399 protein-coding genes, 27 tRNA genes, 2 other RNA genes, 5 pseudogenes and 1 riboswitch (2 of these 434 cut by a window edge) are annotated in these 461,373 nt (G+C 45.3%); of the genes and pseudogenes, 180 read left to right on the top strand and 253 right to left on the bottom strand.

Translation table 11 applies throughout. The annotated features are described in order from the left end of the window. Window positions 1-157: the start of a protein-disulfide reductase DsbD domain-containing protein gene (locus tag KHN79_RS05275; protein ID WP_182008148.1), read on the bottom strand. Its footprint begins 1,952 nt before the window's first position; only the first 157 of its 2,109 coding nucleotides appear in the window; its start codon is at window positions 155-157; its stop codon lies off the left edge, out of view. Window positions 158-218: 61 nt separating this feature from the next. After that, the gene (locus KHN79_RS05270) at window positions 219-608 is read right to left on the bottom strand and encodes a hypothetical protein (RefSeq protein ID WP_182008149.1); all 390 of its coding nucleotides are present in this window, start codon (window positions 606-608) and stop codon (window positions 219-221) included. A gap of 224 nt (window positions 609-832) precedes the next feature. Here KHN79_RS05270 and KHN79_RS05265 point away from each other — a divergent pair, with 224 nt between their 5' ends. Both KHN79_RS05265 and KHN79_RS05260 read left to right on the top strand, forming a co-directional pair. Continuing rightward, complete coding sequence (locus tag KHN79_RS05265; protein WP_348542129.1) at window positions 833-1,693, top strand: AraC family transcriptional regulator; 861 nt, start codon at window positions 833-835, stop codon at window positions 1,691-1,693. Between the two features lie 34 nt (window positions 1,694-1,727). Then, window positions 1,728-2,339 (top strand): LysE family transporter, encoded by a 612-nt coding sequence (locus tag KHN79_RS05260; RefSeq protein ID WP_182008151.1) that lies wholly within the window; start codon window positions 1,728-1,730, stop codon window positions 2,337-2,339. A 92-nt stretch (window positions 2,340-2,431) separates the two neighbouring features. On the opposite strand, the gene KHN79_RS05255 is transcribed toward KHN79_RS05260, so the two are convergent. Next, complete coding sequence (locus KHN79_RS05255) at window positions 2,432-3,034, bottom strand: histidine phosphatase family protein (RefSeq protein ID WP_182008152.1); 603 nt, start codon at window positions 3,032-3,034, stop codon at window positions 2,432-2,434. 435 nt (window positions 3,035-3,469) lie between these two features. On the opposite strand from KHN79_RS05255, the gene KHN79_RS05250 reads away from it, so the two are divergent. From KHN79_RS05250 to KHN79_RS05215, 9 genes and pseudogenes are all read left to right on the top strand, one after another. Then, complete coding sequence (locus tag KHN79_RS05250) at window positions 3,470-4,927, top strand: circularly permuted type 2 ATP-grasp protein (RefSeq protein WP_182008153.1); 1,458 nt, start codon at window positions 3,470-3,472, stop codon at window positions 4,925-4,927. Then, window positions 4,927-5,871, top strand: coding sequence for an alpha-E domain-containing protein (locus KHN79_RS05245; RefSeq protein WP_182008154.1), 945 nt, complete (start codon window positions 4,927-4,929; stop codon window positions 5,869-5,871). The genes KHN79_RS05250 and KHN79_RS05245 overlap by 1 nt, the downstream gene beginning before the upstream one ends. Further along, the gene (locus KHN79_RS05240; protein ID WP_182008155.1) at window positions 5,868-9,224 is read left to right on the top strand and encodes a transglutaminase family protein; all 3,357 of its coding nucleotides are present in this window, start codon (window positions 5,868-5,870) and stop codon (window positions 9,222-9,224) included. Before KHN79_RS05245 ends, KHN79_RS05240 begins: the two co-directional genes overlap by 4 nt. A gap of 560 nt (window positions 9,225-9,784) precedes the next feature. Then, entirely contained in the window at window positions 9,785-12,103 is a 2,319-nt protein-coding gene (locus KHN79_RS05235; protein WP_244812603.1) for a circularly permuted type 2 ATP-grasp protein, read from the top strand. After that, window positions 12,085-12,330 (top strand): annotated as a pseudogene (locus KHN79_RS21735) (transglutaminase N-terminal domain-containing protein); the annotation flags it as partial. The gene KHN79_RS05235 and the pseudogene KHN79_RS21735, both read left to right, overlap by 19 nt. Window positions 12,331-12,414: 84 nt before the next feature. Next, complete coding sequence (locus KHN79_RS21565) at window positions 12,415-12,981, top strand: transglutaminase family protein (RefSeq protein ID WP_244812628.1); 567 nt, start codon at window positions 12,415-12,417, stop codon at window positions 12,979-12,981. A 127-nt stretch (window positions 12,982-13,108) separates the two neighbouring features. Next, entirely contained in the window at window positions 13,109-14,431 is a 1,323-nt protein-coding gene (locus KHN79_RS05225) for a paraquat-inducible protein A (RefSeq protein ID WP_182008157.1), read from the top strand. Then, window positions 14,424-16,070 (top strand): intermembrane transport protein PqiB, encoded by a 1,647-nt coding sequence (gene pqiB, locus KHN79_RS05220; protein ID WP_182008158.1) that lies wholly within the window; start codon window positions 14,424-14,426, stop codon window positions 16,068-16,070. Before KHN79_RS05225 ends, pqiB begins: the two co-directional genes overlap by 8 nt. After that, entirely contained in the window at window positions 16,070-16,639 is a 570-nt protein-coding gene (locus KHN79_RS05215) for an ABC-type transport auxiliary lipoprotein family protein (protein ID WP_182008159.1), read from the top strand. The genes pqiB and KHN79_RS05215 overlap by 1 nt, the downstream gene beginning before the upstream one ends. A gap of 79 nt (window positions 16,640-16,718) precedes the next feature. On the opposite strand, the gene KHN79_RS05210 is transcribed toward KHN79_RS05215, so the two are convergent. The 3 genes from KHN79_RS05210 to KHN79_RS05200 are packed head-to-tail and all read right to left on the bottom strand — an operon-like array spanning window position 16,719 to window position 19,848. After that, window positions 16,719-18,443: a glycosyltransferase family 39 protein gene (locus tag KHN79_RS05210; RefSeq protein ID WP_182008160.1), complete on the bottom strand. Its 1,725-nt coding sequence runs from the start codon at window positions 18,441-18,443 to the stop codon at window positions 16,719-16,721. Further along, window positions 18,440-19,108, bottom strand: coding sequence for a VTT domain-containing protein (locus tag KHN79_RS05205; protein ID WP_182008161.1), 669 nt, complete (start codon window positions 19,106-19,108; stop codon window positions 18,440-18,442). Before KHN79_RS05205 ends, KHN79_RS05210 begins: the two co-directional genes overlap by 4 nt. After that, window positions 19,108-19,848, bottom strand: coding sequence for a glycosyltransferase family 2 protein (locus tag KHN79_RS05200; RefSeq protein WP_182008162.1), 741 nt, complete (start codon window positions 19,846-19,848; stop codon window positions 19,108-19,110). Before KHN79_RS05200 ends, KHN79_RS05205 begins: the two co-directional genes overlap by 1 nt. A gap of 734 nt (window positions 19,849-20,582) precedes the next feature. Between KHN79_RS05200 and KHN79_RS05195 the strand changes: the two genes are divergently transcribed. Beyond that, a complete protein-coding gene (locus tag KHN79_RS05195; protein WP_182008163.1) occupies window positions 20,583-20,822 on the top strand; it encodes a hypothetical protein in 240 nt (79 codons plus the stop codon). A gap of 91 nt (window positions 20,823-20,913) precedes the next feature. On the opposite strand, the gene KHN79_RS05190 is transcribed toward KHN79_RS05195, so the two are convergent. The 8 genes from KHN79_RS05190 to sohB form a co-directional block, all read right to left on the bottom strand. Beyond that, complete coding sequence (locus KHN79_RS05190) at window positions 20,914-22,752, bottom strand: extracellular solute-binding protein (protein WP_182008164.1); 1,839 nt, start codon at window positions 22,750-22,752, stop codon at window positions 20,914-20,916. Window positions 22,753-23,357: 605 nt separating this feature from the next. After that, window positions 23,358-24,059 (bottom strand): orotidine-5'-phosphate decarboxylase, encoded by a 702-nt coding sequence (gene pyrF / locus KHN79_RS05185; RefSeq protein WP_182008165.1) that lies wholly within the window; start codon window positions 24,057-24,059, stop codon window positions 23,358-23,360. A gap of 98 nt (window positions 24,060-24,157) precedes the next feature. Next, window positions 24,158-25,333 carry a lipopolysaccharide assembly protein LapB gene (lapB, locus tag KHN79_RS05180; RefSeq protein ID WP_182008166.1) on the bottom strand — a complete coding sequence of 392 codons (1,176 nt, stop codon included), beginning with the start codon at window positions 25,331-25,333 and terminating at the stop codon, window positions 24,158-24,160. A gap of 18 nt (window positions 25,334-25,351) precedes the next feature. After that, window positions 25,352-25,642: a lipopolysaccharide assembly protein LapA domain-containing protein gene (locus KHN79_RS05175; RefSeq protein WP_182008167.1), complete on the bottom strand. Its 291-nt coding sequence runs from the start codon at window positions 25,640-25,642 to the stop codon at window positions 25,352-25,354. Window positions 25,643-25,947: 305 nt separating this feature from the next. Then, the gene (ihfB, locus tag KHN79_RS05170) at window positions 25,948-26,232 is read right to left on the bottom strand and encodes an integration host factor subunit beta (protein ID WP_182008168.1); all 285 of its coding nucleotides are present in this window, start codon (window positions 26,230-26,232) and stop codon (window positions 25,948-25,950) included. A 214-nt stretch (window positions 26,233-26,446) separates the two neighbouring features. Continuing rightward, window positions 26,447-28,117 (bottom strand): 30S ribosomal protein S1, encoded by a 1,671-nt coding sequence (gene rpsA / locus KHN79_RS05165; RefSeq protein WP_182008169.1) that lies wholly within the window; start codon window positions 28,115-28,117, stop codon window positions 26,447-26,449. Between the two features lie 110 nt (window positions 28,118-28,227). After that, window positions 28,228-28,908, bottom strand: coding sequence for a (d)CMP kinase (cmk, locus tag KHN79_RS05160; RefSeq protein WP_182008170.1), 681 nt, complete (start codon window positions 28,906-28,908; stop codon window positions 28,228-28,230). A gap of 232 nt (window positions 28,909-29,140) precedes the next feature. Next, on the bottom strand, window positions 29,141-30,202 hold the full coding sequence (gene sohB, locus KHN79_RS05155; protein WP_182008171.1) for a protease SohB: 1,062 nt from the start codon (window positions 30,200-30,202) through the stop codon (window positions 29,141-29,143). Window positions 30,203-30,455: 253 nt separating this feature from the next. Between sohB and KHN79_RS05150 the strand changes: the two genes are divergently transcribed. The 4 genes from KHN79_RS05150 (at window position 30,456) to KHN79_RS05135 (ending at window position 36,525) form a co-directional block, all read left to right on the top strand. After that, window positions 30,456-31,199, top strand: coding sequence for a YciK family oxidoreductase (locus KHN79_RS05150; RefSeq protein ID WP_182008172.1), 744 nt, complete (start codon window positions 30,456-30,458; stop codon window positions 31,197-31,199). Window positions 31,200-31,344: 145 nt separating this feature from the next. Further along, window positions 31,345-32,037: a translesion DNA synthesis-associated protein ImuA gene (gene imuA, locus KHN79_RS05145; RefSeq protein WP_182008173.1), complete on the top strand. Its 693-nt coding sequence runs from the start codon at window positions 31,345-31,347 to the stop codon at window positions 32,035-32,037. Between the two features lie 3 nt (window positions 32,038-32,040). Next, entirely contained in the window at window positions 32,041-33,444 is a 1,404-nt protein-coding gene (locus KHN79_RS05140; protein WP_182008174.1) for a DNA polymerase Y family protein, read from the top strand. A 6-nt stretch (window positions 33,445-33,450) separates the two neighbouring features. Continuing rightward, entirely contained in the window at window positions 33,451-36,525 is a 3,075-nt protein-coding gene (locus tag KHN79_RS05135; RefSeq protein ID WP_182008175.1) for an error-prone DNA polymerase, read from the top strand. Window positions 36,526-36,595: 70 nt separating this feature from the next. On the opposite strand, the gene KHN79_RS05130 is transcribed toward KHN79_RS05135, so the two are convergent. Next, window positions 36,596-37,549 (bottom strand): chemotaxis protein CheV, encoded by a 954-nt coding sequence (locus KHN79_RS05130; RefSeq protein ID WP_182008176.1) that lies wholly within the window; start codon window positions 37,547-37,549, stop codon window positions 36,596-36,598. A gap of 268 nt (window positions 37,550-37,817) precedes the next feature. Further along, window positions 37,818-39,035 carry an ROK family protein gene (locus tag KHN79_RS05125; protein WP_182008177.1) on the bottom strand — a complete coding sequence of 406 codons (1,218 nt, stop codon included), beginning with the start codon at window positions 39,033-39,035 and terminating at the stop codon, window positions 37,818-37,820. A 364-nt stretch (window positions 39,036-39,399) separates the two neighbouring features. Here KHN79_RS05125 and pyk point away from each other — a divergent pair, with 364 nt between their 5' ends. After that, a complete protein-coding gene (gene pyk / locus KHN79_RS05120) occupies window positions 39,400-40,842 on the top strand; it encodes a pyruvate kinase (RefSeq protein ID WP_182008178.1) in 1,443 nt (480 codons plus the stop codon). Between the two features lie 59 nt (window positions 40,843-40,901). On the opposite strand, the gene KHN79_RS05115 is transcribed toward pyk, so the two are convergent. Then, window positions 40,902-42,059 (bottom strand): patatin-like phospholipase family protein, encoded by a 1,158-nt coding sequence (locus KHN79_RS05115; protein ID WP_182008179.1) that lies wholly within the window; start codon window positions 42,057-42,059, stop codon window positions 40,902-40,904. Between the two features lie 34 nt (window positions 42,060-42,093). Further along, a complete protein-coding gene (locus tag KHN79_RS05110; protein ID WP_182008180.1) occupies window positions 42,094-42,186 on the bottom strand; it encodes a YnhF family membrane protein in 93 nt (30 codons plus the stop codon). A 680-nt stretch (window positions 42,187-42,866) separates the two neighbouring features. Here KHN79_RS05110 and KHN79_RS05105 point away from each other — a divergent pair. Together KHN79_RS05105 and KHN79_RS05100 are read left to right on the top strand one after the other, a co-directional pair. Beyond that, on the top strand, window positions 42,867-44,333 hold the full coding sequence (locus KHN79_RS05105) for a sodium-dependent transporter (protein WP_182008181.1): 1,467 nt from the start codon (window positions 42,867-42,869) through the stop codon (window positions 44,331-44,333). Next, window positions 44,330-44,425 carry a MetS family NSS transporter small subunit gene (locus KHN79_RS05100; protein WP_182008182.1) on the top strand — a complete coding sequence of 32 codons (96 nt, stop codon included), beginning with the start codon at window positions 44,330-44,332 and terminating at the stop codon, window positions 44,423-44,425. The genes KHN79_RS05105 and KHN79_RS05100 overlap by 4 nt, the downstream gene beginning before the upstream one ends. A 71-nt stretch (window positions 44,426-44,496) precedes the next feature. Here KHN79_RS05100 and KHN79_RS05095 read toward each other — a convergent pair whose 3' ends face one another. The 15 genes from KHN79_RS05095 to yceD form a co-directional block, all read right to left on the bottom strand. Continuing rightward, complete coding sequence (locus KHN79_RS05095; protein ID WP_182008298.1) at window positions 44,497-44,898, bottom strand: hypothetical protein; 402 nt, start codon at window positions 44,896-44,898, stop codon at window positions 44,497-44,499. Window positions 44,899-45,468: 570 nt separating this feature from the next. After that, window positions 45,469-46,899: a PTS glucose transporter subunit IIBC gene (ptsG, locus tag KHN79_RS05090; protein WP_182008183.1), complete on the bottom strand. Its 1,431-nt coding sequence runs from the start codon at window positions 46,897-46,899 to the stop codon at window positions 45,469-45,471. A 443-nt stretch (window positions 46,900-47,342) separates the two neighbouring features. Further along, window positions 47,343-48,110: a YchF/TatD family DNA exonuclease gene (locus KHN79_RS05085; protein ID WP_182008184.1), complete on the bottom strand. Its 768-nt coding sequence runs from the start codon at window positions 48,108-48,110 to the stop codon at window positions 47,343-47,345. After that, window positions 48,101-49,063, bottom strand: coding sequence for a DNA polymerase III subunit delta' (locus tag KHN79_RS05080; RefSeq protein ID WP_182008185.1), 963 nt, complete (start codon window positions 49,061-49,063; stop codon window positions 48,101-48,103). The genes KHN79_RS05085 and KHN79_RS05080 overlap by 10 nt, the downstream gene beginning before the upstream one ends. A gap of 21 nt (window positions 49,064-49,084) precedes the next feature. After that, complete coding sequence (gene tmk, locus KHN79_RS05075) at window positions 49,085-49,717, bottom strand: dTMP kinase (protein ID WP_182008186.1); 633 nt, start codon at window positions 49,715-49,717, stop codon at window positions 49,085-49,087. Further along, window positions 49,714-50,730 carry an endolytic transglycosylase MltG gene (mltG, locus tag KHN79_RS05070; protein WP_182008187.1) on the bottom strand — a complete coding sequence of 339 codons (1,017 nt, stop codon included), beginning with the start codon at window positions 50,728-50,730 and terminating at the stop codon, window positions 49,714-49,716. Before mltG ends, tmk begins: the two co-directional genes overlap by 4 nt. Continuing rightward, complete coding sequence (gene pabC / locus KHN79_RS05065; protein WP_182008188.1) at window positions 50,727-51,542, bottom strand: aminodeoxychorismate lyase; 816 nt, start codon at window positions 51,540-51,542, stop codon at window positions 50,727-50,729. The genes mltG and pabC overlap by 4 nt, the downstream gene beginning before the upstream one ends. Window positions 51,543-51,805: 263 nt before the next feature. Next, entirely contained in the window at window positions 51,806-53,056 is a 1,251-nt protein-coding gene (gene fabF, locus KHN79_RS05060; RefSeq protein WP_182008189.1) for a beta-ketoacyl-ACP synthase II, read from the bottom strand. A gap of 93 nt (window positions 53,057-53,149) precedes the next feature. Next, on the bottom strand, window positions 53,150-53,383 hold the full coding sequence (gene acpP, locus KHN79_RS05055; RefSeq protein WP_004406112.1) for an acyl carrier protein: 234 nt from the start codon (window positions 53,381-53,383) through the stop codon (window positions 53,150-53,152). A gap of 247 nt (window positions 53,384-53,630) precedes the next feature. Next, window positions 53,631-54,365, bottom strand: a complete 735-nt coding sequence (gene fabG, locus KHN79_RS05050) for a 3-oxoacyl-ACP reductase FabG (RefSeq protein ID WP_182008299.1) — start codon at window positions 54,363-54,365, stop codon at window positions 53,631-53,633. A 41-nt stretch (window positions 54,366-54,406) separates the two neighbouring features. After that, entirely contained in the window at window positions 54,407-55,330 is a 924-nt protein-coding gene (gene fabD, locus KHN79_RS05045; protein WP_182008190.1) for an ACP S-malonyltransferase, read from the bottom strand. Window positions 55,331-55,405: 75 nt separating this feature from the next. Further along, window positions 55,406-56,386, bottom strand: coding sequence for a beta-ketoacyl-ACP synthase III (locus KHN79_RS05040; RefSeq protein ID WP_182008191.1), 981 nt, complete (start codon window positions 56,384-56,386; stop codon window positions 55,406-55,408). Window positions 56,387-56,391: 5 nt separating this feature from the next. After that, window positions 56,392-57,417 carry a phosphate acyltransferase PlsX gene (gene plsX, locus KHN79_RS05035; protein ID WP_182008300.1) on the bottom strand — a complete coding sequence of 342 codons (1,026 nt, stop codon included), beginning with the start codon at window positions 57,415-57,417 and terminating at the stop codon, window positions 56,392-56,394. A 10-nt stretch (window positions 57,418-57,427) separates the two neighbouring features. Further along, window positions 57,428-57,598, bottom strand: a complete 171-nt coding sequence (rpmF, locus tag KHN79_RS05030; RefSeq protein WP_021707869.1) for a 50S ribosomal protein L32 — start codon at window positions 57,596-57,598, stop codon at window positions 57,428-57,430. Window positions 57,599-57,658: 60 nt separating this feature from the next. Beyond that, window positions 57,659-58,183: a 23S rRNA accumulation protein YceD gene (gene yceD, locus KHN79_RS05025; protein WP_182008192.1), complete on the bottom strand. Its 525-nt coding sequence runs from the start codon at window positions 58,181-58,183 to the stop codon at window positions 57,659-57,661. A 149-nt stretch (window positions 58,184-58,332) separates the two neighbouring features. On the opposite strand from yceD, the gene KHN79_RS05020 reads away from it, so the two are divergent. Beyond that, window positions 58,333-58,914, top strand: coding sequence for a nucleoside triphosphate pyrophosphatase (locus KHN79_RS05020; RefSeq protein ID WP_182008193.1), 582 nt, complete (start codon window positions 58,333-58,335; stop codon window positions 58,912-58,914). Between the two features lie 69 nt (window positions 58,915-58,983). Here the strand turns inward: KHN79_RS05020 and rluC are convergent, their stop codons facing one another. Then, window positions 58,984-59,928 (bottom strand): 23S rRNA pseudouridine(955/2504/2580) synthase RluC, encoded by a 945-nt coding sequence (rluC, locus tag KHN79_RS05015; protein ID WP_182008194.1) that lies wholly within the window; start codon window positions 59,926-59,928, stop codon window positions 58,984-58,986. Between the two features lie 638 nt (window positions 59,929-60,566). Here rluC and rne point away from each other — a divergent pair. Continuing rightward, complete coding sequence (gene rne / locus KHN79_RS05010; RefSeq protein ID WP_182008195.1) at window positions 60,567-63,626, top strand: ribonuclease E; 3,060 nt, start codon at window positions 60,567-60,569, stop codon at window positions 63,624-63,626. Window positions 63,627-63,948: 322 nt separating this feature from the next. Continuing rightward, window positions 63,949-65,508: a SulP family inorganic anion transporter gene (locus KHN79_RS05005; protein ID WP_182008196.1), complete on the top strand. Its 1,560-nt coding sequence runs from the start codon at window positions 63,949-63,951 to the stop codon at window positions 65,506-65,508. Window positions 65,509-65,592: 84 nt separating this feature from the next. Here the strand turns inward: KHN79_RS05005 and KHN79_RS05000 are convergent, their stop codons facing one another. Beyond that, a complete protein-coding gene (locus KHN79_RS05000; RefSeq protein ID WP_182008197.1) occupies window positions 65,593-66,042 on the bottom strand; it encodes a low molecular weight protein-tyrosine-phosphatase in 450 nt (149 codons plus the stop codon). 122 nt (window positions 66,043-66,164) lie between these two features. On the opposite strand from KHN79_RS05000, the gene cobO reads away from it, so the two are divergent. After that, a complete protein-coding gene (gene cobO, locus KHN79_RS04995) occupies window positions 66,165-66,770 on the top strand; it encodes a cob(I)yrinic acid a,c-diamide adenosyltransferase (protein ID WP_182008198.1) in 606 nt (201 codons plus the stop codon). 55 nt (window positions 66,771-66,825) lie between these two features. Here cobO and KHN79_RS04990 read toward each other — a convergent pair whose 3' ends face one another. From KHN79_RS04990 to apbC, 3 genes are all read right to left on the bottom strand, one after another. Beyond that, complete coding sequence (locus KHN79_RS04990; protein WP_182008199.1) at window positions 66,826-68,925, bottom strand: AsmA family protein; 2,100 nt, start codon at window positions 68,923-68,925, stop codon at window positions 66,826-66,828. A 179-nt stretch (window positions 68,926-69,104) separates the two neighbouring features. Continuing rightward, complete coding sequence (gene udk / locus KHN79_RS04985; protein WP_182008200.1) at window positions 69,105-69,746, bottom strand: uridine kinase; 642 nt, start codon at window positions 69,744-69,746, stop codon at window positions 69,105-69,107. Between the two features lie 186 nt (window positions 69,747-69,932). After that, window positions 69,933-71,009 carry an iron-sulfur cluster carrier protein ApbC gene (gene apbC, locus KHN79_RS04980; RefSeq protein WP_182008201.1) on the bottom strand — a complete coding sequence of 359 codons (1,077 nt, stop codon included), beginning with the start codon at window positions 71,007-71,009 and terminating at the stop codon, window positions 69,933-69,935. 161 nt (window positions 71,010-71,170) lie between these two features. On the opposite strand from apbC, the gene metG reads away from it, so the two are divergent. Continuing rightward, window positions 71,171-73,246, top strand: a complete 2,076-nt coding sequence (gene metG / locus KHN79_RS04975) for a methionine--tRNA ligase (RefSeq protein WP_182008202.1) — start codon at window positions 71,171-71,173, stop codon at window positions 73,244-73,246. Between the two features lie 208 nt (window positions 73,247-73,454). Next, window positions 73,455-74,261 carry a hypothetical protein gene (locus KHN79_RS04970; RefSeq protein WP_182008203.1) on the top strand — a complete coding sequence of 269 codons (807 nt, stop codon included), beginning with the start codon at window positions 73,455-73,457 and terminating at the stop codon, window positions 74,259-74,261. A gap of 88 nt (window positions 74,262-74,349) precedes the next feature. On the opposite strand, the gene fadR is transcribed toward KHN79_RS04970, so the two are convergent. Beyond that, window positions 74,350-75,189 (bottom strand): fatty acid metabolism transcriptional regulator FadR, encoded by an 840-nt coding sequence (gene fadR / locus KHN79_RS04965; RefSeq protein WP_182008204.1) that lies wholly within the window; start codon window positions 75,187-75,189, stop codon window positions 74,350-74,352. Window positions 75,190-75,825: 636 nt separating this feature from the next. Between fadR and nhaB the strand changes: the two genes are divergently transcribed. Next, window positions 75,826-77,412 (top strand): Na(+)/H(+) antiporter NhaB, encoded by a 1,587-nt coding sequence (gene nhaB, locus KHN79_RS04960; RefSeq protein ID WP_182008205.1) that lies wholly within the window; start codon window positions 75,826-75,828, stop codon window positions 77,410-77,412. A gap of 85 nt (window positions 77,413-77,497) precedes the next feature. After that, window positions 77,498-78,034 carry a disulfide bond formation protein DsbB gene (gene dsbB / locus KHN79_RS04955; RefSeq protein ID WP_182008206.1) on the top strand — a complete coding sequence of 179 codons (537 nt, stop codon included), beginning with the start codon at window positions 77,498-77,500 and terminating at the stop codon, window positions 78,032-78,034. A gap of 54 nt (window positions 78,035-78,088) precedes the next feature. On the opposite strand, the gene KHN79_RS04950 is transcribed toward dsbB, so the two are convergent. Continuing rightward, window positions 78,089-78,697, bottom strand: coding sequence for an SEC-C metal-binding domain-containing protein (locus tag KHN79_RS04950; RefSeq protein WP_182008301.1), 609 nt, complete (start codon window positions 78,695-78,697; stop codon window positions 78,089-78,091). Between the two features lie 164 nt (window positions 78,698-78,861). Between KHN79_RS04950 and dusC the strand changes: the two genes are divergently transcribed. Further along, entirely contained in the window at window positions 78,862-79,830 is a 969-nt protein-coding gene (gene dusC / locus KHN79_RS04945; protein ID WP_182008207.1) for a tRNA dihydrouridine(16) synthase DusC, read from the top strand. 106 nt (window positions 79,831-79,936) lie between these two features. Here the strand turns inward: dusC and malZ are convergent, their stop codons facing one another. The 5 genes from malZ to yfbV all read right to left on the bottom strand — a co-directional run bounded on the left by malZ (window position 79,937) and on the right by yfbV (window position 85,661). Then, a complete protein-coding gene (gene malZ, locus KHN79_RS04940; RefSeq protein WP_182008208.1) occupies window positions 79,937-81,763 on the bottom strand; it encodes a maltodextrin glucosidase in 1,827 nt (608 codons plus the stop codon). A 146-nt stretch (window positions 81,764-81,909) separates the two neighbouring features. Next, window positions 81,910-82,704, bottom strand: coding sequence for an ABC transporter ATP-binding protein (locus tag KHN79_RS04935; protein WP_182008209.1), 795 nt, complete (start codon window positions 82,702-82,704; stop codon window positions 81,910-81,912). Then, entirely contained in the window at window positions 82,701-83,636 is a 936-nt protein-coding gene (locus KHN79_RS04930) for an ABC transporter permease (protein ID WP_182008210.1), read from the bottom strand. The genes KHN79_RS04935 and KHN79_RS04930 overlap by 4 nt, the downstream gene beginning before the upstream one ends. Window positions 83,637-83,869: 233 nt before the next feature. Next, a complete protein-coding gene (locus tag KHN79_RS04925; protein WP_182008211.1) occupies window positions 83,870-84,835 on the bottom strand; it encodes an ABC transporter substrate-binding protein in 966 nt (321 codons plus the stop codon). A 373-nt stretch (window positions 84,836-85,208) separates the two neighbouring features. Then, entirely contained in the window at window positions 85,209-85,661 is a 453-nt protein-coding gene (gene yfbV / locus KHN79_RS04920; RefSeq protein WP_182008212.1) for a terminus macrodomain insulation protein YfbV, read from the bottom strand. Between the two features lie 347 nt (window positions 85,662-86,008). Here yfbV and KHN79_RS04915 point away from each other — a divergent pair, with 347 nt between their 5' ends. After that, a complete protein-coding gene (locus tag KHN79_RS04915; protein WP_182008213.1) occupies window positions 86,009-87,205 on the top strand; it encodes an acetate kinase in 1,197 nt (398 codons plus the stop codon). Between the two features lie 137 nt (window positions 87,206-87,342). Then, on the top strand, window positions 87,343-89,487 hold the full coding sequence (pta, locus tag KHN79_RS04910) for a phosphate acetyltransferase (RefSeq protein ID WP_182008214.1): 2,145 nt from the start codon (window positions 87,343-87,345) through the stop codon (window positions 89,485-89,487). Window positions 89,488-89,785: 298 nt separating this feature from the next. On the opposite strand, the gene KHN79_RS04905 is transcribed toward pta, so the two are convergent. From KHN79_RS04905 to moaA, 12 genes are all read right to left on the bottom strand, one after another. Continuing rightward, entirely contained in the window at window positions 89,786-91,060 is a 1,275-nt protein-coding gene (locus tag KHN79_RS04905; protein ID WP_182008215.1) for an MgtC/SapB family protein, read from the bottom strand. Between the two features lie 111 nt (window positions 91,061-91,171). After that, a complete protein-coding gene (locus KHN79_RS04900; RefSeq protein ID WP_182008216.1) occupies window positions 91,172-92,122 on the bottom strand; it encodes a glutathione S-transferase family protein in 951 nt (316 codons plus the stop codon). 196 nt (window positions 92,123-92,318) lie between these two features. Beyond that, the gene (gene oppF / locus KHN79_RS04895) at window positions 92,319-93,311 is read right to left on the bottom strand and encodes a murein tripeptide/oligopeptide ABC transporter ATP binding protein OppF (RefSeq protein ID WP_280519658.1); all 993 of its coding nucleotides are present in this window, start codon (window positions 93,309-93,311) and stop codon (window positions 92,319-92,321) included. Continuing rightward, window positions 93,308-94,279 (bottom strand): ABC transporter ATP-binding protein, encoded by a 972-nt coding sequence (locus KHN79_RS04890; protein WP_182008218.1) that lies wholly within the window; start codon window positions 94,277-94,279, stop codon window positions 93,308-93,310. The genes oppF and KHN79_RS04890 overlap by 4 nt, the downstream gene beginning before the upstream one ends. 24 nt (window positions 94,280-94,303) lie before the next feature. Beyond that, window positions 94,304-95,206 (bottom strand): oligopeptide ABC transporter permease OppC, encoded by a 903-nt coding sequence (gene oppC, locus KHN79_RS04885; protein ID WP_140092782.1) that lies wholly within the window; start codon window positions 95,204-95,206, stop codon window positions 94,304-94,306. Between the two features lie 15 nt (window positions 95,207-95,221). Then, entirely contained in the window at window positions 95,222-96,142 is a 921-nt protein-coding gene (gene oppB, locus KHN79_RS04880) for an oligopeptide ABC transporter permease OppB (protein WP_182008219.1), read from the bottom strand. A 127-nt stretch (window positions 96,143-96,269) separates the two neighbouring features. Next, a complete protein-coding gene (locus KHN79_RS04875) occupies window positions 96,270-97,949 on the bottom strand; it encodes an ABC transporter substrate-binding protein (RefSeq protein WP_182008220.1) in 1,680 nt (559 codons plus the stop codon). 561 nt (window positions 97,950-98,510) lie between these two features. After that, window positions 98,511-98,966 carry a molybdopterin synthase catalytic subunit MoaE gene (gene moaE / locus KHN79_RS04870; protein ID WP_182008221.1) on the bottom strand — a complete coding sequence of 152 codons (456 nt, stop codon included), beginning with the start codon at window positions 98,964-98,966 and terminating at the stop codon, window positions 98,511-98,513. Between the two features lies 1 nt (window position 98,967). Further along, entirely contained in the window at window positions 98,968-99,225 is a 258-nt protein-coding gene (gene moaD / locus KHN79_RS04865; RefSeq protein ID WP_182008222.1) for a molybdopterin synthase sulfur carrier subunit, read from the bottom strand. Further along, on the bottom strand, window positions 99,222-99,701 hold the full coding sequence (gene moaC, locus KHN79_RS04860; protein ID WP_182008223.1) for a cyclic pyranopterin monophosphate synthase MoaC: 480 nt from the start codon (window positions 99,699-99,701) through the stop codon (window positions 99,222-99,224). Before moaC ends, moaD begins: the two co-directional genes overlap by 4 nt. A 27-nt stretch (window positions 99,702-99,728) precedes the next feature. Beyond that, window positions 99,729-100,241 (bottom strand): molybdenum cofactor biosynthesis protein B, encoded by a 513-nt coding sequence (gene moaB, locus KHN79_RS04855; protein WP_182008224.1) that lies wholly within the window; start codon window positions 100,239-100,241, stop codon window positions 99,729-99,731. Between the two features lie 89 nt (window positions 100,242-100,330). Then, window positions 100,331-101,320 (bottom strand): GTP 3',8-cyclase MoaA, encoded by a 990-nt coding sequence (moaA, locus tag KHN79_RS04850; protein WP_182008225.1) that lies wholly within the window; start codon window positions 101,318-101,320, stop codon window positions 100,331-100,333. Next, window positions 101,309-101,448: riboswitch (molybdenum cofactor riboswitch) on the bottom strand. (Overlaps the previous gene by 12 nt.) Before the next feature lie 178 nt (window positions 101,449-101,626). On the opposite strand from moaA, the gene KHN79_RS04845 reads away from it, so the two are divergent. Then, the gene (locus tag KHN79_RS04845) at window positions 101,627-102,523 is read left to right on the top strand and encodes a YvcK family protein (protein WP_182008226.1); all 897 of its coding nucleotides are present in this window, start codon (window positions 101,627-101,629) and stop codon (window positions 102,521-102,523) included. 86 nt (window positions 102,524-102,609) lie between these two features. On the opposite strand, the gene luxU is transcribed toward KHN79_RS04845, so the two are convergent. The 3 genes from luxU to uvrB form a co-directional block, all read right to left on the bottom strand. Continuing rightward, window positions 102,610-102,954 carry a quorum-sensing phosphorelay protein LuxU gene (gene luxU / locus KHN79_RS04840; protein ID WP_182008227.1) on the bottom strand — a complete coding sequence of 115 codons (345 nt, stop codon included), beginning with the start codon at window positions 102,952-102,954 and terminating at the stop codon, window positions 102,610-102,612. Further along, complete coding sequence (gene luxO, locus KHN79_RS04835; protein WP_182008228.1) at window positions 102,951-104,354, bottom strand: quorum-sensing sigma-54 dependent transcriptional regulator LuxO; 1,404 nt, start codon at window positions 104,352-104,354, stop codon at window positions 102,951-102,953. The genes luxU and luxO overlap by 4 nt, the downstream gene beginning before the upstream one ends. Before the next feature lie 262 nt (window positions 104,355-104,616). Then, window positions 104,617-106,647, bottom strand: a complete 2,031-nt coding sequence (gene uvrB, locus KHN79_RS04830; protein ID WP_182008229.1) for an excinuclease ABC subunit UvrB — start codon at window positions 106,645-106,647, stop codon at window positions 104,617-104,619. A gap of 583 nt (window positions 106,648-107,230) precedes the next feature. Between uvrB and KHN79_RS04825 the strand changes: the two genes are divergently transcribed. Next, window positions 107,231-107,306 (top strand) — tRNA-Asn (locus KHN79_RS04825). 211 nt (window positions 107,307-107,517) lie between these two features. Here the strand turns inward: KHN79_RS04825 and KHN79_RS21730 are convergent. Continuing rightward, window positions 107,518-108,072, bottom strand: a complete 555-nt coding sequence (locus KHN79_RS21730) for a type II secretion system protein (RefSeq protein ID WP_182008230.1) — start codon at window positions 108,070-108,072, stop codon at window positions 107,518-107,520. 399 nt (window positions 108,073-108,471) lie between these two features. Between KHN79_RS21730 and rsxA the strand changes: the two genes are divergently transcribed. From rsxA to KHN79_RS04775, 9 genes are all read left to right on the top strand, one after another. Beyond that, window positions 108,472-109,050 (top strand): electron transport complex subunit RsxA, encoded by a 579-nt coding sequence (gene rsxA / locus KHN79_RS04815; protein ID WP_182008231.1) that lies wholly within the window; start codon window positions 108,472-108,474, stop codon window positions 109,048-109,050. 3 nt (window positions 109,051-109,053) lie between these two features. Further along, complete coding sequence (gene rsxB / locus KHN79_RS04810; protein ID WP_182008232.1) at window positions 109,054-109,650, top strand: electron transport complex subunit RsxB; 597 nt, start codon at window positions 109,054-109,056, stop codon at window positions 109,648-109,650. A gap of 8 nt (window positions 109,651-109,658) precedes the next feature. Beyond that, window positions 109,659-112,046 (top strand): electron transport complex subunit RsxC, encoded by a 2,388-nt coding sequence (rsxC, locus tag KHN79_RS04805; protein ID WP_182008233.1) that lies wholly within the window; start codon window positions 109,659-109,661, stop codon window positions 112,044-112,046. Further along, complete coding sequence (rsxD, locus tag KHN79_RS04800) at window positions 112,046-113,092, top strand: electron transport complex subunit RsxD (RefSeq protein ID WP_182008234.1); 1,047 nt, start codon at window positions 112,046-112,048, stop codon at window positions 113,090-113,092. The genes rsxC and rsxD overlap by 1 nt, the downstream gene beginning before the upstream one ends. A gap of 7 nt (window positions 113,093-113,099) precedes the next feature. Continuing rightward, window positions 113,100-113,735 carry an electron transport complex subunit RsxG gene (gene rsxG / locus KHN79_RS04795; RefSeq protein WP_182008235.1) on the top strand — a complete coding sequence of 212 codons (636 nt, stop codon included), beginning with the start codon at window positions 113,100-113,102 and terminating at the stop codon, window positions 113,733-113,735. Beyond that, a complete protein-coding gene (locus KHN79_RS04790; protein ID WP_182008236.1) occupies window positions 113,732-114,424 on the top strand; it encodes an electron transport complex subunit E in 693 nt (230 codons plus the stop codon). Before rsxG ends, KHN79_RS04790 begins: the two co-directional genes overlap by 4 nt. Window positions 114,425-114,502: 78 nt before the next feature. Next, on the top strand, window positions 114,503-115,144 hold the full coding sequence (gene nth, locus KHN79_RS04785; RefSeq protein ID WP_182008237.1) for an endonuclease III: 642 nt from the start codon (window positions 114,503-114,505) through the stop codon (window positions 115,142-115,144). Window positions 115,145-115,177: 33 nt separating this feature from the next. Beyond that, on the top strand, window positions 115,178-115,594 hold the full coding sequence (gene gloA / locus KHN79_RS04780; RefSeq protein WP_182008238.1) for a lactoylglutathione lyase: 417 nt from the start codon (window positions 115,178-115,180) through the stop codon (window positions 115,592-115,594). A 123-nt stretch (window positions 115,595-115,717) separates the two neighbouring features. Next, window positions 115,718-116,152, top strand: coding sequence for a DUF2753 domain-containing protein (locus KHN79_RS04775; RefSeq protein WP_182008239.1), 435 nt, complete (start codon window positions 115,718-115,720; stop codon window positions 116,150-116,152). Window positions 116,153-116,223: 71 nt separating this feature from the next. Here KHN79_RS04775 and KHN79_RS04770 read toward each other — a convergent pair whose 3' ends face one another. Further along, the gene (locus tag KHN79_RS04770) at window positions 116,224-117,105 is read right to left on the bottom strand and encodes an OmpA family protein (protein WP_182008240.1); all 882 of its coding nucleotides are present in this window, start codon (window positions 117,103-117,105) and stop codon (window positions 116,224-116,226) included. Window positions 117,106-117,420: 315 nt separating this feature from the next. Here KHN79_RS04770 and rnt point away from each other — a divergent pair, with 315 nt between their 5' ends. Together rnt and KHN79_RS04760 are read left to right on the top strand one after the other, a co-directional pair. After that, complete coding sequence (gene rnt / locus KHN79_RS04765; RefSeq protein WP_182008241.1) at window positions 117,421-118,065, top strand: ribonuclease T; 645 nt, start codon at window positions 117,421-117,423, stop codon at window positions 118,063-118,065. Between the two features lie 24 nt (window positions 118,066-118,089). Continuing rightward, window positions 118,090-119,415, top strand: a complete 1,326-nt coding sequence (locus KHN79_RS04760; protein WP_182008242.1) for a Na+/H+ antiporter family protein — start codon at window positions 118,090-118,092, stop codon at window positions 119,413-119,415. Between the two features lie 82 nt (window positions 119,416-119,497). Here KHN79_RS04760 and KHN79_RS04755 read toward each other — a convergent pair whose 3' ends face one another. The 7 genes from KHN79_RS04755 to hinT all read right to left on the bottom strand — a co-directional run bounded on the left by KHN79_RS04755 (window position 119,498) and on the right by hinT (window position 125,923). Further along, the gene (locus tag KHN79_RS04755; protein ID WP_182008243.1) at window positions 119,498-120,787 is read right to left on the bottom strand and encodes an NAD(P)/FAD-dependent oxidoreductase; all 1,290 of its coding nucleotides are present in this window, start codon (window positions 120,785-120,787) and stop codon (window positions 119,498-119,500) included. A 487-nt stretch (window positions 120,788-121,274) separates the two neighbouring features. Next, on the bottom strand, window positions 121,275-121,814 hold the full coding sequence (ycfP, locus tag KHN79_RS04750; RefSeq protein ID WP_182008244.1) for an alpha/beta hydrolase YcfP: 540 nt from the start codon (window positions 121,812-121,814) through the stop codon (window positions 121,275-121,277). Between the two features lie 75 nt (window positions 121,815-121,889). Beyond that, entirely contained in the window at window positions 121,890-122,765 is an 876-nt protein-coding gene (gene thiK / locus KHN79_RS04745) for a thiamine kinase (RefSeq protein ID WP_182008245.1), read from the bottom strand. Window positions 122,766-122,789: 24 nt separating this feature from the next. Then, on the bottom strand, window positions 122,790-123,380 hold the full coding sequence (gene lpoB / locus KHN79_RS04740) for a penicillin-binding protein activator LpoB (RefSeq protein WP_182008246.1): 591 nt from the start codon (window positions 123,378-123,380) through the stop codon (window positions 122,790-122,792). Window positions 123,381-123,452: 72 nt separating this feature from the next. Further along, window positions 123,453-123,845 carry a YcfL family protein gene (locus KHN79_RS04735; RefSeq protein ID WP_182008247.1) on the bottom strand — a complete coding sequence of 131 codons (393 nt, stop codon included), beginning with the start codon at window positions 123,843-123,845 and terminating at the stop codon, window positions 123,453-123,455. Next, window positions 123,845-125,242 (bottom strand): hypothetical protein, encoded by a 1,398-nt coding sequence (locus tag KHN79_RS04730; RefSeq protein ID WP_182008248.1) that lies wholly within the window; start codon window positions 125,240-125,242, stop codon window positions 123,845-123,847. Before KHN79_RS04730 ends, KHN79_RS04735 begins: the two co-directional genes overlap by 1 nt. Before the next feature lie 330 nt (window positions 125,243-125,572). Beyond that, window positions 125,573-125,923 (bottom strand): purine nucleoside phosphoramidase, encoded by a 351-nt coding sequence (gene hinT, locus KHN79_RS04725; protein WP_182008249.1) that lies wholly within the window; start codon window positions 125,921-125,923, stop codon window positions 125,573-125,575. Window positions 125,924-126,237: 314 nt separating this feature from the next. Between hinT and KHN79_RS04720 the strand changes: the two genes are divergently transcribed. Together KHN79_RS04720 and KHN79_RS04715 are read left to right on the top strand one after the other, a co-directional pair. Beyond that, complete coding sequence (locus tag KHN79_RS04720) at window positions 126,238-128,229, top strand: methyl-accepting chemotaxis protein (RefSeq protein ID WP_182008250.1); 1,992 nt, start codon at window positions 126,238-126,240, stop codon at window positions 128,227-128,229. A gap of 176 nt (window positions 128,230-128,405) precedes the next feature. Then, window positions 128,406-129,566 (top strand): DUF1887 family protein, encoded by a 1,161-nt coding sequence (locus KHN79_RS04715; RefSeq protein ID WP_182008251.1) that lies wholly within the window; start codon window positions 128,406-128,408, stop codon window positions 129,564-129,566. A 128-nt stretch (window positions 129,567-129,694) separates the two neighbouring features. Here the strand turns inward: KHN79_RS04715 and udp are convergent, their stop codons facing one another. From udp to KHN79_RS04695, 4 genes are all read right to left on the bottom strand, one after another. Then, window positions 129,695-130,453, bottom strand: coding sequence for a uridine phosphorylase (gene udp / locus KHN79_RS04710; RefSeq protein ID WP_182008252.1), 759 nt, complete (start codon window positions 130,451-130,453; stop codon window positions 129,695-129,697). A gap of 309 nt (window positions 130,454-130,762) precedes the next feature. After that, entirely contained in the window at window positions 130,763-133,066 is a 2,304-nt protein-coding gene (locus tag KHN79_RS04705; protein ID WP_182008253.1) for a zinc/cadmium/mercury/lead-transporting ATPase, read from the bottom strand. 164 nt (window positions 133,067-133,230) lie between these two features. After that, window positions 133,231-133,650: a CBS domain-containing protein gene (locus KHN79_RS04700; RefSeq protein ID WP_182008254.1), complete on the bottom strand. Its 420-nt coding sequence runs from the start codon at window positions 133,648-133,650 to the stop codon at window positions 133,231-133,233. A 296-nt stretch (window positions 133,651-133,946) separates the two neighbouring features. After that, window positions 133,947-135,566 (bottom strand): NAD(P)/FAD-dependent oxidoreductase, encoded by a 1,620-nt coding sequence (locus tag KHN79_RS04695; protein ID WP_182008255.1) that lies wholly within the window; start codon window positions 135,564-135,566, stop codon window positions 133,947-133,949. A 209-nt stretch (window positions 135,567-135,775) separates the two neighbouring features. On the opposite strand from KHN79_RS04695, the gene fdxA reads away from it, so the two are divergent. Next, window positions 135,776-136,099, top strand: a complete 324-nt coding sequence (gene fdxA, locus KHN79_RS04690) for a ferredoxin FdxA (RefSeq protein ID WP_182008256.1) — start codon at window positions 135,776-135,778, stop codon at window positions 136,097-136,099. Between the two features lie 77 nt (window positions 136,100-136,176). On the opposite strand, the gene KHN79_RS04685 is transcribed toward fdxA, so the two are convergent. The 12 genes from KHN79_RS04685 to KHN79_RS04630 all read right to left on the bottom strand — a co-directional run bounded on the left by KHN79_RS04685 (window position 136,177) and on the right by KHN79_RS04630 (window position 146,816). Continuing rightward, entirely contained in the window at window positions 136,177-136,911 is a 735-nt protein-coding gene (locus KHN79_RS04685; protein ID WP_182008257.1) for an RNA methyltransferase, read from the bottom strand. A 217-nt stretch (window positions 136,912-137,128) separates the two neighbouring features. Beyond that, window positions 137,129-137,371 carry a hypothetical protein gene (locus KHN79_RS04680; RefSeq protein ID WP_182008258.1) on the bottom strand — a complete coding sequence of 81 codons (243 nt, stop codon included), beginning with the start codon at window positions 137,369-137,371 and terminating at the stop codon, window positions 137,129-137,131. A gap of 80 nt (window positions 137,372-137,451) precedes the next feature. Further along, entirely contained in the window at window positions 137,452-137,742 is a 291-nt protein-coding gene (locus KHN79_RS04675) for a hypothetical protein (protein WP_182008259.1), read from the bottom strand. A 145-nt stretch (window positions 137,743-137,887) separates the two neighbouring features. Next, window positions 137,888-138,301, bottom strand: a complete 414-nt coding sequence (locus tag KHN79_RS04670; RefSeq protein WP_182008260.1) for a hypothetical protein — start codon at window positions 138,299-138,301, stop codon at window positions 137,888-137,890. A 264-nt stretch (window positions 138,302-138,565) separates the two neighbouring features. Continuing rightward, window positions 138,566-139,303, bottom strand: a complete 738-nt coding sequence (locus KHN79_RS04665; RefSeq protein WP_211907265.1) for a type 1 glutamine amidotransferase — start codon at window positions 139,301-139,303, stop codon at window positions 138,566-138,568. Between the two features lie 27 nt (window positions 139,304-139,330). Next, on the bottom strand, window positions 139,331-139,873 hold the full coding sequence (locus KHN79_RS04660; RefSeq protein ID WP_182008302.1) for a cupin domain-containing protein: 543 nt from the start codon (window positions 139,871-139,873) through the stop codon (window positions 139,331-139,333). A gap of 42 nt (window positions 139,874-139,915) precedes the next feature. After that, on the bottom strand, window positions 139,916-140,758 hold the full coding sequence (locus KHN79_RS04655) for an ABC transporter permease subunit (RefSeq protein WP_182008303.1): 843 nt from the start codon (window positions 140,756-140,758) through the stop codon (window positions 139,916-139,918). Continuing rightward, window positions 140,758-141,672 (bottom strand): putrescine ABC transporter permease PotH, encoded by a 915-nt coding sequence (potH, locus tag KHN79_RS04650; RefSeq protein WP_182008262.1) that lies wholly within the window; start codon window positions 141,670-141,672, stop codon window positions 140,758-140,760. Before potH ends, KHN79_RS04655 begins: the two co-directional genes overlap by 1 nt. Beyond that, complete coding sequence (gene potG, locus KHN79_RS04645) at window positions 141,669-142,811, bottom strand: putrescine ABC transporter ATP-binding subunit PotG (RefSeq protein ID WP_182008263.1); 1,143 nt, start codon at window positions 142,809-142,811, stop codon at window positions 141,669-141,671. The genes potH and potG overlap by 4 nt, the downstream gene beginning before the upstream one ends. 47 nt (window positions 142,812-142,858) lie before the next feature. Further along, entirely contained in the window at window positions 142,859-143,968 is a 1,110-nt protein-coding gene (locus KHN79_RS04640) for a polyamine ABC transporter substrate-binding protein (RefSeq protein WP_182008264.1), read from the bottom strand. A 44-nt stretch (window positions 143,969-144,012) separates the two neighbouring features. Continuing rightward, window positions 144,013-145,362: an aspartate aminotransferase family protein gene (locus KHN79_RS04635; protein WP_182008265.1), complete on the bottom strand. Its 1,350-nt coding sequence runs from the start codon at window positions 145,360-145,362 to the stop codon at window positions 144,013-144,015. Window positions 145,363-145,484: 122 nt separating this feature from the next. Beyond that, entirely contained in the window at window positions 145,485-146,816 is a 1,332-nt protein-coding gene (locus KHN79_RS04630; protein WP_182008266.1) for a glutamine synthetase family protein, read from the bottom strand. Window positions 146,817-147,138: 322 nt separating this feature from the next. Between KHN79_RS04630 and KHN79_RS04625 the strand changes: the two genes are divergently transcribed. From KHN79_RS04625 to KHN79_RS04620, 3 genes are read left to right on the top strand one after another with little or no spacing between them, the layout of a single operon-like run. Continuing rightward, window positions 147,139-148,527: a glutamine synthetase family protein gene (locus KHN79_RS04625; RefSeq protein WP_182008267.1), complete on the top strand. Its 1,389-nt coding sequence runs from the start codon at window positions 147,139-147,141 to the stop codon at window positions 148,525-148,527. 34 nt (window positions 148,528-148,561) lie between these two features. Next, on the top strand, window positions 148,562-148,915 hold the full coding sequence (locus KHN79_RS21725; protein WP_280519657.1) for an FAD-binding oxidoreductase: 354 nt from the start codon (window positions 148,562-148,564) through the stop codon (window positions 148,913-148,915). Between the two features lie 19 nt (window positions 148,916-148,934). Further along, window positions 148,935-149,840, top strand: coding sequence for an FAD-binding oxidoreductase (locus tag KHN79_RS04620; RefSeq protein ID WP_280519656.1), 906 nt, complete (start codon window positions 148,935-148,937; stop codon window positions 149,838-149,840). Between the two features lie 103 nt (window positions 149,841-149,943). Here KHN79_RS04620 and KHN79_RS04615 read toward each other — a convergent pair whose 3' ends face one another. From KHN79_RS04615 to KHN79_RS04600, 4 genes are all read right to left on the bottom strand, one after another. Next, window positions 149,944-151,098, bottom strand: coding sequence for a right-handed parallel beta-helix repeat-containing protein (locus KHN79_RS04615; RefSeq protein ID WP_182008269.1), 1,155 nt, complete (start codon window positions 151,096-151,098; stop codon window positions 149,944-149,946). Window positions 151,099-151,522: 424 nt separating this feature from the next. Continuing rightward, the gene (locus tag KHN79_RS04610; protein ID WP_182008270.1) at window positions 151,523-152,416 is read right to left on the bottom strand and encodes a HupE/UreJ family protein; all 894 of its coding nucleotides are present in this window, start codon (window positions 152,414-152,416) and stop codon (window positions 151,523-151,525) included. A 95-nt stretch (window positions 152,417-152,511) separates the two neighbouring features. Further along, a complete protein-coding gene (locus KHN79_RS04605) occupies window positions 152,512-153,393 on the bottom strand; it encodes a peptidyl-prolyl cis-trans isomerase (RefSeq protein ID WP_182008271.1) in 882 nt (293 codons plus the stop codon). Next, on the bottom strand, window positions 153,390-155,306 hold the full coding sequence (locus KHN79_RS04600; RefSeq protein WP_182008272.1) for a DUF3604 domain-containing protein: 1,917 nt from the start codon (window positions 155,304-155,306) through the stop codon (window positions 153,390-153,392). Before KHN79_RS04600 ends, KHN79_RS04605 begins: the two co-directional genes overlap by 4 nt. An 874-nt stretch (window positions 155,307-156,180) precedes the next feature. Here KHN79_RS04600 and KHN79_RS04595 point away from each other — a divergent pair. After that, on the top strand, window positions 156,181-156,972 hold the full coding sequence (locus KHN79_RS04595; protein ID WP_182008273.1) for a hypothetical protein: 792 nt from the start codon (window positions 156,181-156,183) through the stop codon (window positions 156,970-156,972). 262 nt (window positions 156,973-157,234) lie between these two features. Here KHN79_RS04595 and KHN79_RS04590 read toward each other — a convergent pair whose 3' ends face one another. From KHN79_RS04590 to KHN79_RS04580, 3 genes are all read right to left on the bottom strand, one after another. Further along, window positions 157,235-158,284 (bottom strand): beta-propeller fold lactonase family protein, encoded by a 1,050-nt coding sequence (locus KHN79_RS04590; protein WP_182008274.1) that lies wholly within the window; start codon window positions 158,282-158,284, stop codon window positions 157,235-157,237. 275 nt (window positions 158,285-158,559) lie between these two features. Continuing rightward, window positions 158,560-158,656, bottom strand: an RNA gene (gene ffs, locus KHN79_RS04585) — signal recognition particle sRNA small type. A gap of 243 nt (window positions 158,657-158,899) precedes the next feature. Then, window positions 158,900-159,643 carry a hypothetical protein gene (locus tag KHN79_RS04580; RefSeq protein WP_182008275.1) on the bottom strand — a complete coding sequence of 248 codons (744 nt, stop codon included), beginning with the start codon at window positions 159,641-159,643 and terminating at the stop codon, window positions 158,900-158,902. A gap of 218 nt (window positions 159,644-159,861) precedes the next feature. On the opposite strand from KHN79_RS04580, the gene KHN79_RS04575 reads away from it, so the two are divergent. After that, window positions 159,862-160,164, top strand: coding sequence for a DNA base-flipping protein (locus KHN79_RS04575; RefSeq protein ID WP_182008276.1), 303 nt, complete (start codon window positions 159,862-159,864; stop codon window positions 160,162-160,164). A gap of 44 nt (window positions 160,165-160,208) precedes the next feature. On the opposite strand, the gene KHN79_RS04570 is transcribed toward KHN79_RS04575, so the two are convergent. Further along, window positions 160,209-160,643: a YbaY family lipoprotein gene (locus KHN79_RS04570; RefSeq protein ID WP_182008277.1), complete on the bottom strand. Its 435-nt coding sequence runs from the start codon at window positions 160,641-160,643 to the stop codon at window positions 160,209-160,211. Between the two features lie 183 nt (window positions 160,644-160,826). On the opposite strand from KHN79_RS04570, the gene tesB reads away from it, so the two are divergent. Then, entirely contained in the window at window positions 160,827-161,687 is an 861-nt protein-coding gene (gene tesB, locus KHN79_RS04565) for an acyl-CoA thioesterase II (RefSeq protein WP_182008278.1), read from the top strand. 80 nt (window positions 161,688-161,767) lie between these two features. Here the strand turns inward: tesB and KHN79_RS04560 are convergent, their stop codons facing one another. After that, the gene (locus KHN79_RS04560) at window positions 161,768-162,241 is read right to left on the bottom strand and encodes an Lrp/AsnC family transcriptional regulator (protein WP_182008279.1); all 474 of its coding nucleotides are present in this window, start codon (window positions 162,239-162,241) and stop codon (window positions 161,768-161,770) included. A gap of 125 nt (window positions 162,242-162,366) precedes the next feature. Between KHN79_RS04560 and KHN79_RS04555 the strand changes: the two genes are divergently transcribed. Continuing rightward, complete coding sequence (locus KHN79_RS04555; protein ID WP_182008280.1) at window positions 162,367-163,461, top strand: PLP-dependent cysteine synthase family protein; 1,095 nt, start codon at window positions 162,367-162,369, stop codon at window positions 163,459-163,461. A gap of 55 nt (window positions 163,462-163,516) precedes the next feature. On the opposite strand, the gene KHN79_RS04550 is transcribed toward KHN79_RS04555, so the two are convergent. The 3 genes from KHN79_RS04550 to KHN79_RS04540 form a co-directional block, all read right to left on the bottom strand. After that, window positions 163,517-163,834 carry a DUF1244 domain-containing protein gene (locus KHN79_RS04550; RefSeq protein ID WP_014231244.1) on the bottom strand — a complete coding sequence of 106 codons (318 nt, stop codon included), beginning with the start codon at window positions 163,832-163,834 and terminating at the stop codon, window positions 163,517-163,519. A 267-nt stretch (window positions 163,835-164,101) separates the two neighbouring features. Continuing rightward, window positions 164,102-167,215, bottom strand: coding sequence for a vibriobactin export RND transporter permease subunit VexH (vexH, locus tag KHN79_RS04545; protein ID WP_182008281.1), 3,114 nt, complete (start codon window positions 167,213-167,215; stop codon window positions 164,102-164,104). Then, the gene (locus KHN79_RS04540) at window positions 167,215-168,273 is read right to left on the bottom strand and encodes an efflux RND transporter periplasmic adaptor subunit (RefSeq protein ID WP_182008282.1); all 1,059 of its coding nucleotides are present in this window, start codon (window positions 168,271-168,273) and stop codon (window positions 167,215-167,217) included. Before KHN79_RS04540 ends, vexH begins: the two co-directional genes overlap by 1 nt. Before the next feature lie 298 nt (window positions 168,274-168,571). Here KHN79_RS04540 and KHN79_RS04535 point away from each other — a divergent pair. Continuing rightward, window positions 168,572-168,656: transfer RNA gene (locus tag KHN79_RS04535), tRNA-Tyr, on the top strand. Between the two features lie 88 nt (window positions 168,657-168,744). After that, a tRNA-Tyr gene (locus KHN79_RS04530) sits at window positions 168,745-168,829 on the top strand. Window positions 168,830-169,213: 384 nt separating this feature from the next. Here KHN79_RS04530 and KHN79_RS04525 read toward each other — a convergent pair. After that, window positions 169,214-170,086, bottom strand: coding sequence for a Tim44 domain-containing protein (locus KHN79_RS04525; RefSeq protein ID WP_182011111.1), 873 nt, complete (start codon window positions 170,084-170,086; stop codon window positions 169,214-169,216). A gap of 255 nt (window positions 170,087-170,341) precedes the next feature. On the opposite strand from KHN79_RS04525, the gene KHN79_RS04520 reads away from it, so the two are divergent. The 3 genes from KHN79_RS04520 (at window position 170,342) to KHN79_RS04510 (ending at window position 173,903) form a co-directional block, all read left to right on the top strand. Then, complete coding sequence (locus tag KHN79_RS04520) at window positions 170,342-170,932, top strand: TetR-like C-terminal domain-containing protein (RefSeq protein ID WP_182011110.1); 591 nt, start codon at window positions 170,342-170,344, stop codon at window positions 170,930-170,932. A gap of 12 nt (window positions 170,933-170,944) precedes the next feature. Beyond that, a complete protein-coding gene (locus tag KHN79_RS04515; protein ID WP_182011109.1) occupies window positions 170,945-172,819 on the top strand; it encodes an MFS transporter in 1,875 nt (624 codons plus the stop codon). Window positions 172,820-172,964: 145 nt separating this feature from the next. Further along, entirely contained in the window at window positions 172,965-173,903 is a 939-nt protein-coding gene (locus tag KHN79_RS04510; protein WP_182011117.1) for a putative sulfate exporter family transporter, read from the top strand. A 293-nt stretch (window positions 173,904-174,196) separates the two neighbouring features. On the opposite strand, the gene KHN79_RS04505 is transcribed toward KHN79_RS04510, so the two are convergent. From KHN79_RS04505 to KHN79_RS04475, 7 genes are all read right to left on the bottom strand, one after another. Continuing rightward, on the bottom strand, window positions 174,197-174,376 hold the full coding sequence (locus KHN79_RS04505) for a hypothetical protein (RefSeq protein WP_182011108.1): 180 nt from the start codon (window positions 174,374-174,376) through the stop codon (window positions 174,197-174,199). Between the two features lie 111 nt (window positions 174,377-174,487). Then, on the bottom strand, window positions 174,488-175,921 hold the full coding sequence (menE, locus tag KHN79_RS04500; RefSeq protein WP_182011107.1) for an o-succinylbenzoate--CoA ligase: 1,434 nt from the start codon (window positions 175,919-175,921) through the stop codon (window positions 174,488-174,490). Next, window positions 175,906-176,895: an o-succinylbenzoate synthase gene (menC, locus tag KHN79_RS04495; RefSeq protein WP_182011106.1), complete on the bottom strand. Its 990-nt coding sequence runs from the start codon at window positions 176,893-176,895 to the stop codon at window positions 175,906-175,908. The genes menE and menC overlap by 16 nt, the downstream gene beginning before the upstream one ends. A gap of 126 nt (window positions 176,896-177,021) precedes the next feature. Then, complete coding sequence (gene menB / locus KHN79_RS04490) at window positions 177,022-177,888, bottom strand: 1,4-dihydroxy-2-naphthoyl-CoA synthase (protein WP_182011105.1); 867 nt, start codon at window positions 177,886-177,888, stop codon at window positions 177,022-177,024. 30 nt (window positions 177,889-177,918) lie between these two features. Then, entirely contained in the window at window positions 177,919-178,710 is a 792-nt protein-coding gene (gene menH / locus KHN79_RS04485) for a 2-succinyl-6-hydroxy-2,4-cyclohexadiene-1-carboxylate synthase (RefSeq protein WP_182011104.1), read from the bottom strand. Next, complete coding sequence (menD, locus tag KHN79_RS04480; protein ID WP_182011103.1) at window positions 178,697-180,415, bottom strand: 2-succinyl-5-enolpyruvyl-6-hydroxy-3-cyclohexene-1-carboxylic-acid synthase; 1,719 nt, start codon at window positions 180,413-180,415, stop codon at window positions 178,697-178,699. The genes menH and menD overlap by 14 nt, the downstream gene beginning before the upstream one ends. Further along, window positions 180,412-181,719: an isochorismate synthase gene (locus KHN79_RS04475; RefSeq protein ID WP_182011102.1), complete on the bottom strand. Its 1,308-nt coding sequence runs from the start codon at window positions 181,717-181,719 to the stop codon at window positions 180,412-180,414. Before KHN79_RS04475 ends, menD begins: the two co-directional genes overlap by 4 nt. Window positions 181,720-181,936: 217 nt before the next feature. Between KHN79_RS04475 and KHN79_RS04470 the strand changes: the two genes are divergently transcribed. The 3 genes from KHN79_RS04470 to KHN79_RS04460 all read left to right on the top strand — a co-directional run bounded on the left by KHN79_RS04470 (window position 181,937) and on the right by KHN79_RS04460 (window position 185,148). Further along, window positions 181,937-183,151 (top strand): pyridoxal phosphate-dependent aminotransferase, encoded by a 1,215-nt coding sequence (locus tag KHN79_RS04470; protein ID WP_182011101.1) that lies wholly within the window; start codon window positions 181,937-181,939, stop codon window positions 183,149-183,151. Between the two features lie 77 nt (window positions 183,152-183,228). Next, complete coding sequence (gene yfbR, locus KHN79_RS04465) at window positions 183,229-183,813, top strand: 5'-deoxynucleotidase (protein WP_182011100.1); 585 nt, start codon at window positions 183,229-183,231, stop codon at window positions 183,811-183,813. Then, complete coding sequence (locus tag KHN79_RS04460; protein WP_182011099.1) at window positions 183,814-185,148, top strand: anti-phage deoxyguanosine triphosphatase; 1,335 nt, start codon at window positions 183,814-183,816, stop codon at window positions 185,146-185,148. It begins immediately after the preceding gene. 17 nt (window positions 185,149-185,165) lie between these two features. On the opposite strand, the gene KHN79_RS04455 is transcribed toward KHN79_RS04460, so the two are convergent. Next, window positions 185,166-185,786 carry a DTW domain-containing protein gene (locus KHN79_RS04455; RefSeq protein ID WP_182011098.1) on the bottom strand — a complete coding sequence of 207 codons (621 nt, stop codon included), beginning with the start codon at window positions 185,784-185,786 and terminating at the stop codon, window positions 185,166-185,168. A 3-nt stretch (window positions 185,787-185,789) separates the two neighbouring features. On the opposite strand from KHN79_RS04455, the gene rrtA reads away from it, so the two are divergent. Next, window positions 185,790-186,341 (top strand): rhombosortase, encoded by a 552-nt coding sequence (rrtA, locus tag KHN79_RS04450; RefSeq protein ID WP_182011097.1) that lies wholly within the window; start codon window positions 185,790-185,792, stop codon window positions 186,339-186,341. A gap of 94 nt (window positions 186,342-186,435) precedes the next feature. Here the strand turns inward: rrtA and KHN79_RS04445 are convergent, their stop codons facing one another. From KHN79_RS04445 to KHN79_RS04410, 8 genes are all read right to left on the bottom strand, one after another. Next, the gene (locus KHN79_RS04445; RefSeq protein WP_182011116.1) at window positions 186,436-186,720 is read right to left on the bottom strand and encodes a helix-hairpin-helix domain-containing protein; all 285 of its coding nucleotides are present in this window, start codon (window positions 186,718-186,720) and stop codon (window positions 186,436-186,438) included. 148 nt (window positions 186,721-186,868) lie between these two features. Then, the gene (gene ppiD, locus KHN79_RS04440; protein WP_182011096.1) at window positions 186,869-188,728 is read right to left on the bottom strand and encodes a peptidylprolyl isomerase; all 1,860 of its coding nucleotides are present in this window, start codon (window positions 188,726-188,728) and stop codon (window positions 186,869-186,871) included. Window positions 188,729-188,930: 202 nt separating this feature from the next. After that, on the bottom strand, window positions 188,931-189,224 hold the full coding sequence (locus tag KHN79_RS04435; RefSeq protein WP_220455398.1) for an HU family DNA-binding protein: 294 nt from the start codon (window positions 189,222-189,224) through the stop codon (window positions 188,931-188,933). Window positions 189,225-189,395: 171 nt separating this feature from the next. After that, on the bottom strand, window positions 189,396-191,747 hold the full coding sequence (gene lon / locus KHN79_RS04430) for an endopeptidase La (protein WP_182011094.1): 2,352 nt from the start codon (window positions 191,745-191,747) through the stop codon (window positions 189,396-189,398). 130 nt (window positions 191,748-191,877) lie between these two features. Further along, a complete protein-coding gene (gene clpX / locus KHN79_RS04425; RefSeq protein WP_182011093.1) occupies window positions 191,878-193,158 on the bottom strand; it encodes an ATP-dependent protease ATP-binding subunit ClpX in 1,281 nt (426 codons plus the stop codon). Window positions 193,159-193,228: 70 nt separating this feature from the next. Beyond that, window positions 193,229-193,855 (bottom strand): ATP-dependent Clp endopeptidase proteolytic subunit ClpP, encoded by a 627-nt coding sequence (gene clpP, locus KHN79_RS04420; RefSeq protein WP_182011092.1) that lies wholly within the window; start codon window positions 193,853-193,855, stop codon window positions 193,229-193,231. A 105-nt stretch (window positions 193,856-193,960) separates the two neighbouring features. Further along, window positions 193,961-195,265 (bottom strand): trigger factor, encoded by a 1,305-nt coding sequence (gene tig / locus KHN79_RS04415; RefSeq protein WP_182011091.1) that lies wholly within the window; start codon window positions 195,263-195,265, stop codon window positions 193,961-193,963. A gap of 291 nt (window positions 195,266-195,556) precedes the next feature. Next, on the bottom strand, window positions 195,557-195,742 hold the full coding sequence (locus KHN79_RS04410; RefSeq protein ID WP_224914416.1) for a hypothetical protein: 186 nt from the start codon (window positions 195,740-195,742) through the stop codon (window positions 195,557-195,559). Window positions 195,743-195,788: 46 nt separating this feature from the next. Here KHN79_RS04410 and KHN79_RS04405 point away from each other — a divergent pair, with 46 nt between their 5' ends. Further along, a complete protein-coding gene (locus KHN79_RS04405; RefSeq protein ID WP_182011090.1) occupies window positions 195,789-197,594 on the top strand; it encodes an ATP-binding protein in 1,806 nt (601 codons plus the stop codon). Window positions 197,595-197,598: 4 nt separating this feature from the next. Next, window positions 197,599-198,939 (top strand): sigma-54 dependent transcriptional regulator, encoded by a 1,341-nt coding sequence (locus KHN79_RS04400; RefSeq protein WP_182011089.1) that lies wholly within the window; start codon window positions 197,599-197,601, stop codon window positions 198,937-198,939. Window positions 198,940-199,267: 328 nt separating this feature from the next. On the opposite strand, the gene KHN79_RS04395 is transcribed toward KHN79_RS04400, so the two are convergent. The 14 genes from KHN79_RS04395 to KHN79_RS04330 form a co-directional block, all read right to left on the bottom strand. After that, entirely contained in the window at window positions 199,268-200,629 is a 1,362-nt protein-coding gene (locus tag KHN79_RS04395; RefSeq protein ID WP_182011088.1) for a TRAP transporter large permease, read from the bottom strand. A 3-nt stretch (window positions 200,630-200,632) separates the two neighbouring features. Next, window positions 200,633-201,319 (bottom strand): TRAP transporter small permease, encoded by a 687-nt coding sequence (locus tag KHN79_RS04390; protein WP_182011087.1) that lies wholly within the window; start codon window positions 201,317-201,319, stop codon window positions 200,633-200,635. A gap of 69 nt (window positions 201,320-201,388) precedes the next feature. Further along, window positions 201,389-202,387: a TRAP transporter substrate-binding protein gene (locus tag KHN79_RS04385; RefSeq protein WP_182011086.1), complete on the bottom strand. Its 999-nt coding sequence runs from the start codon at window positions 202,385-202,387 to the stop codon at window positions 201,389-201,391. Window positions 202,388-202,890: 503 nt separating this feature from the next. Beyond that, window positions 202,891-204,006 carry a sn-glycerol-3-phosphate ABC transporter ATP-binding protein UgpC gene (gene ugpC / locus KHN79_RS04380; protein ID WP_182011085.1) on the bottom strand — a complete coding sequence of 372 codons (1,116 nt, stop codon included), beginning with the start codon at window positions 204,004-204,006 and terminating at the stop codon, window positions 202,891-202,893. Window positions 204,007-204,011: 5 nt separating this feature from the next. Then, window positions 204,012-204,869: a carbohydrate ABC transporter permease gene (locus KHN79_RS04375; RefSeq protein ID WP_182011084.1), complete on the bottom strand. Its 858-nt coding sequence runs from the start codon at window positions 204,867-204,869 to the stop codon at window positions 204,012-204,014. Next, window positions 204,866-205,789 (bottom strand): sugar ABC transporter permease, encoded by a 924-nt coding sequence (locus KHN79_RS04370; protein WP_182011083.1) that lies wholly within the window; start codon window positions 205,787-205,789, stop codon window positions 204,866-204,868. The genes KHN79_RS04375 and KHN79_RS04370 overlap by 4 nt, the downstream gene beginning before the upstream one ends. 66 nt (window positions 205,790-205,855) lie before the next feature. Beyond that, window positions 205,856-207,103 (bottom strand): ABC transporter substrate-binding protein, encoded by a 1,248-nt coding sequence (locus KHN79_RS04365; protein ID WP_182011082.1) that lies wholly within the window; start codon window positions 207,101-207,103, stop codon window positions 205,856-205,858. A 142-nt stretch (window positions 207,104-207,245) separates the two neighbouring features. Next, the gene (locus KHN79_RS04360) at window positions 207,246-208,706 is read right to left on the bottom strand and encodes an ATP-binding protein (protein ID WP_182011081.1); all 1,461 of its coding nucleotides are present in this window, start codon (window positions 208,704-208,706) and stop codon (window positions 207,246-207,248) included. After that, entirely contained in the window at window positions 208,696-209,421 is a 726-nt protein-coding gene (locus KHN79_RS04355) for a response regulator (protein WP_182011080.1), read from the bottom strand. The genes KHN79_RS04360 and KHN79_RS04355 overlap by 11 nt, the downstream gene beginning before the upstream one ends. A 137-nt stretch (window positions 209,422-209,558) precedes the next feature. Beyond that, the gene (locus tag KHN79_RS04350; RefSeq protein WP_182011079.1) at window positions 209,559-211,028 is read right to left on the bottom strand and encodes a protein adenylyltransferase SelO; all 1,470 of its coding nucleotides are present in this window, start codon (window positions 211,026-211,028) and stop codon (window positions 209,559-209,561) included. Between the two features lie 164 nt (window positions 211,029-211,192). Further along, a complete protein-coding gene (locus KHN79_RS04345; RefSeq protein WP_182011078.1) occupies window positions 211,193-214,174 on the bottom strand; it encodes a M6 family metalloprotease domain-containing protein in 2,982 nt (993 codons plus the stop codon). A 270-nt stretch (window positions 214,175-214,444) separates the two neighbouring features. Continuing rightward, window positions 214,445-215,812 (bottom strand): TrkH family potassium uptake protein, encoded by a 1,368-nt coding sequence (locus tag KHN79_RS04340; RefSeq protein WP_182011077.1) that lies wholly within the window; start codon window positions 215,810-215,812, stop codon window positions 214,445-214,447. Further along, window positions 215,809-216,471 carry a TrkA family potassium uptake protein gene (locus tag KHN79_RS04335; RefSeq protein ID WP_182011076.1) on the bottom strand — a complete coding sequence of 221 codons (663 nt, stop codon included), beginning with the start codon at window positions 216,469-216,471 and terminating at the stop codon, window positions 215,809-215,811. The genes KHN79_RS04340 and KHN79_RS04335 overlap by 4 nt, the downstream gene beginning before the upstream one ends. Window positions 216,472-216,704: 233 nt before the next feature. After that, window positions 216,705-217,907, bottom strand: a complete 1,203-nt coding sequence (locus KHN79_RS04330; protein WP_182011075.1) for a DEAD/DEAH box helicase — start codon at window positions 217,905-217,907, stop codon at window positions 216,705-216,707. A gap of 180 nt (window positions 217,908-218,087) precedes the next feature. Here KHN79_RS04330 and KHN79_RS04325 point away from each other — a divergent pair, with 180 nt between their 5' ends. Then, window positions 218,088-219,401 (top strand): hemolysin family protein, encoded by a 1,314-nt coding sequence (locus tag KHN79_RS04325; RefSeq protein WP_182011074.1) that lies wholly within the window; start codon window positions 218,088-218,090, stop codon window positions 219,399-219,401. 80 nt (window positions 219,402-219,481) lie between these two features. Here the strand turns inward: KHN79_RS04325 and KHN79_RS04320 are convergent, their stop codons facing one another. Further along, complete coding sequence (locus tag KHN79_RS04320; protein ID WP_182011073.1) at window positions 219,482-221,446, bottom strand: TonB-dependent receptor; 1,965 nt, start codon at window positions 221,444-221,446, stop codon at window positions 219,482-219,484. 118 nt (window positions 221,447-221,564) lie between these two features. Here KHN79_RS04320 and KHN79_RS04315 point away from each other — a divergent pair, with 118 nt between their 5' ends. Beyond that, on the top strand, window positions 221,565-222,290 hold the full coding sequence (locus KHN79_RS04315) for a 4'-phosphopantetheinyl transferase superfamily protein (protein WP_244812597.1): 726 nt from the start codon (window positions 221,565-221,567) through the stop codon (window positions 222,288-222,290). Between the two features lie 16 nt (window positions 222,291-222,306). On the opposite strand, the gene KHN79_RS04310 is transcribed toward KHN79_RS04315, so the two are convergent. From KHN79_RS04310 to KHN79_RS04285, 6 genes are all read right to left on the bottom strand, one after another. Then, window positions 222,307-223,251: a hypothetical protein gene (locus tag KHN79_RS04310; RefSeq protein ID WP_182011072.1), complete on the bottom strand. Its 945-nt coding sequence runs from the start codon at window positions 223,249-223,251 to the stop codon at window positions 222,307-222,309. Beyond that, the gene (locus tag KHN79_RS04305) at window positions 223,244-227,191 is read right to left on the bottom strand and encodes an enterobactin synthase subunit F (protein ID WP_182011071.1); all 3,948 of its coding nucleotides are present in this window, start codon (window positions 227,189-227,191) and stop codon (window positions 223,244-223,246) included. Before KHN79_RS04305 ends, KHN79_RS04310 begins: the two co-directional genes overlap by 8 nt. A gap of 33 nt (window positions 227,192-227,224) precedes the next feature. After that, window positions 227,225-228,103 (bottom strand): isochorismatase family protein, encoded by an 879-nt coding sequence (locus KHN79_RS04300; RefSeq protein WP_182011070.1) that lies wholly within the window; start codon window positions 228,101-228,103, stop codon window positions 227,225-227,227. 58 nt (window positions 228,104-228,161) lie between these two features. Then, window positions 228,162-229,793 carry a (2,3-dihydroxybenzoyl)adenylate synthase gene (locus KHN79_RS04295; protein WP_280519661.1) on the bottom strand — a complete coding sequence of 544 codons (1,632 nt, stop codon included), beginning with the start codon at window positions 229,791-229,793 and terminating at the stop codon, window positions 228,162-228,164. Further along, on the bottom strand, window positions 229,793-230,977 hold the full coding sequence (locus KHN79_RS04290) for an isochorismate synthase (protein WP_182011069.1): 1,185 nt from the start codon (window positions 230,975-230,977) through the stop codon (window positions 229,793-229,795). Before KHN79_RS04290 ends, KHN79_RS04295 begins: the two co-directional genes overlap by 1 nt. Before the next feature lie 302 nt (window positions 230,978-231,279). After that, window positions 231,280-232,377 carry a hypothetical protein gene (locus KHN79_RS04285; protein WP_182011112.1) on the bottom strand — a complete coding sequence of 366 codons (1,098 nt, stop codon included), beginning with the start codon at window positions 232,375-232,377 and terminating at the stop codon, window positions 231,280-231,282. 101 nt (window positions 232,378-232,478) lie between these two features. Between KHN79_RS04285 and KHN79_RS04280 the strand changes: the two genes are divergently transcribed. From KHN79_RS04280 to KHN79_RS04270, 3 genes are all read left to right on the top strand, one after another. After that, a complete protein-coding gene (locus tag KHN79_RS04280) occupies window positions 232,479-233,270 on the top strand; it encodes a 2,3-dihydro-2,3-dihydroxybenzoate dehydrogenase (RefSeq protein WP_182011068.1) in 792 nt (263 codons plus the stop codon). Between the two features lie 143 nt (window positions 233,271-233,413). Further along, a complete protein-coding gene (locus KHN79_RS04275) occupies window positions 233,414-234,139 on the top strand; it encodes a DUF3581 domain-containing protein (RefSeq protein ID WP_182011067.1) in 726 nt (241 codons plus the stop codon). Between the two features lie 107 nt (window positions 234,140-234,246). Further along, window positions 234,247-234,525, top strand: coding sequence for a helix-turn-helix domain-containing protein (locus KHN79_RS04270; RefSeq protein ID WP_182011066.1), 279 nt, complete (start codon window positions 234,247-234,249; stop codon window positions 234,523-234,525). A gap of 156 nt (window positions 234,526-234,681) precedes the next feature. Here the strand turns inward: KHN79_RS04270 and KHN79_RS04265 are convergent. After that, a tRNA-Arg gene (locus KHN79_RS04265) sits at window positions 234,682-234,758 on the bottom strand. A 206-nt stretch (window positions 234,759-234,964) separates the two neighbouring features. Here KHN79_RS04265 and folD point away from each other — a divergent pair. Then, a complete protein-coding gene (gene folD, locus KHN79_RS04260; RefSeq protein WP_182011065.1) occupies window positions 234,965-235,825 on the top strand; it encodes a bifunctional methylenetetrahydrofolate dehydrogenase/methenyltetrahydrofolate cyclohydrolase FolD in 861 nt (286 codons plus the stop codon). A gap of 159 nt (window positions 235,826-235,984) precedes the next feature. Here folD and KHN79_RS04255 read toward each other — a convergent pair whose 3' ends face one another. After that, a complete protein-coding gene (locus KHN79_RS04255) occupies window positions 235,985-236,956 on the bottom strand; it encodes a lytic murein transglycosylase (RefSeq protein WP_182011064.1) in 972 nt (323 codons plus the stop codon). A 45-nt stretch (window positions 236,957-237,001) separates the two neighbouring features. Further along, a complete protein-coding gene (locus KHN79_RS04250; RefSeq protein ID WP_182011063.1) occupies window positions 237,002-237,283 on the bottom strand; it encodes a YcgL domain-containing protein in 282 nt (93 codons plus the stop codon). A 197-nt stretch (window positions 237,284-237,480) separates the two neighbouring features. Between KHN79_RS04250 and minC the strand changes: the two genes are divergently transcribed. From minC to minE, 3 genes are read left to right on the top strand one after another with little or no spacing between them, the layout of a single operon-like run. Further along, window positions 237,481-238,143, top strand: a complete 663-nt coding sequence (minC, locus tag KHN79_RS04245) for a septum site-determining protein MinC (protein ID WP_182011062.1) — start codon at window positions 237,481-237,483, stop codon at window positions 238,141-238,143. An 18-nt stretch (window positions 238,144-238,161) separates the two neighbouring features. Then, window positions 238,162-238,974 (top strand): septum site-determining protein MinD, encoded by an 813-nt coding sequence (minD, locus tag KHN79_RS04240; RefSeq protein ID WP_182011061.1) that lies wholly within the window; start codon window positions 238,162-238,164, stop codon window positions 238,972-238,974. 2 nt (window positions 238,975-238,976) lie between these two features. After that, window positions 238,977-239,240 carry a cell division topological specificity factor MinE gene (minE, locus tag KHN79_RS04235; RefSeq protein WP_182011060.1) on the top strand — a complete coding sequence of 88 codons (264 nt, stop codon included), beginning with the start codon at window positions 238,977-238,979 and terminating at the stop codon, window positions 239,238-239,240. Window positions 239,241-239,301: 61 nt separating this feature from the next. Here minE and rnd read toward each other — a convergent pair whose 3' ends face one another. From rnd to KHN79_RS04200, 7 genes are all read right to left on the bottom strand, one after another. After that, the gene (gene rnd / locus KHN79_RS04230) at window positions 239,302-240,420 is read right to left on the bottom strand and encodes a ribonuclease D (RefSeq protein ID WP_182011059.1); all 1,119 of its coding nucleotides are present in this window, start codon (window positions 240,418-240,420) and stop codon (window positions 239,302-239,304) included. A 79-nt stretch (window positions 240,421-240,499) separates the two neighbouring features. After that, the gene (gene fadD, locus KHN79_RS04225) at window positions 240,500-242,191 is read right to left on the bottom strand and encodes a long-chain-fatty-acid--CoA ligase FadD (RefSeq protein WP_182011058.1); all 1,692 of its coding nucleotides are present in this window, start codon (window positions 242,189-242,191) and stop codon (window positions 240,500-240,502) included. A gap of 104 nt (window positions 242,192-242,295) precedes the next feature. Further along, on the bottom strand, window positions 242,296-243,150 hold the full coding sequence (locus KHN79_RS04220; protein ID WP_182011057.1) for an alpha/beta hydrolase: 855 nt from the start codon (window positions 243,148-243,150) through the stop codon (window positions 242,296-242,298). A 6-nt stretch (window positions 243,151-243,156) separates the two neighbouring features. Further along, on the bottom strand, window positions 243,157-243,714 hold the full coding sequence (locus KHN79_RS04215) for a Slp family lipoprotein (RefSeq protein ID WP_182011056.1): 558 nt from the start codon (window positions 243,712-243,714) through the stop codon (window positions 243,157-243,159). A 202-nt stretch (window positions 243,715-243,916) separates the two neighbouring features. Beyond that, a complete protein-coding gene (locus KHN79_RS04210; RefSeq protein WP_182011055.1) occupies window positions 243,917-244,222 on the bottom strand; it encodes a chromosome partitioning protein ParA in 306 nt (101 codons plus the stop codon). A 76-nt stretch (window positions 244,223-244,298) separates the two neighbouring features. After that, entirely contained in the window at window positions 244,299-245,000 is a 702-nt protein-coding gene (tsaB, locus tag KHN79_RS04205) for a tRNA (adenosine(37)-N6)-threonylcarbamoyltransferase complex dimerization subunit type 1 TsaB (protein ID WP_182011054.1), read from the bottom strand. 57 nt (window positions 245,001-245,057) lie between these two features. Further along, complete coding sequence (locus tag KHN79_RS04200; protein WP_182011053.1) at window positions 245,058-246,968, bottom strand: ATP-dependent DNA helicase; 1,911 nt, start codon at window positions 246,966-246,968, stop codon at window positions 245,058-245,060. Window positions 246,969-247,186: 218 nt separating this feature from the next. Between KHN79_RS04200 and purU the strand changes: the two genes are divergently transcribed. Further along, window positions 247,187-248,020: a formyltetrahydrofolate deformylase gene (purU, locus tag KHN79_RS04195; protein ID WP_182011052.1), complete on the top strand. Its 834-nt coding sequence runs from the start codon at window positions 247,187-247,189 to the stop codon at window positions 248,018-248,020. A gap of 75 nt (window positions 248,021-248,095) precedes the next feature. Here purU and KHN79_RS04190 read toward each other — a convergent pair whose 3' ends face one another. Next, window positions 248,096-248,692 carry a VOC family protein gene (locus KHN79_RS04190; protein WP_182011051.1) on the bottom strand — a complete coding sequence of 199 codons (597 nt, stop codon included), beginning with the start codon at window positions 248,690-248,692 and terminating at the stop codon, window positions 248,096-248,098. Window positions 248,693-248,911: 219 nt separating this feature from the next. Here KHN79_RS04190 and argS point away from each other — a divergent pair. Continuing rightward, window positions 248,912-250,644: pseudogene (argS, locus tag KHN79_RS04185) on the top strand (arginine--tRNA ligase). Between the two features lie 99 nt (window positions 250,645-250,743). Then, window positions 250,744-251,172: an HIT domain-containing protein gene (locus KHN79_RS04180; protein ID WP_182011050.1), complete on the top strand. Its 429-nt coding sequence runs from the start codon at window positions 250,744-250,746 to the stop codon at window positions 251,170-251,172. 72 nt (window positions 251,173-251,244) lie between these two features. Here the strand turns inward: KHN79_RS04180 and KHN79_RS04175 are convergent, their stop codons facing one another. From KHN79_RS04175 to znuA, 5 genes are all read right to left on the bottom strand, one after another. Continuing rightward, window positions 251,245-251,475 carry a FeoC-like transcriptional regulator gene (locus KHN79_RS04175; protein WP_182011049.1) on the bottom strand — a complete coding sequence of 77 codons (231 nt, stop codon included), beginning with the start codon at window positions 251,473-251,475 and terminating at the stop codon, window positions 251,245-251,247. Then, window positions 251,472-253,754, bottom strand: coding sequence for a Fe(2+) transporter permease subunit FeoB (feoB, locus tag KHN79_RS04170; protein ID WP_182011048.1), 2,283 nt, complete (start codon window positions 253,752-253,754; stop codon window positions 251,472-251,474). The genes KHN79_RS04175 and feoB overlap by 4 nt, the downstream gene beginning before the upstream one ends. Next, the gene (locus KHN79_RS04165; protein ID WP_182011047.1) at window positions 253,754-253,981 is read right to left on the bottom strand and encodes a FeoA family protein; all 228 of its coding nucleotides are present in this window, start codon (window positions 253,979-253,981) and stop codon (window positions 253,754-253,756) included. Before KHN79_RS04165 ends, feoB begins: the two co-directional genes overlap by 1 nt. Window positions 253,982-254,907: 926 nt before the next feature. Further along, on the bottom strand, window positions 254,908-258,285 hold the full coding sequence (locus KHN79_RS04160) for an AraC family transcriptional regulator (RefSeq protein ID WP_182011046.1): 3,378 nt from the start codon (window positions 258,283-258,285) through the stop codon (window positions 254,908-254,910). A 467-nt stretch (window positions 258,286-258,752) separates the two neighbouring features. Then, a complete protein-coding gene (gene znuA, locus KHN79_RS04155) occupies window positions 258,753-259,634 on the bottom strand; it encodes a zinc ABC transporter substrate-binding protein ZnuA (protein WP_182011378.1) in 882 nt (293 codons plus the stop codon). A gap of 78 nt (window positions 259,635-259,712) precedes the next feature. Between znuA and znuC the strand changes: the two genes are divergently transcribed. Next, window positions 259,713-260,501 carry a zinc ABC transporter ATP-binding protein ZnuC gene (gene znuC / locus KHN79_RS04150; RefSeq protein WP_182011379.1) on the top strand — a complete coding sequence of 263 codons (789 nt, stop codon included), beginning with the start codon at window positions 259,713-259,715 and terminating at the stop codon, window positions 260,499-260,501. After that, a complete protein-coding gene (gene znuB / locus KHN79_RS04145; protein ID WP_182011380.1) occupies window positions 260,494-261,279 on the top strand; it encodes a zinc ABC transporter permease subunit ZnuB in 786 nt (261 codons plus the stop codon). Before znuC ends, znuB begins: the two co-directional genes overlap by 8 nt. Window positions 261,280-261,377: 98 nt before the next feature. Here the strand turns inward: znuB and sucD are convergent, their stop codons facing one another. From sucD to sdhC, 8 genes are all read right to left on the bottom strand, one after another. Then, complete coding sequence (gene sucD / locus KHN79_RS04140; protein ID WP_182011381.1) at window positions 261,378-262,250, bottom strand: succinate--CoA ligase subunit alpha; 873 nt, start codon at window positions 262,248-262,250, stop codon at window positions 261,378-261,380. Beyond that, a complete protein-coding gene (gene sucC, locus KHN79_RS04135) occupies window positions 262,250-263,416 on the bottom strand; it encodes an ADP-forming succinate--CoA ligase subunit beta (protein WP_086495315.1) in 1,167 nt (388 codons plus the stop codon). Before sucC ends, sucD begins: the two co-directional genes overlap by 1 nt. A gap of 194 nt (window positions 263,417-263,610) precedes the next feature. After that, window positions 263,611-264,816: a 2-oxoglutarate dehydrogenase complex dihydrolipoyllysine-residue succinyltransferase gene (gene odhB / locus KHN79_RS04130; protein ID WP_182011382.1), complete on the bottom strand. Its 1,206-nt coding sequence runs from the start codon at window positions 264,814-264,816 to the stop codon at window positions 263,611-263,613. 28 nt (window positions 264,817-264,844) lie between these two features. Next, entirely contained in the window at window positions 264,845-267,670 is a 2,826-nt protein-coding gene (sucA, locus tag KHN79_RS04125; RefSeq protein WP_182011383.1) for a 2-oxoglutarate dehydrogenase E1 component, read from the bottom strand. Window positions 267,671-267,838: 168 nt separating this feature from the next. Next, the gene (locus tag KHN79_RS04120; RefSeq protein WP_182011384.1) at window positions 267,839-268,549 is read right to left on the bottom strand and encodes a succinate dehydrogenase iron-sulfur subunit; all 711 of its coding nucleotides are present in this window, start codon (window positions 268,547-268,549) and stop codon (window positions 267,839-267,841) included. Window positions 268,550-268,563: 14 nt separating this feature from the next. After that, window positions 268,564-270,330: a succinate dehydrogenase flavoprotein subunit gene (gene sdhA / locus KHN79_RS04115; RefSeq protein WP_182011385.1), complete on the bottom strand. Its 1,767-nt coding sequence runs from the start codon at window positions 270,328-270,330 to the stop codon at window positions 268,564-268,566. After that, window positions 270,331-270,675, bottom strand: coding sequence for a succinate dehydrogenase, hydrophobic membrane anchor protein (gene sdhD / locus KHN79_RS04110; protein WP_128413576.1), 345 nt, complete (start codon window positions 270,673-270,675; stop codon window positions 270,331-270,333). After that, complete coding sequence (gene sdhC, locus KHN79_RS04105; RefSeq protein WP_182011386.1) at window positions 270,669-271,061, bottom strand: succinate dehydrogenase cytochrome b556 subunit; 393 nt, start codon at window positions 271,059-271,061, stop codon at window positions 270,669-270,671. The genes sdhD and sdhC overlap by 7 nt, the downstream gene beginning before the upstream one ends. Window positions 271,062-271,455: 394 nt before the next feature. Here sdhC and KHN79_RS04100 point away from each other — a divergent pair, with 394 nt between their 5' ends. Further along, a complete protein-coding gene (locus tag KHN79_RS04100) occupies window positions 271,456-272,745 on the top strand; it encodes a citrate synthase (RefSeq protein ID WP_182011387.1) in 1,290 nt (429 codons plus the stop codon). Window positions 272,746-272,830: 85 nt separating this feature from the next. On the opposite strand, the gene KHN79_RS04095 is transcribed toward KHN79_RS04100, so the two are convergent. Beyond that, the gene (locus KHN79_RS04095; protein WP_182011388.1) at window positions 272,831-273,589 is read right to left on the bottom strand and encodes a Nif3-like dinuclear metal center hexameric protein; all 759 of its coding nucleotides are present in this window, start codon (window positions 273,587-273,589) and stop codon (window positions 272,831-272,833) included. A gap of 161 nt (window positions 273,590-273,750) precedes the next feature. Between KHN79_RS04095 and KHN79_RS04090 the strand changes: the two genes are divergently transcribed. After that, window positions 273,751-274,509: a DUF1853 family protein gene (locus tag KHN79_RS04090; RefSeq protein WP_182011389.1), complete on the top strand. Its 759-nt coding sequence runs from the start codon at window positions 273,751-273,753 to the stop codon at window positions 274,507-274,509. 79 nt (window positions 274,510-274,588) lie between these two features. Here the strand turns inward: KHN79_RS04090 and pgm are convergent, their stop codons facing one another. Next, a complete protein-coding gene (gene pgm / locus KHN79_RS04085) occupies window positions 274,589-276,235 on the bottom strand; it encodes a phosphoglucomutase (alpha-D-glucose-1,6-bisphosphate-dependent) (protein WP_182011390.1) in 1,647 nt (548 codons plus the stop codon). A gap of 88 nt (window positions 276,236-276,323) precedes the next feature. After that, window positions 276,324-276,866: a replication initiation negative regulator SeqA gene (gene seqA, locus KHN79_RS04080; protein ID WP_182011391.1), complete on the bottom strand. Its 543-nt coding sequence runs from the start codon at window positions 276,864-276,866 to the stop codon at window positions 276,324-276,326. 192 nt (window positions 276,867-277,058) lie between these two features. Here seqA and KHN79_RS04075 point away from each other — a divergent pair, with 192 nt between their 5' ends. The 3 genes from KHN79_RS04075 to fldA all read left to right on the top strand — a co-directional run bounded on the left by KHN79_RS04075 (window position 277,059) and on the right by fldA (window position 278,741). Beyond that, window positions 277,059-277,826: an alpha/beta fold hydrolase gene (locus tag KHN79_RS04075; RefSeq protein ID WP_182011392.1), complete on the top strand. Its 768-nt coding sequence runs from the start codon at window positions 277,059-277,061 to the stop codon at window positions 277,824-277,826. Window positions 277,827-277,937: 111 nt separating this feature from the next. Then, window positions 277,938-278,159, top strand: coding sequence for a DUF2788 domain-containing protein (locus tag KHN79_RS04070; protein WP_005461613.1), 222 nt, complete (start codon window positions 277,938-277,940; stop codon window positions 278,157-278,159). 48 nt (window positions 278,160-278,207) lie between these two features. Then, entirely contained in the window at window positions 278,208-278,741 is a 534-nt protein-coding gene (gene fldA / locus KHN79_RS04065) for a flavodoxin FldA (protein ID WP_014231139.1), read from the top strand. 218 nt (window positions 278,742-278,959) lie between these two features. Here the strand turns inward: fldA and KHN79_RS04060 are convergent, their stop codons facing one another. After that, window positions 278,960-279,463 carry a DUF4442 domain-containing protein gene (locus KHN79_RS04060; protein ID WP_182011393.1) on the bottom strand — a complete coding sequence of 168 codons (504 nt, stop codon included), beginning with the start codon at window positions 279,461-279,463 and terminating at the stop codon, window positions 278,960-278,962. Window positions 279,464-279,665: 202 nt separating this feature from the next. Between KHN79_RS04060 and fcrX the strand changes: the two genes are divergently transcribed. Further along, window positions 279,666-280,115, top strand: a complete 450-nt coding sequence (fcrX, locus tag KHN79_RS04055) for a ferric iron uptake transcriptional regulator FcrX (RefSeq protein ID WP_182011394.1) — start codon at window positions 279,666-279,668, stop codon at window positions 280,113-280,115. 104 nt (window positions 280,116-280,219) lie between these two features. Here fcrX and glnS read toward each other — a convergent pair whose 3' ends face one another. Continuing rightward, the gene (glnS, locus tag KHN79_RS04050; protein WP_182011395.1) at window positions 280,220-281,890 is read right to left on the bottom strand and encodes a glutamine--tRNA ligase; all 1,671 of its coding nucleotides are present in this window, start codon (window positions 281,888-281,890) and stop codon (window positions 280,220-280,222) included. 269 nt (window positions 281,891-282,159) lie between these two features. Further along, window positions 282,160-283,653, bottom strand: coding sequence for an N-acetylglucosamine-specific PTS transporter subunit IIBC (gene nagE / locus KHN79_RS04045; RefSeq protein WP_182011396.1), 1,494 nt, complete (start codon window positions 283,651-283,653; stop codon window positions 282,160-282,162). 499 nt (window positions 283,654-284,152) lie between these two features. On the opposite strand from nagE, the gene nagA reads away from it, so the two are divergent. From nagA to asnB, 4 genes are all read left to right on the top strand, one after another. Further along, entirely contained in the window at window positions 284,153-285,289 is a 1,137-nt protein-coding gene (nagA, locus tag KHN79_RS04040; RefSeq protein WP_182011397.1) for an N-acetylglucosamine-6-phosphate deacetylase, read from the top strand. A 2-nt stretch (window positions 285,290-285,291) separates the two neighbouring features. Beyond that, window positions 285,292-286,506, top strand: coding sequence for an ROK family protein (locus KHN79_RS04035; protein ID WP_182011398.1), 1,215 nt, complete (start codon window positions 285,292-285,294; stop codon window positions 286,504-286,506). An 82-nt stretch (window positions 286,507-286,588) separates the two neighbouring features. Beyond that, entirely contained in the window at window positions 286,589-288,178 is a 1,590-nt protein-coding gene (locus KHN79_RS04030; RefSeq protein ID WP_182011399.1) for a cation:proton antiporter family protein, read from the top strand. A gap of 229 nt (window positions 288,179-288,407) precedes the next feature. Next, on the top strand, window positions 288,408-290,072 hold the full coding sequence (asnB, locus tag KHN79_RS04025; RefSeq protein ID WP_182011400.1) for an asparagine synthase B: 1,665 nt from the start codon (window positions 288,408-288,410) through the stop codon (window positions 290,070-290,072). A gap of 60 nt (window positions 290,073-290,132) precedes the next feature. On the opposite strand, the gene rfaH is transcribed toward asnB, so the two are convergent. Then, window positions 290,133-290,636, bottom strand: coding sequence for a transcription/translation regulatory transformer protein RfaH (gene rfaH, locus KHN79_RS04020; RefSeq protein WP_182011401.1), 504 nt, complete (start codon window positions 290,634-290,636; stop codon window positions 290,133-290,135). 320 nt (window positions 290,637-290,956) lie between these two features. Between rfaH and KHN79_RS04015 the strand changes: the two genes are divergently transcribed. Further along, window positions 290,957-292,345 carry a peptide MFS transporter gene (locus KHN79_RS04015; protein ID WP_182011402.1) on the top strand — a complete coding sequence of 463 codons (1,389 nt, stop codon included), beginning with the start codon at window positions 290,957-290,959 and terminating at the stop codon, window positions 292,343-292,345. Between the two features lie 67 nt (window positions 292,346-292,412). On the opposite strand, the gene hemH is transcribed toward KHN79_RS04015, so the two are convergent. The 3 genes from hemH to htpG form a co-directional block, all read right to left on the bottom strand. After that, window positions 292,413-293,375 carry a ferrochelatase gene (hemH, locus tag KHN79_RS04010; protein WP_182011403.1) on the bottom strand — a complete coding sequence of 321 codons (963 nt, stop codon included), beginning with the start codon at window positions 293,373-293,375 and terminating at the stop codon, window positions 292,413-292,415. 151 nt (window positions 293,376-293,526) lie between these two features. Further along, complete coding sequence (gene adk / locus KHN79_RS04005) at window positions 293,527-294,171, bottom strand: adenylate kinase (protein WP_182011404.1); 645 nt, start codon at window positions 294,169-294,171, stop codon at window positions 293,527-293,529. Window positions 294,172-294,487: 316 nt separating this feature from the next. Next, complete coding sequence (htpG, locus tag KHN79_RS04000) at window positions 294,488-296,392, bottom strand: molecular chaperone HtpG (RefSeq protein ID WP_182011405.1); 1,905 nt, start codon at window positions 296,390-296,392, stop codon at window positions 294,488-294,490. A 272-nt stretch (window positions 296,393-296,664) separates the two neighbouring features. On the opposite strand from htpG, the gene KHN79_RS03995 reads away from it, so the two are divergent. The 4 genes from KHN79_RS03995 to KHN79_RS03980 are packed head-to-tail and all read left to right on the top strand — an operon-like array spanning window position 296,665 to window position 299,182. After that, complete coding sequence (locus KHN79_RS03995) at window positions 296,665-297,564, top strand: transcriptional regulator (protein ID WP_182011406.1); 900 nt, start codon at window positions 296,665-296,667, stop codon at window positions 297,562-297,564. Window positions 297,565-297,574: 10 nt separating this feature from the next. Continuing rightward, window positions 297,575-298,090, top strand: coding sequence for a regulatory protein ToxS (locus KHN79_RS03990; RefSeq protein ID WP_182011407.1), 516 nt, complete (start codon window positions 297,575-297,577; stop codon window positions 298,088-298,090). Between the two features lie 48 nt (window positions 298,091-298,138). Beyond that, window positions 298,139-298,894: a sulfite exporter TauE/SafE family protein gene (locus KHN79_RS03985; protein ID WP_182011408.1), complete on the top strand. Its 756-nt coding sequence runs from the start codon at window positions 298,139-298,141 to the stop codon at window positions 298,892-298,894. A 9-nt stretch (window positions 298,895-298,903) separates the two neighbouring features. Beyond that, window positions 298,904-299,182, top strand: coding sequence for a SelT/SelW/SelH family protein (locus tag KHN79_RS03980; protein ID WP_182011409.1), 279 nt, complete (start codon window positions 298,904-298,906; stop codon window positions 299,180-299,182). A 107-nt stretch (window positions 299,183-299,289) separates the two neighbouring features. Here the strand turns inward: KHN79_RS03980 and yfcE are convergent, their stop codons facing one another. From yfcE to KHN79_RS03950, 6 genes are all read right to left on the bottom strand, one after another. Then, window positions 299,290-299,835, bottom strand: coding sequence for a phosphodiesterase (gene yfcE / locus KHN79_RS03975; protein ID WP_182011410.1), 546 nt, complete (start codon window positions 299,833-299,835; stop codon window positions 299,290-299,292). Between the two features lie 68 nt (window positions 299,836-299,903). Next, window positions 299,904-300,113, bottom strand: a complete 210-nt coding sequence (locus tag KHN79_RS03970; protein WP_182011411.1) for a hypothetical protein — start codon at window positions 300,111-300,113, stop codon at window positions 299,904-299,906. 119 nt (window positions 300,114-300,232) lie between these two features. Next, window positions 300,233-300,649, bottom strand: coding sequence for a CBS domain-containing protein (locus KHN79_RS03965; protein ID WP_182011412.1), 417 nt, complete (start codon window positions 300,647-300,649; stop codon window positions 300,233-300,235). After that, complete coding sequence (locus KHN79_RS03960) at window positions 300,646-300,996, bottom strand: P-II family nitrogen regulator (RefSeq protein ID WP_182011413.1); 351 nt, start codon at window positions 300,994-300,996, stop codon at window positions 300,646-300,648. The genes KHN79_RS03965 and KHN79_RS03960 overlap by 4 nt, the downstream gene beginning before the upstream one ends. After that, window positions 300,986-301,777: a DUF1538 domain-containing protein gene (locus tag KHN79_RS03955; RefSeq protein WP_182011414.1), complete on the bottom strand. Its 792-nt coding sequence runs from the start codon at window positions 301,775-301,777 to the stop codon at window positions 300,986-300,988. Before KHN79_RS03955 ends, KHN79_RS03960 begins: the two co-directional genes overlap by 11 nt. Next, on the bottom strand, window positions 301,774-302,508 hold the full coding sequence (locus KHN79_RS03950; protein WP_182011415.1) for a DUF1538 domain-containing protein: 735 nt from the start codon (window positions 302,506-302,508) through the stop codon (window positions 301,774-301,776). Before KHN79_RS03950 ends, KHN79_RS03955 begins: the two co-directional genes overlap by 4 nt. Before the next feature lie 275 nt (window positions 302,509-302,783). Here KHN79_RS03950 and KHN79_RS03945 point away from each other — a divergent pair, with 275 nt between their 5' ends. The 6 genes from KHN79_RS03945 (at window position 302,784) to KHN79_RS03920 (ending at window position 308,251) form a co-directional block, all read left to right on the top strand. Further along, the gene (locus KHN79_RS03945; RefSeq protein ID WP_182011416.1) at window positions 302,784-303,701 is read left to right on the top strand and encodes a TIGR01777 family oxidoreductase; all 918 of its coding nucleotides are present in this window, start codon (window positions 302,784-302,786) and stop codon (window positions 303,699-303,701) included. Between the two features lie 39 nt (window positions 303,702-303,740). Beyond that, window positions 303,741-304,568 (top strand): SDR family oxidoreductase, encoded by an 828-nt coding sequence (locus tag KHN79_RS03940; protein ID WP_182011431.1) that lies wholly within the window; start codon window positions 303,741-303,743, stop codon window positions 304,566-304,568. Between the two features lie 532 nt (window positions 304,569-305,100). Next, window positions 305,101-305,955, top strand: coding sequence for a co-chaperone YbbN (locus KHN79_RS03935; protein WP_182011417.1), 855 nt, complete (start codon window positions 305,101-305,103; stop codon window positions 305,953-305,955). A gap of 152 nt (window positions 305,956-306,107) precedes the next feature. After that, a complete protein-coding gene (locus KHN79_RS03930; RefSeq protein WP_182011418.1) occupies window positions 306,108-307,025 on the top strand; it encodes an SPFH domain-containing protein in 918 nt (305 codons plus the stop codon). A gap of 9 nt (window positions 307,026-307,034) precedes the next feature. Beyond that, window positions 307,035-307,496, top strand: coding sequence for an NfeD family protein (locus KHN79_RS03925; protein ID WP_182011419.1), 462 nt, complete (start codon window positions 307,035-307,037; stop codon window positions 307,494-307,496). A gap of 581 nt (window positions 307,497-308,077) precedes the next feature. Further along, a complete protein-coding gene (locus KHN79_RS03920; protein ID WP_182011420.1) occupies window positions 308,078-308,251 on the top strand; it encodes a hypothetical protein in 174 nt (57 codons plus the stop codon). A 93-nt stretch (window positions 308,252-308,344) separates the two neighbouring features. Here the strand turns inward: KHN79_RS03920 and KHN79_RS03915 are convergent, their stop codons facing one another. The 4 genes from KHN79_RS03915 to zipA form a co-directional block, all read right to left on the bottom strand. Next, on the bottom strand, window positions 308,345-308,707 hold the full coding sequence (locus KHN79_RS03915) for a DUF2799 domain-containing protein (protein WP_182011421.1): 363 nt from the start codon (window positions 308,705-308,707) through the stop codon (window positions 308,345-308,347). 92 nt (window positions 308,708-308,799) lie between these two features. Then, entirely contained in the window at window positions 308,800-310,185 is a 1,386-nt protein-coding gene (locus KHN79_RS03910; RefSeq protein WP_182011422.1) for a multidrug transporter, read from the bottom strand. Between the two features lie 497 nt (window positions 310,186-310,682). Further along, the gene (ligA, locus tag KHN79_RS03905) at window positions 310,683-312,695 is read right to left on the bottom strand and encodes an NAD-dependent DNA ligase LigA (protein WP_182011423.1); all 2,013 of its coding nucleotides are present in this window, start codon (window positions 312,693-312,695) and stop codon (window positions 310,683-310,685) included. Window positions 312,696-312,783: 88 nt separating this feature from the next. Further along, complete coding sequence (gene zipA, locus KHN79_RS03900) at window positions 312,784-313,728, bottom strand: cell division protein ZipA (protein ID WP_182011424.1); 945 nt, start codon at window positions 313,726-313,728, stop codon at window positions 312,784-312,786. Window positions 313,729-313,979: 251 nt separating this feature from the next. Between zipA and cysZ the strand changes: the two genes are divergently transcribed. The 5 genes from cysZ to crr all read left to right on the top strand — a co-directional run bounded on the left by cysZ (window position 313,980) and on the right by crr (window position 318,907). Beyond that, on the top strand, window positions 313,980-314,723 hold the full coding sequence (gene cysZ, locus KHN79_RS03895; RefSeq protein WP_182011425.1) for a sulfate transporter CysZ: 744 nt from the start codon (window positions 313,980-313,982) through the stop codon (window positions 314,721-314,723). Between the two features lie 163 nt (window positions 314,724-314,886). Then, the gene (cysK, locus tag KHN79_RS03890; RefSeq protein WP_182011426.1) at window positions 314,887-315,855 is read left to right on the top strand and encodes a cysteine synthase A; all 969 of its coding nucleotides are present in this window, start codon (window positions 314,887-314,889) and stop codon (window positions 315,853-315,855) included. A 297-nt stretch (window positions 315,856-316,152) separates the two neighbouring features. Continuing rightward, window positions 316,153-316,410 carry an HPr family phosphocarrier protein gene (locus KHN79_RS03885; protein WP_005382043.1) on the top strand — a complete coding sequence of 86 codons (258 nt, stop codon included), beginning with the start codon at window positions 316,153-316,155 and terminating at the stop codon, window positions 316,408-316,410. 141 nt (window positions 316,411-316,551) lie between these two features. Then, window positions 316,552-318,276: a phosphoenolpyruvate-protein phosphotransferase PtsI gene (ptsI, locus tag KHN79_RS03880; RefSeq protein WP_182011427.1), complete on the top strand. Its 1,725-nt coding sequence runs from the start codon at window positions 316,552-316,554 to the stop codon at window positions 318,274-318,276. Window positions 318,277-318,397: 121 nt separating this feature from the next. After that, on the top strand, window positions 318,398-318,907 hold the full coding sequence (crr, locus tag KHN79_RS03875; RefSeq protein ID WP_182011428.1) for a PTS glucose transporter subunit IIA: 510 nt from the start codon (window positions 318,398-318,400) through the stop codon (window positions 318,905-318,907). Between the two features lie 77 nt (window positions 318,908-318,984). Here the strand turns inward: crr and KHN79_RS03870 are convergent, their stop codons facing one another. The 17 genes from KHN79_RS03870 to KHN79_RS03790 form a co-directional block, all read right to left on the bottom strand. Beyond that, window positions 318,985-320,109 (bottom strand): flagellin, encoded by a 1,125-nt coding sequence (locus tag KHN79_RS03870; RefSeq protein ID WP_182011429.1) that lies wholly within the window; start codon window positions 320,107-320,109, stop codon window positions 318,985-318,987. 67 nt (window positions 320,110-320,176) lie between these two features. Next, entirely contained in the window at window positions 320,177-321,310 is a 1,134-nt protein-coding gene (locus KHN79_RS03865) for a flagellin (protein ID WP_182011430.1), read from the bottom strand. A 317-nt stretch (window positions 321,311-321,627) separates the two neighbouring features. Further along, window positions 321,628-322,458 carry a family 16 glycosylhydrolase gene (locus KHN79_RS03860; protein ID WP_182011567.1) on the bottom strand — a complete coding sequence of 277 codons (831 nt, stop codon included), beginning with the start codon at window positions 322,456-322,458 and terminating at the stop codon, window positions 321,628-321,630. Between the two features lie 602 nt (window positions 322,459-323,060). Then, window positions 323,061-324,215 carry a flagellin gene (locus tag KHN79_RS03855; protein ID WP_182011566.1) on the bottom strand — a complete coding sequence of 385 codons (1,155 nt, stop codon included), beginning with the start codon at window positions 324,213-324,215 and terminating at the stop codon, window positions 323,061-323,063. A 393-nt stretch (window positions 324,216-324,608) separates the two neighbouring features. Further along, window positions 324,609-325,802, bottom strand: coding sequence for a flagellar hook-associated protein FlgL (gene flgL, locus KHN79_RS03850; protein WP_182011565.1), 1,194 nt, complete (start codon window positions 325,800-325,802; stop codon window positions 324,609-324,611). Between the two features lie 13 nt (window positions 325,803-325,815). Further along, a complete protein-coding gene (gene flgK / locus KHN79_RS03845; RefSeq protein WP_182011564.1) occupies window positions 325,816-327,756 on the bottom strand; it encodes a flagellar hook-associated protein FlgK in 1,941 nt (646 codons plus the stop codon). Between the two features lie 161 nt (window positions 327,757-327,917). Beyond that, window positions 327,918-328,871: a flagellar assembly peptidoglycan hydrolase FlgJ gene (flgJ, locus tag KHN79_RS03840; protein WP_182011563.1), complete on the bottom strand. Its 954-nt coding sequence runs from the start codon at window positions 328,869-328,871 to the stop codon at window positions 327,918-327,920. Between the two features lie 18 nt (window positions 328,872-328,889). Beyond that, window positions 328,890-329,981, bottom strand: a complete 1,092-nt coding sequence (locus KHN79_RS03835; protein WP_182011562.1) for a flagellar basal body P-ring protein FlgI — start codon at window positions 329,979-329,981, stop codon at window positions 328,890-328,892. A gap of 43 nt (window positions 329,982-330,024) precedes the next feature. After that, the gene (flgH, locus tag KHN79_RS03830; protein WP_182011561.1) at window positions 330,025-330,804 is read right to left on the bottom strand and encodes a flagellar basal body L-ring protein FlgH; all 780 of its coding nucleotides are present in this window, start codon (window positions 330,802-330,804) and stop codon (window positions 330,025-330,027) included. Window positions 330,805-330,834: 30 nt separating this feature from the next. After that, window positions 330,835-331,623, bottom strand: coding sequence for a flagellar basal-body rod protein FlgG (gene flgG / locus KHN79_RS03825; RefSeq protein WP_182011560.1), 789 nt, complete (start codon window positions 331,621-331,623; stop codon window positions 330,835-330,837). An 18-nt stretch (window positions 331,624-331,641) separates the two neighbouring features. Next, a complete protein-coding gene (locus KHN79_RS03820) occupies window positions 331,642-332,391 on the bottom strand; it encodes a flagellar basal body rod protein FlgF (protein ID WP_182011559.1) in 750 nt (249 codons plus the stop codon). Window positions 332,392-332,681: 290 nt separating this feature from the next. After that, on the bottom strand, window positions 332,682-333,995 hold the full coding sequence (gene flgE, locus KHN79_RS03815) for a flagellar hook protein FlgE (protein WP_182011558.1): 1,314 nt from the start codon (window positions 333,993-333,995) through the stop codon (window positions 332,682-332,684). A 30-nt stretch (window positions 333,996-334,025) separates the two neighbouring features. Beyond that, on the bottom strand, window positions 334,026-334,733 hold the full coding sequence (flgD, locus tag KHN79_RS03810) for a flagellar hook assembly protein FlgD (protein ID WP_182011557.1): 708 nt from the start codon (window positions 334,731-334,733) through the stop codon (window positions 334,026-334,028). A gap of 17 nt (window positions 334,734-334,750) precedes the next feature. Further along, a complete protein-coding gene (gene flgC, locus KHN79_RS03805; protein WP_182011556.1) occupies window positions 334,751-335,167 on the bottom strand; it encodes a flagellar basal body rod protein FlgC in 417 nt (138 codons plus the stop codon). Window positions 335,168-335,172: 5 nt separating this feature from the next. Continuing rightward, complete coding sequence (flgB, locus tag KHN79_RS03800) at window positions 335,173-335,568, bottom strand: flagellar basal body rod protein FlgB (RefSeq protein WP_182011555.1); 396 nt, start codon at window positions 335,566-335,568, stop codon at window positions 335,173-335,175. Window positions 335,569-335,932: 364 nt separating this feature from the next. Next, on the bottom strand, window positions 335,933-336,760 hold the full coding sequence (locus tag KHN79_RS03795; protein WP_182011554.1) for a protein-glutamate O-methyltransferase: 828 nt from the start codon (window positions 336,758-336,760) through the stop codon (window positions 335,933-335,935). Window positions 336,761-336,772: 12 nt separating this feature from the next. Then, window positions 336,773-337,699, bottom strand: coding sequence for a chemotaxis protein CheV (locus KHN79_RS03790; protein ID WP_182011553.1), 927 nt, complete (start codon window positions 337,697-337,699; stop codon window positions 336,773-336,775). Between the two features lie 76 nt (window positions 337,700-337,775). On the opposite strand from KHN79_RS03790, the gene flgA reads away from it, so the two are divergent. The 3 genes from flgA to flgN all read left to right on the top strand — a co-directional run bounded on the left by flgA (window position 337,776) and on the right by flgN (window position 339,414). Further along, window positions 337,776-338,522, top strand: a complete 747-nt coding sequence (gene flgA / locus KHN79_RS03785) for a flagellar basal body P-ring formation chaperone FlgA (RefSeq protein WP_182011552.1) — start codon at window positions 337,776-337,778, stop codon at window positions 338,520-338,522. 125 nt (window positions 338,523-338,647) lie between these two features. Beyond that, entirely contained in the window at window positions 338,648-338,962 is a 315-nt protein-coding gene (gene flgM, locus KHN79_RS03780; protein ID WP_182011551.1) for a flagellar biosynthesis anti-sigma factor FlgM, read from the top strand. Between the two features lie 26 nt (window positions 338,963-338,988). Continuing rightward, window positions 338,989-339,414 (top strand): flagellar export chaperone FlgN, encoded by a 426-nt coding sequence (gene flgN / locus KHN79_RS03775; protein WP_182011550.1) that lies wholly within the window; start codon window positions 338,989-338,991, stop codon window positions 339,412-339,414. A 270-nt stretch (window positions 339,415-339,684) separates the two neighbouring features. Here the strand turns inward: flgN and flgP are convergent, their stop codons facing one another. Both flgP and KHN79_RS03765 read right to left on the bottom strand, forming a co-directional pair. Further along, entirely contained in the window at window positions 339,685-340,116 is a 432-nt protein-coding gene (gene flgP / locus KHN79_RS03770) for a flagellar assembly lipoprotein FlgP (protein WP_182011549.1), read from the bottom strand. A gap of 9 nt (window positions 340,117-340,125) precedes the next feature. Then, window positions 340,126-340,764, bottom strand: coding sequence for a FlgO family outer membrane protein (locus tag KHN79_RS03765; protein WP_182011548.1), 639 nt, complete (start codon window positions 340,762-340,764; stop codon window positions 340,126-340,128). Between the two features lie 174 nt (window positions 340,765-340,938). On the opposite strand from KHN79_RS03765, the gene KHN79_RS03760 reads away from it, so the two are divergent. From KHN79_RS03760 to KHN79_RS03750, 3 genes are all read left to right on the top strand, one after another. Beyond that, window positions 340,939-342,072: a flagellar assembly protein FlgT gene (locus KHN79_RS03760; RefSeq protein ID WP_182011547.1), complete on the top strand. Its 1,134-nt coding sequence runs from the start codon at window positions 340,939-340,941 to the stop codon at window positions 342,070-342,072. Between the two features lie 68 nt (window positions 342,073-342,140). Beyond that, window positions 342,141-342,217, top strand: a tRNA-Arg gene (locus KHN79_RS03755). Window positions 342,218-342,428: 211 nt separating this feature from the next. Further along, window positions 342,429-342,935 carry a Fe3+-citrate ABC transporter substrate-binding protein gene (locus tag KHN79_RS03750; protein ID WP_182011546.1) on the top strand — a complete coding sequence of 169 codons (507 nt, stop codon included), beginning with the start codon at window positions 342,429-342,431 and terminating at the stop codon, window positions 342,933-342,935. 139 nt (window positions 342,936-343,074) lie between these two features. Here the strand turns inward: KHN79_RS03750 and KHN79_RS03745 are convergent, their stop codons facing one another. Together KHN79_RS03745 and gltX are read right to left on the bottom strand one after the other, a co-directional pair. Continuing rightward, entirely contained in the window at window positions 343,075-344,028 is a 954-nt protein-coding gene (locus tag KHN79_RS03745; protein WP_182011545.1) for an OmpA family protein, read from the bottom strand. Between the two features lie 637 nt (window positions 344,029-344,665). After that, window positions 344,666-346,093, bottom strand: a complete 1,428-nt coding sequence (gene gltX / locus KHN79_RS03740; protein WP_182011544.1) for a glutamate--tRNA ligase — start codon at window positions 346,091-346,093, stop codon at window positions 344,666-344,668. Between the two features lie 232 nt (window positions 346,094-346,325). Here gltX and KHN79_RS03735 point away from each other — a divergent pair, with 232 nt between their 5' ends. Next, a complete protein-coding gene (locus KHN79_RS03735) occupies window positions 346,326-349,049 on the top strand; it encodes a heavy metal translocating P-type ATPase (protein ID WP_182011543.1) in 2,724 nt (907 codons plus the stop codon). A gap of 21 nt (window positions 349,050-349,070) precedes the next feature. Then, window positions 349,071-349,520, top strand: a complete 450-nt coding sequence (locus tag KHN79_RS03730) for a DUF411 domain-containing protein (RefSeq protein WP_182011542.1) — start codon at window positions 349,071-349,073, stop codon at window positions 349,518-349,520. 64 nt (window positions 349,521-349,584) lie between these two features. On the opposite strand, the gene KHN79_RS03725 is transcribed toward KHN79_RS03730, so the two are convergent. Further along, window positions 349,585-352,236, bottom strand: a complete 2,652-nt coding sequence (locus KHN79_RS03725) for a beta-N-acetylhexosaminidase (protein WP_182011541.1) — start codon at window positions 352,234-352,236, stop codon at window positions 349,585-349,587. Window positions 352,237-352,787: 551 nt separating this feature from the next. Between KHN79_RS03725 and KHN79_RS03720 the strand changes: the two genes are divergently transcribed. Next, window positions 352,788-353,663 carry a TraB/GumN family protein gene (locus tag KHN79_RS03720; protein ID WP_182011540.1) on the top strand — a complete coding sequence of 292 codons (876 nt, stop codon included), beginning with the start codon at window positions 352,788-352,790 and terminating at the stop codon, window positions 353,661-353,663. Between the two features lie 407 nt (window positions 353,664-354,070). Here KHN79_RS03720 and KHN79_RS03715 read toward each other — a convergent pair. Then, window positions 354,071-354,147, bottom strand: a tRNA-Pro gene (locus tag KHN79_RS03715). Between the two features lie 259 nt (window positions 354,148-354,406). Here KHN79_RS03715 and KHN79_RS03710 point away from each other — a divergent pair. The 3 genes from KHN79_RS03710 (at window position 354,407) to rluF (ending at window position 356,437) form a co-directional block, all read left to right on the top strand. Continuing rightward, a complete protein-coding gene (locus tag KHN79_RS03710) occupies window positions 354,407-354,547 on the top strand; it encodes a DUF3149 domain-containing protein (RefSeq protein WP_014231074.1) in 141 nt (46 codons plus the stop codon). Between the two features lie 132 nt (window positions 354,548-354,679). After that, a complete protein-coding gene (gene smrA, locus KHN79_RS03705; RefSeq protein WP_182011539.1) occupies window positions 354,680-355,261 on the top strand; it encodes a DNA endonuclease SmrA in 582 nt (193 codons plus the stop codon). 99 nt (window positions 355,262-355,360) lie between these two features. Then, complete coding sequence (rluF, locus tag KHN79_RS03700; RefSeq protein WP_182011538.1) at window positions 355,361-356,437, top strand: 23S rRNA pseudouridine(2604) synthase RluF; 1,077 nt, start codon at window positions 355,361-355,363, stop codon at window positions 356,435-356,437. Between the two features lie 77 nt (window positions 356,438-356,514). Here the strand turns inward: rluF and ybaK are convergent, their stop codons facing one another. The 8 genes from ybaK to hemA form a co-directional block, all read right to left on the bottom strand. Next, a complete protein-coding gene (ybaK, locus tag KHN79_RS03695; protein ID WP_182011537.1) occupies window positions 356,515-356,988 on the bottom strand; it encodes a Cys-tRNA(Pro) deacylase in 474 nt (157 codons plus the stop codon). A gap of 294 nt (window positions 356,989-357,282) precedes the next feature. Then, window positions 357,283-358,944, bottom strand: a complete 1,662-nt coding sequence (gene ushA, locus KHN79_RS03690) for a bifunctional UDP-sugar hydrolase/5'-nucleotidase UshA (protein WP_182011536.1) — start codon at window positions 358,942-358,944, stop codon at window positions 357,283-357,285. A 210-nt stretch (window positions 358,945-359,154) separates the two neighbouring features. Continuing rightward, complete coding sequence (gene kdsA, locus KHN79_RS03685; RefSeq protein ID WP_182011535.1) at window positions 359,155-360,006, bottom strand: 3-deoxy-8-phosphooctulonate synthase; 852 nt, start codon at window positions 360,004-360,006, stop codon at window positions 359,155-359,157. 49 nt (window positions 360,007-360,055) lie between these two features. Then, window positions 360,056-360,865 (bottom strand): SirB1 family protein, encoded by an 810-nt coding sequence (locus KHN79_RS03680; RefSeq protein WP_182011534.1) that lies wholly within the window; start codon window positions 360,863-360,865, stop codon window positions 360,056-360,058. 5 nt (window positions 360,866-360,870) lie between these two features. Continuing rightward, window positions 360,871-361,254, bottom strand: coding sequence for a SirB2 family protein (locus tag KHN79_RS03675; RefSeq protein ID WP_182011533.1), 384 nt, complete (start codon window positions 361,252-361,254; stop codon window positions 360,871-360,873). 34 nt (window positions 361,255-361,288) lie between these two features. Continuing rightward, the gene (gene prmC, locus KHN79_RS03670) at window positions 361,289-362,149 is read right to left on the bottom strand and encodes a peptide chain release factor N(5)-glutamine methyltransferase (protein WP_182011532.1); all 861 of its coding nucleotides are present in this window, start codon (window positions 362,147-362,149) and stop codon (window positions 361,289-361,291) included. Between the two features lie 3 nt (window positions 362,150-362,152). Further along, window positions 362,153-363,241 (bottom strand): peptide chain release factor 1, encoded by a 1,089-nt coding sequence (gene prfA / locus KHN79_RS03665; RefSeq protein ID WP_182011531.1) that lies wholly within the window; start codon window positions 363,239-363,241, stop codon window positions 362,153-362,155. 31 nt (window positions 363,242-363,272) lie between these two features. After that, the gene (gene hemA, locus KHN79_RS03660) at window positions 363,273-364,529 is read right to left on the bottom strand and encodes a glutamyl-tRNA reductase (RefSeq protein ID WP_182011530.1); all 1,257 of its coding nucleotides are present in this window, start codon (window positions 364,527-364,529) and stop codon (window positions 363,273-363,275) included. A gap of 134 nt (window positions 364,530-364,663) precedes the next feature. Between hemA and lolB the strand changes: the two genes are divergently transcribed. The 26 genes from lolB to KHN79_RS03530 all read left to right on the top strand — a co-directional run bounded on the left by lolB (window position 364,664) and on the right by KHN79_RS03530 (window position 371,846). Beyond that, a complete protein-coding gene (gene lolB / locus KHN79_RS03655; RefSeq protein WP_182011529.1) occupies window positions 364,664-365,302 on the top strand; it encodes a lipoprotein insertase outer membrane protein LolB in 639 nt (212 codons plus the stop codon). Then, window positions 365,284-366,171, top strand: coding sequence for a 4-(cytidine 5'-diphospho)-2-C-methyl-D-erythritol kinase (gene ispE, locus KHN79_RS03650; RefSeq protein ID WP_182011528.1), 888 nt, complete (start codon window positions 365,284-365,286; stop codon window positions 366,169-366,171). The genes lolB and ispE overlap by 19 nt, the downstream gene beginning before the upstream one ends. Before the next feature lie 28 nt (window positions 366,172-366,199). Next, the gene (locus KHN79_RS03645) at window positions 366,200-367,144 is read left to right on the top strand and encodes a ribose-phosphate pyrophosphokinase (protein ID WP_182011527.1); all 945 of its coding nucleotides are present in this window, start codon (window positions 366,200-366,202) and stop codon (window positions 367,142-367,144) included. Between the two features lie 193 nt (window positions 367,145-367,337). After that, the gene (pth, locus tag KHN79_RS03640; RefSeq protein ID WP_182011526.1) at window positions 367,338-367,928 is read left to right on the top strand and encodes an aminoacyl-tRNA hydrolase; all 591 of its coding nucleotides are present in this window, start codon (window positions 367,338-367,340) and stop codon (window positions 367,926-367,928) included. A gap of 10 nt (window positions 367,929-367,938) precedes the next feature. Then, entirely contained in the window at window positions 367,939-369,030 is a 1,092-nt protein-coding gene (gene ychF / locus KHN79_RS03635; RefSeq protein ID WP_014231060.1) for a redox-regulated ATPase YchF, read from the top strand. A 284-nt stretch (window positions 369,031-369,314) separates the two neighbouring features. Continuing rightward, window positions 369,315-369,391 (top strand) — tRNA-Met (locus KHN79_RS03630). A gap of 39 nt (window positions 369,392-369,430) precedes the next feature. Then, window positions 369,431-369,515: transfer RNA gene (locus tag KHN79_RS03625), tRNA-Leu, on the top strand. A gap of 48 nt (window positions 369,516-369,563) precedes the next feature. Next, window positions 369,564-369,638: transfer RNA gene (locus tag KHN79_RS03620), tRNA-Gln, on the top strand. A gap of 78 nt (window positions 369,639-369,716) precedes the next feature. Next, window positions 369,717-369,793 (top strand) — tRNA-Met (locus KHN79_RS03615). A gap of 78 nt (window positions 369,794-369,871) precedes the next feature. Continuing rightward, a tRNA-Leu gene (locus KHN79_RS03610) sits at window positions 369,872-369,956 on the top strand. Between the two features lie 29 nt (window positions 369,957-369,985). Beyond that, a tRNA-Leu gene (locus KHN79_RS03605) sits at window positions 369,986-370,070 on the top strand. Window positions 370,071-370,101: 31 nt separating this feature from the next. After that, window positions 370,102-370,176, top strand: a tRNA-Gln gene (locus tag KHN79_RS03600). A gap of 33 nt (window positions 370,177-370,209) precedes the next feature. Then, window positions 370,210-370,294: transfer RNA gene (locus tag KHN79_RS03595), tRNA-Leu, on the top strand. 29 nt (window positions 370,295-370,323) lie between these two features. Beyond that, a tRNA-Gln gene (locus tag KHN79_RS03590) sits at window positions 370,324-370,398 on the top strand. Between the two features lie 52 nt (window positions 370,399-370,450). Further along, window positions 370,451-370,535: transfer RNA gene (locus tag KHN79_RS03585), tRNA-Leu, on the top strand. 30 nt (window positions 370,536-370,565) lie between these two features. After that, window positions 370,566-370,640: transfer RNA gene (locus KHN79_RS03580), tRNA-Gln, on the top strand. A 52-nt stretch (window positions 370,641-370,692) separates the two neighbouring features. Then, window positions 370,693-370,777 (top strand) — tRNA-Leu (locus KHN79_RS03575). 24 nt (window positions 370,778-370,801) lie between these two features. Beyond that, window positions 370,802-370,878, top strand: a tRNA-Met gene (locus tag KHN79_RS03570). Between the two features lie 53 nt (window positions 370,879-370,931). Further along, window positions 370,932-371,016 (top strand) — tRNA-Leu (locus KHN79_RS03565). Between the two features lie 29 nt (window positions 371,017-371,045). Further along, window positions 371,046-371,120, top strand: a tRNA-Gln gene (locus KHN79_RS03560). A 54-nt stretch (window positions 371,121-371,174) separates the two neighbouring features. Continuing rightward, window positions 371,175-371,259, top strand: a tRNA-Leu gene (locus tag KHN79_RS03555). A gap of 24 nt (window positions 371,260-371,283) precedes the next feature. Next, a tRNA-Met gene (locus tag KHN79_RS03550) sits at window positions 371,284-371,360 on the top strand. A 46-nt stretch (window positions 371,361-371,406) separates the two neighbouring features. Next, window positions 371,407-371,491, top strand: a tRNA-Leu gene (locus KHN79_RS03545). Between the two features lie 29 nt (window positions 371,492-371,520). Next, window positions 371,521-371,605 (top strand) — tRNA-Leu (locus tag KHN79_RS03540). 29 nt (window positions 371,606-371,634) lie between these two features. Further along, a tRNA-Gln gene (locus tag KHN79_RS03535) sits at window positions 371,635-371,709 on the top strand. 52 nt (window positions 371,710-371,761) lie between these two features. After that, window positions 371,762-371,846 (top strand) — tRNA-Leu (locus tag KHN79_RS03530). Window positions 371,847-372,125: 279 nt separating this feature from the next. Here KHN79_RS03530 and KHN79_RS03525 read toward each other — a convergent pair. After that, window positions 372,126-373,301, bottom strand: coding sequence for a 2-octaprenyl-3-methyl-6-methoxy-1,4-benzoquinol hydroxylase (locus KHN79_RS03525; protein WP_182010471.1), 1,176 nt, complete (start codon window positions 373,299-373,301; stop codon window positions 372,126-372,128). Window positions 373,302-373,636: 335 nt separating this feature from the next. Between KHN79_RS03525 and miaB the strand changes: the two genes are divergently transcribed. From miaB to lnt, 5 genes are all read left to right on the top strand, one after another. Next, window positions 373,637-375,061 carry a tRNA (N6-isopentenyl adenosine(37)-C2)-methylthiotransferase MiaB gene (gene miaB, locus KHN79_RS03520; RefSeq protein WP_182010470.1) on the top strand — a complete coding sequence of 475 codons (1,425 nt, stop codon included), beginning with the start codon at window positions 373,637-373,639 and terminating at the stop codon, window positions 375,059-375,061. 73 nt (window positions 375,062-375,134) lie between these two features. Then, window positions 375,135-376,232: a PhoH family protein gene (locus KHN79_RS03515; RefSeq protein WP_182010469.1), complete on the top strand. Its 1,098-nt coding sequence runs from the start codon at window positions 375,135-375,137 to the stop codon at window positions 376,230-376,232. Window positions 376,233-376,234: 2 nt separating this feature from the next. After that, window positions 376,235-376,699: an rRNA maturation RNase YbeY gene (gene ybeY / locus KHN79_RS03510; RefSeq protein WP_182010468.1), complete on the top strand. Its 465-nt coding sequence runs from the start codon at window positions 376,235-376,237 to the stop codon at window positions 376,697-376,699. A gap of 104 nt (window positions 376,700-376,803) precedes the next feature. Then, entirely contained in the window at window positions 376,804-377,703 is a 900-nt protein-coding gene (gene corC, locus KHN79_RS03505) for a CNNM family magnesium/cobalt transport protein CorC (protein WP_182010467.1), read from the top strand. A 34-nt stretch (window positions 377,704-377,737) separates the two neighbouring features. After that, on the top strand, window positions 377,738-379,255 hold the full coding sequence (lnt, locus tag KHN79_RS03500; RefSeq protein ID WP_182010466.1) for an apolipoprotein N-acyltransferase: 1,518 nt from the start codon (window positions 377,738-377,740) through the stop codon (window positions 379,253-379,255). Between the two features lie 62 nt (window positions 379,256-379,317). On the opposite strand, the gene KHN79_RS03495 is transcribed toward lnt, so the two are convergent. Next, a complete protein-coding gene (locus KHN79_RS03495; RefSeq protein ID WP_182010465.1) occupies window positions 379,318-379,788 on the bottom strand; it encodes a zinc ribbon-containing protein in 471 nt (156 codons plus the stop codon). Window positions 379,789-379,942: 154 nt separating this feature from the next. Here KHN79_RS03495 and leuS point away from each other — a divergent pair, with 154 nt between their 5' ends. The 12 genes from leuS to lipA all read left to right on the top strand — a co-directional run bounded on the left by leuS (window position 379,943) and on the right by lipA (window position 392,513). After that, window positions 379,943-382,516: a leucine--tRNA ligase gene (gene leuS / locus KHN79_RS03490; protein WP_182010464.1), complete on the top strand. Its 2,574-nt coding sequence runs from the start codon at window positions 379,943-379,945 to the stop codon at window positions 382,514-382,516. Between the two features lie 175 nt (window positions 382,517-382,691). Beyond that, window positions 382,692-383,234: an LPS assembly lipoprotein LptE gene (lptE, locus tag KHN79_RS03485; RefSeq protein ID WP_182010463.1), complete on the top strand. Its 543-nt coding sequence runs from the start codon at window positions 382,692-382,694 to the stop codon at window positions 383,232-383,234. A gap of 5 nt (window positions 383,235-383,239) precedes the next feature. After that, entirely contained in the window at window positions 383,240-384,259 is a 1,020-nt protein-coding gene (gene holA, locus KHN79_RS03480; RefSeq protein WP_182010462.1) for a DNA polymerase III subunit delta, read from the top strand. Window positions 384,260-384,347: 88 nt separating this feature from the next. Next, a complete protein-coding gene (rsfS, locus tag KHN79_RS03475) occupies window positions 384,348-384,665 on the top strand; it encodes a ribosome silencing factor (RefSeq protein ID WP_182010461.1) in 318 nt (105 codons plus the stop codon). Window positions 384,666-384,669: 4 nt separating this feature from the next. Next, window positions 384,670-385,140, top strand: a complete 471-nt coding sequence (gene rlmH, locus KHN79_RS03470; protein ID WP_010446437.1) for a 23S rRNA (pseudouridine(1915)-N(3))-methyltransferase RlmH — start codon at window positions 384,670-384,672, stop codon at window positions 385,138-385,140. 29 nt (window positions 385,141-385,169) lie between these two features. Beyond that, window positions 385,170-387,095, top strand: a complete 1,926-nt coding sequence (mrdA, locus tag KHN79_RS03465; protein ID WP_182010460.1) for a penicillin-binding protein 2 — start codon at window positions 385,170-385,172, stop codon at window positions 387,093-387,095. Then, the gene (gene rodA, locus KHN79_RS03460; RefSeq protein ID WP_182010459.1) at window positions 387,095-388,216 is read left to right on the top strand and encodes a rod shape-determining protein RodA; all 1,122 of its coding nucleotides are present in this window, start codon (window positions 387,095-387,097) and stop codon (window positions 388,214-388,216) included. The genes mrdA and rodA overlap by 1 nt, the downstream gene beginning before the upstream one ends. Before the next feature lie 2 nt (window positions 388,217-388,218). Beyond that, window positions 388,219-389,022 carry a septal ring lytic transglycosylase RlpA family protein gene (locus KHN79_RS03455; RefSeq protein ID WP_182010458.1) on the top strand — a complete coding sequence of 268 codons (804 nt, stop codon included), beginning with the start codon at window positions 388,219-388,221 and terminating at the stop codon, window positions 389,020-389,022. A 93-nt stretch (window positions 389,023-389,115) separates the two neighbouring features. Continuing rightward, entirely contained in the window at window positions 389,116-390,294 is a 1,179-nt protein-coding gene (locus KHN79_RS03450; protein WP_182010457.1) for a serine hydrolase, read from the top strand. A gap of 139 nt (window positions 390,295-390,433) precedes the next feature. Further along, on the top strand, window positions 390,434-390,712 hold the full coding sequence (gene ybeD, locus KHN79_RS03445) for a DUF493 family protein YbeD (RefSeq protein ID WP_182010456.1): 279 nt from the start codon (window positions 390,434-390,436) through the stop codon (window positions 390,710-390,712). A 176-nt stretch (window positions 390,713-390,888) separates the two neighbouring features. Continuing rightward, window positions 390,889-391,551 carry a lipoyl(octanoyl) transferase LipB gene (lipB, locus tag KHN79_RS03440; RefSeq protein ID WP_182010455.1) on the top strand — a complete coding sequence of 221 codons (663 nt, stop codon included), beginning with the start codon at window positions 390,889-390,891 and terminating at the stop codon, window positions 391,549-391,551. Further along, entirely contained in the window at window positions 391,548-392,513 is a 966-nt protein-coding gene (lipA, locus tag KHN79_RS03435; protein ID WP_182010454.1) for a lipoyl synthase, read from the top strand. Before lipB ends, lipA begins: the two co-directional genes overlap by 4 nt. Before the next feature lie 376 nt (window positions 392,514-392,889). Here lipA and glyA read toward each other — a convergent pair whose 3' ends face one another. After that, a complete protein-coding gene (glyA, locus tag KHN79_RS03430; protein WP_182010453.1) occupies window positions 392,890-394,140 on the bottom strand; it encodes a serine hydroxymethyltransferase in 1,251 nt (416 codons plus the stop codon). Window positions 394,141-394,485: 345 nt separating this feature from the next. On the opposite strand from glyA, the gene KHN79_RS03425 reads away from it, so the two are divergent. Further along, entirely contained in the window at window positions 394,486-395,088 is a 603-nt protein-coding gene (locus KHN79_RS03425; RefSeq protein WP_182010452.1) for a YitT family protein, read from the top strand. A 67-nt stretch (window positions 395,089-395,155) separates the two neighbouring features. Here KHN79_RS03425 and gmhB read toward each other — a convergent pair whose 3' ends face one another. Next, on the bottom strand, window positions 395,156-395,713 hold the full coding sequence (gene gmhB, locus KHN79_RS03420) for a D-glycero-beta-D-manno-heptose 1,7-bisphosphate 7-phosphatase (protein ID WP_182010475.1): 558 nt from the start codon (window positions 395,711-395,713) through the stop codon (window positions 395,156-395,158). A 336-nt stretch (window positions 395,714-396,049) separates the two neighbouring features. Between gmhB and metN the strand changes: the two genes are divergently transcribed. From metN to KHN79_RS03405, 3 genes are read left to right on the top strand one after another with little or no spacing between them, the layout of a single operon-like run. Continuing rightward, entirely contained in the window at window positions 396,050-397,084 is a 1,035-nt protein-coding gene (gene metN / locus KHN79_RS03415; RefSeq protein ID WP_182010451.1) for a methionine ABC transporter ATP-binding protein MetN, read from the top strand. Next, window positions 397,074-397,751 (top strand): methionine ABC transporter permease, encoded by a 678-nt coding sequence (locus KHN79_RS03410; RefSeq protein WP_182010450.1) that lies wholly within the window; start codon window positions 397,074-397,076, stop codon window positions 397,749-397,751. The genes metN and KHN79_RS03410 overlap by 11 nt, the downstream gene beginning before the upstream one ends. A 32-nt stretch (window positions 397,752-397,783) precedes the next feature. Continuing rightward, window positions 397,784-398,593 (top strand): MetQ/NlpA family lipoprotein, encoded by an 810-nt coding sequence (locus tag KHN79_RS03405; RefSeq protein WP_182010449.1) that lies wholly within the window; start codon window positions 397,784-397,786, stop codon window positions 398,591-398,593. Window positions 398,594-398,685: 92 nt separating this feature from the next. Here KHN79_RS03405 and KHN79_RS03400 read toward each other — a convergent pair whose 3' ends face one another. Both KHN79_RS03400 and syd read right to left on the bottom strand, forming a co-directional pair. Further along, on the bottom strand, window positions 398,686-399,462 hold the full coding sequence (locus tag KHN79_RS03400; RefSeq protein WP_182010448.1) for a Zn-ribbon-containing protein: 777 nt from the start codon (window positions 399,460-399,462) through the stop codon (window positions 398,686-398,688). Between the two features lie 2 nt (window positions 399,463-399,464). Continuing rightward, window positions 399,465-400,010, bottom strand: a complete 546-nt coding sequence (gene syd / locus KHN79_RS03395; protein WP_182010447.1) for a SecY-interacting protein — start codon at window positions 400,008-400,010, stop codon at window positions 399,465-399,467. A gap of 107 nt (window positions 400,011-400,117) precedes the next feature. Between syd and queF the strand changes: the two genes are divergently transcribed. The 5 genes and pseudogenes from queF (at window position 400,118) to xni (ending at window position 407,468) form a co-directional block, all read left to right on the top strand. Next, on the top strand, window positions 400,118-400,963 hold the full coding sequence (queF, locus tag KHN79_RS03390) for an NADPH-dependent 7-cyano-7-deazaguanine reductase QueF (protein ID WP_182010446.1): 846 nt from the start codon (window positions 400,118-400,120) through the stop codon (window positions 400,961-400,963). A gap of 130 nt (window positions 400,964-401,093) precedes the next feature. After that, window positions 401,094-403,376 carry a tetratricopeptide repeat protein gene (locus KHN79_RS03385; protein WP_182010445.1) on the top strand — a complete coding sequence of 761 codons (2,283 nt, stop codon included), beginning with the start codon at window positions 401,094-401,096 and terminating at the stop codon, window positions 403,374-403,376. 99 nt (window positions 403,377-403,475) lie between these two features. Then, window positions 403,476-405,044, top strand: a complete 1,569-nt coding sequence (locus tag KHN79_RS03380) for a GGDEF domain-containing protein (protein WP_182010444.1) — start codon at window positions 403,476-403,478, stop codon at window positions 405,042-405,044. A 206-nt stretch (window positions 405,045-405,250) separates the two neighbouring features. Next, window positions 405,251-406,610, top strand: a pseudogene (ppnN, locus tag KHN79_RS03375) (nucleotide 5'-monophosphate nucleosidase PpnN). 75 nt (window positions 406,611-406,685) lie between these two features. Continuing rightward, a complete protein-coding gene (xni, locus tag KHN79_RS03370; RefSeq protein ID WP_182010443.1) occupies window positions 406,686-407,468 on the top strand; it encodes a flap endonuclease Xni in 783 nt (260 codons plus the stop codon). A gap of 80 nt (window positions 407,469-407,548) precedes the next feature. On the opposite strand, the gene rlmM is transcribed toward xni, so the two are convergent. The 7 genes and pseudogenes from rlmM to pomA all read right to left on the bottom strand — a co-directional run bounded on the left by rlmM (window position 407,549) and on the right by pomA (window position 414,624). Further along, a complete protein-coding gene (gene rlmM / locus KHN79_RS03365; RefSeq protein WP_182010442.1) occupies window positions 407,549-408,640 on the bottom strand; it encodes a 23S rRNA (cytidine(2498)-2'-O)-methyltransferase RlmM in 1,092 nt (363 codons plus the stop codon). After that, a complete protein-coding gene (locus tag KHN79_RS03360; RefSeq protein ID WP_182010441.1) occupies window positions 408,637-409,035 on the bottom strand; it encodes a DUF423 domain-containing protein in 399 nt (132 codons plus the stop codon). The genes rlmM and KHN79_RS03360 overlap by 4 nt, the downstream gene beginning before the upstream one ends. Then, entirely contained in the window at window positions 409,025-409,648 is a 624-nt protein-coding gene (locus KHN79_RS03355) for an alpha/beta fold hydrolase (protein ID WP_182010440.1), read from the bottom strand. Before KHN79_RS03355 ends, KHN79_RS03360 begins: the two co-directional genes overlap by 11 nt. Continuing rightward, a complete protein-coding gene (locus tag KHN79_RS03350; RefSeq protein WP_182010439.1) occupies window positions 409,629-410,549 on the bottom strand; it encodes a transcriptional regulator GcvA in 921 nt (306 codons plus the stop codon). Before KHN79_RS03350 ends, KHN79_RS03355 begins: the two co-directional genes overlap by 20 nt. Before the next feature lie 704 nt (window positions 410,550-411,253). Next, window positions 411,254-412,701, bottom strand: a pseudogene (thiI, locus tag KHN79_RS03345) (tRNA uracil 4-sulfurtransferase ThiI). Window positions 412,702-412,900: 199 nt separating this feature from the next. Further along, on the bottom strand, window positions 412,901-413,848 hold the full coding sequence (locus KHN79_RS03340) for a flagellar motor protein MotB (RefSeq protein ID WP_182010437.1): 948 nt from the start codon (window positions 413,846-413,848) through the stop codon (window positions 412,901-412,903). A gap of 14 nt (window positions 413,849-413,862) precedes the next feature. Further along, complete coding sequence (pomA, locus tag KHN79_RS03335; RefSeq protein WP_182010436.1) at window positions 413,863-414,624, bottom strand: flagellar motor protein PomA; 762 nt, start codon at window positions 414,622-414,624, stop codon at window positions 413,863-413,865. A 265-nt stretch (window positions 414,625-414,889) separates the two neighbouring features. Between pomA and xseB the strand changes: the two genes are divergently transcribed. The 3 genes from xseB to dxs are packed head-to-tail and all read left to right on the top strand — an operon-like array spanning window position 414,890 to window position 417,924. Next, entirely contained in the window at window positions 414,890-415,132 is a 243-nt protein-coding gene (gene xseB / locus KHN79_RS03330) for an exodeoxyribonuclease VII small subunit (protein WP_182010435.1), read from the top strand. Window positions 415,133-415,153: 21 nt separating this feature from the next. Then, window positions 415,154-416,038, top strand: a complete 885-nt coding sequence (ispA, locus tag KHN79_RS03325) for a (2E,6E)-farnesyl diphosphate synthase (RefSeq protein WP_182010434.1) — start codon at window positions 415,154-415,156, stop codon at window positions 416,036-416,038. 20 nt (window positions 416,039-416,058) lie between these two features. Next, window positions 416,059-417,924: a 1-deoxy-D-xylulose-5-phosphate synthase gene (gene dxs, locus KHN79_RS03320; RefSeq protein WP_182010433.1), complete on the top strand. Its 1,866-nt coding sequence runs from the start codon at window positions 416,059-416,061 to the stop codon at window positions 417,922-417,924. 69 nt (window positions 417,925-417,993) lie between these two features. Here dxs and pgpA read toward each other — a convergent pair whose 3' ends face one another. The 14 genes from pgpA to KHN79_RS03250 form a co-directional block, all read right to left on the bottom strand. Beyond that, window positions 417,994-418,500 (bottom strand): phosphatidylglycerophosphatase A, encoded by a 507-nt coding sequence (gene pgpA / locus KHN79_RS03315; protein WP_182010432.1) that lies wholly within the window; start codon window positions 418,498-418,500, stop codon window positions 417,994-417,996. A gap of 39 nt (window positions 418,501-418,539) precedes the next feature. After that, window positions 418,540-419,505, bottom strand: a complete 966-nt coding sequence (gene thiL, locus KHN79_RS03310) for a thiamine-phosphate kinase (protein WP_182010431.1) — start codon at window positions 419,503-419,505, stop codon at window positions 418,540-418,542. A gap of 87 nt (window positions 419,506-419,592) precedes the next feature. Then, the gene (nusB, locus tag KHN79_RS03305) at window positions 419,593-420,060 is read right to left on the bottom strand and encodes a transcription antitermination factor NusB (protein WP_182010430.1); all 468 of its coding nucleotides are present in this window, start codon (window positions 420,058-420,060) and stop codon (window positions 419,593-419,595) included. Continuing rightward, window positions 420,060-420,530, bottom strand: a complete 471-nt coding sequence (gene ribE / locus KHN79_RS03300) for a 6,7-dimethyl-8-ribityllumazine synthase (RefSeq protein ID WP_014231012.1) — start codon at window positions 420,528-420,530, stop codon at window positions 420,060-420,062. The genes nusB and ribE overlap by 1 nt, the downstream gene beginning before the upstream one ends. Window positions 420,531-420,698: 168 nt before the next feature. Further along, a complete protein-coding gene (gene ribBA, locus KHN79_RS03295; RefSeq protein WP_182010429.1) occupies window positions 420,699-421,808 on the bottom strand; it encodes a bifunctional 3,4-dihydroxy-2-butanone-4-phosphate synthase/GTP cyclohydrolase II in 1,110 nt (369 codons plus the stop codon). 96 nt (window positions 421,809-421,904) lie between these two features. Then, on the bottom strand, window positions 421,905-422,558 hold the full coding sequence (locus tag KHN79_RS03290; RefSeq protein ID WP_182010428.1) for a riboflavin synthase: 654 nt from the start codon (window positions 422,556-422,558) through the stop codon (window positions 421,905-421,907). A gap of 13 nt (window positions 422,559-422,571) precedes the next feature. After that, window positions 422,572-423,696: a bifunctional diaminohydroxyphosphoribosylaminopyrimidine deaminase/5-amino-6-(5-phosphoribosylamino)uracil reductase RibD gene (ribD, locus tag KHN79_RS03285; protein WP_182010427.1), complete on the bottom strand. Its 1,125-nt coding sequence runs from the start codon at window positions 423,694-423,696 to the stop codon at window positions 422,572-422,574. A 7-nt stretch (window positions 423,697-423,703) separates the two neighbouring features. Continuing rightward, window positions 423,704-424,153, bottom strand: coding sequence for a transcriptional regulator NrdR (nrdR, locus tag KHN79_RS03280; RefSeq protein WP_182010426.1), 450 nt, complete (start codon window positions 424,151-424,153; stop codon window positions 423,704-423,706). 115 nt (window positions 424,154-424,268) lie between these two features. Continuing rightward, complete coding sequence (locus KHN79_RS03275; protein WP_182010425.1) at window positions 424,269-425,519, bottom strand: glutamate-5-semialdehyde dehydrogenase; 1,251 nt, start codon at window positions 425,517-425,519, stop codon at window positions 424,269-424,271. A gap of 17 nt (window positions 425,520-425,536) precedes the next feature. Further along, window positions 425,537-426,676 (bottom strand): glutamate 5-kinase, encoded by a 1,140-nt coding sequence (proB, locus tag KHN79_RS03270; protein WP_182010424.1) that lies wholly within the window; start codon window positions 426,674-426,676, stop codon window positions 425,537-425,539. A gap of 119 nt (window positions 426,677-426,795) precedes the next feature. After that, window positions 426,796-427,185, bottom strand: a complete 390-nt coding sequence (gene crl, locus KHN79_RS03265; protein ID WP_182010423.1) for a sigma factor-binding protein Crl — start codon at window positions 427,183-427,185, stop codon at window positions 426,796-426,798. Between the two features lie 121 nt (window positions 427,186-427,306). After that, the gene (gene frsA / locus KHN79_RS03260; RefSeq protein WP_182010422.1) at window positions 427,307-428,554 is read right to left on the bottom strand and encodes an esterase FrsA; all 1,248 of its coding nucleotides are present in this window, start codon (window positions 428,552-428,554) and stop codon (window positions 427,307-427,309) included. Between the two features lie 91 nt (window positions 428,555-428,645). Further along, the gene (tet(34), locus tag KHN79_RS03255) at window positions 428,646-429,110 is read right to left on the bottom strand and encodes an oxytetracycline resistance phosphoribosyltransferase domain-containing protein Tet(34) (protein ID WP_182010421.1); all 465 of its coding nucleotides are present in this window, start codon (window positions 429,108-429,110) and stop codon (window positions 428,646-428,648) included. A gap of 270 nt (window positions 429,111-429,380) precedes the next feature. Continuing rightward, window positions 429,381-430,670: an NCS2 family permease gene (locus KHN79_RS03250; RefSeq protein WP_182010420.1), complete on the bottom strand. Its 1,290-nt coding sequence runs from the start codon at window positions 430,668-430,670 to the stop codon at window positions 429,381-429,383. A gap of 1,017 nt (window positions 430,671-431,687) precedes the next feature. Between KHN79_RS03250 and KHN79_RS03245 the strand changes: the two genes are divergently transcribed. After that, a complete protein-coding gene (locus tag KHN79_RS03245) occupies window positions 431,688-433,160 on the top strand; it encodes an aminoacyl-histidine dipeptidase (protein ID WP_182010419.1) in 1,473 nt (490 codons plus the stop codon). Between the two features lie 343 nt (window positions 433,161-433,503). Further along, window positions 433,504-434,571, top strand: a complete 1,068-nt coding sequence (locus KHN79_RS03240; RefSeq protein ID WP_182010418.1) for a succinylglutamate desuccinylase/aspartoacylase family protein — start codon at window positions 433,504-433,506, stop codon at window positions 434,569-434,571. Window positions 434,572-434,647: 76 nt separating this feature from the next. Here the strand turns inward: KHN79_RS03240 and KHN79_RS03235 are convergent, their stop codons facing one another. Next, complete coding sequence (locus KHN79_RS03235) at window positions 434,648-434,950, bottom strand: DUF3622 domain-containing protein (protein ID WP_182010417.1); 303 nt, start codon at window positions 434,948-434,950, stop codon at window positions 434,648-434,650. 240 nt (window positions 434,951-435,190) lie between these two features. After that, entirely contained in the window at window positions 435,191-439,084 is a 3,894-nt protein-coding gene (purL, locus tag KHN79_RS03230; protein WP_182010416.1) for a phosphoribosylformylglycinamidine synthase, read from the bottom strand. Between the two features lie 298 nt (window positions 439,085-439,382). Here purL and mltF point away from each other — a divergent pair. Next, window positions 439,383-440,998, top strand: a pseudogene (gene mltF, locus KHN79_RS03225) (membrane-bound lytic murein transglycosylase MltF). A 708-nt stretch (window positions 440,999-441,706) separates the two neighbouring features. On the opposite strand, the gene tadA reads toward mltF, so the two are convergent. The 6 genes from tadA to KHN79_RS03195 form a co-directional block, all read right to left on the bottom strand. Further along, window positions 441,707-442,240, bottom strand: coding sequence for a tRNA adenosine(34) deaminase TadA (gene tadA, locus KHN79_RS03220; protein WP_182010414.1), 534 nt, complete (start codon window positions 442,238-442,240; stop codon window positions 441,707-441,709). A gap of 147 nt (window positions 442,241-442,387) precedes the next feature. Then, window positions 442,388-443,947: an AbgT family transporter gene (locus tag KHN79_RS03215; RefSeq protein ID WP_182010413.1), complete on the bottom strand. Its 1,560-nt coding sequence runs from the start codon at window positions 443,945-443,947 to the stop codon at window positions 442,388-442,390. A gap of 296 nt (window positions 443,948-444,243) precedes the next feature. Then, entirely contained in the window at window positions 444,244-444,684 is a 441-nt protein-coding gene (locus KHN79_RS03210) for a prepilin-type N-terminal cleavage/methylation domain-containing protein (RefSeq protein WP_182010412.1), read from the bottom strand. Further along, window positions 444,674-446,032 (bottom strand): hypothetical protein, encoded by a 1,359-nt coding sequence (locus KHN79_RS03205; RefSeq protein ID WP_182010411.1) that lies wholly within the window; start codon window positions 446,030-446,032, stop codon window positions 444,674-444,676. Before KHN79_RS03205 ends, KHN79_RS03210 begins: the two co-directional genes overlap by 11 nt. Beyond that, window positions 446,032-446,670: a pilus assembly protein PilW gene (locus KHN79_RS03200; protein WP_182010410.1), complete on the bottom strand. Its 639-nt coding sequence runs from the start codon at window positions 446,668-446,670 to the stop codon at window positions 446,032-446,034. Before KHN79_RS03200 ends, KHN79_RS03205 begins: the two co-directional genes overlap by 1 nt. After that, window positions 446,651-447,154: a GspH/FimT family pseudopilin gene (locus KHN79_RS03195; RefSeq protein ID WP_182010409.1), complete on the bottom strand. Its 504-nt coding sequence runs from the start codon at window positions 447,152-447,154 to the stop codon at window positions 446,651-446,653. The genes KHN79_RS03200 and KHN79_RS03195 overlap by 20 nt, the downstream gene beginning before the upstream one ends. A 103-nt stretch (window positions 447,155-447,257) precedes the next feature. Here KHN79_RS03195 and KHN79_RS03190 point away from each other — a divergent pair, with 103 nt between their 5' ends. Beyond that, complete coding sequence (locus KHN79_RS03190) at window positions 447,258-447,692, top strand: type IV pilin protein (RefSeq protein ID WP_182010474.1); 435 nt, start codon at window positions 447,258-447,260, stop codon at window positions 447,690-447,692. An 81-nt stretch (window positions 447,693-447,773) separates the two neighbouring features. Here KHN79_RS03190 and dnaJ read toward each other — a convergent pair whose 3' ends face one another. From dnaJ to grpE, 3 genes are all read right to left on the bottom strand, one after another. Further along, entirely contained in the window at window positions 447,774-448,925 is a 1,152-nt protein-coding gene (gene dnaJ / locus KHN79_RS03185; RefSeq protein WP_182010408.1) for a molecular chaperone DnaJ, read from the bottom strand. Window positions 448,926-449,154: 229 nt separating this feature from the next. Beyond that, the gene (dnaK, locus tag KHN79_RS03180) at window positions 449,155-451,068 is read right to left on the bottom strand and encodes a molecular chaperone DnaK (RefSeq protein WP_182010407.1); all 1,914 of its coding nucleotides are present in this window, start codon (window positions 451,066-451,068) and stop codon (window positions 449,155-449,157) included. A 358-nt stretch (window positions 451,069-451,426) separates the two neighbouring features. After that, a complete protein-coding gene (gene grpE / locus KHN79_RS03175; protein ID WP_182010406.1) occupies window positions 451,427-452,023 on the bottom strand; it encodes a nucleotide exchange factor GrpE in 597 nt (198 codons plus the stop codon). Between the two features lie 145 nt (window positions 452,024-452,168). On the opposite strand from grpE, the gene nadK reads away from it, so the two are divergent. From nadK to bamE, 3 genes are all read left to right on the top strand, one after another. Continuing rightward, a complete protein-coding gene (gene nadK / locus KHN79_RS03170; protein WP_182010405.1) occupies window positions 452,169-453,053 on the top strand; it encodes an NAD(+) kinase in 885 nt (294 codons plus the stop codon). A 286-nt stretch (window positions 453,054-453,339) separates the two neighbouring features. After that, window positions 453,340-455,004 (top strand): DNA repair protein RecN, encoded by a 1,665-nt coding sequence (gene recN / locus KHN79_RS03165; RefSeq protein ID WP_182010404.1) that lies wholly within the window; start codon window positions 453,340-453,342, stop codon window positions 455,002-455,004. A gap of 239 nt (window positions 455,005-455,243) precedes the next feature. After that, window positions 455,244-455,603, top strand: a complete 360-nt coding sequence (gene bamE, locus KHN79_RS03160; protein ID WP_182010403.1) for an outer membrane protein assembly factor BamE — start codon at window positions 455,244-455,246, stop codon at window positions 455,601-455,603. A 147-nt stretch (window positions 455,604-455,750) separates the two neighbouring features. Here bamE and KHN79_RS03155 read toward each other — a convergent pair whose 3' ends face one another. After that, the gene (locus KHN79_RS03155; protein ID WP_182010402.1) at window positions 455,751-456,104 is read right to left on the bottom strand and encodes an RnfH family protein; all 354 of its coding nucleotides are present in this window, start codon (window positions 456,102-456,104) and stop codon (window positions 455,751-455,753) included. After that, window positions 456,094-456,537, bottom strand: a complete 444-nt coding sequence (locus KHN79_RS03150) for an SRPBCC family protein (protein ID WP_182010401.1) — start codon at window positions 456,535-456,537, stop codon at window positions 456,094-456,096. The genes KHN79_RS03155 and KHN79_RS03150 overlap by 11 nt, the downstream gene beginning before the upstream one ends. A 118-nt stretch (window positions 456,538-456,655) precedes the next feature. Between KHN79_RS03150 and smpB the strand changes: the two genes are divergently transcribed. Both smpB and ssrA read left to right on the top strand, forming a co-directional pair. Next, entirely contained in the window at window positions 456,656-457,141 is a 486-nt protein-coding gene (gene smpB / locus KHN79_RS03145; RefSeq protein ID WP_182010400.1) for an SsrA-binding protein SmpB, read from the top strand. Between the two features lie 67 nt (window positions 457,142-457,208). After that, window positions 457,209-457,576, top strand: a transfer-messenger RNA (tmRNA) gene (gene ssrA, locus KHN79_RS03140). A gap of 320 nt (window positions 457,577-457,896) precedes the next feature. Here ssrA and KHN79_RS03135 read toward each other — a convergent pair. The 3 genes from KHN79_RS03135 to KHN79_RS03125 all read right to left on the bottom strand — a co-directional run. Next, window positions 457,897-458,976: an ABC transporter ATP-binding protein gene (locus KHN79_RS03135; protein WP_182010399.1), complete on the bottom strand. Its 1,080-nt coding sequence runs from the start codon at window positions 458,974-458,976 to the stop codon at window positions 457,897-457,899. Window positions 458,977-458,992: 16 nt separating this feature from the next. Beyond that, window positions 458,993-460,741, bottom strand: coding sequence for an iron ABC transporter permease (locus KHN79_RS03130; protein ID WP_182010398.1), 1,749 nt, complete (start codon window positions 460,739-460,741; stop codon window positions 458,993-458,995). 87 nt (window positions 460,742-460,828) lie between these two features. Beyond that, window positions 460,829-461,373, bottom strand: partial view of an extracellular solute-binding protein gene (locus KHN79_RS03125; protein WP_182010397.1) — the 3' end only. Its footprint extends 796 nt past the window's final position; the window shows 545 of its 1,341 coding nt (coding positions 797-1,341); its start codon lies off the right edge, out of view; the stop codon is at window positions 460,829-460,831.

Here is a 461,373-nt window from a genome sequence, read left to right as displayed (position 1 = left end):
CAGTAAGTACGAAACGAGTCTGTACTGGCGGATGCTGAGGATTGGTCATCCAGCCCGTATCGGTCGTCTGAGCTGAGAGATTGAAAGAATACAAACTCATTAGCAGCGCTATGATAAACATCGAGGCTGCGTGAGTCATTTTAGTCAAATTGTTCATAGTGATTCCTGATTAAAAACAAGTGTCATCGTTTGCTGACCATAGGATCAGTAGTCACTTATCATTCTCGGAACACACAAAAAGTAAGGTGGACCCGATGTTTGCCTGGGATCGGCTCAGTCCATTGCTTTATCTGAGTGAAAACACCACGTCGGGATATCTTTATGAATGTAATACCGACAAACAAAATGGCAATAAACAGCTCTAGGTGATGCTTAGCAAACTGAATCAGTTTCTCAGACAGCTCGCATTTAGTGATGCGTTTAGCTTTTACATCATTTCCCTTCTCGTCAGCCACTACCGCAAAACCGGCATAGTCACTTTTCATCGGACATGACGATACAATACCCGCATTTTGTATCAGGCACACGGCAAGCACCCAGCCAATCAAAGCCATTAGCCATTTCGCCTGTTTTTGTGACGAGTTATATCGAGATACGAATAAGTTCATAATAAGTAGACTGATACGGAAACCCTCAAAATCATACTCAAGTCGCGGTAAAGCTCAAGCCGAACCCTAGGCACAAAAGTAACCCAATGTAACTTAGGCAAGATCCCGATGTACTTAAAAGTCTGTACACCTACTCCCCTTTAAACTCCCTACTAGCTTGGTATAAATTAAGCAATTTTGTTCAAGTTTTTTATTGATTGCTTGAATATATTGGCGTAGGAATAATGTTAAGGAGATCAGCTTCAAGAGGGCGCAGCGTGGGCACAGAAAATCACTTCAGGTACACAAACAACTCGAAACAAAGCAGCGTGTCGATGCTGAGTGCGACTATGAGTGATTTTACCTATGTGAAGCATGCTCATGAGGAATATTCGATAGGATTAACACTCCAGGGTCGGCAGGACTTCTTTTGCCGGAATGCTTTCTACAAAAGCAAACCGGGAAACGTCATGCTTTTTAACCCTGAAGATATCCACGACGGTCATTCTGGCGTCGAGCAGAACCTTGAATATGTGATGCTTTATATCCATCCCGAGGCTTTGCATCCAATGTTCCAGGCGTTAGGTCACCGTAAGAATACGACTCTCAGGTTAAATAACACCTTGTTTAACGACCCGATGCTTCGTCATCAAGTCTACGGTATCTCTCAGCAACTTATGGAAAACAAGTATTCTAAGATTGAACACGAAGCAGGATTGTTTTTGCTTGCTCAATCCCTGGTAAGATTACATGGCAGTTTGGAGCGGCCAAGCCACCGTTCCCGAGCTGACAGACTGTTGCTGCGCGCAAAAGACTACATTTTGGCAAACCTTGCCGACGATATATCAATTGATGATATTGCAAACGTAGCAAACATGTCTAAATTCCACTTTATCCGCGCCTTTCGAGAGCACTTCTGCATTACTCCGCATCAATATGTTTTGAACTGTCGCATTAACTACGCGCGCCGCGAGCTACTTGCAGGGCGCAATGCTACCAATGCTGCGTTTGCGTCTGGATTCACTGACGCGAGCCACTTAAACCGCAACTTTAAGCGCGTATTTGGCATGACACCAAAACAGTTTCAACTTCAGTGGACTCGATGATGTGACGAGTCGACAGGTAAATTCGGAGTCAGTCATGTTAGAGATTTTCGCTTATGCGATAGGTGTAATGTACACACCCGGCCCTATAAACTTGTTAGGGTTACACAGTGGATTAAACAGAAAAACGCGTTCACACCTTGGATTCTTCATTGGTGTGGCGATGGCCATGTTCATACTGTTTGTATTCTTAGGTTACGTCGGATTACAGGTAATTAATCCTCAAATTTTGCCATTTATAAGTCTGGCGGGATGCCTATACATTTTGTACATCGCGTGGAAAGTTGCCAACGCACACGTGGTTGTGAAGCAAGAAGACACCAGTTCAAAATCACTGCGTTTTCGTGACGGGCTTTTTATGCAGTTACTTAATCCGAAAGCCCTGGTCGCCACTCTGCCGATTTCAACGATTCAGTTTCCAAGCGTTGGTATTACCGGTATTTCGATTTTACTCTGGTCGTCTGTGCTCGCAGTACTCGCCTTTGGAGCCCCTTCAAGCTATTCGTTAGCAGGTTTGGCACTAGGCAAACGCATTTCTAATCCAAGTTACTTTAAGGTATTTAATCTGCTGATGGCTGCGTTACTGGTGTATGTATCAGTGACAATTGGCTACGAGCACGTCATCACACCTTTAATGAAGTATGTATAATTTGATTAGACAGGGCGTTGCACTAATCAGAGATTAAGCTAACGCCCTTCAACTAAACTGGAAAGTAGCTTAATTAAAACCACAGCAGTTTTCTATACCGCTAAACTGCTTTCTGCACAGTTAACCCGCTGTACTTTATTGTTCTCGATGATGAAAAACGCATCCTGTGGTAAGTCCTGCTGCCACACGCCTTCATAATCTAAACCTAGTAAAAGACCTCTTAAAACAACCCCTGTGAGCCCATGGCTGATTACCACGATATCTTTATTCGCAGAAGTATCCACTAGCCAACTCTGTAGGCGTCGTTTTACTGATTCAGAAGTCTCTGAATTCGGCGCTTGCAGATACCAGTCATTTTGTTCGAGTAAATCTGGATACTCTGTTACCAGACTGGGTATCGTTCTTTGTTCCCAATCACCTAAGTTGAATTCTTTCAATCTGTCATCTTCAACGATAAGTTGAGTCGGATACCCCAGTTCCTCACACACTAACCTTGCGGTTTGAACTGCTCTCCCTAGAGAACTCGAATGAACCTCTATATCGCCTACCGACAAATAATCCCGCAGTCCCAGGCCATAGTTTTTAGCTTGCATCACTCCTTTTTCAGTCAGTGGCGAGTTGCAGTGCCCCTGTAACTTACGTTCTGAATTAAATCGTGTTTCACCATGCCTTAGTACAAATATTCTTCTCGCCATAACTAACCCTTAACGCTGATAACGCGAGAACACTAACTCAAAAAACTCATTCACTCAAAATCGACTATTTGGGTCAGTATTGACTCAGTGACGTTGCTTCTTGTTCAAGAAAGAAAGCACAATATCGCGCGCGACATCTCACAAAACACGTAAACAGCCAACAGCAAAAAAACCTGCCTTTTATTACTCAGTTCACCACCAAATTATTAATGTTAGATGACTCTCAAATATCCGGTCTGTTATTTGCTTTATTATTATTGCAATGAACCAGATGCATACTCATAATGATGCATTAGCTATGAAATAAAACTAATCAAAACAGAAACTTCAAGCCCTGCCGGTTATTCTTTTTGAATTTCGGAAATTGCTGCCATGGATAAAAGGTTCAATCCGGCTGGGAAATGTGTTTCAAAAGCTAGAGGATGGATCCCCGCTATGAGCAAATTAACCGAAGGTTATGACTGTGGAGAGTACTTTGACGAGCTGATAGACAGCGAAGGTAAATTCAGAGACTCGTCATGCAGACTGTTAAGCTATATCGACAGTTTGCCCCCTGAAGAGCTTGATAAACGTAAGCTGGCAGCGGAAGCTACCATTCAGGAAATGGGCATCAGCTTTACGGTATATACCGAAGAAGGCAACATCGACCGAGCATGGCCGTTCGACATTATTCCCAGAACAATAGACGCTAAAGACTGGGAAGCTGCTGAAAAAGGATTGAAGCAACGCCTTACCGCACTCAACCGTTTTATCGACGATCTTTATCACGATCAGAACTGCATTAAAGACGGCATTATTCCCGCCCATATCATTAAAGAATCAAAAAATTTCCGTCCCGAATGTGTCGGTGTATCGCCCCCTTTTGGTGTGTGGGCGCATATTTGTGGCACCGATTTGGTGCGAGCTGATGACGGTCAGTTCTATGTCCTAGAAGATAACCTCCGCGTTCCGTCCGGCGTGTCTTACATGCTAGAAAACCGAGCCGTGACCAAAAGGGTACTACCGGAGCTGTTTGAAAACGACAATATCAGAAAAGTAGACTCCTACCCTTCTCAGTTGCTCGATACGCTGCAAGCGCTCTCCCCACGAGACGTTCCACGACCGGAGATCGTTGTTCTCACACCGGGTATCTATAACTCAGCCTATTTTGAGCACGCATTCCTCGCTCAGCAGATGGGGGCTGAGTTAGTCGAAGGCGGTGATCTTTACGTCGGTAAAGATGACTGCGTCTACATGAAAACCATTTACGGTCCGGAAAGAGTCGATGTTATATACCGTCGTATCGACGACATGTTCCTTGACCCCGAAGTATTCTCACCCGACTCCATGCTTGGCGTACCCGGACTGATGCGAGCCTGGAAAAAGGGTAACGTTGCTCTGGCTAATGCGCCGGGAGCTGGTGTCGCAGATGATAAAGTCGTTTATGCCTATGTACCGCAGCTTATTAAATACTATCTCGATGAAGAGCCTATCCTGCCAAATGTAGAAACCTTCCTGTGTGAAGATGAAGACGACCGTGAATACGTGCTGAAAAACTTAGACAAGCTCGTGGTAAAACCGGCTAACGAATCCGGCGGTTACGGCATGTTGGTCGGCCCTCACTCCACCAAGAAAGAGCAGGCAGTTTTCGCCGATCTTATTAAGAAAAATCCTCGCAACTATATCGCCCAGCCAACACTTAAACTCTCTACAGCACCAACACTGATAGAAAAAGGAAAACTGGAGCCAAGACACTTGGATCTGCGACCGTTTATCCTGCAGAGCAAGAAAACTTATGTAACCGCTGGCGGCCTTACCCGAGTTGCAATGAAAAAAGGCTCTCTGGTGGTTAACTCCTCTCAGGGTGGCGGCAGTAAAGATACCTGGATCGTAAAAACAGAAGGAGCTAAGTGATGTTATCAAGAGTTGCTGAACGACTGTTCTGGAGTGCTCGTTACCTGGAACGCGTTGAAAATATCGTCCGTCTGATCAGTGTTTACGATGAGCTGTTGTTTGATTTGCCAAAAGATGTCCGCATCTCGTGGTACAACCTGATAGAGATAAGCGGCAATGTGCCGGAATTTACTAAGAAGTACAAAGAGAAGAACGAAAGAAACGTGGTGCGCTTTCTGCTTGCCAGTGAGGATAATCCAGGCTCGATGTTGTCTTCTCTTAAGATGGTGCGCGAGAACATCCGCACAACCCGAGACGTCGTTCCCGAGGAGATGTGGGAGCTGATTAATGAGCTGGACATCTACGCCCGTAAGAATCTGCAAAAAGGAATCAGCCGCGGTGAACGGTATGACTACCTCAATAACGTACTCGAAGGCTGCCGAAAGATTATCGGACTGCTTAGCAATGCGATGAGCCGAGATGCGGCCTGGAGCTTCATTATTATGGGGCGTTATCTGGAACGTGCGGATATGAATACGCGTATTCTGGACTCAGCCGTTAGCCTAAAGATAAAGGCCCTCCCGGAAGAAGAGGTGTTGCTGGAACAGATAATCTGGCCGAAAGTACTCAAATCACAAAGTGCTTATCAGAACTACCTTCGCACCATGCGCTGTGGTATCGATGGTGTGAATACTACGACCTTCTTGCTCACCGATGAAGATTTCCCTCGTTCACAAGCGTTTTGCCTCAAGCAGATCAAAAGTGCAGCAACGTACCTGCCCCGACACGAAGAAATTATCCTGCATATCGAGCAGTTACTTGCAACCACTTATAACATCGAACAAAACGAGAGTATTTGTCAGGAGTTCAGTGATTACCTGAACGATATACAGCTGGCGTTAATAAGCCTTCAGGCTGAAATTTGTGAAACCTGGTTCAACTTTGACCATGGAGAGGTAGCATGACTATACGTGTAGCTATTCAGCACAAGACCTCGTATAAGTTCGACCGCGACGTAAAGGTATCACCTCACTTACTGAGACTGAGACCAGCCCCTCACTCACGCACCCATATTCATGGTTATTCACTCAAAGTAGAGCCGGAAGAGCACTTTATTAACTGGCAGCAAGACCCGTTTGGTAACTATCAGGCCAGACTGGTATTCCCGGAAAAGATGCGTGAGCTGAAGTTCGAAGTGGAAGTCATCGCGGATATGACGGTGATTAATCCATTCGACTTCTTTATTGAAGAGTACGCTGAGAACTACCCGTTCAAATACTCGAATCTTTTACAGGAAGAACTCGCTCCTTACCTCCCGGTGACCGAAACGAGTAAAGAGTTAGACCAGTGGCTGGCAGATGTCGACAGGAGTGAAAAGCGAATCGTCGATTTTCTGGTGGAACTCAACAGTAAGCTGGCAGGAGAGATAGAATACGGTATTCGTTTGGAACCCGGCGTGCAGACTTGTCAGGAAACGTTAAAACTGAAGAAAGGTTCCTGCCGTGATACCGCCTGGTTATTGATTCAAATTCTGCGCAGCCTTGGGCTGGCAGCACGCTTTGCTTCCGGTTACCTGGTTCAGCTGACCTCTGATATCAAATCTTTAGACGGCCCATCCGGACCGGAAGAAGACTTTACCGACCTACACGCCTGGTGCGAAGTGTATCTGCCCGGAGCTGGCTGGGTCGGTCTTGATCCAACCAGCGGCTTGTTTGCCGGAGAGGGACACATTCCACTAGCCTGCACCGCAGACCCTGTATCTGCCGCGCCGATTACCGGTGCGACCGACGAGTGCGAATGTGAGTTTGAATACAGCAATACGGTGATTCGAATCCATGAAGACCCTCGGGTGACCAAGCCTTACACGGATGACGAGTGGGAAAACATCAAAGCGCTTGGTTATGCTGTGGACGAAAAACTTGATGAGATGGATGTACGCCTTACCATGGGTGGGGAACCGACATTTGTCTCCATTGATGATATGGACTCAGAGCAGTGGAACACCAAAGCGTTAGGCACGGATAAGCTGAAGCTGGCTAAAGATCTGCTCATCCGTCTGAAAGACAAGTTTAACACTCAAGCCCTGCTCCACTACGGTCAGGGTAAGTGGTACCCGGGTGAAGAGTTACCACGTTGGGCGCTTGGCTGTTTCTGGCGCACCGATGGCGAGGCACTGTGGCATGATCCGTCTCTGCTCGCTCGGGTGGACAAAGATTACCAGCATACGATTGAAGATGCTGAGCGTTTCGGCACATTGCTTTGTAAACGGCTGGGGATCCATACACAATATCTTCAGCCAGCCTATGAGGACTCACTTTACTATCTCTGGTTAGAGCGCTCTCTCCCCGAGTCAGCCAACCCGAAAAAGGCTAAACTTAATGATGACTTGGAAAGACGCCGTCTGGCAAAAGTACTTGGACGCGGGCTGGAAAGCATCAGCGGGTATGTGCTTCCGGTTTCCTTTGACGGGCAAGGCTGGCGAAGCTCACTGTGGCCGATGCGAAGTGACGTTATCACACTGATTCCCGGAGACAGTCCGATGGGGTACCGCCTGCCGCTGGATTCTCTTCCTCAGCTCAGTGAAGAAGAGATCCCGCCTGAACGCGATCCGTTTGAATCCAGAGAGGACCTGCCGGTCTACTCATCGGGTGATAGTAAGACCCAACGCCAGCGAGCGGCCAATTTACAGGTAAGGTCACAGGAAAAAGGTGAGCAAAGCAAAAAGACGGTAGAGGTCGTCCGTACCTCAATCTGTGTCGAACCAAGAGACGGTCGACTGCACCTATTTTTGCCGCCAGTTACTCATCTGGAGCACTATGTCGAGCTTATCTACCAAATAGAATCTACAGCCAGTGCGCTTTCTATCCCGATTGTTATTGAAGGTTACGAGCCACCAAAAGACTACCGCTTGCAGAAGTTCCTTATCACCCCGGATCCGGGCGTGATTGAGGTTAATATTCACCCCGCAAAAAACTGGCAGGAGCTGGTGGAGAACACTGAAATTCTCTACGAACAGGCTCATCACTGCCGCTTAGGTACTGAGAAATTTATGCTCGATGGCCGCCACACGGGTACGGGCGGCGGCAACCACATTACTCTCGGCGGCCCGACACCAGAAGACAGCCCTCTATTGAGAAAGCCGGATTTGTTGCGCAGCCTGGTTAACTACTGGCAACACCATCCAGGCCTTTCTTACCTCTTCTCCGGTATGTTTATCGGCCCGACAAGTCAGGCTCCCCGTCCGGATGAAGGCCGTGAAGAAGCGCTTTACGAGATGGAAATCGCCTTCCAGAACTTCCCTGACGGTCTGGTAGATCAGCCGTGGCTGGCAGACCGGCTAATGAGAAACCTGTTGGTGGACGTAACAGGCAACACTCACCGCTCCGAGTTCTGTATCGATAAATTGTATGCGGCAGGTACCAGCAGTGGCAGACAAGGGCTGCTCGAATTCCGTGGTTTTGAGATGCCGCCACACGCCAGAATGGCGCTGGTACAGACGCTTTTGCTTCGTTGTTTGGTCGCACGCTTCTGGAAAGATCCTTACCACAAACCGCTGATACGTTGGGGCACCGCCCTGCATGATAAGTTTATGATGCCTTACCACGTCTGGCAGGATATCAAATACGTCGTAGACGATCTTCAGCGTCACGGCTTCCCGTTTAAGCTGGAGTGGCTAGCACCCTTTGAGGAGTTCCGTTTTCCTCATTACGGTAGGCAGCAGATAGACGACATTGAAATAGAGCTGCGCTGGGCTATCGAGCCATGGCATGTACTTGGCGAGGAAATCACTCAGTCAGGCACCAGCCGCTTTGTTGACTCATCGGTTGAGCGTCTGCAAGTACGCCTGAGCGGGATGACAGACAGCCGCTATGTTCTTACGTGTAATGGTCGCCGTGTACCATTGAAAGCAACAGGCAGGCAGGGAGAATACCTTGCGGCAGTACGTTACAGAGCCTGGGCTCCGCCATCTGCGCTGCACCCTACGTTGGGAATCGATTCACCTTTGGTATTCGATTTGATAGACAGCTGGAACGGCATCTCTATAGGCGGCTGCACTTACCATGTAAGTCACCCCGGAGGCAGAAGCTATGAGACATTACCGGTTAACGGCAACGAGGCCGAGGCTCGAAGGGTAAACCGTTTCTGGGATCACGGCTTTACTCAAGGACCATTTACCCCGCCGCCTGAGTTCAATGCTCTGCGCAGCTTTTACCCGAACAAAACGGCACCGCGCCCGATGGCACCACCAACAGAGGAAGTATGTCACGAGTATCCAAATACACTGGATCTGCGAAAACGCAGTAGCCGGTTTGGCTAAATAACCTCAGATCGGGATAAGAAAGTCTATATAACTCTATCTTTCACATAGTTAGCCGAACTGATAAGTCAGTGCAGCAATTTTAGATGGATAACAAGGCAAAATCACAAGTCAATAACGAGTCTATTGCGGAGATTTTAACGCAGTTAGGTGCTAAAAGAGTGGTGCTGACTGGCTTAGATTATCCCGAGCTGAGGTTAAATACATCGCGCAATTTAGATCATACACTCACCACTGAGATGGTTGTCGTTATACAGTGGTATATACTAGGCAATAACGCATAAGGTAGTGGCCAAAATATACTATGAGTCAATTCGTTTCAGACTTAACCGGGGGGGGCGGAAAATCCGCCCCTGATTGGTCCTGATCAGGCATCCCAAAATGCCTATGATGAGGCGTATGATGACATCCAAAATATCAGACTGCACTGGCAGCCTCTTTTTACTCATTTCGAGAAACTGAAAGACGGAAGTCTGCAGGATTTACAAAGACGTGCCCAGAGAATTCTTAGAGATGACGGTGCGACTTATGATCTGAAAAACGACCCGCTTTCACCAACAGTGTGGTCGCTTGACGTTCTGCCCAATATTATCGACCAAAGCGAATGGGAAGAAACAGAAAAGGGACTGGCACAGCGCTCAGAACTGTTTGACCTGATCCTCAAAGATATTTACGGCGAACAACGACTTATTAAAGACGGCGTAATCCCGGCAGAGATCATTTATGCCCACCCCGGCTTTCTACGTCAGTGCTATGGTATCAATGTACCGGGAATGAAAAATCTCATCTTTCATTCCATCGATCTTGTGCGTGACTCCGACGGCTCCTATGTGGTTATCAGCGACAGAACTCAGGCTCCCTCCGGAGCAGGTTATGCACTGGAAAACCGTACTGTCATATCCAGAGTACTGCCCTCCGTATTCCGCCGCAGCAATGTAAGACGCCTTTCCAGCTTCTTCCAGACCATGAAAAACACGCTCAGCCAGCTTGCGGCGCATAGGACCGATACACCGCGAATCGTTCTTTTAACACCAGGCTCAGGAAGCAGCACTTACTTTGAACACACTTATTTAGCTAATTACTTAGGCTACCCTCTGGTACAGGCCGGAGATTTAACAGTACGAAATGGTAAAGTGTGGCTGAAGTCCCTATCTGGTTTATCTCGGGTTGATGTCATCCTGCGTCGCACTGACGACAACGACTGTGACCAGTCTGAACTGAAACCTGATTCTAGCTTTGGTATCCCCGGACTACTTGAAGCTGCGCGAAGTGGCAATGTGGTAATGGCCAACCCGCTTGGCAGCGCAGTTCTCGAATCTCCGGTTCTGATGGCATTTCTGCCCCAAATATGTGAGTACTTACTTGGCGAACCATTGAAACTGCATAGCGTTGATAGTTACTGGTGTGGTCTTGAAGGCACAACAGAGTTTGTAACACAAAACCTAGAACACCTGATTATCAAGCCTTCTTATCGACAAGCACGCAGCCAGACCATTTACGGTCACTGCTTGTCGGAGGAAGAAAAGATAAAAACACTGGAGATGATCAAGGCTAACCCGAAACATTTTGTTGCCCAGACTTATATTCCTGGCTCCACAGTACCAGTCTGTTCAGGTTCTAAAGTAAAGAGCCGACATAGCTTACTGAAAGCCTTTACTGTCGCTGATGGAAACAGTTACTGCGTAATGCCCGGCGCATTAAGCAGGGTGACACAGACAGACAACGACTACATAGTGACCAGCCTTTCCGGCGCTCGCAGTAAAGATACCTGGATAACCGCTAACGAACCCGACCAGACTCATCAGTCACTGCTTGACGAGTCAGGCTTTAATGTTGCTCAGCACGGTAACGTACCTAGCCGCGTGGTAGAAAATTTCTTCTGGTTCGGGCGGTACGCTGAACGTGCAGAGCTGAGTATTCGCCTCATGCGGGTGTTATTTAAACAGCTGAATGGTATCGAAGAGCTTACACCTCAGGCAAGAAACGTTCTGCTAAAGGCGATCTCTTTACAAACCAACTGCCTGCCCGGATTTGTAGAAGGTAGTCCCGACATGCTGGAAAACCCTGAGACAGAACTGGCGGATCTAGTAGTAAACGGCAATCGGACTGGCAGCATAAAATCCAACCTTTTGGCGATGCTCTCCTGTGCAGACCAAGTGCGGGATCGCCTCTCTGCCGACACACGGATTGTGCTTAATAAGCTGCGTGATCATCTCAATGAGCTGGACAGAGCCTACGTCAACGGTCTGCCTGAGGCTCCGGAAGAGACTCTGGATAACCTGATGACCATGCTGCTGGCATTATCGGGGCTTAGTAATGACAGTATGCTTAGAGGTCAGGACTGGATATTTCAGCAGATTGGCCAGCGTACTGAAAGAGCTATTCAAACAGCAAAAATGTTGCAGTCAACCTTAAGCGACAGACTGGAGAATTTTCCGCAGCAACAAGTGCTGGAATCTGTCCTACTAAGTGTGGAAGCTCTGATTTCGTTCAGAAGGCGCTATCGCACTCGAACCCGAGTGCCGTTTGGCCTGGATCTATTGATGGTCGATCCATCGAATCCACGTTCTCTGGTTTATCAGACAGAAAAGCTGAAAGAGTTTCTCGATATGTTGCCACACAGCAACACCTTTATCCCTGGTGGACTGAGCAACGAGGACAGACTGATCCTGCTGACTCTTAACGATATCCAGCTTACGGACCTGGAACAGTTGTCGAAGGCGAATCCGAAAACTCAGAACAGGGAAGAATTTGCCGCTCTGATGGATAAAATCATCGCCCAACTGGAGCAGTTTACCTCACTTATCAGCGATAAATATTTTGATCACACTGCGGGACCACAGCAGTTGATTAAACCCAAATGGAAATTGGATGTATGAGATACAAAGTCCAGCACAAAACGACCTACTCCTACAGCTCTCCGGTAACCCTGTGTTATAACATGGCGCACCTGTTACCGAGAGATACCTCAAACCAGCGCTGTTTTAACCGGAAGATAAAGGTGACACCAAGGCCGCTGTATCAAAATGAAGGGCAGGATTACTTCGGCAACGAAACCTTTTACTTTTCTATTCAGGAGCCGCATCAGGAACTAACTATAGATGTCACCAGCATCCTTGAGGTGCAGCCGCATAATTGGGCCAATCTTGTCGAGAACCATGCGCTCACCTGTGGCGAGCTCCGAAGCATTATGGCTCAAGCTGAGAGTCCAGAGATCAGGTTAGCGCAGGAATATTGCCTAGACTCACTACAAATCAAGCGATCCGAAAATCTCAGGAAATACGCCCAGGAACTGTTCAGCGACGATCAGCCAGTGCTAAAAGCGGCATCGGCCTTTACTCATAAAATATTTACTGAGTTTACGTTTGATCCGACAGCAACTGACGTGACAACGCCGACGGAACAAGTTCTCAAAGAGAAACGGGGCGTATGTCAGGACTATGCCCAACTGGCAATAGGCTGCCTGCGTTCTGTCGGCCTTGCTGCGCGTTACATGAGTGGATACATCGAAACCCTGCCGCCTCCGGGTCAGGAAAAACTGATAGGTGCCGATGCTTCTCACGCCTGGTTTGCGATTTTTGTGCCTGATTTAGGCTGGGTCGAGTTTGACCCGACTAACGATCTCATCGCTCATGACCAGCATATCGTGACCGGCTGGGGACGCGATTACGCTGACCTTCCCCCACTACAGGGAGTCGTGTTTGATGGCGGCGAAACCCACAGCCTCAATGTTTCCGTGGATGTGGCCAGAGTTTGAGACCGTTAACTCTGTAAAATCCAATCAGAGATTAATTGCCCGAGACAAAACACTAAATACTGTTTCCTATTCAGCAAATCCTGTAAAAACAGAGTATTATTAGGATAAATGATCTAGAATCCTGCCTATGAATACTCAACCAAACTCACAGCAGTTAATCTCATGTGAAGAATGTGGCCTTGTTGTCCGCATTCCTGACATTGAGCAAGGGCAGAAGGCTCAATGTCCGCGCTGCTCTCACTCGCTCACAAGAGTTAACGCCAGGCCTTATCAAAGTGTCATTGCGGTATCTTCCGCATGTTTGATCATGCTGGTGCTAAGTATTTCATTTCCGTTTATGTCATTTAGTGTGCAAGGTTTATCACAAGAAATTACACTTTTACATGCAGCAAAGATGCTGGCGGAATTCAAAAACGTGTTGCTTGGTATCCTGTTGTTGGCAACAGTTATCGCATTGCCTGCAATCTATATCAGCCTGATTCTTTTTCTTCATCTTAAAGCCCTGAAAGTAAGGAACCATCAGGCAACGAGACAACAACAACGCATAGCCAAAGTACTGTGCCGGATATTGTTCCGGATAGAGCCCTGGCTGATGGTCGATGTGTTTCTCATCGGAGTTTTAGTCAGCTTGATTAAAATTGCTTCTCTTGCTGATGTCGGCATGGGGAGTTCATTCTGGGCGTTCTGCATCTACACGGTTTTAGTTGTAAAGTGCGTTTCAATGGTAGACAGAAGTTGGCTGTGGGGGCATTTTATTCCGCCGGTAAAACTCCCGGATATAAATGAAGGCGATACCCATCACGATCACAACCATATCGGCTGTCACACATGTCACCAGATAAACCACATTGACGACAAGCGTTGTGTACGGTGCCAGAGTACTTTGCACAAATTCAACCCTACAGACAATCTGCAAAAAGCCTGGGCGTTGCTGTTCGCCTCAGTGATCTTCTATATCCCGGCCAACCTATATCCAATGATGTATACCGTCAGCCTGGGACACTCAGAAGGTTCAACCATCATGGAAGGGGTGATACTGCTCTGGCAACTAGGCTCCTACCCGATTGCTATGGTGATTTTCTTTGCCAGTGTATTTATACCAATTGCAAAAATGTTTGCTCTTGCCTGGCTGTATTACCAGGCACAAAAAGCACGATACCTTCCACCGGAAGAGAGCATTGCACGTTTAAAGATATATCGTTTGACTGAATTTATAGGCCGTTGGTCAATGATCGATATATTTGTTGTCGCTATTTTGGTTGCGCTGGTTCAACTGCACAATCTTATGGCGATTTATCCGGGCCCTGCTGCACTGTCATTTGCTGCGGTGGTCATTTTCACCATGCTTTCTGCCATGATTTTTGACTCACGTTTGTTGTGGCATTCTCCACAATCCAATATGCAGAAACCGATATCTAACAATTTAGAAGAGAAAGCCAAATATGAGTGATGAGAACAACACAACCGCTCACATCAAACCGCAAAAGCAGATTTCTTCTGTCTGGGTGATTCCCATCCTAGCTCTGGCAATGGGAGCATGGATGCTGTTCCAATACATCAACAGTACTGGTCCGCAGATAACATTACAGCTACCTACCGCAGAAGGAATTGAAGCGGGTAAAACAGAAATACGGGCACTCAACGTAAAAGTCGGCGTTATCACAGAGGTCACGCTCAGCAAAAACTACGACCACATCATCGCCAAAGCGCAGATGAACAAAGATGCAAAGCGCATGTTACGCGACGATACGATGTTCTGGGTCGTCAAGCCACGCATAGGCCGGGACGGTGTATCTGGCTTGGAAACCTTGCTTTCCGGCGCTTATATTCAGCTTCAACCGGGTAAATCAGAACAAGAAAAAGAAGAATTTAAGGTACTTGATGTACCTCCTGTTGCGGCACCTGATGCTGAAGGATTGCGACTGGTTTTAACTCACAGAGAAGCTGGCAAGCTTGGCGTAGGTGACCCGGTTATCTATAAGGGCTTTACTGTAGGTCGAGTAGAGAAGACCAGTTTCGATGTCGAGACCCGTCAGGCTCTTTATCAACTGTTTCTCTTTAAACCATACGATAGCCTGGTCCGTACCGGGACCAAGTTCTGGCTAAATTCCGGCGTAGACCTACAGCTCAATACCGAAGGTTTTGAATTGAAATTTGGATCACTCGAAAGCCTTCTTACAGGCGGTGTCACGTTTGATGCAATCCCCGGCATGGATTCTGGTGAGCCGTTAACAAAAGACATGGAGAGCTTCCGTTTATACGATGATGCTAAGCAGCTTCGCGAAGGCTTGTATGAAGAATATATCGAGTTTGTGATGTTGTTTGACGAATCGGTGCGTGGACTTAAAGCTAAGGCCCCTGTCGAATATCGTGGTCTTCGAATTGGTACGGTTATGAGAGTGCCTTTACGTTTCCCTACACAAGAAGAAAGCTTTTCAGTAAAAAGAATTCCGGTTTTGGTACGTATCGAATTAGGCCGCCTCTATGAACACTTCCACATGGATTCCATGGAGGAACACAGAGACAAGTTAAAACAGCAATTTGCCAAAGGTCTGCGTGCTACGCTCAAAACAGGTAGCCTGATTACCGGAGCCTTGTACATCGATACTGATTTCTATCCAGACGATAAGAAATACGAACCAGACGAATTTCTAGGCTTAGAAGTGTTTCCTACGATGCGTGGCGGATTTGCGCAAGTGCAGAAGCAAATTAATGACTTCCTGGACAAACTCAACAAATTACCGATGGAAGATACGCTTACCTCGTTAAATGAAACGCTGAAAACGTCAGAGCGCACACTCGCTTCAGCGGAACGAGTCGCAAGCAGTATTGATAAGCTGTTGAACCAAAACGATACTCGACAGATTCCGGCGGATATTCGCCAGAGTCTGCAACAGCTGCAAAAAACATTGGATGGTTATGGTCCTAACTCGACCATGTACAACGAGTTAGAATCAACACTCAAAGAGCTTGAAAAAGTGATGACCGAGTTTAAACCTGTACTTAAGCAACTGAACGATAAGCCAAACGCCTTAGTGTTTGGAGAAGATGAAGTCAGCGATCCCGTACCTGTCAGAGGGCAAAAATAATGAAACGTGTATTACTTCTGGCCTCTGCATTATTAGCAGGCTGCAGCAGCTCACCAGAAACGACCAGCTCAATGTACTTGTTACCACAGACAGGCGCTCAGACACTAAGTAGTTCGGCGTCACTAGACCGTCCTCTGTTAGTGGTACGCCCTGTCGAACTGGCGAACTACCTCAATAACAGCGGCATTGTATACCGAACATCAGAATCACAAGTCGTTCAGGCGAAAAATAATCTATGGGCACAAAGCATTTCAGAACAAATTACTCAGCGAGTGATTAATGATTTGCGCCAAAAGCAAAATCACTATTGGCCAGTGAAAGTGCACAACCTCCTCGATCAGAGTGGTGAGCTCAAACTGCAGTTGAATTTAAATAGGTTCAACGGTAATTACCAAGGCAATGCAGAGCTTGAAGGCGAATGGATGCTGATTGACGGAAATGGCAAAGTAAAACGCCGTGCTCAGGTGAAAATCCTGATGCCTTTACAGGACGAAGGCTACGATGCGTTGGTTAATGCACTTTCATCTGGTCTGAATAACCTCACAAATAACATTGCTCAACAACTTTAAAACACTGATTTTTTAGCGCAGATAAACAAGAAGGGGAGCTCAATGCTCCCCTTCTATTTCTATGTATAACTCTTACCTATCATGAGTATGGCTCACTTATATGTAACTCGTACCTTTTAATACTTTCAGGCGGCTGGCAATTGTCCAGAGAGCTCGACTCATCAAGCAGAATCCACTCTCGACGATGCGCCACTCCTAACTTCTTTGCATGGCTGCCATCAAAACATTCCTTCTCTCGCCCACTTTGAGTCAAAATATATCGGTTAGGTTTCTCTTTTATCCACAGCCATGCGTTTCGCTCTTGCTCTAAATGATTCGATAAGTAACTAAAATGAGTCAAAGATACCGGTGAAAACAGCAAGAACTGCTCTTTAAATTGCGTGAGACCTAACTCACCATCTTCACCAATCGCTTTATGAGCTTCAGCCATAATTTCTTTAGCAGGGGTGCGGATAGGATTAATCAGCATGTAACCTGCAAAACTATACCAAACCCAAGTGAGTGACAGAGCAAGCCCATATGCCCCGATAGTCGGTAACGTGCGAGACTTAAAGAATACAATGGTCCATATTATCGCCGCGACTAAAAAGAAAGCTGCGTACGGCAATGCCGATTGGTAATCATCCAAATGTTTAGTTATTGATTTAACCTCAAGCGCAACCAACACCGCAGCAACAAATAGGACGACACTCAAAACCAGCATAAGTGCTTTCAGTAATTTGTTGGTCCACAGAGGCCAGGACTGATGGCTAAAAGCGCAGCCCGCTAAGATCGCCATCATAGGCAGCGCAGGTAAAATATAGACACCTCGCTTGCCCGGGCTAATACTAAAAAAGATCACAACCAGTACAATCCAAGCCAACAAACTGACAAGCACCGGAGACAGACGTAATTGTTTCCAGAAGTTCTTATTGAAGAATACAAAGTAAAGCGGAAACCACATGACCGGGATAACACTAACAATAAAGTAATGCCACGGTTGAATATGTCCCCAAGAGTTGGCGTAACGTTCACCAGTTTGCCTAAATAAAATATTATCTCTATAAGCGACAAAGTCAGGGTTGTGACTTGTCTCAACCAGTGCCATCATCGGCAGTAACCAGCATGCAATCGTAGCTAGCATGAATAAAGGGCCAAGCCATAGCTTCCAAGATACCGACTCGTTAAAACTATAATTACCAGAAAAATGCAGAGCCAAGACAGGCACTAAAAACAAAGCAGGAAGGAAGCCAACCCCTTTGGTGATGATACCTAATCCCATAAAAATCCAGGCAACGCAGTACCAAGTCCAACTGGTTTTAATAAAGAAGTGTCTCAGCATCCCGTACATACCAATAGTAATCCAGGCCGCAACCATAGCGTCAATCTGAGCCGCTTTAGACTGGATAATGAATTGAGGGGCAAGTAATAATAACAAGCCGACATTTCGCGCGGTTTTAACATTCCACAGTTTGGCAGAAATGTCATAACAACAAATTAATGCGACCAGACTAACTATCGCATTCGGCAACATAAAGGTTGCTTTTAAGCTTCCTGTCAGCCAGTAAAATACAGCCATCGACCACATAAATACCGGCGGTTTATCAGGATAAAGTTCGCCACCTCGCATCGGGAAAAACCAGTTCCCTGACTGAACCATTTCGCGTGCGACTTCAACAAAGCGAGGCTCATCAGCAGGCCAGGGGTCACGCAAACCTATACCGGAAAAAATAATGATAATTGCGAGGATTAACAAAAAGCAGAGAGTCTGGTAATAACCTTCGTTTTGCCAAACTTGTCTGGACTTCGCGACAACGGGATTCATAGTTCCTCTTCCATTTTCAATAGTTCAACTCGGCTCTTAATATGATCTCTGTAAAGAAATCCGGTAAGTACAGCGCTGATAACTCCGAAGAAAATACTTAGGTATATCATTGCATTACTTGACGAATGGATGCCAGCCCCCATAAGAGCAAAGATAATAATTTGTGGGAGATAACCAAGTATGCTTGCAGAAATAAATGCAAAAAAAGGCACACGAACACTACCTGATAAAACATTAGTCACAACATTATTTCCAATAGGAAATAACCGTAACAGCAATATTTTATAAAACGGCTTACGACTAGAAAATGAATTAAATTTAACCATTTTCTTTGGAAACCGTCGATATAACCAGTTAGCGAATATGAACCTGGCAGAATAATAATTCAGTGTTGCGGCAATAACACATGCTAATAACGTTAACGTAACGCCCAGGCTGATATTGAATAAATACCCAAATACCAATGCGATAGCTTGCTTTGGCCCGCTAAAAGATAAAAAGACCACACTGAAGAAGAATATTATTATTTCTCCGGTCATACCATTTTGTTGGATGTAACCAACAAGCCAGTTCTTATCTGTTAAATGAACTAGGACGGGATTATCAAGTTGATTTGCAATCAATATCCCAACAGTAATCAGTAAAAAAAGCTTTATCCACTTCATTATTTACTATTCACACAACTCACAGCTTTAACCGTTGGGGTTTTCGTACGTCGTTGCAACCAAATGACTCCTAACAAATCCACGATACCGACCCATGCTCTGTTCCAGGCGTTGTAATTTGATGTTCCGACTTCCCGATCTCTGTGTGCTACCTGATGAACCACAATCTCACCATCAAGTGATTTGATCAGCGCGGGCAGAAAACGGTGCATATGGTCAAAGTATGGTAATCGCAGGTAAGTCGCTTTAGGGATGACTTTTAGACCACAACCGGAGTCTGGTACACCATCTCCTAATAGAGCATGCCGGATTGTATTAGCGACCTTAGATTGGAAACGAACCCAGGTAGTATCCAAACGCTTTGCTCTATAACCTGCGATACAGAAGTGAAGATTTTTAACCTGAGCAGCTAGCTCTAACATCCCCGGCATGTCTGATGGGTCGTTCTGACCATCAGCATCTGATGTGATAATCCACTCACCTTTCGCGTGTTTGACCGCTGTTAAAACTGCGGTGCTTTGTCCGCAACTTTTCTCATGACTGACGACTTGCAAATCACAACCGCACTCCTGTGCGGCATCTAGCGCTTCCTGCACCGTGTTATCGGTGCTGCCATCATCAGTAATCACAATTTCAAATTCAGGGCAAGCCTTCAAGCTGTTATGAATTTCTTTAACTAACTTTCCTATATTTCCTTGTTCATTTTTGGCAGGAATAACGACTGATATACTCGGCAACATGAGCTTTAACCTTGTTTAAACTGCATATAGAGATAAACCCTATAGAAAATCATTTTTTACTTGTTATAAAAATCTCGGTACCGCGAAACAAACTCACCAATACCTTCTTATACGGATACCTGTGGTGCGTATGATACCTTCAACAATGTCGATAATATGTGTAAAGTCGCGCTACATATCTCCGTTATTGTTAATAGCTAATGTTTCCTCTTCAGGTATCGTCGAGACAAAGATAGAGGAAACATGTCAGATCAATCGCAAAATCCATCCTCAAAATTAGTAATATTTTGTTGAATTGTAAAGATTTATTAAGAGATAGCGCTTTATAAGACAAAGTTAAAATCTTAGACCGTGACTTTGCTCTAGGTAATTATGAAAATATGGGAAAAGAATAGTTCGCCGCTACAATACAACGATAAGAAATACTTAAGAAAAATCTTCCATGTTCATATTTATTTAATATGAAGAACTAAGTCTTGGAATATAAATAATATCGCCACATACCAAATACTCACCAATGTTCATATCTATGAACTTATTTAAACACTTCGCCCTACAATAACTATTAAATAAGAGTCAATCTCATTCTCTGCATTTTATTCAACCATAGGAGAATAAGGAAGTCATGTTGATCTCAGTCAGTCTACAGTTCATCCGTTAGTGCTACTCTACACCGAAATAAAAGTCCACCCTCATGCCGCTGTGTTTGGGTAAACATATAATTCAGAGAAGCAATGTCGATTAACATTTCAGATTTAACCAATGCGCTGGGTAAGGTTGAACATATACATAAAGTTAAGCTAGAAGCCGTACACAATTTTTTTAAAGAAAATGAAGCTTTATCGCTTATAACATTTCGCCGAATCATCTCTAACGACTCTATTGATGAACGCTTCAAAGCAATAGATAAAGCATTTTCGTCGCTCGGTGATGTAACAGCCTACCTCTTAGAGGCTTCTTATCTGGTCAGATAGCTAGAGGTTGTTGACCCTAATCACAGAGAAAAATAAAAAGCCCCGTTCGTATTATCGGACGGGGCTTTACTTTTATAGGTTGAGCTTGAAACTATAGTTTGTAACGGTCATCAACAACACTGACTTCAGGGAAAGTGTCGCCGTTCTTCATCGCTTTTTCTGTTTCTTTTTTCACGTCTGAGTCGATCCAGAAGTTACCGACATCCATTGGATGCAGAACCCACTCTGTGGCTTTTGTCATGCCATTTTTCGGGATCTTAACCCAACGCCAGTTAGCTACACGCGAATAAGGCACCATATATCCAGGAATAATAATATTTGCTTCACTTACATAATCTTGAATTTGGTGTGATAGATCGTAGCGTTTCTGCTGATCAAACTCGGAGTCATACGCTTCAATCAGTTTATCCAGTTCAGGGCTGCTGAAGTTAGTGTGCGCGTTAGTCTGAGGTTTATTTGCATTATCTGAATGTAAGTATTCCCAATAAGCCGGAATTTCACCTGAGCCCATGTTCAAGAAAGCCAATTGATGCTTTTTCTCGAGGATGTACTTAAACGCTGACGAGCCATCAACAAGGTTAAGCGTAAACTCAAGACCTGCCAGCTTCGCCTGCTCTTTCAGAAAAGCGATACGCGGCGTATAAGAGTTATATCCGTATGTGATCGCAAAGCTCAGACGCTGGCCTTTGTCGTTCACACGAATACCATCTGCACCAATTTTATCAAAGCCTGCTTGCTCAAAATGCTTAACTGCTGCATTTACGTCAAACTTAGGTGGTGTATTGCTTGGATCATCGTATCCACCATGGCCGAAACCTAAACCATGTGGCTTACGAGAGTAATCGCCACGCATGATATTTTCTATCATGCCGTCGAAATCAGTAGCCACCATAATGCCTTTACGCACTTCAAGGTTATCTAGCAAAGGCATAGCAGTATTCATCCAGATACCGCCAGCACCTTGTGGTGCCTGATTAAAACCCCAGTACTTCTGAATATAGCCGTTCTTATAAACGTCACCATTTGTCTTATCGTGCCAGTAATTCGGTAAGACCATTTCAAAGTAATCCAGGTTACCTTTTTCGAAGTGTTTCATCGCAATGTCAGGATCGCGAATCACGGTAATACGTACTTTGTCTACGTTATAGCGATTCTTATAGTAACGGTTGTTGTAACCCCACCAGTCTTCTCCAACGTGCTTGAACGTTACGCTTTTACCCTTTTTCACATCATCTAAATAGTAAGGCGCAGCTGTAGGCTCTGCTTTGAAGTTAAACTTACGCACGAAGTTATCCGGCATACCATCATTGTTGGCATCTTTTTCACCTTCAAAGAAGTGCTTTGGACGAGGCTGGAAGCCATTACTCGGCATATTGATCATCACCATCAGAGAGTCATGGCTCTGTTCAACGGCTAAGTTAACTCGGATAGTGTAATCGTCAATCTTTTCTACGCTGACAATACTGTTGGTGAAAAAGTCGTTGTACCAAGGATCGATAATGTCTTTCGATGTGTAGTACTTCATCATAAAGACATAGTCATCTGCGGTAATTTTTTCACCATCGGACCATTTTGCGGTTTCATCCAATTTGAAATATACCGTTTTGAAATCATCCCCAAACGCCCATGCCTTAGCCAGTTGAGGAATCCATTTACCCGTGTTGGGATGACGTTGTGCCATTTTGGGCGTGCCATCCATCAGATACTGGCGTAAACCTGAGTTTGCATCTGGGCCTACACTTCGTAGTGTTTGTGGGAAGCTTTGGATATAAGTGCGGTAAGTGCCACCATGAACAGCTTCTTCAGAAGCGAACAGGGGCTCATTATTATTTGAAGTCCATTCAATATCAGCGGGCAATTCAGCCGCATTTAGCTGGAAGCTGGTCGCGGTTAATATCGCAAGTACTGAAAACGGTAGTTTCTTGGTCATTTTTCTTCCTTGTTATGATTTGCGTTCTAAGGCTAGTACAAGGAAAACCGTGAATGAAACTCACAAAACCTGCGCATTACATTGCACACAGATAGGAACGTAAAAGGCGTATGATACGAAGTGACGTCCTGCCAACTTCTATAAATACCAATCTCAGTAAATAAATGATCTGGAATAGCGTAGGAAAAGTGCTTGAGAACAAGGCAAAAATTTTCGATAAGTAGTTATTCTACAATCGACTTGCTTTGAAACGAAAAGCTAACGAATTTATCGAGTACTTTAACAAACTATACGACCAGTCGCTTACTACAATTGGTATTTATTTCAATGAGATTCACCAGGTCATCCTAGACCTTACAACGCAGTAAATGCATCACAGCCATAGTATTCTCAACCTATTTGTAACGCAACCCATCAATAACACACGCTTGCATTTTCTATTTACCATAGCTCTTTATGTTATGAAACTGTGACCTATATAGTGTTATCCCCTAGTCCGATGTCGATGAGCGGTAGAGCATTAAGCCTAAAACTGAACAGCAGTAATAAAAAAGTGAAGTATTGCTACTTCACTTTTTTAGACAATAAAACAGCTAGTTACGCAGTTACATGTTTACTAAGCTATCATTGATTGACTTCAGTACCGATGCCGGGTCAGCAGCCTGAGTGATAGGACGGCCAATAACCAGATAATCAGAACCTGCCTGGATAGCATCAACTGGCGTCATAATACGGCGCTGGTCACCTTGCTCAGATCCCGCAGGGCGAATACCTGGAGTTACCAGCTTAAACTCTTGACCTAACTCACCTTTCAGCAGTGAAGACTCTTGAGCTGAACAAACCACACCGTCAAGACCAGAATTTTTCGTCAATGTTGCCAGACGAATCACTTGCTCTTGAGGGGCGACATTCAAGCCTATCCCTGCCAAATCACTTTGCTCCATACTGGTTAGTACGGTTACACCAATTAACAATGGGCGGTCTTTACCATATGGTTCAAGAATCTCACGTGACGCAGTCATCATGCGCTCACCGCCACTTGCATGAACGTTCACCATCCATACGCCCAGCTCAGCCGCCGCACGTACTGCTTTTGAACAAGTATTTGGAATGTCGTGAAACTTCAAATCCAAGAATACAGAGAAACCACGTTTGTGGAGCTCGCGTACGAAATCCGGACCAAATAGAGTAAACATCTCTTTGCCTACTTTTAAACGGCATGACGCAGGATCAATACGGTCTACAAACGCAAGCGCATCTGCTTGGTTATCATAATCCAGTGCGACAATAACTTTTTGGTCGAACATTTCATCTCCTAATTAATTTTGGTTCTTGTTACTTTCTGCTTATTAAACATAAGGCTAAAAAAATGCAGCGGACAGAAAACCCGCCAGCTGCATTAAAACTACTCACCATCCAATCCACGGATTGGTTTGATCGTCCCCCACCCTTTGCAAGAAGGACAGTGCCAATAAAGGGAGTGGGTTGAAAAACCACACTTTCTGCATCGGTAGTGCGGTTTCACTTTTAACTGTTCACCAACCATAGCTTGAAGGGTCGAAAGACTGTCTTTTGCACGGCCATCTTCAGCCTCTGCAATATGATAATCAATCAAACGATAGAACCCTTTCATGGTTGGGTTTTTCAACAACTGTTTAGTCAGCAGCTCCTGTGCGGCACCTACACTTTCGTGGTGAGCAACCAGCTGCGCCAACATCAGTTCAGCAGATACACCAGCCTTCTTGTCTATACAGGCTCGCAGGAATTCCACCAGCTCGTCTTCTTGCCCCAGATGATGGTAACACTCTGCTATTGTCGGCAATACGTCACTGATAAAGTCTTTGTCTTGATCCAAGATTGAAGTCAAATACTTAATAGTTTGCTTATAATCTTCAGACTCTAAATAAATGCGCCCAAGCGCAATACTTGCGCGAGTACATTTAGGGTCTTCAGAAAGTGCCTTTTTAAAATGCTGAATCGCTTTATTTTTATTGCCATCAGCTTGGTCTAACATGGCAATTTCACACCAGAAGTGTGCGATGTTGGCCCGCATTCGCGAATGCTTATTTCCCACTCTCACCAGCTGGTTAGCGTAGTAAATCGCTTTTTCCCATTCGCGAGTTTGCTGGTAAATGGTCACAAGCTGCTGAAGTGCCGCTTCGCGATGGTCAGGCTCTTCTATTAACTGCTCAAATATCTTCTCCGCACGGTCTAAAAAGCCAGAGACCATGTAGTCTTTAGCGAGCTGCTGCAGAGCGAGTTTTTTTTGGTCAAGAGTCAGACCCGAACGTGAAATAAGATTTTGGTGAATACGTATTGCGCGATCCACTTCACCACGAGAACGGAAAAGGTTACCCAACGCAAGGTGAGTATCTATGGTTTCGTTATCAACCTGGAGCAACTCAATAAAGTGATCAACAGCTTTATCTGATTGATCAGAGAGCAGCAAGTTCAGGCCCGCCATATATTGACGAGAAATTTGATGAGATTGCTTCTGCTTGTCTTGTTGAGCGCTGCGATGCCCCATGTACCAGCCATACGCAGCAGCTATAGGCAATAACAAGAAGAGTAATTCAAGCATTAAAGTGAAGCCTTATCCTTATGCCTTTTTGTCGATAGCAGGCTTAGCAGTTTCTGCTTTAGCTGGCTCGTACTGTTTCAGTTTCTTTTTCAGACGGATAACCTGAAGTTGAGTCTTTAGGTGGATGCTCCCAAAGATAACCCACGCTAAAGCAAAGCCAACGACAAATACCACGCCTAATAGCGTTGATAAATGGAACTCTCCTTTTGCTAAAAGATAATTAAAAGCAACTACCTCTTGATTTTGTGATCCTAAAGCCAAAGCGATTACAAAGAGAGCAAGTACAATAACGATTTTTATAATTTTCATATCACGTCATCCTTAACTGAGTAAGTAGGTCAGATTATGCAGTAAAATGTTGTTTCAGACCATGTATATTATACCCAAATCACTTCAAGATACATGCTCCCGGAGGACGAGTTGGATTGGATCACAGTCATTGTTAGCAATTTTTGATTTAGAACCACTAGATCTTAAAATCGTCGCCGCGCCTGTGAACCAAGTCATTCTCGCTGAACCTTGCGTCCTGAGGTTACCTAGACATACCAATAATCTAATGATAAAAAAGCGGCATACGTAAGAGTATGCCGCTTTTTCAAACTAATAAGAGAGCGTTAACTACCAATATTGACGCGCTCACGAAGTTCTTTGCCAGGTTTAAAATGCGGAACGTACTTACCGTCTAATTCCACTTTGTCACCCGTTTTAGGGTTACGACCTACGCGAGGTTCGCGGTAATGAAGAGAAAAACTACCGAAGCCGCGGATCTCAATACGGTCACCACTCTCCAGTGTAGAGGCCATGTGCTCTAAAATATCTTTTACAGCATCCTCTACCTCTTTTGCTGATAAATGTGTTTGCTCAGCACAGAGTCTTTCAATCAGTTCAGACTTAGTCATAGTTGCCCTCTTTGAGTATTTTTATCACTCATTATAGTAAGTAATACTAATTCCAACAAACACTTGCTAGTAATACTAGCTGATTTTTTACGAAAAATATGCAATCAGGAAATGTCTTTTATTAAGATAGTTTACTGGTATTAGTATTACTACTTTTAATGTAATAAATATAAAAAAGGAGCCTTGCGGCTCCTTTTTTGCTTAAGCGAGTATATTATTCGCCTTTAGCAGCTTTGAAAGCGTCAGCCATTGCATTACCAAAAGCAGCTTCGTCTTGCTTGTTGATAGATGCCATTGCTTCTTGCTCTTCAGCTTCATCTTTAGCTTTGATAGATAGGTTGATAACGCGGTTCTTACGGTCTACACCTGTGAACTTAGCTTCAACAACATCACCAGCGCTTAGGATTAGAGAAGCATCTTCTACGCGGTCGCGAGATACTTCAGAAGCACGGATGTAACCTTCAACGCCTTCTGCGATTTCAACAGTAGCACCTTTAGCGTCAACAGCAGTTACTGTAGCGTTAACTAGAGTACCTTTCTTGTTGTCAGCAACGTAAGCATTGAATGGGTCGTTTTCCATTTGCTTAACGCCTAGAGAGATACGCTCACGCTCAGCATCTACTGCTAGAACAACTGCAGAGATCTCGTCGCCTTTCTTGTACTCACGTACTGCTTCTTCGCCAGCAACATTCCAAGAAATGTCAGATAGGTGAACTAGACCGTCGATGCCGCCTTCTAGACCGATAAAGATACCGAAGTCAGTGATAGACTTGATCTTACCAGTAACTTTGTCGCCTTTAGCTTGTGCTTCAGCGAATGACTGCCATGGGTTAGCTTTACACTGTTTCAGACCTAGAGAGATACGACGACGTTCTTCGTCGATTTCAAGAACCATAACCTCAACTTCGTCGCCAACATTAACAACTTTAGATGGGTGGATGTTCTTGTTAGTCCAATCCATTTCTGAAACGTGAACTAGACCTTCAACGCCTTCTTCGATTTCAACAAAGCAGCCGTAGTCAGTTAGGTTAGTTACGCGACCTGTTAGTTTGTGACCTTCTGGGTAACGCTTAGCGATTGCTACCCATGGATCTTCGCCTAGTTGCTTAAGACCTAGTGATACGCGAGTACGCTCACGGTCGAACTTAAGAACTTTAACTTGGATCTCGTCACCAACGTTAACGATTTCAGATGGGTGCTTAACGCGCTTCCAAGCCATATCTGTGATATGTAGAAGACCGTCAACGCCACCTAGGTCAACGAACGCACCGTAGTCAGTAAGGTTCTTAACGATACCTTTAACTTCAGAACCTTCTTGTAGAGTTTCTAGAAGCTCGTCACGCTCAACGCTGTTCTCAGATTCGATAACAGCACGACGTGAAACAACTACGTTGTTACGTTTTTGGTCAAGTTTGATAACTTTGAACTCTAGCTCTTTGTTTTCTAGGTGAGCAGTGTCACGGATTGGACGTACGTCTACTAGAGAGCCAGGAAGGAAAGCACGGATACCGTTTAGTTCAACAGTGAAACCGCCTTTAACTTTACCGTTGATGATACCAACAACAGTTTCAGCTTCTTCGTAAGCTTTCTCAAGAACGATCCAAGCTTCGTGACGCTTAGCTTTCTCACGAGAAAGTTGAGTTTCACCGAAACCATCTTCAACAGCGTCTAGAGCTACGTCTACTTCAGCGCCAACTTCAACTTCAAGTTCGCCAGCAGCGTTCTTGAACTGTTCAGCAGGGATAGCAGATTCAGACTTAAGACCAGCGTCAACAAGAACGAAACCGTTCTCGATAGCTACTACAGTACCTTTAACGATGCTGCCTTGTTGGAATTCTGTTTCGTTTAGAAACTCTTCAAAGAGTTGAGCAAAAGATTCAGTCATTTATTTAATCTTCAATAAATTAAACGTCCACGGGTATCCTACCGCATGGGGTTATTAAATTCGCCGGTCATCATCCTTGCGACCAACGCTCTTAGCCTGGCTGAGTGTTATTACCCAACCAGCTTCGATTCGATATATTGTAGTGCCTTTTCTACCACTTCGTCGATAGACATCGACGTAGAATCTAGCACAAGCGCATCCTCTGCAGGGCGTAATGGCGCCACTGGGCGGTTACGATCGCGATCGTCACGCTCTTGGATCTCGCTTAAAAGGTCAGCAAATTTAACATCTAACCCTTTATCTTGCAACTGTTTAAGGCGTCTATTTGCACGCTCTTCTGCGCTCGCATCAAGAAAGATTTTTGCTTGTGCATGCGGGAAAACAACGGTCCCCATATCACGACCATCAGCAACCAGACCCGGAGCGGTTTCAAATGCACGCTGACGACGTAATAATGCTTCCCGAACACGTGGTAGCGCTGCGACTTTAGATGCTGCCATGCCGGTTTCTTCTTTACGGAGTTCACCAGATACGTCTTCGCCTTCCAGGATAACCTTAACAAGGTCACCTTCAGCAATAAACTGAACGTCTAGGTGTGTAGCCAGTGGGACAAGCGCATCTTCAGACTCGGTGTCAACACCATGGTGAATCGCAGCAAGTGCAAGTACTCGATAAATTGCGCCAGAATCTAAGAGCTGGAAACCCAGCTTTTCCGCCAGCAACATACACAGAGTGCCTTTACCTGCACCACTAGGTCCATCTACGGTTACAACCGGAGTTTGAGAGGACATGTTCTTCTCCACCTATTATTTCTTTTTAGTAATTTTCTCGATTTTCGAGGCGCATATTATAAGGGAAATCGCCCTCTCGGGCGAGGAAAAATGTCATACGATGCATCAAACCAAAATAGCATCTGGATTCATAATAAAACTTCAAAAGCAAATAAAAATGGCGAGAGCTTTCACCCCCGCCATTTCAAAGTTGAATATCATTAATTACTGTTAGCGATGTCTCGCGATGCGATTACACAATCGGCTTTTGACCACGCTCAGCCAGTTTTAATATCACGCTATCTGCAACTTTACCTGCAACGCCAACCAGCTTATCTGCCAGTTTTTTCTTAGGTACGTAGTGAACAGCCAGTACTGTTTTATCTTTGCATGCAGCAACAACAAGATCATCAGATGTACCGATTTCATCAACCAGACCACGCTCTTTCGCTTGGATACCAAACCAGTGTTCACCCGTTGCTACTTTTTCTAGTTCCAGGCTTGGGCGACGATCACGAATAAAGTCTTTGAACAAACCATGAGTTTCTTCCAGCTCTTGCTTGAACTTATCACGGGCTTTATCGGTGTTTTCACCAAACATAGTAAGCGTTCGCTTATACTCACCCGCCGTCAGTTGCTCGTAATCAATATCGTGTTTTTTCAATAGTTTATTGAAGTTTGGAATTTGTGCAATCACACCAATTGAGCCAACAATAGCAAACGGCGCAGAAACAATTTTGTCTGCGACACACGCCATCATGTATCCGCCACTTGCCGCCACTTTGTCCACAGCAATCGTTAACGGCAAGCCAGCCGCTTTAATGCGATCAAGCTGTGAAGACGCTAACCCGTACCCGTGTACCATGCCACCACCTGACTCAAGACGAAGTAAAACTTCATCCCCTTCACGCGCGACAGCAAGAATGGCGGTAATCTCTTCACGCAATGATTTCACTTCTTTGGCGTCGATGCTGCCATGAAAATCGAGAACGAACAGATGAGGCTCACGCTTAGTATCTAACGCCCCCTCTTTGTTTGCCTGTTTAATCTCTTTCTCTCGGGATTTGTTCTTTTCTTTTTCTTCTTTCTTAACCGCTTTATCACGTGCTTTGATGAAAGCCTCATCATGTAAATGATGCTCTAACTGTTCAACAGACTGTTTATGCTTCTTAGAAAGGTTAGTTATCTCAAGTTCACCTTTCTCTGCGCCTGACTTTCCGCCAGCCGATTTAACAAGAATAATCAGGACAACAATAGCAGCAACGACTGTAACAACCTTGGCCAGAAACAGACCGTAATCTAATATAAATTCCAATGAGAGCTCCTTTAATTCACTCCAGCATGTATGTCGCTATGCTATACCGAAAAATCAAATAGAAGGCAAAGTGGTTTGTAAGCACTTGTTCTGATTGATAGCATACCTAACGAACGTTCTGGAATTGGTATAACACATGAATTGGTGTATTGTAACCGTCTTGTCACGATTACCAAGATTTTCCATTGAGAAAGCGGCGCATTTTAGCGCTAATCATGGATATACCCTCTTACAATAATAAGGATTAAACACCGTGGACTACTCCGTTTCAGCAGATGCCTTAAAAGATAAAGTCATTCTAGTTACCGGCGCAGGTAATGGTATTGGCCGTCAAGCCGCACTTTCATACGCCAAGCACGGTGCAACGGTAATTTTATTGGGCAGAAACGTTCAAAACCTTGAATCCATTTACGATGAAATTGAAGCTGCCGGTTACCCGCAAGCCGCTATTATTCCTCTTGATTTAAAAGGCGCAACAAAGCAGAACTACATTGATATGGCGGAAACCATAGAAGGTCAATTTGGTCGCCTGGATGGCCTGCTGCATAACGCAGGTGTTCTGAGCACACTTTGCCCGTTCGAACAGATCAGTGAAGACGACTTCGACGACATAATGCAGATCAACGTTAAAGCCGAAGTGCTGATGACTCAGGCACTGCTGCCTGCAATGCGTAAATCTGAAGCCGGTCGGATTATCTTCACATCTTCGACTGTTGGTCACTCTGGTCGAGCGTTCTGGGGTCCGTATGCTATCTCTAAATTTGCAGTAGAAGGCATGATGCAAATCTTGGCTGATGAACTAAGTGATACACCAATCCGTGTCAATGCAATCAACCCGGGAGCAACACGTACTCGAATGCGTGAGAAAGCATACCCGGGTGAAGATGCAAACCAGCTAAAAACGCCGCAGGATCTTATGCCGTTGTATCTGCACCTGATGGATCCGGCAGTAACCGATGTGAACGGTCAGTGTATTGACGCACAACCGAAGCGTTAATTCCGTTTCACACTTTCACTTAATCGATTGAAAAGACAGCGAACGCTGTCTTTTTTCATTTTTATCACCACAAAAATCTTGCGACTTTTCCCCATACAAATATACTGTACAAATATACAGTTAATGAAATTCTGTTGTCCTAGTTATGCAAGATATTATTCAGCACTTAAAAAGCCAACACCTTGTTTGGCAAGCAAATTTAACCAAGGCGGACTCACATCAGTTCCTCAACAGCTCTGGCTTTCCTGAGCTGGATACTTTGCTCGGTGGTGGCTTTCCACCTCATGGCGTGGTTGAAATGGAATCTGTCGGCAGCATTGGCGAGTTGCGCCTGTTAGCTCCTTATTTGAAATCCTCTATGACCAAGGGGGTAACCGCGTTTATTCAGCCACCAGCCCTGATGAATTCACTCTTTCTGCACAGTATTGGCTTGGACATCAATCAGGTCTGGATCGTCACTCCAGAGCATCAGCGCGATGCGCTATGGGCTGCGGAGCAATGTCTTAAAAGTGGTGTATGTACCAATGTTTTGTTGTGGCAGGACGAGCTTGAGATCCATCAGGTCAAGCGTCTGCAGGTGGCTAGTGAACAAGGAGCTTGTCCTCTATTTATGCTCAAGCCAAATATGACAAATCGCTTATCTTTACCAGTCTCACTAAGTTTGAAGCTACAAGGCCATGAACAAGGTGTCAGTGTTGAAGTATTAAAGCGTAAAGGTGGTTGGAGCAAAGGCCAGATTGACATTAACTTCCGACATCATTACCCACAATTGGTGGTACCAACTAAGGGGGGCACTCCGTCGACTGTCGTACGCTTCCCTCTAGTCAATCAGGGGTAACACATGTCTTTGTGGATTTATTTACACTTCCCTCGCCTGCAATTGGACACCCTGTTTGGTGATAATCAGGAGCAGCCGGTAGTGATTGTCGAAAGCCAGCGCGGCCGCATCATTCAATACAATGACATTGCAGAGCAGCAAGGTATTAAACCCAATATGGGGCTAGGCAGTGCAGCATCTTTGTGCCGAGGCTTACAAGTGCATCCTTATCATCCGAAAACCGAGCTGAATAAATTGCAGGAGATTGCACAATGGCTGTATCTGATCACATCTGATGTTGTACTGATGCCCAATAAGGGGCTCTTACTACGCGCAACGCCAATGCTCAGTCTCTATGAAGGGTTGCAAAACTACTGGCATAAAGTCACTTCTCACCTAGGCACTTTAAAACTGACGTTTCAGTTTGGTTGTGGGTTTTCGCCATTCGCCGCCAAGCTAATGGCACTGTCCGGAAGTAACCAACTGACTGAGAACAGTGAATTCATCCAGCAATCCCTTAGTCTTGTACCTTTGACACTGACTGATTTATCCACGGTAACAGTTGATAAATTGCAGCGTGTCGGCGTAAGTACATTACAAGATCTACTTGAGTTGCCGCTACAAGACATCGCCCGGCGATTTGATATTGATTTAGTTAACTACGTCGGTCGGCTAACAGGCCAGTTCAGACACCCTGTCGATTTTTATCATCCAACAGAATCATTTCAGGTCTATCTGGAGCTGTTATTTGAACTCGAAAATGTTCAGTGGATCGAAAAGCCGCTAGTGAAGTTACTTCGTCAGCTAGAAACTTTTCTCAAGCTGAGAAATAAAGTCGCCTTTGAGCTGCGTTTAACGCTTCACCAACGAGATAAACAGGAACAGCATCTTCAGCTCACTTCCGCGCAAGGTGACTATTTATCCCAACGCTGGTTGCAACTCGCTAGTTTGAACCTGGGATCTCTGGCGCTCAATGGTCCTGTGATTGGCCTGTCTTTACAAGTGATTCGCCAGGGCGAACCAATCAGCAGTGCTTGCGATCTGTTTGCCGGACAAAAAGGCCAGATGAACAACTTAGAACTGCTCTCGCTACTGCAAGCGAAACTAGGGAAAAGTGCTGTACTCAAGCCGAACATCACTTGCGATCCAAGGCCAGAAAAAGCCTGCCAATATCGTCCTGCCGATGAGCCTGACGTTACCATTTCGGCTATTCCCCATTTATTTCGACCAGCGATGCAATTACCCGCACCGATACCACTTCAGGAGCAAGTTGCTCTGGTACATGGTCCTGAGCGAATTGTTTCAGGTTGGTGGGATGGCGATGAAATCATGCGCGATTACTACATAGCGCATACCAAACAAGGCCGCTGGCTATGGGTGTTTCGCGATCAGCACAAACACTGGTTTCTTCACGGATATTTTTGTTAAACCTTTATGAGCTACGCAGAGCTGTTTTGTCAGTCCAATTTTTCTTTTCTTACCGGAGCTTCTCATGCGGAAGAGCTGGTATTGCAAGCTGCTTTTTATCGCTACCAGGCCATTGCGATCACTGATGAATGTTCCGTCGCTGGCGTGGTCAAAGCGTACACTACGATCAAACAGAATAAACTCGACATCAAACAAATTGTTGGCAGCATGTTTTGGCTCAACGATGAATGCCAGATCGTCTTGCTGTGCCCATGCCGTCAAGCCTACGCAGAGCTGTGTCGTATCATTACTAACGCAAGGCGACGCAGTGAAAAAGGCAGCTATCAACTCTCTGAATGGGATTTAATGTCAATTCGACATTGCCTCGTTCTGTGGCTACCTACTCATCAAAACAGTGACCGCTACTGGGGGCGCTGGTTACAGCAACACCACGCAAACCGCCTATGGGTTGCAATTCAGCGTCATCTCGGTGGCGGTGATGCTGCGTATAGCGAGCATTGTGAAAAGCTCGCTCATGAGTTCCAGTTACCCATCACCGCTTGTGGCGGCGTACTGATGCATTCGGTCGAGCGCTTGCCGTTACAGCACGTGCTAACCGCAGTAAAACACGGCTGTAGCGTAGAGAAACTAGGTTTTGAACGAATCTCCAACGCCGAGCGTGCTTTACGGCCACTGGGCAAACTCTCTCGTGTTTACAAACCGGAATGGATTGCAGAGAGCAAGCACATCGCTGATTTATGTGAATTTAGTCTGGGTGAGCTGAAATACGAATACCCTGCTGAGTTGATCCCTGACGGTTACACACCTGACTCCTACCTCCGCATGTTAGTTGAACGTGGCAAGAAAAGACGATTTCCTGATGGTGTGCCAGAGGATATTCAGCAAACGATTGAGAACGAACTCGCCCTGATAAAGGATCTGGAATACCACTATTACTTCTTAACCATTCACGACATTGTGATGTTCGCGAAAAAGCAAAGCATTCTCTATCAAGGACGAGGCTCGGCGGCCAACTCTGTCGTGTGTTATTGCCTGGAAATCACCTCCGTTGACCCGAGACAAATATCGGTGCTGTTCGAACGCTTCATCAGTAAAGAGCGAGATGAGCCGCCAGATATTGATGTCGACTTTGAGCACGAACGCCGCGAAGAGGTCATTCAGTACATCTACAAAAAATACGGTCGGGAGCGTGCGGCTCTGGCAGCCACGGTGATCAGTTACCGGTTTAAAAGTGCAGTCAGAGAAGTCGGAAAAGCACTCGGGATAGAAGAAACCCAGCTAGATTTTTTCATTAAGAATGTGAATCGCCGCGATCGCAGCCAAGGCTGGCAAGCACAGATTGTCGAGCTCGGATTACACCCTGAATCGCTTAAAGGGCAGCAGTTTATTCAGTTGGTCAACGAGATCATCGGTTTTCCCCGTCACCTCTCTCAACACGTGGGAGGCTTCGTGATCTCGTCTGGTCCGCTGTACGAACTGGTTCCGGTAGAGAATGCTTCCATGCAGGATCGCACTATCATTCAGTGGGACAAAGACGATTTAGAAAGCCTGAAGCTGCTCAAAGTCGATGTGCTCGCATTAGGCATGCTGAATGCGATCAGAAAGTGCTTTCAGCTGGTCGAAAAACACCACCAGCGATCGCTTTCCATTGCCGAGATCACCCGGCTTCAGGATGATCCTGATGTGTATCGTATGATCCAGAAGGCGGACACGGTCGGCGTGTTCCAAATCGAATCCAGAGCACAAATGAGTATGCTTCCCCGCCTTAAGCCTGCTTGTTATTACGACTTAGTGATTCAGATTGCGATTGTGCGTCCGGGGCCGATTCAGGGCGATATGGTTCATCCCTTCCTCAAAAGACGCAATGGCGACGAACCCGTCAGCTACCCGTCAAAAGAAGTGGAAAGTGTATTAGCACGAACCATGGGCGTGCCGATTTTTCAGGAACAGGTGATCAAGCTGGCAATGGTGGCTGCCGGATTCAGTGGTGGTGAGGCAGATCAGCTGCGCCGGGCAATGGCAGCCTGGAAAAAAAATGGTGACCTAGCCAGGTTTAAACCTAAGCTGATCGATGGTATGCGAGAGCGAGGCTACGATTTAGAGTTTGCTGAACGCATCTTCGAGCAAATTTGTGGCTTTGGTGAATACGGTTTCCCAGAAAGTCATTCGGCTTCGTTTGCGGTGCTGGCGTATTGTTCATCCTGGCTGAAATATTACTACCCCGCGGAGTTTTATACGGCTCTGTTGAACAGCCAACCCATGGGCTTTTACAGCCCGTCACAACTGGTGCAAGACGCTCGTCGTCACGGAATTGAGGTTTTACCGGTCTGCGTCAATCATTCACTCTGTCAGCATCATCTGACTAAACGACCAAACGGACGTTTGGGGGTGCAGCTTGGCTTTCGCTTAGTAAAAGGATTCAGTGAGGAGAACGCAATCCGGCTCGTTGAACGACGCCCTGAAAAAGGCTATCGCTCTATTCAGGAAGTAAAACAGATCCTGAGAAGCCGCCGCGATATAGAACTGCTGGCATCCGCAAATGCTTTCCAGATATTATCAGGCAATCGCTACAGTGCCCGCTGGGCTGCCATGGACTCGTTATCGGACTTACCTTTGTTTCATGATATTCAAGAGCCTGCAGACAGCTATCAGACTCAACCTTCTGAGTATGAAAACCTGATTGAAGATTATGCCAGTACAGGGCTTTCTCTCAGCCGGCACCCAATTACTTTACTGGAACAAGCAGGCAAGCTCCCCCGCTTTACCCGTATGAAAGAGTTGGTCAATAAAGAGCATAAATCACTGGTGACTGTTGCAGGGCTGGTCACCGGACGTCAATCTCCTGGTACAGCGGCTGGCGTCACTTTCATTACCCTGGAAGATGACACCGGAAACATTAACGTTGTGGTCTGGGGTGCGACTGCCCGTGCTCAAAAGCAGGCTTATCTCACTTCAAAAGTCATGATGGTAAAGGGAATTTTGGAACGAGAGGGAGACGTTACACATGTGATCGCAGGCAAACTGATTGATTGTACTCATCACCTCTCAGACTTACAGAGCAAGTCACGAGACTTTCACTAAATGGCAGAGAAAACAAAGGGAGGCTTCCCTCCCTTTGTTTTCTCTGCTTTAAAGACTTCGTCGAAAACGATTATGCGTTTGACGTGAGGATCTGACGCAGTCTGTCTTGTGCGACTTCTACCAACAGGTCTGGCTGGAACTTAGAAATCAACCGGTCGCAACCCACTTTCTGCACCATGGCTTCGTTAAAGCTGCCGCTAAGAGAGGTATTTAACGTGATGAATAAATTAGCCATGCGAGGATCATTACGGACTTCGTACGTCAGCTTATAGCCGTCCATCTCTGGCATTTCTGCATCAGTAATCATCATCAGCAGTTCTTTCTCAACATCTTTGCCTTCATCGCACCAACGTTTAAGAACCGTTAACGCCTCTAAACCATCACAGCATTCGATGATATTCACACCCAGCTGAGAAAGCGTATCACGCACCTGGTTACGAGCGGTCGATGAATCATCGACAATCAATACATTGCGTCCAACCATCGCATCGGACAGCTCCTGATCAAGCACATCGGCAGAAATAGTGACATCGTAATGCACAATTTCTGCCAGTACTTTTTCAACATCAATAATTTCAACAATTTGAGAAGCATCACCGTCTTTAATCTGAGTGATAGCCGTCAGGTAGTTCGAACGCCCGGTAGTCGAAGGCGGCGGCTGAATTTCCGTCCATGCAGTATTCACGATGTTTCTGACCGAGCCAACCAAGAAGCCTTGGATCGTGCGGTTATACTCTGTCACGATCAGATTTTCCTCTTCCGCTTCACCACGCAATGGAGGAAAACCAATCGAACTACGCAGGTCAATGACAGGCACCGCCTCTCCTCTCAAAGAAGCCACACCACGGATATTATGATGAGAACCCGGAAGTTTAGTTAATGGTGGAAGCTTTATTACTTCTTTTACTTTGAACACATTAATCGCAAACAATTGACGACTATTCAACGTGAACAGCAAAAGCTCTAGTCGGTTCTCACCAACTAAGTTTGTGCGCTGATCAACTGTATTTAACACACCGGACATACTACTACCTAAATTCTGGACAACGACTTCTCTGTTGCTGAGTGGATGAAGCAGAAACAACAAAGCCTAAAATAACGATACCCACAAATGGGGAACCAGTGATAAAAATCCAATTACAACTTATTGATGTAATGAGGTTATAAGGGAAACTACATCAAAGGTGTTGATAGATCAATCAAGTGATTACATGATTAGCTGGCAAAAACAAAAAAGGGATGAAAATACAAATATCACCCCTTTGATATAATATGAAACCGATAAAAAGAGATTAACCCTCTACCACTTTCATCAGTAATTGCCCATCGTACAAAGCCTGTTTAATCAGCGCAGCTCCTGGCATTGTCGCTTGTTTATAAAAACGTGACTCTACCAACTCCAAATCTTGGTGGTAAACCGGCAGGCTCTGTTCTTCAATACAGCGGCGAATAGCCGGATACAGAACCTCTTTGGCCTGATTAATTACCCCGCCAATCAAAATCTTTTCAGGGTTAAACAAGTTAATCACAATCGCAATTGCACTCCCCAAATAACCACCCAGTTTTTCGATGACATCAACAGCAAGAGGATCGCCATTAGCCGCCGCTTCACAAATGCTTTCGATACTCATCTCTTCTTGCTCAGCAAGACTCGAAGCTTCGCCGTCAGCAATACGTTTAACTACTTCTTCTCGGATAGCCTGAGAGCTAGCCACTGTTTCCAGACAACCGATATTGCCACAATGACAACGTTTGCCATGTGGATCTATCTGTATGTGGCCCAGTTCACCAATGTTACCGTGACGACCAAGTAAAACACGGCCATCCAGAATGATACCGGCACCTAACCCATGGTGAATAGAAATCAGAACTGAGTTTTCGTTCTCTTGAGAATGGCCAAACAACTTTTCAGCTAACGCCCAAGCTCGCGTGTCGTTGGCAATGAATACCGGCAAACCTGTCGCTTTAAATATCTCAGGCCCCAAAGCAAGGTTTTGGACATTGTAGTGAGGCATTTGTAAAACAATGCCTTGTTCGGAGTTTACAAGGCCAGGTAGAGTAATCGCGATACTCGTTACACGATCCAATTGATCGGCGTAGGTTTGAAAGAACTCATCAATTTCATACAGCAAACGTTCAAGTACATCGTCTTGATCGAGCTCATGGATTTCAATTTTAGTGTCGATCAACACATCACCACCAAGCTCATGCAGCGCGATAGTCAGGTAGCCACGCCCCAAACGCATTGAAAGAAACTGCCAACCTTCATTATTGACTTGCAATCCTACCGCTGGGCGGCCACGACTGGTAGCCTCTTGAACTGTGGTTTCATGAATCAAGTGTGCTTCGATTAATTCTCGGGTGATTTTAGTAATACTCGCAGGTGCAAGCTCACTTTGCTTCGACAAATCAATCCGAGAGATAGGACCTTTTAAGTCAATCAGTTTATATACACGACCAGCATTGACCTGTTTGATATGATCAATATGGCCCGGTTGAGCCATGTACATCTTGCACTCCAAAATTCGATAACCCGTCAATTTTTTTACTTTGCGAAGTAATTGTGAAGCGAATTAATAAATCCCCGTGACAAGCATCACGCAGAAACCTGTTTGTTTGTGTATTCAATCAAATAACGAAGAATCCAGACCTGATAAATTGTGTGAAAAATAACTTATTTTATCGACCAAATTAGGAAGACAGCATAGCTGAATAACTTCGCCTCAAAACATCAAGTCATACATGCACTTTAATTAGTATCGAGGTTGTCGAACTTTTTATTCGTGTCCGGCTTAATGCCTAGAATCTGTGCATATACTTACTTACACAGAATTCAAGTTCCCATGTCTAACATCAGTATTCTTCGGAGAATCTATGACTGCCAAACTAAGAAGAACAAAAATCGTCACCACTCTTGGGCCCTCTACAGATAAAGACAATGTCCTTGAGGAGATCATCAAGGCGGGGGCTAATGTGGTACGAATGAACTTTTCACATGGCAACAGTGAAGATCATATTCAACGAGCCAATAAAGTCCGCGCGATCGCTGCTAAATTAGGGCGTCAGGTTGCTATTTTAGGCGACTTACAAGGACCGAAAATCCGAGTTTCCACATTTAAAGATGGAAAAGTTATTCTAAATGTCGGAGACAAGTTCACGCTAGATAGTGATTTGCCTAAAGGTGAAGGTAGTCAAGAGACTGTGGGTCTGGATTATAAGGAACTCCCGCACGATGTTGCTCCAAACGATATCTTATTGCTGGACGACGGCCGGGTTCAGTTACAAGTCACCAGTGTAGAAGGCAATAAAGTTCATACCCGAGTTACAGTTGGTGGTTCACTCTCCAACAACAAAGGCATCAATAAAAAAGGCGGTGGCCTGTCGGCAGACGCTCTGACCGAAAAAGACAAAGCGGATATTCTTACTGCAGCACAAATTAAAGTCGATTACCTAGCGATTTCCTTTCCCCGTAATGGCGAAGATATGCATTACGCCCGACGCTTGGCACGAGACGCGGGGTTAGAAGCCAAATTAGTAGCCAAAGTAGAACGTGCAGAAACTGTCGAAAGTGATGAATCAATTGACGATATCATTCTCGCCTCAGATGTCGTGATGGTAGCACGCGGGGATTTAGGAGTAGAAATTGGTGATCCGGAACTTATCGGTGTCCAGAAGAAGCTCATTCGCCGAGCACGCAGCCTCAATCGAGTTGTAATCACCGCCACTCAAATGATGGAATCCATGATCACCAGCCCGATGCCGACCCGGGCCGAAGTCATGGACGTCGCCAATGCAGTCTTAGATGGTACTGATGCCGTCATGCTATCAGGCGAAACCGCGGCAGGTCAGTACCCGGTAGAAACGGTAAAATCGATGGCAGAGGTTTGCCTTGGCGCTGAAAAAATGTCTGAAGCCAGTCTGTCGACCTATCGTCTTCAGCGCACCTTCGAAACAGCAGAAGAAACCATTGCAATGGCCACCATGTACTCAGCGAACCACATGGATGGCGTTCAAGCGATGATTGCATTAACAGAATCTGGCAGAACGGCATTGATAATGTCACGTCTGAGTTCAGGGTTACCTATCTTTGCGCTATCAAGAAATGAATCGACACTGAACCGGGCTGCTTTGTATCGAGGCGTCACACCTTTTTATTTTGATGCAAAATGCGATGCCGGCTTACCAACAGCTCAAGCAGCGATCGCAAGCCTAAAAGAACAAGGCTACTTACATGAGGGCGACTTGGTCATCATTACACAAGGTGACGTTATGGACGTTGTAGGCTCTACCAACTGCATGCGCATCCTTTCTGCGTAACATTTTAAGCACTAAAAATAAGGGCTCCTACGTGGAGCCCTTTCATATTAATCGTAACGCTATGCGCTTTCCCTTCCATCTATATCGATATCAAGATTAAGTTGATCATAGAGCTGCACGAAATTAAATCCGGCTTGCAAGCCCAGTTGATAATCATGTTCCAGCGCATCAGGCTCACTAAGAAGAGAAGATGAACGAAGCCCTTCTTTAGGTGCGATTTGTAAGATAAAAGTGTCATCCGGAGGCGCTGATAAAAAGGCTTGAGTAAGTTCAAACGTCTGATAATGAATCATCAGCATGTCGGCTAAACCAGAGTCAAAATTTTCACCTAAGAGATGACTTAGACGATAGAGATTATCCGCTCCAAACAGCCACCGTCCTCCGTTTAACAGAACTTGTCCGGCAAGTTTAGATTGGTGTGCAGTATTGATCTTTTGTTGGAAAAATGATGTCCAGTCTGACTTCCACTGACTCACTTTCTGCTGCCAAGACTGCTGAACTGAGTTTATCGACTCGCGATACCATTGAACTGGGCGATCGCCAATTTCACTTTGCACTCTCGCTTGCTTCTCAGAGAAAGGTTCTGTGCGAATAACAATGATATTACGTGCATTCTGTCTCCATGCCTCCTGAACAGGAACAGAAGCAGATACGCCGCCATCGACGAATTTCTGCCCGTTCAGCTCCACAGGGCCAAGGTACAGCTTGGGAATCGCACATGTTGCCAGCATCGTAGTAAACCAAGAGTCGCCAAGCATAGGGAGGTACTGATCGGAAAGCGTCTCAACATTGGTAACGGCTGCGAAAGCATTCCTGCCCCCTAAAGCCTTGCGCCCCAAATCGAGATCGAGCTTATACGGAAAGTCCTGAATTCTTTCTAGCGCCCATTCCAGCCCCATATACTGCTGATTACGGATGTACTGGAAGAGGTTAAAAAATTCGGGAGCAGTGGTAAGTTCGGTGATGAATGCCTTACCCATTCCATGTTGGCGGCATAAGTAAGGGCACAAGTTTAGTGCGCCAGCAGATGTTCCATAAAATTCATCAAAAGGATCGAAATTGGAGAGTAAGAAAGCGTCCAGCACTCCAGCGGTAAAAATCCCTCTCTGCCCTCCTCCTTGTGTGACAAGAGCAGTTTTGCCATGCCTGAAGTGCTCATACACATCGATATCGAGCTCAGTATGACTTTCGGTGACTATACCGCTGTTACGTATCATTGGCTTAAGCCTTTTCTTCGTAGAAGAAGCCTAACTAAGCGGCAGTAATTGCAATAAACCCAAAGGATAAAAGTACTGCAAAAACCACAGCAACGATAACAAGTGCGGATTTGAGATCGTGTTCCATAAAACCTCCTTAATATGTAACAAATTAATAACAGCAGAATGCAACATGATCAAGATTTGCCTCATTTGTTCGCGCCGTTTTGACTAAAACATCACAATTAACCTATACCGAAACAACTTCACGAATCTTGTTCTAGAAGAGGTAATGAATTTAAAGATGCGGCAAGATTCTAGTTATTGAGCGTGAGATTTGATGTTGATCTGTAACTTCCGTCAATCTGACGAATCATCATCCAGATAATTGAACAAAATCTAGACATACGCCCTAAAGAGCAAAAATAGTCCATACGACCAACTTAATCACCATATGGCAGTTTATTATTTCAAAATTACGTACCACAAAGCGGCAATGCACCTAACAAAAATTCATTTAACAATATTAAAACCACACAAACCTCTAACATTAACAATTATGATCTGTTGCGCTCAACATTATTAAAAGTTAGTCTGAATAGCGAAAACAGATAAATATTTCAGATTTATCAAACACACATCAACAATATGAGAGTTAATCTCTACATTCTCTTATGTAGAGCAGCATAAAAATTGGCGAAAAAATAATATATTAGAATTTAGGGAATGAATACTGACGGATAGTAGTTGTCCTTACTTCTAAAAACTCGCCCTGCTGCCTCAATATAAGAGAGCTTCATTCCTTAGGGAGTAGTACAGGAGTCAAATATGAAGCGAGAACAATGGGGATCCCGAGCAGGATTCATCTTAGCAGCAGTAGGTTCAGCCATCGGGTTGGGTAACATTTGGCGTTTCCCATACATGGCTTACGAGAATGGCGGCGGCGCATTTTTTATTCCTTACCTTTTTGCCATGATCACTGCTGGTATTCCATTCATGATCCTAGAGTTCAGTATGGGACAGAAATACCGTGGTTCAGCACCAACAACATTAGCTAAAATTCATTCGAAGTTCGAATGGCTAGGCTGGTTCCAGGTTGGTGTTGCTGCAGTCATTGCCGTTTATTATGTAGCCGTAATTGGGTGGTCTATCTCTTACTTTGGTCTTTCGTTCAACCAAGGCTGGGGGGCAGACACTAACGCATTTTTCTTTAGTGAATACCTACAATTAGGTGATAACTCACCGACTAATCTGGGCAGCATTCAGTGGAAAATCGCATTGGCGATGACCATCGCCTGGGCAATCACCTATGTTGCAATTGCTAGCGGTGTAAAATCAGGTATTGAGCGTGCATCAAAAATCATGATGCCAATCCTATTTATTATGGTGCTTTTCCTGATCGGTCGTATGGTTTTCCTACCGGGCGCGCTAGATGGTGTGAACTACATGTTCGAACCAGATTTCAGCAAAATCTGGGACGTAAAAGTATGGGCTGCGGCTTATGGTCAGATCTTCTTTACCCTAAGTATCGGTTTTGCCATCATGCTGGCTTACTCCAGCTACTTACCGGAGAAGTCAGACATCACAAACAATGCGTTTATGACGGTCTTGATTAACTGTGGTTTCTCTATTCTTGCAGGTATCATGATCTTCTCTGTTCTGGGCTACATGGCTCAGGAGCAAGGTAAACCATTAACGGAAGTTGTTTCGGCAGGTGTAGGTCTGGCGTTTGTTACATTACCAGCGGCAATTAACCTGTTACCAGCGCCTTACATCCTTGGCCCACTGTTCTTCTTTGCTTTGGTAGTTGCGGGTCTAAGCTCCCATATTTCAATCATGGAAGCCGTTACATCTGCGATTATCGACAAACTAAACTGGACTCGTAAGAAAGCTGCTAACGTCGTTATCGGTATTGGTTTTGTTGTATCGATGGCATTCGCAACTAACGGTGGGCTTCTGTTGCTTGACCTAGTTGACCATTTTGCAAACAACGTCGGTATCATGGTTGGTGGCTTAGTAGAAATCATGCTGATGGCATGGCTATTGAACCGCGTTACAGAAGTACGTGGCTATGTAAATGAACGCTCTGATTTCTCAATCGGTCAATGGTTTGAGGTCTGCTTACGCTTCGTAACACCTATTATGCTGGCAGTAATTTTAGCAACCAAACTTTATGCCTTGTTTACCGACGGCTATGGCGGTTACGACTTGACTCTAGGTTGGGCATTGATCGCAGCACTATTTATCTTCGGGCTATTAATTAACGCCGTAAACCGCAAGGAGACAGCAAAATGACAATCAGTGCAATCATCATGATGGTTATTGGTTTAGGAATTACTTGGGGTGGTGCTGCCGTTTGCATCAAACGAGCGATGAATAAACGTTAATATATATTTCTAATAAAAATGCCGGCTCAATCGCCGGCATTTTTTTATTGGCGCTCAGGTAAAGTTAGAGACTAAAAGTTATACTTTACGCCAACTGCAGCACCAAGCTGCAAATCTACACCTTTATACAAGTCAAGCTCTGGATGAAGTTGGCCGTATAAATCCCATCCTTTAGAGATATCCCAATTGACGCCAAGAGGTACACGTAAACCAAATTCATCGTCCCATTCATACCATCCACCTACGCCAATATACCAGGTGACAGGCATATTCTGGTCAAAGGTTCCGCGTTTAGCGATGTAATCAAAAGCCATCCCGTCGTTACCAATAATCCCACGGTAAGTTTTGTCGATTTCTACAACAACGCTCAATTGCTGATCAGCGGCCATACCAACAGCGAAATCCGAAGCGCCATTAGTCGCCATTGCAGCGCTCGACATAAGCCCTGCTGCCAATATAAATATCTTCTTCATACTCATTTATCAATTCTTAAAAAACAACGTGCACAATTCAAACATGTTTTAGTTTGAGTGTGTCAGCGATGGGTAAGAAAGCGGTGTGAAAACAACAAGAAGGGTTAAGGTGCGTTTGAGATCACTCTCTAAGTGGAAATATGTCCTGCACTAAGTTTAATAATGCAGGTTACTAGGGTCTGTTGATCTTTCGAGCTGATTTTTGCAGCAGTTTGTGGATTCTTTATACCAGGCCGAGGCTTTGAAATGTAGTTGCACTGCATGATAAGCCGATAACGCAGTAGAAAGGAGCCACACACAGCCCCCAGGGTTCAAGCTGGGCGGCGCCCCCAGGGTTCAAGCTGGGCGGCGCCCCGCCCCCGCTAAAAGCGTTTTACTCTTTGTTGAGAGGTGTTTTGCTTAGAATGACTAAGCTACAAACGACTAGCCGTCCGCCACTCTCCGCGATTAAAACGCTTTTTACTAGGCGTCCCCATCCGAACAAAATTTAACAGCGAAAGTTCAACAGACCCTAAGCATTAAAAAAGGAGGCCGAAGCCTCCTTTTCAATTATGTAATGAATAACTGTGATTAGCCGTGGTTACGAATCCACTCATCCATTTCAGTTTTCAGGTTGTCAGACTTAGTACCAAAGATAGCCTGAACACCACCTGCTACAACTACAACACCCGCTGCGCCTAGTTGTTTCAGTTTGTCTTGGTCAACAGCTGCAGTATCAGCTACCGCTACACGTAGACGAGTGATACACGCATCAAGACCAGTGATGTTAGCTTTACCACCGAACGCTGCTACTAGTTCACCACCCATATCTGAGCCAGAAGTAGTTGCTACTGCTTCAGTTTCATCTTCGCGACCAGGAGTTTTAAGGTCTAGTGCAGTAATTACCGCGCGGAATACCACGTAGTAGATTGCAGCGTAAATAAGACCAACACCGATCATAAGAATCATCTTCTGAGCGTTGCCAGACAGAACTAGGAAGTCAATCAGGCCATGCGAGAATGAAGTACCGTGTACGAAACCTAGAGTATTAGATACAACGTATGCAGAACCAGCTAGTAGAGCGTGGATACCATATAGTAGTGGAGCAACGAATAGGAATGAGAATTCGATTGGCTCAGTAATACCAGTTAGGAATGAAGTCAGAGCAGCAGACGCCATGATACCCATTACTTTCGCGCGGTTTTCTGGTTTAGCACAGTGAGCAATAGCGATTGCTGCTGCTGGTAGACCAAACATCTTGAACATGTAGCCGCCCGCTAGCTGACCGAAGCCATTACCCGCAGCACGAGATGCTTCATCAGCAACAAGGTAACAAGTAAGAACACCGTTCTGAACTTGACCTGCAGCGTTTACACACTTACCTGCTTCGAAGAAGAAAGGTACGTTCCACACGTGGTGTAGACCGAATGGGATTAGTGAACGCTCAACAATACCGTAGATACCGAATGCTAGCTGTGGGTTTTGCTCTGCAGCCCAATGAGAGAATGCACCGATAGCAGCACCGATTGGTGGCCAGATTACCGAAAGGATAACACCTAGGATGATCGCACCAAAACCAGTGATGATTGGCACAGCACGTTTACCCGCGAAGAAGCCAAGGTACTCTGGAAGCTGAATTTTGAAGAAACGGTTGAATGCCCAAGCAGCAAGACCACCGACAAGAATACCACCTAGTACACCTGTATCGATTTTCTCAACGCCCATAACACCAGCCATAACACCTAGAGTAGCTGTCATGATGCCGTAACCAACAATTGCAGCAAGACCAGCTACACCATCGTTGTTTGTGAAGCCCAGTGCTACACCAACAGCAAATAGAAGTGCCATTTGGCCAAATACTGAACCACCAGCTTGTTCCATTAGGTTCGAAACGATTTCTGGAATGAAGCTTAGGTGGGCTGCACCAACACCTAGTAGGATACCTGCAACTGGTAACACTGATACTGGCAGCATCAGAGATTTACCAACTTTTTGCAGGTTTGCAAAAAGGTTCTTAAACATGTTTATGCTCCTGATAAATTATAAGTATTATTTGGGCACTAACGGCACACCCCCGTAGCCTAAATGTTAGCACCCAATGAAAATGTAACCACACGTTGCATTATATTTTCCGGCTCTAAATATATATTGATGACCCTCAAACTTTCCACATAGTTACGAAATTTAGTTTCAAAACAAGCCGCAGATCACACGAAAAAACGCTGTTCAAATAGCTCAAATTAGTTATAAGCAGTTGTTTTATAACAGAAAAATTATAAACAGAATTAATTTTAAGGCGTAAATAAAATAACTAACAATGTTATTTTTAGTAACAAAATTACATTTGAGGGATTTTAATACAGATGAATCAACACAATTAGTAAACATTAAACCAAATTATTATTTTGGTTTATTTATAAACAAAAAAGGGGCTAATGCCCCTTTTTAATACGCTTAATTGATTATCATCGCAAAAAAAGATTTCTGAAATTATCGGAGGTTTTTTGACCAACTTCTGATAGTGAGCACTGTTTTAGTTGAGCGATGTACGCAGCCACCTCAACAACATACGCTGGCTGATTCTCTTTACCTCTATGTGGAACAGGCGCTAAGTAAGGTGAATCGGTTTCGATTAGCAACTTATCCAGAGGCAGTGTTTTGACCACTTCTTTAAGCTCTGTTGCCTGACGGAAAGTCACAATACCTGAAATAGAGATATAAAAACCTAAATCCAGAGCGGCTTCAGCAAACGCAAGATCTTCTGTAAAGCAATGAATTACACCGCCACACTTATCAGCGCCACCATTACGTAAGATATCGAGGGTATCTGCACGAGCATTCCGCGTATGAATGATCAACGGTTTATTAAGCCCCACCGCTAAGTCAACATGTTGCTCAAATCGCTCTTTCTGCAACGCGGCAGTTTCTGGCTGGTAATGATAATCTAAGCCAGTCTCACCAATAGCAACCACCTTATCATGTGAAGCATATTTACGAAGCTTATCCAGAGAAAAATCACTTTCTACATCCAAGGGATGCACACCACAAGACGCGTACACATTATCGTACGGGGTAATCATTTCCATCATACGAGGGAACGAGTCAAGAGTGACTCCTACGGAAAGTAACTCTGTTACATTAGCCTTTTTGGCTTTGTTAATAACGTCTTCCACATTAATGTGGAGATCGTCGTAATTCAATTTGTCTAAATGACAATGCGAATCTACGAACATAATGCCTCTCGTGATTCAATTAACCAATTCATTGATAATAGCTCCAGGTTTAAGCCGGGAAAGGCTTGTACTTGAGCCTTGAGGTCCACCAACTTTTTCGCTGATGAATACAACCCGTTATAGTTTTGCTGCTGCAGTTTATGGGCTCCCGGTAATATGTCGTCTTCATAAACACCAAACTGAACCTTCTGAGCATCAGTCAGTAGATACCACGCCCAGTTTAACGCTTTGTCTGGATTTTTCGCCATGTAGGAAGCACAGCCAGAAACGTCCGCAACAGACGAAGACAAAACTTCAATCAAGTCATTTTCGAATGCGGAATATTCTTCCAGTTCACCACTATTAACGGCCTCAAGAGTTTTAATAGGAGACCCCATATTCAGCTTTAACGCATAAGGAGGTATCTTTGTTGCCCCTTGAGCGCTTAACCATTGCACCGCCTGCTCTGTCGATGGTGGTGTGACTACCCATTGCTGACATCGGCTACGAATCGTTGGAAGTAAACGCTCCTGATTGTGAGTAACCAGCAAGAAAAGACATTTCTCACCAGGCTCTTCAAGTGTTTTCAACAATGCATTGGAAGCTGATTCATTCATCATATCAGCTGGTTCTATGACAAACACACGGTAACCATTAAGCTGAGACGACTCATGAGCAAGTCGGTTAGATGCACGGATTTGATCAACCGTGATGGACTTACCTTCTTTCTCTGGCTTTATCCAGTGTAAGTCCGGATGGCTTTGTGATTGAACTAATTGGCAGCTGTGGCAAAAACCACAAGCTTCACTGCTGTAGTTCTGACATAGAAGTGCATGACTTAAGCTTTCAACTAGCTGTTCAGCGCCCAAACCCGGTTCACTTTGAAGCAACAAAGCTCCGGGGATACGCTCAGAATCTAAACCCGCTTTCAGATTATCCCAAACCTGCTTTATCCACGGAGAATCATTAAACATGTATAACCTTATCTTTTTCGCTTATTGATGCGACAGCCACTCATTTAGAGCAGCTTGAATATCTTGCGATACTTTTTCAATCGTCTGTTCGGCATTAATTACCACAACTGAAGGATCATTGTTGGCAATCTCCAGATAACGTGCACGGGTACGCTCGAAAAAGCTAATGTCCATCTTTTCGATACGGTCTAACTCACCACGTCCACGGGCACGCTCTAATCCAACTCGAGGGTCGATATCCATATAAATAGTAAACGCTGGTCTGAAATCACCCAGCGTGGTATCTCGCAGGTTTTTCATTAAAGCAGCATCAATCTGACGACCGCCCCCCTGATAAGCCTGAGAAGACATATCATGGCGGTCACCCACAACCCATTGTCCATTGGCTAAAGCAGGTTTGATTACGTTTTCTACCAGCTGAACACGCGCCGCATAAAGAAGAAGCAACTCTGTCATATCCTGAAGGTCTTCGCCTTCCTGCTCTTCTTTTACCAGCGCTCGCATTTTTTCCGCCAGAGGGGTACCTCCGGGCTCACGAGTATTAACTATATCGTGAATACCCGATTTGTTTAGTGTGTCCAACACGGTTTGAATCGCTGTGCTTTTACCCGCGCCTTCAAGGCCCTCTATGACAATAAAGTTTGATTTCATCATTTATTCTTTCTTAGTTCTCTTAAATAGGCTCGTACAGCACGATTGTGTTCAGCAAGGGATTTAGTAAACACATGCCCGCCCTTTCCGCTTGCAACAAAATATAAATAGTTACTCTTTTCTGGATTCAGAGCTGCAACAATTGAAGCTTCACCTGCCATCGCTATTGGTGTTGGTGGTAATCCATTGATGGTGTATGTGTTATACGGCGTCGGTGTACGCAAGTCTTTTTTGCGGATGTTACCATCGTAAGCATCCCCCATTCCGTAGATTACCGTAGGATCTGTTTGTAAACGCATGCGTTTGTTCAAACGGTTAACAAATACCGAAGCAACACGTTCACGTTCAGAATCAATCGCGGTTTCTTTCTCGATGATGGAAGCGAGGATCAAAGCTTCATATTTGTTTTTAAGAGGTAACTTTTCCTGACGAGATTCCCATTTCACATCGAGAATATCATTCAGTTTCTGATGAGCGCGGTTCAACAACTGACTCTCGCTGGCACCTGCAGTGTAGTGGTACGTTTCAGCTAAAAAGAGTCCTTCTAGCTTTTCTCGCTCAATACCCAACTTAACAGCCATCTCATGTTCAGTTAAGCCAGTTAAGTCGTGCTCTATGTAAGGCGCATTTTTTAGTAAGCTGACCCATTCAGAAAAGCGACTTCCTTCCACAAAAGTAATGGCGAACTGGTGCTCTTTTCCGCTATTGAGTTTTTCCAACGCTTGATAAAGCGACATGTCAGGCTCAAGTTGGTATGTTCCGGCTCTTACCTGAAGAAGCTCTGGGTAAAGGCGAGGAATTAGACGTGTATAGTCAGACGCCTCAACCACCTCACTTTTCACCAGAGAACGCATTACCTGGTGAAAGCTTGTGCCACTCTCTACCGTAAATAATTGAGGTTGCTCAAGTAAGATTGGCTTATTCACATATTGTTTCGCCTGTGAAACAACGTAAAAAACACCCGCTGCGCTAATCAAAGCAATTAGCACAACAACAGCCAGTAGTTTTTTAATCACGTACTTAGGTTTCCTTGCAATCGTTTGGTCAGTTTTCCTATCGGAAATTCTATCTGTTGATTTCGAGTTGTAATACTCCTCACCGGAGCAACACCTAGTAATGAGTTACACATCCATACTTCGTCCGCTTCAAGCATCTCAGAAAGAGTAAAATTACCCACTTCTACTCTGATGTCGCTGGCATACAGAAATTCAAGCACTTTACGACGCATCACGCCAGCAACACCGGACAAACTTAAATCTGGCGTATAAACATCATTATCTTTAACCCAAAAAAGGTTGGCCATTGTAGTTTCAATGACATGATTTTGCACATTTAACGTTACTGCATCGGCAAACTCAGTTCCTTCAATCTCAGCTTTGGCAAGAACCTGCTCTAAGCGGTTGTTGTGTTTATGTCCGGCCAGAAGGGGCTGAATACCCAACCGAGTCTCACATACACCAAGGCAGACTCCATTTTTTTGCCACAGGGAGTAATGAGTAGGAAAAGCAAAGTTAGAAATAGTAACCACAGGGCCTTCAACCCCGCTTAGACTATAACCACGTCCGCCATTACCACGACTGAAATGAATTTTGATACCAGCATTTTCATCCTGCAGAGAAGCTAGGTTTGCCCAGTCACGTACCGTTTGCCAGTCAGGTAAAGGGATCTGCAATGTTTTGAGACATGCTTCCATACGTTCAACATGTTCGGGCCAGAACACCAACTCTCCATTTTTTGTCAGAATAGTGGTGAAGCAACCATCGCCATACTGAAAGGAGCGATCGCCAAGCGAAACGTGTGTTTGCGGAATTCCATTTACCCAAAACATTCGATTACCTTAATATTGCTGATACCAATAATTTAATGATCAGAAAATTGTGCAGGAAAAATCGCTTAAATCAAGGCAGAATGTGCAGTCACAAGTCGTTCTAATTGCAAAAATTCTAACGTAGCTATCAGCGATTTTAACCAGCAAAAATGATTAGATGATTACTGGAATTGGTATAATCTCAAATAAAACAAAACGGCTCAATGCTAAGCATCGAGCCGTTAGAATACAAGTTCCACTTACCTAAATAAGGTTAGGTAGTATTACTCTTCAAACTTTTTGAATACCAGAGAACCGTTTGTACCACCGAAGCCAAACGAGTTACAAATTGCGTATTCCATCCCATCAACTTTGCGCGCAGTGTGCGGCACAAGGTCGATATCTAGGCCTTCTTCTGGATCATCCAAATTGATAGTAGGCGGAACAATCTGCTCAACCAAAGACATCACCGTAATGATCGCTTCAACCGAGCCAGCAGCGCCTAAAAGATGACCGGTCATAGACTTAGTAGAAGAGACCAGAACCTGCTTCGAGCCTTCTTCACCAAGAGCGCGTTTCACACCTTTGATTTCAGCCACATCACCAGCAGGAGTCGAAGTACCGTGTGCGTTTACGTAACCCACTTGAGTACCCGTGATCTTAGCATCACGCATCGCCGCTTCCATCGCTAGTGCGCCACCTGAACCATCTTCACTTGGAGAGGTCATGTGGTAAGCGTCGCCAGACATACCAAAACCAACAAGCTCAGCGTATATCTTAGCGCCACGAGCCTTAGCATGTTCGTACTCTTCAAGTACCATCATGCCTGCACCATCGCCAAGAACAAAGCCGTCACGGCCTTTGTCCCATGGACGAGAAGCTTTTTGTGGTTCATCGTTACGGGTAGATAGCGCTTTAGCAGCACCAAAGCCAGCCATACCTAACGGAGTAGACGCTTTTTCTGAACCACCAGCAACCATAGCATCTGCATCACCATACGCGATCATACGGGCCGCATGGCCAATGTTATGCAAACCTGTAGTACATGCTGTCGAAATCGCGATATTAGGACCACGAAGGCCGCGCATGATAGATAAGTTACCTGCAACCATGTTTACGATGGTCGATGGAACGAAAAATGGGCTAACTTTGCGAGGGCCTTTTTCTACTAAAGAGGTGTGACCTGATTCGATCAGTTCTAGACCGCCAATGCCTGAGCCGATTGCAACACCAACTCGAGCCGCGTTTTCTTCGGTAATTTGTAAGCCAGAGTCATCAAGAGCTTGGATACCAGCTGCGACGCCGTATTGGATGAATAGATCCATTTTACGAGCATCTTTCTTAGACATGTACTCTGTGCAATCGAAATCTTTAACAAGACCTGCAAAACGAGTTGAGAAATTCGTAGCATCAAAGTGCTCGATATTCACAATACCACTTTGACCTTCTAACAGGGCTTTCCAAGATGATTCTACTGTGTTGCCTACCGGTGACAACATACCCATGCCAGTGACAACTACACGACGCTTGGACACGATATAATTCTCCGGGAATTGAATGTTTCTATGAGGGATAGAGAAAGTTGGAAAAAACACAGGCGGTCTTAGGAGACCGCCTGGGAGAGATAATTACTGAGCGCTGTTTACGTAGTCGATTGCAGCTTGAACAGTAGTGATCTTCTCAGCTTCTTCATCAGGAATCTCAGTGTCGAATTCCTCTTCTAGAGCCATAACTAGTTCTACAGTGTCTAGAGAATCAGCACCTAAATCGTCAACGAAAGAAGCTTCGTTTTTAACTTCTGCTTCGTCTACACCTAGCTGTTCAACAATGATTTTCTTTACGCGTTCTTCGATGTTGCTCATTTTTTCTTTTCCTTTACAGATTTCGCCTAATGCGATGATTCCGTAGTTTATTCGAACTATTGAAAGTTGCAAGGGGCTCCTTGCTGGTCAAACCACAAAATTAGCGAATTTAACCGAATTTCAATACATTTTTGACTTATATCATGCACAATTCTTGCGCATCGGCATGACAGGTTTATTACAGCTAACTGCAACTATAAGCTATACCACACAATGTAAAATAGCTTATTTTGCGAAAACTGTCGTATTAAACCATGTACATACCGCCATTTACATGCAAAGTTTCACCAGTAATGTACGCCGCTTCTGGAGAAGCAAGGAATGCTACTGCTGATGCAATTTCACGTGGATCGCCCAGACGACCCGCTGGCACGTTCGCTAACGTTACTGCACGTTGCTCTTCATTTAGTGCCTTAGTCATATCGGTTTCGATGAAACCAGGTGCAACGGTATTGACTGTGACACCGCGAGAAGCGACTTCGCGAGCCATGGACTTAGTAAAGCCAATAACACCCGCTTTTGCCGCAGCATAGTTAGTCTGGCCAGCGTTACCCATAGTACCGACTACTGAACCGACGTTGATAATACGGCCTGCACGCTTTTTCATCATGCCGCGCAATACCGCTTTCGACATACGGAAAATTGGTGTCAGGTTCGTATCTATGATGTCATTCCACTCATCATCTTTCATACGCATCAGTAGATTGTCGCGTGTAATACCTGCGTTGTTCACTAGAATATCGATAACGCCAAACTCATCATTGATGGTTTTTAGTGTCGCTTCAATAGACTCAACGTCTGTTACGTTAAGCGCAAGACCTTTACCGTTTTCACCAAGGTATTCGCTGATCGCAGCAGCGCCGCTTTCAGACGTTGCAGTACCAATTACTGTCGCACCACGCTCAACAAGAAGTTCTGCAATCGCACGACCAATGCCACGGCTTGCGCCTGTCACTAGAGCAATCTTACCTTCTAGATTCATCATGTTGTTTTTCCTTTGATTATCGTGATCTTATATCGGAGTTACTTAGCCGCTTCCAACGACGCTACGTCGTTAACAGCTGCTGCACTCAGTGATTTCACGATACGTTTAGTTAGGCCTGTAAGAACTTTGCCAGGGCCAAGCTCTAGAAGCGTTTCTACACCTTGTTCACTCATTAACTGCACGCTCTCTGTCCAACGAACAGGGCTGTGTAGCTGACGAACAAGTGCATCTTTAATTTTTGCCGGATCGGTTTCAGCAATAACATCAACGTTGTTGATTACCGGAACCTGCGGAGAGTTAAACTCGATTGACTCTAGAGCAACAGCAAGCTTTTCTGCAGCCGGCTTCATCAGAGCACAGTGAGAAGGTACAGATACCGGAAGAGGAAGTGCACGTTTAGCACCTGCTTCTTTACACAACGCACCAGCACGCTCTACTGCGTCTTTGCTACCTGCGATAACGACTTGGCCAGGAGAGTTAAAGTTGACTGGAGAAACCACGTCACCCTGCGCTGCCTCTTCGCACGCTTTTGCGATAGATTCGTCATCTAAACCTATGATTGCGTACATTGCACCAGTACCTGCTGGTACTGCTTCTTGCATTAGCTGCCCGCGCAGCTCGACGAGTTTAATTGCTTCTTTAAAGTCAATCACACCTGCACATACTAGTGCTGAATACTCACCCAAGCTGTGACCAGCCAGGTTTGCAGGCTGCTCAAGACCAAGCTCTTGCCATACACGCCAAATAGCCACAGAAGACGCTAACAATGCCGGCTGTGTACGGAAAGTCTGGTTTAAATCTTCAGCAGGGCCATTTTGAACAAGCGCCCATAGATCGTAACCTAGTGCGTCAGATGCTTCTGCAAATGTTTGTTTTACTACGTCATATTGTTCGCCTAGTTCAGCCAGCATACCTACTGCTTGTGAACCTTGGCCTGGAAATACGATAGCAAACTTGCTCATGTTGTTTTCCTTTAAGCAATGTAAAAATAAATAAGATGCGCTTTCGCGCACCTTAAATTTGAGTTCTCTTGAAACTTAGAATTTCACCAGAGCAGAACCCCAGGTGAAACCACCACCAAATGCTTCAAGCAGCAACGTTTGTCCGCGTTTAATACGTCCATCACGTACCGCTTCATCCAGCGCAGTCGGAACTGTTGCTGCTGAGGTATTACCATGACGGTCAAGTGTGACAACTACTTGATCCATTGGCATAGATAACTTTTTAGCTGTAGCGGAGATAATACGTAGATTTGCCTGATGCGGAACTAACCAGTCTAATTCAGACTTATCCATACCATTCTCTTTTAGTGTCTCAGTAACTAAACGAGAAAGCTGGGTAACAGCAACTTTAAATACTTCGTTACCAGCCATATGCAACCAGCTGTTAATATCTTCACTGTGCTCAAATTCACCAGGAAGCTCTTCACGACGATTCGGGAACTTAAGGCTTAATAAGTCACCAAAACGCCCATCAGCGTTGATGGTTGTTGAAAGAATACCAGGTTCTTCGCTAGCACCGACAACGACGGCACCAGCCGCATCACCAAATAAGATGATGGTTGAGCGGTCTTTCGGGTCACAGGTTTTTGACAGCGCATCCGCGCCAATCACCAATATATTTTTGCAATGACCTGTTTTGATATATTGATCGGCAACAGACAGAGCGTAAACAAATCCTGAACAGGCCGCTGCCATATCGAAAGCCGGACAATGTTTAATGCCAAGCAGAGCTTGCACCTGACATGCCGCCGAAGGAAAAGCGTGAGAGCCACTTGTCGTTGCTACGAGAATTAAATCAATATCATTTTTATCGATACCTGCCATGTCAATCGCGTTTTTCGCCGCAATGTAACCCATATCAGCAACGGTTTCATTCTCAGCAGAAATGCGACGCTCTTTAATACCTGTGCGAGCGACAACCCACTCATCACTTGTATCTACCATTTTCTCTAGATCTGCGTTAGTACGCACCTGAGATGGCAAGTAGCTGCCAGTACCTAAAATTTTGCTATACATGAAGACTAATAATGCCTCTCGAGTAAAACCGCTTCCAAACGATCGCTAATACGGCTTGGTACTTGTCGTTTGACTTCGTGTACCGCCTCTCCAAGTGCATTGACAACTGCAGATACATCAGCACTTCCATGGCTCTTAATAACAATGCCACGCAATCCTAGCAAACTTGCGCCGTTATACTGGTCGGGGTTCAGTGTTTTTAGTTCATTAAATAGCCGAGAAAACAACTTTCTAGCAATCCAGCCCTTTATCGTTGATGACATCATGCTGGTTTTTATCTTATCGATAAAAACTTGTGCTGTTCCCTCGCTCGCCTTTAAACAAACATTGCCGACGAATCCATCACAAACGATGACGTCAGCAACATCATGCAATATTTGGTTACCTTCAATATAACCGACAAAATTAATTATGTCGGTTTTAGAAAGCATTTCCGCACAGCGTTTAACCAGGTCATTGCCTTTTATTTCTTCGACACCGATATTGAGAATCGCGACACGAGAGGGACGACCTAAATGTTGCTCGGCTAAAGCGCTGCCCATCACGGCAAATTGAAATAAACTGTCTGCGTCGCATGATACATTCGCACCAAGGTCCAACATCCACGTTCGTTTTCCACTAATGGTAGGTAAAGCGGAAACTAAAGCAGGACGATCAATACCAGGAAGTAACTTAAGAACAAAACGCGAAAGCGCCATCAATGCACCGGTATTACCACCGCTTACACAAGCATCAGCTTTGTGTTCAGAAACGAGATCGATAGCCTTACGCATAGAGCTGTTTTTACTGCTACGTAATGCTAATGAAGGTTTTTCTGAGTTAGAAATGACTTTGTCAGTATGAACAATAGTCAAACGGGAATTGGTAGAAGTACCTAGTTGAGATAACTGAGACGTGATCAAAGATTGATCACCAATAAGAATCACTTTTAGCTCTGGGAAATGAGACAGTGCCTGCACGGCGGCAGGCACTGTTACGCGAGGACCGAAATCCCCGCCCATTGCATCAAGTGCAACGGTAATAGCTTGCAAAGGTTCAACCTTACTTGTTGATAACCTTGTTGCCACGGTAGTAACCTTCAGCAGTTACGTTGTGGCGTAGGTGAGTTTCACCAGAAGTCGCGTCTACAGATAGTGCAGCTGTAGTTAGCGCATCGTGTGAACGACGCATACCGCGCTTAGAACGAGTTTTACGGTTTTTTTGTACGGCCATTGACCCTACTCCTATACTATTGGGTTTAAAAACCTGAAGCAGAATCGGCTACCACACCAATTACTTTTTCAGACTTTTCAAAACGTCGAATGGATTCGGTTTCTCTTCCTCAATTTCTTCAGGAAGCTCACCAAAAACCATGTTATTTGAATCAACGCTACAATCCGCTTCATCATGCATCGCAATCTGAGGTAATGTTAAGATGAACTCATCTTCAACCAGTTGTATAAGGTCTAATTCACCGTACTCATTTAGATCTACCAAATCATAAATTTCTGGTGCTTCCTCTTCCGTCTTCTCACCGTAGTAAGGAGTGTAAAGGAATTCAACTTCACACACATGTGCGAATACCTCATTACAACGCTGACATTCTAGTTCGACTTCGATGTTAGCTTTACCAGAGATAACAACGAGTCGCTGTTCATCTATCTCAAATGACAATGAGACTTCTGCGTCGCGTTTTACGCCTTCAGTTGCTTCCGCTAAGCGCTTGAAAAGACTGGCTTGGATGATGCCATCGTAATCCAATCGTTTCTGTGCCGCCTTCGCCGGATCAACCGTTCGCGGTATTTTTACCTTTTGCATAGGGCGCGAATCTTATCTTCCAAATCAAAATTAGTCAAAGAAAAAGGCAAAAAAGTTGTACTTTTTTGCGCTTATCATAAAGAGCATTAGCCAGAATCATTTTTGATCGATTATCCTATCGGAAATGCTCCTGCAAATTGTAAATCAAAATGAAAAATTACCAACTGGTTTTAGCCTCAACCTCACCTTTTCGTAAGCAACTGCTCGAAAAGCTTTCAGTGCCGTTTGTTTGTTTGTCACCCGATTGCGACGAAACACCACTAGCTGGCGAAGAACCTCTGGATCTCGTGATGCGATTAGCTGCGAGAAAAGCAACATCTTGTACGACGAAAGAAGCGAGTTTAGTGATAGGAAGTGATCAGGTTTGTGTCATTGATAATGAAATTGTTGGCAAGCCGCTGAATCGAGAAAATGCCATCAAACAGTTACTGGCTCAAAGTGGTAAAGTCATTACTTTTTATACCGGTTTAGCTGTTCACAATACCGTGACTAAAAAAACGGAGATCGACTACGATACATTTGAGGTTCACTTCCGGGAACTTACTCATGAACAGATAGAACGCTACGTCGACAGAGAAGAGCCATTCTACTGCGCGGGCAGTTTTAAGAGCGAAGGTATGGGCATCTGTTTGTTCAAACAACTTATCGGTAAAGACCCAAATACACTTGTAGGGCTGCCGTTAATCGATCTGATTGACATGTTGCAGGTTCAGGGACTGGAAGTTCTTTAGGCTTGATAAAAATAAGGGAGCACTTGGCTCCCTATTACATAATCTGCAAAAATATCTCATCTGCTATTATTATGCGTTTCTTAACCCAGCTAACACTTTCTCTAGCTTAGGTTCCATCGCAGCATCGATTTCCATCCAATCGTCATTTGAAGGATGCTGAAACTTAATGTTTGCCGCGTGTAAAAACAGACGGTCAAGACCCATTTGCCCCGTATACGCATCAAAACGGCGATCACCATAACGGTCATCCCAAGCAATTGGATGGCCAGTATACTGCGTATGTACTCGTATTTGGTGAGTACGTCCCGTAATTGGACTAGCCTGAATCAACGTCGCCTGCTCGAACTTTTCCAAGATCTTAAAACGTGTTTCAGACGGCTTGCCATTTGGGTTAACACGAACAATGCTATTCACTTCGTTTTTCAGCAGTGGCGCATTAACCACTTTGCAGCTGCTTTTCCATTGCCCCATCACAAGTGCGAAGTAAAACTTTTTCACTGTTTTTGCTCGGAACTGAGCTTGCAGATGACGCAGAGCAGAACGCTTCTTAGCCACAAGTAAAATGCCAGAGGTATCACGGTCAATACGATGCACGAGCTCTAAGAAGCGAGCTTGTGGTCGTAACGCACGAAGCGCTTCAATCGCCCCGAACTTTAGACCACTACCACCATGAACCGCGGTTCCGGAAGGTTTATTAAGGACGAGGATATGATCATCTTCGAAAATGATCATATCCTCGAGTTCTGCAACTCTGTTCAGTTTGGTACTCGGTGCCACATCGTCTTCTTTCTTCTCCATCGTAACAGGAGGAATACGGACGAGATCACCTGCTTTTAATTTGTACTCTGCTTTAATGCGTTTTTTATTTACACGCACCTCTCCCTTACGCACGATTCTGTAAATCATGCTTTTAGGAATATCTTTTAATTGGTTACGCAAAAAATTATCAATGCGCTGACCCGCCATGTCTTCATCGATGTCGACGAACTGGACTTTAGTTCTTATTTCGTTCATGCGCGCTATTGTAAACGCAATCACACCTGACTTCACATGATTCTTTCAGCAAAAGAAACACTTGGCACCCCCAAATCACTGTAAAACCAGCCAAGTTTTTGTTTAAATTATGAAAACTCCTAACCCTGTTTCCAGTTTGCTTTCTGTCTTGTTCATTTTACCTGTTCCAATTGCTTACGAAACAGCCAGTTATAAATTGCAAAGTTTGAATTTTGTGGCAATTTTTCTATCGTTTGTATCAAAGCAGATTGCTGATAACAGCGTGCGCTGCTATAGTTCACAGCTGCTAAGGAAGGTTTGGTTACTTTTTATTCATTACCATTCATTACTCCCCAAGCAATGCGAGTAGATTGTTGATGATCAGGTGCAGCACTGGCGTAAGACACATTGACTTCAACACACTTGCCACTCTACTCCTCGCATATTCACGTTGAGTACCTACCGCCTAATCAGCGGGTTACAAGTCTATGTTTCCGACAGAAACCTCAAGAGATTTGTGATAACTGAAGTGCCCCAGAGCATCCCCTTCCAGCCGGGAGGCTGCAAAACATAAGTCATGGGATCAGGCACCGTGAAAAAGCGACCAAACAGTGGCAAGTTGACTAGAAAGATAAAAGAAAAGACAACGAGAATTTTCAATGAAAAGAATGTTAATTAACGCAACTCAAAAAGAAGAGTTGCGTGTCGCTCTGGTTGATGGCCAGCGACTTTTCGATCTTGATATCGAGAGTCCGGGACATGAATCTAAAAAAGCAAATATATACAAAGGACGTATCACGCGTATTGAACCAAGCTTAGAAGCCGCATTCGTTGATTACGGTGCTGAGCGTCACGGTTTCCTCCCTCTCAAAGAAATTGCCCGCGAATATTTCCCTGAAGGTTACACTTACCAAGGTCGTCCTAGCATTAAAGAAGTGCTAAATGAAGGCCAAGAAGTCATCGTTCAGGTGGAAAAAGAGGAACGTGGTAGTAAGGGTGCTGCTCTGACTACTTTCATCTCTCTGGCTGGTAGCTACCTTGTTCTTATGCCAAACAACCCACGAGCAGGCGGTATCTCTCGTCGCATCGAAGGGGATGAGCGTACTCAACTGAAAGCGGCCCTTAGCACACTAGAACTGCCACAAGGTATGGGTCTAATTGTGCGAACTGCTGGTGTTGGAAAGAGCGCAGAAGAACTTGAATGGGATCTAAACGTACTTCTTAACCACTGGGGTGCAATAAAAGGCGCAGCAGATTCAAACCCTGCTCCATTCCTTATTCACCAGGAAAGTAACGTTATTGTTCGTGCAATCCGTGACTATTTGCGTCGTGATATTGGTGAAATTCTAATCGACAGCAACACCATTTATGAGCGTGCAAAAGAGCACATTCAATTGGTTCGCCCAGATTTCATTAGCCGTGTTAAGAAATACGACGGTGAAGTACCGTTATTTAGTCACTACCAGATTGAAAGCCAGATCGAATCTGCTTTCCAGCGTGAAGTTCGTCTGCCATCTGGTGGTTCAATCGTTATTGACCCGACTGAAGCGCTTACCTCTATCGACATCAACTCTGCTCGTGCAACAAAGGGCGGTGATATCGAAGAGACAGCACTGAACACTAACCTTGAAGCGGCAGACGAAATTGCTCGTCAGCTACGTCTGCGTGACTTAGGCGGCCTGGTTGTAATCGACTTTATCGATATGACTCCTGTTCGCCACCAGCGTGAAGTAGAAAACCGCCTACGTGAAGCCGTTCGCCTAGATCGTGCGCGCGTTCAAATTGGTCGAATCTCTCGCTTCGGTTTGTTAGAGATGTCTCGTCAACGTTTGAGCCCTTCTCTTGCAGAAGCGAGCCACCACATTTGTCCGCGTTGTACCGGCACTGGTGTTGTACGTGATAACGAATCTCTAGCTCTGTCAGTTCTTCGTCTAATCGAAGAAGAGGCACTTAAAGATAACACTGCACAGGTATTGGCTGTAGTTCCAGTACCAATCGCATCTTACCTTCTTAACGAAAAACGTCGCTCGGTTAACCATATCGAACGTATCCAGGACGTTAAGATCACGGTTGTTCCTAACTCAGATATGGAAACACCACACTTCGAAGTGATTCGCGTCCGTGAAGGTGAAGAGTTTGATCTAATTTCTTACCTGCTTCCTCAGAAACTGGAAGCAATGAAAGAAGCGGAAGGCAAAGAACCAACAGAATCGGACATCAAGCCTAAGCGCATCGAGGAACCGGTACTTAAAGGCTTTGCCGCACCTTCGCAAACTGCCCCAGCACCGGTATCTAAACCAGCACCAGTTGCTAAGAAAGAAACAGTACAGGAAGTATCTACTCCGGGTCTGTTCAGCAAGCTGTTTAAAGCAATTGGTAACTTCCTGTTTGGTGGTTCTGAAGAAGTAAAAGAAGAGCCGAAACAGCAAGAAGAGAGAAAACCAAACCGCGATAACCGCCGCAACAAGCGTGAACGTAACGATCGCCGCCGTAGCAATCAGCGCGACAACCGTGGTGACCGCGACAATCGAGACAACCAGCGCGACAACCGTCGCCGTCGTAAGCCTCGTGATGAGCAGGCTACGGAACAGGGCGAAGTTCAGCAATCAGCGAACAAGCAACAACCGCGTAATCAAAAACGTAAACCGAAAGCTCAACAAGCAGAGAAGGCTCAAGAGCAGAAAGTAAACGCAAAAGTAGCGGAAAAAGGCTTGCAACTCGCAGCTGAAGCTCGAACTGAACCAAAACCAGACGAAAACAAGGCGAAACCAAACGCGAAAGCAGAAAAAGTTAAAGAGCGTCGTCAGCGTCGTAAACTTAACAAATCTGTACGCGTTAAAGATCAACAGGCGGCAGCGCAAGCAGAAGAAGCGCCAGTGAAAGCTCCTGAAGTTGTAGAGTCTCCAGTTACACAACCTCTGGAAGCAGTCGAAGCACAACAAGACAACCAGCAGGGAGAGACTAAGCAACGTCGTAATCGTCGTTCACCACGCCATCTTCGTGCGAGTGGTCAGCGTCGTCGCCGTGGTCGTGACCGTCGCCCTAACCCATTCCGCCTGCGTAAAGGTGGTGTAGCCTCTCCTGAGATGGCGATGGGCAAAGTGATGCCACGTTACATTCCAAAGCCAGCGCCTAAGAAAGAAGAGCGCGTTAAGGAAGAGACTACAGTAACAGCCGTACCAGCAATGCAGGGTGGTTTTGCATGTCCTGAGATGGCAATGGGTAAAGTGATTATCCGTCGTGAACTACCAGTGGTTGCAGAAGCTCCTGTTACAGAGACTAAAGCTCAAGACGTGGTTGAAACGAAAGTTGCTACACCTGTTGTAGAAGAATTGAAAGCTGCACCAGTAGCAGTGGAACAATCACCTATAGAACCGGTTGTAGAAACAGTAGAAACTCCTGTGACTGAAACGCCAGAAGCCGTAGCTGAAGCTGTACCTGCTCAAGAGCAGACAGTGGAGCCTATTGTTGCAACGCCTGAAGTAGCAGAAGTTAAAGCGCCTGTAGAAGTGAAGCAACCGAAAGCTAACGTTATTAAAGTTGTCGCCAAGCCACAAGCAAGTGCACCAATGACAAAAGCACCGGGTCCACAAGAACTTCGTGAAATCGAAGTTACTGCGGCTCCATTCAAAGCTGAACGCTACCAACCTAAAGGTGCAGGTAGCCAAGTAGCAACAAACCGCGCTTCAGCAGCTATGACTAAACCAAACTTTAACTAGTTTGACTTTGAAATAGTTAGCAAACTAAACAGAAAGGCTGCCAAAAGGCAGCCTTTCTATTATCTAAAGCAAACAAAGCGAATTGTTCACATTAATATTAATTTCTGATCACAATTGTGGCTCAATATACGCTTCATTATTGAACTTAGTCACACTTTTCGGTAGCATTCGCCGACTAAAGTTTTCGACACCATTCTGATGCTGCTCTTTTATTACTACGGTTTACACCGACTGATTTGACTCCAAATTCAACTCACGGTGGCTTGTGCAAATACGAATATGTGTCGGGATAAACTCATCTCAACGAGAACTTAAAGCAAACATGTTCGAATTTCCGCAATTTTCTAAGCACTCTGTAAAAAATGATGTGCTCTCAGGCTTAACCGTCGCACTGGCATTAGTACCTGAAGCTGTCGCATTCGCGTTCGTAGCTGGCGTGGATCCAATGGTTGGTCTTTACGCAGCATTTATTGTTGGCCTTATCACCTCTATTTTTGGTGGTCGCCCTGGTATGATTTCTGGTGCAACAGGCGCTATGGCTGTTGTAATGGTATCTCTTGTTGCCAGTCACGGGGTTCAATACCTGTTCGCAGCCATAATGCTCGCAGGTATTCTGCAAGTCGCAGCGGGTCTTTTCAAGCTAGGCAAGTTTATCCGTATCGTTCCACATCCAGTGATGATCGGCTTCGTAAATGGCCTAGCAATTGTTATCTTCCTGGCTCAGCTAGGTCAGTTTAAAGCTCCAGATATCAACGGTATACTTACTTGGTTACCACAAGACCAAATGATACTGATGCTTGGACTGGTTGCACTGACCATGGCAATCATCCATTTCTTACCAAAAATTACGACTGCAGTGCCTTCTTCGCTGGTTGCGATTGTAACGGTTACCGCATTAGTCGTTGGTTTGGATCTCGAAACCCGTACTGTTGTAGACTTCCTGCGCTCTATGTCAGGTGATGAAGCAGCAACATTGGCTGGCTCTCTGCCAACGTTCTCTATTCCAATGGTTCCTTTCACGCTAGAAACGCTGCAAATCATTCTACCTTACGCAGTAATCCTTGCTGCTATCGGTCTGATCGAATCACTACTGACTCTGACAGTTCTCGATGAGATGACTAACACTCGCGGTCAGTCAAACCGTGAATGTATCGGCCAGGGTATGGCAAACATGACGTGTTCTGTGTTCGGTGCAATGGGTGGTTGCGCGATGATTGGTCAGTCAATGATCAACGTAAACTCAGGCGGTCGCGGACGTCTTTCTGGTATCGTTGCAGCCGTGGCGCTTCTGATGTTCATTCTGTTCGCTTCATCACTAATTGAAATGATCCCATTGGCTGCACTAGTGGGTGTTATGTTCATGGTCGTGATCGGCACATTTGAGTGGGCTACATTCAAACTTGCTCGCCGCGTACCAAAACAAGATTTCTTCGTTATAGTTCTTGTAACTGTCGTTACGGTACTTACTGACCTAGCGGTAGCAGTAGCGGTAGGCGTGATTGCTTCTGCACTGATGTTTGCATGGCAACATGCTAAGCACATCTACGCAGATACCTGTCTGAACGAAGAGGGTTCAAAAGAGTACAAAATCCATGGTCCTATTTTCTTTGGTTCTGCCGCGAATTTCCTTGAGCTGTTTAATGCTCAAAATGACCCTAAAGATGTGATTGTCGACTTTGCTGACTCACGTGTTACGGATCACTCTGCAATAGAAGCGATTGAAACACTTGCGGAGCGTTACTCTGCTATTGGTAAAACGCTTCACCTTCGCCACTTAAGTCCGGATTGTCGTAAGCTACTCGACAAAGCAGGCAGCCTGGTCGAAATTAACGTGAAAGAAGATCCAAGCTATAAAGTTGCAACCGACCTTTTAGCCGGTTAATACTATCGCTATAAACAAAAAGGGATGAGCATCGCTCATCCCTTTTCCTATTGTGCGTATATTTAACAACTCATACTAAACGCGTCAAAGCTTCTTCAAAATCGCTTCAGAAGCCTCTTCAATTAAATCCAGCACCAATGTGAAGCCAGCGGCTCCGCCGTAGTAAGGATCGGGAATTTCTTCATAATCTGAATTCGAATGACTGAGAAACAACGATACTTTATCACTGTGTTCAGACGGACAAATATCCAGTAAATCCGCTAAATTCGCTCGATCCGCGGCTAAAACCATATCGAAGTTTTCAAAGTCTTTGCTTTTCACCTTTCGGGCTCTAATACCTTTAAACGAGTAACCCCTTGCTTCTCCCGCCGATTTAGCCCGTGGATCAGGGGTCTTCCCTGAGTGATATCCAATTGTACCGGCAGAATCAATTTTTACTGAGATACCAAGCTCCTTTGCTTTTGCTCTCAAAACCGCTTCTCCTGTGGGTGAGCGACATATATTACCCATACATACAACAAGTATTTTCTTCATTCTAATCCCTGATATTTTCACGGTTTTTCTTCGCAAATACATGCTCTATCATAACGACATCAAATGAGTAACCCAAGCTGTTCTATGTTTAGAACAGGCCATAATGGAATGAAGATACGATTATGTCTCAAGACGCATACAAAGAAGCACGTCATAAAGCTCGGCAGCAAAAAGTCAAACAGCAAGTAGATGCGAAAATTGCAGCAGCTCAAGAGGAAAAAGGCCTGTTACTCATTATCACTGGCAATGGTAAGGGCAAATCAACCTCTGGTTTCGGCACCATTGCTCGCGCTGTAGGACACGGCTTAAATTGCGCAGTCGCTCAATTTATCAAAGGCACGTGGGAAAACGGCGAGCGCAACTTGCTAGAAAAATTAGGCGTAGAATTCCAGGTCATGGCAACTGGTTTTACTTGGGAGACCCAAAACAAAGCCGCAGATACAGAAGCTGCTCAACTTGTCTGGCAAGAGTGCAAACGCATGCTGCAGGATGAATCCCTAGACGTCGTCCTGTTTGACGAGCTTACCTACATGGTGAGTTATGGCTACATCGATTTAGATGAGGTGGTAGACGCGCTGAACAATCGTCCTAAGATGCAGTCCGTCGTCATTACAGGCCGCGCAGCGCATCGTACACTGATTGACATGGCTGATACGGTATCAGAAGTAAAGAACGTCAAACACGCATTTGAGTCAGGTGTGAAAGCGTTAAAAGGCGTGGATTGGTAGAAAGCTATATACTAGGTGAAAGGGCCTAGGATCCTAGGCCCTTTATTTCTTTAAGTTAATTAAAAAGCCCTTTAATTAAACTATCTACTGCTTCTTTCGTTTTCTCGTCTTTGATCTTGTCAGTTAACTTCTCTACGCCACGATCAATCTCTTTCTGTGCTTTCTGTTTGAGGACATCATCGAATACCAATTTGAATTTCGGATCTGCCCACTTGCCAGATACATTGATTGGAATCGTGATGTCCTTCAGCTCGTCGATATCCTTACCGCCCTGTCCTTCCAAGGTACCAACAATGGACGTGCTGATCGTAAAGTCGACAGTCTCGTTGATGTAATTAGCTTTACCGTTACCACGCACACGCAGCAATGGAGACTGTGCCTGCAAGTTGTCAGTCGTCACCAAGCCTTTATTTAACTTCAGGGTTGCTGTCATTGCACTGAAGTCGGTTTTCTTAGCCTCGGTAGTGCTTTCCACCTTTTGCCCTTTGAACTTCGCATAGTTTTCACGAATTAGCTGAGCAACGTTAATCCCGTTAACAGCACCATCAGCAAAATTGATGTCTACCGTTCCCACCAGATTCTTTTTGATTCCGCTAGGAGTCAGGCTGTTACCTTTTACGTTAATGCCGATATTACCTGTTCCTTCGAGCTTATCGTTTTTAGCAACATCTACGAGCAGTGGCTGGACATGAACCCCTTTAATTGTATTTTGCACTGTGTATGTTGCTGGTGACTTAGTCGCATCCAGTTTCGCTTTTGCACTGATCGTACCTTGGTACAATTTCGAATTAAATGCAGTTAAGTCGAAAACCCCGCGATTGATAGTGAAGCTCGCATTCACCGCTTGCATTTTCGCATTCGCTGCTTTGAAACTGTCAATCGTGATATCACCTTTTAAGTCTACTGTATTAAGCGCCGACAAATCAGGTTCTTCTTCCGTAACTGTTGATGAACTATTACTACCTGATCCAGACGTTTTATTACCTGATGCAGATTTTTCGCTATCAGCTTGTTGGTCTAACCCAAGAAATTCATCCAAATCGATGTTAGGACTATGTAATGTAAAACGCACTTTTGGAATATCACCCAAAGTAACATCTGCCTTACCGTCTAGCTCGATTGCGTTTGCCGTTAGCTTATCCAGAACAAAGCTCAAATGGCTTTTGCTCAGGTCAAAAGATAAATCAGAGAGCATATCTATCTTCATTGGAGATTGAGGTAGCGCATCGCCTTCCAATGATGAATTGAAAGACAGGTTGTCCAACTGAACCTTACTGATCGCTTTGTCGACACTCAGTTGACCGCCGCCCTGCATATCCAATTTCATTGCAGAAACGGTGCCTTTCAAGGCGTAGCTTAAATTGTTTACTTTATCGAACTCAAAAGTATCCAAACTGATATTGGCAGATTCTATATTATTGTCAGGAGCAACATAGGTCGCATCAAAGTTGATGTTCTTCAGCGCATAGCTTGCAAGGCCTTTTTCTAGCTTAAAATCCGCTTTACCCTGAGCTGTAAATTTCTGGTCATTTAAGTCTCCCTTCAAACCAAAATCCGCGATTGTCCAATTGTCAAAAGCAAACTCAGAGAGATTTAAAGTAATATCATAAAGCTTGGCATAGCTACCCGCTTGCTTATCCTGGATTTCAAGAGAACCGTTCGATACCGTTACGCCAGCCAGATTAATGCCCCATTCAGAGCCCCCTTCCTGCTTTGAAGCACTTTGTTCCGACTCAACCTCATCGGTTTGCTGAGATTGCTGCGCTTGCGTCAATGCGTCAGTGTTCTTGCTGCCATCTTGCTTGGTTTCCAGATAGAACTGCGCACCATCTAAAGTGACATTACCAATTTCCAACTTCTTACTGAATAGAGGAGTAACGGAGACGTCAACGCTCACGGTATCCACTTTGAACAGATTTGGCTGACTGAAACCTTGAGGATTTCGAAGTTCTGTTCTGCCTAGTTCAAGGCCAATAGATGGGAAAAATTTCCAGCCAAGATCCCCCTCAATAACTAGCTCCAGCCCTGTTTGTTCTTGTACCTTTTCAACAATTAGAGGCTTGAATTGATTAGGGTTAACAAAAATTGTAAGAGCTAAAATAGCTCCAACAACTAACACGATTGGTATCGCAACAATTAAGAGCAGTTTCTTCATTTGTTTTTCCTTGCTCGTGTGTTTTTAAAATTATACTCGTTGATTTATTCTACCGCTGACAGTTCCGTGAAAGCGTGAAAATTATCCATTTTTATATTGCAACTGACTAATTTAAAAACAAAAAAAAGAAGTGACACTTAAAGTGCCACTTCTTTTCACAAAAATAAAGTGATATAGGCTTAAGCTTTCAAAAGTCTTGCAATGTGAGCTTTAAGTACATCAATGGCAATACGGTTTTTACCACCACGTGGAACAATGATGTCCGCATATTGCTTAGAAGGTTCAATAAACTGCATGAACATCGGGCGAACGGTTTTTTGATACTGTTTCAGTACTGAGTCCATCGTGCGGCCACGCTCTTCAACGTCACGCTTAACACGGCGAAGCAAACAGATATCTAATGGTGTATCCATAAATACCGTTGCATGCATCAGGTCTCGTAAACGCGGATCAGTAAGAAGAAGGATACCTTCCAGAATGATTACCTTTTTAGGCGTCATTGTAGACGTATTACTCGTTCTTGTATGGTCCGTGTAGCTGTACTCAGGTACTTCAACTGCTTCGCCACGAACCAACTTCTCAAGGTGCTCACACAACAGATCGTGATCCAGTGCACTCGGGTGATCGTAGTTAGTCTTTACTCGATCTTCCATGCTTAGGTGGCTTTGGTCGTTGTAGTAGCAATCTTCAGTGATAACACCGATTTGGTGATCGCCTACTTTCTCGCGAAGCTCGTTATATATGGTTCTCGCGATAAGACTTTTTCCAGAAGCGGAAGCGCCGGCAATACCTACAATGACGCATTGATTATTATCAGACATTAATTTGCACCCGATGATGATTTCTAGTGACGTAAAAAGATAAACTGCCTGATTATAGGGAGTTCACCTCTTGGTTACTAGCTGGAATTAGAGTTTAGTTGTAAGTTTTTCGTTACCGAAAGGATTAACTTTCAGGCGAACGTTAAAACGCGCAACTTTCAACCATTATTCTTAACAAGTTAAGTATTAATTCACCATTGTAAAATTAATTGCATCTGGCTTAGCTTTGCCTTGCCAAAACATCGTGCTACAAACTTTATCGGCTAGCTGCTTGTAGTAAACAGCATGCTCGCTGTCCGGTCGTCTGGCTACTGTCGGTATTCCTGCATCAATATCCTCACGCATAGAAATATGCAAAGGAATTTGCCCCAACAATGCTAACCCGAATTCTTGGCACATTTTTTCAGCGCCTCCCATGCCGAAGATATGCTCTGTCGCTCCACATTGACTGCAAATGTGATAGCTCATATTTTCGACTACACCTAAGACTGGCACATTAACTTTATTAAACATTGCCGCACCTTTGCGGGCATCTGCCAAGGCTAAGTCCTGAGGTGTCGTCACCAACACCGTTCCGGTAACCGGAATCTGTTGCGACAACGTAAGCTGGATATCGCCTGTACCCGGTGGCATGTCTATAACCAAGTAATCCAGTTCAGGCCAATCCGTTTCGGTTAATAGCTGAGACAAAGCCTTCGAGGCCATAGGCCCACGCCAGATTGCAGCTTCCGACTTATCGACTAAATAACCGATAGAATGAGTATAGATCCCATGTGCAAAAATAGGCTCCATCCATTTTGCATCTCGCACTTCTGGTCTAGCATCTTCTTGCCCAAGCATCATAGGCACCGAAGGGCCGTATATGTCGGCATCGAGCAGCCCCACCTTTGCACCTGAATGAGCAATCGCAAGCGCCAGATTGACTGCTGTGGTTGATTTACCCACCCCGCCTTTTGCCGAACTGACTGCAATAATGTTTTTTACGCCTTTTACAGCGTTAGTAACGTGCGTCTCCAGAGCTTTCACACTCTGTTCAATATTGAACGGAAACTCGGGTACGCTACCTGAAGCTTGTTGCTGTTTTATCCAATCATGTAATGCAACTGGAAGCTCATTGCTTGAAAACGGCAACGTAATATCTACCTCACCCTGAGCAGTGATGCTCAACGCACCGTGAATATCTGCCCAACCCTCCACCAATTGTGGATGCTGGAATTGGTTAAACCAATGACAAAAATCTTGTTTTGAAGTGAACTGATGCATAAGCCCTCCTTTGAAGCACCATGCTACCACTGACCAGTCAGAACCAGAACCCTAAAAAAACTAAGGCATTCCGCACTTTGACACCTTGGAGTTAGGGAGTTCATGGGGTAGTATTATCCATCAAAAATTTTTATACCTATCAAGAAAAGCGAATATTAAGTATGGCAAACGATCCAAGACCTCTTTCTTCAAGAAAAATGCTGGTAACTTGTGCCCTTCCGTACGCTAACGGTTCGATTCACCTTGGTCATATGCTTGAACATATCCAAGCAGATATCTGGGTTCGTTACCAACGCCTACGCGGCAACACTGTAAACTTCATCTGTGCTGACGATGCTCACGGCACGCCAATTATGCTTAAAGCGCAACAGATGGGTATTACTCCTGAAGAAATGATTGCCGCAGTTAGCGAAGAACACCAGAAAGACTTTGCTGGCTTTGATATCAGCTTTGATAACTACCACAGCACGCACTCAGATGAGAACCGCGAGCTGGCTTCGCACATCTACCTTGAACTGAAGAAAAACGGCTTTATCTCCAGCCGTACAATCTCTCAGTTGTTCGACCCAGAGAAAGAAATGTTCCTACCGGACCGTTTCGTAAAAGGTACGTGCCCGAAATGTAAGTCTGAAGACCAATACGGTGACAACTGTGATAACTGCGGTGAGACTTACAGCCCGACTGAACTAATCAACCCTAAATCTGCTGTTTCTGGTGCGACGCCAGTAATGAAAGATTCTGAGCACTTCTTCTTTGACCTGCCTCAGTTTGAAAGCATGCTAAAAGAGTGGACTCGCTCCGGCTCGCTGCAAGCTGAAACTGCAAACAAGATGCAAGAGTGGTTTGAGTCTGGTCTTCAACAGTGGGACATCTCGCGTGATGCGCCATACTTTGGCTTCGAGATCCCGGGCGAGAAAAACAAGTTCTTCTACGTATGGTTAGACGCGCCTATCGGCTACATGGGCTCTTTCAAAAACCTATGTAACAAACGTGACGATCTGGATTTCGACGAGTACTGGAACAAAGACAGCAAAACTGAACTATACCACTTCATCGGTAAAGACATTGTTTACTTCCACAGCCTGTTCTGGCCAGCAATGCTAGAAGGCTCAGGTTTCCGCAAGCCTAACAACGTATTCGTACACGGTTACGTAACGGTGAATGGCGCGAAAATGTCGAAGTCGAAAGGTACGTTTGTGAAAGCAAGCACTTACCTAGAGCACCTGGACCCAGAATGTCTGCGTTACTACTACGCAGCGAAGCTAAACAGCCGCATTGATGACCTGGATCTTAACCTTGAAGACTTCACTCAGCGCGTAAACGCTGACGTTGTTAACAAGATCGTTAACCTTGCATCACGTAACGCTGGTTTCATCGCAAAGCGTTTTGAAGGCAAGTTATCTGACAACTTTGCAGAGGCTGAGCTATACAACGAATTTGTTGCTGCTGCTGACCGTATCGCTGAGCTTTACGAAACGCGTGAATTTGGCCGAGCTATTCGTGAAATCACCGCGCTGGCAGACAAAGCAAACCAATACGTTGACGAGAAAGCACCTTGGGTTGTCGCAAAGGAAGAAGGCAAAGATCAGGAACTACAAGAAATCTGTTCTGTAGGCATCAACCTGTTCCGCGTATTGATGACTTACCTGAAACCAGTAATGCCAGCACTTGCTGCACGCACTGAAGCGTTCCTAAATCAGGAGCTGACTTGGGAAAACATCTCTGCGCCACTAACCGGTCACGAGATCACTAAGTTCAAGGCTCTGTTCAACCGTATTGATCCTAAGAACATCGAAGCGATGATCGAAGCATCAAAAGAAGATGCAGCAGCAGAAATGGCAGCAAAAGAAAAAGCTGAGGCAGAAAAGAATAAAGCTAGCCAAACTGAGCTAGATAAAGATCCAATCGCTGAAGAGATTGAGTTCGATGCTTTCGCCGCAGTTGATATGCGTATCGCTCGCATCATCTCTTGTGAGGAAGTGCCAAAGGCAAACAAACTGCTTAAATTCCAATTGGATATCGGTGGTGAAACTCGCCAGGTGTTCTCAGGTATTAAGTCAGCGTACAAACCTGAAGAGCTAGAAGGCAAGTTGACTGTAATGGTCGCAAACCTAAAACCTCGTAAGATGAAGTTTGGTATGTCTGAAGGTATGATCCTGGCAGCAGGCCCTGGTGGCAGCGATCTTTGGATTCTTGAGCCACATGAAGGTGCTCAGCCTGGTATGCGCGTAATGTAGTCAATTCTTTTAAGACTTACTCGATAAAATCCCCGCCATCAATGCGGGGATTTTTTGATCACTTTCACATTATCGGGCATTTGACGCACCAACAATGTGCAACTCATTCATTATTAACCTATAAAACCTTGTTTATATAGAATTTGAGCCAGGTACAAATTTTGCTTATCTACCTTTGCTAGGGCTAAAAGACTAACAAGGAGTAGTTATGTTTGTTTTGATTTCGACATTTCTGTCTATCGCCATCCTCGCAGGTATCTATCATCTTTCCGCGAAACGCGAGCAGCAGCACGCAAGTAAATATCAGCTTCTCACACTGTTGCGCGAAATCGTACACCTGCTTCGCCGTCACCGTGCCGCAACACACTATTCTCTTCAATTTAAACAGAACAAACAGGCAGAAATAGAAGAACTCAATGAGGTATTAACCCAGAAACTGCATTCTCTGGTGGAATCATCTCGCTTTGAAAACAAGCCTATGTACCGTGTTTTACAAATCAAGATTGAAAAAATGTTAGAGCAGTGGCAGGACGCCAGCGTCGCCCGAAATCAGATGGATCACGGCAAGCTCATTCGCCATTGCTTATTCTTAATGGATGAAGTCACTATTGCCTGGTTAGCAGCAGAACAACGCGATGAACTTCACGATGAGTACCATATGAGCTGGCAAAGCATCATAGATAATTTGGAGACCTTAACTCAATTACGAATCTGCATCAGAGACTTTGATGATCATGCAGAAAATGAACGCTTAAAGAATATCGCCTCTGTTATGTTGCGTAAACTCAATCAGTTGGCGGTGATCGCTCCACTTAGTATCGCATCACCTGTAGCCGTACGTTCTATACAGTCTTTACACGACTACGTTGAAGGAAGAACCACAGGGCTTAATGAAGAGCAGCTTTATAACATTACTTCAGACTTATCTTTAACCATTTTTAATACGTACGACCATGTTCTCTCTACGATTGTCGAAACACTTTACTTACCGTTACCCAGACTCACATTAGCGTAAAGTTTTTAGGATGGTTCATCTGGTAGTAGCAACAAAAAACCGCAGCCTGAAAACTGCGGTTTTTGCTTAAATGAATCAACATCAACTCTTAGCTGTCATCTTCAGTGAAGCTGGTTGGCAGTTCCTTTTTCATCTCGTTCCAGATAAGCGCACTGTCGATACCGTAATGACGAATCACAACTGGGAGCTGTTCACTCTTTGTACCTTCACAAGTATCCAGAAGCTGACGATAGAACTTTAGTGCAAGGTCACGAGAGGCAGGGTTTAAGAAATAGTAACTACCTACACGGTCATACAACTTCTTCAGGCCATTAAAAATAAGACCGTAGATCTGGTTGCCGGAATGAAATGCTAAGCGTTGGAAAAGCATGTAATCGTAAAAGTTGAACGTTTTAGCGATAAGAATCTCTTGGCGCTTCTGTTCATCTTTCTCGTTCTCTTCTTTAACGTTTTGCAGAACTTTATCAGCATACGGTGAAGAAGCGATAAATTCATCCCAAGAGGATGCATTCACAAGCGCTTCACAAGACTCGATAACGTTCTTAATGGTTCGCTCAGAGCTCTCTTTGTTAACTTTAAACGCATAGCGCATAAAAATTGGACTGATATTTGTACGTGCAGCAAGCAAATCTTCTACAATATTCGTTGCATTATCTACATCCAACGTCATCAACGTATCCAAAATATGCAGACCTGATGTCTCCATAAACTGATTCACTTTTGTTGGCTTACCGTGTTGGATTGTCAACCAACCATCTCGAGCCAGTCGCTGCAGCACCTCTCGTAACGTAGTTCGAGTAACACCAATCAGTTCAGACAGCTCACGCTCAGCAGGTAAAATAGAGCCAGGTGGAAAACGGCCGTTCCAAATGCTCTCGATAATATACTTCTCTGCAAATCCAGCAGGGCTTTTCGCCTTTATGACCATTATTTATCCAATATTGATTTCTGAGGGTCGATATTACTCATCATACCACTAGTTCAGGGTTTGAGAAAACTTACGATTGACAATTGAAACATACTTATTATAGAGCATAAACTCTATTAAATGTCTCAAACGTGAACCATTAATGGCTCATTTATAACTATTAAAAGCAATATTTTAATGAAAATATCCTGGACATACCTTGGGTATTAATAACGGAAACTTGATCACATTTTTATATTCAAAATATGAAAAATTACTTTGTATTTTTTCAAAAAAAATTTCAGTTAAAATATCTTTTCCTGTCACTTGTCATCATTTAGGACTCTAAAAGGCGTTTTTTTAAACTTTAGTGATACAATAACGCTCGTCTGATCGCGTTATTGCAATAAAAAGGTTTTTTAGTCCGTAGCAAGAGTCTTTTGTTATTGACTAATAGAAACCTGAGTGTAGAGTTTGCGGTCGAAAGTGAGCGGTGCTTAAGTTCAAAGGAAGTAACTTGGCAATACTACAATAAAGCAAAGGATTGTTGTTTTACTGGGTTACTGTTTTAAAAGGCTAATTAATAAGCCTAACAAACAGATACTTATGCACTATTTTGTAGTGTCCATTCATAAATATATAATAAAGAGATTTACCATGCCGATATCGCTCGGAAACGCTTTTATCAAGAACTTTCTCGGTAAAGCGCCTGACTGGTACAAAGTTGCCATTATAGCCTTCTTAATAATTAACCCTCTTGTATTCTTTTTTATAAGCCCTTTTGTCGCAGGATGGTTGTTGGTTGCTGAATTTATTTTCACACTGGCTATGGCATTAAAGTGTTACCCATTGCAGCCAGGCGGTTTACTTGCTATCGAAGCCATCGCTATTGGCATGACCAGCCCAGCTCAGGTGAAGCATGAATTAGTGGCGAATATCGAAGTATTACTACTTCTAATATTCATGGTTGCAGGCATCTATTTCATGAAACAGCTTCTGCTGTTCATTTTTACCAAAATACTACTCGGCATACGCTCAAAAGTACTCCTATCACTTGCATTCTGTTTTGCCGCAGCATTTCTATCCGCTTTCCTCGATGCATTGACAGTTATCGCCGTAGTTATCAGTGTCGCTGTCGGTTTCTACTCGATTTACCATAAAGTCGCTTCAGGCAGCCCTATCGGCGACCATGACCACACGCAAGATGACACCATCACAGAGTTGACTCGTGATGACTTAGAGCAATACCGCGCATTCTTACGTTCATTGCTTATGCACGCTGGCGTGGGTACCGCACTTGGCGGTGTGACCACAATGGTAGGTGAACCGCAGAACCTTATCATTGCGGATCAGGCAGGCTGGTTCTTTGGCGAGTTCCTGATTCGTATGTCACCAGTTACGATACCAGTACTTTTCTGCGGCCTTATCACTTGTGCGTTAGTAGAGAAACTCAAAGTCTTCGGTTACGGTTCTGAACTGCCAAACAACGTTCGCCAAATTTTGGTGGATTACGACCAAGAAGAGCGTAAGACACGTACCAAGCAAGATGTTGCGAAACTTTGGATTCAGGGTTTTATCGCGGTGTGGCTAATCGTTGCTCTTGCTCTTCACTTAGCCGCTGTGGGTCTGATTGGTCTTTCCGTTATTATACTTGCGACATCTTTCACTGGTGTGATTGACGAACACTCAATGGGCAAAGCGTTTGAAGAAGCACTGCCTTTTACCGCCCTGCTTGCAGTTTTCTTCTCGATTGTTGCCGTGATCATCGATCAAGAGCTATTTAAACCTGTCATCGATGCTGTACTTGCTGTTGAAGATAAGGGCACACAGCTTGCGCTGTTCTATGTCGCAAACGGCTTGTTATCCATGGTTTCAGATAACGTATTCGTCGGTACTGTTTACATCAACGAAGTAAAAACGGCTCTTGTAGAAGGCTTGATCACTCGCGAACAATTCGACTTATTGGCTGTGGCTATCAATACAGGTACAAACTTACCTTCAGTTGCAACGCCAAACGGACAAGCAGCGTTTCTATTCCTGCTTACCTCAGCCATTGCACCGCTAGTTCGCCTTTCTTATGGTCGAATGGTTATCATGGCGCTGCCATATACTATCGTACTCGCATTGGTAGGCCTTATGGGTATTATGTTCTTCCTCGAACCAGCGACGGCTTCTTTCTATGAGGCGGGGTGGATATCGGCGCACAGTGGTGAATTAACCGCTCCAATTTCGAGTGGCCACTAAAAATTTAAGTTGATTAAGAAACTTATAAACGATAAAAAGCTCTGAGTAATCAGAGCTTTTTCTATTTTCAGACAGGATTGAAACCGTGAACATTTTTAGATCACTTAACCAGTTTTCCAAGGGGCGCTTATCTTGGCTGCTTCTCCTATTGTTTGTCATTTTCTTTGAAGCATGTGCCCTCTACTTTCAACATGTCATGATGTTAGCACCATGTGTAATGTGTATTTATGAGCGAGTTGCGATGCTGGGAGTGGGAGTTGCTGCGATAATTGGGTTTATTTCTCCAAGTAACCCACTGTTCCGTTGGTTGGGTCTGATTACATGGGGATTCAGCGCTTTCAAAGGATTACTGCTTGCATCACAGCATGTAGATTACCAGTTCAATCCATCGCCATTCGCAACCTGTGATCTGTTCGTTACCTTCCCAGACTGGGCACCACTGAACCGATGGGCTCCTTGGATGTTTGAAGCTTATGGCGATTGTTCTAAAATCGTATGGCAGTTCTTAACATTATCAATGCCGCAGTGGTTAGTCGTCATTTTCGCTGCGAACTTAGTGTTCTTGGCTTTTGTCGTGATAGCTCAGTTTTTCCCGGCAAAACGCAGCAACCCGATCCGCTAGTTCAGATACAACGAAGCCGACCAAATGGTCGGCTTTTTCTTTTAAACTTGATGATTACTTACCACAGCATTGTTTGAACTTCTTGCCACTTTCACATGGACAAGGATCGTTACGTCCAACGCCTTTAAAAGGGTTCAAACTTTGCGACTTGTTACCGACCATCAGTGCGTCAGCACCCAATGCTACTTCACCGACCATTAAATCTAACTGTTCGATAAGATCGCCCAATGCAGGAGGCGTTTCAATACCCGCATCTCGCATATGCTGCTGAGTAGCCTCTTCATCTATCGCTAGCATCATTGTCGTTAGAAGCGCTTGCAACATACGTTGTAAGCCATCGTTGAGCTCTACATCCTGCCACTGCTCTTCAATCAATGACCAAACGGACATAAAACCTTCAGCGAAATCAGCCAACTGCTCTGGAGCTTTGTCGGTTAGTTCAAGCACCGAGTATTCATTACGTAAAATTCGGTTGTGCTGCTTGTGAATTTGCTCTTCAACAGCAGGTTGAATAGTCTTAAAGTGTTCACCTAAAAGTGGCTCTAACCAAGTTTCCGGAGCTAATGGTTTGGTTGTTAAGTTGGCGGCTAATACCGCGCCTTCAATAAACAGCGAAGATTCATCTAGCTGAACTTCACCTTTTTCAATCAATGTATATTGCATCACATCTGGTTTCCCGTGAATTTGTCTGCATTATACCCCGAAGATTGACCTCAAGTAACCTTGGACTAAGCGGTTGAACGCTCTAACTTACCGAGTCTTTTAATGACAAAGCTCCGTTACATCGCTACAATCGCCCTCCTTTTTAAAACAGTATTAGGCAAGCTATGCGAGTTGTATTAGGCCCAATGGAAGGCGTGCTAGACCATTTGATGCGCCAAATTTTGACCGAAATAAACGACTATGACCTCTGTGTGACTGAATTCGTTCGAGTGATCGATCAGCTACTGCCAGATCACGTCTTCCATCGCTTGTGTCCTGAGCTTCTACAAGGTTCTCAGACTGCATCTGGCGTTCCTGTACATGTGCAGTTATTGGGTCAGGAGCCTAACTGGATGGCAGAGAACGCAATCAAAGCTGCCCAGCTTGGTGCCCACGGTATCGATATCAACTTTGGTTGCCCAGCTAAGATGGTCAACAAAAGCAAAGGTGGCGCTGCGCTATTGCAACACCCAGAACTGATTTACCAAGTAGTAAAAGCTTGTCGCGAAGCCGTACCTGCCGAGATCCCCGTTAGTGCGAAAATCCGTCTTGGCTGGGAAAACCCTGAAGACTGTTTTGAAATTGTGGATGCGATCCAATCCGCCGGTGCAAACGAGCTGACCGTTCATGCCCGAACCAAACAAGGTGGCTATAAAGCATCAGAGATAAAATGGGAATACATCACTAAAATCCGTAAACGATTTAGTATCCCTTTAATCGCTAATGGTGAAATCTGGAACTACGAAGACGGGCAACGCTGTATTGAAACCACGGGGGTTGATTCTCTGATGGTCTGCCGCGGCGCTTTTAATATCCCAAACTTGGGCAATATGGTGAAACACAACCAACAGCCAATGTCCTGGCCAGAAGTGGTAGAACTGCTGATTTACTATTCTAAGTTTGAAATGAAAGGTGATAAAGGGTTGTACTACCCTAACCGGGTTAAACAGTGGTTCGCATACCTTCGTCAGGCTTACCCGGAAGCACAAGAATTGTTCCGCGAAATCCGTACGTTCAATAAAGCGGCACCAATTGTTGAACACATCCAAAGATATCAGGACGCATTGATCGAAGCTAATTCACAAGTCGCTTAATTAAACTAAGTTCGAGTTAATTCCTCCATCAAAAGAGCGAATATACGCTCTTTTGACTGGTTCACTAAATTGCCTCACATTACTCATTTCCAGTCATACAAAGCCGTCATTCTAAAAGCCAGACTTTACTGCTCAGTCCTTCGATATCTACTGAAAGGTTATTCTTATAATTAATAGTTTTGCTTGGCTCTAGTAGATCCGTTAAGTGTTTAACATTCAAACCTAACTGCCAGAGTGGTAAATCAGTTCTAATCGCCTCCCCCTTCATATTTATTACGATTACTACCGCTTCCTTACCAAGTTGTCTTGCATACACTAATGTGCCATCACCACAATCTAACCACTGTAAACTGCCGGACTGCAAACTCGGGAACCGTTTACGGATAGCAATCCAATGTCTGTAACTATCCAGCCAGCACATCTTTTCTTTATTCTGCCAAGGGAAACAACGCCGATTATCCGGGTCAAGGCCACCTTCCAGTCCGACTTCATCGCCGTAATAAATGCAAGGCACTCCCACGTAAGTCATCAGCAAGGTGAGTGCGATATGCATTTTTTTCTCGTCGCTTCCAACCAGCGTAAGGAACCTGGCAGTATCGTGACTATCAAGCTGGTTGAGTTGCGACAACTGATTCGCAAAAGGAATCTTTGCTCTGGCTTCATCCATCCAATGTTTAAACTCTAACGCATCTATTTTGATTGGATCGTACATGATATCTTGATTCGCAATAAAAGCTCTTACCGGGTGAGCAAAGCCGTAATAATTCATCGCCCCGTCTTCTTGTTCACCCTGTAGCCATTGAGTCGCCTCAAAAAAGTGCTCTCCCAGTACATACGCATCGGGGTTTACTGATTTTGTTGCCTGCCGGAAAGCCTCAACATAGTGCGCGTTGTTCTTGGCTCCCTCGCCTTCGCCTAACATATGAATCACGTCAAAGCGCCAGCCATCTACGGAATAAGGTGGCTTCAACCAGTATTTAATCACTGATTCATCCCCCTGATAAATGTAATCACGTATCTTTTCATTGTCGAAGTTCAGCACAGGCAGGCTACTGATCCCCTTCCAGCCAATATAATTGTCACTGTCACCTTCAAAAAAGTAAAAGCTACGATACTTAGATTTCGGATGGCCATAAGCCCCTTCGCCTTCCATTTTCATATCGAACCAAGGGTGATGGACAGAGGTATGATTAAACACTGCATCTAAGACAATTTTCATTTTCTTCGCACGTATCTTTTCACACAGCTGAGCAAATTGTTCATTGCTGCCAAACATAGGGTCTACGGTGAAGTAATCTGTCGTATCGTATTTATGATTACTTGGAGAACAAAAAATCGGATTAAGGTACAAGGCGGTTACACCAAGGTTTTCAAGGTAGTCTAACTTCTGTTCGACCCCTTTTAAGTCACCACCAAAGAACTCCTTACTTCCGGTATTTTGATGACTTCCTACTTCCTCTCCCCACGACTTTACAATCGCTTCAGGATTGTGGGTAGCATAACCCTGACGAATCGCTTGCTCATCTTTACTCGCGGAAAATCGATCAGGAAAAATCTGGTAGAAGACTTGTTGTTGAACCCACTCTGGCGGCTGGTTTTTAACATTCACCTTAAAGTGGAACTCTTTCGGTGGCACGCGCTTTTGTACACCTAGTCCATCCAGCCAGAACTGCTGCTCTTGCCGAACCAATTTAAAGACATAATGAGTCACATCTCTGTCTTTGTTAGGTTTGAATGTCGCTTGCCACAATTTAAGCTCCCCAACCGTACCTACAGGCTGCATCTCCGTCAGAAACTCTTCGTTGTCAGGCTCTGAGCGCACGTAAACCGCATCAAAGATGATATTTTCTGTCTTGAGAAATACCGTGATCTTATCTTGGTCAAATGACAGACCATCAGGTGTCTGGCTATGGAAAATAAAAGGAAGGGCCATGGCAAATACTCCTTAAAGGGCATACGCAATGACATTACTATAGGTTGAAAAAATAAAAATCCTCCTTGAGACGCTGCAGGCCAGCAACAATTCGCAAGGAGGATCACACTTGGTAGGCGTAGTTAGAATCTGTTTATCTTTCTAGATTAGTTTAGTAACAAACTATCGTCAGACAGCTCCTCACCACGTACTTTAGAGAACATTTCGAGCAAGTCAGGAACTTGCATATCCGCTCTTTGCTCACCCGCAACATCCAGTACGATTTCGCCCTGATGAAGCATCACGGTTCTGTCACCACACGCCAGTGCATCTTTCATTGAGTGTGTAACCATCATTACAGTCAAATCAAACTCATTCACAATGCGTTTGGTCAGGTCGATGACAAATGCGGCCATTCGTGGGTCTAGAGCGGCAGTATGTTCATCCAGCAAGAGCAACTTACTTTCCGACAACGTTGCCATAACCAAACTCACGGCTTGTCGTTGCCCGCCTGATAGCAAACCAATGCTGTCCCCTAGCCTATCTTCTAAACCTAAACCAAGAATACTAATGCGCTCCTGGAACAGTTTGCGGCGTTTAGCGGAAAGTGCCAGTCCCCAACCACGTTGCTTTCCACGCATGTAAGCAAGTGCCATGTTTTCTTCTATGCTCAGTTCACCACAGGTACCAGCCAGTGGGTCCTGAAAAACTCGCGCACATTGAGTTGCACGTTGAGCTACCGTTTGTCGGGTAACATCTTTACCATCGATGATTACTTGGCCTCCAATCATCGGTGTCTCACCAGTCACAGCGCCAAGCAGAGTTGACTTCCCCGCACCATTCGAACCGATGACGGTAAGGAACTGATGTTCAGGCACTTCAAGCGATACGCCTTTCAGCGCTCGGTTTTCTAAAATCGTTCCCGGGTTGAACGTCACTTGGATATTATTGAGTTCAATCATACTGCCTCCCCTGAACCATTTTTCGATGCAGCCTGTTTAGCACTGGTAACTCGTTGTTTCGCTTTCATACGTTGCTTTAGTTTTGGCGCAATTAGCGCTGCTGCAACCAGAACAGCCGTCACTAAGTTGAGATCCGATGCCTGAAGACCAAACATACCGGAACTCAGTGCAAACGCGACCGCCAGGCGGTATAGCACCGAGCCAACGATAACAGCTAATACCGCTACCCAAATTTTTCGGCCCGGAATCAAAGTCTGACCCAAAATTACCGCGGCCAAGCCGACAACAATGGTACCAACACCCGATGTAACGTCCGCGAAACTGTTGGTCTGAGCAAACAATGCCCCCGCAAAGCCAACAAATCCGTTCGACAACGCCAAACCAAAGAAAGTGTAAAAACCAGTACTGGCCCCCTGAGCAGAGACCATTCTTGCATTAACGCCTGTCGCTCTCAGGCCAAGGCCAAAGTCACTATTAAGAAGACGAACGACAAAAAATGCAGAGAATAAAACCAGCAGCCCTACCACAAGTGGACGAATGTACATTGGGTCGCCCATCGCTTCAAAAGGAGTAAGTATTGTCTCTTCCCCAAGCAGCGCCATATTTGGCTTGCCCATAATACGAATATTGATGGAAAACGCTGCAATCATGGTAAGAATGGACGCTAAAAGATGCAAAATCCCGCAACGAACAGCAAGAAACGCCGTTACCCAGCCAGTCATAGCACCAGCGATAATGGCCATCCCTGTAGCAATCCAAGGGTTAATACCGGCAACGATAGCGGTAGCAGCAACAGCAGCCCCCATGGGGAAACTACCGTCGACACTTAAGTCGGGAAAATCGAGGACACGAAACGTGAGATACACTCCCAATGCAACCAGCCCATAAATCAAGCCAATCTCGAGAGCGCCAAAAAATGCGAATGCAGACATAAAACGGCTCCTTTCTGCATGTTCAGATCAATAACAAGATCTGAAATTAAGACTTCTAACCTAATCAGGGATGCATTTATCTTCAAAGCAACTTAGCTGAGTAATACGGTGCTCAACCAAGCTTGTTGTTATTAAGTCACTTAAGAAAAGTAATAAGCCAATAGCTGACTTATTACCTTCAAAGATTTGCCTAACTTGAGTGGATAAATATATTTTCGTCCCAAAAAAGTTACTTATTGCATGCTTGTAGCACGTTCAACCACTGAGCCAGGTAGTTGGATACCCAGTTTAGAAGCTGCTTCAGGATTGATAACCAAATCCGAACCCTTTGCTACTTTTACGTCTAGCTTGCCCGGCTCCTGACCACCAAGAATAGCAGCGACATAGTCAGCGGTTTGAACACCAACCTGGTAGTAGTCAAAGCCAAGGCCGGCAATAGCGCCTTTTTCTACGTATGATGTAGCTCCGCCAAACACTGGTGTCTTAGCCTGATTAGCCGCAACAATCATACCTTCAATTGCGCTTGCCACTGTGTTGTCTGTTGGTGCATAAATGATGTCAGATTTTGCAGCGATAGCTTGTGTCGCCGATTGAACGTCTGCACTTTTCAAAGCCGTCGCTTCCACTACTTCAATGCCCTGAGCAGCGGCGCTGACTTTTAAAAGCTCAACTAAGGTTACGGCATTCGCTTCACCCGGGTTAAAGACAACACCGATGCTTTTAACTTGAGGCAGGATTTCCTGAATGAGCGCTACATGCTGAGAAACTGGCGACAGGTCAGAGAGGCCTGTTACGTTTTGTCCCGGTTGTTCCATCGTTTTCACCAACTTCGCACCAACAGGATCAGTAACCGCTGTGAAGACAACTGGAATAGAGCGAGTCGCTGAAACCAGGGCCTGAGCAGAAGGTGTTGCGATACCGACTAAAACATCCGGGTTTTCGCCGACAAACTGACGAGCGATTTGCACTGCAATTGCCGGGTTGCCTTGTGCTGTTTTGTAGTCAAACTCCAGATTTTTTCCTTCTTCATACCCTTTCGCTTTAAGGCCATCCAGTAACCCCTGACGGGCTGCATCCAATGCCGGGTGTTCAACAATTTGCGATACTGCAACCGTAGCGTTCTTAGCTAGGGCACCAGCAGATGAGAGAACGGCAGTCGCAGATAAGATAGCGGTGGCAAGTAAATGTTTCGTTTTCATCATAACTCCTTGATGTGTCTTCATCCTTGTTCTGCGAGCATTGAGTTCATCGTGGGGCTCGCAAGTCCAAAAGTGAAAAAGTAGTGTTGTGTTTGTACTTTCTTTTAAAACAATCGTGCACTTCTTGTGCATCTCATTTTTATTATTACTACTAAGTCCCGGTAAAGAAAAGAAACATTTAACACCAAAACAACATTTGTGATCACGGAAGAGTAATCTGTTGATATACGTAACTCTAATTAAATTCTTGCTAGTGAATATGAAGGTAGAGAGAGAAGAGAGATGCGGATGATTACACCGGATAATGGATATCAGGCACAAAAAATGGAGTGGCTTTCGCACACTCCATTTTTCTCTGATGAACGACCGCTAGTCAGAACCAACGCTCTAATGCAGACTTATCCAGCTGGCGAAAAGCACGATTAAGAATGACCGCCAGCTCCTTATAGCGTGGTTTGGTCTTGATAGGTTCTAATGCAAATCCGCTCTCGACAATCTTTTGATGCAGCTCTCGATACCATGAGGCAAGAGAAGGAGGAAGTTTAGTGTTAGAGCGGGTACCCAACCACCAGATTCCCTGTAGCGGCAAACTGATCGCGAACAGCGCAACGATAATAGATTGAGGCAATGCGCCATAATTATTGAACGCCATCTGAGTAAGAACGCTAATAGCAGCGACGGCAGGCATCACTTTAATACCAAAACGTGTAGCCTTAATAATACGCTGCTCTGGAAATACCGCACCCAGCTCTTTACGAACCGGCCAGATCTCCATGTAGTTTTGGCCATCTTTCAGGCTATGGATTAATCCGACTTTATTACTCATACCAGCCTCTCACTAAAATAAAGTTGAATAGTTCAACTGAAGGTGCAAAAAATTGATGAAAATTAATATTCTTTCAAATTTTTTTTGTTATCATTGCCCATTATCGCTATTCTTTGCAGGCTCTCAATCTCATTGTTGCCGTTATTTACAATTTAAGCAACTATGAGGCAACTATCTGCAAGGAACGCGTCATCGTGATGATCAAGCTCATCACTATATCTTTATATGGAATTCGAACAATTTTTGACCAGGATTAGTACGCAGCATCGCTGCTATCGTCTATTCTTGTGATGAATTTTTGATCCTTTAACTGATTTTTTTATCAGACGAATAACAGGTAGTCACACATGTCTAAGCTAGTTTTAGTTTTAAACTGCGGTAGTTCTTCTCTTAAATTTGCTGTTGTTGATGCCGAGAACGGCGACGAGCATTTATCAGGTCTTGCAGAATGTCTTCACCTTCCAGAAGCGCGCATCAAGTGGAAACTTGATGGTAAACACGAAGCTCAACTAGGTGAAGGTGCAGCACACGAAGAAGCACTAGCGTTCATGGTAGAAACTATTCTTGCTTCTAAGCCAGAGCTTTCTGAGAACCTGGCAGCTATCGGTCACCGCGTAGTACACGGCGGCGAGAAATTCACTCAGTCTGCACTTATCACTGACGAAGTACTAAAAGGTATCGAAGACTGTGCAACACTAGCACCTCTTCACAACCCTGCACACATCATCGGTATCAAAGCAGCTCAGAAATCTTTCCCAGCACTTAAGAACGTTGCTGTGTTCGATACTGCTTTCCACCAAACTATGCCTGAAGAGTCTTACCTATACGCTCTTCCTTACAACCTGTACAAAGAGCACGGCATCCGTCGTTACGGCATGCACGGTACTTCACACCTGTTCATCACTCGTGAAGTAGCAAACATTCTTGGTAAGCCAGTTGAAGAAGTTAACATCATCAACTGTCACCTAGGCAACGGTGCTTCAGTATGTGCAGTTAAAAACGGTAAGTCTGTAGATACTTCAATGGGTCTTACTCCACTTGAAGGTCTAGTAATGGGTACTCGTTGTGGTGACATCGACCCAGCTATCATTTTCCACCTGCACGACGCGCTGGGTTACTCTGTTGAGAAAATCAACACGATGCTAACTAAAGAGTCTGGCCTATTGGGTCTAACTGAAGTGACTTCTGACTGTCGTTTCGTTGAAGACAACTACGGCGCTAAAGAAGAAGCAACACGTGCAATGGACGTGTTCTGTCACCGCCTGGCTAAGTACGTAGCTGGCTACACTGCTTCTATGGACGGTCGTCTGGACGCTATCACTTTCACTGGTGGTATCGGCGAGAACTCTGGTCCTATCCGCGAACTAGTTCTAAACCGTCTTGGTATCTTCGGTATCGAAGTTGACGGTGAAGCTAACCTTAAAGCACGTTTCGGCGGCGAAGGTACTATCACTACAGCGAACAGCCGTATCCCAGCAATGGTAATCTCTACTAACGAAGAGCTTGTTATTGCTGAAGACACTGCGCGCCTAGCAGGTCTTTAATGAACTAACTGGCTAGCCAAATGGCTAGCCAGTTTTTCTTCTAAAGAGCTTTCTTTAGGGGCTCAGATCCTATTCTTTGAACATCCTGGAATAAGAATTGAGCTTTTATCTCTTTCAATAGCAAAGGTACTCTACGAATGTCTCGTACTATTATGCTTATCCCTGCAAGTGCTGGTGTTGGTTTAACTAGCGTAAGCATGGGTGTTCTTCGCGCAATGGAGCGCAAAGGCGTTAAAGTTTCTTTCTACAAACCGATCGCTCAACCACGTTCTGGTGGTGATCAACCGGATCTGACTTCAACTATCGTTGGTCACAACAGCGATATGAAGATTGGCGAGCCTATGGCGATGTCCGTTACTGAAAGCCTAATCGGTAACGACAAGATGGACGAGCTACTGGAAACTATTGTAGAACGTTACAACCAAATCAATAAAGATGCAGATGTAACGCTAATCGAAGGTCTGGTACCAACTCGTAAGCACCCATTCGCTAACCAAGTGAACGCAGAAATTGCTGCAACACTTGGCGCTGAAATTGTTCTGGTAGCAACTCCTGGTACGGACAATCCGGCTCAGCTTAAAGAGCGCATCGAAGTGGCATGTTCAAACTTCGGTGGTACTAAGAATAAAAATATCTCTGGCGTTATCATTAACAAGCTGAACGCGCCTGTTGACGAAGCTGGCCGAACTCGCCCTGACCTGTCTGAGATCTTTGACGATGCAGACAGCGCGAAGCAAAACGAAATGAAAGTGATGGAAATCTTCAACACTTCTCCAATTCGTGTACTAGGCTGCGTGCCGTGGAGTATTGATCTGATTGCGACTCGTGCAATCGATATGGCCAAACACCTTAAAGCTACCATCATTAACGAAGGTGACATTAAGACTCGCCGTATCAAGAGCATCACGTTCTGTGCACGTTCTCTGCCAAACATGATTGAGCACTTCAAACCTGGCTCTCTACTTGTTACTTCTGCAGACCGTCCAGATGTAATTGTTGCCGCTTCTCTGGCTGCAATGAACGGTGTTGATATCGGTGCAGTACTGCTAACTGGCGGTTACGACATTCCAAAAGAAATCGAAGGTCTGTGTAAGCCAGCATTCGAAACTGGCCTGCCAATCTTCAAAGCGCAAGGTAATACTTGGCAGACATCTCTGAACCTACAGAGCTTTAGCATTGAAGTACCTGCGGATGACAGAGAGCGTATCGAGTTCATCAACGAGCACGTTGCTGGTCACATCGACGGTAACTGGATCGAGTCTATGACTGAAGGTACTCAGAAGTCTCGTCGTCTGAGCCCACCAGCATTCCGCTACCAATTAACTGAGTACGCTCGTAAAGCAGGTAAGCGTATTGTACTTCCTGAAGGTGATGAGCCACGCACAGTGAAAGCTGCGGCTATCTGTGCAGAGCGCGGCATTGCAGAGTGTGTACTTCTAGGTAACCCAGAAGAGATCAAACGCGTTGCAGCGCAGCAAGGTGTTGAACTAGGCGCAGGCGTAACGATCATTGATGCAGATTCCGTTCGTGAAAACTACATTGCTCGTCTAGTTGAGCTACGTGGCGCGAAAGGCATGACTGAAGTTGTGGCTCGTGAGAAGCTACAAGACTCAGTATTCCTGGGCACAATGATGCTTGAGAACGACGAAGTTGACGGTCTGGTTTCTGGTGCTGTTCACACAACGGCGAACACTATCGTTCCTCCGTTCCAAATCATCAAGACTGCACCTAATGCGTCTATCGTATCTTCAGTATTCTTCATGCTTCTGCCTGATCAAGTACTGGTCTACGGTGACTGTGCAATCAACCCGGATCCAACAGCAGAGCAACTTGCTGAAATCGCTATCCAATCTGCAGACTCTGCAGCAGCGTTCGGTATTGAACCTCGCGTAGCAATGATTTCTTACTCTACTGGCGAATCTGGTAAGGGTGCAGACGTAGATAAAGTACGTGAAGCAACTAAACTGGCTCAAGAGAAACGTCCTGACCTTATCATCGACGGCCCTCTACAGTACGACGCAGCTATCATGGAAAACGTTGCCGCTTCTAAAGCGCCTAATTCTCCAGTAGCTGGTAAAGCGACTGTATTTGTATTCCCAGACCTAAATACTGGTAACACAACTTACAAAGCGGTACAGCGTTCAGCAGACCTAGTATCTATCGGTCCAATGCTGCAAGGTATGCGCAAGCCTGTAAACGACCTATCTCGTGGCGCGTTGGTAGACGATATCGTGTACACAATCGCACTGACAGCTATCCAGGCAGACCAAGAGCAGAAGTAATTCTAGCCTGTCTGACTGCTAAATAGCTCAGTAGATAAATAGCAAAGCCCTCGATTCGTCGAGGGCTTTTTATTTAACCTCAGCTCGGGATAAGAAAGTCTATATAGCTTTATCTTTCACATAGTTAGTCAAACTGGTAAGTCAGTGCAGCCATCTTAGATGGATAACAAGGCAAAATCACAAGTCAATAGCTAGTCTATTGCGGTGATTTTAACGCAGTTAGGCGCTAAAAGAGTTGCGATGACTGGCTTAAATTATCCCGAGTTGAGGTTATTTAGTTAATCCGAGTTCAGGTTATTTAGAAGATGGCTAGGAACATCAACCCGCCCACAATCACACAACCTATCATCACTGGTGCGACTCGGTGCCATAGCTTCCTCTCTCCTAACGCCATCACCATGCCCATTTTAACCATCGTATTCACAGATGCCGCGATAATAATACCCAACGCCGCTGTCGTCAGGTTCAAGTGCTGGGTACTTTGACGGCCAAGAGCCAGCGAGATTGCATCGACATCCGTAATACCTGATACCGCTGACAGCATCAGAACGCCGGTATTACCAAACCAATCAGAGAGAGCGTGTGAGAGCAGCATGATCACCGCAAGTAAAGCGCCAAAAACCAGTGCCGACTGCAAAGCAAGCGGGTTACTTTGTTTATTTGATTGCTCAACCTGTTCGACCTGGCTTCTTCGCCAAATCAACCAAGCTGGCAAATAAAGTGCAATCATCATAGCTAACACAATCGGCCACAGCAGTTTCACTAAATGAGGGTTGAGTACTGACACGATAACCAGCAAGCGCGGGAACATGGTGCCACAGCTCAGTAAAATACCACTTGCAAGCAGTGGACTGATACCCGGTTGCTCTCTGGATAGATGCGAGAACTGTAACGTAAGTGCAGTCGAAGAACTGAGTCCGGCAAATATCGATGTGAACAAAATTCCCCGCTTCGTACCACCAATCTTAATCGCAAAATATCCCACAAAAGAGATACTGGCGATTAATACCACCATCCACCAAATCTCGTAGGGGTTGAGTGCCTTCCACGGACCGTAGGCTTTATTTGGTAGTAGAGGGAGTAACACAATTGAAATAAGCAGTAGTCTCAAAGCAGCATCTAGTTCGTACTCTTGCAGCTTCTGCAATGCTTCATGTAGCTCTTTCTTATTATCCAGTACAAGCGCAGTAATAACCGCTGCTGAAGCGGCCAGTACCGCTTCACCGGCAACAGCGAGACAACCTAATATGAAAGTAACCAAGAGACTAACCAAGCCAGTAATACTGACATCACCACTATTCTTCTGCTTCATGACAAAGGCAATACAGGCCAGTATCACTAATGCGATAAAAGCGAAACCGAGCAGCAGCGGAGAATAATGATCAGCCAGAATAGCAACTAAACCACCAAGCAGACCCACCAGTGAATATGTACGAATACCGGCGACACGACTGCCCTCAACGCTGTTTCTCTTTACCCAACCGCGCTGAATACCAATAATCGCCCCTAGGAGCAACGCAATAAGCAGATTCCATATCTGATGCTCGCCCGTTGCAAATTCGCTGATATCCATACCCCACCTCATTAAAAGATCGGTTCTATATCATTAGTTTATGCCATGGTTTAGATACTATTTGTGAAGCTAAACTAAAAAGCGCCACAACTAGTGACGCTTTTTGAAAGACTAACCGGATAGGTGCTCACGGCCATGGGGGGATTCTAAATCTAAGTCTGGCCCTTTTGGTACTACCTGAGTTGGGTTAATGCCTGTATGGCTGAAGTAGTAATGACGCTTTATATGATAGAAGTCAGTTGTCTCCGCTACGCCATCCACCTGATACAGCTCTTTCAGATAACCTTGAATGTGAACGTAATCTGCAATGCGCTTCTTATTACATTTGAAGTGTCCGACATAGACTGCATCAAAACGAACCAATGTAGTAAACAGACGCCAGTCTGCCTCAGTGATCTTATTGCCGGTTAAGTATCTATGTGTCGCCAGATGTGCATCAATTTTATCGAGTGCGGTAAACAGCGAATCAAACGCCTCTTCATATGCATCCTGCGTGGTCGCAAATCCACAACGGTAAACACCATTATTTACATTCGGATAGATGAAATCGTTCCACTCGTCTATGGATGGTTGAAGATGTTCAGGGTAGTAGTCTTCGTTATTACCAGTGAGCTCATTGAACGCTGTATTAAACATTCGAATGATTTCAGAAGACTCATTCGAAACAATGGTGTTGGTCTTCTTATCCCAAAGAACAGGAACCGTCACGCGCCCGGTATAATCTGGTTTCGCCTGAGTATATATCTGGTGCATACAAGTATGACCAAACAGCGGTTCAGGTAAGCCCATTTGCCAGCCCTGGCTTAGCATATCCGGGCAGACGACAGTAACGTCAATATGAGCTTCTAAGCCTTTGAGCTTACGAAAAATGAGTGTGCGATGCGCCCAAGGACACGCTAGTGATACATACAAATGGTAACGACCAGATTCTGGTTGGAACTCCGCATCTGGTTCATTTTTTATCCAGTTACGAAACCCGGCGTCCTCACGGACAAATTTACCGCCGCTTGATTTCGTGTCATACCATACATCCTGCCAAATACCTTCTACTAGCTTGCCCATTCCCGCTCTCCTCTTATTCTGTTTTTCTGTTATCTATATTAGAGGTTCCTGACAAACAGAAAACATTCATACTTCGGACATGTCATTCAAGAAATTCGAATATGTGGCAAGCCAATCCAGATAAGTAAATCACAGGCATAAAAAAAGCGCGACCCTAATAAAGAGCCGCGCTTAAGCCCGTCACAGGCTGAATGGATTACACTTGAACGTGCAGACAAGATACCGCGTGAACGTCGTTACCTTGGATTGTAGGTTTTGTTTTCGCACACTCTTCTGTTGCGATAGGACAACGAGTACGGAACACACAACCTGATGGTGGATTGATCGGTGAAGGCAGATCGCCTTCCAACATTTCAATCGTCTTATTACGTTCTAAATTCGGATCTGGGATCGGAACTGCAGACATTAATGCGCGCGTGTACGGGTGTTTAGGGTCAGCAAACAGCGCATCTGATTCGCCAAGTTCAACTGCATTACCTAAATACATTACCAGTACGCGATCCGAAATGTGTTTTACCACTGACAAATCGTGTGCAATGAAGACTAAAGACAGACCAAGTTCTTTTTGCAGCTCTTTAAGCAAGTTAACTACCTGAGCCTGAATCGATACATCCAGTGCCGACACAGGTTCGTCACAGATGATCATTTTCGGTTTCAGGATAAGTGCACGTGCGATACCAATACGCTGACACTGACCACCAGAGAACTCGTGCGGGTAACGGTTGATCACGTTAGGCAGTAGACCAACTTTCGCCATCATCTCTTTAACACGGTCTTTTACTTCTTGCTTAGACAATTCTGGGTAGAACGTCTCTAACGGCTCAGCGATGATGTCGCCAACGGTCATACGCGGGTTCAGAGAAGCCAGAGGATCTTGGAAAATCATCTGGATTTCTTTACGCGTTTCACGGCGTTGTACATCTTTCATCTTAGTCAGGTCTTGACCTAACCAAACCACTTCACCTTCAGTCGCTTCGACCAAACCGATGATTGCGCGCGCAAACGTCGATTTACCACAACCTGATTCACCTACTACGCCCAGCGTTTCACCTTCGTAAAGACGAACGTTAACACCGTCGACAGCTTTCAGATTTGAAGGCTTAGACCAAGGCCACGCCGACTTTGCTGCAATGCTAAAGTGAACTTTAAGTTCTTTAACATCAAGTAATAATGGTTTACCTGCACTCATTTCTTCCAAGCCTCCCAATCAGAAAAACATGCGCGCTGACGACCATCACCGAACGGTGTCAAAATTGGCGCTTCTTGTTTACAACGATCCATCACACGGTGGCAACGTTCCTGATAAGGACAGCCAGGTGGCAGGCGAAGTAAGTTTGGCGGGTTGCCAGGAATCGTAGGCAGAATCTCACCTTCTGTATCTAGGCGAGGAATCGCTTTCAGCAGACCTTCTGCGTATGGGTGGCTCGGGTTGTAGAAGATTTCATCAACCGTACCGTATTCCATTGTACGACCAGCGTACATAACCAATACTTTGTCACATGAACCAGCAACAACACCAAGGTCGTGCGTGATCATGATGATAGCGGTATTAAACTCGTCTTTCAGTTCGTTAAGCAGTTCCATGATCTGCGCCTGAACGGTTACGTCCAGTGCAGTAGTCGGTTCATCCGCAATAAGTAACTTAGGACGACATAGCAGCGCCATCGCGATCATTACACGCTGGCGCATACCGCCGGAAAACTCGTGAGGGTACATGGTAATACGCTTACGAGCTTCCGGGATTTTCACCGCTTCAAGCATACGCACAGATTCTTCGAAGGCTTCCGCTTTACCCATGCCTTTGTGAAGCATCAGTACTTCCATCAGCTGATCACTCACCTTCATGTAAGGGTTAAGTGACGTCATTGGGTCCTGGAAGATCATAGCGATCTGTTCCGCACGAACTTTATTCAGCTCTTTTTCAGGCAGGTTTAGAATCTCTTTGCCTTCGAACTTCGCGCTACCAGAAATGATACCGTTTTTGGCCAGTAGGCCCATGATTGCAAATACAGTCTGAGATTTACCTGAACCAGACTCACCTACAATACCCAGGGTTTCGCCTTGGTTAAGTGAGAAGTTCAAATCGTTTACTGCGGTTACGATACCATCTTGAGTGGTAAATTCGACGCGCAGATCTTTGACATCTAATAAGCTCATCGTTGCTTCCTTAATCTTCTTTAATTATCTGTCTTTAGGATCCAGCGCATCGCGCAGACCGTCACCAACGTAGTTGAAGCAGAATAGAGTCACAACCATAAATGCTGCCGGGAATGCCAGCTGCCAAATTGCCACTTCCATTGTCTGTGCACCTTCTTGTAGAAGTGCGCCCCAACTTGTCATCGGCTCTTGAACACCAAGACCAAGGAACGATAGGAATGATTCAGTCAGAATCATGCTAGGAATAAGCAGCGTAGAGTAAACCGCCACGATACCAAGTACGTTCGGTACGATATGGCGAGTAATGATCTTCCAGTTACTTACACCACAAACGTGCGCTGCTTCGATAAACTCTTTACTACGTAGGCTTAGGGTCTGACCACGTACGATACGTGCCATGTCCAGCCATGCGATTGCACCAATCGCAACGAAGATAAGAATAATGTTACGTCCGAAGAAGGTTACTAGTACGATAACTAGGAACATAAACGGTACCGCGTATAGGATCTCAAGGATACGCATCATAATGCGGTCAACTTTACCGCCAATGAAGCCAGATGCTGCGCCGTAAAGCGTACCAATCAGTACTGCTACGAATGCGCCCATCACACCGACCATCAGAGAGATTCGGCCGCCAATCAGCGTACGTACGTACAAATCACGTCCTAAGCTGTCCGTACCGAACCAGTGGTCAGCATTTGGTGCGACATGCATCGCGTACCAGTCGGTATCATCAAATGCATAAGGAGCGATCATCGGCAGAATAATAACTGCCAGTGTCATCAGAACCAGGATAAACAAGCTCACCATTGCCGCTTTGTTACGCATAAAGCGGATACGGGCATCCTGCCAAAGACTGCGACCTTCAATCTCTAAGTTCTCAGAGAATTTCTCAATCGCTTCTAGGTTTTCTTTTTTCGTTAACATAACCAAACGTCCCTATTAGTAGCGAATTTTCGGGTCAATCATTGCAAGCAAAATATCTACAATCGCATTGAAAAGGATGAATAGGAATCCGATCAGAATGGTCACACCCATTACTAGCGAGTAGTCACGGTTAAATGCAGCGTTAACGAAAAGTTTACCAATGCCAGGTAAACCAAAAATGGTTTCGATAACAACAGAACCGGTAATAATACCTACAAAAGCAGGACCCATGTAAGAAACTACAGGGAGTAGTGCTGGCTTAAGCGCGTGCTTAAGAATGATGTAACGGTAACTCAGACCTTTTGCACGAGCGGTTCGGATAAAGTTACTGTTCAATGTTTCGATCATTGAGCCACGGGTAATACGTGCGAATGTCGCTACGTATAGCAGTGACATACCAATCACTGGAAGCACTAGGTACTTTAATCCACCATCATGCCAGCCACCAGCCGGGAAGATGTTCCAGTGTAGAGAGAACAGGTAGATCAGTGCCGGAGCCAATACGAATGATGGCATAACTACACCGATCATCGCCGTGGACATAATGGTGTAATCTACCCAGGTATTTTGTTTTAACGCGGCTATCGTGCCAACTGTCACCCCCATAATCAGGGTAAAGATAAAGGCGACAAAACCTACTTTTGCAGATACAGGTAACGCAACTGAAATCAGTTCGTTAACTGAATAATCCAGGTACTTAAATGATGGACCAAAGTCGCCTTGGACGACGTTAAACAAGTAAGTCGTGTATTGCTCGAATACCGGCTTATCTAGACCATATTTAGCTTCAATGTTCGCCATAACTTCTGGCGGTAACGGGCGTTCTGTCGAGAATGGGTTTCCCGGAGCGAAACGCATGAGAAAGAAAGATACGGTGATCAATACCAACATTGTTGGGATCGCCTCAAATATCCTCTTAGCGATGAATTTAAGCATAAACTCACTCTTTCAGTCTGTGACAATTAATTAATAACTAAGTGCCCAATTTCGGACAAAGTATAGGTACTGCATGTAATTGCTCACATGCAGTGCCTAATTTTTTATTATTCTATCTGATTAAGATTTACTCAGTGATGTATAGGTCTTTAGAGTAGATCTTTTCTTCTGCGTTGTTAGCTGGGAAGCCACCAACTTTAGGAGACAGTAGACGTGATTTCACGTACTGGTAGATAGGTGCAATTGGCATGTCTTTCGCCATCAGCTTTTCAGCTTCCAGGTATAGTGCCTGGCGCTCTTCGTCTGAAGTAGAAGCAAATGCCTTGTTCATGATCTCGTCGTATTCAGCGCTATCGTAGTGAATACCACCAGTAGTGTTGTTGCTCATCATTAGTGTTAGGAATGATGAAGCTTCGTTGTAGTCACCACACCAACCAGCACGAGCCACTTCAAAGTTACCTGCGTCTTTAGAAGACAGGTACGTTTTCCACTCTTGGTTTTCTAGAGTAACGTCAAGACCCAAAGTCTTCTTCCACATTGAACCTAGAGCAACCGCGATCTTCTTGTGGTTCTCTGAAGTGTTGTAAAGAAGGTTAAACTTAAGTGGGTTGTCTTTACCAAAGCCTGCTTCTTCTAGAAGACGTGCAGCTTCTGCATCACGCTCTGCCTGAGTCAGCTTACCGTATGCAGGAACTTCAGGGTTAAAGCCTGCAGTAATTTCAGGAGTCAGGAAGTATGCTGGTTTTTGACCTTGCGCTAGGATTGCATCCGTTACGATGTTACGGTCAATTGCGTAAGAGATAGCCTTACGAACACGAACATCATCAAACGGTGCTTTCTTAGTGTTGAAGATGTAGTAGTACGTACACAGGTTACCTGTTACAGAAACTTCTTGTGGGTGCTCTTTCTGAAGACGTTTGAAGTGTTCAGTTGGCAGTTCATTTGTGAAGTCGATCTCACCCGCTAGGAAACGGTTCATTTCCGCTACCTGGTTTTCGATAGGTAGGAAAGTTACTTTTTCTAGAGTTGTGTTCTCGTTGTCCCAGTACTGCTCGTTACGCTTAAGAACCAAACGCTCGTTTACAACCCAGTTATCAACAACGTATGCGCCATTGCCCACAAAGTTACCTGGCTTAGTCCACTGATCACCGAACTTCTCAACTGTTGCTTGGTGAACTGGCTTAGTTGTAGTGTGGCCCATCATCATTACGAAGTAAGGTACTGCAGTATCCAGCTCAACAACCAATGTATGGTCGTCAACCGCTTTAACACCTAGCTCGCTCTTGTCCTTTTTACCTGCAACGATGTCTTTTGCATTCTTCATCTTGGTGTATTCCATGTACCAAGCATATGGGGAAGCAGTTGCAGGATCTACTGAGCGCTGGAAGCTGTAAACGAAATCACCAGCAGTCACTGGATCGCCGTTAGACCATTTCGCATCTTTACGTAGGTGGAAAGTGAACGTTTTGTTGTCTTCAGTTTCCCAAGATTCTGCAACACCAGGAATGGTTTTGCCGTTTTCATCTTGGTTTACCAGGCCTTCAAGCAGGTCGCGAATCACGTGAGATTCAGGAACACCTTGAGATTTGTGTGGGTCAATTGTCGCTACTTCTGTACCGTTACCGCGCACTAGCTCTTGAACCGCTGCAAGTTTTGGTTCTGAAGAATCAGATTTTGCTTCAGAGGCTGGTGCAGGAGCAGGCTGTGCAGCTTGCTTTTCTTCAGGTTTATCACCACCACAACCAGCAAGAGCTAGAGACAGACCAGCGCCAGCAAATAAAGCGCGCGTGATTTTATTCTTATACATGCGTAAAACTCCAAAATTTTTATTTAGCATCCATGACCTCTTTGTAGGTCCACAAGAACGGAATGTGATTTAGATCTATTTCGCCCAAAAATTAGGCATTAAAAGCTAAAACCATACAAAGACTGCGGCGTACATTAGCAACCCTTGAAGCAATTTGCCATAAAAATGTAGTAAATAGACCATTAATCCTGCATCTAGCGCACATATCCAGTAATAAATGCCAACCAGTTAGTGACCAACAGCAAAATAAAGACCTTAAACGCACACCGGTAGATTAAAATTTCGTTTAGTCTAAATTTAAATCAAATAACAGAGCCTTACACTGAAAAAATAGGGATTACCAATACGAACACGATATGAAATTAGGTAACGACTTACTTATATATCGGACATCAATGCGCCAAAATAGTGCAAAGGAACCATTAGAAGTGACGGTAAACAAGACGTTTATGCAGGTTGATTAAGTTGAATGTTTATGTTGATAGAAAGTAACAAACAAAAAAGCTAAGCAAATGTATTGCTTAGCTTTTTTCATATCAGAACAATGACTAATGCTTGCTTCTATTTATCCCAACGCTTTGCAGCTTTGTGATCTGAATCTCGCGAGTCAATCCATCGTTCTTCGCTTATTGTGCGTTCTTTTTTCCAAAATGGTGCTTTGGTTTTGAGGTAATCCATTATGAATTCGCAAGCGTCAAATGCCGCATCTCGATGGGCGCTCGAAACACCAACAAATACAATCTGATCACCGATATCCAGATCGCCAACACGGTGAATCACTCGCACACCAAGCAGAGGCCAACGCGATTCTGCCTCATCACAAATCGCGCTTAGGCTCTTTTCCGTCATACCGGGATAATGTTCCAGATGCAAACCTATAACATTGTCACCTAAGTTCATATCACGTACTTTACCGATAAAAGTAACGACTGCCCCTGCAGCTGTACCTTCTGATAATCGCTGATATTCTTGGTCAAGAGAGAAGTCTTCGACCTGAACAGAAACACGATTGCTCATTTCACCCTCCCGTTACCGGAGGAAAAAACGCGACTTCATCACCCGACACAACTTCAGTATCAAGTGGAACTATTGACTGGTTAACGGCAGCGAGCAACTTGCCCGGCTGAAGCGCCAGATCCCACTTACCGCCCTGCTCTGTTCCTTTCTCAACCAAATATGCACGAACCGCTTCAACAGTTTCGAAGTGACTGTCTAACTCAAGGCTATCGATCCCGACCAGTTCACGAGTCTGTGCGAAGAAGAGTACTTTAATCATGACTCCACCTTAAAGTGTCCGGATTTACCCCCCGTCTTCTCAAGAAGACGAACCTGGCTAATGACCATATCTTTTTGTACCGCTTTACACATATCATAAATAGTCAGCGCTGCTACAGAGGCAGCAGTCAACGCTTCCATCTCAACACCTGTTTTACCTGCAAGCTTACATACGGATTCGATACGCACTTTGTTTTCCGCCTCAATAGCTTCTAACTGAACTTCTACTTTAGAAAGCAAAAGCGGGTGGCACAAAGGGATCAGATCCCAGGTTTTCTTCGCTGCTTGAATACCAGCAATGCGGGCCGTTGCAAATACATCACCTTTATGGTGCTGACCAGAAACGATCAGCTCAAGCGTTTCCGGTGCCATATGAACAAATGCCTCCGCCCGTGCTTCACGTACCGTTTCCGCCTTAGCAGAAACATCGACCATATTGGCTTCGCCAGATGCATTAATGTGTGTAAGTTGGGTCATGATATAGCCTTTACTCGATTCAGAACATTATACAGATAGGTGTGGCATGAAGTTGCATGGACGGTGACTCGCATCCAGCTGTTGCTTGATGATTTTAGTCCAACCGGTACGACAAGCTCCCGTGGAACCAGGCATCGCAAAAATAACGGTATGGTTTGCAAAACCGGCAATAGCACGCGACTGAATCGTTGACGTACCGATCTCTTCGTAAGAAACCATGCGGAAAAGTTCGCCAAAGCCTTCGACTTCTTTATCGAATAATGGCTTAAGTGCTTCCGGCGTACTATCACGAGAAGTAAAACCTGTACCGCCTGTTATCATAATGGCTTGAACATTCTCGTCAGCGATCCACTGAGAAACAATCGCACGGATCTTATACATGTCATCTATTACGATCTGTTTATCGACAACATTGTGACCCGCCTCTGCAGCATGTTCCGCCAGGTAGCGGCCCGATGTGTCATTTTCTTCAGTACGAGTGTCTGATACCGTCAGAACAGCAATGTTTGCCGGTTGAAATTTGCTTTCAGCGTGACCCATTTATTCACCTATTCTTTTAGATTAGTTTGTTATCAATTCTGGAAAAATTAGGGAAAGCCATGCGCTCTCCCTGCAAGTATTGAGAGAGATTAGCCACCGATAGACGCAAGATGAGGCGTCATACCTGTATTTCCGTCGTGCAGGAAGTGACTAACTGATTTGGTTTGTAACTGAGCTTGTATGCGTTCTATTAACTCAGCTTCCTGATCATCACGTTCAAGAAGGTCACGTAACTCGATACCGTGTTCACCAAACAGACACAGATGCAACTTGCCCATGGCAGAAACACGCAGTCGGTTGCAGCTCTCACAGAAGTCCTTCTCATAAGGCATAATCAATCCAATTTCCCCCTTGTAATCAGGGTGAACAAATACTTGCGCAGGACCATCATTATGTTTGCGTACTTTAAGCAGCCAACCATTCGCAATCAATTGATTACGAATTGCAACGCCGGATACGTGATGCTTGTTGAACAAATCATCCATTTCGCCAGTCTGCATCAGTTCAATAAAACGCAGTTGGATTGGGCGATCTTTAATCCAGTTAAGGAAAGCGGGCAGTTCGTTGTGGTTGAGATCTTTCATCAACACCACATTCACTTTCACTTGCTCGTAGCCGACTTCGAACGCACGCTCTATTCCATTCATCACTTCAGTGAACTTATTCTCACCGGTGATTTGATGAAACATACGAGGGTCAAGGCTATCAACACTGACATTAATATGTGTCAAACCAGCATCGCGCCAATCGGCAACCTGCTTAGCCATACGATACCCATTGGTAGTCGTTGCTACTTTTTCGATACCTGGCATCTCCGCCACAGAGTGGATAATGTCAGTAAAGTCTTTACGTAAACTAGGTTCACCACCGGTAATGCGAACTTTAGAAGTACCGCAATCGGCAAAGGCTTTTACGACCCGTTTGATTTCAGGCAGAGATAAAAAAGATGAGTTTTTTTTACCCGAAGGTTTATAACCATCAGGCAAGCAATAGGTACATTTGAAATTACATACATCCGTCACAGACAGACGTAAATAATAGAATTTACGATGAAATTTATCTTCGAATTGTTGCGCCACGGAACACCTTTCCAAACACGGGAGGCGTGGTCATTTCCAACCAAGCCCTTGTGACAGTATGTCACTGGCTCAAAACGCCTATCCTATAAATGAGACTTAGCATCGTGAGCTCGGAGTTATGGCAACCAGAGCATAAACCTCTGATAGCTTTGCGATGTAAAATACTTAATATTTATACTGGAATCCAGACTTGAGGACGAAAAAATCTCTTAAGTCACACAATTTACCGCTTAGTGAGTACCATAAAGGCACTCTCTACGTTAAATTGTAGCGGTTTTTACAAATTTCATTAGAAGAATGTAACGTATGAGTATCTATACGGATAACAAAGTCGTCGCTGTGGGCGGCGGTCACGGATTAGGTCGTATGCTGGCCGCACTACGCGACTTTGGTTCAAACGCAACCGGTATTGTCGCAACGACAGACAATGGTGGCTCTACGGGTCGAATCCGTCATTGTCAGGGGGGCATCGCCTGGGGCGATACACGCAACTGTATCAATCAGCTGATTACCGAGCCCTCTATCAGTTCAATGATGTTTGAGTATCGTTTTAAAGGCAGCGGTGAACTCGACGGTCATAATTTAGGTAACTTAATGCTGACGGCTCTGGATAACCTATCGGTCCGCCCATTGGAGGCTATCAACCTTATCCGCAACATGCTTAAAGTTGATGTGAACATTCTTCCGATGTCAGAGCACCCATCCGACCTTTCAGCCCTGTCTGTCGAAGGAAAATGGGTGACGGGTGAAACCAATGTTGACCATATGGATACTGACCTGCGTCGTTTAGACCTTTCCCCAGAAGTCCCAGCTACAAAAGAAGCAATCAGTGCACTGTCCGAAGCGGATGCAATCATTCTCGGTCCGGGGAGCTTTTTGACCAGTATTATGCCACCGCTGTTGCTACCGGAACTGGGCAAAGCAATTGCAAACAACCGTAAAGCAAAAGTAATCTTCGTCGCTAACTTAAGTCCGGAATATGGCCCCGCCGGACGCATGTCCAAGGTACAAAAGCTGGAATGGTGTGAGCGGGCATTGCAAGGCAGAAAGATTGATGTGGTACTTGCAGAAACAACAGAACAAGAAGTCCTGGATAAGTGGAATGTCATTACTGAGTCACTTGCCTCTCCCAATCGGGATTGGCGTCATGACCGTCACAAATTAAAACAAGCAATTGAAGCTCAGCTTCAAAATGGCAAATAATCCCGTTCAGAAATGACAAAGCCCTTCACAGTATTGAAGGGCTTTACAGTATTGAAGGGCTTTACCTTTAGAAAACGCTGAGTCTGTTAATTACTCCAGGAGCGATAAACATCTTGGGTATCACGCAATAAGCCAATCATCCTGCTCACTTCCTCTCCGCCTTCTAATAATTGATTGTTTTTGGCTTTCTTATCGATAGAGACCGCTAGTGCACATAAACGATCTGCGCCAAAACTGGCTGCGCTGCTTTTAAGTGCATGACTAATTTCTTTCAAGTAGTCCCGCTGAGCTTCGCCCGCATAGCTTTGCAGATTATCAATATACGTGCCCATTTCACCTAAGAAGATATCCAGCAGTAATGGAACGTTATCGCTACCTATCTCGACGGATAGCTCATCAATTTTCTGTTGATTTAATATATCCATACTCATGCTTTTTGCTGCTCTTCTTTGCTGTTCCAGACTTGTAACTTACGATAAATCGTTGAAGGGCTAACATCAAGATAACCCGCCGCTCTTGGAATATTGCCATCACACGCGTTGATCGCCCTTTCAATCGCTAATTTTTCTGTCATCCACAGTGGTACGATATCTGACGCCGTCATCGCTTTTAGTTCAACTGCATCTGCTTTGGGCTCACGAGCTAGCGGTTGATTAATTGGCGGCGGTAACATCTCGAGTGTAATTTCTTTGCCGTGATTCAAAACCACAATGTTACGCAATACATTCTGAAGCTGGCGAACGTTACCTGGCCATTCATAGCTGTTGAAACGTTCAATAACCTCCTGGGAAAAACGAACGAAGTTTTTACCCTCTTCGTGAGACATATAGCCAAGCAGCGAGTAAGCGATTTCAATAACGTCTTCACCACGCTCACGCAAAGGTGGCAAATGCAAAGGAATCACATACAGACGGTAGTACAAGTCTTCACGAAAACGTCCTTCCTGAACCTCTTTCCACGGGTCACGGTTAGTCGCACACACAAAACGTACATCCACACTTTTCATTTTGGATGAACCTACTTTCTGAAATGTACCGGTCTGGATAAAACGCAATAACTTGGTTTGCAGCTCCAAGTCCATTTCACATAACTCATCGAGGAATAGTGTTCCGCCATCAGCTAACTCTGCCGCACCTTGTCGGTCATTTGCAGCACCGGTAAAGGCGCCCTTTACGTGACCAAACAGTTCACTTTCAATAAGATCTTTGGGGATAGCCGCACAGTTAATCGCAATAAATGGTTTATCTCCGCGTTTACTCGCAGCATGGATAGCCTCGGCGCACACTTCTTTACCCGTACCACTTTCTCCGGTAATGAAAATACTTGCTTTACTGCTGGCAGCAGAGTCGATGGTCCTATACACCTGCTGCATGGTTTGGCTGCTGCCGATAAACCCCTGGTAATTCTGATTGCCAGGATTATCTGCTTCATTTTTTAACTTAGTTGCTTTACGAAGAGCATTATTTACCGTTACACGTAAACGGTCTGCTTCGCACGGCTTAATCAGGAAGTCTTGTGAGCCATGACGCATCGCCTCTACCGCTGTATCGATAGAGCCATGAGCAGTCATGAAAATGACAGGCACATCCGGATGGTCTTTTTTGACAGTATGTAGAACATCCATCCCGGTCATATCGGGTAGACGTAAATCCAGTAAGATAAGATCAGGAGTTCGATGATTCAGGCTTTCAATCGCATCGCGTCCTGTACCGACAATATTAATGTCGATACCCAGTGGCGTCAGATAAGATCGATACAGCGCAGCAACAGATGCGGTGTCTTCGACCATTAATAGATAACGCGACTTTTGATGTTGAGTGTTTTGTTGCATAACCTAGCTAATTTTTATTGTAATGTTTTAAATAATAATCGCATTCCGCTTTGCATTTTGCAATTAACATTACATAAGTTATGGGTAATTAAAGCGAATAATTTTGATTATCATACACTTGATGTTCTGGCATAAAACATGCTCAATTTTTCCTGACCCCTTGGGTCACCTAGCCAACTGACGTTGTTAGTGAACATATTGTTCGCATATAAAGCCAATAGAGCCACCTGCCTATTGGCTTCTTTTTCAAAAGGTCTTAACTCTAACTGTTTGCGATAAATTGGGCGCGTAACTTTTCAATCTCATCACGCTTTTCAGCGGCCAGCTCAAACTCCAAATCCTGTGCATGCTGGTACATCGCAGCTTCCAATCGGCTGATCTCTTTTTCTAACTGTTGTGGCGACATCACTTCATAAGACTGAGACGGCTCAGCGACTTTCGACAGCGGCACCTGCCTGCCCGTACGCTGACGCTTGGATTTGGTGATATCTCCCAGCTCCATAATGTCTTTGATGTTGCGCTTAAGCGCTTGCGGAGTGAGACCCATTTTCTCGTTGTACGCATGCTGCTTTTCACGTCGACGATTAGTCTCGTCAATTGCCTTCTTCATGGATTTGGTAATGCTATCTCCATACAAAATGGCCTTACCTTCCAGGTTTCGTGCTGCACGCCCAATAGTCTGAATCAGAGAACGTTCCGAACGTAGGAAACCTTCCTTGTCTGCGTCTAAGATAGCCACCAGCGATACTTCAGGCATATCCAGACCTTCTCGCAGCAAGTTAATTCCGACCAGAACATCAAACTCACCCAAACGAAGATCTCTGATAATTTCGACGCGCTCGACCGTATCTATATCTGAGTGAAGATAGCGTACTCGCACATCATGCTCATGCAGATACTCAGTCAAATCCTCCGCCATGCGTTTGGTTAACGTCGTAACAAGCACTCGTTCATTTTTCGCTGCTCGGATACGGATTTCAGAGAGCAAGTCATCTACCTGAGTGGCAACTGGACGAACCTCTAACACAGGATCCAACAGACCCGTAGGGCGTACGACTTGATCCGCTATATCACCATCCGATTTCTCAAGCTCATAGTTACCCGGTGTGGCAGATACAAAAATAGTCTGCGGTGCAAGTGATTCAAACTCTTCAAATTTAAGAGGACGGTTATCCAACGCAGAAGGCAGACGGAAACCAAACTCCACTAAGGTTTCTTTTCGGGAGCGGTCACCTTTATACATTGCGCCTATCTGTGGCACCGTCACGTGTGACTCATCAATAATTAACAAGCCGTCGTGAGGCAAATAATCAAAAAGTGTTGGCGGCGGCTCACCTTCAGATCGACCACTTAAGTAACGAGAATAGTTTTCGATACCAGAACAGAAACCAAGTTCGTTCATCATTTCAATATCAAACTGAGTACGCTGGCTTATACGTTGCTCTTCCAAAAGCTTGTTGTTGTCTAGTAGCTGTTTCTTACGTATTTCCAGTTCTACTTTAATTTTTTCAATCGCTTCGAGAACACGATCTCGAGGGGTAACGTAGTGGGTTTTTGGATAGATGGTATAACGTGGCAGATCGCGCTGTTTTACCACTCCGGTAAGTGGGTCAAATACGCTGATACAATCAATTTCATCATCGAACATTTCAACCCGTACTGCATCTTGATCCGATTCAGCAGGGAAAATATCAATGACCTCTCCGCGTACTCGGAACTGACCACGTTCAAACGCGACATCATTACGCGAGTATTGAAGCTCTGCTAAACGTCGTAGCATGTCGCGTTGGTCAATCACATCACCACGGCGTAAATGCAACATCATTTGCAGATATGATTCAGGATCGCCCAAACCGTAAATAGCGGAAACCGATGCTACGATGATGGCATCTTTACGTTCTAGTAATGCTTTCGTCGCCGATAATCGCATCTGCTCAATATGGGCGTTAATCGACGCATCCTTCTCGATAAAGGTATCGGTGGTCGGCACATAAGCTTCTGGTTGATAGTAGTCATAGTAAGAAACGAAGTATTCAACGGCATTATTAGGAAAGAAAGATTTCATCTCACCGTATAGCTGCGCAGCAAGGGTTTTATTTGGGGCGAGTAAAATTGCAGGGCGTTGTGACTGAGCAATCACGTTAGCCAAAGTAAAGGTTTTACCGGACCCCGTCACACCCAAAAGCGTCTGGTGCGCAAGACCCGAATCTAAGCCTTCAAGTAACTGCTTAATGGCGCTTGGTTGGTCTCCTGATGGCTGATAATCAGAGACCAGTTCATAAACTTTGCTCATACCCTTCCTCAACTTTACTGCTTTCTGGCTTGTATATACACCTTACTATTCGGCTGTATATATATACACCTTAGTAGACAAAATCCATGCCTATCTGAGTTTTATCTGCCATTGTTAATAAATTTATCTCTTTGTCTATATCGCTATAGCCTTATCTGCGTAGCTCTGATATATTACTTCGCCCTAGCTAATGATTACCGCCTAGAGTCTTCATTTAATTTCCACAAGTTTTCCCCAAAATAATACTCAAATTCCTTTTATCCCCAGAAGCCTAAATTTTATCCACTTTGCCTGCTATCGCTCAAACATCTATAAATATTTGTTTCACATGCCTAAAATGTGGCGAAATTTGCTTATAAATGCAGACAAAACAAAACACGTTTCATATAAAATAGAATTACCCAAAATTCATCAACATAGTTATCCACAATTTTAGTGGATAAGTAACTCTAGCCCTTTACTGGTAAGCGACTCAAAAAAGTAAAGAGTTAAAGGTGATATTTTTTCAAAAAAATGCAATTTATTCCTGTTGACAGCAGATTGGCTGCTCGGTAAGATTTGCCCCGCTTTCAAGCAAAGCAATTCCCCCTTAGTTCAGTTGGTAGAACGGCGGACTGTTAATCCGTATGTCGCAGGTTCGAGTCCCGCAGGGGGAGCCAAATTCAAGAAAAAGCCCAGTTAAATACTGGGCTTTTTTCGTTTTAAACTGCGACAAGTTTGTACCAAACTTTTGTCACAGAGCTAGCCGCCCGCGTCGAGTCCCGACAGGGGAGATAAAATTCAAGAAAAAAGCTCAGTTGAAAAACTGAGCTTTTTTTCGTTTTGAATTTGGGATTTGGATATATGGGAAGACCGATAGCCGATAGTTAGCTAACACTCACTTGTTCTACTTTCAACGTGTACATCAGCAAAACCATCTGACTCATACGCAGTGAAATAGTACACAGCCACACAATTATCTTGCAGACTTTTTCCCTTAGGGAAAAAAGCCAAGGCGTAGCCTCCAGTATTGTCATTGTACAATTCACTTAGCTTAATTTGATCAACAACGCATACAGAGTAATCGCAAGTTGTTGAGTACAGGCTGTTATTGTTATAACCGTTACCCAAATAGTTAAAAGTATGACTCATCAGATGCTCTAATTTGTCGTCCCATATTTCTTGCGGGTAACCATAATAGGTTTGAATATAAACACCATTAACTTCCGTCTGAACTTCACGTTGTTTTTCTGTTCCCTGAATAAGAGATTGAGCATGCACACTATCAATCACAACTTGTAATGTCGCTTTAATTCCTTTTATTGTACTCGCCCGAGCATCGTCCTGAACATTTAAAAACTTTGGCACCGCTACTACGCTCAAGATCCCTAAAATAACGATAACAATAACAAGTTCAATTAACGTAAAGCCTTTCTGTCGTCTCATCTTTTCTCTTATTAATAGCCTGATTCAATTCAAAACGAAGGCATCTTACACCGAGACAGCAACCACCGCATGTACTTCATACTATTCCCACAAAAAAAGTAGCTTTCATCGACACTTCTTCCGAAACTAGTCACAAAATCAATCAAGTACTTTCAGCATTATTACAGTCGTCAAATGGTGAGCCAAACACGATTTAAGCGCCCCTTCAAACTGATCCACCAATTCTCATTTAACCCGCAAATCATTCACCAAGCCTCTGAGTCCGATAAAAATTCATCTATCTGATTCGCATAGACGGTTATTTTTCCACCGTGTATAAAAAACCACATCGTTCACTGGTTGTTATTGGTGTCACAAAACACGATAATATTGGGATCGGATTTTAAGAACGTAAAAACTATGACCGAATATGTTTTGTTGTTGGTCGGCACTGTGCTGGTAAACAACTTTGTACTGGTGAAATTTTTGGGCCTGTGTCCTTTCATGGGTGTGTCCAAAAAATTAGAAACAGCAATTGGTATGGGCTTAGCAACAACTTTCGTGCTAACGCTCGCGTCGGTGTGTTCGTATTTAGTAGAAAGCTACATCCTTCGTCCTTTAGGCATCGAATATCTGAGAACCATGAGCTTTATCCTGGTTATTGCTGTTGTGGTTCAGTTTACAGAGATGGTTGTACACAAAACCAGCCCGACACTCTATCGCCTGCTGGGTATTTTCTTACCCTTGATTACCACTAACTGTGCTGTGTTAGGTGTTGCTCTACTTAATATCAATGAAAACCATAACTTTCTTGAGTCAATCATCTATGGTTTTGGTGCGGCTGTCGGCTTTTCACTTGTCTTAATATTATTTGCCTCCATGCGTGAGAGAATTGCTGCAGCAGATGTACCGCTTCCTTTTAAAGGTGCATCCATTGCAATGATTACAGCTGGTTTGATGTCGCTTGCCTTTATGGGCTTTACTGGTCTGGTGAAGTAAACGATGAGTACTATTTTAATTGCGATCATCGCACTTGCTGTACTAGCGGCAATTTTCGGCGCCATACTGGGCTTCGCCTCTATCCGTTTCAAAGTCGAGGCGGATCCTATCGTCGACCAAATCGATGCAATCTTGCCCCAGACTCAGTGTGGCCAATGCGGTTACCCCGGTTGTCGCCCTTACGCAGAGGCGATTGCCAATGGTGACAACATTAATAAATGTCCTCCAGGTGGACAGGCAACTATTGAGAAGCTGGCGGACCTAATGGGTGTTGAACCGGAAGAATCAGCACACGATCTCGACAGTAAAGTCCCTACGGTCGCATTTATTCACGAAGACATGTGTATCGGCTGTACTAAATGCATTCAGGCCTGTCCCGTCGACGCCATTGTTGGTGGCACAAAGGCCCTTCATACCGTTATCAAAGAAGAATGTACGGGTTGTGACTTGTGCGTGGCACCTTGTCCGACTGACTGTATAGAAATGATTCCTGTGGCAACGACCACGGACAGCTGGAAGTGGCAACTTAACGCTATTCCAGTACTTGATATTACGGATGCTGCTGAAGATGCAGCGCACGTGAAAGATTCAATTAATTAAGGTTTCGTATGTTGTCTTTGATTGAACAAATTCGTACTGGGTCGCTCTGGGATTTTCCGGGCGGTGTGCATCCGGCAGAAAACAAAAAACAATCTAATAAAACCGAGTTAGTTCATGCCGCTATTCCGGCAGAAATTGTCTTACCGTTAAAACAGCACATAGGCAAAGCAGGTAAACTTCTTGTTGCGGCAGGTGACACCGTTCTAAAAGGTCAGCCACTGACACAATCAGAGACTGGCTTTACTGCGCCGGTTCATGCGCCTACCTCAGGTCGAATCACTGCGATTGAACCTCGCACAGTCGCTCACCCATCCGGGCTAAGTGAACTATGTGCTGTGATTAAACCTGACAACAAAGATACCTGGTGCGAAAAAACGCCCGTCGCGGATTACACCCAAGAATCCGCAGATGCATTAATCGACGTTATACGTGATGCTGGTATTTCAGGTATGGGTGGCGCAGGTTTCCCTACAGCGAAAAAGATTCAATCCGGAGTTGCCCGCACGGAAATCCTGATTGTTAACGCGGCAGAATGTGAGCCATATATCACTGCCGATGACAAACTTATTCAGGAACATGCCGACGAACTAATTCAGGGCATTGAGGTTGTCGAACATATCTTAAAACCCAAACTGACGATAATCGGTATCGAAGACAACAAACCAGATGCTATTAAAGCGCTTGAGAAAGCTGCTTTAAATAAAGATATTGTTATCCGCGTTATCCCAACCAAATATCCGTCTGGCGGCGAAAAACAGCTGATCAAAATTCTGACCAATAAAGAAGTACCTAGCGGGGCGATTCCTGCTGATATTGGCATCTTAGTTCAGAATGTTGGCTCTTTGTACTCTATTAAACGAGCTGTCATTGATGGTGAGCCTATCATAGAGCGTGTCGTAACCCTTACTGGTAAAACGTTTAAACAGCCGCGTAATGTCTGGGCGTTATTGGGCACGCCAGTACAAGCTCTGCTTGATGAATTTGGTTACAAGGCTGATAAAAAACTCCCTCGCTTGATCATGGGCGGCCCGATGATGGGCTTTACCCTGCCCCACTCTCAGGTGCCAATTACCAAGACAGCAAACTGTATACTTGCACCAACTCGCTTTGAGATTTCTGCAAATCAATATGAGATGGAATGTATTCGCTGCGGACAATGTGCCGAAGCCTGCCCTGCATCGTTACTTCCTCAGCAGCTCTTGTGGCATTCGAAAGCTGAAGAGTATGACAAATTAGAACAGTTGAATCTTAAAGATTGTATAGAGTGTGGCGCTTGCGCTTTTGTTTGTCCGAGTGAGATCCCACTGGTTCAATACTACCGCCAGGCGAAAGCTGAGATTCGTACCAGAGCTCAAGAAGCCGAAGCAGCTGACCGTGCAAAACAGCGCTTTGAAGAGAAAAAAGCGCGTATGGAGCGCGAAAAAGCGGAGCGTGAAAACCGCTTTAAGAAAGCGGCTGATGAACGCCGTAAAGAGATGAAATCAACAGGCGGCGATGACGCGATAGCCGCTGCGATTGCCCGGGTGAAAGCACAAAAAGAGAACATCGAAGACAAAGCAGAACCTGCCGTGAAACCGGCTGTTGCTGCTGCGATAGCAAAAGCGAAAGCCAAACAAGCAGCTGCAGCAGAAGCTGGTTCTGCTGAGCCAGATAACTCGGAGATGGCTAAGCTGCGTGAAGAACGTAAACGTCTTGCTCGTGAACGTAAAGCAGAAAAAGAACAGACAGAAACTCCGGCAGAAAACACTGATGATAAAAAGTCAGCCGTAGCTGCGGCAATTGCTCGCGCTAAAGCGAAAAAAGCACAGCAAGAAGAATCCTCTTCGCCAGAACCGGAAGATAAAAAAGCCGCCGTTGCTGCAGCCATTGCACGGGCTAAAGCGCGTAAAGCCGGACAACAGGTAGAGCCAAAACCTGCCGAAGAAAATGAAGCACCAGCTGAGCAATCAGAAGATCCGAAGAAAGCCGCTGTCGCTGCGGCCATTGCCCGAGCTAAAGCGCGTAAAGCAGGGCAAGAAGCAGAGTCAAAAACTGCCGAAGAAAATGAAGCGCCAGCTGAGCAATCAGAAGATCCGAAGAAAGCCGCTGTCGCTGCAGCCATTGCCCGAGCTAAAGCGCGTAAAGCCGGACAACAGGTAGAGTCAAAACCTGCCGAAAAAAATGATGCACCAGCTGAGCCAGCAGAAGATCCGAAGAAAGCCGCTGTCGCTGCGGCGATAGCCCGCGCAAAAGCACGTAAAGCTGAGGCAGAGTCAAATTCCGCCGAAGAAGTTGATGCGCCAGCTGAGCAATCAGAAGACCCGAAGAAAGCCGCTGTTGCTGCGGTCATTGCCCGCGCAAAAGCACGTAAAGCTCAGCAAGACGCAAATAAAAATAATAACGAGGAGAACGAGTAATGTCGTTTTTTATTGCCAGCTCACCGCATACCCGCAGTCGTCGTAGCACACCCGATTTAATGAAATGGGTAGCTCTGTGTGCGCTCCCTGGCTTAGCCGCTCAGACTTATTTCTTTGGCTGGGGAACCATTATCCAGCTAATTTTTGCTATTGCTGTAGCCGTTTCACTTGAAGCATTGGTAATGGTGAGCCGTAAACGCTCGCCAATGCGTGCACTTCGTGACAATAGTGCCATCGTTACCGCCTGGCTGCTAGCGGTTGCAATACCACCCTGGTCCCCATGGTGGCTGACCGTCATTGGATTGATTTTCGCAATCGTGATAGCAAAGCATCTTTACGGTGGCCTGGGGCAAAATCTGTTTAACCCGGCTATGGTTGCTTATGTCGTATTACTTATCTCCTTCCCTGTTCAAATGACAAGCTGGAGTGCACCGACATCGCTTATACCAGATCACGTAAATTTCATTGACACCCTCTCGCTGATTTTTACAGGCTTTGATGGTGACGGGCTATCCCTGCAACAAGTGCGTTCAGGTGTCGATGGTGTCACGATGGCCACTCCGCTCGATGCATTTAAAACAGGCCTTCATTCCGGGGCAACGCCAAGTGAAATCATGTCACAGCCTATCTTTTCAGGCTTGGCAGGCATTGGTTGGCAATGGGTCAACATCGCTTATTTTATCGGCGGCCTGGTAATGATCAAAAAACGTATTATTCAGTGGTACATCCCTGCTGGATTCCTGGCTAGTTTGACCCTGCTTAGTTTAATCTTCAACCTGATTACTCCAGGAGAGACGGCGTCGCCAATCTTCCACCTTTTATCGGGTGCGACCATGCTCGGCGCATTCTTTATTGCAACCGATCCGGTTTCAGCTTCAACAACAGTAAAAGGGCGTTTGATTTTCGGCGCACTTATTGGCGCGCTTGTCTTTATCATTCGCAGTTGGGGTGGTTTCCCGGACGGTGTCGCATTTGCAGTTCTGCTCGCCAACATGTGCGTTCCGCTGATTGACTACTACACCAAACCTAGAACTTACGGCCACTGAGGTAAACATGCTAACCGCAATTAGAAAAAATGGTCTGACACTGGCGATCTTTGCATGTGCCACAACCGGGCTAGTAGCATTGACTCAGTACTTGACTGAAGATCAAATAAAAATGCAGGAGCGAAAGCAGCTTCTGTCAGTACTCAATCAGGTCATCCCTGAAACCATGCATGATAACGCTTTGACCCAGGCTTGTACTCTCGTCAGTTCGCCGGATCTCGGCACATTACACCCGATGCCAGCGTACATCGCGACAAAGAATGGCGAGCCAAGCGCAATCGCGATTGAATCTATCGCACCAGACGGTTACAACGGTGAGATTAAAGTAATTACTGGCATCGATAACCAAGGCAGAGTTCTTGGTACGCGGGTTCTCAGCCAACAAGAAACTCCAGGTTTAGGTGATAAAATCGACCTTCGCGTGACAGACTGGATCCTTAGCTTTGCAGGAAAAGAGGTTACAGAAGAGAACTGGAATTCCTGGCGAGTCCGTAAAGATGGCGGTGACTTTGATCAGTTTACTGGCGCGACTATTACCCCAAGAGCGGTAGTAAAAGTGGTGAGAAACACCGTAAACTATGTAAACCAATCTCGTGATGAGATTCTCAGCCAGCCCCTAAACTGCACAGGAGGCAACGAATGAGTGAAAACAAACTGCTGATGAAAAACGGCATGTGGAACAACAACCCTGCATTGGTTCAATTGCTTGGTTTGTGCCCCCTGCTTGCCGTGTCGTCTACGATTACAAACGCACTTGGCCTTGGTATTGCCACGCTACTAGTACTTGTCGGTTCAAATGTCACGGTATCTCTCATCCGTAACTACGTACCAAAAGAAATTCGTATTCCAGTATTTGTGATGATTATTGCCGCGTTAGTAACTTGTGTTCAGCTTTTAATGAACGCTTACGCCTACGGTTTATATTTATCTCTGGGTATCTTCATCCCTCTGATTGTAACCAACTGTATTATCATTGGTCGTGCAGAAGCTTATGCATCGAAAAACGATGTATTACCAGCAGCTTTGGATGGCTTGTGGATGGGATTAGGCATGACCAGTGTCCTCGTCGTTTTAGGCTCTATGCGTGAGCTTATAGGCAACGGCACACTATTCGACGGTGCTGATTTACTCTTAGGTGACTGGGCTGCGTCTCTGCGAATCGAAGTGTTCCACTTTGACAGCAGTTTCCTTTTGGCGCTATTACCACCCGGTGCCTTTATCGGTGTTGGTCTTTTGATCGCACTTAAAAATATTATCGACAGCTCGATTCAGGCGCGTCAGCCAAAAGAAGAAAAACCCGCGATTGAACGTGCCCGCGTAACCAACGCTTAATATCAGCAGAATAAAAAATTAAGCTCTACCGCCGTAGAGCTTTTTATTAGACCGCCAAGACGGTACTGGAAGTCAGTAATGAACAAAGATAAAAGAATAGAAATTTTAGAACGATTAAGGGATAACAACCCAAACCCTGAGACCGAGCTAAACTGGAGCTCACCCTTTGAACTGCTGATCGCGGTATTATTATCAGCGCAAGCGACCGACGTAAGCGTCAACAAAGCAACAGACAAATTATTCCCTATTGCTAATACGCCGCAATCTATCTTTGATTTAGGTGTTGATGGCCTCAAAGAATATATCAAGACCATTGGCCTGTTTAACTCAAAAGCCGAAAACACCATCAAAACCTGTAAGATCTTACTGGAAAAACACAACGGTGAGGTGCCAGAAGACCGCGCCGCTCTTGAGGCGTTACCGGGTGTGGGCCGTAAAACAGCAAACGTAGTACTCAATACTGCGTTTGGTTGGCCAACCATTGCCGTCGATACACACATTTATCGTGTCTCGAACCGTACTAAATTTGCGATGGGTAAAACCGTCGACGATGTCGAGCAAAAGCTATTAAAAGTGGTGCCTAAAGAGTTTAAGCTTGATGTGCACCACTGGCTCATTCTTCATGGCCGCTATACCTGTCTGGCGAGAAAACCACGCTGCGGTAGCTGCATTATTGAAGATTTGTGCGAATATAAAGAGAAAGTATACCCAGATAGCTAAGGCTATTTGAATAATGAAAGCTAGGAGTAAAAAATGTCAAACGGTCGAATTCTACACACCATGCTGCGCGTGGGTGATCTAGACAAATCCATCAAGTTTTACACTGAAGTTATGGGTATGAAGCTACTTCGTACCAACGAAAACAAAGAGTACGAATACACACTTGCATTCCTAGGCTACGGTGATGAGTCTCAAGGTGCTGTGATTGAACTTACGTATAACTGGGGTAAGACAGAATACGAACTGGGTACTGCTTATGGCCATATTGCAATCGGTGTTGACGATATCTACACGACTTGTGATGCAATCAAAGCGGTAGGTGGCAACGTAACTCGTGAGCCGGGGCCGGTAAAAGGTGGTAGTACTCACATTGCGTTTGTAAAAGATCCTGATGGCTACATGATTGAGCTAATCCAGAACAAACAAGCTACCGCTGGTCTAGAAGGTTAAACTCTTCGCAATAATATTCAAAGGCAGGTCTGAACCCTGCCTTTTTATTTGTAAACAAAACCCTTTACTTGATAATAATTATCGTTTAGATTTATCCCAAATTCTATCTTTGGAAAGATGACAATGATCAGTGAATGGGAAAAGCACACACTTCTGGCGGATACTGCCCTACAGTTAGATGATCCTATACGCAGTATTCTTCACTACCAGCAGGCACTCAGCTTAAGTGAAGATATCAGCGAGTGTGTTGAAATCGAAGCTGACGAGCGTCTCTTAATTTCCGTTATCTCTTGTCATAATCTGGCGCAATTTTGGCGCTGGGCCGGAGACACTGAATACGAGCTCAGATACCTTCAGCTCGCTTCGGAAAAAGTATTAACACTTATCCCCCAATGCCCGAATAAAGACTGTAGCAGTTTTATTGAGTCTATCGGTTGCTGCACTAACGCCCTGATTGATTTCATGAAACGACATCCCAATCCGGTTATCGCTAAGCAAGTTGAAAAAATCAACACCGCGACAAGCTGTGAGGTGATCGCTAAGTTCCGTCTGAACTAAATGCACGGCGAGAAGCCGGTTATGGATCTTTCAGCGTCGAACCTGGCTGACGGCATCGAACTAACTGCTGACTAAACCTCAGTCCGGCCTAAAGAGATTACGACTCTTCGGTTTTTATCTTTACCAATTGGCGAGCTATTGTCTGCAATCGGTCGGCGTTTACCATATCCTTGTACCTGGATACGATCCTTATGCAACCCAAGAGACTTAAAGTAACTGCTCAGTGATTCTGCACGTCTTTCCGATAAATTCTGGCTGACACTTTTCCCATCGGTCGAATCGGTATAAGTAGAAACCAGTACCAGGTCGATATCTGGGTTATGACGAACGTAATCTGCAATCTGCGACAGCCTTTTCTTGGACGCCTTGTTCAACTGGTCACCCTGACGCTCGTAATGGAGTATCGTGAATGCGATGTCTTCAAAACTGTAGGGTAATAAGTTAGCAATACAATCACTAAAGGCATTGTATTTACTTTGAAACAGTACCGAAGACAATGCGACTTCTATCCTTTGGTCGCTACTTTGCCAATCCTGATAACTGAACGTCGGATAGCGCCCTTTTTCAAGTTCAGACAAAATACCCCAAGCCGTTTGCCCTCCAACATACCCATCAAATTGTTTGAAAAACTTTAAATCGGTAACACGGTTAGCACGCTCTCCCGGCCGCCACTGAGGTGGCATAGAAACGAGACTCACATTCCTGGTCTCTCCCATAGGGCGACGCATTTTTAACTCGAAATCTAAATTGATTTTTTTACTCGCACGCGACGAAAACACGCCGTCACCAAAGTTAGGGATAGGATGTACAAGTCGGCATTCTAGCGGCGTATTCACAACCATTTCCCATTGTGACTGCTGAGGAGTCGCAACATAACGCTTACTAAACTCCGCATAGCTGTTCGAGCTTATCAATGAAGTCAGAACACCACCAGTTATCAGCCATTTATTCATCTACGTACTTTCTCTTAAACGGCACACTTTTGCCGTTAATCTGCATCAATTCAAAAACAGTAATCTATGTGCAAAATTCCTGCCAAAAAGCAGTTAACACTGATTATTCGTATACGTTGGAACTTGCCAGCACTACAAATGTGAATGCTAGGTATCCGCCCTAATAAAAGGCGTTACTCATTCCCGGTTATAATCAACGTGTTTCACCTTTGTTAATTAAAACAAAAAGGGAATTGTAGTTTCATCCGAAATTGCAGTTTTTCTCATCGGAAGAATCTGCAATAATGCCGCCTTTGTACTCAAGCACAAGCCAACATGACAATAGAAAATGAAGCTCTGACCCTGAAAAAACGCTTTCGTGGTTATTTCCCTGTGGTAGTTGATGTTGAAACCGCAGGTTTCAATGCTCAAACAGATGCACTTTTAGAAATCTGTGCCGTCACTCTTCGTATGGACGAAGACGGTGTTTTGCATCCAGCATCCACTATTCATTTTCATATTGAGCCGTTTGAAGGCGCAAACTTAGAGAAAGAAGCACTGGAGTTTAATGGCATTCGTGACCCATTCAGTCCTCTACGTGGTGCGGTCTCTGAGCAAGAAGCGCTAAAAGAAATATACAAACTTATCCGTAAAGAACAAAAAGACTCGGACTGCTCACGTGCGATTATGGTTGCACACAATGCAGCGTTCGACTTAGGTTTCGTTAATGCAGCGAATGAACGCTGCAAACTAAAAAGAGTCCCTTTCCACCCCTTTGCCACTTTTGACACGGCCGCGTTAAGTGGTCTTGCTTATGGACAAACGGTTCTTGCCAAAGCTTGCAAAACGGCAGGGATGGAATTCGACAGCCGTGAAGCGCACTCTGCACTTTACGACACACAAAAAACTGCAGAACTATTCTGCGGAATCGTCAACAAATGGAAGGCTCTAGGAGGTTGGCCGCTTGTTGATAAAGGATAATAAACACAATATATAGGAAGTTGTATGAATCCTGTCGTTATTTCTGTTTGCGTTATGCTCGTATTAGCGTTGATGCGAGTAAACGTGGTTGTTGCCCTCACCTTCAGTGCCATTGTAGGTGGCGTTATATCTGGAATGAGCTTAGGTGACACTGTTGCCGCTTTTGAAAGCGGTCTTGGTGGCGGAGCGACTATCGCATTAAGTTACGCAATGTTAGGTACATTTGCCGTAGCGATTTCTAAATCTGGTATCACTGATCTACTTGCCAGAGATGTGATTAAACGTATCAGTATCAAAGAAAGCTCAGGCTCAATTACGGGTCTGAAATACGTAGTACTGGTAGCTCTAATTTTAGTCACCATGTCGTCTCAGAACATTATCCCTGTTCATATCGCGTTTATTCCAATTTTGATCCCACCTCTTTTAGGTGTCTTTGCAAAACTTAAACTGGATCGCCGCTTAATTGCCTGTGTACTGACGTTCGGCTTAATTACGCCTTACATGGTTCTGCCTATTGGTTTTGGTGGCATCTTCCTGAACAACATCCTTTTGAAGAACCTGCATGACAACGGTCTGGAAAATGTTGTTGCAAGTCAGGTTCCAACAGCAATGTTGCTACCTGGTTTAGGCATGGTTTGCGGTCTGTTGTTTGCGATTTTTGTCAGCTACAGAAAACCTCGCATCTACGAAGAGACTGAGTTAACTGTTATTCACGATACTCATCACGAAATCAACAAGCAACATATCCTTGTGGCGGCTATCGGTATTGTTGCCGCATTGGGCGTCCAGCTTTACACCGGCTCAATGATCATTGGTGCGCTGGCAGGCTTCATGGTCTTCACGTTTGGTGGCGTTATTGCATGGAAAGAGACAAGCGACGTATTTACTAAAGGCGTCCATATGATGGCCATGATTGGTTTCATCATGATCGCTGCTGCAGGCTTTGCCGCTGTAATGAAGAATACTGGCGGTGTCGAAACCCTAGTTGAATCGCTATCTACCAGTATTGGTGACAATAAAGGACTGGCTGCATTACTGATGCTTGTTGTTGGCTTACTGGTTACTATGGGTATTGGCTCATCGTTTTCTACCATTCCAATCATTACCACCATCTACGTTCCGCTATCACTGGCATTTGGCTTCTCTCCAATGGCAACGATCGCACTAGTTGGTACCGCAGCAGCTCTGGGCGACGCAGGTTCTCCTGCCTCTGACTCTACATTGGGCCCAACATCGGGTCTGAACGCTGACGGTCAGCACGAACATATTTGGGAAACAGTAGTACCGACCTTTATCCACTACAATATCCCTCTGATCATCTTCGGTTGGATTGCGGCAATGGTTCTTTAATAAAGAGTATTGACGTTTTAGATACTAAAAAACCGCACATCTGTGCGGTTTTTCTTTTTATGACAAATCTGAAATTAGTACATTAATGTAATTTCAGATTAGGACGCAGTACACGGTTGATTCGGCCAACCAACATCATCAAGCCGGTTTTGAACAGACCGTGTAGCGCAATCTGGTGCATCCGGTAAAGTGAGATATACACCACCCGAGCAATGCGTCCCTCAACCATCATCGAGCCTTTAGTGAGGTTACCCATCAAACTGCCCACGGTCGAGAACTGACTCAGCGAAACCAAAGAACCATGATCTTTGTAAACGTAGTCTTTCAACTCACGACCATTGATCATGGCAACTATGTTACTGAAAGCTCGGCTTGACATTTGATGCGCAGCTTGAGCACGAGGCGGTACAAACGTTCCGTCTTCCTGAGTACACTGAGCCAGGTCACCAATTACGAAGATATTATCGTCACGTGTTGTTTGCAGCGTGTTTTTCACGACTAGTTGATTGATACGGTTTGTTTCCAGACCGGCAATGTCCTTAATAAAATCTGGTGCTTTGATACCTGCGGCCCAAACCATGATCTTAGCCGAAATCTTCTCACCATCTTTGGTCGTCAGCCCGTCTTTCTCCGCTTTTGTCACCATCGTAGAGGTTCGGACATTTACACCAAGTTTAACTAATTCTTGGTGTGCAGCAGCTGAAATTCTAGGAGGAAGAGCAGGAAGAATACGCTCACCGGCTTCTATCAGGTTGACATTAAGCTTACTTGAATCCAGGTCACCAAAACCGTATGCACGCAGCTCTTTGATCGCATTATGCAGCTCTGCTGAAAGTTCCACACCCGTTGCACCAGCCCCGACAATGGCAATATCAACCGTACCCTGACCACTTTTCGCATGAAGTTTGAGGAACTCATTGTTCATTTCACTGCGGAATCGGTGGGCTTGTTCCGGGCTATCCAGGAAAATACAGTTTTCACGAACACCAGGGGTATTGAAATCGTTTGAAGTAGAGCCGATCGCCATCACCAGAATATCGTACTCCAGTTCGCGGCTTGGCATCAGTAGCTCGCCGTGTTCATCTTTAAGTTCACTTAACGTGATAACTTTGCGTTCACGGTCAATGTCCTGAAGGCTACCCATCTGGAAGTCGAAACTATGATTCTTTGCATGAGCACGGTAGCTGAGCGCATCAACACCTTCGTCTAATGATCCGGTTGCTACTTCGTGTAGCAACGGTTTCCACAAGTGGCTCGCTTTACGGTCTACCAGCGTTATGTCAGCACGTTTCTTTCGACCAAGAGTGCGGCCAAGCTTAGTTGCCAGTTCCAGGCCACCAGCACCGCCACCTACTACGATAATGCGTGTCACAATGATTTTCCTCTACAAAAATGAATAAATGTGTTCAGCCCGATGCCAGACAATCAGTCATACTGATGTGAGGCATCCAGCCGATGAATTCTTGGTTCTTAGAGGTGTCTCAATTTACTTGGATTAAAAACAGATGCTTTGTTTCTTATTTGTTTTTATCAATGATTTAGTATGCATCTATTACAGCGTCAGGAGTAAACTTCCGGACAATAACGGGCGAATTGATACTCGCTCTCATTAATTTTTTGACATTTATCAATTTATTTTAATGCGCTAATTATATAGAGCCATGTTTTGAAGGCAACCAAAATCCTTACTCTACACGCGGATTGACTACTTTTCGATTAGTTTGGGAGGTAATATATGTGCCACAAGATTTTCGCCAGAAACATTATTCATACAATCCAAACTGTATCCTCCGTTGGAGAACCAGATAAAAAGTCAGCACTCAAAAGAGTGCTGATCAAAAGTAGAAAATTGTGCGAATCTAGGTGTTCTTGAATTCCTTGACCCGTTGCAGATGGTGGGATATTTTTTTGAACTTGTGTGTTTGAGTATCATCCCAGATGATAGGGTAATGCTTTTCTAGTTCTGCGGCTGTGATTTTATTGTCGCGAACTTCATCTTCTCTCGACAAAATAACTAAGCACTGACCTTGATTTTTTGCACGGAACTGATCGACACATTTCGTCGCAATGTCTTCGTACTCTTCAGGACGGTCAATCCGTCCGGCCATATTATCTTCCGGATGCAAGTTAGGATTAAACATCACCTGCTTAATTCCACAAAGAAAACCAATTCGCTCAGACCAATAACCACCCAGACCGACTCCACAGATTAACGGATTAGGGTCGTCAGATTGGTCAATGACCTTCGACACTTCTTTAAGAAGGTGTTGCATATCATGCTTCGGATGAAGAGTGCTGTAGTTGATGAAGCGAACATCATCGTCAATGAATTGTAGTTGTAGAACTTTTTCGTGGTTACCCGGGCTAGTACTGTCAAAGCCGTGCAAGTAAATAATCATCTGTACCTCTCCCTGTCTATATCTGGTACTTATTTTAAAGCTAACACTATTCCCTTATTCTCAAAGGGGAAAATATCACAAGTTCTCAAAACAGTTTATACCCAATAAGTCTCTCAACTCGTTCGCACTGATTAAGTATTGTTCATCTCCCCATAATTGATAAGCAAGTAAGTACCAAAGCATCGCCATGACTAAAGCCCTTGGTTGCCAAGCTCTTACCCCTTCCAACCAGAGAGGGACATTCTCAATGTTCCGAATTTCACAATACCGAATTACAGAGTCTTCAAGAGGTGCATCTGCAACTTGCAGTGTAATGAACAGATCTAATCTGGGATCTGCCAGCCCCGCATATTCCCAATCAATCACTTTTATACCGTCACCATTTCTCACCAGGTTGTAGCAACCTAAATCAAAATGGCACAGAGCCAATGGAATCGCCTCTATGCTCGGTTCGCTGCGCCACTTCTTATAGAGCAACTCAAACTCGGTTCCCGAGTATGTTCCGCCTAATTCTAGCCAATAATGGTCAATTCGCGAGAGATAAGAGAAAGGAACAACAGAAATAACATTTGAAGGAGACTGGTGGATAGTCGCTGCAACGGACAATAACTCGTCCAGATTTATACTAACATTGGTGAGTGTCTTGCCCTCAATCCACTCAACAAGCAAGCCTTGCTCATGAAAGAGAACTGGCTTAGGGCCGATGTCGAGAGGTCCAATAGCATTGAGAACCTGATATTCGTTATGACGAGAAATGAAAAATGCTTTGCATACTTTACTTAAAGGCCTCCAGACATAAGCAGAGCCATCAGAGCTCTGCAAACGCCAGCAGCGGTTAGTCAATCCTCCGGTAAGGGTTTGCACTTTCACCGGAGGCTCACTGAAAAAGTCATCAAGAGCATTAAGGGTTGGGTCCAGCTCTTTTGCCTGCGACCAAGAAAACAGTGCCATTGATAACTTCCCCTGACTTACCGGTTAGAGACCAAACAGGCTCTTTGACTGAGCTTTACGAATTTCAGTTTCATCCGCCCACTCTATCAGGCCCGTTTCCAGATCCATAAGTCGCATGGTCATTTTGTAGTAAACATCCTTATCGCTTCCGGCATTCTTCACAATACTCGATAAGTTGCCGTAAAGCATGTACTGAGCACCGACCATTTTACCAAACTGAATCGCTGTACTCTGATTAACCAACTCATCGGTATTCTGGAAGTTTAACTGCTGACGAACAGACTCCACGCGATCCATATCGACAAAACGGAACTTACCAGAGTTCAGCATCTTGGTAGAAATCGTATCGGTAATAGATTCAGTATCAATATGCTCACTGGTTTTGTTCTTAATGCGCTCAACAAACACTATTGGACGTTGGTCACGAGTAATTGCTGCGACCGAGCCAGACATCATCATGCTATCAACCATTTCGGCCGCAATTGTTTGCAGGTCGGTTGAGCCAAAGTCAATGGTTGTGGTTTCCACACTTTGGGCATCACCGTAAGTGACCTTGTTAGAACAACCGCCCAGAATGACGGCAAGACCTAAAAGAGCAATAATACTTTTTTTCATGAAAGTTCCTTAGTTTCATCCAACACCCACACGCTCAAGGCGCAGAGCAAATTTAATTATCCCGAGCTGGGGTTAATAATCTTGTGCTTCTCTGATTTGCACTCGGAATCGCGTGCCATTTGGATTCACAGTGACTTCAGAAAGCGTAACTGGCTCGAAACCACGCACTATCATTTTGCGCCACGGGCCTGGTTGGGCATTCACTTCCAGGCCATTATTGTCATACCAATAAAAGCGGTAAAGGATATGTTGGTCTCCCTGATAGTTACTGCTTAACTGGACGACGCCTCTTGCGCGATCATCAATATAAGTCGTCCTGATGCTATCAACTAAAAGTCGACTACCTAATACGTTGTCGTTAAAAAAGACTTGCTGCGTCTGGCCATCAATTCGGATACCGGCAGTGTTACTTGCGCATCCGGTCAAACCTAACATCATCGCGAACCCAATCAACCACACTCTCATTACAACCTCCCTAATTGCTTATGCCACACCGTAGAATGAGTCCCCTGACGCGAAACCCAAACCAATGTCGTTTGCTGCGCAGGTACATCAAATTGATAGACTTGGTCACCTAAGTTCAAGTTCTGTCTTCCCGGCTCCACGATTTGTGATGCCGTTTTCACCTGCCCGGGTAACGTTTGCCAACTCCGGGTGTCTGGTTGCTCAGTCAACATATTCCAAACGTTAAACAGAAGATTACCAACATCGTCACCGTTCTTAGTCGCTTCTTTGCGGATACGGTCTTTCGCCCAAACCCGTATCGCCTGGCGGAACACCATGCTCATCAACCGTTCATTGAGATCGTTTTGCGCCATCGCATTCACATCCGTCAGTGTACTGGAGTTGAGTTGGGTGCCATTAAGGCTGACATCAGCAAAGCGCTGTGAACTTCGATTAGCATAATAAGGTAACGCTAACGAGTAGATTGCCCATCGGTTGCTGCTGTCGTAAATCGGTAAATCAATGCGCCATCCATTGAGAGCTTCAACCACCCCCTGCTCATCGAACACAATCACACGGCCTTGTGTCTTACTCAAACCTGAAGGTGCTTTTCCATAGCGTTTTTCCAGTAAGCGAAGGTCTTCACGCATACCAAGTTTCTGCGCCACGTACATCGTACTTTCAATGACTTGCGGGTTATCAGGCATTACAGCCAATGCACGACGATAATCCACATAGGCACTATTAAGATCGCGTGAAGTTTCATACAACAAGCCAGAAAGGTAAAACAAATAGCCATTTTGTACTGCGCCGAGTTTTTTCCCCGCATCAGGGTATCTGGCCAGTACACTTCCAAGGTTCGCGGACATACCCTGATTTTTAAGATCTTTTTCTGCCGCGAGTAACTCGCTTTCACGCGATTTTCTGGCAGCTTCTTGCACCTGATTAGCCCGGCGCACCTCGACTAATGCTCCTTCTAAATCATTTTTCCGTAAATAATTAAGTGAAAGGTATAAATGTAAAAAGCCCAGCTCATAATCAGCAGGGTGATAATCTCTGATGTTGTCATTGAGAGCGAGGGAACCGGTACTTATGGCCGTTTCAGAGATTGAAATTATGGCGCGTTCTTGCTGAGTACGGACTGCACGATCACTAACTTTGAATGCGCTGAGGCTGCTCTGATAATCCTCGGCAAGAAAGGAGAGACGACCTTTTTCAAAATGGCCAAGTATCTCACCACCAACATCTTCTGTATGAAGTTGCTCAGCTTTGACATATTCTCCGGCAACCACGGCCTGATACATTTCTTGGTTCTGGTTACTGTAATGGCTAAACAGGTTACCAGCAGATAAATTAGCACAACCAGACGCCATAAGAGCCCAACTAATCAGCCCGAACAGCTTCAAACCTAATTTCACATTTATCTCCGCAAATGTGTACTCAGAAAGAAACCGGGTCGTATACCTAAGTGACTTCAAGATGCAGGATTCAGAGCTTCATTAACGAGTTCAGGTCAAGCTTAATAACGGTAGGAATGGTTATTCTCTTTCAACGTTATTGAGCGTTGAGATGGGCTCGTTAATGAGCTCCTGAAAGGCGAGTTTTATTCGCTCCTATGCTACGTTGCTGATTTTCTACGTAGAGTAACTATGTATTCAAATCAGTGCCTTGCCTAAGAGCGAATAAATTCTCGCTGAACCAGCATCTTGAGGTTACTTAGGTATATTACACCACCCGTTTAAAGTCGTTTAGCTCAGTACCATCGGGCCTAAAGGACGACCACCCAAGAGGTGCATGTGGATATGGTAAACTTCCTGTCCGCCATGTGGATTACAGTTCACAATTAAGCGGTAACCGTTTTCAGCAATGCCTTCTTCTTTGGCTAGCTTCTTCGCCACTGTAAATAGTCTTCCCAGCATCGCTTCATCTTCAGCTTCTACATCATTAACTGTCGGAATCAACTTATTTGGGATGACAAGAATATGGCTAGGCGCACGCGGGTTGATATCACGAAAAGCAGTGACTAAATCATCTTGGTAAAGAACGTCTGCAGGGATTTCCTTACGAATAATTTTGCTAAAGATAGTCTCTTCTGGCATGGGGACTCCATTTAATAAGATTGTGTGACCCATTTAGTATGCTCCAAGCCAAAGCAGAGCTCAATAAAAACAGTGTTCACTTAACATTACTCACCAAGTTGTTTAAGCCAAGACTATTTTTGTCGTGTGCGTCATAAAATGTGCGTCCCAGACTAAATACAATTCAATGAATTTTGTTACTTTTTTAAGACAATTATAAATTATCTCCAAATTACCTTGAAACGCTTGCCTGAACTGTTCCGAACGGTCTTACCCTGCGCTTTAACGTCATTTGGATACTTGTTTGTCTATATATCGGGAGAGGACGCTCACTTATGCGAGGTTCAGTTATTAAACGGATGTATGCAGGTTTCGCACTGATCATCATCCTATTTGCAGTCACTATTGCCATTATGATGGGCGGTATGCAGGACATTCACGGTAAGTTTCAGACCGTATCAAAGTCATCATTACCACTCGTATCTCTATCAAACCAAACCAGTGTTGAACTTCTCTCTGCAGACAAATCTTTTAAAGACTTCCTGACCACCGAGAATAAAGAACGCATGGATGAAATGCGTCAGGAATTTGCCAAATCTCAACAACAATTTGAATCCACTCTGAGCGAGCTTGAATCGGCTAGTATGATCTACCCTTCTCTTGCTGAGCCATTTGCGGAACTAAAGACGCTAGAGCAAAGCTACTTTACTGAAGCACTTGAGGCGATGGACAATTACGAGTCAATGTTCGCGGCTCAGGAAGAGGTACAAAAATCCTCTCGTCGCTTCCAACAACTGAATACTCAACTTTCAGTTGGACTGAAAGAGTACGTTGATGACCAGTCCAGTATCTCAGTAAAAGTAATGGCGAAAAGTTACTTCATTAAACTGAAAGACGCGGAAGTTATTACCTCTGATGCATTAGCAAGTTCTAACTCTGCATTTGTAACCGAAGCGGTCGCAAAAAACCGCAAAGCGGTTACACACCTAAACTACGCATTCCGTGGTTTAGTTACTCAATTACCGGCCCTTGAAAAAGCCTTTGGTGAATCTGTAGAGCAATTTACTCGTGACGTAGGCCAACGCGGCGGGGTTTTGGATCAACACAATAACTATCTGGCAGCTCGCGCGGCTTTGTATGACAACATTGCTAATCTTACAAACAAAGTCGATTCAACAATGACTATTCTGGAACTGTTCAACACAACTGCGACAGATAAATTAAACGAATCTCTGACAGAAGCGGGAGATATCTACTCCGCAGGTGTAACTAAAGCGATAATCATTGGTGTGGTTGTTGTGCTGTTTGCTACGGCAATTGGCTATCACATTGCACAGAGCGTACGAGAGCCATTAAATCGAATTCTTACTGCACTTGAAAGCCTTACAGAAGGTGATATGACGCAGCGAATTGATATTCGCTTCAAGAACGAGTTTAGTCGCGTGAGTGGTCATATCAACACCTTGGCCGATAGCCTGCACGACATTCTAGTTAAACTGAACGAGGCGTCCGAAAACCTCTCTTCAACAGCTGCAACCAATGAGCACACCTCTTCTCAGGCGCAAACGCAATTAAGCACCCAACGTGAGCAAACCGCCAATGTTGCCACAGCGATGACTGAGATGTCACACTCAGTTCAGGAAGTTGCGCAGAGTGCCCAAGGTTCACTGGAGATGGTCAAACGCGTTGAGTCAGCATCTGAAGAAGGCCGCACTATCATGAGCGGCAATATCACAACCATTAACCAATTGGAAACCCGCTTACATGAATCTGTCAGCGCCGTTTCTGAACTGCAGAAAATGAGCGGCCAGATAGGCTCAATTCTGGATGTGATCCGTAACATCGCAGAACAAACCAACCTGCTTGCACTTAATGCTGCGATTGAAGCGGCTCGCGCAGGTGAGCAAGGAAGAGGCTTCGCCGTAGTCGCAGACGAAGTCCGCGTGCTGGCTTCCAGAACGACACAGTCGACAATTGAAATTGAGTCAATGATCAGTAACCTTCAGTCCAGCTCGCAGTCCGCTAACCACGTGATTCAAAGTTGTATGGATGATATGGAACTGTCTGTCGAGCAAGCCTCGAAAGCCAATAGTTCGATGGAAGAGATCCAGGCATTGATTATCGAAATCAGCCAGATGAGCACTCATATTTCACAAGCAGCAGCAGAGCAGAGTGAAACGTCTGCAGACATCGCTCGCAATATAGAAGATATCAACAACATCGCTGATGAGAGCTACCAGGCGATGTCAAACATAGCCCAAACCAGTGAGTCTCTAACTCATATGGCACATCAGCAAAACGAGCTGGTACACCGCTTTAAGCTATAATCTCCGCGGCGCTGGCTAGAAAAACACCGATATTTCACAGGTTCAACCAACTGTATAAGGGCGACTTTTTATGAGGTCGCCCTTGTTTTTTAAAGGCCGTGTCTACATATGGTTATTATGGCTGACTCATCCCCTTGCATGACTTTTTTCGAGCGGCCACATAATAAGGAAAATCTATGGCTGTTCATGTTGGCATTATTGACCAAGACCCAGTGAGACTGATTACCCCTCTGTTGGATAATCGCACACTAAGCTCGCACATTGTCTTTATTGGTGATTCTAACCAGAAGGATGTATTCAATCGTCTGAGTGATGTGTTAGCTCAGAGAGAGATCACCTCCGAATTTTTTGAAATCCCTTCCGTAGTCAATACTTCTTTGATTAAACAGTCTATCCAGACACTGGCAAAAGACCTTCACGATCGCGGGGAAAGCGTAAAGCTCAATGCCAGTTGTGGTCTTCGCCACCGCTTGCTTTCTGTCTATGAGGTATTTCGCACCTATCACTGGCCAATCTTTGTGGTTGAGCCAAATAGTGACAAGCTATGCTGGCTGTACCCTGACGGTAAAGAAGACACCCAGGTAGAAGACCACATTACAATTGCTGACTATCTGAACATTTTTGGTGCTCGGGGTGAGTTCCAGGATGTGGATTTGCCGCCACTTCTTGACAAAAAGCTGTACGAGCTAGGAGAGCGCTGGGCATCAAATGCGCTTGAGCTTGGCCCAGGTCTGGCAACACTTAATTACCTTGCGACAACGTGTCGTAAGGAACAAAAGCTGGATGTTGAACTATCAGAAAAACAACAAGGTTATCGTGAGCTGAACATGCTACTGACAGACCTTGTGGAAGCAGAAATTGCGACGTATGAAGATGGTATTCTGACCTTTGCCAACGAAGATGCACGTCGTTTCTCTAACGGTGAGTGGCTGGAAACCCTTGTTAACAGTACTGTGAAACAAATCCAGGACACCATGCCTACAATCCAGGATCGCTCTCTGAACGTTCAGGTTTACCGTAAGCTTGGAGAAAGTGAAGTTCGTAATGAGCTGGATGTCGCAACAGTCGTAAATAACAAATTGCACATCATTGAGTGTAAAACGAAAGGCATGCGTGATGACGGTGACGATACACTGTACAAGCTGGAATCGCTGCGTGACCTGTTAGGCGGCCTGCAAGCAAGAGCTATGCTGGTCAGCTTCCGTCCTCTGCGCCACAACGACATTACGCGTGCAGAAGATCTGGGCTTAGCACTGATTGGCCCTGATGAACTAAAAGATCTTAAAACGCACCTGACGGCCTGGTTTGAAGCCGCGGGCGGTTCAGACGAAGTTTAATCGAGTCAGACACATAAAAGCAGCATAATCGCTGCTTTTTTATTGTATGGGTATGCATCAAATAAACATGAAAAAAGCCAGAGGATAACCTCTGGCTTTTCTAAACTTTTCCGTCAACAACAGAAGAATTAAAGCATTTTACGCGCTGCTTCTACAACCACTTTAATTGAGCGAGCTTCTGTCTCTTTCAGAGTTGAATGATCCGGGATCTCTTTTTGTGTACGGTTAATAATAACGCCCGCTACACAACCAGCTTTAAGACCTGAGCTTGCACACATTGTCAGAAGAGTTGCTGACTCCATTTCGAAGTTCAGAACGCCCATGTCCTGCCACTCCTGCATTGAGCCCTGGAAGCGTTTAACTACGCGGCCTGTGAACGTATCGTAACGCTCCTGACCCGGGTAGAAAGTGTCACTTGAAGCTGTCACACCCATATGAACCGTAGCACCCGACTCTTCTACTGCCGCTTTCATTGCTGTAGCAACTTCAAAGTCAGCAACTGCTGGGAATTCCATTGGTGCAAAGTGCAGACTTGCACCGTCCAGACGAACGGAACCTGTCGTCACGATCATGTCACCAACATTTACGTGCGGCTGGATTGCACCAGTAGTACCAACTCGCAGGAATGTGCGCACACCAAGCTGTGCCAGCTCTTCAACTGCGATAGAAGTAGATGGGCCACCGATACCTGTTGAGCAAACCACAACTGGCTTACCATCTAGCTCTGCTCGGTATAGCGTGTATTCGCGTTGACTAGTAAGGAATACTGGGTTCTCCATTTGCTCCGCGATTTTTTGAACACGTGCAGGATCACCAGGAATGATGGCTAGAGTCGCACCATTAAGATCAGCTTCAGTAACACCTAGATGGAATACAGCTTGAGACATAAGTCGCTCCTTGTTATGGCTTATTTTTTCAACAATAAGCTCATTAATCAGTGGTTGGGTACAAACGCACTGTAACGAACCTTAAGAAGATATATAGTGACCAATGTCACGCAAATTAAATGCAAACAAACAACACTTTCACATAAAGCAGATCCACATCACATAACGAACCATGTTTTAATCATATTGCATATGACAAGGCAGGATATAACCTTTGTAACATTGAGTTGGAAAATGTTGAGCATTGAATATAAAAAACCGAGATACTTGAATATCTCGGGTTAAATATAGTGCAACTTTGTTTCATTACTATATTTGTTTTGACTTAAAACGTAACAGCCTTAACGCATTAAGTGTCACTAGAGCCGTCGCCCCGCTGTCAGCTAACACAGCCACCCATAACCCGGTAATACCCAACAGACTAGTCACAAGAAACACACCTTTAAGGCCTAGAGCTAGCGCTACGTTCTGCCGAATATTATTCATTGTTGCCCGTGACAATTCGATCATAACAGGCAGCTCTGACAACCGGTTATGAGTCAGTGCAGCATCTGCGGCTTCAAGGGCAACGTCGGTTCCTCCTCCCATTGCAATACCGATACTGGATGCTTTCATCGCGGGTGCATCATTAATACCATCCCCGAGCATTGCAACAGTATGCTTCTTAGACAATGCTTCGACGTAGCGTACTTTATCTGCGGGTAACAAACTGGCCCGATAATCTATCCCGATTTGATTCGCGACCGCTTCTGCACTGCGCGGGTTATCTCCGGTCAGCATCACCGAAGAGATCCCCAACGCTTTCAGTGCTTGTACCGCATCATACGAATCTTGACGCAACATGTCCTGCCACGCGATCAAACCAATGATCTCTTCGTCCATTAGGACAACAGCAAGGGTTTTACCTGAGCCTTCTAAATGATTAACCTGCTCTTCAAGCGACTGAGAAAGTTGAAAATTCGCTTTTGAAGGCGCAACAACCTGAACCAACCGATCATCGACCATCCCCGATAAACCGGAGCCAACCAGAGCTGTTTTTTCACTGGCTTCATGAATAGTGATACCTAACTCTTTGGCTTTACTTACCAACGATATTGCTAGTGGGTGGCTCGACCCCGATTCAACTGAAGCTGTCAAACTAAGAAGCTCTTCTTCCGCTACTCCGAATGCCACTACATCGGTGACTTGCGGCTTGCCTTGAGTAAGCGTACCGGTTTTGTCAAAAGCGACAGACTCTACTTTACCTAGTAGCTCTAATGCCGCCCCACCTTTAATTAGCGCTCCGCGACGTGCTGCAGCCGCTAATCCCGAGGTAATCGCAGCAGGCGTTGAGATAACCAGAGCACATGGACATGCAATCAGTAGTAACGCTAAACCTCGGTAAACCCACGTCTCCCATGGTTGAGCGAACATTAAGGGAGGAAGGACAACCACAGACAGCGAAATCAGCATCATAAATGGTGTGTACCAGCGGCTGAACTTATCCAAAAAACGTTCAAGCGGAGCTTTGCGTGACTCGGCTTCCTCGATCAAATGCAGAATTCTATCTATCGCGTTGTCGCCCTGTCGAGACGTCACTTGTACTTGAACCACTTTATCGACGACGACAACACCTGCCATTAGTTTGCCGCCCTCGTCGTGTTCTACGGGAACGGATTCACCGGTTAACGCACTTTCATCAAAACTAGCCAGTGAGTTCATCAGCACGCCGTCGGCAGGTAATCGCTCGCCTGGAGCAACTTCAATAACATCACCTGGCTGTAGCTGTAATGCCGGCACTTCTTTTCGCACACCACCTTCAACTAGTTTCGCGTTCTCTGGAACCAATTCCATCAGAGCCTGAATACCGCTTCGTGCTCGAGATGATGCGTATGCCTCTAACTTTTCACCAATAAGGAAAAGCAATAACACCATGGCCGCTTCAGCGGTTTCTCCTAAATACAATGCACCTAACGCTGCCACACTCATCAAAGTTTCAATCGCAAACGGTGTTCCTCCTTTCGCCAGTTTGAGGGCTTTTCGCGCGATGGGAAACAGGCCGATCAAACAGGTTAAGGTAAATATCCAGGCGCTAAGTTGCGGGTTAATATCAGAGATAGTAGCCGCAACCAACATAGAGCCAGCGATGGAGAGGATGTGCAGATTATCAGTTACAAGAGTAATCCATCCTTTGGCTTCATTTTTCTTATTTGATTTATCCAGAGATGAAAGAGGAAAACCTGTCTGACGGGCGGTCTGCTCAATAACAGAGGCAAGTGAATGAACATTAAAATCCACCACCAGCTTCTCAGTGGCAAACAACACTTTGGCGTTACTCACTCCATCTAAGCTGGTAATCGCTTTTTCGAGTTTTAATGCACATGAAGGACAGTCCATGTCGGAAACCATCCAACTGTTGCGAACAGAGGAAACATACGCCCTTGCGGGGGCTTCTTCTTCGGTTGGGTTCGTGCCACAACCACCGCCACTGCAACAGGTACCTTCTGTTGAATCTACACTCGCTTGAGTAATGTCAGAGACTGGTTTAGTTGGTGCGCAGCAAGAGTCAATTCTACCCATCGACACCGCAGATTTGATTTTGCCTGATTGGCAACCCGGATGTTTTATACACATAAGCCACACTCCTTATTGGTAATAATCTGTTCGTCTAACCACAAGGATAAACCTTGGAGTCAGCTCCAAGGTCAAGTTGATTATGAATGTTTTTTCATCTTGACTGTGTAAAAAACAAAAAGACGCCAATGCGCCTTTCTGTTGTGAGGATTGTTAAACGATCTTTATACCGGATGCATAAAGCACTCATTTAGTGTGACACCAATAGCTCTTAGTACGTCACGCCTTGTAATAATGCCGACCAGCTTCTCTCTGTCATCCACAACCGGGTAAACTTTTGGCTTACCGACTTTCATCATATCTGCCAACTCAATAATAGACATTTCGGGTGATACCGAAAGCACATCGTCATGCATGCATTCCTGAACCGTGTGCGTATCCTGACAGTGATAACTCGCTTTCACCAACTTATCTAACAAGTCTTGTTCTGATAAGAACCCTATTACCTTTTTATTTTCATCAAGTACCGGACCACCGAGGTTCACACTCTGCATTACCTTGTTTAAAGCTGCCGTGAGTGACATGTCTTTGGTGAAGGTCACTGCTTGCAAGGTCATGTAATCTTTTACTTTTAATGAATGCATTCTTATCTCCTTAGCTGCATTTTCTTGCCGCTGTAAGATAAGTGTCGTCTAATTTTTTGATTTTACTAAATGGAAAGTAGCAATTTATTTCATAGCCTTAGTCTATTGATCTTCATCCACTTTAATTTTCACAAGTGCAAAAGCACCCTTAACTGCATATTTATATAACTTAAGAGCAATAATTTTTACACTGGCTAAGTCCGTATGATTAGTTACAGCAAAAAAGCTGAGCTTGGTTTAAATACAAAAAAAGCCAGTCAGTAACACTGGCTGGCTTGATCTGATTCAAATTTTGATTATGCGTTTTCCATTGCTGCCACAATATCACGAGCTACCGCTTCAGCGACTTTGATACCGTCGATACCGGCAGATAAAATACCACCAGCATAACCAGCCCCTTCACCCGCTGGGTAGAAGCCCTTCAAGTTAATACTCTGGAAGTCTTTACCACGTTTAATGCAAACAGGTGATGAGGTACGAGTTTCTACACCAGTTAAGAGACCATCGTCTGACGCGAATCCTTTGATTTTACGGTCAAATGCAGGAATCGCTTCGCGAATAGCTTCAACTGCAAATGGAGGCAGTGCTTTCGACAGATCAGTCAGCTTAATGCCCGGTGTAAATGACGGTTCAACATCGCCTAGTTCACTTGGATCGCGACCTTTAAGGAAATCACCAATCTTTTGAGCAGGGGCATCGTAAGTCTCGCCACCTAACTTATAAGCGCCCGATTCCAACTCACGCTGGAATCGAATACCAGCAAGCGGATCGCCCGGATAATCTGTTTCTGGAGAGATGCCTACCACAATCGCGCTGTTTGCGTTTCGCTCTGAACGAGAGTATTGGCTCATGCCGTTCGTTACTACGCGGCCCTCTTCTGAGGTAGCCGCAACCACTGTGCCACCCGGGCACATACAGAAGCTGTATACCGTGCGGCCGTTCTTACAGTGGTGTACGAGTTTGTAATCCGCCGCACCCAGAATAGGATGGCCAGCATTTGGACCGAAACGCGCTTCGTCGATCATTGATTGTTTGTGTTCAATACGGAAACCTACCGAGAATGGTTTTGCTTCCATGTAAACACCGCGCTCATGCAGCATTTCAAATGTGTCACGCGCACTGTGGCCAACGGCTAGAACAATGTGGCGGGATTTGATCTCTTCACCATTAGAAAGCGTCACACCCGTGATCTGACCATCTTCCATATGAAGATCATCAACACGTGTGCTAAAGCGTATTTCACCGCCCAGTTCGATGATTTTCGCACGCATTTTCTCGATCATCGTAACCAGTTTAAACGTACCGATGTGCGGTTTACTTACGTACAGAATTTCTTCCGGCGCACCAGCTGCGACAAATTCGGTGATCACTTTTCGGCCGTAGAAGTTTGGATCTTTTACCTGGCTGTATAGTTTACCGTCTGAGAAAGTACCCGCGCCGCCCTCACCAAACTGTACATTTGATTCTGTGTTTAGCGCACGCTTACGCCAGAAGCCGAACGTATCTTTGGTACGTTCACGCACTTCCTTACCGCGCTCAACAATAATCGGGTTAAATCCCATTTGAGCTAGAACAAGACCTGCGAACAGACCACAAGGACCAAAACCGATAACAACCGGACGCTCTTGCAGATTTTCAGGCGCTTTCGCTACAAACTTGTACTCCATATCCGGAGTTTGGCGAACATGCGGATCTTTCGCGAACTGGTGTAATAGTGCTTCTTCATCGCCTCCCACAATAATATCAAGCGAATAAATAAGCTGGATGTTGGTTTTCTTTCGAGCATCGTAGCCGCGTCTAAAGACGTTAAAGGAGATAACTTTCTCAGCAGGAATGCCAAGCTTTGCAGTGATCGCGTCTAATAGCGCTTCTTCCTCGTGATCAAGAGGAAGTCTAATTTCATTAATACGAATCATATCGATGTCTCGGGTAGTAGGTGTCTTAGCCAAAACCATGCTAAATGCAGGGTAAGCTCACAATGGCGCGCATTTTACGAGAATTTGAATTGTCTGTCATACTAAATCAAAGCGAGTCGATCGATTTAGCTTAGGGAATGTTGAATTTTACCTTGGGATGAGTATTATCCCCCATTCCTTCATTTTGACTAACTTAAGAGCTGATTATCATGGCGTTTGTCGTAACCGATAACTGTATCCAATGTAAATACACTGACTGTGTCGCGGTGTGTCCGGCTGATGCCTTTCATGAAGGGCCGAACTTCATGGTAATCAATCCAATAGAGTGTATCGACTGCGGCTTGTGTGTCGACGAGTGTGACGCTCACGCGATTTTTCAGGAAGATGAAGTACCTGAAGAACAACATATCTACATAGAGCTGAACGCAGAGCTTGCTGAAATTTGGCCAGTACAGATCGAAGTAAAACCAGCGATGGAAGAAGCCGAGAAGTGGAACGGTGTGCCAAACAAACTCTATATGCTTGAAAAGTAAAAATCAGCTTGCGAAAAAAAGCGTAATAACGGCAGTCATTACGCTTTTTTTGTATCCAATTTCTAGGGTCTGTTGAATCAGCTGTGCTGACGACGCATATTGTCTAAGATAATGCCTGTCGCCATAGCAACGTTAAGCGACTCCGCACCGCCGAACGCCGGAATAGTGATTTTATCCGTCACAAACTTCGACGCTTCTTCACGCACCCCGTGAGATTCACTACCCATCAGCAAAATCCCGTCGGCAGAAAATGCCTTTTTATGCACGCTCTCCCCTTCCAGAAACGCGCCGTAAACCGGTAAGTTTGCTTGTTCCAGATAGCTTGGTAAATCGACAAGGCTAACCTGAACGCGGCCAAAGCTGCCCATTGTTGCACTGATGGTTTTAGGGTTGTACGGATCAGCGCAATCCGTGCTCGCGATAATATGTTTGATACCGTACCAATCCGCTACGCGAATGATAGTGCCTAAGTTACCGGGGTCAGAGACACCATCAAGCGCAATCATCAGACCTTTTGCTTGAGGTACCTTCACATCTGGAATTTCCACTACTGCAATGGCGGCATTGTTACTGACCAGCGTACTTGCTTTGGTTAGGTCATCAAGAGAAGCCTCAATGCACTCAAAACCACTCAGCTCCTGACGATGGTTCGCAAGAAAATCAGCCGTAGCGAAGATTTGCTTTACAACTAATGAGCTGCTTGCCAGCTCCAGAACGTTCTTTTCACCCTGAACCAGAAATAAGCCGTGCGCTTTACGCTGCTTCTTTTGACCCAAAGCACGAAGCAGTTTTAGTTGGTTTTTTGAAATCATGAAAATATCCCGGGAGAAAATAGTTAAGTACCGAAGAAAACAGAGGGATTATAGAGTAAAGAGGTGTACAGCTAAAGAGACGCTGAGGTAAGAAGGAAGATAAAAACAAATTTAGCGGTATCTGTTAGCAACAGGCTTTAAGCCTACTATTGCAAACAGTTCAGCCAAGAGCAGTTTTTGGATAACGGTGATATTTATATTGCCCTGTGATAAGAATTTACTGAAATTCTTCTCCGTGATTCTCTAGGGTTTCTTTACCGCAGCTAGTACAAATGATGTACCTGTCGGTTAATTCCAAAGAGGCACCAGCAGGCAAAGAGGCGGCAGAACCACTAAAGAAACCATCTAAAAATGCTTTGAACTGCTCCTTTTTAGATTTACCGTATTTGGAAGGCTTTTGTCTCATCGCCTCCTTATGCTCCGTGTTCTTTCCGCATTTTTCACAAAATCTAATATTCATCCTACCCCCAAGAATCTATCACACCATGAAATGCCACGCGTTGCGAATCACTATTAACGCTTTGGTCATATTGGTATTAACTAAGACATTATCGCTTTACTTTTAAATAAGATCTTTTTGCAAGATAAACAAATATGCTTATATCTCGGGTCTTCATGACTGGTCAAAGGTTGGAAAATCACCTTGTCTGAACCGCAGCTATAGCACTTTGCACTTTCGGGATCTTCTGTTTTACATTCTGGATGTTTGTCTAAATACTCTGAAAGCGACGGCAGTTTGTGCCAATCATCATCTTGCGGCTTTGAATATAGAGTAAAGTAGTAAAATGCACCTGCTCCAATTAACGCTAACGTTGATAACAGAAAACCCATTTCTAAACTCCCAGTTTCATTTGCCAATTTAACGCTGAGTTAAGTGTTGAATAACGCGACCACTGACCTAAACCAATGTGCCGAAAATACTAATACTGATTCAAACCTAAAAGGCTACGCGTTGCGAATTTGTCTTAAAGCGTTATTAGTACGTCTCAGATATATTGTACTTTTGCATAAATGCATTAGAGCTAAAACACCCTACTAAACTTCCCAATGATATGGAAAATGCAAGAATAAAAATGACTGCCTTTGATATGTCCCCACTAAAGACACTGCCTCCAAAAAAGTAACTTAGCATAGAGAGAACAAATACAATGAACGCATACTTATTCAAAAGAAAGAACAAAGGAATATCAAGCCCCCAAAGCTCACGGCGACCTATAAACGTAAACAAACCGCCTAAGACATATATTGATGCACCAACAAACGCAATGACGATCACGGGAAGTATATAGGGGAAGAATTCCTTACCTGTAAACAAAACGTATCCCATACGCCAAGTGTAAAAGAAAGAAACGATCCAAAAAATCACTACTGGCCCGATTACTAGTCCCATTTATCCTCCATAAATTTAACGCTGACTAGAAGGCTAAAAGCTGCTTTCATCCTCTTATAATGATGCGTCACTTACAGTACTTCAATTTATAATCAATGAGTTATCGATCAGATGTAAAGGATTACGATATGGCTCGTAATTTCAGGTAGGGTAATTTATGGAATACTTCATATAACTTCTGGCAGGACAAACTCGCACCAACACATCGAGTGCGAGTCTGCTGGTTCTATGGCAATCTTCTTAGAAAAAGCAGCCCTTTAATACTCAGATTTTTGCAGCATATGAGAAGCGATTCTTTGCTGATCGCGAGTAAAAAAAAGCGTCTATCCAGTGCAAAAATAGTGCTGAATCATTGGACTTTTTGAGTTCAACAAGTGCATTTTCATACTGTTCTTGAGAAAGCAAGTGTTGACGTTTTCTTACCAGTTTCTCTGTAAACTCGGGACTGAACTCGGGATGACCTTGCACCGTTAGAATGTGATTGTCTTTGACTAACATAAAGTTAGGACAAAAATCATTTCCGGCGATAACGCGCATCTGTCTTGGGACCACCACGACCTGATCCTGATGGCTCACCAGCATACGCGCATTATCAATGGCTAGGTTCATCCATTTTTTAAGCGCACTAAACTTGACCTCGTAACTACCCAGCCCCCAACCTTTGTGAGATTTTTCAACCACTCCCCCCAAAGCTCTAGCAATAATCTGATGGCCAAAACAGATCCCGACCAGTGGTTTTCTTCTGGCCTCACAACTGCGAATCCAGTCAGCCAACGCAAGAATCCAAGGATAATCATCATAAGCATTGTGTACGCTGCCGGTAAGAATAAATCCATGACACTCATCGAGGCCAGGTAACTCACCTTTTATCGCATCATAGTTTTGAAACACCATCGCCGCATTCACACTGGCAAAGGCGCTTTCAATCATATCGACATATTGACCATAGCTATCCGACAAAGGCGGGTCTACATACCCGCACGTTATTATCCCAATTTTCATGATTCACCTCTTTCATCCCTGAAAAATCTAAAATGTTGGCGGCGTTGCAGCACTAATCAGCTCGCATTCTACTTTTCCCTTATTACGAAACCGATGCGGCTTACGCGTTTCAAAGTAGTAAGAGTCTCCGGCTTTAAGAACTTGCGTCCGGCTACCCACCGTGATTTCGATTTCGCCGCGGATAACAACCCCGCCTTCCTCACCTTCGTGCTGCATAAAATCGGTACCGGTATCTGCCCCCGGCGGGTAGATCTCACGCAGTATGGCGAGTTTACGGCCATCTCGTTTCGCCCCCACCAACATCAGACTAATTTTCCCGTCACCTAAATCCGCCATTTGTTCTGGACTAAAAAAGATGTCGTCTTTCGCTTCCACATCCAGGGTAAAAAACTCGCCCATTGAGATAGGAATAGCATCAAGTATCTTTTTCAGAGAACCAACTGAAGGATTAACAAGGTTCTGTTCAATTTGAGAGATCATGGAGTTCGTCACGCCGCTTCTCTTAGCCAGTTCTCTTTGCGATAAACCGCGCATGGTGCGGATCGTTTTAAGTTGCTTACCTACATCCATGTCTCTATCCATGTATCTCTCCTGAGTGAGGAAAATAAGCCACTACTGCTGGCTCATCTTGATCTCTTGTAATCGCCGCTTCTCCGCTTTAGCAAGTACCCACCATGCAATAAAGGTTGCACAGGATACCCCCAGAATAATCAGCGTTGCGAGGGCATTAATTTTAGGACTCACACCTAACCTGACACTGGAAAATACCACCATTGGCAGTGTTGTCGCACTCGGACCGGAAACGAAACTCGCAATCACCAAATCGTCAAGCGACAAGGTAAACGCCAATAGCCACCCTGCAACAATCGCGGGAGCAATCGTTGGCAAGGTAATCTGAAGAAACACTTTCCAAGGCGGTGCACCTAAGTCCATGGCAGCCTCTTCGATTGAGCGATCAACTTCTTGTAATCTGGAACTCACTACCACTGTAACGTAAGCGGTACAAAACGTGACATGTGCGATCCAAATCGTCATCATTCCCCGCTGGTTAAACAGATCAAAGACTTGCCCCATTGCTATAAAGAGTAGCAGCAAAGACAGGCCTGTAATTACCTCGGGCATCACCAACGGCGCGGTAATCATAAATGCGAAGCCGGTTTCTCCCCTGAACTTACCGAAGCGATTAAGAACAAACGCTGCTATAGTCCCAAGCACCACAGCGGCACTGGCAGAGAGAAACCCGATTAACAGACTCAGCTTGACTCCGCCCATGAGTAAATCGTCTTCAAATAACTCTGAGTACCACTTGAACGAGAATCCAGACCAGACGGTAACCAGGCGATTTTCATTAAACGAGTAGATAATCAGGATTAGAATAGGCAAGTAAAGAAAAGCAAAACCCAAGCCTAAAATCATCCATTTCCATTTGTTGTTGTAAACCGGAATATCGTTCATCACTGCGCCTCCAACTCACGCTTTTGATAGCGGTGGAACCAAAGAATCGGCACCATCAGGATAAGTAGCATTGTTGTGGCAACCGCCGAGGCAACAGGCCAATCCCGGTTATTAAAAAACTCCTGCCATAATACTTTGCCGATGAGTATTGAGTCTGGTCCCCCAAGCAATTCAGGAATAACAAATTCCCCAACCGCAGGAATAAACACCAACATGGAACCGGCGATAATACCCGCACGAGTTAAAGGAACTAATACGCTAAATAGCGTGGTTACTGGTTTAGCCCCCAAATCACTCGCCGCTTCTATCAGCGAGTAATCAACGCGCATCAGTGCGGTATACAAAGGTAAGACCATGAAAGGTAGGTAGGTATATACAATGCCGATATACACCGCGACATCGGTGTGTAATATCCTTAAGGGCTCATCAATAATGCCAACAGATAACAATACGTTATTGAGCAGTCCATTGTTTTTGAGGATACCAATCCATGCATAGACCCGAATTAGAAAACTTGTCCATGAGGGAAGAATGATGAGCATCAGCAGAACATTACGTGTTGACGGTGTTGAGTGCACGATTGCCCACGCGATAGGAAAACCGATCATTAAACAAAGTAGTGTTGAAATGAGCGCAATACGTATGGATTCTAAATAGGAAGAGACATACAGGTCGTCTTCCAACAAATATTCATAGTTACCCAAATTCAGTAGCAGCTGGAGTTGCTGCTCGGCATAACTGATTAATTCAGAGTATGGCGGTATTGAGATTTGAGCCTCAGCAAAGCTGATCTTTAAAACGATCAAAAACGGGAGCAAGAAGAACAGTAATAACCACCCATAAGGGACGGCAAGTAATAAACACTTGGGCGTGGGAATAACACGCCAGAGATCGAGTTTGGCTGCTTTTATCATATTTTAAGTACCACGCAACTTTCCATATCCCAACTTAGCGTGACCTTTTGTTCCCACGTCGGCATGTCTTTGCGTAAACGGGTGGTATTTTGTAAGGTAGCCGTGACCAGTTTTCCTGACGGTAAACGTACATGGTAAATAGACTGATTACCCATATAGGCAATATCTTCAACCACCCCAGTACAGCTGTTTGCGGAGTGATTCGTGTGTGTGCTCAGGGTCATTTTCTCTGGTCTTACCCCTATCATCACAGGAACGCCTGTTACACCAGAAATACCTTCATTAATACAGATTGGGTGTTCGAGTTCCTGACTTCGCACGATACAGCTGTCGTTCTGACTGTTTTCTACCATCCCTTCAAATATGTTCACCGTGCCGACAAATTTGGCTGAGAATTGTGAGTTCGGGTGTTCATAAATCGATTCTGGAGAACCTATCTGAACAAACTGTCCCTTATTCATAATCGCCATTCGGCTTGCCATCGTCATGGCTTCTTCCTGATCGTGAGTTACCATCACACATGTGACCCCCACTCTCTCTAGGATATTTACCACTTCGAGCTGCATTTTTTCTCTTAAGTTTTTATCTAAAGCGCCCATTGGCTCATCAAGAAGCAACAGTTTCGGTTTTTTGGCTAAGCTGCGTGCAAGTGCAACACGCTGTTTTTGCCCACCGGAAAGCTGATGGGGTTTGCGTTTGGCATAGTCAGACATATGCACCAGTTCCAGCATCTGTTTGACGGTCTCATCAATTTCCTGGCGTGACATACCGTCCTGCTTCAAACCGAATGCAATATTGTCCGCAACAGTCATGTGGGGGAAAAGTGCATAGGATTGAAACATCATATTTACCGGACGGCGGTAAGGAGGTATCTCGGCTAGGTCTTCACCATCTAAGATGATCTGCCCTGCTGACGGTTGCTCGAAGCCTGCAAGCATTCTGAGCAGCGTTGATTTTCCGCAGCCCGATGCGCCAAGCAGTGCAAACAGTTCGCCCTGATTGATAGTCAGATTCAGACCATCTACGGCCACATGGCCGTCAAAACTTTTGGTCAGTCCTTTGATTTCAAGTAAAGGTTTTGGCGGATTAGAATCCACGTGCATATGAGGAAGGTCATTACAAAGCGACATCACTGTCATAGTACTCTCCATAAACGAGGCGGCACTCAGGCCGCCTTGTAATCTATCTAGTTCTTAACAAAATCTGTCCACGCGCGAGTCAGCGCACGAGCGGTTTTATGAGGCAGCATTTTTGCGCTGTACAGCTTCTTCTGCGTTTCCTCATCAGGGTAGATGCCCGGATCTTCCAGAATTTCAGCATCAATAAACTCACGTGAAGGCGGGTTCGGGTTTGCATACCAAACGTAGTTACTGATTTCTGCGATAACTTCTGGTCTTAACAGGAAGTTAATGAACTGGTGAGCATTCTCCGGGTGCTTGGCATCTTTAGGAATTGCCATTAAATCAAACCAAGCCATTGCCCCCTCTTTTGGAATTGAGTAAGCAACCTCAACACCGTTATCTGCTTCAGCCGCGCGGTCTGCTGCCTGAAGGACATCTCCCGACCAGCCAATCGCGACACAGATATCTCCATTTGCTAAGTCATTGATGTATTGAGAAGAGTGGAAGTAAGTGACGTACGGGCGCACGCTTTTAAGTAACTCAAGCGCCTCTTTTTTGTAGTCGTTCGGGTCAGTACTGTTTGGATCTTTGCCAATGTAGTTTAATGTCGTCGACATGATCTCCGAAGGAGCATTCAGGAAGCCAACACCACACTTCGAGAGTTTTTCCATGTATTCTGGTTTAAATACCAGATCCCAACTGTTTACAGGTGCATCTTCTCCAAGTACCGCTTTCACTTTCTCAACGTTATAACCAATCCCTGTTGTGCCCCATAGGTAAGGCACCGAGTAATCGTTCTCCGGATCAACGGTCTCTGCCAGAATCCCCATAAGTTTTGAGTCCAGGTTTTGATAGTTGCTGAGCTTTGATTTATCCAGTTTCTGGAAAGCGCCCGCTTTTACCTGTCTACCCAAAAAGTCGTTACTTGGTACAACCAAGTCGAAGCCCGTATTACCTGACAGAATTTTCGCTTCCAATACTTCATTGGAATCAAACACATCGTAGACAACCTTAATGCCTGTTTCTTTTTCAAACTTGGCGATAGTGTCTTCGGCAATATAATCAGACCAGTTATAGATATTGAGTACTTTGTCTTCTGCAGCAAGTGATGTTAACGGAGTTAACCCAAGGGCTACCCCCAACGCTACCCCACAATAAACCTTTACGTTCTCCATTTGGATCTCCATTCCTTGGTGAGTTTTGGTATTGTTCTCGTCGGCTACTGCTGAACGTCGGCGAGCGTGTTATCTAAAGCCAGTTTGGCAAGTTCAACTAATTCATCAATTTCTGATTTAGTAATAATCAATGGTGGTGAGCAGATCATTGAATCTCCGACGGCTCTCAGTACAACGCCATTGTTAAAACAGTGCTCACGGCATTGAGTTCCGACATCGAGATCTTTCTCGAAGCGCTCATTGGTTGTTTTGTCCTTAACGAGCTCAATCGCTCCAACCAGACCAAGACTGCGTGCTTCACCCACCAGCGGATGTTCGGCAAGCTCTGCCCAACGCTTAGCGAAATACGGGCCTGTCTCTTCCCGGACCTGATTAACAATGCTGAGACGTTGCATCTCTTTAATGTTAGCGATAGCAACCGCACAAGCGGCAGGATGGCCAGAGTAAGTAAAACCGTGTGCGAATTCCGTATCTGCATCGGTCAGTACTTTGGCGACATGATCACGAACCATCACACCGCCCAGTGGCAAGTATCCTGAAGTGATTCCCTTCGCCATACACATCAGATCTGGCTTAATATTAAATGTCTGACTGGCGAACCATTCTCCGGTACGGCCAAAGCCACAAATCACTTCATCAACAATCAGTAAGATTTCGTACTTATCGCAGATACGCTGAATCTCTGGCCAGTAACTCGCCGGAGGGATAATCACGCCGCCAGCACCCTGAATAGGTTCTGCAATGAAAGCAGCGACATTTTCTTCGCCCAGCTCCAGAATTTTCTCTTCCAGTTGTCTTGCACGTTCTAAACCAAATTCTGTTTCATCGATACCGTTACCTTCACCAAAATGGTAAGGCTGGTCAATGTGCACGATATTAGGAAGAGGAAGGCCACCCTGAGCATGCATAAACGCCATGCCACCAAGGCTTGCGCCCGCAATGGTACTACCGTGATACGCATTTTTACGGCTGATGATGGTTTGCTTTTGAGGCTTACCTAGGCTGGACCAGTAATGACGAACCATTCTTACTACAGTGTCATTACACTCAGAGCCCGATCCGGTAAAGAACACGTGGTTCATGCCGTCTGGCGTTACTTCTGCCAATAGCGTAGAAAGTTCTACCGCCGGGGGATGTGCGGTTTGGAAAAACAAATTGTAGTACGGCAGTTCTTGCATCTGCTTAGTGGCGGCATCAACCAGAGGCTGACAGCTGTAGCCCATATTCACGCACCATAAACCCGCCATACCATCGAGGATCTTATTGTCATCCTCGTCATAGATATACACACCTTCCGCGCGTTTAATAATGCGGGAGCCCTTGTCATTTAACGCCTTGAAGTTAGTAAAAGGGTGCAAGCAATGTGCACTGTCTTGCTCAATCCATTTAGACATAGTTTCATTCCATTGTTTATCAATAGCATGTAAGTGCTACTCGCCCTTTACCCTCTAAGAGAAAAGTTTTCTCCTAAGTTTAAACTTGAGAAAGTAGCCCTAACTTGGTCACTAAATTCGACTTATACGTTTAAGAGTAAGAACTCGCGCTCCCAGGAACTGATAACCTGGAAGAAGGTTTTGTACTCTTTACGTTTAATCGCGACATAGGCTGAAACAAACCGATCGCCAAGAATTTCTCGCAGCTCTTCACTGTTTTCTAACAGCACTAAAGCATCTTCCAAATTATGAGGAAGCGAGTATGGCTGGGTCGTCATATCGCCCGTACTTTGTGGTGTTGGCGTCAGCTTTTCTTTCATACCCAGGTATCCGCATGCCAATGACAATGCCATGGCTAAATACGGATTCGCATCGGCTCCGGCATAGCGGTTTTCAATACGGCGGGAGTTTTTGTCAGAAACGGGCACTCGAAGTCCGACCGTGCGGTTATCTTCACCCCATGCCACGTTAGTCGGTGCTGACTCGCCGAAGACTAATCGGCGGTAGGAATTGACGTTTGGCGCAAAAAAGGCAATCGCAGCAGGCGTGTATTTCTGCATACCAGCGATATAGTTGAGGAACAGTTCGCTGTTAGAACCATCTTCGTTGGCGAACAAGTTATTACCGTCCGCATCCACCAAACTTTGGTGAATGTGCATCGCACTGCCCGGTTCATGTTCCATAGGCTTAGCCATAAACGTGGCATAAACATCGTGACGAAGGGCTGCTTCACGGACAGTACGTTTGAAGAGAAAGACCTGGTCAGCCAGATCCAGAGGTTCACCGTGATCGAAGTTTAACTCCATTTGTGCAGCGCCGGATTCGTGAACTAACGTATCAACGTCCAGTCCTTGCGCCTCACAGTAGTCATACATATCTTCAAAAATCGGATCGAATTCATTAACTGCGTCGATACTGAAGGATTGTCTTGCGGTTTCAGGGCGACCATTGCGGCCAATTGGCGGCTCAAGCGGGTAGTCCCAGTCTAAGTTCTTCTTAACCAAGAAAAATTCCAGCTCTGGCGCGACAACCGGATGCCATCCCTCTCTCTCGTAGAAGGATAAAACACGTCGCAATACTGCTCTCGGGGATACTTCGACCGGTTCACCATCGACTGTAAAACAGTCATGAATTACCTGGCCGGTTGGATCTTTCGTCCACGGAACTAATCTGACCGTGTTTGGATCCGGCTCCAGATTCATGTCTTTCTCAGTGAGATCAATCATGCTTTCATCATCCGGCCAGTCACCATTCACCGTCTGGAAAAAAATCACTTCGGGAAGATGCATCCCTCCTTCTCGAAGAAATTTTTTCGCTGGCATGATCTTGCCTCGTGCGTTACCAGTAATGTCTGGAATAAGGCACTCAACTTCGGTAATACGGTTTTCTTCAATCCATTTCTTGAATGTTTCCATAAATCCTTCTTTGCAATACGTTCGGTCCTTGAAACAGCTTTGCTTGAAATTCAGCTTTTCGCTTAATGAAATCTCTTTCCGAAAATCACGGATGTATCAATAAGCTCTATTTAGCATTGTTCTTAATTTACCCAAAAGTCAACTAATCTGTTAAATATTTTATATCAAGCCATGCGCTTAGTAATATTTTAGTTACAAAGGTGTTGTGTTTTTCTGAACAATGCGTGTATGTTTATAAAGCAAGCAAAGTGGTCTGCAAGCATTCCTGAGCCTTTATGGAACAAGGAGTTATTACGTATAGCGTGGAGGAACCACTGTGGGTATGAGTAGTCTTGCCAATCAACCAATTAATATTGACCGTCTTAAAACCAAGCAAGAGCAACAAGAAATTGCTCAATTTATCGAACAAAACCCGAACATCACCACGATCGATTTAATCTTGTTTGATATGAATGGCGTGGTCAGAGGAAAGCGGATCAATACCACTCAATTGAGCAAAGTACTGGAGCAAGGAATTTGCTTACCTGCATCAGTTTTTGCACTTGATATCTGCGGTGAAACCGTTGAAGAAACCGGATTAGGATTTGAGAAAGGCGATGGTGACCGGGTTTGCCACATGGTGCCAAACTCTTTGCAGATAGTGCCTTGGCAGGAGAACAGCGCCCAAGCCATCGTGACCATGTACGAACCGGACAACAATCAGCCCTTCTTTGCCGATCCCAGACACGTCCTCGACCAACAACTCAAAAAACTTCAAAGTAAAGGCTTTCATCCTTGTGTCGCAATTGAGCTAGAGTTCTATTTGCAAGATCCTGAACATGATGACGCAGGCAGTCCCCAACCTCCTCTCATGCCAGTAAGTGGCGAGCGTATGACACAAACTCAGGTTTATTCGCTTGATGAGCTCGATGAGTTTAAAATGTTCCTGGATGAAGTGGTTAGTGCATGTCAGGCGCAAGGGATTCCGGCGGAAAACATCACTGCCGAATATGCACCGGGCCAGTTTGAAGTCAACTTAAAGCATTCAACCGATATATTACTCGCATGCGATCACGCCATGCTGCTAAAGCGTGTCGTCCGCGCTGTCGCTAAAAAACACGGATTTCATGCAAACTTCATGGCAAAACCCTACACTGAATTTGCAGGCAACGGCTGCCATGTTCACATCAGTTTGCAGAACGATGACGGTATCAATGTACTTGGGTACAATGACGAGCTGCTGCTCAACGCCATTGCCGGTGTCTTGGAACACATGGACGAATGCATGGCGGTGTTTGCACCAAATGCAAACTCCTACCGACGCTTGCAGCCTAATATGTTCGTGCCCATTCATGCGTCTTGGGGCTGGGATAACCGAACGGTTGCCGTCAGAGTGCCCGCTAGTGGCGTTGAAGACAAACGAATAGAGCACCGCTTGTCCGGCGCGGATGTTAACCCTTACCTAGCTGTATCCGTTTTATTGGCATCGATTCTTGATGGTATTGAAAATAACCTGACACCTCCGCCTGCGACTGAAGGCGATGCCAGCCTGCTGGATTTGCCACCTCTTCCAAATTCTTGGGATAGTGCTTTACAAGCCTTTTCGACTAGCGAATTTATGCAAGCTAGCTTTGGCGAAGAGTTTTGCAAAGTTTATCTCGCCAACAAAAAACACGAGCAGGAAAGGTTTTCCGCTCAGGTTTCTCCACTTGAATACCAGTGGTACCGATAGAGATTAATCAAAATCAGACGACAAGGATGTCAAGATGAGCACTAAGCATACCCATTCTTACTATTCTGCATCAAAAAACCAGGATTTGCGCTTCCCTACCTTAAAAGGAAGCCATGTTGCCGATGTATGTGTGGTTGGTTCTGGGATTACAGGCGCGACAGCAGCGCTTGAACTTGCCAACAAAGGTTATAGCGTTATCGTTTTAGAAGCGAATCGAGTCGCTTGGGGGGCGTCAGGACGCAGCGGAGGTCAGGCAATTTTCGGCTGGGCTTCAGAGCAACACACGCTTGAAAAACTCGTCGGCCAGTCCGACGCAAAGAAACTGTGGGATATGTCTGTCGAGGCATTAGCTCTGACTAAAAACAACATAAAAAAAATACAATATTGACTGTGATTGGCGCGACGGTATGGCGCATTTAGGCGTGAAATCGCGTCATGACAAAGAACTTCAAGAGTGGTATGAAAACCTGACAGAGCGCTATAACTACCACTCTCTCGAACTATGGGATAAAGACCAAGTAAGAGAGAACATTGCCAGCGACAAATACACATCCGGCATGCTTGACCACAATAGTGGTCACTTACACCCGTTGAACTACACTCTTGGCTTAACGAATGCAGCTGCCGCAGCGGGAGCGCAGTTTTTTGAAGAGAGTGCGGTAATAAAGATTGAGCATGGTGATCCCGCAACGCTATTTACCAAGCACGGTGAAGTGAAAGCAAACCACGTGATTCTGGCGTGTAATGCGTATATGGAAGGGCTAGAAAGCACATTAGAAAACAAAGTCATGCCCGTTGGAACCTACATGTGCGCCACAGAACCTCTCGATCCCGATTTAACCAATAAACTGATGAAAAACCATATCGCCGCATGTGATATCAACTTTGTACTCGACTACTTCCGCTGCTCTGGTGACAACAGAATGTTGTTTGGCGGGAGAGTAAGCTATTCTGGCGTTGCCCCCTTCAATCTAGAGAAAGCAATGCGTAGCCGAATGGTCAGCATATTTCCTCAGTTGGGTAACGCGAAAATCGATTATGCCTGGGGTGGTAATGTGGCCATAACCATGAATCGTGCCCCTCATTTTGGCCGGCTGAAACCCAATGTTTATTTTGCTCAGGGATTTTCCGGCCACGGTGTCGCGGTAACAGGTTTGGCTGGCACTCTGATGGCTGAATGTGTTGCTGCAACCTCTGAACGCTTTGCGATTTTCGATAAAGTACCTCATATGTCATTCCCCGGGGGCCGCTTGCTCCGCACCCCTGCCCTGGTATTAGCCATGTCTTACTACCGGGTTCGTGATTTGCTTTAAGCAGCGTTAGGGTCGGTAACCCTAGTTTATTGACGTGAAAAAGCCCGCAATATAATGATTTATTGCGGGCTTTTTAATCTGATGGTTAATACCAAGAGTTGTGCTACGGCGTGTCTAATCCTTCAATCTCAGGTAGTTCAGGAAAGGGTCCCAAACCATAGCTGGCTCTGTCAGTGAAAAATTTATTATTATCAATGAGGTTATGCTTATCTTCATCATAGATGTCGCTCTCAGCAATAATGTCATTATTAATGATAGAAACTGAGATACTGCTGTCGTCATCGGGTAAACCAAGTAACACGTTTCCTCTTGGTTGCTCTGCCAGGATCGTATTATTTTCTAGAGTCACTGATTGAGGATGACCGCTCTTCATCCCTTCTAAACCAAACCCAATCAACTCAAGATTCGAAGAGTTGACGCCTTGCTCCAGAACACTATTACGGACTATCAGCGCTCCACCATTGGATACATCGATGAGTCGGCTATCTTTGCCGCTCAGAGAGGCAACAACACTAGACTCTATTAGTGTCACCGGAGAACGCGATTTAATTTCGTGTCCTTCGCCTTTAGAGCTGAGGAAGCGGCTATAACGTATTTCTAAACGATCATTATTGCTATAAACAGCATGCGCCCGTCCAATTTTCCCCAAACGCTCAAACCGACTGTTTTCTATCGTCAGTCTGCCACTCCCTTTCGCAGATAGAATACCCTGCTCACTATCATGGAAATATACATAACGTAACGTCAGATCTCTTCCGTTCTGGCGGACACACGCTCCATTCTTGTGAGGGACAGCAACTTCGCTGCATTCAATGTTTTCGATTACAACTTTATTTCCGTTGACGACAAACGTTGCCTTACCCTGAACTGCTGCACCTTTAAAATGTGTACCTTCACTCCCCTTGAGAGTGACAGAAGCGTGGTTAATGCTTATTCCTTCACGGTAAATACCGCTTCCAAATATTACGACACTTCCTGCTTTAATTACTGATGCAGCGGATTTTAAGTCCTTGTAAATTTGGCCATCCACAGAAGTTTGCCCTGGCCCAGGTGTTAACTCTCTACTTGTTATGTCACCCGATTGATGTTTTGAAGAGTCTGCTTGACTGTCATAACGAAAAACAGTGTTAGCTACATGTATATTTTCGGCGTGATGCTCACTGGAAACGCAATAAGAAGTGAAGAGAACATAAACTAAAATGAAACTAACCAGACAGATTCTAGTGTTAATGATTCGTTCAGATTTGTTTGCATTCATTCATCCACCCTAATGATGACTGAGACAGGACGATAGAGACGCCCCTGTAGATTAGAAAGTTTCTAACTTATAGACTTTGTGGGTAGATAGCATCAGTGAAAAATAACCATAAACCAAAGCCCCGTTATACCAATCTGTATAAATAAGTAATTAAGTTATAGCGATTTTAACCAGCCCGAATGATCAAGTACTTATGTTGACTGGTACTACTACATTCACACAATAATAGACTGTTTCGTAGCCCTTGGTTTACCTCATACTCAATTTGTTGCTCTAGTGCTTTAAACTTAATAATTTCTTAGAAGATGTAGAACTAAATGTTCAAATGAGGGGCATGATTCTCGCTGAACCGAGCACCTTGAGGTTACTTGGGTATACACTTTAAATAATATGACGGAATTGGGCTTCATTTTAGTTACCTACACTAAAAGCTCATTAAGCGCTCAATCGTCCAAAATACGGCAATTGAGCCAATACTATATGGCAATAATTTTTTGCCCCACTCTTTCGGCGAAAGAAACGATTTTATCACTTTAAACAAAACGATAACCGCCACAACGAAAATCAGTTGCCCTAGTTCTACGCCAATATTAAATGTCGCTAGTGCAAGGAACATCTCTGTTTGTGGCAAACCGATATCTGTCAGCGCGCCAGCAAATCCAAAGCCATGAAGCAAGCCAAAGATAAAGGCAACTAACCAAGGCTTTTGGCTTGTTAAGGATGGTTGGCCTTGTTGCACTTTCACTATTTCTAAAGCCAGAAATACGATACTTAATGCGATAACAGCTTCTACAGGAGGCCCCGGAAGTTTAACCCACCCCATCACAGAGCAACTTAACGTAATACTGTGAGCGACCGTAAATGCGGTGATCGTTTTTACCAGCTTCTTGAAACCGACCGAAAGTATCAACAACGCTAAGACAAATAACAGATGATCAAACCCTAAAAGAATGTGCTCTATTCCCAACACAGTATAAGTCTTCGCGACTTGCCACTTTGTGGTTTTTTCCGGCAACCTGATTTCTGGGTTATCAGGTTTGAGCATGAGGGTTAGCTTTTCACCATTGAGATATTCGATACTAATCAGAACATCCACCATGGTCTTTTCTTGGTTGGCTATCGCCAAAGTAGTCCCTTGTAAATGGCGAGGAGCGTGGAGCTCATATTGAATGACTAAACTGCCACTCATCAGTTTACGAACGCCCGACTCTTTTAAAGTAAACTCGTCGGAAAATACAGGAACCAATTTGATGACCTTGTCGCCTTTAATCGGAACTCTCCACAACAAGTGATAACTAGATTCCGTAGTTTGTTGCATTTGAAGATACGCAGGGCGAATCTCGTGCGCTTTCACTCCTGAGCAAAATAATGTAAAGAAAAGGACGAACCAACACTGTAAAAGTCGTATTTGCACTATTTCAACCCATTTAAGCTAGCCAATATCTCGGCTTCCTGAAGTTCACCTAAGAGTTCAGATTTCATGACAACCTTATATTTCTTTTTCAACTCTTTATATATCGAGCCTTTCGCATCACTTTGTGTGTCAAACTCGTAATCCCTCTGAACTTCATTGCGAACACTTGCAAAGTCGGGGAAATAAGCACTTTCCTTTTCTGAAATAAACACCAAATGCTCCCCGAATCCTGATGAAATAGGACCAGCCCAGACATTGAGAGGCTGGGTATCCAAAGCAGCGTAGAATGCGTTGCCAAACGCTTTGGTAATTTCAGATTTCGCAGCTTTGTAAAGCCGAGAAGGAAGCAGTACAGGATCGCCTTTTTGAGTTAGAGCTGATTCCGAGGCTACTTCCGCTTGAGCCAGCAGAGTTTTTGCGTAAGCTTTCGGGTCATCATGATTGTTTCGATTAAAGGTAACCTGCTTGAGAGAGTAACTGGCGGGGATTACGTATTTTTCTTTATTACTGTCAAAATACGTAAGAAGGTTTTCTTCACTAGGGGGCATAACAACTTTAGTCAGGTCATTCGCCATAAACTCCATCTTCTGCGAAAGACGCCGTTTTATGATTTCATCATCTTCATCTAAATTTAATTTCAGCGCCTCCTGATACATGATTTCCTGCCGCGTATAGCGTTCTAGCAGCCCCTTCAACTCTTCAAACGTCGGCTCCCGCTTCCACTGTAACTCCCAAAGCGACCTGATATGATTGATTTTATTGTCATTAATGACAATTTGATATTCGTCTTCCGTATCGGTATTTATCTGGCTGTACACCAAAAAAATCGCCACTCCTAATAAAACAAAATGTAGAAGTGGCTCTTTCATCCATTTATTCATAAGCTACTTTTTGCTGAGTTATACCAAATTGGTGAGCTGTATACGCGTTCTTGTATCGTTGCAGGATGACCTGTTTCCGCGACATTGATGCCAAGCTCGATAGCATCTAATAATGAATACCTTGGCGTTGGGATCTCCAATGCCCGTACATAATAAAATGCGTTTTGCTCAGGGCTAAAATCAGGATCTTCCCAAAAAGTACTTAACTCTGGCGATCCTATCGTATTGGTGTACTTGCCCGTTGAAAGATCGACGGTGTTACCTACTTTGACGCTTCCGTCTGTTCTTCCATCCGACAATGCCACATCGTAAATTTTCTCCTGTGCAACCCCTTCCTCACTCAGCCAGCCCTTAATAATTTGTACTCTGTCTAAGTTTGCGCCATCAGGATCTTTCATTACAGAAATTAAAAAACCCGGAGCGCGGCCATCTGATGGTTGATATAAATCTCCCCCCATTGGCACCCCTTTACGGTAACCTGTGTTTACCATCTCGGAACCCAAATCCTCTTCACTAAAATCAAAGCTACCGAATACGCGCAGGGTAATACGCGGCCCCGTTGTCGCATAGACTTCTTTGCGCTGGAAGGCATCAACTAAACTTTGCCGAGTGTTGCTTTCTGCCCATACGCCAACCCATCCTGCTGCGCCCATATCCCAACCTTTAGATGAACCAAGACCTGTTGGATGTGGTCGTTTTTCTGGCGTTGAATCATGCTGACCTTTTCCGCCAAAATTATTTTCTTCAATTGAGCTCATACCTGTATGGGAATCGCTACTGCCGACAAAACCAACTTTAAATGGATTCACTCCGACTTTCTTTTCTAGTTCCAAACCGGTTTTCAATCCCGAGCGTACATAGTCAGCTTTTGTTGGTTCAGGTCTTACGCCATCAGGAGTCAGCGCAAAATCATAAGTTTCATAATCTGCAAACTCATCGTTCGGCGATAAAGCTGGGTGTGCCTCTGAATCACCTTTGATTTGTGTTATCTCAACAGATCGCTCCCACTTCATACGCTTCCTTGCATAATCAGCATCAATGGGTTCACCATTCAAACGCGTTTCCGCAAACATCAAACCTAAACTGATATTTGGATTATGAGGAATAGCGACGAATTCCGCTCCCGTTTTCTGGCTGGTTGCATCAAGCCACGCCCACAAGTCTTCTGGATTATCACTCTCTAACGAACTGTAAGGAATAAACTGATTGGCGACATCGCCGCCCTGAGGCATGAAAATCACCCTATGGAGGTTGGCTCCTCGGTTATTGGAGGTCCACTCCCAACCTATTAATGTGGTAAATGTACCAGGGTTGTTGTACTTTTCAGCGGTTTCAATGTAACGCGTCCAGGCTTCCTTCGTTTTTTCTCCACCAAAATCACTCACTAAATCTTTGGCTCCCAAATTCGCTTCATTTGGTTGGTCAAACGCTGCGTAATTGAGAATCTCGTATATTTTCTGCAAATTCTCTTCGGATTTATTTGGCGCAATCGCGAGGAACGTTTTACCTGTTTTGGTATCAGAAATCCCAGGTGTATTTTGATACATCAAGGGGATAGAACCTAATAGTTCAGCATGATCGGCGACGACAAGGAAATCGAGCGGTTTTGACAGTTTCCATGGTTTGCCCGTTGTTGGGCTCTCAACTTCTTCACCGCGGGCAAATCGATAGGCGATTTCAGGGGTAGAGTTAGGCGTTCCAAACAAAAACACATCAAAGGAGTTACCCGTATGATTGTGAGTATCTCCCCAGTAAACGTCTTTCATCGGATTTACTTTGATGTTTCTGTCTGATTGCGGTGAAACTGCGGTTTCCGCCCCCTCGGGCTCTGCATTTGTATATTCTTGGCTGTTATTACAACCAGTTGAGGCAAGAATAAAAAATGTAATGAGGGGAAGTGAGTACTTAGCCATAATGAGATTCCCGTAACAATACTTACGACGATAAATTACAACGACTAGTTTGATTTACTTTTAACCGTAGTACATAAGTATAGTGATGCAATGAACAATTAAACTATTTCAAAGCATGAACGGGAGCGGCAATTGAGTGTGTGGGAAAGCCAAGGTGTGTCGCGGAGTTGTTAATCCTTTAATTCTTATCCACTTTTAATCTTCTGTACTCACAAAAACTATTCTTGCCACACTATATAAGCTCAAGCTAAGAGTCGATCATCTGTATCAATTAAGGAGCACTGTTATCCTTTACTCCCTACGGGAAACCCTCAAAGTTGATCGTGGTGCAGGTAGAGAACATTGCAAAAAGATCATGAATAAGATCTGAGTTGTTAATTCAATCTAATTCAAGTTGCCAACACGCATAGAAAAATGATGCCGAGAAGATGCAAAAAGCCCGCAACATATCAGTATGTAGCGGGCTTTTTTATGTGATGCCTGCAGCATAAGTCTGCATAACTGAGAAGAACTATCAAAGGCTTAAAATACAGTTTGCAACATAAGTTCGCATAACGTTGTATGTATGTAACAAACTTTTGGACAGAACCTTGTCAGTAACTTTGATAAATTAACCTCAACTCGGGATAATTTAAGCCAGTCAGTACAGCTCTTTTAGCACCTAACTGCGTTAAAATCACCGCAATAGACCAGACTAGGTAACTACGGATAACTTTCTGTATCCCAACTTTTATTCTCACTGACAATAACATTGTTTATTTGTGAAAGACTTCTTCGAACCAAGTGCTCTAAAAACTGCATCCTCAAACAATTTAGACTACGTTTAATGTGGTCTAGTATAAAACGAATATGTTCAAATAATTGAGGTAAGCTCATGAGCATCAGCAAGCGTCTAGCTGTTTCTACAATACTTGTTAGTATGAGTTTCACGACTTTTGCGGAAGACGATGTCCAGGACATGTCCGATCCCCTTGCTGTTTATACGCAAATAGGCGCAGGCTTTACAGACAAAGGGATTAATCTAAAAGTAGGTCAAGCATACGATACTGGCTCCGATTTGACTGCGGGTATGAACGTCATGGAGGTAAAAGGGGTTCTGGGTGACGTTTTTGGATGGCGAAGTAAAAAGACTTTGGATAACTCCGTCGATTCATTCAGATTTCGTAACTTCAGCGTTAAACTGGAAAATGGTCGTGCCGCTCAACTTGACGTAAATTACAGTCTGCAACCCTCTCTAGTAGCAGAAGAAACCGCTGATATTTCTTATAGTTTAATTCAAGCACTTCCCCCATTTGGCAACTTTACTCTCTACCCTCTAGCGGGTGTTGGCGTATCAATTGGTAATGATGCGCTAGAAGACGACGGAACCATAGATAGTGGTTACTCTATCATGGGCTTATACGGTCTCGTTGGAATGTACTCAAAATACCAATTAACTGAAAAAATTTGGTTAAACTATAATCCTTTTTGGCTCAGCACGATTTCCGGTTCTGACAATTATACTGATAACTATTATGGCAAAAACACCAGTCATATTCTTACTCATGAGTTCGCTGTGAGTTACCAATTTACCCCAAGATTCAACCTGAGATATTTTGCTAATTGGAATGAAAATCTTGATTTTTTGGATGGAGACCATCGTCTGGAATTCAACTACCAACTTTGATTAAACTTCCATTGTAGAACTTACGATATGCCCCTGTTTTTTTTCATAGAAAGATAAAAGTTGAGCATGCGCTATGGATTCTAACTGATAATTAGCTCGGATAACTTTAAGTATCGAAAATTCTTTGGTGCAGTTTGCCACTAACGATCTGTGTTAAAACATAACGGGGCATTTCAGTGTTTCATGCCCCATCAGATAAAAGCAGTTCAACAAGCACCAATCATTACTGGCTTGTAGTGGTGGTATCGATTGATATTAGTCGCTAAGGGAAATCAACCACTGATACCCATGCCGGATTGGCGCCACAACGGGCGCGGTCTAGCTCACTGAGCTGGCCAGTCTGAGCATCAATTTGATACAAGGCCAAGTGATCAGAGAGCTCACCGCTAGCCAGTAAATATTGTCCATCAGGGGTCAGCGCAAAACTGCGTGGCTGAGTGACAACATGATCATACCCTGCGTAGCGTGGTATGGGGTCATTAGCCGTAATTTCCAAGCGGCTAATAATGCTGGTGGTACGCTCTGAGACATATAAAAAATGGCCGTCAGCCGATAGCTGAATATCCGCCGCCCAGGCGCGGGGCACATCAGGCACTACGCGTTTCGATGGCGGCAGTCCTTTTTCCAAACCAAGCATTTCAAGGGGCGCAGCTTCCACTTCATCAATCAGCGCCATCGCTCCGGTTTTACTATCAAAAGCAAACACGTTCACCGATGCGATCATTTCACACAGTACGTAGATAAACTGACCACAAGTGGAAAACACCAAATGACGCGGCCCTGATTCACGCGAAAAAGAGTATTGATGAACCAAAGCTACTTCATGATGACTATCATCTAAATGTCGATAGACATTGACGCGATCCTGCCCAAATTCGGTAGCCACCAACCACTGGTTATCCGGGCTAATATTACAAGCATGACAGTGCCCTTCCAGCTGGATGGTGATGTTGTTTACGTTCAAACTGCCGTCGTCTTCAATACGGTTTAAGGTTGCCATATTATGATTAAATGAAGCGCTCAGTAGCCAGTGGTTATTGTGGTCAATATCCAAATTGACCATGCTTGCTGCCTGTTGCGTCCTATCCAATTCCGTCAGATCCCCACTCCTTGGATCAATCGCTAGGCGTACAATGCAATAAGGCGCTTGGCGCAGAGCGGCATACAGATAGTGTCCATCTCGACTCACCACCATCGGCATCACCAAACTGCCAACATTAGTGTTTCCTATATGTATGAGTTGCTCCCCTTGTTGTTGGTAGCGAGAGATGATGCCGGACTCCGCGTTAGAGAGGTAGATAAACCGTTTCATGTAATCCTCTTGACCTGGTTGGCCGTGCCTTGGGCAGTTATCTTTTAATCCATTAATCTCGATAAGTAAGTGGTCAAACTAAAGCGATTTTAGCCAGCTAGCATTATCAAGTACTTATATTAATTGGTAAAAGAGGAATTCTAGACTATTTCGGAGAAGATGTTGTGAAGGTGAAGCTTATGTTCTCAACCTACAACAAAATAGGTAATGAAGACTTATAATGCAAATACGCAAAAAGCCTGCAATGTTTTCACATTGCAGGCTTTTTAATGGGTGGGGCCCAGCCACATCCCGGCACACAAGTCACACGCTGCGGCTGCTTCCTTCCGGACCTGACCGAGTTCACGAGCTATTGTTGCGAGAGGACCAGAGCCCCATAATTCTTTTGTCGAGGGCTTACCTCAAACGATGGGGCGATTATTCAGTATCAGCCCTCATAATGCAAGGGCAAAAGCCTTTAAATTCACCATTTAGCGATCGTTTGAACAAAACTCGGTCAATATAAAGCGTTAAGCTTAATTCCCTCAATGGCTTCTGCGTTTTGCATTAAGCCCACAGTAAAGCCACACAGACATGCACTCTCAGTCTCGTACACTCGCTTCCTATCGTGCGCGCTTACAGTTCTGCTTCTTCATCACTGCTACGTAAAATGTAATCCGTCATCCAGGCAGTTCCCAATAGGCAAATCCAAACTACGAACACTGGTCTCGGAACATCTGTTGCAGGGCTCACGACCAATGCAGCAAAGCCTACGGTAGGCAGTGTCCAGCATAGCAGCTTGCTCCAGTGTATAGACTGCTTGAGCTTAGTCAGTGCCTCCATTGAGGAAAGCATTCCGATCAGGCTAAGTGAGACAAGAGCTGCATAAGTTAAATCCGCGACCCATAAAGGCACCAGCAGCAATAACGGCCACCAGCTGTGCTTGCTCGACGCTTTCCAGTGGGTTATCGACCACCACATAGTAATAACGGCAAGTGTCTGAACCGCAGTAACGGACGCTGAACCATCAAGTTTTCCGCCCTGTTGAGTCACCATAATCCCCACCTGTAGCGTTAATACAATCAGGCCAGTGGTAAGCAGTACGCCTAATGAACTTCGGTGAGAAAAAACCACCATCAATAATGGAAAAAGAATTAAGATACCAATAGACAGTGCAATTGGCTGTACTGAAAGCGTAGCTCCAAAAGCCATCATCGCGCCAAGCAACACCAAGCCGGCAAAACCGCCTTGAGGTAATAACCATAACGCAGGGATCATGAGAGCAAGTACCGGAAGTTCGCCGCCACTTAAACTCATGGCTCTGACACAGACGACGGCGAGCAAGGCTGCGATAAAAAACTGAATGGTTGCAAAAATCATAAAGCCTCCTAGCTTCCCCACCTAACTTGGAACTCAACGATACAAAACTCAGTTCTTATACATCATTAAGTGGGGCTGATTACAAATATGCTAACGCACCAACAAGCGACGTTAACCAGCAAGAAAAAAAGATAATAGCTGGCATTGGTATAACTATTAGCAAAAGACTCGTTGCCTGTATTACCATTCCTTGGTAATTCACAACGGACACTTTGAGTATGGATCAATTCTTAGCCCAAATCTTTGCTGTAATTCACCAAATTCCAAAAGGGAAAGTGTCAACCTACGGCGAGATTGCCAGAATGGCGGGCTATCCGGGATACGCACGACACGTGGGAAAAGCGCTAGGAAACTTACCGGAAGGCAGTAAATTGCCTTGGTTCAGAGTGATTAACAGCCAGGGAAAGATTTCATTAAAAGGACGAGATTTGGACAGGCAGAAAGAGAAGCTGGAAGAAGAGGGAGTATTGGTGTCTGAAATCGGAAAAATATCGCTTAAAAAATACAAATGGCAGCCTTAACAGCTGCCATTTTTCGTCCATACCATTAAGTCAGCAAACGGATATTAACGTACACCAACAAGTCTGATATCTACCTGATGAGTTTGCGCCTCATCAGTAATCACTGCGTGACGAGTATCGCTGATAAAGCGTAACTGGCCATCCACCTCGATACGCGCACGAACACTGTAAGTATGCTTTTCTTGAATTTCATTGCTGTCATAGTTCAGTTCAAATGCAAAAGGAACTTGCTTGCCCTCTGTTTCAAAAGTCTGCTTAGCGAGCACTTTTGATGGCGCATCAGCCAGAGAAACATCTTCTAGTGACACAGTAACCACCGCATTAGGCGGTAAAGCGATACGTTCACGGTAAGCCACTGTACCTGTAATTGTCTTCATTGACACCTCAGCAGAATCCATTTCTGTTGTTTGAGAATTTTGGCAACCCACTAATGCAGCACCAAATAATAAAGATGTAACAAGTAAGAGTGTTTTTTTCATATATTCCTCAGGATGAGTATAAAACCGCGCTAAGTATAGAGTTGGAACAGTAAACTGTCTCCTGTTAGTTACTTGATTTAACAATAGTTTGACGAAGTGTCGATTTACCAACCAGCTGATTTTGTTTCATTTTTACTACAGGTTATACTCATAATACTTATACCAAAACGGTGAGGAGAGAGAATGAGTAAACCACTAAGAGAATTGTTGAGCCTATTACAACTAGAACAATTAGAAGAAGGCTTGTTCCGCGGACAAAGCGAGAACTTAGGTTTACCTCAAGTGTACGGTGGCCAGGTGATTGGACAGGCTCTTTCTGCAGCTCGTTACACTGTCGAAGAAACTCGTACCGTACACTCCTTCCACAGCTATTTCTTATATCCGGGGGACCCGGAAAAGCCAATTATCTACGATGTAGAAAACCTGCGAGACGGCCGAAGCTTCAGTACCCGCCGCGTCAAAGCGATTCAAAATGGCCGCCCTATTTTTTACCTGACAGCTTCATATCATAGCGATCAACCCGGATTCGACCATCAGAAAACCATGCCGGATATACCTGGCCCGGAAAATTATCCTTCGGAAAGTGAGCTGGCTAGCAATATTGCCGAGTATCTGCCTGAGAGACTGCGCAAAACATTCTGCGGCGAGAAGCCAATTGAGATGCGTCCGGTGACGGTGATTAATCCGCTGAAACCTACCAAAGCAGAACCTAAGCAGTATCTTTGGATTCGCGCCAATGGAGAGATGCCTGATAACCAACTGATCCACCAGTACTTGCTGGGGTATGCTTCAGACTGGGGTTTCCTGGTTACTGCGCTGCACCCGCACGGCGTTTCTCTGATGACACCAAACTTCCAGGTCGCTACCATCGACCATTCTATCTGGTTCCACCGCCCGTTTAAGATGGATGAATGGTTGCTGTTCGCCATTGAAAGCCCGACAGCGAGTAACACCAGAGGGCTGGTTCGTGGAGAAATCTACAACCAGCAAGGCCACTTGGTCGCCACCGCAGTCCAGGAAGGTGTCATGCGTCATACCAAATAGATTAACGTTCTTGTAAAACTATTTAGAATGAAATTTATTGGAGCGCAATGCGCTCCTTTTTTATGGTGTTTTCTTGTACTTTAAGAGCGACCGATAGGCAGTTCTGTGGTGTACTTGATCGATTCCATAGCAAAAGTAGACGTAACATTCGACAGCCCTTTAACGCTGTTTACCAGGCGCTTATAAAACTTATCAAAGCACTTCATGTCCTTCACCAACACTTTCATCATGTAATCGTACTCACCGGCCATGCGATAAAACTCCATCACTTCGGGAAAATCACTCACTGTCGTTACGAAGTGGTGATACCACTCTTCTGAGTGATCAATGGTTTTAAGTTGCACAAACGCAATAAACGACAGATCCAGCTTGTCCGCACTCAGCAATGCTACTCGCTTTTCTATATATCCTTCATCTTCAAGCTTCTTGAGACGTTTCCAGCACGGAGTTGTTGTGAGATTAACCCGCTCGGCTAACTCGTTTAATGACAAAGTTCCATCTGTCTGGAGTAAAGAAAGTAACTTCCGGTCAATTTTATCTAAATTATTTTCCACAATTATCAACTAAAGGGGAAATTATTTCCCCAAATAAACATAAGTTAAACAAATATAGCAAAGTTTTTCTCTTCTTTTATAGGTAAATTATTTTCATAAAGCACTTACTTTCAAGGAGAGACGCTATGTGTACTGACCACCAGTGGATCAATAATGCTGTACGTAAAATTGAAGCCGATTTTCAACGCTCTGCCGACACTCATCTGATAAAACTTGACCTTCCTTCTCTTGATGGTGTCGATCTCTATTTAAAAGATGAGAGCACTCACCCTACTGGCTCACTAAAACACCGTTTAGCGCGTTCTCTGTTTTTATATGCAATTTGTAATGGCTGGATCGGCCCGGAAACCACGGTTATTGAAGCCTCGTCAGGTAGTACCGCGGTTTCTGAAGCCTACTTTGCCCGTCTGCTTGGTTTGCCGTTTATTGCCGTGATGCCGAAATGCACCGCCCGTAAGAAAATAGAACAGATTGAGTTTTATGGCGGTCAGGCACATCTGGTCGATCGCTCGGATCAAATCTATGATGAATCCCGACGTCTCGCAGAGGAGCTCAATGGTCACTATATGGATCAGTTCACTTACGCGGAACGTGCGACCGACTGGCGTGGAAACAATAACATCGCAAACTCTATCTTCAGTCAAATGGAGTTAGAAGATCACCCTGTCCCAAGTTGGGTGGTCATGAGCCCGGGTACCGGCGGTACTTCGGCAACTATTGGGCGCTTTATCCGCTATCAGAAATACGAGACGAAACTGTGTGTTGCGGACCCAGAAAACTCGGTATTTTATGATGCATTTCATACCGGAAATTCAGCGCTGAAATGCGAAACAGGAAGTAAGATTGAGGGTATTGGCCGCCCCCGTGTAGAGCCGAGTTTTATTGCCGGAGTCGTAGATAAAATGCGGAAAATCCCGGACAGAGCAAGCGTAGCAACCGCGCACTGGGTTTCCAATTTGATCGGACGTAAAGTCGGGGCTTCTACCGGTACCAATTTATATGCCGCCCTTCAAATTGCCTGTGAGATGAAGTTGCGTGGCGAGAGTGGCTCGATTGTCACCTTACTTTGTGATTCCGGCGAACGCTATTTAGATACGTATTACGACATGGCGTGGGTGAAGCAAAACATCGGTGACATCCAACCTTATGTTGCTCTGCTCGAGACCATTCAGGCAAGGGGGTGTACAGAACCGGCTTGTTGTGAGCCTGTTCTCGGATAGAGGGAAATACAAAACAGCCCGCGTAATGCGGGCTATTTTTATATTGTTTAAGCGACTACTTTTTCTGACGCGCTTCAAAAGCGGCTAACTGCTCTGGCGTTGCAGCAGGTTGGTGGTTTTGTTTCCACTCATCGTAAGTCATGCCGTACACACGCTCACGCGCATCATCGATATCTAAGTCCACACCCAGTTTTTCTGCTTCTGCTGTGTACCACTTGCTAAAACAGTTACGGCAGAAACCTGCAAGAATCATCAGGTCAATATTCTGTACATCCTTATTTGCGTCTAAATGAGCCAACAGGCGGCGAAATGTCGCAGCATCTAACTTATCTTGTTCTTCTTGTGTAAGGTTTTTGTATTTAAACTCGGCCACTTTAACTTTCCTTTTTAACTATTTTGCCTGCTGTTCTCGGTAACAGATACCGTCCTAACGGCCATACCTTATATGAGAACGACAAGCTCTATTATTCTATTAATGGTTCGTCACACAGGGTAACGCCAAGTTATCAAAAACGCCATTGTGTCTCACTCAAAATCAATTATTACTCTACCCCAATAAACTCAAGATGCTTGGGTATATAAGTAAAAAGCACCGAACGTTGAATTGCCGGTGCTTTTTGTTTTTGGTTGCTCAATCTATCTAAGGATGCGTAACGCGTCCCTTAGAGTCCTGACTCAGCGCTTTATTGAGCTCCGCTTCCACATGACCCGGAGCACGGGTATTCGCTGCAATTAAGCGATACATGGCAGGAATAACAAACAAAGTAACCAGTGTGGCAAAGCCCATACCAAAGAAGATAACCGTACCAACGGCAACGCGGCTTTCATAACCTGCGCCGGTTGATGATATAAGTGGTATCGCACCAGCCAGAGTCGTAAATGCCGTCATTAGAATCGGGCGCAGACGACGGGCTGCTGCATCAACAATCGCTTTTTCAAATTCGATGCCTCGGTCGCGTAGCTGGTTGGCAAACTCAACAATCAGTATGCCGTTTTTCGTTACCATACCAATAAGCATCACCATACCTATCTGGCTGTAGATGTTCATGCCTTGTTCCATTACGACTAAGCCTAGGAACCCACCAAACACCCCCATAGGTACGGTAAACATCACAACTAATGGGTTGATGAAGCTTTCAAACTGAGCAGCCAATACTAAATAAGCCACCAGCAAAGCAAGCGCAAAAACAATCGCAACGCTGGACTGATTCTCTTTAAAGTCTTTCGACTCGCCGGAGTAGCTCACTGAAATATCATTCGGTAAAGAATCTATTGCTTGTTGATCAAGGTAATCCAGAGCATCACCTAATGTGTAGCCATCGGATAAGTTGGCTTTAATCGTAATCGATTTCTGCTTGTTATAGTGTGAAAGACGAATCGATGCTGCCACTTCATCTATCTTAGTCACCGTATCGAGCGTCACTAACTCGCCGCTGTTGGTACGCAGATAAATCTGACTTAAATCCGCTGCACTGTTAAAGCTGTTCTCGTCGCCGCGCAGGTAAACGTCGTACTCTTCACCACGGTCGACATAAGTGGTTGTGCTTTTACCACCTAACATGATCTCGAGCGTATCGGAAATATCTGCCACGCTGACACCAAGCTCTGCTGCGCGTTGTCTGTTAACCGTGACCAACAATTCTGGCGTTTTCTCAGAGTAATCGATCTCTGCGCCTTCCATCATTGGCGAGTCTTCAGCAATGTTTTTCAGCTTATCAGCCCAAACTAAAAGTTCATCATAGTCTGAGCCGCCTAGTACAAACTGAACAGGTTCACTTGAACCACCACGGAAGCCGGGCATAAACGGGAATACACGCACATCAGGAATTCCAGCAAGTGCCCCGCGAACTTTGCCCAAAGCGTCTTGCGCGGTAACACTTCTGTCATTCCAGTCATCGAGGATCATGATGACAAAACCCGTTTGGTCACCGGCTTGACCACCAAAAGCTGGTGTCTGAATGCTGAAAGATTTTAGAAAGCCCTGCCCTAATAGTGGCATTAGCAGATCTTCAACGATATCCATATTTGCAGACATGCGGTTATACGAGGTTGCATCCGCGCCGCGAACAAAGGCAAAAATTACTCCTCGGTCTTCTTGCGGTGTCAACTGAGCAGGAACCTGGTTCATCAAGGCATAGCTACCGCCAATACACGCCAGAATAATAAGCGGTGCTATCCAGCGAACTTTTAATGCCCCTTTTAGCGCACCTCGATAACCTCTCTCCAGTTTCACAAAAAGACGATCGACAGCCGCATTAAAGCGGTTCGGTTTGACATTCGCTTTTAGAATTTTACTGCCCAATACCGGAGTCAACGTAAGCGCTATCAGTGAAGAAAAAATCACCGACATAGCTAAAAGCACCGAAAACTCGGTAAATAGCAAACCAACCATGCCATCCATAAAGGAGATAGGTAAGAACACCATCACCAATACAAATGTGGTTGCGATAACGGCAAACCCTACTTCTCGCGTCCCTTTATAAGCAGCAAGTAACGCAGATTCACCACGTTCAATGTGGTGGAAGATATTCTCCACAACAACGATGGCGTCATCTACCACTAGACCGATAGATAAAATAAGCGCCATCAAGGTGATGAGGTTAATTGAAAAGCCAAAGTAATAAGCGGCGATAAAGGACGAGATAAGCGACACCGGAACAGTAACCGCCGGTATCAATGTTGCTCGAGCCTGACCAATGAAGATGTACAGCACAAGAATAACCAGACCGCCGGTAATAAACAGCGTGCTGTAAACCTCTTCGATAGAGCGTTCGATGAACACCGTTGCATCATAGTCAATGGCAAGGCGCGTGCCGTCAGGCAGGAATTTCTGGATGTTGTCTACTTCAGTTCGAACTGACTTAGCCACTTCTAACGGGTTCGCATCAGACTGAGGCACCACGCCCAAACTGATGTTCACTACACCGTCACTTTTAAAGGTAGAGTTCTCGTTTTCTGCGCCAATAAAAACATCCGCGACATCTTTCAGATAGATTGGCGTTCCGTCACTTGCACGTTTTACAACCAGATATTGAAAGTCTTCCGTCGTGTTATAGGTTCGCGCGGTCCGTACCGACATGACAGTAGAATCATTACGTACTTCACCACCGGGACTTTCCAGGTTCTCACTGCGCAGTGCTGTGGTGATATCCGACGCCGTTACCGCGCGTCCGGCCATGAGTTCTGGTTTTAGCTTTACGTACATCACTTTGTACAACCCGCCAGAAAGATCGATCGAGCTAACCCCGGAGATAAGACTAAAGCGGTCCATCAACACGCGTTCTGCGTAGTCCGTCAGTTGGGTGCGATCCATTTCTGATGAGCTTAGATTGATATACAGAGAAGCCTGACCCGAGCCGTTGTTCTTGAAAACAATCGGATCATCAGCTTCATCCGGTAATGAACGTTGTGCCCGGGCTACAGCGTCACGTACGTCACTCACGCCTGTATTAAGGTCGTAACCTAATTCAAAAGTAATCGTAATTCTCGACGAACTGTTACGTGTGGTGGAACTTATCTCATCAATACCACTGATACCCGAAAGCTGGTCTTCAAGCACTGACGTAATCTGGCTCTCAATGATAGTTGCCGACGCACCTTCGTAACGTGTCGAGATTGATACAACCGGACTTTCGATGTCAGGCATTTCGCGTACTGCTAGTTTGCTGAATGACACAAAGCCAAACACACAAAGCAGCATACTCAATACCAACGCCGCAATAGGACGTTTAACGGAAATATCAGAAAGTAACATTAGTTCTGTTCCTTATCTGATTTTAAAGGTGCAACAATCTCTTCGACTTTCACACCATCACGCATGTTGACGATACCCTGAACAACGATCTTGTCACCTACTTCGACACCCGATTCAATAACAACTTCGTTATCAACACGTGCCCCAAGAAGCACTTCTTTACGAGACGCTTTGTTGTTTTCGTCGATAACATAAACGAATCGTTTCGTACCCGAATATTCAAGAGCCTGAACAGGAATGATTGGCGCTTTAATTGCGGGAAATGCCAAGGATGCATTCATCAACATTCCCGGTTTTAGACGGTTTTCCGGGTTATCAAACTCAATACGCACGCGAAGGTTTAGTGTTTCAGAGCTGATACGAGTATCGATGCCCGTCACTTCGCCGGTAAAAGTTTGCGCGCCCCAGGCGCTGGTCTTGGCTTTGACATCCATCCCGACAGATAACATCGACAAGTAACGTTCTGGTACCTGTAGATCCAGTTCCATTACTGAAAGATCATCAAGGGTGACCAGTTCAGTACCAACACTGACCATTTTACCGCGACTGAAATCAACAAAACCGACGGTTCCGGAGAAAGGCGCATCAATATGTAGGTCGGCGAGATTAGCTCTCGCTGCATCAAGTCGAGCTTCTGCGATTTGCACACTTGTTTTCTGAGCATCAATCTCGGTTGGAGTGATGGCATTACGCTTCACCAAGCGCTGAAACTCAGTGAGCTTACGTTTCTCATCTTTTAGGTATGCCTGAGCCTCAACAAGCGCAGCGCGAGCTTTATCATCATGAAGCTTTATCAGTAACTGTCCTTGCTGAACGCTTTGATTCGCTTTGACAGCGATTTGCTCCACTTTGCCCGAAACTTCAGAAGCAATAACAACAGACTCAGCGGCCTTTAATTTACCGATAAGAGATAAAGATTGATTAATTTCGTGTGTTTCTACTTGCTCTGTCACAACAGTAATAGCAGTCGGGCCACGCTGTGCAGCAAAAGTGGTATGCGATGCCATTAAGATAGAAAGCATTAGAACTGATAGAGATAAACGGGCTTTCATGTTCATATTATTGGTTACTTAACGAATAGACTTTGGTCATTAAACTCGCTACATATTACCAATAGTTACGTCTCCAAACGTCAAGTATTGTAAATTCACGAAAAAAGAATGGTGCTCTGCTGTATAAAGGACAGACAAAATGCTGACTTTCTGGCACCTTTGACTAAAAAGGCAGCGTTCAACGCAAAAACGCAGGAAAAACGCTTTACAGCTTGAGCGAGTTTGCTATGATGCGCTCCGCACTTGGGAGATGTGTTGGGAAAACATTTTCTAAGTTTGCTTTGTTAAGCATAAAAAATACCCTGGAGGGGTTCCCGAGTGGCCAAAGGGAGCAGACTGTAAATCTGCCGGCTCCGCCTTCGATGGTTCGAATCCGTCCCCCTCCACCATATTCTCTTATGATCTTCCTCTGGATAGACTATAAGAAACACTTGGAAAACGTGTTGGGAAAACCTTTTCTAAGTATAAAAACACCCTGGAGGGGTTCCCGAGTGGCCAAAGGGAGCAGACTGTAAATCTGCCGGCTCCGCCTTCGATGGTTCGAATCCGTCCCCCTCCACCATATTGAAAAAGCCAGCTCATCGAGCTGGCTTTTTTCGTTCTATGCCAGATTAACCTTACTCCTTTCCAAGCTCTATCAATAATCCTGATGCTTCGGTTAACAAATCATTATCTACTTTCTCTATATACCAATCACAGTAAATCAGTGATCAGTGTATTGCGCAGGATTTATTACAAATGGAAAGTCTTAGAGCAAGGCACAAGCTGAAGTAACTAGTTATTCTAATTGCATAATCTATTAAACAGCTCTCAGCGATGTTAGCCAGCAAAAATAGTCGAGTACTTAATTAGCTTGGTATGAATTAGAATAGCGGAGAGTTACAGATACAAAAAATCCCGCTATAAGCGGGATTTCTATTTTGACTAAATTGAAGGTTGTAGGCTATTAACCTTGGATGCCAACAATCAGCCAAGGAGCATTTGGTACCGTCAGGTCACGCTCTAAGTGCCAGATATCAGTGATATCTTCTTCGATACCTTCAACGGCATCACGGTAACGGCCACTGAACTGCAAGCTAAGCTCTGCTTTGTTCGCATTGTAATCCGCGCGAACTATTTCAGCGTCAACGTACATAACATCTGTATGTTGTTCACCATCCAGTTTTGCACGTTCAGCTTTCAGATCGTCTAGCAAGCTTGGCGATACATACTCTTCTATCGTGTCTAGCTGATTGTGGTTCCACGCACCTTGCAGAATACGATAGTGCTCGCGAGCACCATTAACAAAACCTGCCTGGTCAAACCCCGGTGGATAGTTATGTGGTATTTCTGTTTGCGCACCGAAGCCACCAAAACCACCCGCGTTTGCGTTTGGCTGCTGCTCAAAATTTTGAGTGTTCGGCTGTTCGAACTTAGAGTTGTTACCACCAAATGCCGGCTGGTGACGATGCTGGTTCATACTACCCTGCTTAGCACCTAGCATACCTCGCATTAGCTTGAAGATGAGGAAAGCAATCAAACCAATAATAAGGATATCCATAAACTGGATGCCTTCAAAAGCGCCACCAAAGAACGCGGCAAGCAGACCACCAGCTAAAAGACCACCAAGTAAACCACCCATTAAACCTTTCTTACTAGAAGGCTTAGCGGTTTGATCCTTACCAATTGTATTTGTGTTTTGTTGCTGCTGTTTAGGCGCTGGCGCCGTTTTGTAACTCTTACCAAAAGACTTACCACCACCAAACTTTTTCGCTTCTGCGATCGGTGTTACAGCGACGGTAAACATCAGCAGAGCGACAATCGAAAATATGCGTTTCATCATGACCCTTACTATTGACGAAAGTTATCCAAGAATGTGACCGACTGATACGACATTTCATCGCTTCAGGCAGTAGCACGTCAAAGACAAGTGTAGTGTCATCATACTCCGTATGCCTGCTCATTAAAACAATATAACGGGTCTGACATGTATCAGAATATTGCGAACTTATATTCCAATTTATCTAGGGTCTGTTGACGGCTAATAAGTCGGCGACTATCATATTGAACAACGTTCAATAAGGCAGTTTGAAACATGGCGCGCAGAAACGATCACACCAGAGAAGAGTTAGTTAATCTGACTTTGGCAACCGTAAAAGATTTTTTAGAAGAAAACTCCTATCATGAGCTCAGCCTTCGTAAAATCGCCAATATGATCGGGTATGTGCCAAGTACATTAGTTAACATTTTTGGTAACTATAACTTGTTACTTTTACACGCTGTTGCCCAGACTCTCGATGAATTATCACAAGCCTCACTAGAAGCCACTAGTAATAGTAAAGACGCCTACGAGACACTTTTTAAACTGGCCTACTGCTACCACGATTTTGCCCAAAAACATCCATACCGCTGGCAACTGGTCTTTGAGCACAGCATGAACGGGGCCGAACTTCCGGAATGGCACGCCAAACGCATTGACGGCATGACAGGCATGTTAGAGTCACTGCTTGCACAACTTGCTCCGCACCGTACAGAATCGGAAGTCATTCAAGCCAGTCGCGTATTATGGTCAGGCGTACATGGCATTACTTTACTTAGTGTTGATGATAAGTTTTTTTCTAGTGAAGTCGTTGACGGCAAAGCATTAATTCACAACCTATTGTCGAACTATCTCACTAACTGGTAATAAGGCTTTTAAATGTCATCTGACCGACATCCCTCCTTGCTAAGACAAAGAAAGTTCCTGCCTTACTTCATTACTCAGTTTTTCGGCGCTTTCAATGACAACATCTTTAAGAATGTATTACTGCTTTTTGTCGCCTTTGCTGGTGCCGGTGCGTTACCAGTTTCCAGTAACTTATTCATCAATTTAGCCGCTGGATTATTCATTCTCCCTTTTTTCCTTTTCTCTGCGTCTGCGGGCGTTTTAGCGGATAAGTATGAAAAGTCCTGGTTTATCCGCAAAGTAAAGCTCTTTGAAATTGCAATTATGCTGTTAGGCGCAATTGGTTTTATCACAGAAAGTTATGGCGTATTGCTGTTACTGCTGTTTTTGATGGGGACACAATCTGCCTTTTTTGGCCCTGTAAAGTACGCCCTGTTACCACAAAACCTGAACGATAAAGAGTTAGTTCCCGGCAACGCACTGGTTGAAGCCGGTACTTTTATCGCCATTTTAATCGGCACCCTTGGCGCTGGTATTATCGCCTCATCCGAGAATGCCAAATACATCGCTGCGTTCAGTGTTGTATTGTTTGCTCTGCTGGGCTACTTATCCAGCCGCTTCATTCCGTTTTCAGCAGCAAGTGCGCCAAACCTTACGTTCCGCTGGCAGCCCTATAAGCAAACCAAACACACACTTTCAATCTGTAAATCAGACCGGATTGTATTCCAGTGCATCATGGCAATCAGTTGGTTCTGGTTCTTAGGCGCAGCTTATCTGACTCAATTTCCAAACTTCACCAAGGTGTACCTCAACGGTACAGAGAGTGCGGTTTCATTCCTGCTGGCACTATTTTCAGTCGGTATCGCTTTGGGCTCACTAATCTGTAACTGGATTTCCAATCACCGGATTGAAGTCGGTATCGTTCCTATTGGCGCTTTGGGCATTACTATTTTTGGCTACCTGATGGCGACATCGGTGCCAGCTGAACTACCACAGTTCCAGACTTTTGGCGAATTTATTAACTACAGAGAATTCTGGCCGCTATTTGTCTATTTGCTTTTGATTGGCGCATCGGGCGGATTATTTATCGTTCCTCTCTACGCGTTAATGCAGCATAGAGCAAAAGAAACAGAGCGTGCGCAGGTCATCGCCGGTCTCAACATCTTTAACTCAATGTTTATGGTAGGAAGTGCCGTTCTGGGTATTGTCTGCCTAAGCGTGCTGGAGATGACAATTCCCCAGTTATTTGCCCTGCTGTCGATTTTGAACTTCCTTATTGCCGCCTACCTCTTCATGCAGATCCCTGTCTTTGTGGTGCGTTTTGTCGTTTGGGTACTGACTCATACCATCTACCGGGTAAAACATAAAAACCTGCATAACTTACCAGAGCAAGGTGGTGCGCTAATCGTAGCTAACCATGTCAGTTATATGGACGCGCTGCTGCTAAGTGCGGTATGTCCCCGGTTAATCCGCTTTGTAATGGAAGAGGACTATGCCAATCTGAAACCAATTAGGGGCTTCCTGCGTCGCACAGGTGTCATCCCCATTTCAGCGAACAACAGGATTTCTATCCGAAGAGCATTCACTGAAGTCGAACAAGCGCTCGCAGCCGGTGATATCGTGTGTATTTTTCCTGAAGGGAAACTCACCTCTGACGGAGAGATCAACGAGTTTATGCGTGGCATTGATATCATATTGCGCCGAAGCCCTGTACCTGTGATCCCTGTAGCACTGAAAGGATTATGGGGCAGCTACTTCAGTCGATATAAAGGCCGTGCCTGTAAAGGGTTACCTAATAGGTTCTGGTCAAAGCTGGAGATCGAGGCCGGAGAACCAGTCCAGCCGAGTAATGCGACCGCTCAGTTAATGTTTGAGAAAGTACGAGACCTTCGGGGAGACTGGCGTTAACTGTCTTGGATCTGTTGCCCCCTGATATAATGAATGCGAGCATATGTTTAGAATATCTGAACATGTGTTCAAATCATTAAGACAAACTGACCATAAACGATGCGATATACTCGCGATTATAAAAAACAACAACGAACAATTAGCCTTGAATAAAAAGTACCTCCTATTCGGACTGGCACTGCTTTTTTGCCTGACCCCACTGATAACCTCTCCTATTGCACTGGTAATCGGCTTTTTGCTGGCGAGCCTGGGCTTTGTGCCTAAAGAGCTGCCGCTCGCATCCTTAACTAAAAAACTGCTCTCTTATTCAATCATTGGACTAGGCTTCGGTATTAATTTCGAACAGGCACTTGCGGTCACATCGGATGGTATCGGTCTCATCATAGTAACGATTATCGGCACACTAGTGATTGGTTCACTCATTGCTAAAACTATTAAGTTGGAAACGACAACGGCGTACTTAATTTCATCTGGTACCGCGATTTGCGGCGGTAGTGCCATTGCTGCAGTTGCGCCTGCTATTAAGGCCAAAGATGAGCAGATTGGTTTGGCGCTAGCTACTGTGTTCGTTCTTAACTCTATTGCTCTGTTTGTGTTTCCTGTTATCGGCCACGCTCTGGGTTTAGACCAACAAACATTCGGAACATGGGCTGCTATTGCCATCCATGATACGTCTTCAGTGGTTGGCGCTGCTTCTGCATATGGTGAGGAAGCACTTACCACAGCGACAACTCTAAAACTCGCACGCGCGCTTTGGATTATTCCTGTCGCGTTAATCAGTGCAGTGATCTTCTCCCGAGGTAACAGAGAAGACGGTTCAGGCAAGTTGGCGATCCCTTACTTTATCTTTTGGTATTGTGCAGCGATCGCGTTCAGCGACTTGTTACCTCAGTTCGAGGTGATCTATCACGGTGTCTTTACGGTTGCGAAGCAAGCATTGGTTGTGTGTTTGTTTTTGATTGGCTGCAGTATTTCGGTCTCGAAGCTGATGTCTGCAGGCGCGAAGCCGCTACTGTTTGGTGTGAGTTTGTGGGTGCTGGTTTCTGTGATTTCACTGACCTGGCTAATCATTAGGGTCTGTTGACCTTTCGCGGTTAAATTTTGTTCGAGATAAAAGCGTTTTAATCGCGGCGAGAGGTTTGTAGCCTAGTCATTCTAAGCAAAACACCTCTCAACAAAGAGTAAAACGCTTTTAGCTGAACCCTTCGGGCAGCGTTTGTGGTTCCTTTCTACTGCGTTATCGGCTTATTAGGTAGGGCAACTACATTTCAAAGCCTCTGCCTTGTATAAAGAACCCACAAACTGCTGCAAAAATCAGCTCGAAAGGTCAACAGACCCTAGCTAATACCGGTCAAAATAGACCGTAAAAGCTGACACTTAAACGCTATTTGAATCGGCCTTATCTGCGGGGGGTCTGCGTTGTTGGTGATGGAAAAAGACCAAAGCGATGGTAATGATAAATGCGCTCAGTTCAGCTAAAGATTTCGCTAACCCTTCACTGATCAGGGACACGACTATCTGTAGCAAAATTGCCGCTATTAATGCCGTTTTGACCATACTGAACTTTATTCCTTTACACTCCATATCGAGGCGTAATTATGATTCAGTGTTATAAGGATACGAAATTCCCTTTCATACTAATACATAGCCAAATTGACTAACCTTACTTCAGGGAGTCTTATTCCGCTCGTCTATTAGCCAATCTTTCACAGCTTTGCGCGACACTTTTATTCCACCCTCAAGTAAGGCTGGCGAAAGCGCGTAATACGCCACTGGCCATTTAAACTTTTCCAGCTTAGCTTTTAAGTAATGCTCATAGTCCTGTTTGCTCAGCAAGTTGTTGGTTTGAATAACAGCAACAGGTCTGAAACCAAACTCAGCGTCTCCAATTGGCACCACTATGCTTTGAACGACGCTCTCGATTTGGTTAAGTGCCGCTTCAATTTCTTCGCAGTGAATATTCTCACCGCCAGAAATAAACTGATTGTCAGCCCTGCCAATAATCTTGAGCTCATCACCCTGCCATTCACCTAAATCTTTACTGTCAAACCAACCGGACTCATCCACCAGCGGTGTAATCTCACCTTGATAAAAGTAGCCAGAAGCTAATGTCTGACCACCGATATAAATACGTTGCCCGAGCAGTTTTATTTCCCGGTTTTGGAGTAAGTGCCCAGCATTACTGACATTGTCGATTTGCTTTGCTGTGACTGTAGACGCGGCTTCCGTCATGCCATAACCCAACCAAGTTTCAATCCCATGTTTTGATGCTCTTAGTGCCAGCTCATGCTCAACATGACTGCCACCCAGTAACACATGAGACAAAGACAACGCGGCCTTATCATCCAGTAAACGCTTGAGCTGAGTGGAAACCAAGGAAGCATGCGAAACATCTCGTATGTCGTGAGCCAGATTACCCGAGCCTACTTTCAACCTTGCCCCAGCATAAAGCCAGCGGTAGACAATCGCCAGACCGGAAACATGATAAAGAGGCAGAGACAATAGCCAGCTATCCTGCCCAGTAAACTTAAATTCCCTTAACAGACCCTGTGCAGAAGCAAAGTGTTGCCGGTGTGTGTGAACAACCGCTTTTGGCATTCCAGTCGAACCGGAGGTGAATACGACAGAGGCAGAGTTATCATGGTAATAATCACCTGCTACCCCATCGTTCGATAATTGAGTCTGAGCTTGTAAAGGAAAAAGCAAACTGCAGTTCAGTGCGCTAAGCTCCGATTTCGAATACGGTTTTACTCCGTCATTGGCAAACCAAACATAACGGCGCTGATTCAGTTTATAGAGCGTGTCGAGCTTGGTTTTAAGACTTTCTAACGGCTGTGGCATCGTCAATGCAACCATCACCCCAATTTCCTGAGCTGCAAGATAGAGCAGCACCGATTCTGGTTGATTTTTGCCGACTAACGTAATCACATCGCCGCCAGTTATGCCTTGTTGCTGCAAGTAAGATGCGTATTGACTGATTCGGGATTCAAGTTGCTGCCAGTTCAGAGCCTCATCCGGCGTCTCAAGAGCAATCGAAAATGGGCTCGATTGAGCCCAGTATTTCCAAGGTGCAATTGCAACATTGTCTATGCTGAATACCACACTAACTCCTGCTCAGTCAGCGGAATTATAGGAAGCTCGCACTTCGGCCAGCCGCGATCCAATTGCGCTTTAAATAAGCCAATTGTATCTAGACCAGGCACTTCATCCGGCAGTTGCCACTTGGCAAAACGTGCAAGTTGAGTAAGGCCTAAACTGGATTCAATACTTGAGCTAATGACCGCTTTCATACCCAGCGACTTTGCTTTCTCTATCAGTTTTATACAGAAACCGATTGAGCCAAGCAGAGTCGGTTTAATAATTACTGCTTTTACACCGGTCAGGTCTTCAAGTCTGAAATCCTCACGACGAGCCGCATCCTGTAAAGTCTCATCCCACGCAATCGCAATGCCGGTATTAATAGCGAACGACAAACTATGGCCTGGAGAGCGACAAGGCTCTTCTAAGAATGAGATTCGCTGACGTAAAGACGGGGTCACGTACTTAGCGAACTCCTGCGCTTTTTCTGGTGTCCAGGCGCGATTTGCATCAAGTCGTAAAGTGAGTTGAGGAATGGATTCCAGAAACAGGTTCACCAGCATACCGTCTCTAATCGGCTCATAAAGTCCCACTTTTACTTTGGCAACTTTTTCACCGCCCATCTCGTCCAGCTTTCGGATCAAGTCGTCAGGGTCACCGACACACAAAGGCGCGGTCTGGTATTTACCTTCACGCGGTAACTCACCGGACAACTCCAGCTGAGCCATAGACAAACCAAACGCCACAGATGGGTACATGTTGGCGTAATCAATTGGTAGTCCGGCAACCCAACGTTCAGCCTGATCCTGAAGCTGTATCCCCGCTTCATCTGTGCTTTCTAAGCTAAATCCGGCCAACGGTGCGACTTCACCCAGACCAGTCTGTCCATCCTCTGACAACTCGACAATGTAGCCGATACGTTCCGTTAATTTGTTATCACGTAGTATTACGCCACTGTCCATTGGGAGACAGTAACGGTAAATCTTCGCTGTACGCATCATCCTCTCCTAAACCGCGTAATCCAAGCATCTTGGCTAATCAAAAGCAGCCATATTACCGATAGGTGAGATGCTTGAGTCAAATCAAATACAGAGCAACGTTAAGGTGCACTGCTATACGGAAAATTAAGGGTTACGAGGGAATTTATCGAAGTCCGGGCGACGCTTCTCGTTAAAAGCGTTACGACCTTCCTGACCTTCGTCAGTCATGTAGAACATCATGGTTGCGTTACCCGCAAGTTCTTGCAGACCTGCCTGACCATCACAGTCAGCATTCAGGGCAGCTTTCAGACAGCGCAATGCCATTGGGCTGTGTTGCAGTACTTCACGGCACCAACGAACCGTTTCTTTTTCAAGATCATCAAGTGGCACAACGGTATTAACCAAGCCCATATCCAATGCTTCCTGCGCGTTGTAGAAGCGGCATAGGAACCAAATTTCGCGAGCTTTCTTCTGGCCAACAATACGAGCCATGTAAGAAGCGCCCCAACCACCGTCAAATGAGCCCACTTTAGGTCCTGTCTGACCAAACTGTGCGTTTTCTGCCGCAATGGTTAAGTCGCACATCATGTGCAGTACGTGGCCACCACCGACTGCCCATCCTGCCACTGATGCTATAACAGGTTTTGGACAAGTACGGATATCTCGTTGGAAATCCAGTACGTTTAAGTGATGAGTGCCTTGGTCATCTTTGTAACCACCGTAGTCACCACGAATCTTCTGGTCACCACCAGAACAGAAGGCATCCTCACCCAGACCGGTAAGGATAATGACGCCGACAGCAGAGTCGTAACGTGCATCTGCTAACGCATCAATCATCTCTTTTACTGTTTGCGGACGGAATGCATTACGTACTTGCGGACGCGCAATGGTTATTTTCGCGATACCATCGACAGACTTGTGATAATGGATATCTTCATACTTCTCGCTGCAATCTTTCCATTCAACCGGAGCGTAAAGCTCCTCTTCAGAAATACCTACTGTTTTTGCCATGGTGGTTCCCATTGTTATCGTTACTCTCACTCACAGGTGAGATTGAATGATTTGTTTTACATGTATCGCAAACTGTTCTGGTTGCTCTTGGTGGGCGTTGTGCCCTGCCCCCTTTATTTGTCGATACGTCAACCCGCAACTTTCTGCCAGCTGACTGAATTTTTTATCTTTTGTGCCACACAGGTAATAAACCGGCACACCTTGCTGTTGTAATGCTGGCAAAAGATAAGCTTGCTTTGACAACGATGTCGCCAGCAACATATTAGCTACCGCCGCGCCAAGATTAGCACTGCGCTTTGTAATTAATGTTTGTCTTTGCTCATGATTTAGTGAAGAAAACACCGCTTGTTGATACCAATCGCTCAAAACGTGTTCAAGCGGCTCGGTTTTAAAACGTATTGCCCAACGATAGTCGTTTTCTAACCTCGCTCGTCTCTCTGACTCTGTTTGAAGCCCGAAGTTTCCCCCTTCTATAATTGCGGTTCGAATATTGAGATCTGAGAAGCAATTAGAAGCGAGTCCGTGCATCGCAATTCGACCACCCATGGAGTAACTAATCACAATAAGTGGTTGGTGTGAGGGAAACAATAAAGATAGTGTAGAACTGACAAGTTTGCAGCAATCGTCTAAATCTCTGCACTCGACAGACTGACTGGCACCATGTCCGGGTAAATCAATGGTCAGCCGGTCAAACTGGGGTAACTCATCCAGACAAGTTTGCCAGTCCTCACCACTTCCCAACAAACCATGTAAAAACACCAAAGTGGGCATAGCGCCGCTTTGGTGCTTTTCCGTTGCGGGAAAGAACTCAGAACTTAGCATGCAGAGTCTTATTGAATATTTTAATAAGTTCAACAGCTTGGTTAGGTGGCGTTTGTACTTCTACCACTAACGTGCCCTGGCCCCATTCAAAATGCTCAGAGACTATTCGTTGATACTGCTCTAGCATTTTTGGTTGTTGGTAACTCAAACCAAACTGTTTGGCAGCATGTTCGAACTGGTAACCATGAGGCATTTGGTAATAAGCCTGACGTCTTTCTGCTGGCACAGGAAGAATGTCAAAAATCGCCCCGCCGTCATTGTTAGTGATAACGATGACCGCCGGCTGTGCGTTGTGGGTAAACAGTGATAGTGAGTTGAGATCATATAAAGCAGAGGTATCTCCAATATAAACCAGCAAAGGATTTCCCCGAGTGCGCTGAACGCCAGAAGCCGTTGCCAGGACGCCGTCAATACCCGACGCACCGCGATTAGAAAACACTTCCGTATTGCATAATCGGCCGAACATATCGACCAAGCGAACGAATAGGCTATTACCCAGAAAGACATCGACATTTCTCGCTCTTTCCTCAATATCCACAGCCAAGGCGACTTCATTTAAGTCAAAAGCCGATGCACTCAGAAATGAGTCATGGATATGCCTACTTACTTGCTCAATCTCTGTTCTTAGCTGATTTGCCCATCCAGACTCCTTAGCAACTACTTTACCAACACGCGCCACCCAATTTTCAGGAGATTCAATCCAGTGCAACTGAGGTAAGTGGCTTTGGTTATTGCGGCCAGGTCGTTCAGAAATATACCAATAATCAACAGGTTTGCCTTGATTGCAGTGACTGATCTGATTCTCAATCCAATGATTCAACCTTTTAGAAATAATACGGCTACCAAACTGGACAATCAGATCACATGACTCTAACTGCTGCGCGAGGTTCGATGCAGGCAGCCACAAATCATAGTGCGCCCACTCAGAGCTGATACCGCTCTGCGGGTCCGCTAGCACAGGCCAATCCATTTGTTGCGCAAATGAAAGTGCAGCATGAGCCTGCTTTAGAGGAAGACTGCCGATAAGCACCACCCCCTTTTTATCCTTACACGACGGTATCTCTCCGGCAGAAAGTGAACTAAAACGCGTAGTGTAGGTGCTGCGGCTTTCCCGCCAGGCGGTTACCGTACTGAGATAAGAGTGGTATTCGCTTTTAGCGCCAGTGGAATAAAGCGGCTCCGGGAAAGCGCAGTTGATATGAACCGCACAGCCATTCTGCTTTTGGGTAAACATCACATCATCAATAGACGTAAGCAGCCAGTTGAGAGAGGTATTCAGTGTCGGGCTTGGTAGGTTCAGACTGGCTGATACATGCTGAGAAAATATCCCCAGCTGATCGATGGCCTGATTAGCTCCGCAGCCCACCAGCTCAACAGGGCGATCAGCAGTTAGCAGCACCAGCTTTTCACCTGTCAGCCTGGCTTCAGCAACCGCCGGAAGTAAGTTTGCGACAGCAGTTCCCGATGTAACAATTACCGCGACCGGACTCTGACTCGCTTTCGCCAAACCGAGCGCCATAAAGCCCAGCCCGCGCTCATCGAAATGGGTATGAATCGTAAAATCGGGGTTATCAGCGGCTTCTAGCGTTAATGGTGTTGAGCGAGAACCTGGTGCAATACAAACGTGCTCTACCCCAAATCGATTCAGTTCTGTGAGTAAGGTTTCAGACCAGATACGATTTATTACAGCTTGATCATGACTCATGATGCCACTCCAAGCGGAGAGTGATCGGCGATAAGTGTTAGCAATGTTGACATTTTTTTATCCAGCTCCGCCCACTCATGTTCCGCAACCGATCCCGGCACAATGCCTGCACCGGCAAAAAGCTGTACCTGATCGCCAAGGACCAACGCACTTCTTATTGCTACACAAAACTCTGCCCGTTCATGGCTTAAGTATCCCATAGAACCGGCGTACCAACCGCGGGCAAACGGTTCATTATCTAAAATAAATTCCATTGACTCCTGGCGTGGCAGTCCGGCGACCGCAGCAGTGGGTTGCAGAGCCGATAGCAACTGCACACCATTAATCCCCGATTTCAGACTCGCATGGATATTACGCTTTAAATGCTGCACTTTTCGAAGACGTACCAGCCGTGGTTCAGCCTCGACCTCCACAGACTCAGAATGCTCGGACAAGCGATCGATAATATCGTCTACGACGTACTGGTTTTCATTGAGATTCTTCAGATCCTGCGACAACCAGTTTGCTAGTTCCATATCGTGAGTCGCGTTATCTCCGCGCCCAATCGTGCCAGCCAGTGCTTCAGTATAAAGTTCCTGACCAACTCGAGAATAGAGGCGTTCCGGCGTCGAGCCCATGAAGCTGTGTTTTCGATCCAAACTGAAAAGGAAATGAAAGCTGTGGTGGTTCTGGCTGTAACTCGCTTTAAGTAACTGCGCGGCACTAAGCTCATTGTCGAGTTGAAGAGTTGAACATCGTGCAAGAACGACTTTTTTGTAATCTTCGTTATCAATACCGGCAAGCACCTTGCTGACTAACTCACTCCATTCAGACTGAGTCGGCGTATGTACGATAGAGCGAATATGCGAAGAGATTGGAGTTAATGCAGCCACATCACAGACAAGTTTCTGCAGCCCGGCCAGGGTACGAGTTTTATCTTCATCAACATTAACAGCCAGTGACCATTGATCATCAAAACGAATCAGCTCAATTTGAGGTAAGAAGAAAAACGAAGGCATACAACGGCGATTTTTTTCATGTTGACCGTCGAACGAACGCCCGCCCCACACTCTTTGTCCCTCTCCCAAAATCGTGTAGGCAGCGCCGGGATCTACAAAAGTATGCAACTGCCCTAGCGCGACAACTTCTTCACGAGTATCACGGGATTGCCAGTAAAACTTGGGAAAAAGTGGTTGAGCATCAAGCCAATCAATAAACGAGAAATGAGGTTTCTCATTAAGAGGCTCCACCAGACGCATCGGATTGCCTTCTGTTTTCTGAACTTGTTTGATAATTCTTTGTACGGCTTGATAGAACTGAGACAAATCAACCTCGTAGTCTGTGAGGATAAAGGGTAACTATTGGCTACTCTATGTTTAGACCTTAAGCAAATCAAGGGACTATGCGATCTTTTGTACACTCTCAAAATAGCCGTCGACTAAAACACAACCAGCGAACAGATAATTTACAGATATATATTCTATTAAAATACAAATTACTGTATTTTAATAAAGAAATTAATGAATTTTTAGGAATCAAACAATGCAAAATATCGGGATGTCGTCAAAACTCGATAATGTCTGCTATGACATTAGGGGACCTGTACTCAAACATGCTAAACGCATGGAGGAAGAAGGGCATAAAATCCTAAAGCTAAATATTGGCAACCCCGCCCCATTTGGTTTTGACGCCCCTGATGAGATTCTAGTAGATGTAATCCGGAATATGCCAACTTCTCAGGGTTACTGTGATTCCAAAGGTATTTACTCGGCACGTAAAGCGGTTGTTCAACACTATCAGCGCAAAGGTATACGCTCTCTGGATGTAGAAGATGTGTATGTCGGCAACGGCGTATCTGAGCTCATCATGATGTCGATGCAAGCGCTCTTGAACAATGGCGACGAAATGTTGATCCCTGCTCCGGACTATCCGCTATGGACTGCCTCTGTGGCTTTGTCTGGCGGTAAGCCTGTCCATTACCTGTGTGATGAACAATCAGATTGGTACCCGGATCTCGAAGATATCAAGAGTAAGATCACACCAAAGACTCGTGGACTTGTCCTGATCAACCCGAACAACCCGACGGGTGCGGTCTACAGCAGAGATTTCCTTCTCGAAATGATAGAAATTGCCCGTCAGCATAAACTGATCATCTTTGCTGACGAAATTTACGACAAAGTCCTTTACGACGGTGCAACGCACACATCTGTCGCGACCCTGACTGAAGATGTATTGGTAATGACATTTAACGGTCTGTCCAAAGCATACCGTGTTTGTGGCTTCCGTGGTGGCTGGATGTTCCTGACCGGCCCTAAACATTTGGCTGAAGGTTATGTGAAAGGGCTAGAGCTGCTGTCCTCTATGCGTTTGTGCGCCAACGTTCCGATGCAACACGCTATCCAGACTGCGTTGGGTGGTTATCAGAGCATCAATGAGCTGATACTTCCTGGCGGTCGCTTGCTTGAGCAACGTAATCGCGCTTACGAACTGATCACGCAAATTCCGGGTGTATCCTGCGTTAAGCCTAAAGGTGCTATGTACCTGTTCCCGAAAATTGATACCAAAAAATACAACATCAAGAATGACCAGCAAATGGTGCTTGATTTCCTGAAGCAGGAAAAAGTGTTGCTCGTTCAGGGCACCGGCTTCAACTGGCCAAAACCGGATCACTTCCGGATAGTTACGCTGCCACATGTTGAAGATCTTGAAACCGCAATCGGACGATTCGAACGTTTCTTATCTACCTATAGCCAGTAGTAATTAATTCCGATCTCTCATATGCTTATAGGAGCTCATAACGAGCTCCTTTTTTTATTCCAGAATAGGAGAAAGCCATGAAAGAAAGTCATTTTTTCGCCCATTTGGCAAGAATGAAGCTGATCCAACGCTGGCCGCTAATGCGCTCTGTGTCAACAGAGAACGTCTCAGAGCATAGTTTACAGGTTGCTTTTGTCGCTCACGCTTTAGCGCTTATCAAAAACAAAAAATTCGGCGGAAGTGTTAACGCCGAAAGAATCGCACTGCTTGCGATGTATCATGACTCCAGTGAAGTCCTTACCGGCGACTTACCGACTCCGGTAAAATACTACAACCCAGAAATCAGTAAAGAATATAAGAAAATAGAAGCAGCAGCGGAACAGAAACTCCTGTCGATGCTACCGGAAGAGTTCCACGACGACTTTGCGCCTTTTCTACTCTCACATTCCGCGCACGAAGAAGATGCGAAAATCGTCAAACAAGCTGACTCAGTTTGTGCTTATCTTAAATGCTTAGAAGAGCTGAGTGCAGGAAACCACGAATTTGCACTTGCGAAAAAACGCCTTGAGGTCACGCTTCAGGAACGACACACACCAGAAATGGATTATTTTCTGACTACCTTTGCCCCGAGCTTTGAGTTGTCACTGGATGAAATTAGCTAGTTGGAGACACAAGTGTCATTTGAATTACACACTCAATGGCAAGAGCGCCATGATGACGAGCACAAAATCCGCCGGGACGACCACCGCAGCCCATATCAGCGCGACAGAGCACGTATTCTGCATTCTGCTGCGTTTCGCCGCTTACAAGCCAAGACACAGGTGCACGGCAACAGTCTTGAAGACTTCCACCGAACCCGTTTAACCCACTCCATCGAAGCGGCTCAGCTGGGCACAGGTATCGTTGCACAGCTGAAAAAGAAACAACCGGAATTTCGTTATCTGTTGCCCTCCGACAGCCTGATAGATTCACTTTGTCTGGCACATGATATTGGTCATCCGCCTTATGGACATGGTGGGGAAACCGCATTGAACTACATGATGCGTGAACACGGCGGATTCGAAGGCAATGCACAAACCTTTCGTATCGTGACCAAGTTAGAGCCGTATACGGAACACTTTGGTATGAATCTGTCACGCCGAACTTTGCTTGGCCTGATTAAGTACCCGGCTCTGATTAGTCAGACTCGCTCAACCAGTTTACCGCCTCCTGCCGAGCATCAACGTAAACTGAAAGCACACGAATGGTATCCGGCGAAAGGGATTTATGACTGCGACAAAGCGTTATTCGACTGGGTTCTTGAGCCTCTTACAGACACAGATAAAACCTTGCTTAGCCAGATGCGTTATGAACCAGAGTCGGAGTTTGAGCACAGTAAAACTCGCTTTAAATCGCTTGATTGCTCGATCATGGAGCTTGCAGATGATATTGCCTATGGAGTTCACGATCTCGAAGACGCGATTGTCCTCGGAATGGTAACTCGTCAGCAATGGCAAGATGGCGCGGCACGTCATCTATCCAGTTGTGGTGACCCGTGGTTTGAAGCACATATTGACTCTATCGGGCAAATGTTGTTTAGCGGTAAACACCATGAAAGAAAAGACGCGATTGGCGGTATGGTTAATGCCTTACTTACCAGTATTTCAATACAAGCCGTAGATGAAGTATTTACCAGCCCGCTGCTAGCCTGGAATGCCTGCTTAGAGCCGCAGACAGCAAAAGCTCTAGAACTCCTGAAAAGCTTTGTCAGTCAGTATGTTATTCAAGTGCCGCAAGTACAAATTGTGGAGTATAAGGGTCAGCAGATCATCATGGATTTATTTGAAGCGCTGACCGCTGCGCCTGAGCGCCTGCTCCCAATCCACACCAAAGCACTTTGGTGCGAAGCAGTAACAGAAAGCGACAAAATGAGAATAATCGCCGACTACATTTCAGCCATGACAGACGGTCACGCACAGAAACTCCATCGACAACTGTTCTCGCCAATGTCCTTATAGCTGTATTTATAATCCCTTCAACCAGTTATTTTCAAATAGTTCTTTTCAAAAACGCCCGGAGGCATCTGGGCGATTTGAAACTCTATCATCTTTTCAAATGCCGTTAGTAAAGGCGTGAAATTGTTTGTCGGTTCGAGCTGACTTAACGCATAAAAACCAGCCTCTACTGTTGATAAGCTGTTCTCAGACGGCGCTTTACGGATCGTATAACTCCCCTGAAGATTATCAGGTAGCCTGACTGTTGGCAGAGAATGCAGATTACTCGACAGCTGCCACATTTTATACGCTTTCTTCCACGTTCCATCCAGCAGTATCAAACGAGTCTTCTTTTTATTAATGCCCTCGCCTTCGACAAGTTCTGAAAGGCAAACGGACTGCTCAGACGGGTAGAGAATCATATGTTGATAGTTGTCATCAGCAAGCAGATTGTTAAGCGTTTGATCCTGAGAAAAGTCCTCACCGATCAGGCAAGTACAGTTTTCTAAACTTAATTTGAGAATCCGTGCCGTACCCAGGGGACGATGCTCTTCACTACGATGCTGAAGAATGATAAGTTCAACTGCGCTTTCTAGCGGTACAATCCAGGAGCAAATACAAGCTTTGCGTGATTTTCCACACTGAGAACAATAACGAGACATAGAGTGAACCTTTATACTTTGCTGACAATTATCAGCGTTATCTGCTTAGCGCTACAGTTTGAGCCTTTGACAAGCATGAGTGAATGGCATGCTTATAATATTCGTCACGGAGAGTGGTGGCGAATCGTAACAGGAAATTTAACTCATACCAACTTTGCTCATTTAGGGATGAACCTGGCAGGGCTATGGGTGATTAGCTTCATTTTCCGCCCAAGTACACGAAACTTCCTTATCGTTTTTCTTTTGCTTTGTACTTTCGTTGGTGCACTAAACTTAGTTACGAATATGTCAGTCTACGTCGGGCTGTCAGGAGTACTGCACGGACTGTTCGGTTTCTGGGCCCTTCGGGAAGTTTTTGAAGCAAGAAGAAGCAGTATATTACTCGTTGCAGGCTTGGTTGCTAAAGTAGTATGGGAGCAAGTTTATGGCCCTTCGACGAGCACAGCAGCGATGATTGGTGCACGTGTTGCGGTAGATGCACATATGTTTGGGGCAATCGGAGGGCTTGGTATGGCACTAATAGAAAAAGGCTTTCACCGTCGCCTGTTTGGATAAAATGTTTGGAGAAAAAATCCCGAGCCACGAAAACGGTTTGGCTCGGGAAAGCAGTAATTGGAAACTCAAACAAAGTAATGTAAAAAGTTCGTAGCTAGAGGAGAATACGCCCTTCATTTTTCTCCAGAGTAGCCGCACCAATTCCTTTAATATTGGAAAGCTCATTTACGGTTTTAAACGGACCGTGCTCGGTACGGTAGTCCACTATATCCTGTGCTTTCTTTGCACCAATACCTTTCAGCATTGTCGCGATTTCTTTTGCAGATGCAGTATTCACATTAACTGTAATTTCAATGCCTTCATATTTATCTGTGTCCGAGTCTGCCGCCAAGCCAAGCGGTGCAAACATACATAAACACAAAGTCAAAACCCACTTCATATTAAACATAAGCTCTCTCAATTAGCGTATAAAATCAGAGCACTAATTTAGGCAAAGCTTCCGAATCATTGAAGTTGATTGAGATAAAATTAAAACGGGCCGCTTATGCGGCCCGTTTTAGCTAACATGCAAATTACATTAAGAATGCTTAGTTGCTCACAATATAGTATTCAATATCGGTATTAGCTCGTAACACAGCCAGTACAGAAGATAGATCCTGTTGTGAAGAAGAACGTTGCATCTGCATCGCTACCTGCTCTTCCAACGAGCTGTCCAATGCAGCTTTTACTGAATCCAGCTCGATCACAACCACGTTACCGTCCAGATCTTTCGATTGACCGTAGACAGGCTTACCGTCAACTGGTTTTGCCATCGCAAATACCGATGCAGCGTGCGGAGAACGACGATCTACCGTTTCTTGTTCACCAAATGCCAAGTTATTTTCAGCAAGAACTGCAGTGTTACCCTCATTAAGCTGAGCAACGACATCTGTAGCAAGCTCTAGTGCGCCTTGTTCACCTTTAACACGTGAGAGCTCGGCAACAACTTGCTCTTTAACATCAGCAATAGGAAGAACCGTTTCTGGGCGTGTGTCTTCAACTCGAACAACGACAATGTGCTCTGGGGCGACTTCAATCGCTTCTGAGTTCAGGCCATCTTCTTTCACTTCCGGGCTTAAGATTGCTTGCATGACTTCTGGATTACGAAGTACTTCCGGAGCATCTGCCTGAGAAACGAAGTCTGTAGTCTTCACCTTTTGATCAATGGCTTTCGAAGCATCATCTAGTGAATCAGGGAATTCAAACGCGACACGCTCAAGCTCATTTTGTAACTCGTAGAACTTATCAACCGCTTTCTGATCAACCATTTCTTGTTTGATTTCAGCTTCAACATCAGCAAATGGTTTTGCTACTGAATCTTTTAGCTCTTCAAGCTTGATAATGTGGTAACCGAAATCAGACTTAACTAACTCAGACATATCACCAGGGTTCTTAAGGGCGAATGCTGCCGCTTCGAATGCTGGATCCATAACATCACGCTCAATCCAGCCTAAATCGCCGCCATTTTCTGCGCTACCGAAGTCGTCAGACTTTTCTTGAGCAAGTGCTGCGAAATCGGCACCATTATTCAGCTCGTCCAGAATCGCCTGAGCTTTCGCTTCATCATCACCTTCTACAAGAATATGAGCGACACGACGTTGCTCTCCTGAAGAGTATTTATCCAGATGTTCATCATAGTAGTTCTTAACGTCTTCATCAGATACTTGGATCTGTTTCTTCAGACTTTCGGCTGATAGCTCAACGTAAGACACTTTCGCCTGTTCCGGGCGAGTAAAGTTGTCCTGGTTTGCTTTGTAGTAGTCCTGAATTTCTTCATCGGTTAGTTCTACGTTTTTAGCAAACTCAGCTAAATCGATTGTGATAGTGCGAATATCACGAGTTTGAGTAAACAGTTCACCGCCGGCTTGTACTTCACCCGGTAACGTAAACTCACTGGTTTGTAGTGCGTTCAGTAGTTGCTCACGAACAAGCTCGCGACGCATGTATTCTGCAAATGAATCCGGAGAGAAACCTGCACGGCGCAGAGATGCCTGGTAGACTTCCTGATCGAACTGACCGTTTGACTGGAACTGAGGCATATCTAAAATCATGCTACGAACTTGCTCATCGCTGATTCGAAGACCCAGAGCTTCTGCCTGCTGGTCTAGCAATACGTCGTTGATCATACGATCGAGAACTGATTTGCGGAAAGATTCAACGTATGCCGGATCTGCCAGCATCTGAGAGAAATACTCGCCTAACTGAGCTTGCATGCGGTTACGCTCATTTTGGTAAGCCATCTCGAATTCACCGCGAGGTATATCAGTATTTCCTACTTTTGCCGCTGAGTTGTTGTTGCCACCAACAATGTAGCTACCTACACCCGCAAATACGAAAGACAGGATGATAAGCCCAAGGATAATTTTGACCGCGATGCTATTCACGCCTTCGCGTAGTCGATCCATCATAATTTAACTGCTCTCCACAATTGAAGCATACGGCTTCTACTAAAAAATTTACTGACGCGATAATATCAGAAAAAGAAATGCGCATCAGTATGATGCGCATAATTTAAGAAAGTTCGGCTCGAAGTTTGTAAATTTTTGTTCAAAACTCATTGTTTGAGCAAAAGATATTCAAATAGCCAACTATAGAGTCAAAACTCTATAATTAGTTACAAGCGTCTTTTAATGCTTTACCAGCTTTGAATGAAGGTACTTTTGCTTCTGCGATTTGGATTTCTTCACCAGTTTTTGGGTTACGGCCAGTACGCGCTGCACGAGTACGAACGCTGAACGTACCGAAGCCAACTAGAGCAACTTGGTCGCCAGTTTGAAGCGTACCACTTACTGCTTCGATGAATGCATCCAGTGCACGGCCTGCTGACGCTTTAGAAAGATCTGCATTTTCTGCGATTTGTTCAACTAATTGAGTTTTATTCACTGTATTTCCCCTTTGTGCCATCTGTGATTATTTTTTTGATGACTTTCGTTCCATAATTAATAAATAAACCTCTCTAACCCTTATCAACAAAGGGCTGAGAGATATCGAAACTAACTTAGCGTCCAAAAAAAAGGCTGACAAGCCTTTTTAGGCTTATCAGCACAAACTTTTACTTATTTTTGCTGTATATCACTATTTTTTAGCTTCGAACTCAACACCCATCGGGTCTCGCTCGAGAGCAACGCTCAGAACTTCATCAATCCAGCGTACTGGGATAACCTTCAGATCAGCAATAACATTCTCAGGAATCTCTTCCAGATCACGTTCGTTATCTTTTGGAATCAGTACCGTTTTGATGCCGCCACGATGTGCCGCAAGTAATTTTTCTTTCAGGCCACCGATAGGCAAAACTTCACCACGTAGTGTAATTTCACCCGTCATCGCGACTTCTGCTTTAACAGGATTACCTGTCAGGCTAGACACGAGAGCAGTACACATCGCTATACCAGCACTTGGACCATCTTTTGGCGTCGCACCTTCTGGAACGTGAACGTGGATGTCTTTCTTCTCGTAGAAATCAGTATTAATCCCCAGTTTTTCCGCACGAGAACGAACCACAGTCATCGCAGCCTGGATAGACTCTTGCATGACATCACCAAGTGAGCCCGTTTGAGTCAGCTTACCTTTACCTGGCATAGACTGAGTTTCGATGGTTAACAGATCGCCACCTACTTCTGTCCATGCTAAGCCGGTAACCTGACCAATACGGTTGCTTTCGTCCGCTTTACCGTAGTCGAAACGCTGTACACCTAGGTATTCTTTCAGGTTATCCATCGAGACGGTTACTGACTTAATGTCTTTATCCAGCAAGATGTTCTTCACAGCTTTACGACAGATCTTAGAAATTTCACGCTCTAAGCTACGCACACCCGCCTCGCGCGTGTAGTAACGGATAATGCCGACAATTGCTGAGTCTTCAATAACAATTTCGTTTGGCTTTAATCCGTTACGTTTAAGCTGTTTTTCTACCAAATGGCGCTTAGCAATGTTCAGCTTTTCATCTTCTGTGTAACCAGACAGTCGAATCACTTCCATACGGTCAAGTAGCGGCCCTGGGATATTCATCGAGTTAGACGTCGCAACAAACATCACGTCAGACAAATCGTAATCCACTTCTAAATAGTGATCGTTGAACGAGTTGTTTTGCTCAGGGTCAAGCACTTCCAGCAATGCCGAAGCCGGGTCACCACGCATGTCTGAAGACATTTTGTCGATCTCATCAAGAAGGAATAGCGGGTTTTTTACGCCAACTTTCGACATCTTCTGAATGAGCTTACCTGGCAGCGAGCCAATGTAAGTGCGACGGTGGCCACGAATTTCCGCTTCGTCACGTACGCCGCCCAGTGCCATACGAACGTACTTACGGCCTGTAGCAGAAGCAATCGAACGCCCCAGAGAGGTTTTACCAACACCAGGAGGACCAACAAGACAAAGGATAGGACCTTTCAGCTTGTTGATACGGTTCTGTACCGCTAAGTATTCAAGAATACGCTCTTTCACGCGCTCCAGACCATAGTGGTCTTCGTTAAGGATTTCTTCTGCTTTTGCCAGATTTTTCTTAACCTTAGAACGCTTAGTCCAGGGAACGCTGACCATCCAGTCGATGTAACTACGAACCACGGTGGCCTCAGCAGACATCGGAGACATCATCTTAAGCTTCTGAAGCTCTTGTTCTGTCTTTTCACGCGCCTCTTGAGGCATTTTTGATTCTTCGATTTTTTGCTGTAGCGTTTCGAACTCATCCGGCGCATCTTCCATCTCGCCAAGCTCTTTCTGAATCGCTTTCATTTGCTCATTCAGATAGTACTCACGCTGAGACTTCTCCATTTGCTTTTTCACACGGCCACGGATGCGTTTCTCAACTTGCAGCAGATCAATCTCCGACTCCATCTGGCCCATCAAGAACTCCAGACGCTCAGTGACATCGACAATCTCAAGGACTTGTTGCTTGTCTACCAGCTTTAGTGGCATGTGAGCAGCGATGGTATCAGCTAGGCGCGCGGCTTCATCAATCCCGTTTAACGAAGTCAAAACTTCAGGCGGAATCTTTTTATTTAGTTTGATAAAGCCTTCGAACTGATTAATTGCACTGCGAACTATCACTTCTTGATCGCGTTCGTCTAACTCAGGCGTCACAATGAATTCAGCGTCAGCTAAGAAGAAGTCACTCTCTTTAAAGTTGGTAATCTTTGCGCGCTGCTGACCTTCAACCAAGACTTTTACTGTGCCATCAGGAAGCTTCAAAAGCTGAAGAATGGTGGCTACCGTACCTACATCGAATAGGTCGTCAACAGTCGGCTCGTCGGTGTCAGCTTGCTTTTGTGCCACAAGCAGAACTTGTTTGTTTGTTTCCATCGCCGTTTCTAGACAGCTAATCGATTTCTCACGACCAACAAACAATGGAATCACCATGTGCGGGTAGACCACTACGTCACGTAGAGGTAGTACCGGGATCTCGATACGCTCGGAACGTTCCAAGTTCATATAATTCTCTCTTCCGCTTTCACGTTTAACGTATATTTATCGGTTTATATGGGGGCTAATTGTTTGGATTCAATAACAGAAATAAAAAAAGGAGGTAACTAATTACCTCCTTTTTGATTCACAACTGAATTTATTCTGCTCCAGCGGCCTGATTGTCAGTGTTGCTGTAGATAAGCAGCGGCTCTGACTCACCATTGATGACGGATTCGTCAATCACGACTTTGCTCACATCTGTAGCAGATGGCAACTCGTACATGGTTTCAAGTAGAACACTTTCCAATATTGAACGTAAGCCACGAGCACCCGTTTTGCGTTCCATTGCTTTCTTAGCAATGGCACGAAGCGCGTCTTCACGGAATTCAAGTTCTGTATCTTCAAGTTCGAACAAAGCAGCATATTGCTTGGTAAGTGCGTTCTTCGGCTCACATAGGATCTGAATAAGCGCTTCTTCGTCAAGCTCTGTCAACGTCGTTGTCACTGGTAGACGCCCGATAAACTCAGGAATCAGACCGTATTTCACTAGATCCTCAGGCTCAACCTGAGTGAATAGTTCACCGACTGTTTTGGTTTCGTTTTTCGAGCGTACTTCTGCACCAAAACCGATACCAGTACCAGTCGCTACTCGTTGTTCAATCACTTTATCTAGGCCAGCAAACGCACCACCACAAATGAACAGGATTTTAGACGTGTCCACTTGGAGGAATTCTTGTTGCGGATGCTTACGTCCACCTTGAGGTGGAACTGAAGCAACTGTACCTTCGATAAGTTTTAGCAGTGCTTGCTGAACACCTTCACCAGATACGTCACGCGTAATCGATGGGTTTTCAGCTTTACGAGAAATTTTGTCAATTTCATCAATGTAAACAATGCCGCGTTCAGCTTTCGCTACATCGTAATCACATTTTTGCAGTAGCTTTTGGATGATATTTTCAACGTCTTCCCCCACATAACCAGCTTCGGTTAGTGTGGTCGCGTCAGCCATTGTAAATGGCACATCCAAGAATCGAGCGAGTGTCTCAGCAAGTAGTGTTTTACCGCTACCTGTAGGACCAATTAGAAGGATGTTACTTTTACCAAGTTCAACACCATCGCTCGTAGTATCACCATTGCGTAAACGCTTGTAGTGGTTATATACCGCAACTGCAAGCACTTTTTTCGCGTAATCTTGTCCGATCACATAGTCATCAAGGTGTTCACGGATCTGTTTTGGCGTTGGTAACGCTTCAGATTCTTTCTTAGGGAGAACATCCTTGATTTCTTCGCGAATAATATCGTTACATAAATCGACACACTCGTCGCAAATGTAAACGGACGGACCTGCGATTAGCTTGCGAACTTCGTGTTGACTTTTTCCGCAGAAAGAACAGTACAGCAATTTACCGCTGCCACTTTCTTTGCTTTTATCTGTCATTCGCTAACCTCTTAGCCTTTACTCTTCATGAATCAGTGTATATCAATTTTAGCCAAAATGCGCTGGCTAATTACTCGCCGCGGTGGCTTAACACTGCATCCACAATACCGTATTCCACAGCCTGCTCTGCTGACATGAAGTTATCACGATCAGTATCGCGTTCAATAATTTCTAGCGGCTGACCTGTATGTTCTGCTAACAGTTTGTTTAGCTTCTGCTTAATGGTCAGGATTTCCTGAGCATGAATTTGGATATCAGAAGCCTGACCCTGGAAACCACCTAGTGGTTGGTGAATCATCACACGTGAGTTAGGCAGTACATAACGCTTACCCGGAGCGCCACCAGCAAGTAGGAAGGCCCCCATTGAACATGCTTGTCCCATACATACTGTACTTACATTTGGCTTGATAAACTGCATTGTGTCATAGATAGACATACCTGCTGTCACACTGCCACCCGGTGAGTTGATGTATAGAAAAATATCTTTATCTGGATTTTCAGATTCTAGGAAAAGTAGCTGAGCCACGACAAGGTTTGCCATGTGGTCTTCCACTTGACCCGTTAAAAAGATCACGCGTTCTTTCAACAAACGAGAATAAATATCGTACGAACGTTCGCCTCGGGAAGTCTGTTCAACCACCATTGGTACTAGTGCGTCAATAATTGGCGACATTGCATTTTTTTCTTGGTAGCTCATATTCTTATGTCCCTAAAATAAATGGTCCGGATGATGACTATCATACGGACCATTGTTAGCAGAATAGTTAACGCTAAGTCAACCTTCTACGCAATATATTGCTTATTAAGCAGGTTGTTGCTGGTTAAGTAGCTCGTTGAAGCCTACTTCTTTCTCAGTAACCTGTGCTTTAGCGATGATCGCGTCGATTGCTTGCTCTTCTAGAGCTACGTTACGCATGTTGTTCATCATTTGCTCGTTTTGCTCGTAGTAAGCAACAACTTCTGATGGATCTTCGTATGCAGTAGCCATCTCTTCGATTAGTGCTTTAACTTTCTCGTCGTCAGCTTTTAGCTCTTCAGACTTGATAACTTCACCTAGAAGAAGACCAACAACTACGCGACGTTTAGCTTGCTCTTCGAACAGTTCACGTGGAAGCTGTGCAGCTGCTTCTGGATTACCACCGAAGCGTTGTGCAGCTTGTTGACGCAGAACTTGGATTTCTTGCTCGATAAGTGCAGCAGGAACGTCGATTTCGTTTTGCTCAACCAGACCGTCGATAGCTTGCTCTTTGATGCGGTTCTTAACAGCTTGCTTAAGTTCGCGTTCCATGTTCTTACGAACTTCAGCTTTAAGCGCATCTACACCACCTTCAGCAACACCGAACTTAGAAACGAACTCGTCGTTTAGTTCTGGAAGTTCACGTGCTTCAACTTTGTTTACTTTGATCGCGAACTTAGCTGCTTTACCTTTTAGGTTTTCAGCGTGGTAATCTTCTGGGAAAGTCACGTCGATGTCGAATTCCATACCAGCAGTCTTACCTGCGATACCGTCTTCGAAACCAGGGATCATGCGACCAGCACCCATTTCTAGTGGGAAGTTCTCAGCTTTACCGCCTTCGAACTCTTCACCGTCGATAGAACCAACGAAATCAATGATTACGCGCTTGCCGTCTTCTGCTGCTTCTTCAACTTCAGCCCAAGTCGCTTGCTGCTTACGTAGAGTTTCGATCATCTCTTCTACGTCGGCATCTTTAACGTCAGTCAGAGGCTTCTCTACAGAAATGTTTTCCAGGCCTTTTAGCTCAACTTCTGGGTAAACTTCAAAAGTTGCTGTGAAAACTAGGTCTGAACCTTCTTTGTTTTCAACAGGAGCGAAAGTTGGCGCACCAGCTGGATTGATTTTCTCTTTAACGATAGCTTCGATGAAGTGACGTTGCATAACTTCACCAAGAACGTCTTGACGTACTGCTTTGCCGTACATCTGAGCAACCATTTTTAGAGGCACTTTACCCTTACGGAAACCATCGAAACGACGGTTTTTAGCGATGTTGCGTAGTTCAGCTGTTACAGCGTCTTCGATGTTTGCAGCTGGAACAGTAATGTTTAGACGGCGCTCTAGGCCCTCTAGCGTTTCAACAGTAACTTGCATTATATATAAACCTCTAAAGTGGCTCGGTTTTCCGAGCGTATGAGCGTAACTCACCGGAGCTAACGCTTCATCCTTGTGTTGTGCTCTGTCCGAAGACCTAATTTAAATCGAGTATCGATACTGTCAATCAGCACCGGACTAATCAGTGATATCTTCAGCTAAACACCAAAGGTATCTCCTATTAGCCTCAGGACAGAATTTTAGACGCGACATTCTAGCGATCTGTTACTAACCTGTCGAGCCAATAGCCGCTATGTGGGCATTGTCTGCGCTAAATTCTCGAATATTGCCTCATTTTTTCAAAAAAACGCGGTAAGAACAGCGCATCTGAAATGTCGGCATAACTAGAATGGGGACAATAGCGACTTTTTCAAGAGAATCGACAGCTTTTTTTATTGAAAAGCATAAAAAGAGATCTTGCTCTTGTTTTACTCCACAGAGTTGATAACTAAATCCCCAATCCATTCTACAAGCCATTAACATTTCTTCAGTAAACAATAGGAGCTGATCTGGGAATGACAGGATGTCGCAAAGAAACCGTATTCTACTGATTTTTTTCGCCTTATATTTGTTATGCGCCATCATTGGTGGTCATTGGGTATGGCAATCGAGCTATCAAGCATTGCTTGATAAACATCAGTCCCAACTTGAACAGTTTTCCAGCCATATCAAGAACAAACTGGATAAGTATGCTCATATCCCAAGCCTTTTAGCTAAGGATGCCCCTCTTTTCGAAGCACTATTACATCCGGAAAACACCGCACAGCTTGAAGTTACCAATCGATACTTAGAATCTGTCAATGATGTGATCGCCGCAGCCGACACTTACCTCATTGACCAATGGGGCAACACTATCGCTGCCAGCAACTGGAGGCAGGAGCACTCATTTGTCGGCCGTAATTTCGCCTTTCGCCCCTACTTCAAACAAGCCATTCAAGGCGAACAAAGTCAGTACTACGCGCTGGGATCGACATCCGGTAAACGTGGTTACTACTATTCAGCTCCGATTGTATACGCCGGCGGTGTAATTGGTGTGGTCGTCGTTAAAATGAATTTAAATAAGATTGAAGATAACTGGCAGCAACCTGATAGTGTATTTGTCGCCAGTGACCCTAATGGCATCGTGTTCATGAGTAGCAGGAGTGACTGGCAACTTAAGAGCTTCCAGCCCCTTAGCGACATCACAAAAACCAAAATTTGGGCGAGCCGTCAGTATCTCGAAACTCAGATAAGTAGCCTGAACTTCGTTGGCGACCTAGAACCAGCCCATACCGAGCTCAAACAGGGTTATCCATACAATCAGGGGACCTTAATTGTTTCTTCTCTGTCACTCCCTGAAACCAAACTCACCATGAGAGTATTATCACCCAAGCAATCTATCGTCTGGATTACCTTAGGTTACCTCGTCGTAATAACTCTCGCCTTTACGGTGCTGTTTCTCATCGGGCAACTGATTTATCACCGCCAGCAACGACATCTGCAGCTTGAACGAGTCCAGCAGGAAGCAAATCAGAAACTTGAATTTCAGGTAATGGAGCGTACTGCAGAGCTGCAGGCCGAAATAGCCCAACGGATAGAAACAGAACAGACTTTGCGTTTGACCCAGGATGAACTGGTTCAGGCCGCAAAGCTAGCAGTACTTGGACAGATGTCAGCAAGTATCAGCCACGAACTGAATAACCCACTGGCAGCCATTCGCAGCTTTGCTGAAAACGGTAAGCTTTTCTTACACAAAGATAAGTATGAAAGGGTCGAAGATAATTTAAGTCGTATTTCCTCGCTGACTGATCGTATGGCTAACATCAGCCAACAACTGCGCTCCTTTGCAAAAAAAACCAGTGGTAACGAGCTGATTAAAACCCGGCTACTGCCCGTTATTGCATCGGCCAAAGAACTGATGAAACCGGCTTTTAAATCAGCTCGGGTCAATCTGTCAGCCGACTTAGTGGCACAAGATGCAGTGGTATTTATTAACACGATTCAGTTAGAACAAGTGTTGGTTAACTTGCTTACTAATGCGATAGAGGCAACCAAAGAGCAAGAGGATAAACAGGTGTGGTTGTCTGTTGAACATGACCAGCAGAGCAATACTGTCGCGATACATATTGATGATAATGGCCCGGGCATCGGACAACACACACTGAGTGATCTTTGCGAACCATTTCTGACCACCAAGAAAAATGGTTTGGGTTTAGGTTTGTCCATATCACAGCAAATATTGAGCGGAATGAACGGAAATTTGAGTGCAACAAACCGGACTGAAGGCGGCGCTCGTTTTTCACTTTGTCTACCCATTGTCCAACTAAACGGCGAACAATCAGAAGGATAAGATTATGTGTCAGGTGTTTTTTATTGATGATGAAGCCGATCTGAGGCTTGCGATTGAGCAGACATTCGAATTAGCCGATATCGACGCACAATTCTTCCCCGATGCCGAGTCCGCTTTACTGGCAATGAAAAAGGGGGCAGAGCCAGGAGTGGTCGTCACCGATATCTGTTTGCCGGGCATATCAGGTATGAATTTGCTCAATACCTTGATCCACAAAGACAGCCACCTTCCTGTCATTATGATTACTGGCCACGGCGACATCTCAATGGCGGTTAATGCATTACACCAAGGAGCCTATGACTTTATCGAAAAGCCGTTCGCCCCGGAGCATTTAGTCGAAACGGTAAAAAGAGCCATTGAAAAGCGTCAACTGACCAATGAAAACCAAAAACTCCGCCAGTCACTCAAAGCCAGCCTGGCTCTCGGACCTAGAATCATCGGTGAAACCACCAGTATTCAGGCATTGCGCGAAACCATCACTCACATTGCCGATACTGACGCCGACATTTTGTTGTTTGGAGAAACTGGAACAGGTAAAGAACTTATCGCCCGCTCACTGCACGAGCAGAGTTTGCGCAGAAACCATAACTTTGTCGCGGTTAACTGCGGCGCGGTCCCAGAGAACTTAATTGAGAGCGAACTCTACGGTCACGAGAAAGGCGCATTTACCGGAGCAGAAAGCAGGCGAATAGGTAAATTTGAATTTGCACAGGGCGGGACCTTATTCTTGGACGAAATTGAGTCAATGCCGATCCAGGCGCAAGTCCGTTTACTGCGCGTTCTGCAGGAGCGCGCTATAGAGCGCGTTGGCTCGAATGAACTTATCCCATTAGATATTCGCGTAATCGCGGCAACCAAAATTGATTTAAAGCGAGCTGCAGAACAAGGAACCTTTCGCCAGGATCTCTACTATCGACTTAATGTTGTCACACTAGACTTACCTCCCCTACGTATGCGGAAAGAGGACATACCCGCCTTATTCCATCACTTTTTATTAGTCGCGGCTTCACGATACGGAAAAAGCTCTCCCGGTTTATCGCCTCAGGATCTTACCACTCTGATGGCGCACGACTGGCCAGGGAATGTACGTGAACTGAGAAATGCGGCAGAACGTTTTGTCTTACTCGGAAAACTGATCCAACTCGGAGATTCCAACCCTACTCCTGCTAACCCTTCCTCCAGCTTGGCGGAGCAAGTGGCTGAATTTGAAAAAGCGGCCATTGAAAATGCCCTACTGGAAAACAATGGCAGCATCAAGCAAACCATGACGCAATTGAATGTGCCTCGAAAAACTCTGTACGACAAAATGCAACGTTATCAGATAGATAAGGAGATATATAAATAAAATGAGCTACCGAATTTGCCCCTTAACTCAACCTGACTCATAATTTTCTTATGGAAACAATTGGTTGATGGAACATGAGCGAAAAAATCAGGATACCTGCGATTGCTGATACCGTGATGGTAGATGGCTGTTATCAGGAGGAAAGACGATCAAATCAGGAGCGCAGACAAAACTCAAAAAAGTGGCACGGTTATGAGCGCAGAGTAAACCCGTCAACCAGAAGGCATGGCTACAAACCAATAAATGAAAAGGTGTGATATTTCACACCTTTTCATTTTTAATTACCCAAGTAATCTTAAGGTTTCAGGCTCAGCGACGATGACGTGGCTTACTTAGTAATAATTTCAGGTCCCATCAAAGTAGTCGGAAGCCAGGTCGATACCCAAGGCACGTATGTGACGATAATGAGGAACAGGAACATAACGGCAACCCAAGGCAAGGCCGCTTTAACCACATTCAACATTGACATCTTGGCCACACCTGCGGTCACAAATAAGTTCAGCCCGACCGGCGGTGTAATCATACCAATCTCCATATTCACCACCATCATGATCCCCAAGTGAATGGGGTCAATACCTAACGCAATCGCGATCGGGAATACCAGTGGTGCCACGATGATCAGCAAGCCAGATGGCTCCATAAATTGGCCACCAATCAGTAACAGCACGTTGACCACAATCAGGAAGGTAATCGGACCTAGCCCGGCAGAGAGCATCGACTCAGTGATCATCTGCGGAATACGCTCTTCAGTAAGCACATGTTTTAAGATCAAAGCATTAGCGATGATAAACAGCAGCATAATCGTCAACTTACCCGCTTCAAACAGTGTCTGCTGAGTATCTTTGTGTACAAAGGTCTGTAGCACTTTCACTATGGCAGGCTTGGTATTGCTTTTGTCTGCAAAAGGTCCCATGTCCTTGTAAACAAAGTTGGCAATAAGGAAAGCGTAAACCGCCGCGACAGCCGCCGCTTCCGTCGGAGTGAAGATACCACCATAGATCCCCCCGAGAATGATCATCACCAGCATCAGGCCCCAGATCGCATCTTTAGCCGCTGAGAATGCTTCGCTCCAGCCGACAAAAGGTTGCTTAGGTAAGTTCTTAATCCGCGCCGCAATGTAAATTGCTATCATCAGCATCACACCCGCAAGTAAGCCCGGAATAACACCGCCTAAGAACATACGACCTACAGATACGTTAGTCGCCGCGGCATAGACCACCATGACGATTGAAGGTGGTATCAGGATGCCGAGCGTCCCCGCGTTACAGATAACGCCTGCGGCGAAGTCTTTGGAATAACCGTTTCTGATCATACCGGCGATAACAATACTACCGATCGCCACTACCGTCGCAGGAGACGAACCCGATAGCGCGGCGAACATCATACACGCTACAACCGAGGCCATAGCGAGGCCGCCACGGAACCAGCCGACCATAGCAATCGCAAAACGAATGATGCGTTTGGCAACGCCACCGGTAGACATAAAGGTGGATGCCAGAATAAAGAACGGAATAGCAAGTAAGGTATAGTGACCTTCAAACGCATTAAACAGCGTCTGAGCAACCGACGCCAGTGAAGCATCTGAATGCCACATCAAAAACAAAATACTTGATAAGCCGAGAGATACTGCAATCGGCACACCCAGAAGCATGAAGCCAATTACCATCAGGAATAACACCAGAATATGCATTGATTAGTGCTCCTTGTTCTTATTGTTATCTTGGCTGGCACTGCCTTGTTCAGGCTCCATCACGCTACCAGCGTCCTTGAGCTCTTCTTTCATCGCTTCTAACTCTTCTTCACCTTCATGGCTCGAAATAAGACGGTCAAGCTTGCCAGTAAGTATTTGATATGCGGCCTGGGAAAAACGAATCGTCAGCAAAGCCATGCTAATAGGTAGCGCCATATAAGGAATAAATCTTGGTAGTTTCTCGTAGCGCTCGCCTTCATTGAGCCAGTCAGCCATGAACTGCAACATTTCCGGCATTGGAATATCATCCGTCTCGTACCATGCCCGCTCTGTTGCAAATGGGTACCAGTAGTTCCACGAACCGATAAGAAGCAGGATTGAAAACGCTAAACAGCATGCGACAGAGAAAAGTGCCAAGACTTTTCGCCAACCCTCAGGGACAAGATTTATCACTACATCGACACCGATGTGGAAATGCTTTTTCACCCCATATGAGGCGCCAACGAGCACCATCCATGCAAAGAGAAAAACGGTAACTTCAACAGCCCAGAGAATGTTGTCATTGAATAAGTAGCGCATTACGACATTGACAAAAGTCAAGATCGTCATTGCGCCGAGGAAAAAGGCAATCAAGGTTTCTTCAACCTTGTCGGTAAACTGACCGACTTTCGCAAAAAATGAGTGTTCCATAGTGGTACGTCGCTCGAATCAGGTAGGTTTGGCTCCCAACCTGCGGGAGCCGTTTGTTGTTATTTTTGGTTATTTTTTGTTCGCTTCTAACGCCGCTTCGATCAAATCGGAACCGATGTCTTTTTCAAACTTATTCCAAACGGGTTTAAGCGCAGTTACCCACTCTGCACGCTGCTCCGGAGTCAACTCACGAACCACGCCGCCTGCTTCAATGACATATTGTTTGTTCTGTTGCTCGACACGATTAGATTCCGCATTACGTGTTTGCGTAACCTCTGTGAGAATGGTCGCAAACTGTTCACGCACATCCGCTGGAAGCCCGTCCCACCATTTTGTAGAAGTCACAACAAGGTAATCCAGAATGCCGTGGTTAGTCTCGGTTGTACCGTCCTGAACCTCGAAGAACTTTTGACCATAGATATTCGACCAGGTGTTTTCCTGGCCATCAATAACTTTGGTTTGCAGCCCGCCGTAAACTTCGGCAAAAGACATTTTTTGCGGGTTAGCGCCAAGTTGTTCAAACTGCGCTACCAGCACATCCGATGCCTGTACGCGGAACTTGAGACCTTTCGCATCAGAAGGGTGAATCAGTGGCTTATTCGCGGAGATTTGCTTCATACCGTTGTGCCAGAATTCCAATCCTTTCACTCCCCGGCGATTCATCGCATTTTTCAGAGCTTCGCCTGACTCTGAGTTTTGGAATCGGTCTACAGCGTCAACATCATCAAAAAGGAAAGGAAGGTCGAAAATGCGAAACTTTTTGGTGAACTTTTCAAACTTTGACAGCGATGGAGCAGCAAGCTGTACGTCGCCATTCAACATCGCCTCAAGCACTTTGTCATCATCGTAAAGTGTTGAGTTAGGGAAGACCTGCATACAGGCTTTGCCATTCATTTCCTCATTCACCCGCTTTTCAAGCAGTGATGCAGCGATCCCTTTTGGGTGCTTATCTGCGTTCGTGACATGGCTGAACTTAATCACCATTTCACCAGGATCGCAGTTGGCGGCAGCGTTAAAACTGGTAACAGCAAGAATTGAAACAGATAGTAGGGTTAAAGGCTTAAGCATTATTATTCTCCTTGATAAATGAACAACCCCATCACTGGGTGTTGATATATTTACCTGAGCAATAAGCACACCAAGTTATCATTCTTATATTTAACAATTAAAATCAACAACTTAAAACAAATAACAAATGACTCAATTAACCTGGATCACAGTACCATTTTTAAAATGGGTAAAATCTACCCATTCCAATATATTAAGTGGGTGGAATTACACTCATTAAAAAAAAATGGCAGCGGGTTCGCTGCCATTGTTAAGTTTAAGAAAATGAATCTACGAATTGTGTCTGTGATTGACCTAAACTTACCTCAGCTCTGGATAAGGAAGTCAGCAAGCCCTTGAATATTAATCCATTACTTACGCATCATAATCAGTGCTGCAATTTTTGATGTGTAACTAGGCAAAATCAAAAGTCAATAGCAGGTCTATTGCGTTGATTTTAACGACGTTAGACGCAAAAAAAGCTGTGCTGATTGGCTTTGATTATCCTGCGCTGAGGTAAATAATTAATGGAACTCAATGCGCAGCTCTGTCGATGCATCAAAGAACACTGCCTTTGATAAATCAAAATGCAATGGTGCAACCTGCCCCACTTTCACATCAAACTCCGGTGACAGCCGGCAAGCAACTTCTTGATCGTTGACCTTAATCATCGCAATAGTATCCGGACCGGTCGGCTCAAGAACCTCCAACTGCAAATCAAGCTTCGTTGTAGCAGCAGAGTCCTGATTTTCACTGTCAGTGATGTGCTCGGGACGTAAACCAATCACAACCTCTTTACCATCTTGCTTACGCATGGACTCTGGCAACTTGATGTGGTGTTCCTGTGCGTTACTGCCTTTGACCTTGATCACTGGATTGTCCTGTTCATCAAGATCAACCATGGTTTTAATGAAATTCATAGACGGTGAGCCCATAAAGCCCGCAACAAACATGTTATTAGGTTTGTTGTAGATTTCCTGTGGCGTACCCAGTTGTTGCAATTCGCCGTCTTTCATTACCGCAATGCGGTCCGCCAAGGTCATCGCTTCAATCTGATCATGTGTTACGTAGACAATGGTTGTATTGAGCTGCTGATGCAGACGTTTGATTTGATGACGCATTTCAACCCGTAACTTCGCATCCAAGTTCGATAACGGCTCATCAAACAGATACAGCTTCGGACGCCTTGCAAGCGCACGCCCCATCGCAACACGTTGTCTCTGACCACCAGATAACTGTGAAGGTTTACGATCGAGCAAATGGTCGATTTGCAGCATTTCAGCGACTCGTTCCACCTCAGCATCGATTTCCTCTTTTGGCATCTTGCGGATCTTGAGGCCAAACTCAATATTGCCCCTTACCGTCATATTTGGGTACAGAGCGTAAGATTGAAACACCATTGCGATATCGCGGTCTTTAGGCTCTACGTCAGAGACATCGTTACCGTCGATAACTATTTCTCCATCGCTGATGCTCTCCAGTCCGGCAATAGTGTTCATCAGTGTCGATTTTCCGCAACCAGACGGACCGACCAAGATAAGAAATTCACCGGAATCGATACTGATATCGATACCTTTTAATGTCTCTTGTTCCGCTTTTGGATAGGTTTTACGGATTTGTTTAAGTTCGAGTGTTGCCATGATAATTATCCTTTTACCGATCCAGCCGTCAGGCCGCGAACAAAGTATTTTCCTGCTAATACATAAACTAATAACGTTGGTAGCGCCGCAATGATCGCCGCTGCCATATCGACGTTGTACTCTTTCACACCAGTACTGGTATTGACCAAATTGTTCAGCGCTACCGTGATAGGCTGGGTTTCAGAGCCGGAGTAAACCACACCAAATAAGAAGTCATTCCAGATAGCGGTAAACTGCCAGATAACCGTAACCATGATGATTGGCGTCGAAATTGGCAGCAGAATCTTAAAGAAAATAGTAAAGAAGCCCGCGCCATCCAGTTTTGCGGCTTTAACCAGTTCATCCGGAATACTGATGTAAAAGTTACGGAAGAACAGCGTCGTAAACGCCATGCCATAAATGACATGAACGATGACAAGACCCGTAGTGGTATTCGCCAATCCCAGCTTACCCAGCACCGCCGCCATTGGCAGCAAAATAACCTGAAACGGAATAAAACAACCGAACAGCAGCAAGCTGAAAAACAGATTTGATCCGCGGAACTGCCATTTAGTGACAACATAACCATTAAATGCGCCTAACAGAGTCGAGATCGCCACCGCAGGAATCACCATCTGGAAAGAGTTCCAGAAGTACCCTTTTACCCCTTCACACTTAACACCGGTACAGGCACTGTCCCAGGCTTTATGCCAGGCACCGAAAACCCATTCCGTCGGCAAACTCATCAGGTTACCTGCTTTAATGTCCGGCAGTGTTTTGAATGAGGTAATCACCATCACGAACAACGGCATCAGATAAAACAGACAAAAGAACACCAGTCCGCAATAGATAAACAGTCGAGAAAAATTCATACTGCGCATCATGACTTTTTCTCCCTGAGTTCTGAATACAAATAAGGCACTAAGATGGCGAGAATACCTGCGAGCATCATCATCGCACTGGCAGCGCCCAAACCTATCTGACCACGAGTAAATGAGTGTGCGTACATAAATAGCGCTGGCAAATCGGAAGAGTAACCCGGGCCACCCGCTGTCATCGCGGTGACTAAATCGAAGCTCTTAATAGCAATGTGTGACGTGATGATCACCGAGCTGAAGAATACTGGACGCAGACAAGGCATGATGATGCGCCAGTAGATAGTCGGAAGGCTGGCACCATCGATTTGCGCCGCTTTGATAATCGATGAATCGATACCACGCAGCCCCGCTAGAAACATTGCCATGACAAAGCCAGACGACTGCCAAACAGCAGCAATGACTAACGTATATACTGACATGTCAGAATTCACCAGCCAGTCGAATTTAAAGTTGGTAAATCCCCAGTCCTGCGCCAGTTTCTCGATACCCAACCCCGGGTTAAGAATCCACTTCCATGCGGTACCTGTCACGATAAAAGAGAGCGCCATCGGATACAGATAAATAGTGCGGATTGTGCCTTCCTGACGAATATTTTGATCGAGTAAAATAGCTAAACCCACGCCAAGCACAATGGCGATGAGCATAAACAGCAAACCAAAAATTCCAAGGTTTGTGATAGAGGTGATCCAACGGTCATTTTCCATCAACTTTGCATACTGGGTGAAACCAACAAAATTGAAGCTCGGCAGAAAACGGGAGTTGGTGAGCGATAACGCCGCCGTCCAGAAAATGTAACCGTAGATACATACCACGGTGACCAAAACCGTCGGGGCAAGAACAATTTTCGGTAACCACTGCTGAAGTCTGTCCGCCAGATTAACTTTTGCGTGTGACTTCTTTGGATACCGGTTTACAACGTTCTCCATAACGAATCCTTACATCTTAAAAGAAGGGCGCATGAGCTCCCCACAAGCCCATACGCCCTAAATGGATTAGATAGCGGCTTTAACTGCTTTCGCTAGTTTTTGCGCTGCTTGTTTCGGATCCGCATTTTCATCGTTGAAGAAGTTAGTCACGACGTCATAGATAGCACCTTGTGCATAGCTCGTGGTCGATAAACCATGCGCCATACTTGGTACTAAATCACCTGACTTCGCACTCGCCTTGAAGGTTTCCATTGAATCCAACGCACATTGGTCAAACTTCGCCATGTCCATATCAAGACGAACCGGGATTGAACCTTTGTTCAGGTTGAATACTTCCTGGAACTCTTTAGTCAGAATCGTACGGGCTAAGTCTTGCTGTGCCATTTGATTCTGTTTATCGCTCAGCTCAAAGAAAGCGAAACTATCGATGTTGAAAGTAAACTGACCTGCTGTACCCGGTGCTGGCGCACAGATGTAATCTTTACCTGGCGTTTTACCCGCCGCTGTAAACTCACCTTTCGCCCAGTCACCCATGATTTGCATCGCAGCGTCACCGTTAATCACCATCGAGGTTGCTACGTTCCAGTCACGCCCTGGAGAGTTAGCATCAATGTAGTTGTGAATTTTCTTAAACTTAGTGAACACTTCAACCATTTTGTCGCCGGACAATACATTCATATCTAAGTCAACAAAGGCTTTGTTGTAGTCTTCGCTGCCCAGAACATCCAGTGCGACCGCTTCAAATACTGTCGCGTCCTGCCAAGGCTGACCACCGTGTGCGAGAGGAATGAAGCCTGCTGCTTTGATTTTGTCCGCTGCAACAAAAAACTCATCTAACGTTTTCGGCAGTTCGACGCCCGCTTTCTTCAGTACTTCAGGGTTTGCCCAAAGCCAGTTAACACGGTGAACATTGACCGGAACCGCCACGTATTCATTGTCAAATTTCATCACCTTGGTAACAACTGAAGGCAGGATGTCATCCCAGTGCTCCTGTTTCGCCGTACTATCAAGTGAAGTCAGGAAGCCAAGGCCGCCCCACTCCTGAATATCGTGACCTTTAATCTGAGCCGCAGATGGCGGGTTACCTGATACGGCGCGCGTTTTAAGTACTGTCATCGCAGACTCACCGCCACCACCGGCAACCGCAAAGTCTTTCCATGTATGATTTTGCTTCTCCAGCATATCTTTAAGTACGGCAGCAGATTTCGCTTCGCCACCAGCAGTCCACCAGTGAAGTACTTCCACTTCGCCAGCATTGGCAAAATTCGCAGCAGACAGCAGAGAGAGGGTAAGTAGGGTTTTATTTAGTTTCATTATTATCTTTCCGTGTATTGGATTAGACATTCAGATCAACGGCTTAGTGACCTGAGCGTTCTTGCTTGAACATTGTCAGTCTATCCAACGAAAATTTTTTGATTGAAACAAAGCGTAATCTCAATGTAACAAAGATGTTACATTACGATTCAAACACTGAAGAAACAAACACTTGAGCGCGAAGACCTCTATTAGGCAAGTTGTCAATTATGAGATCTCCACCATGCCCGTGCAAAATATTACGGCAAATTCCAAGGCCCAGCCCGTGCCCTTGGTCATCGTCCGATAAGCGGTAATAAGGTTCAAATACGGTCTCTAGTTTTTCTTCCGGAATACCGGGGCCCTGATCGCAGATCTCAACCTTCACCCGATCATCACTCCTGGCGAGGGTTATCTCAGCTGCAAGACCGTACTTCACAGCGTTATCGACCAAATTCCCGATAACACGTTTTATGGCGAGTGGTCTTGCTACGATTGGCCCGATAGGGTTCGGGGTAAATTTCACCCTTATTTGTTGCTGGTTATAAGGCTCAATAACCGTGCTAATAACCTCATTGAGATCTACGTGCGCGGTATTTTCATGCAGATCGGTATCACGGACGCACTGAAGTGCGCCCTTTACCATCATCTCTAAATCATCTAAATCACGATTGAACTTTTCACGCTTCACATCACTTTCCAACAGTTCGGCACGTAATCTCAGGCGTGTAATCGGTGTTTTTAAATCGTGAGAGATAGAGGAAAACAGCTGTTCCCTATCGGAGATATAGTGCCGAATCCGTTGCTGCATTCGGTTAAAAGCGCGCGTGGCAGTAACAAGCTCACTGGCCCCCTCTTCTTTCAACGGAGCCTGCTCTACATCCATGCTCATTTCGTTGGCGGCTTTTGCAAGCCGTTTCAACGGCTTTACCTGCCTTTTCATCAGTAAGTAAGTAAGAAAGAGCAAAATCGTTGTCGAGAAAACCAGAAACAGGATCTGCTCTCGGCCAATCAAGGTATCGTCAAGGTCAACATACGGAGCAGGAAGTAAAGCGGCGATATAAAGCCACTCATTCTTAGCCAGCTCAAGCTGCACGACTAAAACGGGAGGATCAATCGGGCTTAACGTTAAGGTATGGTGAGCCCACGATTTAGGTAAGTCACTAAGATAAATATCGTTTTTCAGCAGTCGCAGATTTTCCGGTAACGAGAAATCGACCAGAATGGTGTCTACTTTGGGCAGCTTCTTAGTCAGCACCTTTTGTATAGCTTCAATGGATGCCAGTTTGAGCGGCGTATCCTCTATCGGCTCGACGATCAGCTGTTCCTTGTTAAATGAGACAAAAAAACGCGTTCCGCCCATATTACGAATCTGATCAAGTACGATGTGGCGATAGCCGACTGGCAGCGACTGAAAGAACGTCACGGTAGAGGAAAACATGTTCGCCATACTCTGCGACGCATCCTGAATCCCTGCCAGCTCTTTCTGCCTGGATTCGGTATACCAGATAGTAGTTGCAACGCCTTGAGCTAATATCACCGCCAGTAACGTTAACCCTAATGTGCGATTAACTAACGAATTTGGCTTGAATCGCTTGAGAAAATGCCACCAACTATTGTTCATAACTGACTGGTACAGAGAGTAAATAACCGTTACCACGCATCGTCTTAATATAATGCGGGTACTTATCACTGGCGCCTAATCGCTGGCGTAAACGACTAAGCTGAACATCGATACCACGCTCAAAAGGTAACGCTTCCCTGCCGCGTGTAGCGAATGAAATGGTGTCACGATCGAGTATCTGATTTGGTTTTTGAAGGAAGAGCATCAGCAGAGAAAAATCACTGCCTGACAAGTCGTGAGACTGCTGAGTTTCCTGATGAGTAATCCGATGCGCTAACGTGTCTAACCGCCAGTCACCAAAACGAATCGGCTTGGCTGCAAGGTTCACATCCTGCCCTTCCTGGGTACCCTTAACCCGGCGCAATACCGCTTTGATGCGCGCACTAAGGTGGCGCGGGTTAAAAGGTTTCGCCAGATAATCATCAGCACCGATTTCTAAGCCTATGATTTGATCCGTATCGTCCGATACGGCTGTGAGCATAATTATTGGTGTCGACGAAGTCCGGCGTACTGCCTGACACAAAGAGAAACCATCCTCTCCGGGTAACATTACATCAAGCAAAATAAGATCCGGGTAGTCATTCTGCTCAATGTGACGATGCATCTGCTCGCCATCATTCACGGTATTGACGACATAACCCTGCTTTGTCAGATACTCCTGTAGCAACTCACAAATTTCTTGATCATCATCTACGACTAGCACTCTAGCTGACATTTTTCCATCCAACGTATTACTCAACCACTGAACGCTAGTGTAATCCGTGGCAAAACATGGGTTCACAGAATATTTTTAATACTTTGAACCCCTTGCGGACAAATATCACATCTTATTAACAAAGTAATCATATCAACTTATGACGAACAGCTGATTTCCATTTTCTTACCCCACTCTGGTGGTAGTTTTGCGTACTCTTCAAACTCAGGCTGAGAATCAAATGGTCGGCGCAGCAACGCAGCAAGGCGGCGGACTTCACTAAAATCACCGTCTTCCGCTTTATCGATCGCCAGTTGTGCCAAGTAATTACGCAGAATGTATTTCGGATTAACGGTACGCATCTGTTCACAACGCTGCTCTGCTGTGATGGGGTTACCTTGTTCATCTATCTCAAGCCCACATCTTGCCAGATATAACTCCAACCACGCCTGAGCTGCTTCTCGGTCAATAAACAGGTCGATAACTTCCTGAGGCGACTTACGGTCTAATTCAGAAAGCGACCTGAAGAAACGCGTGTAATCTGTTTTGTTCTGATTGAGTAACTCAAACATGGACTCAAACAAACGACCGTCTTCATCTATTCTGGTTTTTAATCCGAGCTTACTGCGCATAAGCAAACTGAACTGCTGACTTAAACGTACTTCAAACTGACCAAGTGCTGATTCCAGGTCTGAGCGTTCCACCAGCGGAGACAAAGCGTGTGCCAGCGCCGATAAATTCCATAGTGCGATGCGTGGCTGCTGTTCAAACGCATAGCGTCCCTGGTAGTCTGAATGGTTACAGATGTAATTTGGATCGTAGTCATCAAGGAAACCAAACGGGCCGTAATCAAATGTCTGACCAAGGACAGACATGTTATCGGTATTCATCACCCCGTGAGCAAACCCAAAAGCCTGCCACTTTGCAATCATGTCTGCGGTTTTCTCTACGATAGAGGCAAACATCGCGGCATAAGGTTTCTCGGTTTGAGAGCATTCAGGCAAGTGCCATTCGATAACTTTATCCGCGAGTAACTTTTGTTCCGCAAGCTGATTGGTATAAAAGAAGTGTTCAAAGTGACCGAACCGGATGTGAGTTTCCGCCATGCGAATTAACAGTGCGCCATTTTCGGTTTTCTCACGATAAACTGGGGTATCACTGACCATCATGCCCAGCGCCCGTGTTGTCGGAATCCCGAGTCCTTGCATAGCTTCGCTGCACAGGTACTCACGAATCGTGGAACGCAGTACCGCTCTGCCGTCTCCCATTCGTGAATACGGAGTTAGGCCTGCGCCTTTTAGATGGATATCAAACCAGGAACCATCCTGTCGCTGGATCTCAGCCAGTAGTAATCCACGACCATCGCCCAAATCCGGATTGTAAACGCCGAACTGATGGCCTGCATATTTCATTGCTAAAGGACGAAAATCATCGAAATCACTCTGGCCGGAAAAGACTTTCAGCAACTCATCGTCCGGCGCGACCGGCAAACCAAATTGCTGCGCAAAGTCGCCATTCCAGACAACCCATTGCGTGTTCAACAGCGGCTGAGGTTTCACATACGTAAAAAAAGAGGATGGTAATTCACTGTACCGGTGGCTGAACTTGACCCGTTGCCAGACTGACATATCGGTTCCTTATCTAAGATTCACTACTGTTCAGTATACGTCTGAACCCAACCATCATTCAGCCATGAAATAAGCATGGGTATTTACCTACCGTTAGTAAGTCTAACCCCTGAAACAACAAAGCCACTCGATAAGAGTGGCTGAGATTGAGAATGGTGTTGGTATTAATGACGACGTCGCCATCCCAAAAACGCAAGTAGCATTAATGACCAGTAAGAAAAGCTACCGCCACCGCCTGAGCTGCTTCCCTTTTTAGCGCTTGTTGCCGCAACATTTACCGTAACTTCACCTATCGCTATCGCACCTTGGTCGTCAGCAATCACATACTCCAACTTCACATTGTCAATTGCACTATCCGGAGCTTGGTAAACTACCTTGCCATTTTCAACATACGCCGCCCCGATACCAGATACATTGATCACGCTTTGGACCTCAAGATTATCTCCGTTAAGATCCTCATCATTCGCGACGACATCAATAACAATACTCTCACTCACTGCAACCGTTACTGAATCGGCTGTCGCTGTAGGAACACTGTTTTGAACCTCAACATCGACCGATGCATGAGATACTTCCGTACTCCAGTCCGACACCGTCAGCTGAAAGGTCAATACATCCCCTGCTTTAGCTCCTTCAGGAATTGTGAAATTAGCATTAACTTCGGTAGAGCTTCCAAGCGAAACCGTTCTTCCAGCTACTTGTTGCCACTGATAAGTTAATGCGTCGCCATCGGGGTCATTACTATTGGTCGCCGACAACGTCACGCGATTACCAACTTTGAGCTCTGTGCCAACTACATCGATAACCGCAACAGGGGCATGATTATTTTCGACTACTTCAATAGAAACACTTACGGCAGATGAAGATAGTGAGCCATCTGCTGACACTAAGCGATATTGAAAACTGTCTGAGCCAGTAAAATCCTTATCAGGTTGATACTGATTATCTGAAATAGTGCCATTAAACGGAGGTTGAACAATATCAACTTCAAACTGATAGCCAGATGCCACCAAGTCATTGTCCATTAAATTCAGCGTGAGCGGAGTATTCATAGCAACCCTGAATGTGTCGGATCTAGCTTCAGCAACACTATTGTTTTCGTTGTTCAACAAAGCAGCAAATGAAACCGATGAAAAACCAGATTTAATAAGCCCGGATGAATATTTCTCGCTACTATTACCAACCCACATTACGGGTTGATTATCCAGCTCAGTTTCAAGAAAACTTCCAAAATTGAAGCTTACTTCAAACTGGCCACCTTCAATTTCAACCACTAGTAAATGCTGACCAGCAGTTAACTGAACCGGTTGAGGGAAAAGCACTCTAGAGGACTGTCTAAATGCCCCCTGATACAGCAACTCACCGCTGTCTTCATTCAATACCAAAGTGAAGTCATTACTATCAGTAAAAGGAAAGCGCCAAACCTTATACGTCATTTCACTTAGATACGTGGTTTTCTGGGCATAAAGCTGTAAACCATCGAGCTGTGTGTCACGGTCTAAATCAAGCGGGACGGCTAGCACATCATCGCCACCAGAATAGACATATTCCTGATAGAATGAGTTAAACCACGCCGATTTATTCGTATCACTCGGTTTGGTCAACCGGAAACTGCCACCACTTTCACTACTTGAAATATCTGAAATAGTGACGTCGGTATTAAAGCCAGTAACAGTGCTCAGACCGGGATACGAGGTATCAGAAATCAACGCGCTACCATTGGGGTATAAATCACCCTGATCGCTCTGGTAGCCCATTTCTAATTCCCCATAACCATCCGCCTGCATTACTTGAACTTGCATATCACCCACGTCATTGAAGCGGTTAAGAATATTCACCGACATAGCAAGTGCCCCTTCTGCAGGCAAAGCTCGGTCATAGCCGCTGAAGGTTCGATTTTCCAAATAAATACGTGGGCCATATTCCTTAAGGTAAGGGTCAAGGTAAACCAGTGTTACTTCGTCATTTTCGAGTGTATGAGATGTGCTACTTTGCTGAGCAACCGTTGGCAATACGAACCCAGCGGCGTGTCTGCTCCAGGCGCTCATATTGACAGGTGTTTCACCCGGATAGCTGTCACCCGCCTTCATCGCCCAAGAGCCGTAAGACATTAATCCCCAGGAACCAATCGATGCGTCGCTGTATCTAGAGTAGAGATCGGGTAAGCCAAGCATTAAATGGCCCAACTCATGAACAATAACACCCAGAGTTGATTGATGTTGTTCCTGGAAATCGGCGAATACACAGTATTCACTAATGGTCTTCCCATCCAGAGAAACGTCATCATGGGAATACTTATGAGGCCAAATAGCAGGTTTACTTAGGTCACCTGTCGAACGATCACCACCAGCAAAAACAAACATTACCGACAATTCTGTCGCATCGATAACACCATTTTGATCACTGTCGTAACGCGATAAATCTAAATAAGGATCAAGTTTTTGATACGCTTGCACGAAGACTTTATTTATCTTTTCATCACACAGACTCTGGCTATCACTGAAATGACAGTCTGGGTGACTCAGTGGTACAGTCACATCAATCACACCGTCATTTTCAGTACCATAACTTTCAATAGCCGGAACAACCTTATATTGCCCTTTTGAGTTTTGTTCAAAATAGTCGACGACACTTTGACCGTTCTGACCAAAAACGCGCTGTTCAAAGTCATGTGTCATCATTTCATCAGTAAACGAAACCTGTACCACAAGTAACGGTTGCTGTGTAACTCCAGAACCACTCATTGCCTGATAGCTCAACCCTGAACGTAATAGCTTCTTACGAGCCATTGGTTCTATGGTTTGTAATGATGAAAATGAAGGCTTAACAACTAGCTCTGGCCGAAACTTAGCCAACTCAGGTGCAACCGAAACCTGAGTTTTTGCTATACCCGTCGAGACAAGCTCCGGGGAAGTTGAGTCACTCTGAATCTGAGCAAAAAACCAGGTTCCGCTCTGCTGGATAAGTGCATTCCCTTGCTTATCTTCAAACCAGTGAAAGTCCGCACTTCCGCGCAGAATAGCTTCACTTGAGCTTCCATCAGTTAAGGTAATTTCATGCCAGACAGGCGACGGTGGGGTGGTGGCAATACTTTTTTCTGCTACAAATGCAGACAGCACAGTTAATGCAAGTAGGTTGAACTTCAAAATACGGCTCCATCTTCTCAATTCGCATACAGCACATTACATCAACACCTGCGCGCACAACCGATGTAAAACTCCATTGATTGTTAAATATATAAGGTGATTAATATAGGCTAACTAAATGAATGCTATAGGAAGGAGGAAGTAAAGGCATGAAGGTTCGTGAACGGAGCAACAATTTTGCGCGTCATGACACGTATTTTTATATAGAGTTACCAGGCACTAATCAAGGGTTAGGAACCAACTAAGTTGTTGATATTTTAGTATTTAAAATCACCCAGTAAGAACCGTATCTTCCGGGTATTTAATCAGACTAGGTTCCGGACGGGCTAGCATATAGGCCAGTGTCAAAGGGCCAATACGGCCGATGATCATTACGACAATCATGATGTATTTGCCCGGCTCCGATAGCTCAGCAGTAAGGCCTGCCGTTAACCCTACCGTTGCAAAAGCTGATATTGTCTCAAACACCACCTGATCAAAAGCAGCCTTCTCGGTGATCATCAGCAGGAACATGGCTGTGGTAAGAATGGCGCCACTCACAACGATAATCGCGAGCGATTTGGTCACCGTATCCCAGTTTACGGTTCGTTTGAATATCACCACATGTTTCTTTTGACGCAGGAAAGCCCAAGTTGCTAAAAACGCGACAGCAAAGGTGGAAACCTTGATACCACCGCCTGTTGAGGTCGAGCCAGCACCAATGAGCATCAGGACGATCATGACCAGAAGCGCTGGCTGGGTAAATTGCGTTAAATCAACACTGTTAAAACCTGCCGTACGAGCACTGGCAGACTGGAAAAATGCCGCCAGCCATTGGCCTGACAATGGTAATGTTTCCATTGTATTGGGATTGTGTCTTTCCAGAAGCCAGAACAACAGAGTACCGGCAAGCAACAATGACGGAGCCGCGATCAACATAATGCGGGTATGAAGAAACAGCGAGTTAAAGCCTTTCCGCCAGTTCATCCAGACATCGCCGATAACGGTAAAGCCCAAACCACCGAATATAAACAGAGCTGCAAGAGTAAAAATCACCAAAGGGTCATTCACAAAACCAATCAGACTGTCGGAAAACAAGGCAAATCCGGCATTATTGAAAGCGGAAATCGAGTGAAATAGTGCATAGAACATCCCCGTCTGCCAGCCCATTTCCGGCACCCAGCGAATGGAGAGAAAAATGAAGCCAAGTGTTTCTGCCACCAATGCAAATACCATGATCTTTTTAATCAGGCTGCGCAGATTAACTTTCCGCTCCTGACCAAGGGCGGATTTCGCCAGTGCTTGCTGACGAAGGCTCAAACGCATACCAAACATATAAAGCAGGACGGCCGATAAGGTCATTTGCCCCAATCCGCCAATCTGAATCAGGCACATCAACAAGATTTTACCCGCTAAAGTAAAATGCTGCCCGGTATCCACAACCCCAAGGCCGGTGACACTGATTGCTGATGTTGCGGTAAATAACGCATCGGTTATCGATAAACCGCTCACCGAAAACACAGGCAAAGTGAAAAGAACCGCGGAAGGCAACAATACACCAAGAAAGCTCAGTAAGATAATTCTCGGCTCACTGCCCTTCTCTTTCGCGTGTTTGTTGTCCGGTACGTAAAAAAAGCCTTTCTTGTGATGATGTATCATAGTGATTTCAGTGTACGAGCGAGTTTATCTTGCGGGCCAACCACTATGAGCAGGTCGCCAATTTCCAGGCTAATGTCCATCCCCGGCGCTTTGGTGATTTCCGGCCCTCTTTTAAAACCAAGAACTTGTACACCTTCAACTTGGCACAGTGACAGTTCACCCAGCGTTTTACCCATCCAGTTGGACCCGATCACATACTCGGTCATGGCTAAATCACTGCCAAGAGGATGGAAATCCAGAACGCGTCTGTCCAACATTTTGCGCGCGACACGTATTCCCATATCACGCTCTGGCATAATGACGTGGTCAGCGCCAATCTTTTGCAGCACCCTGGCCTGAAACTGATCATTAGCCTTTACCCACAGTGTTCGCACTCCTGATTCTTTAGCGATCAATGTAGCCAGAATACTGGCGTTCACATCATCACCAATGGCGATCATCACCATATCGTAATCATGGAGTTCCAGCTCTGCGACGGTCTCTTCGTGAGTACAGTTGGCGACGATAGCCTGGCTCACAAATGCAGCCACTTCTCGGACTCTGACTTCATCAATATCAACCGCTAAAACCTGAGAACCTGCATCTTGGAGCTCTTTACAAACCGCTAAACCAAACCGACCAAGGCCAATAACAGCAAATTGCTTATCACCTTTTTTCATTAGTGCCTCTTCTATGCATTCACCAGCAATAGAGAAAGTCTGCGAATATTCAACCTCTTGCGCAAACCTGACGACAGATAATTAACGAAAGCCTCAAGTAAACGGCTCGCATCACAGTCTTAAGCGTATGACATGAATTGCTTTTTTTCACGATTATCGGGGTTATTTTCCTTAGCCGGAAAACAAACAAGCCGCATCGAAATGCGGCTTGTTATCAAGGTAAGCTTTTAATGCTAGTTACGCTGTTCTTGTGGCTTACGCTTATTCTTCGGCACGTAATTAAGAATAGAAATCGGCACCGGCTTTCTTGGTGCAAATCCTTCAATCTCAACGCGCTCAAGCAGATGACCAAGGCGACTTTCAATCATGCACAAGTTTTTGAAATCATCCTTCGATACCAGTGAAATCGCTTCACCCTGCGCTCCGGCACGACCTGTACGGCCAATTCGGTGAACGTATTCATCGGCCGGGAATGGTAGATCGTAGTTAATCACGACAGGCAGATTGTCGATATCGATACCACGCGCCGCAACGCCTGTCGCAACCAGGTACTGGATTTCGCCTGCTTTAAATTTCTCAATCAGTTCCTGACGAACACGCTGGTTACGTCCGCTGTGGAACGCTTCAGCAACAATGCCGCGCTTCTCCAGCTGACTGACTAACTTGGCGGCACCGTGCTTGGTTTCGATAAAGATCAGAACTTGCGACCAATCGTTCTCTTTCAGCATCTGGCTTAACAATGACGACTTCATGTCTTTATCGACCGTCGTAATCCACTGCTTGATGTTTGACTTAGAGGCGCTGTGTTTTGCAATGGTGATTTCTTCCGGATCGACGATCGCATTCTTGGCAAGATCGCGTACCGGATTCGACAACGTCGCCGAGAACAGCAGACTCTGTACGTCCTCTGGCATGCAATCAACTATCTTGTCTATCGCGTCAATGAAGCCCATATCCAGCATCTTGTCCGCTTCGTCGAGAACCAGCATTTCTACTTCATCAAAATGAATGGCACGTTGACCATAAAGATCGATTAGACGTCCCGGCGTGCTTACTACAATATCAACCCCTTCGATAAGTGCTTGCTTCTGCGGTGCGTAATCGACACCACCGAACATCGCCATTGAGCGCAATGGCAGGTTCTTACCGTAAGCCTCAATGCTCTGGTGCACCTGAAGTGCCAGTTCACGTGTCGGGGTCAGAATAATTGCCCGCGCTCGCTTCTTACACTGGGTTTCACCTTTGCTGAGCTTTTCTAAGATTGGCAATACAAAGCTGGCGGTTTTACCTGTACCGGTTTGCGCTGCGGCAATCAAATTACTCCCGCGCAGAACAATCGGAATAGCTTTTTTCTGAATAGAAGTCGGTTTTTCATAACCTAGCGCCGTCACTGCTTCAGTGATTGGTGCGCTTAAACCAAGCTTAGAAAATGGCATAGAAACGTCTCAACAGAGGAAATGGGCGCGTAGTGTATCAGAATCACCTTCAAGTAACAGAATGATTAATCAGCGTAGTAGCGCCAGGCAGACTATCCTGTAAATAAAACATAAGCTTAGCTAGCGAATAGTCAAAATCGTAATCGCACCATCAGATAACGTTTGTGACTGGAAGGTTTCATGGACATTTTATTATTAGTCGGATTAATCGGTTTAATTACGCTCAACGGCGTCTTCGCGATGTCAGAAATAGCACTGGTGGCGGCTAAAACCAGTCGTCTGAAAATAATGGCAGAAGAAAGCAAACGCGCAGCTCTCGCGATTGAGCTAAAAAGCAATCCGACCCTGTTTTTGTCAACGATTCAGATTGGTATCACTGTGATTGGTCTGCTCAGCGGTATATTTGGTGAAGCGACGCTTTCTGAGCCTTTGGGGCACTTGCTGGTCAGTCAGGGGCTGGATAAAGAGATTGCCAGCGTTGTATCCACATTTAGCATTGTCTTACTGATCACTTACTTCGCCATTGTCATCGGCGAATTAGTACCAAAACGTATTGCTCAGAATAATGCGGAAATAATTGCTATCAATGTTGCTTACCCGATCCACTGGTTAGCCAAATTAGCCCGGCCGTTTGTGTTACTTCTTACGTTTACCACCGATACTTTGCTCAGGATTTTAGGGCAAACTGAGAGCAAGAGTGAAGTAGTCACAGAAGAGGACATCGTTGCCGTGATCAGTGAAGGCTCGGAGTCCGGAGCTATAGAACCGCAGGAACAATTGATGATCCGCAACCTGCTTCATCTCAATGACCGTCTTGCATTATCGCTGATGACGCCACGCCCTGATATTCACTATCTCGACGCTTCATTACCCATTGATGCGATCCTCAATAACCTTCGTCAAACCCAGCACTCGGTATGGCCGGTCTGTAAAGGAAGCCTGGATAACATCATTGGCACCGTTTCTTCTAAAGTAATGTTGGATGAGTATGACAAGCTTTCAATAGACAGACTCAGCAAGCAGTTAAAACCTCCTCGCTTTGTACCCGAGTCAATGAAAGGTCTTCCCCTGTTAAATTACATGCAGACAACCAGCACAGAGATGGTATTCATCGTTGACGAATATGGTGACGTGCAAGGGTTAGTGACGTACTACGACTTACTAAAATCCATCGCCGGAGAACTAGGCATGGAGCCACAACAGATTTGGGCGAAACAGCAAAAAGATGGCAGCTGGCTGATGGATGCCTTAATCCCACTTAACGAACTCAAATACAAACTCGGACTCACCAGTATTGAAGGAGAGGATATTGAGGGGTTTCAGACCTTAAACGGCTTCCTCACCTGGTTAACAGAGCGCGTACCTGATCAAGGTGAAATCATTGAATACCAGAACTGGCGTTTCGAAATTCTGCACGTAAAGAGTAACCGCATCATTCAGGTTAAAGTATCTGAGAAAAAACCTCTCAACATACCTGAAGCCCCAGAACCTTAACCGAATAATAAGATAAAAAACCAGCCCCCTTCCTCTTCCAAAAAAAGAGGCTGATTTTAACCAAAAATTAAGCGGTTAACTTAAAACAGGTAGGTCGCGCTGACGTACGCACTGCGACCTTTCTCTGAATAACCGTAGTAGTCGTCTTCGTCATCCAGCTCAACATCAAAGACGTTATTTACACCCGCTTTCAGATTCAGTTGCTGGAAGTCGTATGCCACACCAAGACCAACTAATGTGTAACCATCTACCGTTTCATCTTCCTGGCTGGTTATACTCGTGATTATCTGCTCACCTATGTAGTTCACGCGGGCAAAGGTAGTGACTGAGTCGAAGACCTGCCAGTTAACATCAAAGTTTGCCAGATGTTCAGGTGTATCGGTCAGTATCTCACCTGAACTCTTATCTTCTGCATCGGTGTAGGTGTAGTTTGCAGACACGTTAACGGAGTCAGTAATGTCGTACCAGGCCTCTAACTCAACGCCTTTGACTTCTGCTTTACCGATGTTCTGGTAAGTGATGATAGGCATCGAGCCGTCCATTCCAACCGCAGTACTGGTATCGCGTTCAATTTTATTCTTCAGTTTCGAGAAGTAGTAAGTCATCCCAAGACCGAACGAATCCGTCTCATAAGCCAAGCCTGTTTCATAACTTTCAGACTCTTCCGGTTTCAGATCGTCGTTACCCGTTAACCAACAACGGTTACCACAGCTGATAATACGAACCTGGTCACTGCTCTCCATCATGCCCGGCGCACGGAAGCCACCGCCACCACCGGCTTTTGCTACGAATTCATCTGTGAAACTGTAGACCGCATAAGCACGTGGACTAAAGTGATTGCCATACACTTCATGGAAGTCTTCGCGGCCACCTAAAGTTAACGCAAGCTTATCGAAGTCAAACTCACCCTGTACAAATACCGCTCCCTGGTGGTAATCGATTTGACCTGACGGGATATCACGGCTGTTGTTCAGCTCTGACGTACGGAATTCACCGCCAAATACCCAGGAGTGGCTGTCACGCCACAGTCCAGACAACTTGAAATCGGCGTAGTTATTTTGCAGTTCAACATCTGCAGTTCCATTTGAATAAGCAGTACTGCCGTCAGTCAAATCCATGGTTTCGCCGTATAAGCGAACTTGAGAGTCAAATGCAGACCATGCGCCATCGTGAGTTAAACCGTAGTTCCAGCGAGTAGAATCCTGAGTATTGGTCTGGTCTCCTGAACGTGGGTGAACCCAGACCGCTTTACGTTCATCATTGGTGTATGTTACATCGGCAGTCAGCGTTTGCTCTTCTGTTAGCTGCCAGGACAAATCACCATAAATGTTTGTCGTGTCTTTCTCTTCAAGCGCATCGTAATCCGGTGTTGCGTCCGTGCGCCACGGGTCACGGGTAGAACTTTCAACGATGATGCTGCCCGCAATCTCCGGAGTCAGCTCCCCGCTTGCGTAAGCATGACCTTTCCAACCATCACCGCCGTCCCCTTCTAATAAGTTTTCGTATTCAAGCCCTAGCGAACCAGCCATCTCGGAAGTCGGTGTCTTTAGAATCACATTCACCACACCGCCCATCGCTTCTGAGCCATACAGCGAAGAAACCGGACCGCGAACCACTTCGATACGTTGAATTGCTGTCAGCGGAATTGTCGACAGGTCAAAGTCATTACCGCGGATCAATGCATCCTGAGAGTTAATGCGGCGGCCATTTATCAGAATCAAAGTGTGTTTAGACTCAAGACCACGAATACGAATGGTGTTTCGCCCATAGGCGGCACTGCTCAGAACGCTGACGCCAGTTGCACTGCGGACAGCTTCTGAAATGTCTTTAACCGGCATTTTGGCGAGATCGTCTGCAGTAATAACGGAAACCGATGCGGGAGCAGTAAGCTCAGAATGCTGAGTTAATGACGCGGTGACCACCATACGTTCCATTTCTATAACATCATTCTGGTCCTGCGCATAAGCTTGACCGCTAAACGCTGTCACTAATGCTGCTGCCAGAACAGAGGGCAAAAACGCGGGCTTATTTACTAAAGTATTCACTGCATATCCTTATATCTATTTTTTGTATGAATTAACCTCGCCAACTGTAATAAAAAAATATATAAATAACAATAATTATCAATTGCATTATCATTTGTGTTTTGAGGTGGACTGTATTTTGAATTGCAAAAAATGGAAAAATATCAGATTAGATACGATTCTCGAGCCGTCGTGCTGCTGCGTTGAGAGTAATCAACCTGTTATTCAGCTTGTGAAAGCCACACCGGATATGTATTCGAAATATGGCTTACCTTTGGAAGAGAAATACATTCAGAAAGCAGTGAACAAGCGCCAGCAAGAATTCCGTGCTGGTCGCCACGCTGCCCGTGTTGCCATCAAAAAGCTGATACCAAATAATGTATTTGCAGACTGCCTACCGATTTTGGTCGGAGCATCTAGAGAGCCTGTTTTCCCTGCAACGATCAGCGGCAGTATTAGTCATACTGACTCGATTTGTCTTGCTGCCTGCGCACTCAAAAATGACGTGGCAAGTATCGGTATTGACGTGGAGAACAACCACCCGCTCGACAAGCACCTTTTTTCTGTTGTGTACACACGCAATGAACAGTCTTGGTTAACAGAAACAGAAACCATTCCGAACATTCTGATCTTCAGTATCAAAGAGAGCCTTTTTAAGTGCCTATTTCCGTTTGTGAAGGTGTATTTCGACTTTCTTGATGCGGAAATCACGTTGCAGCCAGAAACGGATAACAGCGGACAATTTCAGTTTGAACTAATTGGAGATAACCGAAGTGATCTCCAATCCAGATTGCCAGAGCTAGAATTCCAAGGGCACTATTGTTTTACCGAACAATACGTTCTCTCGCTGTGTTACTTAATTTAGGGCCTGTTGAAACTTATCATTCAATGACCTTTTGGATAACGGTGCTCTGGCGTTCATTAACAAGTGGCAGCCTCTGTTTGAGACGCGCTTTCCACACCTGCGGTATATCAATACCAGCGGCATCCAGTTTTCTACACTGCGGCCCCAAATACCAGTATGCATCGATCAGCTGAGCAACTGATATATCTGGGTATGGATTCACTGGTAGTCTATTTGGAACCAAATCGACAAAGGACATCTGGCTAAACGCTGGCTGTTGAGTGGAATAGACGCCATATGTGGCGTTATCCGGATCAAGTTCCGTCGGCAGCATATGCGGCCAGACAGAAACATATTGCTCAACAAACATCTGCCCGGCCAGCACACCAAATGGCTGATGGAGTGCTGGTCCCGAAACGGGCGAACACTTGATAATGTGCCTCGCACCGACCAGTACCACCACGCCTTGTCCGGTGGCTTTCTTTACCCTGCGAATACCGTCGAGAAAAGCCTGATCTCGCCCGACATTCAGCCTGGCAAGTTGAGCCGGATTATCAATATCTTGCCAGTTGAATGCTGGTTCCGTCAGGATAACTTCGAGAGGCGTCTTACGCGATCGGTTTGCTTCTTTAAGTCTTCGGAAAAATTCACCATAGCAGGGATGCAACCATGCAGGAAATGCGATGGAGTCGAGCCATACTGCCGCCAGCTCATCCTCAGAAATCGCCTTTCCGCGCAAATAGTCGTTTAACAACGCCTGATGTTTTGCATTACCGAACTCAACAAACAAATAACTAAACACACCATCCAGCTCGGGAGAGAGCAATACCTGTGTCATTTGCTCAAACAGACCGACATACCAGTGTGCTTCACCAATCGCTAAAACAGCGCCGGATTCAAGCTTACCCCTGAAGAAAGTCAGAGGGGAAAGACTCCCCTCCCACTTATGCTCTGGCGCTATTGAATTACCAGATTCAGACATCAAATTTCACTCTCAGTTCTTCGACCATACGGGTTCCAATCAGACGCAACATATCAGGTCGCATCATGTCCCGGTGGATACAGTTAACATCCACAACATTGATATTACCATCCATATAGTTAAACCATCCGTTACGATCCAGGAATGACTCTTCTGGTGGTTTCTCAGCATTAAAGAACAGCATATCGCCCTGATAACGGTAATCTACCGCGTCTCTTACGCGATGGTTGTTGTTGATCACCACTTCAATCATCGCCGATATGGTCTCTGAACTCAGATGAGCCATCGACGATCCTGCATCTTGGAGAATATCGATCACTTCAGGCTTAGTAATGCTGCTATGTGCGGATTCATCAAACTCGACACCTGCCATTCGAATCAGAGCTCCCAATGCTTGCTCTTCTCCCGGAGGATTCATGGTTTGCCACTGCTCTGTCGGGTAGGAATCAAGTAGGGTTAGCAAACCCACTTCCTGCCCCTGCTTTTGCAGGATACCCGCCATCAAATGCGCAATCATGCCACCAATAGACCAGCCAAGCAGATGGTATGGCCCAAAAGGTTGTTCCTTGCGAATTGCCGCGACATAATCTTCCGCCATCTCCATCATACTTTTCGGTAACGGTGCCGACGGGTCACCAAGGTTACGTGCCTGAACTCCGTACAAAGGAATATTAGACGGAATAATCGGTGTCAGCGCAGCGTAACACCAGCTTAAACCACCAGCAGGGTGAACACAGAATATCGCCGCTTTACCCTCGCGCTTACGCAATGGCAATAGCATGTTGAGCGCTTCATCACTTTCACTGCCATTCAGTTTAGCTGCGATTCCGGCAACGGTTGGCGACTCAAACACAGCGGCCAGTGATAGTTCGATACCCATGATCTCTTTCACATGCGCAATAAGCTGCGCGGCTAGCAAAGAATGACCGCCTAGTTCGAAGAAGTTGTCGTCAACACCAACAGCAGGCAACTCCAGTAACTGACAGAACAACTTGCACAAGCGCTCTTCAACCAAATTGCTCGGTCCTTTGGTTCCGACCTGACCCGATAAATCAGGTTTTGGTAGCGCATTGCGATCGAGCTTTCCGTTTGGTGTGAGCGGGAAGGCATCAAGCAGAACAAAGTAGCTTGGTATCATGTAATCAGGCAGCGGTTCAGCAAGATATTTCTGTAGCATAGTCGTATCAATAGATTGCTCAGCCCCTTCTGCAATGACATACGCCACAAGACGTTTATCACCATCGCTGTACTCTTGTGCCAGCACCGCAACGTGTGCCACATCAGGATGACTGGCTAACGCATTTTCAATCTCTTCCAGCTCAATACGGAAACCACGGATCTTAACCTGAAAATCACTACGCCCGCAGTACTCAATTGCGCCGTCATCACGCCAGCGTGCCAGATCGCCAGACAAATACATGCGGCTTCCTTTCGCACCAAATGGATTGTCAATAAACCGCTCTGCTGTTAGCTCCGGCTGACCATGATACCCGAGCGCAAGCTGGCGGCCTGCAATATACAGATGCCCTACAACACCCGGCGGAACCGGATTTAGAGCATCATCCAGAATGTAGATTTGCGTATTCCACACTGGGCGGCCAATTGGTATCGAACTGGCTTGCGTATTGGCTTCGCTTGGCCAGAAAGTCACATCAACCGCAGCCTCAGTCGGACCATATAAGTTGTGCAACGGCGTATTAAAGGATTGATAATATTGATTCACCAGTTCAACCGGCAATGCCTCCCCGCTACAAAATACCTGACGTAAACTCTGGCATCTCTGAGGATTCGCTTGCTGTACAAAAATCTGCAGCATTGAGGGAACAAAATGCATTGTGGTGATCTGCTCTTTATTAATCAGCTCCTGCAAGTAAACGGGATCTTTGTGTCCGTCCGGTTTTGCCACTACCAGACAAGAACCGACAATCATGGGCCAGAAAAATTCCCACACCGACACATCAAAACCGGCAGGTGTTTTTTGTAGTACACGATCAGTTGCACCTATTGGGTATTGGTCGTGCATCCATAACAGACGGTTCACTATTGCATCATGACTGACCACCACGCCTTTAGGTTTACCGGTCGAACCTGAGGTATAAATCATATAAGCAGGTGAATGTGGCTCTGGCTGAACTTGAGGCGGCAATGGTTCCACGCTGGTGTAAATTGTCGGCAACGTGTCGTCATCAACCAGTCTTATCTCCACCTTTGGTGGCAATTTGGATTGCAATACTGAAGTAGAGAACACAAACCTAGGAGCAGAAGATTCCAACATGTAGTGAATACGACCTTCTGGATAATCAGGGTCAATCGGCACATAAACCGCTCCGGCAGCAAGAATGGCTTGTTGGACAACGATCAGTTCTTCACTTCTCGGTACGCACACCGCGATTCGGTCTCCCGCTTCAACGCCTTGAGCGAACAGCCAGTTCATCAATGAATAGACCTTTCTTCCTAACTGCTCATAAGTGAGCTGTTTATCTTCCACGATTAGTGCGGTTGTGTGTGGCGTTAAGATTCGTTGTCTTGCCATCAGTGCAGATAAAGTGGTTTCGGGAACAGGATGATGGGTATCATTCCAGCTGCTGAGGACTTTTTCCCGTTCGCCAGCCAGCAACAGACTGACATCACTGACTTTATATTGGCTTGCTGTTAGCTCACGAGAAACTGCAAAAAAGTCACTCATAAAATGGAACAAGCGTTGTTGGTGCTCCTGAATATCACGTTCTGAATACAGCTCCGGGTTGGCATCCATGTCGACGTGCAGTTCGCCGCCAAGCTCATAACAGTAAAGTGAAATGTCATCCACCGGCCCGGACGAAAGGTTGTGCGCCTTGGATTTCAGCTCGCCAAACTTGTGCTCATAATCAAATGGCATGATATTTACCAGCGGGCCAAACAGATTGCGGTTGTCTTTCACTAAGTGGAGTTCACGGTGTAACTCTTCATAACGATAACCCTGATGACGACGAACCGATGAGAACTCCTGGTTTACCTGTTTAACCAGCGTTTTGATATCCAGCCCTTCTTCAAAGCTAACTCGTACCGGCAGAATATTAACCCGCATCGCTGGGGTTTGAATTGCCACCGACCCGAGACGCCCCATTAACGGAACGCCTAGTACCACTTCTTTAGAGCGAGTCATACGGTGAACATAAGCGGCAATAGAAGCGATAAGCACACTGTACCAGTGAGTGCGACACTGCTTGGCAAGCAGTTCCATTTGCTGAAAGTCACTGACGGGCATGACGCCCTTAAGACGCAGGAAGTGATCAGAGGTAACGGTTGGCTGACCAGCCAGGTTCACTGTATCCGAATGGTCGGCATAACGCTGCAAATAAAACGCGCGATCTTTCTGATATTTCTCCGAAGCTTTGTAGTCATCGTCTTCTTTTAACAATGCTTGCTGGTCAACAAACTCGACCTTATCAAACTGTTCTCCTTTAATAAGCTGACTATAAATATGCGCTACTCGGGAAACGATCAGTGACATGCTGTAGCCATCAATCGCGATATGGTGCAGCGATAAGAACCAGACAAACTTGTCTTCCGCCAGTTTTATCAGCGCCATTGCAAACAGTGGCCCCTGCTCTAAATTAACCGGTTCTTTAAGCTGCAACTTCATCCACTCAACAGCAGTGTCGAGCGGGTCCGACTCAGAAGATAAATCTAAGCGATCCACTTGCCAGGCTTGTCGCTCAATCACCATACGGGGCCCTTCGGTGGTTGTGACAAATTTTGCATGCAGTGAGTCGACCTCATCCAGTGCGGTTTTCACCGCCTCGACAAAACAAGGCTCATCAACCCTGCCGTCAATAACCAGGTATTCGCCGGTTTTGTATATCGGATTTTCCGGGTCGCGAAGCTGAGCAAACCAGATACCGGCCTGAGCATCAGTAAGCGGAAGCAGTTGCTCCACAGTATAGGGTAAATCGTACATATTCGTTCCTTTGCTACTTGTCCTTGTCGGGCGCTAGGCGCTTTTCTTCTCGATTAACTGCCACCAATGCGCCAAACAAGGCTGAGCGGCAAGCTCCATAAAGCTCACATCCAGTCCGGCTTGCTGCCAGTCTCCAACCAGAGACATGATCCGAACCGAATCAAGACCGAAATCCAGCAGACTGTCGTCAGCTTCAATTTCATCAACAGAGACATCAAGTAAAGCAGCCAGTTGCTGAGCTAAATCTTGCTCAGACTGAGGAATCGTATGTACACCCGGTACATCACTGACCTGTTGCAGCAGTTGCTGTTTATCCAGCACGTAGCCACACCGTCCCGCGACATAATTAAGCGCCATTTCATGGTCGCTTTCAGAGAAATCTGCTACTGCGTCAGAGACCATAAATGCCTGAATGTCGGTCATGAATGCTTCTGCCGCGGTCTGCATACAACCAATATGCGCATAGATACCCACGATGATCAGTTGATCGCGGCCTGTTTCATCCAGCATGGATTTAAGCGGTGTGCGCTGGAAGGCACTGTAGCGCCACTTTGTATACACAATGTCTTGTTCAGTTGGGGCAAGAGCAGGCAGAATTCGCGTGACAGTGTCATCGGCTATAAGACCCGGTCCCCAGAAGTCCGTCAGTAAAGCACGGTCTTCCTGGCGCTGGTCACCCGGCTGAGCGGTGTAAACCACAGGAATAGCAGCTTCAATGCAGGCTTGTTTTATCTCCTGGATATTCTCCGTGAGCGTTTGTATCAGCTCGCTGTTGAGGTCATAAAAATTAAGAAAATACTGCTGCATGTCGTGTATTAATAACACAGCACGCTCTGGCTCGACCTGCCAGGAAACGCGGTTTTTCGGGATCGATTTAGACAGCGGATAACCCGCGATAGATGGAATTGCCATGGGGCATTTCTCCTAAAATTAGTGATGGAAATTTCTGGCTAAAATCTGGTGAGGTGGGCTAAATCAACTCAAGGAGTTTGTTTTTGTTGATCTTTCCGACCGGCGTTTTCGGTAGCACATCAACAAAAATGACCCGGTCAGGGATCTTAAAGTCGGCTAAGCCCCGGCTTCTCAGGAAGCGCTTGATTTCAATCGGTTTCGGCTTTTGATCAAGACACACCAATGCGGCACAACTGCGCTCTCCGAGATAATCATCCGGTATCGCAATAACCGCGGCATCGTGCACGGTTTCATGTGCCATCAGATGATTCTCTACCTCTTGGGCGGCAATCTTCTCTCCACCACGATTAATTTGTTCTTTGTCGCGCCCGACCACTTGCAGGTTACCGTCATGGGTTAACACCACCACATCACCGGTTCGGTAGTAGCCTCCGGAGATAAAGGCACGCTCATTGTGTTCGGGGGCGTTGTAGTACCCGCGAATGGTGTATGGGCCGCGGGTACACAACATTCCAGCGGTTCCCCGAGGTACTGGCTCACCCATTTCGTTGACTACTAAAATTTCATCAGCCGGTGACATCGGACGGCCTTGTGTTGCGACAATCACCGATTCAGGATCATCTAACCGGGTGTAGTTCACCAACCCTTCCGCCATACCAAACACTTGCTGTAAAGTGCACTTCAGCGTTGGTTTGACACGTTTTGCGGCCGATTCACTAAATCGCGCCCCGCCGACCTGAAGAACCTCCAGAGAGCTAATGTCATGTTTTGTACGTTCCGCTTCATCCAGCCATAGCAACGCCAACGGCGGCACCAATGCTGCAACCGTAATATGATGTTTTTCAATCAACCGGAATGCGGTCTGCGGACTAGGATCCAGCGAGAGCACCACGGTTCCACCAGCCATAAAGCATCCCAATGCCCCAGGGGAGCTCAACGGGAAGTTATGTGCAGCTGGCAGAACACACAAGTAGCGAGTTCGCGCTGAAAAATGGCATTCCTCATTGCTAGCTCGGACGCTGTAAAGATAGTCCATATGTGTACGTGGGATAAGCTTTGGTGTGCCTGTCGTACCACCCGATAGCTGGAAGAAAGCAAAGTCTTGCTCAGTTTGGGGAGCACACGCCACGTTTGGTAAAACAAGCGATTCCAGTTCAACACTATCGACTGGCTTTAAGCTTTTATCGCCAGCCCAGACAACAGTCTCTAGTGTCGGTAATTCAGCTGCGATTTTTTGTGCAATGTCTGCCGTATCAACACCGACTTGCGGCGCTGTGATCAGTACTTTTGCCTTAGTAAAATGACAAAAGTAACGAATCTCATATTGCCTGTGTGCAGGCAAAGCTAACACCGGCTGAACCCCAATTTTCAGCAGCGCAAAGAAACTCAGGTAAAAGGAGCCCATATTAGGTAAATGCAACACCGCTTTATCACCAGGCTGTAATTTCAGCTTTTGCTGGAAGCCTGCTGCCAGAGCATTAACCTGATCAGATAACTCTCGGTAAGTCCATTGCTGATCGCCAGCGACGAGCGCTACCTGCTCCGGATACCTCTGAGCACTGACTTCAAGCATCTGTGGAATGGTTTGCTCTGTCCAGTAACCTGCATCTTGATATTGACGAGCTAGTTCATCTGGCCAGGGAGTAAACCCCGACGAATTCATCTCAGGCTCTTTCATATCAGGAAACATCACACGACCACCTCCATATTTTCCTGAATCTCAATACCCAGCGCGTTCAGTACGGTGCGCATTTTGTTGCCCGTTTCCTCCAGTTCACTTTGCGGGTCAGAGCCACTGACGATTCCGGCTCCGGCATAAACTCGTAAGCGCTGCTTCTCAACTTCTGCGCAGCGAATCACCACCACCCACTCGCCATTGCCACGAGCATCAACCCAGCCAACCAAGCCAGTAAAGTAACCACGGTCAAACGGTTCTACTTTGTCGATAAAGTCATATGCCAGATCTGTGGGGTAACCACATACCGCTGGCGTCGGATGAAGAGCGCTGGCTAGCTTGAGCACGCTGGTTGTCGAGTCTGAAACCGTTCCTTCAATTCGGGTGGAAAGATGCAGCATAGCTTTGGTTTCAATAACGGATGGCACCATAGGAACATAAAGATTGTGGCACCAGGGCTGAAGCGCTTTCTCTACTGCATCCACAACAACCGCATGTTCATGGAGATCCTTACCGCTCTCCATCATCAGCTCACCTTGCTGCTGGTTTATTGTCTCGTTATCACAACGCCTGCGCGACCCCGCCAGCGGATTAGAACAAACGTGAGATCCTTTACGGGAAACCAGCAGTTCAGGGCTTGAGCCCATCAGATATGTTTCGCTGTTTAGTCCGCCCAAGCGGGTGGAGAAGGTATAACCACCAGGGTTTTGCTTTAACAGTGTCTTAAGGAATCGAGTTCGGTCTATTTCTTGCTCGGTATCGACTTGCATCGTTCGGGACAAAACCACTTTTTCCAATCTCCCGCCCCTTGCATTACAAGCACTCGTCGCCCTCTCTACGCTACGCTTGTATGCTTCCAGTGCTGGGATCGGCTGAATAGAGGTTGGATGACACTGATTAGAACCCTCAAAATCAGCCACTTTATCCGGTCGAATCGGAGATGTAGTACACAAACGCTCAGGTACGATGAAATGCACAGGGTTGTGTTCGGAAAACGGAATCACGCCGACAGCAACAGGATTATCGTTTTCGTCTTCCTTGACTGACTCGAGTAGTTGGCTAATACAAGTATCTAGTTCTGAAAATCTGACTTGTTGGGAAAATTCTGCAGCAATGCCTTGTGTAAGTAACGTGACTGTCGGTGAGCTGAAGAAAAACGAAGCATCATCCGGATGAGCGTTTAGAAACTCTGTGAGCATAGTACTGCTCCCTATTGAGTTACGAAGCATAATTATCTCTCAAACTGTATTTAACATGAGTGTACAAATGAGAATCCCTCTCACTTGATGGTAAAGAGTACATACACCGCTACATTTGATCAAATGATTTTAATAACTATTATCATTCGCATTATTTATAAGTTTGAGATTTGTTCCATTTAAATGAAAAAGAAAGGGAGAATAAGGGTGATAAGCATTGATAAGAAAAAGAAAATGGCTGAGATGATCCCTCATTCAGCCATTCTGCATATCGTTATGCATGTAGTTCAACGTAAATTACGCTAGCCGTTGTTGCTTAAGCCATATCGCTCTTCACTTATCTCGCGCAGTTCATTGAAGCGCGTCTGCATTTTGCCTCCAATAATATCAACACGTCGCTGCATTTCTTCTACCCATGCCCGGTCTGATATTACATCTCGAGGTAAGGTCATGGTTCTCTGGTTTTCACCCAGGTAAAGAAACGCGTCAAACAGCTCCCCGACCTGTGCGTCCATCTTATCCATCTCAGCCAGTTTGTAGCGAGCCTTAGGCAAAAAATCGATCAAACGCAGTTCTTGTACTGGGCCTTGGCGAACATCCAGTATTGCCGGAGTTTTTGCCGCGCCGAAAGTCTTCACCACTTCAGGGTCAGTCATTGGCCAGATCGAGTAGACGCTGTCCGGGAAATCTTGCTCCAAACGCGTGGCCAGTGGCCAGTCCGACTGCGTCGATTTCGCCACATATTCTTTCGGTGCATTAATCAAGTGAAACGCGCCGAAAATCATCAAGGCTTTTTCATTATTCTTAATTCTCTCAGCCGCGATTTGATAGAAATAATCGGTCTTGTGAGATGCCGCTTGCTTCCACACTTTCACATCTTGCACTGTATCCCAGTCAAAAGGGGCTTCTGCTAAATGCACCCGAATTTTCTCACCCTCAGGTAAATCTTCATTGCGCTGTTTTATCGCTTTGAAAAAGTCGCGATACACATCCGGCATCCACGCCATAAAGTAAAGCGCACCTCTAAGCACCGAGTTCAGTTGATCTTCGCTAACCTCATCACCCGACAAATAGTCATCTAACACAGTCTGGAATTTAGCGTTACCAAACTCCACCACAACATGATTTACTTGCTGGGAAAACTCCGGTTTAACCACCAGCTCAGTAGCATAACGTACGAATGCATCGTTCCAGTGATAGTCCCCTATCGCGACGAAGTTATGTTTTTCAAATGCCTGCATAATGGCGTCATCTGCAAATTTCGCCTGCTCAACGACCTGCGCTACTTCCTGTTTCGATAACTCAACCTTAGCACTGTGAGGTAAGTACTCACAGGCAGCTAGACCTAATAAACCTGCGCTTAACAGCCACGGCTTTAATTTTTGTCCTAATTTACTCATCACACGGCTAATCCCTGGTTAACATGGTGACAACGATAACAAAAATAATTATCATTTGCATAAATGAAGTTTGATATCTGTATCACGAAAAGGATGTTTAGATGAGTGAAAACCTCTCAGAATTCAATGGCAAGCTATGTCTGGTAACGGGCGCTGGGCAAGGGATTGGCCTCGCGTGTGCTAAAAGCTTATTAGCGCAAGGTGCGCGTGTCATTGCATGTGATGTCACCGTAAAAGCATTATTGAATCTGGTTCAGTCTGTGCCTGAAGATCAGCAATTACGAACTACGCTCTTGCCGTTTGATTTAGCTGAGAGTGAGTCTATTCAATCTGCCTGCCTGCGCTTAGAGCGGGATAAACTCATCCCAGAATATGTCGTGACTTGTGCCGGCATCTTACACCTCAACTCTGTTCTCGACCTGTCTTTAGATGAGCTAGACCAAACGATCAATGTAAATCTCAGGGGTACTTTGCTGTTTACCCAACACATTGGGAAGCTGTTAGTCAAACACGGCAAAAAAGGATCTATCGTTGCAGTAGGGTCAAACGCCGCTGACACACCAAGAAGCAAGATGTCTGCTTACTGCACATCTAAGGCGGGGCTTCACATGTGGATGCAATGCCTGGGATTAGAACTGGCTGAGTACGGTATCCGTTGCAATATTGTCAGCCCTGGCTCAACCAGGACTCCGATGCAGGAACAGATGTGGAATGAAGCCTACGGTGAAAAAGACACGATTCGGGGTAATCTGGAATCTCACCGCATCGGTATCCCGCTGAATAAAATTGCCGAAACCAAAGACATCACCAATGCCATCGAGTTTCTTCTCAGCAGTAAATCAGGACACATCACCATGCATGATTTACGCGTAGACGGTGGTGCGACTTTATAACCCTTCAACAAAAGTGAAACGATTAACAGTAAGCACCGGAAACTAGTGAGAAAGTTATAGCTAAGCATAGAACAGCTGGATAGACCATTACGCGTCTTAACGTATTGTATAATTTCCGCAGTTTTAACTACACAGACCACAGCATGTTTCTAACTCCTTATTTCTCAAGCAATAACAACCAGTTCCAGTTTACAAGACAACAAGCTAGCCACTTTGCCAAAAAAGTAGCAGGCGATTTTAACCCTATACATGATGAAGACAACAAACGCTTCTGTGTTCCTGGAGATTTGTTGTTTGCTGTATTGCTAAGCCAGGAAGGTATTAGTCAAAGTATGCGCTTTGACTTTTCAGGCATGGTAGGTGATAACAAAGCCCTTAGCATTAGTAATAAATGTAAGAATCAAAGCGCTGTAGTTGATGAGAACGGAAAAGAATACCTGCATATGCACCACGACGGTGATATCAGCAGAGATCCTGAGTTCATCGAGCATGTTGTTACAAACTACGTACAGTTTTCGGGCATGAACTTCCCGCACATCATGGTTCCTCTGATGGAAGAGAAACAAATGATGATTAACTGCCAGCGCCCACTGGTTATTTATGAAAGCATGGAAGTTGAGTTCTCTCGATTAGATCTAAAGCATCCTGAAGTTGAATTTACAGGTGCAACTTTCGATGTTGAAGGGAAAAGAGGTCTGGTAACGATGAACTTCGCTTTTAAGGAAGACGGCGAGGAAGTCGGCACAGGAACGAAGCGTATGGTAGCGACAGGTCTAAAACCATACGAACAAGAAGCGGTAGATGACCTTGTAGAACGCTTCCATGTAAGAAAAAATACTTTCCTTAACGGGTTTTCTACTGCAGCATAGCTCCCCTGTTAAGAGCAAATCACAGAATCATCGATCAGCCTTCTTGGGTGATCAGATAACGAAAGAAGAGCTCAAATGAGCTCTTCTTTGTTTTTCAAGGAAGATAAATGACCATTAGTAAAACCAAAACGTCGTTCTACCGCAGGCTACTCATTGCCAATCTAATCGACAGTGGCATCAACACCCTGCCTAAAATACAGAAAGAGATAGATATCCCACGACGTACCGCTCAGGACACGATTAATGCGTTAGCTGATCTCGATATTGATTGTGTTTATTCAGGCGCAACTAAAAATGGCCACTACCAAATCAACTCTTGGGGACCATTCGATAAACTTTGGATAGCCGATAATATTGAGAATATAAAAGAGACTTTGGGGTACTAGGAACTATATAACTTCGACTTGAAACTCGGCGGCCTCCCAAACTGAGTCATGTTTAACAGGAGTACGCCAAGCACTCATAGCTTAAACAGAGATTAAAACACCTGAAAAGCAAAAGCCCCGACAACTCAATGAGCTATCGGGGCTTTGCAGAATAAATGGCACGCCCTATAGGATTCGAACCTATGACCACATCCTTAGAAGGGACGTGCTCTATCCAGCTGAGCTAAGGGCGCGCTACAGGGACAGGATTATACGAGTTAAAATGGTTAAATCAACGGCTTTTATTAACATTATGATCTGAATGCCTAAAAAAAGGTCACTGAAACGTTATGTGTTCAAAAACAACCCAAAGCAAACGTTTGCGTATAGATGTTAATTAGAAATTCTGCGACAATGCGCCGCAGAATTATTTGCCTTCTAAAAATTTATAAGGAAAGTCATGACTGCTCAAAATATAGACGGGACTCTCATTTCCCAAACTGTTCGTTCTGAAGTTGCAGCACGTGTAAAAGCTCGCGTTGAAGCGGGGCTGCGTGCACCTGGTCTGGCAGTTGTTCTAGTTGGTGAAGATCCAGCTTCTCAAGTTTACGTTGGTAGTAAGCGTCGTGCTTGTGAAGAAGTGGGTTTTGTTTCCAAGTCTTTTGACCTTCCGGCATCAACCACTGAAGAAGAACTGCTAACGCTGATCGATGAGTTGAACAACGACAGTGAAATTGACGGCATTTTAGTTCAGCTTCCGCTTCCGGCTGGTATTGATAGCACACACGTTCTGGAACGCATTCATCCGGAGAAAGACGTTGATGGTTTCCACCCATACAACGTCGGTCGTCTGGCTCAGCGTATTCCTAAACTTCGCTCTTGTACGCCAAAAGGCATCATCACCCTACTCGACCGATACAATATCGCCCTGCGCGGTAAACACGCGGTTGTTGTAGGAGCTTCCAATATCGTTGGCCGTCCGATGACACTTGAGCTGCTACTTGCGGGTTGTACAACGACGACCTGTCACCGCTTCACTAAAGATTTAGAGAGCTACGTTCGTCAAGCAGACATTGTTGTTGTTGCAGTCGGCAAACCTAACTTCATTCCTGGAGAGTGGATTAAGAAAGGCGCAGTTGTTGTTGATGTTGGCATTAACCGCCTGGACTCTGGCAAACTGGTTGGTGACGTGGAATACGATAAAGCACGTGAAAGTGCGAGCTTCATTACTCCGGTACCTGGCGGTGTTGGCCCGATGACAGTTGCAAGCCTGATCGAAAATACCATGCTGGCTTGTGAGCAGTTCCATACTGCTAAGTAACCTGACTTCGGGTTAAGTAATCAAGAAATTTTGGATATGAAAAAGGCTCCTGAATAAGGAGCCTTTTCTATTTGAGTGAATCTAGCCAGTGATGCTGCCGCTTTAATCACTCATGCAATATGCCACGGATGCTATGTTGATCCGGAGGTCTGATAACCATTAGTAGATGATGCGATCCGCTAAGTGACTAACGGCAAGAGCGAAGTAGTAAGAGCGGTTCCACTTCATCAATACATTGTAGTTGTTGTAAACCAGGTACGTACGGCCGTTATCGTCGTCAGGCATAATCAGCCAGGCTTTGATGTCATTATTCAGTTTAGGTAGCGGGCTGCCATCATATTTGGTGATGCCTAGCTTACTCCACTCTTGCAAGTACTTACCTTTCTCCTGAGTCCGGCCTTCCAGGTTATGATCAATACCTTTCGGGACTTTTACCTGGCGACCCCAGGTGTAATCTTTATCCCACCCAGACTCACTCAGATAGTTGGCCGTTGAGGCGAAAACGTCCGCCTCTGTTTGCCAAATGTCTTTCTTACCATCACCGTTGCCATCCGCCGCAAAGCGAAGGAATGAACTCGGCATAAACTGACACTGACCCATCGCACCTGCCCATGAGCCTTTGAAGTTATCCAGTTCGATATGGCCTTGATCCAGGATTTGCAGTGCAGCCATGGTTTCCTTGCGGAAGAACTCTTCTCGGCGACCTTCAAATGCCATCGTAGACAGTGCATCGATCACACGGTAATTGCCTGTAAACTTACCGAAGTTACTTTCCACCCCCCAAAGTGCAACAATGAAGCGTGGTTGTACACCAAACTGATCACCAATACGCTTTAGCTCCGTGTAGTGCTCCTTGTATAAATCTTTAGCTTGCTTAACCTTCCACTCAGGTACGGCGCGAGGAATGTACTCATCCAGCGTCAGCTTTTTCTCTGGCTGGTTTCGATCTGCCGTAACCGCACGCGGCTTATACTCAACATTCGCAAAAGCGTCTTTGATTACCTGTTCAGATATACCCTGAGCGAGCGCTTCAGTTCGTAATTTATCCAAGTATTCTTCAAAACCTTCACTGCTCGCAAAAGCTGAGGCACACATACCAACACTAAGCAGTGCTGCCAGTATTTTTTTCATATTGCCCTCCTTGAGTAAGGCATAAATTCAGCAGGATGCGGAATGCTATCCGTCTTTTTGCTGAGCTTTTTGTTCTTTATATTTTTCTAATAGGTTTTCCGGCGGTGGCGGAAGCTGCAGGAAGAAGCCGTCACTAAGTAGCGAGGCTTTCACTTTTTCGATATCCACCTGAGCCAACGTACGACCATCGAGTTTGATCGTCATAACGGCAATAGGCTTACCGAACATCTGCATCAAGGTGTCAGGAACCTGTGAAAAATCGTCCTTTTTAGGGATGTAGAGGTAAGCACCTTCTTTTTTGGAGCTTTTATAAATAGAACAAAGCATGACACGCCTTTTATGCTGATTTATCCGTTTTTGTTACGGATTTAGTTGTAAACGTAAAATTGTCGCAAACAAGTTCGTAATTTTGACATTAAATCGCCGAATTGCTGGCTAGATAGCTTGCTGCGCCTAAAGATGAAATATAACATGATAGACCTAGTTTAAGGCAATGCTCTTTCAACAGAGGCAAGAAGTCCACGATGACCCATTCACCAGACCTTAAAGGTAGCAGTTTTACTTTGTCAGTTTTACACCTTTCTGACAACGAGATAGCAAAAACTATCGATTTTTTGCAAGAAAAAGTGTCTCAGGCACCCTCTTTCTTCGCATCTGCACCTTTAGTTATCAATATAGCGAAAGTCGAAGGCGACATTGATTTCTCAATACTCAAACAAGGCATTGCAGATGCCGGGTTTATTCCGGTCGGTGTAACGGGCTGTAAAGACAAACGTGTACAAAATCTTGCGTCCGAAGCTGGCTTCGCCATCATGTCTGCAAGCAAATCTCCTAGCCAGGCACCGGCGAAAATGGCTCCCACTAAATACGTCCGTACACCGGTTCGTTCAGGACAACAAATCTACGCAAAAGATGCAGATCTAGTGGTACTTGCGCATGTTAGCGCAGGTGCAGAAGTCATCGCAGATGGTTCTATCCATATTCATGGAACTTTGCGCGGGCGCGCAATTGCGGGTGCTAGTGGGCAGCATGAGGCACGGATTATTTGCCACGATTTACAAGCAGAACTAGTATCTATTTCTGGAGATTACTGGTTGAGCGATCAAATTGAGAGTGAGTATTGGCAAAAGAAAGTGATGGTCAGTAAAACCGAAGAATCATTACATCTAGAGATACTCACAATATAGTTTTAAAAAGGAAAACAAATGGCACGCATTATTGTAATAACATCTGGTAAAGGTGGCGTCGGTAAGACCACCTCAAGCGCAGCCATCGCGTCTGGCTTGGCTCTTAAAGGTAATAAAACCGCGGTAATTGATTTTGATATTGGCCTGCGTAACCTTGATCTTATTATGGGTTGTGAGCGTCGTGTCGTTTATGATTTTGTCAACGTCATCAACGGCGAAGCAACGTTAAACCAAGCGCTGATCAAAGATAAACGCACAGACAACTTGTTCATTCTTCCTGCTTCTCAGACACGTGATAAGGATGCACTGACCAAAGATGGTGTGCAGCGTGTATTCAATGAGCTGAGTGAGATGGGTTTTGACTTCATCATCTGTGATTCGCCAGCGGGTATTGAGCAAGGTGCTCTGATGGCGCTGTATTACGCAGACGAAGCTATTGTGACAACAAACCCTGAAGTATCTTCAGTGCGCGACTCAGACCGTATTCTGGGCATTCTGGACTCGAAGTCACTGCGTGCAGAGCAGGGACTAGAGCCAGTAAAACAGCACCTTCTATTGACTCGTTACAATCCTATGCGTGTTAACCAAGGTGAAATGCTAAGTGTAGAAGACGTTGAAGAAATTCTGCACATTCCACTGCTGGGCGTGATCCCTGAAAGCCAGGCGGTACTGAACGCTTCAAACAAAGGTGTGCCTGTCACTTTTGATGAAAACACAGATGCTGGTATGGCTTACTCTGACACCGTTGATCGCTTACTAGGCAATCAGGTTGAATTTCGTTTCCTTACTGAGGAGAAGAAAGGACTCTTTAAACGACTGTTCGGAGGCTAGATATGTCATTATTAGAATTTTTCCGTCCTCAGAAGAAAACATCGGCAAGCTTGGCTAAAGAACGCCTGCAAATCATCGTAGCAGAACGTCGCAGCCAAAATGACCCAGCGCCTTCTTACCTGCCTCAATTAAAAGAGGACATTTTGAAGGTGATTGGCAAATACGTCGATATCGACCCGAATATGGTTGACCTGACCTTTGAGCACAAAGATGACGATATCTCAGTACTTGAGCTCAACGTTAAACTACCTGACGACGAGAAGTAATCGACAAACTAATGTGCGTGACATAAAAAGGTTGGCTTCATCGCCAACCTTTTGTTTGTTGTTACTTAAGCGCTTTATTCATCTTGTCACCGATAAGCTCAAGACGCCATCCTTGCATCACATCAGGCAGTTTTGCCGGATCGCGCTCCTTCTTCCATACCCAGCTGATCAGCTGGTTAATCTGCTTTTTAGAAGCAAGAAACTCAGTGGCCAGGCCTGATTTCTGAGATGCATTTTTCACAATATCTTTCATATTCTTGAATACTTGCTTGTAACCCGGATAATCCATCAGACGATCGATTTTCGCTGGGTATTCATCTGCAGGTATCTGCTTGGCTTTTTTAACGATAGCGGCAATTTTTGCTCCGTGGCGGTTAATTGCACGGATATCAATCCCTTCTGCTTCCATTTTCTTAAAGCCAGTTAAACCAAGTCGGGCAACCGTCAGCAAGTCTCCTTCTTTAAAGACGAAGTTCAGGGCTAGGTCTCGTTTAATAGCCTGATGATAACGCCAAGTCGCAAGTGGTTTTAAAACAGCCAGCTCTGACGGTTTTAGCTGCCAGGCACCTTTTATATCAAGATAGGCATTCTCTTCATTCACTTCACGAATACGCTTAGATACAAGTAAGTCACTCTCTTGCTGCACTGCACTCCACCAGCCAGCTTCGATCACTTTGTCGAGCAGAATTTCATAAAGTGGCCACAGGTAATGAACATCTGCCGCAGCGTAATCAAGCTGCTTTTGTGTGAGTGGCCGAGCCATCCAGTCGGTACGTGACTCACTCTTATCTAGTTCCACACCAAGATATTCTTCAACCAGAGTCGCAAAACCTGTTGACAGGCCGTGACCAAGAAACGCGGCCATAAGCTGAGTATCGACCATAGGGAATGGCGTACATCCGAAAGCATTCTGGAACACTTCGAGATCTTCGCCACAAGCATGTAAGACTTTCTGTACCGATGTGTCCTTCAGGAGTTCCACAAACGGAGACATGTCTGTAAGTTCAGTAGGGTCGATAAGAGAAAGATTTTTGCCGTCGAAAAGCTGGATCAAACCTAGCTGCGGATAGAAAGTCCTGACACGCACAAACTCCGTATCCAGCATCACAACATCTGCGTCTCTAGCCTGAGCACAGACATCTTCCAGGTCTTTGTTTTTGATAATAATCTTGTAATTCACATGCTTCTCGCTATAAAAAATGCCAGCAAAACGCTGGCATTCTATCACTTTTTAATTGTTTCGACTCAACGAATTCCGCCTAGGCGCTCTTCTTCGCAATCTCGGCGTCATTTTCTTCGCGAAGTGTTCGTCGAAGAATCTTACCCACGTTCGTCTTTGGCAATTCATCACGGAATTCAACCAGTTTAGGTACTTTGTACCCTGTGAGATGCTGACGACAATGAGCAATGACTTCGTCTTTGGTCAGGCTTGGATCACGCTTAACAACGTAGATTTTCACCAACTCACCAGAGGCTTCATTAGGCTGTCCGATAGCAGCAACTTCGAGAACTTTACCATGCAATGCAACGACGTCTTCAATCTCGTTCGGATAAACATTAAATCCGGAAACCAGAATCATGTCTTTCTTACGATCAACGATATGCAGGAAGCCTTCATCGTCGAATTTTACGATATCGCCAGTCGATAACCAGCCATCTTCGTTTATCGTCTCTTTGCTTGCTTCAGGGCGCTGCCAGTAACCTTGCATCACCTGAGGCCCGCGAACCTGAAGCTCACCGATTTCAGTGTTTGCGAGTGCGTTACCTTCTTCATCGACGATTCGAACTTCTGTCGATGGCACAGGCAGACCGATTGAGCCATTGTACTCAACAAGATCGTGCGGATATGCCGCAACCAATGGCGAACACTCTGTCAGACCGTAGCCTTCCAGCAAGTAACAGCCAGTAGTTTTCAGCCATTTTTCCGCAACCGCTCGCTGAACAGCCATACCACCACCGACTGATAAACGCAGGTTGCTGAAATCCAGCTCGTGGAAATCTTCGTTATTCACCAACGCATTAAATAGCGTATTGACGCCAGTAATGGCAGTAACTGAATGTTTTTGAAGCTCTTTAATGAATCCCGAAATATCTCGAGGGTTGGTGATCAGTAAGTTACGGCCACCCATTTCAATAAACAGCAAACAGTTCACAGTTAATGCAAACACGTGATAAAGCGGTAACGCAGTAACTACCAACTCTCTGCCCGGAGTCAGTACCGGACCATACGCACCTTTGGCCTGCAATACGTTTGCAATCATGTTGCGGTGGGTCAGAATTGCACCTTTCGCTACGCCTGTTGTACCGCCTGTATATTGTAAGAAGGCGATGTCCTCGCCAGACATAAACGGCTTCACGTACTGAAGACGACGACCTTTACGTAGCGCTTTACGCATTGAAATGGCACCAGGCAGGTGGTACTTAGGTACCATGCCTTTGACGTATTTCACGACAAAATCAACAATCGTACCCTTCGCTCGCGGCAGCATCTGTCCGAGGCTGGTCAGAACCACATGCTTCACAGACGTATTATCCACGATCTGCTCTAACGTATTGGCAAAGTTAGAAACAATCACGATCGTCGTTGCACCGGAGTCATTCAGTTGGTGCTCAAGCTCGCGAGGAGTATATAACGGGTTCACGTTTACAGCGATACAGCCGGCACGCAAAATACCAAACAGCGCGACTGGATACTGAAGCAAGTTAGGCATCATAAGAGCAACGCGATCACCCTTTTTCAGCTTAAGCTCATTCTGCAAATAAGCGGCAAATGCCCGACTACGTTCTTCCAGTTTACGGAAGGTCATAACCGAGCCCATATTCATAAATGCTGGCTGGTCTGCGTATTTTTGTACAGACTGTTCAAACATTTCGACCAAAGACTCATACTGATCTGGATTAATTGTTTCAGGTACGTCACTTGGATAACGTGAAAGCCATGGTTTATCCACGATATTACTCCTCGTTCATCGCTGTCTTATCATTACAGCCTTTTTATTTTGAGGCTATTACAGCACAGCGAACGTGCTTGAGCACTAAACTCCCAAACACTTGTTTAAATTTTGTTAACTACACCAAGAATTGCATTCGCAACTTCAAGTATTTGCTCTAAATGGCAATGGTGGCCTCCGGAAACAGAAATCACTTGGGGAGGATTCGGTCCCCAATCAACTTGTTCAGAAGGCAGATTTTGAAATCCCTGTTCGCCCAATACGATCAGATGTGGGCATCGTATCTGGCTGGTGATTGCGTTGGCGTGTTCCTGTGCCATCCGGTAGAGAGAAGCGCATTTTAACTTGGTATCGTGTCTCCAGTACCATAAGTTCTCACGCTGCTCAGTTCCCCGCTCAATAATAGGCAGAAGCTGTTCCACAGTTAATTGATTGGCTTGCATGCGTAACTTTAAAGCCAGCTCAAATGATGCAATGGCCCGTTCGGGCTTATTGCGTTGCCGCTGGCGGCTCAAGATACCATCACGAAGACGTTGCAAGCTATTGGCAGGCTCTTCAGTAATAGGACCTGCACCTTCAATTTGTACTAATGCTTCTACCTGCTCAGGAAGCGCTGCACTATAGCAACTTGCGACTAAAGCACCAAGCGAATGCCCTACCAACATGAGTCTGTTTGGCGATAATTCATCCACCAATTGATGTAAGTCAGCAATGTAATCGTGAAATGGATAATAATTATCAGCAGATTTGTGACTGGAGAAGCCATGACCAAAATGATCGACAGCCAGTAAGTGCAGTTCTGGATTGAGGTGATGAATTTGTTCCATCAACACTTTAAAACTGCCCGCATTGTCCAACCACCCATGAAGAAAAACGACTGACAAGTCAGCCGTTTTTTCATTACCTATCTCAAGTGCTGCCATTGTCCCGGCAGCCAGTTTGAATCGTCGCTCGTGCATAACAGATTATCTGACCTGCTTAATAACCCTGCCGTCTTGCGGAAAATCATGACGCAGCATACGGCAATTGATGGAATAACAAGGGTAAAAATAGGTTGGGGTGTCATACATACGCACGCGTTCCTCAATCTTCCACAAGCGATAGCCCTGGCCTTTCATTAAAGGGAAGATGTATTCATGCTCACCGATTTTTCCTTTCTCTTCACCTGCACCAGAGCCGACAACCGTAATAAGACGACCGGAACCGAAAGCTGCGGGCTCAAGGAAACCATCAAAATAAACAGCAAAACGCCCTCTCGGATCCTGCTCGATATCAGGCTTACCCGATTTGCTGATAAGAAGGTTTACAATCTCTACGCGGGTCTGGCCTTTTAGGTTATCCACTTTCGCGATAACACCACCAAGACGGACATCACTGCTTACCTGCCCTTGAGATTCAGCAAACATTTTGTAGTCAGTTAGAACCTGCTCTGTTGTTGCATTCAACTCTTCAGGAAGAGAACTGCACGCCGACAGCCCGAATACAGCAAACAAAATCAGATAAATACGTCTGGATAATTTCATAAAGCCACTCTGTTGTTTCTTTTACCTATACCAATCTGGATAAGTAAATGGTCAACTTATTGCGCAGGGCTTACTGCAAAAGGAAAGTCACTTAGAGCAAGGTATAGATTGCAATAACTAGTCATTCTAATTACAAAATCTATAACGCAGCTATCAGTGGTTTTAACCAGCAAGAATGAGCAATTACTTGTTTAGATTGGTATCAAACATAGATATCGACACCAAGCAGTTGAGCTAGTTCCTCTTTTCTCGCTCGGTTCATAACATCCATGTACTGCTCCATCGCTTTTCGTCCATTTCCTTCAGGCAGATCGTATTGCACTTGAGCACGGTGAATCTGAGACTCGTCGACTTGCTTTATGGAATGTGCGACAGCATTCGCCACCTTAGAAGGCTGACCTACAGTCTGCTGAGTCTGAGATTTTTTTACCTGATTCTTCTTACTGGTTTTATTGGTGCGATTTGCGCCAGGTATCAGCGAGGGAGGTAAACCATTAATCGATGCCATAACATTCCATAAAAGGCAGGGCTATTGCCCTGCATTTAAATCAACTAACGTATTTGTTAGTGAATTAGTGAAAAGCTTACTCTCGACCCGGAAGCTTTTTCCACGTCACATTGTCGCGAAGGTAGACAGGACTAGACTCTTCAACAGGAACTGTGTTGCCTTTATCAAACTCTTGTTTGGCGAGAACCACAATGTCTTGCGAATCAGGGTACAGTACTTCACTTGCAGTAACACTGAATGGCAGGCTAGTCAGTGTTTCCTGATAAGCATCCCAACCGGTGCCTGCAGTTGTCCATGTCTTATCATCCGATTGAGCTTCTTCGACTAAGTTTGCTGGCGGAATAACACACTCTTCGTCGACAGCCGTCCACTCACCATTTTCCTTGCGGGTATAACGCGCCCAGTACACTTCACTCATGCGGGCATCAATAGCAACCGCTACGTCAGTTGCACCGTGAAGACGGTAACTTGCTTGCGCCATTGCCGCTAAAGTTGAAATACCAATCATTGGCAGATCTGCACCAAACGCTAACCCCTGAGCAATGCCGATACCAACGCGAACCCCGGTAAAGCTACCTGGGCCACGGCCAAATGCCAGTGCGTCTAAATCTTGCAAAGTCAGACCCGCTTCTTTCAGCACTTCATCAACCATAGGCAATACTTTCTTGGTATGGTCACGAGGGGCAACTTCGCTGCGTGAAATCACTTGGTCATTAACCAGTAATGCAACCGAACAGTTTTCAGTTGCTGTATCGATGGCAAGAATCTTTGCGCTCATTTAACTCTCTACAACTCTATTTGATTGGTTTATGCCACAGCACCAGTCTGTGGCAGATTAATCTGCTTTAAGGAAAGCTTTGATTCGTTCTAAATCCCTCGTTCTAGGGATAGGTGGCAAGCTGCCTAAAAAGGTGCCGCCATAATCACGGGTGACTAAACGATTGTCACAAATGATCAACGCCCCGTGATCTTTCTGGTCTCGAATCAAACGTCCTACGCCCTGCTTTAAGGTGATCACTGCATCAGGGATCTGCACTTCGGCAAAAGGCTCTCCGCCACGTAGTCGACAATCTTCGATTCGGGCTTTAAGCAGCGGATCATCAGGGGCGGTAAACGGTAATTTGTCGATGATAACACAGCTCAACGCATCACCTCTAACATCGATACCCTCCCAGAAAGCCCCGGTCGCCACCAGCAACGCATTGCCGAGTTCCATAAACTCCGCCAGGGTCTTTTGTTTACTCATTTCACCCTGCATGAGAACGGGCAAATCCAGAGTTTCGCGAAATTTTTCGCCGAGATCTCTCATCATACTGTGAGAGGTACAGAGAAAAAAGCAACGCCCCTGGTTCTCTTCAATCACAGGTGCCAGCATTCTTACCAGTTTATCTGCCAGGCCGGGGCTGTTCGGTTCAGGTAAATAACGAGGCACACACAGACGCGCCTGCTTTTCGTAATCAAACGGCGATGGTAAAGAGAACTGCTGCTCAGGTTTGAGACCTAGGCGATCGGTAAAATGTTTAAAGTCACCTGATACCGCTAAAGTTGCTGAGGTAAATATCCAGGCACCTTGCTTAATTTCAATTTGCTCGTGGAACTTATCCGAGACGGAAAGCGGTGTAATATGCAGTGCAAAATGACGTGGAGATGTGTCATACCAGTAAGAGTACCCTGTAATATCCACATCACACACACGATTGATCCGGCCTTTGATTAAATTGGCACGCTCAAACGCCGCATCAAGTAACTGACTACGGCCCAACGCAATTTTGAGCACGTCAATAGCCAGCTCAAGGCTGTCAGTCAGCCTTACCAACTCTCGCTTAATCGACTCCGACTGCATTGCCTCACGCCAGTTACCACGAAAGCCCGGCTCTCCGAGAACAATACGCATATCCATCGCACTTTGTAGCAGCTTGTCACTCACCTTCTGTAACTGGCGCATGTCTTTTGCTTCAGTGCGGTAGGCGATTTCTATATCTTTCGCCAGTTCATGAATCTGACGGCTCGATACCGTCTGACCAAAGTATTCACTGGCGATATCTGGTAGCTGATGGGCTTCGTCGAAAATAAACACATCAGCTTCCGGGATTAGCTCACCAAATCCGGTTTCTTTTATTGCGAGATCAGCAAAAAACAGGTGATGGTTGACCACCACGACATCAGAGTCCATAGCCCGCTTACGCGCTTTCAGCACAAAGCAGTCAGTATAGCTTGGGCATTCTTTACCCAGACAGTTGTCATTGGTTGAGGTAATCGTCGGAATAATCATGCTGTCTTCCGGCAGATCATCACAATCACCCAAGTCACCCGTTTTGGTTTCTGAGGACCACGATCTCACTTTGACAAGCTGGGTTAGTAAGGTCGGGTCAGCTTCGTTGGTGTGGCTTTCCACCATTTGCCGGCTCAGGCGGTCCAGACACAGATAGTTTGATCGCCCTTTTAGTAGCGCAACCTGGCCATAAAACCCCAACGCACTCACCATTAGGGGAAGGTCACGATGGTACAGTTGTTCTTGAAGGTTTTTAGAGCCGGTACTGATGATGACTTTCTTTCCACTTAATAAGGCTGGGACGAGATAAGCAAAAGTTTTACCCGTCCCCGTCCCCGCTTCTACCACCAGCTGGCTTTGATCTTTGATCGCACGACTGACGGCTTCAGCCATATCGATTTGTGGCTGACGAGCCTGAAAGCCAGGTATGGCCTTGCCTAAAGCGCCATCAGAAGAGAAGGTTTTTGCGATCATGCTTGACATCAAAGTGAGGAAAATTATCGGGAGTATATCAGACGTTAGCGAGTGACATCAGCCTACAATATTGCTGGTTAATGAACCAATATTGATATTTTGTTGAAACCAGTTCAAGAATGGATTATTTATGATGGAAGATTGCTGTACGGTTGACTCACTTTCGGTCAGCAAACTTTTCGTACGCTTAATTATTGAAATATGGAAGCCCCTGATTTATGGAAAAGAAAACGCTATTAACCCATTGCTCCGACGCACCTGGTTTGATATCAAAGATCACCAATATTTGTTACAAACATCAATTAAACATCATTCATAACAATGAGTTTGTTGATAACACCAGCGGGCACTTTTTCATGCGAACGGAGTTGGAAGGTTACTTCAACGACCAGACGTTCCTTGCAGACTTAGATCAAGCGCTGCCACAAGGTGCGAAGCGCTCGCTAGTTGGCGCAAGACGTAAACGCATTGTTATCTTAGTGACCAAAGAAGCGCACTGTTTAGGCGATATCCTGATGAAAAATTACGACGGTAGCCTGGATGTGGAAATAGCGGCTGTCGTCGGTAACTACGACAAACTGCAAACTCTGACTGAGCGTTTTGATATCCCCTATCACTATGTGACTCATGAGGATCTTACTCGTGAAGAGCATGAGCAGAAGATGCTTGAAGTGATCGACCAGTACGACGCCGATTACCTGGTATTAGCCAAGTACATGCGTGTGTTAACACCCGGATTTGTAGAGAAGTACCACCACAAGATCATCAACATTCACCACAGCTTCTTACCCGCATTTATTGGTGCTAAACCTTACCAGCAAGCGTATGACCGTGGGGTGAAGATCATTGGTGCGACCGCGCACTTTGTGACGAATGATCTCGACGAAGGACCAATCATTAAGCAGGATGTCATTCCAGTCGACCACAACTTCAGTGCTCAGGATATGGCGCAAGCTGGCCGCGATGTAGAGAAGAACGTTTTAAGCAAAGCGCTTAACAAAGTTCTCAACGACCATGTTTTTGTCTACGGTAATAAGACGGTCATTCTATAAGATAGTTACTCTTGAGATTCAAAAAGGGTTGCCATGTGGCAACCCTTTTTGTTTCTAATATAATCAGGGGATTGCTCATGCTTTCTCAGATTCAACAATACGCTTGAGTGAATGGGGATGAAGCTTGATACAAACACCCTGATACTTAAATGCCACCGTCGGGTTGTTCAAACGCTCCCCTTCTCCTTTCGGACTCGACAATTTGATTTTCACACCCAGTTCATCAAGCTTTTCAAACTGCGCCCCAAATTGCGGATAAGTGTGTATCAAATCGGCTAAAAATTCATCCGCGGTTTGTGCATGAGACGGGATCACAAACTCCACATGTTCCCAGCTTTCTGTCGGATAAGTTTTACCCTCAGCCGGATACGGTAGCTCCAGGCACTCCATTTTCCAGCCACGGCATTCAAGCGCTTTCTCAAATTCAATAACAATGATTGGACGACCATTAATCTGTGCTTGCGATATCACTTTGCCATATCGGCTCCATGCCTGCTGTGCTTGCTTAGCGGTTTCAGTGTCGTTAATACGTAGAGCAACATGGTCCGCCTGAGCCAGACTCAAATCCAGACACAGCATGGAAGACAATGCTTCAATCTTCGCCATAAAAGCGTCAAGGTCTTGGATCATCAGTTCTGGTGTTAAACGTTTTTCTACTAGTTCAGGAGTCATGGATAATCTCTATATGAAGTCTGTCGTCTTTAATTTAGGCGCAATAGTAAACCCAAACTGGGCCGCATTTCCATTCAGTCGAAAAAGTAATAATTTCCCCAAATCCTCTCTGTATGAAAAGCAATAAAGTTGTTATCATTAGCGCCATTTTTGTGAACTCCAACAGAGCCCGACTCCGATAATAACGGGTTCTTAGTCCTCGAATTGAAGGAAACGCGTGTGAATATCCAAGCACTTATTAATGACAAAGTATCTCAGGCTCTAGAAGCCGCTGGCGCACCTGCAGGCAGTCCTGCAGCTGTTCGCCAATCAGCAAAGCCACAATTTGGTGACTACCAGGCAAACGGCGTAATGGGCGTTGCTAAAAATTGGGTACTAACCCACGAGAATTTGCACAGAAAGTACTGGATGTTCTGGACCTTGATGGTATCGCGAGCAAAACAGAAATCGCTGGCCCTGGTTTTATCAACATTTTCTTAAGCGAAGAGTTTCTGGCGAAACAAGCGGATGCAGCTCTTGCAGATTCACGCCTGGGCGTGGCAGAGGAAGAAGCACAAACTATTGTTGCTGACTACTCTGCGCCAAACGTAGCAAAAGAAATGCACGTTGGTCACCTGCGTTCAACCATCATCGGTGATGCTGTGGTTCGTACCCTTGAATTCTTAGGTCATAAAGTGATTCGCGCCAACCACATTGGTGACTGGGGTACTCAGTTCGGTATGCTTATCGCAAACCTTGAGCGTGTACAACAAGAGTCTGGCGAAGTTTCAATGGAACTGGCTGACCTAGAAGCCTTCTACCGCGAATCTAAAAAGCTTTACGACGAAGATGAAGAATTCGCAGTAAAAGCACGTAATTATGTAGTGAAACTGCAAAGCGGCGACGAGTTCTGCGCAGAAATGTGGAAGAAGTTGGTTGACGTAACCATGATCCAAAACCAGCGTAACTACGATCGTCTGAACGTATCTCTGACTCGCGATGACGTAATGGGCGAGAGCATGTACAACGACATGCTGCCTAAGATCGTTGCGGATCTGAAAGAGCAAGGTCTTGCTGTTGAAGATGACGGCGCACAGGTTGTGTTCCTAGACGAATACAAAAACAAAGATGGTGAGGCTATGGGCGTTATCGTTCAAAAACGCGATGGCGGCTTCCTATATACCACAACTGATATAGCCTGTGCGAAATACCGTTACGAAGAGCTAGGCGCGAACCGCATACTATACTTCATCGATTCACGCCAGCACCAACATCTAATGCAAGCCTGGACTATCGTACGCAAAGCGGGCTACGTGCCAGAGTCTGTTTCTCTTGAGCACCACGCATTCGGTATGATGCTGGGTAAAGATGGTCGTCCATTTAAAACTCGTGCGGGCGGTACCGTTCGTCTTGCCGATCTTCTGGATGAAGCAGAAGAGCGCGCAGCAAAACTGATCGAATCTAAGAACCCTTCTCTGGATGCAGAAGAGAAAGAGAAAATCTCTCGTACCGTAGCAATGGCAGCGGTGAAATACTCTGACCTGTCTAAGCACCGTACTACGGACTACGTGTTTGATTGGGACAACATGCTGGCGTTTGAAGGTAATACCGCGCCGTATATGCAGTACGCCTACACTCGTGTTGCTTCTATCTTCGCTAAAGCTGGTATTGCGATGGATAAACTTCAAGGTGATATCCAAATCACTGACGAGAAAGAAAAAGCGCTTATCGCAAAACTTATGCAGTTTGAAGAAGCGGTTCAGTCTGTCGCCCGTGAAGGTCAGCCACACATTATGTGTAGCTACCTGTTTGAACTGGCTGGCCAGTTCTCAAGCTTCTACGAAGCGTGCCCTATCCTGGTTGCAGAAGACGAAGCGGTTAAGCAGAGCCGTCTGAAACTTGCGGCGCTAACAGCCAAGACTATCAAGCAAGGTCTGTCTCTGTTAGGTATCGAAACACTAGAGCGCATGTAAGCGACTCTTAGCTAAAACTGAAAAATGCAAAGGCTGACGTGAGAGCGTCAGCCTTTTTGTTTATACTGAATTTAATCAATATAACTAATTGGATACCAAATGAGTTTTGAACTGCACCCTCAATTAGCAAAAGACACCACAGTCATTGGTCATTTCCCGCTTTGCGTTGCTCTGCTGCATAAAGATAATGCAGTACCCTGGATTATCCTGGTTCCAAAACGTGCCAACGTGAAAGAGCTGCATCACCTGCCTATGCACGATCAAAGGCAGTTTTTATTAGAGTCTCAGGCAGTAAGCCAGGCACTTGAAGCGACGTTCATCCCAGACAAACTTAATATGGGTGCACTGGGTAACATGGTACCTCAACTGCACATTCATCATATCGCACGCTTTATCGACGATGTGGCCTGGCCTGGGCCGATATGGGGTAACACCAAAGGTGATTTCCGCAGTGAAGAAGAACAAAATGAAGTCCTTGGCCGTATTCAGAATGTATTGTCACTCAGTTCGATTTTCCAGAAAGTGTAAAACTCTTTGCCCCTAATCCAGATGTCAAAAAGCCGCCCCACAAATGAGGCGGCTTTTTCATCAATCCGAGAATTACATTGTTACGATCAGTGACAATCCATCTTGTCTTGTCGCCGCATAACGGATACGAGTAACATCATGTGCTTTATTAGTGTCTAACAAACGCGTTATACGGCCTTTGTTGATCCACACACTCAGCATTGCATCGGCACCATCTTCACTCATGCCGAACTGCTTTGCTAAATCTGACTGTGAGACCGTCCCGTTGTCAGCAATATATTGATAAAGCTCTTTTAAAATCATGCCACTTGCGCCTCCAGCGAACCTTGCTGTTTCTTAGCAATACGTTTGAACATACGATAAGTCGCAAGGAAAACAGCCACAATCGCCGCCATCCATAGTCCACTGACAACCGGGCTGTCGGCAAAGTGCATCAATTGGTTGTAGAATGCCGCACTCAGATAGGCTAAGCCCATAGTCCAGACCGCGATAAAACGGGCAAAGTTATTACCAAATTCACGGACATACGCCCCCATTGCAGCCACACATGGTGTGTACAACAGAATGAAGATTAAGTATGCAAACGCTGCATGACCAGAAGCAAACTTGGCCTTAATGTTACCAAAAATAGAAGCATCCACTTCTTGCTCTTCTGCAACAGCATCAGAATCAGTTAAGTCACCAACCTCAATACCCAATGGATCAGAGAAGCTAAGACCTGCAAGGTTTTCTGGAATACTCATTACCGCTTCTTCCAGACTTGCCATTAAATCGAACTCTGCATCTTCACCGTCAGTTGGCGATGTATACAGACTGTTCAGCGTACCGACTACGGCTTCTTTGGCGAAGATACCGGTAATAATACCCACTGTTGCAGGCCAGTTATCTTCCTGAATCCCGATTGGTGAAAATACCGGAGTTACCACTTGCGCTGCTTTTGATAACACTGATTTTTCGCTGTCTTCATTACCAAAGCTGCCATCCGTACCCAGAGAGTTTAAGAAGCTTAAGATCGCGACCACAACCACAATCGTTTTACCCGCACCCAATACAAAACGCTTCAATTTTTGCCAAGTTTTAATTAATACGTTTTGGATGGTTGGCAATTCGTAATTTGGCATTTCCATCACTAAGCTATCACTGCTACCCGGGTATAGCGTGTGCTTTAGGAACAGACCAGTGAATACCGCTGCAACAATACCCAACAGGTAAAGAGCAAACACGATGTTTTGACCGGAGCCTGGGAAAAATGCTGCGGCAAACAGGGCGTAAACAGGTAGACGGGCACCGCAAGACATAAACGGTGCCATAGATGCAGCCAGTTTACGTTCACGTTCCTGATCCAAGGTACGAGTCGCCATAATAGATGGTACGTTACAGCCAAAGCCCAGTACGAGCGGTACGAACGCTTTACCTGGCAAACCGATTTTCTGCATCACCTTATCTAATACAAATGCAGCCCGTGCCATGTAGCCCGAGCTTTCAAGCACGGCAAGGAACAGATACAGACAAGCGATTACAGGAATAAAAGTTGCTACCGTTTGAATACCACCACCAATACCATCAGCAAGTACAGTTACTAACCAAACAGGTAAATGACCATCTAGAAGATGGTGACCGCCATCAACTAAGAGCGCGCCAACACCGATATCAAAGAAGTCGATGAACGCACTGCCGATGTTGATAGAGAACATAAACATCAGGTACATCACAACGAAGAAAAACGGAATACCCACCCACTTGTTCAAAATGAACTGATCTAACTTTTCTGTCACGCTGCGGCTTAGCTTTCCTTCACTACGGCGTATGCGTTTGCACTGTTCATGGAGGTGAGTGTATTTCGTATCGGCAACATGTAAATCAATGTCGAGATCAAGTGCAGCTATAGTCTGAAGAACCTTCGTTCTTTCTGTTTCAGGCAGGCTATTCAGTACTAACGAATCTTTTTCTAAAGCACGAATAGCAAGTGCACGGTGGGAGACAGAATGATCGCTGAAAAGTAAAAGCGTAGAAACGTGTTGGATCGCCGCTTCCATTTCCTCGCCATAATTAAGCGCTAAATCGTTAAGAGCAACACCCTGTACGACCAATTTGTGCAGACGTTCTTTGAACTCCGCAACTTGTGATTTATTCGTTGCTGATAAACTAACCACCGGACAGCCTAACATCTTTTCCAGTTCAGCAACGTTAATCATCTGGCGTTCACGTTTCAAAGCATCCATCTTGTTCAGAACAACAATCATCGGACGACCAAGCTCGCGCAGTTGCAGTGTCATATACAAGCTGCGTTCTAAGCTCGTTGCATCCACAACATTGATGATCAGATCCGCAGGATGAGTAAGTACCGCTCGTGACGCAATGGACTCGTCGATACTGTTGCTGTCATTGCCACTGTCTAAAGAATAGATGCCAGGTAAGTCAGTAAGCAGAAACTCATCACCGGCGTGCTTAAATTGTCCTGTCTTTTTCTCAACCGTCACACCAGCCCAGTTACCTACCTGCTGCTTCGCGCCAGTTAAGCCGTTAAAAAGAGTAGTTTTACCACTATTTGGATTACCGACCGTAAGTATTTGGTACTGCATTACATTCGCTCCACTTCTATTTTTTGAGCAATGGTTTCTCTCACAGCAACCGACACTCCGCGCACCTCTACTTGTAGTGGGTCACCCATAGGAGCACGTCTGATCACCTTCACTACAGTATTTGGTAGTAGCCCCATCACCATCAGTTTTTTCCTCACATCAGGTGAAAGTCCATCTAACAAACGAATAGTCACTGAATCGCCGGGTAAAATTTCTGACAACTTCATACTGGCCCTTAACGCTTATTGCTAATGATAAATATTATTATTTAAAACTGGTTAGGCTGCCAATGTTACTCCCGTTATCCACCACAATCATTGTGTGAAATCAAAGATTGATGAAATGTTTTTGCGTGCTACAAACGTCAACTCCGTCAATTTCCATTCCGTCATTTCCGTCAAAATCAATACAAGTTAAACGAATCATTCTCCCAACAACAAGTAACAACTTTAACAACAAACAAACTTAATCATTTAAAATCAATAAGTTAGATAGATAGTTGTGATATTGTCGCTTTTCTCATATGAACATGTCGTTATTTTTATAAGAAAAATAAGTAACCCCTCGTATAGTTAACCCATCGAGAAGGCAACTTCTCAAATTAATTCCAGAGGTGGCATGTTACATGCCACTCCGGCAGCAAGCGAAGGTGTCATTGACACCCGTGGTATAGTCCCCCCGGCTATACCACGATATTTTTTCAATAATTGTCTTCCCTCAACACTCTCATCAAACAGCCTGTTACCCCTGACTAAGAACACTTATCATATTAATCACCGATATTTTTACGCACTTAAATTTCGCGCCTTATTGTGCATTACAGCGCTTTAATGGGAAATTGCGTAATGGAAGCATCTATCGCTAATGCAATAAGCCTGTTAACAGTAGAGGTTCTAACTGATAAGTTATTAAGAAAGGAAAGGACTGTATCGTAGAAAAAACAAGACATTACTCTGAAGAATGACCAGCCTTTTGTACTGCGCTGCCCAGGATTCAAAATTACGGCCAGTGATACAAGTCCACGTTATTCGGCTATACCTACCCAAACAACCTCAAGACACTCCGTTCAACAAGAACGGCTCCACTTACAGACGAGTCAACACTCACAGCCATACATCTTGAAGGTCACTAAAGTATAAACAAATAAGGTTTGTTAACTGACTTCCTGGGCGTCTTGAGTCATTGCGAACTTCGAAGGAGGCAAGCCGAAATGTAGTCTGAACTTCTGGCTAAAGTAAGAGGGATCGTTGAAACCACAGTTGAATGCAACCTCACTGATTTTCTCTCCGGCAAGCAGCTGTTCACAGGCAGTTTCTAAACGCACCTCAGTCACGTAATCTTTTAACGTTCTTGACGAGGCTGACTTAAAACGTCGTTGTAAACTACGCTCAGACATAAACAACATTTTCGCTGCTGTAGCGGTACCAAATTCTGCATCATGATAGTGCTCAGCCACCAGCTGGTAGACCTTTTGCAACCATTCTTCTTCAGGGCTAACCAGCTCTTCAGCAGAATTTTCTGAATCAAATTCTGGCAATACTTCTTCTACATGGCTTAACTCTTTGGCTACAGGCCATGTGATCTCTATTTTATTTTGTGCATCTGAAACAAACAGTGCTAAATGACCACCACTATCTTCAACCAGTTGGGATAAGTTATCGATACTGAGGTCAACGTTATTACCGCTTGAAATACGGCCGGCTGTTAGTTTTCTCGGCAGTTGGGCTCCGTAGTCTATAAAACTCAACCATACAATATCGCTGCCTTGCGCGAGCATAATCTTAACGGTCTGACCGCGATATGATCGCTTAATAATATTGGCAAAAATGCTGTTGAATATCACGTCCAGATTGAAGCTTTCCAGAGCGATTCGGCTCGATTTATGCTCATCAATAAGCTCTACCTTGATGCCCGCTTTCGCAAAATCATCTTGCCAGACATCGACGACGGATTGAGTTATCTGGCTCAGATTGTAATTTTGACTGCCGCTATTGGAATCACTTGGTACGCTTCTTAATTCATTCAGTTGCCAGTATGTCTTGGAAAGGTGGTCTTGGGCGGTAGCATCCGTGTCCATAGGAACCTTAGAGGCAATATAGTTCACACTAGTGCGTATAGACTGAGCGACGTGATCGACCAACAAGTTTCTCACCTGGATTTGCTTGCGAAGTTGTTGGTTACTGGTTAAAAGCACTCTACTTTGATGTCTTAACTGATTGGTCTTCAGGGTCACTTGCGCCGCGAGAGCTCTATTCACTTGCACCATATAACGAGATCGCCAATAAGTAAGTAACGCTAAAACAACAAGCGTCGCCGCTAAAAAACAAAATATAGCGAGCGAAGATAAGTACCATGGCTGCTGCACGACGAAACTAGATTCTAGCCCTATTAAGCCTGCAGCGAGTTGTGATTGACTGCTTATCTGCAAGTGATATTGGCCAGAGTTAAGGCTTTCCAGAGTAAGATGCCCCCCTTCCAACCTCTGCCATTGTTCGCCTTCACTCAACCTATAGTATAAGTTTTGGCTGTCTGGCCTTGGCATAGTGCCAAATAGAAAGCTTAAAGATGAACCATAAGGGAAATCAACTCCTTCTAGATCAGCATTTCCTACCCGAATAACTTCGTTCTCGTGTATCACGAGACTTACAATAAACTTAGATTCCGGCGCTTTAGAAACCAACAACTTTGAAGCTTCAACTTTCACTAGGCCATACTTCGAACCTAATACTAGGTCGCTTTCGTTTTGACTTACTCTCTCGATTACCGTACAGACACCCGGAAGAAATTCGTTATTTATCAGACCGGAAGATGAAGAGAAGTGCTTAACTAACTCACCTGACAGTCGGTAATAGCTTAATCCAACAGATGAAGCCAGCCAGACACCCTGAGCATCGCTGATCATACATGCAGGCCTGGCATTAGGAACACTCAGGTCCAAAACCTGTCTTTCATCACTACCATCAACCGTTTTAAACAGACCATAAGACGATGCAAACCACTGGCTTCCATCTGCAGCAGTGATGATATCTAACGACTCACCGAACTTTTCTGAAAAGCGGTTAAAACGGATGCTCTCATCGTCATATTCATAAACTCCGTGATCGGTACCAATCAATAACAGCTCTTCAGTATCATACAAACGGGTAATTTTTGCAGGTAAGTACTGACTTACCAGCCATTCGCTACCAAAGTTCCGGACCCGCTGATTTGCAATATCAAGGTTATAGAGCTGATAACCACTTGATATCCACATCCGTGAACTTCCGTCAGGCGCAAGATGATCAACCTCATGGCCTGCCAATACTTGCAAGTAAGGAAAGCTGACCTTAGTTAATCCGTTTAGTTCATAGACTTCTAACCCTATCGATGTAGCCAGCCAAAGCATGCCACCTTGAAACGCAAACTCATTAATTTGAGAACTTGATTCGATCACTTTTTCGTAACCATGTTTCCCACTGCGGTAAAGCTTGTGGTCATCAGCAAACCATAATACCCCGTCAGGTCCTGTGACTGTTTGCCGGATCCGGCCTGCTAACGTTTGTGAGTCATAACTACTAAAAGTAACTCGCTCAAACTTTTTACTGAATAGGGAGTAATAACGGATCCCCTGATTGGTTGCTATCCAAATCCCCCCCATATCATCACTTAAAAGTGAATATATCTTGGTACTGTCCAGCTCAAGTTCGAGAAAACTGGCTGATTCAACTTCGGTGGATTCCCCTGTCAGGAAAGAGTATAGATACAGGCCATGCTCGGTTCCGACCCAGTACTCTTGATTTGTCTCGGCGAATGTCAGGACATGTGAACCGCCAATTTTTGTTACGTGCTTGTTGGGTTGATTTATGTTGAAAATCAATGCCCCTCGAAGGGTGCCAACTAATATTTCTTGGCGAGTAGGAGAATAGTAGATTTTTTCGATGTAATGCTGACCCGATGCAATGATGTGATCAAACTCATTGCCCTCGGAGAGGTAGAAACCAGATGTGGTGGCTAGCGCCCATTTATTATCAACAAATATCGCATCGTTAATGTAGACGTAGCTGTTGTTGCTGTGCTGGTAGAGCTGGAGTAGTGAAAACGTTTTTAGCTCACTGGTATAGATATTGTAAGTATAGAAATGTGCACCGTCACTGACCCAAATATAGTGTGCAGAAGAGCCAATTTTTCTAATCTGGGAACCCGGATTCAGACTGAAAACCAAACTTCGTTCTTGGTTCGGATAAGTTTGGTAGACTTCATTTTCAATGAAAGTCCAAAATGAGCCTTTATAGTAAGCAAGCTGCTTGGCCGGGCTCTGTAGAAAGCTACCTGATTTAGGAAGAACATTCTGGCCATCATAGAACAAGACACGACCATGCACATCATGAATCCAAAGACCGCCCTGCTCGCCTAAAAACAATTGTTTCGCCGCAATAAAAGTGCCCTTAACCTGAGTAGGCAAAGGGTAAAAGATGGCATTGGCGTTATTAAACGCGAATGCATGGCATGAAACAACGGCTCCCATAAACATGAGAACTAGATAGCGCAGCAAAACGAAACCTTATATATCTAAATTTATACCAACTCGTATCGCTTCATGTCTTCTATAACACGGTTATTTTGAGTCGCTAATTATGGGATAATAATATCTCAATTGATTTTAGAGAAAAGGTTCGCTTTGCCAAAGGTTACAATTTCTTACAGGCAGATCACGTAAAAAAGAAAGTTCCTACAATAACTAGGGTCTGTTTATCTTTCGCGGTTAATTTTTGTTCGAGATAAAAGCGTTTTAATCGCGGCGAGAGGTTTGTAGCCTAGTCATTCTAAGCAAAAACCTCTCAACAAAGAGTAAAACGCTTTTAGCCGAACCCTTTGGGCAGCGTTTGTGGCTCCTTTCTACTGCGTTATCGGCTTATCAGGTAGAATAACTACATTTCAAAGCCTCTGCCTTGTATAAATAACCCACAAATCGCTGCAAAAATCAGCTCGAAAGATAAACAGACCCTAGCAATTAACTCTCTATTTCTGACTTAAACACTGCGTGAAGCTGTCTGCCATCATATGTAAAAACATGAAGTAACTTCCCGCTTTTACTTCAATTTCGCTTCCCATAGGATCCAGTTCGCCTTTAGCAACCTGACTACCACGCATCACACTTTCTACAACGGCTGGAGTAAATTGTGGTTCTGAGAACACACAGGCAACATCACCAGAACCAAGTTTTTTTCTAATTTCAATCAGAGTTTTAGCTCCTGGCTTGCGATCAGGGCTCACAGTAAAATGCCCCAGCTGATTGAGGTCATATTGCTCTTCGAAGTACCCGTAAGCGTCATGAAACACAAAATATCCGCTGTTTGTGAAAGGAGTCAGCTTCTGCTTCAACTCTGCATCAGTAGTTTTCAACTGCTCTGCAAACTTTTTCAAATTAGCTACATACCTATCTGCATGATTGGGATCGACTTCTACTAACTTGTCTGTAATCGCGTTGGCAACTTGTTGGACCGTTTCAACACCCAGCCAAAAGTGTGGATCATATGAGCCATGCTCGTGACCATCATGGCCATGACTGTGCTCACTATCAAACTCACGCAGGGAGAGGTCCGGAATGTTACTTACAGTTAACACATTACCTTTGCCGGTCACGACTTTTTCAAGAAAAGGTTCCAGATCTCGCCCGTACCAGATAAATAAATCAGCCATCGCAACTTTTTTTACATCTGACGGACGCAATGCGTAATCATGCGGTGAGGCATTAGTTTGCAACAGTACATCAGGCTTTGTCACACCTTCAGTAAGCTCCATTGTGATCATCTGAACCGGTTTAATACTGGTTAACACCGTTACCGCATGCGCAGGTAAGGTTAAGATTGCTGACACAGCAAAAATTATAGCTCTTTTCATAGTTTTACTTGGGATATCGTGTGGGAAGTGACATAATGTTACATTATAACATTATATCTTTGCAAATGAGTTCCATTCATGTCTTCACTAGTCCGTCTGGAGAACCTGAGCGTTGTGTTTGACGAACGCAAGGTACTCGACAATGTCACTCTGGTATTAGAAAAGGGAAAGATTACAACTCTTATCGGTCCCAACGGCGCAGGAAAGTCGACTTTAGTTAAAGTTATTTTAGGCTTACAAAAGCCAACGACGGGTCAGATTAGTAAAAAACGTAATCTGAAAGTAGGCTATGTTCCGCAGAAACTTAAACTCAATGACTCTTTACCGCTCACCGTTATCCGTTTTTTGAATCTGGCGGCTAAATACAGCAAACAAGAATGTATTGATGCATTACGCCTTGTTGGAGCTGAGCATCTTATAAAGAGTAATATGCATCGCCTGTCTGGTGGTGAGAACCAGCGCGTATTACTTGCCCGAGCGCTGCTGCAACGCCCGGAGCTTTTGGTGCTTGACGAACCAGCTCAAGGCGTTGATGTACAGGGACAAATCGATCTGTACGATCTAATTGAAACTATCCGTCACCGATTTGATTGTGGCGTGTTTATGGTGTCACACGATCTACATTTAGTCATGGCTAAAACCGATGATGTTGTCTGCTTACACCATCACGTATGCTGCAGTGGTTCGCCTGCGACGATAACCCAGCACCCTTCTTATATCGCGCTTTTTGGTACCGCTGCTCGCGAGTCTTTAGCATTTTATCATCACGACCATCACCATCATCATCATGATTTAGCTGGTTCACCTGTTTCCGGTGACGCGACTTCATGCTCAAATCACTCGCACGGACACCACCATCATGATTGAGTTTTTACTGCCGTCAATTCTCGCGGGCATTGGTATTGCCATTATTGCAGGTCCGCTTGGCTCGTTTGTAGTCTGGCGAAAAATGGCCTACTTTGGCGATACACTAGCGCATGCCTCATTAATGGGGCTGGCACTTGGTTTCCTGCTCAACGTGAACCTTTATCTCGCCCTGCTCGTCTGTTGCTTAGCTCTGGCTGTATTACTGGTCACTTTGCAAAAACAGCAGTTAGTGGCAACTGATACTCTGCTGGGTATTCTGGCGCATAGTTCTTTATCTGTTGGCTTAGTTTCAGTGAGCTTTTTAGACAATGTACGTGTCGACCTGATGAGCTACCTTTTTGGCGACTTGCTCGCGGTGTCACCACAGGATTTAATGTTCATTTATGCCGGCGTTATTGCGGTGAGTGTGTGTTTATACATTTTCTGGCGTCCACTTCTGTCTAGTACTGTCAGTGAAGAGCTTGCTGCGGTAGAAGGAGTAAATACGGATTTAGTTCGCTTAGTACTGATGTTAATGGTAGGGGTTGTAATCGCGGTGGGCATGAAGTTTGTGGGTGCTCTGATCATGACTTCCCTGCTAATAATCCCTGCAGCGACGGCGCGAAAAGTCTCGTCGTCACCAGAACAAATGGCAGTTTTAGCCTCTGTCATTGGTTCCGTTGCCGTCATGATGGGATTGAGTCTTTCGTGGCACTTCGATACCCCAGCCGGCCCTTCGGTAGTCATTAGCGCAACATTCCTCTTTATGTTAAGCCAGCTAATCAAACGCCCAGCCTAACGGTGTTTAAATTAAACCGATACTTTCAGGACAAGACAAACAGAATTAAAAAAGCCTGCGAATATTCGCAGGCTTTTTAGTATTTATGGGTTGATGTATTACCAACCAGTCACTTCACGCAGACCTTTACCGATTTCCGCCAGAGACTTAACCGTCTTAACGCCGGCAGCTTCTAGTGCAGCGAATTTATCTTCAGCAGTACCTTTACCACCAGAGATAATCGCACCAGCGTGGCCCATACGTTTACCCGGAGGAGCAGTTACACCAGCGATGTAAGAAACAACTGGCTTAGTTACGTTCTCTTTAATGAACGCTGCCGCTTCTTCTTCTGCTGTACCACCGATTTCACCAATCATTACGATTGCTTCAGTCTCTGGGTCTTCCTGGAACAGTTTTAGGATATCAATGAAGTTTGAACCAGGGATTGGATCACCACCGATACCAACACAAGTAGACTGACCAAAGCCTTCGTCTGTAGTCTGCTTAACCGCTTCGTAAGTCAATGTACCGCTGCGAGATACGATACCTACTTTACCTTTCTTGTGGATGTGACCAGGCATGATACCGATCTTACATTCATCAGGAGTGATAACGCCCGGACAGTTAGGACCGATCATGCGAACGCCAGTCTCTTCTAGCTTCACTTTCACATCGATCATATCTGTTGTCGGGATACCTTCTGTAATAGTAACGATTAGCTCGATACCTGCATCAATCGCTTCCAGGATTGCATCTTTACAGAAAGCTGCTGGTACGTAGATTACTGTTGCTGTTGCACCAGTTACTTCTACTGCTTCGCGAACTGTGTTGAATACTGGAAGACCTAGGTGAGTTTGACCACCTTTACCAGGAGAAACACCACCAACCATTTGCGTACCGTATGCGATAGCCTGCTCTGAGTGGAAAGTACCTTGACCACCAGTGAAACCCTGACAGATTACTTTAGTGTCTTTGTTAATTAATACAGACATTATTTAGCCTCCGCAGCAGCAACAACTTTCTGAGCAGCATCTGTTAGCGACTCAGCAGCAATGATATCAACATCAGAATTAGCAAGCACTTCGCGACCCAGGTCTGCGTTAGTACCTTCCAGACGAACAACAACCGGTACGTTTACACCTACCTCTTTAACCGCACCGATAATACCTTCTGCGATCATGTCACAACGAACGATGCCGCCGAAGATGTTTACTAGTACCGCTTTAACGTTGTCATCAGACAAGATGATCTTGAATGCTTCTGCAACACGTTCTTTAGTTGCACCGCCACCTACGTCAAGGAAGTTAGCAGGTTTGCCACCGTGCAGGTTTACGATATCCATCGTACCCATCGCCAGGCCAGCACCGTTAACCATACAGCCTACATTACCATCTAGTGCTACGTAGTTCAGTTCCCACTGAGCTGCGTGCGCTTCACGCTCATCTTCTTGTGATGGATCGTGCATTTCACGTAGTTTAGGCTGACGGTAAAGTGCGTTTGAATCGATGTTGATCTTACCGTCAAGACATAGAAGGTTGCCTTCGCCAGTAATCACAAGCGGGTTGATCTCTAGTAGAGCAAGATCGTACTGAGAGAACATTGTGCCAAGACCCATAAAGATCTTAACGAATTGTTTGATTTGGTCGCCTTCAAGACCAAGTTTGAACGCAAGCTCACGACCTTGGTAAGCTTGTGGGCCTACTAGTGGATCGATTGCGGCTTTGTGGATTAGCTCCGGAGTTTCTTCCGCAACTTTTTCGATTTCCACACCACCTTCTGTAGAAGCCATGAAAACAATCTTACGGCTAGCACGGTCTACTACCGCACCTAGGTAAAGCTCGTTTGCAATGTTGGAAGCTTCTTCAACAAGGATTTTAGTTACTGGCTGACCATTTGCGTCTGTTTGGTAAGTTACTAGGTTTTTACCTAGCCACTTTTGTGCAAACTCTTTTACGCCTTCTTTCGTGTCGTGTAGCTCTACGCCGCCCGCTTTACCGCGGCCACCAGCGTGAACCTGACATTTAACGACTTTCTTTGCTGTACTGATGCGGCCCGCAGCTTCAAAAGCTTCTTGTGGTGTATCACATGCGTAGCCTTCTGGTACTGGCAAACCGAATTCTGCAAACAGCTGTTTGGCTTGGTATTCATGCAAATTCATTTCGATATTCCGTTTGTTTTTCCCCTAAGGGATTTATTATTTCCATAACGCTGCAGTCTTGGCTGCTTATACGTCTGTAGGGTCTTCTCAAATCAATCACTCGGTGATTCAAATGAAGGCCAAACGTTGAGCTAGTCTAGCCATTGAAATTTTTGACGTCTAGCTACCTACAGCAGCTAGACGTTTTAGAGATATTAAACGTCTAACAGGAGACGTGCTGGATCTTCCAGTAGCTCTTTAATAGTTACTAGGAAGCCAACCGACTCACGACCGTCAATTAAGCGGTGATCGTAAGATAGCGCCAGGTACATCATTGGCAGGATTTCTACCTTGCCATCCACAGCCATCGGGCGCTCTTGGATCTTGTGCATACCAAGAATCGCTGATTGCGGTGGGTTGATGATTGGCGTAGACATCAGTGAACCAAACACACCACCGTTAGTAATGGTGAAGTTACCGCCCATTAGCTCGTCTACTGTCAGCTTGCCATCACGACCTTTAACTGCCAGCTCTTTGATACCTTTCTCTACATCAGCAAAGCCTAGAGTGTCACAGTCTTTCAGTACTGGAGTTACCAGACCACGTGGCGTAGATACCGCCATGCTGATGTCGAAGTAATTGTGGTAAACGATGTCATCACCATCGATAGACGCGTTAACTTCAGGGAAACGTTTAAGAGCTTCAGTCACTGCTTTCACGTAGAAAGACATGAAGCCCAGACGGATACCATGACGCTCTTCGAACTGATCTTTGTACTGCTTACGAAGGTCCATGATTGGTTTCATGTTCACTTCGTTAAACGTCGTAAGCATCGCAGTGCTGTTCTTAGCTTCAAGCAGACGATTTGCAACAGTCTTACGCAGACGGGTCATTGGCACGCGTTTCTCACTGCGTGCAGCAGCAGGTGCTTCTACTACAGGAGCCTCAGCTTTTGCCGGCGCTTTTGCGTTTGCCAGGTAAGCTTCGATATCTTCACGTGTGATACGACCGCCTACACCAGTGCCTTTCACTTGACCTGCTTCCAGGTTGTGTTCCGCAAGTAGACGGCGAACTGCAGGGCTAAGCGCCTCATTGCTCTCTTCAGTAAGCGCAGCTTTGTGACGTTTGTCCGGAGAAGCCTGAGTGCCTTCTGTCGTATCTGCAGTTGGTTCACCAGCTACAGCACCCGGCTTGATTTTAGCAAGCAGCTGTTTAGAAAGTACTGTCGCACCCTCTAATTCAATGATGGCTTCTAGAACACCTGCTTCCGGAGCTGGAACTTCAAGCACAACTTTATCTGTTTCGATATCAACCAGAACTTCATCACGCTCGATAGTCTCGCCTGGTTGTTTGTGCCATGTCGCTACGGTTGCATCAGCAACTGATTCAGGTAAATCTGGAACCAGAATTTCAATTGTCATAACTGTTTCTTCCTTTAACTTCTAGTTCTTAATCCGAAGTTTTTGAGTTCACGTTCAGAGCGTCTTCAACCAACGCTTTTTGTTGTTTCAAGTGCACCGACATGTAGCCAACTGCTGGCGAAGCAGAAGCTGGGCGACCTGCGTATTTAAGATCTGCACCTGCAGGAATAGCGGCACGGAAGTTATGTTGACTACAGTACCAAGCACCTTGGTTCTGAGGCTCTTCCTGACACCACACAAAGTCTTCAACGTTTGTGTATTGAGCGATTGCAGCTTGTACTTCTTCCATCGGGAATGGGTAAAGCTGTTCAATACGAACAATCGCTACGTCTTCTTGCTCGTTGTTGCGGCGTTGCTCAAGCAGGTCGAAATAAACCTTACCGGAACAGAACACAACGCGTTTCACTTTGCTTGCTTCCAGGTTATCCACTTCTGGGATAGCTGCCTGGAACGTACCTTCTGCAAGGTCTTCAATTGTCGAAGTACAAAGCGGATGACGAAGCAATGATTTCGGAGACATTACAATCAGAGGTCGACGCATCGGACGTACAACCTGACGGCGAATCATGTGGTAAACCTGAGCCGGAGTTGATGGCACAACTACCTGCATGTTTTGTTCAGCACACAACTGCAGGTAACGCTCTAAACGTGCAGACGAGTGTTCTGGACCCTGACCTTCATAGCCATGAGGCAGAAGCATCGTCAAACCACACAAACGAGCCCACTTCTGTTCACCAGAAGAGATAAACTGGTCGATAACGACTTGAGCACCGTTGGCAAAGTCACCAAACTGCGCTTCCCAGATCGTTAAACCGCCAGGTTCCGCTGTTGTATAGCCGTATTCAAATGCCAATACCGCTTCTTCTGACAATACAGAGTCAAATACCTCGAAAGGTCCCTGTTTGTCATGAATATTAGCCAGAGGAATGTAGGTGCTCGCATCCGTTTGGTTGTGCAGCACTGAGTGACGGTGGAAGAACGTACCACGACCAGAATCCTGACCAGAAATACGGATTCGCTTACCATCATCAACCAACGTAGCGTAAGCCAAAGTTTCTGCCATACCCCAGTCAATTGCTTTTTCACCGGTCATCATCGCTACACGATCGTTGTATAGCTTGTTTACACGGCTTTGTAGCTTATGGCTTTCAGGGTACTGACAAATACGATTACCAAGCTCAATCAGACGCTGTGTATCGTATTGAGATTCCCACTGCATATCCCACTCATGACCCAGGTACGGAGACCAGTCAACAGAGTGAAGGGCCATAGGACGCCACTCTTTTACCACGACTTCACCGCGGTCTAGAGCGTCACGATATTCATTAACCAGTTGAGTCGCAGTTTCAATGTCTGACTCATTCTTATCAATCAGAACATCAGCGTACAGCTTGCGAGGTGTCGGGTGTTTCTTGATTTTTTGGTACATCAACGGCTGAGTCGCATTTGGCTCATCTGCTTCGTTGTGGCCATGACGGCGGTAACACACCAAATCAATGACAACATCACGCTTAAACTCATTACGGTAATCCAGTGCTATACGCGTAACAAACGCAACCGCTTCTGGGTCATCCGCATTAACATGGAAAATCGGTGCCTGTACCATCTTAGCGATATCGGTACAGTACATGGTTGAGCGAGTATCACGCGGGTTCGACGTAGTAAAGCCAACTTGGTTGTTGACAACGACGCGGACCGTACCACCTACACAGAAACCACGCGCCAGAGACATGTTGAACGTTTCCGCAACTACGCCCTGACCTGCAATTGCTGAGTCACCGTGAATGGTAATAGGAAGAACCTTGCTGCCTTCGTTATCACCCAGTCGGTCTTGACGAGCACGTACAGAACCCATAACTACAGGGTTTACGATTTCTAAGTGTGATGGGTTAAATGCCAGCGCTAAGTGTACATCACCGCCCGGAGTTGCGAAGTCAGCTGAGAAACCTTGGTGGTACTTAACGTCACCGGTACCCCATGTTTCATCGTGCTTACCAGCAAACTCATCAAACAGGTCTTGAGGTTTTTTACCCAGTACGTTCACCAGCATGTTCAAACGACCACGGTGAGCCATACCGATAACTACTTCACGCATACCACTTGTACCCGCATGACGAATCAGTTCTTTCGTCATTGGGATCAGCGCATCGCCACCTTCTAGTGAGAAACGTTTTGCTCCCGGGAATTTAGCGCCTAAATAACGCTCAAGGCCTTCAGCTGCTGTTAGCTCTTCTAGGAAAGTACGTTTCTCATCGTTATTGAATGATGGCTGGCCTACGACAGACTCAAGACGTTGCTGAATCCAACGCTTTTGCTCTGTGTCAGTCATGTGCATGTATTCAGCACCGATGGAACCGCAGTAAGTTTTCTTGAGGGCTTCGTAAATGTCTTTCAACTTCATAGTTTCTTGCCCAATAGCAAAAGAACCTACATTGAAAGTTTCTTCGAAGTCTTCGTCGGTAAGATTATGAAATGCTGGGTCTAACTCCGCAACGGTTGGACGTTGCCAAAGACCTAGTGGGTCCAGCTCTGCAGCTTCGTGCCCGCGGAAACGGTAAGCGTTGATTAGCTGTAGAACTTTTACTTGTTTTGCATCGACATCTGGGTCACTAACTTGGACATTGTAATGCTTCGTTTCTTGAGCGAGTCGTCGGAAGTAGTCACGGACACGTGAGTGCGGCTGTTCTGCCACTTCTTTTGTCGGCTTCGGCAAGCCTTCAAAGACACGTTTCCACTCCTCACTTACCAGATCGGGATCACTTAGATACAGTTCGTAGAGATCCTCTACGTACGTTGCATTGGCGCCAGCCAAGTGTGAAGACTCGAGCCATGCCTTCATCACGCCGTTGTGCATATTTTCCCTTAACCAGTAGTTTTCACGTTTGCTTCGGTCTACGCCGAGCTATAAACAGCCGATTCTAACAATCGACAATTTTAATATTCTGCTACTCGATTTTGCAGTTGCAGTGATGTAATCGATCTTTCTTTACATAACACTGCAACTGTTTCGATAACGAGTAAATTACACCGAGCGATTTACCAGCATCGACTTAATATGGCCGATAGCTTTCGTCGGATTTAGTCCTTTAGGACAAACACTTACACAATTCATGATGCCATGGCAACGAAAAACGCTAAATGCATCATCAAGATCAGACAAGCGTTCATCTGTCGCCGTATCGCGGCTATCAATTAACCAACGATATGCCGCAAGTAGACCTGCCGGACCGATAAATTTATCCGGGTTCCACCAGAACGACGGGCAAGATGTTGTACAACATGCACACATAATACATTCGTACAGACCATCTAAATGCGCGCGGTCTTCTGGCGATTGCAGGTTCTCACGTGATGGTGGTAATGCACCATCATCAATCAAGAATGGTTTCACTTTCGCATAGTTGTCGTAGAACTGTGTCATATCCACGATAAGATCACGTACTACAGGTAAACCCGGAAGTGGGCGAATTACGATCTTGTCGCCTTGAAGAGCAGACAACGGTGTAATACATGCAAGACCATTTTTACCGTTCATGTTCAAACCATCAGAACCACAAACACCTTCGCGACAAGAACGACGGAATGAAATGCTTGGATCTTGCTCTTTAAGCAGAATCAGTGCATCCAGAACCATCATGTCTGAGCCTTCTTCTACCTCAAGCGTGTAGTCTTTCATGTAAGGCTTAGCGTCTACATCCGGATTGTAACGGTACAAAGAGAAGTTAAGTTTCATCTTCATTTCCTCCCTTAGTATGTACGTACTTTCGGCGGGAACGCGTCGCGGTGTACTGGCGTCATGTTTACATCACGCTTAGTCATCGCTTCTGTTTCCGGGTTGTAGATAGAGTGACACAGCCAGTTCTCGTCATCACGCTCTGGGAAGTCGAAACGAGCGTGTGCACCACGGCTTTCTGTTCGGTAGTTAGCTGCAACAGCTGTTGAGAATGCCGTTTCCATCAGGTTGTCTAGCTCAAGACACTCAATACGCTGAGTGTTGAACTCAGAAGACTTATCCGCTAGGTGAGCGTCTTTCAGACGTTCACGAATCACTTTCAGCTCTTCCAAGCCTGTTGCCATTGCATCACCTTCACGGAATACCGAGAAGCTGTTTTGCATACAGCTTTGCAGATCTTTACGGATTTGTACCGGATCTTCACCACCAGTACTGTTCTCCCAACGCATAGTACGCGACAGAGAAGCTTCGATGTCGGATTCCGTCGCTGGGCGAGCTTCAACTTGTGCTGCAAGTGTTTCACCAAGATGCAGACCAGTAGCACGCCCAAATACAACCAAATCTAGTAGTGAGTTACCACCAAGACGGTTCGCACCGTGAACAGATACAGAAGCGATTTCACCACATGCGAATAGTCCTTGGACTTCCGCTTCGCTGCCATCAGCCAATTGCTTGATTGCCTGACCAGAAACCTGAGTCGGTACACCACCCATCATGTAGTGACAAGTCGGGATTACAGGAATCGGCTCTTTTACAGGATCAACGTGTGCAAACGTACGAGACAGTTCACAGATACCAGGCAGACGTGACTCAAGCACTTCTTTACCTAGGTGATCCAGTTTCAGTTTAATGTGTGGACCCCAAGGACCGTCACAGCCACGGCCTTCGCGGATTTCTATCATCATAGAACGTGCAACAACGTCACGACCTGCAAGGTCTTTCGCGTTTGGAGCGTAACGTTCCATGAAACGTTCGCCGTCTTTGTTTAGAAGGTAACCACCTTCACCACGACAACCTTCTGTTACAAGAACACCTGCGCCAGCGATACCCGTTGGGTGGAACTGCCACATTTCCATGTCTTGCATAGGAACGCCCGCGCGTAGAGCCATACCAACACCGTCACCAGTGTTAATATGCGCGTTAGTTGTTGAAGCGTAAATACGGCCTGCACCACCAGTAGCAAGGATTGTTGCTTTAGATTTGAAGTAACAGATTTCTCCTGTTTCCATACAAATCGCAGTACAACCCATGATCGCGCCATCTTGGTTTTTCACCAAATCTAACGCGTACCACTCAGAGAAAATGGTCGTTTTGTGCTTAACGTTTTGTTGGTAAAGCGTATGAAGAAGTGCGTGACCTGTACGGTCTGCCGCCGCTGCTGTACGCGCAGCCTGCTCACCACCAAACTCTTTTGACTGACCGCCAAATGGACGCTGGTAAATAGAGCCATTATCAAAACGAGAGAATGGAAGACCCATTTTTTCTAGCTCGATAACAGACTCAGGTCCGTTTTTACACATGTATTCGATGGCGTTTTGGTCACCAATGTAGTCCGAACCTTTTACAGTATCGTACATGTGCCACTGCCAATCGTCTTTGTGCGAGTTACCCAGAGCAACGGTGATACCACCCTGCGCTGATACTGTATGAGAACGAGTTGGAAATACTTTAGATAGCAAAGCACATGAAAGGCCTTGCTCAGAAATTTGTAGTGCAGCGCGCATACCTGCACCACCAGCGCCGATTACTACGGCATCAAACTCACGAACTGGAATAGACACTTACGCACCCCACAAAATAAATAGACCAGAGAAGACATAGCCGAATAGCACGGCAATAACACCAAGTTGTAGTGCGCCACGCAGTTTCGCGCACTTAATATAGTCGGTGAAGACTTGCCACATACCAATCCAAGCATGAATCAGTACCGATAGCAGCGCCAACATGGTGAAAACTTTGGTAAAAGTACCACCAAAGAATTGGGTCCAAGATGCATAAGAGATATCTGAGAATGCACAGAAGCTAACCAGATAAATCGTGTATAGCGTCATAATGATGGCAGTCGCACGAATCAGTAGGAAATCGTGTACACCATTACGACCAAATGAAGAGACGTGTTTTACCATACCATTATCCCCGCCAATAGTGACAATACTGCAGTAGCACCGAAGGCAACTTTCGCGCTCATCGTGCCTGAATCCAGTTCTTCAAAATAACCTAGATCCATCAACAAGTGACGAATACCACCAGCAATGTGGTACGCGAGTGCAGTTAAGATTCCCCACAAGATGAATTTTACGAAGAAGCCATCAACGATATCTGTAGCTTCCATAAAACCCATTGGGGATGACAGAGAAATGGACAGTAACCAAAGTAGTATACCCACCGCAACAAACGTAATTACCCCTGACACACGGTGCAGGATGGATACGATTGCTGTGATAGGAAAGCGGATGGTCTGTAAATCTAAATTAACAGGTCTTGACTTTCTTTCTTTCACGGGCTTGCTCACTCAGCTCCATTGAGCATTTATTGTTATAACCAATTTCAGCTTCCAAATGTACAAAAGTTAACATCTTTGCAACAAATTCAGCAAATAATCACCGAGATAATTGTAAACAACTTGTTAACAACGGGAACCATCACCAAGCCTCACTCTTTGTTATAGCCCCGAATTTATAAGGATTTAACCAAAATTTTCATTGCCAATATACGGCGAGCAACATTCTAATACAATTGGTGTAACAAATTATGCTACATAGAACAGATTTTTAACGATTTACCAAGAAAAAATCAAAACAAGTGCACACAAAGCTGGAGAAAAATTGACTTTACTCTTTAACAACAGTAAAAACATGGCACACAAACATCCTGGACGGATTAAATAATAAACAAAGGAGATTGTTATGGCGGATAAGAAAGCTACCCTTCATGTTGAAGGCCAAGCACCAATCGAACTGCCAATTATGGAAGGTACTTTAGGTACCCCTGTAATTGATGTTCGTAAACTGGGAGCCAATGGTTACTTTACTTTTGACCCTGGTTTTCTTGCCACGGCATCCTGTGAATCATCAATCACTTACATCGATGGTGGCAAAGGTATACTTTTACACCGCGGTTTCCCGATTGATCAGTTAGCCAATAACGCAGATTACCTCGAAGTATGTTACATCCTTCTTTATGGTGAAGCCCCTACCCGAGACCAATACGAGAAGTTCAAGAAAACTGTTACTCGTCATACTATGGTACATGAGCAAATCGCAAGCTTCTTCCACGGCTTCCGACGTGACGCTCACCCAATGGCAGTAATGTGTGGTGTAGTTGGAGCGCTTGCAGCGTTCTACCACGATTCTCTTGACGTGAATAACGACGAACACCGCGAAATTGCGGCGTACCGTCTGATTTCAAAAATGCCTACATTGGCGGCGATGTGTTACAAATACTCAATCGGCCAGCCTTTTATCTACCCTCGTAACGACTTAAGCTACGCGGAAAACTACCTGCACATGATGTTCGCAAACCCATGTGAAGAGTATGAAGTAAACCCTGTAGTAGCGCGTGCTATGGATAAAATCTTCACGCTACACGCAGATCATGAGCAAAATGCTTCAACGTCAACTGTACGTCTGGCTGGCTCTTCCGGTGCAAACCCATTCGCATGTATTGCTGCTGGTATTGCATCCCTTTGGGGCCCTGCTCACGGCGGCGCTAATGAAGCATGTCTGAAGATGCTGGAAGAAATCGGCAGCGTTGATAACATCCCGGAATACGTTGAGCGTGCGAAAGACAAAGATGACCCATTCCGTTTAATGGGCTTTGGTCACCGTGTTTACAAGAACTACGATCCACGTGCAACAGTAATGCGTGAAACGTGTCACGAAGTTCTAAAAGAGCTAAACATTCAAGATCCTCTACTAGACGTTGCAATGGAACTTGAGCGTATCGCTCTTTCTGATGAGTACTTCGTTTCTAAGAAACTGTACCCGAACGTAGACTTCTACTCAGGTATCATTCTTAAGGCGATAGGTATTCCGGTATCAATGTTTACGGTTATCTTCGCGATTTCCCGTACGATTGGCTGGATTGCTCACTGGAACGAGATGCACAGCGATCCGCTGAACCGTATCGGTCGTCCTCGTCAGCTATACACTGGTGACGCACAGCGTGAATTTTCACCTCTTCATGAGCGTGAGTAATCCATCAGCTAAATACCTTATAAAAAGGTAAAAAGGGTTGAGATGTAAGTCTCAACCCTTTTTTCATTTTGGCAGTTAACGTATGTTAAACCGGATTATCAATATCTATAAACTCAACCAGTAAGCCGTATTCGTCAGCTAACCACTTTCCAAGCGCTTTGATGCCGTAACGCTCTGTTGCATGGTGACCCGCTGCAAAATAATGAATATCCATCTCACGTGCTGTATACGTCGTACGCTCAGAAATCTCACCGGAAATAAACGCATCCAATCCATGCTGAACAGCTAACTCAATGAAATCTTGACCGCCCCCCGTACACCAACCTACGGTCTCGATCATTTTATCTGCATTTTCAGGAGCGATGTGCAGAGGTTCTCTATCAAGCACTTGGTTGATCTTGCTCGCAAATTCAGCACCTGTCATCGGCTTTTTCAAACGTCCATACATCGCTACTGACTGTGGATGCCCTTCCAAGCCGCCTTCAACTTCAATTTCAAGCAGACGAGCAAGCTCAACGTTGTTTCCGAGTTCTGGGTGAATATCTAGCGGTAGATGATAACCATATAAGTTGATGTCATTCTTAATTAAACTACGGATCCGCTTTCCCTTCATGCCACGGATGGGCTCAGGCTCACCTTTCCAGAAGTAACCATGATGGACAAGCAAAGCATCGGCGTTAAGTTCAACAGCCTTATCAATCAAAGCTTGTGAAGCAGTGACACCAGTGACAATACGCTTCACCGCTGATGTGCCCTCTACCTGCAATCCATTCGGAGCGTAATCTTTAATTAACTGCGGTGAAAGTTTGTCGTTAAGAATCTGTTCTAGCTTTAAATTATTCATCATCAAGTCCAATTTCCAGTGCATATTCCCCAGATAGCGTCGTATATAAAGTGTATATCGAACCGAGTTGTTGATGCCAGATCTCCTTTGCCCACAGCCGTCAAAATTCGTTACAATTGCGTAGCATCTTATTGTTCGGAACCAAAGGGAAGAGGAAAGCGATGAATCAACTGCAACGTTTTTATCAATGGATCGCAACGTCGCCACCACTTTTTCAATTACGAGCGCCCTTTGTAACTCTTGAAGAGGTATCCGCACCTCCTTTATGCGCGTCTGAAGAGTACAACGGCAACCCAAGACTCGGCTTTCTCTATCAGCACTTATGTACCATGCTGCTATCTAATTCTCATCACTACCAAATAGTGGCAGAAGAGATTCAACTAAATGCCCCTGACGGACGAACCATAGGCGCTGTAGATTTGATATTGAAAAATACCGAGTCAGGACAGATTGAACACTGGGAAGTGGCAATTAAGTTTTACCTTCTTCACCAGGGTGTCTGGTACGGGCCTAATGCCCACGATCAACTGGACAAAAAGCTGGATAGAATGCTGACCCATCAGTTGAAGATGAGCGACAGGCCCGAGTTCCGGGAACTATTTCCTCTTGAGACTCCTCCGGTAGAGCGCTTGCTAATGCAGGGACGCCTTTACATCAACCCCTTTTGTGAAGAACACATCCCCGCGGACTGTTTAGGTTATGGGCTAGAGCAAACCCAAATATCCGGCTATTGGTGTTATCAAAGCCAATGGGAGCAAATTGGCGAGCCCCTGTATTCTCTGTCTAAGCCAATGTGGGCAATTGGTACCGAAGAACATTTAGAACCAATAGAAAAACCGTCAGGGAAATTTGTTCACGCTCAGACCAAAAGTGGTCAATTTTGGTTTGTTGTAGAAGATTCCTGGCCAAACAAGGAATAGACATCCATAAAATACAAAGGGCTGACACATGGTCAGCCCTTGATTTAAATCTTAATGTTCTAATAGCAATTGTGACGTATTACAACCCAGCCGCTGCAAATACCTGATTAACAATCTCTTGTGCTTCCGCTTCAATCTGTTTCAGGTGCTCTTCACCTTTGAAGCTCTCACAGTAGATCTTGTAAATATCTTCCGTACCAGACGGGCGAGCAGCAAACCAGCCGTTTTCTGTTGTCACTTTCAAGCCGCCGATCGCAGCGCCGTTACCAGGAGCATGAGTAAGTCGAGCTGTGATTACGTCACCGGCTAGTGTTTCTGCAGAGACCATTTCTGGCGACAACTTCTTCAACACGTCTTTTTGCGGACCGTTTGCTACTGCTTGGATACGGTTGTACTTAGATTCACCGTGTTTAGCGGCCAACTCTTCGTAGTACTCTTGAGGGTTTTTACCCGTTACTGCTGTGATTTCTGCCGCAAGTAGACAAAGTAGAATACCATCTTTATCAGTAGACCACGGCGTACCGTCTTTACGCAAGAAAGACGCACCGGCACTTTCTTCACCACCAAAGCCGAACTTACCCGTATATAGTCCGTCAACAAACCACTTAAAGCCAACAGGTACTTCACACAGCTCGCGGCCCAGATCAGCAACAACGCGATCGATAAGAGCACTGGAAACCAGCGTCTTACCCACAGCGACATCTTTACCCCAAGCGTTGCGATGACGATATAAGTAGTCAATACAAACTGCCAGGTAATGGTTTGGGTTCATTAAACCTTTAGGTGTAACAATACCGTGGCGGTCATAATCCGGGTCGTTACCAAATGCTAAGTCGTATTCATCTTTCAGTGCTAACAGACCAGCCATTGCGTAAGGAGACGAACAGTCCATACGAACTACGCCATCTTTGTCCAGTGACATAAACTGGAACGATGGGTCAATCGCTTCGCTCACCAAGGTAAGATCCAGGTTGTACGCCTGACCGATTTGGCGCCAGTAGTCGATGCCGCTACCGCCAAGTGGATCTACACCAATTTTTAGATTGGCTTTTTGGATCGCTTCCATATCGATAACGTTAACCAAATCATCGATATACGGTTTGACTAAATCAACTTCAACGAACAAATCAGAAGACTTAGCTTCTTGCAATGGCAGACGTTTAACACCTTTTAAACCATCGGCAATAAGCTCGTTCGCGCGATCTTCAATCGCTTGAGTCAGCTCAGCTTCCGCCGGACCACCATGAGTAGGGTTATATTTGATACCGCCATCTTGAGGTGGATTGTGAGATGGTGTGATCACAATACCATCAGCTTTTTCGTCGTGTTTGATGTTGTAAGTCAGAATAGCGTGAGAGATGCCAGGAGTCGGTGTGTAGCCATTATCCTGCTGAACTATCACTTTAACACCGTTCGCAATCAAAACTTCGATAACGCTTGAAAACGCAGGCTCAGACAATGCATGAGTATCTTTACCCACAAACAGTGGTCCTGTTGTTCCCTGCTCAGCCCGTACCTCTGCAACTGCCTGAGCGATTGCCAGAATGTGGTTTTCGTTAAAAGTATGCTTGTCTGCAGTACCACGGTGACCTGATGTACCAAACTGAACCTTATGTTCTGAGTTGGTCGCATCGGGTTGAAGCAGGAAGTAATTAGCAACTAAGGCTGGAATATTATGAAGATCTTCCTGCTGCGCTCTTTGCCCAGCACGAGGGTGCATAGCCATATCTGACATCCTTTTTTAAAAATAGCAAACTAAAAAGCCTCATAATATATGCTAAATGCTACACATTATGAGGCTTCTATCAGGTTTCTTAAATTGAACCAGTTACTTTCTCTATCAAGTCCGGCTGGAAACCCATGTGCGTCATCACTTGCTCAACCATCTGTCTCTTACGACTGGTATTGTTATTGGTGATAACCCAAAATGGTGTTTCAGGAATGGCTTTAGGTTTCGTTGTATTGCCGTTAGCCAGCAAGGTTTCTTCATTATCAGCAAAGTAAACGCGCTTACGTCCCTTTACATTTGTCGCTTGTGCGAAACCTTCTGGATTTAACTTATGTAACGTTGACAGAACCAACATGAAGCGATCAATCGCTTTCTTAAGATCGGCAAACTCATCAGAGATCAACAGTGAGCGCATTGCCTTCACTGTGTCGATTTGTTCTGTCTTACCTGCATCTTTACTTACTACAATCCCTTGTGGCTTCTCTACTACAGGCGCAACTTTTGCTTCCTGCAACTGACCATCAAGGTTTAAAAGGCGTCGCAAAATATCCGAGGCACTTTCACCGATATGCTTAGTTTGACCAGCAATGTAACGGTACAGATCCTCATCAACCTCAATTGTTTTCATTCGCTTTTCACATTCTCAATGTTTAAACTCTGGGGAATTATACCCAAATCGCCTCAAGAAGCTAGGTTAAGCAAGAATGACTTGGCTCGCAGTCGAGATAACAATTTGAAGATCTGGTGATTCTGGGTCATTTGGGTATATAACCAGATCCTTGCGGATACTCCACGTAAAACTCATCACAAATAAGATAAAATGTCAGCATTACTCAACTATAAGCAAGAAGGCCAAGGCCAAACGGTTGTTTTGATTCATGGATTGTTTGGTAGTTTAAGCAATCTGGGACTATTGGCTCGCGATCTGGTCCAGGATCACTCTGTCATCAGTGTAGACCTGCGAAACCATGGCCTTTCGTTTCATTCAGATACACATACCTATACCGAAATGGCGCAAGACGTTGCTAATTTACTAGGCCATTTAGATGTTGAACCCTCCATCATTGTTGGTCACTCAATGGGTGGTAAAGTCGCAATGAAACTTGCAGATATTGCGCCACAGTTTGTTAAACAGTTAGTAGTATTAGACATGGCTCCCGTCGCCTACACGACAAACCGTCATGAGAACGTGTTTAACGGCTTACGAGCTGTAATTGAGCAAGAGCCAACCAATCGCCAGCAAGCAATGGATATTCTCGCTCAGCACATTGAGATTGACGGTGTCAGACAGTTTCTCTCCAAATCGCTTTATAAAGAAGGCAATAAAATGGCTTGGCGCTTTAACGTTAAAAGCCTGTCAGACAATTACGCAGAGATCATCGGCTGGCAAGAGATCACCCCGACTGAGATCCCGACTCTTTTTGTAAAAGGTGGCGATTCCGATTATCTAATGCCAGAGCACCAGGCAGCCGTACAGAAACAGTTTAAGCAAGCTAAAGCGCATATTATTGCTAACACTGGCCATTGGTTGCACGCAGAAAAGCCCGCAGAAGTCATGCGAGCGATTCGGAAATACATTACGGCTTAACAAATTGACAAGCTAGCATCGATTATTGAGATAACCCTTCTTGTAGTGCATTAACTTTACCGTTTAACAGTGGTATAGTGCGCGCAATAATTTTCGGCATGAAGGACTACAATGCTCTACGACTACATGGATATGCTCGAATCTATCGGGCTCGATCTTCTTTTTGCTGCTATCTTCTTCTTCATCGGGATGGCGATAAAAGATGTACTGAAGCAAGGCAATGTACCTGTTTTTGGTCGTCGTATTGTATGGTTAGTCCTTTTTCTAGGCTGTGCTGGCTTTATCGCAAAAGGTATAATTCAGCTGACTTGGGAAGGCTCGGGGTTAGGCTAACCCCTTAGTACCATAGCCAACAACAAACAATGTAAAGGTATAGACTCTATGGCAAGTGTAGGTATCTTCTTCGGTAGCGACACAGGTAATACTGAAGCCGTTGCAAAGATGATTCAAAAGCAACTAGGAAAGCAACTAGTTCACGTTCAAGACATCGCGAAAAGCAGCAAAGAAGACATTGATAACTTTGATCTTCTACTTCTGGGTATCCCAACTTGGTACTATGGTGAAGCACAGTGTGACTGGGATGACTTCTTCCCAGAGCTAGAGCAAATCGACTTCTCTACCAAGTTAGTCGCTATCTTTGGTTGTGGTGATCAAGAAGACTACGCAGAGTACTTCTGTGATGCAATGGGCACAGTACGTGACATCGTTGAATCAAAAGGCGGTACTATCTTGGGTCACACATCGACCGAAGGCTACGAGTTCGAAGCGTCTAAAGCACTTGTTGAAGGTGATGACAGCCAGTTCGTAGGCTTATGCATTGACGAAGATCGTCAGCCTGAGTTAACTGACGAGCGTGTCGAAAACTGGGTAAAACAGATTTACGAAGAGATGTGTCTGGCTGAGCTTGAAGGCTAAGCTAATACAGAACTTGAAAAGACCTCCTCTAAGGAGGTCTTTTTGTAAGTAATGATTATACCAATCGTAGTAAATAACTGGTCATTCTAGCTTGTTAAAACACTCGATAACTACCTTGAACTTTTTGATTGTAGAATAATTACTTATCGAAAAAGTTCGCCTTGTTCTCAAGCATTTTTCCTGCGCTATTTTTGAACACTTATTTACTGTGATTGGTATTATGAAACTTCTGTCGCGACTTCATCCTCTCGATATTGGGGCTTTTTGCGAACATAAAGCTTACGTTTCACTTCAGACACCACGTTCCCGTCCTGATCTTTGACATAAATGATGAACTCGGGAAACCATTTATCGCCACTACGTGTCCTTTTCAGTATCTCTTCAATCATTCCTTCTGAGATTTCAAAGTCGGCGAATAAATCACTGTGTCCCGGTTTAATAAAGTTTATGCTCGCCTCTTTATCCCAGACATAATATTCCTCCTTCAGAATCCCGATAAGCATCATTGAATAGATGGGATCAGTCAGAGAAAAGATACTTCCGCCATATTGAGTTCTATTAGCGTTTTTGTTCCACCAGCTGAGCTTCAAACGCACTTTTACCAACCGAAAGTCTTCGGAAATATGTAAGATTTTGATTCCAGATCCCCAAAATGGCGGCCAAAGGTTGAGCCCGAATTTTATGATGCCCGGTTTATAAATTTTGGCGATTCGCTTATCCATTGCAGTCCCTGCTCTCTACGTTACTGATGTTACTAAAATGTAACTGGTATGATCTCTAATATAATTGACCGATTTCTAATTTACAAAGAAAGAATATATTAACCCTTTGAAGTTCGTGGTTTAATGTTTATAGCGCTTCGCCTATAATGGTAGGAATATTGAATTCTGTTAAATCGCTGCAGATGATCCAACGGGAAAGTATATGTCAGATAATAATCAGGCGCTGAAGGATGCGGGCTTAAAAGTGACCCTTCCAAGGCTAAAAATTCTAGAAGTACTTCAGCAGCCAGACTGCCAGCACATCAGTGCTGAGGATTTGTACAAAAAGTTGATTGATCTAGGTGAGGAAATTGGCCTAGCTACGGTTTACCGAGTACTAAACCAGTTCGACGATGCAGGTATCGTCACTCGTCACCACTTCGAAGGTGGTAAATCAGTCTTCGAACTTTCAACGCAACATCACCATGACCACCTAGTTTGCCTGGATTGTGGCGAGGTTATTGAGTTTTCTGACGATCTTATCGAAGAGCGTCAAAAAGAAATAGCGTCTAAATACAACGTAACCTTAACTAACCACAGCCTTTACTTGTACGGCAAATGTGGTGACGGTAGTTGTAAAAACGATCCTAACGCACACAAACCAAAGAAATAAACACCAAAAAAGCGCTCATAGAGCGCTTTTATTTTGTCAGTTGTTCAGTTAGCAAATATAAAAAATGCCAGTCACAAGACTGGCATTTTTATTATGACTCGCAATTACTTAGCTTCAATTTTTGCCCATGTATCGCGAAGACCTACTGTACGGTTGAACACTAGGCTATCTGACGTTGACTCTTTAGAATCAGCACAGAAGTAACCCATACGCTCAAATTGGTAGACTTTTTCAGCCTCAGCAGAGCCAAGACTTGGCTCAACAAAACCGTTGATCACAACAAGGGATTCAGGGTTAATCGTTGCAGCAAAATCATCTGCAGCACCAGGGTTTGGTACAGTAAATAGTCGGTCATATAGACGAATTTCTGCTGGAAGTGCTTTATCCGCTGATACCCAGTGGATTACGCCTTTAACCTTACGACCATCAGCTGGGTTTTTACCCAGAGTATCTGCATCGTAACTACAGAAAATTGTCGTGATGTTGCCTTCAGCGTCTTTTTCAACACGCTCAGCTTTAATCACATAAGCACCACGAAGACGAACTTCTTTACCTAGCACCAAACGCTTGTACTTCTTGTTCGCTTCTTCACGGAAGTCTTCGCGTTCAATCCAAACTTCGCGAGTAAACGGTACTTCACGTTCACCCATTTCAGGTTTATTTGGATGGTTAGCTAATGTCAGGTTCTCAACCTTACCCGCTTCAAAGTTTTCGATAACTAACTTTACAGGGTCTAACACAGCCATTGCACGCGGTGCGTTTTCATTCAGATCATCACGGATACAAGATTCAAGAGAGCTAAACTCAATCATGTTGTCTTGTTTGGTAACACCGATGCGCTTACAAAACTCACGAATAGACGCAGGTGTAAAGCCGCGGCGACGCAAACCAGAAACGGTTGGCATACGTGGGTCATCCCAACCGTTAACCAGCTTTTCAGTCACTAGTTGGTTCAGCTTACGCTTAGACATTACTGTGTATTCAAGGTTTAGACGGCTGAACTCGTATTGGTGCGGACGACAATCAATTGTAATGTTGTCCAGTACCCAGTCGTAAAGACGACGGTTATCCATAAACTCAAGAGTACAAATTGAGTGTGTAATACCTTCTAAAGCATCTGAGATACAGTGTGTGAAGTCGTACATCGGATAAATGCACCACTTATCACCAGTTTGATGGTGAGTCGCAAAACGAACACGGTACAGAACCGGATCGCGCATAACCATGAAAGAAGAGCCCATATCAATCTTCGCGCGAAGACATGCTTTACCTTCTTCAAACTCACCAGCACGCATTTTTTCAAACAACGCTAGGTTTTCTTCAACAGGGCGATCACGGTACGGACTTGGTTTACCTGGCGCTTTCAGCGTGCCACGGTACTCACGAATCTGCTCTGGACTTAGCTCATCTACATACGCTAAGCCTTTATTAATCAATTCAATTGCATATTCGTAAAGCTTATCAAAGTAGTTTGATGAGTAACATACTTCACCACTCCACTCGAAGCCCAACCAGTTTACATCTTTCTTGATAGACTCAACGTATTCGATGTCTTCTTTTTCAGGGTTAGTATCATCAAAACGTAAGTTACATTGACCCTGATAGTCCTGAGCAATACCGAAGTTCAAACAGATAGACTTAGCATGACCGATATGCAGGTAACCATTTGGTTCCGGCGGGAATCGAGTATGCACGCTAGTGTGTTTACCATCCGCTAGATCCTTATCAATGATCTGGCGAATGAAGTTTGATGGACGAGCATCAGCTTCACTCATCTATAGCACCTCAAAAATAATAGTATTGTCAGAGAAAACGGTACTCTGTATCCGAACTAGGAATTACAGAGTGCATTGTTCCTAATGATCCACAATTCTAAACGATTAGACAACAAGAACTGTCATTAAAACGGCAATATTTATCGAGTTAGAGTGAAAACACAGCAGAACAATATAAAAAAGACCTCCCGAAGGAGGTCTTTCTAAATTTTGTGGCTACAAATTATTTGCATTATCGAACAGCAGATAAACTCACCACAATTTAGCTGTTAGGCAGGCAGATGAACACCACTTAAGTCTTCATCTTTTGATACGTTTTTCATCTCACCAGCCACAATCTCTGCTAATGGACCAAGAATCACTTGCAGGTTGTTCGTACCAAGTTTCACTACACCCATCGCACCTAAATCTTTCAGTGTTTTCTCGTTGATAACGCTCATATCTTTAACTGAAAGGCGCAGACGAGTAATACATGCATCAATCGAACTTAGGTTGTCATGACCACCAAGCGCTTTTAGGTATTGACGAGCTAACTCAGAAGAGTTGCTTGAACCGGCAACTTTAGAGGACGTTTCTTCGTCATCTTCACGACCTGGTGTTTTAAGACCAAACTTCACAATCACAGTACGGAACACGAAGTAGTACACCGCAAAGAAACCTAGACCCTGAACAATTAACATGAACCAGTTCACTGCCAGTGGGTTGCGAGTTGACAATACTAAGTCAACAAGACCTGCAGAGAAGCCGAAGCCCGCAATCCAGTGCATTGATGCTGCAAGGTAAACTGATAGACCAGTAAGCGCAGCGTGAAGCACGTATAGGCCAGGAGCTAAGAACATAAACGCGAACTCTAACGGCTCAGTAACACCAGTAAAGAATGAAGCGAACGCGGCTGCAATCATGATAGAGGCAACTTTTTCTTTATTCTTCGATTTCGCAGTATGGTACATAGCTAGCGCTGCACCCGGCAGACCAAACATCATGATTGGGAAGAAACCAGCCTGGTACATACCAGTCACACCAACAGTTGCCGTGCCTTCAGCGATAGACTTCGCGCCGCCAAGGAAGTTAGGGATATCGTTGATACCTGCAACGTCGAACCAGAATACAGAGTTCAATGCATGGTGTAGGCCCACAGGAATCAGAAGACGGTTAAAGAATGCATAAATACCTGCACCAGCTTCACCCATACCTTGAATACTTTCACCGAAGCTTACCAAGCCGCCATATACGGTTGGCCACACGTACATCAACACGAAAGCAATCACGATACCAGCAAACGATGTCAGGATAGGTACCAGACGCTTACCAGAGAAGAAGGCTAGAGCTTTGTGAAGTTCTACGTGTGAGAAACGGTTGTACAATTCTGCAGAAACGATACCAACTAAGATACCTACAAACTGGTTTTGAATTTTACCGAATGCCGCTGGCACTTCACTTGGGTCAATACCTTGAATTTGTGCTACTGCGCCAGGAGCAAGAAGTGTGGTAACCACAAGGAAGCCTACGAAACCAGAAAGCGCTGCAGCACCATCTTTGTCTTTAGACATCCCGTAAGCAACACCGACTGCAAACAGAACTGACATATTGTCAATGATTGCCGCGCCAGCTTTAATTAAGAATGCGGCTAGTGCACTGTTTGCACCCCAGCCATTTGGGTCGATCCAGTAGCCAATACCCATGAGTATCGCTGCTGCAGGAAGTGTGGCAACCGGCACCATAAGCGCCTTACCCACCTTCTGGAAGTATCCAAGAATATTCACCTTTAGTTCCCCCTATAGGATTAGATGTTCTGCTGAATGACTTATTTTAGCCGTTCAATTTAGTCCCTCTAAGTTTATGATATTAATTTTGCTCCGCAAATTAAAAGCTCATTGTTTGTGATCATAATCACCAGAAATACCCCTAAAAGAAGGTTTTTGCTAGCGAGATCATAAAACTTATTTTATTATACGAAAAAATGGCATATTAAAGATAAGATCCTCGCACTTTATGCAAGGAAAGATCAGTGTTATTTTGTTATCTCAGCGAGTAATCCACGGTAACTTCGCTCTGAAAAAGAATCATATAAAAACAGTTCATTTACTATTTTCAGCCCGTTACTAGTTAGTTACTCCACAATGGCCGAGATAAACGCAACTTGCTCAATGTAATTCGTTATCTAAGTTCAGTGATACGGACTAAGTAATCAAATGACTCAAGCAGTCACCATTAAGATAACAATACAGAAATTGATTTCTCATCTATAAGGACTAGCTGACTATGTACGCGCTAAGTAACTGTAAAATTTATACCGGTAGTGATGTTCTTACTGAACATGCGGTCATCATCGAAAACGATCTGATTCAATCTGTTGTGCCCGTTGCCGAATTACCGAAAGGCATCGAAGTGAAAGATCTGAACGGTGCCAACCTGAGCCCAGGATTCATTGATCTTCAGCTCAACGGTTGTGGCGGAGTCATGTTAAATGACGATATCACGGCAGAAACGATGCAAATCATGCATGAAGCAAACCTCAAATCGGGATGCACCAGCTTCTTACCTACTCTGATTACTTCATCCGATGATGATATGCGTGAAGCTATCAGTGCAGCTCGTGAATACCACAATAAGTATCAGAATCAGTCACTCGGCCTACACTTGGAAGGACCTTATCTTAACGTCGCGAAAAAAGGCATCCACAGCGTCGACTTTATCCGCCCTTCTGAAGAAGAGATGATTGAACTGATATGTGCAAATACAGACATCATCGCCAAAGTTACCCTTGCACCTGAGCTGAACAACCCAGAACATATTCGTCGACTGAAAGCAGCTGGGGTAGTGGTTTCAATCGGCCACACCAATGCCACTTACAAAGAGGCACGTAAAGGCTTTGAAGCGGGCATCAGCTTTGCGACACACCTGTTTAATGCAATGACTCCGATGGTTGGTCGCGAACCGGGCGTCGTCGGCGCAATTTACGACACTCCCGAGGTTTATGCAGGCATTATTGCCGATGGCTTCCACGTAGACTACGCAAACATCAGAATTGCTCATAAAATCAAAGGAGATAAGCTGGTTTTGGTGACGGATGCCACAGCTCCGGCAGGTGCTAACATGGATCACTTTATTTTTGTCGGTAAGAAAGTATATTACCGAGAAGGCAAGTGTGTTGATGAAAACGGCACACTAGGCGGCTCAGCGCTGACTATGATTGAAGCAGTTCAAAATACAGTTGAGCACGCAGGTATCGCTTTAGACGAAGCTCTACGAATGGCAACACTGTACCCAGCATCAGCAATTGGTGTAGAGGAACGACTTGGCCGAATTCGAACAGGCATGGTTGCAAACCTGACTGTTTTCGATCGTGACTTCAATGTAAAAGCGACGGTTGTTAACGGACAATACGAGCACAATTAAGCATGAATGGCGGACAAATTGGTAATGTAGATTTAGTAAAGCAGCTTAACAGCGCTGCGGTATATAGGCTGATTGATCAACAAGGCCCTATTTCCCGCATTCAAGTCGCAGATGTTAGTCAGCTGGCTCCCGCGAGTGTTACCAAAATAACCCGCCAACTTTTAGAGCGTGGCCTGATTAAAGAGGTCGCGCAACAAGCTTCTACCGGTGGTCGTCGAGCCATCTCTCTGACCACCGAAGTTAAACCCTTTCATTCAGTTGCTGTTCGGCTAGGACGAGATTACGTTCAGTTTTGCTTGTACGATTTAGGCGGAAACGCACTCGCCGAAGATCAGCACGACTTGCATTACACCAATCAGGAAGATTTGATTGCCGGTCTAATCGATTTACTGAAAAGTTTCGTTAGTCAACACCAAGACAAAATCGATCAGTTAATTGCTATTGGTATTACACTACCGGGCTTGGTTAACCCGACCACTGGTGTTGTTGAATACATGCCTAATACCGATATCGATAATCTTGCTCTTGGTGAAATCGTCAGCGAAAAACTGAATACGGCCTGTTTCGTCGGTAACGACGTCCGTGGGATGGCTCTCGCTGAGCACTACTTCGGTGCCAGCCAAGACTGTCAGGATTCGATCCTCGTGAGTGTTCACCGGGGTACCGGTGCAGGCATCATTGTAAATGGTCAGGTGTTCCTGGGCTTTAACCGTAACGTCGGTGAGATTGGTCATATACAGATCGACCCGTTGGGCGAGCAGTGTCAATGTGGCAACTTTGGTTGCTTAGAAACTGTTGCTGCAAACCCTGCAATCATCAAGCGTGTCAAACAGCTGATAGCACAAGGTTACGAATCTAGTCTGACCGAGCTCGAAAGCATTACAATTCAGGATGTATGTACTCATGCTATGAATGGTGATGAACTGGCAAAGCAAAGCTTAGTCCGCGTAGGCAACCAACTGGGCAAAGCCGTTGCAATTACCATTAACTTATTTAACCCTCAAAAGATTGTAATCGCTGGTGACATTACTGCGGCGCAAGAGATCGTATTTCCAGCAATACAGAGAAATATCGAGAACCAGTCTTTAAAAACTTTCCACAGCGGCCTTCCAATAGTCGCGTCACAAATTGATAAGCAGCCTACAATGGGCGCTTTCGCAATGATCAAACGCGCAATGTTAAATGGCGTTTTGTTACAAAAGTTATTGGAAGACTAAGTTTATACAACTAATTGAGTTACAATCTCGGGCTGTGTTCACACAGCCCGTTTTTGTATATCAGGAAACTTAAGCAACAAGCATGGAAATTATTCTAATTACAACGGCATTTGTCGCTGGCTATCTCGCGCTAAAATGCACGCTCCCTCCTCTCGTTGGTTTCTTACTTGCAGGGTTTGGATTACACGCATTTGGCTACCAGAGCAATGACGTAATCGTCAGCCTGGCCGATCTCGGCGTCACTCTCTTATTGTTTACAATCGGACTAAAACTCGATGTAAAAACTCTTTTATCAAAAGAAATCTGGGGCGGAGCCACCGCACATAACATTCTCTCTACTGCGGTGTTTACTATTGCACTTACGGGTTTAAAGTTACTCGGCCTCACCTCTCTAGCCGGGATGGATATTGGCCAGGTTGTTTTACTGGCATTCGCCCTGTCATTTTCGAGCACAGTTTTCGCGGTCAAAACACTACAAGAAAAAGGTGAGATGAGTGCCACATACGGTACCGTCGCAATTGGTATCTTAGTCATGCAAGATATCTTCGCCGTCGTTTTCCTGACCGCTTCAACCGGCAAGATCCCTGAATGGTACGCTATCGCACTGTTCGGCCTTCCCCTTCTTCGACCGCTGTTTTACAAATTACTCGATAAAGTCGGTCACGGTGAAATGCTGGTATTGTTCGGCATCTTCTTTGCGCTAGTGGTGGGGGCAGGCTTGTTCGAGCTTGTAGGCATGAAAGCAGATCTTGGGGCACTGATATTAGGTATGCTGCTTGCCGGACACCGTAAAGCCTCAGAATTGTCCAAATCACTGTTTAATATGAAAGAGCTGTTTTTAGTTTGTTTCTTTTTAAATATTGGCTTGTCCGCATCGCTGAGCTTTACCGGAATCGCGCTGGCTATTCTGTTCATTCTGTTATTGCCAATTAAAGGTCTGCTTTATTTCTTAACCATTAACTATTTTAACTTTCGGGTCCGTACCTCCCTGCTCGCTTCGCTGTCACTATTTAACTATAGTGAATTTGGTTTAATTGTTGGTGGATTGGCTTACAAAATGGGCTGGATGCCAAGTGACATGCTGGCGGCTATCGCGGTCGCCGTATCCCTGTCCTTTATTATCTCTGCGCCGCTAAACCGTCTGAGCAACAAAATCTACCAGCATTCCGGTAAGTGGTTACAAGAAACTGCAACGGAGAAACTCAACCAACGCGATCAGTTAATCAACCCCGGCCGTGCTCAGGTACTTATTCTGGGGATGGGTCGAATAGGTACAGGTGCCTACGATGAACTTTGCACCCGTTACGGCAAGATCTCATTAGGAGTAGAAATTCGTGAAGATGCCGCGGTTAAGCATCGTGCCGAAGGACGCAATGTCATCTCCGGAGATGCAACTGACCCCGACTTTTGGGAGAGGATTCTCGATACAGGACACGTTCAGCTGGTTTTATTAGCGATGCCTCACCACCAAGGTAACCAAACGGCTTTAGAGCAACTGCAACGCCGAAACTATAAAGGCCAGATTGCGGCGATTGCTGAGTACCCAGACCAGCTTGACGGTCTGTTAGAACAAGGTGTAGATGCAGCGTTCAATATCTATAATGAGGCTGGCAGCGGTTTTGCACGACACGTTTGTCAGCAACTAGAACCCAAGTTTACTCCAATAAAATAAGCGTTCATTTAGATTACCTCCGAAGCCTTCCGCTAAAAAGGAAGGCTTTTTTGTACACTTTTTATACCAAACTTTGATTTCATTCATCAAAAACACTTTATTATTAGAAAACATTCACACATCAAGAGCAATTATCATTTTTTTAATCACAAAGCGTTGCTTTTTTTACTCAAACTGGCAAATTGAAGCCATACCGATTAGAAATTATTTAGTTTAAAAGGATTGTTGTATGTGTTCAGTATTTGGCATTTTAGACATCAAAAGTGATGCAGCTGCATTACGCCCTATCGCATTAGAAATGTCGAAAAAACTTCGTCATCGTGGTCCGGACTGGTCTGGCATTTATTCTTCAGATAGAGCAATCCTGGCTCATGAACGCTTGGCTATTGTTGGACTAAATAGCGGAGCACAACCACTATACAGCCCTGATAAAAAGCTAATCCTCGCGGTAAACGGCGAAATTTACAACCATAAAGAGATCCGTGCACGCTACGAAGGTAAGTATGAGTTCCAAACGGATTCAGATTGTGAAGTTATCCTTGCTCTTTACCAAGACATGGGTGCTGAACTTCTTGAAGAGTTGAACGGTATTTTCGCATTCGTCCTTTATGATGAAGAGAAGGATGAATATCTGGTAGGCCGCGACCACATCGGTATTATCCCGCTTTACCAAGGTTACGACGAACACGGTAACTACTACGTGGCTTCTGAAATGAAAGCACTGGTACCTGTATGTAAAACAGTGAGCGAGTTCCCTCCTGGTTGTTACTATGGCTCTAAAGATAGCGAACCACAACGGTACTACATTCGTGACTGGAACGAATACGCTGCAGTGCAGGGTAACAGCACCAGTAAAGAAGATTTAACTGAAGCACTTGAAGCGGCAGTTAAGCGCCAGCTAATGACTGACGTACCATATGGTGTACTTCTGTCTGGTGGCTTGGATTCTTCCATCACCTCTGCGGTAGCAAAACGCTTTGCAGCAATGCGTATCGAAGATGACGAAAAATCAGCGGCGTGGTGGCCACAGCTGCACTCATTTGCGGTTGGCCTTGAAGGTGCTCCGGACTTAAAAGCTGCACGTGAAGTTGCAGAGCAAATCGGTACCGTTCACCATGAAATGACTTACACGATTCAGGAAGGTCTTGATGCGATTCGTGATGTGATTTACCACATTGAAACGTATGACGTAACGACAATCCGTGCATCAACGCCGATGTTCTTGATGGGTCGTAAGATCAAAGCAATGGGTATCAAGATGGTACTTTCAGGTGAAGGTGCAGATGAAATCTTCGGTGGTTACCTGTACTTCCACAAAGCACCAAATGCACAAGAGTTCCACGAAGAAACCGTACGTAAACTGCTTGCTCTGAACATGTTTGACTGTGCACGTGCAAACAAATCATTGGCAGCGTGGGGCGTTGAAGGCCGCGTACCATTCCTGGATAAAGAATTCATTGATGTTGCAATGCGCCTGAACCCAGCCGACAAAATGTGTGGTAACGGCAAGATGGAAAAACACATCCTACGTGAATGTTTTGAACACTACTTGCCGGAATCAATCGCATGGCGTCAAAAAGAGCAATTCTCTGACGGTGTTGGCTACAGCTGGATTGACACTCTGAAAGCAGTGGCTGAGGAAAAAGTAACGGCTCAGCAAATGGAGACGGCTCAGTTCCGCTTCCCTTATAACACACCAACGACTAAAGAAGGTTATGTGTACCGAGAGATCTTTGAAGAGCTATTCCCGCTACCATCAGCAGCAGAATGTGTTCCGGGTGGTCCTTCAGTTGCGTGTTCTTCAGCAAAAGCTATTGAATGGGACGAGTCATTCAAGAACTGTGTAGACCCGTCAGGCCGAGCAGTACAGACTGTCCACAACGACGCTTACTAATAGGCACTAACAGAAAGTAAAAAGGGCTGGTTTAACCAGCCCTTTTTATATTTGGTAAGATCAGTTATTTAAGTCTAAGTCATTGTTGTCGATACTGACAGGTACCGGCTTTGTAATCATCTGCACCAACATGATTGAGCGCTTTTCTCCGTCTTGCTCTTGGAAAATACCGTCAATACCAGCAAACTGCCCGCTCTTAACTCTGACCTTATCGCCAGGCTTAGGCATACTTTTACACTCGGCGTTTTCGCTACAATGCTTTTCTATTTGCTTCAACTCAAAGACCAGGTCACCCTGTACTTCTTTTGGTTGTGATCCAAACCGGACGAAGTCAACCACACCACGTGTAGAACGAACTGAAGTAAAGTTTGGCCCTTGCTGATAATCAAAACGCGCAAAGACATAACAGGGGAACAATGGCTCTTCGACTGTTTGTCTTTTACCACGTGAGATCTTCTCGACTTCAATTGTCGGGTAAAAGCACTCCACGCCCTGATTTTCAAGGTGTAGCTTAGCCCTGTTCTGCTCCCCTCGTTTACAATAAAGTAGATACCAACGTTTCATTATTACTAGCCATTTAATTTTTTCCGGATCGTAGCATTAAGCCGTAGAGTAGTCATGAACATTTCCCTTGCTGATAAATAAAGCAGCTAAATATTGATCAGACAAATCAATATTTCATCACATAAGTCTACAGGCAAAAGTGAAAAGTTAGTTTTCATTACCACAACAAACCAGAATTTATTCCGCAAAGTAAATACAAAACAGAAGCTTATATAGACACTTTGCTTTTTTTATAAAATTTTATTGTTTGTAAGTTGTTAACATGCGTTGTATATATTTGAGTCGCAACAAAATGTAACAACTATTATTAAAAAGGTCTTATGTCAAACCAACATCAATATTTTGGTCACCCGCGTGGCCTGTTTCTACTCTTCGGCACCGAGCTATGGGAACGTTTTTCTTATTATGCAATGCGTGCCATCCTTGTTCTTTACCTCACAGATACCACCATGAATGGAGGTCTGGGCTGGTCTACAAAAGACGCACTAGACCTTTATGGCATTTATACCGGCCTTGTTTACATTACTCCTCTTATTGGTGGATACCTGGCAGACAACTACTTAGGCCAGCGACGTTCTATTTTACTCGGTGGCGCTTTAATGGCGATCGGTCAGTTTACTTTAGCACTACCCGCAGATGCTCTTGGCTTGGGCTCACTGCATACCTTCTATTTAGGTCTCGCTCTGCTAATCGCTGGTAATGGTCTGTTTAAGCCAAACATCTCGACTATGGTAGGCGATCTATACAACGAAGGTGATAACCGTCGTGATGGCGCATTTACTATCTTCTATATGGGGATTAACTTGGGTGCGTTACTTGCCGGTGTCGTTTCTGGCTCAGTAACTAACTCATTCGGCTGGAAAGCAGGATTCATAGCTGCCGGTACAGGTATGCTTATCAGCCTTGTGATGCAAATGTTCTTTGCTCAATCATGGCTTGGTGATATTGGTCGCGTCCCTGCTGCAAAACGTGCCTTAGCGAATCAAAAGTCTACGAAGAAACAGCCCCTGACCAAAGAAGAAGTGGATCGACTAAAAGTCATTTTAATAATGGGCTTATTTACTATCGTGTTCTGGGCGGGTTTTGAACAAGCTGGTGGTCTAATGAATATTTATACCCAGCAGTATACGGACCGTATGATCGGTAGCTTTGAAGTTCCAACTGCCTGGTTCCAGTCACTCAATCCGTTCTTTATTATTACGCTGGCACCGGTATTAGCAGCGTTCTGGGTGAAACTAGGGAAACGCGAACCAAACTCACCGGTTAAGTTTGCTTTAGCACTGTTCTTCTTAGCGCTAGGTTTCCTATGTATGGTAGGCGCTGTACTTGAGCAAGGTGGCGACACTACAGTCAAAACATCAATGCTGTGGCTAGTGGGTGCATTTTTCTTCCATACGCTGGGTGAACTCTGCCTATCGCCAATCGGCTTGTCATTGGTAACCAAGCTTGCTCCTCTGCGTTTAGCATCATTAATGATGGGTGCATGGTTTGGTTGTAACGCGATTGCGAACTACGTAGCTGGCTATGTGGGATCGCATGTTGGTGAACTAGGTGCAATGGCAATCTTCAGCGGTATTGCCGCGAGCGCAACCGTCAGTGGTTTAATTTTACTGCTGTTCTCTAATACGCTAGTACGCTGGATGCATGGTGCTGAAAACCCAACAAGTACTGAAGAACAAGTCGAAGAGCCGCAAACACAAGTAGCTTAAGGTGATGTTAAAATGATAAAGGGTCGCGGTTGCGACCCTTTTCTGTAATAGAATTTCTGGAAAACGATCAAAGCTTACTGCGAACCAACTCTGCCATCATAGCGATATGCGAGTCATCATCATTCAGGCACGGAATGTAATTAAACGTTTCGCCACCAGCTTCTAAGAAAATCTCTTTGTTCTCACCAGCAATCTCTTCTAACGTTTCTAAACAGTCTGAAGAAAATGCAGGTGTCATAATATCGATCTTCTTAATACCTTTGCCGGGCAAGCTCTCCAAGGTTTTATCTGTGTATGGCTGTAGCCATTCTTCTCGGCCAAAGCGCGACTGGTAAGTCGTACCAATCTGGTCTGCTTTTAAGCCGAGTGCCTCACCCAGTAAACGCGTGGTCGTTTCACAGTGCTGAGGGTAGATATCACCGTTATCAGCATAGCGCTTTGGTATGCCATGGTACGAGCATACTAAATAGTCCCCTTGCCCATTCTCAGCCCAGTACTTGCGGACCGACTGTGCCAGTGCATCGATGAACATCGGGTGGTCATGATAATCCCGAATCAAGGAAAACGCTGGTATCACAGGCAGTTTCTTAAATGCTTTGGTTATTCCATCAGAAACCGCAGCCGTTGTCGTACCTGAGTATTGAGGATACAAAGGCAGGACGACAACCTCTTCAACACCCTGAGCGAGTAATGCTTCAAAGCCAGAATGCAGGCTCGGGTTACCATAAGTCATACCCAGTTCGACAGGAATGTCTAACAGTTGGGCAAGTTTCTTCGCCTGGCGCTTTGAGTACACCATTAAAGGTGAGCCATCTTCCATCCAGACTGACTCATACAGTTTTGCAACCTTTGGTGCTCGCACAGGTAGAATCACCCCATGCAAAATAGGACACCAAAGCCACCGTGTCATATCCACGACCCGGTGGTCATGAAGAAACTGGCTCAAAAAGCGCTTTACAGCAGGAGCGGTTGGTTCATCAGGCGTTCCGAGGTTAACCAGCAGCACACCTTGTTTTTTTATTTTTTGCATAGCGTCCCTTTGTTTCGAGCTCATACCAATGCCAATAAATTTCTGATGATAAAGATCTGCATTGGTATTATAAAAATGTATAAAAAAAGCGACCTTACGGTCGCTTAACTATAACAAAATTCTTGAAAATTTTGATAATAGGTAATACCTATTATGCTAATGCCTTCGCGATATCAGCACTTACTTCAGCAACTTGCTTAGTACCGTCGAATTTAAGGTACTTAGTGTTACCTGCTTCTGCTTCTTTACCGTAGTAATTGATCAGTGGAGCAGTTTGCTCGTGGTAAACACCCAGGCGTGCGCGTACAGTTTCTTCTTTGTCGTCATCACGAACAACAAGATCTTCACCTGTTACGTCGTCTTTACCTTCCACTTTTGGTGGGTTGTAAACAACGTGGTAAGTACGGCCAGAAGGTAAGTGAGCACGACGACCCGCCATACGCTCAACGATAACGTCATCAGCTACGTCGAACTCGATCACGTAATCTACGTCAACGCCCATTTCTTTTAGGCCATCAGCCTGAGGAATAGTACGTGGGAAACCATCTAGTAGGAAACCTTTTGCGCAATCGTCTTGAGCGATACGCTCTTTGATAAGGCCAAGAATGATTTCATCAGAAACTAGCTGACCAGCGTCGATAACAGATTTAGCTTGCTTGCCAAGTTCTGTACCTGCTTTGATTGCAGCACGAAGCATATCACCAGTAGAGATTTGCGGAATACCGTATTTTTCCATGATGAAGTTCGCTTGTGTGCCTTTACCTGCACCTGGAGCACCTAGAAGAATGATGCGCATGATTTATCCTCTTTAATATTTAAGATTTATACCGAAGCTCACAATAGCTGGACTTTCTATACACCAAGGCTTAGAAATATTTGCAACGATAAGTTTCGGTATAACGTTAGGCGGCAAAAATACACGCCTTAAGTCCGACATTCAAGTCACAGATTCTAACACAGGTTATGTGAGCAAAGAGTGAAATAAGACTAAAGAATGTTAACGGCCCCACTTTTACGCCTCTATTGACCATTAACTTAATACGAATAAGCCAAATTTTGCGATAACAAACAAAAAGCTCGCTATATGCGAGCTTTTTGATATCTGTCGACTATTACACCTTAGTCAAAAGCTTGTTGATCGCCCCTAAAAACTGCGCTGGGTCTTCCATTGAGCCACGCTCCGCGAGCATCGCCTGACCAAGAAGAACCTCAACCCAACGGCCAAACGCTTCTTCATCGGCTTCATCCGCCATGCGCTTAACGAGTTCGTGTTCCGGGTTAATTTCGAAAATGTATTTCACTTCTGGCACTGCCTGACCCGCAGCAGCAAGAAGCTTCGCCATCTGTGTACCCATCTCGAAATCATCCGTTACCACAACAGCTGGCGTCGAAGCCAGTTTGAAGGTTGTACGGACTTCTTTAACACGGTCACCTAAGTAAGACTTAGTGCGCTCAACGACCGACTTGAACTCTTCTTCCGTTTCTTTCTGCTTTTCTTTCTCTGCTTCGTCTTCAAAGTTACTCAGATCAAGGCCTGCTTTAGTAATGGACTGGAATTGCTTACCGTCAAACTCCGTCAGGTAGTTCATCAGCCACTCGTCAATACGATCGTACATCAGGATAACCTCGATGCCTTTCGCTTTGAATTGCTCCAAGTGAGGGCTGTTTTTCGCTGCAGCGTAGCTATCAGCGGTCAGGTAGTAGATTTTATCCTGACCTTCCTTCATACGTGAAACGTAATCCGCAAGCGCAACAGTCTGCTCTGCAGAGTCCGCCTCAGTAGACACAAAACGCAGCAGACCCGCAACTTTCTCTTTGTTTGCAAAGTCTTCAGCCGGACCTTCTTTCAGTACTAAGCCAAATTCTTTCCAGAATGACTGGTATTTTTCTTCGTCATTCTTCGCCATGCGCTCCAGCATTGTCAGCACACGTTTGGTACATGCGTTACGCAGAGACTGAGTCACTTTGTTGTCCTGCAGAATTTCACGTGACACGTTCAGCGGCAGATCGTTTGAGTCTATCAGGCCACGAACGAAGCGCAGGTAAGACGGCATAAACTGCTCTGCGTCATCCATGATGAATACACGCTGAACATACAGTTTCAGACCTGACTTATGATCACGATTCATCATGTCCCATGGCGCTTTAGACGGGATGTACAGCAAGCTAGTGTAGTCGTTCTTACCTTCTACCCGGTTGTGACTCCAAACCAGTGGATCGGCAAAATCGTGAGAAACGTGCTTGTAGAATTCCTGATACTCTTCTTCTGATATATCTGATTTGTTGCGCGTCCAAAGAGCTTGAGCCTTGTTAATCTGCTCCCACTTTTTCTCGCCGGTTTCATTGCCTTCTTCGTCACGAACGGCGCTTTGAATAGAAACAGGAATGCCGATATGGTCAGAGTACTTGCTGATAACTTCACGTAGACGCCATTCGCTCAAGAACTCTTTACCCTCTTCACGCATATGAAGAATAATGTCAGTACCACGAGATTCTTTAACGATATTCTCAATCGTGTACTCACCCTCGCCCGCAGAATGCCACTGAACGGCTTCTTCTGCTGAAAGGCCTGCAGCTCGGGTACGTACTGTTACCGCATCGGCCACAATAAACGCAGAGTAGAAACCAACACCAAATTGGCCAATAAGCTGTGAATCTTTGCTTTGCTCTTCAGACAATTTTGAAAAGAACTCTGCAGTGCCTGATTTAGCGATGGTACCCAGATGCTCTATTACATCATCACGGCTCATACCGATGCCGTTGTCAGAAATAGTCAGGGTATTTGCATTTTCATCGAATGACAGTTTAACGCCAAGTTCAGCATTGCCCTGGTATAAGTCCGGATTTGAAAGTGCCTGAAATCGCAATTTATCTGACGCATCTGATGCGTTAGAAATCAGCTCGCGCAAAAATATCTCTTTGTTGGAATAAAGAGAATGGATCATTAAATGAAGTAGTTGTTTTACTTCTGATTGAAAACCACGAGTTTCTTTATTTTGAGATACGGTTTCGCTCATGTTTGCTCCATAACTTTTACACTAACCAACCATTTCAGCAGGGAACATAACTACCTAAGCCTGATGAAATAGCCACACTAATATGTTCTTTAAGATGTGGCTGACAAATGTAAATTCAAGGTCAGAATGACTAAAAACAATGTTTTTTTAGATAAATTTAATTATCCTACCCGGCTAAAAGCATCTAAAAATACGTGCTTCTCTCCCGCACATACTTAGATATGTGTTATAAATCAAAATCATAGAAGCACTATCCATCTAAGAAGAACTAAATGACTAGCATTGGCACCAAGTTTCTACTTGCTCAAAGATTTACTTTTGATCCTAATAGTAATTCGCTTACTGACCAGCAAAACAGCAACGAAATTGTTCGCTTAGGAAGCAATGAAAGCCGAATTCTCCTGATGTTGGCAAAAAGACCTAACGAAGTATTAACCCGCAATGAACTCCATGAATACGTTTGGCGTGAACAAGGTTTTGAGGTGGATGACTCAAGCCTTACTCAAGCGATCTCTACCCTGCGTAAGATGTTGAAGGATTCAACAAAATCCCCAGAGTTTGTGAAAACCGTACCAAAACGCGGTTACCAGCTTATCTGTTCTGTTGAGCGGGCAAGCCCGCTCTCTTCTGATCGAAATGCGGAAACAGAAGAACGCAATACAGATAATGAGCCATTTGAAGAAGAACAGGTAACCATGTTTTCTGACTCAGTAGCCGAGACTACCATCACCGCGACTGAGAAAAGTGCTCCTCATAATGTTGAACCTCAAGTTCAACCTGTGGAACCAGCTAATAACGAAGTACAACCTAATAAATGGTTAGCGCGTGCGATGTTACTTGTGGCAATGTTGACCCCTATTTGCGTGATGCTGTTTACCCAGCCTGCCGAATCCAAATTCAGACAGATCGCGGTTTATCAACACGTGCCAATAATGACACCGTTGAACCACCCTCAAATTAATGATTGGCTGCCTTCCATCAAGCAGTGCGTTGAACGTTACGTAGAACACCATAAGAAAGACTCACTACCTGTTGACGTCATAGCGACGGGAGGCCAGAACAGTCAGCTCGTGCTGAACTATATCCACGATATTCAACACTCGTATGAGAACGTGACCCTGCGTATATTTTCCGGTCATAACGCCCAAGAGCCTGTAGACATCTGTAAATAAGGAAGCCGACATGAAGACAAAATTTGCATCTGCGGTTTTGGCCGTATCTATCCTGTTTAGCGGTTGGTTATATTGGGGAAGTGATCTAAAAGTTGAGCAGGTCCTTACCTCTAATGAATGGCAGTCAGAGATGGTCACACTGATAACCGACACATTACCCAATAACACTGTTGGCCCTCTGCGTCGTGTCCATGTTCAGTCGAACGTAAAATACCTGCCGAACGGCGAATATATTCGCGTTTCAGGTATCAAACTGTTTGCTCAGGGATCTACAGCTGAGTCCAAGATCAGTATTTCAGAGAAAGGTAACTGGGAAGTGAGCGATAACTACCTACTCGTCTCTCCGTACGAGTTCAAAGATATTTCATCATCGCAGTCAAAAGACTTCTCTGCTGAACAGTTACGCTTGATTACTCAGGTATTCAGACTCGATGCAGAGCAAAGCCGCCGAATTGATGTGGTCAACGGGAAAACCTTGCTTCTGACTAGCCTGAACCACGGTTCTACGGTACTGTTCAGAAACTAATTTCTTTGCATAACAAGGGGGCTAGATGCCCCCTTCATTTTATTACACATGGATTGGATAAACACCTTCACACTCTTCTTCGGCTCACTTGTCGCCAACACACTTGCATCTTTGTCCGGTGGCGGAGCAGGATTATTGCAATTTCCCTTACTCATCTTTTTAGGGCTCCCTTTTTCTATCGCGCTGGGAACCCATAAAGTCGCTTCGGTAGCCTTGGGCTTGGGAGCAGCAAGCACTCATCTGAAAGTCGGTACAATTCAGCTTCCCATTACGCTTTATCTGATTCTGGTTGGAAGTATCGGCGTCGTCATCGGGGCTAACATCATCGTCCATATTCCAGATGGCATTGCCGAGAAAATGTTAGGTTCGATGATCCTTGCTCTGGGTATCTACTCCAGGTTCAAGAAACAGCTCGGTCAGTCTGAAGTCTGCACACATCGAGATTGGCTAGGTTGGTTTGTAGGCGGATTCGGCTTAATGTTAATTGGAGTGATAAACGGTTCACTCACGGCAGGATCTGGGCTACTCGTAACCCTATTTTTGGTTCGTTGGTTCGGATTTGATTACAAGCAGGCGGTCGCTTACACCATGATTTGCGTCGGATTGTTTTGGAATGGCATCGGTGGCATAGCAGTCGTTCAGGCAGGAGCCCCTATTCACTGGGCCTGGTTACCCGTTCTGCTTCTGAGTTCCTTTTTAGGAGGTGCCCTCGGCGCTTGGGCAGCGACCCGATACAGCAACCGTGTTATTAAAATTGCTTTTGAAACCCTCACTTTTGCCGTTGGCATTAAACTATTGATTTAGGAAAATAAAATGGAAAAAGCCGTCATCAGTATTTACTACTGTCGTCAATGCAACTGGATGTTACGTTCAACCTGGCTGTCGCAAGAGCTGCTGCACACGTTCAGTGAAGAAATAGAATCCATTACACTGCATCCTGATACGGGTGGCCGATTCGAAATATTCTGTAATGGTCAGCAAATATGGGAACGAAAACAAGATGGTGGTTTTCCGGAAGCCAAAATCTTAAAGCAGCGGGTCAGAGACATTATCGCACCAGAGCGCGATTTAGGTCATTCTGATACTAAATAACCTGAGTTCGCGATAATCAGAGACTTTCGGACTTCCTATCCCAAGTTCAGATTACTTAAGGGAACTGAGGCTCCCTTATTGCTGAAATTTAAAATGGCTTGTACACACTAGAGCGTTGTCTGTGACAAAACCTCACCTTCTGGCGTTTTTACCATTAATGTTTTTTCGTACATTAAACCATAGCTACGCGGTAAACCATTACGAGGGAAGGTCATTGAACCCGGATTAAAGATAGTAATGCCATCTTGCAGCTCAGCAACCGGGATGTGCGTATGGCCATGAACCATCACATCTCCGTCTCGCAATTCAGGACGATTACTGCTGTTGTACAAATGGCCATGCGTTAAAAACAGACGCTGGCCAGTTTCAAGCAGTACCCAGGCATAATCCATCATCATCGGGAAGTTCAACAGCATCTGATCCACTTCACTGTCACAGTTACCACGAACAGCAATGATCTGCTTACTATATTGATTAAGAAGTTCAGCTACTTGTGCAGGATTATAGCCTTCAGGTATAGGGTTTCTTGGTCCGTGATACAAAATATCACCCAACAGAATCAAATGCTCCGCTTCAGACGCAATGAATAAGTCGATGGTCTCTTTGGTCGCAGGTACAGAACCGTGCAAATCTGAAGCAAAAAATAGTTTCACAGCATTATCTCCTCAAAAAAAGTGAGGCTATTCTACGTCATTCTGAGCGTAGCTCAACTAGCACAGACTTACTGATGACGTATAGATTCAATCAACATAGGCAATAAGTAGACCCAAGCAGCGTAACCGGCTCCGACAATAATCAGTGACCAGACAATCGTCGAGAAGAAGGTGGACTTCGCTACATGATGCAGCGGATCCGGCTCCCCACACCTCGGGCAGGTGTGAGCTCGTTTAGAGATTTCTTTTTCACAGACTGGGCACGGAACTAATGGCATTATAAAAATCCTCGACTATAAGCTTTGGGCACAAAGAATAAGTGCCAGTGAATACATATGCAACACCACAAATAACCAATACAGCTGAGATTGTTGACTTTCGCTGACTTGAGAAAAACTTAGTCCTGATTGGTACAATCTCTGACCATGCCATTAATCACGATGTTGTTGTAACTGACCATGCCGATCACCTCACCATCTTCGATGACAGGAGCTCGGCTAATGCCGAATCTTTCAAACAGCCTGGCACAATACTTCACGTTCATATCCGGTCCGACGCACAAAGCTGGCTTGGTCATGATTTCATAAATATTAGTACGTTGTGGCGCTCGATTATTTGCCAGCACTTTCTTCGCGATGTCATTCATCAGCACAATACCGTACTCATCATTGTCATCACGTTTCTTAACTACCAGTGCTTTTACCTGATATTTTTTGGCTAACGTGATGCCCTCATAAACAGTCATCAGCCCATCAACCATAACGTAAGTTGCAGCCATGACATCTCGAACTCGTACTATCGACTGATTACTCATAATTCACTCTCTACAACCTTGGTTAATGTCTCAACCTGGTGGGCCACTCCCACCGCATCTTCAATATCAATTTGAATTGCAATCCCCTGACCGGACTCTTTGTCAAACTCACCAACGTCACTGATGGTTTCTAATATATGCCGGGAAAGATGCTCCTCTACCACAAACAACAGCACATCTTTCTGAACTTCTAACGTTAAACCAAAAAACGTCGTCTTCTGATTCAATCCTTCGCCACGAGCATTGTTAATCACCGTTGCTCCTGTAGCACCGGCTTCTCGAGCCGCATCAAGCACCTTGTCTGTTCTGGCATCCTCAACAAACGCAAGTATCAATTTAAAGCGCATCTTCTTCATCCTCCGAAATGTCTCTATTAAGCCACTGAGTTATTTGCGCATATCCCATTACGGATATCATCGGAAACAAGCTGGCAAAGGCAATCAGACCAAAGCCATCTATCATTGGATTCCTCCCGGGCACTGTCGAGGCAAGGCCTAGCCCCAACGCAGTAACAAGCGGAACGGTTACGGTCGATGTGGTAACACCACCTGAATCATAGGCTAGAGGAACAATCATTTGGGGAGCATAAAAGGTCTGAACCACCACAACGATATAACCCGCAATAATGTAATAGTGAATCGGATCTCCGACCACAATCCGGTAACTGCCTAACGCAATACCAATCGCTACACCGAGTGCAACCGCTACACGTAAACCAGTTACACCGATACTGCCACCCGATACTTGATTGGCTTTTATCGCCACCGCGATTAACGACGGCTCTGCAATCGTGGTGCTAAAGCCAATAAAAAAAGCAAATGTGTATACCCAATAATAGTCAATCCACTCCAGCTTCTGCCCTAGTGAGACTTTGAACTCTCTTAAAAAGTCCGGTGTAGTTAACTGTACTGCCATGGTTTCACCAAGGGGGAACAGCGCCATTTCTAAACCGACTAAAAACAGAGACAACCCCACAATGACGTAGGCAAACCCCAAAAGCACTTTTCTCAGGTTGTTCACGGGACGGCGGAGTACAGCAAGCTGAAAACCGAAAATAATGGCGGCGATGGGGATAACATCACGAACAGTAGAAAGTAGGGTATTAAAAAAGTGCTCAAATGAAATCATGTCACAACCATCCCATAAATCATGACAAACATCATTGGCAGTAGTGAGGCAAAAGCTATAAGGCCGAAACCATCCAGCATTGGGTTACGCCCTTTGATTGCCGAAGCCAGTCCGACGCCAAGTGCAGTAACTAGAGGGACTGTAATGGTCGATGTGGTGACGCCACCGGAATCATACGCAATCCCAATGATAGACTCAGGGGCAAACCAAGTTAACACCACCACACCAACGTACCCGCCTATGATCATGTATTGGATTGGCCAGCCTTTGAGAATACGAAGTACACCGATAACAATGGCTATCCCAACAGACAAAGCGACGGTTACACGGAGGCCTGTCGCGTAGTCTTGCATCGATACTTCCGAGTTAATAATCATTCCTCCCTCTGCTGCGACTTGTGACGCTTTATCAGCAACCGCAGTCAACGCGGGTTCGGCGATGGTGGTGCCAAACCCTAAGCAAAAAGAGAAAAGCAGTAACCAGAACACACTGCCCTTTTTCGCAAATGCCTGGGCCATGTTTTCACCTATCGGAAAAAGCCCGAGCTCCAGGCCAAAAATGAAAAACGTCAGCCCTAACACCACGAATAATAAGCCGAAAAGAATCGAAACAAGATTTGGCATAGGCTCTTGCAATACGACTAACTGGAAGAACGTAATAACAACGACAATCGGTAAAAGATCGCGTGCACTATTAAGGAGAGCTCGAAAAAGAGCAACAAAGGCTTCCATGTCTCCTCCTTAGTGACCGTTTCAGAGTAACCTTAACTCGCCAGATGAGTTTGATATCCAACTAGTATCATTTTGGCATAAATTTTCTGTTACAAAGGAGAGCAGAGCAGCGTCATCAATAACAAACAGTTACAATCTTTCAATATGTGAAGTTGATACGAGTGCGAGATTTTTGTACTAAGGGCAAACTCGCGGATATTGCGCGAGTGAATATGATCAGGTGACAGGTAAACGGACTATAATATGCTCATGTTTTTAGCGTTTCATGAGGTGCCATGAAAATATTACTGACAGGCGGAACCGGGTTTATCGGCTCTGAATTGCTCAAACTGCTCACTACCCATCAGGTCGTGCTCTTGACTCGTTCACCAGAAAAAGCAAAGCAGCATCTAAACCACACCGACGTTGGTAATATTGAATATCTTGACTCTCTGGATAAACTTGCCGACCTCAACCATATAGATGCAATAATCAACCTTGCCGGAGAACCCATCGCAGACAAACGATGGACAAAGAATCAAAAAGACAAAATCTGTAAGAGCCGCTGGCAAATAACGGAGGCGATTGTCGAGCTGATCCACGCCAGCACAAAACCACCGGCAGTCTTTATCAGTGGTTCCGCAGTTGGATATTACGGTGATCAGCAGGAACATCCTTTCGACGAATGCCTGCATGTCAAAAATGATGGGTTTCCTCATATGGTCTGTGAGCGTTGGGAGCATATTGCCAAGCGTGCAGAATCGGAAAATACTAGGGTGTGTTTGCTGCGAACCGGAATTGTCCTAGGCACAAACGGGGGTGCATTAGCAAAAATGTTAATGCCATACAAATTAGGTTTAGGCGGACCACTTGGAAATGGTAACCAATACATGCCGTGGATTCATATCCTCGACATGGTCAGAGCGATCATGTACTTACTCAATACACCCCATGCACACGGCGCTTTTAACCTATGTGCCCCCCACCCTGTCACTAACCGTATTTTTAGCCGCACTCTGGCCAGAACGCTTAAGCGTCCCCATATACTGTTCACCCCGAAATGGGTGATGGATACAGCCATGGGAGAGTCATCCTGCCTATTGTTTGACAGCATCAGAGCCAAACCTAAAAAACTCACGGAACTGGACTTCCAGTTTACTTACTCAAGAATTGAGCCTGCACTTAAGCACTTGCTTCATGATCGAAGCTGTTGAATGATAAAGCGTATTGAACCTTTATCCTTAACTCAATTTATGAACAAATCCATTCTTATCACCGGTTGTTCGACCGGAATTGGTTACGTATGTGCCCATGCACTAAAAAAGCAGGGCTTTAATGTCATCGCATCATGCCGACACTCAGATGATGTTCAGCGACTGCAGTCAGAAGGTTTAACCTGCATACAGCTTGATCTCAATGACTCGACCAGTATTACTAACGGAGCTAAGCAAGCTATAGAGCTAGCTCAAGGGAAACTTTATGCACTCTTTAATAATGGAGCATACGGCCAGCCGGGAGCCTTAGAAGATCTCCCGACCGAAGCTCTCAAAGCGCAGTTTCAGACAAACTTTTTCGGTTGGCACCAGCTAGTGCAGGAAGTACTTCCCCACATGCGAACTCAGGGAGAAGGCCGCATCATTCAGAACAGTTCCGTACTTGGCTTTGCCGCTATGAAATATCGCGGTGCCTATAATGCTTCAAAGTTTGCTTTGGAAGGATGGAGCGATACGCTGAGACTTGAACTCGCCGACACCAATATAAAAGTTGCGATCATTGAGCCAGGACCTATAGAGACTCAATTCAGACACAATGCACTCAAAGCGTTTGAACAGTGGGTTAACGCAGAATCCAGCCCACACCGCGTCGCCTATGAAGGTCAGAAAAAACGCTTAGACAATGACAAATCCAATAACAAGTTCGCTTTGCCGGCAGAGGCGTGTATAGAGCCTGTCTTACACGCGTTAACCAGCGGTTCACCTAAAATCCGGTACCGCATAACCACACCGACTAAGGTATTCGCTGTATTGAAGAGGGTTTTACCGACGCGACTACTCGATAAGATTTTGCGACGGGCTGCTTAGAATATTTTTATTGTAGTGTAATTTCATCGTAACAATGTGATGTCATTATGAGCATGTAGGTTGAAAAACCTCATCTGTTCGAATCAATATCTAGGCAAATCTTTTACAGAAATGAAGACTAATTTCTGTATAGGTATGGTTAGATTTGGTATCGCCACCCAAACAGTTTTGTAGCAGTTTTTTATACTAATGCGAGACAACAATGACATTAAATCAGCTTAACTGGCTTAGTGTGGGTGTAGTGTTGGCTTTGTTCATCCTGTTCTGATACCTCACCCTACACGATAACTAAAGTGTATGGTCTGCCAATTTCATAGCACTTTCGCTTGCTATCGGATAACGCTGCTTCAGCAGCGTTTTTCCTTTATATACCCCAAACAGGTTTAAAGTCGTAGCCCGCTACTTCCTGATAATCGGAATCCAAACCTATTTAACCGCTTAGTTCAGGCTATTTAGCTATGCCGCTTGATTTTTAACTAAATCAACTCCATATCTAAAATCAAAGCTCGGAAACAAAAGCAAGGATACTCTGATGCAATCTCCATTTATCGTTGAGATAACAGAACATAACTTTCGTGAAACGCTTGAAGGATCAATGAACACACCCGTTCTGATCCACTTTTGGGCTAATGCTCAGCCAGAAAGCGCACAAATACTCCCTGAATTACAGACTCTGGCTCAACAGTACAATGGTGCTTTTACCCTCGCCTTACTTAACTGTGAAGACCAACCAGCCCTGGCCTCCCAGTTTGGGGTTCAGGTTCTGCCAACAATTGCCCTGTTTGTGAACGGTCAGGCAGTCGACGGATTAGGCGGACCTCAGCCTATTGATGCCATCGCAACCATGCTGCAAAAACACCTTCCAAGCCCAGACGAACAATTGCTTAAACAGATCATGGAACTTCTGCAAGAAGGTCAGCATGCAGAGGCACTGAGCATCATTCATACACTTCCGGCAGAGCTGCAATCTCGTGGCGACGTAAAACTGGCGACCGCAGACTGCCTGCTTGAGACCAAACAGTTTGATATAGCTCAGGAGTTACTAGGCTCAATCCCTCTGGAGTATCAGGATAACTATTACAAAGGCTTGCTAGCAAAACTAGAGCTGCACCTGCAAGCGGCTGACAGCCCTGAGCTCCAGCGCCTAGAGCAAGAGTACGAGGCTAATACAGAAAATCTGGATCTGGCGTGTGAGTTAGCGATTCAGTACAACCAGGTTGGCCGTGATGAAGAAGCATTAGAACTGCTCTGGAATATCCTGAAAGTAAACTTAGGTGCCCAAGACGGTGAGGTGAAGAAAACCTTCATGGATATCCTGAGTGCATTAGGCCAAGGTAATGCTCTAGCGGGTAAATATCGTCGTCAGCTGTACTCAATCTTGTATTAAATAAGATAGCTTCTGGATCTAATTAAGGCTGGTGTATTCCGGCCTTTATAGTATCAAGTTCGATAGTACCCGGCGCTTTTTAGATCTTCTCATTGTGTAATCACATCAAATGAGTAAAAATGAATCAACATATGCACATAAAGGAATATTCCATGTCAGTTGATCCGTTGATTACTATCGGTATTTTTGTCGTCCTTGCCATTGTTATTCTTTCATCCGCAATCAAAACCGTTCCCCAGGGAAGTAACTGGACCGTTGAACGGTTTGGCCGATATACCAAGACGCTCAAGCCGGGGCTAAATTTAATTATCCCTTTTATCGACCGTATTGGTCATAAGATAAGCATGATGGAACGAGTGTTAGATATCCCTGCACAGGAAGTGATCAGTAAAGATAACGCCAATGTAACTATAGATGCGGTCTGCTTCGTCCAGGTTGTAGATGCGGCGAAAGCAGCTTACGAAGTCAACGATCTTCAACATGCTATCAGAAACCTGACTCTTACTAACATTCGTACTGTGTTAGGCTCGATGGAACTCGACGAAATGCTCAGCCAACGCGATATGATTAACTCTAAATTGCTTGCTATTGTTGACCAGGCAACAAACCCTTGGGGTGTAAAAGTCACGCGTATTGAAATCAAAGATGTACAGCCACCAGCAGACTTAACGGCTGCGATGAATGCACAAATGAAAGCGGAACGTAACAAACGTGCCGAAATCCTTGAAGCAGAGGGTGTCCGTCAAGCCGAAATCCTCAAGGCGGAAGGCCATAAACAGTCTCAAATACTAAAAGCAGAAGGCGAGAAACAGTCAGCTATTCTGCATGCTGAAGCCCGGGAACGTGCAGCGCAAGCTGAAGCTCAAGCTACCACCATGGTTTCAGAGGCAATCGCGAAAGGTGACATGCAAGCCGTAAATTACTTTATTGCACAAGGTTATACGGAGGCTCTCAAGAGCATAGGCCAAGCGGAAAATGGTAAGATAATAATGCTACCTCTTGAAGCGACTGGTCTCATGGGCTCAGTAGCTGGTATTGCTGAAATGTTTAAACACCAGAATAAAGATTAAGAACCTCCTATGGACTTCATTAACTTACTCGACAACATTACATTCTGGCACTGGTTAGCGCTAGGATTTGGGTTGCTTGCTGTCGAGTTACTCGGGACAGCAGGTTACTTCCTCTGGCTTGGCCTTTCTGCACTTATAGTAGGAGGGTTGCTTGCGATATTACCGATGAGTTGGCAACTGCAGTGGTTATCTTTTGCCACTTTCAGTTTAGCGACGACCTGGCTTTGGTGGAGACGGCAGTGGAAGAAAGATAAAGAAGATGATCTGTCCAGAGACTTAAATCAAAAGTATAAACAGCTCATCGGCAAAACAGTCACGATCGATCAGGACTTCTCTGTGGGACTGAACCGTATTCATGTAGCGGATACCACTTGGTCTGCTCAATGTGAGCAAGGAATTCCGGCTGGTACGCGCGTAAAAATCGTTGCTGTTGATGGTATCATTCTGGTGATAGAGCCCGTATCTGATTAACTTATGTAAGAATAATGGGATGGAGATCATTCCATTACTTTTTCTGTTCACTACTTCTTTTATTTCATGTCTTTATTTAAATTCCTATTAAAAATAAAGTCCGCTACTACTTTCAACATCCTCTCAAAGCAATAAAAAAATAAAAATCACTATAAATAGTTAATTCAAATAGATATAAAGCCAATCACTCCAAATAAAACATCTAATTTTAAATAAAAAATAAACATCTAATAATTATTTTTTGATCTTTTCTAGTCTGGATACATACTTAGGTAATAAGCATAGTCGTACGATGCTTATATTTTTGGTAAGTAAGAAGACGAATTATGAAAGACGATAATGTTTGAACACAAGCTTAATACCAATTGAAGGCGTAGCTTATAAGGCATGGAGTAATAGTAGTATCACTTCTTGATTACATTACCAAACCAATATCAATGCAACCACACCCCTATCAATCTGGTCCATTAAGATATCACCACATTATCTCTTCTAATAGTTAACTTTTTAATATTTAATCTGAATAAGAAATTAATGATATGGGTATATTCCAAAATTCATTAATAAGTAAGAGGTTTACCATGAAACGAATAGCTACTTTAATATTTGCTTGCTTGGTATTTTCTTCACCCGTTTCTTTTGCTCAAAATACAGGACATGTATTTGGTGCCGGTGTGGATTGTACGTTCAGCGATGGTACTGTTAAACAATTACCTAGAGAATTATGTAAGATGTATGGTGGCGTATTTAAATAATCGCGACAAACTCAATTCATAAAAGAAGTTTATCTGGGAAGGTACTTCTCAGGTAAACTTCACTATAGTTCCTGATATTAGTATCACTGTTGTCTAAAACTTATAAAAGTCAGAACCAATAAAAGCGTCCCAACCTCTTTGCCACTCTGCTTTAATCATGATTTCTTGCGGCTGACCAACACATTGGCCGTTGTAGCGAACTCCTTGAATCCCTTTCTCAAATGCTTTAAAAGGATCACAATACTCTGCTTTACCAGCCTCATATCCGTGTCCGTATGCCTGCTCATCAAAAGTCACTGATTCTTTAAGTGTCGCTAATATCTCATTGTCATATTGATAGCCATTTGCCCCAAACCGCTCTCCTTGACCATACCAGTATTCTGACGCGGTTTTAGGGCTGCTACTGCAAGCTGTAATCGAAAGCAATGCAAGTATCATAACTAGAAATTTATTCATAAAGTCACTCCATAAAGTAGAGATAGCAATATTGCGAATATCTAGAAACGAAAAAAGCTGAGCAATTGCCCAGCTTTCTCTTTATTCACTAATTATTTTACGCCAAATGGCATAGTTAGAACTAGTTTAAAGTCTGTTTCATCGTTAAATGCGTTCGAGTATGGACCCCAATCTCCCGCATCTGAATCATTGTAGAAGTTAGTGTAGTAGAAGCTGATGTTAGCATCTTTAAGCGCACCACCTTGAATTGCGTAGTTTGCGAAGAAGCTGTATCCGTATTCTACTAGCTCATCGAAACCTTCTGCTTTAGCACCACCACCGTAAGCGCCGCTCAGACCTGCACTAAATCCGTTACCACCGATATCAGAGAAGTCACGAGATGCTGATAGGAAGAAAGCGTATTCGCCATCGTGGTTAAAGTCAGAACGGTTGTTCCACCAGATTTCGTAAGCACCGTTTGAACCACCGTATTGCTCAGTCAGACGGTAAGATAGGTTACCAACTTGGCCACGCTTATCATCAGAGTCTGCTGATGTGTAAGTCGCTTCCGCACGGTATGAGTACTGACCTGATGAGAAACTTGTCAAAAGAGCAGCCTGGAACGCCGTGCTGTCAAACTGGTTGTCATCATCAACTACGTATAGTTGTGGAGACCAGTATAAACCGCCATCTGTAGTGCCTTTCACTTTAACATGGAAGTTCTTACGGTCGCCGTCAGTAAGGCCGCCGTAACCTGCATCAAAAGAGATACCGTTGTCTAGAGCGTAACGTGCACCAAATGAGTAAACATCGCCTACGTCTTTACCTGCGCCACCCCAGAAAGAACCTTCGTTGAATTCGTAAGTTTCTTTGAACCATGGAGCTTTGTATTGATCAGCATAAACAAAACCTAGAGCAAGAGCGCCAAAGTTTGCACCGATTTCACCACCACGGTATGTACCAGGAGCAAATGACCAGTTTACACCTAGAGTACTAGGAACTGATGGCTGGAAGTAACCTAGCTTAGCGTTAAAGTTTTCACCCAGCTTGAACTTAGCAGCAGCTGTAGCAAAAGAAACACCATTATCAGTTTCGTATGAATCACATGAGTTACCAGCACCGTAAGGAGACTTACAGTCAAAGAAGTTCATCTCGTGTTCAAATGAAGCGTTATTCCACATATCAAATGTTGAGTAGATAACTGCATCAAAACCAACTGTGTCTGCCACGTAGCCAGAGTGGAAACCAAGGTTAGCAAAAATAGAACCGTGGTCTAAGTTAGCAACTTTAGATGTATCATTTCCGTTTTCATCTTTACCTGCACGGTCACGTGCACGCATAAACAAGTTTACGTTACCACTGATAGTAGACTCAGTGAAAAACTCTGAAACTGCGCTTGAGTAATCTGGCCCTACAGGATCATTAGCCATAGCAGGAGCAGCAACCACCGCCCCCATCATCGCTGCAGTAAGAGCAGATACCTTAAAAAATTTGTCCATGGAAAAACTCCTAAAATAGATATAGCTGTTTTTTCAATCTCACCTTAAGTTGGCCGCCGAAGGAGAGAAGTATTTTCGTGGTTAAGCTTCGTTATTGCTAACTCCGCTTTTTTAGTTCCTGCATACACACTGTGTATCACACGCCATCAAGACTAACTTCGCGGCTAAAAACATCCAAATGGAACTTATTTTTTTTCTAAAAAAATATGAGCCACAACAAAGTTCCATATAAGTTGTTGATCCAGATCTGATTTTTATAACTGACAAACCCATCATAAATTATATCCAATTAAATCAATAAGATAAGATAAGACAAACCTCTCCACATGAAGTGGCTCGCAGAGTTACAAATAAAATGGCGCAGATATATTAAGGAGAGATCTTGATCACTGAAAAGCTAAAAATGAGAAATAGCAGGACTTGTTTCAACATAAAGAAAAAGCCCCAGAATATTACTTACTGGGGCTTTATATCTACTGAAAATCTTTGGAATAAACTTAATTCATCAAATCGAGTAAGTCCTGCTCGGTTTTAATTTCAACGCCTAGATCCTGAGCTTTTGCCAACTTGGAACCTGCATTTTCACCGGCAAATAAGATATCTGTTTTTTTGGAAACACTGCCCGTCACTTTCGCACCAAGCGCTTGTAGAGCTTCTTTTGCTTCAGAGCGACCCAGTTGAGAAAGTGTACCTGTCAAGACGACTGTCTTACCCTCCAGAGGCAACTCAGCACCTTGCTCAGGAACACTAATCTCCGGCCAGTGGATACCCTGTTCCAGTAAGTCTTGGACGACAGCTTGGTTTTTCTCTTCGCTAAAGAACGTGGTGATATGTTTAGCCACTACGACGCCAATATCTTGTACCTCAATTAGCTGTTCTTCAGTCGCCGATTGGATCATTTCAAGTGACTTGAAATGCTGCGCTAAATTAGCTGCAGTCGCCTCACCAACTTCTCGGATACCCAATGAATACAGAAAGCGCGGCAAGGTCGTTAACTTCGACTTATTTAATGCATTAACAATATTTTGCGCTGACTTTGGTCCCATACGCTCTAATACCGTCAAAATACCTGCGGACAACTTAAACAGATCCGCTGGCGTTTCCACCATTTCGCGATCCACGAGTTGTTCAATAACTTTATCGCCAAGGCCATCCACGTCTAGTGCTTTACGGGAAACAAAATGCTTCAAGGCCTGTTTACGCTGCGCCTGACAAACCAAACCGCCAGTACAGCGAGTTACCGCTTCCCCTTCAATACGTTCCACATGCGAACCACACACAGGGCACAAAGAAGGGAACACAATATCACGTGCGTTTTCTGGACGACGTTCACGAATGACTGATACCACCTGAGGTATCACATCACCAGCGCGGCGAATCACGATCTGATCACCGACTTTCACTTGCAGACGTTCAATTTCGTCCGCGTTATGCAGCGTAGCGTTACTGACTGTCACGCCACCTACAAAAATCGGCTCTAGCTTCGCTACTGGTGTAATCGCACCAGTACGCCCCACCTGAAACTCCACTTCATTAAGCGTGGTTATCTCTTCCTGCGCGGGGAATTTATAGGCTATAGCCCAGCGTGGAGCACGAGCGACAAATCCCAATCGTTCCTGAATCGCAATATCATCAACTTTGATCACGACCCCATCAATTTCATACGGTAACGCATCGCGGCGCTGTAGTATGTCTTGATAGTACGCTTTGACTTCAGCCAAGTTGTCTACACGCTTAGTCTCTGGGCACATTGGCAGGCCCCAGGACTTAATCTGCAGAAAACGTTCGTAATGACTCTCCGCTAACTCTGCCCCCTGAACAACGCCAACGCTGTACGCATAGAAGCTAAGTGGACGAGAAGCAGTAATCCGCGAATCTAACTGACGAAGACTACCTGCGGCAGCGTTACGCGGATTAACAAATACTTTGTCGCCTTTTTGGCGAGCTAATTCGTTCAGTTTTTCAAAACCGGCTTTTGGCATGAATACTTCACCGCGAACTTCAAGGCGGTTCGGCCAGTCATCACCCCTCAGTTTCAACGGAATCGCATTAATAGTTCGGACGTTTTCAGTGATGTTTTCACCTGTTGTGCCGTCACCACGTGTCGCAGCTTGGACAAGAACGCCGTTTTCATACAGTAAACTCACCGCTAAGCCATCTAATTTTGGCTCACAACAGTATTGCTTGATAGTTTGACCAACTACGCGGTCTTGTGCACGCTTGTGGAAGCTGTCTAACTCACCATCGTCAAATGCATTATCTAAAGACAGCATTGGTACTTCATGTGTCACCTGGCTAAATTCAGATAACGGCTTACCACCAACACGTTGACTTGGAGAATCAACGGTGACTAATTCTGGATTTTGAGCTTCAATTTCCAGTAATTCACGCATGAGGCGATCATACTCAGCATCAGGAATCTCTGGGTTATCTTCCACGTAGTAACGAACAGCGTGGTAATGCAACGACTCTTTTAGTTCTTCTAATCGTTGAAGTACGGATTCAGACATATTAAAGCCCCGTGTAATGTCAATCGGTGAGGTTTGGAATCGAAGAAAAAAGGCTCCAATCGGAGCCCTTAATTATTTGGTGTTAAGATTATGCGTTCGCCGCCTTAAACTCAACTATTTGACGTCTATATGCGGCCAAACGATCAGGTGTCATCAGATTTCTATGATCATCCAGAACGTTACCGCCCATATCGTCAGCAATCTGTTGAGCTGTACGAAGCATTAAGTTGAAGTTCTGCTCGGCTTCACCAAAGCAAGGTAACGTCATAAAGAATGAGATTCCTTTTGTTGTGAAATCTGCGGGGTCACTGTGTTCCAGCGTACCTGGCTGCATCATGTTAGCAACACTGAACAGCACTTTATCGTTACCGGAAAGATCAACGTGGCGGTGGAAAATATTCATCTCGCCGTATATAAGACCATTTTGCTGCATACTATCAAACAGCTGTGTACCAACGAAAGGCTCTTCACCAGCACAATGCACGTTAAGTACAATCACTTGCATTTCTGGTTCCTCAGCTTCTGGCTTAGGATCCTCCTGAAGAATTGCAGTATCAGACTCTTCAGCCACATTCAGCTCCTGAGCTGACGTTTCAACTTCTGATGGTGCCGCTTCATCTATGCTCGGCTGAAAGTCCTGTATTACAGGTTCTTGAGCGACGACCTTATCATCAGGGCTCATCTCTGCTACAAATTCTAGGAGCTCTTCTGGCTCGTCCTTGAACGGTTTCTCTTCCGGAATACCGCCTAGCAAAGGATCTGAGTCTATCTTAGTGTCAAACGTATTATCCACCCCAAAGTCAGGCTCTTTGCGATCTTTACGAATGATTTCAAAATCATCTTGTGGATCAGATGCAAAATTACGCTCTTGTTCGACTAAGTCTGCTTCCCCCTGGTCAACGTCCAGTTTGCCAAGTGGCTTATTGCCAAATTTTGCTTTGCCTTCTTTTTTGCTGCTCCAAAGACCATGAAACAGCAACGCCGCGATGGCTAATACGCCAACAACAATGAGTACGAATCGCAATTCCTGCATTATTTACTCTCAATTTTACTTGTTTGCGCTACTCGAAGTTCCATGAGCAGCAATCCAAGTGTAATAATTCTGAATGATAGGTTTACTTTACCAAAACTATATGGAGGTTTAGAACAACTTAATGCAAGAAGTTCACTTTTTTGTTGTGATTCTTGCCACGAATCCACTTTACGAAAGAGCATTTGTTAAGGCATTGAAAGAAAAGTAGCGACAGGTACAATAAGTTCTCATTTTCTCAACGCGAAATGGATATGACGTTAAATAATCAGCCAAGAACCGGATTCGGTTATTTCTTCTATGGAATAAAGCTAGCGCTATCACCGAAGATCAGACGCTTTGTTATATTACCTTTGCTTACAAACGTCCTTATTGTTGGTAGTGCAATTTTCTATCTATTTTCCCACCTAAATGGGTGGATCGAAGGCTGGATTGGTCAACTGCCACAGTTTTTATCTTGGCTTACTTACATACTTTGGCCTCTACTCGCATTGACAATACTTGCGACCTTCTCTTATTTCTTCAGCACACTAGCGAACTTTATCGCCGCACCATTTAATGGTCTTCTGGCTGAAAAAGTAGAAGAGAACCTGACAGGGCAAAAACTCAATGATGACGGTTTTTCCGCCGTGATTAAAGATGTACCGCGAGTCTTGGCTCGCGAGTGGAGAAAACTGCTTTACATCCTACCTAAAGCAATAGGTTTATTCCTACTGCTACTTATCCCGGCACTAGGGCAGACAGTAGGGCCATTTCTATGGTTTTTCTTTACTGCCTGGATTTTGGCTATCCAGTACTGTGACTACCCATTCGATAACCACAAAATCCCGTTCAACGATATGCGTTACAAATTGAAACAAAAACAGGGGAAAGCATACGGATTTGGTATGTTGGTTTCTGTATTTACTACCATCCCAATTCTGAACCTCATTGTAATGCCCGTTGCAATATGCGGTGCCACTGCAATGTGGGTCACAGAGTTTAAGCATCAGGGATAAACTATTCTTGGTCAGAAGCAAAGGAAAGGCAGCTGGTTTTCCCTTTCCTTTGCAGGAAGTTAAGACAAGCTAATAAGATATAACTTTTTAATCCTTTTCCTTTTTTTTATACCTAATATTCTTCTCAATATATTCACACAACGTGTAATGAAGGAACATCACTATGAGCAAGATCTACGAAGATAACTCTCTTACCATTGGTAACACTCCCCTGGTTCGCTTAAACAAAGTGAGCAAAGGTAACGTTCTGGCAAAAATCGAAGCGCGTAACCCAAGCTTCAGCGTTAAGTGCCGTATCGGTGCAAACATGATTTGGGATGCAGAAAAATCAGGCAAACTTAAGCCTGGCGTAGAACTAGTAGAACCAACCAGTGGTAACACAGGTATCGCATTAGCTTTCGTAGCAGCCGCTCGCGGTTACAAACTAACTCTTACTATGCCTGAATCTATGAGCCTTGAACGCCGTAAGCTTCTTAAAGCATTAGGTGCAAACCTAGAACTGACTGAAGCGGCAAAAGGCATGAAAGGCGCAATTGCTAAAGCGGAAGAAATCGTCGCGAGCAATCCTGAAAAATACCTACTTCTACAACAGTTCAACAACCCTGCTAACCCGGAAATTCACGAGAAGACAACTGGTCCTGAAATTTGGGAAGCAACTGACGGCGCAATCGACGTGCTTGTCGCTGGTGTTGGTACGGGTGGTACTATCACTGGTACAAGCCGTTACATTAAAGGCGAAAAAGGTAAAGCGATCACTTCTGTTGCTGTAGAGCCGACAGAATCACCAGTTATTACCCAAGCACTAGCAGGCGAAGAAATCCAACCAGCGCCACACAAAATCCAAGGTATCGGTGCAGGCTTCATCCCTGGCAACCTAGATTTGGAACTTGTAGACCGTGTTGAGCAAGTTACTTCTGAAGAAGCAATTGAGATGGCTCGTCGCCTAATGGAAGAGGAAGGAATCCTTGCTGGTATCTCTTCTGGCGCAGCAGTAGTTGCAGCAAACCGTATTGCAGAACTTCCTGAATTTGAAGGAAAAACTATCGTAACAATCCTACCAAGCTCTGGCGAACGTTACCTGAGTACTGCACTATTTGCCGGTATCTTTACCGAAAAAGAGAACCAACAGTAAAACTGGTCCAAATCAATTTTTCGTTTAAAAAAGCCCCACTCAGGGGCTTTTTTGTTGATCCCTTCCCCACCTTTGGTAATATCAGGGTGTTTTATTTCTAGCTTCAAAATAAAGAAGCAGAACACAAAAAAGTTTCAAAGTGATTACGCACGCAAACAATTGCGTAGTTACAAAACTTTTGACTAGTATCAGTATTGACACGCTTTGAAATCTCCCGTGCTAGCGCACTAGATATAAAGCAGTTAAGCTAAATCTAGTCACTACTAACAAAAAAATACATTTATTGGGGTATATCACATGTACGAGAAGCAAGTAGAAATCACAGCAGAAAACGGTCTTCACACTCGTCCAGCTGCACAGTTTGTTAAAGAAGCAAAAGCATTCGACGCAGACATCACTGTGACTTCTAATGGTAAAAGCGCTAGCGCTAAGAGCCTATTCAAACTACAAACACTAGGTCTGGTTAAAGGTACTCAAGTAACTATCTCTGCTGAAGGCCCTCAAGCTCAGCAAGCAGTTGACCACCTAGTTGCTCTGATGGACCAACTACACTAATCAGGTCTCCTACTCCAAAAGCCATTTTGTGAAAACAAAATGGCTTTGTTGGAAATAGGCTCAAAATTAAGCTAAAACTAATTCGTTAGCACACCCATTTTTCTCCCGTTTTATAAAGTTGACCAAACTTAAGGTAAGGCTATGATTTCAGGCATCCTAGCATCTCCTGGTATTGCAATCGGTAAAGCACTACTACTTCAAGAAGATGAAATTGTCCTAAACACAAACACTATTTCTGATAATCAAGTAGAAGCTGAAGTTCAGCGTTTCTTTGACGCTCGTGATAAATCTTCCGCTCAGCTAGAAATTATTAAGCAAAAAGCACTTGAAACGTTTGGTGAAGAGAAAGAAGCGATCTTTGAAGGTCATATCATGCTTCTTGAAGATGAAGAGCTAGAAGAAGAGATCCTAGCGCTTATCAAAAACGACAAGATGACAGCGGATCACGCTATCCACTCAGTTATCGAAGAGCAAGCAACAGCACTTGAATCTCTAGACGATGAGTACCTAAAAGAGCGTGCTACTGACATTCGTGACATTGGTTCTCGTTTCGTAAAAAACGCACTAGGTATCAACATTGTTTCGCTAAGCGACATCAACGAAGAAGTGATCCTGGTAGCATACGACCTAACGCCATCTGAAACAGCGCAAATCAACTTGGACTACGTTCTTGGTTTCGCATGTGATATCGGCGGCCGTACTTCTCACACGTCAATCATGGCACGTTCTCTTGAACTTCCGGCTATCGTTGGTACTAACAACATCACTAAGAAAGTTAAGAATGGCGACATGCTGATTCTTGACGCGATGAACAACAAGATTGTTGTTAACCCATCTGAAGCAGAACTAGAGGAAGCAAAAGCTGTTAAAGCAGCATTCCTGGCTGAAAAAGAAGAGCTAGCGAAACTGAAAGATCTGCACGCAGAGACCACTGACGGTCACCGCGTAGAAGTTTGCGGTAACATCGGTACTGTAAAAGACTGTGACGGTATCATCCGTAACGGCGGTGAAGGCGTTGGTCTGTACCGTACAGAGTTCCTGTTTATGGATCGTACTGCGCTACCAACTGAAGATGAGCAGTACCAAGCGTACAAAGAAGTTGCTGAAGCAATGAACGGTCAAGCTGTGATTATCCGTACTATGGATATCGGCGGCGATAAAGATCTACCATACATGGATCTACCTCAAGAGATGAACCCGTTCCTGGGCTGGCGCGCGGTACGTATCAGCTTGGATCGTCGTGAAATTCTTCGTGACCAGCTACGCGGCATCCTTCGCGCATCAGCACACGGTAAACTACGTATCATGTTCCCGATGATCATCTCTGTAGAAGAAATCCGTGAGCTTAAAGCAGCAATCGAAGAGTACAAAGCTGAGCTACGCGCTGAAGGCCATGCATTCGACGAAGAGATCGAAATCGGTGTTATGGTTGAAACTCCAGCAGCTGCTGCAATTGCGCACCACCTGGCAAAAGAAGTGTCATTCTTCTCTATCGGTACTAACGACCTAACTCAGTACACACTGGCCGTTGACCGTGGTAACGAAATGATTTCTCATCTTTACAACCCGCTATCACCAGCTGTACTGACTGTGATTAAGCAAGTTATTGATGCTTCTCACGCAGAGGGTAAATGGACTGGTATGTGTGGTGAGCTTGCAGGCGATGAGCGTGCAACACTTCTGCTTCTGGGTATGGGTCTGGATGAGTTCTCGATGAGCGGTATCTCTATCCCTAAAGTGAAGAAAGTTATCCGTAACTCAAGCTTCGCAGAAGTGAAAGCGATGGCTGAAGAGGCACTTTCTCTACCGACAGCAGCTGAGATTGAAGCTGTAGTAGAAAAGTTCATTGCAGAGAAAGCTGAATAATACGTAGTACCAAGTAATTCAATACTTAATGGCTGTTAGACGGCGAAAAAAGTCGTCTAATGAGCTATATTGGTATACTATTATTCCAAAGAATAAAACTAAACCTTAGGAGCATGACACAATGGGTCTGTTTGACAAACTTAAGAAGCTTGTATCTGATGACAGCGCGGACGCTGGTGCAATCGAAATTATCGCACCGCTTTCTGGTGAAATCGTAAATATCGAAGACGTGCCAGATGTTGTTTTCGCAGAGAAGATCGTTGGTGACGGTATTGCTATCAAGCCAGCAGGCAACAAGATGGTAGCTCCTGTAAACGGCACTATCGGTAAGATCTTTGAAACTAACCACGCTTTCTCTATCGAATCTGACGACGGCGTTGAGCTTTTCGTTCACTTCGGTATCGATACAGTGGAACTTAAAGGCGAAGGCTTCACGCGTATCGCTGAAGAAGGTCAATCGGTTAAAGCTGGCGACACTATCATTGAATTCGATCTAGCTCTTCTGGAAGAGAAAGCGAAATCTACGCTGACTCCAGTTGTTATCTCTAACATGGACGAAATCAAAGAGCTGAACAAGCTTTCTGGTTCTGTAACTGTTGGTGAAACTCCAGTTCTACGTGTAACTAAGTAATCTTTACTTAGAACAGACACTAAAAAACGCTGCCATTGGCAGCGTTTTTTTATATTCCAATCACAGTAAATAGATGGTCAGTTTAGCAGCCCTATGGCCGTACTTGGTCTCTGTTTAGCTTGCGCTAACAATGCCGTTGTAGCGTCTTGCAAAACTTGTGAGCGTAGCATTTCCGTTGATTCTCGAGCAAAATCCGTGTCGCGAATTCGTCCCCTTGATTCAGAGACACTTATGTTAGTCGTGTTTAAGTTATTGATGGTTCCGTTAATCCGATTCTGAAACCCTCCGATCTCACTTCGGTGCGCATCCACGTACTGAAGGGCAGCATCTATAACGCTTATGGAGAGCTGAGCCCCTCCGACGGTAGACATATCAAGGTCATCGACTGTTACCAGCTCACCAGAGCCTAAGTCTATCCGATCAGCGAAATTACCTTTCCATCTCACGCCTTCTGGTGCGTCTGCAGTTGATGCAAAAAATTGCAGCTGGTGCTCTTGTGTAACAGAAGCACTGAACGCTGACTGCTGAGCATTAATATAGGTCGCGACCTCTTCCAGTCCGTCACCTAACTTAAGCTGCAATTCCTTTGTTTGCGTATGGCCTTCACTATCTTGATAATCAAACTCCAGTATCTGGTTATCTTTATTGACCAGCCAGTTTTTATCGAGCTTCTCACTCAAATAATGCTGTCCGCCCATTTGAGGAACGTGTGTTTGCATATTTTTTAATGTCAGCGAGATAGCGTTAGCATCCGCATCAATATGGAAACCTCTATAACCATAAGTGCCATTGAAAAGGGTTTCACCTGCAAAAGTAGTCGTAGCCGCGACACGATCCAGCTCGTCTTGCAGAGCAACCACCTCTTCCTGAATACTGTTACGATCACCCTGTTCCAGGCTACCATTAGCGGCCTGAAGACCAAGAGTACGTAAACGTTGCAGTACATCAGTGCTTTCTTTTAGCGCCCCTTCCGCAGTCTGTGCAACCGAATTTGCATCATGAGCATTTCTCAGCGCAACATCTAACCCTCTCGAATGTACATTGAGAGTATTAGATATTTGTAATCCTGCTGCATCATCACTTGCCGAGTTAATACGGTAACCTGAGGTAAGGTTTCGCTGGGAGTCGACATTTCGTGCTGCAGCCTGATTAAGATGCCTCTGCGTCATCAGGGCGGTTACGTTTGTATTTATAGATATCATTGAATCAATATATCAATACACAAAAGCCAGGCAGAGCCTGGCTTTAACTAGAGACTGTGGTAGTAAATTAACCTAGCAGACTTAACGCTGAGTTTGGCGCTTGTTTCGCTTGCGCAAGGATTGAGCTTGACGCTTGCGACAGAATCTGTGACTTAGTCATTGCCGTCGTTTCCTTCGCGAAATCAGTATCTTTGATACGGCTCTTCGATGCGTTCACGTTCTCGTTAATGTTTTCCAAGTTGCTGATTGCATGGTTGAAACGGTTTTGGAATGCACCTAGTTCTGCGCGGTGGCTGTCTACGTATTTAAGCGCTGCATCAATGATAGCAACTGATTCTTGTGCGCCGCCTACTGATGTTACATCGATAGTATCAACCGTTACTTTTTTACCGTCGCCTAGACCCAGCTCACCAGACAGACTGCCAGAGAACGATACTTCACCTTCAACTTTGTTGTTGCCGGCAAAAAGTTGCAGCTTACCGTCCTGGTCGATTGAAGCATTGACAAGATCAGTCTGACCGTTGATGTAAGTCGCCAGCTCTTCGATATCGTCGCCCGCTTTCGCGTTGATCGTAATTTCCTGCTCTTCACCGAAGCTGTCTGTCAGGCTAATTTTCAGGTCATTCTTACCTTCAGCTACACTCCAGTCAGAACCTTTCGCGTTTTCAGACTGGTAGCTCACACCACCCATCATTTTGTTGTCTGAACGCATGTCTTTTAGCTGAAGCATCACAGCTTCACCGTTGTCAGAACCGATTTGGAACGACTTAGTACCGTGCGTACCGTTAAGCAGCTTGTTACCACCAAACGATGTGGTTTCTGCGATACGGTTTAGCTCATCATTCAAAGCCGTTACTTCTTCCTGAATAGCTACACGGTCTGCTTTAGAGTTTGAACCGTTTGCAGATTGTAGAGACAAATCACGCATACGTTGCAGGATGTTAGATGTCTCGTTCATTGCACCTTCAGCAGTTTGTGCAATAGAGATACCGTCATTCGCGTTACGAACAGCCACATCCAGACCACGACTTTGTACGTTCAAACGGTTTGAGATTTGCAGACCCGCTGCGTCATCTTTCGCGCTGTTGATTTTAAAGCCAGAAGACAGACGCTCCATTGAAGTTTGTTGTGCTGAGTTTGCGCTGTTCAGGTAGCGTTGTGCAGTCATCGCTGCTACGTTTGTGTTTACATTCACTGCCATGGTGATTTCTCCAATTGATTTTCCGGTAATGCGGTTTCCGACGTCTCGGAAAACCAAGTAGTTCTCTCAAAGTTACTTTTATTAACGGCGCAAAATCCAATTCCTTTAGAGAAAAATTTAAAAAGATAACTAAGCGAGATTCAGTTAGAAAAAATGAAGAAAAGTAGAAAAAATCACTCAAGTTTATACGAGTCGGGCCGAGTAAGCCCGACTGGCAATACAGACATAAGAGAGCAGTGAAACTGAACAGAGAGAATCAGCACTTCCACAGAGAAGAAACAACTGTGGAGGAAAATAGTAGAACTGACACTCTTAAGTTATTTAAATCCTTGAGTGCCTGCCGTAAGCCCTAGGACCAGCATCTCATCTTTAATAACGACATTATCCTTTGCGAAAGTCACTAAATTGCCGTCAAAGCCCCAGTCCCCTTTCCCCCAGCGTTGTTCATCAAAGAATATAAAATCATCACGCCACTTTAAGTTAAACTGGCCATCGTGGTAACTGTAGTATTCTATCCAGTCGATGTATTGATATAGTGGCAAGTCTTGTATATTAAGCGTTCCAACCCATTCAGCAGCTTCTGATATCCACACATTCATGCGGTAACTTTGGGCAGCATCACGCATATCGATCACTTGCCGTGACGTCTCAGCAGTCTCAACGTGCACAACATGGCCATCCACTAACCATGAAATTTCATCTGGTGTCCAAGTCAGCGTAAACTCATGAAACTGATCAGAGTTTTCTAACTTATGTACGTTTTCCGAATGCACACGCTTGGTTAGCTTGCCGGTAATAAGGTTGGTCTGAAACTGATTAGGGCTCTTACCAATCACTTCAATATCAATCTCCCGCCATGGAATATCCCCTTTCCAGGATTCATTGTCATAAGTAAAAAATGAAGAGACAACACCGGGATTCGATACCATCTTCATACGCATAACGAATTTGCCAAACTTAACTTTATCGTGGCTGTAAACTTCCGCACCAAACAGCGGAACATCCGACGTATTCAGCTTGCCAGTTTTTACTAACGTATCTTGATTTACTTCTGAAGAAAGCTGTTCAGCATTTGCATCAAAGGTTGAATTACAACCAGATATGGCCCCCACAAGTAAAAGCGCTGATAACCTAAATATTCTTTCCATAATTTATCCAAATCAGATTTAACTATCTGACGATTTCTAGTTCCGAAGGCTCAGCATTGGAGGTTTTACTCATTTTCAGAGTTAGAGCTAAGTCTTCCGCGGCGCTTTATTGCCGTTAGAAATCATCCACATCGGTCTCAGATAAAAATATAACGCTTCACGACAGACGATACCCGGGACTTACTTGCTCAAATAAGGCCGGACATCACGGAACGTTGTGAAACTGAACAGAAGTTGAGTCATGGGGTATTGTGGAGTCCGAGCATCGAAGATTAATTCAGGGTTGGCAGCCAAAATTCACGAGTTATTAGCATGTCGTGAAGGAAGCAGAGAGGTTTTAGAAAAGATGAACAAGGAATTTTACGATCAACAGATAAAGAAAAGCCCCTATTCCTTTGAGAGAACTGGGGCTGGGTTGGTTTGCCAGAGCCAATGTGGAGATCAAGAGAAATGAACACATTTACGGCATACCGGGTGCAACTTTACATTGAAAATGATTGGCAGGTGAGAGATGAGAGAGCCGCTCATTCTGTTATAAAGTCGCTTGCCACAAGCCTGTATTCGTATCCACGTCTGAATAATGTGAATACAGACCAGGTAAACTACTGCAATAGTGACATTGCAGAGTTTGGCAACTGTTTTGCCTGAGCAAGAATCGAAGTACTTGCTTGCTGCAAAATTTGTGCTTTGGTCATTTGCGTCGTTTCTTTCGCAAAGTCGGTATCTTTAATTCGGCTGTTAGAAGCGTCAACGTTTTCCTGGATGTTCGCCAGGTTGTTAATGCTGTGGCTCAAGCGGTTCTGTTTCGCACCAAGGTCAGCACGTTGTGAGTCAACATATTTCAGTGCCGCATCCAGTACAGAAACTGCATTCTGAGAGCTTTGTACTGAAGTCATATCAATGTCTTGCACTGACGATCTGAAAGGTTCGTCACTTAGACCCAGTTCAGATGCTAGGCTGCCTGAGATAGAAATATCGCCCTGAACGTTCGGGTGAGCAACAAAGATCTGCAACTTACCATCTTCACTCACCGATGCATTAATCATCTCTGACTTACCATTAATGTATGTCGCAAGCTCTTCGATATCATCACCTGCTTTCGCATTAATGTTAATTTCTAAGTCTTCAACATTACCGTCTTCATCTTTACCCAAACCCGGTAGAGTAATGTTCAGTTCAGCTTTGGTAGGGTCAACACCCCAATCCTGATCTTTGCCGTTTTCAGCAAAGAAGGTAACGCCACCCATACGGATGTCATCTGCACGAATACTGGTTAGCGCCATGATCATCGCTTCACCGGCACTCGCACCAATCTGAAATGATGCATCACCGAATGAGCCATTCAACAGACGACGGCCACCAAACGATGTGGTTTCTGCAATACGGTTTAACTCATCAATCAACGCCATTGATTCTTCGTTGATAGCCTGACGTTCCGCAGGAGAGTTAGTACCATTTGACGACTGTAGCGCCAGGTCACGCATACGCTGCATAACCGATGTCGCTTCGTTCATCGCACCTTCAGCAGTCTGAGCGATAGAGATACCATCGTTCGCGTTGCGCATAGCAACATCCAGACCGCGAGACTGCGCTGTAAGACGATTCGAGATCTGCAGACCTGCTGCATCATCTTTAGCACTGTTAATTTTATGACCTGAAGACAGACGTTCCATCGAAGTATTCAGTTCATTAGTTGCCTTGTTTAAGTAACGCTGTGTAGTCATCGCAGCAACGTTAGTATTAACGGTTACAGTCATTATGCTCTCCTTTTGAGTTCGCAGCTTTGCGAAGCGGCCAGCTTTACTCTCATTTGGAAAAGCACTGACCGTAAAAATTACTCACTAAATCTGCTTATATGCAGAATTCAGGGTCTCTGAATTTGTTCTGATAATTTAAATGCAACCTACATGCCAACTTTCAAAACCACAAGACAATAAAATTAAATACATTAAAAACAACAACTTACACAAAGAAAAATCCATTCATGGAAAGTTTACCGCTTACGATGAACTTTGCCACTTAGCTTGCCATCCATGCCATTGCCGCTTTCGGTAACAAAATGCCGCTTTTTCCACCACTCAAAATTTTTCGCACTTAAGGCATTGCACATAAGGCATTAAAATCTATCAGTTTTCGTGAAAGAAACTGCACTAAATATAGTTAAACAATGTCAGGTCTTTGGTTTTACCAAACGCCTGCTGAGACGCCTGCAACGCACGTGAGTTTTCGTTGAACTCAATCACGGCCTTCGAGTAATCCAGATCTTCAAAATTACCCTTTGCTTTTGCCAGCGACAAATTAAAATCCTGGTGATTTTGTTCCTGGATATCGAGAGTGCTTAATCTTGCCCCCACATCGGTACGTGCTTTACCCAAATGAATGAACGCAGCCTGAAACTCTTCCGTCATTTGTTGTAGCTGCGCCGTAGCCGATGCATCCGATACGGGTTTTTCCGACCATTTCATCGCATGCTTAAAAGTATCGAAAATACTGAAAGAATCACGCTTTTCAATGCCGATACTGTCACCAGGCGTTATCTGCCCTTTCACGTAGACTTGCAGTCCTTTGTATTCAATCCCTTTTTCAGGCGAAAACTCGTCAGCATCTACCACTCTGCCGTTGCGCTCTAACTGATAACCAAACTTGCCGTTGTTCATATCGACAAAAGTTACGCGATAAGAGGCGGTGTCATCACTGTCACTATTGATAGCTTGGCCCAACAGCAGTTCAGAACCACTTTGTAAATCGTACTCCGGCTGGTAATCACCAAACGGGTTAGGAATCTCCATGAACAACTTGCTGCCCGGATCATTCATCGGCATCTCAAGCATATTGGATACTTTCATCTTGCGCTGATAGTCATCACCGCTGTACTCCACGCTGCCATCTTTATCGCGATAGAAAGGCTGATTTTTCGGCTTCGTACCTGCAAACACATAGTTGCCAATCTCATCTTGCGCATTAGCTAAGTTAAGAAAGTTATTCGCCAGTTCTTCCATCTCACGTTTTTTGGCGAGTCTGTCTTCCGGAGAATACGCGCCGTTGATCATTTCCATGGTGAGTCGTTTCGACTCATCAACGAAAACTTCGGCATTAGCGATGTTTACTTCATGGTTTTCCAGGCGATTACGTACTAAAACAATCGAGTTCAGGTACTGATTTAACTGCTCTTGCTGCTGACCAATATTCTGGATGTAGTGCGTAGCCAACGGATCATCACTTGGTTTAAGCAACTGCTTACCCGATGCAAGCTGTGCCTGATTGTGATGAACCTTGTTCTCCTGACGACGCAGGTCATTCTGTACGGACTGATAGTTATGGAAACTAGAAATTCGGGTTAACACTTATTTCTCCTCCTTACCTCAGTTGCAATATGGTATTGAAAGTATCATTTGCCGCCTGCATCACTCGTGACGAAGCCATGTATGCCTGCTGAAATTTCATCATATTGGCCGCTTCTTCATCTAAATTGACACCGGAAATGGACGCGATACGCTCTTGCGCGGCTTCATGCTCCAGGCGAGCAACGGACGCTAAGCGGTTAGCGGTGGACGACTTCAGCCCCACCTCAGTATTGAGGTTGTGGTACACATCAATCAGGGTGCTCGTGTTGCCATCCATCATTTTAGTGGTCTGCAAATGCTGCATTTTTCTAAGGTTGCCGTTGCCACCTTCTGATGGCACCAGGTTGGCAGTAAACTTGTCGTTCAACAGCGCACCATTCGTCAGTTCAAAAGCAGTAACAGCACCCGTTTTATACAGCGGGTGATTCACCGGCACTGAAATCTCGATGACCGGGTTATTTTCGTCCAACGGATAGGAATATGAATCTGACAACAAATTGCCTTTGTTATCGGTAATTTTTAGCCACGAAGTGGCATGTGTTTCATCCGCCGGCTGCACCGTAACTTCGAACTCTTTAACATCACCCGCTTTACGGATAGTGAATTCCGCACTGCCTTGAGCAAATGTGGTAGACGCTTCATAGCTCTGAGCTGCGATTGATTTGGCATCGTTGGTTTCCATTTTTATAATCGCGGCACCACTACGGGTGGGACGCAGCAGCATCCGCTCACCGGCGGCAAGGCCTTCGCCGATCTCAACTCTCATACCATCAAGTACGAAGGAAGAGCCCGAACGTCCTATATCCAGCTGAATCTGTTCACCTTTTGGTGTCGATATGTTGTACTGACCGCCATCATAACGCAGTACGTATTCGCCACCTTTGATCGCAGAGATATCGTCCACATAGACAGCCACATCTGCCTGTGAATTTGGCGCAGCAGTCACACGTGATTTAGCAACCAGGTCTGAATTCACATCAGTGAACATGTCTTTACCGACATTGCCGTTCAGATCCAGACCCTGAGATTGCAACTGATTCACTTTGTATGAGAAACCCATTGCCACTCTGCCCATCTCGTCCAGTAATTGTGGGATGTGTTCGTCTCGCATATCTAACAAAGCGCCGATTTTGCCATCAATGTCATCGGATTTAATTGCCTTGATGCCCTTCCCTTCAACCATCGCTAAACGTTGCTGGTGAACATCTGGGTAACCGTCTATCATTTTTAACTGACTTGCTTCGGTGCCGGACACCAGTGTGTGGCCGTTACCGATGTGGACGTTAAAGCCTTCAGCATTTTTCCGTGGTGTAACGGTGACTTTAGTATATTCAGACAGCTCGTTTACCAGCTTCTCATGCTGATCCATCAGATCATTGTGCGGGCCCGGCGAGCGCATCATTAAACGGTGAATGTCACGGATTTCTTGCCCTAACTGGTTAATGCGTTCAACGCCCATCTCTAGCTTTTTATTGGTGACATCAGACTGAAGACGTACTGTTTCATGGAAATCGTTCAGTGTGTCAGACATGATTTTTGCTTTCTCAAGAACAACTTTGCGCGCGCCCAGATCATTCGGGGTGTCGGCCATGGTTTTGACGGCATCAAACCACTCATTAAGGTTTTCTGGAATTTTTTTGGAGGCTACCGAGCTCAGCATGCCGGACAGTAAGTCGAGGTTATCCTGAGTTCCTGTTTTAGCGGCATTATTGGTAGAGGACAAATTGAGTTCATTGACGGCAAACTGATCCCACGAGCGGCGAACATTTTCCACATGCACGCCCATGCCATAGGTGACCCCGCCAAACTGGCGCGGATCGTTGGTCCCCTGAATAACAGACTGACGGCTGTAACCTTCTGTATTAGCGTTAGAAATGTTATGACCAGTAGTATTTAACTGTCTCTGAGCGGTAAGCACACTTTGAGTACCTACATTCAGAAGATCTGACGCCATACATGCCCCCAAAAAACGAAAAAAAACGGTAAAAACCGGTTAACTGAGGATAGAAAAGCAAAAGGTATGCCAACTAAAAATTAAATGAGGATCTGTAGATAAAGTAAGGGCTTGCACCATAGCAAGCCCTTGAGAATAACGTCATTGAAAACGTGAAGGAGTTACATACTTTCGATTTTCTGCTGCACTTGCAGAACTTTATCCGCGTAAGTCGGGTCAGTCGCATAACCTGCTCGGTGGATGCCACGAATAAACGACTCCGAATCTCCACGTTGTTGCAACGCTGTCTCGTAACGAGGGTTGTCGTTTAAGAAACGGACATAATCGTTAAAGCTGTCCTGAAAGCTTGAGTAAGAGCGGAACGCCGCCGTCTCTTTTACTGGTGTATTATCATGAAACTCCAGTGTTTGAGTGGCAATTTTATCGCCCTGCCAGCGCCTGTCAGCTTTGATGTTAAACAGGTTATTACTACTGCCATTCGCGTTCTTAACCACTTTTTGTCCCCAACCGGTTTCTAACGCCGCCTGAGCAAGAAGCAGAGACGGTTCAACACCGAGTGCTTTGGCCGCCTTTTCTGCATAAGGCTTCATTGAGTTGACAAAAGATTCCGGAGAATCAAATCGGGATGGTTCCGAGATACGGGCTACATTGTTGTTTGTGTTTGGTCGGGACAATTCGCCAGATTCAATCAGACGCTGCTCGATTTCACGCGCTTTTTTCGGATCGACACGACGAAATTCCACCGCGCGGTCAGTTGCCTCACGCATTGCCGTTTCGCTCTTATCGTTACCCTGAGCCGCGGTCAGTTGCTTAACAATCATATCGGCTAAGCCCATTGAGCCTGAAGAGCTCAGTTCACTCACCATCTGTTCATCGAGCATTTGGCGGTAAAACTTTTCGTTCTGGCTATTCATAAAGTTCGACTCGAAACCTTGGTTAGCTTCGCGCATTGACTTCAACATCATATTCGTAAAAATCGACTCAAACTGACGCGCTGCCGCACGCAACGCTTCTTGTTCGCCTTCGCCGTATTTCCCCTCCACTGCTTTCTTACGCAGTGAATCGAGCGAACTGATGTCGTGAATAAAACCGATATCGTTAGGATTCTTAATCATTGCCTGCCTCCTGACGATTTAAATAATGATCAACTGGCCTTCAATAGCACCAGCCTGTTTTAACGCCTGCAAAATTGCCATCAAGTCCGACGGCGCTGCGCCCACTTCATTGACGGCGCGAACCAGATCATCGAGTGTCAGACCTGGGTCGAACTTAAACATCTTGCCCTGTTTTTCAGTCACTTCAATATCAGAATCCGGAACCACAACTGTCTGGCCGCCCGAGAAACCATTTGGCTGGCTGACACTGAGGTTTTCTTTAATCGCGACCGTCATACCACCATGAGTGACCGCCGCTGACTTAAGACGTACGTGCTTACCGACAACAATCGTGCCTGTGCGGGAGTTGACGATGATTTTTGCCGCACCATCAGCCGGATCGAACTCAAGGTTTTCGATAGCCGATAAAAACGCGACACGCTGGCTGACATCACGCGGGGCACGAACGCGTACCGACGTAGCGTCTACCGCACTAGCCATTTGCGGGCCAAGGAAGTTGTTCACAGCGTCTGCCATGCGTTGCGCTGTTGTAAAATCAGACTCTAGCAAGTTGAACGTGATGTAATCACCACGACCAAATGGATTTGGAATTTCGCGTTCTACCGTCGCACCACTGGAGATAATCCCAACGGTTGGGTTATTACCGACAATCTTTGAACCATCATTGCCTTCGGCACTAAAACCACTCACAACCAGGTTACCTTGGGCGACGGCATAAACCTGCCCATCCAGACCTTTCAGAAACGTTTGCAGCAAAGTACCACCACGCAGGCTTTTTGCACTGCCGATGGACGAGATAGTCACATCCACTTGCTGACCTGGTTTGGAAAAAGGCGGCAAGGTTGCCGTCACCATCACAGCGGCAACGTTCTTGATTTTTGGCTTAGTACCCGGCGGCAGCTGAATGCCGAAATTTTGCAACATGGCCGCAAAACTCTGCTCAGTGAACGGGTTTGACTCTCCAGTGCCCGGCAAGCCTGAAACGAGACCATAACCGACAAGTTGGTTGCTACGCACGCCCGCCACTTGCGCGACGTCTTTGATACGTGCAGCTTGGGCTGCAGTTGAAAACAGAGCCATACTCATCAGAATTAAAAGGATTCGTTTCATGCTTATACTATCTCTTGCCGTCAAATTGCCGTCATGCGGCCTCTTAAAGAGCTACATTAAAGAATCGTGCCAAAAAGCCCGGCTCTTGCATATCTTGCTGGAAACCGGTACCTGAGTACTGAATTCGTGCGTTAGAAACACGGTTTGACGCAATAGTATTGTCGAAGCTGATGTCATCCGGGCGGATAGTACCACTCAGGCGAATGTACTCATCGCCGGTGTTAAGTGTCATCCATTTCTCGCCGCGGATAACCAGGTTGCCGTTAGCCAGAACCTCAATCACTTCAACAGTGATGTAACCACTAATGCTGTTGCTCTGGTTCGCAGACGAGTCACCCGTAAACGAGTTGCTGCTGTTCAAGTCATAAGAAAAATTGTAGTTATTACCAACCTGTAACTCCTGCCCACCCACAGACAATGGCTCCATGGTTGAGTCATTACTTTTCGACAGGTCTGCATTGGCACTTTTAGTTGCCCGGGTGGTCTCATCCAGAGTAACTGTGATGATATCGCCAACGCCACGCGGCTTAGAATCGTCATAAAGATCGGTTATGTGCTCAGGGCTGAACAGAGACCCTGTTTCCGCAGCATAATGTTCAGGTTTCTGCTTCGGGTGGATTGGAGCCCACGCAGGATCGCCAGCCAGCGGATCCGTTCTGCCGCGCAATGTATCCACAATACCGCTGCTTTCTTCTTTCGACTTATCGCCTTCAACAGCGTCAACAACAGTTGTTGCCTGAGTAATCTCATCCGTCTCAATAGACTCTAACATCGCACAACCAGACATTGTGCTGATAAGCGCAAGCAGACAAATACGTTTCATCATAAGCTCCTTAATTCCTCTGCTTAGCTCTTAAAGCTGCTGGTTAACGAAGCTCATCATCTTATCGACAGACGAGATAACTTTAGAGTTCATTTCATACACGCGCTGCGCTTCGATCATATTGACCAGTTCTTCCGTCACATTCACGTTCGATGCTTCCAGCATGGACTGGCGGATTTCACCCAAACCATCCAGACCAGGAACGCCTTCTTGCGGATCACCGCTCGCACCAGTCGGTAAGTAAAGGTTCTGACCAATCGGCTCAAGGCCGCCCGGGTTAACGAAGTCGGTAATCGTTAACTGACCGACAACCTGGTTATCTTGCTGACCACGAACACGCACAGACACTTCACCGTCAGTGCCGACAGTAATAGAAATTGCGTCTTCAGGAATGACAATTTCTGGTTCAACCGCATAACCAGAGCCTGAAGTCACCAGCGTACCTTCACCGTTCAGCGTGAACTGACCATTACGGGTGTAACCGATGTTGCCGTCCGGCAGAGTCACCTGGAAGAAACCATCACCTTCCACCATCATGTCGAGCGCATTAGTGGTAGTTTGTGCGTTACCGTGGGTGTGCACTTTTTGTGTCGCAACCACTTTCGAACCTGCACCCAGCATCAGACCGCTTGGCAGCTCTGTGTTCTGGGAAGACTGACCACCCGGCTGGTTAATGTTCTGGTAGAACAAGTCTTCGAATACGGCGCGGCTCTTTTTGTAGCCAACCGTTGAGGCGTTCGCCAGGTTGTTTGAAATCGTTGCGATGTTGGTTTGTTGGGCGTCTAAACCGGTTTTACTAACCCATAGTGCTGGATGCATTGTGAACCTCTAACTCTGTTAACTCATACGAAGCAGTGAATCTGAAGACTTATCCATCTCTTCAGCAGTGCTCATCATCTTGACCTGCATTTCGAACTGACGCTGAAGGTCAATTAATGCGGTCATTTCACCTACGGCGTTGACGTTACTGCCTTCAATCGCTCCGGTCTGGATGCTGATTGCGGCGTCTGCTTCGTAAGGCTGGTTTGGAGTTTTATGGCGAAATAGGCCATTGGTGTCTTTAAATAAGCTGCGATCGTCCGTACCGACTAACTTGATACGATCAACCACTTGAAATTCTTCTGCCGGTGCACCTTGTGGTAGTACAGAGATGGTGCCGTCACGACCGATTTCGATTTTTGAGAGAGGAATAGGCAGAGTGATCGGGGCATCATTTTCACCCAATACAACATGACCACTGGCGTTGGTCAGCAGACCGTTCTGATCCACTTTTAAGTTACCGTTACGCGTCAGGCCTTCTTTACCAGTGTGATCCAATACAGAAATCCAGCCACTGCCTTCAATGGTGATATCCAGATCGCGGCCAGTAGTAATCACACTACCCTGAGCAAAATTATTTCCCGGACGCTCTGTCATGCTAAATACACGTGAAGGGTGCCCTTCACCGTACGCTTGCATAGAACGAGCCTGTGCCAAATCGGCACGAAAACCCGTGGTGCTCACGTTAGCTAAGTTGTTGGCACGCAATTGCAGGGCCTGCATATTTTGCTTAGCGCCGCTCATTGCGAGAAACAGTGCGCGATCCATAATTTACTCCCAAAAATTCTCTGTACAAGGAAGTAAAAGCAATAGTTATGCCAAAATGAAATTTATCTAAAGTTCAATAAGTTAAGCGGTGAGTTATGAAGATGTGGCAATTTTATGCAGATAACCAACGGAGAGAGGCAAAGTTTTGATCCTCTGAGCGGCAACAGCGGCAAGCAGAAGATCATGCTTAGCCCAAATGAGGTGGTTTTGGGCTAAGCATCAGATGAATGTCATGATGAGAGCAAGTAAAGTAGCAATAGACTAACTAGCTTGCTCAAGCAGAATATCGATTAACGGATCTGCAAGATATTTTGTTGTAGTTGGTTATGAACTTCTAGTGAACGTGAGTTTGCCTGGAAGTTACGCTGAGCAGAAATCAGATCCACCAGCTCCTGAGTCATATCAATGTTAGACTGCTCTAGAACACCGTTATTCAGCGTACCAAAAGAGCCTTTGTTTGATTCACCCCAAATCTTGCTACCAGAGAATTGGGTTGAATCCCACTGAGTACCACCTTTCTTATCCAAACCCTGTTCGTTAGGAACACGTACCAGAGCTACCCGGCCTAAAGTGACGTTCTCACCGTTTGAGTAAGTACCCAAAACGCTGCCGTTTTCATCAAAGTCTACTTTAGTTAAGAAGCCCGTTGTTGCACCGTCTTCATCAAACTTAGTCAGTTCGAATGGAGCCGCAAACTGAGTTGCAGAATCTAAACTTAAGTTCAGCGTTTGCATTGGATCAGCACCGTTAAGATCGACCGGAGCGCCGTTCGTAGCCGGATCACCCAGACCGACAGACGTAATAGGGTTGCCACTGTTCAGACTCGCCAACGTACCGTCATTATTAAATTTCATGGTGTGACCAATATGACCACCCGGAGTCTGCGTATCACCCTGAGCGATGTTCAGCGGTTTCTCACCACTTTTATCCGTTACTGTGTAATAGGTGTTCCAGGTATTCGGCTGAGTCTGGTCTTTCAAGTAGTAAGTGGTTAACTTGTAAGACTGGCCCATCGAGTCATAGATGGTAGAAGACGTCGCACGGTTATATGTATCCGGATCAGAGAAATCAAACTGAGTAGGATCTTTCAAATCACCGTTCGCAGGTAAGTTTACCCCCACTTGAATATTCGCCGTTTGCTTTGGTTTACCAAATTCGGCTGGAATATTAATTGGTTGTGGCTCATAGGATGAAACTTCACCAGACTCAGGGTTTACCTGATAACCAAGCAAAAACTCATCGTTTGCCGTTACCATGTAGTTATCTTTGTTCAGGTGAAATGCACCGTTACGTGTCAGTTCGTTTTGCTGTGGGATCAGACGATCCTTTGCCACGGCAAAGAAGCCCGTTCCGGAAATTCGCAAATCCATTGGGTTATTGGTGTAGATGCTAGAACCTTCGTGGAACTGCTGTGCCACCTGACTAGCTTGCGCACCGCCACCCGGAGTGGTTTTTGCGTTAGTGAACAAAGAATTTGAGTATACATCAGCAAACTCCGCACGAGACTCTTTAAAGCCGTACGTGTTGGCGTTCGCAATGTTGTTACTGGTGGTGTTTAAATCCAATTGAGCGGCAGACAAACCGCTTAAAGATACATATGACATTCCAAAATCTCCAAATCTAACCTGTTAGAATTACGCCTTCCCGACTTCTAATACTTCTGCAAGTCGAACTGGTGATTCAAAACCAGCCAGATTGAGTAGTACGTTTCCGTCACCTTTGCCAAGTAATACACTGTTCACGTTTGCATAAGTCGATACTGGGAACTCTTGCGATGCCCCCTCTACTAAACCGGACGCTTTCACTTTGTATTTACCCGCCGGCAACGGATTTCCGCTTTCATCATTACCGTCCCAGACAACGCGTGTGTCACCAGCTGGTTTCGCACCTACCTCAAAAGTACGAACCAATTGGCCAGCTTCGTTTTCTACACGAACAAATAAATTGTCGATAGACTGTGAAAGCTTAACCATTGCCGCCATTGGTGCATCACCTTCTTTCACACCCGCCGCGCCAGGAACCAACACATCACGCCCAACCAAAGAGGAGGCTTGTAATGCCTGGTTTGATGTCATTGATGAGTTGAGACTCTCAAACTGAGTGTTCATCTTGCCAATACCATCTACGGTCGCAAATGACGCCATTTGCGCAATCATCTGGTCATTACTAACCGGCTTAAAAGGGTCTTGCTGAGACAACTGCTTGGTGAGCAACGATAAGAAGTCTTCCTGCTTCAGGTCCTGCTTACCTGTGCTCTCTTCCGCTTTCTTGTTCTCTTGAAGGCTTTTAAGCTGGTCTATATAGGACAAGCCGCTTTGACCAACGTTATTGATTCCGGCCATACGCTATCTCCTTATCCCTATTGACCCATCTGCAGCGTACGCAGCAGCATTTGTTTACTGGAATCAGCCACCTGCACATTGGTTTGATATGCACGAGAAGCTGAAATCATGTTTGCCATTTCTTCCATTACGTTAACGTTCGGCTTGTAGATATAGCCTTCTTCGTTTGCAAGGGGATGATCAGGGTTGTACTCCGCATTAAGCGGTTTATCGCTTTCTACAATTCCCAGTACTTTCACCGGCACAGTTTCACCGCCACCACGCATGGCGTTACTTAACTCGGCACCAAATACAGCATGACGCGCTTTGTAAGTATCTTTAGCAGAGCTGCTGATACTGTCGGCGTTCGCCAGGTTGCTTGAGGTAGTATTCAGACGAATAGACTCAGCGCTCATTGCGGAACCTGTCACATTGAAAACGTTAAATAAGCTCATCTAAATTAATCCCCTTTGATTGCCTTGGTTAAGTTCTTGAATTTGCCACCTAGAAAGTCGAGTGATGCCTGGTGTCTGATTTGGTTTTGCATAAACAAGTTACGCTCTAAATCCAAATCAACCGTGTTGCCATCGCCCGTATCAGGTTGTGTAGGAAGACGATACAGTTTGTCCCCTATCAACGTTGTAGTGGCAGGAATATGCCGACCGTCGGTCCGGTTAAGACTAATGCTTGCCCCGGATGTTGCCGCCTGCAGTTCCTTCGCAAAGTCCAGACCTCTCGACTTGTAACCAGGCGTGTTTGCTTGCGCGATGTTGGTGGAAATCACCTCTGCATTGCGCTCACGTACGCCCACCGTGTGCTGGTGGATGCCTAGTGCCTTGTCAAAAGATATAGCCATGTTTGCCTCTACAATTAAGAACTGACCGTAATTAATATCTAAAAAGCAATTAGCATGCCAAAAACAAAAGGCATCTCGATTACTCTTCAGATATTGTCATACTTACTTAGCAATAAGTGAGCCAGGGTGATTGGAATGTCGACTGTCTCTTAACTCACTTGATTAAAGATACACCTTGTAGCAGCAACAGGCTAAATCAAACCATGGTTTAGAGAGAGAAAACGCGAAATGCCAAATAGATATTATTGAATGGTGTAAAACGTCGGATTAAGAGCGAGCCTCTGGTGGCCGTTCAAAGAGAAGGGGCAGAAAACGAAAAAGCCTGACACTGGGTCAGGCTTTATTATCAAATTCAAAGATACTGCTATTTAAGCTTATAAATGATACCCGGATTACAACGTACCATTTCAAATTTATCAGTCAGCCCAGTTAACGACTCAGAAGCACCCAGTAATAAATAACCACCCGGGTTTAAACTGCTCGCCATTTGGTTAAGTACTTTAGACTTCATCTCCGGAGAGAAATAAATCAGTACGTTACGACAAAAGATAATGTCAAACTTACCCAATAGCGCGTAGCTGTCGAGCAGATTTTGCGGTCGAAAGTTAACTAAACGCTTCACGTTGTCATTAACCTTCATACGACCATCACCTGCATCGGTAAAGAAAGTACGACGGCGTTCAGGAGACAAACCACGACCCAACGCCAGATTGTCGTAAACCCCTTCACGACACATCTCCAGCATGCTGGCAGAAATATCCGTCGCCGTAATTGAAGCACTTGGTAGCATACCAGGCTTACGCTGTTGGGTTTCCAGAATGGTCATCGCGATCGAGTACGGTTCCTGACCCGATGAACTGGCTGACGACCAGATTTTGATAGGGCGTTTACTTGCCGCCACTTCTGGCAACAATTTGTCAGCTAAAACCGTGAACGGATAAGTATCTCGAAACCATAACGTTTCGTTAGTTGTCATCGCATCCACGGCAGCAACACGCAGTTCACGGTTGCGCCCTGAAACCACATCACGTAGCAAATCAGACAACGAGGCAAGCTTAAATTTTGTCACTAACGGACTTAATCGGCTGCGCACTAAGTATTGCTTACTATCGCCTAACACAATGCCACATTGCGCTTCCAGAAATCGGCTAAAGTCACGATACTCTTGATCACTGATTGTAATAGCAGTCATTAATGTCTCTTTTTATTGTATTAATGCAGATTTAACTGCGTTCCCCAGCTCGTCCGGGTTAAATTTCGCAATGAAGGTATTTGCCCCCACGCGATCAACCATGGCCTGGTTGAAAACGCCACTCAAAGAAGAGTGAAGGATAACATAAAGATCCTTTAAGTCGGTATTTCTGCGAATTTCTGCTGTTAGGGTATAGCCATCCATTTCGGGCATTTCAATATCAGAAATCACCAAAGAAATTTGCTCGTAAATATTCCCTTCGCCAGCCATCTCACACAACGTCTTGTATGCCTCTTTGCCGTCTTTCGCAGACACCACCTCAAAACCGATTGAGCGGATTGCTCTTTCTAACTGCTTACGCGCTACTGTTGAGTCGTCAACAATCAAAATACGACGTACGATGGCTTTCTCTTGCTCTGCCTGACTGATCTGCTCGCCAATAGTTGCGTCCATGGTTTCATCAACCGGCGCAATTTCAGCCAGGATTTTTTCAACATCGATAATTTCGACTAACTCGTTATCGATATTTGTTACCGCTGTCAGGTAGTGTGCTTTACCCGCGCCTTCTGGTGGCGGCAAAATCGCTTCCCAGTGCATATTGATGATGCGCTCGACCGAAGATACCAGAAACGCCTGAGTTGAACGGTTAAACTCGGCAATCACTACAAAACTATTTTCAATATCTGTGGTTGGGCGGCCGCCAATTGCCAGGCTCAAATCAATAACAGATACAGTACGACCGCGGATATGAGCAACGCCTTTCACTAACCGGTGCAAGTTTGGCATTGCTGTCAGCTTAGGACATTGCAGAACTTCTTTCACTTTGAATACATTGATGCCGTAACGCTGTCGTCCCATCAATCTAAAGGTCAGCAACTCCAGTCGGTTTTGACCAACGAGTTGCGTACGCTGATTCACTGAGTCAAGAATCCCCGTCATTTGCTCATCTCCATCTCAAACTTTTTGTTTTTAAATGATACTCTACCACTGGCAAGCATTGTTCCAGGGAGACCTTATGGCGTATTTCACTATCACTTCGACCACATTGACTAAGACAATATGTAGAGCGGTATTTAAAAAGTACGCTATAGCTATCGGCATGTTACTCGGTATGTTTAGCTTTTTTGTCCATTCTGCATCAGAAAGTCAGATCGAACAGATAAAAACGGCAGCGGAGCAGCATATTTTAGCCACCGTCGATCAGCCAGCGGGAGGTGAGTTGTCCGTCAACGCGGCAAATATTGACTCCCGGATTAAAGCGACAGACTGCCCGGAGCCACTCGATACATCGGCGTCCACCACCAGCAGCACCCGCAGTAATATTAACGTATTGGTTGAATGCCCGGCCGATGACTGGAAAGTCTACGTCCCGGTGCGTATATCTGCTTCGGTTCCTATGATTGTCACCACCCGCCAACTTGGCCGCGGAGAGATCATCAGTGCAGGCGACGTTACCACTTCCATGATTGAATTGCAGCGTTTTCGTAAAGATGGATTCACGGATTACCAACAAGTGGTCGGTGCCAAATTAAAACGTAATGTACGTCTTGGTGATGTCGTCGAGCGCAACGATGTCTGCGTTGTCTGCCGCAACGAAAAAGTAACGATAAAAGCGATAAAAGCGGGAATGACCATCACAACTCAAGGCACTGCATTACAAGATGGATCATCGGGTGATCAAGTCAGAGTGAAAAATGACAAGTCTCAGCGTATAATAGAGGGCATAGTGACCGGTATTGCAGAGATAACCGTCAACTTTTGACCGTTTTGACTGTCAAAAGAACAAGTTGAAAATTGATCAATAAAAATGCAAAAAATTATTAAAGATTTTTTTGCATTGGTCGATAGTCTGAATACCAGTATTACGATACAAGGCAAAGGTTAAACATGGCAGGTATAGATAACATACGTTCAGGTCAGATGATGACGACTAACAGTCGTGCTCCTGCTCGTAAAGACTCAAATGCAACCAGCGCAGCAGAGTCGCAGAAAACGCCTACACAACAAGACGCGGTTTCATTAAGCCAGCAAGGTAAAGCTGTCAGCAAGCTCCAGAAGGACATGGCTGCATCTCCAGCTTATGACAACGCAAAAGTGGCGGCAATTAAAGAAGCAATTGCAAACGGCTCATACAAAGTTGATCCAGAGAAACTGGCTGACAGTATGATTAAGTTTGAAAATGAACTGAACAGTCAAAGCTAACTAACTTAGTTCCAAGGTAAGTATTTATGGCAGCACTTGTCGATCTCGTTAACTTCCAGCTCGAAAATGCTAAGGCACTTTCCGGTATCTTGCGTAAGGAAACACAAGCCATAACAGCTCGTGTCTCTGCTGATATCGAGGCCATTGCCAAACAAAAAATGACACTCATTGATCAGCTCAGAACCACTGATCAGCGAATCGCCTCTCACCCGCATGTCAATCAACTTACCGAAGATGAAAACCTGAGTCAGGTTGTCGCCCAGATCCAGTCTATCGTTCTGGATTGCCAGCAAGTCAACCAAGTGAACGGCGAATCTCTCAGCCGTGCACAAATGAGTTTTAATAAACTCAACAACATGCTGCAACATACCCACGGCAAAATCGGAATGACCTACAATGCCGGTGGAAAAACCCACACTATCTCTACCCTAGGAACAAATATCAAAGCCTAAACGGTAGCCCCTTTTCTTACAGACTTACAGATTGAAATTCACGCATAAAAAAAACGACCCATCGTTACCAATGAGCCGTCTGAACAAGATTATCTGAAGCTATTAAATTATACCAATCTACACAAGTATCTGCTCATTCTTGCTGGTTAAAATCACTGATAGCCGCGTTATAGATTTTGCAATTAGAATGACTAGTTACTTCAATCTATGCCTTGCTCTAAGTGATTGTCTCTTCGCAATAAATTGACCATTTACTTATCCAGATTGGTATTAGAACAAAGTCTGCTGACGCTTTTCAGGTACCTGCTGCACTTCGCCATAATCACGTAACTTCTCCATTTTACGGATATCGAGATGAAGCTCAGTGACATAACTATCTTCTACCATATAACTGCGTACCACTTCCGCACCGCGAATTACGCCATCAACAGCACCGCTTGTACTCTCTGTACCTAAACGTTGATCTTGTAGCTCCGCACGACCGCTAACACGCATACCGTAAACCTGCTCGGCTAACTCACGGTAAGCATCAATTTTAGACGCACGCATTGCCCGCACGCGTTTTTCTTCCACCGTACGGCCAGTTTGTTCACTTACACTCGCATAACCCACGGCCACCAGCAACTCATCCTGACGCATCTGCTGTAATGGCTGACACCCCACCAGCAACATTGCGGCAATAACAAATATAAATTTCTTCATGGTTAAATCCTATGGGCGGAGAATCACAGTGTATGGCTGACGAATCGTCGGGTCTGAACGAATCAATACGCCGTCTTGAGTACGGATACTGTTCAGGGTATCTAAATCGCGGCCAATACGATCCGCCGGTAAGAAACCTTGCGCAGTTGCTACTACGATGCGGCTTTGCATACCAACCACACGTGCATTGACAAGCACACCGCCTTCCTGACGCAGCATAGTACCGGTTACCACATACTGAATTTGCTGCTCTTGCGCGAGATCTTTCCAGTCTCGGCTCAGTGCAAAATCACCTTGCTGAGTAACCTGAATCGATCCTGTGGTCTTGAAATCGACAACCTGAAAGCCACGACGCTGAAACTGATGGATAAATCCTTCAGATACAGAGTTGCCTAGCCAGTTTGTCGCATCCATGTTTTGCAGATCGACAAATGACGTAATTGCAATTGGTGTACGAGCGGAAACCGCGACGTTAGACACCATTAACTCTTCGGTCATACTTTCAATAAAAAAGTCCAGTGTATGACGAGGGCTGTCCATCAGCATAAACTGGCTGCCTGAATAGGGTTCTTTACCATTGTAAATTGGTGAATAGGCGCACGATGTAAGCAGCGTCATCATCGATGCGGCAACAAGCCATTTTTTCATGGTTTGATTCTCCAGATAATCTTGGGTGTCACTGTCCCTTGTCCTTGTTATTCTTGGCAAGAAACGTAATGTTGGAACAGTCTTTGCTTTTCTTTTGTTTGTCTAACTAAGAAATTGCCACCAAACTTCATTGATTTTGTTAAAGCAATATTTATACCCGAATGGTTGTAACCCATGAAAAAAAAATTAATCCGCTTACTTTCAGTCACTTTCATTCTGCTTTTGCCTTTACGTGCCATCGCAGCCTGGTATGAAGTGACAGGTGTTGCCACCATCGTATCTTCTGACGATGCGGCAAGGCTTCACGCGATGGAAGACGCTCTGTTTAAAGCCGTCAATTTTTCGGGGGCGGATATAGGCAGCATTAGTAACTTAATGCCGCTTCTCGAAGAGAACCGTAAAGAGTACCAATTCAATAATCATGAGGTTCGTTACATCCTCGTAGAGTCTGAGCGCAAACGTAGCGGAAAAATGGAACTGAAAATGCGTGTCGATATCTATCCGTCGGCAACGGGTTGCCACACAGCTCAGTACAAGAAAACCGTATTGGTCGGCAATATTGATGTTGCCTCCCCTCAACAAGCAGTAATGGGGCAAATCTATCAGGTAGGTGATGATTTCAGCTATGTAATGAACCGTCAGCTCGATCAGACTTCGCGTAGCTTTGTCTCGGTAGGCACAACCGATTACTCAATCAGCCGAAGCTACCCTGCCCGTACACAAATGATCGCTCAAGATAATGGAGCTCAGTACATTATTGGCGGGGTAATTACCGATCTGACGGCGACGGTTGAATCACAAGTGCTACAAGATGACATCATCAACCGCCAGTTTGCGCTGGAAATCAAAGTGTTTGACGGCAAGACAGGCCATGAAGTATTCAATAAAAACTATCGTGAAGTGGCTCGCTGGCCATTTGCCAAAACCAGTCAGGTAGATACTCGCAGTGCCCGGTTCTGGTCTTCAACTTACGGTGAAATGATGCTGCGCGTTAGCCGCAACATCATGCTGGATTTGGAGTCTGAGCTTTCCTGTAAGATCACCTTACCTGAAATCGTGGCTGTCTACGGTAATACGGTTACTATCGATTTAGGCAGAATGCACGGTGTAAAAGAAGGCGATAAGTTGCAGCTGTGGCATACCGCTTCCTTCATTGACCAAAACGGCTTACCGCGCAATAAAGTGTCGCAAAGTGACATCACACTAACCGTTTCCCGCGTTTTTGAGCACGAGGCAGAGGTTAAAATTGACCAGGCAAATCTGGCATCAAGCGTTCAAATTGGCGATGTAATGAGCAAGATGCTGTAAAAGAAGAGATTAGCCCTTGTTATATGTGTTCTTTTGAATATCATAGATGACGCATCTTATTCGATCACGCCCTCATGGCACAGCTGGATAGCGCAGTCCCCTCCTAAGGGACAGGTCGTAGGTTCGAATCCTACTGGGGGCGCCATATCAGAACCTTAGCTCAGATTGAGCTAAGGTTTTTTCTTTTTGAGGTATCAATACTAACTTATCCAAGTGAGCTATAGTCTGCCAGCAACGTTTCTCCTCACCCATAAGTAATTTAAAGCTCTACTATTTACAGTTTTATATTTTGTGACTTTAATTGTTTAAGAGTTTTGCTTACCCTTTCAGCTATTAATAAAGATATTATTTAGCCTATGACGAAGAGCAATTTAATCACTAACACTGGACACCGCTTTATTTCAAAAGGCAAAACAGCCTTTAAAATTCATATTCACACCCCGGAGGACAAGGTACTGCACCGCTCTGTCGGGTTCGTGCGCATCGGGGAGGAAAAGGGCTTAAAGAAGGCCATTAAACTCAGAAATGAGTTAGGACTAGAAATGTGGGGCAAGTTTTGGCGGCGTCTTTTAAAGGACCCCTACCTGATGACAAGATTGCCGCACAGCGTTGAACCGAAGATTGTACATAAACCTAACCCTACTCTTGAGAACCCGGAAAACCGAGATACTTGCTATATTGCAAAGTGGCGAGAGTTTAATGAAAACGGAGAATACAAATACAAGACCGTTGTTCGCTCTATCAGTAAATACGGCAAACTTGCTGCTTATATGCAAACCAAAAAAGCGCTGCTCGAAGCACACAAAGAAAACTTAGAAATACTCACTTTCATGGGACGCCTTAACAGTATCGACCTTAAATAATCTACCTTCGTAAACTGGTTTTTCATTTTTCTCGTTTGAGATTGGTAGGATGCAGAAATACCAAAACGTAAAATCCCCCAAGGAGCACTCTCCTTGAGGGATTGAAATTCAAGATTCTATTCTGTTTTCAGAAACGATCTTATTGCTGAACCTGGTATTCAAATTCAGGAACGATAACTTCTACACGACGGTTTTGTGCACGACCTTCACGAGTTTCGTTTGTTGCGATTGGGTTATTTTCACCTTCGCCGCGAGCGTGGATACGTGATGCATCGATGCCTTGTTCTACCAGAGCGTTAGCAACTGACTCTGCACGCTTCTCAGAAATTTGTTGGTTGTATGAAGCAGCGCCAGAAGCATCCGTATAACCTACAACTTCAACGTTAGCTTGCGGATGCTCATTCAGGAAAGCAATTAGGTTATCTAGCTTAGCTGCGCTTTCTGGTTTAAGCGCTGTGCTGTTTAGCTCGAAACCACCAGTACCGATAGTTTGCGTTTGGAATGTTTTCATTACGATTACTGGTTCTGGCTCAACCACAACCACTTCTTCAACAACAGGAGCCTCTTCAACTACTGGCTCATCATTGCCGCCGAACTTGAATGATACACCCAGAGTTGCTGTGTTACCTGCTGCACGAACAACATCGTTGTTGATGTCAGTGATAGTTTGGTATTCCGCACGAGCTGTTACGTTTTGGCTTAGGTTAAACTCAAGACCTGCCGCACCCAGGTAAGAGTAATCGTCTTTACCGCCGAACATTACGTAAGCGCCACCTACTTTACCGTAGATTGCGATGTCTTCAGTAATTGGAAGGCTAAACTTAGGTGCAAGTGTGATTGCTTCTACGTGGCCATCGAATGAAGTGCTGTCAAAATCACCAATGTTGTCAAAGCCGGCTTCAACTGCAATGTAGTCGTTGAACTCGTAACCAACAAAACCGCCAAGAGTCGTATCATCTTTATCGCAAGACTGACCTGCTACACAAGCATCTTCTAGCCATGATTTACCCATCTTACCACCCAGGTACACTTCTGCCTGAGCTGCTGATGCCATAAGTAAAGATGCCGAAATTACCGCTGCTAGTTTTTTCATTATTGATTCCTATAAAGAATTACTTTTATTAGTTCACGAAATGCGTCGCCTGACTGACGTTGTATTTCAACTTTTATTCATTCCTTGAGCCGAATACCGAAGCAAACTCGATACATGCAGTTGCAAAGTATCTGCTTAAGATTGCTTGGGTAACATTCCAGTACAGTGATGAGTATCGCTATCTGGTTTTCACTGACGCGGCGAACTATAACGCTAAGAAATCCCAATAAAAATCCCAAAACTGTCAATTTACTGTCATCAATAAGCATGACTTTTTGTGATCCAGAGCACCCTTAATCAAGCAATGACAATGACGCAAACGTTTGCTTTAATTTTCAAAAAAACATAGCTAAAGCAAATTGTTTTCTCAGCATTGAGACACAATTTGAGGAACTTTATGGAGAGAAGATATAAATCAAGGAGATATTTTATACAAAAGCGGTTAAATCTTACGCTAAAAAGATCAATTAGGATTACAAAATCTAATCAATTAACGAGCAATTCGGCATGGCTAAAACTCATATACCGACGAGATTAGTCAGCCTTTCTCCTCTAAAAGGGTTTTGAGACACAAAAAAACCGCGGAAAATACCGCGGCTTTTTGACTATTTATTCAAATACTTAATTTCTGAGGAAATTAGGCATTTGCTTCGCGCTCAGCGATAAACGCAAGCGCCATCTTAATGCGAGCAACACAACGCTCTTTGCCAATCAGTGCCATAACCGCATCAACAGAAGGAGACTGACCACCGCCTGTTACTGCTACACGTAATGGCATACCAATTTTGCCCATACCGATTTCCAGCTCTTCACATACTGCCGCAATAACGCCATCTTTGATGTTTACAGTTGTCCACTCAGTTAGCGCTTCTGCTTTTGCAAGTGCAAGCTCTAAAGGCTCTTTCGCTACGCCACGTAGATGCTTCTTCGCAGCGCCCGCTTCAAACTCAGAGAAATCTTCGTAGAAGTAACGAATTTGCTCAGCCAGCTCAACTAACGTGTTGCAGCGCTCACCCACAAGCTTGATGACTTCTGTGATAGCTGGACCGTTAGTAACGTCCAATTTTTGCTGATCCAGGTGCCATTGCAGGTGCTCTGCAACGTAGGCAGGGTCTGAGTTTTTGATGTAGTGGTTGTTCAACCATTGCAGCTTGTCAGTGTTGAAAGCAGACGCTGACTTAGATACTGCGTTTAGGCTAAACAGATTGATCATCTCTTCTTGAGTAAAGATCTCCTGGTCACCGTGCGACCAACCCAGACGTACTAGGTAGTTGTTCAGTGCCGCTGGCAAGTAACCCATATCGCGGTACTGCATTACTGATACCGCGCCGTGACGCTTAGACAGTTTCGCACCATCATCACCTAGGATCATTGCACAGTGTGCGAATGTCGGTACTGGCGCACCCAATGCTTCGTAGATGTTGATCTGACGAGGTGTATTGTTGATGTGGTCTTCGCCACGTACAACGTGGGTGATACCCATATCCCAGTCGTCTACCACAACACAGAAGTTGTACGTTGGAGAACCATCGGTACGGCGAATGATAAGATCATCCATTTGCGTGTTGCTGATTTCAATGCGGCCACGGATCTGGTCATCAAATACTACGCTGCCTTCTTTTGGGTTACGGAAACGGATAACACATGGATCGCCATCTTTTGCCGCTTCGTTTGCCGCTTTAATTTTTGGATGGTTAGCATCGTAACGAGGCATTTCTTTGTTTGCTTCTTGCTCGGCACGAACTTCGTCTAGCAGCTCTTTCGATGCGTAACATTTGTATGCTTTGTCTTCCGCAAGAAGCTTATCAACCATCTCGTTGTAACGATCAAAACGTTGAGTTTGGTAGTAAGGACCTTCATTCCACTCCAGACCCAGCCATTCCATACCTTCCAGAATCGCATCAACCGCTTCTTTAGAGTTACGCTCAAGATCAGTATCTTCAATACGCAGAACGAATTCGCCACCTTGGTTTTTAGCATATAGCCAAGAGTACAGTGCAGTACGTGCACCACCAACGTGTAGATAGCCAGTTGGGCTAGGAGCAAAACGAGTTTTAACCGTCATTTGAGTTCCTTAGGGGTAATGTTCAACAAGAGTAATCTCTCGTTGTAATGTCTGGGATAAAAGTGGCGACATTTTACCATCGTAAGGCAATACTACAATCATTCAGTGCGGGTAGACCTAAATAACCTCAAAATGCAGGGTTCTGCGCACATAGCCTGATTAACGACAAACCTTGACCTTACCCTTGCAGGAAGGTTTAAGCTCATTATATTGATATTAATGAGGACGAGTTATGAATCAGTTTGTAGTGCCGATGTCGGGGCTTAACTGCATGGGATGTGCAAGAAAAGTTGAGAAGACTTTACATGCAAATCATAGTGTTGAGATCATCAACTTGTCTCCGACTTCCGTTGAAGTAAAAACCGACGCATCGTTAAAAGAGATCGCCGAATCGATTCAATCCCTGGGTTATCAGGCAGGTTACGCACATGACTTTAACCTGTCTGGCCTGAACTGTGGCGGCTGTGTTAAAAAGCTTTCTTCATTATTAGACTCAAATCCCGACATCATTTCGTTTGAAGCTTCTACGACGCAATTAAATATTCGAACTCTTCTTTCTGAGCAGCAAGTCATAGACCTTGTTGCTGGCTTAGGCTACACCGCAAGTAAAGAAGCCGTTACAGACACCGAAAGCACAGAAGCTAAAAGTGCCGCGCCTGAAGATGACACCCAACCAGCAAAAAGCGAAGCACCCGAGAATCAACAGGAAAACATTCCACCAGTCGGCAGCACTCAACTACAAATGCTAATTCAGGGGATGACCTGCGCTAGCTGCGTTTCTTCAGTCGAAAAAGCACTGACTAATGTGGAAGGAGTGGAAAAGGCACAGGTAAACCTTGCTGAACAAAGTGCATTAGTCTTCGCAAATCAGGATTCTGAAACCCTGCACCAGGCAATTATCGAATCGGTCAGGCAAGCCGGATACCAAGCGGAAATATTGCAAGACGCCGAGACACAGCAACAAAAGCAAGTACAGAAACAGTTAGCACAGCAAAAACGTTTTAAGTTGGATGCGATTGCCGGTTTAGTGGTCGGTGCGCCTTTAATGCTGTGGGGCATTGCCGGCGGGAACATGATGATTCGTAGTGCCAGTGACCAGCTGATTTGGGGCGTGATCGGCTTAGTATGTTTACTGCTTCTGGCCACCGCAGGTCGTCACTTCTTCAGCAATGCCTGGCTGGCCGCATCCCATAAACGTGCCACCATGGATACTCTGGTTGCGTTAGGCACTGGCGCCGCGTGGTTTTACTCTATGCTTGTGGTGATTTTCCCGAGTTGGTTTCCACAGGCATCGCGCCATGTTTACTTTGAAGCCAGTGCAATGATCATTGGTTTGATTTCGCTCGGCCACTATATAGAGGCCAAAGCCAAAGCCAACACTACCCGCTCCTTACAGGCACTGATTAACTTGCAGCCACAGCAGGCAACAGCCATAACAGAGAAAGGTGATCAACCAATCAGCGTTGAGCAAATTACGCTGGGCATGAAACTAAGAATTAAACCCGGAGAGAAGGTTCCGGTAGACGGAGAGGTACTCGAAGGCGAGTCCTATATTGATGAATCCATGCTGACAGGTGAGCCTGTGCCGGTATTAAAAGGGCAAGCAGCAGAAGTTTCTGCAGGTACGCTTAATACCGACGGTAGCTTAATCATTAAAGCAACTGGCATTGGTGCCAATACCATGCTTGCGCGCATCATTCGTATGGTAAGAACTGCTCAAAGCAGTAAGCCGGCCATCGCGAAGTTAGCCGACCAAATCTCCGCGGTGTTTGTACCTGTTGTAGTCGGGATTGCCGTGCTTGCTGCGTTGGTTTGGTTTGCCGTGGGTCCAGAGCCAAAAGCCAGCTATATGTTAGTGGTGACAACGACCGTACTGATCATCGCCTGTCCCTGTGCCCTTGGCCTGGCAACCCCCCTCTCCGTGACGGTTGGCGTCGGTAAAGCCGCGGAGTTAGGAATATTAATTAAAGATGCAGATGCACTGCAGTTGGCGAGCAAAGTCGATACTGTCGTATTCGATAAAACCGGCACATTAACCCAAGGTAAGCCGAGTGTGCAGCAGGTGTTTACTCATACCACCAGCCAGGAAGAGTTACTTGCCCTAGCCTATGCCGCTGAGCGCCAGTCAGAGCACCCTCTGGCCAAGGCGGTATGTGATTTCGCGAAACAACAAGAAGCGAAAGAAGTGACCTTAGATAAGTTCGAAAACGTTCGCGGCCGCGGGATTTTAGCCACTTATCAAGACAAGCCACTGCTTATCGGGTCATTGCAGTTTATGCAGACAGAACACATCGACACAAATACTCTCAGAAAAGAGATAGAAGAATGCGCCGAAAACGCGTGGACGCCTGTCGCCATGGCTTTGGATAATGTACTGATCGGTCTCATCGCTATTGCGGACCCAATAAAATCTGACGCTAAGCAAGCCCTGGCAACGTTAAAAACACAGGGCATAAAAACCGTGATGCTAACCGGTGATAATCAGCACGTAGCGGACGCCATCGGTAACGAACTCGGCATTGATGAAGTCATTGCCCAAGTCCTTCCAGATGAAAAAGCACAGCACATTGAACAGCTTCAGTCTAAAGGGCATACCGTTGCCATGGTCGGGGATGGCATCAATGACGCGCCGGCCCTCGCGCTCGCTAACCTTGGCATTGCAATGGGCAGCGGCAGCGATGTCGCTATAGAAAGCGCGCAAATGACCATACTCAACAAATCACCAATGGCGGTAGTGCATGCGATTGAGCTTTCACGCGCTACGCTTAAAAACATGAAACAAAACTTGTTTGGAGCCTTTGTTTATAACTCGCTGGGTATTCCTGTCGCCGCTGGCGTACTCTACCCGGCATTTGGCTTTTTGCTCAGTCCCGTTGTTGCCGGAGCAGCGATGGCACTGTCTTCAATTACTGTCGTTAGTAATGCAAACCGACTACGACTGTTTTCAGTAAAATGACGACTTCTTTATGAGGATATTATGAAATTGAAACTTCTGACCTTTGCAATGCTTGCGACCGTCTCAGCCAATGTTTTGGCAGCCGATGTCCTTAACCATAAATCGCCTTACTGTGGTTGCTGTGGTGAATGGACAAAACACATGGAAGAGAACGGCTTTACGGTCGAAGAAAAACTGCATGATGATATGAACGCCATTAAACGCGAACTCGGCATTAATAACCAACAGCTTTACTCTTGCCATACAGCAGAAATAAATGGTTATCTGTTCGAAGGACACGTGCCAGCTGCTGATATCAAAGCGTTTCTGGAAAACCCGCCAAAGAACGCGAAAGGGCTGACAGTACCGGGAATGCCGATGGGCTCTCCGGGAATGGAGTACGGCGATAAAAAAGACAGCTACACCGTATACGCCTTTAATGAACAAGGCCAAGTTTCGGCATTTAGTCACCACGAAGGCAACGATAAATAAAAAACAAAGCCCGGCGAACATATCACCGGGCTTGTTCTTAGTGCTTATTCCTCTGAAGAACGAGTTATCTGATGCTTGTTATGCGGCTAGTACGCTCACCCGTCGTCGACACAGAGCGAATGAAAACCTCTCCAGAGACAGCCGGACGTGAACTGTCTGAGTACATTTGCCATGTTTCACCATCAAGTGAATATTGCAGCGCAACGCCCGGGAACTGAACATTCATCGCAAGTACACCATTTACAACTTTTGCACCTGGTACTGGTAAACGGTAATCAATGCCCGATTTTTCCAGTTTCGCCAGTTCTCGCTGACCTAGGATGTTTGCGAAACGGTTGTAGTCACGGTTTAAGGAAGCTTTATCAACCAAGTTGGTATTTTGAGAATACTCAACACCCACTTTGTACTCGTTTTCCCAGTCAGCACGGTGCCATGCACGCTCCGCCGCTGCAAGTACGCGAGGAAATACCATGTACTCATATTGTTCATCATTACGAACTGTTTCTGACCAAAGCTGAGCGGACAATCCGTAGAAAGGTTTTGCTTCAATCTCACCTTTACCCGTAAACCCATTGCCGTCACGGTCTAACGAAGTCTCAGCGTTTTGCGGCATGTTCTCTGGTGCGAAACCAAACATCTTACGAGTATCCGTAGCACGGGTTGCCCAGTAGTAACCACGCTCTTTCGGATCCGCTTCATATGGCATGTCCATGTACACGTAGTCCGGGTTTGAGACAATTACGTCGTAGCCTTTCTTCGACCACTCATACACTGATGAAGTGCCACCCCAGTACAGAACGTCCCAGAAGTTTACGCGTTTGTTTTCAGTAGCGAACGCACTTGCTCCCTCACTGTACTTCAGACCATCCTGCCATGCCTGGAAGCCCGGAATACCTTTGCTCGCGACCATCTTAGACACTTGCTCTGCGAAGTGACTAGGCAGATGAGCGAAATCGCTCACGCTACCATCAGCAATCAAAGCCTGACACTGAGGTGACTGCGCAAATGGTTTGTCTTGCTCAGACAGGTTAATCGTCCCCTTCCAGCTGACTTTGTCTGCTGCATTCACATCCTGAAATCCTGCCCCCAGCTTGATATTCTTGGCTTCATCACCACCAAAGTGCCAGGTGTTCAGCGGCGCACCGGCTTCCTGGTGCATCGCAGCGACTTCAGAAATCACTTTATCAACAAAGCGAACCGAAGATTCCATACATGGGTTAATGAAACTTTGTTTGTTGTAAAACTGAACCGTAGTGACATTAGAGGTATCTTGCGGATCCATCAGGCGGTATTCGTTAGCTTCTGCCTCCTTACCTTCTGCTATCAGACGCTCAAAGCGTGCTTCCATAGAGATAACCGCAGCGCGAGCATGTGCCGGCATATCAATCTCTGGAATGACTTCGATATTACGAGCATTGGCGTATTTTAGAATTTCTACGTAATCCGCTTTGCTGAAGAAACCAGAGCCAAAGTTGTCACTTGTAGGTCCCGAGCCCAGTTGCGGTAGCAGACAGCTTTTTTCTTGAGGGTCATAACAGCGATTAGAACCGACATCCGTAAGCTCAGGCAGCCCCGGGATCTCTAAGCGCCAGCCCTCATCATCAGTGAGATGCAGATGCAACTTATTCATCTTGTACGCCGCCATCTGATCTAACGTCGCCAGAATGGCATTTTTAGAATGGAAGTTACGCGCTACATCCACCATTACCCCACGATAATCAAAACGCGGTGCATCTTTAATAGACAGTTGTGGTAGAGAATTAGCATTTTGACTGTCTATCAGGCCAAAGATAGACTGGACTGCGTAAAAAGCACCAGTTTGGTCAAACGCTTTAATCGCAATACCGTCGCCGTTGATGCTCATTTGATAAGCACCAGATTTCGCTAATTCACCGGTGAAGTCCGCAGGAACAACAGCTATGCTTACAGGAAAATCACCACGAACATTCACACCTACCACATCTGCGCGATCTTTAATTGCAGCAAATTGAGCTACCTCAAATGCCTCTTCTGGTAATCCAATACCCCGTGCAATATCTACAGAACCGTTGCCAGGAATCACAGACATTGGTGTTGGTAGCAACGTAGTAGAGACGTTTTGTTTTACCAGGTCACTGTTCTTTTCAAAACGTGATACTGCGCTGGCAAAAATATTGTTGTCGTCCGGAGTCCGTTTCAGGTTATTACCCTCAAGGCCAGCAACAAAAGAAGCTACATCTTCCGTGCTCAAAAAATCAATTGCTTTAGGATCTGCATTTGGCGCAGTAACAAATGCTCCCGGCATAAAGTCAGTTTCTAACAGCTGCCAGTATTCTCCGATAAGAGGAAGTACAACGGTTTCACCTGCCGCAAAGCCATCAAACTTGTCCGTTGGCTCTAGTTTGTGCAGGTCACCAGTTACGCGTGAAATTTGAAATTGCTCGTTATCAACATCAAGAATCAGACGAATACTGTGAAAGTAAATCGCCCAATCTTTAGAATCCACCGCGTCACCCTGATTCACTAAGGTCATATTGACCTTATTACAAGAAGCCCACTCAGCTCCTAAATCCTGACACGCTAACCCTTCGTTAGCACCATGATTGGTCAATACTTGATAGTGAATATCCAGGTTATCAGCTAATGAGTTTACAACCTGTTGCTCGGAACTGCTCAGTGCTGAGCAACCAGCCAATGTAGCGATAACGGAAACAGCAATCAGACTATGTTTTAACATCTTACTTTCCCCCAAATACGGTAGATAAAAACGACATCATAAAAATAGAGAGCGCCTAAAGAGGACGCTCTAAACAGTGGTATTAAACATACAACTAGTTATTTCTCGCCGTAAAATAAATCGGAAGTAGAAAGTGATCCAGCTCAAAAACCGGACAAGGAATAGAAAATAAAAACATTCATTTCAATAACTTAAATTTAACGTCAAATTTGAGTAACTATTTTTGACGAAATTGTTGCGATCAGAATCACTAACGATAATTAAATAGGCCTTACTTGCAGAACCAAGATCACAAGCGGCTACTTTTGAGGCTTGGCCGAAAATCTTACCGTTTGTCATTCTGTGAAATTAATCACATTTAGTCAGCGTTAAAACTCGTCAAATTTATCCGAAATAACGATTTTAGCGAGGAAATAAAAGAGGACCAAAATGTAGTCGCCCTGTGTTCAATGTGGAATCGTCACGCAGTTTGGGTATACATTAAGGTATTGATGTGACTTTAAAGGCTGGATCTAACGCGCAAGTCAAAGATTCAGTTCTGGTATAGAAATATGTTTCGAATAATGACATTGATGTCATCTTTTATAGTTATCTTCACTTCCTTTGCATCTTACGCAGAGCCACAGTATTGGTTAGTCAAAAAAGGGGCTACCGAATATATGATTATCGGCTCGGTGCATGTGGGTGATAAAAGCATGTATCCATTGCCTGAAGCAATAACTGAGCACTTAAAACAAAGTACAGGTTTAATCATTGAAGCCGATGTCAGAAATACAGACGGTCTGACTTATCCACCAGTCTCGACCAGAACGAAAGATGTACTTAATAATACGGACCGCGAGCATCTTATAGAGATAGCAAAATCGACAGGCATACCGGAAGCTATGCTGTTAAATGCTCCACCATGGAAAGCTGCGCTTACCATTCAACTCGCTCTCGTTAACAAGCTGGGCTATGTTTCTGCTGAAGGTGTAGATATGCATTTAATTAAGCTGGCAGACAAAAACAACGTCCCTGTCATTTCCCTTGAATCAGTGCAATTCCAAATTGATTTGATTACCGGCCAGCCTGATGATGGTAAAGAAATGCTGCTCTCATCTATCAATGAATATGACGCAGGCGAAGAACTGGTCGAATGCTTAATAGAAAGCTGGCAAAGTGGTGATGGCAGTATGCTGGAACAAGCATCTTTGACAGACGAAGCCACAGAAGAATTTAATGAAGCTTTCTTGTACAGACGCAACCGAGACTGGGCGAAAAAACTCGACAGCGGCAGCATACTCCCTCAAAAGCAAGGCAGTTATACTATCGTGGTCGGAAGCCTGCATTTGGTCGGTAAAGACAACTTAATTGACCTGCTGGCAGAGCTTGGGTTTAACATCACGCCACTGGGTAATACGCGTAAAGCGAAATGCCATTCTCAGTAAGCCAAAACGCAAAAAGCCGTAGCATCCCTGCTACGGCTTCTTTGAAAGTGGTCGGTGAAGAGCCATATTCTAACTTCAGGCGAACCCCATTTTGGTGCTAACCCATCCATATAAGATTATTCAAGCTCCAAAACGACGAAAGCCTGCTACAAGAGCAGACTTTCCTAGTGTGGTCAGTGAAGAGGGATTCGATTGGACTGGCATTCCAGCCCACGACCCTATGTTCCAATGCATATGCATAGAATGCAAAAAGCCGCAGCATTTCTGCTGCGGCTTCTTTGAAAGTGGTCGGTGAAGAGCCATATTCTAACTTCAGGCGAACCCCACTTTGGCGCTAACCCATCCATATAAGATTAATTAAGCTCCAAAACGACGAAAGCCTGCTACATGAGCAGGCTTTCCTAATGTGGTCGGTGAAGAGGGATTCGAACCCCCGACCCTCTGGTCCCAAACCAGATGCGCTACCAAGCTGCGCTATTCACCGAGATGTTTAACTGAGGAATTGTCCCCGTCAACGAGTAGGTATATTACGGATTCTGATCACAGACGCAAGTGGTTTTTATAAAAAAACTTAATGTATTAATTCGTTTGATGGATTACTGAACACAAGCACGCAAAATGTGACTAACGACTCACAATAAAATACAGTTCATTAACCTCAGCAACATAATTGATCCAGATCAGTGTGCAAGAAAACACCACCATTTAACTTGTGCGTATCGGGAAAATCTTGGAGGAAACATATGGACTTTTGGCTTGATCTCCTATTTGGTAATGCAGTAGGTCTATCATCGATGATAGTAATTTTCGGAGCAATCGGTCTGATGTTGTTTTACGGCGGTTTCTTCATGTACAAGATCATGAACGATAAATCTCCTCACTAGATCTCGCTTAGCCCTATAAACGCTTTGCACCGGAGTTGGTTACTTGCCTGCTCCGGTTTTTTATTGATCTTTCCCCACCTGTCGTTGATATAATCTCTGTATTCTTATCCTGTTCTTTATGAGATCGCCGCTATGTCTCACGATGACGATTTTGATCTGTTCCAACAAATGATGGGTGATGTAAAGCCTATTACTCAAGACACTGCAGAACTTAAGAAAATTCATCAGGTAACAGATGCACAACTCGCCAAGCGGGAAGCTGCAATATGGTTAACTGAGGACGATCCGGAATACCTTTCTCTCGATCACGCAGAAATGCTCAAGCCAGATGATTTTGTCGAGTTTAAACGTGATGGCGTTCAAGATGGTGTATACCGTAAACTTCGCCTGGGTAAGTATCCGATTCAGGCACGTCTAGACTTACACAGAAAAACGCTCAAAGAAGCGCGCGATGAAGTCGTTAAGTTTCTCAAGCAGTGTATATCGATGGACATTCGTACCGTGGTGATCGTTCATGGCCGTGGTGAACGTTCTAATCCACCGGCATTAATGAAGAGCTTTGTCAGCAGCTGGCTACAACAGATTAAAGAAGTACAGTGTGTACATACCGCTCAACGATTTCATGGTGGCAGTGGCGCTGTCTATGTGATGCTGAGAAAGAGCGCTGACAAGAAATCAGAAAACCGGGAACGCCACCAAAAACGGTTAGGTTAAGTTTTAGCACGATGCTAGAATGCCCGACCTTATTCTCCCTTCGCTAACATTAGCGGAGAGATTCTATTCACCGCCGTTGTGAAACGTTAGGAGTACAACATGTCACAAGATAATACCAAGCGATTAAACAAATTCATCAGCGAAACGGGCTTTTGCTCGCGCCGGGAAGCAGACCGACTGATTGAACAGGGTCGTGTCACTATTAATGGTAAACAACCAGAAATGGGCACGAAAGTTTTACCAGGTGATGATGTCTGTGTCGATGGCAAACCTGTCGCTGCAAAAGAGAAACCCGTCTACATCGCGTTAAATAAGCCGACCGGTATTACCTGTACAACAGAGCGTGACATACCGGGAAATATTGTCGACTTTATTGGTCACAAGAAACGTATTTTCCCAATCGGCCGTCTGGATAAACCTTCTGATGGTCTTATCTTTTTGACCAACGACGGCGACATCGTCAATAAAATCCTCCGCGCAGGTAATAACCACGAAAAAGAGTACGTGGTACGTGTTGATAAACCAATCACAGGCGAGTTCCTAAAACAGATGTCGAGCGGTGTGAAAATTCTCGATACCGTAACCCTGCCGTGTAAAGTAACGAAAGAAACCAAATTCTCGTTCCGTATTGTGCTGACGCAAGGCCTGAACCGCCAGATCCGTCGTATGTGTGAAGCGCTGGGTTACGAAGTATTCAAGCTGCGCCGAGTTCGTATTATGAACATCTCGCTGGATGGCATTCCAAACGGAAAATGGCGTTACCTGACCGACGACGAAGTGGCAGAAATCATGGCAATGTGTGATGGTTCCGTCGGCACCGAGGAAGCGTCTAAGATGGACTCCAAAGGGCGTAATATCCGTAAAGCTACGGACGCGAAATTATTTGACAGCCGTGAAGAAAATCAGAGCTCAACAGCACGTCGTAACCAAAACCCGCGCACATTCCGTGGTAATAATGCGGATGAGTTCCGCCATGCACCTAACTCGAAAAAAGGTCAGCAAAAACGTCGTCAGGATAATGACAAACCTCGCTCAGACAAAGAAAGCTATAAGCCTAGAACTCAGGATTCCGATCGTAGACCAAACAAACCAAAAGTGCGTTACGACAATCCAAACGCGGCAGCACCGTCTAAGCCAGTGAAACGCACAGGCAACACACTGAGCCTGAAAAAATAATTTTCTGTTTAGAATTCAAAAAGGACGCCAATGCGTCCTTTTTCTTTACTTACTGCTGATTACTTAGAGCTGCACATTTACAGACATAACGGTACAAGTTGACCGCGGGTTAAGGTCAGCAAATCCTGAGGAGCGAGTTCTATCTCCAGCCCTCGCTTGCCTGCACTGACACAAATAGTCTCCTGCTCTTTTGCACTTTCGTGCAGGAATGTCGGCAGTGCTTTCTTTTGGCCAAGCGGACTGATACCACCAACTACATAGCCCGTTGTTTTCTGAGCAATTTCAGGATCTGCCATATCCGCTTTTTTGCCCTTGGCAGCTTTGGCTGCAAGCTTTAGGTTCAGTTTCTGATCCACTGGAATGATGGCTACCGCGAGGTTTTTCGGCTCACCATTAAGGCAAAACAGCAACGTTTTAAATACTTTTTTTGGATCTTGTCCCAACACCTCAGCAGCTTCCAGACCATAACTATCTGCTCGAGGATCGTGATCATACTGATGAATGGTGTGTGGCACTTTTTTCTTTTTCGCAAGATTAATGGCCGGAGTCATCAAGATTCTCCTTAATCAAATAAAAACCGCAGCTTTCGTTAGTGAAGCCGCGGTTTTAGTTAATGATATCAGCGACTTTGAGTCAATCGATTTTTATTTAACCTCAGCTCGGGATAAGAAAGTCGAAATAATTTTAAGTCTGATAAGGTAAATCAAACCAGTGAGTCAGCGTAGCAATTTTAGATGCATAACAAGGCAAAATCACAAGTCAATAGCGAGTCTATTGCGGTGATTTTAACGCAGTTACGCGCTAAAAAAGCTGCGCTGACTGGCTTAAATTATCCCAAGCAGAGGTTATTTATATATCATCTCACCAGACGGCGCGTACTCGTTCACATCAATTGGGCTGTGCGTTTCCAGATACTCTTTCAGCACCTCTGCATCCGTAAAGCCTGTGTTGACATACCCCGAGTGCGTGGTCACTTTCGGATAACCGTCACCGCCTGCTGCGTTATAGCTCGGTACGGTAAAACGGTAATTATCGTCTAGCATAAGTGCCTTACCGCCAATAAGAACATTTGCCACTTTTCCGTCTGCGACTGTCATCGCTATACCGGCGAACTGTGCATAGGCACCAGAATCTACAAGCTTGGTTGCAACGACGTTCAGATAGTCCAGTACTTCCTGCCCCGTCATATCAACATACGACACCATATTGCCGAATGGCTGAACCGTCAGTACATCTTTGTAAGTAATGTCACCGGCTTCAAATGAGTCACGGACACCACCGGAATTCATTACGGCGAAATCTGCTTTAGCACGATCCATATGTGCCGTCGCGATCAAACGGCCAAGATTGGTTTGCTGAAAACGCACCACATTACGGTCACCCTCCAGCTTTCCGTTTGACTCAGCAATTTTTACGTTCAGCTTTCCCTGACCTTTTTCTTGATACGGACGCAGAAACTCAAGCATCGCCTCGTCCTGCGCGATTTCTCTTTGAACATGTACACGCTGAGATTTTCCGTTGACTTCAACTTTCTTCTTCAGGTTCACAGGTATCAGGTCATAGCTCACCATCGAAAGCTCGCCGTTAAAAAACTCATAGTCGGCACGTCCAACATATTTGCCCCACTCATAAGCCTGCACGATGTAAGTGCCGTTTTGCTGATCAGGTTTACATTCATCACCCGGCTTGAAGTTTTGCTTGATAACGTTCGGACCTTCCATACATATCGGCTCTTGCGAGTGTCCACCGACAATCATGTCCAAGTCGCCTTCATTCAGGTAACGTGCTAACGCAACATCACCGGGAGCATTGGCACCACGGTTACCATCTTCATAGTGGCCCATGTGTGTGACAGCAAAAATCAGGTCCGGTTTTTCCGTTTCTTTTAGTTCAGCAATCAGCTTTTTCGCTTCCTCTTTCGGATCACGGAAATCCACCTGACCGATATACTCCGGATTACCCAACTTGGCTGTATCTTCTGTGGTCAGGCCGATAACCGCAATCTTAATGCCTTGCTTATTGAACATCGCATATGGCTGGAACATGCGCTCACCAGTTTCTTTAGAGTAAATGTTGGCAGACAGCATCGGGAACGTCGCCCACTCCTGCTGCTTAAACAGCACTTCCAGCGGATTATCAAACTCGTGATTGCCTAGCGCCATCGCATCGTAGCCAATTTTGCTCATGCCTTTAAAGTCTGGCTCAGCGTCCAATAAATCTGACTCAGGCACCCCGGTGTTAATATCACCACCAGAAAGTAATAGTACACTTCCCCCTTGCGCTTCCACTTCTGCACGCAACTCATCGATCAGCGTTTTACGTGCAGCCATACCATATTCTGCATATTTGTTTTGCCAGAAACGGCCATGGTGATCGTTGGTGTGTAGTACCGTTAACCGGTAAGTGGTATCTTCATTCCATTCACGTGCTGGTTGAGTCGCACACCCGGCAAGAGTAGCCAGAATAACCGCGCTCAACGCAGTTTTTACCATCAGACGCTGCTTCATTGTTTTACCTTTTTTATATAGTTCACTGCTTTAACATGTGCTTTACCAGAGCGGGAAAGCTAATCAGGAGCCTCTAAGCCATTGATTTCTTATTATGGTCGATTGTCTTCTGATCTCAAACTCATCAATACCGAATTGAGAGATACGATTTTTTAGGTAAAAAAATAGCCAACACTGGGTTGGCTATTTGTTATTTCAAATGCGTATCGATTATTTAATGTCGATATCGGCGAAGCTCTTGACAAGATCATCAAGCGATTTCATTTGCGCCAGGAACGGCTCTAGCTTGTCCAGAGGCAGTGCCGATGGGCCATCACAACGTGCTTGATCTGGGTTAGGGTGAGCTTCGATGAACAGACCTGCAATACCAGTAGCAAGACCTGCTTTAGCCAGTTCAACAGTCTGCTCACGACGGCCACCAGAAGCTGCACCTGACGGGTCACGCATCTGTAGCGAGTGAGTAACGTCGAAAATGATCGGGCTGCCTTTTGATGCGTTCTTCATAACGCCGAAGCCAAGCATATCAACAACCAGGTTGTCGTAACCATGACATGAGCCGCGCTCGCACAGAATGATTTTGTCGTTGCCGCACTCAGCAAATTTCTCAACGATGTTACCAACCTGACCTGGGCTCATGAACTGAGGTTTCTTCACGTTGATAACCGCACCAGTTTTTGCCATCGCTTCAACAAGGTCTGTCTGACGGGCAAGGAAAGCAGGAAGCTGAATGACGTCCACTACGTCTGCCACTGGCTGCGCCTGAGCTTCTGTGTGAACATCGGTAATGATTTTCACGCCAAACGTATCTTTTAGTTCCTGGAAGATCTTCATACCTTCTTCAAGGCCCGGGCCTCGGTATGAATGAACAGAACTGCGGTTTGCTTTGTCGAACGACGCCTTAAATACGTATGGGATGCCCAGTTTGTCAGTAACTTTTACATAGTGCTCACAGATCTGCATTGCAAGATCACGAGACTCAAGAACGTTCATACCTGCAAATAGCGTGAATGGCTTGTCGTTAGCAACCTGAATGTCGCCGATATTAACGATTTTCTGTTCCATTTGGATTCTCTTTTTCTATCTACGATAAGGCTTGATAAGCCTATCGATATTAGTGAAGCGTGACGTATTTTTCATTCATCACGTTTACTTGTGATTTTAGTAGCTCAGACGCCGGATCATCAGGACATTGGTCAATAAAGTACTGGAAATCCGTCGCGGCAACCTGATGACACTCTAGTTGCTGGAAGATAAATCCGCGATCACGAATCTCATATGGGTCATCCGGTACAAAGGTAAGCGCCAGGTTTGTACAGCGAAGTGCTAAGGTATAACGCTCTTCACGCAGCAAGGCACTTTTGATAAGCGCGAGCCAGCGACCAATGATAGTCGGGTTATCAGCCTCTTCGAAATGTTCCGGTTTGAGCTGCGCCAATGGACCTTCCTGACCGATCAACCAAGCCTGAAGAATTCGCTCGCCGACATACTCACCATTAAACGGGTTAATGTAGTCCGGCTTCTTGTGCATCCAATCGAGTTTTAGCAAAAACTGGGTTGGGAATGTGATGCCTTTTAACGGAAAACCAAGCTTGTTACCCAGATGAAGCAATACGGAGCCCAGGCTGACCGGAATGCCTTTTCTGCGCTCTAACACTTTGTCAATAAAGCTGTTATCAGAATTGAAGTACTCCTGGTCATCGCCCTTAAAGCCCCATTCATGAAAGAACAAACGCAAAAATGAATCAAAGCGCTGCTCTTCGTCGGTTTCATGAACTAACGCGGCTTCCGCTTCCTGGTACAGACGTTCCAGCTCTTGTTTCGCCCAATGAACATTTGTCTCTGGGTCAACAGACTTGTTCAGCTCTAGAGCACCTTCCACCAGCGTCATGCTGTCAAAATCTTCGTCAAAAAACTCAAGCATGACGTTTACCCGAATAAAGTAGGACTCTTAGACACTGCAATATTAGCGGCCATAACCAGCCAGCCAAGAGCACCAAAGAAGCCGAAGATTTGCAGTAATTTATTTTTAGCCAGCTTCAAAGCAAAGAAGCCCAAAGCAATGTACGCTAACACACAGGTAATTTTATTGGTCAACCAAGGTGCTGAGTCAGTAAACGGAATGAAGCCCGTAACAAAGATAAGAGCGATACCAGATAGCAATAATGCAGTATCAACAATATGCGGGAATACTTTCAGGAAGCGATTGTTGCGTTTTGGTGAGTTCATCATCATCAAGGCGAAACGAATCGACAACAATGTCGCGCTTAGCGCAATTGTTACGAGGTGAATGTGTTTTAGAGCTACGTACATTTTTCTTCTCTTTTGTAAAATTACTGCTGACTCATTATTGGACTGAGGTAAAACAACCGAGCGTTACTCGATCATTACCACCATAATCTTTTTCAGTGACGACTTGCTGGTAGCCAAAGCTGTTCAGAATGTCTCTCACAGCTTGCCCCTGATCGTAACCATGCTCAAATGCAAGCCACCCACCCTCTTCGAGATACTGACGGGCAAGATCGGAAATATGACGGATGTCTGCCAGCCCATTTTCATCAGCCACAAGGGCAGATTTAGGCTCGAAACGGACATCACCTTGCACTAAGTGCGGATCTTTTTCATCGATATACGGCGGATTGGAAACAATTAGTGCAAACTTTGTACCCGGTTCAACAGGTTCAAACCAACTACCTTGCTTAAACATCACATTTTTGATGTTTAACTGAGCCGCATTGACCTCTGCCAGCTCTTTTGCCTCTTGCTTGAGGTCAATACCCATCACTTGCCGTGTTGGCATTTCAGATGCCAAAGCTAAAGCAATTGCGCCGGTTCCGGTACCTAGATCTAAGATAGGGCCTGTTTGCCCGCAGGTTTTGTCCAGGGCAACTTCAACCAAGCGCTCGGTATCGGGCCTTGGAATCAGAGTAAAAGGTGAGACTTTCAGCGGCAAAGACCAGAACTCTCGCTCTCCAACTATGTAAGCGACTGGCTCTCCAGTCAGCCGTCTTTCAAGCAAGGCATCAAAGTGCTCCTGCTGCTCTTGTTCCAGAGCTTTTTCTGGCCAGGTGAGGAGATATGTTCTCGGCTTCCCAAGGACATAGCAAAGAAGGACTGCCGCATCAAGAGAAGGCGACTCTTTGCCGCCTTCTGTCAGTTTTGCCGTGGCACTTTTCAGTGCCTGCTCAATAGTCTGAACCTGGCTCATCGATTAAGCATTCTCAGCTAGCGCCGCCAGCTGGTCTGCCTGGTGCTCCTGAACAACAGGATCGATCAAGCTTTGCAGGTCGCCTTCCATCACCTCATTCAAACGGTAAACCGTTAGGTTGATACGGTGATCGGAAACACGACCTTGCGGGTAGTTGTAAGTACGAATACGGTCACTACGGTCACCAGAACCCAGCAGGTTACGGCGCGTGTCTGACACTTCAGCCGCACGCTTCGCTTCTTCTGCTTGAATAATACGAGCCGCAAGAACCGCCATCGCTTTGGCTTTGTTTTTATGCTGTGAACGCTCGTCCTGACACTCTACTACAGTACCGGTTGGCAAGTGAGTAATACGGATTGCTGAATCCGTGGTGTTAACGTGCTGACCACCCGCGCCTGATGCACGGAACGTATCGATTTTAAGGTCTGCTGCTTTGATTTCTGGGATCTCAGCTTCTGGGATTTCTGCCATAACAGCCACGGTACAAGCAGATGTATGCACACGACCCTGAGATTCCGTTGCTGGTACACGTTGTACACGGTGACCGCCGGATTCAAACTTCAGAATGCCGTAAGCGCCATCGCCACTTACTTTTGCGATCATCTCTTTGTAACCGCCGTGTTCAGCTTCGTTTGAAGACATCACTTCAATACGCCAGCCTTTCTTCTCCGCGTACTTGCTGTACATACGGAACAGGTCACCGGCGAAGATACCCGCTTCATCGCCACCCGCACCCGCGCGGATTTCCAGGAAGCAGTTACGATCGTCATTTGGATCTTTAGGAAGAAGAAGAATTTGCAGCTCATCAGCAAGACGCTCAATGGTTGCTTTTGCTTCTTTAATTTCTTCCTGCGCCATTTCACGCATTTCTTCGTCGTCTTCGTTTGCCATCTCTTCAGCGGCAATCAGATCGTCTTGCGCCTGCTGATAAGCCTGGAAGCACTTAGTGACTTCTTCTAGCTGAGAGTACTCTTTAGACAGAGCACGGAATTTGTCCTGATCTCCAATTACGTCAGGATCACCAAGAAGATGTTGAACTTCTTCGTAACGTTCTACTAGCGTTTCTAGCTTAGTCAGAATAGAGGCTTTCATAGTGTCGTTTTCTTAATAAAAAAAGCGTGAGTTACAGATCATCCAGACCTAAAGTTTGTCGGATAACCGTTAATTTTGCTGGTTCGCCCTGCTCTGCGGCACTTTGCAATGCGCGTGTCGGGGCGTGAATCAGTTTGTTGGTGAGTTTATTACTGAGCTCGCGCAGCACTTTCTCTGGGTCGGTGCCAGCCGCCAGTGATTGCAGGCTTTTACTCAATAACTCTTCACGTATGTTGTTTGCTGACTCGCGATAATCGCGAATACTGTCTACTGCCTGAAGTGAACGTAACCACGTCATAAACGCAGCACTTTCCTCACTGACAATCGCTTCTGCCTGAATCGCTTCGACTTTACGCTGCTCTATGTTGCTATCAATAATCGACTGCAAATCATCAACGGTGTACAAGTACGCGTCATTAAGCTCCCCTACCTGAGACTCTACGTCTCTCGGTACCGCGATATCGACCAACAAGATAGGTTGATGGCGACGTTTCTTCAGTGCGGTTTCAACCATACCCTTACCAATAATAGGCAACGGGCTTGCTGTCGAGCTAATAACTATATCCGCTCTGGCGAGATGATCCGGAATTTCGTTTAGGCTGATCACCTCAGCACCGAACTCATCCGCGAGACCTTGTGCCCGCTCTTTCGTCCGATTAGCGACTATCATCTTTGAGCAACCGTTCGACGCCAAATGCTTGGCAACCAGCTCGATGGTTTCACCTGCGCCGACTAACAGCACGGTCGAATCAGACAGAGATTCAAAAATATGTTTGGCCAGTGTACACGCGGCGTATGCCACAGACACCGCATTACCACCGATATCTGTTTCGGTACGAACTCGCTTCGCAACAGAAAAGGTCTTTTGGAACAGTTTATCAATCGAGGCGTCTACCGCCTGATGCTCTCGAGAGTCCGAGAAGGATTGCTTCACCTGCCCTAGGATCTGCGGCTCCCCTAACACCAGTGAATCGAGGCCACAGGATACACGCATCAGATGTTTGATAGCGGATTGCTCTTCGTGCACATACAAGCTTGGCATCAGCTCTTCGCGGCTCACCTGATGGAACTGAACAAGCCAATCAATCAACTTATTCCGCGCGCCTTGCTTCACATCACAGTACAATTCAGTACGGTTACAGGTTGAAACAATTACACTACCGTTAACCGCTTCATGCTCTCGTAGTTGCGTGAGGGCGGAGCCGAGTTTATCCGGTCCGAACGCCACCTTTTCGCGCAAGTCGACAGACGCAGTATTGTGATTGATTCCGATAGCAAGCAAGGACATCTAACGTGGTATCTCTGAGATCGATTATGAAATAGGTTCAGAATTTTACTGTAAGCACGCATTTATTGAAAGGGTAAGCCGGATTTGTTTTCCTAACTCCGTCTCTTCGATGCTATAGTTGTGAGCGAATACAGATGAAACTGATTAATAAGCCATCAAACATGACCTTACGCTCCTTTTTTATTTTTATCTTGTCGAGCCTACTGCTCGCTGGCTGTAGCTCGGTTCCGGAAACGACCACCAGCGTTGAATGGCAAACCCATGAGAAAAGACTTGAAACCATCCAAGATTTTCAGGTTACGGGCAAACTAGGTTACATAGCCCCAGATCAAAGACAAAATCTTAACTTTTTCTGGAAACATTCAAGCGCGTTCAGTCAACTTCGCTTAACCACCATTCTCGGTCAGACAGCATTAAATCTCACCATCACACCACAAGGTGCTAAGGTAGAAACTTACGATGACCAAGTCATTTCCGCACGTCATGCTAACCAACTGATATACCGGCTTACAGGGTTAATGATGCCGGTTGAACACATGCCAGACTGGTTGCTTGGTTTACCGACCGATGCAGATACATTCCAGTTGTCTCAGGCAAATACACTGCAAACCCTGAACAAACAAATTGGTCCGAATGACTGGAACATTGACTACGAGCGATACAGCGACATTCAGTGGCACGCACAGAATCTACCGCTACCTAATAGATTGAAGCTGACCACATCAGACGTGAAAATCAATCTAATGATCACCAAATGGAACATCACTCAATGATCAACACAGCAACCCGCTGGCCTTCACCGGCGAAATTGAATCTCTTTCTTTATATTAACGGCCGCACTGAAAACGGTTACCACGAGCTACAAACGCTTTTCCAGTTCCTTAATTATGGCGACGAACTCACCATCCAAGCGAATAATTCAGGAGACATCACCCTATTACCTGAAATAGAGGGCGTTCCCCTGCATGATAATTTGATTTGGAAAGCCGCAACCGCGCTGCAAAAATATGCAAATTGTGCTTTGGGTGCGCATATTGAGCTTAATAAGGTATTGCCTATGGGAGGCGGTATTGGAGGTGGCTCATCAAATGCGGCCACGGCATTGGTTGCTCTCAACTATCTTTGGCAACTTAATCTCAGCGACGATGAACTCGCTGATATAGGCTTAAAGCTTGGTGCCGATGTACCAGTATTTGTTCGAGGATTCGCTGCTTTTGCAGAAGGCGTTGGTGAAAAACTATCTCCAGCTTATCCAGAAGAAAAATGGTATTTGGTGATTAGACCTAATGTCTCGATCGCGACCGTTGACGTATTTTGTCATCCTAATCTGACAAGAAACAGTCCGAAACGAGATCTGGCAACGCTTTTGAACACTCCAAGCGTAAACGATTGCGAAAAAATTGTACGAATGCTCTACCCAGAGGTTGATAAGCAACTTTCATGGCTGCTACAATACGCGCCGTCAAGATTGACTGGGACAGGATCTTGCGTTTTTGCCGAATTTTCGAGCAAATCAGAAGCAGAAACTCTCCTTGCACAACTCTCTGATGAAGTCTCGGCATTTGTCGCTCAAGGGCGCAATATATCGCCATTAAAAGAGACTCTGGCTGAATACCAATCAGCCTCACACCGACCTAATTAAAACTGGACGCAAACCCGAGGTTTCCACCGTGCCTGATATGAAGCTATTTGCTGGTAACGCAACACCTGAACTAGCCCAACGTATTGCTGATCGTCTTTACATCTCTCTTGGTGATGCATCTGTTTCTCGCTTTTCTGATGGCGAAGTTGCAGTTCAAATCAATGAGAATGTTCGTGGTAGCGATGTTTTCATCATTCAATCCACTTGTGCACCGACTAACGACAACCTAATGGAACTGGTTGTTATGATTGATGCAATGCGCCGTGCTTCAGCAGGCCGTATCACTGCAGTTATCCCTTACTTTGGCTACGCTCGTCAGGATCGTCGTGTACGTTCTGCACGTGTGCCAATCACTGCAAAAGTTGTTGCTGATTTCCTATCTAACGTTGGTGTTGACCGCGTTCTTACTATTGACCTGCACGCAGAGCAAATCCAAGGCTTCTTCGATGTTCCTGTAGACAACATCTTCGGTACTCCTGTACTGCTTGAAGACATGCAGGCTCGCGGCCTGGAAAACCCAGTTGTGGTTTCTCCTGACCTTGGTGGTGTTGTACGTGCTCGTGCAACAGCGAAAGCGCTAGGTGATGTTGATATCGCTATCGTTGACAAGCGTCGCCCACGTGCAAACGTTTCTGAAGTGATGAACCTGATCGGTGATGTTGAAGGTCGTGACTGTGTTATCGTTGATGACATGATCGACACTGGTGGCACACTGTGTAAAGCAGCTGAAGCGCTGAAAGAGCGCGGTGCTAAGCGTGTATTCGCTTACGCAACTCATGCTGTGTTCTCAGGTAATGCTGCACAAAACATCGGTAACTCAGTTCTTGACCAAGTTATCGTAACTGACTCAATCACCATGCCTAAAGAGATGGAAGCGACTGGTAAAGTAACCACGCTAAGCCTGTCTCGTATGCTTGCTGAAGCAATTCGTCGCATCAGCAACGAAGAGTCAATCTCTGCAATGTTCAACTAATCCGAACATTTCAGTTACACTGATTTTTAAAACACCCCTATATGGGGTGTTTTTATTTTTGCACGGAAATATCGAGATAGTTTACTCGCCGAGACAAAATCAACGTAAAAGATCAATCTCAGCAGAGCTCCCCTACTGTCAATTTTCTGTGCTATCATACTGCGCTTTTTGAGATTCCAGAGAGATCCTAACCTTGAGTCAACAAATAAAACTTCTTGTTGGTCTTGCTAATCCAGGACCAGAATATGCCAAAACCCGTCATAACGCAGGGGCTTGGGTTGTAGAAGAATTAGCTCGCGTTCATAACGTTACCCTAAAGAACGAACCGAAGTTCTATGGTTTAACCGGACGTATCATGGTCAACGGACAGGATCTCCGTTTGCTCATTCCAACCACTTTCATGAATCTTTCCGGCAAATCTATCGCTGCTTTAGCGAAGTTTTACCAAATTAAACCAGAAGAAATCATGGTTGCTCATGACGAGCTAGACTTACCGCCAGGTGTCGCTAAGTTTAAAAAAGGTGGCGGTCACGGTGGGCACAATGGCCTGCGTGACACAATTAGCAAACTAAGCAACAACAAAGATTTTTATCGTCTTCGTATCGGCATTGGCCATCCGGGACACAAAGATAGAGTGGCAGGTTTTGTACTAGGTAAAGCTCCGGCAAAAGAACAAGAGCTTTTGGACGCCGCCGCCGATGAATCGGTGCGTTGTCTGGACATTCTGATCAAGGATGGCCTGTCAAAAGCACAAAATCGCCTCCACACGTTCAAAGCTGAATAAGGTTACTATCATGGGTTTTAAATGTGGCATCGTTGGTCTACCTAACGTTGGTAAATCAACTCTGTTTAACGCACTAACTAAAGCAGGCATCGAAGCGGCAAACTTCCCGTTCTGTACCATTGAACCAAACACTGGTGTAGTTCCAGTGCCAGATCTGCGTCTAGACGCTCTAGCAAAGATCGTTAACCCACAGAAAGTGCTGCCTACTACAATGGAATTCGTAGACATCGCTGGTCTGGTTGCGGGCGCATCACGTGGTGAAGGTCTGGGTAACAAGTTCCTAGCAAACATCCGTGAAACTGACGCGATCGGTCACGTTGTTCGTTGTTTCGAAAACGACAACATCGTTCACGTAGCAGGTAAAGTATCTCCGATTGAAGATATTGAAGTGATCAACCTTGAGCTTGCAATGGCTGACCTTGATTCGTGTGAACGCGCTATCCAGCGTAACGCGAAGAAAGCAAAAGGTGGCGACAAAGACGCGAAATTCGAACTGACTGTACTTGAGAAACTTCTACCAGTACTGACAGAAGGTGGTTCAGCGCGTACTGTTGAGCTCGCTAAAGAAGAGCTAGCGGCTATTGGTTACCTAAACTTCCTGACTCTGAAACCTACTATGTACATCGCAAACGTGAACGAAGATGGTTTTGAAGACAACGCTTACTTGGATGCTGTACGTGAGTTTGCTGCAAAAGAAAACAACGTGGTTGTTCCTGTATGTGCTGCGATCGAGTCAGAAATGGCTGAACTGGAAGATGACGAGCGTGAAGAATTCCTAGCAGATCTGGGCATCGAAGAACCGGGCCTGAACCGTGTAATTCGAGCGGGCTACGAGCTACTAAACCTGCAAACTTACTTTACTGCTGGTGTAAAAGAAGTTCGTGCATGGACTATCCCTGTTGGCGCAACAGCACCAAAAGCTGCGGCTAAGATCCACACTGACTTTGAAAAAGGCTTTATCCGTGCAGAAGTTGTCGGTTACGACGATTTCATTGAGTTCAACGGTGAAAGTGGTGCGAAAGACGCAGGTAAATGGCGCCTGGAAGGTAAAGAATACATTGTAAAAGACGGCGATGTAATTCACTTCCGTTTCAATGTATAGTTAAGTAAGTGAATTTTAAACACTTCATTTACATGAAAAGCCAGCGATAACGCTGGCTTTTTTTATATTCTCAATACAAGACCTTAGGTTAACCACTTCCCGGCTAGTGAATTTATTTCCAGTTTTAGATCATAAACACGCCTCTTTGTTTAAAAAGGAAGCGAACGGGGTCTTTTCCGAGATTTATTTAAAAAAACTATTGACGGATCTTACTCAACTTCGCATAATGCGCGCCGTTCCCGACAACAAGGCAACATGGTGTTGAGAGCGAAAAATATGGTTTTGGCTACGTAGCTCAGCTGGTTAGAGCACATCACTCATAATGATGGGGTCACAGGTTCGAATCCCGTCGTAGCCACCATTCCTAAATACTCTTTTTTAAGAGTGATTAGGAATAGATGCGGAAGTGGCGGAATTGGTAGACGCACCAGATTTAGGTTCTGGCGCCGCAAGGTGTGAGAGTTCAAGTCTCTCCTTCCGCACCATTTTTCTCTAGAAATAGAGAGTTAAGTAGTTGAAAAACTACTGCCTGCAGGTCTATCGCCAAGCGGTAAGGCAGCGGCTTTTGATGCCGCCATTCCCTGGTTCGAATCCAGGTAGACCTGCCATTATTCCAAGTGGAGATTCCTTGATAAAGGGGTTGTCACTTAGAGCGCGAAGGTTTATATTGTCTCGCTCAAAAAGATGGCTACGTAGCTCAGCTGGTTAGAGCACATCACTCATAATGATGGGGTCACAGGTTCGAATCCCGTCGTAGCCACCATTCTTTCTTAAAGAAAGAAGACAAAGAAAACAATCATTAGTTTTTACCAATTAACTAGTGATTTATAGAGTTCAAGATGCGGAAGTGGCGGAATTGGTAGACGCACCAGATTTAGGTTCTGGCGCCGCAAGGTGTGAGAGTTCAAGTCTCTCCTTCCGCACCATCTTGATTTAACTCTAATAAAGAATATATGCGGAAATGGCGGAATTGGTAGACGCACCAGATTTAGGTTCTGGCGCCGCAAGGTGTGAGAGTTCAAGTCTCTCTTTCCGCACCATATTTTTAGTAGTTAGAAAACTACTGCCTGCAGGTCTATCGCCAAGCGGTAAGGCAGCGGCTTTTGATGCCGCCATTCCCTGGTTCGAATCCAGGTAGACCTGCCACTATTTTAATTATTGAGTTTACTCAGTAATTATGCGGAAGTGGCGGAATTGGTAGACGCACCAGATTTAGGTTCTGGCGCCGTAAGGTGTGAGAGTTCAAGTCTCTCCTTCCGCACCATATTTTAAGTAGTGAAAACTACTGCCTGTAGGGCTATCGCCAAGCGGTAAGGCAGCGGCTTTTGATGCCGCCATTCCCTGGTTCGAATCCAGGTAGCCCTGCCATATACAACGTTATTGAGGATCACCAATTTCCTTGATAACTACAAATCAAGTTGCGGAAGTGGCGGAATTGGTAGACGCACCAGATTTAGGTTCTGGCGCCGCAAGGTGTGAGAGTTCAAGTCTCTCCTTCCGCACCATTCTTTAGTAGTTGAAAAACTACTGCCTGTAGGGCTATCGCCAAGCGGTAAGGCAGCGGCTTTTGATGCCGCCATTCCCTGGTTCGAATCCAGGTAGCCCTGCCATATACAACGTTATTGAGGATCACCAATTTCCTTGATAACTACAAATCAAGTTGCGGAAGTGGCGGAATTGGTAGACGCACCAGATTTAGGTTCTGGCGCCGTAAGGTGTGAGAGTTCAAGTCTCTCCTTCCGCACCATTCTTGATTTAAACAATTTGAGTTGGCTACGTAGCTCAGCTGGTTAGAGCACATCACTCATAATGATGGGGTCACAGGTTCGAATCCCGTCGTAGCCACCATTTATAACGTTATTTAGGTTTTACCAATTACCTTTATAACTACAGAATAAGTTGCGGAAGTGGCGGAATTGGTAGACGCACCAGATTTAGGTTCTGGCGCCGTAAGGTGTGAGAGTTCAAGTCTCTCCTTCCGCACCATATTTTAAGTAGTGAAAACTACTGCCTGTAGGGCTATCGCCAAGCGGTAAGGCAGCGGCTTTTGATGCCGCCATTCCCTGGTTCGAATCCAGGTAGCCCTGCCATATAACAACGATATTGAGATTTTACCAATTATCTTAATATCTAAAAATCAAGATGCGGAAGTGGCGGAATTGGTAGACGCACCAGATTTAGGTTCTGGCGCCGCAAGGTGTGAGAGTTCAAGTCTCTCCTTCCGCACCATTCTTGGTTTAAACAATTTGAGTTGGCTACGTAGCTCAGCTGGTTAGAGCACATCACTCATAATGATGGGGTCACAGGTTCGAATCCCGTCGTAGCCACCATTGATTAGATTGCTAGCCTTAGCTAACAGTCATGTAGATTTAAGATGCGGAAGTGGCGGAATTGGTAGACGCACCAGATTTAGGTTCTGGCGCCGCAAGGTGTGAGAGTTCAAGTCTCTCCTTCCGCACCATCTTAAACTCATCTACAATATCAAAACACGCGGAAGTGGCGGAATTGGTAGACGCACCAGATTTAGGTTCTGGCGCCGTAAGGTGTGAGAGTTCAAGTCTCTCCTTCCGCACCATATTTTAAGTAGTGAAAACTACTGCCTGTAGGGCTATCGCCAAGCGGTAAGGCAGCGGCTTTTGATGCCGCCATTCCCTGGTTCGAATCCAGGTAGCCCTGCCATATACAACGTTATTGAGGATCACCAATTTCCTTGATAACTACAAATTAAGTTGCGGAAGTGGCGGAATTGGTAGACGCACCAGATTTAGGTTCTGGCGCCGCAAGGTGTGAGAGTTCAAGTCTCTCCTTCCGCACCATTATCGGAAAACCCAGCATTAATTTGCTGGGTTTTTTCTTTTTCCGGCTATCTAACGTCCTATATCGGGTCATTCCAGCGAGCCATAGCGAGACTAGGAATCTATTATCGGCGGGCTGAAATGATGTAGGAACAATTTTGGCGACGAAGCGCTCGGATAGAAGATTCTGAATCACGCTCCTTCGTCGCTGTCCAGAATGACGAGTGACAGTGTTAAACGGACGCATCAAGCTTTGTACGATCTTTTATCCATCCGCAAACTGCAAATACTGACCGTTTATCACATGCCAAGTGCGTATTTAAGAACTTGCGATTTAATTGGACCTGAGTGTTCAGCCAGTTTGAGGGCGGCATTGCGCGCAAACTTCAGCGGACCGAGCTCATTGCTAAAACCTTTGTAGAAGAAGTCCATTCCCGTCTGCATTAGCAGGTTATCCGGGCGTCGAGCACGCTCATATTTCTCTAGCAAAGAATCTGTTAGCTCATCTTGCCCTTGTGTGACATCCAGTAAAACATCAACGTCTTTAAAGCCCAAATTCACACCCTGTCCAGCCAGTGGATTAATCGTATGCGCGGAATCTCCAACAAGTACACAGCCTCGGTTCGAGTATGATTGAGCATGACGACGAGTCAGAGGGAACGAACCAAACTGCAGTACCTCAATATCTCCCAGTTCTTTGGGGAAATGATTCAAAATTTCCCTTCTTAACTGAGGCTTAGTCATCGCACATAACTGCTTGATACGCTTTGGAGAGTCATACCAGACTAATGATCCCTGCCCGACTTCTTTACCCTCTTCCGTCAACGAACACAATGGCAAAAACGATCGGGGGCCGCTTGGAGTGAACTGCTGCCAGGTAATATCCTGTTGTGGCAGCTCAGTCTTAACGTTGATCAGCATACAGTGCTGACGGTAATCCCATGCGGTTATTCCTATCCCTGCAAGCTGACGTACTTTTGAATTTGCCCCGTCAGCACCAATCACCCACTGAGCCTCAAACTGTTTACCGCTCTCTAATGTGATTCGGTTAACGTCAGCAAACTCGATGCTTTGTAAACGCTCAGGACATTCTAATGTGAGATTGTTGTATTGCTCAAACGCTTGCCACAACCCCAATTGAATCAGCCTGTTTTCAACGATATAACCGAGTTGCCCGAGAGACAATTCATCCGAATGGAATCGAGTCCGGCATTCCGGGTGCTCCCAGGTTTCCAAACGACGATAAGGACAGACACGCATCGCTTGAATTGATGACCATGCACCAAGAGATTCAAGTAATTTAACGGATTGGTGTGAAATCGCGGATACACGAATATCCATAGCCTGTGACGAGTCGAATGCCTTTGGCTCTGTACCTTCGACAACCACGACACTTCTGCCTTGCTGGGCAAACCCTATTGCGATTGCTGCGCCAACCATGCCTCCGCCAATAACGGTGATGTCATATCTGTTCATTTTTTGTTCTTCACTGCATTGATAAGATAACATTTTTAATTGTACGTTCAGCCAAAGCATTTACAAAACGGTTTATCTTTCCTCAGCCAAAGATGCGTAATCCCGCGTAATTTTTTGCATTTGTAAACCGAGTTTTTCTGCTTGACTAACCAGCATAAAAACCTTGTCCGATATAAGGCGAAAGCCCATATTACATCAGGCTTTGCAGAGAATTAGTCAGATCACTAGTCAGGTGCTTTTTAAAGCAGTACAATACGCCGCTTACCGCCGTGATGGCGGCTATAATTTGAGCAATAGCTCTCCGATTTAAGTACAACTGAACGAGCGAAAGTGAGATGAGTAAGAAACTGCTAATTAAAACCTGGGGCTGCCAGATGAATGAATACGATTCATCAAAAATGGCCGACCTGCTTAATGCTGCAAACGGCTACGAGCTGACGGAAGAGCCAGAGGAAGCAGACGTACTTCTACTTAACACCTGTTCGATCCGTGAAAAAGCGCAAGAAAAAGTTTTCCACCAGCTAGGCCGCTGGAAAACACTAAAAGATAAAAAACCTGGCGTAGTTATCGGCGTAGGTGGTTGTGTAGCAACACAAGAAGGTGACCATATTCGTGAACGAGCACCGTTCGTCGACGTAATTTTTGGTCCGCAAACTCTGCACCGCCTTCCAGAGATGATCAAACAGTCTCAATCTGATGATGCACCAGTAATGGACATTTCTTTCCCTGAAATTGAGAAGTTCGACCGCCTGCCAGAGCCACGAGCTGAAGGTGCGACCGCATTCGTTTCTATCATGGAAGGCTGTTCTAAATACTGTACTTACTGCGTTGTGCCATACACACGTGGTGAGGAAGTAAGCCGTCCGATGGATGACGTATTGTTCGAAATCGCTCAGCTAGCAGAGCAAGGCGTACGTGAAGTAAACCTGTTAGGCCAAAACGTAAACGCGTACCGTGGTCCTATGCACGACGGTGAAATCTGTTCATTTGCAGAACTACTTCGTCTGGTTGCTTCTATCGATGGTATCGATCGTATCCGTTTCACTACCAGTCACCCGCTAGAATTCACAGATGACATTATTGCGGTTTACGAAGACACACCTGAACTGGTGAGCTTCCTTCACTTGCCGGTACAAAGTGGTAGTGACCGCATCTTAACGATGATGAAGCGCCCTCATACGGGTATCGAGTACAAGTCTATCATCCGTAAACTACGTAAAGCTCGCCCTGACATTCAAATCAGTTCTGACTTTATCGTTGGTTTCCCTGGTGAGACAGATAAAGACTTCCAGGATACAATGAAGCTAATCAAAGACGTCGACTTTGATATGAGCTTCAGCTTCATCTTCTCTGCGCGCCCTGGTACACCAGCTGCAGATTACCCTTGTGATCTGCCGGAGCAAGTGAAGAAAGATCGCCTGTACGAATTACAGCAAACGATCAACGCGCAGGCTATGCGCTACTCTCGCCTAATGCTTGATACAGAGCAACGTGTACTAGTTGAAGGCCCTTCGAAGAAAAACCTGATGGAACTACGCGCTCGTACAGAAAACAACCGTGTAGTAAACTTTGAAGGTAGCGCAGACCTGATTGGTCAGTTCGTTGACGTGAAGATCGTAGACGTATTTGCAAACTCATTGCGTGGTGAGCTAGTACGTACTGAAAAAGACATGGACCTTCGTAGTGTGATTTCACCAACGCAAATGATGGCGAAAACACGTCGCGAAGATGAGCTGGGTGTAGCGACTTTTACGCCGTAAGCTCGTATAAATCGCCATGGAGAGCCTGGTCGTTATCAGGCTCTCAATAAGTGGCAGAAAATGAGAGGCAACATTGAGCAATAAAATCGTAACTCTAGAAATTAACCTAGAACCTTCAGACAACCGCCGACTAGCTAGTCTGTGCGGTCCTTTCGATGACAACATCAAGCATTTAGAACGCCGTCTGGGCGTTGAAATCAACCACCGTAGTGACCATTTTACTATTGTTGGTAAACCTCACACTTCTGCGGCTGCGCTGGATATCCTGAAAACTCTGTATGTCGATACCGCACCAGTACGTGGTGAGATCCCAGACATAGAACCTGAACAGATCCATTTAGCGATCAAAGAGTCAGGTGTGCTAGAACAAAGTACCGAGTCAAATATCGCACACGGTAAAGAAGTGTTCGTTAAAACCAAAAAAGGCGTGATTAAGCCACGTACGCCTAACCAGGCTCAATACCTGGTTAACATGGTGACTCACGATATCTCTTTTGGTATTGGTCCTGCTGGTACAGGTAAAACCTACCTTGCCGTCGCTGCAGCGGTCGACGCCTTAGAGCGTCAAGAAATTCGTCGTATCCTTTTGACGCGTCCAGCGGTTGAAGCGGGTGAGAAACTGGGCTTCCTGCCTGGCGATTTGAGCCAGAAAGTTGATCCCTACCTTCGTCCACTATACGACGCTTTGTTCGAGATGCTAGGCTTTGAGCGAGTTGAAAAGCTCATTGAACGCAACGTTATTGAGGTTGCACCTCTGGCTTACATGCGTGGTCGTACCCTGAACGATGCATTTATCATTCTGGATGAAAGTCAGAACACAACAGTAGAACAGATGAAAATGTTCCTGACGCGTATTGGCTTTAACTCACGCGCAGTAATCACTGGTGATGTCACTCAGATCGACTTACCGCGTGGCGCAAAATCTGGCCTGCGTCATGCGATTGAAGTACTGAATGAAGTTGATGACATCAGTTTTAACTTCTTCCAGGCTGATGACGTAGTTCGCCACCCAGTTGTTGCTCGTATTGTTAATGCCTACGAGAAATGGGAAGCGCAAGACCAGAAAGAGCGTAAAGAGTTTGAAAAGCGCCGTCGTGAAGAGCGTGATGCCAAATTACTTGAAGCAGCAAAAGCCGAGCTAGGCGCTCAAGTCGCTGCAACTAAGGAATAAAAATGGCAATTGAACTTGATCTTCAGCTGGCAGTCGAAAGTGAAGAAGGTTTACCTTCCCGAGAGGAATTCCAATTGTGGCTGGATAAGACTATCCCTCTGTTCCAGCCGCAAGCAGAACTGACTATTCGTATTGTCGATGAACAAGAAAGTCATACTCTGAACCACGAATACCGTGGTAAAGATAAGCCGACCAATGTGCTGTCTTTCCCATTCGAAGTGCCTCCTGGCATGGAGATGGATCTACTCGGTGACCTAATCATTTGTCGCCAAGTAGTTGAAAAAGAGGCTCTTGAGCAGAATAAACCTCTGCTAGCACATTGGGCGCATATGGTTGTACATGGCAGCTTGCATCTGCTAGGTTATGATCATATCGAGGATGACGAAGCCGAAGAGATGGAGTCCCTCGAGACAGAAATCATGCAAGGTATGGGCTTTGAAGACCCGTATATTGCTGAAAAAGAGTAACCTCTGGTTGCTCAACAGGGAAAGGCGAATCACCCAATTACCCTCGTGTTCGCCTTTCTATGTGAGCTATCACACTTCTGATAGCGTTACTTTAATGAGAAACAATGAACGAAGATAATTCTCCCTCTTCTAGCGAAGGTAAAAAAGAAAAGGCGGAAGGTCCGAGTAGAAAGTCCTTCTTTGAACGTCTAGGTCAATTATTTCAGGGCGAGCCTAAAGATCGCCAAGAGCTTGTGGATGTTATCCGCGACTCAGAAGAAAATGACCTGATTGACCACGACACCAGAGATATGCTCGAAGGTGTTATGGAAATCTCCGAAATGCGCGTGCGAGATATTATGATCCCGCGTTCGCAAATGGTTACTGTTGAGCGTACTTACGATTTAGACACGTTAATCGCGTTAATTACCGATGCTCAACACTCGCGTTACCCGGTAATCAGCGAGGACAAAGACCATGTGGAAGGCATTCTACTAGCGAAGGACTTACTTAAATACTTAGGCTCAGGCAGCAACCCATTTGATATTGAAGAAGTGATTCGTCCAGCAGTCGTGGTTCCGGAAAGTAAACGCGTTGACCGCCTGCTGAAAGAGTTCCGTGAAGAACGCTATCATATGGCGATTGTTGTCGATGAATTCGGCGGTGTTTCTGGTCTCGTTACCATTGAAGATATCCTTGAGGAAATCGTCGGTGATATTGAAGACGAGTTTGACGAGTCTGAAGAGACTGACATTCGTAAGCTAAGCAAACATACGTTTGCTGTCAGAGCTCTGACAACGATTGAAGAGTTTAATGAGACATTCGGTACCAACTTCAGCGATGAAGAGGTAGACACTGTAGGTGGTATGGTAATGACAACTTTTGGTCACCTACCTTCTCGCGGTGAACTGGTTGAAATTGAAGGGTATAACTTCAAGGTCACGGCTGCGGATAACCGTCGTGTCATTCAACTCCAAGTGACGATTCCAGACGAAGAAACACTGGTTGAAGCTACTCAAGAGTAACGCGATACCCTACCGGGAATATCAGAAAAATATAATGATGAATGCACTCTTTCATCGCCTCAAGCGGCCCTTAGCGGCCGCTTTTGTTGGCGCTTCCACAACTTTAGCTTTTGCTCCTTACCAACTATGGCCTGTTGCTATTCTCAGCCCAGCCATACTGCTCATCCTTTTAGCAAATCAGACACCTAAACGCGCGCTGTGGATTGGCTATGCCTGGGGACTTGGCCAGTTTGCTACAGGCGTTAGCTGGGTTTACGTCAGTATTTCTGGTTTTGGCGGGATGCCGCTGATTGCCAATTTATTTTTGATGGGGCTACTAGTCGCGTATCTGGCAGTCTATTCAGCTCTGTTTGCTTGGCTTAAGAACAAATTTTTCTCTCAATTTACCCTATCTACAGCCCTACTGGCGGCGCCTGCTCTCTGGCTCGCGACCGATTGGCTGCGCGGCTGGGTAATGACCGGATTTCCATGGTTATGGCTCGGATACAGCCAGATAGACGCTCCTCTGGCAAACTTTGCTCCAATCGGAGGCGTTGAACTTATTACCTTGTTTATTATGATCTGCGCAGGGTCACTGGCTTACGCGTGGATTCATAAACAGTGGTTAATGGTCGTGATTCCGGCGGTATTGCTGAGTGCTGGCTTTGGTATTCGTCAATATGACTGGGTTACTCCTCGTCTACAAGATGTAACCAAAGTGGCACTTATTCAAGGTAACGTAGACCAGAAGAAAAAATGGCTGCCGACCCAACGCTGGCCGACCATCATGAAGTACACGGATCTGACTCGTGAAAACTGGGATGCTGATATTATTGTGTGGCCAGAAGCAGCGATCCCCGCATTTGAAATTGAACTTCCGTCCTTCTTGCACAATCTCGACAGCGCAGCAAAAATCAAACACAGTGCAGTGATCACAGGCGTCGTAAACCAGACAGAAGATAGACAGTTCTACAACAGCATTCTTTCTCTAGGCACCACACCATACGGTGACTACAGTTTTGACTTGAGCGAGCGTTACCACAAGCATCACTTGCTGCCATTTGGAGAGTTTGTACCGTTTGAGGACATTCTGCGTCCGCTTGCACCGTTCTTTAACTTACCGATGTCTTCTTTCAGTCGCGGGGATTTCGTGCAGCCAAACATCGTGGCAAATGGCATGCATATGGCCCCTGCACTGTGTTACGAAATTATCTTTAACGAGCAGGTGCGCCAAAATATTACTGATGAAACCGACTTCATCTTAACGCTCTCTAACGATGCTTGGTTTGGGAAATCAATCGGTCCGCTGCAACATATGGAAATTGCACGAATGCGTGCATTGGAGTTGGGCAAACCGCTTATACGCTCGACAAATAACGGCGTGACAGCAGTGACGGATCACAAAGGGAATATCGTTGAGCAAGTGCCTCAGTTTGAAACCGCAGTCCTGCGTGCAGAGCTTACTCCAACCGACGGAAATACGCCCTATCGCATCGTCGGGACATGGCCTTTATATGTTTGGGTATTACTGAGCTTGATCATCGCCGGGTGGCTGGCGAGAAAGAAATACTGACTAGATATCAGTACCATAAGATCAAAAGTAAAAGAGGCCTGGTGGCCTCTTTTACTTGAATGTCACGGTTTTAAAGATTGCCGACTGAATCCGGTATGGCCGCATTTGATACAGGGAATGATAACGGTCGGATGGTTATATGTGGTTTTGTGGCCACATTCATCGCAAACTAACGTTCCTAAGCCGATCACTTCTCCAGCTTCATACAGACCTTGATGTTCTAAGTCATCAAACAACTCAACCCACTCAACTTTAGTTCTGTCGGTGATCTCCAGCAGTCCTTGCCAAATCGTATCTGCCACAGTTAAGTAGAACGGGCCACTTTTACTCTCTTCGTAACTTTCTGAAAACTCTTTTAAATCCGATTTAACGTACGCTTTAATCAAAGCTAACTCATCTTTGGTCAGATCATTAGCAGCCTCCACCACTTTGCCTGACGTCTCTATCGCTTTGTTAACTTCATCAGGGCTGTGCTTTAAGGTTTCAATCACATCCTCAAGCATTTCCTCATAACCTGTTTTACGTTTCGGCATAACTGACCTCCATCTTTTTCCGACCTGCGTGACTTAAGCACGCAAGGGTACAGATTGGCTATTGTTGTGACCTCTCGCTTTAGGTATTCTATGATGATCTATTTAAGTCTGTTCTAACCGAACTCACAAATTCCAAGATAACCGGATATCATCGATGCAAGAGCAATACAACCCACAAGACATTGAACAGAAAGTTCAAAAGCAATGGGATGACAACAAGACCTTTGTTGTAAGTGAAGACCCAAATAAAGAAAAATTCTACTGTCTATCTATGTTCCCGTACCCAAGTGGTCGACTGCACATGGGTCACGTTCGTAACTACACCATCGGTGACGTAGTATCTCGTTTCCAACGCCTGCAAGGCAAAAACGTAATGCAACCTATTGGTTGGGATGCGTTCGGCCTACCTGCAGAAAATGCTGCAGTAAAAAATAACACAGCGCCAGCACCATGGACTTACGAAAACATTGAGTACATGAAAAACCAGCTTAAATTGCTAGGTTTTGGCTACGACTGGAATCGCGAATTCGCGACCTGTACCCCTGAATACTACCGTTGGGAGCAAGAGTTCTTCACTAAGCTTTACGCGAAAGGCTTAGTTTACAAGAAGACTTCTTCTGTTAACTGGTGTCCAAACGACCAAACCGTTCTTGCAAACGAGCAGGTTGAAGATGGCTGCTGCTGGCGTTGTGACACGCCTGTAGAGCAAAAAGAGATCCCTCAATGGTTCATCAAGATCACGGAATATGCGCAAGAGCTACTGGACGATCTAGATAACCTAGACGGCTGGCCAGAAATGGTTAAGACCATGCAGCGCAACTGGATTGGCCGCTCTGAAGGTGTTGAGCTTACGTTTGAAGTTAAAGGTCACTCTGATCTGGAAGTTTACACAACGCGTCCTGACACGCTAATGGGCGTGACTTACGTCGGTATCGCAGCAGGTCACCCTCTAGCGGCTATCGCTGCAGAGAATAACCCAGAGCTGGCTGCATTCATCGACGAATGTAAAAACACCAAAGTTGCTGAAGCTGAGCTGGCAACAATGGAGAAGAAAGGTATGGCGACTGGCCTTACTGCAATTCATCCATTGAACGGTCGCGAAGTACCTGTGTACGTAGCAAACTTCGTACTTATGGACTACGGTACGGGCGCGGTTATGGCTGTACCTGCTCATGACCAGCGTGATTTTGAATTCGCAACTAAGTACGGCCTGGATATTGTTCCTGTTATCAAACCAGTTGATGGCAGCGAGCTAGATATTTCTGAAGCAGCATACACAGAGAAAGGTGTACTGTTTGATTCCGGTGAGTTCGACGGTCTTGAATTCCAAGCGGCATTCGATGCAATTGCTGCCAAGCTAGAAGCTGAAGGCAAAGGCACTAAAACAGTTAACTTCCGTCTGCGCGACTGGGGGGTTTCTCGTCAACGTTACTGGGGTGCACCTATCCCAATGGTAACTACTGAAGACGGTGAAGTTCATCCGCTACCTGCTGACCAACTACCAGTAATTCTTCCAGAAGACGTGGTAATGGACGGCGTAACCAGCCCAATCAAAGCTGATAAAGAGTGGGCGAAGACAACCTTCAACGGCGAACCTGCTCTACGTGAGACAGATACGTTCGATACGTTCATGGAATCTTCTTGGTACTACGCGCGTTACTGTTCACCACAAGCTGACGACATCCTGGATCCAGAAAAAGCAAACTACTGGCTACCAGTAGACCAGTACATCGGTGGTATCGAACACGCTTGTATGCACCTGTTGTACTCACGCTTCTTCCATAAACTGCTTCGTGACGCAGGTTACGTGACTTCTGACGAGCCGTTCAAGCAGCTACTATGTCAGGGCATGGTACTGGCTGATGCGTTCTACTTTGAGAACGAGAAAGGCGGTAAAGAGTGGGTTGCCCCAACTGACGTGAAAGTTGAGCGTGACGGCAAAGGTCGTATCACTTCAGCTACCGATAACGAAGGCCGTAACGTTGAGCACTCGGGCATGATCAAAATGTCTAAGTCGAAGAACAACGGTATCGACCCGCAAGAGATGGTAGACAAGTACGGCGCTGACACCGTGCGTCTGTTCATGATGTTCGCGTCTCCGGCAGACATGACTCTTGAATGGCAAGAGTCTGGCGTTGAAGGTGCAAACCGCTTCCTGAAACGTGTCTGGAAACTAGTGAAAGAGCACACAGCAAAAGGTGCTGCAGAAGCTGTTGATACTTCTGCGCTATCTGGTGATCAGAAAGCTCTACGCCGTGACGTTCACAAGACCATTGCGAAAGTAACCGATGATGTGGCACGTCGCCAGACATTCAACACGGCTATTGCGGCTATCATGGAACTGATGAACAAGTTAGCGAAAGCGCCTCAGGAATCAGTACAAGACCGTGCGATCCTAGATGAAGCTCTGAAAGCTGTCGTAGCAATGCTTTACCCTATCACTCCGCACATCTCATACGAACTATGGGCTGCGTTAGGTGAGTCTGACATCGACAATGCGACCTGGCCGACTTTCGATGAGAAAGCACTGGTTGAAGACGAGAAAACTGTCGTTGTTCAGGTTAACGGTAAACTGCGTGCAAAACTGACTGTAGCAGCCGACGCAACCAAAGAGCAAGTTGAAGAACTTGGTCTGAACGATGAGAACGTTACAAAATTCACAGATGGCCTGACCATCCGTAAAGTGATTTACGTACCGGGTAAACTTCTCAATATCGTTGCGAACTAGCATATCTTTACAAACGAATCGCAGCTTGCAATAACTCTATTCAGAGCGAACTAATTCGCTCGCTAAGAGTCTTTTAACAGGGTAGTTCGCTACCCTGTTTATTTACCTTAATCCATTTAAACTCAAGTGAATTAAGGTAAATAACCCCATCTTCAATTTAGGATGAACACAATCAATGCGCTTTTTCTCTTTGATTAAACTACCTGTGGTATTGGTATTAGCAGGCATTCTCTCTGCCTGTGGTTTTCACCTTCGTGACGAGTATTCCGTACCGGAAGAGCTGCACACCATGTCATTCACCAGCTATGATGAGTACAACCAGCTAACCCGCTATGTACGCTCTCAGCTGACACTGAACAAAGTCGACCTCGTCCAACCATCATCAAATGTACCAAACGTGCACCTAATTGGAGCGAGTCTCAAGGAGCGTACACTGTCACTCTATCAAAACAGCCGAGCAGCGGAGAAAGAGCTGACTTACGTTGTGCGCTATCGCGTCACGATTCCTGAGCATGGTTCTAAAAACTACACCACAACCGTCAATCGCAACTACCTGGATAACCCTCTGACAGCACTTGCTAAATCCGTTGAACGCGATGTTATCGAAGATGAAATGCACTTGCAGGCAGCCAAACAGATGATGCGTCAGTTGGGTCGCGTGCGTGCAGAATATGAATCTGACGCGACTAACGAACTAGCTCCGAATACAAATTCATAATTAACATGCGAGTTTATGCAGACAAGCTGGCAGAACACTTAGCCAAGCACATTAAGCCGATTTACCTCATCTTTGGTAATGAGCCGCTATTGATTCAGGAAAGCCGTCAGGCTATCCAGAAACAAGCACTCCAGTATGGTTTTGAAGAGAAGCATCGTTTTGCTGTTGATGCGAGTTTAGACTGGAATCAGGTTTATGACTGCTTCCAGGCACTCAGCCTGTTCTCCAGTCGTCAGTTGATTGAGCTTGAGTTGCCGGAAAGTGGTGTCAATACCGCCATCAGTAAAGAACTGCAGACCCTGACCGATATGATGCATGACGACATCATGCTGGTGATCATTGGCAGCAAACTGACTAAAGCCCAAGAAAACAGTAAGTGGTTTAAAGCCCTGAGTGCCAAAGGTGACTGGGTAAGCTGCTTGACACCTGATCTGCAACGCTTACCGATGTTTATCCAGGCGCGCTGCAGAATTCTGGGGTTAAAGCCAGATCAACAGTCTTTACAGATGCTTGCCCAGTGGCATGAAGGTAACCTGTTTGCACTGTCGCAAAGCTTAGAGAAACTGGCTCTGCTCCACCCTGATGGTGAACTCACTATTGTGCGCTTAGAAGAAGCGTTAAGTCGCCACAACCATTTTACCACCTTCCACTGGATTGATGCTTTGCTTGCTGGTAAAGCCAATCGTGCCCAACGCATTTTGCGCCAATTGGAAGCCGAAGGCGTAGAAGCAGTTATCCTGATACGCAGCATACAGAAAGAGTTCAGCCAACTCCTAAACATGCATCAGGATTTAGCGCAGATGAGTATCAACCAAGTGTTTGAAAAACATCGGGTATGGCAAAATAAGCGTCCCTTGTATAACGCGGCGCTGATTCGTCTGTCAGCCGGACGAATTTTTAAGCTTCTGTCGCTTCTGACCCAGGCAGAGATAAAAGCCAAAACCCAATATGAAGAATCTGTATGGCCAACTATCCATCAATTGAGCCTGGAATTCTGCTCTCCTGATATTAAGCTGGCAATTTAAAAATCAAAGCGTGTTATAGTGCGCGACCTGTTTTGCTGACGATAGAGCAAAATAGATATGATGTAAGAGACAAACCGAGGAAAACCGAGTGCTTCGCGAAGAATTGAAAGACTTTCTGGCAGATAAAGCTGACGACATGAAAGCGGAAGATATCACCATCCTGAATGTGGAAGACAAATCAAGCGTGACAGATTACATGATCATCTGTACGGGCACCTCTAAACGCCACGTTTCATCCATAGCTGACCACGTCGCATCTGAAGTGAAAAAAGCGGGTCTTGAGCCTCTGGGCATGGAAGGTAAAAACGAAGGTGAATGGGTTGTTCTTGATATGGGCGATGCCATGTTACACGTCATGCAAGAAGAACACCGCGCTCTGTACCAGCTAGAAAAGCTCTGGGGTTAATCTTTTGAAAATTCAGCTAATTGCCGTCGGTACAAAAATGCCTAAATGGGTTGAAGAAGGATTTCAGGAATACCGTCGCCGTTTCCCGCATGACATGCCACTTGAACTGGTAGAGATCCCGGCAGGTAAACGCGGTAAGAATGCCGATATCGCACGTATCCTACAGAAAGAAGGGGAAGCAATGCTGGCTGCAGTCCCAAAAGGTAGCCGCATCGTCACATTGGATATTCCCGGTAAAAAGTGGGATACACCACAACTGGCAGAGCAATTAGAAGCCTGGAAACTAGACGGCCGAGATGTGTCCATCTTGATCGGTGGTCCGGAAGGTCTGGCTCCAGCGTGTAAAGCTGCAGCAGACCAGAGCTGGTCGTTATCAGCATTAACGCTGCCTCATCCACTGGTACGTATCGTAATGGCTGAAAGCTTATACCGAGCTTGGAGCATTACAGCTAACCACCCTTACCATCGCGAATAATCGCCGTTTAAATTCAGAGACATGCGTTAATGATTCGTAGACGCCGCACTCAAATTCGAGATCACCAAGCCGAAGCGCGCCTGTTTGCCAGCCGCGCTATTGTTGCTTTTGCTGCTATCGTCATTTTGATGGGGGTGCTGGTTGCCAATATGTACAATATTCAGGTAAACCAGTTCCAAGATTACCAGACTCGCTCTAATGACAACCGTATCAAAGTGGTACCTATAGCGCCTAACCGAGGGCTCATATATGACCGCAACGGCGTCTTACTGGCGGCAAACCGTCCTGTTTTTAACCTGGAAATCATTCCAGAAAAAGTAAAAGACATCGATTCTACGATCGAGAAGCTGCAAACGATTCTGGAAATCACGCCAGATCAAATAGAACGCTTTCATCGTGAACGTAAACGCACACGCCGCTTTAAATCAGTTCCTTTACTCACCCAGCTGGATGAAAAACAAGTTGCCGTTTTCTCTGTGCAGCAATATCGTTTTCCCGGCGTAGAGATCAGCGCAACACTAAAACGCTACTACCCTTTCAGTGAAGTCCTTACCCACGTTATTGGCTACGTTTCGCGTATCAACGACAGAGACATGCAGCGTCTGATCCGTGAAGAAAAAGACGCAAACTATCAGGCCACTCGTGACATCGGTAAGCTTGGTATAGAAAAATATTACGAAGATCTATTGCACGGTACTGCTGGTTACCAAGAGGTTGAAGTCAACAGCCGCGGGCGAGTGATTCGTACCCTGAAGTATGTGCCACCGACGCCGGGTAAAGACATTGTCCTGAACCTCGACATCAACCTGCAACTTTACGTACACCAATTGCTCGATGATCGCCGTGGTAGCGCCGTCGTTCTCGATCCAAGAGATAACGGTATATTAGCCATGGTCTCAAGCCCGAGTTACGACCCGAACGCCTTCGTACATGGTATATCTGGTAATGCTTACCGTGCCTTACTTAACGATAAGAACCGCCCGTTGGTTAACCGAACCACACTAGGTATTTATCCACCAGCTTCGACCATCAAGCCGTTTATTGCGGTTGCAGCATTGCAAGAAGGTGTTATTACGCCTAAAACAACGCGCAACGATCCGGGTTATTGGCGAATTCCAAACTCGGATACTCGCCCATTTCGTGACTGGCTACGTTGGGGACATGGACGCGTGGATATCATCAAATCCATTGAAGAGTCAGTTGATACTTTCTTCTACCAAATTGCTTATGATATGGGGATTGACCGACTGTCTAGCTGGATGATGATGTTCGGTTTTGGTGATTACACCGGCATTGATATTTACGAAGAGAGTCAGGCGAATATGCCGACGCGGGAGTGGAAAATGTCTCGCCATAGAACTCCTTGGTATAAAGGTGACACTATCCCCGTAGGTATTGGTCAGGGTTATTGGACCGCTACACCGATGCAAATTGCTAAAGCAACATCTGTACTTGTTAACGACGGAAACGTGACTGCTCCTCACTTGCTCAAAGCCTCTATCGACAATGGTGGAGAATTCGATGAGCAACGCACAGAAGAATATGTGACCTATCCGCCGATTAAAGATGTGCCGATAAAATACTGGGAAATGGCAAAAGAAGGAATGCGCAGGGTAAACCACGGGGTAAAAGGTACCGCTCGCCGCTCATTCAACGGTATGAGTTATCAGACAGCGGGTAAATCTGGTACCGCACAGGTTTTCGGCCTGGCAGAGAACGAAGAGTACAATGCCGATGAAATCGCTGAGCACCTGCGTGACCATGCGTTATTTACGGGATTTGCACCGTTTGATGAGCCAAAAGTTGTCGTAACCGTGGTACTAGAAAACGCGGGCGGCGGCTCAAGCAACGGCGCACCAGTAGCAAGAAAAATCTTCGACCGCGTAGTGCTTGGTCCGGAAGAGATTAAGCCAGATGACGAGTTGGCTAACAAGAACAGTAAGGCAACAGAATAATGAAAATGGATCCCTCTACAGGTAAAAATCGGGCGCTGTTTGAACGACTTCATATTGACCTGCCTCTGCTGCTCGGCATATTGGCTTTGATGGCCTTTGCCTTAGTGATCATGTACAGCGCCAGCGGTCAAAGTATGGCAATGATGGATCGCCAGGCGATGAGAATGGTGCTATCGCTTGTCGTAATGCTGGCACTGGCACAGCTGTCACCACGTACTTATGAGAACTTAGCTCCGATGATGTTTATCGGGGGGGTAATCTTACTCTTCGGCGTACTATTTTTTGGTGAGGCATCTAAAGGTGCACAGCGCTGGCTGAACCTCGGATTTGTCCGGTTTCAGCCTTCCGAATTGCTCAAACTTGCCGTACCGCTTATGGTGGCTCGCTATATCGGTCGCCAACCACTTCCGCCAACCTTCAAGACTCTGGCAGTAGCCTTAGTTATGGTATTCGTACCTACCATATTGATCGCGAAGCAACCGGATCTGGGCACCTCGATCCTGATTGCCGCCTCAGGTATCTTCGTTATCTTTCTGGCTGGTATTAGCTGGAAAATCATTGGCGGAGCAGCCATCGCTCTGGGCGGATTTATTCCAATTTTGTGGTTCTTCCTGATGCGGGAATATCAGAAAGTCCGGGTAAGAACGCTATTCAACCCGGAGTCCGACCCTTTAGGCGCTGGCTACCACATTATCCAGAGTAAAATTGCCATAGGCTCCGGCGGTATTTCCGGTAAAGGCTGGCTGCACGGAACACAGTCACAACTGGAATTTCTTCCCGAGCGACACACTGACTTTATCTTTGCAGTCATTGCTGAAGAATGGGGTATGATTGGCTTTCTTTGCTTATTAGCTATCTACCTCTTTATCATCGGCCGAGGCCTGTTCCTAGCCAGTCAGGCACAGACAGCATTCGGACGAATGATGGCGGGCAGTATTGTACTTAGCTTTTTTGTGTATATTTTCGTTAATATCGGCATGGTTAGTGGTATCTTACCCGTAGTTGGCGTGCCACTACCTCTAATCAGTTACGGGGGGACCTCGATGGTAACCCTGATGGCAGGTTTTGGTATTTTGATGTCGATTCATACGCACAGAAAAGCATTCTCGAAGGCGACCTAGACATGCAAAAACGCGCTTTATATTCCTTAGTTTTTTCTGCGATTATCTTGGCTGGCTGTTCATCAACCAGTCAGAAAAAACAGGATGGCCGCTATGAACTCGTATCCGATGTCGCACCGGATACACCACTTTCAGTCGATCACATAGAAGATGCCCACCCAAGATATGAGCCATACAGCTTAGGTGGAAACAGGGATTATCACCTGCGAGGTAAAGACTACCAGATTGTACGTAACGCTAATGGCTTTACGCAGCAAGGTCTCGCCTCCTGGTACGGTAAAAAGTTTCAGGGGCATTTGACCTCAAATGGTGAAATCTACGACATGTACTCGATGACGGCGGCTCACAAGACACTACCTCTTCCTAGCTATGTGAAAGTCACCAATACCGACAATGGTAAAACGACGGTGGTACGCGTAAACGACCGTGGTCCGTTCCACGAAGGCCGTATAATTGATCTTAGCTACGCCGCAGCACATAAATTGGATGTGGTAAAAACAGGTACAGCGAACGTCCAAATTGAAGTCATCAGTGTTGATAAACCAACCGATGTACAGTCACTAGACGTTCATCCTAAATACGTTATTCAGGTCGCTTCTTCAAAAAATGAGAATAACACCCGAACTTTAGGAGCAGAACTTGGTCAAAAGCTGGATACGAAAACTTTCCTTGAAAATACGAAAGAATCGTACCGTTTGCTGTTAGGTCCATTTACTGACTATGCCCTGACGCAAGCCACACTGGATAAAGTAAAGTTGCTCGGCTACCCGTCTGCATTTATTAAAAAACACAACACTGCCAAATGACGTAGGTTCATGGATTTCTGAATGAATCCCCTCTGAATATCATCTGGGATTCTGATAAGATGTCCGCAGTTAAACCCAAAAATTTGAATTACCATGAATAAAAATAAGTTTGTGAAATCTATTCTCGTCTCATCGGTTGCGCTTTCAGCAACCCTCGCTCAACCTGCTCTAGCTTCACCTATCGTGGTACCCGATGCGCCACAAATTGCTGCAAAAGGCTACGTCCTGATGGATTACCATTCAGGTAAGGTACTGGCAGAGAAAGAGATGAACACAAAATTGTCTCCTGCTAGTCTGACCAAAATGATGACCAGCTACGTCATTGGACAAGAGCTGGCACGTGGTAACATTACAGAAGAAGATGATGTAACCATCAGCAAGAACGCTTGGGCGAAAAACTTCCCAGACTCTTCAAAAATGTTTATTGAAGTGGGGACGACAGTCAAAGTAAAAGACCTGAATCGCGGCATCATCATCCAGTCTGGTAACGATGCCTGTGTCGCAATGGCAGAGCATATTGCTGGCTCGGAAGATGCGTTTGTCGACCTGATGAATGCATGGGCAGATACCCTGGGTATGACTAACTCACACTTTGCTAACGTTCATGGTTTAGATAACTCTGATCTGTACTCAACTCCATATGACATGGCTCTGCTGGGTAAAGCACTGATTCGCGATGTACCAGATGAGTACCGTGTATACGCTGAGAAAAAGTACACTTACAACGGCATTACTCAATACAACCGTAACGGCTTGCTATGGGATAAGAGCATGAACGTTGACGGCATCAAAACAGGCCATACAAGTAACGCAGGTTACAGCCTTGTAAGTTCGGCAACAGAAGGCCAAATGCGTCTGGTTGCTGTGGTAATGGGTACCAAAGATGCAAACGCACGTAAATCAGAAAGTAAAAAGCTACTGAGCTACGGCTTCCGCTTCTTCGAAACCGTTGCTCCGCACAAAGCGGGCGAAACATTCGTTGAGGAAAAAATCTGGATGGGCAACCAGGACTCGGTTGCGCTGGGTCTGGATAAAGATACTTACGTAACACTGCCTCGTGGGGAAGCGAAGAACCTAAAAGCCAGCTTCGTACTTGAAAAAGAGCTGCAAGCCCCAATTAATAAAGGTGATGTAGTCGGTAAGCTATACTATCAGATCGACGGTGAAGATATTGCTGAGTATCCGCTAATGGCGCTAGAAACAGTAGAACAAGGCAGCCTGTTCAGCCGTATGTGGGACTACATCGTGTTGTTAGTTAAGAGCTTCTTTTAAGACTCTCTATAGATTAACAAACTGATTCTTAAAGCCGCCAACTATGGCGGCTTTTTAGGTCCATAATCCACGCCTTGAGTTCGCTTTAATTTGACTGTACTATTTCGCACCGCAATGAATATCAACTGGAGTTACCGATATGCTAAACATCAACTCTGATGCTAAATTGAAAGACCTGCTTGAGTTCCCTTGTTCTTTTACTTACAAGGTAATGGGTCATGCAAAGCCTGAGCTTCCAGAACTTGTTCTTGAAGTTATTCAGCGCCATGCACCAGGTGACTACAGCCCAACAGTAAAACCAAGTGCGAAGGGCAACTATCACTCGGTGTCTATCAATATTACTGCGACGTCAATTGAACAGGTTGAAGTCCTTTACAAAGAACTAGGCGAAATCGAAATCGTCCGTATGGTTCTGTAATTATTTGATAATTTAAATTTTTTTTGAGAGCAGCTTCGGCTGCTTTCTTTTTATTTATCAACAAGATAATAAACCACCCTATTCTACTGAGTTAAAAAACTGTTACTCAACGGTAGAGTAGAAGGATTATCCAGTTTATAATCCAAACACTTTATATAATAGCGACAGGAACTGCGATGCAACACCAACTTGTTGTCAGACGACTCGGCCGCCAGGACTATGAGCCCGTATGGAAGGCAATGCATGAGTTCACGGATCAGCGTACAGAAGATACTCTTGATGAAGTTTGGTTAGTAGAGCATAACCCGGTATTTACTCAAGGTCAGGCAGGTAAAGCCGAGCACCTTATCAACACTGGTGATATTCCTGTCGTGCAAAGTGATCGTGGTGGTCAGGTAACTTATCATGGCCCGGGCCAGCTGGTAGCTTACTTCCTGATCAACTTGCGTCGAAAAAAATTAGGAGTACGAGATCTCGTTACTAACATCGAGAACCTCGTGATCAACACGCTAAAAGCATACAATATTGACTCTGCAGCTCAACCAGACGCTCCGGGCGTTTATGTCGATGGCAAGAAAATATGCTCTCTCGGTCTGCGCATTCGTAAAGGATGCTCCTTTCATGGTCTCGCCCTGAACGTAAATATGGATTTAACACCATTTCTGCGTATCAACCCTTGCGGCTATGAAGGTATGGAAATGGTTCAGGTTAGCCAGTTTAACGGACCTGACGAAGTAGAAACCGTAGAAAAACAACTAATACAAGAACTCGTTACTTTGCTCGGCTACGAGCAAGTAGAATTCAGCACAGAAGCACCTTCTCAAGGTAATAAAGCATGAGCAAACCAATCCAGATGGAAAAAGGCGTTAAATATCGTGACGCCGACAAAATGGCATTGATTCCTGTAAAGAACATGCCTACAGAGCAGAAAGAAGTCCTGCGTAAGCCTGATTGGATGAAGATCAAGCTACCAGCCGACAGCCAGCGAATTCAAGATATCAAAGCAGCAATGCGTAAGAACAAGCTTCACTCTGTATGTGAAGAAGCCTCTTGCCCTAACCTAGCGGAATGTTTTAACCACGGTACTGCTACCTTTATGATCCTGGGCGCAATCTGTACCCGTCGTTGTCCTTTCTGTGATGTTGCTCATGGCCGTCCTCTGCCTCCTGAAGCAGAAGAGCCGCAAAAACTAGCGAAAACTATCGCAGATATGAAGCTGAAGTATGTGGTAATCACCTCAGTAGACCGTGATGATCTACGTGATGGCGGTGCACAGCACTTCGCTGACTGTAACCGCGAGATCCGTGCGCTGAACCCTGACATCAAGATTGAAACTCTGGTTCCTGACTTCCGTGGTCGTATGGACGTTGCATTGGATCTGATGAAAGATAACCCGCCAGATGTGTTCAACCACAACCTGGAAACTGCGCCGCGTCTTTACCGTAAAGCTCGTCCGGGTGCGAACTACAAGTGGTCTCTGCAACTACTGAAGAAATTCAAAGAGCAGCACCCAGACGTACCGACTAAATCAGGCCTGATGATGGGTCTTGGCGAGACAAAGGAAGAGATCGTTGAAGTTCTGAAAGATCTTCGCGAACATGGCGTGACTATGCTGACACTTGGTCAGTACCTGGCACCAAGCCGTCACCACCTGCCAGTAGAACGTTACGTTCCGCCATCAGAGTTTGACGAGCTGAAAGAGATCGCTCTGGAGCTTGGCTTTACACACGCAGCGTGTGGCCCATTTGTCCGCTCTTCATACCACGCCGACATGCAGGCACAGGGTATCGAGATCAAATAACCAATTGGTTCTCAATTACTGAAAGGTTGGCACTTCGCCAACCTTTTTTGTATCTGATAAATGATGATAAAAAGCCATTCTACCACCGTCATTCTGAACAGCGAGGAACGAGCGTGATTCAGAATCTGTTTTCAGAGTACTGATGACTTTGGGTGAGACTTTGAGTAAAAGAGTGTGCCGTAACAAGATTCCTGATCTCGCCTAGGCTCGTCGGAATAACAAACTCAATCCAAACGCCAGAAAAATAAAAAGGCCCTCAATTGAGGACCTTTGGTATTTTCAAACTGATTCGTTTCTAGTTCAAGGAAAAGGCGCGCAGTTTACAACTGTAAATGAGCACCTTTGACGCAGAAATAGAGCGAATCAGGCAGAACAATTATGCGTAAACAGGCAGACGCTTACAGATATCTAGAACTTTCTGTTTTGTCGCTTCGATAACTTCTTGGTTGTCGATGTTATCAAGCACGTCACACATCCAATTCGCCAGCTCTTTAGCGTTCTCTTCAGTGAAACCACGACGAGTGATCGCTGGAGTACCAACACGGATACCAGACGTTACGAATGGGCTGCGTGGGTCATTTGGCACTGAGTTTTTGTTTACTGTGATGTTCGCTGCACCTAGTGCTGCGTCAGCTTCTTTACCAGTGATGTTCTTGTCGATCAGATCAACTAGGAACAGGTGGTTTTCTGTGCCGTTAGAAACGATTTTGTAACCGCGCTCCTGGAACTGACCAACCATTGCTTTCGCATTTTGAACTACGCGAGCCTGGTATTCTTTAAATTCAGGTTCCATTGCTTCTTTGAACGCTACTGCTTTACCAGCGATAACGTGCATCAGAGGACCACCTTGACCGCCAGGGAAAACTGCTGAGTTCAGCTTTTTGTACATGTCTTCGCCAGCGTTAGACAGGATCAGACCACCACGTGGACCTGCCAGTGTTTTGTGCGTCGTTGTCGTTACTACGTGAGCGTGTGGTACCGGTGTTGGGTAAACGCCCGCAGCGATAAGGCCCGCTACGTGTGCCATATCAACAAACAAGTAAGCGCCTACTTTGTCTGCGATTTCACGCATGCGTTTCCAGTCAACGATTTGAGAGTAAGCAGAGAAACCACCGATGATCATCTTAGGCTTGTGCTCAAGCGCAAGTGCTTCCATCTCGTCGTAGTTGATCTGACCCGCTTCATCAATACCGTAAGGGATAACGTTGTAGTGCTTACCAGAGAAGTTTACCGGAGAACCGTGAGTCAGGTGACCACCGTGAGCCAGGCTCATGCCCAGAACTGTGTCACCAGGGTTTAGCAGCGCCATGTAAACTGCACTGTTTGCCTGAGAACCTGAGTGAGGCTGTACGTTCGCGTACTCACAACCGAATAGCTTGCATGCACGATCGATAGCTAGTTGTTCCGCTTTATCTACGTATTCACAACCGCCGTAGTAACGCTTGCCTGGGTAGCCTTCAGCGTATTTGTTCGTTAGCTGAGAACCTTGAGCTTCCATTACACGTGGGCTTGTGTAGTTTTCAGAAGCGATAAGTTCAATGTGCTCTTCCTGGCGAAGAGTTTCTTCCTGGATAGCTGCGAACAGTTCCGCATCGTAATCTGCGATGTTCATATCACGCTTAAGCATCTGTATCTCCTGACTCAGATTAGTACTGAAATTAGCAAAAAAACTGTTTTTGACCGAGCGCAAACGTTTTCGTCACCCTAATGGCGCGCATTCTACATAATTTGATCTAGCTCATAAAGAGAAAATTAAAGTTTTTCTCATGCAGTTTCTTCATGATGACAATTAATAAATATCATATCGATGTTACAACCAATCAAACGCTACTTATTACTGTCAAATTTGTGCTTTACACCCTGTAAAACAACAATTACATAGGTTTACCGTAATTTTAAGCCTCTAGCTACCGAAAAGATCATCTTTTTACTATGATGCCCGCCTTAATTCTCACCGATGACTGCAACCTTGATGGAAAAACACTCACTAAAAGAAGACTGGATAGCAATTCTCACGGGAACCTTTTTGGTTGCTCAGGGCGTTTTCTTTCTCCAATCCGCTCAACTCCTCACGGGAGGTACAACTGGATTGGCATTGCTTATCAGCCAATTTACACCTTTTACCTTTGGTGTGCTGTACTTTTTGATTAACTGTCCTTTTTATCTGCTAGCCTGGAAACGCTTCGGTCGTCATTTTGCAATCAATAGTGTTATTTCTGGTGCTTTGGTTTCAATTATCGCCGATCACCTTTATTTACTGATCTCATTAGAATCAGTAAATGAAATCTATTGTGCGGTTTCAGGTGGGCTGTTGATGGGGTTAGGTATGCTTATCTTGTTCCGTCACCGCTCTAGCCTGGGTGGCTTTAATGTACTGTGCTTGTTCATCCAGGATAAATTCGGAATTTCCGTCGGCAAGAGTCAGATGGCGATCGATGTCGTTATTGTATTGGCGTCGATGTTCTTCGTTTCTCCTTGGATCATTGCCCTGTCTGCGTTAGGCGCGTTCGCACTGAACTTGGTACTCGCGATGAATCACAAGCCTCATCGTTACTCAGTCAGATATGGGTCATAGCTTCATTAGCTAAAATTGAATACAAAAAAGGGAAGCAAGTGCTTCCCTTTAGAATATTTGTGCGATGTTATTTCTTTAAATAGGCTGGCACATCAGCAATGCTGTCCAACACCACAGTAGCAAGCGCTTCACCCTGCTCTGTAACTGGCTTGCCAGTACGAACCAGAATCTTTGTTCCTACGCCAGCCGCTTCTGCTGCCATCATGTCTTCCGCTTTATCGCCAATCATCACGGAATTTTCCATGTCAATTTTCAGGAAGTCACGAGCAGAAATGAACATACCCGGTTTTGGCTTACGGCAATCGCAATCTTGTTTGTATTCACCAATACCATGCTCAGGGTGATGTGGACAGTAATAGAAACCATCAAACTCAACACCGTGGTCGACGAAGTTCCAGTCCATCCACTGAGTCAGAGACAAAAAACGCTCTTCAGTGTATTTACCACGTGCGATACCGGCCTGGTTAGTCACAAGTACCAATAAGTACCCCTGATCTTTCAGCGCTTTCGTCGCTTCAAACACACCGTCAATATAATCAAAATCATGTTCATCATGAACGTAACCGTGATCAACGTTAATCACGCCATCACGATCGATAAAAACAGCTGGTTTGCCAAAACGTATATCTCTGTTAACTCGGGTTTAAGCAGATTATTACATACCTTATAAGCTTCAACACTATCTATTTAGCTTGACATTCCTCCCCAAGTACACGTTTATCAGCCATGAAACGTTTAAAATCGGGGGCTGAAGCACGTGTAACCTAAAACCCGTCATTAACGTTTGTATTGGTATATCCGCTCCCAGAAACGTTTAGACGTCTAGACGTAAAAATATCTATTGACTTCAACCTTCTTAAGCCATAGCATCAACTGAAAATTGAGATAGAGCTCAACATTAAGTTCTGTCAAAAGCCGTTTTTGACAACGAAGTACCCCATATCTCTATGCAGGTTGAAACATGATAGAAATAAAAAACGTCAATAAAGTGTTCTACCAAGGCAGTAAAGAAATTCCTGCCCTGAAAGACATTAACCTACATATCACCAAAGGCACTATCTTTGGGGTAATCGGCTCTTCAGGTGCAGGTAAAAGTACTCTGATCCGTTGTGTGAACATGCTAGAGGCACCGACCTCAGGCTCAATCATCGTTGATGGTGTAGACCTAACCAAGCTGAGTAAAAATCAACTGGTTGAAACGCGCCGTAACATCGGCATGATTTTCCAGCACTTTAACCTGCTTTCATCGCGCACTGTTTTCGATAATGTTGCCCTGCCACTTGAATTAGCCGGCAAAGATAAAGCGCACATCAGCAATAAAGTAACGGAACTCCTTCAACTCGTTGGTCTGGAAGATAAGCACGAAAGCTACCCAGCCAATCTGAGTGGCGGTCAAAAGCAGCGTGTGGCCATTGCCCGCGCACTAGCATCCGATCCAAAGGTTCTGCTGTGTGACGAAGCCACCAGCGCACTGGATCCTGCGACAACGCAATCTATCCTTGAGCTACTAAAGAAGATCAACCGTGAACTCAATATCACTATTTTGCTGATTACGCATGAAATGGAAGTAGTGAAGAGCATCTGTCACGAAGTCGCGATTATCGGTGGTGGTGAACTGGTTGAGAAAGGAACTGTAGGCGATATTTTCGCTCACCCTAAAACCGAGCTTGCGCACGAATTCATTCGCTCGACTTTGGATCTCTCAATCCCGGAAGATTACCAGATTCGACTTCAGTCAAGCCGTGTTGAAGGTAGCTACCCATTAATTCGAATGGAGTTCACAGGCGCGACGGTTGATGCCCCTTTGATGTCCCAGATTTCGCGTAAGTACAATATTGATGTCAGCATCCTGAGCTCAGATCTCGATTACGCTGGCGGCGTGAAGTTCGGCATGATGGTCGCAGAGCTGTTTGGTAATGAAGAAGATGACAACGCAGCGATTGAATATCTGCGTGAGCACAATGTGAAAGTAGAGGTACTTGGTTATGTCCTTTAATACTGTTTCAGAATGGCTAAGCCTTAACAGCAACCTGCTTCTGGGTGCAACCTGGGAAACCGTGTACATGGTCGCCGTTGCCGGCATTGTTGGCTTTGCTATCGGTATTCCTCTGGGTGTCATTCTGCACATCACGAAGAAAGGTGGTCTGTTAGAGAACACCAAGCTCAACAGCATTCTGGGGGCGATTGTGAACATTGGTCGCTCAGTACCTTTCCTTGTACTGATGGTTGCGATTATTCCGGTAACAAAAATGCTGGTCGGTACTTTTATCGGTACAACAGCGGCAATCGTTCCGCTGACTATAGGCGCGATTCCATTTGTGGCTCGCCTTATCGAAGGCGCATTACTTGAAGTACCAACAGGTTTGGTCGAGGCCGCACAATCGATGGGCGCGACACCTGTACAGATCATTACAAAAGTTCTGCTACCAGAAGCAATGCCGACTATTGTTAACTCAGTGACGATTACGCTGGTGACATTAGTCAGCTATTCAGCAATGGCTGGCACAGTTGGTGGCGGCGGTCTGGGTGACGTTGCGATTCGCTACGGCTTCCACCGCTACGATATCACCATCATGGCTGTCACTGTCGTCATGCTCATTGTTTTAGTTCAGATTATTCAGTCTATCGGCGATGCAGTAGTGCGCCGCGTGGATCACAGATAAGCATAAAAATTACATATTATAAGGAGATACACATGAAATTTAGCCTTAAGAGTCTTTTGACTGTTGTTACCGCCGCTTCCGCTTTAGCACTGACTGGTTGTGGCGAAAAAGAAGTTGACCTTAACAAAGTAAAAGTTGGCGTTATCGCTGGCGCTGAAGCTCAAGTTGCTGAAGTAGCTGCTAAAATTGCAAAAGAGAAATACAACCTGGATGTTGAGTTGGTGACTTTTACGGATTACGTAACGCCAAACGCAGCACTTGATGACGGCTCTGTCGATGCTAACGCATTCCAGCACAAGCCATACCTTGATCAGCAAATCAAAGACCGCGGCTACAAACTGGCTATTGCAGGCAACACGTTCGTTTACCCAATTGCTGGCTACTCAAAACAAGTGAAATCTGTAGACGAAATCCAAGATGGCGCTCGCATCGCAGTACCAAACGATCCGACTAACCTGGGCCGTTCTCTGCTTCTTCTGGAACAGCAAGGTCTGATTGAACTGCGTGAAGGTGTTGGTCTGCTAGCAACAGTACGTGACATCGTTGCTAACCCTAAAAATATCAACATTATTGAATTAGAAGCACCACAGCTTCCACGTTCACTAGATGACGTAGCGCTGTCTATCATCAACACGACTTACGCAAGCTCTATCGATCTATCTCCAGAGCGTGACGGTGTATTCGTTGAAGACAAAGAGTCTCCATACGTAAACCTTGTTGTTGCGCGTGAAGAGAACGTGAACGCTGAGAACGTACAAAACTTCGTAAAAGCTTACCAGACTGAAGAAGTTTACGAAGCAGCAAAAGAGCTATTCAAAGGCGGTGTAGTTAAAGGTTGGTAATCCAACTAGTTAACTGAATGCAGAAACAAAAAGGGCTGATGTGAAAACATCAGCCCTTTTGCTATTTATTGTCTAGAACGACATTTAACAAGTTATTTTAGATGATCCCAGGAGATGTTCGAGACAATCCGACAGTCATCGCATTTAAAATAGAAGATGTCATGCAGAGGCTCGTCGAGTAACCACTCGCCGCCACACTTAGGACACTTACGCGCTTTCTCGCTTTCAAGCGACTGACCTCCAACACGGTACTGGTAGTAGTAAGTCGGAATTTTAGTGATGTATTCAATCCGGCCACGCAGATCCCAGCCGCGGCGGAACAGCACACTGTCAGCATCACAAATCTCATGCAGCGCCGCATGCTCTGCACGACATCCGCCCGCCATCTGGATTTCATCACACGCCTGCCATTCGGTTTGCCACTTAATCACCGCTTTATGGTCGCCGTTTAACGTTGGCTGATTGCGGTACAGTGGGATTGGCAACAGAGTTTCTCCGCTGCGCAGCGGCGAACAGGTATGCACATAAGTGGTATACAGCACCTGCCAACTTGGTGTCTCCTCTTCTGCCGCCTGCTCTGAATTCAAATCACGTCCAAGTAGGCGCATTTTCGGTGCCAGCAGTGACGCTTCTGACAAACGATTCATACACACTTTAACAAAATCTGAATGGTAACGCGGATGCAGACTGTCTTGCTCCGGACAGACCACACGAACAAAAAACTCGCCGTCGCCCATTACAACCGGAAACTCACGGCCAAGTACCTGACCATTGTAGCGAAGCGCATCCATCAGACCGTTAATAGCTTTATCGACCGCACTTACGGTGGTGTTATCAAAACATTCAAACTGTAACTCAACAACGTACATGCTTACACCACAGGCTCTAAGTTAGCCAAAAACTCACTGACGTTATCAGCCAGAACGTCACGCTGAGCTGTCCCCAGGCGTTCAAGAATCACGTTACCGGTTAAGTTACAAATCGAAATCACATCCAGCTCTGCATCGGTCGCAGCAATAAACACGGTTGGCTTCAGCTTGAGACGGCGCTGGGTTACCAGGTGGCCAAGAATGTTTTCTTGCAGGCGCTCAAAGTCATCATCACTCCATACTTGCAATAAACTCAGTGAATTACCTTGCCAGGTTGCGTCCATATCGGCGCTATACTGAAAACCATAGAAGGCTTTAATATCATCGTGCAACGTCAGTTCAATCGCGTTTTCAACATTAGTAAAATCCGCCAATTCTTCACGAGGGAAAGCTTTCCACAGCACCGCTCCGTCACGTTTCTCTTCCGCACATGGAGAAACAAGATCGGCTAGCTCTTCGCTGCGTGGCAATTCGTTGTGCGTATTTTGCCAAGCTTGTTGGTAGCGCAGGCTGAAATCTTGTAACGCCTGAGTAACGGTTTGGGTCATGAAGGTCTCCTCATTCCTTAATTGTCAGATCGCAATGATGCCGGATAGCAATTGATCTGCGGATTCAGTAAAATTCACGCTATTCTAATCGAAAACGATCACAAAGTATGAGCAAATATTCTGACGCTAAAGAGCTTGCTGGCCTGACTCTGGGCAAAAAGACCGAGTATGCTAACCAGTATGACTCGAGCTTACTGCAACCTGTTCCTCGCAGCCTGAACCGTGACGACCTTGAGCTGGGCGAAAGCCTGCCGTTTATGGGGCATGACATCTGGACTTTGTATGAACTGTCATGGCTAAACAGCAAAGGTCTGCCACAAGTGGCCGTGGCCGAAGTATACATCCCGGCGACCAGTGCCAATCTTATTGAGTCAAAGTCATTCAAACTGTATCTGAACAGCTACAACCAAACTCGTTTTAAGAATTGGGAAGAAGTGACTGAACGCTTAACACAAGACCTTTCAGCATGCGCTGGTGAACACGTTGTGGTAGAAGTAAACCCTGTGTCGCATTACACCAACCAGCCTATCGTCACAATGGAAGGTGACTGCATTGATGATCAGGACATTGAGATCACCAGCTACGACTTTGACGCAACCCTTCTCGAAGGTGCAGCTGGTGCTGAGCAAGTGGAAGAGACGCTACACAGTCATTTACTGAAATCAAACTGTCTGATCACCAATCAGCCAGACTGGGGTAGCGTAGAAATTCGTTATCAGGGCGCGAAACTCGATCGAGAGAAGCTATTGCGTTACCTGGTTTCATTCCGCGAACACAATGAATTCCATGAACAGTGTGTCGAGCGAATTTTTACTGACCTAATGAAATACTGCCAGCCGAAAAAACTGACGGTGTTTGCCCGTTACACTCGCCGTGGTGGTCTGGACATCAACCCTTACCGTTCCACAGAGCAAGACAAACCAGCTCACAATCATCGCATGGCTCGCCAATAAAACAACGACACGTTCAGCAATCTATTGGATTGCTGAGCGTTTTATTGCTTAAACATGGTAGTATGCCTAGCCATCTCAAGGTGACTTGAGAGTATCAATAAAAATTAAACCAGTTCGAGGGAACGAAAGGATGTTTTGGGACAGCTCGCGTCTATTCAGATTGATTGGCCTTATCTGCTTGTTATTAGCACAGCCTCTTCACGCGACTATTTTATCTTCTGCTTTACTTAGTGAAGCCCAACAACTGGCAGAAATCGATCCTTCACAAGCACGACAAGCAGCCACAAACTACCTCTTACAACGAGAACTGATTGAACGCAGCGAAAGCGATGGCCCTTCGGCCATGTCTCGAGAAGAGACCGATCGCAGCATCCGCACCCCCAGCAGCAGTATCGAAGCCTATAAAATCATCGCCCAGGCTAACTATGCACTGGGGGATGTAAGCGCGGCAATCAAAAACCTCAATGAAGCTCAGCTGTTATCGCAAAAGTACCAACTGCCGTACTTAAACCTGGATATCCAGCTCATTCGCAACCAGATGATCTGGACAGGGAACAAAAACTACATCGCGGCCGAAGAAGTTCTCAATGAAATAGAGCAAGACTTAAACCAGGATGACACCGTCATACAAAGAGCTGATCACCTCCGTTATCGCCTGGTGATGCAACGTGCATTATTAGAATCCTACCGAGGTGACAGCGCCGGTGCAGAACGTTTGTACGCTCAGGCAAAAGAAATGCTGGAAGCCAACCGCTCCGACATAGCACTGATCGACTACTACACCACCGTTGGTGAGTTCTATCTTAATGACAAAAGATACAACCTTGCCCTTTCTGAGCTTTTATACGGTTACTGGCAGTCAATTGAAAGTGACAGCAGCGCCAGACTGGCGAAGGTAAACCGCTTACTGGCAAGACTGTTCCAGGATCGCCGTGTATACGACAAAGCGATGGAGTACCTATCTCAAGCTGCGGATTTCTACGACTCCTATCCAAACTCTCCGATCCTTGCCGATGTACTGGAACAAATGGGCGACATCTACTTTTACCAAGGGAAGTACAACCTTGCCCTTGTGCACTACTTCAATGTTTTGGATCATGAGAGCACGAGTAAAAGCATCAGCCGTATGATTAAGATTCGCCTGAGTCTTGCCGCGACCTATCTGCAGCTGTTTAACTACGCTCTGGCAGAGCAGTACCTCGACAGCGCTACGGAACTGCTGGAATATGCAGACATTCCGGAACTTAAAGCCAGAGCGGCGCTGCTTCACTCTGGTCTCGCTTATCATCAAAACGACAGCCAGAACGTGATAAAAAATGCGAGACAAGCGCTTAATTTTATTGAAATTTCTCCGGACAGTGACAATTTCATTAAACAGCAGTCATACCGTTATCTTGGTCTTGGTTATGAGCAAGCCGGCGAATACCAGCTTTCACTGCAGGCAAATAAGCAATACGCCCGCCTGGTAAAACTCGAACAGGTTCAGTTAAACCAAATCAGTGAAGATGCTTTCCGTCAGCAAAAAGAGTTCGCAGAACAGACTATTCACTATGCGGGATTGAACGAACGTTTGGCGCAAGTAGAAACAGAGCATCGCAAATTCCAGAAAATTTCATTTGCTCTGTTTATTACTGTTTTAGTGATGTTTCTGTTTATTATGCGCCGGGGAGTGATCATCCAGCGCCAGGCTAATCAGATAAACAAATTACGAAATGATCTCTTTACTCACTCGCGATCCCGCCTTAATAACCTGCGCATGCTCAATGTGAAGTTATCGCGATCTTTACAAAAATCGAGTGATACTTTTGAACAGTGGCAGCTCGGCGAATTAATCCATGAGCCCCTCAATGACAGACTACGGTTTGTTATGATTGACCTGCCATTCCTGCGCAGTATGTATGTACTTAACGGCTACAAAGCCGGGCTTGAGTTAGAACGTACATTTGGTGAGTTTCTGGCAGAAAAAATCAAAGCGCCGGCACGTCTGTATCACTTCTCAGACGCAAACTTACTCTACATTGAACCAAATGCTGACCGTGATTCGTCAGCAGAAATGATGTTCAATAAATTCCAGGCTTGGATCGATGAGTTTGCCGCACAGCATGATATCAACCGAACCATCCGGATGGGGATCAGCGATTATCCGTTCCTGCCTCGGGCTTACACGGCGATAAATGATGCAGAGTTACTTGATCTGCTTCTGCTTGCTACGCATATCGCTCGTGAGATTAGCCTGAAAGACAAACACAGCCATTGGGTGTTCCTGAAAGCAATTGATAATGCTCCGGCAGCAAGCTTTGCAACCGGCGATATTAGAAAAGCCTGTCGTCACGCCATCAACCAAGGTCTAATCAAAGTTCACTCTTCCTACAAGAATGAGGATGACATCAAGAAAATATTAAAAAATGGATAATTCTTCATCACTTATGAGTTAATAAGTGATGACGCTATAACGATTTTTGTTATTATCAGGATATTGTCAATCGTACATGGATTTAAACACAGTAATTTCATGGGAATCTTGGAAATCGACATTCAAGAGCAGCTGCATCAGCTTAGCTGTCAACTTGACCAGCTAAAACTGACGCATCGCGATAGTTCGTTAAAATTTAAACGCGAACAACAAGTGCTCAAGCGCGTTATCGCCTCATTGTCTGTTGCTTGCCAAGGGTCAGATCCCCAACTGTCCAGTTACTTGCTGGAAATTCAGCAAGAGTTGCAACATAAGCAAACTGATATCAGCGCATTGATTCCCCGCTTAGCAATCCTGGAACGTGCACTCAAACTGCAATCTCAAGTGATGGTGAAGCAGACCAGTTACCTTGACGAACAAATCAAACGCAGTGGCGAGACACTACAGCGTGTTACTGGTTTACCTGCCCAACTCAAGCGAGAGTTAAGAAACCTAATGAGCTTCGCTGAAGTTCATTCAGAGACAAAAGCCGATCAAGCCAGTAAGTTACTCAGCATTTATGAACGTGCTCTCAAAATCATCACTTCAAATTCTCGTTTACGTTTTAATGATTTAGATACAAGTAGTGGTAACTCTCAACTTGAGTGCCTGGCCAGCGATCTGCAAGACACCATTACTGAAATGGATTTTGACGGCGAATGGGGAGACAAGCTACTCGACATACGTGCAAAATTACTTATGGGCGTCGGTGCCGAGTTATTGATTGAACTGACACTTACGGCGTTAAAATTGCTGATTGAGGCGACCAAATTTGAGCGCGCCACCTCCACTCAGTTTCTTAACCAGTTAAATACAGCCCTGGTAAGTAACTTAAAAACGATTCACCAAATTGCTGATCAGCATCAGACTTACATTGAACATCGTCAGGATCTCAATTCAGAAATGAGCAGTTTAGTTGCGCAGAGCCAACTGTCACTAAATCAGGCTCAGGATCTATCTGAGTTGAAAAAAGAGATGTCGCCGCTCCTCGCCCAAATCGCGTCTTTGACCGAACGCTTACAGATGACAGAAGCCCGGGAACAGGCCCTGCAAGAGCGTTTGAGATACAACAAAAGCCAACTTGAAGCGACATTTGAGACCACACAAGACCAGCGCCGACGTTTGAACGACCAGACTCAGCGTCTTCTACTTGATCCATTAACTAAGGTTTATAACCGTGCGGCATTTAATGATCGTCTGGAGTTAGAGTATCGCCGTTGGGTGCACTCGCAGAAAAATCTGCGCCTCGTTATGTTTGATGTTGATAACTTCAAAACAGTCAACAATAACTATGGCTATACGGCCGGAGACAAGGCACTTAAGATCATTGCACGAACCATCAGCAAACGGCTATCAGAGCTGGAAACTGTGGCCAGATTCAGCGGCGAAGAGTTTATATTACTGATACCGGAGCAATCGGAAGAACACACCCTGGAGCTGATGAAAAATATTCAGCAAGACATCGGACAATTACCGTTTAAGTTCCGAGAGCAAAGTATCATGATCACCTTAACGACGGTATCTACTTCGTTTAGAGAGTCCGACACACCAGAACACGTAATTGATCGCCTTGAAAAGATGCTGCGAGATACTAAAAAGCTCGGTACCAACAAGCTAAACTGGAGCTAATTCGTTTAAAAAACGACCAAACGAACAGGTTACATCTCTTTATTTTGCTTATATTCACCAATTTTCAACAAGTTATCACATTTATCCTTTTTTAGTCTGCTATGCTTCTACTATCCGGCCTACCAATCACCGCTCTCAAACCACGCATACAAACCAAACGGTGATGTAGTATTTTCCCTCAAAAATAATCACAACAAGGAGGCGTTATGATTACCCATATAAGCCCCGCAGGTAGCATGGAATTGCTATCCCAACTGGAAGTTGAGCGTTTAAAAAAAAACCGCGTCGAGCGATCTTTATCAGCTTTACCGTAACTGTACGTTAGCGGTACTGAACTCAGGCAGCCACACAGATAATTCAAAAGAACTGTTAGACCGATACCAGTCGTTCGATGTGGATGTCGTACGTCGTGAACGTGGTATCAAACTGGAGCTGACCGATCCGCCAGAGCATGCCTTTGTCGATGGCAATATCATTAAGGGGATCCAAGAGCACCTGTTTGCCGTGCTACGTGATATCGTGTACGTGAACATGCATCTGGCAGACAGCCAGCGTCTTAACCTGACGAATCCTATTCACATAACTAACCTGGTGTTTGGCATCTTACGTAATGCTGGTTCGCTAACACCGGGTATTACCCCAAATCTCGTGGTCTGCTGGGGTGGTCACTCAATCAATGCAACCGAATACCAATACACCCGTGAAGTCGGTAACGAACTAGGCTTGCGAGAGCTCAACGTCTGCACTGGCTGTGGACCCGGAGCAATGGAAGGTCCGATGAAAGGTGCAGCTATCGGCCATGCTAAACAACGCTATACCGAGCAACGTTATGTTGGTCTTACTGAGCCGTCCATTATTGCTGCAGAGCCGCCAAATCCGATAGTCAATGAGTTAGTGATCATGCCGGACATAGAAAAACGTCTGGAAGCCTTTGTCCGAACAGCCCATGGCATCGTAATCTTCCCTGGGGGCCCTGGGACCGCAGAAGAACTTCTTTATGTTCTTGGCATTATGATGCACCCGGAAAACGCAGATCAGCCTTTACCGATCATTCTGACTGGTCCAAAAGAGAGTGAAGAATATTTCCGCTCCATCGACGAATTTATTCGCGATACGCTTGGAGAAGAGGGACAAAAACATTATCAAATCGTGATTGATGATCCGGCAGAAGTTGCCCGGATAATGAAACGCTCGATGGAGGAGGTCCGTGCCTACCGTAAAGAAAAAGGCGATGCTTACAGCTTTAACTGGTCATTAAAAATCGAGCCTCAGTTCCAGCTACCGTTTACGCCAAACCACGACTCTATGGAGCAGTTGAATCTGAGTTTAGACCAGGAACCTCAGGTATTGGCGGCAAACTTGCGTCAGGCTTTCTCCGGAATCGTAGCTGGTAACGTTAAGGCCGAGGGTATTCGCGAAATCGAAGCCAGAGGACCTTTTACCATCCACGGCGACCCGGTATTAATGAAGAAGCTAGACAAAGTACTGCAAGACTTCGTAGACCAGCACCGAATGAAGCTACCAGGCGGTTCGGCATATGAGCCGTGCTACCGAATTGCTCATTAATAATTTCGGGTGATAGTCACGCTAGCATTCGTTACACTAGGGGGCATTACGCCCCTTTTTTATTGCTAAGTCATTATGTCTATTCATCTTGTTATTATTGATGCCCTAAACCTGATCCGCCGAGTGCACTCAGCTCAACCCGATCCTAGTGACATAGCAAGAACCATCACCACCACACAACGCACCCTAACTCGAATTCTTTCTGAATCAGCACCTACCCATATTATTGCGGTGTTTGACCACCATGAACAAGACCGAGGCTGGCGGGCGCAAGTACTTCCGGACTACAAGCAGAATCGTAAACCTATGCCAGAGCCTCTAATGCAAGGTCTGGATCTCATTCAGCAGGCATGGTGGGAGCAAGGGATTGATTCATTGCTGTCTGAAGGTGATGAAGCCGATGATTTAGTAGCAACGTTGGCAAGCAAAGTCGCCAGTCATGGCGAAAAGGTTACCATCGTCTCTACCGATAAAGGGTACTGCCAGCTGCTCTCACCGACATTACAAATCCGTGATTACTTCCAACACCGCTGGCTGGATGAGCCGTTTATTGAAAAAGAATTCGGAGTTAAACCAAATCAGCTTGCCGATTATTGGGGATTAGCAGGCATCAGCTCCAGTCAGGTTCCGGGGGTGCCGGGCATTGGCCCAAAAGCAGCGAAAGAGATACTTAGCCAATTTAAAGATATTGAAGCCGCTTATGCCAGCGATGAACTTGCACCTAAGTATCGTAAAAAACTGGATGAGCATATCGAATCCGCTCGCTTATCTAAGCAAGTCGCTGCACTTAAATGCGATATTGAGCTCGGGTTCAATCTGCAAGATATTCGCTTTTCCGGTCCGAATAAAGCCGGCTAACCTTTTCGGCCAATAAAAGCTTTATACAATAAAAAAGCTCCTGAAATCAGGAGCTTTTTTCATTCTCAATACCGTGTTACTTAATGCGGAGAGATATTCGACAAACACTGAATGTGAATGGTGATCTCTTCACGGTCATGATAAAGGTGCTTCGCCTGCAGCTTGAACTTCACTTTGTTCTCAATCAGGAACATTTTCAGGTTCTCAAGATCTTGCAGAACCTCGTCGTAACGCCCCTTCATTGGCAGTTTTAAGTTAAAGATCGCTTCTTTAGCCCAACCTTTAAGTAGCCACTGCCCCATCAAATGAGCTACGCGTGCTGGCTTCTCAACCATGTCACACACAATCCAGGTAACGTTCTTACGATCCGGTTCAAACTTAAACCCGTCCACCATATGGTGTTTGATCTGACCGGTTTCCATCAGGCTGTCTGCCATCATGCCGTTATCAACACAGTGGACGAACATCGAACGCTTCACTAATTGGTAAGTCCAGCCGCCAGGACACGCACCTAAGTCAACACCCCACATACCCGGAGCAAGGCGTTCATCCCACTCGTCACGCGGAATAAAAACGTGGAATGCTTCTTCCAGTTTCAGAGTCGAACGGCTTGGCGCATCGGCCGGGAACTTAAGACGAGGGATGCCCATAAAGAACTGCGAGTTATTACCCGGTAATGAGTAACCAACATAGCAGTGACCAGGCGCAACAAAACAGATATGCAGGACCGGCTTCTTAGCGTTATCTTTATCCCACATCAGGCCTTTGCCACGTAGAGCCTGACGCATTGGCACGGTAAATTTACGGCAGAACTTGAGTAACTCTTTTGCTTCATTAGTATCTGGCGTCTCAATACGCAGATCGCCACAACGAGGGAAGTCCTCCACCTCAGACAACTCAGCCAGAACTGGGCTTATACGGTCTTCACTTGGCAGAGATTCAAACTCCGCAGCCACCGCAAACATTTGGCGAGCAAAGATCAGCGAACTGAAGTCTAAACCTTTTACTAATTTGTCTGCGTCTCCATCCTGGTAACACTCGAAGACAACATAACCTGAGTTTTTCTTCACACGAGGGAAGCCATACACTTCCAACTGTGTCGCTTTGTCCTGAATTTCACCAGCACACTCTTTCTCAAAGCCGGAACGGCAATAGAGCATTAGTTGTTTCACTTGGAGACCTCTTTGATATTAAACGCAGCAAAAAAGAACAGACACCAGCCGATCATGAACATAAATCCCCCCATCGGAGTGATTGGTCCAAACCACTTAATACCCGTTAGCGCCAGCGCGTATAGACTGCCGCTAAAACAAAAGATGCCGATGATAAAGCAAATCGCAGCGATGAAAAAATACTTTTGTGCTTTTTGTCCCAAATTCATCACCAGCAGAATCGCACAAAATGCGATCGCTAAAGTATGGATGAACTGATACAAAACGCCGGTTTCAAATACACCAAGAAGATAAGGCGCTAATTTAGATTTTAAACCGTGAGCCGCAAATGCACCTAGAGCAACACAAATCAATCCAGATAGCCCAGTAAAAGAGAGTAACCACTTACTTTTCACTTTTAATCTCCTTAATAAAATCAGCTAAGCGTTTAACAGCTAATTCAATGTTTTCGGCTTCCGTGTAACCAGATCTCTTACGTGGCTTAAAACTATGGTCACCATCAGGAACAAAGATAACACGCACCTGCTCCGATAAAGCAAAGTGCTCAAATTCCTCTTTCTTACCAAAAGTATCCCGCTCTCCTTGCAGAATCAGCGTCGGCTTTTCAATAGTGGCCAGATGCTCACCTTTATATTTCTCCGGCTTACCTGGTGGATGAAACGGGTAACCTAAACAAGCCATCCCTGCCACCAGCTCATTCTCAGCCAGTAAACTCGACATGCGCCCGCCCATAGATTTACCACCGATAACCACAGGCTGATTGGTAAAGTGAGTGATTACTTCCTCGTAGGCTTCGAGTAATTTAGGTGCGCGATCTGGCGGACGCTTCTTACCATCTTCAGCACGCTTAACCATATACGGGAAGTTAAAGCGAACAACTCGAATTCCCTGCTCTACCAACCCTTTAGCAACCGCTGACATGAAGTCATGTTCCATGCCTGCGCCTGCTCCGTGAGCAAAAATAAACAATGGCCCGCTTTCAGGCCCTTCAACTATCCACTGGCTCATCTAGTACTTCCTCTTGTTCTTTTCTCGCCGTTGCAAGCATCCAGTCTCGGAATGTCGCAATACGCCCCATATCAGCTTGCTGTTCATGACAAACCACGTAAAAAGCATTTTTAGAAATTAAAACCTCATCAAACGGCGCAATCAGTCGTCCTGCTTCGATTTCTGGCTGGGCCAGCACGTTATTGCCCAGAGCGACACCTTGCCCGTGGACCGCCGCCTGCAGCACCATTGTAGAATGGCTGAAAATGGGGCCATGATTCACATTGATGCCTTCGATGTTGTATTGGCGAGTAAACTGCTTCCAGTCTTTACGGGAAGTATCATGTAACAAAGTGTGTAAACGAAGGTCGTTCATCGACTCCAGCGGTTTACTCCCCAGCAGTAATGAAGGAGAACAAAGTGGGATCAAGTACTCCTGATACAGTTTATCCGCGCGCAAACCCGGCCAGTTACCACGGCCATAGTAGATAGCCACATCCACGTCATCAGTCAGTGATCCTTCGTCCATATCCACCGCTTTGATACGCACATCGATGTCCGGTTCCTGAGCATTAAAGTCCGCCAAACGGGGGACCAACCACTGAATCGCAAAACTTGGTGGCAGGCTGATGGTAAGCGCACCTTTTTCACTACGTTCCAATACCTTATCAGTCGCTTCAGCGATCGAAGTGAAGATATCTTTAATGTCCAAAAAGTAGCTTTGCCCCTCTTCCGTCAGTAGCAAAGAGCGGTTGCGACGGCGAAACAGCTTAAGGGATAAGAACTCTTCCAGAGCTTTGATCTGGTGGCTCACTGCGGCTTGTGTGACAAATAATTCTTCTGCTGCACGGGTAAAGCTAAGGTGACGTGCAGCAGCTTCAAAAACCCGAAGAGAATTTAAAGGAGGCAATCTGCGAGACATAGGGACCTCAAATAGGATTAGTTTTTTTAATCTGAAACATTATAAAATCTCCGTTGCCGAACAGCCAGATAAATTCTATATTTCACACCGCAACACGAGCCTGAACGGCTTGATTTCTCAGGAAATCAATTGGCTTCGTTGTTGCGATGTTGTGTTTGCAAACTCGTTTTTCGAGTTAGGTAGATTTCTACCATGATGTTGTGCCTACTATCCCTGAGGCAGAACAGATACTTCCTGTATTTATTTTTGACCTGTCTGTCAAATTTCTTACACCGCCTTTTTTAGGCGGTGTTTTTTTATCTATCGTCCCAAAAGAAAATGGCATATCTAACCACTACAATAAAAAATATCAGAAACTTTAACTAATATGTCTCACCTTTACGACGTAACGCATAAGTATGCACGGCTAATATTTCTTAATTGTTCTTTTACTCTAGTTCGATATGTACAAGAGCTAAAGCGATATACGAATTTAAGACATCATCAGAGGTAACTCAGTCTGCTCCTTGGGATTAAGCTCACTTTTTTCAGCCTGTTTCGGATTAATTTTCGTTATATCAACACCAATAAAAAAGGGAGCCTTCCACATCAATATACCCCGAGGCACTTCACCAGGACTGAATAAAGTTACAAAAAAAGCGCAAACTGTTCGCTCAGTTTACGCTTCTATGCCATTCGCTTACTACAAGCCGTTCATCACTGGACTATGGACGATAAACCTTAACGTTATTAAAGCCTTGCTCTTGCAGGTAAAGTGCCTGCAGGCGGCTCATGACACCACGGTCACAGTACAACAGATAAGTCTTAGACTGGTCTAAGTCACCGAACTGAGTACCAAGTTTGTAGAACGGGATGTGTTTTACATCAACGCCTTCAATTTCCAGCGGATTATCGTCTTCTTCGTCAGGGCTGCGGATATCCAGAACAATGGCGTGCTCTTCAACCGCCTGAACTTGTTCAACTTCAGGAGCCGCTTTCTCAGACTCTTTCGCAATATCGCGAATGTCCATTACGCGGGCTTCTTTGACGACATTTTCCAGAATAGAGAAATCAAACTTCTCTTCTTCCGCTTCCAGTTTCGCTTTAACTGCTTTTACCGTTGGCTTCTTAGAAATTACGCCACAGTATTCAGGCATAGTTTTAGCAAAATCTTCGGTACCGATTTCACGGGCCAGGTTAATGATATCTTCTTTATCCCAGTTGATAAGCGGACGCAGAATCAGTGTGTCTGTCACGTTATCGATGTGGCGCAGGTTAGTCAGCGTCTGGCTGGAAACCTGACCAAGCGCTTCACCGGTTACCAGTGCTTCAATCTTAAATTTACGTGCAACCATACCTGCGGCTCGCATAAACATACGCTTAAGGATCACGCCCATCTGACCGTCATCTACCTTCTCAAGGATTTCAGCCACTACAGGTTCGAAATCTACCGAGATAAAGCGCACTTTGGCTGAAGAACCGTATTTGTTCCACAGGTAGTGAGAAACCTGTTTAACACCGATTTCGTGCGCAGGACCACCCAGGTTAAAGAAACAGTAATGAACTTTTGAGCCACGCTTAATGTGCAGGTAACTTGATACGCCAGAGTCGAAACCACCAGAGATCAGGCTCAATACGTCTTCTTGGGTACCCAGAGGGAAGCCGCCCAGACCTTTGTAACGAGCCAGGACCTGATTCAGTTTGTCACCTGAGACTTCAACTTTTACTGTCACATCAGGGTTGTGCAGTTTCACACTCGCACTTTCCACCGCTTGTTCAGACCACCACCGACATAACGCTCCAGCTCGATAGAGGTAAAGTCATGCTTACCACGGCGCTTAGCGCGTACCACAAAAGTTTTGTTTTCAATTAGTGGACGGTTTAACTCAAGCACTTGCTCATAGATGTCATGCAAGTCTTTAAACTCCGACTGCTTAACTTCAAGCACGTGGTGAATACCAGGTGTATGCGTCAGGATTTCTAACACTTCAGCGTGATATTTGTCGCTTTCAGAAGTCACTTCAATATGATCACGACGGTTAAATACCGCAACAGATTCCGTACGGCTTTTAACGATATTACGAATGTTACACTCTAAAATCTTTGTGAAGCGCTTACGCACAGATTCACTTTTTACAAAAATTTCTGGATGGGGCTTTACAATAAATTTCATAGTTAAATTCGCAGGTTAGTTTCGCAATCAACAAAGGGTGAACTCTAAAAACTATAGAAGAATCACATCATATCGTATGCTTACGCTAAAACGATATTAAGAGCTCACTTTTAGGGCGCAAGATTATACACCCAAGAGGAATCGAAAGACAAAAAAAGCGAGCAATCTGCTCGCTTAATCATTATAGAAGTCGTCGCGATTATTGAATCACAGGCACTTCGTCACTGTACAAAGGTTCACCTTGCATAATGCTGATTTCGACACGTCGGTTCAGCGCTCGGTTCTCATCTGAATCGTTAGGTACTAGTGGCTCTGTATCTGCCATGCCCCTGACCCGCAAACGCTGATGTGAAAACCCTCTGACCTTCTCCATCTCCTGAGCAACAGAAACCGCGCGCTGCGAAGAGAGATCCCAGTTAGAACGGTACAGCTCGGAATCCAGACGTTGATTATCAGTATGACCAGATACCCTTACGATACCCGGAATATCTTTAACCAGTTCAGCAATCTGGCGTACCAGAGGACGGAACTTAGGCTGTAAGAACGCGGAGCCTTCCGGAAATGCACCTTTCTCACGCATACGAATCACGATTTGCTGACCTAAGTTTTCAACTTCAATCGCGCCTTGTTCAATTTCCCGCTCCAGAGCTTTTTGGATACTCTCCATCAGGGTTTCCATCTCCTGCGACATATCCTGAGACTGCTGCTGTTGCATGTCAGATTCTGTAGTCTGATTGGCGCGTGTTGAGGTCTCCGGTGACTGGCCACCAGTCAGTTGCCCCAGATCTCGCTTGGTCCCACCAGCGCGATCCGATTCACCTTCGTGGAACTCAAGTGTTTGCTGAGTCACATCCATCGTTTGCTGCATAATGACATCAATCGGTGTCGGCTCCGGTCTACCCGGTCTGAACTCCTGAGCAATGATACTGGTCCCTTTAGGAATGTCTTTTACTTCAAGCTGGTTTTGCACCCCAAAAGCGAATTTCATCGAACCTGCAATCTGCTTAAATTTGAGCACATCCATCTCTGAGAAAGAGAGCAGAAGAACAAAGAAACACATCAATAGTGACATCAAATCAGCGAAAGTACCCATCCATTGGGGCAGGCCGGGAGGCGGACAATCGCACTTCTTATCTTCATCATCCATCACTACTCTCCTGATTACTCGTCCATATCAAGGCTACGCTTGCCTTCATTGAGATAGTTTTTCAGGTAGCTGTCGATAACTCGCGGGTTCTGGCCATCCTGAATAGCGAGGACACCATCCATGATCAAGCGGCGATTGAGTGTTTCCTGATTACGGCGTAAAGCGAGCTTATCGGCAATAGGGAAAAACACCATGTTTGACAGAATTGCACCATAAAGCGTTGTTAATAGCGCAATAGCCATCGCGGGGCCGATAGATTTTGGGTCGTCCATATTAGAAAGCATCGCTACCAGACCAACCAAAGTACCGATCATCCCCATCGCCGGCGCAACGTCACCAAACGCACGGAAAACACCGGTCCCTTGTGTATGTCGCTCATCGGTCAGAGCGATATCTTTTTTGAGAGCTGCGCGAACAACATCAGCGTCATGACCATCTACTAAAAGGTCGATGCCTTTCTGCATAAAGGTGTTATTGATTTCCATTTCTTCTAACGCAAGAAAGCCACCTTTACGTGCCGCATCTGCCATCTCAACAATTTTTGCGATCAGGTCTTCCGGCTCATCCGCTTTAAACATGAAGGCTTTACCCGCGATTTTGGCTGCAGCGAAGAATTGACCAATCGTGAACTTCATCAGCACGACGAAGGTTGAACCACCGACAACGATAAGGATCGATGTGACGTCGACATACATGCCGAAGCTGCCACCAAGCACCATCGCCATCACGACGAATGCAAGACCACCAATCAAACCTAATAGAGTTGCTAAATCCACAAAGCACTCCTCATGCTCTATTTAACTGTTGCCTTTTGAGGCGAATTACTCATTGTATCGACAACGTGCAGAAAACTTTTAGGGAAATCTTAGCTAACAGTTCACAAATTAACACCAGCAATCTTTAGTAAAACGGGGACTTTCACTACTCAGACACATTTAGAGCCAATTTTGTGACAATTATGTAAGGTTAAATTTGACCAAGTTACTAGGCTAAGGTAACTTTCGTGCATCCTATGAGCGGCTTAATAAAGGCAGAGAAGAGATGGCGGTTAAGAAACCAGAAAACATGACCTTCGAAGCAACCATTGAAGAGCTTGATAGCTTGGTTGATCAATTAGAAAATGGCGATCTTGCCCTAGATGATGCATTACGTAAATTTGAACGTGGCATTGCCCTTGCTCGTGCTGGCCAAACAAAGCTAAGCGACGCAGAACAACGCGTAAGTATTCTTCTTAGTGAAGATGATGAAGCACCTCTGAGTGACTTCACCCCAGATTCAGAATAATAATAAGTAGTGAGCAATGTGATGCAACAGACATTGACGTCTTTTCAACAACGAAACAATCAACAACTGAATTTGTGGTTAGAGCAGCTTCCATACCAAGAACAACCATTGATTCAGGCAATGAAGTATGGCCTTTTATTGGGCGGAAAACGCGTTCGCCCTTTTCTGGTTTACATCACAGGTCAAATGCTTGGTTGCGAGCCTGAAGATTTAGACACACCCGCCGCTGCGATTGAGTGTATTCACGCTTACTCACTTATCCATGATGATCTTCCGGCAATGGATGATGATGAGCTACGTCGCGGTCAGCCTACCTGTCACATCAAGTTTGATGAAGCGACCGCGATACTCACAGGTGACTCACTGCAAACCCTGGCCTTTACTATCATTGCTGAAGGTACACTAAACCCTGATGCGGAACATCAACGTATCAATATGGTAAAAGCACTCGCTCATGCATCCGGAGCCAGTGGTATGTGTGTCGGCCAGGCATTAGATTTAGGCGCTGAAAACCGCCAGATCTCTCTTGAAGAGATGGAAAATATACATCGTAATAAAACCGGAGCCCTGATTGATTGTGCAGTTAAGTTAGGAGCTTTGGCCGCTGGTGAGAAAGGCATCAAAGTTTTACCGTATTTAGAGCGCTATTCTAGAGCAATTGGTTTGGCGTTTCAGGTTCAAGACGATATTCTTGATATCATCAGTGATACACAAACATTGGGTAAGCCTCAAGGTTCGGATCAAGAACTTAATAAGAGCACTTACCCATCCCTACTGGGTTTAGAGGGGGCGAAAGAGAAAGCCCACTCTTTGTTACAGGAAGCGCTTCAGGCATTGGAAGCTATCCCATACAACACTCAGTTACTTGAAGAGTTCGCCCGATATGTCATCGAGCGCAAGAATTAACACTATAAGCGCGCATTTATATGACTCTTGATATTTCAAAATACCCGACACTGGCGTTAGCAAATACTCCGGAAGAACTACGTCTTCTTCCTAAAGAAACATTACCAACTCTGTGTGATGAGCTTCGAACGTATCTGCTAAATTCAGTGAGTCAATCAAGCGGACACCTAGCGTCTGGCTTAGGTACAGTAGAGCTTACTGTTGCCCTGCATTATGTATACAACACACCCGTAGACCAGTTAATCTGGGATGTGGGCCACCAGGCTTACCCACATAAAATCCTGACAGGACGTCGTGATAAAATGCCGACTATCCGCCAAAAAGGTGGTTTGCACCCGTTCCCTTGGCGTCCTGAAAGCGAGTACGACACATTGTCTGTCGGTCATTCTTCAACTTCTATTAGTGCTGCTCTTGGTATGGCCATCAGCGCCGAAAAAGAGGGTAAAGGGCGTAAGGTCGTAAGCGTCATCGGTGACGGTGCGATTACCGCTGGCATGGCATTCGAAGCAATGAACCACGCCGGTGATGTTCATTCAGATATGCTGGTGATCCTGAACGACAATGAAATGTCGATTTCGGAAAACGTCGGGGCGCTAAACAATCACTTAGCCAAAGTGCTGTCTGGAAGCCTGTACACCTCGATTCGTGAAGGTGGTAAGAAAGTACTTTCTGGCGTACCACCAATTAAAGAGCTGGTTCGCCGTACTGAGGAACACCTGAAAGGCATGGTTGTACCTGGTACACTATTCGAAGAATTCGGTTTTAATTACATTGGTCCTGTCGATGGACACGATGTGAATGAACTTGTTCAGACTCTTAAGAACATGCGAGAGCTGAAAGGCCCTCAGTTCCTGCACATCATGACCAAGAAAGGCAAAGGTTACGAGCCTGCAGAAAAAGATCCTATCGGCTATCACGGTGTACCGAAGTTCGACCCATCACACGATAGCTTGCCAAAGAGCAGCGGCGGTAAGCCGACGTTCTCAAAGATCTTTGGTGATTTCTTATGTGACATGGCCGCACAAGATCCTAAGCTGATGGCAATTACGCCAGCAATGCGTGAAGGCTCCGGTATGGTGCGTTTCTCGAAAGAGTATCCAGAGCAATACTTTGATGTAGCAATTGCAGAGCAACACGCTGTGACGCTTGCTACCGGTATGGCTATTGCTGGTAACCACCCGATTGTCGCGATCTACTCAACATTCTTGCAGCGTGGTTACGATCAGCTGATCCATGATATCGCGATTATGGACTTGCCTGTGATGTTTGCTATCGACCGGGCAGGTCTGGTCGGTGCTGATGGCCAGACTCACCAGGGTGCGTTTGACCTGAGCTTTATGCGCTGCATCCCTAACATGGTTATCATGGCACCAAGCGACGAAAACGAGTGTCGTCAAATGCTCTACACAGGTCACAAGCATACTGGTCCAAGTGCAGTTCGTTACCCGCGTGGCAACGGTATGGGCACCGAAATTGAAAGTGAGTTTACCGCGCTTGAAATTGGTAAAGGCCGAGTAGTACGTCAAGGTAAGAAAGTTGCCATACTGAGCTTTGGTACTTTCCTGGAGAGCGCTTTAGAAGCCGCAGAGAGTCTTGACGTAACGGTTGCTGATATGCGCTTTGTTAAACCGCTGGATGAAGAATTAATTCGTCAGTTGGCTGACGAACATGATGTTCTGATCACTCTTGAAGAAAACGCCATCGCTGGCGGTGCGGGTGCAGGTGTCGTCGAGTTCATGATGAAAGAGAAAATCATCAAGCCTGTACTGAACCTTGGTCTGCCTGATAAGTTCATTCATCAGGGGACTCAGGAAGAGCTACACCAAGAGCTTGGCCTTGATGCCAGAGGGATTGAAAAATCCATCAATGACTACCTAGCGAAGTAACTTCGACTGACTACACAAAGGGATGCGTTATCGCATCCCTTTTTTGTTTCATTGAGAACATTTGAGCTACTAGCTCATCCAACCCGCATAATGCGCCACTAAAAACAGCGCAATACCCGCCATAATACCAGCCACGATATCATCAACCATGATGCCTAATCCGCCGTGAACGCGCTTATCCAGCCAGCCGATAGGCCAAGGCTTAACCATATCGAAGAAGCGGAACAGGATAAAACCGGTCAACAGCCATTTCCATTCGGTTAAAGGAATGTTCAGAGCAGGAACAATACTCATCGTAATCCAAAAGCCCGCAAACTCATCCCAGACTATCGAACCATGATCGTGAACTTTCATGTCATCAGACGTCACCTGACAGATTTTCACACCAATAACACACGACAGAAGTACAGCAACGATATAAGCAGAAAATGGCAGCTGAGCCAGCAGTAAAAAGAAGGGTACCGCAGCCAATGTCCCCATCGTTCCAGGAACAACAGGTGACAAGCCGCTGCCAAACCCTGTCGCCAGCAAATGCCACGGGTTCTTTAATGAAATTAGAGAGAGAGGGTTAGTCATATCCTTACGCCTATACTGCTTGTTTTGTTTCCATATTGGTTACTTAAAATGGTCGAAACCACTTAAGTTCCAGTCAAGAGGTTGATTATTATCGTGAAGTTCAAACGTGCCGTTTGGCCGAATCTGGCCAATACATGTCACTTTACAGCCAATATGAGATAAAGCGCTTTGCAATGAACCGTGGTTTTGTTCAGATACGGTAAAACACAACTCATACTCTTCTCCACTGGATAAAGCATACTGCTGAGCGCTGACCTTATCATCTAAAAACTGTACCAGTTCTGTAGAGATAGGCAATTGGGAAACATCAATACTGACCCCGACTTGCGAGCGTTTCAGGATATGTTTGATATCAGAGATTAAACCATCTGAGATATCGATAGCAGAAGAAGCTAAACCAACTAACGCCTGTCCTGCCAATACCCTGGGAGTACTCAGGTAGTGAGCTTTCTCCAGGCCTTCAGCACCTATGCGACTGCGAAGAGAGTTATCTAAAATAACATCCAGACCTGCCTTAGCATCACCTAAGCTTCCCGTCACGTATACCCAATCCCCTACTTTAGCGCCAGAACGTGTTAGTGCTTTCCCTTCAGGAACAAAACCTTGTACGGTCAGAGTTAAACTCAGCGGCCCTTTAGTCGTATCCCCGCCAATAAGCTGAATTCCAAAGTAATCGGCTAACGCAAAGAAAGCATCACAGAACGGGGCTAACCACTCCTCATCAACTTCAGGCATGGTTAAGGCGAAACTCACCCATGCAGGTGTGGCGCCCATCGCAGCTAAATCACTGATGTTTGAAGCCAGCGCTTTATGGGCAACCCAGGCAGGGTTCGCTTCAGGAAGAAAGTGTGTACCAGACACCAGGGTATCAGTGCTGACTGCAATTTGAACATTGGCTGGCGCTTTGACTAGCGCACAATCATCCCCCGCAGCTAGGTAAACATCTTTTCGTTGGCTCTGACGACCGACGAAGTACTTGTCGATCAGGTTAAATTCACCAGACATAATTTATCTATAATTATCTTTTTATCTATATCTATTTTTTGACATAAAAAAGGTCAGCAATTGCTGACCTTTTTATAGAAGAAATCGTTATTTCTTGCGAACATGTGGTGCGGCTTTATCTAGCACACCGTTCACAAATTTGTGACTGTCTTCCGCTGCGAATACTTTTGCAAGTTCGATCGCTTCGTTAATCACTACTTTGTAAGGCACATCTTCACGACGAGTCATTTCGTACATAGCAAGGCGAAGAAGCGCAAGCTCCATCATATCCAGATCCTGCATCGGACGAGATACATATGGACGAATCTTGCTATCTAGCTCAGTGTGGCTAAGTACAACACCGCTTAGTAGTTCACGAAAGTACTCTACGTCAGTTTCTGGAGCAGCAAGAGCCGGCTCTGATGCGTGAAGTTCTTCTTCATCGTATTTGTCGCCAGACAAAAACTGTTCTTCAATCTTGGCAACATTCTCTTTAGTAATTTGCCATGAGTAGATCGCCTGTAAAGCGAATTGACGTGCATTACGACGTGCGGCTGGTTTCACACTGGCCCCCATTAGGAATCAATTTCAGATAGTACATTAATCATTTCAAGTGCGCTTAGTGCAGCCTCTGCACCTTTATTACCAGCCTTGGTTCCCGCGCGTTCAATCGCTTGATCGATAGTATCGACAGTCAAAACACCGAATGCGACAGGAATGCTGTATTCCATCGACACTTGTGCCAGACCTTTATTCATTTCACTACAAACATAGTCAAAGTGAGGCGTTCCACCGCGAATAACTGAACCCAGAGAAACAATAGCGTCAAATTTGCCAGTTTTAGCAACGCGCTGAGCAACCAGAGGTAGTTCTACGGCACCAGGGCAACGAACAACAGTAATGTTGTCATCGCTTACTTGTCCGTGACGCTTTAGTGTATCGATCGCACCAGAAAGTAGGCTTTCGTTAATAAAACTGTTGAAACGAGAAATAACGATAGCAATTTTTGCATTTGGCGCTGGGAAGCCACCCTCGATCACTTTCATAAGCCTTCCTTTAACTCTATTTTTAAGTGAAATATGTTCATCAAGTGAGAATCGCCGGATTCTAGCACAATTTTGTGAGCAATATCTAATGGAAATTGGCGGGAGTGACAAGTTGCTGGCCAGAAAAAAGATAAGCTTCTTCAGGACCAGCACTTTATCATTCAGTCGTTACTCGCAGACGTACTCTACAACGTTCAGACCAAAGCCGCCTAACGCGTGGTATTTTTTATTGGTCGATGATAGCAGGCGCATATCATGAACGCCCAAATCAGCAAGAATTTGCGAGCCAACACCAACACGACGAGAAGTACCCTGTTTTTTTGCAAGAGTCGGGGCCTGACCTTTATCTTGCGCTTCAAACATTTTTACGCGATGGATCAGAAGTTCGCTTGAATCCTCATGACCGAGAACAACCAGTACTCCGCCTTCTTCGCCAATGCGTTTCATTGCTTTATCCAGAGTCCAGCTACGCTCAGCACTGCGGTCACTGCGTAACAAATCAGTAAACACATCTTGAAGGTGTACGCGGACTAATGGCGCTTTTTCTTTTAAGTCACCTTTGCACATCGCGTAATGTACCTGATTGTCGATGGTGTCTTTGTAAGTAACCAATTTAAACTCACCAAACTCAGTCGGTAGCTTACACTCAGCAACGCGTTCAATTGTGGTTTCTGTGTTATTGCGGTACTCGATCAAATCAGCAATGGTGCCCAGCTTGATGCAATGCTTTTCACCAAAGATTTCCAGGTCAGGGCGACGAGCCATTGTGCCGTCATCATTAAGAATTTCAACAATAACAGATGCTGGTTCAAGGCCTGCAAGGCGTGCTAAATCGCAACCAGCTTCTGTATGGCCAGCACGTGTCAGTACACCACCATCTTGAGCAGCCAATGGGAAAATATGCCCTGGCTGAACTAAGTCAGCTGCTTTTGCATTTTGAGCAACAGCAGCCTGGACAGTGCGGGCACGATCTGCAGCCGAGATCCCAGTAGTAACACCTTCCGCAGCTTCAATAGAAACAGTAAAGTTTGTGGTGTACTGTGCATTGTTGTCTTGCACCATGGGTGGCAACCCCAAGCTAGAACAACGCTCTTTTGTCATCGTCAGACAAATCAGGCCGCGTCCATAGGTAGCCATAAAGTTGATCGCTTCCGGCGTGATATGCTCGGCAGCCATGATCAAGTCACCTTCATTCTCACGATCTTCATCATCCATCAAGATGACCATTTTACCCGCGCGAATATCATCAATAATTTCTTGTGGTGTACTGATTGGCATATTCTGTTTCCCGTTATTCTAAAAGTTATTCTTTCGGCAACATTTCGAGTTTTGCCTGTATTAATCAATCGCCCTATTCATGTTCTCTGAATGCGATTATGCAAAGCCATTTTTCTGCAAGAACTCCATGGTGATGCTGGATTCTTGTTTCTCTTCTTGCTGGCCTTGTAACAAGCGCTCCATATAACGAGCTAACACATCTACTTCTAAGTTAACCTTTCGGCCAACCTGAAACTGATCGATGGTCGTCTCTTCACTGGTGTGCGGAACAATCGTCAGTTTAAAGGCATTCTTACGTAAATCATTCACGGTTAGGCTAATACCGTCAACGGTGATTGAACCTTTACCAGCTACATACTTGCTGATCTCAGCGGGCATCTCGACCCAAAGCTCAATCGCTCGACCAACTTGATGACGTTCAACAATTTCACCGACACCATCAACATGACCAGAAACGATGTGTCCGCCGAAACGTGTGGTCGGTAACATCGCTTTTTCCAGATTGACCTTGTCACCCACTTTATATTGGGCAAAACCAGATTTTTTCAACGTTTCCAGAGACAAATCAGCGCTGTAGTAATGGGAGCCAAAATCAACAACCGTTAAACAAACACCATTGGTCGCGATACTGTCCCCCAGTTTTACATCAGACATGTCTAATTTGCCTGTCTCAACCGTTACGGTGACGTCCTCGCCTTTCGGCGTAATCGCAGCGAGTTTACCTACTGCTTCTACAATTCCTGTGAACATAATTGCTTCTTTTCTAACTGTCTTTGCGCACGATGGTGGCAGAAATGCGAATATCCACACCTACCATTCGAACGTCGGTAATATCTAAGTCGATGGCTTGATCCATTTCGGTTAAGCCAAGTGCGCCAATCAAACCTCGGCCATCACTGCCCATCAGTTTTGGCGCAAGATAAACGATCAGTTCATCTACAAGGTTAGCTTTAATCAGTGCACTCGCGAATGTTGCCCCGGCTTCAACCCATAAGTGATTGATTTGATGCTCTGCTGCAACGGTTTTCAGCGTTGTTTCAAGATCAACTCGTCCTGCCTCATCTAAGTCAGGAGTGATATCACCGGTCTTACTGACAATGAGCCGCTCACCATCGGTATTAAACAACTTGAGATCATCAGTCAGCTGGCATTGGCGATCTAAAACGATTCGTACTGGCTGTCGAACGTCTTCGGGAGCATACAGAGACTGTACACTTTGGGGTAAATCATCCCAGCGAACATTTAAAGAGGCATTATCATCCATAACCGTTTTACTGGTTGACAGAATCCCGCCACTGATAGCACGGAAACACTGAACGTCCTGACGAGCCTGTGGGGAGGTGATCCACTGACTGCGACCATTAGCGAGCGCAGTTTGTCCGTCAAGGCTGGCTGCCATCTTCAACTGAACAAAAGGCATGCCGGTTTGCATAAACTTAATGAAGCCCCTGTTGAGATCTAAAGCATCACTTTCCAGCAAACCAACTTCGACCTCTATGCCTGCATCTCGCAGCATCTGTATACCACGCCCTGCAACTTTTGGATTTGGGTCTTGCATCGCGCAAACAACGCGAGCTACTTTGGCTTTAATTAATCCTTCAGCACAGGGAGGCGTTCGCCCGTAGTGAGAGCAGGGTTCTAGAGTGACATACGCGGTTGCGCCTTCGGTTTTATCTCCGGCCATCCTAATTGCGTGAACTTCAGCGTGCGGTTCACCTGCACGCTGATGATATCCTTCACCGACTATCTCACCGTCACGGACAATTACGCAGCCGACATTTGGGTTAGGCGCGGTAGTATAAATGCCGCGCTTAGCCAGCATAATCGCGCGCGACATCATGGAGAAATCCAGAGGGGAAAATGTAACCTGAGAAGTGTATTCAACCATATTTTAATCAGTCTTCCAGACGGGCAATCTCTTCGCCAAATTCGCGAATATCTTCAAAACTACGATAAACGGACGCAAAACGGATATAAGCAACTTTATCCAGCTCTTTTAGCTGATCCATCACTAAGTTACCAATCATCTCGCTCGGAACTTCACGCTCACCGGTCGCACGTAACTGAGACTTGATCATACTGATTGCCAGCTCTATCGCATCAGCACTCACCGGACGCTTCTCTAATGCACGTTGAATACCACCAACCATTTTATCTTCATTAAATGGTTCACGGTTTCCATTCGATTTGATGACCTTTGGCATCACCAGCTCAGCCGTTTCAAACGTGGTGAAACGTTCACTACAGGCTAAACATTGGCGACGACGACGTACCTGATGGCCGTCAGCAACCAATCGGGAATCAATAACTTTTGTTTCGGTTTCGGAACAAAAAGGACAATGCATATCACCTCCAAACTAAGTGCTCTCAAAGCCAAACTAGTGTAGCGGAATTGGTATGTGAGAGAAAACAAAAAGGGGCGTTATCGCCCCTTTTTCAATCAATAATGAGTGGAATATGTTAACTACGTACTAAGTAGTTTGCTTTACCCACCCATTTATAGCTAGTTAGCTCCTCTAAGCCCATAGGACCACGAGCATGCAGTTTTTGAGTTGATACCGCTACTTCTGCGCCAAGACCAAATTGCGCGCCATCCGTAAAGCGGGTTGCGGCATTCACATATACTGCTGCTGAACCTACAGAATTGATGAACAACTCGGAGTTTTCCAGACTATTAGTCATGATGGCATCGGAGTGACTCGCATTATGTACTCGCATGTGGTCAATCGCCTCTTTTACATCAGAGACAACTTTGACACCCAGCGTGTAGCTTAACCATTCAGTATCGAAGTCACCTTCACCAGCATCACGAATTTGTTTTGCATCCGCCATTAAAACTTTTGCTTTTGGTTCAGCGACAAATGTGACTTTATCGTTCATACGCTCAACCAACATCGGCAGAAATTCAGCCGCAACGTTTTCATGTACCAATAAAGTATCAAGTGAATTACAGGCTGACGGACGCTGAACCTTAGAGTTTTCAACCACGTCAAGTGACTTTGCCAGATCCGCAGATTCATCAACAAATATGTGGCTAATACCAAAACCACCAATGATTACCGGAATTGTGCTGTTTTCTTTACACATTTTGTGCAAACCCGCACCGCCACGAGGAATAATCATATCCACGTATTCATCTAGTTTAAGTAGTTGCGAAACCAGTTCACGATCAGGCTTCTCGATGTACTGAACCGAAGCAGCCGGTAGATTCGCTTTCGCCAGTGCAGACTGGATAACTTTAACCAGTTCCATATTGGAGAAAAAGGTCTCTTTTCCGCCGCGTAAAATGCTCGCATTACCGGTTTTCAGGCACAGTGCCGCAATATCGATAGTCACATTCGGACGCGCTTCGTAAATCACTCCAACAACACCAAGCGGGACACGGCGACGCGACAGTGACATTCCGTTTTCAAGTACTTTACTGTCGATTTCACTTCCAACCGGATCATTAAGACTGATCACGTTACGAACATCATTCGCAATACCGGTCAAACGCTCTTCATTAAGCAGAAGACGATCTAATAGCGCATCTGTCAGACCGGCTTCACGGCCCAGTTCAATATCTTTAGCGTTAGCCTCTAGAATAGCGGTTGAGTTTGATTCCAGCTCATCAGCGATGATAGCCAGAGCTTGGTTTTTCTGCGACGTTGACGCTGTCGCGAGTTCAAAAGCTGCATCTTTGGCAGCTTTACCCATGTTCGTTAGTTCCACTTTGCGTCCCTTATTGTCTATTCCTGAATGACGACAAGATCATCACGGTGAATAACTTCTGAACCGTAATCATGACCCAGAATAGAGATGATATCTTTACTGTGTTTGCCAGAAATTTTTGCCAGATCCTTGCTCGAGTATGCGCTTATGCCGCGGGCGACTAATTTACCGTGGGTATTAGTAACACGCACGACCTCACCACGGGCAAAATCACCACTCACTTTTGTAACACCTTTAGCTAGTAAGCTACTGCCGGTGCCAATTACCGCATTAACTGCACCATCGTCGATAATAATATCGCCCGATGCAGCAGGACCAGCCAAGATCCAGCGCTTGCGGTTTTCAAGTGCTTCCTCGCAAGGCAAGAAACGCGTGCCTTGCGGTTTGGAGCTTAATGAATCAAAAATCACATTAATAGCACTGCCTGCAGCGATAATAACTTCGATCCCCGCCCGACGAGCAATATCCGCCGCCTGAAGTTTCGTTGCCATACCGCCAGTACCTAGTGTTGTACCACTGCCACCTGCGATTTTACGCAGCGTGTCATCAATGGTTTTCACTTCTTTGATAAGCTCAGCATTCGGGTCTTTACGAGGATCGGCTGTAAACAAACCTTTTTGGTCGGTCAGGAGCAGTAATTTATCTGCACCACATAAAATTCCCACCAAAGCAGACAAGTTGTCGTTATCGCCTACTTTGATTTCACTTGTTGCGACAGCATCGTTTTCGTTAACAATCGGAATAATATCATTCGCAACCAAAGCATTGATGGTATCGCGGGCATTCAGGAAACGCTCACGATCTTCCAGATCGGCACGAGTCAGCAGCATCTGACCGATTTTGATACCATAAATACTAAACAGCGACTCCCACGTTTGAATCAAACGGCTTTGCCCTACTGCGGCAAGCAACTGTTTGCTCGCCATCTCGTTGGGCAGTGCGGGGTATCCAAGATGTTCACGGCCTGCTGCAATTGCACCAGACGAAACCATTACCACTGAGTGGCCTTGTTTCTTAAGCTCAGCACATTGACGCGCCAGCTCAACCATATGAGCACGATCCAGCGCCAATGTACCGCCAGTCAGAACACTTGTACCCAGTTTCACAACGACGATTTGTGGTTGCGAAACAACTGCATTTTGTTGATTCGTTGTCATGATGTCTTCTGAAGTGAAAAACAAATAGAGGGGATGTTTTAGCAATCAAATAGCGATTTAACAAGAGAAAAGGTGCGAAAACGCACCTTTTTGTTTGGTATCAAGCGAGAAGGGTCAAATTAAGCGAAGTCAAATGACTCAGTATGGTACTCCACCTCTAATTTGAAATGCTCTTCCAGTGTTTCAATCAGCTTTTGGTGAAAAGTCTTTTGTGTAGAGTAAACTTCCTCAACTGACTTTGCAGGCAATGAGTCAGACTCCCAAAGCCCTTCTTTGTTGTATTTACCAATGTGGTATTTTGCGGTAAAGCCCCCTTCGACGGATTCCAATTCCATCCACCAGCCCCAAAACTCGCGTTTTTCTGGTGATTTATTATCATCTACACACACCGATAAACAATCAAAGTAGTAACATCCTTCTTTTGATTGAGGTTCGCGTAGATATGGTCCTATAGCCTTTAACTTTGACATCAAGCGAAAGTGAGTTGGCCCCTGAGTCGTCTTTGACATATGAATCTCCGTTTTCATAATTAAAAGTGAATACTCAAAGATTAATTATTTTTATTATAAGTTTATTATGACGAGCTTATTTTTTGCTCAAGTACTCACTTTAACTCAACGGCAAGGTTTGTCATCTTAATAATTCGTCTTCCAACCACTTTATGGCTAAATCGAGGGATTGCTCATACCCTTTTGTAATTGTCTTAGAACTAATTTTCTTCGCCTGCCCGTAGTGACTAAAAAGTGCAACCAGTTGATTATCGCTATGTGGCGAAACTGGATCGCCTTCCAGGCTTATTGCCAGAATGGGAACCTTAGTTCTGCGATTGGTTAAAAAGCCCTGAACTTTCAATGACCAGGCCTTCATTTGCCCAGCCATACTATTAATATCTACGACGCTTTTCCCCAACCGTGAAGCCAACAGATCCAGATACATCTTAGGCATCTGCTGAAGTTTCTTGGGAGAAGAAAACAGGTCATGCACAGGCGCTCCCAAAGCGACACACGCTTTGATTTTCTCTTGTTCAATAAAAGAGAGGCGTACCATAGCATTGCCACCAAACCGGAATCCGACTAAGCCGACCTTGTGATGATCAACATAAGGAATGGAGTAGAACTCATTTAGTACTGCCTGATGGATGCAACTTGTGTCTTCGGTTAACGGCCAATGTGAGCTGGTTCCTACCGAAGGCATATCGACAGTCAGCATCGCGATGTCCCTCGGCGCTAAGCGGTTTCGGAACAAACGCCACATGTCTGTCTGGAGACTGTCTAAGCCAGCACTCACCATGACAACAGGCAGTTGCTTATCGGTTCTTGGCAAATGTAGGTTGGCAATGATTTTACGGTTTTGGTACGGCACTTCAATCTGCTTGATCGTATAGTGAGTTTTCTCAGATGCTTCCGAATACGCTTTATTTGCCAGTACCTGTGCCTGCAGAGCGAGGTTGTCATTTTTTAAATGCGGGTAACCTGCAATACTAAAGCACAATGAGGCAGTAAAAAGCTGCTCTGCGGCCTCTTCTCCTTGCAGTTCTTCCGAGCGTTTTTGATGCTCCATGCCCAGTTTGATCCACTCGAACGTCCAGTTTCCACTGTGGTAGCCCATCACGGTATCGAGCCAGTCATCATTGGTGCGTGAGTGTTTTGAAGAAGCAATTTTGGACAATACTTCTTCGATCTCTATCGGAGAAACACCCTGCCATGCCCACTGTAATCGTCTCAAGTTACGATACCAGGCTCGGTCACCTAACTCTTCTCGCTCATCAAGAATTTTTTGGCTGGATGGCATGTATTGAGTGAGTGCTGAAGTTTCTTTGGCTTGCTTGTGATTTACAAACAATGTTTCAGAGAGGTTTTTACTGATATCTTCAGGCATATGAAGATTCCTAGGCTAATTGCAATAACTACAATGATAATAAAAAAAATGCCCCTAGACAGGGGCATTTCTCAATATTCTTAGAATGTCATTACTTTTGCTTGCGGTTTACCGGCTCGACATACTGGATAGACATATCCCAAGGCTGCTCAATCCACGTATCTTGCTCAATATCAACAACGTAATCATCAAGAAGCTCTTTACCAGATGGCTTAGCACATACTGCAATCATTTTAGCTTTAGGATACATTTCACGTATTTTACGCGCAGTGTCGCCACTGTCTACCAGGTCTTCAACGATCAGGAAACCTTCGCCATCACCTTCTGGTGCTTTCACTACAGTCATATCGCGCTGATGATCGTGATCGTAGCTTGAGATACAGATAGTATCAACGTAACGGATACCTAGTTCACGAGCTAAGATAGCACCAGGAACCAAGCCGCCACGGCTTACTGCCCAGATCCCTTTCCATTGCTCAGCTGGCATTTGTTTCTCGGCCAGTTCACGGCAGTAAGTCTGCATCGCATCCCAAGTGATAATGAATTTTTTACTCATTGTAATAACCTAATAATTTGAAAATATGCATCCCCAATATTCAGTGAAACAGTTAGTAAGCAACATATTTCATTTTCACTAAACTCTCATACTCAGTGAGAGGCGGGGTTAAAACTGCGCAAACGATTATTCTACCGAAACCCTCTATTAATACCAATGGCGATATCAAAATTCTTCACATATGGCGCAGAAAAATCGATTTCAGTGAATAACGTAAAAATAAAAAGCCAGTGCGAATAAAAATCCGCACTGGCTTTTCGAGAGAGTATCTTAACCTACAAGGTATTTCACGATGAAGATCGCGGCCATTACCCATACACTCAGCGAAACATCACGACCTTTACCACTAAACAGTTTGATCGCAGCATAAGAAATAAAGCCTAGTGTAATACCTTCTGCAATTGAGAAAGTTAACGGCATAACCAAACAGGTAACAACCACTGGAGACGCTTCAGTCAGGTCGCGCCAGTCGATGCTGACAAGACCAGAAAGCATTAGTATTGCGACATAGAACAGAGCACCAGATGTTGCATACGCAGGAATCATACCTGCCAGTGGAGAGAAGAATAGAGCCAGAATGAACAGCACGCCGACAACAACAGCCGTCAAACCTGTACGGCCACCAGCAGCAACACCAGAAACACTTTCAATGTAAGATGTTGTATTTGAAGTACCTAAAAGAGCACCTACTGACGTTGCAGTTGAGTCAGCAAGCAGTGCTTTGTTCAGACGCGGGATATTGCCGTTTTCGTCGGTGAGGCCTGCTTTCTGAGATACACCAACCAGTGTGCCTGCCGTATCGAACAAGTCAACAAACAGGAAAGCAAACACGACTGAAATCATGCCCACTTCAAATAAACCTGAGAAATCTAACTGCAGGAATGTTGGTGCAATGCTTGGTGGCGTTGACATAACACCGCCCCACTGAACGTCACCAAAAGCCAAGCCTAAAGCTGTTACCGCCAAGATAGCGATCATCACCGCACCTTTTACTCCACGATGAACAAGAGCAATAGTCAGGAAAAAGCCAATTGAAGCTAATACCGCTGAAAGTGAAGTGATGTGGCCCAATGAAACGAGTGTTGCTGGGTTATCAACAACGATACCAGCGTTTTTCAGTGCGATAAATGCAAGGAAAAGACCAATACCAGCCGAGATGCCCGTGCGCAACGAGTGAGGGATTGAGTTGATGATCCATTCACGAATCTTGAAAATACTCAATAAAATGAATAGCACACCAGAAACAAACACTGCTGCTAATGCTACCTGCCATGTATAGCCCATGCCTAAAACGACAGAATAGGTGAAAAAGGCGTTAAGCCCCATACCCGGAGCCTGTGCAATCGGGTAGTTCGCAACAAGACCCATAATGAAACAGCCTATCGCTGCAGCAAGACAGGTAGCGACAAAAATAGCACCACGATCCATACCAGTGTCAGATAGAATAGCTGGGTTTACAAAAATGATGTAAGCCATGGTAAGGAAGGTGGTAATACCTGCGATGATCTCAGTGCGCACATTGGTGCCATTTTCACTGAGTTTAAATAGCCTTTCGAGCATGATCGAATCCTGTTAAAGGTAAAAAGTAAACGGTTGCGTAATCGATTGGCTGAATTATAAAGTTATCAAATAACAAATTCCAGACAGAATTTTAACTCTAAGCGGATTTTTTTGCAGGATATGAAACCCGTCTGCTAGCATTTTTATGCTCAGTACGTTTAAGTCTTAAGAAACAGTAGCTAGCGACAAAAAAGAGTAAACGTTCTAATGAGTACTAACTGAACAATGTAATAAACTTCCAAACGAAAATCCCGAATTATCAGCGGTAATTAAGATGTAAATGAGCAACAGATGGGTATTGTTAAGGGAGTGATATTGGAATGGACATTTAGCGGCGGTATTTTAGTCAACAGCCAGACAAAGGCATAAAAAAACGCCACTCAAATTGAGTGGCGGCGAATCATGTCAGCACTATTACTGAAAAAAAATTCCAATTTATAGGGGTGAACAAACTGTTCGAGTCACATGCGTTGACTTAGTTAGTAGCCAAAGCTTGTTGGGTATACAAAGCTACCGGTATAAACAGACTTGCTATTCCAGAACATTGTACTTGGTAAACCTTTCATAACTATCACCTTCTCTATCATATAAATCAGTCGTTGATTTCTCGGTTCCCTGGAGGCGATGAAACGGACTCATCCTTTGAGCATTTATCTTCTCTCTGAAGATGGTCATAAATATACCACCAAGAAATTTAATTACAACCATTTAGTGACATGAATCACAAATATTTCCCCAATACTCATTTATTAAGCCATGAAGGTAATTTAATTACACTTTTATAAATAACAACAAACCAGACTCAAGGTAGATGAGTATGACATCGGCGCACTTCTGTTTTCTCCACCATTTATAAACTGTGACAACACAGAGAAAACCTGTGACCGACGACTACTCGTCTCCTTCTCCAAGTGGTATCCTTGAGCCAATTAAAACCGAGTATCATTAGCATTTTCTGCTAAACACGCGTAATTTTTACATAAGATATTTGGCAATCTAGATAACAAGGAGCTTTCCGTGTCTGAATTCCATTCTGAAATCAGTACCTTATCACCTACTCCACTTTGGCGTTTTTTCGATAAGATTTGTTCTATCCCGCACCCGTCAAAGCATGAAGAGGCCCTGGCGCAATACATCATTAATTGGGCAACAGAACAAGGTCTTGATGTTCGCCGAGACGAGACTGGCAACGTATTTATCAAAAAGCCAGCGACGCCGGGTATGGAAAACAAAAAGGGCGTCGTTCTTCAAGCGCACATTGATATGGTGCCGCAAAAGAACGAAGACACTGACCACGACTTTACTAAAGATCCAATCCAGCCTTACATCGATGGTGAATGGGTAACAGCAAAAGGCACCACACTTGGTGCTGATAACGGCATTGGCATGGCATCTTGTCTGGCAGTGCTTGCCTCTACTGAGATCAAACATGGCCCAATTGAGGTCCTACTGACCATTGATGAAGAAGCAGGCATGACCGGCGCATTCGGACTACAAGAAGGTTGGCTAGAAGGTGACATCCTGCTGAACACCGACTCGGAGCAAGAAGGCGAAGTGTACATGGGTTGTGCCGGCGGTATTGATGGCGCAATGACATTCGATATCACCCGTGATGCAATCCCTGCTGGTTTCGTTACCCGTCAACTGACTTTGAAAGGTCTGAAAGGTGGCCACTCTGGCTGCGATATCCATACCGGTCGTGGTAATGCCAACAAATTACTTGGTCGTTTCCTGGCTGGCCACGCACGTGAACTGGATCTCCGTTTGGTAGAGTTCCGTGGTGGCAGCTTGCGTAACGCAATTCCTCGTGAAGCGTTTGTTACTGTAGCGCTTCCTGCAGAAAATCAGGGTAAGTTAGCTGAACTGTTTGCTTATTACACTGAACTACTGAAAGCTGAACTAGGTAAAGTTGAAACCGATATCGTCACATTTAACGAAGAAGTTGCAACAAATGCTCAAGCTTTCGCTGCAGCCGACCAGCAACGCTTTATCGCAGCTCTTAATGCCTGTCCAAACGGCGTAATGCGCATGAGTGACGAAATCGAGGGCGTAGTGGAAACCTCTCTGAACGTTGGTGTGATCACTACAGAAGAGAGCAAAGTGACCGTATTGTGTTTGATTCGTTCGCTTATTGATTCTGGTCGTAGTCAGGTTGAGAGCATGCTGCATTCTGTTGCCGAACTAGCAGGTGCGAACATTGAGTTCTCTGGTGCCTACCCGGGCTGGAAGCCAGATGCAGATTCAGAGATCATGGCCATCTTCCGTGATATGTACGAAGGCATCTACGGTCATAAACCAAACATCATGGTTATCCACGCAGGTCTTGAGTGTGGTCTGTTTAAAGAACCTTATCCTACTATGGACATGGTTTCTTTCGGCCCAACGATTAAATTCCCTCACTCTCCTGACGAGAAAGTGAAAATAGATACTGTTCAGCTGTTCTGGGATCAAATGGTCGCGCTTCTGGAAGCTATTCCTGAAAAAGCATAACGATTTGATTGATTAAATTCGTAATAGAAAAGGGTGTCTAGGCACCCTTTTTTGTTGCGCGCTAATTAACTATCGGAAAAGCAGAAGTTTCTTTCTCAACGTCTCATTATTCTTTCAAGAGCCAGATCGTTGTCTTAATCAGATTTAATCGAACACCTACAGGGGCTGCTATATACAAGGCTGATAAATAAAGTCATATTTAAAGAAAATTTTTTACCTATTAGTTTTTGTAGTCGACAGGTCGCCTTAATTAAAAATATTTGTCGCATCCTTAATCAGAATGATTGGTGTGATTATGACGTGATTGTTACATTGTCGATAACCTATTTGACAGAGATGGTTTATGGTCAGAAGTAAAAGAAGTAAAGTATTTGAACTGCTTGGACATCAAATACAGCCAGGACAGCGGCTGGAGATCGAGTTCGAAGCCGCACAACTGTACACCCACTCGCCTTTGTCGATACCTGTAGAGATCATCCACGGAAAATTTGATGGACCGGTGCTGATGGTCAATGCAGCAATCCACGGTGATGAACTCAATGGTGTTGAGATCGTTCGTCAGATCATAAACCAATTAGATCCATCAAAATTGAAAGGTACCGTTATCGCCGTACCAATAGTCAATGTGTTTGGTTTTATCCATAAATCACGCTACCTGCCGGATCGCCGTGACCTCAACCGCTGTTTTCCTGGCAGTGAAAAAGGCGCTTTGGCCTCTCGTATGGCACACGGGTTCTTTAACAATATCGCCAAGCGTAGTAACTATATATTGGACTTGCACACCGGTGCTATCCATCGTACTAATCTTCCGCAGATCCGCGCCAACCTGAGCAACCCGGAAACACTGCGTATTGCCAAAGCCTTCGCTACGCCGGTGATTATTGATTCCGCGTTACGTGATGGTTCTTTACGCAGTGAAGCGGAGAAATGCGATATTCCGGTTCTCACTTACGAAGCGGGTGAAGCATTACGTTTTGATCCACTCTCTATCAGCGCAGGTGTAATGGGCATCAGACGCGTAATGCAAGCCATCGGCATGCTACGCGCGAGTCGTAAAAAACTGCCGGAGCCTGTTATTGCCAAATCGACCAGCTGGGTTCGTGCTCCGGGTAACGGGATTTTGCGTACTGTAGTGAACCTTGGAGACAACGTTGAGCAAGGAGAGACTCTTGCTTACATCAGCTCCCCGCTCGGCCATGCAGAAATTGAACTTAAAGCACCTAAAAGTGGCCTAGTAATTGGTCAGCAAACACTACCACTGGTGAATGAAGGTGACGCTATTTTCCACCTTGCCTACTTTAAGCAAGGGGACAGTGAGGTAGGACAAGCGGTCGAGAGCTATATTGAAGAACTCAATGAGTTTGATGTCGACCAGATCACTACCGGGCAAATTCCGCTCGACGTTCAGTAAAAACTTACAATCTAAAACAACAAAGCCCTGAAGTAGACTTCAGGGCTTTTTACATCACTGATGTTAAAAAGAAGTCTTACTCTTCGTCAGCTTCAACATCGCGAGCTTTACGGGCTTCTTCTTTACGAACTTTAGCAGCAAGTTGCTCTGCTTCGCGCTCCTGACGCTGTACAGCTTTACGCTCATTACGAATCACTTGGTTTTGTACAAAGCCAGCTAACTCTTGCTCTGCCCAAGCTTGTGCTTTCTCTTCGCTATCAAAGCCTGTTTCACGCTTAGAGACAACAGTCTTGCGAGAAGTGACTTGGCGAGTGATCTCTGCACTCCAGCCGTTACGCTTTTCCGTTACGCGGATAGCAAATTTTGGATTTTTTGACATTTAATTCATTTCCTAAGGGATTATTAAGGGACTCGGTCACTTTGATTACTTCAACGATATAACCACCATCCCTTGGTAAGCGCGGTATTAGACCATAATTGATTCGTCTTTGCGCGATTTTTTTCTCTGTAATTGAGAATTTTCGTTAGAAACAAAAAAAGCGCAGACCTTTCGATCTGCGCTTTGTTTTAGAGAAAATTCAAGCTTTAGAGAAAATTGAAGTTTCTCGGGGTTAGAGAATTAACCGATATTCTTACGAGCGTTCTGGAACATACGCATCCAGGCACCGTTTTCACCCCAGCCTTCTGGTGACCAAGAGTTTGCAACCGTACGGAATACACGCTCTGGGTGAGGCATCATGATGGTTACACGGCCATCTTCAGTTGTCAGACCGGTAATCGCATTTGGCGAACCATTCGGGTTGTTCGGGTATTGTTGCGTTGGGTTACCGTTATTATCAACGTAACGTAACGCTACAGTACCTGACGCTTCAATCGCGTTTAGGTGCTCACCGTCACGGACTTCTACACGACCTTCACCGTGAGAAACCGCGATTGGCATGCGAGAGCCAGCCATGCCATCGAAGAACACAGAATCAGACTTCTGTACTTCAACTAAGCTAAAGCGTGCTTCAAAACGCTCTGATTCGTTGCGAACAAAACGTGGCCACAAGTCTGCACCCGGAATAAGCTCTTTCAGGTTCGACAACATCTGACAGCCGTTACACACACCTAGAGAAAACGTCTCTTCACGGTTGAAGAATGCCTGGAACTGCTCACGTGCTTGTGCGTTAAACAGGATAGATTTCGCCCAACCTTCGCCTGCGCCTAGGACGTCACCGTAAGAGAAACCACCACATGCTACCAGACCTTGGTATTCATCAAGTACCGCTTGGCCTGTCAGAATATCGCTCATGTGGATATCAGTTGCTTCAAAGCCAGCGCGGTCAAACGCTGCGGCCATTTCAACGTGAGAGTTGACACCTTGCTCACGCAGAATCGCCATCTTGGGTTTCGCGCCTTTCACAATGTAAGGGGCTGCGATATCTTCGTTGACGTCATAGCTTAGAGATACATTCAGACCAGGGTCAGTGTTGTCTTTCTTCGCTTCAAATTCTTGGTCTGCACATGCAGGGTTATCACGTAGCGCCTGCATTTTATGCGTAGTTTCAGCCCAGATAACACGTAGTTCGGTACGTGAGCGCTTAAGCACAACTACATCACCTGAAGTGATCACGAAATCGTCTGAAGCTTCAACAGAGCCAATGACATGTGAACATGCTTCTAAGCCGTTTACCGCTAGCGTAGATAGAACTGAATCCATATCGTCGTTCTTAACCTGAACAACCGCACCTAGTTCTTCGTTAAATAGAACTGCTAGCGCATCTTCACCCAGACCTTCGATGTTCGCTTTCACACCACAGTGACCAGCGAATGCCATCTCTGCAAGCGTTACAAATAGACCGCCGTCACCTTTATCGTGGTAAGCAACAAGCTTGTCATCACGAACCAGTGATTGCATTGCATCGAAGAAACCTTTTAGCTGCTCAGCGTTGTCTACGTCTGCAGGCTTGTCACCAAGTTGCTTGTAAACCTGTGCCAGTGCTGTTGCACCCAGACGGTTTTTGCCGTTACCCAGGTCAACAAGAACAAGTGAAGAATCACCTTTGTCAGTACGCAGCTGAGGCGTTACTGTCTTACGCACGTCTTCAACACGGCCAAACGCAGTGATTACTAGCGATAGTGGCGAAGTCACTTCTTTGCTTTCACCATTTTCTTCCCACTTGGTCTTCATTGACATTGAGTCTTTACCAACCGGGATAGTCAGACCAAGCGCTGGACATAGCTCTTCACCCACAGCTTTCACTGCTTCGTAAAGACCTGCATCTTCACCTGGGTGACCCGCTGGAGACATCCAGTTCGCAGAGAGTTTAATGCGCTTGATATCACCGATGTCAGTCGCCGCGATGTTAGTTAGTGACTCACCAACCGCCAGGCGAGCAGACGCGCCGAAGTCTAGTAGAGCAACCGGAGTACGCTCACCCATCGACATCGCTTCACCGTGGTATGTGTCGTAACTTGCCGCCGTAACTGCACAGTTCGCTACAGGAACCTGCCAAGGACCAACCATCTGGTCACGAGCGACCAAACCTGTTACTGAGCGGTCACCGATAGTAATCAGGAACGTTTTCTCAGCTACAGTTGGAAGACGAAGTACGCGATCTGCCGCTTCGTTGATTTCAATACCGTCACGTGTAATCGCTGGGCTATCTACTTTCAATGTCGTTGCTTCACGGTGCATCTTCGGTGTTTTACCAAGCAGGATATCCATTGGCATATCAATTGGCGTGTTGTCAAAGTGCGAGTCTTCTAGTGTTAGATGACGCTCTTCTGTAGCCACACCAACTACTGCGTAAGGTGCACGCTCGCGCTTACAGATTGCATCGAATGCTTCCATATGCTCTGGCGCAACCGCAAGAACGTAACGTTCCTGAGATTCGTTACACCAGATTTCCAGCGGGCTCATGCTCAATTCATCATTTGGTACATCACGTAGCTGGAACTTACCGCCACGCTCGCCATCGTCACAAAGCTCAGGAAGTGCGTTAGAGATACCGCCCGCGCCCACATCGTGGATAAATGCGATTGGGTTTTCTTCACCTAGCTGCCAACAACGGTCAATAACTTCCTGACAACGACGCTCCATCTCTGGGTTTTCACGTTGTACTGAAGCAAAGTCCAGATCTTCTGCTGACTGACCAGACGCCATTGAAGAGGCCGCTCCTCCACCAAGACCGATGTTCATTGCAGGACCACCAAGTACTATTAGGCTTGCTCCAACTGGGATCTCTTTCTTCTGCACGTGTTCGTCACGGATGTTACCCATACCACCAGCAATCATGATTGGCTTGTGGTAACCACGCACTTCTTCACCTGCGTGAGAGGTCACTTTCTCTTCGTAAGTACGGAAGTAACCCAATAGGTTTGGACGACCAAACTCATTGTTGAATGCAGCACCGCCCAGAGGACCTTCAAGCATGATGTCTAGTGCGTTTACGATACGACCCGGCTTACCGAAGTCTGTTTCCCAAGGCTGTTCAAAACCAGGAATACGCAAGTTAGAGGTTGTAAAACCAACCAGACCCGCTTTTGGCTTACCACCGATACCGGTCGCGCCTTCGTCACGGATTTCACCACCAGAACCCGTTGATGCACCTGGCCAAGGAGAGATAGCCGTCGGGTGGTTGTGCGTCTCTACCTTCATCAAGATGTGCGCATCTTCATGGTGGTAAGTGTATTGACGAGATTTCGGATCTGGGAAGAAACGACCCACTTTAGAGCCCGTCATTACCGCTGCGTTATCTTTGTAAGCAGACAGAACGTGGTCTGGTGTCGTTTCGAATGTGTTTTTGATCATCTTAAACAGAGACTTCTCTTGGTCGACGCCGTCGATAGTCCAGTCTGCATTAAAGATCTTATGACGACAGTGCTCTGAGTTCGCCTGGGCAAACATCATCAGCTCGATGTCGTTTGGATTACGACCTAGCTTAGTGAAGTTCTCTACTAAGTAATCAATTTCATCTTCTGCTAATGCCAAGCCAAGTGAAACGTTTGCTTCTTCAAGCGCAAGACGACCACCAGCTAAGATATCAACGTGAGCTACTGGAGCTGGCTCTGCCACAGCAAACAGTGCAGAAGCGGCTTCAAGTTCAGTAAACACCGTTTCCATCATGCGATCGTGGATTAGAGCTTTCACTGTGTCGATTTGAACATCAGAAAGTGTCGCAGATGTTTCTACGTAGTACGCCGTACCACGCTCCAGACGCTTAACATTGTCCAGACCACAGTTAATAGCAATATCGGTAGATTTAGAAGACCAAGGCGAAATAGTGCCAGGACGAGGCGTAACAAGAAGTAGAAGACCTTCAGGCTCATGCTCTTCGATCGTTGGACCGTAAGTCAGCAACTTTTCTAGTTTTTCTAACTCTTGTTCATCAAGGTCAGATTTTAGATCCGCAAAGTGCATAAACTCGGCGTAAATGCCAGTTACAGGCAGATCTTGTTCACGACAAAGTTCCAGTAGTTTATTTACACGAAACTCAGAAAGAGCTGGGGAGCCACGCAAAATTCTCATGTGCTTAGGTCTCTTATGCAATTGATTGAGGTAATATTGGAATAAATTCAGTAACTTATTAGCAAAATTTCGAACTTATACCAATTCTACCTCTCCTTTGCGAGCGCATTATATAGCAATTGTTTTTGTGATGTAACACCAAAAGCAACCGTTTGCGTCAATTTTTTCTTCAAATATGCGCTACACCCAAAATGTCGATAAAGTACGCAATGTCGCACTCGATGTGTGTGATTCACTTTGCCCCGCCACTTCGCTTTGATATAAAGGTAATCAGAGATTTCCCTAGAAGTACCAATTAATGCAAATTAGCCAGTTCAACCGACTCAAGCGCAGCGTCCTACTTTTCGCTTCTGTGCTACTACTTTCTGCCTGCCAAATTGAGTCGGATCCAAAAAGTGAATTCGAAAAAATCCAGGAACGTGGCGTTCTTAGAGTTGGCACACTCAATAACCAGTTGTCTTATTACATCGGGCCGGATGGTCCTGCTGGTCTGGATTACGAACTTGCGCGCAAGTTTGCCGAAGAACTCGGTGTGAAACTTGAGATTAAACCCGCCTTCCGACAAGCCGACTTATTTCCGGCATTGAAGAAGGGCGATATTGATATAATTGCCACGGGGCTAAATCAAACGCCTCAAGCCATGAAACAATTTCGCCCGGGACCGACCTACTACTATGTCAGCCAGCAAGTCGTCTATAAAAAGGGGCAACTGCGTCCTCGCGACATTGAGGGCTTAATCAAATATCAAGCAACGAAAGACAGTGAATCAGAAGAAAACAGTAGCGCTGCCGGTACTCTGAAAATAGTCGAGCAATCGCAGTATGTGCCGACACTGAGTGCGCTAAAGGAACAGTACCCTGAATTACAGTTTGAAATCGTTGGCGATGCAGATGCGAGAGACTTACTTAAAAGCGTTTCAACCGGAGACCTGCGATTTACGGTCACCGACTCGGTCGAGCTGTCTCTGGCTCAGCGCCTTTATCCTGATTTAGCTTTGGCTTTTGAGTTAACGGAAGATCAACTGTATCCTGGTTTACCCGCCGTTCAGAGGATGAAAGCCTCTACGGTATGCTGATAGAGTTTTTCGGCAACATTAACCAGTCAGGTGAACTGGCAACGTTAGAAGAGAAGTATATCGGCCATATTGAAGCTTTCGATTATGTAGATACTAGAGCTTTCATCCGCGCACTTGACGATAAACTGCCAAAGTGGGCTCCACTGTTCCAGAAATACAGTGAAGAATTTGACTGGCGTTTAATCGCGGCTCTGGCTTATCAGGAATCTCACTGGAAACCAAAAGCCAAATCCCCGACTGGTGTTCGCGGAATGATGATGCTGACCTTACCGACAGCAAAAAGTGTTGGCGTGACAAACCGCCTGGATCCGGATCAGTCTGTCCGTGGTGGTGTTGAGTATCTGCGTCGTATCACAGCTCGTGTTCCTGACAGCATCAATGCTCATGAAAAAATATGGTTCGCACTGGCCTCTTACAATATCGGTTACGGGCACATGCTCGATGCAAGGCGACTGACAAAGGCTCAAGGCGGAGATCCTAATGCGTGGGCAGACGTGAAAGAAAGACTGCCTTTACTGCGTCAGAAGAAGTATTACAGTCAGACCCGTTATGGTTATGCTCGTGGAGATGAGGCGAGAAACTACGTTGAAAATATTCGCCGCTACTACCAGTCCATTATTGGTCATGTTAGTCAGAAACCAGCGATGGATGAGGACACTGATGATTTGCAGGTTATTCCTCCTCTCACTCCGGAGGTTCTCATATCTGGTGCAGTAGATAGCATCCCTGAAGAGATACCGGTGTCAGCAGAGACTGAGGAGCCCGAGGTTTCATCAGCGTCTGACACGATTAACGAAGACGAATCAGAGTCAGATCCAGACGTTGATAAACAATCTTAAGTCTGACAAAAAACAAATAATAATGGCGAGCTCAAAGCTCGCCATTTTTTGTTGAGTCTGACAAAAAACTTATCTAGAATCAGTCATTCCGAGTAAGGTTAAGCTCAATAAGTAAATGAAAAAATACTTGAACTAGCCAATACCACAAACGTCCGATATTTAATGAATTAAATCTATCCCGGACAAAAGCTCGGTTGGTTACCCTCTCCCGATTCAACATAACTCGAATCTTAGAATAACAACATCTGCTCGTTGTTCACTCGCCTGTGTTCGGGATAAGAAACGTCGTAACGATTTAACTCAAATCGGCTACGGTCGACCTGAGATCAGGATTGCAACGTTCCATGTATGACGAGAAGCTTTTCAACGAGAAGATAAATATCTATGCCGTTGATTTTGTAAAATTAATACATGTAAACGTATTCTGATAAGCTTTGCATAGCCGGAGTTCAGGCGGGTTAAGAGTCTTGGTAGAGGGGTGTTCGTGGTCTTGTCAGCTAGAGGTTTCGAATATGAGAAGACGCAGAGTGCAGTCAAAGCGCCTGAATAATACAGTGGCGGCCATTCGCCGCAAGCGCAAGCTAACCTGTATGAAAAAGAAAGTCAGTGCACGTCATCGTGTTTTCGTTCACTTAGTGAATCACTGAAAACTTGAAGCAAACATCTACTGTAAAGTAGGTGTTTGCTGAAAACACTTGTAATACCAAGCTACTCGCCTTTTGCTTCCTGTTTATTTTCCAACGCTTTCTGAGCTTCTTTCCTGGCCTTAATCTCTTTACGCCGACGCTTAAAAAATGCCTGTAACTGAGTCCGGCACTCCTCTTCCAGTAACCCGCTTTCTACTGTCGCGTAATGATATGCAGCCTGACTTTCAAAAAGGTTTAACACTGTTCCCGCTGCACCAGCTTTAAGATCCGGAGCGCCGTAAACTACCCGCTTAACACGGCTATGCAGCAGTGCTCCCGCGCACATAGGACAAGGTTCTAAAGTTACGTACAGAGTGGTATCTAGCAATCGATAGTTCTCTAATACCTGCCCTGCTTTTCGCAATGTCTGTATTTCAGCATGTGCCGTTGCGTCATGAGCACAGATAGAACGGTTCCAGCCTTCTGCAATGATCTCCCCATCTTTTACTAAGACAGCACCAACCGGCACTTCACCACCTGCTTCTGCCAGTTCAGCCAGCTCCATTGCTCGGCGCATAAATTGTTCATCTTGGGCTGTGAATTGAAGGTCAGACAAAGGGACTCCGGATTAGTAAATGTGGGACGAGCCAATATTACCACTAACTTGCGGCACGCTACAGTAACGTTGCAGCTAACCGTACCCTCTTTAAAACAAAAAGCGCAGACCTTACGATCTACGCTTTCAAGATTAAGCTGATACTGCTTACATTGTGTAAGTGTATGGCGCTTGGATACCTAGAGGAATACCAATCATCCAGTATGTGATGAGGAAGATAGACCAACCGATCAGCATTGCAATAGAGAATGGCATCATCAGTGATGCAAGCGTACCAATACCCGTCGACTTCACGTAGCGTTGACAGTAAACCACTACAAGAGGGAAGAAGACCATCAGAGGTGAAATGATATTTGATACAGAGTCACCAACACGGTATGCCGCCTGAGACAGCTCTGGAGATATACCAACCGCCATCAGCATCGGAACTAGGATTGGACCGATAAGCGCCCATTTCGCAGAAGCTGAACCGATGAGCAGGTTTACAGAAGCTGTCAGCAGAATCATACCAACAATCGTTGCTTCACCCGGCAGATTCATAGCCTTCAGGCCTTCAGCCCCGTATAGCGCTAGCATAGTACCGATGTTTGACTGTGCAAATGCCGATAGGAACTGAGCACAGAAGAAAGACATAACGATGTAAGCGCCCATCGTCGCCATCGTGTCTGACATCGCTTTAATAATGTCGTTGCTAGACTTGAACGTACCTGAAACTTTACCGTACACGTAACCTGGGATGATAAACAGAATAAAGATCAATGGAACGATTGACTTCATAAGCGGCGCAGAGAACGCCGTGATCTCACCAGCAGGCGAACGTAGCGCTGAATTCTCAGGAATTATCGCAGCAACAAGAAGTGCGATACCCGCCATCATAGCCCAACCCGCGTAACGGAATGCTTTCGATTCAATTTCCGTGAATGTACCCAGATCTGGAGCTGCTTCTGCATCTTCGTCTACTGGTGTTCTCGCTAAGCGAGGTTCAATAATTTTCTCAGTTACGTACCAACCGATAGCCACAATGATGACTGAAGACAGGCCTGTAAAGAAGATGTTCGCTAACGGATTTACTACATATTCAGGGTCAAGAACCTGCGCAGCTGTTTGTGTGAAGCCAGCAAGTAGAGGGTCGATACCAGAAGGAATAAAGTTAGCTGAGAAACCACCAGATACACCAGCAAAAGCTGCCGCAATACCCGCCAGAGGGTGACGACCAGCTGCATGGAAAATGATACCACCCAGAGGAATAACCAGTACATAGCCGGCATCTGCTGCAGTATGCGATACGATAGCAACCAGAATAAGCATTGGCGTAAGAAGCTTAGCTGGTGTAACGCTCAGCATCTTCTTAAGGCCCGTAGTGATAAAACCAGATGAATCTGCAACACCCACACCTAACATGGCTACCAGAACGATACCAAGAGGTGCAAAACCGGTGAATGTTGTCACCATATTGGCAAGGAAGCTAGCCAGAGCTTCACCTGTCAGAAGGTTAGTAATAGTAAGAGCTTCGCCAGTGCGAGGATTCATAAGGTCGAATGATACATTCGACAAAAGTGCTGACGCAGCCCAAGTGATAATTAGTGCCCAGAAAAACAGAATCGCAGGATCAGGGATCTTGTTACCTGCTCGCTCGATAAAGTTTAAAAAGCGATCCATCCCGCTCGGCTTGGAAGATGGTGCCTTGTTAATTGCTTGGTTACTCATGGTAACTCCATAATGAATGATGTTGTTGCTATAGCCTTTTGGAATATTTTATTACGGCTTGTTATCAACCAAACATTCTAGAGAAAACCAAGATAAAAAGGACAAGATGCTACAGGTTTTTTCATATTTGGAGACATATTTTGCAAAAACGCCGTACCAATTAAACATAATAAAAACAGTAGCACATCATTCATGTTAACAGTTCAAAAACCCCTTATTAACTGATGAAAACAAAGCCGAAATCAGCGTAGGAAAAAGGCCACAACACTTTAGCACCGAGAGCTTCACTCCTTAGGTTATTTATCAAATTCACTGTAGCGGGAAAGCATAGTTTTAAGCTGAACGGACTGCGTATGTCCCAATCGATCTTGCCAACTCGAGGTGATCTCGATTGTTTTTAAAGAACCCGACACTGTAGTGGACAACACATCCCACTCAAGCGTGTAATTTCCTGATGTGGATGATCCCGTAGAGATAGCATCAAAGTCAGCCACTGGCATCGCTGACGTCGCTGCTGATGCACCTCGAGTACGGAACCATTCGAGTTTCTGTTCAGCTAAATTAAGAGCCTGAACGCTATGCTTAGCGAAGTCGGCCTTTTGCTCCACAATGACTTGAAGCTTGATTAACCCCAAAGACGCAATTCCGATAAGCAGAAAAGAAATCATAACTTCAACCAAGCTATAGCCCGACTGCTTACTTAACGGTAATTTAGATGGTGATTGATTAATCTGCATACCAACTCCCTGATTTCCACTTCAGCTTTTTTAATTTCCTTAACGGTGTTTCAATCACATCTCTGTTATAGCTAAAACTCATTGAAGAATCGTATACCGCGTAGGTTCCCGGAGCATCCATGACATAACCTCCGAGCGGAAAAAAAGCACCAGTTTGAAAATAAGCAGTATTACCGACAGTTACGTCTGGTACAGGGTCTGTAGCTGGATCTACAACACCTGCCAACACAGTTTTCTGTGTCGAGTCCAAGTCCTCCCATTGTTCTTCGCTTGGCACAAACTCTGGGTTGCCAGCACTATTATTTGAAATAAAGTGGAAGATCATCCCTTTAAAGTCCAGTGCTCCTTCCGTAGATAGCAAGCCATTGTGCAAAACTAGAATCACGCCGCTGGGAATAGGTGAAGCTCCTGATGCCGGACTTATCGCGTCACCGATATCAGTTAAATCTGTACTATCAAGATGACAACTACCATAGACCCAAATTAAGTCATTTCCGGACAAAATAGCACTCTCAATTTTGCTACCACAGTTGCTGACAATCTCTGGTGCAGGAAGTGTCGATTGTGGAAACAGCATATCTCCGCTTCCATTGGTTAAAGTAGTTTCAGAAATTTTTACAAAGCCATCAAACGACATAACATCAAACCAGTCACCCCTCGGGGTATCAAACAAGTCTTCAAACGGTTTTTGAGAGCTGTCGTGAACAAAGTCCTCTTGTAGACCAGTAGGAGTGTCATAATTGCCAGTAGTAACGGTTAAATAGCTGTCACCTGCGGTAGGACGGCAACTCTGTCCAGTAGGAAAACCTTGGTAAGGTAGAGCCGAATCGTTCAAGTTCTGATTTTGAACCGTTCCAAATACCTTAAAATCACTACTATAACGAAGCATAGTACAACCCCATTCATTGGCACCTAAGCTTTCTCCAGGATCAGGCCTCATCGCCAGACCACCAGCAAAATACAGGTTTGATGTTGCCTTCATGACACCTGAAGCCCCGGTGCCCGGTAGCAATATTGTCTTGTCTATCGATGAATATCCATAGTCCGCTGTGATCTGTTTTAACCGAGGACTTAAAGACGTGTAAGTAAACTCGATATCACCATTGGTATTACAGCTACTAATACTCGCTGAAGAGGGAATAGTATTAGTAGTCAGCGCATGACTGTATATGCACTCTAAGCCACCTTCTGCAATCCAGTGCTGTTGACGAGCGCTTACCTCATTTTGAGCGCGCTTAATCTGGTAAAACAGAGTCCGATATGATCCCAAGGTAACAACTAAGGCCGCAATAAGCAGCACGCTTGTTACCAGCAATGTCGTTGCTCCAAGCTGATGCTGATTTTTCATTACCAGTTCCTTTGCTGCGCTTTGATAGCCATGATGTGATTGACATTGGGATCATTGAATAACGAAGCTCCCATAGAGACCACGCTAAACGCACTGCTAATTGAATTGTTGGTTGTGTTAACCATAGATACCGTAAAACTGTCTACCGTGATTTGGGTAGGATCGAACACGTTAAAACAAACACCTAGATAGCCCGAATCTGCCGCAGAGGCTGGGGTTAATGGTGTTGGGGAAGACTTTTCGCACAGTTGGAGTAAATCCGCAGCACCAGACTGAGGTTGATGCTTATACACTACGCTGCGATAAGTATTTACCCCGGCAGAAGTCACTCGATAAACAAACCCCAACATATCAGGAGATGTCTGAGAGTAAATGGCGTAGCTTGCTCCCGACAAAGTGACACTACCAGAGCTTATTCCATTGAACCCCGCCCTTAACATGTCCTCTTTCATTTGCTGCATGACACTTGTCATATTCTGTAATAACAACAGCTCTTTACCACGCTCTGCCGCGGTTCTTTTACCTGAGATGAATACATTTCCAACAATACCTAACGCGATTAACCCCAACAATGAAGCAATCAGAAGTTCGACTAAGGAGCCACCTCTTTGTCTAGTTCTAACATTCTGGATAGCCATAGACCGCTCCTCCTACACCACAAACAAGAATCCGAGCGGCCCCGTAAGACCCTTTCACTCGGAGTTTTTTGCTTGTCTGTCCAACTGGGTTAAAATCGATACTGCCGTTTTTCACTTTTCCCCTAACCCCATCAAATTTGATCTGTTGAGAGCTATAGTCAGGGTCAAACGTAATATTGTTATAAGGTGAACCGGCTAACGATAAAATGGATACACCACCTGAAACGTCTGAATCTGTTAGCGTAATTGACCATTCTCCGGTATCAACAGGATCGGCAGTAACATCAATATGAGCCCATAAGTCTTGATTACGAAATACCGCTTCCGATTTGGCTTGGATCATAAAGCCATGTAGCTCCTCAGCCAGACGCTGCATTTTGTTGGTTTCAATCACATTCTTGAACGATGGAGCAGCGACCACCAGTACCACACTCAGTACTGCGACCGTAATAACTAGCTCTAATAACGTAAACCCGCGAGGCATTTCCCAAATTCCTATGCAAACAGTCTGGAGGTCAGAATTCATCTTGCACTGATGCTATCACCTGCCAAAAATAGGCGTAAAAGTGAAAAGGGAACTACTCGTGATGATTCGAATTTATCGCTGTAACAGCTACAACAGCAGATTAAGAGGGATGACATTGATCGAATTACTGATAGCCGTTGTGATTATCGGTATCCTTTCTGCTTTCGCGTATCCCTCTTATACCAATCACGTCATTAAGTCACACCGGACTGTGGCGTTAACTGATTTAAGCCGTATCCAACTGGAACTGGAAACCTCTTACAATGGTGGGTATAACTGGAGCAGTATTGTGTCCGGAACGAGTTGTACCATATGTGACTCAGACAGCGATCGCTTTAGCTTTTCTGTGGTCAGCTCCGCTACAATGGCTTATACGATTACCGCAACGGCCAAATCCGATTTGGGGCAAGACAAAGACAGCTGCTTTCCTTCAGGAGTCAGCACCATCACGCTAAACGCAACTAATGTTGAATATCCAAGCGATTGCTGGAACTAGCAGCAATCGTAGTAAATTCCAAATACAAAAAGGCCCGCATCTCTGCAGGCCTTAAACGGTTTCTTTCTCGCTAGCTATAGATTAGCTAGTCAGATCATCAAAGAACTTCTTCACACCGTTGAAGAAACCTTCTGATTTAGGCTTGTGCTTAGTTGCCGCTTCGCCACCGCAAGATTCTTCAAACTCTTTGAGCAGTTCTTTCTGACGAGAGCTTAAGTTGACAGGTGTCTCGACAACCAGTTTCACGATCAGGTCGCCTACGCCGCCACCGCGAACGCCTTTCACACCTTTGCCACGCATACGGAACATACGACCCGTTTGCGTTTCTGTCGGTACTTTCAGGCTAACTCGACCATCTAGTGTCGGTACTTCCACTTCACCACCTAGTGCTGCCATTGCAAAACTTACAGGTACTTCACAGTAGAGGTTGTTACCGTCACGCTCGAAGATATGGTGATCTTTCACGTGAACTTGAACATATAGATCACCCGCTGGTGCGCCCATTTCTCCCGCTTCACCTTCGCCAGACAGACGAATGCGATCGCCGGTATCAACACCTGCTGGGATCTTAACGTTAAGTGTTTTGGTTTTTTGCTTGCGACCTTGACCATGACACTCGTTACAAGGATCTTTAATGATCTTGCCTTTACCGTGACAGGTAGGACAGGTTTGTTGCACAGCAAAGAAGCCCTGACGCATTTGTACCTGGCCGTGGCCATGACAAGTACCACAAGTTTCCGCCGAGGTACCTTTCTTCGCACCGCTGCCGTCACAAGTATCACAATGAACCAGTGTCGGAACTTCAATTTCTTTTGAAACACCACGAACCGCCTCTTCCAGAGTCAGTTCCATGTTGTAACGAAGGTCAGCACCACGCTGCGCACGATGACCACCGCCGCCACCACGGCGACCACCACCGAAGATATCACCGAATACATCACCAAAAATGTCGCCGAAATCGGCACCGCCGCCGCCAAAGCCGCCGCCACCGAAACCACCGCCGCCTTGCTCAAAAGCAGCGTGGCCATACTGATCGTACGCCGCTTTTTTCTGAGAGTCGGTGAGAACTTCGTACGCTTCTTTTACTTCTTTAAACTTATCCGCAGCAGAATCATCACCCTGGTTACGGTCTGGGTGGAATTTCATCGCAAGACGCTTGTACGCCTTCTTGATATCACGTTCTGATGCATCACGGCTTACGCCTAATACTTCGTAAAAATCACGTTTTGACATGTTCTTCGTCACCAATGTAGTACTGCAAACGGCATCAATTTACCGCTTAGTGTTTATATCGTTTTAGATAAAAGCTTTCTTTAAAAAGCGCTTAGCTAGAAAGACTGGGTTATTTACAAACTGGTTATCTACAAACATGCGGGCGTTAGAGTCACCTCAAACGCCCGCAAAGAGATCCCAATAAGGAGTTTCAACCTGAGCAGGTGGCTTCACCTACTCAGCTATTGAATTACTTCTTATCGTCTTTAACTTCTTCGAACTCTGCGTCTACAACATCGTCTTGTTCAGACTGTTGTTGAGCGCCAGCTTCAGCACCTTGTTGTGCTTGAGCTTGTTGCTGAGCGATTTCCATCAGTTTTTGAGCTGCCGTCATAAGCGCTTGAACTTTAGCGTCGATAGCTTCTTTATCTTCGCCTTTACGTGCTGTTTCAAGCTCAGAAATTGCAGTTTCAATCTTCTCTTTCTCATCAGCTGGAAGTGCTTCACCTGCTTCTTCCACTTGCTTACGAGTACCGTGAATCATTTGGTCTGCTTGGTTACGTGCAGTTGCTAACTCTTCGAACTTCTTGTCCGCTTCTTTGTTAGCTTCTGCTTCTTGTACCATTTTCTCGATGTCTTCGTCGCTCAGACCGCCAGAAGCCTGAATAGTGATCTTCTGCTCTTTACCAGTCTGCTTATCTTTCGCTGATACGTGCAGGATACCGTCCGCATCAAGGTCGAAAGTTACTTCGATTTGTGGCATGCCACGTGGTGCAGGCTGAATGCCTTCTAGGTTGAATTGACCTAGAGACTTGTTGTACATCGCTTGCTTACGCTCACCTTGTAGAACGTGGATAGTTACCGCGTTCTGGTTGTCTTCTGCAGTAGAGAAAACTTGGTTCGCTTTAGTTGGGATAGTTGTGTTTTTCTCAACTAGCTTAGTCATCACGCCACCCATTGTCTCAATACCTAGAGACAGTGGAGTTACGTCTAGCAATAGTACGTCTTTAACTTCACCAGCAAGTACACCACCTTGAACTGCAGCACCCATTGCTACTGCTTCGTCAGGGTTTACGTCGCGGCGAGCTTCTTTACCGAAGAACTCAGCAACTTTCGCTTGAACCATTGGCATACGAGTCTGACCACCAACCAGGATTACGTCAGTGATGTCGTTTACTGATAGGTCTGCGTCAGCTAGAGCCACTTTTAGCGGGTCAAGAGAACGTTGTACTAGGTCTTCAACCAGAGATTCTAGTTTCGCACGAGTCACTTTGATGTTCATGTGCTTAGGACCAGTTGCATCTGCAGTAACGTAAGGTAGGTTTACGTCAGTTTGAGTAGTAGAAGAAAGCTCGATTTTCGCTTTTTCTGCTGCTTCTTTAACACGCTGCATTGCTAGTGGATCGTTCTTAAGGTTGATACCTTGCTCTTTGTTGAACTCGTCAACCAAGTAGTTGATCAAACGGTTATCAAAGTCTTCACCACCTAGGTGAGTATCACCGTTAGTTGCCAGAACTTCGAAAGTTTTCTCGCCTTCAACTTCATCGATTTCGATGATTGAAATATCGAATGTACCACCACCAAGGTCGTATACAGCGATAGTGCGGTCACCGCCTTTCTTGTCTAGGCCGTACGCTAGCGCTGCTGCTGTTGGTTCGTTGATGATACGTTTAACTTCTAGACCTGCGATACGGCCAGCATCTTTTGTAGCCTGACGCTGAGCATCGTTAAAGTAAGCAGGTACTGTGATTACTGCGCCAGTTACTTCCTCACCAAGGAAGTCTTCAGCAGTTTTCTTCATTTTCTTAAGAACTTCAGCAGAAACCTGAGGAGCTGCCATTTTTTGGCCTTTCGCTTCTACCCAAGCATCACCGTTGTCTGCCTTAACGATTTTGTAAGGCATGATTTCGATATCACGCTGAACTTCTTCGTCTTCAAAACGACGACCGATTAGACGCTTAATTGCAAATAGCGTGTTTTCTGGGTTAGTTACTGCTTGACGTTTTGCCGGCTGACCTACTAGTGTCTCACCGTCTGTGTAAGCAATAACTGATGCAGTAGTACGTTCACCCTCTGCGTTTTCAATTACACGAGGTTTGTCGCCGTCTAATACTGCAACACATGAGTTAGTAGTACCTAAGTCAATACCAATGATTTTACCCATCTGGCTATCTCCGAATAAATTCTATTTTCGTTTGGTTATAACCCCAATGTGGGGGGAGGAGAATCGGGTTTCAACCCTTGCTCACAAACAAAAATAATCAATGTTTGCTTCTCTATGCCACATAGATAAGGGCGGCAAAATGCTTTTCAAGGGCAGAATTAAAAAAAAGCGTTTTTTTTCTGATTAAATGCCTTTCTTTATGATTCATCGGGGTTGCGTCACAGTATTTAGGTCAAACACTCGGCTATTACACCTATGATTTAACCCCGCGCAGCAATGTAACAGTCAAGAATGACCATAAAAAATGCCCATCACAGAGTGACGGGCATTTTCAGGATACTTTCAACAGTGAATGGACTTACTTAGCAACCATTACCATTGCAGGGCGAACCACACGACCGTTTAGCTCATAGCCTTTTTGCATCACGAACATAACTGTGTTTGATTCGTGATCCGGACTCTCTTGAATAGACATAGCCTGATGCAGTTCAGGATTGAATGCTTCACCCTCTGGGTTGATTTCTTTCAAACCAAACTTAGCAACCACGTCTACAAACGTCTTATGAGTAAGTTCAACCCCTTCAAGGATTGGCTTAATCGTTTCATTTTCTGTATCTGCTGATTGAATTGCGCGCTCTAGGTTGTCAATCACAGGAAGCAACTCTTCTGCAAACTTGTTCAGAGCGTATTTACGCGCTTTATCGATCTCTTGCTCTGTACGGCGACGCATATTTTCTACTTCAGCTTTTGCTCGAAGAACAGCGTCTTGCTGATCGCTAAGCTTAGCTTCACTAGACAGTAGTGCTGCTTCTAGTTGAGCAATCTTAGCGTCTTTCTCGTCACCAATTTCTTCAAGCTCAGCTTCCGCTTCTTCAGCCGCAGCTTCAACTTTTTCAGCCTCTTCGATGATTTGATCAAGCTCTTCTTCAGTAACTTTATTTTCTTCGTTGCTCATGATATCTCCAGAATTCAACGTAATGCTCTTAAAGCTATGCGCGTTTTGCGGGCTTTAACCACATAAAAATTCGCATATTTAGGTAACTTGCCATTATTATGGGGATGAAGATTCCTGAATCAAGCCTCTTTAATGCGGAAATGCTATGAAAAATCCATGTAACGTGATCGCTATTATCGGAAAACCAAGAGATCAACAAGCGATTCAAACTCATAGAGAGTTGTACCAATGGTTGACCTCAGAAGGTTACAAAGTATTTATTGACGATCGTCTCGCTGCAATTTTAGACGAAATTCCGCAGAAGCAGTTTGCGAGCTTAGTTGAACTGGGTAAAAACTCGGATCTCGCGATTGTAGTAGGCGGCGACGGCAACATGCTCGGCGCTGCACGTATTCTGTCGCGCTTTGACGTACCCGTTATTGGCGTTAACCGAGGTAATCTTGGCTTTTTAACCGATCTCAACCCGGACGATTTTCAAGCTGCGCTTAAAGCGGTATTGGATGGAGAATACATTGAAGAAGAACGCTTCCTGCTTGAAACAGAAGTCCATCGTCATGGGCAGATAAAAAGTCACAACGCAGCCTTGAACGAAGCGGTTCTTCACCCCGGCCAAATTGCGCATATGATTGAGTTTGAAGTATACATCGATGAAAGCTTCGCTTTTTCATTGCGTGCAGACGGGCTGATCGTATCTACTCCAACAGGTTCTACCGCTTATTCACTTTCCGGTGGTGGCCCGATACTGTCACCGAGCCTCAACGCGATTTCTTTGGTACCAATGTTTCCGCATACGCTTTCAAGCAGACCGCTGGTTGTCGATGGTAAACGCCGTATCAAACTGCTTGTTTCACCAGAAAACCGGGGCACTCAAGAAGTCAGCTGTGATGGCCAGGTATCTCTACCCGTTTCTCCGGGCGACGAAATACATATTTACCAGAGCCCAAACGTCCTCAAACTGGTTCACCCAAAAGATTACAGTTACTACCACGTTTTAAGAAACAAACTAGGCTGGTCAAGCAGACTGTTTTAGCCCTCAATCTAATATTCAGTTAACTTAATCAGCGCAGGCCTCATGCTGCTTGCGCTTGATTAACAGTGCCTGCGTCATCTCCCCAAAAGCCCATACAAGCATCTGCATTCCTTTACTTAACTCTTTCAATTTAAAAGAGTCCTTGCTGTGTATAGTGTAATTATTCCGTCCTCATCACAAAAAATTTCTTCTTCAATAAAAAACTTCAAACCCACCTTTACTGTATAAAGAAACAGTATATACTGTTTTCTTATACAGTATTGTTCAGTTATACAGGTAAATAAAAATGCTGGCTCATCTAAGTGTTAATAATTTTGCAATTGTTAAGTCTTTACAACTCGAGCTTTCTAAAGGAATGACTACCATTACAGGTGAAACAGGCGCGGGTAAATCTATTGCTATCGATGCCTTGGGACTCTGCTTAGGTGGCCGTGCAGATGCGGGCATGGTTCGACAAGGTGAAGAAAAAACCGAGGTAAGCGCTGCATTTTTACTGGATAACAACCTGCATGCTACACGTTGGCTTGAAGACAATGACCTACTTGATGGTACTGAGTGTATTCTGCGTCGCATCATCACAAAAGAAGGTCGCTCAAGAGCCTTCATCAATGGCAGCCCTGTCCCCCTTTCACAGTTAAAATCTCTCGGGCAGCTTTTAATTAATATTCATGGACAACATGCTCATCACCAGTTAATGAAGAGCGATCATCAAATGGCAATGCTGGATCAGTATGCTGGACATCTAAATTTGCTGAAAAGCACCAGAAGTGCATACCAGCACTGGCGTCAGGCAGACAACAACCTTAAACAGCTAAAAGAAAACAGTCAGCAGAACCAGGCGCAAAAGCAATTGCTGGAATACCAAATCAAAGAACTGAATGAGTTATCACTAGGTGAAGAAGAATTTGCAGAACTCGAACAAGAACACAAACGTCTGTCCAACAGTGGTGAGCTCGCCGCTACCTGTCAGCAAGCCATCGAGCTTATTTACGAAGGTGAAGAAGTCAATGCGCTTGGTATTTTGCAATCAGCCAATCACTCCCTGATTCAGTTAGCTGAACTGGACGACAAACTGTCTGAGCTGCCAAACATGTTGGCGGAAGCAATGATTCAACTGGAAGAAACCAACAACGAGCTGCGCAGTTACCTTGATGGCATTGATGTCGATCCTGGTCGAATGGCTTACGTTGAAGAGCGCTTTTCCAAGGTCATGTCGATGGCCCGTAAGCACCATGTCATGCCAGAAGAGCTTTACCAACACCATCAAGAGCTATTGGCGCAAATCGAAGCCCTCGATTGTTCGGATGAACGACTCGATGAGCTAGCTCAGGAAGTAGAACAAAAATACCAAAGCTTCTTAAACTCAGCAGAGAAACTGCATAAATCACGCAGCCGTTACGCAAAAGAGCTGAATAAGCTTATTTCCCAGAGTATGCATGAACTAAGCATGGAAAAAGCTGTGTTTAGCATTGAAGTAAATAACGAGAATGCCCACCCTTCTCCACTAGGTATGGACAGTGTTTGCTTCCTGGTTTCAACGAACCCTGGCCAGCCTTTGCAGCCAATTGCGAAAGTCGCCTCTGGTGGTGAGCTGTCACGTATTTCGCTAGCCATTCAGGTTATCACGGCTCAGAAGGTTGATACCCCTAGCCTGATTTTCGATGAAGTAGACGTAGGTATCAGCGGCCCGACCGCAGCCGTTGTTGGCAAGATGCTACGTAAACTTGGTGAGTCGACTCAGGTGTTGTGTGTGACTCACCTCCCTCAAGTGGCAGGTTGTGGACATCAACAAATGTTTGTCGCGAAGCAGACCAAAAAGGGACAAACAGAAACCCAAATGAACACGCTGGATGAACAACAACGTGTGGCAGAATTAGCTCGCCTGCTTGGCGGAAGCCAGATCACAGACTCAACTCTGGCTAATGCCAAAGAGTTACTGATCGCCGCATAAATCAGCAAACAGAGCCGCTAAAAAAATCGCGGCTCTTTGTTAATCCCTTCAACTTAAACTACCTTTTATGCGGGCTTAAATGTTCCCTTCACAGCGAACATGAGTAAATCGTTGGCAATAAATGCAACTCAACTCAAAATTCGTTGTCAGATTCCCTACGATACGACGCTTAGCTTTTACATCTGCGTCGAGCTTGTTTATTATCAGCTCAGTATTTTAAAGGTTAGTAAGAAATTAATATGCAATTAAAGAAGTGGTTAGTTGCCGTACCATTAGCAATGACATTGCTGACAGGATGTTCGGTATTAGAAAAATTGGTTTATCGCATTGATATCAACCAAGGCAACTATGTAGAACAAAGTGCGGTAGATAAATTAAAGTTTGGGATGACTAAAGCACAGGTTCGCTTCGTACTTGGATCGCCAATGCTTATCGAAAACGGTTATCCTGACACATGGTATTACATATACCATCACACCCCTGGACACGGTGACTCAGTCCAGAAAGACCTTGTTGTTAACTTCAATGACCAGGGTACACTTGCTGAAATCAGTGGTGACTTCCCGAAAAGCGATGAGTTTTACGAGCAGATTCAGTAAACAACCTTTATTGTGCAAGTATTCTTAAAGCCTCCTTCTTAGGAGGTTTTTATTATCACTACATAGACCTTTTTCCATTTCCCGTCCTTTCCAAGAACGGAAAACCTCCCGACGGGAGGTTTATAATAGTCATTAGCTAAAAAAGAATCAGTCACTCTTACGTAAAGCGCTAGGCTTCCCACCCGTAACCGGATCTGCGTTGCCTGCAGCTTTCGCTTGTTCTGCACGTTTTCGGCGAATCTCTTTAGGATCAGCAAGTAATGGACGATAAATCTCGATCCTGTCTCTGTCACGAACTGTCGCATCTAACTTTACATTACGGCTGAATACACCGACTTTGTTCTTAGATAAATCAATTTCCGGATACAGCTCCAGCACACCAGATTTACGGATAATTTCTTCTACGGTCTCGTGCTTGTTCACAACTAAATTAAATACACGCTGTTCATGTGGTAAGGCGTAAACAACCTCAACATGAATCATGTCTGATTCAATACTCATAACACTCGTATACCTGTTTCGCGCGTTTAGTAAATGCATTAACCATATTGCTCGTCAGCTCATTAAAGATTTTACCAAAAGCCATTTCGATCATTTTACTTGAGAACTCAAACTCAAGTTTAAGCTCAACTTTACATGCCTGCTCATCCAACGCGGTAAAAAACCAGCCGCCTCGCAACGTCTTAAAAGGGCCGTCAACCAGGTTCATCATGATTGACTCACCGGGAATAAGTTCATTGGATGTGGTAAAAGTCTTACTGATACCGGCTTTCGCCACATCGACAGAAGCCACCATGCCATAACTCGAAGTGTCAATTATTCTCGAACCAGAACAACCAGGCAGAAACTCTGGGTACTTAGCAACATCATTGACCAGATCAAACATCTGCTCAGCACTAAATGACACTAATGCGGAACGGCTGATTTGCTTCATACTTACTCCTATCGATACCTATCCATATAAAAAGCGAGAAGCAATTTTACTTTTATTCCGCGATTGCGCAAATAAAAGGATTTCCTAACCGATATCCAAGCCGTATAATGAGCCCACTATGGCAAAGAAAAAATCAAAGCAAAAAGCGGGTAGTAACACTATCGCGCTGAACAAAAAAGCTCGCCACGAATATTTCATCGAAGATGAAATCGAAGCTGGCATGGAGCTCCAAGGTTGGGAAGTGAAAGCCCTTCGCCAAGGTAAAGCCAATATTTCTGAAAGTTACGTATTCATGCGTGACGGTGAAGCCTTTGTGAGTGGCATGACAATCACTCCTTTGAATCAGGCATCGACACACGTAGTGGCGAACCCTACCCGTGTGCGTAAATTACTTATGAGTCGTCGTGAGCTCGATAACCTGCTTGGACGTGTGAACCGAGAAGGTATGACGTTGACGGCACTTTCTCTGTACTGGTCTCGCTCTTGGGTGAAACTAAAAGTCGGCGTAGCAAAAGGTAAAAAGCTGCACGATAAGCGTACGGATCTAAAAGAAAAAGATTGGGCAAGAGAAAAAGCACGTGTAATGAAGAGCGCGCTGCGTTAATCTTGACCACTTAAACGCATAGTGCTGGACAGTTAAAGCTTTTCTGTTACTATGCGAACAATACCTTGGGGCTGATTTAGGATTCGACGGGAATTCAGAAGTCTGAGGTGCATGCCGAGGTGCGGTAGGCCTCGTTAACAAACCGCAAAAAAATAGTCGCAAACGACGAAAACTACGCACTAGCAGCTTAATACCCTGCTCAGAGCTCTCTCGCCCTAGCTTCCGCACGTAAGACGGGGAATAACGAGAGATCAAACCCAAACGCGCTAGCCCGGATTCTCCCGCCTGAGAGATGAAAGGCGAATTATAATTCAGGATAGTCATTCATTAGCGTGTCGGTTCGCAGGTGGGTGGTGAATTTAAAGATCGACTAAGCATGTAGTACCAATGATGAAAGGTTTTCGGACGCGGGTTCAACTCCCGCCAGCTCCACCAAATACGCGTATGTAGACGTCTTCGGACGTTTCAGGAACCCCGCTAGAGCATTGCTTTAGCGGGGTTTCTTGCATTTAAAGCCTGAACGTAACCTTGAGCGATTTTTTTCGCTTTATTTTCACAAAGAGTATTCTAGCTCTTACTGTTCAAACACTTATCGACAGTAATCCAATCCGGTAACTACTTTGTAAAATCGAGCAATTCCATAGTTAATGACCAGATTTACATCTCAAAACTAAACATATGCAAAGGGCGATGACTCCTGATCTGCTTATCTCTGGATTGACCTGATTATTATAACCGTGTGAATAACTCTGCTATTAGTCTGATAAAGCAACGATTTCTTCAGCTTTCAGCGCTAGGTTAATAACAGATCCGTTCGCATAATGTTGCGCGCCCCGTAAATGAGAGTCATCAACCATCAGCGTTGTCCCACTAACATCAACTCCGTAGCGAACTAAATGGCCTAAAAATTCACGGTGTATCACCTTACCTTCTAGCTGAATGCTACCCTCTTCTGAACTCCCATGACTAATTTCTAAGCTCTGTGGTCGGAAGATCAGTGATACCTCTTTCTGCTCTTTTGCATCATAAGAGAAGCGAATCCCCTTATCCGAAACAAAATGAGTACCATCAACGCTCTTCTCTACTCGACCATTCAACACATTCGCGGTACCAAGAAAGTCTGCAACAAACTTATTGGCTGGATTGTCGTAAAGCTCCATAGGTTCGCCCACTTGCTGAATAACGCCCTGATCCAATACCGCAATACGATCCGATATCGTATTCGCCTCTTCCTGATCATGGGTGACAAAAATGGTGGTAAGTCCGAGTTGTCTTTGAAGTTCCAACAAATCTCTACGCATCTGCTCTCTCAAGTTTGCATCCAGGTTAGATAATGGTTCGTCAAGCAGAAGTACACGTGGTTCGACAACCACAGTACGTGCAATAGCAACACGTTGCTGCTGACCACCCGACAACTGTGACGGTCGTCGGTCTGCAAGGTGATACAAACCAACCAGATTAAGCGCATCATCGACACGACGTTTAATCTCCGGTTTAGATACCTTGCGTTCCTCCAGACCGTAAGCCACATTCTGTCTCACCGTCATATGCGGCCACAGTGCATAACTCTGGAACACCATACCTACGTTACGCTTCCACGGCGGCTGTGAGATAACATTTTCGTCACCAAGCAAGATCTTACCCTGTGGTGTCGGGCCAAAGCCCGCAATCGCTCGCAACAATGTAGACTTACCAGAACCAGAAGGGCCCAAAAATGCAAAGAACTCACCGGGTTTAATGTCGAGATTCACACCTTTCAGCACTTCTGTATCACCAAAAGAAAGGGTTAAGTTCTCAATCGAGATTCCCACTTGTTCTGTGTTTCCTAAACTCATTTTAAAAATCCTTCTGTTAATGACTTTTCACACCGTGCGCCTGACGCGTACGTTCAACAATTGTGTGGGATATATAGGTTGCGAGTCCGACGATAAGTACAGCGATAACCCCCAATGCCGCGCCCGGCCCTCGTCCGGCTGCACTTTGCATGAACAAGTACAAACCATAAGCGAGTGGCGCATCAGACTCTTGCGAAACCAGCATAATGGTTGCCGACAGCTCTACCGCTGCTGTTGCAAACGCGGTGACAAAGCCTGCAAGAATACCGGCAGCCATCAGTGGTACGACAATTTTTCGGATGGTGGTTGAGCGAGTAGCGCCTAAGTTCTCCGACGCTTCTTCAAGTGATGGACTCACTTGCTGCAATGCAGCCACACAAGAGCGCAATGCATACGGCAAACGTCTTACCGCCAGTGCAATAACAATGATTCCCCACCACGTCGCCATTGAAGAGCCGACAAACGGTAGATCAACATCGTAGAACGTTCGTAGATAACCGATACCGAGAACAACCCCAGGAACCGCAAGCGCTGCCATAGCGCCAAAGTCAAGCCACTTACGCCCTGCAATCTTGGTTCGCCATACTAAGTACGCAATCGCGGTACCAAGGACGACGTCGACGATCCCTGCCAGTCCTGCATAGAGCAATGTATTGGTGATAAAATCCGACGCTTGAGTAATAGCCGTTGAGTAGTGCTCTAGGGTGTAAGCATCCGGCAGAGGACTAAATGACCATATAGTACCGAATGATAACAATAGCAACGCGAAGTGTGGCGCTAACACAAGCAGTAAAATTAGTGCAATCACGGCGTAGCAGCCGAGCAATTCCAATGGACGTAGCGAGCGCTTAGATAAACCACCACCGCCTTTTTGCGTCGTCGAATAGTCTTTGCCTTTCAGAGCTAGGAAAGAGACCCAAAGCGCAAACACAGAAAATGCCACCAAAATAACCGATATCACGTAGCCCATTGGGTCAGAGATGCCTACAGACGAGATCCGTAAGTATGCTTGCGGTGCAAGCATGTTATTCACGTTAAGCAATAGCGGTGTACCCAAGTCATCGAAGACTTTGACAAACACCAACGATGCGCCTGCAACATAACCTGGCATCGCTAAAGGCAGTACAATTTTACGGAATAACTTAATCCCTGATGAGCCCAGAGACTGCGCCGACTCTTCCATCGAGCGATCAATGTTCTGCAATGCCGCCGATAGATTAATCAAGATAAACGGGAAGTAGTGGACACTCTGAACAAAGATAACTCCGTTCAACCCTTCCATTATCGGAATAGTAAAACCAAAATACTCGTAGAGTAACAGGTTCATTGTGCCGTTTTCACCAAACAGCAATTGCATCGCAACCGCTCCGATAAACGGTGGCATGATCAATGGCACAATACCCAACGTTTGGATCAGAACTGTACCTTTGAACTCAAAACGACTGGTAAAATATGCCAGCGGCATGGCAATGATAGAAGCAACAATCACCGACATGAACGCAACGTAAAAGGAATTGAAGAAAGACTCTTGGAATAAACTAGAACTAAAGAAGTCCTGAAAATTCACTAGCGATAAACTGCCCTCACTGTCTTGAAAGGCAACAAAAATCACCTTCATGACAGGGATGAACAAGAATACCAAAATGAATAACCCGATAATCACAGCACTGAGGTACAAGCCCCAGTCTTCCCGGATTTTCTTTAGCCAACCGCTATTTTCTTTGCTTGCGGTTTTACTCGATTGAGGTAGAGAAACACTACTCATTGGAATTCTCCGTTTAAAAGGTCAAAAAGTCCCCTAGAGCGCCGATCATCACGGCGCTCTGTCGCTAATAAAGGGGAAAGAGGAGGATTACAAAATTTCGAGTGCTTTCTCTGCTAGCTCAGTCGCTTGCTTGTAGTTCGCAACAACTTTGTTATCCCAATCTTGTTCGACTTCTGCTTGACGAGCACCAACCGTGTCGGTCTTTTTCTTGCGCTTCTTAGTAAAGATGGCTGCGAATTCCGGATTGCTCGCTTGCTCAGCCGTAATTGGCATTTCATTGATCAGAGCTTTTGCCTTATTCACCAAATCAAGCGCTTCTGTATTGCTTGTCTGCTTGGCTTTTTGCTCCGCCTCTGCAATAACATCAGTCGCTTCTCGTAGCTCGTCGAGACGGTAAGTGATCATGACATCGAACAGACTGTTGACTACGTTATAACGCGACTTCGATAGCTCAAGATCGAAATCAACAGTACCTAGCTTTTGCCCTGTAAACGGGTTCGGGAAGCCTTCTGGCGTGCTTGCGTAAACAGCAGGGTTTACAGGCAGACGCTGGATCTTTTTATCCAGTAGCAGCTCTTGCCCCTGTTCAGATAAAAGAAAGTCGATAAACGCGCCAGCCGCTTCATTATTTG

Source organism: Vibrio sp. B1FLJ16, assembly GCF_905175385.1.
In the GTDB taxonomy this organism is placed as follows: domain Bacteria; phylum Pseudomonadota; class Gammaproteobacteria; order Enterobacterales; family Vibrionaceae; genus Vibrio.
The sequence above is the reverse complement of the archived record's forward strand: the minus strand, read 5'-3'. Positions and strand labels throughout refer to the sequence as shown.

Bases quoted from the DNA above. Each gene is read 5' to 3' on its own strand.
- KHN79_RS03950 (WP_182011415.1), bottom strand. From the start codon at position 302,508: ATGGAAGCCTTTGTTGCTCTTTTTCGAGCTCTCCTTAATAGTGCACGC.
- folD (WP_182011065.1), top strand. From the start codon at position 234,965: ATGACTGCTCAAAATATAGACGGGACTCTCATTTCCCAAACTGTTCGT.
- moaC (WP_182008223.1), bottom strand. From the start codon at position 99,701: ATGACCCAACTTACACACATTAATGCATCTGGCGAAGCCAATATGGTC.
- KHN79_RS04090 (WP_182011389.1), top strand. From the start codon at position 273,751: ATGAATCAACTGCAACGTTTTTATCAATGGATCGCAACGTCGCCACCA.
- KHN79_RS04190 (WP_182011051.1), bottom strand. From the start codon at position 248,692: ATGACTCCTGAACTAGTAGAAAAACGTTTAACACCAGAACTGATGATC.
- ugpC (WP_182011085.1), bottom strand. From the start codon at position 204,006: ATGGCAACACTCGAACTTAAACAAATCCGTAAAACCTATCCAAAAGCG.
- KHN79_RS05205 (WP_182008161.1), bottom strand. From the start codon at position 19,108: ATGAAGTGGATAAAGCTTTTTTTACTGATTACTGTTGGGATATTGATT.
- KHN79_RS04385 (WP_182011086.1), bottom strand. From the start codon at position 202,387: ATGCTTAAGCCTTTAACCCTACTATCTGTTTCAATTCTTGCTGTTACC.
- KHN79_RS04410 (WP_224914416.1), bottom strand. From the start codon at position 195,742: ATGGCTTGTAGAATGGATTGGGGATTTAGTTATCAACTCTGTGGAGTA.
- KHN79_RS03960 (WP_182011413.1), bottom strand. From the start codon at position 300,996: ATGCGCTTTAAATTGATACTTGCGTTTGTTGAGGATGCCAGAACAGAC.
- KHN79_RS04555 (WP_182008280.1), top strand. From the start codon at position 162,367: ATGTGTACTGACCACCAGTGGATCAATAATGCTGTACGTAAAATTGAA.
- fldA (WP_014231139.1), top strand. From the start codon at position 278,208: ATGGCAAGTGTAGGTATCTTCTTCGGTAGCGACACAGGTAATACTGAA.
- KHN79_RS03835 (WP_182011562.1), bottom strand. From the start codon at position 329,981: ATGAAACGAATCCTTTTAATTCTGATGAGTATGGCTCTGTTTTCAACT.
- KHN79_RS05110 (WP_182008180.1), bottom strand. From the start codon at position 42,186: ATGGAACACGATCTCAAATCCGCACTTGTTATCGTTGCTGTGGTTTTT.
- yfbR (WP_182011100.1), top strand. From the start codon at position 183,229: ATGAAAGAAAGTCATTTTTTCGCCCATTTGGCAAGAATGAAGCTGATC.
- KHN79_RS04520 (WP_182011110.1), top strand. From the start codon at position 170,342: ATGGCGCGCAGAAACGATCACACCAGAGAAGAGTTAGTTAATCTGACT.
- odhB (WP_182011382.1), bottom strand. From the start codon at position 264,816: ATGACAATTGAAATTCTGGTTCCAGATTTACCTGAATCAGTTGCTGAT.
- dxs (WP_182010433.1), top strand. From the start codon at position 416,059: ATGACTCTTGATATTTCAAAATACCCGACACTGGCGTTAGCAAATACT.
- KHN79_RS04275 (WP_182011067.1), top strand. From the start codon at position 233,414: ATGTTTCTAACTCCTTATTTCTCAAGCAATAACAACCAGTTCCAGTTT.
- ihfB (WP_182008168.1), bottom strand. From the start codon at position 26,232: ATGACTAAGTCTGAACTGATTGAAAGACTCTGTGCTGAGCAAACACAT.
- fabG (WP_182008299.1), bottom strand. From the start codon at position 54,365: ATGAATCTAGAAGGTAAGATTGCTCTAGTGACAGGCGCAAGCCGTGGC.
- flgP (WP_182011549.1), bottom strand. From the start codon at position 340,116: ATGAAGAAATTTATATTTGTTATTGCCGCAATGTTGCTGGTGGGGTGT.
- znuB (WP_182011380.1), top strand. From the start codon at position 260,494: ATGATTGAGTTTTTACTGCCGTCAATTCTCGCGGGCATTGGTATTGCC.
- dnaK (WP_182010407.1), bottom strand. From the start codon at position 451,068: ATGGGTAAAATCATTGGTATTGACTTAGGTACTACTAACTCATGTGTT.
- KHN79_RS21730 (WP_182008230.1), bottom strand. From the start codon at position 108,072: ATGAGACGACAGAAAGGCTTTACGTTAATTGAACTTGTTATTGTTATC.
- KHN79_RS03790 (WP_182011553.1), bottom strand. From the start codon at position 337,699: ATGACGGGGATTCTTGACTCAGTGAATCAGCGTACGCAACTCGTTGGT.
- yfbV (WP_182008212.1), bottom strand. From the start codon at position 85,661: ATGAGTAATAAAGTCGGATTAATCCATAGCCTGAAAGATGGCCAAAAC.
- KHN79_RS03380 (WP_182010444.1), top strand. From the start codon at position 403,476: ATGGGAATCTTGGAAATCGACATTCAAGAGCAGCTGCATCAGCTTAGC.
- KHN79_RS04250 (WP_182011063.1), bottom strand. From the start codon at position 237,283: ATGCTTTGTTCTATTTATAAAAGCTCCAAAAAAGAAGGTGCTTACCTC.
- KHN79_RS04580 (WP_182008275.1), bottom strand. From the start codon at position 159,643: ATGATTTTTGCAACCATTCAGTTTTTTATCGCAGCCTTGCTCGCCGTC.
- lipB (WP_182010455.1), top strand. From the start codon at position 390,889: ATGCAACACCAACTTGTTGTCAGACGACTCGGCCGCCAGGACTATGAG.
- KHN79_RS04620 (WP_280519656.1), top strand. From the start codon at position 148,935: ATGGCGCATTTAGGCGTGAAATCGCGTCATGACAAAGAACTTCAAGAG.
- KHN79_RS04300 (WP_182011070.1), bottom strand. From the start codon at position 228,103: ATGGCAATTCCATCTATCGCGGGTTATCCGCTGTCTAAATCGATCCCG.
- xseB (WP_182010435.1), top strand. From the start codon at position 414,890: ATGGCGGTTAAGAAACCAGAAAACATGACCTTCGAAGCAACCATTGAA.
- KHN79_RS03155 (WP_182010402.1), bottom strand. From the start codon at position 456,104: ATGAGTATTGAATCAGACATGATTCATGTTGAGGTTGTTTACGCCTTA.
- miaB (WP_182010470.1), top strand. From the start codon at position 373,637: ATGAGTAAGAAACTGCTAATTAAAACCTGGGGCTGCCAGATGAATGAA.
- KHN79_RS04715 (WP_182008251.1), top strand. From the start codon at position 128,406: ATGGCTGTTCATGTTGGCATTATTGACCAAGACCCAGTGAGACTGATT.
- KHN79_RS04070 (WP_005461613.1), top strand. From the start codon at position 277,938: ATGCTCTACGACTACATGGATATGCTCGAATCTATCGGGCTCGATCTT.
- rluF (WP_182011538.1), top strand. From the start codon at position 355,361: ATGTCACAAGATAATACCAAGCGATTAAACAAATTCATCAGCGAAACG.
- KHN79_RS04290 (WP_182011069.1), bottom strand. From the start codon at position 230,977: ATGCTCACAGAGTTTCTAAACGCTCATCCGGATGATGCTTCGTTTTTC.
- vexH (WP_182008281.1), bottom strand. From the start codon at position 167,215: ATGTTACTTTCTGATATTTCCGTTAAACGTCCTATTGCGGCGTTGGTA.
- fabD (WP_182008190.1), bottom strand. From the start codon at position 55,330: ATGAGCAAGTTTGCTATCGTATTTCCAGGCCAAGGTTCACAAGCAGTA.
- KHN79_RS03525 (WP_182010471.1), bottom strand. From the start codon at position 373,301: ATGAACAGATATGACATCACCGTTATTGGCGGAGGCATGGTTGGCGCA.
- KHN79_RS04775 (WP_182008239.1), top strand. From the start codon at position 115,718: ATGATCAGTGAATGGGAAAAGCACACACTTCTGGCGGATACTGCCCTA.
- hemA (WP_182011530.1), bottom strand. From the start codon at position 364,529: ATGTCCTTGCTTGCTATCGGAATCAATCACAATACTGCGTCTGTCGAC.
- KHN79_RS05240 (WP_182008155.1), top strand. From the start codon at position 5,868: ATGACTATACGTGTAGCTATTCAGCACAAGACCTCGTATAAGTTCGAC.
- rsxA (WP_182008231.1), top strand. From the start codon at position 108,472: ATGACCGAATATGTTTTGTTGTTGGTCGGCACTGTGCTGGTAAACAAC.
- KHN79_RS04015 (WP_182011402.1), top strand. From the start codon at position 290,957: ATGTCAAACCAACATCAATATTTTGGTCACCCGCGTGGCCTGTTTCTA.
- KHN79_RS03980 (WP_182011409.1), top strand. From the start codon at position 298,904: ATGGAAAAAGCCGTCATCAGTATTTACTACTGTCGTCAATGCAACTGG.
- KHN79_RS04590 (WP_182008274.1), bottom strand. From the start codon at position 158,284: ATGAAACGGTTTATCTACCTCTCTAACGCGGAGTCCGGCATCATCTCT.
- gltX (WP_182011544.1), bottom strand. From the start codon at position 346,093: ATGACGGTTAAAACTCGTTTTGCTCCTAGCCCAACTGGCTATCTACAC.
- KHN79_RS04700 (WP_182008254.1), bottom strand. From the start codon at position 133,650: ATGCATTCATTAAAAGTAAAAGATTACATGACCTTGCAAGCAGTGACC.
- KHN79_RS04720 (WP_182008250.1), top strand. From the start codon at position 126,238: ATGCGAGGTTCAGTTATTAAACGGATGTATGCAGGTTTCGCACTGATC.
- KHN79_RS03995 (WP_182011406.1), top strand. From the start codon at position 296,665: ATGACTAGCATTGGCACCAAGTTTCTACTTGCTCAAAGATTTACTTTT.
- KHN79_RS04035 (WP_182011398.1), top strand. From the start codon at position 285,292: ATGAATGGCGGACAAATTGGTAATGTAGATTTAGTAAAGCAGCTTAAC.
- KHN79_RS03210 (WP_182010412.1), bottom strand. From the start codon at position 444,684: ATGCAGATTAATCAATCACCATCTAAATTACCGTTAAGTAAGCAGTCG.
- KHN79_RS03450 (WP_182010457.1), top strand. From the start codon at position 389,116: ATGAATAAAAATAAGTTTGTGAAATCTATTCTCGTCTCATCGGTTGCG.
- KHN79_RS04100 (WP_182011387.1), top strand. From the start codon at position 271,456: ATGGCGGATAAGAAAGCTACCCTTCATGTTGAAGGCCAAGCACCAATC.
- KHN79_RS04360 (WP_182011081.1), bottom strand. From the start codon at position 208,706: ATGAACAATAGTTGGTGGCATTTTCTCAAGCGATTCAAGCCAAATTCG.
- sucC (WP_086495315.1), bottom strand. From the start codon at position 263,416: ATGAATTTGCATGAATACCAAGCCAAACAGCTGTTTGCAGAATTCGGT.
- nusB (WP_182010430.1), bottom strand. From the start codon at position 420,060: ATGGGGGCCAGTGTGAAACCAGCCGCACGTCGTAATGCACGTCAATTC.
- KHN79_RS03910 (WP_182011422.1), bottom strand. From the start codon at position 310,185: ATGGACAAATTTTTTAAGGTATCTGCTCTTACTGCAGCGATGATGGGG.
- KHN79_RS03860 (WP_182011567.1), bottom strand. From the start codon at position 322,458: ATGGAAAGAATATTTAGGTTATCAGCGCTTTTACTTGTGGGGGCCATA.
- lpoB (WP_182008246.1), bottom strand. From the start codon at position 123,380: ATGAAAAAAAGTATTATTGCTCTTTTAGGTCTTGCCGTCATTCTGGGC.
- flgH (WP_182011561.1), bottom strand. From the start codon at position 330,804: ATGAAACGTATTTGTCTGCTTGCGCTTATCAGCACAATGTCTGGTTGT.
- KHN79_RS04915 (WP_182008213.1), top strand. From the start codon at position 86,009: ATGTCTAAGCTAGTTTTAGTTTTAAACTGCGGTAGTTCTTCTCTTAAA.
- KHN79_RS04675 (WP_182008259.1), bottom strand. From the start codon at position 137,742: ATGGGTTTTCTGTTATCAACGTTAGCGTTAATTGGAGCAGGTGCATTT.
- recN (WP_182010404.1), top strand. From the start codon at position 453,340: ATGCTGGCTCATCTAAGTGTTAATAATTTTGCAATTGTTAAGTCTTTA.
- apbC (WP_182008201.1), bottom strand. From the start codon at position 71,009: ATGCATCAGTTCACTTCAAAACAAGATTTTTGTCATTGGTTTAACCAA.
- flgK (WP_182011564.1), bottom strand. From the start codon at position 327,756: ATGGCGTCAGATCTTCTGAATGTAGGTACTCAAAGTGTGCTTACCGCT.
- KHN79_RS05245 (WP_182008154.1), top strand. From the start codon at position 4,927: ATGTTATCAAGAGTTGCTGAACGACTGTTCTGGAGTGCTCGTTACCTG.
- KHN79_RS04435 (WP_220455398.1), bottom strand. From the start codon at position 189,224: ATGGCACAAAGGGGAAATACAGTGAATAAAACTCAATTAGTTGAACAA.
- pgm (WP_182011390.1), bottom strand. From the start codon at position 276,235: ATGGCTATGCACCCTCGTGCTGGGCAAAGAGCGCAGCAGGAAGATCTT.
- KHN79_RS05260 (WP_182008151.1), top strand. From the start codon at position 1,728: ATGTTAGAGATTTTCGCTTATGCGATAGGTGTAATGTACACACCCGGC.
- cmk (WP_182008170.1), bottom strand. From the start codon at position 28,908: ATGTCCTCTCAAACTCCGGTTGTAACCGTAGATGGACCTAGTGGTGCA.
- KHN79_RS04405 (WP_182011090.1), top strand. From the start codon at position 195,789: ATGTCGCAAAGAAACCGTATTCTACTGATTTTTTTCGCCTTATATTTG.
- KHN79_RS21725 (WP_280519657.1), top strand. From the start codon at position 148,562: ATGAGCACTAAGCATACCCATTCTTACTATTCTGCATCAAAAAACCAG.
- lnt (WP_182010466.1), top strand. From the start codon at position 377,738: ATGATGAATGCACTCTTTCATCGCCTCAAGCGGCCCTTAGCGGCCGCT.
- KHN79_RS05140 (WP_182008174.1), top strand. From the start codon at position 32,041: ATGTCTTTGTGGATTTATTTACACTTCCCTCGCCTGCAATTGGACACC.
- KHN79_RS04515 (WP_182011109.1), top strand. From the start codon at position 170,945: ATGTCATCTGACCGACATCCCTCCTTGCTAAGACAAAGAAAGTTCCTG.
- KHN79_RS03130 (WP_182010398.1), bottom strand. From the start codon at position 460,741: ATGAGTAGTGTTTCTCTACCTCAATCGAGTAAAACCGCAAGCAAAGAA.
- KHN79_RS04365 (WP_182011082.1), bottom strand. From the start codon at position 207,103: ATGAAACTAAATAAAACCCTACTTACCCTCTCTCTGCTGTCTGCTGCG.
- KHN79_RS03970 (WP_182011411.1), bottom strand. From the start codon at position 300,113: ATGCCATTAGTTCCGTGCCCAGTCTGTGAAAAAGAAATCTCTAAACGA.
- nagA (WP_182011397.1), top strand. From the start codon at position 284,153: ATGTACGCGCTAAGTAACTGTAAAATTTATACCGGTAGTGATGTTCTT.
- KHN79_RS03865 (WP_182011430.1), bottom strand. From the start codon at position 321,310: ATGGCAGTGAATGTAAACACAAACGTAGCAGCGATGACTGCACAACGC.
- KHN79_RS04060 (WP_182011393.1), bottom strand. From the start codon at position 279,463: ATGGATAAGCGAATCGCCAAAATTTATAAACCGGGCATCATAAAATTC.
- KHN79_RS03885 (WP_005382043.1), top strand. From the start codon at position 316,153: ATGTACGAGAAGCAAGTAGAAATCACAGCAGAAAACGGTCTTCACACT.
- purL (WP_182010416.1), bottom strand. From the start codon at position 439,084: ATGAGAATTTTGCGTGGCTCCCCAGCTCTTTCTGAGTTTCGTGTAAAT.
- menH (WP_182011104.1), bottom strand. From the start codon at position 178,710: ATGCTAAGTTCTGAGTTCTTTCCCGCAACGGAAAAGCACCAAAGCGGC.
- KHN79_RS04220 (WP_182011057.1), bottom strand. From the start codon at position 243,150: ATGCACGAGCGACGATTCAAACTGGCTGCCGGGACAATGGCAGCACTT.
- KHN79_RS03410 (WP_182010450.1), top strand. From the start codon at position 397,074: ATGTCCTTTAATACTGTTTCAGAATGGCTAAGCCTTAACAGCAACCTG.
- zipA (WP_182011424.1), bottom strand. From the start codon at position 313,728: ATGCAGGAATTGCGATTCGTACTCATTGTTGTTGGCGTATTAGCCATC.
- rpmF (WP_021707869.1), bottom strand. From the start codon at position 57,598: ATGGCCGTACAAAAAAACCGTAAAACTCGTTCTAAGCGCGGTATGCGT.
- KHN79_RS05175 (WP_182008167.1), bottom strand. From the start codon at position 25,642: ATGAAAATTATAAAAATCGTTATTGTACTTGCTCTCTTTGTAATCGCT.
- fadR (WP_182008204.1), bottom strand. From the start codon at position 75,189: ATGGTCATAAAGGCGAAAAGCCCTGCTGGATTTGCAGAGAAGTATATT.
- KHN79_RS03735 (WP_182011543.1), top strand. From the start codon at position 346,326: ATGAATCAGTTTGTAGTGCCGATGTCGGGGCTTAACTGCATGGGATGT.
- smpB (WP_182010400.1), top strand. From the start codon at position 456,656: ATGGCAAAGAAAAAATCAAAGCAAAAAGCGGGTAGTAACACTATCGCG.
- oppF (WP_280519658.1), bottom strand. From the start codon at position 93,311: ATGAGTGCAGGTAAACCATTATTACTTGATGTTAAAGAACTTAAAGTT.
- KHN79_RS04655 (WP_182008303.1), bottom strand. From the start codon at position 140,758: ATGAACGATATTCCGGTTTACAACAACAAATGGAAATGGATGATTTTA.
- rnt (WP_182008241.1), top strand. From the start codon at position 117,421: ATGACAATAGAAAATGAAGCTCTGACCCTGAAAAAACGCTTTCGTGGT.
- KHN79_RS03710 (WP_014231074.1), top strand. From the start codon at position 354,407: ATGGACTTTTGGCTTGATCTCCTATTTGGTAATGCAGTAGGTCTATCA.
- KHN79_RS04695 (WP_182008255.1), bottom strand. From the start codon at position 135,566: ATGATTCGTATTAATGAAATTAGACTTCCTCTTGATCACGAGGAAGAA.
- KHN79_RS05005 (WP_182008196.1), top strand. From the start codon at position 63,949: ATGTTCGAATTTCCGCAATTTTCTAAGCACTCTGTAAAAAATGATGTG.
- malZ (WP_182008208.1), bottom strand. From the start codon at position 81,763: ATGGCCCTTCCTTTTATTTTCCATAGCCAGACACCTGATGGTCTGTCA.
- KHN79_RS04685 (WP_182008257.1), bottom strand. From the start codon at position 136,911: ATGATTTCAAAAAACCAACTAAAACTGCTTCGTGCTTTGGGTCAAAAG.
- pqiB (WP_182008158.1), top strand. From the start codon at position 14,424: ATGAGTGATGAGAACAACACAACCGCTCACATCAAACCGCAAAAGCAG.
- KHN79_RS04670 (WP_182008260.1), bottom strand. From the start codon at position 138,301: ATGGGACTAGTAATCGGGCCAGTAGTGATTTTTTGGATCGTTTCTTTC.
- KHN79_RS04175 (WP_182011049.1), bottom strand. From the start codon at position 251,475: ATGATTTTAAAAGAGCTTTATCAATATATTGCTGACAACGGGACGGTC.
- crl (WP_182010423.1), bottom strand. From the start codon at position 427,185: ATGTCAAAGACGACTCAGGGGCCAACTCACTTTCGCTTGATGTCAAAG.
- KHN79_RS04075 (WP_182011392.1), top strand. From the start codon at position 277,059: ATGTCAGCATTACTCAACTATAAGCAAGAAGGCCAAGGCCAAACGGTT.
- clpX (WP_182011093.1), bottom strand. From the start codon at position 193,158: ATGACAGATAAAAGCAAAGAAAGTGGCAGCGGTAAATTGCTGTACTGT.
- minD (WP_182011061.1), top strand. From the start codon at position 238,162: ATGGCACGCATTATTGTAATAACATCTGGTAAAGGTGGCGTCGGTAAG.
- KHN79_RS03935 (WP_182011417.1), top strand. From the start codon at position 305,101: ATGCAATCTCCATTTATCGTTGAGATAACAGAACATAACTTTCGTGAA.
- KHN79_RS04280 (WP_182011068.1), top strand. From the start codon at position 232,479: ATGAGTGAAAACCTCTCAGAATTCAATGGCAAGCTATGTCTGGTAACG.
- KHN79_RS04445 (WP_182011116.1), bottom strand. From the start codon at position 186,720: ATGAAGTGGGTTTTGACTTTGTGTTTATGTATGTTTGCACCGCTTGGC.
- KHN79_RS05040 (WP_182008191.1), bottom strand. From the start codon at position 56,386: ATGTATAGCAAAATTTTAGGTACTGGCAGCTACTTGCCATCTCAGGTG.
- KHN79_RS04350 (WP_182011079.1), bottom strand. From the start codon at position 211,028: ATGTCAGTCTGGCAACGGGTCAAGTTCAGCCACCGGTACAGTGAATTA.
- znuA (WP_182011378.1), bottom strand. From the start codon at position 259,634: ATGAAAAGAGCTATAATTTTTGCTGTGTCAGCAATCTTAACCTTACCT.
- hemH (WP_182011403.1), bottom strand. From the start codon at position 293,375: ATGCAAAAAATAAAAAAACAAGGTGTGCTGCTGGTTAACCTCGGAACG.
- prfA (WP_182011531.1), bottom strand. From the start codon at position 363,241: ATGAAAGCCTCTATTCTGACTAAGCTAGAAACGCTAGTAGAACGTTAC.
- KHN79_RS03855 (WP_182011566.1), bottom strand. From the start codon at position 324,215: ATGACTGTAACCGTTAATACTAACGTTGCTGCGATGACTACACAGCGT.
- KHN79_RS04215 (WP_182011056.1), bottom strand. From the start codon at position 243,714: ATGAAATTATCCAGACGTATTTATCTGATTTTGTTTGCTGTATTCGGG.
- KHN79_RS04400 (WP_182011089.1), top strand. From the start codon at position 197,599: ATGTGTCAGGTGTTTTTTATTGATGATGAAGCCGATCTGAGGCTTGCG.
- nadK (WP_182010405.1), top strand. From the start codon at position 452,169: ATGAAAAATCCATGTAACGTGATCGCTATTATCGGAAAACCAAGAGAT.
- KHN79_RS04180 (WP_182011050.1), top strand. From the start codon at position 250,744: ATGAGTTTTGAACTGCACCCTCAATTAGCAAAAGACACCACAGTCATT.
- KHN79_RS04875 (WP_182008220.1), bottom strand. From the start codon at position 97,949: ATGTATAAGAATAAAATCACGCGCGCTTTATTTGCTGGCGCTGGTCTG.
- KHN79_RS03750 (WP_182011546.1), top strand. From the start codon at position 342,429: ATGACGAAGAGCAATTTAATCACTAACACTGGACACCGCTTTATTTCA.
- potG (WP_182008263.1), bottom strand. From the start codon at position 142,811: ATGACAGTGATGTCGCTTTGTAATGACCTTCCTCATATGCACGTGGAT.
- rpsA (WP_182008169.1), bottom strand. From the start codon at position 28,117: ATGACTGAATCTTTTGCTCAACTCTTTGAAGAGTTTCTAAACGAAACA.
- KHN79_RS04610 (WP_182008270.1), bottom strand. From the start codon at position 152,416: ATGCAACAAACTACGGAATCTAGTTATCACTTGTTGTGGAGAGTTCCG.
- KHN79_RS03760 (WP_182011547.1), top strand. From the start codon at position 340,939: ATGAAAAAAAAATTAATCCGCTTACTTTCAGTCACTTTCATTCTGCTT.
- clpP (WP_182011092.1), bottom strand. From the start codon at position 193,855: ATGAGCTACCAAGAAAAAAATGCAATGTCGCCAATTATTGACGCACTA.
- metG (WP_182008202.1), top strand. From the start codon at position 71,171: ATGGCAAACGATCCAAGACCTCTTTCTTCAAGAAAAATGCTGGTAACT.
- pyrF (WP_182008165.1), bottom strand. From the start codon at position 24,059: ATGTTCGACCAAAAAGTTATTGTCGCACTGGATTATGATAACCAAGCA.
- KHN79_RS04375 (WP_182011084.1), bottom strand. From the start codon at position 204,869: ATGATGCGCAGTATGAATTTTTCTCGACTGTTTATCTATTGCGGACTG.
- rfaH (WP_182011401.1), bottom strand. From the start codon at position 290,636: ATGAAACGTTGGTATCTACTTTATTGTAAACGAGGGGAGCAGAACAGG.
- ptsG (WP_182008183.1), bottom strand. From the start codon at position 46,899: ATGTTTAAGAACCTTTTTGCAAACCTGCAAAAAGTTGGTAAATCTCTG.
- mrdA (WP_182010460.1), top strand. From the start codon at position 385,170: ATGATTCGTAGACGCCGCACTCAAATTCGAGATCACCAAGCCGAAGCG.
- yceD (WP_182008192.1), bottom strand. From the start codon at position 58,183: ATGCAAAAGGTAAAAATACCGCGAACGGTTGATCCGGCGAAGGCGGCA.
- KHN79_RS04305 (WP_182011071.1), bottom strand. From the start codon at position 227,191: ATGTACGATTTACCCTATACTGTGGAGCAACTGCTTCCGCTTACTGAT.
- KHN79_RS03235 (WP_182010417.1), bottom strand. From the start codon at position 434,950: ATGTCAAAAAATCCAAAATTTGCTATCCGCGTAACGGAAAAGCGTAAC.
- KHN79_RS03990 (WP_182011407.1), top strand. From the start codon at position 297,575: ATGAAGACAAAATTTGCATCTGCGGTTTTGGCCGTATCTATCCTGTTT.
- ybeD (WP_182010456.1), top strand. From the start codon at position 390,434: ATGCTAAACATCAACTCTGATGCTAAATTGAAAGACCTGCTTGAGTTC.
- KHN79_RS03400 (WP_182010448.1), bottom strand. From the start codon at position 399,462: ATGTACGTTGTTGAGTTACAGTTTGAATGTTTTGATAACACCACCGTA.
- KHN79_RS04845 (WP_182008226.1), top strand. From the start codon at position 101,627: ATGAGTATCTATACGGATAACAAAGTCGTCGCTGTGGGCGGCGGTCAC.
- KHN79_RS05210 (WP_182008160.1), bottom strand. From the start codon at position 18,443: ATGAATCCCGTTGTCGCGAAGTCCAGACAAGTTTGGCAAAACGAAGGT.
- ribBA (WP_182010429.1), bottom strand. From the start codon at position 421,808: ATGCCAATCAGTACACCACAAGAAATTATTGATGATATTCGCGCGGGT.
- ushA (WP_182011536.1), bottom strand. From the start codon at position 358,944: ATGAAGCAGCGTCTGATGGTAAAAACTGCGTTGAGCGCGGTTATTCTG.
- KHN79_RS05115 (WP_182008179.1), bottom strand. From the start codon at position 42,059: ATGATACGTAACAGCGGTATAGTCACCGAAAGTCATACTGAGCTCGAT.
- KHN79_RS04210 (WP_182011055.1), bottom strand. From the start codon at position 244,222: ATGGCATCGATTAATGGTTTACCTCCCTCGCTGATACCTGGCGCAAAT.
- KHN79_RS05255 (WP_182008152.1), bottom strand. From the start codon at position 3,034: ATGGCGAGAAGAATATTTGTACTAAGGCATGGTGAAACACGATTTAAT.
- hinT (WP_182008249.1), bottom strand. From the start codon at position 125,923: ATGCCAGAAGAGACTATCTTTAGCAAAATTATTCGTAAGGAAATCCCT.
- rsxG (WP_182008235.1), top strand. From the start codon at position 113,100: ATGCTAACCGCAATTAGAAAAAATGGTCTGACACTGGCGATCTTTGCA.
- KHN79_RS04525 (WP_182011111.1), bottom strand. From the start codon at position 170,086: ATGAAACGCATATTTTCGATTGTCGCTCTGCTGATGTTTACCGTCGCT.
- KHN79_RS04120 (WP_182011384.1), bottom strand. From the start codon at position 268,549: ATGAAACTTAACTTCTCTTTGTACCGTTACAATCCGGATGTAGACGCT.
- KHN79_RS03720 (WP_182011540.1), top strand. From the start codon at position 352,788: ATGTTTCGAATAATGACATTGATGTCATCTTTTATAGTTATCTTCACT.
- KHN79_RS03200 (WP_182010410.1), bottom strand. From the start codon at position 446,670: ATGGCTATCCAGAATGTTAGAACTAGACAAAGAGGTGGCTCCTTAGTC.
- KHN79_RS03925 (WP_182011419.1), top strand. From the start codon at position 307,035: ATGGACTTCATTAACTTACTCGACAACATTACATTCTGGCACTGGTTA.
- luxU (WP_182008227.1), bottom strand. From the start codon at position 102,954: ATGAGTATGGATATATTAAATCAACAGAAAATTGATGAGCTATCCGTC.
- KHN79_RS04905 (WP_182008215.1), bottom strand. From the start codon at position 91,060: ATGGATATCAGCGAATTTGCAACGGGCGAGCATCAGATATGGAATCTG.
- ychF (WP_014231060.1), top strand. From the start codon at position 367,939: ATGGGTTTTAAATGTGGCATCGTTGGTCTACCTAACGTTGGTAAATCA.
- queF (WP_182010446.1), top strand. From the start codon at position 400,118: ATGAGCAAATATTCTGACGCTAAAGAGCTTGCTGGCCTGACTCTGGGC.
- pyk (WP_182008178.1), top strand. From the start codon at position 39,400: ATGACTGCCAAACTAAGAAGAACAAAAATCGTCACCACTCTTGGGCCC.
- KHN79_RS04660 (WP_182008302.1), bottom strand. From the start codon at position 139,873: ATGGATGTAGGTAAGCAACTTAAAACGATCCGCACCATGCGCGGTTTA.
- KHN79_RS03495 (WP_182010465.1), bottom strand. From the start codon at position 379,788: ATGCCGAAACGTAAAACAGGTTATGAGGAAATGCTTGAGGATGTGATT.
- syd (WP_182010447.1), bottom strand. From the start codon at position 400,010: ATGACCCAAACCGTTACTCAGGCGTTACAAGATTTCAGCCTGCGCTAC.
- gloA (WP_182008238.1), top strand. From the start codon at position 115,178: ATGTCAAACGGTCGAATTCTACACACCATGCTGCGCGTGGGTGATCTA.
- KHN79_RS04935 (WP_182008209.1), bottom strand. From the start codon at position 82,704: ATGATTGAACTCAATAATATCCAAGTGACGTTCAACCCGGGAACGATT.
- KHN79_RS03405 (WP_182010449.1), top strand. From the start codon at position 397,784: ATGAAATTTAGCCTTAAGAGTCTTTTGACTGTTGTTACCGCCGCTTCC.
- ybeY (WP_182010468.1), top strand. From the start codon at position 376,235: ATGGCAATTGAACTTGATCTTCAGCTGGCAGTCGAAAGTGAAGAAGGT.
- KHN79_RS03765 (WP_182011548.1), bottom strand. From the start codon at position 340,764: ATGAAAAAATGGCTTGTTGCCGCATCGATGATGACGCTGCTTACATCG.
- adk (WP_182011404.1), bottom strand. From the start codon at position 294,171: ATGCGCATCATTCTTCTAGGTGCTCCAGGTGCAGGTAAAGGCACACAA.
- metN (WP_182010451.1), top strand. From the start codon at position 396,050: ATGATAGAAATAAAAAACGTCAATAAAGTGTTCTACCAAGGCAGTAAA.
- seqA (WP_182011391.1), bottom strand. From the start codon at position 276,866: ATGAAAACAATTGAGGTTGATGAGGATCTGTACCGTTACATTGCTGGT.
- KHN79_RS04665 (WP_211907265.1), bottom strand. From the start codon at position 139,303: ATGAAAATTGGGATAATAACGTGCGGGTATGTAGACCCGCCTTTGTCG.
- acpP (WP_004406112.1), bottom strand. From the start codon at position 53,383: ATGAGCAACATCGAAGAACGCGTAAAGAAAATCATTGTTGAACAGCTA.
- oppC (WP_140092782.1), bottom strand. From the start codon at position 95,206: ATGTTAACGAAAAAAGAAAACCTAGAAGCGATTGAGAAATTCTCTGAG.
- KHN79_RS04930 (WP_182008210.1), bottom strand. From the start codon at position 83,636: ATGTCTGCATTCGCATTTTTTGGCGCTCTCGAGATTGGCTTGATTTAT.
- KHN79_RS03940 (WP_182011431.1), top strand. From the start codon at position 303,741: ATGAACAAATCCATTCTTATCACCGGTTGTTCGACCGGAATTGGTTAC.
- KHN79_RS05020 (WP_182008193.1), top strand. From the start codon at position 58,333: ATGAAAAATTACCAACTGGTTTTAGCCTCAACCTCACCTTTTCGTAAG.
- KHN79_RS05215 (WP_182008159.1), top strand. From the start codon at position 16,070: ATGAAACGTGTATTACTTCTGGCCTCTGCATTATTAGCAGGCTGCAGC.
- KHN79_RS03945 (WP_182011416.1), top strand. From the start codon at position 302,784: ATGAAAATATTACTGACAGGCGGAACCGGGTTTATCGGCTCTGAATTG.
- potH (WP_182008262.1), bottom strand. From the start codon at position 141,672: ATGATAAAAGCAGCCAAACTCGATCTCTGGCGTGTTATTCCCACGCCC.
- KHN79_RS04470 (WP_182011101.1), top strand. From the start codon at position 181,937: ATGCAAAATATCGGGATGTCGTCAAAACTCGATAATGTCTGCTATGAC.
- tsaB (WP_182011054.1), bottom strand. From the start codon at position 245,000: ATGAGCGCAAAGATTCTTGCCATCGATACAGCAACTGAAAACTGTTCG.
- minE (WP_182011060.1), top strand. From the start codon at position 238,977: ATGTCATTATTAGAATTTTTCCGTCCTCAGAAGAAAACATCGGCAAGC.
- pgpA (WP_182010432.1), bottom strand. From the start codon at position 418,500: ATGACTAACCCTCTCTCTCTAATTTCATTAAAGAACCCGTGGCATTTG.
- KHN79_RS03240 (WP_182010418.1), top strand. From the start codon at position 433,504: ATGGTCAGAAGTAAAAGAAGTAAAGTATTTGAACTGCTTGGACATCAA.
- rluC (WP_182008194.1), bottom strand. From the start codon at position 59,928: ATGAACGAAATAAGAACTAAAGTCCAGTTCGTCGACATCGATGAAGAC.
- KHN79_RS04605 (WP_182008271.1), bottom strand. From the start codon at position 153,393: ATGAATAAATGGATGAAAGAGCCACTTCTACATTTTGTTTTATTAGGA.
- KHN79_RS03985 (WP_182011408.1), top strand. From the start codon at position 298,139: ATGGATTGGATAAACACCTTCACACTCTTCTTCGGCTCACTTGTCGCC.
- KHN79_RS04950 (WP_182008301.1), bottom strand. From the start codon at position 78,697: ATGCAATATACATTGATTGAAAAAGGTGAAGTTCAGCTAGATGAATCT.
- KHN79_RS03675 (WP_182011533.1), bottom strand. From the start codon at position 361,254: ATGTACGTAGCTCTAAAACACATTCACCTCGTAACAATTGCGCTAAGC.
- moaD (WP_182008222.1), bottom strand. From the start codon at position 99,225: ATGATTAAAGTACTCTTCTTCGCACAGACTCGTGAACTGGTCGGGATC.
- KHN79_RS04705 (WP_182008253.1), bottom strand. From the start codon at position 133,066: ATGTGTATAAAACATCCGGGTTGCCAATCAGGCAAAATCAAATCTGCG.
- flgD (WP_182011557.1), bottom strand. From the start codon at position 334,733: ATGGCCGGAATCAATAACGTTGGTCAAAGCGGCTTGTCCTATATAGAC.
- rsxB (WP_182008232.1), top strand. From the start codon at position 109,054: ATGAGTACTATTTTAATTGCGATCATCGCACTTGCTGTACTAGCGGCA.
- oppB (WP_182008219.1), bottom strand. From the start codon at position 96,142: ATGCTTAAATTCATCGCTAAGAGGATATTTGAGGCGATCCCAACAATG.
- KHN79_RS05225 (WP_182008157.1), top strand. From the start codon at position 13,109: ATGAATACTCAACCAAACTCACAGCAGTTAATCTCATGTGAAGAATGT.
- ligA (WP_182011423.1), bottom strand. From the start codon at position 312,695: ATGTCTGAATCCGTACTTCAACGATTAGAAGAACTAAAAGAGTCGTTG.
- fcrX (WP_182011394.1), top strand. From the start codon at position 279,666: ATGTCAGATAATAATCAGGCGCTGAAGGATGCGGGCTTAAAAGTGACC.
- KHN79_RS05200 (WP_182008162.1), bottom strand. From the start codon at position 19,848: ATGTTGCCGAGTATATCAGTCGTTATTCCTGCCAAAAATGAACAAGGA.
- flgC (WP_182011556.1), bottom strand. From the start codon at position 335,167: ATGAGCTTATTTAACGTTTTCAATGTGACAGGTTCCGCAATGAGCGCT.
- nrdR (WP_182010426.1), bottom strand. From the start codon at position 424,153: ATGCATTGTCCTTTTTGTTCCGAAACCGAAACAAAAGTTATTGATTCC.
- KHN79_RS03340 (WP_182010437.1), bottom strand. From the start codon at position 413,848: ATGGATGATGAAGATAAGAAGTGCGATTGTCCGCCTCCCGGCCTGCCC.
- KHN79_RS21565 (WP_244812628.1), top strand. From the start codon at position 12,415: ATGGCTCAAGCTGAGAGTCCAGAGATCAGGTTAGCGCAGGAATATTGC.
- thiK (WP_182008245.1), bottom strand. From the start codon at position 122,765: ATGGCACTGTTTTCTTGGTCGCAGGCAAAAGAGCTGGACCCAACCCTT.
- KHN79_RS05265 (WP_348542129.1), top strand. From the start codon at position 833: ATGTTAAGGAGATCAGCTTCAAGAGGGCGCAGCGTGGGCACAGAAAAT.
- rsxD (WP_182008234.1), top strand. From the start codon at position 112,046: ATGTCGTTTTTTATTGCCAGCTCACCGCATACCCGCAGTCGTCGTAGC.
- KHN79_RS05130 (WP_182008176.1), bottom strand. From the start codon at position 37,549: ATGTCCGGTGTGTTAAATACAGTTGATCAGCGCACAAACTTAGTTGGT.
- KHN79_RS04455 (WP_182011098.1), bottom strand. From the start codon at position 185,786: ATGTCTCGTTATTGTTCTCAGTGTGGAAAATCACGCAAAGCTTGTATT.
- KHN79_RS05100 (WP_182008182.1), top strand. From the start codon at position 44,330: ATGACAATCAGTGCAATCATCATGATGGTTATTGGTTTAGGAATTACT.
- glnS (WP_182011395.1), bottom strand. From the start codon at position 281,890: ATGAGTGAAGCTGATGCTCGTCCATCAAACTTCATTCGCCAGATCATT.
- menB (WP_182011105.1), bottom strand. From the start codon at position 177,888: ATGGCAAAAACAGTAGGTATTTCTGAAGAGGAGCTTTACGCTCCGGTT.
- ycfP (WP_182008244.1), bottom strand. From the start codon at position 121,814: ATGATTATTTACTTGCACGGCTTTGACAGTACTAGCCCGGGTAACCAC.
- tig (WP_182011091.1), bottom strand. From the start codon at position 195,265: ATGCAAGTTACTGTTGAAACGCTAGAGGGCCTAGAGCGCCGTCTAAAC.
- sdhD (WP_128413576.1), bottom strand. From the start codon at position 270,675: ATGGTAAAACACGTCTCTTCATTTGGTCGTAATGGTGTACACGATTTC.
- KHN79_RS03385 (WP_182010445.1), top strand. From the start codon at position 401,094: ATGTTTTGGGACAGCTCGCGTCTATTCAGATTGATTGGCCTTATCTGC.
- proB (WP_182010424.1), bottom strand. From the start codon at position 426,676: ATGACAACGAATCAACAAAATGCAGTTGTTTCGCAACCACAAATCGTC.
- KHN79_RS04285 (WP_182011112.1), bottom strand. From the start codon at position 232,377: ATGAGTAAATTAGGACAAAAATTAAAGCCGTGGCTGTTAAGCGCAGGT.
- KHN79_RS03955 (WP_182011414.1), bottom strand. From the start codon at position 301,777: ATGATTTCATTTGAGCACTTTTTTAATACCCTACTTTCTACTGTTCGT.
- KHN79_RS04395 (WP_182011088.1), bottom strand. From the start codon at position 200,629: ATGCATATTCTGGTGTTATTCCTGATGGTAATTGGCTTCATGCTTCTG.
- KHN79_RS04390 (WP_182011087.1), bottom strand. From the start codon at position 201,319: ATGGAACACTCATTTTTTGCGAAAGTCGGTCAGTTTACCGACAAGGTT.
- KHN79_RS03795 (WP_182011554.1), bottom strand. From the start codon at position 336,760: ATGACTGCTATTACAATCAGTGATCAAGAGTATCGTGACTTTAGCCGA.
- moaB (WP_182008224.1), bottom strand. From the start codon at position 100,241: ATGGGTCACGCTGAAAGCAAATTTCAACCGGCAAACATTGCTGTTCTG.
- KHN79_RS04600 (WP_182008272.1), bottom strand. From the start codon at position 155,306: ATGGCTAAGTACTCACTTCCCCTCATTACATTTTTTATTCTTGCCTCA.
- KHN79_RS03745 (WP_182011545.1), bottom strand. From the start codon at position 344,028: ATGAAAAAACTAGCAGCGGTAATTTCGGCATCTTTACTTATGGCATCA.
- KHN79_RS04925 (WP_182008211.1), bottom strand. From the start codon at position 84,835: ATGAAAACGAAACATTTACTTGCCACCGCTATCTTATCTGCGACTGCC.
- kdsA (WP_182011535.1), bottom strand. From the start codon at position 360,006: ATGGAACAGAAAATCGTTAATATCGGCGACATTCAGGTTGCTAACGAC.
- KHN79_RS04270 (WP_182011066.1), top strand. From the start codon at position 234,247: ATGACCATTAGTAAAACCAAAACGTCGTTCTACCGCAGGCTACTCATT.
- crr (WP_182011428.1), top strand. From the start codon at position 318,398: ATGGGTCTGTTTGACAAACTTAAGAAGCTTGTATCTGATGACAGCGCG.
- KHN79_RS03870 (WP_182011429.1), bottom strand. From the start codon at position 320,109: ATGATATCTATAAATACAAACGTAACCGCCCTGATGACGCAGAGGCAT.
- lolB (WP_182011529.1), top strand. From the start codon at position 364,664: ATGAAACTGATTAATAAGCCATCAAACATGACCTTACGCTCCTTTTTT.
- lptE (WP_182010463.1), top strand. From the start codon at position 382,692: ATGCGCTTTTTCTCTTTGATTAAACTACCTGTGGTATTGGTATTAGCA.
- ispE (WP_182011528.1), top strand. From the start codon at position 365,284: ATGGAACATCACTCAATGATCAACACAGCAACCCGCTGGCCTTCACCG.
- KHN79_RS03135 (WP_182010399.1), bottom strand. From the start codon at position 458,976: ATGAGTTTAGGAAACACAGAACAAGTGGGAATCTCGATTGAGAACTTA.
- KHN79_RS04165 (WP_182011047.1), bottom strand. From the start codon at position 253,981: ATGAAGTTGTCAGAAATTTTACCCGGCGATTCAGTGACTATTCGTTTG.
- KHN79_RS04890 (WP_182008218.1), bottom strand. From the start codon at position 94,279: ATGAGCTTATTAGATGTCAAAGATCTGCGCGTCGAATTTACCACTCAA.
- imuA (WP_182008173.1), top strand. From the start codon at position 31,345: ATGCAAGATATTATTCAGCACTTAAAAAGCCAACACCTTGTTTGGCAA.
- KHN79_RS04640 (WP_182008264.1), bottom strand. From the start codon at position 143,968: ATGGAGAACGTAAAGGTTTATTGTGGGGTAGCGTTGGGGGTAGCCCTT.
- KHN79_RS04770 (WP_182008240.1), bottom strand. From the start codon at position 117,105: ATGAATAAATGGCTGATAACTGGTGGTGTTCTGACTTCATTGATAAGC.
- KHN79_RS03730 (WP_182011542.1), top strand. From the start codon at position 349,071: ATGAAATTGAAACTTCTGACCTTTGCAATGCTTGCGACCGTCTCAGCC.
- ppiD (WP_182011096.1), bottom strand. From the start codon at position 188,728: ATGATGGATCGACTACGCGAAGGCGTGAATAGCATCGCGGTCAAAATT.
- corC (WP_182010467.1), top strand. From the start codon at position 376,804: ATGAACGAAGATAATTCTCCCTCTTCTAGCGAAGGTAAAAAAGAAAAG.
- KHN79_RS05085 (WP_182008184.1), bottom strand. From the start codon at position 48,110: ATGTTCGTAGATTCGCATTGTCATTTAGACAAATTGAATTACGACGAT.
- grpE (WP_182010406.1), bottom strand. From the start codon at position 452,023: ATGAGCAACGAAGAAAATAAAGTTACTGAAGAAGAGCTTGATCAAATC.
- KHN79_RS04540 (WP_182008282.1), bottom strand. From the start codon at position 168,273: ATGAACATGAAAGCCCGTTTATCTCTATCAGTTCTAATGCTTTCTATC.
- KHN79_RS04030 (WP_182011399.1), top strand. From the start codon at position 286,589: ATGGAAATTATTCTAATTACAACGGCATTTGTCGCTGGCTATCTCGCG.
- KHN79_RS04760 (WP_182008242.1), top strand. From the start codon at position 118,090: ATGAATCCTGTCGTTATTTCTGTTTGCGTTATGCTCGTATTAGCGTTG.
- KHN79_RS04625 (WP_182008267.1), top strand. From the start codon at position 147,139: ATGAGTAGTCTTGCCAATCAACCAATTAATATTGACCGTCTTAAAACC.
- htpG (WP_182011405.1), bottom strand. From the start codon at position 296,392: ATGAGCGAAACCGTATCTCAAAATAAAGAAACTCGTGGTTTTCAATCA.
- pabC (WP_182008188.1), bottom strand. From the start codon at position 51,542: ATGTTTTGGGTAAATGGAATTCCGCAAACACACGTTTCGCTTGGCGAT.
- frsA (WP_182010422.1), bottom strand. From the start codon at position 428,554: ATGCCTGAAGATATCAGTAAAAACCTCTCTGAAACATTGTTTGTAAAT.
- KHN79_RS04595 (WP_182008273.1), top strand. From the start codon at position 156,181: ATGAGCATCAGCAAGCGTCTAGCTGTTTCTACAATACTTGTTAGTATG.
- KHN79_RS05135 (WP_182008175.1), top strand. From the start codon at position 33,451: ATGAGCTACGCAGAGCTGTTTTGTCAGTCCAATTTTTCTTTTCTTACC.
- KHN79_RS03915 (WP_182011421.1), bottom strand. From the start codon at position 308,707: ATGAATAAATTTCTAGTTATGATACTTGCATTGCTTTCGATTACAGCT.
- lon (WP_182011094.1), bottom strand. From the start codon at position 191,747: ATGAACTTGGAACGTTCCGAGCGTATCGAGATCCCGGTACTACCTCTA.
- KHN79_RS03820 (WP_182011559.1), bottom strand. From the start codon at position 332,391: ATGGATCGCGCACTGTTTCTCGCAATGAGCGGCGCTAAGCAAAATATG.
- leuS (WP_182010464.1), top strand. From the start codon at position 379,943: ATGCAAGAGCAATACAACCCACAAGACATTGAACAGAAAGTTCAAAAG.
- udp (WP_182008252.1), bottom strand. From the start codon at position 130,453: ATGTCTCAAGCTGTATTCCATCTAGGTGTTACTGAAGCTGATCTTAAT.
- rne (WP_182008195.1), top strand. From the start codon at position 60,567: ATGAAAAGAATGTTAATTAACGCAACTCAAAAAGAAGAGTTGCGTGTC.
- ptsI (WP_182011427.1), top strand. From the start codon at position 316,552: ATGATTTCAGGCATCCTAGCATCTCCTGGTATTGCAATCGGTAAAGCA.
- luxO (WP_182008228.1), bottom strand. From the start codon at position 104,354: ATGCAACAAAACACTCAACATCAAAAGTCGCGTTATCTATTAATGGTC.
- KHN79_RS04325 (WP_182011074.1), top strand. From the start codon at position 218,088: ATGGACATTTTATTATTAGTCGGATTAATCGGTTTAATTACGCTCAAC.
- KHN79_RS04615 (WP_182008269.1), bottom strand. From the start codon at position 151,098: ATGAATGCAAACAAATCTGAACGAATCATTAACACTAGAATCTGTCTG.
- KHN79_RS03455 (WP_182010458.1), top strand. From the start codon at position 388,219: ATGCAAAAACGCGCTTTATATTCCTTAGTTTTTTCTGCGATTATCTTG.
- tmk (WP_182008186.1), bottom strand. From the start codon at position 49,717: ATGATGAAATCAAACTTTATTGTCATAGAGGGCCTTGAAGGCGCGGGT.
- KHN79_RS04630 (WP_182008266.1), bottom strand. From the start codon at position 146,816: ATGGAAACATTCAAGAAATGGATTGAAGAAAACCGTATTACCGAAGTT.
- KHN79_RS03290 (WP_182010428.1), bottom strand. From the start codon at position 422,558: ATGTTCACAGGAATTGTAGAAGCAGTAGGTAAACTCGCTGCGATTACG.
- smrA (WP_182011539.1), top strand. From the start codon at position 354,680: ATGTCTCACGATGACGATTTTGATCTGTTCCAACAAATGATGGGTGAT.
- prmC (WP_182011532.1), bottom strand. From the start codon at position 362,149: ATGAGCCAGGTTCAGACTATTGAGCAGGCACTGAAAAGTGCCACGGCA.
- KHN79_RS04370 (WP_182011083.1), bottom strand. From the start codon at position 205,789: ATGGAGAACGTTGTAAACCGGTATCCAAAGAAGTCACACGCAAAAGTT.
- KHN79_RS04095 (WP_182011388.1), bottom strand. From the start codon at position 273,589: ATGAATAATTTAAAGCTAGAACAGATTCTTAACGACAAACTTTCACCG.
- dnaJ (WP_182010408.1), bottom strand. From the start codon at position 448,925: ATGTCAAAACGTGATTTTTACGAAGTATTAGGCGTAAGCCGTGATGCA.
- KHN79_RS04355 (WP_182011080.1), bottom strand. From the start codon at position 209,421: ATGTCAGCTAGAGTGCTAGTCGTAGATGATGATCAAGAAATTTGTGAG.
- asnB (WP_182011400.1), top strand. From the start codon at position 288,408: ATGTGTTCAGTATTTGGCATTTTAGACATCAAAAGTGATGCAGCTGCA.
- KHN79_RS05080 (WP_182008185.1), bottom strand. From the start codon at position 49,063: ATGTTTAATGATTCTCCGTGGATAAAGCAGGTTTGGGATAATCTGAAA.
- KHN79_RS04310 (WP_182011072.1), bottom strand. From the start codon at position 223,251: ATGTCTGAATCTGGTAATTCAATAGCGCCAGAGCATAAGTGGGAGGGG.
- uvrB (WP_182008229.1), bottom strand. From the start codon at position 106,647: ATGAGCAAAGTTTATGAACTGGTCTCTGATTATCAGCCATCAGGAGAC.
- flgN (WP_182011550.1), top strand. From the start codon at position 338,989: ATGGCAGCACTTGTCGATCTCGTTAACTTCCAGCTCGAAAATGCTAAG.
- bamE (WP_182010403.1), top strand. From the start codon at position 455,244: ATGCAATTAAAGAAGTGGTTAGTTGCCGTACCATTAGCAATGACATTG.
- KHN79_RS03350 (WP_182010439.1), bottom strand. From the start codon at position 410,549: ATGTCTCGCAGATTGCCTCCTTTAAATTCTCTTCGGGTTTTTGAAGCT.
- flgB (WP_182011555.1), bottom strand. From the start codon at position 335,568: ATGGCTATATCTTTTGACAAGGCACTAGGCATCCACCAGCACACGGTG.
- feoB (WP_182011048.1), bottom strand. From the start codon at position 253,754: ATGCAGTACCAAATACTTACGGTCGGTAATCCAAATAGTGGTAAAACT.
- KHN79_RS05190 (WP_182008164.1), bottom strand. From the start codon at position 22,752: ATGACCAAGAAACTACCGTTTTCAGTACTTGCGATATTAACCGCGACC.
- ybaK (WP_182011537.1), bottom strand. From the start codon at position 356,988: ATGACTCCGGCCATTAATCTTGCGAAAAAGAAAAAAGTGCCACACACC.
- KHN79_RS03930 (WP_182011418.1), top strand. From the start codon at position 306,108: ATGTCAGTTGATCCGTTGATTACTATCGGTATTTTTGTCGTCCTTGCC.
- sucA (WP_182011383.1), bottom strand. From the start codon at position 267,670: ATGCACAACGGCGTGATGAAGGCATGGCTCGAGTCTTCACACTTGGCT.
- flgG (WP_182011560.1), bottom strand. From the start codon at position 331,623: ATGCATCCAGCACTATGGGTTAGTAAAACCGGTTTAGACGCCCAACAA.
- KHN79_RS04570 (WP_182008277.1), bottom strand. From the start codon at position 160,643: ATGAAAAAAACACTCTTACTTGTTACATCTTTATTATTTGGTGCTGCA.
- KHN79_RS03725 (WP_182011541.1), bottom strand. From the start codon at position 352,236: ATGTTAAAACATAGTCTGATTGCTGTTTCCGTTATCGCTACATTGGCT.
- cysZ (WP_182011425.1), top strand. From the start codon at position 313,980: ATGACGTTAAATAATCAGCCAAGAACCGGATTCGGTTATTTCTTCTAT.
- purU (WP_182011052.1), top strand. From the start codon at position 247,187: ATGGAAAAGAAAACGCTATTAACCCATTGCTCCGACGCACCTGGTTTG.
- menD (WP_182011103.1), bottom strand. From the start codon at position 180,415: ATGAGTCATGATCAAGCTGTAATAAATCGTATCTGGTCTGAAACCTTA.
- KHN79_RS03205 (WP_182010411.1), bottom strand. From the start codon at position 446,032: ATGAAAAATCAGCATCAGCTTGGAGCAACGACATTGCTGGTAACAAGC.
- minC (WP_182011062.1), top strand. From the start codon at position 237,481: ATGACCCATTCACCAGACCTTAAAGGTAGCAGTTTTACTTTGTCAGTT.
- flgJ (WP_182011563.1), bottom strand. From the start codon at position 328,871: ATGATTAAGAATCCTAACGATATCGGTTTTATTCACGACATCAGTTCG.
- KHN79_RS05270 (WP_182008149.1), bottom strand. From the start codon at position 608: ATGAACTTATTCGTATCTCGATATAACTCGTCACAAAAACAGGCGAAA.
- KHN79_RS05000 (WP_182008197.1), bottom strand. From the start codon at position 66,042: ATGAAGAAAATACTTGTTGTATGTATGGGTAATATATGTCGCTCACCC.
- KHN79_RS03355 (WP_182010440.1), bottom strand. From the start codon at position 409,648: ATGAGCCAGTGGATAGTTGAAGGGCCTGAAAGCGGGCCATTGTTTATT.
- KHN79_RS03425 (WP_182010452.1), top strand. From the start codon at position 394,486: ATGGAAAAACACTCACTAAAAGAAGACTGGATAGCAATTCTCACGGGA.
- dusC (WP_182008207.1), top strand. From the start codon at position 78,862: ATGCGAGTTGTATTAGGCCCAATGGAAGGCGTGCTAGACCATTTGATG.
- lipA (WP_182010454.1), top strand. From the start codon at position 391,548: ATGAGCAAACCAATCCAGATGGAAAAAGGCGTTAAATATCGTGACGCC.
- KHN79_RS03190 (WP_182010474.1), top strand. From the start codon at position 447,258: ATGATTCGAATTTATCGCTGTAACAGCTACAACAGCAGATTAAGAGGG.
- KHN79_RS03195 (WP_182010409.1), bottom strand. From the start codon at position 447,154: ATGCCTCGCGGGTTTACGTTATTAGAGCTAGTTATTACGGTCGCAGTA.
- KHN79_RS04970 (WP_182008203.1), top strand. From the start codon at position 73,455: ATGTTTGTTTTGATTTCGACATTTCTGTCTATCGCCATCCTCGCAGGT.
- fdxA (WP_182008256.1), top strand. From the start codon at position 135,776: ATGGCGTTTGTCGTAACCGATAACTGTATCCAATGTAAATACACTGAC.
- ribD (WP_182010427.1), bottom strand. From the start codon at position 423,696: ATGGTTGAATACACTTCTCAGGTTACATTTTCCCCTCTGGATTTCTCC.
- KHN79_RS05105 (WP_182008181.1), top strand. From the start codon at position 42,867: ATGAAGCGAGAACAATGGGGATCCCGAGCAGGATTCATCTTAGCAGCA.
- KHN79_RS04335 (WP_182011076.1), bottom strand. From the start codon at position 216,471: ATGAAAAAAGGTGATAAGCAATTTGCTGTTATTGGCCTTGGTCGGTTT.
- rsxC (WP_182008233.1), top strand. From the start codon at position 109,659: ATGTTGTCTTTGATTGAACAAATTCGTACTGGGTCGCTCTGGGATTTT.
- KHN79_RS04255 (WP_182011064.1), bottom strand. From the start codon at position 236,956: ATGAAAAAAATACTGGCAGCACTGCTTAGTGTTGGTATGTGTGCCTCA.
- flgE (WP_182011558.1), bottom strand. From the start codon at position 333,995: ATGTCATATGTATCTTTAAGCGGTTTGTCTGCCGCTCAATTGGATTTA.
- KHN79_RS03680 (WP_182011534.1), bottom strand. From the start codon at position 360,865: ATGCTTGAGTTTTTTGACGAAGATTTTGACAGCATGACGCTGGTGGAA.
- cysK (WP_182011426.1), top strand. From the start codon at position 314,887: ATGAGCAAGATCTACGAAGATAACTCTCTTACCATTGGTAACACTCCC.
- KHN79_RS04200 (WP_182011053.1), bottom strand. From the start codon at position 246,968: ATGATCGCAAAAACCTTCTCTTCTGATGGCGCTTTAGGCAAGGCCATA.
- tesB (WP_182008278.1), top strand. From the start codon at position 160,827: ATGAGTAAACCACTAAGAGAATTGTTGAGCCTATTACAACTAGAACAA.
- KHN79_RS04900 (WP_182008216.1), bottom strand. From the start codon at position 92,122: ATGGGCAAGCTAGTAGAAGGTATTTGGCAGGATGTATGGTATGACACG.
- glyA (WP_182010453.1), bottom strand. From the start codon at position 394,140: ATGCTTAAGCGTGATATGAACATCGCAGATTACGATGCGGAACTGTTC.
- KHN79_RS04680 (WP_182008258.1), bottom strand. From the start codon at position 137,371: ATGAATATTAGATTTTGTGAAAAATGCGGAAAGAACACGGAGCATAAG.
- moaE (WP_182008221.1), bottom strand. From the start codon at position 98,966: ATGAGCAATCGTGTTTCTGTTCAGGTCGAAGACTTCTCTCTTGACCAA.
- menC (WP_182011106.1), bottom strand. From the start codon at position 176,895: ATGCGTACAGCGAAGATTTACCGTTACTGTCTCCCAATGGACAGTGGC.
- KHN79_RS04790 (WP_182008236.1), top strand. From the start codon at position 113,732: ATGAGTGAAAACAAACTGCTGATGAAAAACGGCATGTGGAACAACAAC.
- KHN79_RS05095 (WP_182008298.1), bottom strand. From the start codon at position 44,898: ATGAAGAAGATATTTATATTGGCAGCAGGGCTTATGTCGAGCGCTGCA.
- pta (WP_182008214.1), top strand. From the start codon at position 87,343: ATGTCTCGTACTATTATGCTTATCCCTGCAAGTGCTGGTGTTGGTTTA.
- KHN79_RS05125 (WP_182008177.1), bottom strand. From the start codon at position 39,035: ATGTACATGGCTCAACCGGGCCATATTGATCATATCAAACAGGTCAAT.
- rodA (WP_182010459.1), top strand. From the start codon at position 387,095: ATGAAAATGGATCCCTCTACAGGTAAAAATCGGGCGCTGTTTGAACGA.
- KHN79_RS05195 (WP_182008163.1), top strand. From the start codon at position 20,583: ATGTCGATTAACATTTCAGATTTAACCAATGCGCTGGGTAAGGTTGAA.
- KHN79_RS05250 (WP_182008153.1), top strand. From the start codon at position 3,470: ATGAGCAAATTAACCGAAGGTTATGACTGTGGAGAGTACTTTGACGAG.
- KHN79_RS04990 (WP_182008199.1), bottom strand. From the start codon at position 68,925: ATGAAGAAACTGCTCTTAATTGTTGCGATACCAATCGTGTTAGTTGTT.
- lapB (WP_182008166.1), bottom strand. From the start codon at position 25,333: ATGCTTGAATTACTCTTCTTGTTATTGCCTATAGCTGCTGCGTATGGC.
- KHN79_RS04735 (WP_182008247.1), bottom strand. From the start codon at position 123,845: ATGAGAGTGTGGTTGATTGGGTTCGCGATGATGTTAGGTTTGACCGGA.
- xni (WP_182010443.1), top strand. From the start codon at position 406,686: ATGTCTATTCATCTTGTTATTATTGATGCCCTAAACCTGATCCGCCGA.
- thiL (WP_182010431.1), bottom strand. From the start codon at position 419,505: ATGTCTGGTGAATTTAACCTGATCGACAAGTACTTCGTCGGTCGTCAG.
- nth (WP_182008237.1), top strand. From the start codon at position 114,503: ATGAACAAAGATAAAAGAATAGAAATTTTAGAACGATTAAGGGATAAC.
- cobO (WP_182008198.1), top strand. From the start codon at position 66,165: ATGTCTCAAGACGCATACAAAGAAGCACGTCATAAAGCTCGGCAGCAA.
- KHN79_RS04295 (WP_280519661.1), bottom strand. From the start codon at position 229,793: ATGTTTCCTGATATGAAAGAGCCTGAGATGAATTCGTCGGGGTTTACT.
- KHN79_RS03920 (WP_182011420.1), top strand. From the start codon at position 308,078: ATGAAACGAATAGCTACTTTAATATTTGCTTGCTTGGTATTTTCTTCA.
- holA (WP_182010462.1), top strand. From the start codon at position 383,240: ATGCGAGTTTATGCAGACAAGCTGGCAGAACACTTAGCCAAGCACATT.
- KHN79_RS04575 (WP_182008276.1), top strand. From the start codon at position 159,862: ATGGATCAATTCTTAGCCCAAATCTTTGCTGTAATTCACCAAATTCCA.
- KHN79_RS03215 (WP_182010413.1), bottom strand. From the start codon at position 443,947: ATGAGTAACCAAGCAATTAACAAGGCACCATCTTCCAAGCCGAGCGGG.
- KHN79_RS03150 (WP_182010401.1), bottom strand. From the start codon at position 456,537: ATGAAGCAAATCAGCCGTTCCGCATTAGTGTCATTTAGTGCTGAGCAG.
- udk (WP_182008200.1), bottom strand. From the start codon at position 69,746: ATGTCTGATAATAATCAATGCGTCATTGTAGGTATTGCCGGCGCTTCC.
- KHN79_RS04505 (WP_182011108.1), bottom strand. From the start codon at position 174,376: ATGGTCAAAACGGCATTAATAGCGGCAATTTTGCTACAGATAGTCGTG.
- KHN79_RS04635 (WP_182008265.1), bottom strand. From the start codon at position 145,362: ATGTCTAAATGGATTGAGCAAGACAGTGCACATTGCTTGCACCCTTTT.
- ispA (WP_182010434.1), top strand. From the start codon at position 415,154: ATGCAACAGACATTGACGTCTTTTCAACAACGAAACAATCAACAACTG.
- ribE (WP_014231012.1), bottom strand. From the start codon at position 420,530: ATGAAAGTGATCGAGGGTGGCTTCCCAGCGCCAAATGCAAAAATTGCT.
- flgM (WP_182011551.1), top strand. From the start codon at position 338,648: ATGGCAGGTATAGATAACATACGTTCAGGTCAGATGATGACGACTAAC.
- sucD (WP_182011381.1), bottom strand. From the start codon at position 262,250: ATGTCTGTATTAATTAACAAAGACACTAAAGTAATCTGTCAGGGTTTC.
- znuC (WP_182011379.1), top strand. From the start codon at position 259,713: ATGTCTTCACTAGTCCGTCTGGAGAACCTGAGCGTTGTGTTTGACGAA.
- KHN79_RS04340 (WP_182011077.1), bottom strand. From the start codon at position 215,812: ATGATACATCATCACAAGAAAGGCTTTTTTTACGTACCGGACAACAAA.
- KHN79_RS03965 (WP_182011412.1), bottom strand. From the start codon at position 300,649: ATGAGTAATCAGTCGATAGTACGAGTTCGAGATGTCATGGCTGCAACT.
- nhaB (WP_182008205.1), top strand. From the start codon at position 75,826: ATGCCGATATCGCTCGGAAACGCTTTTATCAAGAACTTTCTCGGTAAA.
- KHN79_RS04330 (WP_182011075.1), bottom strand. From the start codon at position 217,907: ATGCCATTTTCTAAGCTTGGTTTAAGCGCACCAATCACTGAAGCAGTG.
- KHN79_RS03250 (WP_182010420.1), bottom strand. From the start codon at position 430,670: ATGCTCGAAAGGCTATTTAAACTCAGTGAAAATGGCACCAATGTGCGC.
- flgA (WP_182011552.1), top strand. From the start codon at position 337,776: ATGGCGTATTTCACTATCACTTCGACCACATTGACTAAGACAATATGT.